The sequence below is a fragment of the Microcystis sp. MC19 genome (assembly GCF_003019735.1).
Lineage (GTDB): Bacteria > Cyanobacteriota > Cyanobacteriia > Cyanobacteriales > Microcystaceae > Microcystis.
In genome coordinates, this window is record NZ_CP020664.1 from 3,040,372 (window position 1) to 3,501,744 (window position 461,373).

Genomic DNA, 461,373 nt, shown 5'->3' on the forward strand with positions numbered 1-461,373 from the left:
GATCACCTACAAACTCGATAACGAAGTTAACCCGATGCGCTTACGTCCCCACCCCTACGAGTTCTCTCTCTACTACGATGTCTAAGGTTTGATTGACTAATTATTAATTCTAGGGTAGGCTTTCGTCTGCCCTTTTTTTTCCGAATCAGCAAGTCAACTGAAAACTCACATCTGATGACTGATCACTGATTCAAGGCTGACGGCTAATAATTCCTAGCTGCAAATTAGCATAAAATAGGATTAATTGACTGGTATTTTGGGGCGATAGTTTATGGAACGCGGGTTATTGTGGACACCTTTATTAATTCTGTTTATTTGGTTGGCTTGGAGTGGTTGGAATGAATACCAAAAAGTGGAAATCTATCGAGAATGGGCGGAAAACTTCGAGCGAGCTAAGTATGATATATATTCTGTCTTAGGTCAAAAAGATAAAATTATCACTTGGGGAAAGCCAACTCGTAAGGGAGTGATTAATTTACAAACTTTTTCCCTAGAGGAGGTCAAAGAAATCCGTCTGCTAGTTAATAATCAAGTGGTGGATTTAGATGCTCTTCCCCCCCAAGGTTCCCCTTGCCTAGAATTTATTTTTAAGGAGCGATCGCCTGAAAAAATTCCCTTTACTGAAGTTGAATTGGCCAGTCGGTGGGCGAAATTTTTACAACAACAAATCTTAATTTAATCGCGATAATTTCTAGCGCAATCTTCCCGATCGCAGGATACCGACAACTAACCATAAACCGATAAAACTAGCTGTAGCAAATAATACGGTACTAATAATAGTTAATTGCCGAGATTGGGTGCTGGCTGTGACAATGGCGGCCCCGATAATTAAGGAACCAATAATCACACTAAAAGCTAGTCGATTGGCGGAATTATCTAAACTGCGACGGAGATTATCTAAGTCGCGAATTTTCAGATTAACATTTAAAGTTTCCGAGGTTAAACCATCTAGTAAAACTTCGATTTGACGGGGATATTTCAGGGAAAAAGATTTCAAGTCTAAAACTGTTCTTAGGGCAGTTTGTAGGGGAGTGCTACCGATTAACTGTTGTTCGAGAATATTAGTTAATAGCGGTTTGACTTCTTCCAGGATATTAATATCAGGATTAAATTTTCGGGCAGTTCCTTCTAGATTAGCGAGACTTTTGGCGAATAAACCTAAATTACCCGGAAGTTTAATTCTATTGCGACGGGCAATTTGCAAAAGTTCATAAACCACCTCACTAAAGTTAATTTGATTTAAATTGAGGTTATAATATTTTCGCAGCATCCGCTCATAATCCACCTCTAATTGTACTAAAGTAATCGGGACTACTGACTCGGATAGTTTAATAGTTAGCTGACTGCATCTTTTCGCATCTAAGTCAACAATTGCTAATAACAATTCTGTTAAAATTTGTTGAGTTTGCGGGTCTAATCTGCCCACCATACCACAGTCAATTAAAGCTACTCTACCATCGTCAAGATAGAAAATATTACCCGGATGAGGATCGGCATGAAAGAAGCCATCAATATAAATTTGTTGAAAAAATGACCGAAACAAAATCCTAGTTATTTCGCTTTTTCTTTGGGAAATTGCTTGCTCAGTTGGCGGTCTAGAAACATCGGCCTCTAAAATTTGTTTTCCCTCTAACCATTCTAACACTAATATCTTGGAATTAGTTAAGTCCCAATAAATTTTAGGAATAACTAACTGTTTGGGTTCTGACCACCGACTCTGGGTTAAATTATAGCGCAATTGGTCGGTATAATGACCTTCTTGGGTGAAATCTAATTCCGCATTGACTGCCTTAATAAACTCCTCTGCTAAGTTAACAACGTCGTAACTTTGACCAAATTCTGTGAGGGCAACTAAATCAGCAATTCCCTTAATTAAGGCACTATCTTGGGCGACAATTTTTTCAATCCCCGGACGCAAGACTTTAATCGCTACTTCCTCCCCAGATAATAAAGTTGCCCGATGAATTTGCCCGATCGAGCCTGCGGCGATCGGTTGGGGATTAATATATTTAAATACCTGTTCGATCGGTTTTGCTAACTGTTCGGTGATGACTATTTCTATATCTGTCCAAGCAACGGGAGGAACTTGCGCTTGTAGGGCAGTTAAAGCCTCGATATAATTAGCAGGTAGCAGATCGGGACGGGTACTAAGTAACTGTCCCAATTTGACATAAAAAGGACCCAATTCCACGAGGATTTTTTTGAGAACTTCTGGGGTGGGAATCTGGGGATTTTCTGTTTTTCCTAGGGTTAAAACCCCGCGCATATAGTCCCAACCGTTGCCGAGAACTATCTCAAGGATTTCTTTTTGTCTTTGACTGGTTTGGGGTAGTGAGAACACGGTATTATCAGTTATCAGTGATCAGTTATCAGTTATCAGTGGGTAAGTTACCAGTGATCAGATTTGAGTTTTAAGTTAGCAGTATTAAGTAGGTAGGCGTTAAAAATTATCAAATACCCCCCTTATCAAGGGGGGACTAAGGGGGGATCGACACCCCCCTTATCAAGGGGGGCAGGGGGGATCAGAGACAAAATCTATCTTCAATTTAATTATAACTACTTACTTAAATAGAGGTTTTCTACTGTCTTTTCACTGATTACTGTTTACTGATCACTGATTACTGAAAAAGCTGGTAACTAATATCAATCCTATAACAATTTCTCCAATTTGGGATCGGTTTGTAAGTGCTTGAGAACTTGTTTAATATCTTGGGTACGATCTTTGTGGACAACGAGAGTTGCTTTACCGTCGCGAACAATTACCAGATCTTTTAAACCAATAGTAACGATCACTTCCTCCTCATCACTAGCATAGATAATAGAGCCTTCCGTGTCCAAACCGACATGATTGGCCAGTTCAATATTTTTGCCCTTTGCTTCTAGTAATCTTTCCAGAGAATTCCAATCTCCCAGATCATCCCAACCAAAATTAGCGGGTAAAACGTAAGCGAGTTGGGTTTTTTCCATCAAAGCATAATCGATACTTTTTTTCTCTAAATCCTCATAGGCAGCGATGCCCCGATCGATCAGAGGTTGTAAAATATTATTAGCGTGGGTTTTTAGCTCCTCTAAAACCACTTGTCCCTGAAAGATAAACATTCCGCTATTCCAGCTAAAAAGTCCCGTTTCTAGGAATTTTTCGGCCGTGGTGCGATCGGGTTTTTCCGTAAAACGACTCACTTTATAGACGGGTAAACCATTAAATTCGCCTTGATTTTCTCCCTGTTCGATATAACCGTAACCGGTGGAGGGATAATCGGGTTTAATCCCTAAAGTAACGATCGCTTTTTGGCTGACGGCCACTTCTACGGCCGCTTTTAAAGTGTTAATATAAGCCTCTTGATCACTAATATAATGATCGGCAGGAAAAAAACCGATCGCCACTTCCTTACCATAACGTTTTATCACTTCTAAAGTAGCCCAAGTCACAGCCGGGGCCGTATCCTTGCCCACCGGTTCCACTAATAGGTTACTCTCCGGTAAATCGGGCAGTTGTTCGCGGACACCATCAGCGATCGCACTAGCGGTAATTACCCAGAGATTTTCCCAACCTGCCCCTAAAGATAATAGACGATCGGCCGTTGCTTGTAAAAGACTGCGACCACTACCATCAAGACAGAGAAACTGTTTCGGACGCGCTAGACGACTGAGGGGCCAAAAACGTTCCCCTTTACCACCGGCGAGAATGACTGGAACAAGCGACTGATTCATAAAAAATTGACACTTATCGGTTAAGCTGAACCGATTGTATCAGACGGCAGCGAGCGTTTTCCTGACTCAAAGCTAAAAAGCGGGCAAATAACCCGCTTTCTAGCAAAAATAACCGAAATATTGCGATTAGAAATTCATTTCGGCCGCTTGTACTGTTTCCACTTGTTTTTTCTTAATAACTAAGAGGATTTGGCAGAGCATAATACCACCGAGGAATAAAACTAATCCTTTGATCCGGCCGGGATTTTGCAGGACAACTTCCGTCTCTTTTTGACCAAAACCGCCAACATTGGGGTTACTGGTTAAAAATTGTCCCACTTCGATCGCTTGACCTTCCGAGACGATTAACTCAGGACCTGCGGGAATATTTTCCACCACGGGGCCAGCTTCGGAAGTGATGGTGACTTCATAACCACCGGCTTCGGTTTTGCTGATCTGGCTAATTGTACCTGCGGTAGAAGCTTTGAAGGCGTTATTATTGCTGGGTTCACCGGTGGGGTACACTTGACCGCGACCACGATTGGCCCCTAAATGCACAGCATATTTACCGAAGTGAATACCTTTATTTTGGCTAGGATCGGGGGCCAGGACGGGGAAAACGATCTCTTTGTATTGATCCCCGGGTAAGGGGCCGACGATAACCACGTTATCTTGACCTTCTTTGTAGGATTGGAAATAGACTCCACCGAGTTTTTCCTGCATTTCTTCGGGAATGCGATCGGGGGGCGCGATTTTAAAACCATCCGGTAGCATTAAGACTGCACCGACGTTTAAACCCCCCTTCGATCCGTCTCCTAACACCTGTTGACTGGCGGGATCGTAGGGGATTTTTACTACTGCCTCAAAGACGCTATCGGGTAATACCGAGTGGGGGATTTCAATTTCGGCGGGTTTTTGGGCTAAATGGCAGTTCGCGCAGACAATCCGACCGGTTGCTTCTCTGGGGGTTTCCGGGGCGGTTTGTTGCGCCCAAAAAGGATATGCTTGGGCAGATTGGGGGTTAATGACATCGCTGGTTAGGAGTAGGGAAACGGTAGCGATCGCCACGAGGACAGCTTTCACTAGGGCCTGTCTGTGGACTTGCGGGAAGCTTAAAAAGTTGAATGTTCTCATCTCTATCGGTTGAATAATTCCAAATCTCGTCACATTGAATAATCTAGGACCACCAGGGTTCTTCGCCGGTGCGGAAGTCGGTTTCCGTCCAAGTGGAGAAGACGACTTTATCATTATCGGTGACGTTGGCATGGGCGAGGGCTAAGGATAGAGGCGCTGGACCGCGAACTACTTTTCCTTCGGCATTGTACTGGGAACCGTGGCAAGGACACATGAATTTTTCTTCGCTGGCATTCCAAGGCACCACACAACCTAAGTGGGTACAGACGGCGTTAATTCCGTAGTTGGCCAGGGTTTTGTCCTCTTGGACGACTAAATAGGTGGGGTCGCCTTTTAAACCTTGGGCTAAGGTGCGATCGCCAGCGTTATGGCTGGTCAGAAATTGACTGACAATCACATCATTGCCTAGGGCATCTTTAGCGGTGACACCGCCACCTGTACCACCGGCCGAGGGGGGAATAAAATACTTAACAATCGGATACAAAGCCCCCGCCGCTACTCCGGTAATTGTACCAAAGGTCAACAGGTTCATAAATTGACGACGACCCAAATTGGGAACATCTGTACTGGAAACTTGACTCATTGCTCCTTATCTCCAAATGTAAATTTTTGTAAACTAATTCTCATCTAAGGGCGATTTTGTGCATCTCGATCAAGACGAAAACCCAGAGCTTAAAGAAGGTTTACAAGGGCTGTATTAGATTATTACAGATATTGAGTCACGGACAATTGATGCCAAGTAAAAAGGAAAAAGTAACAAGGAAAAAGTAAAACCTAGATACAATCAGAGTTTTTGCACCGTCCACGAACTTTTTGAAGTTGCCAATTTAGGAGAGTAAACGATTATGGCTGACTTGCACGCTTTGCTAATTGGTATTGAGCTAATCAGTCGTTGCTAAGGAGCGAGCATGGCTGCATCTCTCAACTTGGGAAGATCATCATCAGTTAGTGGCGATCGGAATCAAAAGAGTGATCGAATCCCCCCATCGCGAGGCGCTAACGAGGTTAATCTGTCATTTCAAATCGTCAAGCCCTACCTGCCTTAAAAAGCACCCTGACTGACGAAGTGATCTACGGACTTCTCCGCTATCACGAATTAGTCAAACCCTGGTTACAGGAACGTTTACCCATAATATCCCTACTTGTTCTCACCATCATTTTCAGTACCGTCTCGATACGGGGGAATGTTTGACCGTTGCCGATCTGCCTTTGCCAGCGTACCCGGTGCAGGTGCGGGATGGGTTAGTATATGTGCAGATCGATCGAGTGTCCTAGTGCGATCGCTTAAGTCGAGCCGAGATGGATTGAATAATACTAATCCGTCCTTTGGTTCGTTACTTCCGCTTCCAGCGAGCGGCGACGAAACCAAGTCCTAATAGGCTTAAACCGATCGCTCCAGATGGCTCCGGTGTACCCACCGCTTCGCGAAAGAGTCTTACCGTAAAAGTCCCCTGGTTGTCAAAGCCACTGGCTGCGCCTATATCATTCACGTAGAAATCTATAGCACTTCCCGTACCGAAAAACTCGTAGGAATAAACGCCAGAAGCTTGATAAGTTCCCCAGAAATCATCGTCATCGCCGCCTAAAGCTGTCGAGAACAAACCAAAATCGAAATTAAAGAAATTCGGATCAGTATCGTTAACAGTTGCGAAATTATCTCGGCTTACGAAGCGAGCGTCCACATCCCAAAATTCGCCTCTCTGACCGAAGGCGAAGTCGGGTGTAAACACTCCAGACACCTCGGCCTTGTAGAGAACTCCACTAACAAGGATGCTAGAAAAAACTTTATTAATCGCAGCTGGGGTTTCGGAATTTACCGTCAGGATTTGAAAAGGTGTAGTCTCGAAGGTAGCCGCCGATGCGGTTGTAGCTAGGCAGAAAATACCGCCGATAATCGCGCTCCCTAGAACAAGTTTTTCACGAGAGAGAAACGATAGGTTGTTTTTATCTCCCCCCCCACAATGGATAAGTTTTTTTGATGGGTTGATCATTGCAATTGTCCTCCAAAAATGTTTTTTCTTACTTATAATTTAAGGATGGGATAGGTGTAAAGAAAAATTTTCTCATGACCAGGGCAATCTCACACGCTTCTTAACAATACGCAATAAATATATAAAATAGGTTCTTCCGAACCTGTCATGTAAAACTATCAGCAACTCACACTTGTAAATAAGGATTTCAGTCGCAAGAACGTACCTCATCTATCGAAGAAACGCTGTAAAGGAACATTTATTAGAGCGAAATTGGTGAACTTTTCAAGTTAGAATGCTCCCCTATTAAATCTTTATTCAAGCACTTGAAAACCATGTCAATAGACGGAAATTCAACAGAAACCGATGAAGAAACGGCCACCGCTTGGATAAACCAACAACTAGAAAGCTTGGGAGTAAAACTAATCTGATGAACACAAAAATAGAACTACCAATGGAACAAATTAAAGCTTTTTGTCAAAAGTGGCAAGTCACCGAATTGGCATTATTTGGTTCAGTTTTACGCGAAGATTTCCGTTCAGATAGCGATATTGATATTTTAATTACCTTTTCCCCAACTGCTAAACGAGGTTTAACCGAAACCCTACAAATGCGCGATGAACTGCAAGCAATTTTTGATCGAAAAGTAGATTTAATTGTGAAAGCAGCACTCAAACGGAGTGATAACTGGCTAAGATGTAAAAACATTTTAGAATCAGCACAGATTATATATGCCTCATTGTAAATGCTATTAGACGTATTTTGCGCTATACCGATGGTATCGGTAAATCAGAATTGGAAAACAATGATGAAAAATTGTCTGCCATCCTCTACCAAATTACCATTATTGGTGAAGCGACTAAACGTCTTTCTGTAATCTTCCGTCAACAACATCCAGAAATTCCTTGGCGAGAAATGGCTGGAATGCGAGATGTCATTGTTCATAAATACGATCAGCTTGATTTGGATGTGGTATGGGACATAGTTGAAAATAAATTAACAGAACTTTTAAAAGCGATCACACCCTTACTCTAAGAGTGCTTTAAAAGCAAAATCCAAACAACTCTTAGAAATTGCTAAAATAGGAGTAGAAAAAGCGATAGAAACCGATGAAGAAACGGCAACCGCTTGGATAAACCAACAACTAGAAAGCTTGGGAGTAAACCTAATCTGATGAACACAAAAATATGAAAATTCCTCAAGAAAAACTCTCACAACTTTGCCAACATTGGCATATTCATAAACTTTCCTTATTTGGTTCAGTTTTACGAGATGATTTCACCGCAGATAGTGATATTGATCTGCTCGTTGAGTTTGAACTTGGTTTTACCCCCAGTTTTTTCAAACTTCATCAAATTCAAGAAGAATTATCTCAATTATTTGATGGACGTACTATTGATCTCGTTACCATCAAATCTCTTAATCATCATATTCGTGAGCGTGTTTTAGCAACAGCAGAGGTGTGTTATGTCGCAGAAAGATAATCAAGTGTATGTTGAACACATGATTGACACAGCAAATAAAGCACTTAGCTTTGTAGAAGGTGTCAGTCGAGAAGTATTCGAGATGACATTCAACAATAATCACGACAATTTTTGATTTTTACCAGAGGTATATTTTTAACGGGGGAGGATGTCAACCCTCACTGCTAGACTCAACAGTATGGCCGACTTCGCTGATCCATTGGGCAATTTCTGCGGGGGATGCGGTGGTTTCTACCGTGACGATTTTATTGGCTACATCCACCGATATTTGGGCTGCTGGTTGCTGATTATTAATCGCTTTAGTAATGGTATTAGCGCAACCTTCACAGGCAATACTAGGCACTTTTAGGGTAATTGTCATTGTTGTAACTCCAGTAACTTTATAGCTAAAAACTAGCATAAATTGTCAGGGGTAGCTGATTTTTTAAGAGTTTATTTACCATTTCAGCGCTGCCGCTTCGATCCCCTGTTCCCGACGCAGTTGACTATCTTTTTCTAGCCATTGAATGACCTGTTTATGGGTTAGTTCTTCTAGGGTTACTCCCGTATCCTCGGCGATGATTTTTAGTAAGCGTAGGGAAGAAATCGTTAAACGAGTCAGGAATTTTTCTGGAGAAGTTAAGAGGGCAGCGTCCACATCTGCGGATTCTTCTGGGGTTAAAAATTGTCTGTTTTCTATCATAGTTTTATTTGGTTTCCATCCAATTGTCACCGGCTTTTATTTCTACCAAGAGAGGGATCGTCAAGGAGACAGCTTCTTCCATAGTCGTCTTGATTTTTGACTCTAGGGATGGCCATTCTTCCCTCGGTACTTCCAAGACTAATTCATCATGGACTTGCAGCAGTAATCTCGCTCGATAATTTTGCAGTACCTCGGCTAATTTTACCATCGCTACTTTAATAATATCAGCACTGGAACCCTGAATGGGCGCATTAGCAGCCGATCTTAATAATTGTGCTTCCTCGTTGTTGAGTTTGAGGCTATCTAAATCGATGTCATGTAAGGACAGTCCCCGCAGTCTTTTTAAGAGGGGATTATCGAAGTTAAAATAACGTCTTCTGCCCAAAATTGTTTCCACATATCCCTGAGCAATTGCTTGTTTTTTGCTATTCTCTAAATACTCAAATACTTGGGCATAACGTTGATGATATTTTTCAATAAATTTTCTGCCCTGTTCTACGGTTAATTTCGATTCACGGGCGAATTTTTGCGCTCCCATGCCATAAATAACCCCGAAGTTAATTGTTTTTCCTAAACTGCGTTCTTCGGGGGTAATTTCCTTTTTATCAAAGAGCAATTGAGCGGTGACTTTATGAACATCTTGGTTACTACGATAAGCTTCTAATAAAACTGGTTCTTGACTGAGATGAGCGAGAATTCTTAACTCGATTTGTGAGTAGTCTGCTGACACCAATAAGTAACCATCTTCGGGGATAAAAGCTTGACGAATTCGCCTGGAAAATTCACTGCGAATGGGGATATTTTGTAGGTTAGGATTGGAGGATGATAAGCGTCCGGTGCTGGTGATGGTTTGATTAAAATCTGTATGTACTCTTGCGGTTTTTGGTTCGGCTAATTTCGGTAAAGCATCCACATAGGTTGATTTTAATTTAGATAAGGTGCGATGTTCAAGGATATAATCAATTAAGGGATGATCGCCTTGTAGTTTCTCTAAAACACTTTGATCGGTGGAGTAACCTGTTTTAGTTTTTCTGGATTTTTTGCGGTTGAGTGCCAATCGATCAAAAAGGATTTCACTTAACTGTTTAGGAGAGCTAAGATTAAAAGTTTCTCCGATAGATTCGTAGGCATTTTTTTCTATGTCTGCTAGGTCTCTTTCTAGCTGCTGGGACAAGTTTTTTAGATAATTGATATTAATTTTTATACCATAATTTTCCATCTGCCACAGCACCATGACTAAGGGAGATTCTACCTCTGAGAATAATTGATACAAAGGGGTGATTTTAGTTAATTCTGCCTGTAATTTTTCTTGAAGTAAATAGGTAGCATAGGCATCTAATCCGCAGTAGGTAGCAGTAGTGGCAATATCTAAATCAGCGATGGTTTTTCCCGCAGGAATACCGAGACTTTTATAACTAAGGGAAGTGATACCGTCCAAATAGCGATCGCATAAATCTTCGAGATTATGAGTTAGTTCGGGATGGAGGACATAACTAGCCACCATAGTATCAAAAACTAGACCTTTAACGGTAATTCCTTGATGATAAAAAACATCAATATCAAATTTCGCATTCTGGAAGACTTTCGGATAATTATCACTGGCTAAAATTGGGCGTAATTTTTCGAGAACTATCTCTAGATTTAAATTATCACCGCTCTGGTGGCCGATGGGAATATAGGCCAGAGAATTTAATTCTTTTCCCCAACAGCAACCGATGCCGACTAATTTGGCTACACGAGGATTTAAATCCGTGGTTTCGGTGTCCCAAGCGACGGGAAAATGTGGATTAGTGAAAGTTGTTAATTTTGCCAGTAAAGCATCTAACTTAGGAATAGTATCAATAATGTCGGGAGCAATTAGAACTGGTGGAGAAATAGGGGGTAAATCAAACAGAGACAATTGATTAGAATCAGCATCGCTAGTTAATTCTAGGGTAGTAGTGCCACCTAGATGCTGTTGAATTTGATCGAGTTTCTGGAGAATTTTCTTTAATTCTAATCTTTCCAATAAAGCTTTAACTAAACGCCGATCAAAACCTCGGAGGCGAAATTTCTCCTCTTCGAGGCTAACGGGGGCATCAAGGGCAATTTTGGCCAAATAGCGAGAACTTTCGGCAGCGGTTTTACCCTCTAATAATTTAGTTTTTACCATTCCCTTAATCGATTCCAGATTGGTATATATATCCTCTAAGTTATCGTATTTTTTTAATAAATCTATCGCTGTTTTTTCGCCAATTCCGCGCACCCCGGGGATATTATCAGACTTGTCACCGCAAAGAGCTTTAAAATCTACTACCTGTTTTGGTGTCACCCCTAACTTTTCCGTGACAGCTTGGGAATTAAATTCTGTATAACCCTGTCCCGATGTACTTTTGACCGCATTAATATCCAGATAGAGAACCGTGGTTTTTTTCTCCTCATCTACCAATTGGAATAAATCTCGATCGCCTGTTAAAATCTTAACAGTATAACCATTATCGCCGGCTTGTTTTGCCAAAGTTCCTAAAACATCATCTGCTTCATAACCTGGGGAAGTCACAATAGGAATATTCATCGCTGCCAAGAGACTTTGCAGATTAGTTAAATCGGGGCGAAATTCTTCGGGAGTTTCTTGCCGATTCGCCTTATAATTGACATCAGCTTCATGGCGAAAAGAAGGGACTGCTAAATCAAAAGCCACTGCTAAATAAGTGGGTTTTTGAGTTTCTAGTAACTGCAGCAGAGAATTTAAAAACCCAAAACAAACACTGGTGGGAATGCCGCTAGAAGTACGCAGAGGTCCCGAACGAGACTTAGCAAAGGCATAATAGGCACGAAAAGCCAAAGAATGCCCATCGATCAGGATAAATAGCTTATTTTGCTCGGCACTGGTCATAATCTAGCCTCTTTAGTCCTATCAAAATAATACTAAATAGTGTATAAAATTTACATCCCCTATTTTGCCCGAATTTGCCTAAATTTGACAAGGGAGTTTCTTCTGTATTAAACTATAACAGATGCTGGCCTTGTTCTAACCTTAAATCTTTCTATCTCTTTACAGGCGGCGGATGCCTGTGCTACCAATTGCATCAATGTCATTTACAGGCATCCTGTTTGTACCACTAGGGAACTATCAGAAAAATGCGGATTACTGTAGAATCTGTTTTAAAGCTGTTAGCGAAGGGAATTATGCTACACTAGCATCAATATCTAGTCAAAAAGGCTTGTAATTTATGACTCCTCATCTTTCTCTTAGCCAGATTATAGAATCTATCGATAAACTTTCTTTAGAAGAACAAAACCAATTATTTGAAAAATTAGCGCAGAAAAAACAACAACAAGAGCATCCACTGCTCAATATACCAGTTACACTAACCTATAATCCCCTCTTAGATGAAGTCATAGAGAGTATGGAAACCTATCGTCAAAAAGTTGACCAAGAAGACAGTCAACAAGTTGAAACACCGTGACTCAATATATATTAGATACCGATCATATAACCCTACTGCAAAAACTACATCCGAACTTAGTTCGGAGAGTAGCGTCTATCGATCCTGATGATACGGCTATAACAATTATTACTTTAGAAGAACAAGTAAGAGGATGGTTCAGCGTGATCAGAAAATACTCTCAAAGCAATCAATATGAAAAGTTAATCAAAGGCTATCAAGGTTTGAGAGATATAGTTAATTATCTGAGCAAATTTAAAATTTTGAACTATACTTTAGAAGCTCATTATCATTTCAGAGAATTACGGGAGCAAAAAATTCCTATAGGAACACAAGATTTAAGAATTGCAGCGATTAGTTTATCAGAAAACAGTATTTTAGTAACACGCAATTATCGTGATTTCTCTCAAATCCCTAATTTACGCCTACAAGATTGGACAATATAGAACTCTGTAGGGATGACTACGAAAATTGTTACATTTTTTAAGGATTACCCAGCCATTATTCAGCCATTAGCCTGGCATCGGCGATCGCTGATAACACCTCGTCAAAAAAATATTTGCCAAAAAGCCAGCGTAAGGGTATTTTAAGAATAATTTTATATGAGTAGTTTGCGATTACATGAGAATCCTAGTTACAGGCGGTGCAGGTTTTATTGGTTCCCATCTAATCGATCGCTTGATGGAACAGGGTCATGAAGTGATCTGTCTGGATAACTTCTACACGGGGGTGCGCCGAAATATCGTTAAATGGCTAGGAAATCCTTATTTTGAGCTAATTCGTCACGATATCACCGAGCCGATCCGTTTAGAGGTGGATCAGATCTATCACCTGGCCTGTCCTGCTTCCCCGATCCACTATCAATATAATCCCGTCAAAACGATTAAAACCAATGTTTTAGGGACTATGTATATGCTGGGCCTAGCTAAAAGGGTAAAAGCGCGATTTTTGCTCGCTTCTACCTCAGAAGTCTATGGTGATCCCGATGTGCATCCGCAAACGGAAGAATATCGAGGTAATGTCAACTGCATCGGACCGCGTTCCTGTTATGACGAGGGTAAACGGGTGGCGGAAACCCTGGCTTTTGAGTATTATCGGGAGCATAAAGTCGATATCCGGGTGGCCCGGATTTTCAACACCTACGGCCCGCGAATGTTGGAAAACGATGGTCGAGTGGTGAGTAATTTCGTGGTGCAAGCTTTGCGCGGTGAACCCCTAACGGTTTATGGTCAAGGTTCCCAAACCCGCAGTTTTTGCTATGTTTCTGACCTGGTGGAAGGGTTAATGCGTTTGATGAATGGAGACTTTATCGGGCCGGTTAATCTCGGCAATCCCGACGAATACACAATTTTGGAATTAGCGCAAGTGATCCAAGGCATGATTAATCCCGAGGCCGAATTGGTCTATAAACCACTGCCAGAAGATGATCCCAAGCAGCGACAACCGGATATCACCCGTGCTAAAACCTATTTGGATTGGAGTCCCACTATTCCTCTACACCAGGGTTTAAAAATGACGATCGAGGATTTCCGTTCTCGTCTCAGCTAATCCCTAATCAATAAATTTAACTTAATTGTCATCGGAGTAATTATCATGCGTGTTTGTGTTATCGGAACGGGTTATGTGGGTTTAGTCACGGGGGTTTGTCTAGCACATATCGGCCATCATGTTATCTGTATTGATAACAATGAAGAAAAAGTCAAATTAATGAAATCGGGACAATCTCCCATCTATGAACCGGGGTTATCGGAATTAATGCAGTCTTCGGCAGCCTCCGGCAATCTGGAATTTTCCACGGACCTAGAAGCGGGAGTTAAACACGGCGAAATCCTCTTTATCGCTGTTGGTACACCCGCACTACCCAACGGAGAAAGTGACACCCGTTATGTGGAAGCGGTGGCCCGGGGTATTGGGGCCCATCTCAACGGTGGTTATAAAGTAATCGTCAATAAATCTACCGTTCCCATCGGTTCCGGCGATTGGGTACGGATGATCGTCCTCGATGGTGTGGCCGAGAGACAAAAAAATCTCGTGGCCGCTGGTGGCGGTATTAGTACACTAGAACGCATCGAAGCGGATTTCGATGTGGTCAGCAATCCCGAATTTTTACGGGAAGGTTCGGCGGTTTATGATACTTTTAACCCCGATCGCATTGTTTTAGGTAGTAATAACCCGAAAGCCATCGAAATGATGAAGGAATTGTATGCGCCTTTGGTTGAACGTCAATTCTCTGAAGATCCCTCCTTGCCTCCCGTTCCCGTAGTGGTCACGGATCTCAGTTCGGCAGAAATGATTAAATACGCCGCTAATGCCTTCCTAGCCACCAAAATTAGCTTTATTAACGAAGTAGCTAACATCTGCGATCGCGTCGGGGCCGATGTCACCCAAGTGGCTAAAGGTATCGGTTTAGATTCCCGTATCGGTAGCAAGTTCCTCTCGGCCGGGATCGGTTGGGGGGGGTCCTGTTTCCCCAAAGATGTGTCGGCTTTGGTACATACCGCGGAAGACTACGGTTACGAAACGGAATTACTTAACGCCGCTATCAATGTTAACAAACGTCAACGGACAATCGCGATCGAAAAACTGCAACAGGAATTAAAAATCCTCAAGGGTAAAACCGTCGGTTTGTTGGGATTAACTTTTAAACCCGATACCGATGATATGCGCGATGCTCCGGCTTTAACTATGATCGAACAGTTAAATCGTTTAGGTGCTAAGGTAAAAGCCTATGATCCGATCGTTTCCCAAAGTGGTTTAAGTCACGGTTTAACCGGTGTGATTATCGAATCAGATCCAGAAAGATTGGCCGATGGTTGTGACGCTTTGGTGGTGGTGACGGAATGGCAAGAATTCCTCCGTCTCGACTACGGCAAAATGGTTAAAACCATGCGCGAACCCGTGTTAATTGATGGTCGCAATTTCCTCGATCCTGCGGTGGTGACAGCAGCCGGTTTCCGTTACCTGGGGATTGGCCGTTAATCCCAGCAATCCGCCTTTTTATCAGGACTGATGCGGGTGGGGAAGGAGCAAGAAGCAGCAACCCTTACCCCTGCTCCTGGAGGCGAAAATTGCCCGATTATGCCCGCTGAAAACCGAAAACTTCCTAGTTGACCATGGGGTTATTGGCTATAGTTACATGATGTGAACAGGAGCCACTAGAATCCAGAAGCGATCGGTAGAATGGAATTGAGAAACTAGAAATCAGTTTTAGCAATACATACATACCTATGGTTAGCTCTGTTCAATACCGCTACACTAACGAACAAGTTAGGGACTGGTTACGGGGATTACTGACAATTGCCTGGTCTGATGGGGATTATAGCACCAGCGAACAGGAATCGATCGCCCGTTTCGCTCACGAATTAGAATTAGATGACAACCACGTTCTCTATCAGTCGATTAGTCCCGAAGAATTGGCCGCAAGTTTCGGTCATGACCCCAAAATATCAGAAAACTTCCTCCGCACGGCGGTCATGGTAGCGATCGCCGATGGCATTTATTCCCCCGCAGAAGCGGCATTACTGCGTAGTTATCGGGATGCTTTCGGGTTAGAAATCGAGGCCCTGTCAGCTTTAGAACATACTATCTGTGAAATTCCCGAAATTACCACAGAAGCGAATAAATCCGAGTTTATCAGTGCCGAACATCCCCACCCGGATCTGCTGCATCCCCTCAAAGACTGGTTAGATGGGGTAGAAATGCACGATCCGCGTTTGGCCCGGTTTATCTGCAAAATGGTCCCACCTCAATGTCCTTTTGAACGCGATATCGTGCTGTTTGGTCATAAATTAGTGCATATTCCGCCCCTGTGCAAGTTAAATCCTCTCTACGAGCAATTAGTCGGTTTACGCTTCCGCGCTCTATCATACTTAGCTGATGATTGTCAAGAGGATATTTCCGAGTATATTTAGCCAGTTTAACTAAAATTGCGGCTAAAATGGTATAATTATCCTGCTGACAAAAAATATCTCAGCCTCAAGGCTTTTCCTAGCCAGGCCTGGCTGAATAAATCTAAAAACCTTGTTGGATAAGGCTTTTAGACTTTTTTCCCCTCAAAAAGTGCTGACCATTGGAGTGATCGGGGGTAAAATTCTGGGACTTTTTCCCTGAAAATTAGGTAACTGACTACCTCAAAATCGGTAAAACCCTACACCCCACACCCCACACCCCACACCCTGCCCCCACCAACAAACTTTTTCAGCAGACCCTAGCTAATTCCTCCGTTAAAATTAGGTGAAGTCGCCGTTAAGAGAGAAAAACTATGAGTAAAAACTCCCGACGAGTCGATTTTCCTGATTTACCCGGGCTAAAAAACCTGCGATCCTATCAATGGCAGTGGCTGGGCCGAGATATACTCGCCGGTGTCACCGTGGCGGCCTACGCTATTCCCCAGTGCATGGCTTACGGCGACCTGGCCGGGGTCGATCCCGTGGTGGGATTGTGGACTCTCGTGCCGGCCGCCCTAGTTTACGCCCTTTTCGGCTCCTCATCGCAACTATCCCTCGGGCCAGAATCGACCACGGCAGTGATGACGGCGGCAGCGATCGCACCTATGGTGAGCCTTCAAGGAGAAAATTACGGCAGTTTAGCGGCTTTTTTAGCCCTAATGGTCGGTTTAATCTGTTTAGTTGGTTATATCGCCCGCTTGGGATTTCTAGCTAATTTACTCTCCAAACCGATCCTAATCGGTTATATGGCGGGAGTGGCGGTGATCATGATTGCAGGACAACTGGGTAAAATTAGTGGTTTGTCAATCGGTGAAAATACGGTTTTTAAAGAAATTTTCGCTTTTTTTCGGGGAATAAACCAATGGCACTGGCCAACCCTTAGCCTCGCTCTATTGCTGCTACTATTTCTATTTGTCATCCAAAAATATTTTCCCAAAGCACCGGGACCATTGCTGGCGGTTTTACTGGGAACCCTCGCCGTCGCCACCCTCCATCTCGATCAAGAGGGGGTGGCAGTAGTGGGGAAAATTAGCAAAACTTTGCCTAATTTTGGCTTACCAACCCTAGATTTTTCCCAATTACTACCCCTAGTAACCGCAGCCGTCGGCATTGCCCTGGTGGGCTATTCCGATAACGTCTTGACCGCCAGAGCCTTCGCCAGACACCATAACCAAGAAATCGATGCCAATCAAGAATTTTTAGCCCTAGGACTGGGGAATCTGGCGGCGGGTTTTTGTCAGGGATTTCCCATCAGCAGCAGCGCCAGTCGCACCGCGGTGGGCGATTCCGTGGGCAGTCAAAGTCAGCTTTACTCCCTGGTGGTGGCAGTGGTGGTGGTGGCGGTCATTTTCCTGCTCGGTCCGATACTGGCACTCTTTCCCAAGGCCGCTTTGGGTGCGCTGGTGATTTATGCGGCCTGTAAACTGGTGGATATTGCCGGTGCTAAACGACTAAAAAGCTTTCGCAATAGTGAGTTTAATCTCGCTGTCCTGACCATGGTGGGGGTGCTAACCACGGGGATTTTAAGCGGGGTTGCTATCGCTATCGGTCTCTCGGTTATCGATTTATTGGCCCGCATTACTCGACCCGATGATGCCGTTTTGGGTAGAGTACCGGGCGTGATGGGTTTACACGCGCTTCAGGATTGGCCGGAAGCGCAAACAATACCGGGGTTAGTTATCTATCGTTACGATGCCCCCTTATTTTTTGCTAATGCGGCCGACTTTAAACGTCGCGCCCTCAGCGCCATTGCCCGGGAGACAAAACCGGTAGAATGGTTTGTCTTGAATACGGAGGCCCTTGGGGAATTGGATAGTACAGCCGTGGAGATTCTTGAGGAACTAGGGGCAGAATTATCAAGACAGGGTATAGTTTTTGTCCTCGCTAGGGTTAAACACGATCTGTACTTACAATTGCAACGCTCTCGCTTGTTAGATAAAATCAGCGAGGAGAGAATTTACTATACTTTGCCAGCAGCGATCGAAGCTTTTAAAAATCGTTAACTGATGGGTGAGACTAAATCTGGTTATTAAAAACTGATTATCTATTGCTCCTTTTGCCATTTGCCCTTTGCCTTCGTTAAAACCACTCACTTAATAGGATAGTTACACAACGTAAAAATTGGCTAATTCAGGAGTTATTATTATGCTAGACCAAATGATGAGGATGTTAGAAGGGCAACAAATAGGGCCTTATCGTCTTAATAATTTTCTCGGTGCGGGTGGTTTTGGGGGTGTATTTCATGCTAGTGAAATGGTCAGAAATACATCAGTCCAAGAAGTTGCTATTAAAGTTATCCCCGAAAGTAGCGATGATAAATTAATTGAATTAACAAATGCCAGAAAGTTAGAACATTCTAATTTAATTAAGGCTCATTCAGTGGGGGAATTTCGTTTTCTCAATACAGAGATGCTTTATTTAGTGATGGAATTGGCACAGGGTAGCCTAGAAAATCACATTGCCAAAGGCGGTTTGTCAGCGGATGAGATTAAAAATATTACTGCTCAAATCGCCCAGGGCTTAAATTATCTTCATGGACAAAATAAAGTCCATCGAGATTTAAAACCGGGTAATATCCTCAAGGTTAATCAACAATACAAGTTAGCAGATTTTGGCTTAATTAGAACTTTAAATAACAAAAGCCACACTCAAACCGTCCACAATAGCGGTACAATTATTTATATGCCTCCCGAAGCCTTTAGGGGGGATATTTCCTCAGCTTGGGATCTGTGGTCATTGGGTATTATGTTAATCGAAATGACCACTAATCAACTTCCCTATAAGTTTAATAATGATATTCACCAGTTAATGGCAAAGGTGATGAATTGTGATTTACAAATCCCCAGTTTACCGAAAGAGTTTAAACCGATTATTGAAGGGTGTTTGCAAAAAGATAGAAAACAAAGATGGACAGCACAACAGGTTTTAAATGCCTTACAACCTGTGGGATGGAATTCTCCCCCTTCACCTCCACCAGCACCGGCAGCAGTCAAAAAGCCTGTTTCACCAATACCCCTAATTGCTTCACCCACTCCATTTACCGAAAAAATATCCAACGGAGTAACACTGGAGATGGTGAGCTTACCAGCAGGTGAATTTATCATGGGATCTGCTGACAGTGATTCTGATGCTCGAAGTTATGAAAAGCCTCCACACCAAGTTAAATTAAACAGTTTTGCGATCGGGAAATATCCAATTACTCAGGCGCAATATGAAGCAGTAATGGGAATCAATCCCTCTTTGTTTCAAAATAATCCGCAAAATCCGGTAGAAAAGGTTAGTTGGAACGATGCTCAAGCTTTTTGCCAGAAATTGAGTCAAATAACCGGGAAAACCTATCGCCTCCCCACAGAAGCGGAATGGGAATATGCTTGTCGTGCGGGGACTACTACTCGCTATTATTTCGGTGATGATGCTAATCAATTAGGAGATTACGCTTGGTATAGCGCAAATTCTCAGAGTAAAACTCATCCTGTGGGACAGAAAAAACCCAATGCTTGGGGACTGTATGACATGATTGGCAATGTTTCGGAATGGTGCGAAGACGATTGGCACGATAACTATATCGGAGCGCCAAAGGATGGATCTGCGTGGACTATCAATAATGATAATCGTTCTCATCCCAAGTGTCTGCGCGGCGGTTCCTGGTGCAACGATCCTTATGGCTGCCGTTCCGCGGTTCGCTACGACAACTCCCGCCGCGTCAACCGCGACTTCCGTAACGGTTTTCGGGTAGTCTGCGTATTCGGGAGGACTCTGTAACCCTTTTTCCCTTTTTTTCCCTTTTTACCCTTTTTCTCTTTTTCCCGCCGCTAGGCGGGTCGATTATTCAGCCAACCCTAGATAAAGAGTGAGAAACAAACTAAACCCCCACCCCAAGAATCGGTACAAGGAAGCTTTTTTCGACAAAATTTACCGCCAACTAAGTAGATCATGAAAATTGACGAATTACTCAAAAACAAACGGGAAAAAATCATTGCTATTGCCGCTAAACACGGCGCAAATAACGTGCGAATTTTTGGTTCTGTTGCACGGGGAGAAGCTGACGAAAAAAGCGATATTGATTTATTAATTGATTATTGTAGCGAACGTCGGAGTCCCTGGTTTCCTTTGCCGTTAATTCGAGAACTGGAAGACTTGTTAGGCTGCAAAGTTGATATTGTTACCGAACAGGGACTTAAAGATAGAATCAGAGAGCGGGTACTTAAAGAAGCAATACCACTATGAGAGATGATAGCGAACGCTTGCGGGATATTTTAGAAGCAATTGAGCGTGTAGAAAAGTATGCTCGACAGGGAAAAACCGTGTTTGAACAACAAGAATTAATTCAAACTTGGATTGTCTATCATTTACAAATTATTGGTGAAGCAGCTAGAGCAACTTCTCAAGAATTTAAAGCAAGATATCCCGCAGTTCCTTGGCGAGATGCTGGCGATCTAAGAAACTTAACTATTCATGAATATTTTCGTATTAATCTAGAGATTATTTGGGATATTGTTGACAATGATATTCCTCCTCTAAAAGGACAAATCGAAGCTATTTTACAGGAATTTATTTGACTAAACCCAACCCAATTACTTAAGTGTTGGGTTTCACTATCGTTCGGCCCAACCTACTTTATTCTTCGATTTACTTGATGGCTACCGGGAAAAGATAGCCACCAGCAATTATATTAATTTATCAAAGTTTGAACTTTTCCTATTCCCTTTGAGTTGCTTGTCTAACCTGTTCGATCTCTAATTCTAAAGCTTGTGCTATCTGTTCAAAGTTTAATCCTAAGGCCAATAAACGAGGAATAGAGGCTAATTTTGCCGCTAATTCGCCTTCTTGTCGGCCTTCCTCTCTACCTTCCTCTCTACCTTCCTCTAAAGCTTCCTGATACACTTTAGTTTGTTTTAAATCACTTAAACTAAACATCGCTTCTATCTCCTTTATACTGACTTGGGGTAACTTATAAACCAGGATTGTCTCTATCAATTCTAAAAGTTCTTGCTGTTGTTTGAGATTAGGCAATTCTTCTCTAATCCGTGGAATTAATTGTTTTCCCTGCTCGATCGCTCTGGCGGTTGGTGCTATAATTAACTGTAACATCGATATTCCCAGGGATTCCACTTCCCTTAATTCCTCGAGATAAAAACGTAAAATCCTGCCTGAGTTGATTAACTCCCCATAACGAGCCGTCTCTACGCTTTCCACTGAACGCCGAGGATAAATAACTACTCCCTGCCAGTTGTTGCTTAAGTCCGTTTGGTGGAGATAGAGGAATATCTCACTAAAGAAACGGGAATAAAACCTATTATCTTTCTGAAATTGTACTTCTAGGAAATAGATAGGCTGATTGGGTGTATCAGGCAAAAAGACTCCATCGAGACGAAAGGATAATTGTTTAACTTCCACCGAGGAGAATTGATAAGAATTGGCGGTTTCGGGGGGAAGGTTCAACAAATCAAAGAAACAAGCGGGAAATCTTTGTAAGAGTTGATAGAAAATACTGTCAGTTTTCACGCAATTAAACTCAAAAAGAGGCCTCCAGTTTAGCAGCAGTTTTTTATTGTGTTCTTCAGGAAGCTCCTGTTTTTGAGCAATTGGGATGACGAAGTAACAGCTTTTTCGGTAACTTGTCCCCAATTAAGAGATAGCCACCGGCAATTGTATCAATTTGTAAAAGATGGTTGACGTTTGTGCCAATCGGTGGCCTGTTCGTAGGCGTGGGCGACGTGAAATAATTGATCTTCGCGCAGCACATTACCGACTAATTGTAAACCAATTGGCAAACCTTGCCCATCAAAACCGCAGGGAAGACTTAACCCGGGTAAACCGGCTAAATTGACGGGAATTGTCATTAAATCCGATAAATACATACTCAGAGGGTCCGCGGTTTTTTCCCCAGCTTTAAAAGCTGTGGTCGGTGAAGTGGGAGAAACTAACACATCTACCGATTGAAAAGCTCGATCGAAATCCTCTTTGATCAAAGTCCTGACTTTTTGTGCTTTCAGGTAATAAGCATCATAATAACCCGCCGAGAGGGTATAGGTTCCCAACATAATCCGGCGCTTAACTTCCGCACCAAAACCCTTGGCGCGAGTCTTGGTGTACATATCAATCAAACTATCGGCATCTTCCCGAATACCGTATTTAACCCCATCGTAACGGGCTAAATTCGCTGATGCTTCCGAGGGGGCGATAATGTAGTAGGTGGGCAATCCGTAACGGAAACGGGGACAGGAAATCTCTTTAATTGTGGCACCGAGGGCCTTTAACTGCGCTAAAGCTTGATTAACTGCCTCAGCAACCACCTGATCCAAACCTTCCCCGAAAGTTTCCTTAATTACGCCAATTTTTAGCCCTTTTAAACTGGTTTTCAGGAATTGGCTATAGTCGGGAATCGGCAGATTGAGACTGGTAGAATCTTGGGGATCGTAACCTGCGATCGCTTGTAATAAAATCGCCGCATCTTCTACGGTACGACCAAAGGGACCGATCTGATCAAGAGAAGAAGCGTAAGCCACCAAACCAAAGCGAGAAACCAAGCCATAGGTCGGTTTTAGCCCGACAACGCCACAAAATGAAGCCGGTTGACGAATTGAGCCACCGGTATCCGAGCCTAGGGCCACCACACATTCTTGAGCTGCCACAGCCGCAGCCGAACCCCCCGAAGAGCCTCCAGGCACCCGGGATAAGTCCCAAGGATTAGCAGTAACGTGATAACCGGAGTTTTCGGTGGAACTCCCCATGGCAAACTCGTCTAAATTGGTTTTACCGACGATAACTGCCCCTAAATCCCGTAATTTTTGGGTAACGGTGGACTCGTAGGGGGGGACAAAATTCTCTAAAATCCGGGAAGCGCAGGTGGTGGGGATACCCTTGGTGCAGAGATTATCTTTTAGCGCAATGGGAATACCTGCCAACAGATGCAGAGATTCACCTCTAGCTATTTTCTCGTCCACTTTTCGGGCTTGTGCGAGGGCTAAATCTGGGGTTAAATGGAGAAAGCTTTTTACTTGTGGTTCGAGCGCTTCGATGCGAGCGAGAAATTCTGTGGCGATTTCGACGGCTGTTTTTTCTTTATTAACGAGTTGTTGATGCAGTTGACGAATCGAAGTCATGTTCAGTTACCGGTTACAACCACCGTCAGGAGCAAGCAACAACCCCAGACAGCAAAGACTATTTTAGCGTCAGTTTGGTCGTCGGTCAGCTAATCCCCTAAAATTAAAGGGAAGCCTCGCAGGAAAACTAGAGTTATGACTTTTAATATCCGACAATTAGATAATTTAGACTACGATGAAGCCGAACCCTTATTAGAAGATTATATTACTGGAGCGATCGAGGAATATATCAATTCGCCAGAGGGAGAGGCCTATTATCAAGAAAAAGAAGAAGGTGGTGGTTGGATTGCCAGCTTTATCGAGTTGGGCTATCTCTATGAAGGTTATACCCTTGCTACCATGACTAAGGCTGATGTGCAGATCTTAATGGAGAAGATTTTACCACGCAAAATTACTATCCTCGATCCGACGGAAACCGAGGACGCTATCCCTGAATTAATTAGTTTTTGGCAATTTTTGGGACGAGAATATAAATTAACTCAGGCTAAGGCTATTATTAAATATTTAGAGCAATTAGGCGATCGCTTTAGTCAACTGATGAACGATCCCAACAGTGGCGGTTTTATGAAAAATCTCCTGTTACAAGCGCATCAGCAGGGTTTTGATATCACCAGTCAGGAGGGTTTAACAGCTTTTCAAGAAAAATATAATGCTGAACAGCACGCCAAACAGCAAGCGGCAGCAACATCGAAAAAAACGCCCCCAGCTGTTCCTAAATCGGAAAATGTTCCCAAGGCAATGCAGGCCAAATATCAAGAAATTACCACTATTACTGATAAATTTGCCGCTCAATATCTTAATGAAGAATACGCCCAACTTATTCGCCAATTAACCGCAACTTTAGCTCGTAAGCGTCCCTCTCCCCTAGAAAAAGGTAAAGCCAATTCCTGGGCTGCCGGCATTACTCACGCCCTAGGAATGGTCAATTTTCTCTTCGATCCTACTCAAAATCCCCACATTTCGGCCACAGAACTTTATCAGGCTTTTGGGGTTGCTCAAAGTACAGGACAAGCTAAATCAAAACAAGTGAGAGATTTACTGAAGATGTCCTATCTTGACTCAGAATGGGCTTTACCAAGCAATTTAGAGAACCATCCTAGCACTACGGTCCGGCAGTTAATCACTACCATGCTCGCTGATAGTTAGGGTTTGCGATAAAAAGTCTGTTGGTGGAGTTAGGAGGCACTCTTGCAGCAGTAGATTCCTGAATGACCCAATCTCGATCGAGTTTGCCCACTAGACTCTAGTGACCTCTCCAGTTAAACTATAGTAGTCAATAGTTATAAAGTTTTAAACGATCACCTATTGTCAGCCTTTTTAACCGGTCACTTTATTACTTACCTATGTTAGACAGTTTCTCCCCCCAAACCTCTAGCCTCGTCCTCGCTTCGGTGGCGGACTATTTCAAAGTCCTGTCAGAAGTCAGTCGCCTACAGATTCTCAGTTGCTTGCAATTAGGCGCGATGAATGGTAAAGAAATCGCTGAAGCGACCGGACTAGGCCAGGCCAATCTCTCCAAACACCTGAAAGCTTTAACCCAAGCGGGAATTATCTCGCGGCAACCCCAAGGAGTCAGCGTTTACTATCAAATTACCGACCCTGTGATCTATGATCTCTGTCAGGTGGTTTGCGATCGTATTAGTCAGCAAATGCGTCAACGGGCCAGAGAATTCGAGAGTCTGCCAGCTTTCCACCTCCCTAAATAGGGTTTGCGGCAAAAAGTTTGTTGCTGGGGTTAGGAGTCGTTGGTCAGCCGGGGGGCGTGCCGAATTAGGCGATGATTTAATAATTTTGGATTTTGGATTGTCATACCATTTTTCTAAAGCTGAAAAAGTACGGGCGAAGCATTCGAATAGGAAATCCAGGGTTTCAGCGAAAAGAAAAAACTGAAATCAAGTCAGAATAAGGCTTGGATTGCTTCCTGAAAAAATTGTTAAGAAATATCCCTATAAGGGATAGCCCAGAAAGGGAGAGGGGCCGGGGTAAGGGACACGAATCAAGAAAACTGGGTTTTGGGAGCATCTCATTTGGGCAAGTGAGTAATTAAGTAGGTAGGCACAATTATTTGTAGGATGGGTTAGCGGTAGCGTAACATAATCGGGCGTTGGGTTTCATGCTTCAACCCAACCTAGGTTCATTTTATATTTAATTCCACCCACCTACTTATGCTTGTCCCTAAAACTGGTTTCTAGTAAGGCTTTCAAAATAGTTTGACATAATACCTGATTTAGGGGTTACAAAGGTGAGATGCTCCCCTGGGTTTTTTACCCTGCTCTCATGAATAATGCAGGCTAAGTGATTATGAAGATTGACATTTTTAAATAGTTGACGTTATAATCTCTAAGGGATTCAAAATATAAACAGCCAAACACTGTAGCCACTCTTTTTCGAGTAAGGGGTATGTGTCATCCTTTGAAGGCCACAAAATGGGATGCTTTTGAAGACCGATATGTACCATTAAGACACAACAAAACTAATGAATTTCAAATCCGCTTTAAGCCTAGCCTCCTGCACCGCCGGAGCACTAGGAATGATCGCCGGTTCCCTAGTAGTCGCCACTGCCCCCGCCCAAGCCCAAGCGGTAACAGCCTGTGCTCCTGGCCAGTTTCTTAGTGCATTCCTTGCCCTCCCTAATGGCTGTCAAGACGGGGATAAGATATATGTAGGTAATTCGACCCTAACCACAAGTGCCGCTGATTTTCGTGACCTGGGGGCCTTGGGCATCGATTTTATGCCGAATCCAGCGGGAGACGTGCACCGATTTGCCTACAATCGGTTTGGCCCCTTGGTATCTGCTGGCGCTCCCTATGTTCTGGCGTACAAAGTCTCAATTGCGCCTGGTAGCGGTGCGACGTTCAAAGATATATCCTTGGGTTCGGACGTGCCTGCGGGAACTGCTGGGATTACAGTGACGAAGGATATCTTTACTGGCGACTGGTCAGGACCGGGGTCGGTGCTTCTCTCTACACTAACGTCAATCGACGGCTCCACGGCTGGACCGCTTCCTGTCCCCGCTGGAATAACGGAGTTGTTCATCCTCGACACCGTCACATACACGAGTGCTACTGCACAGTTCTCCTCGTTCACTAACACCTTCACACAAACCCCAAAACTAGTCCCCGAACCCTCTGCCCTGTTGGGTCTGGGACTGCTGGGACTGGGAGGCTTAATCAGCAAGACTCGCCGCCGGGGTTAAACGAAGCAGCTTCAATTAGCTGTTTGTGGGTTGCTTCCGACCGGTTGACACTTCGGGGGATGCCGCTACCTTAGGGGTATTCTGATGCTGTCCCCCAAGTCCGTTTAAAGTCTCCGATTGCCCACCGGCGACCTTGATATTTACCACGGCGTTGATGTCTTGATTATGGAAAGTCCCACAGAAAAGACATTACCACTCGCAGATATTTAACGCCTTTTTCCCCCCAACGTTCCCGCCACAAGAACATCGTTGGTTTTTAAAGTCGGTTTTTTTTTGGCTATAATTTTCTGTTGACATTTTGCGTCAATTATGATAGTGAAAAAAATTCCATGCTCCTAGAAGAACTTTGTCAACGCTATCGGGAGGGAGAAAGAGATTTTCAGGGGATTAATTTGCGGGAAGGCGACTTAACTAATATTATCCTCCCAGGAGTCAATTTTTGCCGTGCTGATCTGCGACAGGCGCGGTTAGGAAAAATACGCCTTGCGCGATCGCTGCTAAGAGAAGCAGATTTAAGTGAGGCGATTCTCTGGGGAGCAGATTTAAGTCAGGTGGACTTTTATCGAGCTTGTTTACGCGATGCGGACTTAAGCGGGGCTAATCTGATCGAAGCCAATTTAGAAGCCGCTTATTTAACCAAAGCCGTCTTAAACGGTGTTAATCTCAACAGTGCTAATCTCCAGCAGGCCCTATTAATAGATGCGGATTTTCGCTCCACTTCCGACCAACGCACGGACTTAGGCAAAACTAACTTTCGCGGAGCCGATCTCAACTATGCTAATCTGAGCGGTTCCCTGTTATATCGAGCTAATTTCGCCGATTGCCGACTTTGCCGGGTTAATTTTCGTGCCAGTCCCGAAAGAGACGGATTTATTACCGATCTCACCGGGGCCAGTTTCCGGGGTGCGGATCTCAGTTATGCCGATTTGCGCGGGGCAATTTTAGAAGATGTGGACTTGACTGATGCTGATTTAACCGGGACTTTGTTTTAATCTGGGAAGCTTTTTCAGTAAACAGTGATCAGTAAACAGTAAACAGTAAACAGTAAACAGTAATCAGTGAAAAGACAGCAGTGTTAATGTCATTTCGTACTCCTCACTTAATACCACTCACTTAAAACTCAAATCTGATAACTGATAACTGATCACTGATAACTGATAATTGAGAGTCGATTTATTTAAAACCGACGGATGCTTGCCAAACAAAGGCCAGCAAGAGGAAAAATAGGGGAATCAGGGGCAAGACATCGACTAAGGGGTCGAAAATTTGGTATGCTTCCGGCAATTTGGCCAACAAAAGTGCAGTTTCCATCTCTCTATCTACCTTGACAAGAAAATTTTTCAACGTTTCCTGAAATTTTATCACGTTGGGGTAACATCTGCGGCATCCTCAAGCCAAGGGGCAAAATCTTGGGCAAAAGTCCCCCCGAGGATAGATTGACGAATTTCACGGGTAAATCTGATTAATTCGGCGATATTGTGCAGAGATAAGAGAATATAACCCAACATCTCCCCCGATTTAATTAAATGATTGAGATAGGCACGGCTAAAGTGTTGACAGGTGTAACAGGGACAAGTCTCGTCTAAAGGGGCGAAATCCTCCTTAAAACGGGCATTTTTGAGGTTCCAACGCTCTCCTCGCACTAAAGCCGTGCCATGGCGACCAAAACGGGTGGGAATGACGCAATCAAACAGATCTATGCCACTAGCGATCGCCTTAGCCATTTCTCCATAGGTTCCCACTCCCATCAGGTAACGGGGTTTATTTTCGGGGAGTAAAGGGGCAGTTATCTGGACAATGCGATGAATTAGGCTCGTTTCTTCCCCCACACTCACGCCACCGATAGCGTAACCGGGTAAATCGAGTTTTACTAAAGATTCCGCCGCCGCTGCCCGTAAATCCTCATAAATTCCCCCCTGGACTATGGCGAATAAGGCCTGTTCTTGGGGTCGTTGATGGGCCCCCAGACAGCGCTCTAACCAGCGATAGGTGCGTTCTATGGATGCTTTCATGGTCTCATGACTGACTCCTGTGGGGGGACATTCATCGAAGGCCATAATCACATCAGCACCGAGGGCATTTTGAATCTGAATCGATTTTTCTGGCGTAATTTCGATTATTCTACCGTCCCGGGGCGATCGAAAGGTGACTCCCGACTCTTTAATTTGCCGCAGTTGACTAAGGCTAAATACCTGAAATCCACCCGAATCTGTTAATATTGGCTGATTCCACGCCATGAAATCGTGTAAACCTCCGGCTTTCTCGATAATACTTTCTCCGGGCTGCAGATGCAGGTGATAGGTATTAGCGAGAATCATTTGCGCCCCCGTGCTGGCGATTTGAGCGGGGGTCAAACCTTTCACCGTGGCCAAAGTTCCCACGGGCATAAAACGGGGTGTTTCTACCGGTCCGTGGGGAGTATGCCAAACCCCAACCCGCGCACCGGTTTGGGGACACCTGGCGATTAATTCAAAGGAAAATCCCACTGTTTCAGTTATCAGTTATCAGTTATCAGTTATCAGTAACCAGTTATCAGTAACCAGTTATCAGTATTTCTGCTCGCTGCCTAAAAGGGGCAATCGTTGTCGTCTTCGTCTTCAAACTGCACATCCCACTTAGCAGAAAGTACCTGAGTAACCATAGCTTCGAGGGTATCGGCATTGAGACGGGCTTTCATATCGGGGTCTTGCAGTGGATTACTCAGGGGAATCAGCCGTAATTGCCGATTGTCTTGGATCAGATCAAAATAGGTTTCACCGTCAGGAGAGCGGGTTAAACGCAGATAATCGAAGCTATAGGTATTCAGATAAAGACTGTAGTTAGCAACTAGGGTGCTTTGCTGATAATCGGCGAAAACTTCCACTATCCATCCCTCCCCTTCACTCTGAATCACCCCTTCGAGACTATGGATGTAGCGAACTCGTCCGATATCATCGAGGAGACGACGCATATCTTCTTTAGCGATGACCACGCCAGAGTCAATAATACAGGGGGCGGGCAGGGGCTGTGAGGGCGGATGATAGTTCATAGGGATTGCCAGTAAAAAAATTTCCGTTAATAACCCACCGGGTGTTTCTACCGATTCCTGTTGCAATTTTTTTCGGGTTACGTCTCGATCTTAACCCAATCCGCTAGAACTTTTCACTGTTACTTAGGATTAATAACGATGATCGATGATTAATTTCTGTTTACTAAATATTTACAAAAATCTGGGTAGACAGGGCCTACCCGATCATGATTATTTACTGGGAGGGTTAGAAGCGGAAGGACTGCGATCGATGACTTGATCGATTAAACCATAGTCCAAGGCCTCTTCGGCGGACATAAAGAAATCCCTTTCCGTATCCTCGGCGATGAGGTCGAGAGGTTTACCCGTATGACTAGCTAGGTGTTGATTGAGTAATTGTTTGAGATAGAGAATTTCTCTGGCCTGAATTTCGATATCGGTGGCCTGACCTTGGGCGCCGCCGAGGGGTTGGTGAATCATGATCCGCGAGTTGGGTAGGCTCATTCTTTTGCCCGGTTTGCCGGCGCTGAGGAGAAAAGCCCCCATACTGGCAGCTAAACCAATACAAATGGTGCTGACATCGGGACGGATTTGATTCATGGTGTCAAAAATCCCTAATCCGGCCGAAACGGAACCCCCGGGGGAGTTGATATACAGGTAAATATCTTTTTCGGGGTCTTCTGCTTCTAGAAAGAGTAATTGGGCGACGATTAGGTTAGCTAGGTCGCTGGTTACTTCTTGTCCCAAAAAAACGATTCTTTCCCGGAGTAGTCGGGAGTAGATATCGAAGGCGCGTTCGCCCCGGCCTGTGGTTTCAATAACGGTAGGAATCATTGCGCTTTCTTGTCTTGCTGCTGCGGTTAGTTTTTTGATTTTGACATACTCCCACCGTCAAGCTACGCTGTGACGGGGGATTCTTTCCAGATCACTATCGGAAATTCCTTGTTCAACGAGACAGCTTAGATTCTCAATGTCTCCACTGAAAATCCAGAGGCCGGACTCTCCCCCCCCCTTGCCCCCCCGACATCGGGGGGGTTTGGGTCGGTTTCTGTTTGCCCAACAGTACCGTTGAGATGATTTCCCAAATATTTCAACCCTTTTTTAAGAATATTTATTGCTGCATTATGATCCCTATCTAAGACTGTTTGACAATTAGGACATTGATGAGTTCTAGTGCTTAAGGTTTTTTGAACTCTCGTCCCACAAACTGAACAATCTTGAGAAGTGAAATGCGGTGGTACAGCAACACAAACAATCCGATAAATCTTAGCAAAATAATTCAACCATTCAGTGAATTGATACCAAGAAGCATCGGAAATCGACTTGGCAAGCTTACGGTTTTTGACTAAGTTTCTTACCTTTAAAGCTTCATAGACTACCAGATCATTAGACTGGACTAACGCCAAAGCGTCTTTAATTGCTTTGTCTTTACGTTGTCTTGATACTTTAAGATGAAGCTTGGCTACCTTTACCCGTTGCTTATGATAGTTTTTAGACTGTTTCTTTCCTTTACGGAATTTCTTAGATAATCGTCGTTGTGCTTTTTGAAGTCGTTTTTCTGACTTTCTTAAATAACGTGGATTCTCTACAGTATTACCTTGAGCATCGGTATAAAATTCCTTTAACCCTAAGTCAATTCCTGTTATTTGTCCCGTCGGTTTATGGTATTCTTGCCGTTCTACGTCAATCAGAAACTGGCAATAATAACCGTTAGCACGTCTAACAACTCTTACCCGTCTAATCTGTTGTTCTGAATAATAAACTAAGGTTTTTTGACTACACCATAAATCAAATTCTCCTGCTTTAAAGCCATCGGTAAATCTGATTTTACGTCGATTATCAGATAGTTTGTAGCCCGTTAGTTTATACTCAACGGAACGGCTATGCTTTTTGAACCGAGGAAACCCCTTTTTTCCCGGTATCTTGGCATGACAATTCTGGTAAAACCGATTAATTGATTGCCAGGCTCTATCAGAAGCCGATTGACGTGCTTGTGAGTTTAATTTATTAACCCAAGGTGTCTCTTTATTGTTAGCTAGTACCGAGCAAAGTTTTTGGAGATCATTGCGGGTTGTACCCTTATGATCCATCCAATAACGAACACAAGAGTTACGCACAAACTGAGAAGTTTTGATAGCTTCATCAAGCCGGTGATATTGCTCTAGTGTCCCGTTTTTTAGCTTTGCTTCTACGACTAGCATCTAACAATTCTCGACCATTGGTTAAGTAGATTATAACACAGTTTGTCCACAGATGGTGGAATTAAACCGATGCTCCGTTGCTGACCCTTCGACTTCGCTCAGGGTCATTGATATTCTGGTCGGATTTCATCCCCCGCAAAGGTGAGTATCTTATCGAAAAATGTAGCGGGGGTATTCATCCGATATTTTAGGTAACTTAGGGAATGGGGGATAAGGATTAGGGGAAGTGGGGAAGTGGGGAATTTCAACTAAAACCCTAAAACCCCAAAACCTAACACCTAAACCCCAACAGCTAACGGCTAAAAATAATCTTCTCGATGGCATCTAGGGCGGTTTCTAGGTCATCGTTGACGATTTGATCGGGGAATTCCTCGCTGGCGGCTAATTCTTCTTGGGCGCGCTCCAGACGACGGGCGATCGCTGTTTCGGCATCTTTGCCCCGGCCGCGCAAACGACGTTCTAATTCCTCGAAACTAGGGGGTAGGATAAAGATTCTCCTCGCTTCGGGGAAGCTTTCACAGACCTGTCTGGCTCCCTCCAATTCGATTTCTAGAATGACGGTCTGGCCCGCCGCTAATTGAGCGGCGATCGCTGATTGGGGTGTCCCATAGTAGTTGCCCGCGTATTCGGCCGATTCTAGAAATTCTCCAGCCGCCATTTTCTCCTCGAAACTGGGACGGTCGAGAAAATAGTAATCTTGGCCCTCAATTTCACCCGGTCGAGGTGGGCGCGTAGTGGCGGATACGGACAGGTAGAGGTTAGGGAAACGAGTTAGTAAATGCCGGACTAGCGTACCCTTGCCCACACCGCTAGGGCCGGTAATGACAATTAATTGACCGGGTTGCATGGGGTTAATAACCTAGTTGCTACTATTAACAGGGGCTTCCTTGTTGACCACGAAACGGTGAGCCACGGTTTCTGGTTGAATGGCCGACAGCACCACATGACTAGAATCGGTGATGATCACCGCACGAGTCCGTCTTCCGTAGGTAGCATCGATTAAACAGCCTTTATCCCGAGCATCACTGATGATGCGTTTGATCGGAGCCGATTCTGGGCTAACGATGGCGATAACCCGATTAGCGGAAACAATATTACCGAAGCCGATGTTGATCAGTTGTATATCCATAAGTTAACAAAGGTGTAGTCCTTTGTACAAAAGAGTGTGGAGGTATGATTACAATGTTATCGAGAAAGATTTAGCCTTACAAGGCTAAAAATAACATTCTTAATCACATTTTAGTATTTTTTCAGGTTTTTTGCGATTTTAATTAAATTTGTTTACACGAGTCTCTATCTTAGGGAATAAAAAGGCGAAAGTCGGTCAAATTAGGGAATTTTGGGGGTTTGGGGTGATGGGGAAGTGGGATGTAGGGTGTGGGGTGTAGGGTGATGGGGAAGTGGGGTGTGGGGTGTGGGGTGTGGGGTGTGGGGTGATGGGAGCTTTTTTCAGTGTTGCCAAAGGCACGGCGTAGCCGTCCAGTAAACAGTAAACAGTAATCAGTAATCAGTGAACTGAAAACTCACATCTGATCACTGATAACTGATCACTGATAACTGATCACTGTTAAGAATGTCCCCGGCAATGGCATGATAATTATGGTAACTAATAAGTATTCTCTATCCTTGGTGGGTGCGTCAGACTATGGGTTTTGCTGATCTATCGATCGCTGATATTGCGGCAGAGTACGATCTGGCCGATGAATCTGTGTTGTCACTTTGCGACCAATTAGGCATCTCCTATAAAGATCGGCAGACTAATCTCGCCCTAGAAGATGCTAAAGCAATTATCTCACTGATTTTATCCAAACGATCGGGAGTAACCGCCTCGAAAACGGAAACGTCCCCTTGACTTTATTCCCAACTGGGATCTTCTCGGTGTCCGTGATCACTTAGAATCGATCGACACCCTCCCATCGGAGAAAATTTTTTAGTCACCTTAAAATCCCCCCTCTTGGAACAATTGCGAGTAGGAGAACAATGATCAAACGTTTGATTGTGGCAGCGATCGCTGTAGTCTTTTTTGTATTACAATTCAATCTTAACGGCGCTAGTGCCTTAGAACTCGATGAAGAAACCCTCACCATCACCCTCAATGATGCCGGGGAATCGGTGACTTTGACTTCGGAACAAGCGACGGAAGGACAGAAACTTTTTATCGCCAATTGTACTAAGTGCCACCTGCAAGGTAAAACCAAAACCAATAATAATGTCAGTTTGGGTCTGGCCGATCTGGCAAAAGCGGAACCCCCCAGAGATAATCTGTTAGCATTGATTGATTATCTAGAACATCCCACCAGCTACGATGGCGAAGATGATCTAAGCGAGTTCCATCCCAATGTTAGCCGTCCGGAAATCTTCCCAGAATTACGCAATCTGACGGAAGATGATGTGTATAACGTCGCCGCTTATCTGTTGGTTGCTCCCCGTCTAGACGAGCGTTGGGGTGGGACAATTTACTTCTAAATTGCCCTCCATATATCCCTCGATCCCTCTAGATTTCTAGGGGGATTTTTGATTGGACAGCAAATAGTTGTAATACTAAATCCGTTGAATAGACCTCTGGCAAAAGTCTTAAGTCGATCCTTGTACAGCAACATTTTTGAAGATTATCAACTACTAATAAATAATTAACTGAAAGTCCCTCCCATTATTTTTTCTATCGTTTGTTTTCGGATTTATGCAAGAGGTCTAATGTGTTGTAATAGTTTGGGTTCTTGCATGAGTTCGCTGGTTTCAGCTAAGGATTCCCATTCTTCTTGAGTGATGAGAATATAACTGCGATTTTCACGAACGATCACTACTCCATCGGGTTCTTTTGAAGTTTATTTTGGCTTTTCCGAGATCATGGTATAAAATGTTCTATGAACGGTTAAATACTAGGAGATATTACTGAACTGAGAATATTTGGGCTATGCGGAAATAGCCCGGAGAGGTGGGAGAGATTTGCCTCGTGCAGTGTAGTCTTCGATAAGGAGATCTAGAACTTCAAGGGCATTTTGTAGAGCTGCATGGTAGGTTTCACCATGAGTATGAGCATAGGGGCCAAATTCAGGGAGGTGGGCGATAAATTTGTTGTCTTCTTCTGACCATTGAATAAAAATACTATAGTGATAATTCATGGGTTGTCTCCTTGATTGAATTTGGCTAGTTCCTGAAGTGCATTTCTTCCGTCTTTTTCTTGGTAGTGATCGGCATCACTACTATTTTTGCCTAACAGGATCAAGCTATATTATAAACGGGGATGAATTCAGTGGTTATGACCGCTATTACCTAATCTCCATAGTGTGTTTTGGTACGAATAATCAGAATAGTTTTATCGTCTTCATAAATTTCATAAAGCAGACGATCTTTTCGATTTAGGCGATAGGAATACAAGCCTTCTAAATCGCCTTTTAAGTAGGTAGGCACAATTATTTGTAGGATGGGTTAGCGGTAGCGTAACCCATGCGGGCGTTGGGTTTCATGCTTCAACCCAACCTACGTTCATTTTATATTTAATTCCACCCACCTACTTAAGGATTTGCCAATATAGGGATTAATTGCAATTATGTTAGTTAAAATTTCTTGAAGTTTTACTTTCTGTTTTTGGGTGAGTTCGTCGGTATCTTTTCGCGCTTGTTTAGAAAAGACAATTGTGTAGGTTGTCATCCAAATACTTGTTCCATTGTGAGGGTTTCTCCTGCGGCATATTCTCGTCGTGCTGATGCAATATGTTGTAATAGTTTGGGATCTTGCATGAGTTCGGAGGTTTCAGCTAAGGATTCCCATTCTTCTTGAGTAATGAGAATATAACTGCGATTTTCACGAACGATCACTACTCCATCGGGTTCTTTTTCAGTGCGATCGCAGAGTTCTTCTAGGTTGGCTTTGGCGTAATCAACGGTAACTTGATACATAAATCGCTTACGGTTTGTGGGGATTAGTCTTATAATAAAGCAAAAATTGCTTGTTGGCTGACGTTTTCATTATTTATTTTGGGCTTTTCAGTTCTGATCGAGAAGAAGGCGATATGACAACTTTAGTAATGATCTAAGCCGTAACTTGCATAATCTCTTTAGCGGGAACAGCTAACACTAATTGATTAGGATAAACAATTTCTACGCCAATTGTCTCCATAAATGCTTCTTTTTCTGCTTGAGTGGCTGAGACAAAATTTCCTTGTTCATCATATTTAACCCAATTCCCAAATAATTCTACTAGATAAGCCTCCCCATTTTTCAGAACTTCTACAATTGCTCCAACTGTACCGATAGGCGCAATTCCACCATCGGTTAAGGGAATATCTTCCGTTAGTTGAATATCATCAAATAATTTAAACTTACTCATTTTTATTACTCTAAACTTTTATTGATTGAAACTAGAAGGTACTGCTGTGACAAATCTCACCACATCTTCTCCTGCCAGGATAATCCAAACAGTACGAATTTGATGTAATTTACCGGAATATCCCCTGATTTTAACATAAGCACGATAGCGCTCACCATACTCTGTTGTATCTTGTTTTTGTAATATTTCGAGAGATACTGTCTCTAGTATAGCTTCTCGAATCGCTTCAGGATTATCAAATCCGATAACTTCACGCCAAAACTTACGTTTATCTCCACCAACGCCTGCTTTAGTGGTGTGGTTGAGCAGATAGTTAGCCTTAGATAAGGGAAATTCAAATTGAGTCGCTGAAATCATTTATGTCTAAACCAAAAAACCCTCGAAGCAATATTTTCCTGAGATGACGATTATAGCGTGCCATGGCGAGGGGGATATACTTGTATCGCATAAAATCATAATTCTCAGCCTTGCTTGCGATATTTTTCTAGTAGGTGTTTTTGATAAGTTGTCGGTTCTGACTGAGAGGAAGGCGATAGTTATTGCACTTCTTTAACCCAATTTTTCCAAGCACTATTCATGGTTTGAGTTTCATTTTCTTTAAGTAGTTGCTGTTTGATGTTCATGTTTTTTATGCTTCAAAAAAGTGGCTAATTTTGTCTTAGGTCACGCAGAATTTCGACCGTTTCGGGGGAAAAGCGTTGGCTTAATTCCTCATCAGGAAGTTGGGATAGCATCAGATTATAATTATTTTTTGCTTTTTCAGTGTTAGGGTGATTTTCGCCTAGTGTAGCTATCAAAATAGCAATCGCTCTTTGATAGAGAGGTTCGGCTTCTGCGTATTTCCCTTGAGACTGATAAAGAATCGCCAGACTGTTGAGACTGTTGGCCACATGAGGATGCTCTGCTCCTAATTGCTTTTCCCGAATCGCCAGCGCTCTTTGATAAAGAGGTTCTGCTTCTGCATATTTCCCTTGAGAGGCATAAAGTTCCGCCAGACCATTGAGAACGGTTGCCACATGAGGATGCTCTGCTCCTAATAGCTTTTCCATCATCCCCAGCGATTGTAAAAAGAGAGGTTCTGCTTCTGTGTATTTCCCTTGAGCGAGATAAAGTTCCGCCAGATTGTTGAGACTGGTTGCTAGATGAGGATGCTCGGCTCCTAATAGCTGTTCCATCATCCCCAGCGATCGCTCATAGAGCGGTTCTGCTTCTGTATATTTCCCCTGAACGTGATAAAGAGCCGCCAGATTGTTGAGACTGGTCGCCACATCAGGATGCTCTTTTCCTAATTGCTTTTCCCGAATCTCCAGCACTCTTTGATAAAGAGGTTCTGCTTCTGCATATTTCCCCTGATCTTGATAAAGACTCGCCAGATTGTTGAGATTAGAAGCAACACTAGGATTATTGCCACCAAATAACTCTTCATGGATTTTTAATCCTTGGAAAAATAGAGATTCTGCTTGAGCAAAATCGCCTTGATATTTATAAGAAATACCTAAATTGCTCAGAGCATTTGCTTCTGATTTTTTATCGCCAATTTGTTGGGCAATTTCTAATTGTTTTTTAAAATATTCAATTGCTTGCTGATATTGTCCTAAAGATTGATAAGTAATCCCCAGATTTCCGCAAGCATTTGCTAGGGCAAGAATATCGCCGATATCCTGAGCAATTGCTAATTGTTCTTGAAGATGTGTAATTGCTTCTTGATACTGCCCTAAAGACTGATAAGCCGCTCCCAAATTACCTAAAGTATTCGCCAGCGAATACCGATCATTAGTTTCTCTAATAATTACTAATTGTTGCTGAAGATATTGTACTGCTTCTCTATATTGACCCCAAGATTGATAAATCATTGCTAACCGGCCAAGAGCAAAAACCTCAGATTGTTTATCACCAATATCTTGAGCTTTTTTAAAAAGCTTTTGATAGATTTTAGGATTATGTTTTTTGGGCGCAATCTGATCAAAATTCTCAGAATTTAACTCTGTTTCAGAATTACTAGCCTGAGCCGAATTAGTTTGATTTTTATGAATCTGAATCATCATCATCCTCCAATAAATTTAAAACTTGATCAAATTGTGATTCTGCGGATTGAATTTCCTGAATCCATTCTGATAATTGTTTAACTGTTATATTAACTTTCCCCTCCTGTTGACGTGCATCTCCCTTAAGTTTGTAGAAAATTGCTTTCAATTTACATAGACTTTCAATGCCGTAATCAAGATTAGAAAGAGAAGTCGAAATAGACTTGGAACTCTCACTCGTTGTATCTAAGTTAGCAGGGTTTTGTTTAACCTGCTCCCCTACAGGCGGCTGTAGTCAAAAATTATTAATTTGTTTATCAATATTAATATCCCGATTAGCAAAGTTAAGAATTTTTTCTAAGTCAGTAAACTGATTAATAACGTAAGGATTAGATTGATTTTCTTTAACCACTTGTTCTGCAACTTTTTGTATTTCTGGATCTTCTAGTCAAGTCGCCATTACCTCAATCGTTTCAGGTAACAAAGCAGGATTTTGATTGGCCGATTCCAACTTTTTTAAAGTATCAGGAGACTTCGCTACGATTAAATTTTTCAGTTTTTCAAGGGAACCATCTAAGACAAGCTCCCCCACACGGGCCAACGCTCCCCCTAAAATAATCGTGACTCCTGTAGCCAATGACATCAAAAAAGATTCCATGATACAACTCCTTGCTAGTAAGTTTTAGACGTAAGCCTTACGCCTCTAACGGTTTAGGGGATTACTCTCATAATAAAGCAAAAATTACTTATTGGCTGACGTTTTCATCATTTATTTCGGGGTTGTCGGTTCTGACTGAAATGTAATAGAGGATATTTGAGCTATGGGGAAATAGCCTGGGGATGTGGGAGAGATTTGCCCCGTGTAGTGTAGTCTTCGATAAGGAGATCTAGAACTTCAAGGGCATTTTGTAGGGCTGCATTGTAGGTTTCACCATCGGTAGGAGTATAGGGTCTAAACTCAGGGAGATGGGCGATAAATTTTGGGTCTTCATCTGACCATTGAATGGTGATGCTGTAGTGATGGGTCATGGGGTGTTTTCCTCGTCTAGATTTTATAGTTATTGCAGGGCGTTTTGGACTAATTCTATTATGGCAGCCGATAGTAACTGGGGTTGTTGCTAGACTGGTGGCTCTTGACAAAAAATCATGTTAATTATTTTTCTGATGAGGATTATTATTCACCTTTTCATGTATCATGAATATATGGCAAGATTTTTGAAGGATCACGAGCGATGCAATTTCTAAGGCTCAGAGTTAAAACTGTTTGGAGAAGTAAAAAAATAAGGAGAATTATATCGCTCCTATTGCTTTTTATCCTGATGCCAATTTTTCTTTATGCCTGTTTTAGTGATCTCCCTAATCAATCATCGGAGCAACTGCAAGGAACTCTCTCGGTTTGGTATCCAGAAGAGGGAAATTTAACTGAAATACTAGGTCTGGGTTTGCAAGAGTTTGAAAAATTAAATCCGCAAGTGACAATTCTCGAACAAGCTATTCCTATCGATGAGATACCCGAACGTTTTTTTAAACAATCTCAAAGCGGATTAGGTGCTAGTGTTATTCTAATTTTTTCGAGAAATATACCCAGATTAGTATCCGAAGGGATACTGGAGGAAATTGACCAGAAAAATCTAGATTTATCTATTTATTATCCCCCGACCGTGAAACAAGTTAGCTATCAAGGAAAAATCTATGGCATTCCTTTAGGTTCTCGTACTAATGTACTGTGTTACAATCAAAAAAAATTACAAGTTAGTACCGATCCGCTGCTGAAGCAACCTCCCACCAGTTTGGAGGGATTAGTGGAACGTGCGCGCAAAGGCTATTCTGTGGGGATAGTTTCCTCTTTTGAAGATACTTTTTGGGGAATGGCAATTTTTGGCGGCTATTTGTGGGATGATCAGGGTAGGCTGCAACCTCGCTTGGATGGTTGGGCAAAATGGCTAGAATGGCTAAAATTTGCCTCGTCACAGCCTAATTTTATCCTCAATCGTCAACGGGAATTACTCCATGATGCCTTTGCTGGAGGCCGCTTAACCTATTATGTGTGTAATTCTATTGAAATTGCCGATTTAAAAAATAGCCTCCAAGATGATCTCAGAGTCGCTTTACTTCCCCAAGAAACTCAAGGTAAAGCAGCACCAATTCTCTATACACGGGTGATGGTATTTAATCGCAATAATAGTGATAATGAAAATCGTTTGGGATTGGCTCTAGGAAAATTTCTCACTAATCCCGAACAACAATTACAAGCAATCATCCAAACCGAAAGTTTTATTCCCACTAATCGACGGGTGCAGATCGAAGGAAAATTACTACCGATCGAATCGGTATTATTACAACAATCTCAAAATGTTGTGGCAGTTCCTCTGGATGATTGGGAAAAATCGAATCAAATTTTAGAAGAAGGAGAATTTTGGTATGAAAGAGCGATTGCTGGTGAAATATCTTCCTCAGCAGCGGCCGAAAAACTGACACTTTATATTCAATCAGAGCTTGATCAAGAAGTCGGGAAAACAAATTAATATGAACAATAATATCCCCTCTCTTTCGGAAATAATTGCTAATCAATTATTATTTTTAGGACGCAGAAATGTTCAAAATCAATTAACGACTATTTTTCTTTCCTTAATTGTTGCTTGGTTATTATCAAAATGGTTATGGTCTTACTTAGAAAAAAGATTTCCTCACGTTACCAGTTTGATCCATAGTAAGGAAAAGTTAACCCTCCGTCAATATTTTGCTATCCTGATACAGTTTCTTAATTTTCCAGTTATTAGCCTGATTTTACTTAACCTAAATTATCTGATTTTTTTCGGTCAAAACTGGACAAGAGGAATGATTAGTTTATCCATAAAATTAATGTGGTTTTATTTAGTTTATCGTGGTTTATTAGCTGGATTATACGCCAGGTTCTCCGTCAAGACAATTAAATATTATCATTGGCGGCTTTTAGCACCTTTATTGGTATTATTCCTCCTGAAAACGATTATTAGTTTCTACAATAATATTAAGGAAATTGCTCAAGTATCTCCCTTTAATTTATTTAATAGTCCGATCACATTGAGAAGCATATTTATTTTGATAATAGCTCCCTATTTTCTGGTAATTATTGTTATTCTTATAGAGAGTATAATTCTGAGTATTACTAATTTAAATCAGCAAGCTAGTCGCGGTGAAATTGAAGCAACTTTACTGTTAGGACGTTATTTTTTCATTGTCTTAGGTTTTATTCTCATCTTGGGTTATGTGGGAGTTAATGCAACAGCAATAGCGGCAATTACTGGCGGTTTATCGGTGGGTATTGGTTTCGGTATGCAGCAAGTGGTCAGTAATTTTATTAGCGGTATTTTACTATTATTTGAAAAAGTTCTCAAACCCGGTGATATAATTAATATTGAAGGACAGACTTCTCAGGTAAAAAAGTTAGGTATTCGAGCCACAACAGTGCAAATCCTTACAGACAATTCCGAAAAAATTATTCCCAATCAAAAGTTTTTTACTGAGGATGTCACCACCTATACGGGTAGTGATAACTTGATTTATTGTTCAATTGTTATCGGAGTTGGTTATAATTCCAACGCACCACAGGTGATGAGTTTATTGCTAGACATTGCCGATCAACATCCTCACATACTTAAAAACCCGCAACCAGTAGCTTTTTTTCTTAATTTTGATCATTCTAGTTTAAACTTTGAATTAAAGTTCTGGTTGGATGATGTTAACAGGAAAAAGCGAGTAATTAGTGATGTTAATTGTGTTATTCTTGATAGGTTTACTCAACAGGGTATCGAGATTCCCTTCCCGCAGCAAGATATTCACATTCGCAATAATTAGCAATTTATCCCAGTCAAAAAACCTATCTGATTATTTTCATCTCAAAATATATCACTTTCACTTATTAAATTACTGTACTTATGATTATTTTTTAATGGTTTACATCTTGACATAAAAACAATTTTAATTTACAATCAGTCCTAGATAGTATATTGACAAATCCCCAATAATCTAGAACCAAAATCTTCCAGATTATTCTATGCTTTTAACAGGAAAATATCGAGGTTTTACTCATGATTTTTTATTCTAATTTACCTAGCAATTTATAAATGTTTGTTGGCTATAGAAATCACTCACTTTACCACTTTTTTCTTTTAATTGTTGTCATCTAACCTAACTCAACATCCCATGATTATCTCCCAGTTACAAAATCGTTTTCCTAGAAATAATCCCAGCCGTCGGCTGCGCGCTTTCCTCCTAGGTCTTTTCGCTGCGGGTATGACCGCTTTACCCCTAAAAGCCGCCGAAGAAATTGAATTTGTCTATACTCCCCTCGTCTTTTCCGTATCGGTAGCATCCCTAGAAACCTTTGCTAAAGAAGGAAAAATCGATGCTAATTTAAAAAGATTTCTGGCCAGAGCAACTCCCGAAGCAAGAGACAAATTTCGTGAGGCTTTATTAACAAAGATTGACATCAATCCTGTTTTACTATCCCGTTTTTTTAATAGTGTGATGGGTGCTGATATGCTCTCTCGTTTGGGTAAAGGCATCACCATTGAAGGGGGAATTAATGGTAAATATGCCCTGCGGGGTGCGATTGTTAGTGCCGCTTTCGAGCCGGGAGGATTAACCCTTTTAAATGTGCTGAAAAAATTCCCCAATAATATTCAGTTACAGGGGGAAGAAATCCTCGGATTAGCTAAAACCATCGATTATGCGGTTTATGTGGCGGAACTATTTATTAAAGATATGCGCCTCTGGACGGCTGAGGAAGCCGCTGTCGTTAAACCACCGATTAATTATACCAGTTTACCCGATCTGCGTCAGCGCGGTAGCTTTCAGGTAAAAAAAGAAGTTTGGAACCTAACCGATAGCAGTCGCAATCGCAGTTTATATGTGGATGTTTATATCCCGCAAACTTTCCGAGAAGGCAAAACACCTGTAATTATTTTTTCCCACGGATTAGCCTCACGACCGGAAGATTATGCCCAAGCAATTGAACATCTAGCTTCCTACGGATTTTTAGTAGCGGCACCGCAACACCCCGGCAGTGATACCCAATACCTACAAGGAATGTTAGGGGGGTATTATCGCAATATTTTTGATGGCAATGAGTTTATTAATCGACCCAAAGATATTAGCTTTGTCATCGATGAATTAGCCAGACGAAATGCTAGTCAATTTCAAGGTAAACTTGACCTCACTAATGTGGGAGTAGCGGGTCATTCCTTTGGAGGTTATACATCTCTAGCTGTTGCCGGCGCACAAATTGATTTTGATAATCTCGCCCAAGATTGTAATCGTCCTTACTCCGGGATTAATATCGCTATTTTACTGGAATGTCGCGCCCTGGAATTGCCTAGACAGGTCTATAATTTTCGCGATGAACGAGTCACGGCTGTCTTTGCAGCTAATCCCGTTAACCGCAGTATTTTTGGAGAAAAAGGTTTAAGTAAAATCTCGATTCCTGTCCTCTTGGGTTCCGGAAGTTATGACCCAGCAGCTAATCCGATTTTTGAACAGGCCATTCCTTTTACTTGGTTAAAAACCCCGGATAAATATCTGGCCATGGTCGAGGGACAAGCTCATGTAAATTTTACAGAATTGGATGCAGGAATGCAAAAAACCCTGGAGTCTGTGGTCAATATCACTTTACCCGATCAAAATTTAATCGAGGATTATGCGGGGGCTTTATTGGTGGCTTTTTTTGAAGTTTATATTGCCGATAATGAGAAATTTCGTCCTTTTCTTCTGTCTAGTTATGCAGAATATCTCAGTCAGGGACAAAAGTTTAAATTAGACTTTATCACTGCCGCTTCTGACCAGAAATTATCTCAATTAATTGAGAAATTGCGAGTACATCGGCAATAGGCAATAGTAAAACTTAGGGTGCGTTAGACGGCAAAAATTCCTGACGCACCACCTAAGTAGGTAGGCACAATTATTTGTAGGATGGGTTAGCGGTAGCGTAACCCATGCGGGCGTTGGGTTTCATGCTTCAACCCAACCTACGTTTATTTTATATTTAATTCCACCCACCTACTTATCATCAACTAAGTAGCTAAAATACAAAGAACCAGAAGCCTGTGCCACTATCTAACAATTAATTCAGATTACTTACTTATTAAGTGGCAAGTTCGCCGCTTTCTTTTCACTGATGACTGATGACTGTTTACTGATAACTGAAAAATCTCCCCACTGCCCCTCTGCCAAAAAGATTCTTTTGAGTTGTATAATCTCTAAAGGATTAGCGTACTCAAGAAAAAAATTATTTCATGCTCAGAAAAATTAGACTATCATACTTTGGCTTAATTTTAGGCAGTATTTTAACGGTTATCGGGATTATCGGTTATGCCCAAGGTAACGCCACGGTCAATTTAGCGGGGTTTTTCTACGGATTACCGTTATTATTGGGAGGTTTAGCCCTAAAAGCTTCAGAAATCCAACCTATCCCCTTTAGTCAACCCACTAGCCCCGAAATCTTGCAATTGCGCCAACAACAGGCTACCGTCACCCAAACCAAACTTCGCAACGATGTCACCCGCTATCGCTACGGACAGGAAGTGCATCTGGATGAAGCTCTAGAAAAGCTGGGATTAAGCCCCACGGACGAGGAAAGACCCACTTTAGTGGCAATTCGTGAAACTGCTGTTGATTCCGCCTATTGTCTCACCCTAGAATTTGAATCGCCCCTTTTACCCCTAGAAAAGTGGCTGGCAAAACAGGAGAAAATCGAAAGATACTTTGGCCCAGGAATTAGAGCCGAAATTAAGCAAGTTGACGAGGAAAAAATTGATTTAGCCCTAATTACTGTCCCTAACGCCTAAATGCTCACGCCTATTCAGTATGGCTTCTTGGCAATCGCTGCGGTGGCTGCCGGCTTAATTAATGCTCTTGCCGGTGGCGGTAGTCTGATTACTTTTCCGACGCTGATGGCGGTGGGAATCCCACCGGTAATGGCAAATGTGACTAATACCGTCGCTTTATGCCCTGGTTATCTGGGGGCAACCCTCGCCCAAAAAAAAGACCTGCACGGGCAACAAAAACGGATTCGGTTATTACTACCATCGGCAGTTATTGGCGGCATTATCGGTGGTATTTTGCTGTTAAATAGCAGTGATCAAGTATTTGATCGCCTGATTCCTTTTCTGATTCTTTTAGCGGCGGCTTTATTGGCTTTTCAAGATACTTTACGCTCTTGGTTGCAGCGGCGACAGGGGGACAAGAATGGTCATATACCAGAAATTTTAGCGGTTTTACCCATCGCTCTCGCTTCAATTTATGGTGGTTATTTTGGAGCGGGCTTAGGTGTGATCGAGTTGGCAATTTTGGGCTTATTTCTCAAGGACAATCTCACGAGATTAAATGCTTTAAAACAGGTGCTTTCTTTGGTGGTTAACGTGGCGGCGGCTGGGTTTTTCCTCTTTTCTAATCAGGTGTATTGGTCGGCGGCGATAGTGGTAGCAATTGGCTCTTTAATCGGGGGTTTATTGGGGGGAAAACTAGCTAGAATTATCTCTCCTAGTTATCTGCGTCAGACCGTGGTAATTCTGAGTATTATTATCGCTATATTTTATTGGCTTCGTTAATAAAGTGTTGGTTAATAAGGTGTTTTATTGATGGAGATTGATAGATTTTTTCCTAGTTCTAAAGTCTGTTCTAATTGTCTCTATCTTCAGCTTGAGTTCAGAAGACCCGATAATCCCACCCAGCGGCTAGTTCATCCTAAAAAGATTGTCCCACTTCTAAGACTTTCGTTTGGCCGTTGCGAGACAAAATAACCTGTTGACTACCAACTTCCACTAAAGTCCAACCGTTGATAAATTCCCCGGGAGAAATACGCTTCGTTATCCCCTGATTATCAAATAAAGCTGAAGATTGATCGCCTAAATCCATCACCCCCACTAGGGTATTTTTCACCTGATTATTGGTAGGAATAACCGCGGCTGTCTGCCGATGCACTTGCGGGGCAGCTGGCAATGGTGGCGCGGAAATGTCGGGATTTGCGGGGGTAAGTGGGGCAATTTTGGCAGCCGTTTCAGGGGTTTGGGGATGAACGGGAACGTAAATTCTTTCTATTATCCTAGGACTATTATTCACCGGTAAATTAGCGGGGGGTGGTGGTGGAACTGTGGCTACCGGAGAAGGGTTATTTTGGGGATCAGGATCAGGATCGGGGGAGGAAGTTTGACCTTGGCGATCAATAATAGCAAGGGATGATTGCAGATAGGCGATAAATTTTTGATCTTCCCGGTAAATCGTGCCATTTTGAGAGATAGGGGCGTTTTTTTGACTGATTAGCCATGCCACCACCCAACCTAGATAGACGCAAGCAATGACAAAAATCACTTTATCTAGGGGCATTCTGGGATTTTCTTGATCGCCCGCCGCCATATTTTTTTCACTCCTCGATCGCTGCTGTCGTTTCGATTCTAACAGGATAGCGCATTGCCAAAAACAATTTTTTAATTTACCAAAATCCCCCTAGGGGGGATATAGTAGAGAGAGAATGATGTATCTTGATATAAGTAAAGTTTTGTAACAATTCTGAAATCCTTTGCTCAACTCTACCCTAGTCCCCGCCAATCCCGATCGCCTGAAACCCCTAGTCCCTAACTGGGAAAAATGTCAATCCGTCTTTTGGACAGCAGCATTTCTGGTATCAGTCCCCGTGTTCCTGCAAGCACCCCTAGTGCGCTACTATCCCGAAATTAGTCTAGGTTTAACCGTTTTCTGGGTGGGGTTAGGGATTTGGCTGCTCAAACAAGCAAAAATCAGTCTTTGGGGAGATTTACTTTTGGGCTTTAGTTGGAGTTGGTTAGCAGGTTCTCTGTACTGGGGTTGGTGGCGTTGGCAACCTTTGATCCATCTTCCCATGGAAGCGATCGGGCTGCCCTTTGCTCTCTGGGGATTATACAAAGGTCGCGGCAAAGTCGGTAATCTTTTCTATCTGGGTTCTTTGTTAGGAACCGCCATCACCGATGTATATTTCTATCTAACGGGACTAATTCCCTACTGGCGACAACTAATGACCGTGGAACTAGACCCCAACCTAGTAGCGCCGATATTTCATAACGCCTTGGCCCAAATTCAGACCCCCTGGGGTATCAGTTGGGCGATCGTGCTGCTCAACCTGCTCCTGGCGATCGGTATCTATCCTTTGCAAAAACGGGTCTGCCATTGGTGGGCATTTAGCGGGGCCGTATTAAGTACAATTTTAGTCGATGGTTTATTTTGGATTACCGCTTCTCTGGCCTAAGGGTTTTCTTAGCTAAACTTCTTAACATTCACTCACTGGATAAATTTTGCTGATAGATTGCCCCCAACCCATTCCAGGTAACGGTTGTAGCTGGAATGAGCGATTTTTATTAGGGTTAAGAATTGTAATTGCTTCTCTCAGAAAAAATCAATTCTTGAAAATGTTCTCAATAATCAAGGTTTTTCGGAAAAACATCCTGGAGAAATGTAACAATAGATAAAAGTACATACATATCTGCGGAATGTTCGCTATAGAATATGTAGTTACCCCCACCTATATTATTGCCGCTTATGTACCCGTGGATATACTAGGACAAAACCCCTATCTACTACTCCATACCGAGAAGGGACAACGTTTTTTCCCTCTCGTGAGTAGAGCTTACTGGACAATCGGACGGAGCAAAGACAACGCTATCGTGATAAAAGATAACTGTATCTCTCGTAGTCATGCTATTTTGCAGTCCACGGAAACAGGAGATTTTTATCTGATCGATCTCGGTAGTCGCAATGGAACCTTTGTCAATGGCCGAAGGGTATCTATTCCCGTGACTATCCATGACCAAGATCGGATCACCTTTGGCAAAACCGAAGTGCAGTTCTATTGTCCTACTCCCAGTAACAGGGGCAAGCAACCGCGCAATTTAGAATGGGATACCCTCACCTCCCCCGTTCATGAACGGCGCTTAACATCGGTGATGGTGGTGGATATGCGGAATTTTACGGCTTTAACGAGGCAATTAGACGAAAAAGTGCTTTCTTCTCTGATTGGAAGTTGGTTCCGCCATGCCGGGAATATTATCCGCAGTTCCGGCAGTTGGGTAGATAAATATATTGGTGATGCGATCATGGCCATCTGGTTTCACGGCCAACAGGAAGTCAATCAAGAGGATATCCTGCAAATTTTCCAAGCAATTACGCAACTATGCAACATGACCCGCACTTTAAGTCAAGAATATCCCTTACCCTTCCAATTACGCATCGGTGCGGCAGTGAATACCGGTTATGCCATGGTGGGCAATACTGGCAGCGGTGAACATCCAGATTATACGGCGATTGGCGATACAGTTAACGCCGCTTTCCGTTTAGAGTCAGCTACTAAAGAAATAGCTAGGGATTTAGCTATCGGAGCAACTACCTACAGCTATCTCACCGGCTTACCCTATCTCCACCAAGCTTTCGATCAACATACCGTCAATCTGAAAGGATACGACGATAACACTATTACCTACGGAACCACTTTTGATAACTTGGATCGTTTCCTCGATGCCAACAGTAGTGAGGAGATGACTGGAATTACAGGAGTTGCCAGCCGTGTCGGTTTTGAAGATTGAAAGTGAACGGGTGGTTGGCAGACGTTTCAGCGATCAGTGATCAGTGAAAAGACAGTAGGAAACTTCTATTTAATACTGTACACTTAAAACTCAAATCTGATAACTGATAACTGACGACTGATAACTGATAACTGACCTATTCCTCGGTGGCAGCGAGAACTAAATCTTCCTCCTCCAAGGCGGGGGGAACTTCAATTTCTGCCACTACTTCCGAAACAGTCCGTCCTTCCGCTTCCGCTAGACGTTTTTCTCGGTATTTAATCGCCATTTCTTCGGCTTTTTCAAACACTAACGGGCGATTTTTGAGCATATCTCCCGGTTCTGGTTCTAATTGTTTAGTCGAGAGGGAAATGCGACCTCTTTCGGCATCGAGATCGATAATCATCACTTTTAACTCATCATTGACATTGAAAACCGTGTGGGGGGTGTCAATGTGATCGTGAGAGATTTCGGAAATATGCAGTAAACCACTGACTCCACCGATATCGATGAAAGCACCGTAGGGCTTAATTCCGCGCACGGAACCGATTACCACCTGTCCCACGGCTAAACCGTTCATCTTCCGTTCCACTAAAGCGCGACGATGACTTAAAACCAGACGGTTGCGATCCTCATCCACTTCTAAAAACTTTAAGGGCAATTCCTGACCGACTAAATCCTCTTTCGCCTCTCTGGTGCTAATGTGAGAACCGGGGATAAAGCCGCGGAGACCTTCAATCCTGACTAATGCCCCACCACGGTTAGTGGCGAAAACATTCGAGCGCACGGTAGCATCTTCTTTTTGCAATTGACGCACCCGTTCCCAAGCGCGCATATATTCAATGCGACGGATCGATAGGGTTAGCTGTCCATCTTCATTCTCGTCGGTAAGAATGAAAAATTCCCTGGTTTCGTTGGGTTGTAAAACTTCTTCAGGATTATCGACGCGGTTGATCGACATTTCCTGCACGGGGATAAAAGCGGCGGTTTTAGCACCGATATCGATGAGCGCTCCCCGGGGTTCCATGCTGAAAACAGTCCCGGCGACAACATCTCCCGGACTGAAATGATAATCGTATTTGTCTAGAAGGGCGGCAAAATCTTCATGGGTAAAGCCTATGTTTTTGTTTGCGGTTTTTTGGGTGGTCATGTACGTTGTTTGGGCCTCGGAATTTCCGTAGGTTTTTCCTCCTATGTGATGTACAGTTTCTAAATAAAGGAGATGCCTCCCCATTTAGTTTCTAGGCAGGGCCTAGGGGATGAACTGCCGCATCCAGCTTTCTTGCTGGCAATCTGCCTCAAGAATGACTTTTAAGAATCTAACCAGAGCTTGGGCTTTAAACAGCACAAGGGATCCTAATTATAACTGAATCGGGAACTATTTAAGACGAGGTGATCACGCTGGCTTCTTCCACTGGAGACCAAGAAGGATGAGCGCGTTCGATTTCGGAGGATTGCAGCAGCGCTAAAGCGGCGATAAAGTCTCTAATTCCCTGAAAATTGCCGTAAACCGAAGCAAAGCGCACATAGGCAACTTCCGATTCTTGCCGGAGGTATTCTAGGGCTAATTGACCGATCTCCTGACTGGTTACTTCCCGTTTTGAGTCTTGCTGCAGACGGGATTCGATATCATTGACGATCGCCTCTAATCTTGAGGGGGGAATGCCAGTTTTTTCACAGGCCCGGACGATACCGCGCAGCAGTTTGCAGCGATCAAAAGATTCCCGTTTACCATCTTTTTTAATCACTGTGATCGCCACGAATTCGATGCGCTCGTAGGTAGTGAAGCGATGTTTACATTGTAAGCATTCACGACGACGACGAATGCTCTGACCGTTTTCCGAGGAACGAGACTCTAAAACGCGACTATCGGTATGCTGACAATTAGGGCATTGCATAGGAGGCGCTCGGTGAGGGGAACCTTTAATTTAAGCCTTTAAATACGAAAACCAGAGCCGCTAACCTGCTTTTGACAAGCGGGCGGCTCGGGAAAAAAATTATTAACCTAAACGGAGTTAAGAAATTTACTTTTGAATCCGGGGAGGTTCCCGGAAGGCGATGGCGAAGAAAATTACCGACAAAGCCATAGTTAAAACTAAAATGTAAGCGACGCTTTCCATGGTTGGACATCCTACAAGACTGCTATAACAATCCTATAGTATCAGGAAACGAGCTTTTCGGCTCGTCTGGGGATCTAGATTACATCCCCAGAATCAGTGGCGATCTATTTAACGCTAACTTTTGCGCCGGCATCTTCCAGTTTTTTCTTGATGGCGGCGGCATCATCTTTGTTGGTGCCTTCTTTAACCGCTTTGGGAGCGGCTTCTACTAGGTCTTTCGCTTCTTTGAGTCCTAAACCGGTCAATTCGCGCACTACCTTGAGGATAGCAATTTTCTTGTCGGCGGGAACTTCTTCGAGAACAACGTTAAATTCGGTTTGTTCTTCCACAGCTTCAGCGGCGGCCGCGGGAGCAGCCCCGGGGGCAGCCATAATTATGCCACCGGCCGGAGCAGCGGCGCTAACTCCGAAGGTTTCTTCGATGCCTTTGACTAATTCCGCAGCTTCTAAGAGGGTCAGGGTTTTCAGTTTTTCTAAGATTTCAGCTACAGCAGACATGGGTTAGACTCCTAATTGTTTTAAGTGAGCGATTGGCGCGGTCTTAAGCCGCTTCTTTTTCTTCTTGACGGGCCACGGCATCGACGGCACGGGCCAAAGATGCGGGAACTTCGTTGATGCTGCGGGCCAGTTTGGTGGCAATGGCGTTGATTGCCCCGGCGACCTGAGCGATTAACTGTTCTTTTGACGGTAAGTCAGCGATCGCCTTGAGCTGCTCTTCTGTCAACAGTTGACCTTTTGTCCCTTCTTTGAGGACACCGCCGCGCAATTCGGTTTTTTTGCTTTCTTTTTTGAACTCTTGATAGGCCTTGAAAGCTCCACCAATATCTTCTTTTACCAGCAGAAAGGCGGATGTTCCCGATAAAAGGCTTTTCATCGGTTCCCAGCCACTATCTTCAGCAATTGCCAATCCCATCAAAGTGTTTTTGGTGACTTTACAAATCGTTCCTGTGGGGCGCAATTTGCGGCGTAGATTGCTGATTTCAGCGACGGTTAAACCTTGATAGTCGATGACCATCGTTAATTGAGCTTCGCTAAGGGAGGTTTTTAATTCTTCTAGAATTACTCCCTTGCTTTCTCTGCTTCTCCCCATCCCTTGTTCACCTCCTGTACGCGGGGGACTGGTTCCAGAGGCGCAAAAATAACCCCTTGTAGCGCCGGGGTTGAGTGGAGAGAATTCAGTTCAGGCACGACCAAGACAGAAAATATCTCTCTCTTTAGTCTTTTTGGCCGCTGTTTTCTCGCTTTGACCTCGGCAGGGTATTTAAGCTGTTTCGCCCCTGCTGTCTTTGGCTTAAGCCAGTTCCTTATTATAACATTATTGCGCTTTTTATGTCAAGCCTTGATAAGGAACGAACAGGCGATCGCAGATAAAAACCGGTTGAGGTTGAGGTTTTCTCTGGCCCTAAGTCGTCCCAGAGACTAAGCTGAAACAAACCCGATCCCTAGGCTTGTTTACAGTACGCCCCAATGTCTCTAGATTTTTTGCTCCGTTATTTTTGGAGAAATATCTAAATGACATTTTGGGCGCACGCGGTGCGCCCCTACCATTGTCGCCATAATATTATTTATTGTAGGGGCGAATTGCATTCGCCCTCTTTATCTTGATTCTTCCTGACTGAGATGACGTAGTTTATCTCGAAAATAGCCAAAGCTGGGCGATCGATTAATATCCACACTCATCTGAGGAGAAATATTTTCTGCCCAGACTGTTTTCTCTTGACCCACAGAAGCTCCACCTAACTTAGATAATTGTTTCGCTCCACCTTTATATACAGCATCTGCCAGTTTTTCCCAAGTACCACAGATACTATCATTAATATAGGAATCCAAGACAGCACTTTTGGCCTGGGGATAAGCAATTTTTATGGCATTAATATCACCTAAATACCAAGCTTCTCCCTCTTCAATAGCAATACAGAAGTAAATTTGGGATTGGATAGCAGATTTTTCCAGACAATTGCTTAATTCTTGTCGAAATTCTCGAAAACATCGATTATCCAGATCGCCAACCACAATCAGCACAGCAGCATAATTATCAGGGTAACTAGAAAAAGTTTTATCATATCCTTGAATCAGTTTAGGTAGTCGCTCAAGAAGAATCCGTTTGCTAGGATCGGAAACAGACTGTAAGTCTCTGGGAATATGACCACTGCCTTTATAGGAATGAACCCTAAATGTATGACCTGCATTCATGTCAATAATCTTAGGAATTAGAATATCAAGTGCTTTTTTTCCCGACAAATCCTCGACCAAAATTTCAAAGTGCATGACCTTATCTCTCATCTAAGTAATCACTATACCAAAGACTACCAAGGGTCAATCCTTCTGAGACGAGATTCTTGATTAAGGGATTGTCACTGGCCCGTTTAATCCGAGAAAAACCATCATCACCCTTTTCCAGAATCCAAACTTCTTCTGGCTGGAGAGCATCAACAAAATAAGGTTGATGAGTGGTGATAAAAATTTGAGAACGTCCTCTCTGTCCTGTGGCGTGTTTTCTAAATTCTTGAGCCAAGGTTTCTAATAGTTTATGGTATAAGCCGTTTTCTGGCTCTTCAATACAGATAAATGGCGGTGGAGAAGGGTCTTCTAACAGTAAGAGATAGGCGAATACTTTTAAAGTACCATCGGACATTTGCTGTACATAAAATGGGTCTTGGAATCCCCGATCATTAAATTTTAATAATAGTCGATTATCGGGACTTTTTTCGGTGCTAATTTTTTCTATACCCGGTATCTTACGAGAAATACTATTAAGTATATTCTGAAATTTCTTGGAATGCTCTCTTTCCATAAACTGCACCACATTACCGAGATTATCTCCATGGATATTCAAATGTTTCTGTGGTCCGGCTAGGGGCAAACTTCTGGCCGCATCGGGAGTAAAATAGCTGAGATACCATCCCTCAATAAATCTCCGAAATAGGGAAATTCTCGAATGCTGTTTGAGAGAACCTAAAGTAGCAATTCCTAGTTTGCGCTTATCATTCAGTTCCACTAACTCGGTTTCCTTGCTTTCCTCATCAGCTTCTTGTTGAATTTTTTCTATTAACTTAAGTAAATCAAAATGGTCTTGACCTTCTTCTACTTGTTTTCCTTCTTCTTCTCCTTTCCAGACGATTCCTTTCCCCTCATCGAGGAGTAAAAATGAAAAAGGCCATCCGGTCTTTTGACCTTTTCTTCTCTGTCTGAGTCTTTCTTTTTTTACATAAGGTCTATTATCCGTATCTAGATCAATAGCTAATTCATAGGTAATTGGTCGGGAATTGTAATCTTCTTTGTAATAAATCTGAAATTCAATGCTTCCTTCCTGACCCTGGGAACGAAGACGCTCAAACCCGCCCCGACCTCGCGCATCACAAGCTTCTTCTACTCCTCCTTTAAGACAATCAGATAAAAAACCGAAGGCATCAAAAAGTGTGCTTTTTCCCACACCATTTTTGCCGATAACGGCCGTCATCGGTGTCAGAGAATCTCGATTTTGAGTATTCCATAACTTGCCCAGGGTTATATCCTTGAGCGCTCGATAATTTTTAATCCTCAATCCCTCAATTCCGGCCATTATTTAGTCCCGTTTCTCATTACTAAAGTAATTTGAGCAATTTCTTGATAGATTGATTCTAGACCAGTTATCAATTACTGACCCGATTCGATCGCTCCTTCGGCCTCATGGACAATTGCCCTCAATCGATCTAAAGTTTTCTGGTCCACCTGGGTCCATAATCCCCGTTGTTGAGCTTCTAATAATCTTTCGGCCATATCTCGCAATGCCCAGGGGTTTTTCTCCTGAATAAATTGTTGTACCTTGTCGTCAAATAAATAAGCTTCGGCTACTCCCTGATAGATAAAATCCTCCACCAGATGAGTAGTGGCAGAGTAGGCAAAAATATAATCTACGGTCGCAGCCATCTCGAAAGCGCCTTTATAGCCGTGTCGCATCACTCCCGCTATCCATTTGGGATTAACCACTCGCGAGCGGTAAACGCGGCGAATTTCTTCCTCTAGGCTTCTGATGCGGGGATTTTCCGGACGGGAATGATCACCAAAATAGGTGACGGGATTTTTGCCGGTTAAAGCCCGGACACTGGCAGTTAAGCCGCCTTGAAACTGATAGTAGTCATCGGAGTCGAAAATATCGTGTTCCCGATTGTCCTGATTGTGCAGCACTATCTCTAATTCTTGCAGTCTATTTCTCAATACTTCCGGTAAAGAATGGGCAGTTCCTTGGCTATCATAGGCATAACAACTCCAGTTAATATAAGCATTAGCTAAGTCTTGATCATTTTGCCAGTTTTGTGACTCGATTAACCCCTGTAAACCGGCCCCGTAAGCACCAGGTTTGCAGCCAAAGATTCTGGCAGTAGCTCTCAGTTTCGCCTCTTTTTCTCCTAAGCCCTGACTTAGCCAAAACTCCCTCTCTGTCTTCACTTTCGCCGCTAAAGGATTAATTTTTTCCTCTTCCTCTTGACAAGCTACCGCATTTATGCAAGAATTAAGAAGATGTAGTATGCTGGGGAAACTGTCCCTAAAAAAGCCCGATACCCGAACAGTCACATCAATACGAGGACGGCCTAAGCTAGACGGGGTAAGGATTTCAAACCCGACCACCCGACGGAAAAAACCATCCCAAAGGGGACGAATTCCCAGTAAAGCCATGGCTTCGGCCACATCTTCGCCACTATTTCTCATCGTCGAAGTTCCCCAGATAGAAATCGCCAAAGTGCGGGGATATTCGCCATTTTCTTGGGTATAACGTTCAATTAGTGCCTCTGCAGCCTTTCTTCCCACTTCCCACGCGGTTTCTGTGGGGATTGCGCGGGTATCGACAGAATAGAAATTTCTGCCGGTGGGGAGAACATCGGGACGGCCGCGGGTAGGAGCGCCAGAAGCACCACTGGGGACGTATTCGCCAGCGAGACCTTTTAAGAGATAGATAAGTTCATCGGGGGTTTGTTTTAAAGCAGGAATTAACTGATTTTCTAGCCAAACCAATTCTTTTGCCGTATTTTCGCCTACAGGTTCAATTTTCCGGCTAATTAAATCCTGAGCGAGACCTTCCAGATAAGTAGTAGTATCGTTATATTCCGTCAGGGGGTCGCAGTCGAGATGGAGGTCAAGGGCGATCGAACGGGTTAAACCGGGGCGGTCGGGACTGGGAGAACGGGCAATCGATTGAATTAAATCAATTAACTGCTGACCCTGGGGACATTGACCGAAGATGTGTAAACCGTCGCGGATTTGTGCTTCCTTGAGTTCACAGAGATAACCATCCACGAGGGTGAGAAATTGACTAAAGGAGGCGCTGGTCGCAACGCGCTCGCTACGCGAGATCGTGCCTAGCTCTCGATCGAGATTAGTTTTCGCCACCAGATCGTTAATCCGCTCGCGAATCAGAGCTAAACGAGAAGGATCAAGAGATTCTGCCTGATAATATTCATCGATGAGGGACTCTAACTTTTCCCAATCCCCATACAATTCCGCTCGCGTCATTGGGGGGGTGAGATGGTCGATGATAACAGCTTGGGAACGTCTTTTAGCGCTGGACCCTTCTCCGGGGTCATTGACAATAAAAGGATAAAAATTCGGCAGCGACGAGAAAGCAATTTCGGGATAACAATGGGGAGAAAGAGCGAGACTTTTCCCCGGTAGCCATTCTAAATTGCCGTGTTTACCGAGATTAATCACAGCAGTGACTTGGAATTCCTGTCGTAACCAATGGTAAAAAGCGAGATAGCTGTGGGTAGGTTCCAGGTCGGGGGAATGATAATTAAGAGTCGGGTCAAGGTCATAACCGCGAGAAGGTTGAATACCGATAAAGACATTACCTAACTGGATGCCGGGGATAGGAAAATCCCCATCCGGATGTCCCCAACGGTCAAGCAGAGCGCTTTGATTATCGGGGGGAAGGGAGGAGAAATAATCTAGATATGCTTCTAGGGAGAGAGATTGATAGATAGGTTTTAATTCCCTTGTCTCCAGGTCATTAGTGATACCGGAAATCAGCAATCGCATTAATTCATCGCTATGGTCGGGGAGGTCGGTGAGGGTATAACCTTGGGTTTGTAATGCGCGAAGAATTTCCAAACCACTAGCGGGAGTATCTAAACCGACTCCGTTAGCGATACGACCATCCTTATTGGGATAGTTGGGGAAAATGAGAGCAATTTTTTTCTGGGAGTTGGGAAGGGAGGAGAGTTGACAATAGTTTGCGGTTAAATCAGCGACAAAATCAACCCGGTGGGGGAGGGGTTGATAGATAACTATTTCCGTTTCTAGTTTCGGATGTCGGGTGAGGACAGATTTAAAGGAAATAGCACGGGTGATAATTTTGCCATCCATTTCCGGTAAAGCGATATTCATAGCCACATCCCGGGGGGAAAGACCTTGATAACCCTGTTGATAAGCTTCTAAACTGCTGCTGCTGAGGATAACTTGGAAGATGGGTTTATTGAGGGACTGCCAGAAGTGATGATTTTGTTTGTCTTCCGGTCGCTGGATAGAGAAGCTAGTGGTGTCGAGAATTAGGTCTGGGGGATGGTGGGAAAAGAGGGTTAATAGTTCCTCTTGCACTTCGATTTCCCGGAGAGAGGAGAGAAAGATGGGGACAGTTTCAATGTTTCTTTGGGTGAAAGCACTGATTAAAGCATCGATAGCTTTGGTATTACCCGCGAGATAATGGGAACGATAGAAAAGTATCCAAGTCCGTGCTTGGGGTTGGGATAGGGTTGTCTGGGAATAGATTCCCAACCTAGGGACAACCCCAGGAGGAGAGGGAAGATAGTCGAGATGGAGACAGGTATGCGCGATAAATTTAGCAGCATTAATCCAGTTATCTATCCCTGCTTCCGTGAAATAGCACCATAACTGGTTAACAGTAGTCAGGGAAGCAGTGGAATGACTCATCAACTCTAAATCCGGTTTATCCTCTCCCGGGAGGACAAATAAAGTCGCACCAGTTTCCTCGACAATTTCCTTAACTACTTCCAACCCGTAGGACCAACTCCCCCGTCCCCCCAATAAGCGAAGAATAATCACCCTTGCTTGGGATAGTACCTTGTCCCCATAGTTATCGATACTGTATTGCTGTTGTAACTGGGATAAATTGAGGGCGCGAATTGCGGGAAAATTATCCGGTAGATGGTCGATAGCTGCCGCTAGAGTTTGAATATCGGTATCAGCCATGGTGAGGAGAACAATCGGGGCCGGATTTTGGTCAATAACAATCACCCCTTCGGTATCTGCTGTCCAACCACCCGCTTGGGGAGCGATTCGGTGCATAAGTTTTGAGAGTCAGGTTAAATAATGATTAGGTTTCGGGAATCGGGGTCTCGATCGAGGGATCATTGTTGGGTAGATAGAGATGATTATATCTGTCTGCGGCAATTTAAAGAACAGGGAATAGGTGTTAGGGGATAGGGATTAAGAAAAATCTTCACTAAAACCCCAACACCCTAAAACCCCAACACCTTACTGATGACTGGGGTGTAGCGAAGTGGGGAAGTGGGGGAATTTCAACTAAAACCCTAAAACCCTAAAACCCTAAAACCCTAAAACCCTAAAACCCCAACACCCCACCACCCTATCTCCTGCCTCCTGCCTCCTGCCTCCTGCCTCCTGCCTCCTGCCTCCTGCCTTCTGATAACTGATAACTGATAACTGATAACTGATAACTGATAACTGATAACTGGTAACTGATAACTGATAACTGATAACTGATAACTGATAACTGATGACTGATAACTGATAACTGATAACTGATAAATGAATGCTTCTCCCGCTTATGTTTGCTGTCAAGTGTTATCATCTACTCACCTCGAACAAATTCGTTCTTGGTGGGGACAGTTGACGCTACAGGTGACAGTGCCGAGGATTAGTCTCAGTGAAAGAGAGCTGCCCCTAAAGACGGGGGAAATCTATCAACTCTTGCTTTCCACCGACCTACAAGCTTTATTGTTAGCCAGTCCCCAAGAGCATGGTTTTGAGTACGAAGTCCGCATTAGTTTTGAAGCGAACACGATTAAAAATTTTCTGCAAGGACTGGCCGCCAAGTCTCTCCACCACCCGAAAATTGAGCAGGGTTATCAAATTTTAAATCTGCCTCTGTCCAATAATGTCAGCAGTTTTCAAAATAAAATTTTAGTCAAAATTCTCTCGATAATTTCTTCTCCGGCTGCTGAGGTGGGTTGTCCCCGCATCTTCTCCGTTTGTCAACCGGTAGAAGCTGCCCTATCCCAACAAATCGAACAGGAAAGATTATTAAACCAAGTCATCACCCAAATGCGTCAGAGTCTGGAGTTACCGGTGATTCTGGAAACCGTGGTCAGGGAAGCGCGGGAATTTTTGCAAGTGGACCGATTGTTAATTTATCAATTTTTCCCCGGTATCGGTGAGGGAAAGGGAAAAATAACTTCCGAGTCGCGCATTTCCGACCAGATAAATTCCGTGTTAAATTTAACCCCCGAAGACGATTGTTTTTCCTATATTCCCCAATACAAGGAAAAGTATCGTCAAGGATTAATTCTGGCCGTGGATGATGTGGATGTTAACTATTCTTCTTCCTTCTGTTTGTCCGAATTTTTGCGACAACACCAAGTGCGATCAAAATTAATCGCCCCGATTGTGGTACAAGAAGAATTGTGGGGTTTATTAATTGCCCATCAATGTGGAGAAAAACGCCGATGGTTGCCGCAAGAAAAGAAATTTTTAGGTCAGATTGGAGAACATCTCGCTATCGCTATCTACCAAGCGCAATTATATTCTCAAGTACAGGAACAAAAAGATATTTTTGAGCGCCGGGTAATAGAAAGAACCCAAGAATTACAAGATACTTTAATGGCCGCAGAAGCCGCTAACCTCTGCAAAAGTGAATTTTTAAATAATATGAGTCATGAGTTATTAACTCCCCTAACTTGTATTATCGGTTTGTCCAGTACCCTGCAAAAATGCTCAGCAGCCAATAATTTTTTACCCCCCGACAAACAAAAAAACTATCTAAAAGTTATTCATAATAACGGCAATAAACTATTAGAATTAATCAATGACTTGCTTAATTTCTCGCAAGTTTCGGCAGGAAAAGCCGTTTTAGATATTAAACAATTTTCGCTAAAATACCTCTGTAATCACGTTTTAGACATTATTAAAATGGAGGCAGAAACTAAAGAAATTAACCTGATTTTAGAGATGAAAATCACCGAAAAAGAGCATTATTTTTACGCCGATTATGATCGAGTTCAGCAGATACTTTTGTACTTGTTAAAAAATGCCCTGAAATTTACCCCCGAACAGGGTGCTGTCACCCTGAGACTGTGGAAAGAAGGCAGCCAGGTCATTTTTCAAGTAGAGGACACGGGCATCGGCATTCCTGCTCAAAAAATACCGCTTCTGTTTGAAAAATTTACCCAATTGGATGGCTCCCGCAAACGTCGTTATGGTGGTATGGGATTAGGATTGGCTTTAACTAAACAATTAGTGGAACTGCATCGCGGCACGATCGAGGTAGAATCTTGCTTAGATAAAGGTTCCATCTTTACCGTCCGTTTACCTCAACAAAAGCCACCTAAATCCCAACCCCAACCCTCGGATCATAATCCCCATTTTAATCACCACCATCCCACGATAGTTTTGATTGAAAGTGACGAAGAAATTGCCAATCTTATTTGTGAGTTATTGATGGTGGCACATTATCAAGTTATTTGGTTAATTGATAGTGTCTCCGCTATCAAAAAAATTGAGATCGTGCAGCCAAGTATTATAATTGTTGATCGAAAAATGCCCGATATATATCATCTCTGTCATCTCTTAAAAAAATCCAGCCAAACTCAAGCCAGTAAAGTGCTAATCTTGAATGATACCCCCGAAATCAGCGTTAATTTCCTCGGTCGTCATGGCATTGACGACTATCTCCTCAAACCCATTCAACCCTCCCTCTTGTTGGAAAAAATCCGCTATCTAACCGCTTTATAAGTAGGGTTTGCGGCAAAAAGTTTTTCGTGGGTGTGGGGTGTGGGGTGTGGGGTGTGGGGAGAAACAATTCATAACTTGAGAGTTAATCACACTATTAAAAAGGGATTTGGTATCATTTTTGTAAATCTACTAATTTGGGATTTTTCAGGGGAAACTTTCTCCTAAAATTGGGCGTTACTTTCGGTTTTATCACTCAATCCAAGCTTTTGGGGGGTAGAACCCCCCAAACCCCCCGCGCATTAGGTTAACTGTGAGATGCTTACACGCGATTGTTCATATTTTTGTACTAATTTAAGAGTCACTGATAATTCTAAATCCGGTTATTAAAGACTGATTATTTATCCCCCCTTTTGCCTTTTGCATGAGTGCCTTTTGCCTATCTTCATAAGTAGCCTATACTCAACGGATTTAGTATAATTGCTGATTGTCGGTATTTCTGCAAATGTGGGATGCACCCTGGCCCCAGGGTGTGGGGTGTAGGGTTTTACCCATTTTCATCTGGTCAATTTTTTCCTTTTTCCTCAGAAAATAGAGCTTGAAAACTAACTATTAAATAGCTAATTTTCAAGCTCTTAATTGTAGGAATCCTAGAGCTAAATTAGGATTCACTCTCGATATAGATAAATAACAACCCCATAACCACGGCTGGCATTAACCAACAGACGATCGGGATTAAAATCCAAGGCAGATAAGAAGCTGCGTAGTCACCAGTCATGTCAAACGCTCCTAGTAAAAAAATAAGGAAATGATAACAGGGAAAACAAGGGTTAATTATTGATTAAAAACCCCGCGCATGATGCCATCAACGACACCAAGATTTTCTAGGAGGAAATAGGCCACAAAAGCACCACCCATACCACCAATAAAGAAACCAGCGGCGAATTGACTCCAACCCTCGGAGGATTGCAGAGGATCACCACTAGCGGCCTTACCTTGGAAAGAGACAAGACCATAACTAGCTAAACAACCCGTAGCCAAGAGAACCATGGCCAAAGCGGGGATTAAGCCGCCGAGATTAGCGTATTCCGAGTCTCTCAGGGGACCCAGGACAACCCAGGGACCACCGAGGAAATAACCGTGGGCCATACCCACTTCTAGACCGCGCAGAATCGGAGCTAGACCGGGACGATAGGCAGGTAAGTTACCAATAAAAGCTTTGGTAAAACCAGAAGCGGAAATGGGGGTAGCTAGATGACCAATGAACGGATCATCATTGTAGGGTGTCACCACCTGTTTGTATCCAGTTTCAGCCATTGTGTTTGAGTTCTCCTTTTTCCGATCAACAGGAAAATTGATCATAAAACTTTAAGATTACACTTTAGGCCTAAGAATTACTTCAAGCAACCCCATCGATCGAGTTTTCAAGGGTTGACGGCTGAAACTCTCACAATTCGTTACATTTCTCTCAGAAGACAGGAGTGGGGAGTGGGAATTATGAATTATGAATTATGAATTAGGGAGTGGGGAGTGGGGGAGATGGGGAGCTTTGTTTCAGTGTTGCCAAAGGCACGGCGTAGCCGTCCAGTAAACAGTGAACTGACAACTCACATCTGATAACTGCTCACTGATCACTGATCACTGATTTAAGGGATAATCAACACCGGACAGGGGGCAAGGTTAATAACTTTGGTGGTGACGCTTTCGGACACGCCTTCGCTGGTTAATCCTAAACCGCGACAACCCATAACGATCAGGTCGGCATTAACTTCATCGGCCACATCACAGATGACAAAAGAAGGCATTCCCTCCCTTTCAATCATTTCCGCCTTGATGCCAGCTTGGGCGAAAACGGCCTGCGCCGATTGTAACAATCGATCCACCGCTTCGATCGAACTCATCTTATCGTCGGGGGCAATTTCTCCGGTGGCTGTCGTTTCCACCACCGACAATAGGACCAAACGACTGTCAAAGATTTTGACTAATTCGATCACACTACTGGTCGCGTCACGACTTTCGCGGCTGTGGTCAATGGGAAATAAAATCGTCTCAAACATAATTAGCAAGTCTCTCCAATCAAATTTTTCTGGGCAAATCAGTCTTGGAACTGCAAAACTGATCCCCAAATCTGAAATAATCTTTGTCAAAGTAATTGCCGCAAGTAGCGATACCCTGATTTAATCTTTATTGTACGGTAAGCAATCTAGGAGGTTATGGGCTGTGCCAAAAAAAACAGTAGCGAATTTGACAGAAGCCGATTTAGCGGGCAAACGGGTCTTAGTCCGGGTCGATTTTAACGTTCCCATGGACAAAGCCACCGGGGCAATCAGCGATGATACCCGCATTCGGGCAGCACTACCAACGATTGAGGATTTAATCAAAAAAGGGGCTAAGGTTATTTTATGCAGCCACATGGGTCGTCCCGACGGTCAAGTTAAAGAAAATTTGCGTCTGACTCCTGTGGCTAAACGTCTCTCGGAATTACTGGGCCAAGAAGTAGTCATGTGTCCCGATTGTATTGGTGAGGGAGTTACGGCAGCGATTAGCCAAATGTCTAACGGTCAAGTGGCCCTTTTAGAAAATCTGCGTTTCCACGGTGAAGAGGAGGCAAATGATCCCGATTTTGCCAAAAAATTAGCCGCTAATGCCGATTTATACGTTAATGATGCTTTTGGTACCGCCCACCGCGCCCACGCTTCTACGGAAGGCGTTACCCACTATCTCAGCCCCTCGGTGGCGGGTTATTTGATTGAAAAAGAGTTAAACTACCTACAAGCAGCTATTGAAACTCCCCAACGTCCCCTAGCGGCGATTATCGGCGGTTCTAAGGTTTCTAGTAAAATTGGCGTGATTGAAACTTTATTGGAAAAGTGCGATAAACTGCTCATCGGTGGCGGTATGATCTTTACTTTCTACAAGGCCCGCGGTTTGAATGTGGGGGGGTCTTTGGTGGAAGAAGACAAACTGGAATTAGCTAAATCCCTAGAGGCAAAAGCTAAAGAAAAAGGGGTGGAATTCCTCCTTCCTACCGATGTGGTCTTAGCGGATAAATTCGATAAAGATGCCAAGTCCCAAATCGTCAAGGTCGAAAATATTCCCGATGGTTGGATGGGATTGGATATCGGTCCGGATTCGGTGAAAGTTTTCCAAAAAGCTTTATCTAGCTGTAAATCTGTCCTCTGGAATGGCCCCATGGGGGTGTTCGAGTTCGATAAATTTGCGGCGGGTACAGATGCGATCGCTCACACTTTAGCCGATTTAACTGCTACAGGTACAACTACCATTATCGGTGGTGGTGACTCGGTAGCGGCGGTGGAAAAAGTGGGAGTGGCGGAAAAAATGAGCCATATTTCCACCGGTGGTGGCGCTAGTTTGGAATTACTCGAAGGGAAGGTTTTACCCGGTATTGCCGCTCTCGATGAGGCCTAATTATCTCTAATATCTCAGGTTTAAACAAGGTGGGTCCTGGCCCGCCTTTTTTTATGAATTATGAATTATGAATTATGAATTATAAATTATTAACTATAATACCAAATCTGGTTATTAAAGACTGATTATCTATAGCCTCTATTACCTATTGCCTGTCCTGATATGTAGCCTATACTCAACGGATTTAGTATCATTAGGATACTTCAATCGCAGTAAAATCCACTCGCTGATATAAATCTGTCAGGGATATTTGAAAATCTAGAGAAAACAAAGTTAAAATCGCTTCTTGAGCGTGATAATCCCGAAATGCCCAATGATCGCCTCTTTTATGAAACTGTTCTATATAATAACCATATTGATCGATTAAAATATATTCTTCAAAACTATCAAGAGAGCGATAAAACTTAAACTTATCACCCCGATTATAGTCTTGAGTAGATTTTGATAAAACCTCGATAATCACCTGTGGATTGGTAATCGTATCGGTGCGTCCTCTTTCGAGAATTGGTTCCCCCTTAACGATCATAATATCGGGATAGGTGTACATATTATAGGCGGGTATGGCCAAGCGTAGATCGTTGATAAATATATCATAGGCTTGATTCTGGATAGTTAAGGGAAATTTTCTACAGAAATTCAAGGCAATGCGATTATGGTTAGGAGTTCCCCCAGTCATAATAATAATTTCTCCATCTCGATACTCGTGTCTGTCGGTGGCAGTTTCCTCTAGTTGAAAGTATTCTGCGACTGTGTAGCGTTTCTCAGTGGTTGCGACCATATTGCCCCCTTGAAAGCAAAGCTCTGTCTTTATGATAACCTGTTTTCTGAAAAGGTAAGTAGCTGGTTATAATTAAATTAAAAATGGATTTTAGGTTAGATCCCCCCTGCCCTACTTGATAAGGGGGGTGTCTGATGATTTTTAACGCCTACCTACTTACAATTATCGGTTTTAATTAAGTGCTGACTGCCGTATAAATATTGAGAGACCTTGTTAACAAGGTCTCTTGAAAGTTGGCGGGATTATTGTTGCTAATTTCCTAATCCGGTTGGGATAATTTGAGGATAGCGCTAGTGACTTTCATGCTTTCTTGATAAAGCACGTCCTGGCCCCAACGCTGTAACTGTTTACCTAGCAGAGTTTCTGTTTTTTGGTCTTCCAGATGGGACACTTGTTCAACGCGGCAAGATTGGGCCCCTCCCGAAGCTTCCATCCGCATACAGCCGGTAGTTCCCGAACAAATTACCGTACAACAATCGGCCTGAAGATTAGTAGAACTGAGTTTAATACTAATCAGATCCCCTTGTATCTCACCCCAATCGGCCACGGGAACACCGGCTAATTCTGCCTCAATTAAACGCTGGTCTTGACCGAGGAAGCTAATCCGATGAATAGCGTAATCTCCCGACCGGTGACTATATCCCACCGGTCGCCATTGTAACCGGCTGGCCATCCAACCGAGGAACATAAAAGCTTGGCAAGGATTGCCCTTTTCGTAATCAATAGTGATGCGATCGACTTCCAGAATAGCATCCCGGCGCTCCGGGGGATCGAAAGCCTCGGCGGTTAGTTCTTGCCAAGGAGCGAGACGACTCCAGTTCAGGTCAGCTAATGGTACATCTGTTGCTAATAAATCTCCCACTTGCAGCAGTTCCGTTTCCGGTTCCCGAAAAGTGCTGGAATCGACGATAATCGTATCACATTGACTGGCCAGACGTTTAAATAGTCCATATTCGCCATCGGGACTGGCTTTCCACCAGAGAAATTTGGGCAAACTGGGAATAGTTAACTCGGAAATAATGCCGCCAATTCGTTCCAAGGCTTCCGCTGTACCGCTTAAAGTGACGTATTCACAGCAAACTAAAGTGTTCTGACTACGTTTGTTAACGGGACAATAGGCAGAAACGGAGGCTTTTACCCCTTCATCGGCCTCGGCGGTGGGACAGAGGGTAATAATGCGACAGGGATTGGAGGCAGCGATCGCATCTGCCACTCCAATCGCATCTAAATCGGCGGCGTATTGACGATGATTAGCCCCATCCTCGGCGTTTTTTTCCGCTTCCCAGGCCGCCCTTAACCTGGCGACAAATTCATCGCTAGAAAGCCCAGTTACTTCTAGTTCTAGGTCTTTCTGGGCGACTTTGATGGCGGCGTGGGTCCGCGGACCGGCAATACCATCAATCGGGCCGGTGTAATAGCCGAGAAGGGTTAACAATTCCTGTACCGCGTCGGGTTCATAGACAATAAAGCTAAAGGTGGTGGCCCGGGTGGCGGCCATACCATCCTCATTATTATTATAGGATTGCCAGATATCGCGCAGTTCCTGCTCGATCACATCGATGGAAACATCTTTCGGTGCTTGCAGGGAGACAATGGGGGGGCTTTGGGTGGTCATGTCAGTTATCAGTTATCAGTTATCAGTTATCAGTTATCAGTTATCAGTTATCAGTTATCAGTTATCAGCTTCTGAAGGCAAGAGGCAACAGGCAAGAGGCAAAAGACAGAATCTGACAATTCTCCTACCTAAAAAGAAGGTTAGAAACTAAGCTCATCAAAGCTTTTAGCTTAACCAATTAGGTCTTAGATTCGTCCCTTGTTATCAGATGTGAGTTTTTAGTTTACTGTTTACTGATTACTGATTACTGTTCACTGTATTAGAGTCGTCGCCAACGACGGCCATCGCGGTTAAGGAGAAATTCCGCTTCTGTGGGTTCCCAGGTACCCGCTTCGTATTGGGGTACGGAGGCGGGATCGGCGGGAGCGTCCCAAGCGGCGAGAGCGGGAGTAACGATGCGCCATGCTTCTTCTACCTCATCAGAACGGGTAAATAGGGTTTGATCTCCTAGCATAGCGTCTAAAAGTAGGCGATTATAGGCATCGGCACTGGTGACACCGAAGGAGGAACCATAACTAAAGTCCATTTCTACCGTGCGCGTGCGTAATTCCGACCCCGGCATTTTCGCCTCAAAACGGAGGGCAATACCTTCGTTAGGCTGAATCCGCATACTCAGTACATTTGCATTAGTTTGTTGGGCTGCCGATTGGAAGATTAATAACGGTACATGGCGGAATTGGATGGCAATCTCGGAAACTTTTTTGGGCAGACGTTTACCAGTACGCAGATAGAAAGGGACACCCTGCCAACGCCAGTTATCGACGATTAATTTCATGGCCACGTAGGTGGGAGTGGTCGATTCCGGATTAACCCCCGGTTCTTCCCGATAGCCCGGAATGGGTTTTCCTTTCATCCAACCGGCTTTATACTGGCCGCGGATGGCGGATTTTTCCAGGTTATTAATATCGGCCAGGTGAGTCGCTTGTAGGACTTTGACTTTTTCGCCGCGGACACTATCAGCGTTAATAGCGTTGGGTGCTTCCATGGCCGTCAAGCAGAATAACTGCATCAGGTGATTTTGCACCATATCGCGCAAAGCTCCCGATTTTTCGTAATATCCGGCCCGCTCCTCCACTCCCACGGTTTCGGCCACGGTAATCTGGACGTGATCGATAAATTGACGATTCCAGAGGGGTTCAAAGATAGCGTTAGCAAATCGGAACACCAGCAAGTTTTGGACGGTTTCCTTGCCTAAATAGTGGTCAATGCGATAAACTTGGTTCTCCTGACAAACCTCTTGTACGACTCGATTGAGAACTTGGGCAGAACTGAGGTCTTTGCCAAAGGGTTTTTCGATCACTAAGCGGTGTTTAATCGGGTCTTTCAGCATTCCGGCCGCGCCGAGGTTTTTAAGACCGGGGGGAAAGAAATTAGGAGAGACGGCTAGATAAAAGACTCGATTGCCGCGAGTTCCCCGGATTCCGTCTAGTTCTTCCAGAAAGACTTTCATTTTGGCGTAACTTTCTGGGTCGTCCATGTTGCCGGGGAAATAGTACAACCCTTGGGCGAAGTCTTGCCAATATTCCTCACTACCAATCCCGTCGGAAAATTCTTCGATGCCTTGGCGCATCTGTTGGCGAAAATAATCATGACTCCACTCTCGGCGCGCTGTACCGACGATGGTTAATTCGGCCGGCAGTCGTCTTTCCCGTTTCAGTTGATAGAGGGCAGGAACCAGTTTTCTTTGGGTTAAGTCTCCCGATGCCCCAAAAATGACTAAGATTAAGGGTTCTGGGGTTCTTTCTTGTCGCAATCCCACTCGGAGAGGATTTTCGAGCAGCTTTACCATAGGATTTTGTCTAGCCGAGGTGCATTATTTCCTAGTCTAGCGGGAATACTCGACGGCATACCTAAAGTAAAAATTAACAACCACAATCAGTAATCAGTAATCAGTGATCAGTAATCAGTAATCATACTAAATCTGGTTACAGCGTTTCTCAGATAGATGAGGTTCGTTCTTGCGTCTAAAATACTTAATGAGCAAGGATTACTCTGTGCTTCACCTTTACGAGAAAGGCTGTATTAAAGACTGAAAGTTCCGGGACTGGGAGTCAGCGGGGGGAAAATTGGGGGACTTTTGCCCTGAAAATTAGGTAATTGACCCCCTAAAAATGGCTGAAACCCCACACCCTACCCCTAGGAAAAACTTTTTGCCGCAAACCCTACTTATTTTTTGGCGGTTTTAACACAATCGAGGGTACGGACGATGGCGGCTGCTGCGTAGTTACGACGGGCAGGATCGTTTGGTACAAAAGCACTACCCTGTTCGTTCAAGGGAGAGGCCACACCGCAAAATCCCGACATCTGGGTAATTAAACTGGCGGCCCAATGACCGGAAGTATCGGAAAAATTGACGGGGGTTTTAGTTTGGGCTAAATCGGGGGCTTGTTTCTGCTGAGTTTTCAGGTAGGTGGCGGCCTGTTTGAGAATCGCCATCAATTCGGCCCGGGTGATGGGGTCGCCAGGACGGAATTCGCCGTTAGCTTTGCCGGCAACAATACCATTAGCCCGGGCCCATTGGATTTTTTTTGCACTCCAGCGCGTCGCTTCTACGTCGTTAAAACTGCCGCTGCCGGGGGGAATCTCTTCTAGGTTAATTTTGGTGACAGTTCCCATCCCCTCAATAATCATCGAGATGAATTGTTCTCTGGTAACGGGATTTTCGGGGCGGAAGCTGTTATCTTCTTTAAAACCAGCCACTACCCCAAGTGCGATCGCTTTTTCGATCTCAGTTTTATAGATATCGCCGCTAATATCCCGAAAACTGGCCCCAGAACTGGGGGGGGGAGTGGTTTCGCTGATGGGCGGTCTCCCGGCGGCTGCGAGAACTTCCGCTTCTTTGCCGCTAAAGTAGAAGTGGCCTAAACTTTTGCCTTGGAAAGTACGACGGCTAAATCTCCAACCCGGTTCGAGGATAATTTTCATAAATCCCGTTTGCATTCCTCGGGTTCTTCCCACCACTAATTCCGGTCTGCGAGCATCCCGGGGAGTTCCCACTAAGTATAATTCGCCATTGCGTTCCACAATACGCAGGATGTAATCTAGCCCAAAATCCCGGCCATCGAGACGGATAGAATAACCATTACTATCGGTGGCGCGGCGACAAATGCCGGTAAAGTCAAAGTTGAGGAGCAGCGGGTCGATCATGACGGGATTTGAGCCGTTTTCGCTCCAACACTTCTGTTTTCCCTGGATTTGTTCCAATACTAGCAGGTCAAATTTATTACCTCCGTAGGGACGAGCGATCGCTACTATCTGGCTCTGCTCGATCTCCTGTTCGTCAAAGTTGGCCGCTGGTGTGGCAGTTATGCCCAAGGTCATTAGGGCGGTTAGGGCGATCGATAATCTGGCTTTCATGATCTTTATCTATAAGACGATTTTTGCAGTAAAAATAGACGTGCTAGTCCCAATATTCTAAGACTGAATACTTCTGGTTGTTGTTCCAGACTGCGCCGGATTCTTGTCTGTCTGCACAAGTTTTCTCTCAATCTTCAATTTCCGAACCTATTTATCCTGACAATATTCTGCTTGAACTGGTGGGGGGATCAATATTGATTCGGTTGGCTGTTGAAACTGGCGAGATTTTGGCGGATTGTCGAAAATTTTAGCCAGCCATTCGAGTCTTAGGTTAAGATGGGGGGAGAGGCTTTTAATTGGCCGCAGCCCTTGACTTCCTCACAGGATTTAAGCCCAATAATTGCCTAAAAAATGGCAATTAATCGATTTGAGGCTATCAGTGCCGCGGTGAATTATCATAGTTCATTAGCTCTGGTGAGCCATTGCCCTTTCTTTGGTGTGTGTGAGGTCAACAATTATGAGTAACTCCCCTGGCGATCCTTCTCCTCGTCCTCATTTTTTTCTGAGTATTGGTCGATTTTTACGCCGGCCTTCTACTTTAATTGTCGGGGGAATTACTCTCCTGGGAATTACTTCCCTTGGCTATTTTACGACTCGTTATTTAGTTTATGAACGTCTCACCCCAATTTTAGATAATATCTTCAGTGAAATGCTGCATAGACCCGTCAGGGTAGGTAAGATAGAGGGCTTTTATTTTAATCGCATTCGTATCGGTAAATCGGCAATTCCAGCTACGGCCAATTCTGCCGATAGTTTATCTATTGATGCGATCGAATTGGCATTAAATCCGCTGCCCTTACTTTTAGGTCTGCCGCTACCAGTTGATCTGAAGTTAATTAATCCCAGTATTTATCTCGATCAGGATGAAAATGGTCAATGGCTCGATAATTTAGCTCAAATATCTAGTAACTTAGACCGGGAGACCCCCATCAGGTTAAATCTGGGTTTTCAGGTGGAGAAGGGAGATATTACTATTCAACCCTATGCCCTGAAAAAACCGATAGAAATTAAGGCCGATGGTCAGGGAAGATTTATCGATAATCAAGAGCAACCTCTCAGCTACGATTTGAGCGCAGAAATCCTCAAAAGTCAAGTAAAAATTCAAGGAAAAACGGCGTTAAAAACGGGCGAAAGTCAAACTAATCTTCAAATAGACCGTTTAAACTTAAGTGAACTATTAACTTTAATTCCCGACCGCAATTTCCAATTAAATCGGGGACAAGTAAATGCTAATATTGCTCTCAATATTCCCAGTTGGGCAAAGCTAAATCAAACGGAAGGTAATGGCAATTTTCAGGTGACAGATGTAGCGGGAAAATTCCAACCCTTCCAGTATCCAATTAAGCTAACAACTAAGTTAAATTTACAGGGAGATAAAGTATTAGTTGAACAGGCGATTGCAAGTATTGGCAAGATTAAAACTGAGGTGAAGGGAGAAGTAAATTGGCAAACCGGTTATCATCTCAAGGTCGCTCTAGAATCGGTAGATTTACAACAACTTTTAAGAATTATTTATCTGCAATCACCTCTAGATTTACGGGGAGAAGCACGCTCTACTTTTCAAGTGACGGGAAAACTAGATCAACCTCTAATTAAAGGAACCGTTAGCAACAGCAAACCGATTATTTTTGAGCAAATTCCTATTCAATCAATAACCAGTAATTTTCAAACAAATCTCAATCGTCTTAGTTTAGATAAAATTAAAATTAAACCCGTCGCAGGTGGAGAAATTAAAGGGGAAGGAAAATTGCAGTTAAATATTCTGCAATCCCTGCAAAAAAATCAACCTCTTGACGGGACAAAAATGCCGATTAATTTGAATTTACAAGCCAATTTTCCCACGAGAAAAATATTATCTCAATTGGCAACAATTCCCGCTCAAATTAATATAGGCGATCTGCAAGCTAATATTAAAGCTAGAGGTAGTTTGGGACTGCCGCAATTATTAATGAATTGGCAAATACCCAGGGTTAATCGGTCAGGATTAATCAATGTTGCTGGGGAGGGCAAAGTATTTTTAGGGGGCAACAAAATAAATGTAACCGATACGATCATTAAAACAAATGGCGGCAGACTACAGGTTAATGGTAATGGTGATTTTACCAGCAAATTAGTCCAGGCAAAAATCACGGGCAATAACTTTTTATTGACTCCTTTTCTGCCTATCGTTTGTCAATATGTAGATAGTATTTGCCCCTACCTAGAAACCTTAGAACCCTTAAATTTAGAGAGAGCTAATATTCAATTTAGTGGCAAAATTGACCAACTTAATGTTAATACTTTAAACGGAATTGCTAACTTAGGAATTAGCGGTAAACAAGGCACGATTTTCGTCAATAGTCAAGTATTGCAAGGAAATCTTCAGGCTAAAGCTTTCTTAGCGGGATTGCCGATTAATTCCCTATTGCCTAACTTACCAACTCAGGTTAAATTACTGCGATCACAGATTAATTTACAAGGTTATTTAGGGGAATTACTAAATAATAAAAATAATATTTTCACCAGTTGGCAAGGTGACGGTAATATGCAGTTATTAGTAGATAATAATCCCTTAACTGCCACAGCTAAACTGAATCGAGGTTTCCTGACAGGAACAGTCAACACTGGGGGAATTAGTCTCAATCCTCTAGTGGAAAATTTAACAGTTCCCGTCAGTTTAGGCAGGGCAAAAATTAACTTTGCTGGTAGAATAAATTCTCTGATTAGCGGTACTTTAACGGATTTACAAACTTGGCGCGGACAAGGGGATATACAGTTATTTGTCAATAGTCAATCTCTAAGAACGACAGCACAACTAGAACAAGGTATTTTAAGTGGTATAGTTAATACGGCTGGCATTAACTTAAATCCATTTTTACCCAATATAAATATTCCTGTTAGTCTAGGAAAAACCCAAGTCAATTTCACTGGTGCAATCAATAATTTACTAGCGGGAAAAATCCCTAATTTGTCCACCGTCAACATTAGAGGCAATGCTCGCTTATTAGTAGATAATAATCCGATTAATACGGCTATTCAATTAAACAAAGGGATTTTTAATATTTTCGGTAGCTTAGAGCGTTTTCAGACTAATATTCCCCTAGCTTTGAATATTGATCAAACCAATTTTCAAGCAACTGGAAATGCCCAAACTATTTTCGACTCCCTGCTAGAAAAACGACTCAACTTAAGCAGTATTAAAGCAGTTTTTAACTCTCGTATTAATGTGGCTAAAGGAGAAATTAAAGCTAAGGCACAACTGAATAATAATTTATGGCAAAGTGATATTATTGCCGCTAATCTTAATCCCGCTGCCGTACTAGGACAATTACCAGGAATAAAATCAATCTCGATTCCTCACTTAGATTTTAAGGCCAATTTAGCGGGAAACATTCAAGAAATTTGGCAGGGAGTAACACCGATTCAGGTTAATAATCTTTCGGCACAGTGGGGAGAAAATAGCTTTGATGTGCGCGGAAATATTCTTTTAGCTAATCTTACCAGTCAACCTGATATCGCTGAGGTTAACTTAAATCTGCGGGCAGCAACTGACCTTGCTACTGTACCCTTAGCTGAGATTATATCGCTTTTACCGATCAATCCTCGTTTGAAACCAAGAGAATCGACTCTAGCTGGGATTGGACAATTTCAAGGACAAATCACGGCAAAAAATCTCCTAACTGCTTGGCAAAAAGTGGGGAATATAAAAATCAAAGGAGATATAAATTTAGCTAACTTTAGCATTAATGAGCGACTCTTTGAACCTGTCTTACAAGGCAGTATGCAAGCAGGAATCGGTCAAAATATTAGTTTAAATCTGCGGGGAAATCAGGACATTATTGACCTAACTTTCGATCCGTGTCAACAAAATAATTGTCTGCTGCCCTATCTTCCCTTAGGGATAAATATTCGCCAAGCTTTTGGGAATAAAACTCCCTTTCTAGCAACAGCTAAACGAAACGGAGAAAATTTAAATGTTCAGATTGCCGATTTTCCCCTAGAAATCTTGAAAATATCTCCCGCGGCAGCCTACAATGTTCCGGGGATGATTGCCGGACAGGTGAATGCTAATCTAGACATCAATTTATTTAACTTACAGGGAAAGGGACAACTAGAGATTAATCAACCTAGTTTAGGTAACTTAATCGGGGAAAAATTAACGGCAGAGTTAATTTATCGGGATTCCATAGTTCAACTGCAAGCGGGGAGTTTACAAGCGGGTGCAAGTCAATATAATCTGCAAGGTTTATTTAATTTGCAAACTCAAGCAATAGAAGCTAAACTCAGGGTAGATCAAGGTTATATTCAAGATTTATTATCAGTTGCTAGTATCTATGATTTAACCAGTTTAATCACCCTTTTCTCCTCCGAGGATAACCAGGCTATTCAACTTAGTCCCCTAGGAGTAGGTAATCCCGAAGCTTCCCTAGCACAACAGGTAAATTTGCGGGCAAAAATTGAAGAAATAATCCAGCAATTAGCACGGGAAAGAGGGGTGGTCGGGATACCTTCCGAACTAGATTTTCGCGGCCGTTATCAAGCGAATATAGCCTTAACTGGGACTTTAAAAAATCCCGATCTTAGCTTACAATTTCAGGGCAATAGATGGGAATGGCGACCCCAAAGACCGACAGTAAATATTGTTAACCCTCTCGGAATTGTCACCACTGATACCCAATTAATTCCGATTGATGAAGTAACAATTAATCTTAACTTAAATCGTCAGTTGCTCAGGATAGAACCGATTAGATTAAAATCACGAGATTCTTCCGTATTTTTAGCGGGTGATTTTTCCCTAAAAAAAGTAGAGGGAAGTTTTTCCGTGGAAAATCTTTCTCTCGATCTCTTGAGAAATTTTATCCAGTTTCCCTTGGATGTATCCGGTAGTCTAAAAACTCAAGGACAAATTGCAGGAACCTTATTAAATCCTCGTATTCAGGGTAATTTTGCCTTTATTGACGGTGCAATTAATGCCCAAAATATTAATCAGGATATAATTGGTTTATTTACCTATAATCAGTATCGTTTTGATTTGCGGACAACCTCCTCCGAATCAATCCAAATCTATGCCAGCATTCCCTATCCTCCCTTACCGGGTAATGATCAATTAAAAATCCAAGCAAAATTGGGAACCGATGCAATCAAATTAATTGAAGCTATCAGTCAAAACGCCATCGAATGGGTTAACGGTGAGGGAGAGGTAGTTCTTTCAGCGACGGGAAGATTAGATATAAAAGAGGGTTTAAAAATCAAAGATTTAGAAGCAAATGGTATAGTTACTCTCGATAATGCCGCTATCCGCAGTGTTGCTTTTCCAGAGATTTTAACCGTAAATGGCCGCATTGGTTTAACCCCTGAAAGCTTAACAGTACAGGAATTACAAGGCTCGATCGCTGACAGACAAATTTCTGTGGTGGGAGTTTTACCTTTCTTTCAAGCCATCACAAATAATCCTAATCCCTTAACAGTTAATATTCAAGAGGGAGATATAGCAATTAATGGTCTTTATCGGGGATTAATTGCTGGGAATGCCATGGTAACGGGAACAATTCAGCAGCCAATTATCGGGGGGAATGTGCGTCTTTCTAGGGGGAAAGTTTTTCTTCCTCGCACCGCAGAAATTAACCAAGAAACCGATAAACCAGTGAGTCGCTGGCTGCAGCCTCTCAACATTCCTCAGACGACAAATATTACTCCAGTTTTAAATAATTTCCAAGTGTCCTTAGCGGGATTATCCATCGAACAAGAACCTTTGTATCAATTTGATTTTAGTGGTGCTTTAACCTTGAACGGTTCGCTCACTTCACTGGAGAAATTACAAACCAATGGAGTGATTAATCTCGAGCGAGGACGGGTTAGTTACATCGATACTCGTTTTCTTCTTAACCGACGCAATCAAAATGTTATTGTTTTCGATTCTAGTCGCGGGTTGGGACTTTTTAATCCCTTTGTTGATATTCAACTGCGAACAATTCTCAGCGAATTTTCTCAATCTCGCGATTTTGCTATCTCCCGTCCGGGGGGGGATTTTCCTAGCAATGAAATTCCCGATGATAGCCTCAATCGCATTCAAAGGATCGATGTCACCCTCAGCGTTGAAGGGGAATTAAACCGCTTGCTACCAAATTTAGGACGTAATATCAATGAAGTGTGCCAAATTCGTCCCGATAGTCCCCCTTTTCCCCTAGAGGAAAACTATACAGATACAGAATTACAAAAAGCTGCTAATTGTCTGCAAGCCGTAGCTTTTGCTGGGGGTGAAGATGAGGGATTGCTTAATACTCCTCTAGTTAAATTAACCAGCACTCCCCCCCGCAGCCAAGGGGAAATCGTGCGACTTTTGGGGGAACAATTGCTGTCAGTTTTTAATGGTTTACAGGGGAAAAATACAGAACAATTAATTCAATTTGGAGTGGTTCAGTTAGCGATTCCCCTCTTGGCCCAAGGAGTCGTGTATGATGTGGAGAATGCGGTTAGTAATGCGATCGGGGCAACGGATTTTAATATTCTTCCCAATTTGGAAACCGTCTATCGAGTCAATTCCCAGTCTTTTATCCGCTTTTCCTACGATTACAATTTGAATGAGTTTACCGTCCGCTATCAAACTCAATTTTAAAGTAATATGCCTGGATAAAGCGGCAAAATTGGATTATACTTGATCCTGAGAATCAACACGATAGATAGATAGATAGATAGAAAATAAGCAATATTATTTTTTTCCTTTTTACTTGACCTTCCATGATTATTCGCGAGGCTAAAGAGACAGATTTACTAACAATTATCGAGATCTATAATGCTGCTGTTCCCACTCGCAAGGCAACCGCAGATTTAAAGCCTATTTCCCTCGAAAGTCGGCGAGAATGGTTTAAAAAGCACGATCCTGAACAGTATCCCATCTGGGTAATAGCACTCGAAGGTCGGGTGGTGGGCTGGCTGAGTTTACAGATGTTTTATGGTCGTGTCGCTTACCAAAAAACCGCAGAGGTTAGTTTATACATTGCCTCCGATTATCAAGGTCGTGGAATCGGTAAATTATTAGTAGAATATGCCTTGGAGCGCTGTCCCAAACTGGGTATATCTAATCTTATCTGTATTATTTTTGCCCACAATCAAGCCAGTATTCGTCTCTTTGAAAAATTCGGCTTTCAACGATGGGGTTATTTACCTCAAATCGCCGATCTAGAAGATTTTCTGGCTGATGTGGTCATTTTAGGCAAAAAAATCGCTGAAATAGGCAATTCTCCCCATAGCTAGACTATAATTCTAGACTTAATTGAATATAAGCATTTTCCGGTTCGCCTAGAGATGGTTTCTGGGGGAGAGAAAAGAGATAGTCTTCATACCAAATCTCAGAACTTCCCGCACATTTTTCATCTCTAAACAACCATTGCTGAAACACTTGTTCTCTACCATCCTGGGGGGCAACAATCTGATAAACTTTTAGAGATTTTTTAGCAATTCTCTGGCTGCCCTTGCTGGTTAATTCATAACCTAACAAGTTTAAACAATTACGAATAATCGTCAGAGGACGGGAAGTATCAGAGAGATTAATCTTGGTGATAGTTTTAATCTCGTTGCGGTTTTTAATGGCGATGGCGGCCATTTTTTGTAAATCGGCATCATGATTATTTAATTCTCTTTCAGGATTAGCTAATAATACGGCAATTCCTAACACTTCTAACGTCCCGATAATCACTCCTAATTGACTACCATTAAAATCGGGAATAAATAAACTTCCGTGACCTGATTCTATCAGTTTACGCGCAATTAAAGCATCTCGATCACACAAAAATTGTCGCCCAATTGTCAAAAAGTAATGTAAGCGTAGTTCTTGATACCATCCCCGATCATCTTTAATCACTAATTGCGGAGTGACGGGAATTCCATAGCGTTTGTATAGGTCATATTTCCTGAGAATTCGCCTTTCTTTCACTGACTTAATTAACTGTTTTTTTAGCCAACGATATTCTGATTCCGTGATCTCGGCTGCGCTGGCAATGGACTCGCATTCAGAACGATAATTATGTTCCCTAATTTCCTCAATTGCTGCCGTTAACTGATTAGTTGTTTCTATTTCTTCTTCCTGATTCCGTTCTTTAATTCTATGACCTTCTGCTTGTAAAATTCCTAGAATTGACTGACGATAGTTAAGCATATAAGCATTGACTCGCACGGCCATTTTAGCCCAGCAGAGGAGAGATTCCGCTTGAAAACTTGTATCTAAATCCTCCAGAGATTCTAAATCTGATTGGTGTAGTAAGCGAATATTCACCTCGGTTAATCGGTGTCCAGAGGTGAGAAGTTTGGGGATAGAAGTGGAACCATTGCCCACCTGATTAAATCCGTAGGCTGCTGACCAAATATAACGAGGAATATTCTCTCTAATTCTCCCTAAAAATTGAGCGATAGAGGTGGGAGTCTGAATCCCCTGTGCTAAACACCAAACTGAGGTAAAGTGTTGCTGAATATCAATACTAATTCCCGTTTCGATCGCAGGACTAGCTAGAACTATATCATAGTTAATTAACAACTGATTTAAATTGCCAATCGCCTGATAAGCAGCGTGACTAGAATCCTGCAATGACTCTGAATCTATCCGCAGAATTTTCTTTTGAGGAAATTGCTTTTTTAGATAGGATTCTAGGGTAATTGTTCCCCATTTGCTGGTTAATTTTTGTGCTGATAGACAAACAAAGGGTTTTCCTCCATCTTTAATATGTTTAACTAAATCCTTAACTAGCTGTTGGGGAGTATTATCAGAGTAGTTATAAACTCGCCAAGCTTCCTGATAACTGGGTTTCCACTCGTTATTAATCAAGAAAGTTTCTATTTCAATCGCCGCTAGAGAAGTTAAGTATTCTAGGGAAATATCACTTAAATCAGCATCGGCAACTAGGATTTTTCCCCCACTGCTGACCACAGTTTGCAGCAGGGACTTTAGGGATTTTAAAATTGCCACACGATTAGTTTTACAAGTATCCCCATTTAACCCATGCCATAGAACCTGTTCGATCTCATCGATAATAATAATAGCTCCTTGCCAATCTTCCGCTTTAAATTTAGCTTGTGATTGGGGATGGAGAGAGTCAATACATAAACCATAACCGTAAATTTGTGCCGAAGGATTGTCCCTAACTTGACTGATATAGTTTAAACCAAAGCGTTGACACAACTCCTCCACCAGTTTGACTCGATGACCGATAACCAAAACTTTTTGTTGATTGGCAATAGCCTGTTTAACTATCTTGGCTAAAAACTCAGTTTTTCCCGTACCTTTAGCTGATTTAATCGCCATTAACTGCGCTGATGTCGGGATAGACATATCTGGCAAGTAACGGCTATTTAACTCTAGATGAGGTGAGAGGGTTAACCTATTTAAACTCGCTGCCTTCCAAATTTCCCAAGAGGTGGCTTTTTGATAGACTTGTTGAAAGTAGTCTTCTCCTCGATTGATTAGTAAATCATCCACCCCTTTACCGTCAGCAGCATCCCAAGTAACTACCTTTACCTCACAGTTAGCCTGACTGAATAGATAACCCATTCTCTGTAAAGCTAAATTAACCGCTTGTTGGGTTTTTGGTTTAGTTTCTTGATCAAAAACTAGATAAATCTTTCGTCCCGAATTAGCTAATTTTTCTAGCTGCGGAATTAGATGAGATTTGCCGATTCTCCTGCCTAATTCGTTCTTAGGAGTTCGATAACCATTGTGAATTCCAGGTAAGGCAATTGTCACATAACCTGCTGTTAGTAATGCTCCCGCTTTTTTCGCCCCTTCCGTAATACAAATAGGTATCTCTGGATGTTTGATTACCCAAGACCAAAAACCGAGATCCTCTTGCTTATTATCCACTTCTTCAGTTAAAATATTAACACTGATAGACTGGGATATCCTTTGCCAAATTTTCTGGGGAACCCGCAAAGCAAAGACTCCCGTAGGGGTTTGGGGGGGATGTTCGTACTTAATCGGTTTAGCCTTATCGAAGCTTAAACGGGGAAAATCGGGCTTAAAACAGCCCCAAAGGTCATAATTACCCGTTAATAGGTCAATTCCTGAACACCACCAACCGCCTTGACTGGTATGTTCATAACGCTTGAGAATACTATCCCTAACCCTGCCATCATTGCGTCGCGGTAATTCTTGGGAGTAGAGTAGGTATTCACTGGGAGATAGCCCCGCTAAACCGGTGACATTGAGAGCGATTAACTCCGCATCCACCCCGCTATCACGCCATTCTTCTAAATATTTCATCCTTGTCCTCTGCTGGCTAGACGCTATATATAGCGTTTTTGTCCTATTATTCTAGCGGTAAGACACTAAATAGCGAAAAGAGAAATTTTACTCTCTCAGAGGTTCTCCGAGGAAATTTGACTTTTAATCCACTCTTGTCTTAAATTATCGAAAAGTTAAGAACAAATAAAATCTCACCACAACCTCCTCAGCAGTCAGTCTGTTTTTCTATCAAAGAAAAAGCTTTTTGTCAAGCATACAAAAGAACTATTTTTTCTAGGAAAAATCCAGAATTTTTGCCAGAAAATGTCACCTAAAACACTGTTTTGGGGAACAAAATAATCCTCGCTATACCATATATAGAGTGATAGGATTATTTAAGACGCTAGATGTTGTGTTTTCCTAGAAAATCTGATAGAATACTCTAGTACAAATAGATTAATTTGTCAAATTTTTTAACGCCGCAACTTCCTAATTATGCAATCGAAGCCCTTGACTACTGCCGTTTCCATTCACAAAAATAACGAAGTAATACCCTTTCGTTCTACCCCTTTAGCGAATATGGGCAGCCATGCAATTAGAGTGATTCGGCGCGATGGTTCCACCACAAGCTTAAATATCGGCAAAATTCGCGACGTGGTAGAGTGGGCTTGTGAGGGCAAAAAAGTCAATTCTATTGCCTTAGAAGCGGGTTTAACCACACGCCTGCGGGATGGGATTACCACTAGGGAAATACAGGATAATTTAATCAATTGCGCTCTAGAAATGTGTAGTCCCGAGGAACCGGATTGGCGCTATGTGGCGGGAAGATTGCATATTTGGAGTCTTTGGAAAGATACCTTGGTAGTGCGGGGTTATCAGTACGGAAATTACGAGAAAACCGTCAAAACTCAAGTTAAAAATCGCCTGTACGACGAAAGGATTCTCATCTATTCCGAGGCAGAATTAAAAGAAGCCGGTTCTTGGATTAATCCCGATTGGGATATCGATTATGACTACGCTGGGGCCTTGTTAATCACTAGCCGTTATTTACTCAAAAATGAGTTACCCCAAGAGGCATTATTAACCTGTTCCCTACTGCTTGCCATTGTGGAAGAACCGGCTAATAGACTCCCCTGGGCGAAGAAATTTTATCAGGCGATTGCCCAAAGAAAAATCTCTCTTGCCACCCCAATTTTAGCCAATTTACGCACGCCCAAAGGTTCCCTAACCAGTTGTTTTATCCTCTCCATTGACGACAGTTTAGAAAGCATTTTCGGCGAGATTACTAATGCTGCCCGCATCTCAAAAAATGGTGGCGGTGTCGGGGTGAATGTGAGTAGGATTCGCGCCACTGGTAGCTGGGTAATGGGGAAAGCTAATGCTTCCGGTGGGATTATTCCTTGGATTAAGTTACTTAACGATACAGCTATTGCAGTAAATCAGGGGGGAAGACGGGCCGGGGCTGTTACCATCGGTGTTGACATCTGGCATTTAGATGTGCCAGAATTTCTGGAAATGCAGACAGAAAACGGTGATCAAAGACGCAAAGCTTATGATGTTTTTCCCCAATTAGTTATCACCGATGAATTCATGCGTCGGGTGATAAATAAAGCCGAGTGGACATTAGTAGATCCCTACGAAGTTCGCAATAAATTAGGTATAGAATTAGCGGAACTATGGGGGGAAGCATTTGAAGAGGCTTATCGTTTAGTAGAGGCTAATTTAGATAGAGAGATTGTCCTCTATAAAAAAATCAATGCCCGGGACTTATTTAAAAGTATCATGCGTTCCCAAGTGGAAACAGGAATGCCCTACATTGCCTTCAAAGATACCATCAATCGCGCTAATCCTAATAAACACGATGGCTATATCCCCGGTGTAAATTTATGCACGGAGAGTTTCTCGAATGTCACCCCCGATAAAACTGCCCATTGCTGTAATTTAGTTAGCCTTAATTTAGCCAATATCGACGGGGAAGAAATCGAGTCTAATTGTCAAATCGCTGTCAGGATTCTCGACAATACTATCGATATCACTAATCCTCCCTTTGATAATGCTAAAAACCACAACGATAAATATCGCACTATTGGGGTAGGAGCGATGGGATTGGCTGACTGGTTAGCGAAACGGAAGTTATCCTACAATAACCTGTCAGAAATTAGTAATTTATTTGAAGAAATTGGCTATTGGTGTACCTATTCCTCGATGGAATTAGCCAAAGAACGCGGCGCTTATCAAGCTTTCTTGGGTAGCGAATGGAGTCAAGGTAAATTAATCGGTGCCAAACCAGTGGCATGGTTTTTAAATAACGCAGTGCAACCACAAAGATGGCAACAATTAGCCGCAGATATTCAACGATTTGGCATCCGTAACTCCCATATTACCGCCATTGCTCCTAATACCTCCTCTAGTTTGGTACAGGGATGTACCGCTAGTGTTTTGCCGGTTTATAGTCGCTTTTTCTACGATAAATGGGCAAAGGGAACCGTTCCCATCGCGCCACCTTTTATTGAAGAAGCTTTCTGGTTTTATCCGGAGAATAAAAACCTCGAACAGCAGCAAGTGGTGAAAGCGATCGCCACTATGCAAGAATGGATCGATACGGGGATTTCTATGGAGTTATTATTCAACCTCAATGAAGGGGTTTATTTCCCCGCAGAACCTAACCGTTGTCTCACTGCTAAAGATATCTTTGATACTCTAATCATGGCGTGGGAATTGGGGTGTAAAGCGATTTATTATGTCCGCACCGTACAAAAGGACAATTTTCGAGAGTCTGATGATAGTTGTTCTAGTTGCGCTAATTAAGGTTAAGATAAGTCTTATTCATCAATATAATCACAGCTATGGATAAGACTTTATACGAACAGGATTACTATCTCTGGTTAGATAAAACCATATCTTTGCTAGAAAATCGCCAGTTTTCTGAGTTGGATTTAGAAAATTTAATTGATGAAATAAAAGATATGTCCAGAAGAGAACGTCAGAAGTTAGAGAGTTTACTAACTAAACTCTTGGAGCATTTACTTAAATTAACTTATTGGCAATCTAAGCGCGATTACAATAAAAACAAGTGGCGACGTGAGATTTTAAATTTTCGCATTCAAATAAAAAGAATTATTAGCAACAAAAAGGATGGAACTTATAATACAAACTTAGCATCTTACCTCACCGAGATTCTTGAGCCATGTTATGAGGATGCTTGCCATCTATTTGTCGAAGGTTCTGGCATCGATAAAAGACTTTTAAGTGCTACACCTATTGGATCAATCGACCAAATTTTAGATGAAAATTGGTTTCCTGAGTTTCTCGGAGAGGATTAAGCAATGAAGAGTGATTTATACGAAAAAGATTACTATCTCTGGTTAGATAAAACCATATCTTTACTAGAAAATCGTCAATTTTCTGAGTTGGATTTAGAAAATTTAATTGATGAAATTAGTAGTATGGGGAAAAGTGAGAAACGAAGTTTAGAAAGTTATTTAACTCGGTTATTAGAACATTTGCTGAAACTAGCTTACTGGCAGTCGGAATTAGAATATAATCAAAGAGGATGGAAAAATGAAATTAGGAATTTCCGTCGTGCCATAAAAAGAATTATTGCCGATAGTCCTAGTTTACAGCCTTATCTAATTGAAATTTTTAACAACTCTTTTCAAGAAGCTCGTATTTCTTTGATCGAATTATCTGGAATGGCTGAAAATTTGGTCAGTTTAGCTCCAATTTGCACTATAGAACAGGCTTTAAATGAGGATTGGTTTCCTGAAATCTCAAAATAATATTGACAGAGTATAAAAGCAAGTGAAGTGGGTAATTATGGAAAAGAAATTATACGAAAAGGACTACTATCTCTGGTTAGAGAAAACAATTAATTTACTGGAAAATCGCCAGTTTTCCGATTTAGATTTAGAGAATTTAATTGAAGAAATCAAATCTATGTCTATCAGTCAACAGAAAGCATTAAAAAGCAATCTGACCGTGATTTTATGGCATTTACTAAAATACTTACAAGAGCCAGAAAAACAAACCAGAAGCGGGGAATTAACCCTTTTTGAGCATCGCGAAAGAATCGAAGAAGATTTAGAAACTAGCCCTAGTCTTAAGATTTTTTTAACAGAAGAAAATTTAAAAAAATGCTATAACAAAGCCAGAAAAAAAGCCGCTATTGAAACAGGGATAAACCTCGATAAATTCCCGAAGGACTGCCCATTTACTTTGGCAGAAGCCCTAGATTTTGAATTTATTCCTAATCAAACCATTTGACTTTTTACCGAAAACCTACTATAACCTAAAAGTGCCATAATATCCAAGTAATCATGTCCTTACATTTAGTTAATTCTTGCCATTCGATGCCCATTTCCCCCATCTTCAATCCGGCCGGAGATGATGCGATCGAAAACCGTTCGATCTGGTTTGGTAACACCACTAACCTGATGCAATTAAACGATGTCCGCTACACCTGGGCGGTGGGTTTATATCAACAAATGCGCGAAAATTTCTGGATTCCGCAACGCTTAGATATCACTCAAGACGTGACTGAATACGGGCATCTTACCGATGAAGAAAGATATGCTTATGATGGTATTTTGTCCTATCTAACTTTTCTTGATTCCGTACAAACCTGTAATATTCCCCACCTAAAAGGTAGCGTCACTGCGCCAGAAATTAGTCTTTGTATGGCGGAACAAATTTCCCAAGAAGCCATGCACAATCAAAGTTATCAATACTTAATTGAAACCATTATTCCCTCGGATCGCAGAGGTGAAGTTTATGACTTTTGGCGCACCGATAAAGTTCTCAGGGATCGCTGTGAATTTATTGCTAGTCTCTACCAGCAATACATCGACAAACAAACTACTGAAAGCTATTTTATCGCCCTTCTTGCCGACTATTTACTGGAGAGTTTGTATTTTTATAACGGCTTTATCTTTTTCTATAATCTTGCTTCTCGACAGCTAATGTCCGGTAGTGCTGACGTTTTCAAAATGATCAACCGGGACGAATTAAGTCACGTCCGTTTGTATCAAAAACTTATTCCCGAAGCCATGGCAATTTTTCCCCATTCCGTTGAACAGATTTATGAGATGTTCGATAGTGCCGTTAAACACGAATGTCGCTGGACTAATCACATTGTTGGCAACGACATTTTAGGTATTACCGAATACAGTACCGAACAGTACACCAAATACCTCGCTAATATTCGACTAAAAGCGATCGGACTTGAGCCTTTATACAGGGAAGAAAAGTATAAAAAAAGTCCCTATACCCATCTGGAACGCTTCTCCGATACCAAAAAAGAAGGCCACACCAAAGCGAACTTTTTTGAAGCAACCGTTACCAGTTATGTTATGTCTTCTGGCTTAACTGGATGGGATGAAATTTAAAATTTACGGGACAAGAATAACCCAATTTCTTACCATAAAGTGGCAATTTTGTCAAATATTTTGACAACTTTTGACCCTCTATTCGCTGGGGTGCAAGGGGCTTTTTGCTCCTTGCACCCCGCTCAACCTTTAACGATCCCTACTGGCATCTCGGTAATTATAAGTAGGGCTGGCTGAATAATGGTAAAACCCTTGTTGGTTAAGACTTTTAGAGTTTTTGTAAATCAAAAAGTGCCAGCCATTGGAGTGATCGGGGGGAAAATTCAGGGACTTTTTCCCTGAAAATTAGGTAATTGACCCCCTCAAAATCGGTAAAACCCTACACCCCACTTGCCCCCCCGATGTCGGGGGGGTTGGGGGGGCCACACCCTGTCCCCACGAAAAACTTTTTGCCGCAAACCCTAATTATGACGATTGCCATCATAATGAATTCTCGCCCCGGCCCATTGCAATTTTTCCTGTAGAGTCTGATAAAAAGAATAGCTTTCCCGCAGGATAATAAATTGGGCGAATTTTTCAGCTTTGGTAACTCCCACCCATTGCCCAGGCCAAATGGAAGTGGCCAAAGCGCCATCCATCCAGAGTTTAGTATTTAATTCGTAGTCTCCCAGAGGCCAAATACTGACCAGGGATGCCGGGGGAATGACAATCGGCCGACTGGAGAGACTCAAGGGACAAATCGGGGTGACAGCAATCGCTTCCATGCCGGGGTGTATAATCGGGCCATTAGCGGAAGCGGTGTAACAGGTGGACCCCGTGGGAGTAGCCACTAATAAACCGTCTCCTTGGTACTGATCTACTATTTCCCCGTCCACCTCGATTTCCAGGATCGAGGTGGGCATCCTATCGATACTAGCGGGTTTCACACACATCTCATTCAGGGCATAAAATGCCTCGCTCACTGCCTGCGGGTTTCTTTTATCCCCTTCATAGATTCTGGCCGTTAACATCATCCGTTGTTGTACCGCATAGTGGTCCGATTGTAAACGCTCCCAGACCGTCTCTGTATCTTGGAAAACCTCAAAAGGTTCCGTTAAAAATCCCAGATGGCCGCCGACATTCACCGCTAAAATCGGAATGTCTTCCTGAGCTAAATAGCGAGCGGCGGCCAAAATGGTTCCATCTCCGCCCAAAACGATGGCAAGGTCGATTTTTCCCGATGCTGAGGCTAAAAATACCGGATAGGGATTATCTTTAAAGCCACTGGGTCCCATTAAAACTTTACACTGACGGGCTTCTAACTGTTTAGCGCATTTTTCCGCCCATGCTTTACTTTGGGGATGGTTGGCCTTGTGAGCGATGATGACTTGTTTTAACTGCACGGAGTTGAGACCTTGTTCGGCGGTTCTATATTTTTAACAATAGCAAGACCGGGCAGATCGGGTAAAAAGTAACAGGTAAAAAGGGGGTTGGGGAAGTGGGGAAATGGGGAAGTGGGAAATGGGGAAATGGGAAATGGGGAAATGGGGAAGTGGGAAGTGGGGAAGTGGGGGAATTTCAACTAAAACCCTAAAACCCCAAAACCCCCCGCAACGCGCACGCAGTGACCACCCTATCTCCTGCCTCTTGCCTCTTGCAAGAGTGCCTCATCTCAACTGGCTATTTAAATACTTAACAGCTTATAATTCTATTAAGATGTGTAACAATTCTCTGGCAAGCTCTTGACAAAGGATAACAAATCTGCTCTCCCAAAAAACAGGAAAGGTTTTATTTCTATGACATTAATTCAAACCGCCCAATTATCGCTAGAAACTTTGGCTTTAGCCTTTTTTAAGCAGACAGAAGGACGCTGGCAATCCCAGAGACGTTATTACACCCTCACCCAAGAAACGGAACCCCAAGAAGTTATCAGTGCCATCGAGATTAAATATTTACCCCAAGGCAGCGAACCATTAATTCAACTGGCCCGTTTACATAATCTGGAAGATACAACCTTATTAGGTGGCACGGAAGTGACTTGGCAAAGTAATTATCTCCGTCCCCAGAGTAAAAAACCCTCCAACGGTTCCACTATATTCGGTATTTTAGATAATATTCTCTATCGCGATCGGGGATTTGCGACGGATAAACCCGTTAGTGCCATTTATACCTTTCCTAACCCCTCTACTCTCTGTCTGAGAACAGAATACGCCGGTTCTGTCTTTGAAGAAGAAATTAAACTCATCGGTCAACAATATCGCACCCGACAAACGATTATCTCTCGCGCCGGTCAAGAATTGATGATCGGTCAATATCTAGAAAAACGGGTCAATTAATCAAAAAAATGGCGGCTATTCCCATAATTTTGACTTTTATCCTAGGAATAGGGCTGAAATCAAGTCAGCCCTTCCAATAACTCCCCTTTAAACTGGGGTTAAATTGTCCTGATTCTGACTAGCGAGAAACTTCTCTAATTCCGTAATTGCATCGGCATCGACCTTAGTTTGCATCGGACAGAATTTCGGTCCACACATCGAACAAAACTCCGCAGTCTTATAGATATCTGCGGGTAAAGTCTCATCGTGGTATTCCTTAGCGCGATCGGGATCCAAAGATAACTGAAATTGACGATTCCAATCAAAATTATAACGAGCAATGGAGAGTTCGTCATCACGATCGCGCGCCCCGGGACGATGACGGGCGATATCTGCCGCATGAGCCGCTATTTTGTAGGCAATTAAGCCATTTCGCACATCTTCAGCGTTGGGTAAACCGAGATGTTCTTTCGGGGTGACATAACATAACATCGCCGTCCCGTACCAACCCGCCAGAGCCGCCCCGATCGCCGAAGTGATATGATCGTATCCTGGGGCAATATCAGTGACAAGGGGACCGAGAACATAGAAAGGTGCTTCGCTACACTCCTCCATTTGTTTTTTCACATTAAACTCAATTTGATCCATGGGAACATGGCCAGGTCCTTCCACCATCACCTGTACATCGTGTTCCCAAGCGCGGCGCGTCAGTTGCCCGAGGGTTTTCAATTCCGCTAATTGGGCCGCATCGGAAGCATCGTGGGTACAACCGGGACGCAGGGAGTCACCAAGACTAAAAGAAACGTCATAACGCTTGAAAATCTCGATAATTTCATCGAAATGGGTGTAGAGAGGATTTTGCTTGTGGTGGTGCAGCATCCACTTGGCAATAATACCACCACCCCGGGAGACAATCCCAGTCAGACGAGTTTTGACTAAAGGCAGATGTTCGATGAGGATTCCCGCGTGAATCGTCATGTAATCCACCCCTTGCTGGGCGTGTTTTTCGATAATGTGGAGGAAATCTTCGGCGGTGAGTTTTTCAATATTGCCGTGAACACTTTCCACCGCTTGATAGATGGGTACAGTACCGATGGGGACGGGAGAAGCATTGATAATCGCGGTGCGAATTTCGTCCAAATTACCGCCACCAGTGGAAAGATCCATCACCGTATCCGCGCCGTATTTGACCGCTAGGTGTAATTTTTCCAGTTCTTCGTTAATATTCGAGGAGTTAGGGGAAGCCCCGATATTAGCATTAACTTTACACTTAGAAGCAATACCGATCGCCATGGGTTCGAGGTTGAGGTGATTGATATTAGCGGGAATAATCAGTCTTCCTCGGGCGATTTCGCTGCGAATCAATTCGGGAGAGAGATTTTCCCGTTTTGCCACATAAGCCATCTCTTCGGTAATTATCCCCTGACGGGCGTAGTGCATTTGCGATACATTTGCCTGTCCGCGCCGGGGGGCAACCCATTCTTGTCTCATAATTTTATTTCCTCTGTAAACAGCTTCCCTACGCTGGAATTACCCAGTCTCAGGTTCTAAGGGTCTTTCTCAGCCTGATTATCCCAGACACCCCTAGCTATGACGGCAATTGTACCACTGTTGAGGACTGAGGAGATAAAGCTTAAGATTGTTGTTTGATTGGGCAGTTAGGCTAAAACCCACTTAGACCCCCTACACTAGAAATAGTAATTTTAGAAAAATCCCCGGTGATTCAGAAGCAGTTCCCTGTCTCAAGGTCGCGAGAGGACTCCCGTTAAACCGCTACGCGGTTAACTGGATATGAATCGCCACCAGAATGAAACTAACGCGGTAGGGTCTCCACTTTCCGGGAGTTTTGGTTCTCGACGTATTTTTTTAGTTGTTCGACGGTAACGCCGCCACAACTAGCCACGAAATAAGCTCCCGTCCAAAAATAGGGTTTGTTGTCGAAATACTCGGCCGCCAAATACGGAAATTCTTGTCTAATTAAGCGACTACTAACTGTTTTAAGGTTAGCGATTAGTTTAGTCCATGATTGTAATTATAGCGTTTCCTGTTCGCAAGAGATACATTATCGATGGTGAAAAGCTTAATTAGCAAAGGTTAAACTGTGCCACACAGGTGTGAGAACCGCTATAGTTGATATCCTAGGCAGTAAGTGTTATAATTTAACGGCTCTCCCAGGTTTGGTGGGTAAAATGTATTCTAAGATACATTCCTTCTAGCGAGGGAGTGGAAGGAACCACAGAGACACAGAGGACACAAAGATCGATCCTATGTAAGTTAAACTGATCACACAGAACCTAGAAGAGCCATTTAACTATACATCACGCTCACGAAAGACAGTGATAACGCTTACCTACCAGTACAAACTAAAGGTAAACAGACAACAGGAACGGGAGATAATCCACATTCTTGATGTTTGCAAAAGCGTTTATAATTACGCTCTTTCAGAACGGAAAGATTGGTTAAACTCTCGAAAGTGTCTTGCGGATCGCTGTTCGTTAGTTTCCGAGTACATAATTCCTGCGGATGAACCCTATCCAAATTACTTCGTTCAAGCTAAAAATATAACGGAAGCTAAAAAAGTTTACCCGATATTAAAGACGATTAACGCTCAAGTCTTACAGCAAGTCTTAAAAACTGTAGATAAAGCTTTTGACCAGATAAAATCGAAAGGCTTCGGCTTTCCTAGATTTAAGAAAAAGATGCGAAGTTTTGTTTTCCCCGCGCTCTCAAAAAGCTTTCTAGGTGACGAATACTTAAATTTTCCACAATTGGGAAAAATTCGGATTAGGAAATCCAGAAAGTACCCGCCCTGGTTCGAGCCTAAACAAGCTCGAATTATCCAAAAAGCGTCGGGATTTTACGTTTCGGTTTCCTTCCAATCTACGGAATTAGTTCCCGATATGACAGTTGGGAAAACCTGTTTAGGAATTGACGCGGGGATTGAGAGTTTTGTCGCTACTTCACGGGGAGATTTAATCAAAGCCCCTCGATTTTTGTTAAAAGTACAGAGTCAGCTTAAATTGCTACAAAGACGCTTGAAACATCAAGTCAAAGGCTCAAACAATTGGTTAAAACTCCAAGAGAAGATAGCAAGATTACACGAAAAAGTGTCTAATACTCGCAGAGATTGGCACTTTAAACTAGCTCATGATCTTGGTGATCTTGCTGATAATATCTTTGTCGAAGATATTAACTTCATTTCCTGGTCTAGAGGGATCGTTAGAAAACAATCTCTGGATTCGGGCATCGGTAGTTTTATTAACGAGATACTACCGTTTGTCGCTTGGAAACGGGGAAAATATTATCTTAAAGTCGATAAAAACGGAACTTCCCAGGAGTGTCCGAATTGTGGCGCAATTACTGGCAAAAAAGCGTTATCGGAAAGAGTTCACCGGTGTGATTCTTGCGGCCACATTGAACCGAGAGATACGGCATCAGCAAAGGTAATCGAGAACCGAGGAAAAAACGCGGTCGGACTGACCGTGTTAGAAAACGCTCGCGTAGGCGGTCGGTTGGGGGTCGTTCAGTTAAACCTGTTTGATCTAGTCAAGAGCAGATGAACCAAGAATCCCACGCTAAACCGCTCGCGCGGTTTAGCGGGGGAGAGTCAAGCTTCCACTAAACGAAAAGCCGCACCCAAACCGACAGCGATCTCATCGGGAGAAATTCTGCCATCATGGTTAATATCGATCGCATCGAATACCGCATCGGTTCCCGCCCATTCTTCCCGGGTGATGAAACCATCCCCATCATGATCATAGACTCGGAAAATATCTTCGGCGGCGTGTTCGAGGGTTGACTGACCTTCCAACTGGGTTAAACGTTGAATCAGCAATTGTTCCAATAATTCTAAAGCTTTGGTAAAACCTTGAATACCTTCCGTTAGTTTTTCGGAAGCCATGGCATCTTCGGCGTGCATTTTCGCAAAAGTCGCTTGATCCATGGCAATTTTGACCAGATCAAGGGTTGCGGCCTGGTCTGGATCGAGCTTACGGGGTAAATCGGCTTCTGTCCCTTGCAATTGTTCGAGAAGTTTCGGGGAAATGGTTAAAAGATCACAACCGGCTAACTCGCAAATTTCGCCGATATTGCGGAAACTTGCCCCCATAACTTCGGTTTTATAGCCAAACTTTTTATAGTAGTTATAGATCTGGGTAACGGATTGGACTCCTGGATCTTCAGCGCCAACGTAGTCTTTACCAGTTTCTTTTTTATACCAATCGAGAATCCGACCGACAAAGGGAGAAATTAAGGTTACTCCCGCTTCCGCACAGGCAATCGCCTGATGAAAACCGAATAATAGGGTTAAATTACAGTGAATTCCCTCTTTTTCGAGGACTTCTGCGGCTTTAATCCCTTCCCAAGTCGAGGCAATCTTAATTAAGACTCTTTCTCTAGAGATACCCGCTTGTTCATACTGGGAAATGAGATAACGGGCCTTGTCGATGGTAGCTTGGGTATCGTAGGAAAGACGGGCATCTACTTCGGTGGAGACGCGGCCGGGGACGATTTGCAGGATTTGCAGACCAAAACCGATGGCTAGGCGATCAAAAGCTAATGTGGCCACATCTTCCGGGGTGGCCTGCTTTCCCAATTCTTTTCTGGCCGCTTGCAGGGTTTGATCGACAATCGGCCGATATGGGGGCATTTGGGCCGCGGCCGTAATCAGGGAGGGGTTAGTGGTGGTATCCTGGGGGGTAAAAGCTTCGATCGCTTGGATATCGCCGGTATCGGCAACAACCACTGTAAATTGGCGTAATTGTTCTAGTAGGGTTTTAGCCATAACTTCTCCAGATGCGTGTTAACGCGAGACATTATCTGGATCTTAGCGATTCGATCGAAAGGAAGGGGAAAATTCCCGATTGATTTAATTCCCAAGCATGAACCAGGCCAAAGTGGGGATAAGCGCAGCAATCTTGGGGCCACTTCTTGCCCAAAGTCCTCTATTTGTGATATTATTAGTGATTGTGTCGATTTAATAAAAGGGAGTTTATGCCCAAGCTAAAAACGCGAAAGGCGGCGGCCAAACGATTTGAGGCCACGGGAAGCGGCAAAAAAATCAAACGTCGCAAAGCCTTCAAAAATCATCTACTCGATCATAAGAGTGCCGAACGCAAGCGCCGTCGTTTGTCCCAGATTACCCTAGTGGACGAGCGCGACGAGAAGGAAGTGCGCTTAATGTTGCCCTATTTGTAAATTTTCCAGAAAAATTGTCTAAAGGATTATCATGTCTAGAGTAAAACGGGGGAATGTCGCCCGCAAGCGACGCAAAAAAGTTCTCAAATTAGCCAAAGGTTTTCGCGGTTCCCACTCGCGCTTATTCCGTACCGCTAACCAACAGGTAATGAAGGCCTTGCGGAATGCCTATAGAGACCGTCGCAAACGTAAACGCGATTTTCGTCGTCTTTGGATTACCCGCATTAACGCGGCTGCTCGTCAACAGGGCATCAGTTACAGCCAACTAACCGGACAATTAAAGAAAGCTAATATCCTCCTCAATCGGAAAATGTTAGCCCAATTAGCCGTCCTCGATCCCGTCGCTTTTGCTAAAGTGGTAGAAACAGCCAAAGGATAATTTAGCCCCGAGCATGACGGAAACTTGGCAAACGATTCAATTCCCCAGTTCAGAAAGTGCGATCGCTTTAGCGGGTCATCAAGAAGCTAACCTCAAATTGATAGCCAGGCAAACTGGGGCGAATTTAGTCCTCAGAGGCATGGAATTGCGGATTGCGGGACAACCAACCCCGGTGGAGCGTGCCACAGCGATTGTGCGCTCCTTAAGTATTTTATGGCAAGAGGCCAAGTTAATCGCCGAAGCCGATATTATGACCGCTATCCATGCCCTCGATACGGGGCGTTCTAGCGAGTATAAAGAACTACAGCAGGATATTCTCGCCCGTACCCGTCGCGGGGAGCTAATTCGGGCGAAAACCTTCCGTCAGCGTCAATATATTCAAGCGATTCAAAGTCACGATATCACCTTTTGTATTGGACCTGCCGGCACGGGGAAAACCTTTTTAGCCGCCGTTTTGGCCGTACAGGCTTTATTAGAAGATAAAGTAGAACGGATTATCCTCACCCGGCCAGCCGTGGAAGCGGGGGAAAAATTAGGCTTTCTCCCGGGGGATTTACAGCAAAAAGTCGATCCTTTTTTGCGTCCCCTCTACGATGCTTTATACGAATTTATCGAAGCGGCCAAAATTCCCGACCTGATGGAACGGGGTAAAATCGAAATCGCACCCTTAGCTTATATGCGGGGACGAACCCTAGCTAATGCTTTTGTTATCGTTGATGAGGCCCAAAATACCACCCCAGCACAGTTAAAAATGGTCTTAACTCGCTTGGGATTCGGTTCGCGCATGGTAGTAACTGGAGATGTCACCCAAACCGATTTACCCCAACAACAGGAATCGGGGTTAATTGCCGCTCAAAAAATCCTCAAATCAGTAGAAGGGATTGCTTTTTGTTACCTATCCCGGGCCGATGTGGTGCGTCATCCCCTAGTACAAAAAATCGTCTCAGCCTACGAACAGCACGAAAAATAACCGATTGTTGAGATAGTCCCACATCTACCATTGGGTTAGAAGTCATTATTGAGGAGACAGAATTCAGGAGTCAGCTTTTTTCTCCCCTCTCCCCACTACCCCACCCCCTGCTCATAGACAGTCTTAACAAGTAATTTAGATACACCAACAGCCGCTCAGTTATTAGTATTCTCCCCCATCATTTTTTTTCTGGTCTAAAAGATGATTATAGATCACACTTTTGAGAGATTGCCAAAAAGGAACTAATAAAATATTCAGAAGTACAAAAACAGTAATCATACCATAGGAAAACATCGCCATTTGTCGGAAAAAAAGAGGATTTTCCGTGAGCGTTTGCCAGTCCTCTACCGATTCCAAACTACTATAAAAAGAGGAAAAATTAACCCAAAGGGGAATTGAAGCCAAAGCTACTGACAGAAGATAAACTGGAATAATTAATAAACTGGCAATAAATATCACTCCCACAATTCTCCACGCCGAGTTTTTAGTTAAATGCCAAGCTCTCTTGATTGCTTGCCAACTGCCTAAATTATCTTCAATTATTAAGGGCAATTCGGCAATGCAAATGCGAGCAGATAACCAAAGGAAGAAAAAAGGAAGACAGAAAGAAGCCAGTAAAATAAGCAATACACCAAGGATGGGGATAAAACTGACTAGCATCAGAGGCAGCATTATCGGCAAGATTATTGCCGCTCCTAACAAACCGATCAAAACCTGCATCCACCACAAGCGCCACATTTTAGGCTTAACTTTTTTTTCCGCTTGTCCGGCAGTTTCTGGCTGATAAATGATGTCTTGAAAAGCTAATCGTGAGATAACCGCATTATTGAAAAGATACTTAGCAGCCGAGAAAATTTGTATCGGGAAAATAAATAAACGTAAACCCATATCGCTGCCTTGTTCGGGGGTAATTGTTTGATAAAGTAATTGACTGAGAATTAATTGCAAAACTAAGGGAAGAAGCGACCACAAACAGGCGCGGACAGCAAAGAATACATAAGTTGGGAAGCGATCACGATAAAGACGGAGGGCAGTATTAATCGTATTGCCAATATTCAAAGGATCGAGGGAATTGTTAGTCACGGTGGGACTCCTTACAGAATGCCACCACTATATTAGGTTAAGTAACTAATAACAGCTAAAAACTTCCAATTTAATCAATATTTCCAGCTAAGACAACAATTTTGCTAAAGTGGTAGAAATTGACCAACGATTCAATTCCCCAGTGGAGAAAGTGCGATCGCATTGATGGTCTTAACTCGCTTGGGATTCGGTTTGCGCATGGTAGTAACCGGAGATGTCACCCAAACCGATTTACCGCAACAACAAGAATCGGGGTTAATTGCCGCTCAAAAAATCCTAAAATCAGTAGAAGGGATCGCTTTTTCTTACCTATCGCGGGCCGATGTGGTGCGTCATCCCCTAGTACAAAAAATCGTCTCAGCCTAGGAACAGCACGAAAAATAACAGATTATGGATATTAAAAATGGTTTCGTCGATGCGGTGGGTAATACTCCCCTAATTCGTCTCAATAGTTTTAGCGAGGAAACCGGCTGCGAGATTCTCGGTAAGGCCGAATTTCTTAACCCCGGTGGTTCGGTCAAGGATCGGGCCGCTTTATATATTATTCAAGAAGCGGAAAAAGCCGGTACTCTCCAACCGGGGGGAACCGTTGTCGAAGGAACCGCCGGCAATACTGGCATCGGTTTGGCCCATATCTGCAATGCTAAAGGTTATAAATGCCTGATTATCATTCCCGATACCCAATCCCAAGAGAAAATCGACCTATTGAGAACCCTTGGTGCAGAAGTGCGTACTGTTCCCGCCGTTCCCTACCGAGATGCCAATAATTACGTTAAATTATCGGGGAGATTGGCCAGTGAGATGGAAAATGCTATCTGGGCTAATCAATTCGATAATCTGGCTAATCGTCGCGCTCACTACGAAACCACCGGCCGGGAAATCTGGGAACAAACCGACGGTAAAATTGACGCTTGGGTGGCTGCCACGGGAACTGGGGGAACCTACGCGGGGGTGGCGATGTTTTTAAAAGACCAAAATCCCCAGGTGCGTTGTGTGGTGGCGGATCCGATGGGTAGCGGTTTATATAGTTATGTGAAAACCGGGACAATTACCCTGGAAGGTAGTTCAATTACTGAAGGAATTGGTAATAGTCGTATTACGGCTAATATGGAAGGCGCACCCATAGATGATGCCATTCAAATTGATGATCCCACTGCCATTAAAGTTGTTTATCAACTATTACAAAAAGATGGTTTATTTATGGGGGGTTCTGTGGGTATTAATGTCGGTGCTGCCGTAGCTTTAGCTAAACAAATGGGACCGGGCCACACCATAGTTACTGTTCTTTGTGATGGTGGGTCCCGTTATCAATCTCGTTTATATAATCCTCAATGGTTGGCTGAGAAAGGATTGGCTTAAATTGTTGTTAGGGTTAAGTCAGCCTTCAGCTAGATTAAGGCGATGAAACCCGAATCTTACAGGACAATAAAGAATTATCCCAGCGGGGATTAGTGGAGATAATGGTAGGGGGAGGGCAACAATGAGGGAAGGCAGCAAGGGAAAATGAGGCGCTTCGGTTGGGCAAACACTTAAGATAAGATAGACAACAATGCTGATAACTATCATTATTAGGAGAATCATTAGATGTCAGTTACTATTGAACAAGACCTCAAGGAAATTTTAGGTTCAATTAATCAGAAGTTGGATAATCTACAAAAAGATGTTATGGATATTAAAATAGTACAGGCAAGATTAGAGGAAAAAGTCGATAGTTTAGAAAAAGATATTGAAGGGGTAAAAGAAGATACAAAAGAATTAAAAGGCTCTCAGAAAGCCCAGATTTGGACGTTAATCGGCATCTTGGGAACAGCTTTAATAGGAACAGTGATTCGCTATATTATTCTCCCTTTTCCTCAATCATAATTAAGACAATGAACGAAGAAAGTAGCCAAGCCTACCTAAACCTGATTAATCAGCTATTATCCTGCAATGATGGCGATGAACCCCGAATATTACAGGAAAATCGGGAACTATTGGATCAGAGTTTGGTGACAGAATTATTAAAAGTAGCGGATAATCTAAGGGTAAGAAGCGATCTCAATAATGCGAATCGGTTAATGAATATTGCAGGAAATTTGCTACAAAGCTATTCTTCTTCCTCTATAAATACAGAAACTAACTACTTCAATTTCTTAATCGAGACATTACAAAAAATCTCTGAAAATCCTAATCCTCAATTAATTTATCCCTTCTGGGCGCAAAATCTTGATAAATTGGATGATAATTTAGCGCAAATTCTAGACAGTCGGGTGAGAGAGATATTAACGCAAGTCACGCCAGAACAAGCCCATTCTATCGCTTTTATTATTGCCAATTTCAGTAACTTAATTGCACAATTTCCCCTCGGTAACATCGCCACCCACAAAGAAATTGCCATCACGGGTTATGAAATAGCCTTAACTATGTTCACTTTTGACGCATTTCCTCAAGAATGGGCAGCGACACAGAATAATCTCGCTGCTGTTTACTATTCCAGAATCAGAGGGGAGAAAGCCGACAATTTAGAAAAGGCGATCGCCACTTTAAATGAAGCCTTGAAAGTTTATACTTTTGACGCATTTCCCCAAGAATGGGCAGCGACACAGAATAATCTTGCCTTAGCTTACAGTAACAGAATCAGAGGGGACAAAGCTGAGAATTTAGAAAAGGCGATCGCCACTTTAAATGAAGCCTTGAAAGTTTATACTTTTGACGCATTTCCCCAAGATTGGGCAATGACACAGAATAATCTTGCCTTAGCTTACAGTAACAGAATCAGAGGGGACAAAGCTGAGAATATAAAACAAGCAGTCATGTGTTATCAAAACGCTTTACAAGGATATGAAACCGCAGGAGATTTCCTGAATGCCGCAGAGATGGGGTTAACATTAGGTAAAATTAAAGTAGATCGAGGAGAATGGTATCAAGGATTAGCTTATTTAGAAAAAAGTCTTAAAATTTATCGTCAATTTGACGATCTCAAAAGTCGTGCTGATACCATTTATCAAATTGCTCATACCCATCACCTAATTGGAAACCATGAAAAAGCCTCTATTTATTATCGGGATGCTTTGCGCTTTTATGAATATCTAAAACATGATAGAGGTGTTGCCTTTTGTCAAGCAAGTTTAGGAAGACTCATGTTGCAAATTGGTTTTGTCGAAAAAGCTGAAGAATTATTAAAGAAGGCTACTTTTATTTTTAAAGAACTGAATAATGAACAAGAAATTGCTAAAATAGCAGAAGTTCTGAATTGCCTTGCCAAAATTAAGGAGAAACAAGCTGTATGAATGAAGCAGATCGCATTTGGGATGAATTAGATAATATCTATTCTCAATGGGGAATAACAGAAATTCCTTTTTCTGAAAGTGCTTCAACATTGAGGGAATCGCAGTTAAGAAAAGTTTTTACTGGGAGAAGTCAAGAATTAAAACCAGTTTTCAGCTTATTAAAAGGAAAAGAGCGTAAAAGATTGTTAGTTTACGGTTTGATTGGTATTGGGAAAACGGCATTTATTTTAGAAATTTTAGATGTTCTAAAACGTAAAGCAACTAAGACTTTAACTGCCTATATCAGTTTGCCAGCTAATACAGATTTAGCTACGATTGCATTAATTGCTTTAGCTCGTGAAATGAAAGAAGATGAATGGGCGCAACAATTCTTAAATCAAATGGGATTAATTTCAGCCCAACCTTTAAGACAACGAGAGAATACAGCTAAATTTGGAATTGCAGGAATTGGTGCAGAATTAAAAGAAAAAAGTATTGATATTAATAAACCACTCTTTCCTGAACTTAGTTTTGAAGACTTATTAAAAAGAGCATTAAAAAAATATGAGCGAGTGATTATTGCTGTTGATGACTTAGATAAACAAGATCCTGCAACTGTAAAACAATTACTTTTAAACGCTCAAGGAATGCTAAAATCAGGAGCATGGTTTATTTTGACCGGTCATCCTTCGGGTTTAACCAGAGATATTTTAATTAGTGAAAGAGGATTATTTGATTTTGCGATTAAATTAGAACCTCTTGAACAATCTGTTATGTATGAAATGCTGGTTAATTACCTTAACAGTGTACGTTCTCAAGATTGTCAATATTCGGTAAAAGATCCCCAAGCAGTTAAACCTTTTACACCAGATACAGCTAAGATGTTGTGTGAGAGATCTAATGGTGTTCCGCGTTATTTAAATCGTTTAGGTAGCTATATTTTACAGAAAGCATCTGAATTAAATGCCGAAACTATTACACCTCAAATCTTAGAAGAAGGATTTATTTATGCTGACCAACAAATGCGAGGTCTGCCAGGATTAACCCCAGCAGATTTTATGTTGATAGATTTAATTCTAGAAAGGGATAAATTATCAGATGAAAATATTACTTTAGAAGATTTACAAAAGTTGCAAGTTCAAGAATTTAGTGAATTACTTCCAATTATTGACAAATTAGTAGAATTAGATTTAATTAGAAGATTGCCTAATGACCAAGCTATAGAATTTGCCTTAACTCCATTATTATTACCTTCTCAAGAAACGCAAAAATAAATCGGCATATCGTCGCCATCTAAAGCAGCGATCGCACTTAGATTATCTGCCAATTCAGCGCGAAACTGGGCAATTTCTTCGGGAGTAACTTTAGTTGATTCAATCTCCATAGGTTGTTCTTATTTACAGACAATACTGATTGTATAGTTTCTATTTTGCCATCTAAAGTGTTAATCTAACTGGTCACTGATAACTGAAAAGGTTCTTAATTCCCTACCATTGTGATAATTGCTGTCATTTAAACCACGACAAAATTAACTAATTTGCCCGGGACAACAATCACTTTTTTGATTTCCTTACCCTCTAAATAACGTTGGGCGATTTCTGATTCCAGGGCGAGGGTTTCTAGGGTGCTTTTATCGGCACTAGCGGGAACTTGTATCGTGCCTCTGGTTTTTCCCAAAATTTGGATGACAAGGGTAATCTCGTCCACAATAAGGGCAGTAGGATCAACTTTTGGCCAGGGTTGCAGGTGAATTGATTGGCTATGGCCTAAAGCTTGCCATAATTCTTCGCTAAGATGGGGAGCAAAGAGGGAAAGTAAGATTAATAGGGTTTCGATTCCTTCCCGATAAATGGGGGATGCAAAACACTTATTATCCCCTAAAGCGTTACTGAGTTTCATCAATTCGGAAATGGCGGTATTAAATTGATAATCTCCTTCTAAATCCTCGGAGATTTCTTTAATAGCGGTGTGAATTGCCCGTCTTAAATCTTTGTCAGTTTTCGAGAAAGTTTCTATTTTTTTGACTTGCTTGGGTTTATTTTCAATATATTCGCTGACTAAACGCCACACCCGATTAAGAAAGCGAAATTGTCCTTCTACCCCCGCATCATCCCACTGTAAATCTTTTTCTGGGGGTGCAGTAAAAAGTATAAACATTCGGGCAGTATCAGCCCCATATTTTTCGAGAACTTTCAGAGGATCAACGCCGTTATATTTCGACTTAGACATTTTTTCAAAGAAGAAAGATAGAACTTCTCCCGTGTCTTTATCGCAATATTTATCCTCTTTATAGATAACATTTTCTGCGGGGACATATTTGCCAGTTTCGGGATTTTTGTAGGTTAATCCCTGTACCATTCCCTGGGTTAACAGACGGTTAAAAGGTTCATCGACATTAACTAAACCTCGGTCCCTTAAAACTTTGGTAAAGAAACGAGAATAGAGTAAATGTAGGATAGCGTGTTCGATTCCTCCGACGTATTGATCCACGGGCATCCAATCATTAACCTTCTCGAATTGAAAGGGTATATCTTCATTTTTAGCATCGGTATAACGGAGGAAATACCAACTAGAATCGATGAAAGTATCCATGGTGTCTGTTTCCCGTTTTGCGGGAGTTCCACAGCGAGGACAATCCACATTTACCCAGTCTTCTAACTTAGCTAAAGGAGAAGCACCTCGACCGCTAAATTCGACATTTTCCGGTAAAGTAACGGGTAAATTATCGATAGGTACTGGTACGGTTCCACAGTTAGGACAGTGGATAACTGGAATCGGACAACCCCAATATCTTTGACGGGAAATTAACCAATCCCGGAGACGATATTGTATTCTAGCTTTGCCGTAACCTTGGGCAGTGGCATAATCAATAATAGCGGTTTTTCCTGCTGTAGAATGCAGACCATTAAATTGAGCGGAATTAATCATAATTCCCGCTTCTGTGTAAGCATCTTTTAACTCAATTTCGCCACTTTCTGGAGTAATAACTATCTTAATTGGCAGGTTATTTTCCCGAGCAAATTTAAAATCGCGACTGTCGTGAGCCGGGACTCCCATTACTGCACCAGTACCGTATTCGTAGAGGACATAATCAGCAATTAAAATCGGAATTTCTTCACCAGTAAAAGGATTAATTGCCAGTCCTCCGGTTTTAATACCGCGTTTGGGTTTATCTTCGGCAGTTCTTTCTAATTCGCTTTCGCTGGCTATCTCTTGAATAAAAGTTTCTACGGCCGATTTTTGTTCGGGAGTGGTAACTTGTAAAGTTAAGGGATGTTCGGGAGCAAGTACTACATAAGTCACTCCATAAACCGTATCGGGACGAGTGGTAAAAACGGCAATTTTTTCTGTGGAGTTAACAAGAGGAAATTCTAAATAAGCACCTACCGATTTACCAATCCAGTTGGCCTGCATGGTTTTAACCCGTTCTGGCCAACCGGTAAGCTTATCTAAATCAGTGAGTAATTGTTCGGCATAATCGGTGATTTTTAGGAACCATTGCCGGAGTAATTTTCTTTCTACTTTAGCACCCGATCGCCAAGATTTTCCTTCACTATCTACCTGTTCATTGGCCAAGACAGTTTGATCGATAGGATCCCAATTCACTGCCGCTTCTTTTTGGTAGGCTAATCCTGATTCAAAAAACTGTAAAAATAGCCATTGGGTCCAACGATAATATTCCGGGGAACAGGTGGCAACTTCTCTTTCCCAATCGATAGATAATCCTAACTGTTGTAATTGCCGTTTCATCTGGGCAATATTTTGGTCTGTCCATTTTGCCGGAGGAACTCCCCTTTCAATAGCGGCATTTTCTGCGGGTAATCCGAAAGCATCCCACCCCATGGGATGCAGCACGCGATAACCCTGCATTCTTTTCAGACGGGCAATCACATCGGTAATAGTATAGTTGCGAACGTGACCCATGTGCAGGTTGCCCGATGGATAGGGGAACATGGAGAGGGCGTAAAATTTCGGTTTATCGGCGTTTTCTGGGGTTTTGTCCAATCCCATTTGCTGCCAAATCTTCTGCCATTTCTGTTCGATTTCTGCGGGGTTGTACGGCACTGGGGTCTTTTCTCCTGAGTTTTATCTATCCTTCCTATTTTACAGCAGCCGGCTGGGGGCGATTGCCAGTCTTGGGGCTATCCACCCTAGCAAAAACCCTCTCGGTTTTAGTGGTTAATTTGCACGGGGAATATTAAACCTCTTGCATAATTAACTTGTGAGGGTTCAAAAACGTCAAAAATAAGGATTAAATCGCATAAAATCTGTAAATAGACCATTTAACTGATTATTATTTCATTCTTAATTCTCCTGACTACTGACTACTGGCTACTGACTAGAAAATAGAAGCTGAAATAACGCCAATTCGTCGATCATAAGCTAAGACGCATTTAAAGCACTTATTCTTAAGATTAGCCGAATCTCCCCCAATCCCTTTACTGTTGCCTCTTGCCTCTTGCCTCTTGCCTCGTCTCAACAAGCAATTTAAATGCTTAACAGCTTACTAAATCCGTTGAGTATAAGCTACATATCAGGAGAGGTACTCCTGCAAGTGGAGTGACTCTTAAATTATTACAGATGTGTCAGCAGCTGCGTGTAAGCATCCCACCGAAAAACTAATGCGCGGGGGGTTTGGGGGCGGCGCCACGCCCCCAACGGGGGGTTTGGGGGGTAGAACCCCCCAAAAGCTTGGATTGAGCGATAAAGTCGGAAGTAATACTAAATCCCTTGAGTCTAGGCTACATATCAGGAGAGGCACTCATGCAAAAGGGGGAATAAATAATCCGTTTTTAATAACCAGATTTAGGATCAGAATATTTTCATGTTTGGCGGTGTAACTTGTTGCATCAGGACTGACTCCTAACCCTAACAACAATTTTTGATTTTGGCTCTTCGTTACTTGGTATGGTTCGATAGGGGGGCATAAATCGACTAAATCCTTATCTGGCAAGAGACTTAATTGATTAGTTCGCTCTAGAGCAAAAACAATTGACAAAAATCGCTAAATGCCTTTCTCTATAAGGGTTCCATCCCTTATAACCCCCGTCCATTGCATAACACAAACCGAAGAGCCTTGATTTTTACAAGAGGTTAACAGCCGTTCGACTTCACCCAATAGTTACTTGACTGCTATCGACGCTGGTTGCCCCAGGGACTTTACTGGCAATTGCTACCATTTTATTTAAAGTCGCCTGATGGGAAACCCTGCCTTTTAGTACAACTTTACTGCCAGTTTGAGCGACCCACAATTTGTCCTCATCAGCTAAATCCGGTGTCTCGTCAAAAGCTAAAACTACTCGTTTAGCTAGGCCGCTTTCGTCGTATTTTCCGTCTAATCCGACTCTTTCGGGGGGAATACCGGCAGCAGCGGCCTTCCCTGCGATCGCACTAGCGGCATTGACCGGTTTATCTAAGCCAAAAATTCTTTTTAACCAATCCATTGCTAACACTCCTGATTGAGTTCTAAAACCCCAATTTCTTTAAGAGGGATTTGGTGGAAACGATGTGTCGATCTAATCCTAAACGATCGGGACTGACTCCCACCGCTAAAGCGACTAATTGGGAAAAATGTAATACAGGTAAACCTAAACTTCGACCGATCACTTTTGCCACTTCCGGTTGTCGGGAATCAAGATTAAGATGGCATAAAGGACAAGGGGTGACTAAACAATCGGCCCCGGCTGCCATGGCTTCTAAAATGTGTTTTCCTGCCATTTGGAACGATTGGGTGGTGGCATAACTGGACAGGGGCCAACCACAGCATTGAGTGCGTCCTTGATAATAAATCGGATTGGCCCCCAAGGTCCGAAAGACGTTTTCTAGAGATTCCGGCTGAAAAGGATTATCGTAGGGGAGAGTATCCTGGGCCCGCAGGAGATAACAACCATAAAAACCAGCACAATTTAAGCCTGATAAGGGACGAACCACCTTGGCCGCCAGATTATCTAAGCCATAATCGCCCACAATTGCCCAGAGTAGGTGCTTAACCGTCGTCGTACCTTGGTAGGGGGAACAATGTTCTTTCTGTAAATAATTATTAACTTCCTCAACATAATTGGGATTATTATGCTTTGCTTCCTTCAAGCGCTCATCCACATGACCGATCACTCCTTGACAGGTGCTACAGTGAGTCAACAGGGGTAAATTGAGGGCTTCCGCTAGGGCAATATTACGCGCATTGACGGCATCTTCCAACAGTTGCGAATCTTCCTTATAGGTTCCCGAACCACAACAGGCAGCTTTTTTGAGTTCGACTAAATTAATCCCCAAAGCTTCCGTCAGGGCTGCCGTGGATAAATATAGTTCCCGACAGGCACCTTGGGCGACACAACCGGGAAAATAAGCATACTGGAGATTTTTGACTGTCATGGATTCTAGGAAATTACTACTCATTACCTATCTACCATCTTGCCCTCCTTCCCCTCTGTCATCACTAAAGTCATGGAATTTCTTAATAGACAGTCTTTTGTGAGCTGCTCCCAACAAGTCCATGGTAGTTTGCCCCTAGAAATAATATCCAAAAAGGAGGAGAGCCATCTCAACAGTATAATGGCTCTCCTTGAGAAAAATTGTTGTCCTGAGGAGTCGGTTGGATAAATGGGAAGATAGCCAGCCAAGGGGTGATTCCCAGGTAAATTCAGAATTTAGCCGAGAAATTGCGACGAGAAACGCTATTTTGTCTGCTTACGCCGCTTGGGGGAGGGTGATAACAGCATCAAAGTCAGCACGGCTAGGGAAAATCGAGAGAACCCGATCGAGTTGGGTTAATTCAAAGATAATCTTGACTGAAGGTGGAATAGAACAAATATTGAAGGATTTTTCTTGACTTTGAGCCAGACGAAAGGCGGTAACTAAAGCCATTAATCCAGCGCTGTCGAGGAATTCCACCCTACTCATATCCACGAGAAAAGTGATACAGCTATTCTGGTTCACCAGATTGGTGAGCTGCTCTTGAAATTCTAGGACGTTGGCGGCGGTAATATAGCCTTTTGGCTCAAATAGAGCAATTTCTGGGACTTTTACAGGGCTTTTCATGGCTGGGCTTTGAAATTCATAAATGAACCTTTTAACTGGAAATCAGATACCGCTATTATGTCCTAACTTTCTGATTTTGCAACCCCGGTCTGGATCAATTTTCTCTCTCCTGAAAAGATTAATCTTTTTTTAATCTTCGACCCTGTGGCAAAGAACCAGTTCTGGGTTAACCTTGGTATCTGGGGGTAAAAGGGAACAGTGATCAGGACTTACTGGGGTAAACATCAGGGGAAAGTCGTTAGGTTTAAGCTCTAATCCCGAATTACTGATGATGACCCAATATCCTACTGGTGTTTTTGCTGAAATAAAGTAAAGCAGGATACGGAAATTAGATTTATCGAACTAGAGTAAGAAAATCGTGGATACCAAGCCGACTATCCGCCAATTAGTGGAACAAGCCCTATATTATCGTCAAATCACGCCAGAAATCGAGAACGGAATTAATGAACTCCTCGCTCGTCTTGGTTACGTTTCCGATGTGGATTATGAGGCCCTAGAGTTACTCATGGATGAAATGGACGAGGGCCGGATTAATCTCGTTCCGCGTCGGTAACTTCAGTTATCAGTTATCAGTTATCAGTTATCAGTAGAGAAAGACATTGCTGCGATTTTTGTCAATTGTTTTCGCTCAAGAACGAACGCATCAATTAAGTATCTTACCAGATAAAGATTTGGTCGATTTAAGCCCCCCGATCGAACCAGACCAAGTAACGAAGAACCTCACTGGTACCAAATCCGTTTTTAATAGTGTGATTAACTCTCAAGTTATGAATTGTTTCTCCCCACACCCCACACCCTACACCCTACACCCCACACCCCACTATCCTATACTTTTTAAACAGGATTTAGTATGATTACTGATTACTGTTTACTGTTTACTGATGACTGAACAATCCGCCAAAACCCAATTTCCCCAAATTTCCCCAAATTAATATAATTAACTTCAGGCTTTCTCTTAACCTGATTTTTTCCATGATTCCTTTAACTCTTAATCTCTTGCAAGGTTCCGTTACTTTTCGTTTCAGTCCCAGTGCTGCTCTGGATTTGCAAAGGGAAATTAACATTTTACTCGATCGACTGAAAGCGATCGCCAGTAATGCCGCTAGTGGGGGTAAACCCCAACCCCAAAAACCGCTGGAATATCAGCACACTGGTGATGTATTTCTGGAAGTGTTTTGTAATCCCAATATTTATCCGAGTCCTTTTTCGGCTAAAGTTTTGTTAACGGTTCGTGACGATCGCCTACGCTTAACCACAGAAGCAGAATTAACCCGTGTGATCGAAGATTTAGAGCGTTATCTCGACCAAAATAGTTAGAAGCGGGGGATTTTTGGGGTTTCGACTTTCCTTGTCGTCCCACCTCTCCCCATCTGATTATTCTTCTCTAGCTTGCCATGTTACCGACCGATTTATTGATTTCCCGTCAAAATGGCGAGACAATTATTCCTAAACGCTTACCGCTCGCTGCCGATTATCTGGCGATCGCCAAAGAACAAATCACCTGTTTTCAGGAAAGTATCGGTGAAACGAAAGGAGAATTAAGCCAAAAACTCCTAATCTTAGAGGGAGACAGTCCCGATTATAAAATTAAACGGGGATTTGCTCACCTATTAACCAATCATTTTGCCACCTTTGAGATTATTAGTCCCTTAGAACCGCAGGAATTAAGAAAAAGAGTTTTTGAACAAGCGGCTAACTTTGTTCCTATTCCCCAAAATCGATCGCTAATTCTGGGAAAAATTGCCCAGCAACTCAGCCAAGAATTAAATCAAGAAATTTTTCCAGTAGCTCTAGAAAAAGGACTCTATGCTGATTTAGCAGAGAATAAAATTCTCACTCAATTTGATGCTCCCACCCCCGAAAACTTAATTCATCGTTTTAACCTCTCGCAAATTCAAGGTATTTTTTATCGGGCCAGTTATTTAATCATCAATGTCCACCGCAACGATCCGGGGGAATATAAATATCTCTTTCGCTATCTAAAACTATTTCGTTTAATGACTTATATCGAAGGGGATGCCGACACGGGATTTACTATTACTATCGATGGTCCCACCAGTTTATTTAAAGCTAATAGTCGTTATGGCATTGAAATCGCTAAATTAATTCCTGCCTTACTCCATGTGACTCACTGGAATTTGAAGGCACAATTACAGTATAAAGATTCCTATACAGGAACTATTAAAAAACAACAGTTCAATTTAGAGGATAACTGTGGTCTGGTCTCCCACTATTCCCCGGGTAAACCCTACGATAGTATGTTAGAGGAATCTTTCGCTAAACGTTGGTTACAGTTAAAAACTGAATGGCAACTAGAAAGGGAAGTGGATTTAGTGCCTTTACCCGGAGGAGTGATGATTCCCGATTTCCGTTTAGTGCATCCCGATGGTCGCGTTTTTCTCCTCGAAATTGTTGGTTATTGGCGACCAGAATACCTACAAAAAAAATTCTTGCAGGTCAAATCGGCCCAAGCAAATAATTTAATTTTAGCCGTATCGGAACGGTTAAATCTAGAAAAAGCTGGAGTTAAATTTCAAAATCTACCCGCTCAGGTTATCTGGTTTAAAGATAAATTATCACCCCAAGCAGTGTTAGAAGTTTTAAGTTAAAAGGTTAGGAAGCTAAAAGCGGAAGTATGATTTAATACTCCCGCTTTGGTTTAATCAGACTAGGTTAACTCTTTCGCTCAAGACCGGACAATGAGAGCTACATCATTGAGCAATGGCAGGATTGATGGACACTTTCACCACTTTATTTTTTTCTTCTTCCGCTTTCGGGAGGGTGAGATTGAGAATGCCATCTTTGTATTCAGCCGTCACGTTAGTGTTATCAACCTGAACTGGTAGAGGAATAACCCGATGGAATTTACCATAACGGAACTCAGTGCGGGTAAATCCTTCTTCTTCGGTTTTAATTTCCGATTTTCTTTCACCATTAATGGTCAGACTATCGGCTGTTACTTCCACGTTGAGGTCTTTGGCTTCCATACCAGGTATTTCCAGTTTAAGCTGAACTGCCTCTGGCGTTTCGGTAATTTCCGCCGCTGGGATGAAGGACAACCCCATTTTTTCGCCATTGCCTACATCAGTCGGCACGATACGGTCAAACAAGCGGTTCATTTCTTTTTGTAGGCTTTCTACTTCTCTGAAAGGTTCCCAACGTATAAGTGCCATATAAGTCACCTCCGAAGTTTTCTTAAGGCTAGAGATGTTGGTTTATCTCTACACTTTTAGGATAGATAAAAGATTCCCTGACTGGGGTAGGGTTTTCGGTATTGAGTTTTTCCAGATTCCCGTACTATCTCCTATACTAGGGTCTGCTGAAAAAGTTTTTCCTGGTGTGGGGTGTGGGGTGTGGGGTGTGGGGTGTTTTCTCAGTGAACTGATAACTGATAACTGATGACTGATAACTGATAACTGATAACTGATAACTGACTCCAACAACAAACTTTTTCAGCAAACCCTAATTGTTGTCTATTATTTTCATCGAAATAGAGCAATAACTCCTAAAATAACCCCTAGCAAGCCAATTAAGATGGCGAATATAACGGCTTTGCGATTTCTCTCTAGTTGGCGTGTTAAGTTTTTTCGTTCTTCCTGAAAACGATTCAGTCTGCGCTCAATTTCCTCTAACTTAATTTTTTGTTTCGAGTTCTTAGTCTCAAGATTTTGCAGATGAGATTTAAAAGTTTCTAAATCAGCTTGTATTGTATCTTTTTGCTTTTGCAAGGTTGTCTGAAATTCCTCTAATTTTTGATCATAGGATTCTACAATCTCAGAAATTTTTAAATAATTACTTTCAACAGCTAATAACTGTTCTAGCTTAACATCAAAACTATTAAACTTAGTTTGTAGTCGGTTAACTTGTTCTAATAAATCGATATATTTATTATCAATACTTTGTTCAAATAGCTTGCTTTCTTTCCTGAAAATTTTGTAAACGCTAAGATAATTATAATTAATTATTTTTCTGGGAATTAAGTTGTTCGCACCCGTTAATAAATATTTCGTTACATTATCAGAAATGGCGATTGATGATTTGAAAGTTTCTTCCATACTCTTATTGATCAAAAATGCTTGTTCATTGTAATCATCAAAGTTCGTTTTATTTAAATCATTAATTATACTAATAATACTATCTATAATTCTGTTAACTTGAGTGTATAATCTCAAATCGTTTATAAACATAAAGCTATGGCTAGGCATATTTTCTGATAAGAATTTCATGTTTTCAAGTATTGTTTTTAAATCTTTATCATTTTCTCCAAATTCATTTAAACAGTTTTGAAACATGAAAATATTGCTGTCTTTTATATTACTAACTATTGAAAAAAAAGAATCAATTTGATTTATATCTAAATGATGACTGAGGAGAGCAAAATGATAGTCTTTAAAGCAATTGTTGATTATATTTTTAGTGATGTCTTGACTGATTCGCCAAGTATCAGAATATAGGTCGTAGGAATAGATAACTATCGATTTTACTTCTGGGTAAAATTGTCGTAAAAAACTTAATAAACCAAGAGCTTCAGGTGCAGCACCCGCGCAAAATAAACAAACTTTGAGATGTTTTTTATCAAAAACTAGCTGCATCAAGCTGGGGTCTTTTTCTTGCAAGCTTTCCAAAACTCTATAAGTCATTTCTACATAATGAGGATAGTAAGCCAGTAAGTAAGCAGCCTGAGTGTTATAATTAGAATAATCTACACTTACATGATTAGTATGAAAACTACTTCTTAGTCGTTTAACATCAGGTTGCAAAGATTGTAAGTAAGATTTAATACTAAGACTTTTTCCCTGTAGTCTATTCAGATCAATTAAATTTTCGATAATTAAGTGGTATAAATTGTTAAGTTCGTTCATGGTTAGATAATATCCCTAAAAGTAAGATTAATTCTCGCAGAAATATTGTGATTAGTTTTGGGTAATTGATGTAACCAGTGGTGTTGAGTTGCTCCGCGCATGATTAGCAAACTACCTGATGTTAGCTCAAGATTGATAATATCTTCCTCCTGTTTATGTTTAAGTGAAAATTTTCTTGTGCTGCCAAAACTAACCGATGCAATAACTGGATTTTTGCCTAATTCTGGTTCATCATCACTATGCCAAGCGACGCTATCTCGACCATCTCGATAAAAATTCAGAAGCACGCTATTAAATTTCGTACCTGCTAGAGTTTCCGCTCTCTCTTTAATATATAATAAGGTATCTGTCCAAGCAAGAGGATTCATATTAATTCCTGAATAAGTATAGGATTTATCTGAATCGCCATACCAAGCAGTTAATCGAGGTAGAGGTAAGGTTTGCCCCATCATTTTTATATAATCCTGTCGCCAAGCTATCTCATTTTGCAAAATATTTAGCAAATATTCACTTTGTTTATCATTGAATATTTCTTGGTAAAAAATAACTTCACCGTCTCGATTAATTAATGTTTCTCCAATGGTTGATTCTAGAGGATTAATTTTGATAAATTCTCTAATTCCTTGCTGACGATAACGCCTAAACCATTTGTATAATGTGCTATAGCTATAATCTGAAAATTGAGCAAACTGTCTAATATTATCAGACTGAGATGTTTTAAAATCAATCAATGCTTGTATCGGCTGAGTTTTTTCTGCCTCTAGCAGATAGACTTTTAAAAGAGAGATAGATTCTTTGATATGCAAAGTTTTATATTTACTCATAGATAGGATAAAAAATTAAAACATTTTGATATTAATTATCTACTGATGAATAATTAAACTTTCTAAACTGGTTTGTAAATCTTGGGTTAATTGTGCTACGGCCGAGCGTCGATCGCTTTTATAATCGCCATAGCGCTCGGATACGGAAATAGGTTTACCAATAGTTATTATCGCTTTTTGTTGACCAATTTGGGGACGGAAAAAGGGATTACCTCCTTTAATTCTTGTCACTAAATCCCAGAGTAATAAAATTGTCTCTGCGAATCTTTCTACAGTGGGTTTTTCTTTGACATAATAACCAGTTACTGACACAAAACTTTCCACAATTCTCATGTGCCACATTTTTAAATTAGCTTCATCGGCCAGGCGATCAGCTAATCCTAATTCAAGGGGAGAAATAGAATGAGTGGGTTTTAATTCTTCCCGATAAATGCGTTCCCATCCTGCTTGTTCCAAACGACGACAGCGATCGATCACATTACCATTAGAAGAAACATTGAAATACTTTTGTACGGTTTGTAGGGCCACATCTAATAAATTGGCTAAACGTTTGGCTAGAGTTTCATTTGGATCATCACCATTGGCAGGCACTACTGGCAAAGATTGATAATAGAAATCTCGATAAAAATCCTCCATTAAGGATAATAATCTTTCTCCTAACCGAAAAAGACGCTCGTATAAAACCTTTTCTTTTGGGGATGAATTCGGAATTGGTTCTAAACCGCTATCGGTTTCTAAATTAGTTAAAATTTGCTCGATCTCTTGCCACACTGGAGTTAGATAAAAATACTGAATACCAATAGGTAAAATAATTACTTCTTGCTGTTGTTTAGCCTTTCTGACATCATCCACACCCCAAAAAGCCAATTGAGAAATACCCGGCTCAATAGCACTAACAAGCTCATTATGTCCGTTAGTTGCCCCTTCTGGAGCGGCGGCTAAAGGATAATCTCCTTCTAATAATAAACGACGAGCCGAACGCAATCCGATTAAATCGGCTTTTCCCCGTTGAATTGGTGTGCCACCTAACTTAGAATATAACCATCCTACCCTTTCTCCAGCCCATAAAGGAATCCCTCGATCGTACATAAAATGAGCGTGAATCGGTGCTGGTAATTTTATTCCTAACTCTTTGGCTTTTTTGGGTACTAATTTCCACAAAAGATAGGCCATACAGTAGGGGTCGTTAATACTGGGATGACGAAAAGCAAGCAGTAAACGGACTTTTTTCTCTTGACTTTTTTGATAAAATGTGATTAAAGTTTCTAGATTGGCGGCGGAAATTTCCCTTAAATTGGTTTGAGTTTGTAACCAGAGAGGTAAAAAGATTTGACATCCCCTTAAAAGCAAGGGATTAAGGTCAGGGGGGATAAATTCGAGGGGGGGTTGCGCGCCTAAAGATAGATTAGACATATAAGTAGTCGTGCCAAATAAATTTCCTAGTTGAGACAGTTATCAGTTATCAGTTATCAGTTATCAGATTTCAGTTTTCAGTTCACTGTTTACTGTTTAAGGAAGAATAAAAGAAAACTCTGATCAATAATTACCCACTGTCCAAAAGGTAATCACAGCAGCAAACAGGTGTCGAGCTAGATTTCAAATACACTGGGATTGCAGGCTCCCTCAACCGTGAAAGGAGAAATTAACCGACTTTGAACGAGGAGGAACAGGAGCAGTTTACCTCCTCACCTAAACAAATACAGCTATACTATAGCTCTATCCCCATTTCTCGCAAACGAGCCGCCAGCTGTTGAGAACGCTGTCTCTCCGCTTCCAGAGCTTGCTGAGTAGCATTTAATTGCTCCTGTGCCGCGGCTGCTTGCTCCTGTGCCGCGGCTGCTTGCTCCTGTGCCGCGGCTGCTTGCTCCTGTGCCGCTTCTTCTGGCAAGGGGATTAAATTGCCTTCTGGGTCATAAAATCTCGCCCAAATTGCCGTTTCTCGGTCAATAGTCCCCTGCCAAGTTCCCAACCAATAGCCTAAGCTTTCGCACCATAACCAGCCGCGCTCGTTTCGTTCTAAAGAATGGTAGCGTTGGTCGGCCCCTAAATGCCATCCTTGTAAAGAATTGCCATCAAAAGGATCGTAGATGAAATAATCTGGCGTGCGGAAGGTTCCCTCATAAATGGCTTTTTTTCGGACTTTATCGGTTTTGGCGGTACTAGGAGAGGTTAATTCCACAATAACGTCGGGATAACGTCCCTCTTCTTCCCAAATTACCCAACCCTGTCGCTCTCTCTTGCCATCGACATTGAGGACGGCGAAGAAATCTGGCCCGCGAAAATCGCGATTTTTCACCTGTTCGCGGCTGAAATAAATAAACATATTGCCACCGGTGTAGAAGTCGTCTCGCTCGCCGTAACCCTGCTGTAGGGAGCGAATCAAGACATTCATGGCAATGCGGTGTCGGTTGCTTTCCAAGGGTTCACCATCATCAAAAATTAAGTCTGTGGGGGGTGGGGGTGGTTCCCAAAAGTCCTCGAAATCTTCTTCTATCGGTGCCGGAGAGGTGGCAGTTTCGTCGCTTTTGGCAATCGTCATTTTTTCGGCCTCTCTAGGTGGGAGTGTCCAGATTTTTGCTGATTATTGATCCTATGTTACATCAGAATTTAGGAGTGAGGAGATAGATTTTAGGAGTTGAGAAAATTATCTTGGCTTAACAATGATCAAAACTTTTCTTCTGGATGGGTTACATTGGGCTAACAGGCCCGACTAATATCCCTAAGCTAACCAAAAAACTTGGCTTTATCTTTAACTAATTTTGTCCCGATTCCGGCGGCAATGACTTCGGAGAGAATGCTAATTAAACGATAGATAGCAACGGTGACAAGTACGTTAGCGGCGGGAAAGTTTTCTGCGTCTAAAAGTGCGATCACTGTGGCTTCAAAAACTCCTAATCCCCCCGGCGCTCCGGGGACAACTAACCCCAATAACCAAGCAAAACTAAAGGTTCCTAAGAGGGGTAAAATCTGAGCGGGGGCAATCATTTTTAACACCATTCCAGCCAAAATAAAACCCGCACCGCGCCACAATAAAAATCCAGTTTCACCCAGGAGAGGGACGAGAGGATATTTAGTTAGATAAACAGGTTCTTGAGCAATCTTTTTCTTTTGGCTAAGGATTTTGAGAGGATAATTTAAAAATTTGGGATGAATGCCGATTAAAATTAATCCTAAAACTAATATCTGTATCCCTAGACTTGAGCTAGATTTCATCCAACCTAAACCACTACCAATTACTGCTATGGCTAAGGCCGCACATACCAGTAATAAAAGTTCTAATAAAACGCTTAAACTAGCTGTTCCCCAATCACTTCCTGCTTTATTAATTGCCACGATGCGAGCATAAAAATGACCGATATTACCGGGTAGATATTTTCCTAAATTGGTAATCATATAGATGCCAATTCCTGCGGAGGTTTTAATCGGTTGTTGATAGCTTTTGAGTATCCATGTCCACACCCATCCTGCCCAAATTTGAGCAATAACCGTGGTTACAAGTGCCAAGAAAAGAAATAACCAGCCATGATTTTCAATTCTAACTGAGGTGACGTTATCCCAGTTATTTTTAAGGTTACTGAGAACGAAAAATAAGGTTCCCCCAATAATTAGCCAACGTAGAAACTTTTTCAGCATTTCGTTTTTTCCTTTATTCATTTTCTGGAGGCAACCAATCGAGAGCGAGCAGATTTTCTAAACTGTAGGGACATTCTCCAGGAAAACTAACTTGATTATCGGTTTTTTCTCTAACATAATTTAAGGCTTTCTGGTAAATACGAGGTAATTCTTGACTGAGATAATTACGGAGATTATTAGTTAAATAAGTATCGATCTGGTTTTTGAAATTGACAATTTCTGAGCGCCAATGAGAACGATTATATGTTCTTTCATCTTGCCAAAATTGTAGCAGTAAAAAATGTCTAATAATTTGCTCTAACAAACTAGCAACACGAAACTTTTTTTCGTTTTCCAAATCTTCTAACTCCTCGATTAAATTGTCTAAATCTAAAGCGTCAAAATTTTTAGCCTTGAGCAGCTCTATAGTTTCTTCTAACCAGAGAGAATCATCAATTTCGCAGAGAGTTTTTAAGTCGGGAATAACAGTCATTATCATCTCCTTTATTCGTATGGTGGTAGCCAATTGGGATCGAGAAGTTCTTCTAAACTGTAGGGACAAGTATCGGGGAAAGTAACTTTATTCTTTGTCTTTTTCCGCACAAAGAAAACTGCATCTTCATAAATGTTAGTTAATTCATTTTGTAAATAATTACGGAGATTAGTGGTTAAGCGTCTTTTTAGCTGAATTTGAAAGTTGACTATTTCTAACTCCCAGTGATCCTGATTATATGCTCTTTCCTTTGTCCAAAACTGTAGGAGTAAAAAATGTCTAATAATTTGCTCTAATAAACTAGCAACACGAAACTTTTTTTCGTTTCCCAAATCTTCTAACTCCTCGATTAAATTTTCTAAGTCTAAAGCGTCAAATTTTTTAGCCTTGAGCAGTTCTATAGTTTCTTCTAACCAGAGAGAATCATCAATTTCGTAGAGAGTTTTTAAGTCGGGAATAACAGTCATTGTTAATCTCCTTTATTCGTAAGGTGGTAGCCAATTAGGATCGAGAAGTTCTTCTAAACTGTAGGGACAAATATCAGGAAAGTTGACTTTATTATCAGTTTTTTTACGAACGTATTGCAGGGACTCAAAGTAAATTTGCTCAAATTCCTGTTCTAGATATTTGCGAAGATTTGTGGTTAAATAGCGCTTTAACTGATATTGAAAACTTATTATCTCTGCTTGCCAATGAGCCTGATTATATTCTCTTTCCCTTGTCCAAAATTGTAATAATAAACAATGTCTGATAATTTGCTGTAAAAAACTAGCAACACGAAACTTTTTCTCGTTTCCCAAGTCTTCTAACTCCTCGATCAAGTTTTCTAAATCTAAAGCGTCAAATTTTTTCGCCTTGAGCAGTTCAATGGTTTCTTCTAACCAGAGGGAATCATCAATTTTGTAGAGAGTTTTTAAGTCGGGAATAACAGTCATTTTTTATCTCCTTTATTCGTAAGGTGGTAGCCAATTAGGATCGAGAATTTCTTCTAAACTGTAGGGACAAGTATTGGGAAAGTTGACTTGATTGTTGGTCTTTTTTCTCACATAACGGAGTGCCTTCTGATAAATATTATCAAATTCTTGTTCTAAATATTTCCGTAAACTTGCCGTTAGGTAGGTATTTAATTGATCTTGAAAATTTACCAGTTCTGCTTGCCAATGACTTTGATTATATTCTCTTTCCCTTGGCCAAAATTGTAATAATAAACAATGTCTAATAATTTGCTGTAAAAAACTAGCAACACGAAACTTTTTTTCGTTACCCAAATCTTCTAACTCCTCGATTAAATTCTCTAAATCTAAAGCGTCAAATTTTTTCGCTTTCAAGAGTTCGATGGTTTCTTCTAACCAGAGAGAATCATCAATTTCGTAGAGAGTTTTAAAGTCGGGAATAACAGTCATTTTTTATCTCCCCTACAATAGGCAATAGTGACCGGTTAAATCGATCACTAGAGCTTTTTTACTGTTTATATACTAGATAATTTTAGCGGCGCGCAGACCGAAAAAGAGACCGAGGGCAATTCCGGTAAAAACGATCAGATAACCCGCTAAAGCAGCAACAGCTAACACAGACATGGTGAAAATCTCCCAAGTAATTTAATCTTTTTTAGCATTGTACCGTTATTCTTGCCCTTCCCCTTCCTCGTCTTCCGGATCTTCCCCAAAGCGCTGCTGGGGGGGAATTGCGGCGACAATTGCCTCGATTACCTTGCCGACTGGAACAATTTCTAAGCCCACATCTTCGGGATAAACTTGACCTCTGGGGACAATCGCCCGTTTAAAGCCCAATTTCGCCGCTTCTTTTAATCTTAGTTCCATTTGCGACACTAAGCGGACTTGTCCGCCTAATCCCACTTCCCCGATTAAAACTGTGCGCGGATCCACGACTCGATCGCGAAAACTGGCGACAACAGCGATCGCAACTCCCAGATCCGCCGCCGGTTCTTCCACTCCCAACCCTCCTGCGGAGGCAACATAGGCATCTAATTTCGATAAAGGAATGCCGACGCGCTTTTCTAAAACGGCGAGAATTTGCTGTAATCGGTTGTATTCTATGCCAGTAGTCGATCTTCGCGGGGAAGCATAGCTGGTAGGGCTAACCAATGCCTGTAACTCCACCACAATCGGGCGTGTACCTTCACAGGCTACCACCGTCGCCGTACCCGGGGAAAATTCGTCGCGATTGCCTAAAAACAATTCTGAGGGGTTTTCCACTTCCACCAAACCGTGATCCACCATCTCGAAAATACCGATCTCATGGGTTGCCCCAAAACGGTTTTTCACGGATCTTAAGAGACGATGGGAGGCATAGCGATCGCCTTCAAAATATAACACTGTATCGACCAAATGTTCCAAAACTCGCGGACCAGCGATCGCCCCTTCTTTGGTAACATGACCGACAATTAATAAAGTAATATTCTCCCGTTTTGCCACCTGCATCAAGGCGGAGGTACATTCGCGAACTTGGGCGACGGATCCCGGCGCGGAAGTTAAGGCCCCAAAATAAAGAGTTTGAATACTGTCAATTACCGCCACTTGTGGGCGTAGAGATTCTAATTCTCGCAAAATTTCCTCTAAATCGGTTTCTGGCAAAACGTAGAGATGATTATCGAGTTCTGCGGTTGATTCGGAGGCTTTTTTCTCCTTGCCATTGCCGTTATTTTCCGACTCCACGGCAACCACTCCCACCCCCAAACGGGCAGCCCGCAGTTTAATCTGTTGTCCCGATTCCTCGGCGGAAACGTAGAGGATGCGCGGTAATCTTTGGGCGAGTTGGTTGGTAACTTGCAGTAAAAGCGTCGATTTGCCGATACCCGGATCGCCGCCAATTAGTACAAGAGAACCGGGGACAATGCCACCACCGAGAACGCGATCAAATTCCCCGTACCCAGAGGGAAAACGTTCCTGTTCATACTGGGTAATTTCCGAGAAGCGCACCGAGATGCGCGGCTGCGGGTTGCGTTGTCCTTTGCCGTTATTTGGGCGACTATTTTGCCATCCTGGGCGATTTACCGCCTGATTATTGCCACCAGCTACCACTTGTTCTTCTAAAGTCCCGTAGGTGTCACAACTGGGGCATTTTCCCAACCATTGGGGAGATTCCGCCCCACAAGCACTACAGATATATATTGTTCGCGATTTCGCCATGTTTTTTAAGAAAAGTTAAAGAAAAGCGGTTTGAGGATCAATTCTCTTGTCAAATTTAGTTAAGTATGATATGGGGGGAGGGGGACAATAAAGTTATTGATAATTGCCATAAAAGAAATAAAATAGGAAATTCAGGCTTAATGATAACGGCCAAAGGATATTCTATAAACAGGAACGCTCGTTATTTAACTTTAAAATTCATCACACTATTTAACTAAGGAGTGTTAATTCAGTTGGAGAACCAGAAGGAAAAAATTCTCGTTGTTGATGATGAAGCCAGCATCCGTCGTATCTTAGAGACTCGTTTGTCGATGATTGGTTATGAAGTCGTCACCGCCGCCGACGGCGAGGAAGCTTTAGAAACCTTCCGCACTGCCGAACCCGATTTAGTGGTTTTGGATGTGATGATGCCGAAATTAGACGGTTACGGTGTCTGTCAGGAACTCCGCAAAGAATCGGATATTCCTATCATTATGTTAACCGCTTTGGGGGATGTGGCCGATCGAATTACCGGACTAGAATTGGGTGCCGATGACTATGTGGTTAAACCCTTTTCTCCCAAAGAACTCGAGGCGCGGATTCGTTCGGTGTTGCGTCGGGTAGAGAAAAATGGCGCTCCAGGGATTCCTAGTTCCGGTGTGATTCATATCGGTTCAATTAAAATCGATACCAATAAACGCCAAGTTTATAAGGGGGATGAACGCATCCGTCTGACTGGTATGGAATTTAGTTTACTGGAATTATTGGTTAGTCGATCGGGAGAAGCTTTTTCCCGCTCGGAAATCCTTCAGGAAGTTTGGGGTTATACCCCCGAACGTCATGTGGATACGCGGGTGGTAGATGTGCATATTTCCCGTTTACGAGCCAAATTAGAGGATGATCCCAGCAATCCTGAGTTAATTCTCACCGCTAGAGGTACAGGCTATCTTTTCCAGCGGATTTTAGAACTAGACGAGGAATAGTTCTCAGCTATGGCACCAGCTGATCCCAATCGTATTTTAAGACTGTTACCCCTGTTCGCCGGCATCGTCGGGGGTACGGTATTAATGTTTAATCGTTTTGCCACTGCCGATTTAACCCCATCGCAAGCGCGTTCCGATGTGATGGGAGTGATTTTGAGTGGGGTTTTAATTTTGGTGGGTTTAATCTGGCAAAGAGTTCAACCTCGCTTACCGGATGCTGTGGAATTAATCGGGCGCGAAGGCCTGGAATTTGCCCCAGATTTGCCAGAACCGGTTAAAATTGAGCTTGCTTGGGCCTCCCATTTACTTTTAACTAACACCGTGACAAAATCTCTGATCGTTTATTATCGGGGAGAAGTTTTATTACGTCGCGGTATCTTAAGCCAGAATTCTGAAGTTAAAGTTAGTAATATTATCAAAAGAGTTTTAGAAACTGGTAAAGCCGTTTATTTAGTTAATTTAAATTTATATCCCGCTAAAATCGAGTTTGACTATTTGCCAGAAAACACCCAAGGCTTAATCTGTCAACCCATCGGTAAGGAAGGGGTGTTAATTTTGGCGGCAAATGCACCGCGCAGTTACACTAAACAAGATGAAATTTGGATCGAGGGAATTGCTGATAAACTAGCCGACACTTTCAGTCAGTTTTAGACGATTTCAGTAAGATTTAAGAATTTGGTTAAGATGAGAGTAAACAGTTAGCGATCGACCTGTAGCTACAGCAGTTATCTCAATGGTGAGATAGCTATACTTTGCCGGCGGCGATCGAAGCTTTTAAAAATCGTTAACTGATAGTTAGGGGTCGAGAAGGTCATCACCCCCATCCCCTCCCATAAAGAACCTACCCGTGCATAGTTTTCGGACTTTATTGAAATTAGGTGATAGAGTTGTCTAAGTTGGGCTTCCGTCGGTTGCATTTAGTCATTATCGGCTTGATTTTAGATTATTGTTCATTTTTAGCATCATTAACTGAAAGTCACTTCCCTAACCTATTTAGGGTTTGCTGAATAAAGGTGAAATGTAGGCAAGGTAAGGGTTTTGTGGCTTTTCTCGCGAAACAGGTGCAAGATTTTGAGAGAATCGTGCTTCAAAACCTTGCGTCTTCATCGGCCCGCGTCCTGTAGGGGCGAAGCATTCGGATAAAAAATCTACGGTTTCACCGATAGGTTATTGCCCGAATGCTTCGCCCGTACTTTGTCAGCAAACCCTATTTAGCATCAGTTTAACCCATTTTTCAAGAATCTAGGCTAGAATATGAAGACAAGACGCATTGCTCTGGGTTAATCTACTCTGTAGAAGCTAAGAAGGTAATCAAAATGGCTAAATATTCGCCTCTTATCCATGTATCTCCTGAAACTATGAGTGGTGTTCCTGTTTTTTCAGGTACTAGAGTTCCGATACAAACACTTTTTGATTATCTTAAAGCAGGAGAATCAATTGATGATTTTTTAGAGGGTTTTCCGACGGTAACAAGAGAACGAGTTATTAGCTTACTTGCAGAATTTGAAAAAGAGCTTATTGATAGGGTAGCGTGAAATGAGGCTTTTTTTAGATGAATGTATTGACCGAAGATTAATGAGGGAGTTTACAGGTTATAATATCAAAACTGTTCCACAAATGGGATGGACTGGGATCAAGAATGGTCAACTGTTAGGTTTAGCTTCACAAGAATTTGATATTTTTATTACAGTGGATAAGAATTTGCCGTTTGAGCAAAATTTACCGCAGTTTAATCTAGCTATTATTATTTTACAATCACAATCAAATCGTTTGGTCCCTAAAGTTTTAGAAGTTTTGGCAACAGTAACAAAAGGAACAGCAACAGTAGTAAGTTTATAACAACCTATTTAAAATGAATTTAAGCCATTTTTCAAGAGTCTGGGCTAAGATATTAAGGCAATGCTGCATTACACTGCGTTAATGCAGCCTACAAAATTGGTGATCGCACTCGATGAGATGATAAAATATCAATTATTGAAGAACAAAGCTATCTCCTCCATTAAATAGATAATATTTGATACCAGTTGCGTCATCTGTGACAGTAATACTATTAGGATTACATTTGCTCATTCCCGATGGACCACTACCACCACCAAAATTGAAAAAAGGAGCCATCGCTATACATTTTCCAGCTGACACAGGAACATAACAATAATCACCGCTAACTGAAGCACCAGATATATTAGGTTCAACTCTTTGTCTTTCATTAAAAAACATAGGTCCTGTTTTACACTGATACTGACGACGAGATTGGCTAATTAAAATATCATTACTCATATTGTTTGCTTGTATGGGAGCAGAATTAATTAATCCCACACCAATGAACATACAGAGGATTTTAATGGCTCTCATAGTGAGTAGTTACTGCAAAAACAACCATAATAAGCAGAATCCTAACTAATAAGTTTAAACATTGTCAAGACGGAAAAAAACGGATATTGTCGGAAGTTTTGTTAACTATGTTTACAAATATCGGAAAATAACGGATAATGACGGTATTGTGTCTCCAAATCTTAACATTACTCCCATGGATACCCAAGAAGTCTTCTCACTTATTGATAATCTGGTTTTTGACCACACGGGAAAGCATCTCGATACATTGCAATTAGGGATTTTAAAGAACGTTTTTGATGGTCAGAAATATGCAAAAATAGCAGAAAAATATAATTGTTCTGAAGGTCATGCCAGAGATAAAGCCTATGAACTTTGGCGCATTCTTTCGGAAGTGTTAGGGGAAGAATTAAATAAATCAACTGTTCGATCAGCAATTGAAAGGTTAATTGTCAGCAATAGTATTAATAATTTGGGTAATAAATCTGTAAAAATTGATCAGGTTACTTTTTGTCATAACCCTTCTAATAATCGAGAAATAGAAAATTATCATATTTATAAAACTGAAAACAATGTTATTAAAGCAAAACTAGAAACTGTTCCCAAACTAATAGGATTAGGATTAACGATCGAACAAATTGCTCAGGCTCTTGATTTAGATATACAATTAATTTTAGATAGTCTCAAATCAGAGTAACTTTGATAACTTTATCAAGATATGGATGTCAAGCTGCTTTGATCCACAATTGACAAGGATAGGGAAATGGGGTTCTTTTGGATTTGGTGGGTAAAATGTATTCTAAGATACAGTCTTGCGGGCGAGGGAGTGGAAGGAACCACAGAGACACAGAGGACACAAAGATCGATCGCTACTATATAAGTTAAACTTATCACACAAAGTTGAGAAGAGCCTTATTTTCGCTTGATCGCTCCAGCATTTATGCTAAATTTACCTCGCCCACTTCAGTCTGTTCAACTCAACTGTTCATAGCTCTGAAAATTTCACGAACAGAGATTTTTTCGAGCCAACAACCTATAAAAAAGTTGTCTAGCCGTAATTCCTATAATTCAATCACAGCTGCTATTAATTTCCAGCAGGGAGCTTCTCCTTCCCAATTTGCCGAAGAGATCCAAGGCAGACTAAGACTGACGGTAACAAAACAGTTTTGCTGAGGTTGATAGCCTGTATTTAATTTCTCGACAAATACGGGATCAGTTATCTTTGCTTCTGTCAAACTGTTACCATTCGCTGTTGTAATTGTGCCACGCCACTCAAAATTTCCTTTTGAATTTTCTTTTTGATATACTCTAAAACTCTGCACTTGAATCAACTGGAGAGTATAACGTTGATTGAAATTAAGGTTTTTCAAATAAGAAGGATTAACATATTTAATTGAATTGTGCAGTATTTTTGTTGGGGTTCTACAATACTTTCCCAAATTATTGATATTGAATCTACCTACACATTTCCACTCACCGGGTAAAACGGAAAGATTTTCCGATTCAAACCCAAAATCATTGCCAGTATCAGCAAGGGGAATTTCGAGAATATCTAAAACTTTTGGTTCTTTACCAGAAATTAGTCTAACTGCTCGTGGAACCCTGCCATCTTCTGGATAAAGAGAATCACACACAGGACGAACCCAATTTCCTGAACCAATATCAATTCCAGCGATACAGCGTTCATTTAATTTCCATGAATTAGCAAGACAGACAATTTTTTTCAGAGATGACATATATTGACATTCCCCCATTTATCCTTTAAATATTCCGCCACTAAACGACGGTGACAATTATGAGGTTTTGCCTCACTACAGAGTAAACAAGCGTTATTAATTACATCTGGAGAAACTTTTGTTTCAATCCTCCGGCTACTAATAAGTTGTCTAAATTTTTGTTCGTATATTGTCCAATCAACTTTTTTCTTTTTATATTCATCAAGAATATCTTGAGTTGGAGCTAAGTCTAAAACATGAACATAGTCAATGCCACCGATGACTTTTAAAAAATATTCCAGGTCAGCTTTTTTACTAAATCCTGCTAACTGGGAAACATTATTTAAACGAGTATCTATAACTCTCTTAACACCAGCTTTTTGTAAGTCATCAAAGAACTTCTGTGCAGTCTTTTGAGTAAAGCCGATTGTAAAGAGATTGATTGTCCTGTTCATCATAATTACCACTTGTTTCTATATAAGCAATTGCATCACCCTGAAGCTTATAAGCTTTCTCCAAACATTCTGCTTTTGTGAGAATATTGCTATTTGGCTCGACAAATAAAGAAAGCTGAATTTCTTTTTGACTACTTGCTGAAAAATCTGTCAAACTATGTTTAAACAGCATTCTTTCTTCCAGATGGTCATGAGATTCCAAGTCACCATTTTTGAGAATATGATAAATATCTAAATCGCAATGACGTAGATGTTGACAAACCAGAATCGCTCTATGACATTCAATCGGGTCTTTCTCCGCACACATAAGGGCAATTCGATGTTTTTTCACTCCCTGTAAAATTCGTTCAATTCCATGATTAAAAGCTGATGTTTTCGCAATTTTTTCGTATAAAGCCTTACCATTGACATAACATTCTTCGCTGCTCGGTCTGGCTCCTAATTCCTTGCCCAAAAACACATAGTAAATGCCTTCACTTTTTAAAGCATTTGACAATATTGACTGATTAAAATGCTTGAGAAATCGGCTATAAGGATGAGAACGAACATCAGCAAGGGCAGTTATATTATGCTTCTTAAGTAGAAGCATAAATGAGGCAATTTCATGATTAGAGTGACCGATGGTGAATAACTGCATCAATATTATTATTCCTTCGATGAAAGCCTACAATAATCATTGTAGATCAACGATTGCCTAGAGAGGGGAACAGGCCATCGGGCCAGAAATGACTCTATAGGCAGAATATCCCAACTTCTAACCCTGGTTATCGGTCAGGGGTCGATGTTTCTCGATCAAATCGATCGCCTGGGTGACACTTTCCGGGAAAATTACCACTAAACCACCCTCGGAAACCGTGCTTAAAGCCTTCTCTAAAGCTTCCGTTTCATCGAGAATAACTTCTGGACGCAAACTGGCATTTTCTTGGCTAATTCCCCGGAGAATTAAATCGGCCACTTCTCCCCGGCGGCGACCGCGAGTATCGTTATCTTCCTTAACAATAATCCGATCGAACATAAGCGCCGATAATTTCCCTAATAAAATTAAATCATCATCGCGTCGATCGCCAGGTCCGCCGACCACGCCGACTTTTTCCCCGGACCAATTGCCGACAAAACCGCCGACGGCTTCGTATCCGGCTGGATTATGGGCATAATCGATTAAAGCGTGATGGTGTCCCAAGTCAAACAGGTTCATCCTGCCGGGGGTCTGGGCGACGGAAGGTTTAAAAGTCCGCACCCCTTGGCGAATTAACTCGATATCGATCCCCTGCACAAAAGTGGCTAAACAGGCGGCCAGGGCGTTAGCAATCATAAAAGGAGCCATTCCCTGCATAGTCACGGGAATATTAACCGCTTCCTCGATTCTCAGCGTCCATTCTCCCTCTAGAATCGACAGATAGCCATTCTCATAGATGGCGGCCATGCCACCGCGACGGATATGGTCGTGAATAATCGGGTTATCGGGACTCATGGAAAAATAAGCCACTCTTCCCTTGACTTTTTCGGCCATACTAGCGGTCAAGGGGTCATCGGCATTTAAAACCGCGTAACCCTCGGCGCTAACCACCTCGGCCACAACGCTCTTTACCTTCGCCATTTGTTCGATGGTGTCGATATCACCGATACCCAAATGGTCGGCGGCCACATTTAACACCACTCCCACATCGCACTGATTAAAGGCTAAACCCGATCGCAGGATACCACCCCGGGCCGTTTCTAATACAGCAATCTCTACTGTGGGATCCTTCAAAATCATACTGGCACTGTAGGGACCGGTGTTATCGCCCTTTTCTACCAGATAATCATCGATATATACGCCGTCCGTCGTGGTAAATCCGACTACTTTCCCCGTTTGTCGGCAAATATGAGAAATTAAGCGGCTAGTGGTGGTTTTGCCGTTAGTTCCCGTAATTGCCAGAATCGGCACGCGGCTGGGAGTCCCAGGGGGGAATAACATATCGATAACCGGGGCGGCGATATTGCGGGGTAAACCGCGACTAGGGGCGACGTGCATCCGAAAACCGGGGGCAGCGTTGACTTCTACGATCACCCCATCTACTTCTCGCAGGGGTTTGCGGATATCCTCTGTCACCACATCGATCCCGGCAATGTCTAAACCGATTAATTTTGCCACTCTTTGGGCGATCCAGACGTTTTCGGGGTGAATTTCGTCGGTACGATCCACGGCGATGCCGCCGGTGCTTAAATTAGCCGTGGCCCGCAGATAGGCGATCTCTCCGTGGGCTAAAATGCTGGTTAATTCATAGCCCTGTTTCCCTAGCACATTAAGGGCGGTTTTGTCAATAGTTATTTTAGTTAAAACGTTGGCGTGACCCTCGCCCCGGTTGGGATCCCGATTAGTAATCTCGATTAATTCTTCTATAGTTGAGCGCCCATCACCGACGACGTGAGCGGGGATCCGTTCGGACACGGCGGCGACTTTGCCATTTATGACTAAAATTCGGTGATCACTGCCTTTATAGTATCTTTCTACGATCACGCTGCGGGTTTTTGAGGCGGCACTGGCCAGATCATAGGCTTCCTCTGCTTCCTGTTGATTTTTCACATCGATGCTGATGCCCCGGCCGTGGTTGCCATCGAGGGGTTTAATCACGATGGGAAACCCTCCCACTTCCTCGATTGCCTCGGGCAACTCATCCAAGTATTGAATCACCGTACCCCGGGGGACGGGAATGCCGGCATCCTTGAGGATAGTTTTCGTGCCTTCCTTGTCACAGGCCAACTCAACGGCTAAAATCCCCGAAAAACTGCTTAAAGTGGCTTGAATGCGCTTTTGGTGAACACCATAGCCCAATTGCACCATGGAACGAGCGCTCAGGAGTAACCAAGGGATATTTCTAGCCTGTGCTTCTTTAACGATGGTTTCGGTACTCGGACCGAGGGAGGCATTATTGCATAAATCGCGTAAATCGGCTAAATCTTGGGCCAATTCTTCCTTAGAATAGGTTCCCGTGTCGACAATCGATTGACACAAACGCACGGCAGCCCGACCCGCATAACGTCCCGCTTGCTCGTCAACGTACTCAAAGACGACGTTATAGACTCCTGGGGTGGAGGTGCTTCTAGTGCGACCAAAACCGACGGGAGTTCCTGCCAATTCCTGCAATTCTAGGGCGATGTGTTCGATAATGTGGCCCATATAGGTCCCGGTGCGGACTCGTTCAAAGAAACCGCCGCGATAACCGGGGGAGCAGTAATGTTCGACTAAACTGGGGAGAACGTCGATTAATCCCTCGTAAAAGCCAGGAATTTCATTCGATGGCTTTTCTGCGAGATCTTCGAGATCTAGACGCATAACAATGAGCTTGTCGCGACGAATACTCCAGTAGTTGGGACCGCGCAGGGTTTGGGTTCTGAGAATTTTCATCGAAAAAATGGGTCTGAAACCCCGCCCTTTAGCGATAGCGGAGGGCGGCTTTATACAAGTTAGTGAGAAACAATTAAACCGTTAGAACGACGAATTAACTGAATCTTGCTAACAGCTATCTGTCCCAATCGTTGACCATTGGTATCGCTTACAGATAGCTGTTTTTCGGTATCTCCACTGACATAACCAATTCCTTTGGGAGAAGAAACTAAATCTCCTTTACGGAACCCATGTCTTGTAATAGAGCCACCATATTTACGTCGTTTACCACCCTTAGAAAAAACCATCAGGTGAAGTTGACGACGACTAATAGGAGGACGTTTGATGACAGCAAAGGGAGCGTTTGTTACTTTAACATAACCCTTCCAATCATATCCATGTCCATTAGAAGTATGGAATGGCAAATAATCTAAAAATTGAAAACAGGCAAGAGCAATTCCATCGTTAGCATGACTTTCTGGTGATTGTTCTGCTTTATTTTTAGACTTTTCTAGTCGCAAATGTTTTCTGAGATTAGAGGTTTGCCAACCAAAGCGAGTATGGACTGTTGCCAATTGAGACAGTTGCTCAATAGCCCATTTTTGTCCAACCATAACCGGCGAGAAACCTTTTCCAGACTTAGCTCCTTTTCTACCGGAAGTTAGATCAATATCGGCTTTGATGTACTCAAAATAAATATCGGTAATTGGATAGATTTTGGTTAGTTCGGAAACGACTCGAAGTTCAAGTTGACGATTAGCTCTGATTGAGGGAGCTAATTTTCCTTGTCTTCTATTTGAGAATCGTTTTTGTCGATGCGCTCTTAGATTAAAAGGAAGTTGGCGGTTAATCCGTCTTTTTCTACGTCCTTTTCGCATTAACCGTCTATTGTCCAGGCGCTCTCTTACTCGCTTAAAAGGAAGTTCTAAGTGAGCCTTCCAAAGAGTAAAAAGGGAGGATTGAACGCCAATTCCAGAGAATAATTTACCCCGGTCAATACCAATAGCAATCGGTTGGGTTTTGTTATCGGAAGGTTCATCGGTTAGCTGGACATAGAAAATATCTAAGTCGTTGAATTTACCGATAGCTTTTCCTTCTTTAATCCACCGCCTGGCCCGACTGGGTTTAGTGGGCATCAACGGTTTTCCGTCTTTTGAGATAACAGGAACTCTTGCCATGGAGATAATCCTTAAGAGTGAAGTTAATGTCCCTTTCCGCAACACAATCAAGATGTCTTGTCTAACAACGCTTTACCAATAGAGCTTAGAGGAAATCCGAACTAGGGAAGTATTCGGAAGTCTGGGCCAGATTGTGTCTCGATGCGGTAGTCTCTACTTGCGTCGCCTAAATTGGTCTAGGCAAGCCCCGTCCCTTTTAGGGCGGGGTTAGTGACGATATAGCTGATGTTCGCTGTTGAGAAGCACAAAGAAGCCGTTGTTTATTGTCTGGTTTTCCGAGATGGGTAAACTGTTCACTATGAACAGTTTTTCAGGAGTTTTTTTACCCTAATTTAGCGATCACTTGGTGTTTTTTGAGATGATAGCCATCACCGTAGGAGAGAATATGCACCCGCAGATTATGCAGACTCAGGGGTTCGTTAGCGGTGACGTGATGGTGGTTGGTGTGAGACATTTCCCTGGCATCAATTACCGTCACTGTACCGCAGCCGATTACCGTCATCGTGCCATCTCGTTCAAACATAGCGCAGGTATCCTCATCGATGCCAATTCCTAAACGTTCGGGATAACCGGAGATAGCGCTCATTAACCGAGCCATGCGGTTGCGATTGTGGAAGTGTTGATCGACAATGACTTCAGGAATGAGACCTAATCCCATGGCCATATCCACTAGGGCCCGATTGGGTGCTTCCCCGCTGCTGCCCCCAGCAATCATGTGATGACCCATAACGGCAGCCCCGGCGCTAGTTCCGGCCAGGGTCAGTTCTCCCTGTTGCACTCTTTGTCTGATCCTTTCCATCAGGGGGGTATCGGAGAGCAAACCGCATAAACGCAGCTGGTCGCCTCCGGTCATAAATACACCCGTACATTCTTCGATGTAGGCTTGAAATTGGGGGTCTTCTCCCTGCACCCGATCGCGAATATCGATAACTTTGACGTATTTTGCCCCCATTTCCTCGAAAATCTTCTGATAGCGATCGCCGATTAACACCGGTTCTCTGGAAGCGGAGGGAACAATAGCGATCACTGCTTCGCTACCCCCGGCGCGATTCCAAAAGGTGTGCAGTATCTCTTTACCGTGGACTTTATCCTCGGCACCTCCAATGACTAAAATCGCCGTTTTGAGAGATACGGGGGTAGGATTTTGGTGGTGTTGGGTTTCTAGCTCGATGATCATGTCACTGAACGAATAGACATTTTTAGGGATGGAAGGTTTTTCGGGAAGATGGACAGGTATCTTGATGTTATTTTCCCTGAACGGTTGACGGAAAAAAATGCGGTTTAGGAATATTTTTGGGGACATCAAGCAATAGTAGAGGCGATTTTAGCAATTTTCTTCGATCCACTGGCAATGACGGACTGTTAGTTAACTTTAAGTCTAGGCTAGACTTCGATCACTCAAGCTAGAGCCAGAAAAACCCCTAGACAGTACAGCATAGTCTATCATGTTATCGAGATAGACTAGCGCAAAATTAGCAAGATTTTAACCGCTCGATCCGTGACAAAATGATACATTTAACACTATTCCAGTCTAGGCCTGAATTTTCCCCGTGCAGTTTGACATCATTACTCTCTTTCCCGATTTTTTTACCTCACCGCTGCAGTCGGGGTTGTTGGCAAAAGCTCTCGAACGCGACATCGCTAGGGTAAATTTGGTCAATCTCCGGGATTTTGCCCACGATAAACACCGTCGCGTCGATGATGAACCCTACGGTGGTGGTGTGGGAATGTTATTAAAACCAGAGCCAATTTTTGAGGCGATCGAGTCCTTAGCAATTTTACCACCCCGGGAGATCGTGCTGATGACTCCCCAGGGGGAACCGCTCAATCAAGCTTTACTGAAAACTTGGGCCGGTAGTTATCGGCAGTTAATTCTCATCTGTGGGCATTATGAAGGGGTAGATGAGCGGGTTTGTGAGCATTTGGTGACTAGAGAGGTATCTTTAGGGGATTTTGTCCTAACTTGTGGGGAAATCCCTGCTTTGGCCATTATTAACGGGGTGACGCGGTTGTTACCCGGGACGGTAGGTAAGGCAGAATCGTTGAAATTGGAGAGTTTTGAGGCGGGTTTATTGGATTATCCCCAATATACCCGGCCCCCGGTCTTTCGCGGTTGGCAAGTACCGCCGGTTTTGCGCTCAGGTAATCATCAGGATATCGCCGATTGGCGCTATCAACAACAACTCGATCGCACTAAGGAACGTCGTCCGGATCTCTGGCAAAAATGGCTAGAGGAAGGGGATTAATCCCCAAAAATGCTGGCGGGGGGAGCGCCGGAGAGGGTAGGGTAAGCTGATCTAATTTGTATAATAACTAGAGGATGGCTGTGCTGAGAGCCTTTTGTCAAGCATAATTGAGATGCTTTTACCCGGCAACCCCTACCGCTATTTATTGAATTTTAACATTTAATTTATAGGTGGCATTGCCGCGAGTTCCCCCTACAATTATTTCATAATTTCCAGTGGCTGGTAATTTTGGCTCTTCGTTACTTGGTATGGTTCGATAGGGGGGGCATAAATCGACTAAATCCTTATCTGGCAAGAGATTTAATTGATTAGTTCGCTCTGGATCGCAAACAATTGACAAAAATTGTGGCAATGTCTGTCTCTATAAGGAATGAACCCCTTATAGAGACAGACATTGCATAAGACAAACCGAAGAACCGATCAAGCTAGAGGTTTAAAGATTGATCGGGTTCCAATTATTTTTATTAATAAATATTTTACACAATTCATACCAGGTAAGCAAGAGGGCTACGCCACTACTACCCAATCATTACCGTCAACGGATTGCTCGGTTGCTGAGAGAGAGTCTATCGTTCTCTAAAAAAATGGAAAATCACGTTGGGGAGCCCTTTGGTACTTTATCCATGACGACAATGCCCAATTAGACAAGGTTTGAGCTATCAACACGACAATAAAATCACTACCACAAATTAAAGCATATCTCCAGAGTTTTGAGTTAAAAGTTAAACTGCAAGTTTTTATTTAGCACTAATGTACTCAATAACTAATTTTTTGGGAAAAATTAGTTAGCCCCGCATTATAACATATAATTAATTTGAAATAGTTGTAATAAAGAAAAATAATCTCCTGTCTCGGAGTCTCCTACTGTAATTTCCTTTATCTTCGTTAAGATGTATTATGGCTGGGGAGAACATCTCCTAGAATGGAGGCAACTTTCCCGACACAAATTAGGAGAGTCCCACGGATATAATGTAAAAGTATCCATACTCATTATTTTCTACCGTCATTCCCCTCTATCCCCTCTGGTATTATCCCCATGCTTGATGCAGTCATAATTTTACTATTCGTCTTCGCTATTGCCAGTATTGGTTATAGTGGTGTGGACTTGCTGCCGGTTACTGTCCAGTCGCAAATCAGCAATATTGAAGCTTTACGCTGGTTATCGGCGGGTTTTGCCTCAATTATTGGTTTAGCCCTTGGTTTAGTTGCCCAAACTACCTATCGTCGTCTAGAAACCCAAGTACGACAAACTCCGATCGAAGTTATTTTAACCCGTTCCGTCGGTCTAGTTATCGGTTTGTTAATTGCGAATCTGATCTTAGCTCCGATTTTCTTCCTACCGATTCCCAGAGAATTCTCGTTTGTTAAGCCGATAATCGCCATTTTAGGCAGTGTTATGTTTTCCTATCTGGGGGTTAGTTTAGCTGATACCCACGGTCGCACTTTTTTGCGTCTGATTAACCCCAATAGTATGGAATCAATTTTAGTGGCAGAAGGAACCCTGCAAGCGGCCGCCACCAAAGTTGTGGACACCAGTTGTATTATCGATGGTCGTATCGAACAATTGTTAGACACGGGATTTATCGAGGGACAGATACTCATTCCCCAATTTATCCTTCAGGAATTGCAACAGTTAGCGGATGGCAGTAACGACCAAAAACGAGTCAGAGGAAGACGAGGATTAGACATCTTAAACCGGATGCAGCAAGAATTCCCCGATCGCATTATCATTCATCCGGCCGATTATGAAGATATTAGCACCGTAGATGCTAAATTGGTCCATCTTGCCCAAGAAATTAACGCCACCTTGCTCACTAACGATTATAATCTCAGTAAAGTGGCCAATCTGCAAAAAGTCACCATCTTGAATGTCAACGATCTCGCCCAAGCAGTACGCCCGATCTACTTGCCCGGGGATACTTTGGATCTGAAAATTCTCAAAGCAGGAAAAGAACCCACCCAAGGCATTGGTTATCTAGAAGATGGCACGATGGTAGTGGTAGAGGAAGGAAAAGATTATCTGGGGGGAGAATTGCGGGTAGTGGTGACATCTGCACTGCAAACCTCGGCCGGACGGATGATTTTTGCTAAACCCCAAAATTCCCTAATTGCCTAAAGGTAATAAAACCCAAAAAAGCCTCAAATACAGAGCCAGAGGGGATTGTATTTGAGGTATTTTATTTTTTAAGGGAAGTTAAGTCACCAATCGAACTATCTAGCCAATTGATACCTAATTAAGCTGGTTTATTGATTACAGCCATGGACTGACGAGCAAAACCGAAATAACTATCCCAGAATTGTTTCTGACTATCGAGGGCAACTTTGGTGGCGGTTTCTTGGGCGGTTAGGTAGGATTTCACCCATTCTTGTTGATATTCGAGGGATTTAACCAAAGTTTCCGGAAACTCAAACACTGGTGTAGTCGTGGGAAGACCATTACCCCAAGCGGACAGAAGCATTTTCTGCCATTCGGCTAGGTATTTTTGGTATTCCTCAAGATAATTGGTGTTCATAGAAGTCAAACCGCTAACTAACCCATCTGGATGGAGATGGTGAGAAAGTGGGGCGGTGTTGCCACCTTCTCGAAAGCAAAAACCGTGACGAGATAAAATATAATATTCTATCCCTTCCTTGATTATAACCTGAGTTTGTGATCAGCCCCAATCTTTATGCGATCGCCCTAGGCTGGCCCTATTTTTTGGTGACTCGGAACTAACGCTAAAATAATCCTACTCTAGCCATTTTCTCCCAACTATGATCGATCGCCCTATTCATGTAATTGGTGGAGGATTAGCGGGGACTGAGGCGGCGTGGCAGATAGCCCAAGCAGGTATTCCCGTGATCCTGTACGAAATGCGCCCAATTCGCTCTAGTCCCGCCCACCATAGCCAATTTTTAGCCGAATTAGTCTGTAGTAACTCCTTTGGTGCCATGGCAGTGGATCGCGCCACCGGGTTACTCCATGAAGAATTACGACGCTTAAATTCTCTAGTTATTGCTCAGGCCGATCAGCACAGTGTCCCCGCAGGAGGGGCTTTAGCGGTCGATCGAGGGGTCTTTAGTCGAAATTTGACGGAAATCTTGGCTAACCACCCTCTAGTCACCTTAAAACGTCAGGAGATCACGGAAATTCCCCGGGATGGTATCGTCGTTTTAACCACTGGACCGTTAACCAGTGCTGCTTTAGCCGCAGATCTGCAAAATTTTGCCGGTCTGGACTATCTGAGCTTTTTTGATGCCGCTAGTCCGATTATTCTAGGGGAATCGATCGATCGATCGATCGCTTTTCTGGCCTCCCGTTACGATAAAGGTGAGGCCGCCTATCTCAATTGTCCCATGGATCGGGAACAATACCTGCATTTCTGGCAAGAGTTAAAACAGGCAGAACAGGCAGAATTGAAGGATTTTGAGCGAGAAAATGCCAAATTTTTCGAGGCTTGTCTGCCAATCGAAGAATTAGCCAGTCGGGGAGAGGATACCATGCGTTTTGGTCCCCTGAAACCGGTGGGATTAGCGGATCCCAGATATCCGGATCAACGTCCCTACGCAGTTATACAGTTGCGAATGGAAGATAAAGCGGGGCAATTGTGGAATATGGTGGGATTTCAAACTAATTTAAAATGGGGTGAACAAACACGGGTTTTCCGTCTGATTCCGGGGTTAGAAAAGGCCGAATTTGTCCGCATGGGGGTGATGCACAAAAACACCTTTATCAATTCTCCCCAGTTATTATCCTCCAGTCTCCAGTTTAAATCGCGACCGACGCTATTAGCGGCAGGACAGTTAATCGGCACGGAAGGCTATACGGCTGCGGCTGCTGGGGGATGGTTAGCGGGAACTAATGCCGCTCGTTTAGCTTTAGGATTAGAAACGGTGACATTGCCAACCACAACGATGATGGGGTCATTATTTGAGTTTATCAGCAGTGCCGAACCGAAACATTTTCAACCGATGCCGCCAAATTTTGGCATTTTGCCGAATTTTACCAGAAAAATCCGCAATAAACGGGAACGTTACGGTCAATATGCCGAGCGCTCTTTGCAGGATTTAGAAGCATGGATAAATCAGCTAAAAACTCCCTGTCTCGTCTAACTGTCAATCGCTAAATCGATCGCCCATAATAGAGAAGGAACCTATTTCTTTCTCTATCGCTATGCCAAACCCCGATTTTTTCCCTCCCCAATCCTACAGTCAAGAGGATGTGCAGGAAATTCTCTATTTGGCTATCTCCCGTCAAGGGGATAAGGGAGAAATTACCCGTCAACAGTTGTTAGAAATTGCCGACGATTTAGCCATTGAAATTAAAGACTTAGAAGCGGCGGAAAAGGACTGGCAAGAGTCAAAAATGCTCAGTTATAAGCGGCAAGAATTCGATCGCTTTCGTCGCGAGGAGCTAAAACATAAAACCGTTCGCTATCTGATTATTAATAGTTTTTTTATTATCATTAATTTAATTAGTGCGGGAACAATTTCTTGGGCAATTTATATCTTTTTGCTGATGGGTTTACCTCTTTCTCTCTCGGCTTGGAAAACTTTTCAAAATCAAGGAATTGCCTACGAAGAGGCATTTAAACGCTGGAAAATTAAGGAGGAAATGAAAGAGTCTTTTACCAATCTTTGGACACAAGTTAAAAAGTTTTTACAGTTTTAATAGTGTTGAAAAAGGAAGATTTTTAAGGGGAAAACTCTCTTCTAAAATCGGGCGTTACTTTCGATTTTTTCCCTCAATCCAAGCTTTTGGGGGGTTCTACCCCCCAAACCCCCCGTTGGGGGCGTGGCGCCGCCCCCAAACCCCGGAGCGCATTAGTTTTTCGGTGGGATGCTTACACGCGATTGTTCATATATTTGTACCAGTTTAAGAGTCACTGATAATTGCTGATTATCGGTGTTTCTGCAAAATCGAGATGCAGCCTTTTCGTTAACCACAAAGGACACAAAGTTGAGTTTTCCACGACTACTTACTGTCATCAAAAATATCTAACTGCTGCAGAGAGGGGGAATTATCCGACTTAACTGGTTTAATTTTCTTAATTCCCTGACGCAAACCGATCGCAATTTTACTATGTTTTTCGATTTGACCCATCACCTGCATGGCACGATCGATCACAGAAGCTGGTAAACCGGCTAATCTCCCCGCTTCGATACCATAGGATTTATCCGCACCTCCCGGTCGTACTTGGTGCAAAAATACTATCTCATGGGGTAATTCTTTGACCGTTACCTGATAATTAGCCACATTCTCTAAAATTGAAGCTAATTCGTTCAGTTCGTGGTAGTGAGTGGCGAAAATCGTTCGCGATTGCAGTACCGTGGCTAAATACTCGGCCACAGACCAAGCTATGGATAAACCGTCAAAGGTGGCTGTCCCCCGGCCAATTTCGTCTAATAATACTAATGATCTCTCCGTGGCGTGATTGAGAATATTGGCAGTTTCGTTCATTTCCACCATAAAGGTGGATTGGCCAGTAGCGAGGTCATCCACAGCCCCCACCCGGGTGAAAATGCGATCGCAGATGGAGATTTTGGCCGACTTTGCCGGGACAAAACTGCCGGTTTGGGCCAACAATTGAATTAATCCCACCTGTCGCAGATAACAACTTTTGCCACTAGCATTGGGACCGGTGAGAATAATCAAGTCGGGGTATTCTAAACCTTCCTGATTGCCCAAATTAATCGAATTTGGCACAAAAAAGCCAGCACCAAGGGATTGTTCCACCACGGGATGACGACCATCTTTAATATCGATAAGACGACCATCGGCGATTTCTGGGCGACAATATCCCTGATAAACGGCGATTTCTGCCAATGCTGCCAACACATCTAAAGCGGCGACTTTTGTGGCTACTTCCCGGATTTCTGGGGAAAATTCGGCCACTTGACGGCGTAAATCGCTAAAAATCTCGTATTCTAATTTATTTAATTCATCTACTGCCGTCAGAATTATATTTTCTTTCTCCTTTAACTCGGTGGTGATATAACGTTCTTCATTGACTAAAGTTTGCTTACGCACATACTCTTTTGGGGCGAAATCAGCTTTACTGCGGGGTAAACTGATATAATAACCAAAAGTTTTGTTATAACTAACCTTAAGATTACTAATACCCGTTCTTTCTTTCTCTGTCGTCTCCAGATTCTTAAACCAATCGATTACTTCCTGATAGTCGCGCCGGAGGGCATCCAATTGGGCATCAATTCCCTCACGAATCACCCCCCCTTCCTTCAGATGCAGCGGAGGAGATTCCACCAGATGCGCTATCACCTGCTGGCCTAATTTTTCTAAATCGGCGGGAATTTGCTGTAAAGCTTTCAAATAGGGCGAATTTCCCGAAGCAACCAAAGCCGCTAAATCGGCTAATTTGACTAAAGATGCCGCTAGGGAAAGTAAATCGCGGGCGTTAGCAGTTCCTGCGCCAACGCGACCGCTTAAACGTTCTATATCGTATATTTCCCTTAATTTTTGCCGAATATCTTGGCGCAAGGAGGGATTATCCTTTAACTCTTGGATAGTATCTTGACGGGCGCGAATACCGCGAGAATCTAAGAGCGGTTGCAGTAACCAACGACGTAAAGCGCGACTACCCATGGCTGTACAAGTGCGATCGATCGCCCATAATAGAGAACCATAGAAGCTACCATCGCGCACCGTTTGGGTAATTTCAAGGTTGCGACGGGTTTGCCCATCTAAAATCAAAAATTCGGAGATAGAGTAGGTTTTTAAAGGTTGTAGGGGGACTTGATTGGCTTTTTGGGTATCTTCAATGTATTCTAATAGGCCTCCGGCGGCGCGAATAGCAAGGGGTAAATGTTCGCAGCCCATCCCCTCTAGGGAACGCATTTTATAGGTGATTAGGAGACGATTTTTCGCCTCTGTGAGAGTAAAGATATTTTGGGGACGGAGAGAATAACAAAAACTATCGGGTAAACAGGGGGGGAGATGGTCGGATTTTTCCCCGGGGCGCAAAATACGGTTTAAATCGGGGGCATTGATGGGAAAAAGGATTTCTGAGGGCTGTAAACGGCTTAATTCTAGGCTTAAAGCCGTTAAATCACTGGCTTGGGTGGTGTAAAATTCTCCGGTGGAGATGTCTGAATATGCTAATCCCCAATTTTCTCCGGTAATCACCACAGCGGCCAGAAAATTATTCTTTTTTGCGTTTAACATTCCCTCATCGGTGAGGGTTCCGGGGGTGAGCAGCTTGGTGATAGCGCGTTCTACGAGTCGTTTTTCGGCGGCTGCTTCCGTTGAATCCTCTACCTGGTCACAAATCGCCACCGCATAGCCTTTTTCCACCAATAAACGACTATAGCGCTCTAGGGCGTGGTGGGGAACCCCGGTCATGGCGACTCTCCCAATCCCTTTACCTCCCTCTTTGCTGGTGAGAACTAATTCTAATTCTCTGGAGATAATCACCGCATCCTGAAAGAAACACTCGAAAAAATCGCCCACACGATAGAGTAAAAGAGCATTGGGATAGGTTTCTTTTACCTCCACATAATGCTGGTACATGGGGGTGAGTTTATCGCGATCGAGTCCGCGATAATCACGATGGGGATCTTTATTGGTAGCCGGTGGTTCTAGGGGAAAATCCGAGGGGAGAGTCATGGGTCAAAGAAAGCTGGACAATGTTTTAATCAACTGTTCCCCTTGCTGCACCTTCCCCACTCCCCTAGGCTGAGAGTGGGTACTGATGCGGGTTAGTTCCATCAAAAATTGAACGGACAAAACCGATAAGCGATAACTGACAACTGCATTATATAGACACTTCGCTTAATTCGCGAGTGAGATGATCAAAGGGTTCAGCGATCAAAGAGGTGTCGGCAATACCCGCCTCAGTAGCCATGGTTTGAATCATTTCGCTCATGATTTGGATACCGCGCACCGTCGGACCGATGGGAACACCGAGGGAATTATAGGTTTCCCGCAGTCCTTGCAGTACCCGCTCGTCTAGAACATTAGTATCGGCAGCTACTAGGGCATAACTGGCATAGCGGAGATAGTAATCCATATCCCGCAGACAGGCAGAATAACGACGGGTGGTGTAGGCATTACCCCCGGCGCGGATCAATTCGGGAACTTCTTCAAATAGACGAATCGCCGCCCCACGCACGAGCGCCGCCGAATTAGCGTTAATGAGGGCGGCGGCAGCTAGACGGGCAGTTCCCGAGGCAAAATATTGTTTAAGATTATCGATCGCATCTCGATCGAGATAACGTCCGGTGACATCGTATTTTCTAATCAGGCTAGTTACCGCGTCTCGCATTATTAAGTTTCTCCCAACAGCAATAAAGACATTTTTGAGTTTCGCTTTATTTATAATCTCACAGGGTTGAACTTCGGGGGACATCCCTAGTCTAACTCTCTTGCTTGTCTAACAATTTGTTGTTTTTTTGAGACATTTCTTTACATTTAAGGCATTGGCTGGACCGCCTCTGGGTGGCGGAATTATCCCTGATTAGTCGAGGTGGTGGACGAGGCACTCAAAATGACGAGATTATCCCGATGAATAATGGTTTCTGCGGCCATATAACCTAATAAACTGGCAATACGCTCGGAATGTTGACCTTTAACTCGATCGATCTCCTCACTACTATAATTAACAATTCCCCGGGCCACTTCCCGGCCCTCTTGATCGCACAATTGCACCGATTCCGAGGCGCTAAATTCCCCCTCCACTTTGGTAATCCCGGCCGCGAGCAGAGATTTTCCCCCCTGACAAATGGCTTGAATCGCCCCCGCATCGAGATAGATTTGACCCATGGGCATTAGTCCGTAGGCGATCCAGCGTTTGCGGGCGTTATCACTGCGTTTTTGTGCTTCAAAACGGGTTCCGATCGCCTCTCCTGCCATAATTTTTAAGATATTGCCGGGCTGCCGTCCCCTAGTAATCGCCATTTCCACCCCGGCGCTGGTGGCAATCCGGGCCGCGGCCAATTTAGTCGCCATACCCCCGGTCCCCCACTGACTGCCACTACTACCGGCATCGATCGATAGTTGCGCTAATTCCGCAGGAGTAACTCGGGCAATAGCCGCCGCTTCGGGAAATAGCCGCGGATCGGCACTGTAGAGGCGATCCACATCGGTGAGGATAAATAACCAGTCAGCCTCGATTAAACTGGCTACAAGGGCTGATAAAGTGTCATTATCGCCGAATTTTAACTCATCGATCGCCACCGTGTCATTTTCGTTGACAATGGCAATTACCCCTAATTCAAACAAAGCCTGAAAGGTATTATAGGCGTTGACATAACAGGTGCGTTCCATCAATTCGGGACGGGTCAGCAAAATTTGGGCGATCGGTTGACCAAGACTGGTAAAGAGGTCATCATAGATCCGCATCAGACGACCTTGTCCGACGGCGGCGATCGCTTGTTTGAGGGCGATTTTTTTCGGTCTTTCCTGTATTCCCAGACGACGGCAGCCCACCCCCACGGCCCCAGAAGATACTAATACCACCCGATGACCGGCGGCGCGCAACCGGGTGAGGATTTCCACTAAAGCGGCGATCGTGGATAGGGATAATTGGCCGGTTTCATTATCGGTCAAACTAGAGGTACCGATTTTGATCACTATGGTTTGGTTCATCGTCAAGGCGCTTTTGGGGAGGTGTTGCTAGATAGCCAAAGCTTTGATGGCAACTTTAATTAAAGTATAAAAACGGGGTTCAGTCACGTTGACTTCTCTCGCTTGTTGTCGATTTTTGCCTAATAAACCAATGCGCTGCCCTTTCTGCACGACTAAAATATCGCCCTGTTCATTTTTGATGCGAATCTCGTTTAAATCACCCCAAAAACTACATTGATACATTTTATCTGCGTGCATAAAAATTGCTTTTTTAATATTATCATTTTCTTGGGGTAATCGCACTCCCACTAATTCAATTTCTATGGTTGTATTACCATTCCAAGTATTTTCTTTGAGTTTATAGGCAATATCTAAACGAGTTGGTAAAGGACAATATTCGCCCCAACGCCAAGCTAGGGCTTGAATTCTGGTATCATCCCTTTGAGCCAGCAATAATTTTAAATGATTTTTTCCGATAGTTTTCTGTTCTACTATTCGCACGTTAGGAGTCCAAAAAACGGGTAATTCATTCCCAATTCCCCAGGGTTGCAAACTATCAATTTGCTGAAAAAGTTGCAGGTTTATTTGTTTAAAATCAATGATAGTATCAATTTTGATTAAAGGTTTTAATTGTTCTATTTGTAAAATTTTGTGAGAAAATTGACTTAATCTTTGTTTAAATGCTAGTAAATTAGCTGTGGGTAAACTAAACCCCCCCGCCATTTTATGACCGCCAAATTTTCCTAGTAAATCTTGGCAAAATTGCAGGGCTTCAAAAACGTGAAATTCTTCAATTCCTCTGGCAGATCCGCGAATTTTACCTGGCTCTTCTTCCTCGTAAGTACCGATAAAAACTGGCACTCCGTAGCGTTCCACTAAACGGGATGCCACAATACCAATTACCCCATGATGCCAATCTTTTTCCACTAAGACTAAAACTCGATCTTGTTGCCAAAGAATCGGCGTTTCTTCCACTAATTTAATCGCTTCTTCTTCAATTTTTTCGCACAATTCTTGACGGGTACGATTAATTTGTTCGCACTGCATCGCTCTTTCTAAGGCAATTCCCGCCTCATCGGTGGTTAATAATTCAATAACTATCTGGGGATCGCCAATTCTGCCAATGGCATTAATTCTCGGTCCCAATTTAAAGCCAATATCATCCGGTTGTAATTGCTTTTGTTCCTCGCTAATTCCCGCTATTTGCATGAGGGATTGAATCCCGACTAATTGAGATTTGGGTAATTTTCTTAAACCCCGTTTTAACCAGCGACGATTTACCCCGATTAATGGGGCTAAATCTGCTATAGTGCCTAGGGTAAATAATGCTAATAATGACTCGGTTAATCCCTGTAATTTGCCCATTTTTTGGGCAGTTGTCACCGCTAAAATGTAGGCGACTCCCACCCCCGCTAATCCCTGATAGGGAGAGTTAGGGGTTAATAATTTTGGGTTGAGAATAGCGGAGGCATTTGGTAAAATTGGCGGCAGATCGTGATGATCGGTGATAATAACTTTTAATCCTAATTCTATCGCTAGGGCGATCGGTTCGTGAGCGGAAATGCCATTATCAACGGTGAGAATCAATCCGACTCCCGACTCGGCAAATTCTTCGACAATGCGCTGATTAATTCCGTATCCCTCTTTCATGCGACTGGGTATGGCATGATTTACCCTAGCACCGAGATGTCTCAAGGCTCTTAACAGTAAAGATGTACTGGTCATGCCATCGGCATCGTAGTCCCCACAGATAGCAATTTTATCGCCCCTAGCGATCGCTTTTACTAATAAATTGACACTTTTTTCTAAGTCGGGAAATTCCCCCAGGGGAGAGGGTAAGGTATCCACTTCAGGATCTATATAAGTTTTAGCTAATTCCGGGGTATCAATACCGCGATTAATTAAGATAGTTGCTAATAACGATGATAGTCCCATTTCCCGCGCTAACCCCGCGATTTTTTCGGGATTAGTTGCGGCAATATACCAGCGTTGGATGGGATATTTGTAGGTCATTTTTTATCAAACAAAAAGGTAGGGTGCGTTAGGGCAGCGTAACGCACCAAAAACAAGGTTAAAAGCGGATTTGGATGGCCCCAGCAGGAGGTTGAAAGGGGAGATTATTATTATTAATTCTCAGGGGAGAACCAGGTATTACCTGCACATTTGGGGTGGTGGGTTGACTTTCGTTGGTACTCAGTAAAGTCAATTGATTAATACTAGGATTGATTGCAAATTGTTGGGTAATGACTCCCGACGGACAACAGGAAGGATCCCGGGAGAGAAATCTTCTCATGTTGACGGTGATCATACCATCTTTAGTGCTAAGATTATCGACAATTACTCGATCGGCTAACAGGACAGTATCGGTGTTAGTGGCAGTACCATTATTATCAATCACTAGGGCTAAATAATGTAATTGCTGTTGATCTCTAGTAATCACTCTTAAGACGACAATACCATCAGTCCTTTGATCATTATTATAGTCCCCCATCAAAGCTTCTCGACTGACTTGCACTCCTAAAATTTGTCCCTCATTGGATTGAAAAATACCATCGCTGACAATTACGGAACCCCGATTGGGAATGTTATAGACGGTATTCCTTAAATTATCCACGCTCAGGGGTGTAGATTGGGCAAGTAAGGGCAGAGAATTATTTAATAGTAAACTGATACCCAGGAGAATAGATTGAGGCAAAATTGCTAATTTAATCATGGTTTTGATGGGTTGGGTATATTTTCTTGAGTATCGAATAACTGCACGTTATTAATGGTACAAACCATCCCCTGTTGTGCTGCTAATTGATCTCGCCATTGGCTTAATTGTTGTTGACCATTACTACCATTTAACCAGTAAACTGTCAAGAGGCCGAGGGTTTGTTCTGGTTCACAGGAAAAGCCGAGAGTTTGAGCGGGTATATCGGCATTTCCTTCACCACATTGCCAACCTTGTTTTTCAATTAATTCTTGCCAACCTTGCACTTCTTTGGCAGCCACGGCAATGCGTCGATCCCCTTGGTTACAAACCCAATTTTTCTGCTGGGTGGGATCATTCGGTAGATCACCAAGATTGGGGGAATTTTGCTTGATTGGGGGAAGCGAGGGGACTTGAGCATGAACGGAAAAAATCGGTAGTATTAACCAAGTACCGATGAGCATTTTTAACAGTTTCATCCTTTAAAATTGCCATATTTAGGGATTTATGCCTTTAGAATATCACGTTTTTGAGAGCTAGATAAAATACTCTCTTAAGATATGTTTAAATCTCTAATTATGGTTTCGATCGCATCAAAGGAAAATTCTCCGGCTAACTGTTGTAAACCTTGGGCAAGGGTAGCATAATCGGGGGGAATTTCTGCGGTTAGGGCGATAATTTTTTCATCATCACATTCTCGCGCCGCTTGTTGCAATTGTCCAATCCAAGCGGGACTGATTAATTTTAATAGGGATTGCAGGGAATCGAGGAAAACTGGCGAATAATTGGGCTGATTTGGCTCATTATCGGCATAAATATATTTTAATCCTAGATATTCGCCCATTTTTTGCCAGATAACTTCCTCTCGGAAAGGTTTACGCACGAAATCATCACAACCGGCGGCAATAACCAGAGCGCGATCCTCTTCAAAAGCGCTGGCAGTTAGGGCAATTATCACCGTTTTTCCGCGATTATCAGCCTCTAACTGCCGAATTTCCCTAGTTGCTTCGTAACCGTCCTTCACTGGCATTCTCATGTCCATCCAGATAAGATGAGGTTGCCATGCTTGCCAAATTGCGATCGCTTCTTGACCATTAGCGGCCTCTTGCACGGATAATCCTAGGCTAGTCAGGAGTTTCAGCAACAGTAAACGGCTTTCCGGTCGATCATCGACGACTAATATGCGATATTTAGGCTGATTTTCCGCTAAAGCGATGACTTTTGCCCTATGGGTTTCGGTTTTAATCTCATTTTCCCCCACCAAACCCACCTGAATATCAAAACTAAAAACACTTCCTTGACCCAGAATACTACTAACTCCGATCGCACCCCCCATCAACTCAACAAATTTTTTACTGATAGGTAAACCCAATCCTGTCCCCTGTTGAGATTTTCGTCCCGTTTCCGTTTGATTAAAGGGTTGAAATAGCTTATAAATCTCCTCTGGGGCGATTCCTGCGCCTGTATCTTCAATTTCCCAGAGCAATCGCTGATAATCTCCTGTTTTATCCCCTACTTTTACCCGGAGAGTCACCCCTCCCGACTCGGTAAACTTTAATCCGTTACCCAAGAGATTGATGAACACCTGTCGCAATTTACTTTCATCAGTACATATATATTGAGGAAGAGCGGAGCTGCGCTCAAAAATTAAGCTCAAAGCTTTTGCCTGCGCTTGTGGACGTAGCATTTCGGCAATATTATCTAAAAGAGCGTATAAATCGAAATTACTGGGATTAAAAACCGTTCTTCCCGCTTCTATCTTCGACATTTCTAGAATATCGTTGATTAACTCTAATAAATGTTCCCCGCTACGATTGACAATTTCCAAATATTGGCGATATTCACTGCTGAGGCTGCTATCCCGGGATATTAAGCGAGTAAAACCCAAGATAGCATTAAGAGGAGTGCGTAATTCGTGGCTCATGTTAGCTAGAAACTCACTTTTAGCTTTATTTGCTTTAACCGCCGCTTCTTTAGCCTCTTTTAATTCTTTTTCCGCTTCATATCTACTTTGTGCAATCGCAATTAATTCTCCCACCAACCGCACAAAGGTGACATCTTCCTTCGTCCATTGCTTTTCTGCACTGGCATCCAATCCCAGATAACCCACCGTTACCCCGGAACTATCCCACATGGGAACGATTAAGAGGCAGGGAGTAGGACTATGAGCGAGAATAGTTCTTTCAGGGATAGCAGTGGGGGGTAAATCGTCTAAAGAGTTCAGTTTAACTGGAATACCGTTTAATAATTGTTTGGAAAACCAAGGAAAGCTTTCCGTCGAGAGATTTTGTGATTGTTCCCGAATCGGGATAACCTGCGGATAGTCGGGGTGACAGTATTCATAAACCATACTCCACTGCTGACGACAGCTGGAATATTGAATAATGTAACAGTGAGCGCTCTGGGTAAATTGACAGAGCAGTTCCAGGGTATGATCGATCGCCAAGTGGATATCTTGAGAAATTAGTAATCTTGTCACCCGTGAGAGCAAATTATCGCGATGTGCCTGCATTTCTAGGGCTTTTTCCCGTTTTTTAGGCTCTAGTTCCTCAAAATCACTCATAATCAGTTATCAGTTATCAGTTATCAGTTATCAGTTATCAGTTATCAGTTATCAGTTATCAGTTATCAGTTTCACTAAAAAAAGCTTCCCATCTGCTGTCTCCTGTCTTCCTAATCAAAAAACAGGAAACTTTTCCCCTATTATGTTCTATAGGAATTTTACCGAATCAATATGCTCAAATTATTAGCTTCTCTCCTTCTCTCCTGCTGTATAGCCTTGGGTGTTTCCCTGTCACCGGCTGCTGCCATGGGAGTCTATGACCTCCCTATTTTAAGCCCCGGAGCGCCCACTTATGTAGTCGATCCCGTTGCGGCCATTAGTGCCGCTAACGAGGGAAAATTAAATAAAGACCTGAAAAATCTCGCCGAAAAAACCGGCCAGGAAGTGAGAATGGTAGTAGTCCGGCGCTTGGATTACGGTCAAAAAATTGACAATTTAGCCGATGATATCCTGAGAGAATGGTATCCTAATCCTGAAGATCGGACTAATCAAACTATCATCGTCCTTGATACTTTAACCAATAAAACTGCTATTCGATTTGGGGAGGAGGCAAAACCCCTATTAACCGATGCTATTGCTGATAGTATCCTCTCGGAAACTATGGCAGTTCCCCTCAAAGATGGGGGAAAATATAATCAAGCTTTACTCGATGCTAGTCGTCGTCTAACGGCGGTACTTTCTGGAGAAGCGGATCCCGGACCGCCGGAAGTAGCGACAATTAATATCGAAAGTACCTTTACTACCGCAGAAGAAACTGACGATAAAAATGCCACGATTTGGGTGATAGTTTTACTGGTTTTAGCTACAGTAATCCCCATGGTCACTTATTTTTGGTACGCTGGTTTTGGTCGCTAAATTAAATTAATGATCTGGGACTGATACAGCTAAAATATTCTCATAGATAGTAAAATCCTCAGCCTGCATGGGCAAGATGAATTAACTTCTATTGGTAGATTTCAGTTGTATCAGTTCAACCCATGTGCTTAACCTTAATAACTAATGTCTAGACTGCTAAATAAATTACAATCCTATTATCGACAGGAGGAAGGAACTTACTTAATTGAAATTAAACTTAATCAGTTACAGCAAGTCTTTAATTCTCTCGATCCTTCGCCATTCTTAGATAGAGATTTAGACGATAACGCCGAAAATTATATTATTAACTCTGTTGATGAATTCCCCCTCAATACCCCCCTTAAATTAGTCTTTTATCTTCCCAGTAACGAACAGAATACCGCCCGACATCTGTTACCATCAGCTTTACATAATTATTTTGACTATCGCCAACAGGTAGAACAAAGAAAATTACGGACAATTTGGCGACAGGGACGCATATCTTTGCTAATTGGTCTCTCCTTTCTTTTTGTTTGTTTGAGTCTCAGCGAATTAATTAGTCGTTTTGGCAGTGATACATTTATTCACTTCTTAGAAGAAGGATTATTAATTAGTGGTTGGGTGGCCCTCTGGCGACCTTTAGAAATCTTTCTTTACGAATGGTGGCCTGTCAGTTATCAACAAAAGATTTTTGCTAAACTGGCCTACATTCCCATTGAAATCCGTCCATTAGAGGAACAATCCACCCCGGACTCTTTTCGATAGAGCTAATCCTGCCGATGGCTTGTGTTCAAAGTTACAAAGCTTTTAGTTGAAGCAGTTTACAATAAAATTAACTCTGTATTAAGCTTATCGGTTTTCAGCTTGGCTATTACTTTCTCCTCAAACTTTTAACTAAGTAGTCGGGCCTAACTTTTTTCAGTCTGGCGATTATTGGTGTTTCATCTCTACCAATCCTGACAAAATTTCATTTAGATAGGAGTCCTAATGTTAATCCGTGTTGGTTATGAATTTGGCTTTGATGCCCCCTTCCCCGTGGTTATGTTGTTAAAACTTTATCTACACCCCTCAATTTTAAATCAAGTTAGACAATCGGAAAAATTGCAGGTGGAACCAGCAACAAAAATAGAAGAATTTTTAGATAGTTTCGGCAATCGAACCAGTCGTCTAATTTTACCCGCCGGACAGATTCGCCTTCACAATGAAGCAGTTATCGAGAATGAATGGAAACCCGACATCGTTAATTGGAATGCCCAAGAAATTCCCTTAGCAGAGTTACCAACCCAAGTTTTTCCCTACCTAATGAGTAGCCGTTATTGTGAAGTGGATTTGCTTGCGGAAATTGCCTGGGAACTTTTCGGACAAACTCCCCCCGGTTGGGCAAGGGTACAAGCGGTTTGTGATTGGGTTCATAGTCACATTAGTTTTGGTTATGAATACGCGCAGGTGACAAAAACCGCCTATGATGTCTATCGGGAAAGAAAGGGGGTTTGTCGCGATTTTAACCATCTAGCTTTGACTTTTTGCCGTTGCCTCAATATTCCCGCCCGTTATGCCTCTGGCTATCTCGGAGATATCGGTATTTCTCCCCAACCCCTACCGATGGATTTTAGTGCTTGGTTTGAAGTTTATTTAGACCATCAATGGTACACTTTCGATGCTCGTCATAACACCCCCAGAATCGGGCGAATTTTAATGACTCGTGGCTTAGATGCCGTCGATGCTGCCCTAACAACTTCTTTTGGTCAAGTAAATCTAACAAAATTTAAAGTATGGACGAGCGATGTTTCTCGCCTCTAGGCTTAATTAGGGTAGGCTGCCCGCGCATCTAAATTTTGTTGAAATGAGGCGAGAGGCAACAGTAATAACACCCCACACCCCACCAAAAAGATTTTTCAGCAAACCCCAGATAAAAATTATTTTTCTACCTTCACCCGTTGACTAACGACAACAATCCCATCTCCTTGAATTAAAATCGCCGATAACCAACGATTTTCCGGTGTTGCCGGTGCTTTTACACGCTTAAATAAACCGCCGGACTGTAATAATTCCAATTCTAGAGGCTTTGTATTAATATAGCGCTCAATATCCACTTTCTCATCGATCGCCGCTCCGGCCAATAAATCATCCCCCAAAGGTTCGCGGACAATCACATCAAAATCAAATTCTTCACCCACTTTCACCCTTTCCGGAATTCTCACTTGAATACTGGGGGGATTTTTGCCGGTGCTTAACTCAACTCTCTCGCTTAAAATCTCCTGATAAACCAGTTTATTACCTTGAAATTGTTGACGAGAACGAATAGTAGCATTCATTCTCACCACTCGTCCCTGCACCTTTCCCGTCCCAGTAATTTTAGTAATTGTATTGGCCGTTAACTTGTCCCCGGAACGACTCCAAGATTCGAGCGTCGTGGTATATTGTAGATTGTTATAACGTTCCCAAAAATGAGTTAAAGCCTTTTTAGTTTTTTCGTAGGTCAGGCCATCGGAGTTAGTAAATTTCGGACTATAAAACTCCATTAACTGCTTGAGATTTCGCTCGTTAGCTGCCGTTTCGATTTTAGAGATAAGGGTTTTTAAATTAGCTGGGGCAGTTTCTGGCTTTTCGGCCCGCAGACCGGTGGCAAGGGTGAAAGTTAATCCCAACCCTAACAGCAACGACAGGGAAAAATTAAGAGATTGACGAAAAAATTTATCGGGAATCGTGTTCAAGTTACGCATTAGTGATAGTTTGTGTAAGGATGGATCAATAACTATGGTAGATTATTTCATTCTAGGGCTGAATTTACCCTCTCTCGAATTATGGCACCCACTCCAACCCGTCTATTGATTGCCGCTAGTGGTACTGGTGGTCATTTATTTCCCGCCTTGGCTGTGGCCGAGCGCTTGCCAGATTATGAGATTGAATGGTTAGGAGTTCCAGACCGTCTCGAACAGTCCTTAGTTCCAAAAACCTATCCCCTGCACACTATTCCCATTGAGGGGTTTCAAACCCGTTTGGGGTTAAAAACTCTCAAGATTCTGTTCGGTCAACTGTGGGCTATTTGGCAAGTGCGTAGTTTAATCAAAAAACGTCAGATAGCGGCAGTTTTTACCACCGGGGGTTATATCGCAGGCCCGACCATTTTAGCGGCTCGTTTAGCCAATATTCCCGTCATCCTACACGAATCTAACTACATACCGGGCAAAGTCACGAAAGTTCTCGGTCGCTGGTGCGATACGGTTGCCCTCGGTTTTCAGGGAACCGCCAGCTATTTACCCGGCACTCGCACCACTTGGGTTAGTACACCAGTACGGGAGCAGTTTCTCATTCCCCAGTCCCTAGATTTACCGATTCCAGAGACTGCTTTTTTAATTGTCGTTGCCGGTGGTTCTCAAGGGGCCGTGGCTCTTAATCAACTTGTGCGACAAAGCGCTCCCCAATGGTTAGAAAAAGGCATTTATATCGTGCATCTCACGGGAGAAAACGACCCCGAAGCGGATAGTTTGCGCCATTCTAACTATTTTTCCCGGCCTTTTTACAACAACATGGCGGGACTATGGCAAAGAGCTAATCTAGCTATCAGTCGCTCCGGTGCCGGCACTTTAACAGAATTAGCGATCACTTGTACGCCTTCGATTTTAATTCCCTATCCTTTTGCTGCCGAAGACCATCAGTTTTATAATGCCAAAGTTTTCGCCGAAGCTCAAGCCGCTTATCTTTATCGTCAAAATGAGTTAACTGCTCAGTTTTTAAGCGAATTAGTCCTCGATTTATGGTCTAATCCCGAAAAATTGGCCGCCATGGCTCAACAAGCTTCTCATCTAGCCATTAGTGACAGTGCCGATTTATTAGCCGATTTGTTGAGAAGAAAGAGTCAAAAAGATAGTTTTTGAAACAAATCAGCCACGGGAAAAGTGAACCCCGGAACCACCTCTTCCCCCTCCAAAAAATCTCCTGATGTTAATAATCCCTGCGGTTCGTACCCGGAACGATAAACTAAAACATAGTGTTGACCTGGACTGATAACCCAGAGCAAACGAGTACCATTGGCAAAATACTCGGCAATTTTGTCCTCGATTTCTGCCACTGTATTCCCTGGAGAGAGAATTTCTACCACTAAATCTGGCCCACCTTCTAAAAAACCCGTCGGCAATTCTTCCAATCCTTGCAGACGTTCCTTGGCAAAAAAGGCTATATCAGGAGAACGTTTATTGCCATTTTTCATGGTAAAAGCAGTGCTGGAGTCCAATAATACACCTAGTTTTCGAGATGTTACTAAACCGAATAAAGCAGCACTTAAAAGAATGGCAATATAACCGTGTAAAGCTCCAGAATTGCCCATATTAATTAACTCTCCCTTGACCAATTCGTAACGATTACCATCGTCAGGTAACGCCATAAATTCTGCATCAGTCCATATTTTTGTCTCTGGAGTTTTAATCACAGTAGTTTCTCGAATAGACATAATTTATCCTCGGTAAATATTCACAAGTAAAACCCTTAAAGAATTTCCTGTAACATCCGATTGGCCTGGGAGGCGTAACCACCACCAAATAAATTAAAGTGATTGAGAATGTGGTAGAGATTGTAAAGAGTTTTGCGCTGTTGATAACCGGCATCAAGGGGGAAAACATCGTTATAACCCCGATAAAAAGCCGCCGGAAAACCGCCAAAAAGTTCCGTCATGGCTAAATCTACCTCCCGGTCTCCCCAATAGGTGGCCGGGTCTAAAATTACTGGTTCCCCATCGACGGTAATGGCCGCATTTCCCGACCACAAATCACCATGGACGAGGGAGGGATGGGGTTGATGCTGACTCAAAATCTCGCTAATAGCGGGAATAACTTGCTCCTCGTCGGGAAAATTGCCGCCGCGATCCTTCGCAAGTCTTAATTGATAGCCAATGCGCTGATGAGCGAAAAAATCCGCCCAATTGTTACTAACGGTATTAATCTGGGGAGTAGAACCAATGGTATTATTACACTGCCAACCAAAGCGATCGGATAGGGAAACTTGATGTAAACTGGCTAAATTTTGCCCCATTTTTTCCCAGCTTTGGCTATTGCCACCGCCGAATTCTAGCCACTCTAGCACTAAATAACTAGATTTCTCGGCAATTCCCCAACAAATTGGCTCTGGAACCCTGATAGTCTTGGTAGCGTGAATTTGCTTTAATCCTAAAGCTTCGGCTGCAAACATGGCCTCTTGGTTCGCTTGGTTAATCTTAACGAAATAAATTAAACCATTGCCACTAACGGCATAACCCTGATTGATACAGCCACCACTAACGGGACGACTTTTCTCAATTTCAAAGGGTTTTTCCGTGGTTTGGGCAATATGTCGAGCAATTTGAGTCCACATAGGTTATCAGTTATCAGTTATCAGTTATCAGTTATCAGTTATCAGTTATCAGTTATCAGTTATCAGTTATCAGTTATCAGTTTTAAGTTAATTAGTTATTTAGTTATTTAGTTATCAGATGTAAGTTTATCAGTTGTAAGTTTTAAGTTAATTAGTTATTGATTTATTTATTTATCTTCATCTTTATCCCTGATTACTGTTCACTGATTACTGTTCACTGATTACTGATTACTGTTCCCTGTTTACTGAATTGGTCTTACCACCACCACACCGTAAGCGTTAGGATTTAAATACTCTTGACAGGCATTTTGAATATCCTCTAAAGTGAGGGCTTCAATGTGTTGGGGATAACAAAAAGCCGGTTGTAAATCACCGATCTGAGTATGATAATAACCGTAAAGGTTAGCCCGATCGCTCGGTCTTTCATTGCTAAAAATAAACCGATTGGCCACTTGGGTTTTAACTCGTTCCAGTTCAGAAACTGTCACAGCTTGCTGTTGAATTTGTTCAATCTGTGCTAAGACCTCCCTCTCCACTTGCTCGATATTTTCCGAGGCTAATTGAGCCGACACGGAAAACACCCCTTGCACTGCTTGGGACATATTACTGGCAGTTATTTGGGAAACTAAGGCCTTTTCTTGGCGCAGAGACTGAAATAATCGCGATACCTTGCCCTGACCAAGAATAGCCGCTAAAACATCGAGAGGATAGGTTTTTTCTAAGTCTCTCAACCCCGGCACTTTCCAAAATAGGATTAAGCGGGCCTGCTGCAAATTTTCATCCTCGTATTCTTGACGGATAATCTCGTTAAAAGGAGCTTCGGGCTGTAGATTAGCGATCGGATGGGAAATAAGCCCAGAATCGCTCTTACTGCCTAAAGTATCTAAAGAATCGCTCACAATAGCCATTAAATCATCTACAGGCAAATTACCCACCACCGCCACCGTCATCCATTCGGGACGATACCAAGTCCGATGAAAATCTCGCATTTGTTGAGCAGTAAGATTTTCAATCACTGCCATCGGACCCAACACCGGACGACGATAGGGTAAAACTTGAAAACAAGTCTCCATGGTGCGATAAAAAGTGCGACGACGGGGATTATCCTGAGAACGACGAATTTCTTCTAAAATAACCTGTCTTTCTCGCTCAAAAGCTTCATCGGGGATTAAAGCTTCTAAAACCACTTCTAGCTGCAGCGGGGCCAGATGGGCGAAGTCCTGCGGGGCAGTGGTAATGTAATAATGGGTGTATTCTTGGCTAGTAGCGGCATTAGTCACCGCTCCCCTCGATTCGATCGCCCGTTCAAATTCGCCACTGTCTAAGTTAGGGGTTCCCTTAAAAACCATGTGTTCGAGAAAATGAGCCATGCCATTGATCTGATCCGATTCTAAGGCCGAGCCGACCTGCAGCCAGACATTGAGATTAACCGCTTCTACCGGTTGACTTTCGGCAATAATCGTTAAACCATTGGCAAGACGGTGCAGAATCGGAGTGTTAAGCGTGGCAGGTTTCCCTAGGATAGCCGTCATTCTTTATTAGTCCTCGGTAATCACTCTGGCAAAAATTGTCACTTTTCTCTATTGTAGTCCCAGACTTTCACAGAGCCAACAAGATCAGGTGTTAGGTGTTAGGATTCAGGAGGCAATGGGCAATAGGCAATAGGCAATGGGCCGCTTTATTCTCCCATCTCCTCACTTCCCCAATTCATAATTCATAATTTATAATTCATAATTCCCCACCTCCCCACCTCCCCACCTCCCCACCTCCCCACCTCCCCACTTCATAATTCATAATTCATAATTCCCCATCCCCCCACCTCCCCACCTCCCCACTTCCCCACCTCCCCACTTCATAATTCATAATTCTCCTCTTGCCTCTGAGAAAAAAAAATGCTATGATCAAACTAAATCGGGCTTCTACGTTGGTGACTGCCTTTCAAGTTTTTTGATCTATGCTTGATTGTGATAAGGGAGCAAGTAACCAATCCGTGTGGTAGTAAACCGAGCTTGTACTCGGAAACAGAAACGCGGAATATAAGTTCCCACCTGGTTAACCCAGGTCATAAACTTAGGTAAAACGGCGTAGCGGTCTTTTTAAGTTTTTCGAGCAGATCAGAGTCCCTGTACTTCGTTGGTTTTGCCCTCTTGGTTGGTCAAAAAAGCCAGTATCTATATTTTTTTCTAGATTAAAGACTACTGTTTTCGGTAACGCTTGTCACCGCTAAATTGTGACAATCCGGACTACACTAGGGAGAAATTTATGAATTATTGTTAAGCAATGACTGAAAAACAGCCAAGAGTTGTTGTCATAGGCGGCGGGTTTGCGGGTTTATACACGGCCAAAGCCCTAAAAAACGCCCCCGTTCATGTTACCCTCATCGATAAGCGAAATTTCCATCTTTTTCAGCCCCTCCTCTATCAAGTTGCTACTGGGGCGCTATCTCCGGCCGATATCTCCTCACCTTTGCGCTTAATCCTACGGGGTCATGACAATACAGATATTCTCCTCGATCATGCCATAGATATAGATCCAGTCAAGGGAGAAGTGATCTTGGAAGATCACCCACCGATCGCCTACGATCAATTAGTTATTGCCACGGGAGTCAGTCATCACTATTTTGGCAATGATCAATGGCAGCCCTACGCTCCTGGGTTAAAAACCATTGAAGACGCAGTAGAAATGCGTCGTCGCATCTATCTCGCTTTCGAGAAGGCCGAGAAAGAAATCGATGCCGAAAAGCGGCAAGCTTTATTAACTTTTGTAATTGTCGGTGGCGGACCGACGGGGGTAGAATTAGCAGGAGCGATCGCTGAAATTGCCCACGGTGCGCTTAGGTCTGATTTCCACCAGATTAACCCCACAGAAGCGAAAATTTTGCTCTTAGAAGGGATGGATCGAGTATTACCCCCCTATGCGCCCGATTTATCCGCTAAAGCTGCCGCTTCTCTCATAAAATTAGGGGTGACAGTGCAAACTAACAGCATCGTTACCAATATTGTTGAAGGTTGTGTCACGGTCCGTCAGGGAGAAAAGACGACAGAAATCGCCGCCGAGACAATTTTATGGGCAGCGGGGGTCAAAGCATCGAGAATGGGGCGAATTTTGGCCGAAAGAACCGGGGTAAATCTCGATCGCGTCGGCCGGGTAATCGTCGAACCCGATTTAAGTATCGCTGGTTATGCCAATATTTTTGTGATCGGGGATTTGGCTAATTTTGCCCATCAGGGAGATAAACCTTTACCCGGAATTGCCCCCGTGGCCATGCAGGAGGGGGAATATCTGGCCAATTTATTAATTTCTCGCCTAAAAGGGCAAACTATTCAACCTTTTCATTATATCGATCGAGGTAGTCTGGCAGTTATCGGCCAAAATGCGGCCGTGGTTGATTTGGGATTTGTCAAGTTTTCCGGGTTCATCGCTTGGTTAGTCTGGGTTTGGGCCCATATTTACTATCTGATCGAATTTGATAATAAATTAGTGGTGATGGTGCAATGGGGTTGGAATTATTTTACCCGCGGTCGTGGCGCTCGTTTGATTACGGGAGAGGGGCAGAATTTAGCCTCGGGACAATTGCCGCAAAATCACAGCCAAAATAATAATCTGGCCGTTTCTAACCAGACGGAAACTCTCTCTGCGCGATCATAAAAGTGTGAAAAAATAGCCGTGATTATCCAGTTATCAGTTAGCAGATAAGAACAATCGATCATGAAAATAGAACATCCTAAAAGTCTAGAAATTACCCCAGAGGAAAGCCAAGAATTAGAATATTTACGAGTTACAATTGAACGAGCGATCGAAGATGGTGTGATCACAAGAATAGAATTTGAATCGATTAAAATGATCATGTTTTCTAACAAGAAAAATAATCCCGACCAAATCCTTCGTCAGGTGACACTCTATCGCAAGTTAGTCGTTGAAAAACTGAATAATAGCGAACTAATTTTTGAATCTCCCCAATAGGTGGAAATTCCTTTTTTAGCTATTTAGTACTAATGCTCAAACTTTCTTTCCCTTCTTCCCACTCCCAACTATCCTATACCTTTTAAACGGGATTTAGTAAGTAGCTAGACACAATTAATTAGGGTTTGCGGCAAAAAGTACGGGCGAAGCATTCGGATAGAAAATCTCCGGTTTCACCGATAGGTTATTGCCCGAATGCTTCGCCCCTACAGGACTCGGGCTGATGAAGACGCAAGGTTTTTAACGACGATTCTCTCAAAATCTTGCACCTGTTTCGCGAGAAAAGCCATAAAACTCTTACGTTGCCTACATTTCACATTTATTCAGCAAGCCCTAATTATACATATCTAAACACCTCTTGCCTTTTACCTTTTGCCTTTGTTAGCTTATTCTTTTTTGTCGCTACCCGGAAAAGCTCGACCTTGAATATTTTCTAAAGCTGAAACTGCCGCCCTGGAACCGGCGATAATATCTCGTTCTTCTCCCCCTAAATATAAGCGGCCAAAACTGCCCACGGAAGTAACGTGTAGGATATTAATTAAAGCAGCTTTTTCGGCCTGATTAGCAGCGAGGGAAGCGTAGGCGGCCGGTTGCACTTCTAAAACGTATAAAGTCTGTCCTGCCATTAACATCATACCCCGAGAACTACGGTTAATTAATTGGGCTTGGTAAGCGTCAATGTTGCGAATAATTTGACTAGAGACAATTTGCGGTTTCAGACAATCGCGCTGACTAACGCCTAAATACTGCAAAATTGCCTGACCGGCCGCCCTTACCTCTCCCTGACTGCTAGAATGGAGTTCTAAGAGTCCATAGAGTCGTTCTACGAATAGAACCCCCGGACGAACCACGGCGGATTTGAGGGCAATATCGGTGATGCGATTAATCTCGATGCCGGGGGAAATTTCAATCCAGAGGGAAGCATCCCCGGGTAAGGGTAAAAATCCTTGGGCGACTGTACCGATGTAAGCGGCGTGTTGAAGCTGTAAATTGTCAAGATAAACGTAACTGCGAAGTTCTACACCCAAGCTAATTTCTCCCTCTCTGGTCTATCTTAAAAGTTATGGGGACAGCTATAGGTTCTGCCGCCCTATCGAGCGCCTTGAGGCGACAGTTAGACCTAAAATGTCTTTAAGTGCCGTTTCTGTCCTCTAGCAAATCCCCATTCCAACCCCGGAGCGACGATTAATCAATCCTTAATTAGGGCTTAGGCATTACCATCTTTCACTATAGTATAGAATTGACGGCCTTTAAATTTGCCTGGGGGAAGGGGTAAAAAACTATAATTATGGGGAAAAACTGAGGGACAACCAGCATGACGATTCTTTTAGGGGGAGATATCGGGGGAACTAAAACAATCCTGCGTTTAGTGGATTGCCAAAACTCACCGGATAGTCCCCAACCCCTGCTAACTACTCTCGATCAAGAAATTTATCCTAGTAAAGAATACCCCGATCTGGTGCCGATCGTCCAGCAGTTTTTGGCCCGACAAACCACTATTCCCCCAGTGGCAAAAGCTTGTTTCGGTATTGCCGGTCCGGTGGTTAACAATAGTTCCGAATTGACTAATTTAAGTTGGTCCCTAACTGGCGCTCGCCTAAGCCGCGAGCTGCAGATTGAGCGAGTAAAATTAATTAATGATTTTGCGGCGATCGGTTATGGGGTGTTAGGATTAGCCCCAGAGGAGCTGCACAATCTACAGTCGGCCCCCGCAGTACCAGAGGCCCCGATTGCGGTTATCGGTGCGGGAACTGGGTTAGGAGAGGGTTTTTTGATCCCTGTCTCGAAGGGTACATATCGGGTGTTTGGTAGTGAGGGTTCCCACGCCGATTTTGCCCCTCGATCGAGTTTAGAATATCAACTATTAAATTATCTCTTGGAACTCTATAATATCGAGCGAATTTCGGTGGAGCGAGTGGTTTCTGGCCCTGGAATCACTTCTATCTATCGATTTCTCCACGATAGTAACTATAGTCAGTCGTCACCGGCCATGGCGGAAATTTACCGTACTTGGTTAGCAGAAATGGGTAAACCGCAAAAAACCGTCGATTTAGCGGCTAAAATTGCCAGTTTTGCCCAAGATGACTCGGATTATCTCTGTGATCAAACCATGAAAATCTTTGTCGAGGCCTACGGTGCGGAAGCGGGCAATTTAGCCCTCAAGTTGCTTCCCTACGGAGGATTATACATCGCGGGAGGGATTGCGGCCAAAAATCTTCCCCTAATGACCGAGGGTAGCTTTATGAAGGCTTTTCGGGCTAAAGGTCGGATGAGGGAGCTATTAAGCAATATTCCCGTTCATATCGTCCTTAATGCCGAAGTGGGACTGATGGGGGCAGTTTCCTGCGCTAGTCAGCTATGAGCGATGGTTTACTGGAGATGGCTAGGGATTATTTTCAGAATAGGATCGCCCCGCAAGCGGCCCAGATTGATCGCGACCCGATCGCCCTACAATTAGCTTTACAGGGTATGGGCGATCACTGTTTGTTAGCTTTGCGTGTTCCCAAAGAATGGGGGGGTGCGGGATGGGAGGAAGGCACCTATCGACAATTCCAAATCCTCGGCGCTCGTTATTCTGGCGCTTTAACTTTTCTGCAAACCCAACACCAAAGCGCCGCTAATCAATTAGCCACCAGCAGTAACCAAGACCTGAAAAAGTTTTATCTCCCCAAAATGGCCTGGGGCGAAAAGCTAGTGGGGGTGGGGTTTTCGCAACTACGTCGTCCGGGGGAACCAATGATGAAAGCGTTTCCCATGACCGGCGGCTATCAACTCCGCGGACAGGTCCCCTGGGTGACGGGATGGGGCTTTTTTGAAGATTTTATCATCGGCGCGACCCTCCCGGACGGGCGATCTCTGTACGGTCTTCTACCGCTGCAGGCTCTCCCTGGTCTGCAATGCAGTCCCCCGATGAAATTATTATCGATGAGTGGGACTAATACGGTGAGCCTTACCATACAAGACTACTTTTTGTCAAGGGATTTTATTGTTAGTTTACAACCAGCGGCGGCGATCGAGGCCAGCGATCAAAAAAATGTTCTCCATCACGGTTTTCATGCCCTTGGCTGTGCTTGGGCGGGCTTAGATGTCATTTTGGGTGTTTATCGACAAAAGGGGCTAGAAAGCCTAAAAAATGCCCATCAACAGCTAGAAAAGGCCCTACTGTCCTGTCAAGAAAAAATGTTAAATTCCCACCAGGCCAGTTTTGCCGACCAACTGCACTGGCGCGGTCGGGCGATTAATTTGGCTCTACAATGCGCTCAAGGGGCAGTGATTGCCTCCGGTGGGGCGGCAAATATTTTTGATCATCCGGCGGGGCGAGTCTATCGGGAAGCTTTGCAGTTTAGCGTTTCTGGACAAACCGGCGCGGTGATGGAAAACAGCCTAGGGCAGTTGCTCTGGCTGGGGGGTCAATGCTATGATTAGGGAGAATTTTGCGGGTATAGTTCAGTGGTAGAACGTCACCTTCCCAAGGTGAATGTCGCGCGTTCGAGTCGCGTTACCCGCTTCTGAGGACAATTGATGTAATATATCAATTAGCTGGTAAGATGGGCATGAACAAGTTAACCCCTTTGGCTGTTAACCGTCCCGTCAAGCCGTCCTAGGGTAAAGATAATCCTATCGCTACCATGAAACTAATTATCGGGGGACGTTACCAAGTTATTAAACCCCTAAGTCAAGGGGCTTTCGGTCAAACTTTTCTAGCCCAAGATAACTATCGCCAGGGCTGTCCTCAATGTGTGGTCAAACAGTTAATCCCGCAAGTGGTTAACGAAGTTACTATAGCATTATTTGAGAGTGAGGCCAGAGCTTTAGAAAAACTCGGCCATCATCCTCAAATACCGCAATTTTTCGCCAGTTTTCAGGAAAATAATTCCTTTTATATTGTTCAAGAATTTATCGATGGTCACGATCTTAGTCAAGAAATCTCTAAGGGTAAGCGTTTAGAAGAGAGTCAGGTAATTCAGTTATTAAAAGATATCTTGGAAGTTCTCGCTTTTGTCCATCAAAATAACATTATTCACCGAGATATCAAACCCCATAATATTATCCGTCGCCAAGAGGGGAAGCTAGTTTTAATCGACTTTGGTGGAGTCAAACAAGTGGGGACTCAATGGCTAAAAGCCAAACAGACCAGTGTTTCGATTGGGATTGGCACCCCCGGTTATATGCCTAGTGAACAGGCGCAAAATAAACCGCGATTGTCTAGCGATGTCTATGCCGTGGGAATCATCGCTATTCAAGCCTTAACCGGTCTCAAACCGACGCAATTTCCCGAAGATGCCGAAACCGGAGAAATCGCTTGGCGCAATCAGGCCGATGTTAGCGATGATCTAGCGGTTATTATCGATAAAATGACCCGTTATGACTGGCGCCAACGCTTTCCCTCGGCAGTAGAAGTTTTAGATGCCATAAAAGAGTTGCTGCAATTGCGTCAACAACAAGCTTTAGTGCAGCAAATTTCAGCAGAGGATTTGTTTTATCGCGGTAACGCCCATCTCGATTTGAGGCAGTATCGCGAAGCAGTTCAACTGTATCAGCAGTCCCTGCGGAAAAAGCCCAATTTTGTCAATGCTTGGTATAATCGCGGTCTGGCCCTGCAACGATTGGGGCGTTTTCCTGAAGCTTTAGGGTCTTTTAATCAGGTAATTCAATTAGAGACTAATAATGCTCGGGCTTGGTTTTATCGCGGCATCGCTTTGGCCAATTTACGACAAATCAGCGATGCGATCGCATCTTGGGATAAGGCAATTCAACTGCAGCCAGATTATCTGGAAGCATGGCATTACAAGGGCATGATTTTATGTCGGATGCAACATTACACGGAAGGTCTAGCGGCTTATAATCAAGCCCTGGCGATTAAATCCGATGCTAATGTCTGGTTTAGTAAAGGCGAAGCTTTACGGGAATTAGAACGACTCAGTGAAGCGGTCGCCGCTTATAATAAGGCTTTACAGTTACAATCGCAAGACGCTGAGGCATGGTATCAACGGGGTTGTTGTCTCTACAAGTTAAAATGTTTCTCGGAAGCGGTGGTTTCCTTTAACCAAACCCTACGACTACAGCCTAGCCATCAATTCGCTCTCCAACAACGGAATTTAGCCCTTAATCACCTGAAATTGTAGGCAGCAAGTCAGCATTTTTGCCGATTAATCCCCTTCCCCTCGCCTTTGGTTTGGGAAGTAGGCAGTGGGGCCGAAGATTTTGATCCTCATTCAGTGGCTCTTTCCTGCCGACATTCCGCACATCTTCATATACCTTTATACCCACATTCCCCAAGATGTTTTGACGAAAAAGCTTCATTGTAGAAACTACTATTGAGAACATTTTCAATAATTGATTTTTTCTGAGAAAACAAATTATACCAATTCTCCAAAGTCTGACTACAGAAGTTTAATCCCCCTAAATCCCCCTTTTTAAGGGGGACTTAAATTCGATGTGTAGTTTTCATTTAGAGAAATGGTAAGTACCTAAGCAAAATTAATTATACATATCTAACCGCCTCTTGCCTCTTGCCTCTTGCCTCTTGCCGGCTCTCCCAGGTTTGGTGGGTAAAATGTATTCTAAGATACATTCCTCAAGAGCGAGGGAGTGGAAGGAACCACTCCGGACACAGAGGACACAAAGATCGATCGATCCTATATAAGTTAAACTGATCACACAGAACCTAGAAGAGCCTCTTGCCTTTTGCCTATCTTCACTAGGAAATTAATTTTGCACGACTACTTATTACAATTCTTCCCCTTGATGAAAATCGATCATTGTAGCTACAATCTTTACTGGCAAAGGGTTGTAAGCAATGTATTACTAAAAATTATCAATTGAATGTTAAGAAGTGCCGAAGGTGGATTCCTGGCGGGACTTTCATTTTTCCTAAGGATTCAGGTCAGGGGATTGACAAAAACCGAAAAAAGTCTAGATTGAGAGCTACTAGACAGAGACAGCCTGAAAAACCTGACCCCAGAACAACTGGTGAAGATGGTACTGAAATCACAGGAGTTAGTAGTCAAACAAGGCGAAACCATCGAGAAGCTGAAGGGTTATCTAGGGTTTGCGGCAAAAAGTTTGTTGGTGGGGGCAGGGTGTGGGGTTTTACCGATTTTCATCTGGTCAATCAGCCTAGCGATCGCTTGTTATCCGCCCGCACATCATAGCATAACTGTGGTTAATTGTCAATAAAATTGTCCCCACTACTACAGACACTTTTATCCCGGTGGGGGCAAATTGGGGGGATAATAAAGCCCGAAAATAGCCGATAATCCCTTTCATTGCCTATAAATCGCACTCTATCAGGCGAGTAAAACAAAAAGTCACCATTTTTAACCCGTAGGGAGACTTCCACCAGAGAGCGGGAAAACAGCCTTCCGGAGCTGCGAGACTAAAATCCCAGTGATCATAATCATCGATACGCCACTGATCTTTGTTGCGCCATCCCACCAATTCTCCAAATTTTTTAATCGTTTCCGCATCTTGGGTTCGCAGGGTGTTAATATCACCCCCAGCGGCAAAATATAACTTCACCTGAGCGCTAAAACCGAAATGATCGCCGCTATAATTTTTCCAAAGGCGATCGAGTACGCGAATCACATTAACGGGAAACCGCATCATATCCTCTGGGGTTAAAGTATCGCGGGTTCTGCCGGCAGCTTCGAGGATAACTCGGAGGGTTTCTGCGTCTGCCTCCCTAAAGTTCCCCTCAGCCAGGAATTGCTGTAATTTACCATAGCGCTCGATGTCCGGTACTAACATCTGCCGCGCTTCGATGAGGGCAACCCGTTCGCTCAAAGATTGCAATTGAGCTAAAATATCCTGAAGTTGGGGGTTAATATCTGACATAAATCTAAGGGGTTTGTTGACTACAAAAATTACCGATTTATCGGCAAAATAATCATTGATTTACCGCTTCTAATCGCGACTTAACAAAGCGATTCATCCATGCTTCTAGATAGATGCGATTGGCTTTTTTTTCTTTTAAATCTGTGGTAGTTAAAGGGTAAGGTGCTAATCCTTGAATGGCTGCCGTTGTCACACAAAACATCGACTTCTGAAAAGTTTCGCAGATCTGGACTAATAAATCCTCCTCCTGACGAAAACTCTTTTTATAAATGTCGTGCAGATAATCTGGTAAAAAGTGACGCATATCCTGCATTAATAGCGTGGGAGGAATTCCTGCACCCCCTATGGGTAAAGGATCCGCATACAAAGCACCATAGGCAAACATTCCTTGATCGTAGGGAATTTGATAGGCTTGGGCATTATAGGAAATTGTACCGGGGAAAGGTGTTCCGCGAAAGAAAACCGCCTCAACGTAGGGGATTGCCGTATCCGCAAGAAAGGTTAATCCTGCCGATTTGGGGATCAAATCATAGGTTTGTCCTTTGATTTTTACCTGATAGACAATTGGGTTACTAGCATTATCGACTAAATTTTTCTTAATGTGTGCCACCACTTCGGGAATATTAGTAATTTTTCCGGCATCGTAGAGATCGGATAAACTTAAAAAGGTATCGGCCATAATTCGCCAAAATTGACCTAAACCACTATAGTAGGCCATCATTCGCATTTGTTCTGGCAAAAATTCAGGAAAGGCTTTATTTAAAATTAACACTAGGGGATTATTCCTAAATTTAGCTTGAATAACCTTGGCTGTCACTTCCCGAAAAGCACCACTATCTGCATAACTATCTAAACCACCCCCACCATGCCAAAACATGGCTTTCATACAGTATTCAGCATACTCAAAATTAATGCGATCGTGCCACCAGTGTTGTAGTAATTTCTGCCAAGATACTTGACCATTAAAATATTTAAAGAAAGGGAAAAAAACCAAAAACTGATTTTCCGCAATATAAATTAAATTTTTGGAATAAGCATCTAACACCACTCCGTAACTTTTCAGGATACCCACTACCTCGATCAAATTCTGGGGAGTATCTTTTAACAATGCTTCCCCAGCCGTGAGACGATCAATATAGGATGCTAGGGGATGAGAGGAGGACTTGACAGGGATAGTGACCATGCTAGAAGCTTGATAAAATAACTTTCCTCATCTATTTTAACGCATAAAAGCACAACCAATTGGCGGCGGTGGCACGGCGAGTCATGCGGGGATTGAATTCGCCAATTTTATAACCGGTAAACCCCAATTTATCTTTTAATAATTGTTTATTTTCTGGCAAGATCGATCGAGTTAATTTTACTGTTGGGGGACGATTGGCAATAAAATCCGGGGGTTCGGGATATTCACGGCGCCAACCTTCCTCTACTTGACTATTATCCCATTTTCCTTGACTTTCATCGTAGCGATAACCTAAACTTTGCCAGACCAATCTATTAACGGTTTCGTCGTCAATTTCATCGTTAATAATCGCCAAAATTGTTTCTATATTTAATTCTGGTAGTTCCATAGATCAAGTCAATAGCAGATGGGAAGTGGGGGAGTGGGGAGTGGGAAGTGGGGAAGTGGGGAAGTGGGGAAGTGGGGAAGTGGGGAAGTAGGGAAGTGGGGAAGTGGGGAAGTGGGGAAGTGGGGAAGTGGGGAAGTGGGGAAGTGGGGAAGTGGGGAAGTGGGGAAGCTGTCTCATCACCCTATCACCCCAAAACCCTATCACCCTATCTCCTGACGACCGACTCCTGCCTGCGGTTAAAATAACTGGTGAACAACATCATTGATCATCGCGTAAGCGTAGCCTATTTTGCCTCCTTCTAACGCCAAAATTATTTTTATTTTAACTATCGGTGTGGTGTCGGTTTCTGCATCGGCAATTTTTATCCGGTTAGCGATCGAAGCGGTAGGTAATGCTACGATCGCATTTAGTTTATTTTTAGCGACTTCTCGTCTGATCTTGGCTTCCGTTGTCCTAATTCCGAACTGGTTTACCTTATCACGCCAAAAAGTCCCCATTCAAGCCTATTATTACGCAGTGGGGGCAGGATTTTGTTTAGCTCTCCATTTTGCTACTTGGATTAGTTCTCTATCCTACACCTCGATCGCCGCTTCTACCACTTTAGTCACTACTAATCCCCTCTGGGTTTCCCTGTTGGGTTGGTGGTGGTTTCGAGAAAAACCGAGCAAATTAACCTTTATAGGCATTTTTGTGGCTCTAACGGGGGGATTATTGATTGTTTTAGCCGATCGAGATGTCAGTAGTTCTTATCCTAACCCTTTATTGGGCAATAGCTTGGCTTTAATGGGGGCAATTCTCGTGAGTGGTTATATTCTCCTCGGACGGGAAGCACAAAGAAAGGGCTTAAATATTAAGAATTATATAACTGTAGCCTACACTACCGCAGGATTAGCCTTATTACCTTCTGTTTTTTTATTTGGTCAAGATTACGAAAGCTATCCCCTATCCGTGTATGTTTATGTGTTAATGATGGCGATTTTTCCGCAATTAATCGGTCATACTAGCTTTAACTGGGCTTTGCGATGGGTAGCACCGACAATAGTAACCATGGTAATTTTATTAGAGCCAATTGCCGCTAGTCTGTTAGGAGTGTTCATTTTTGGTGAAATACCAGCCCAAGAAGTCATTTATGGCGGATTAATTCTGTTAATCGGCGTAGGCATTGCTATTTTAGGCGGATAAGCTGTTGGTGTCTCTAAATTACCGGTTAAGACTGAATGGGAGCGGGGAGCAGCGAGCGGAATGTAGAAGTTGACCCTATTCACCCTATCAGTTTAGACGGAAAGGATGAATAGAAAAACCTTCAAACATCGGGCATTTTTCAGATAGGCCAACACCAAACACTCGAACTTGTCGCCCATGTCCCGTTTAGATGTTGGCGCCTCTCTAAATTCGTTGAGAATGTCCTGAATGGTCACTGCCGTCTAACGTCCTTGTAAGCTAAGACGGATTTAAATCGCTTATTCTCAGATTATGCCCCGATGGCGAGCGCAATCTAGACCACGAATGCAAAGATTTGTAAAATTGTAGCTTTTGATCCCACTTTCCGCAATTCTTAACATTCAATTGATAATTTTTACTAATATATTGCTTAAAACCTGTTGCCAGTAAGGACTATAGCTACAATGATTAATTTTTATCAAGGTGAAGAATTATATTTTTTTCTCAGAAAAAATCAATTATTGAAAATGTTCTCAATAGTAGTTTCTACAATGAAGGTTTTTCGGCTCTTCTCGAATTTGTGTGATAATTTTTGCTTAGGGAATCCTGAAGTGCTTATCGGGCATAACTTTTAGGACTATTGTGGGGAAGAAACTATCAGTATAAAACTCGTTTCCACACAGAAATCAGAAGAGCCGTTTTTCTTCAGAACATCTTGGGGGATGTAAAAAAATATAAAAGTATATGAAAATGTGCGGAATGTCGGGTTGATATTTTTACGGGTTGTGTATTCTTTGGTTTTCTTCCTTTGGAGTTTTTCAGATTATTCTAAAGATAGATTTACTAAGAATAGACAGTATTTATCGTTTAGCCGTCTGCCATTGGCGTTGGGTGGGGTTGTTGCTTGACCCAAGCTGCGAGGGGGGCGAGATCATTTTAATTCATTTAATTTAGCGGAGTAGCATTAACATGATTTTGAATTAGGCGAGAAAGTTATTGGCTCTCTTAGGTTTGGTGGGCAAAATGTATTCTAAGATACATTCTTCCTAGCGAGCGAGTGGAAGGAACCACAAAGACACAAAGGACACAAAGATTGATCGATCCTATATAAGTTAAACTTATCACACAGAACCTAGAAGAGCCAGTTATTCAATATTGCACTTGCTGGAGGCGGTACTGTAGCGACTTTAGGAGGGATGGCAACAGCTAGTGCTGCCGACTTTTCAACTGTTCTGGAATGGTCATGGACATCAAGTACGACCCTGCCAGATTACCTAAACATCATGAATACCTATCACATCACCAACGTGCTGCCTGACAGAACCATACCAACTGAAGAAAGTCCTAACTGGCTCGCTACCAGTCCCCATCTCAATAACTTCCGCCTGAATCAGTATGGTCCGGGTGAGGGACCTATGTCAGTCCCCGAACCATCCTCTATCCTCAGCCTCCTCGCCCTCGGCACAATCGGCGCAACTTTTACCCTCAAACGCAAACTGAAGCCCTCCAATGACGGCGATCGCTACCTAAATAGGGTTGGCTGAATCATGGTAATCCTAGTTATCTGTAGCCAACTTTTACTGTTAATTGAGATAAAATGGTAGCAGTATCTACTCCAGGCTAAGATTAACTGGCTAATCAGGATGTGAGTAAAACGTAAAACTCCCCTAGCTAGGATTGATTAGCTGCGCTCGCTCTCTTTTCAGTAAGGCACTAGCCAGAAAAATGCCCAGTATTGCCAATACAGCCATAGCATAAAAAGCATAAGTGTAAGTACCGAACCAATCGCGAATTCTACCAGTTACTAAAGTGCCGATCAAAGCGCCGACACCGTAGGCAGTAAAAACAAGACCGTAATTTTGGGCGTAGTGGTCAGGATTAAAGAAGTGGAGAGTGGTAGCGGGAGCTAGGGCTAACCATCCCCCTAAACAAAACCAAAATAGACAAAAAGCCACTAGATAGCTAGTAACCGCCCCTTTTTCGGCCTTGACCATCAACAGGCAACCGATCAAAATGAGTGTATAGGCTCCGATCGCTAGATAATGGGGTTTCCAGCGATCGCTTAACCAACCGAACAAAGGACGACTAATACCATTAAACAAAGCAAATAAAGCCACACTACTAGCGGCTAACCCCGGCTCAATCTGGATAATTTCCTCGGCGACGGGACTAGAAATACCGATAGCACTCAAGCCAATTAAAGCACCAATGGCATAGCAAAGCCATAAGCCATAAAATGAGCGACTTTTCAGCATATTCACCGGATAATTGGCCTGAAAGTCCGATGTTCGATTAGCTAAATTGGCGGGAGGTTGCCAGTCCTGGGGGGGTAATTTCAGGGTGAGGGCAATAATCACAATAATTATTGTAAAGATAATCCCCAAAAATCTTAAACTTGGTCTAACGCTATATTCATTGATCAATCGATTGGCTAAAGGTGCGGTAATCAGGGGAGAAAGGCCAAATCCGATAATGGTTAAACCCACCGCTAAACCTTTTTTGTCGGGAAACCAGCGCGCCACCACTGCCATAGGAACACCGTAAGCGATGCCGACTCCCGTGCCAGCAATGACTCCGTAGGTCAGAATAATTGTCTGGATCTGAGCGGCAAAACTAGCGAGAATATAGCCCAAACCGACGATAATTCCGCCGATAGCGGTCATCCGGCGAGTACCTACCCGGGGGATATAAAAACCGGCAATCGGCATAGAAGCGGCATAAAATACTAGGGCGACAGTGTAGGGTAATAGGCTTTCCGTGGCACTGAGATTTAATTCTGTTTCTAGGGGTTTTCTAAAGATACTCCAAGAGTACACCGTCCCTAAACAGAGTAAAACGCCCATTCCTAGAGGTATTAATAACCATCTACCTTTGGCTGCGGGTAATCCCAAAACTGTCAACTCGGAATCATAATTACTGGTAGTCATAGATCGCCGTAACTCTTTCTAGACTTGCTGACCAGTATTCTAGATGAGGTCATGGCTAATGGGCCAAATTTTCCAGAAAATTTTCCGATTAAAATGAGGGGTGAAATAATTCACCCCCGTAAAAGTGTCCTTCCATCTATAGCTGAGGGACTGCTGAGGACTTTTAACTAAACTGCCGCGAAGTAAACTTTTGACTTCACAGGATCGGGAACCATGGTAGCATCGCCTTCTTGCCAACCGGCGGGACAAACTTCATCCGGATGGGATTGGACGTATTGAATCGCTTTCAGAGTGCGGAGGGTTTCATCGACACTGCGACCGAAGGAAAGATTATTAATAGTAGCGTGTTGGATAACACCTTCTTTATCGATGATAAAGAGACCGCGCAGGGATACCCCCGCATCTGGGTCAAGAACATTGTAAGCGGTGCTGATTTCTTTTTTTAGATCCGACACCAAAGGATAGGCCACATCACCGACACCGCCGGATTTTCTCTCGGTTTGAATCCATGCTAGGTGAGCAAATTCGCTATCGACGGACACCCCTAAAATCTCGGTGTTGATACTGCTAAATTCGCTAACTCGATCGCTGAAAGCGGTAATTTCCGTGGGGCAAACAAAGGTAAAATCGAGGGGATAGAAGAATAAAACGACGTATTTACCCCGATAATCCGACAATTTGATGGTTTTGAACTCTTGATCGAAAACGGCGGTCGCGGTGAAATCCGGCGCCGCTTGTCCGACTCTTAAGCAACCTTCGGCGGTCATACTTTTAATCTCCTTAATCTAGTTTCTGGGAAAATGCAACTATTTTTACATTCCTTAACAAATATATCATAGTCATAACGATTTTGAGTAGTTGGCCGTTAGTTGGGTGTTGGGAAGGTTGTAAGCTCTACTGAATTTAAACTGCGTAGGGGAAATTTTAGTACAAATGCTCGGACTGCCTATGGCTTTTCTGGGACTTTCGGAAATCCCTGACCGAATCTAGATTCTGGAACCCTTGCTTGACAAGCGAACGCTAACTTTTTTGCTAATAAAAACTCAAATTTCGGGTTTCTGTTAGTTAGCACTCGCTTGAAGGCTTACCCCATAAGAGAGCCAGAGTTGAGAGACTGTAAGATTTTTGCCAGAGTTCCAGAAGAGCGATAAGGAGTTTAACCGGCCTCGATAGGATAGCGTCCCTATTCCGGCGGTTGGGTTACAATGTCAGGTAGTGATTTTATTGTAGTGGTGATAGCTCAAACCTTGCCAACGTGATTCTCGATTAACTTGCCCTCCATATATCCCTCGATACCTCTAGATTTCTAGGGGGATTTTTGATTAGATAGCAAATAGTTGTAAAAATTCTTTGAGTTCATTTAATACCTCATGCTCAAAGTTCCAAATGTCTTTTTTGGTTAAAGCATGGGATAAATTACAATATTTCTTAGCCGCTCTTTTTTCATTCTGTGATGGTGTATCTTCCCTGATATAGTTTTGAATCCACAATTTATCAATTTTTTTACGATTTATATCAATATTTTTTTGTGCAAGACAGGATCGCCAAGCTTCTACACAATCAGCATGGGGAGAATCTTGGGTTTTAATTTCTCTCAACACTGTCTCTAGTTCCCCCTGTTCATTAACATGAAGAAAATGACAACCTATTTGAGTATTCGTAGAAGCATTTAATTGAAATAGCTTTTGGGTATCATCTATCCTGACTGCTTCTCTAAAAACTCTTTGAATACATTGACTAACCACAGCAAGTCTTTCTTGTCTGGTTTGTTCATCTAAATCTAAAACAATACCTATCTTTTGAATATCATCTTTAAGCAGGGTGTTATTAAGTCGTTTCAGTCGTTGTTCAAGGCTACGATAATTTTCTCGTTCTATTCCGTCTCACCTCTGATTCGATCATTATGCTTGAGCGCGTAATCTAAGATATCTAATTCACTTTTAATACCGATAATTTTATCAGTTCTGGGACTCCTTGCTAGTTCAAAATAGGCCCCCTCTTCTGGATAATATTCTAACCCCACATCGGCAAAAGCTTGGATCATCTCTAAACTATGAGTTGTGGCAAAAATTTGGCTATCTAGTTCGATAGCTAATCGGAATAAAGTTTTCCAAAACTCTCTTTGATTAGTGTAATGTATACCGTTTTCAATTTCATCAATTAATAAAATAGAACTTTCCTTTAATTTCATTATTATCTGAACTAAGCGATTGATAGCATCTCCAAATAGTGATATTGGTAAACGATTTTCTCCTTTTCTAGTCAGATATAAACTAGGTGAACCAAGATAAAAACTCTCAACATTTTCAATACATGGATCGAGAATGCGAATAGAATTTAGCACTTCATTTTTTTTGCCTTGAAAAACAATAAGTTCATAATCTTCGACTAGATCGGCATTAATTTCTCCCATTGATGTTGTGATTATTGGCATATTCTTGACACTTTCTGAGCTATAGTCGAATGGTTTTATGTATTGTCCATTCAAGCTAATATTTAAATAATTTTTGGGTGTGGCAATTATAATAAATTCCTCACTCTTTTCTGAGAATTTATCGATTATATTAAATCGCAAAGTAGGTATTATACCTTTTGGAAAATACGATTCTCCTTCTATAAAATCCCATAACAAATCTAATCCACCAAATAACCCAAATATTTTGGTGCTTCTTGATAACTCTTCTGAAATGTTTTCAGAGAATATAATTCTATTTTCCGTTTCTTGTTTATTCTCGTTTTGGGTTTTAATCAACATTTCTTGCGGCTGATTTTGCCTAAAAAATAAATTTTCAAAAGTCTGTTTTGGTAATGCCTGATGAATTTTTATTGGTTCTCTTATCAAGTATCTTAAAAATAAAATATTTTCAGGCTTGTCAGCAACAATTAAAGCCTCTAACAGGGCAGTTTTCCCTGAATTGTTTTTACCACCAATTAAATTAACTCGCTCAAAGCCTTCAATTTTGGTATGCTCAAAACATCTAAAATTACTAATTTCAATATCCTTAATCATGTTGACCTCCTGGCTGGATAAGCATAAATTTAGGGTTAGGAATGACCCTGGCAAGATGGGGATTTTTTTCCTTAATTCTAGACGAGAATCGCCTCAAACTCTCAAAACGGTGACTATCCCCGACGGAAACTGCCGCCCTAAGAGATAATAGAGACAGGGATTTATTTACATTTCTTCATCATGGCTAGAGACTTACGAGGATTTATTAAGCTTTTAGAAGAGCGTGGGCAATTACGCCGCATTAGTGCATCGGTCTCTGCCGATTTAGAAATTGCCGAGATCGCTAATCGGATGCTGCAGGTGGGGGGACCGGCCCTACTGTTTGAAAACGTGCAAGGGGCCGAGTTTCCCGTCGCTATTAACCTGATGGGAACGGTAGAACGCATCTGTTGGGCGATGAACCTGAATAAACCCGAAGAATTGGAAGATTTAGGCAAAAAACTCGCCCTCTTGCAGCAACCGAAACCGCCGAAAAAACTCTCCCAAGCGATCGATTTTGGTAAAGTGTTGTTTGATGTCCTGAAAGCCAAACCCAACCGTAACTTTTTTCCTGCCTGTCAACAGGTGATTTTAGAAGGGGATGAAGTAGATTTAAAGAAAATCCCGATGATTCGCCCCTATTCTGGCGATGCAGGCCAGATTATCACCCTAGGGCTAGTAATTACTAAAGATTGCGAAACGGGAACCCCTAACGTCGGTGTCTATCGCTTACAGCTACAGTCTCACAATACCATGACCGTCCACTGGTTATCCGTGCGCGGTGGGGCGCGTCACCTGCGAAAAGCGGCACAAATGGGCAAAAAACTAGAAATAGCCATCGCTTTGGGGGTTGATCCTCTAATTATCATGGCCGCTGCCACTCCTATCCCCGTAGATCTCTCAGAATGGCTGTTTGCGGGATTGTACGGCGGTTCTGGGGTACAGTTAGCCAAGTGTAAAACCCTTGATTTGGAAGTGCCGGCCGACTCAGAAATCGTCCTCGAAGGAACAATTACCCCCGGAGAGGTATTGCCAGATGGACCCTTTGGTGATCACATGGGTTACTATGGCGGTGTGGAAGATTCACCCCTGATTCATTTCCACTGCATGACCCATCGTCGCGACCCCATTTATTTAACCACTTTTAGCGGTCGTCCTCCCAAGGAAGAAGCGATGATGGCGATCGCTCTTAATCGTATTTATACGCCGATTTTACGGCAACAGGTGTCGGAAATCAGGGATTTTTTCCTGCCGATGGAAGCTTTAAGCTATAAAGCGGCGATTATCTCCATTGATAAAGCCTATCCCGGACAAGCGCGACGAGCGGCCTTAGCTTTTTGGAGTGCCTTACCCCAGTTCACCTATACTAAATTTGTCATCGTCGTCGATAAGGAGATTAATATTCGCGACCCCCGGCAAGTGGTTTGGGCAATTAGTTCTAAAGTGGATCCGGTTCGCGATGTGTTTATTCTCCCGGAAACCCCCTTTGATAGCCTCGATTTTGCCAGCGAAAAGGTCGGTTTGGGGGGGAGAATGGGAATTGATGCCACCACTAAAATGTATCCTGAAACAGACCACGAGTGGGGGGAACCTTTGGAGTCGGATCCGGCCATGGCGGTCAAGGTTTCCCAACGCTGGTCAGAATACGGTTTAATCGATATTAATTTACAAGAAGTAGATGCCAATAAATTTGGCTACGAAATGTAGATTTAACCGACTAAATAGTCAATAGCAAAAATCGGGGTAGAAATATCTTCTAACCCGATATTAGTGATTAGTTTCTCGACTTAGTAAGCGTCCTGTAGTTCGTAGAATTCGGGAGAAACGTAATCTTTGCGTAGGGGCCAACCGACCCAATCTTCCGGCATTAAAATCCGTTTCAGGTTGGGATGTCCTTCATAAATAATGCCGAACATATCATAACTTTCTCGTTCTTGCCAGTCAGCGGCTTTCCAAATCCAGTAAACCGAGGGAACCCGGGGATTATCTCTGGGAAGAAAGACTTTTAAGCGCACTTCCACGGGACTATCGACATTATCGGTTACTTTGACCAGATGATAGAAACTAACTAATTCTTTCCCTGGTCCCAAATCGTAAGCACCCTGACATTGGAGATAATTAAAGCCATAAGCGTATAAAGCAGTGGCCAGAGGAATTAAAAAGTCTGCTTCTACTTTAATCAATTCCACACCACTATGGTCAGCTTCTAAAGCTTGATGATCAAAACCATTTTCGCTTAACCAAATCGAAGTGGGGCCAGCTTGCACAATAGCTGTGGTTTCTTCAGTCATTTAAATTTCTTCCTTTTGTTTCGTGGTCAAAAGAGCGGGGGGAACAGGCATACCGGTGGCTTCTAGTAACTCTTTCGGAGGTGCTTGACGGGTGGCCGATTGTAGATATTTACCCGTAAGAATCGGTTCCGTGGGCTGCATTTTGTGGGTGGTGCTGTAATAACGATTGGTTTGCTGGAGGACAGTCCCCCGTTCTTGAATAGATTCGTTAGCGACTTTTTTCCGCAGTTTAATAATCGCGTCGATAATCGCTTCCGGACGGGGGGGACAACCGGGTATATAGACATCCACGGGGATAAGTTTATCTACCCCTCTAACTGCGGTGGTGGAGTCACTGCTGAACATTCCCCCCGTAATCGTACAGGCACCCATGGCGATAACGTATTTAGGTTCCGGCATTTCTTCATACAGACGCACCAAAGCGGGGGCCATTTTCATGGTGATTGTACCGGCAGTGATGATTAAATCGGCTTGCCGGGGACTAGAACGGGGAACTAAACCAAAGCGATCGAAATCAAAACGGGAACCAATCAAGGCCGCGAACTCGATAAAACAGCAAGCTGTACCGTAGAGCATCGGCCAAAGACTTGACAAACGCGCCCAGTTATACAGGTCATCAACGGTAGTCAGGATGACATTTTCCGATAAATCCTGGGTAACTTTCGTACGTTCGATGGGATTGAGGATTTTTTCGCTTTGTTGTGCGATAATTTGCTTAAATTCGCTGGTAGGGTTGGGACTCATCGGGTTATCCTCTCATGAAAAGTCAAAAATAAGGAAAATTATGGCCATTATGACCATTCTAAGGCTCCTTTTCGCCAAGCATAGACGAGAGCAACCACAAGGATAGCAATAAAGATCAGTGCTTCTACAAAAGCTAATAGGCCCAATTGATTGAAAGCTACCGCCCAAGGGTAGAGAAAGACGGTTTCCACGTCAAAAACCACGAAAACAAGGGCAAACATATAATAACGAATGTTAAACTGAATCCAAGCACCGCCGATCGGTTCCATCCCCGATTCATAGGTGGTGCGTCTTTCTGGACCGCCACCACTAGGCCGCAGGACTTTGGAGGCAGTTAGGGATAGGATTGGTACTAAACTGCAAGCGAGCAGAAATCCTAGAAAATACTCGTAACCTTTGAGGACAAACACTGGGTTTTTTTTCTCCTTATTCGCTATCGACAGGGGAAGTTGTCGGCATCTCTATGGCTACTTATTATAGAGGCTTTAGCAACCCGTCTCCTTCTCAAAAGCAGCATTGAAGATGTTTATCGATACCATTAGCTAATCATTGGGTTGAGCTTTGCTTCTGTTCCTGCTTTGCTCTTGCTCTGACGGGGTGACAAAGAATTGGCCGTAATCAGCTATTGACTATCCAGATTACCCGTTAAGATGGCACGGGAGCGCCGGAGTTACCAGTCCGAGCATTTGTACTAAAATTTCCCCCAGGCAGTTTCAATGATGAGAAATGCTGTCAGACCTACTATAGTTTGTTAATGCACCAGAAAAGAAAAGCGATCGCTTAAGACAATAGATCATTAAGTACCTAAGCAAAATTAATTACACATCTAAGCCACTACTCCGTCAGACTTCTGGTGTGAGGAAACAGTGAACTGAAAACTCAAATCCGATCCCTAATAGCTGTCTCCCGTCTCCTGTCTCCTGTCTCCTGTCTCGACTAGGAAATTAATTTGGCACGACTACTTATTTGAGTTTATTTAAAAAAAGTCAAATTCGTTTTCATCCTTTAACTACCAGCAGAGAATACAGTGGTTATCAGGGAAGAGCTTCCATACCCTAGTAATAGTTATACACCGAAAAAAAACCGAAAAATGGAAAAATAACAGACTCAGAAAATGAGTATAACAAGGCTTTAGTCAAAGAGATAATTATAAAAATCAAACGCTATCAACTTCTTCAAGAAAAACAAGATAATTTTATAAAAATTGCTCGATTTTTTCGAGCATTTAATATTCTAATATTTGGAGCAGTTGCCAGAGGATAAGACAGCAATAACAATGATATTGACTTTTTAGTAGAAATGGAACAAGGGCGCAACTCATTAGATAGAATTGGTTTAATTCAAGACTTAGAAGATTATTTAGGCTGTAAGGTTGATGTAGATGCTATTAACATTTTGCGAGATTATTTTCGGGAAAGAATCATGAAAGAGGTGATTCCTTTATGAAGGATGACTTAATTTATTTAGGTGATATTTTAGACAGAATTGAACCAATCGAATCTTATACACAGGAGGGAAAAGACAGATTCTATCAATCCTTATTAATTCAAGATGCTGTGATTCGCTGTTTTGAAGTCATTGGAGAAGCTGTTAAACAACGCTCTCCTGAGATTAGAAAAAAATATCCTGAAATTACTTGGCGTAAAATTGCAGGGTTTTGAGAAAAATAGCAGCGGTTGCCCCCTAGTTCTATAATCAGATCACGGCTAATTTGATTGGCTATAGTCCCTATTCATGTCTATCTCCCCACCCCGTTCCGGTTACACTTTACCAGTTTTTGCCTGTGCCAGTGCGATCGCATATCTCCAGCATCTCCACGGCGAAAATGAGCTAAATTCCGTTACTTTTAATCTTTTAGAACCGCCAGAAGCCGTTACAATTGCCATCGAACAAGTTGCCCGACTGAACCCCGATGCTGCCCTAGCCATCACCCGCAGCGATCCGGGGGATAATTTAGATTTAACTAGAAATACCCCTATAAAGAAAAAAAGGAATTAAGAGAACTTTCCCGGGCCTAGTTTTCGGACTTTATTGGAGGACTTGGGGACGATTGGTTTGAATACTCTTAATCCCTCCTACAGCAGATGTTATGGCCTTTTGTCAACGGGGAAGTTCATTTATACTGCCTTTTACTCAGCCAAGAAAGCGAGGCTACCACCGCCATTAACTGCTCAATGTCAGCTAAGTTTCTTTTTCTTGAATTGGTCTTTGATGGGTTTGTAGGTGGGGTTAATAGTCCAGTTATTCAACCTTTTTTAACACATTATTTCTGTGAGGTAAATGTTATGACTATTATCATCGGTATAGGTTCTTATGCAGCAGGATTAAGCACTTATCTTGCGACTTTAGCTTATCATCAAAAACATCAGGTAAAATCTAAAAAGGTCTTATCTTGTCAAGTAACACCGAGTTATCCGTTTGCAAAAGAATTGAGTTATAAGGCAGAAAACATTTTAAAAGAGCAAGTGATGTTAAACCCAACAGAATTTAACCGTAGCTTTTGCGATCATCCTTTATATCGTTTTACTATTACTCTGGAAATAAAAGGATTATTTTGGGCTAAAAATACAGAAGAAGTTTCATTTGATATCTACGATATGCCAGATACTCTCTTGAGAGATATTAAAGAGTTTTCATCATCTAATAACTTCACAGAATATTATGATGATTTATTTAGTGATATAGGTGGATATTTCTTACCAATAGATGGAACATTTCATCGAGAAGATGAGGTATATGCTAAGTCTTTAGAAAAATTTACTACAGATTTAACACAGCGTAACCCGCAAGGTTGTCGTATCGCTTTTGCTGTCACGAAATGTGATTTATCAGAACTTTGGGTTAATCGAGATGATCCTCGTGGTCTGGTACAAAGACGCTTTCCTAAAATGTATGCAATCCTAGAAAATTGGACTCAGGAGGACAAGGGAAAAGTTGAATATTTTACCACTTCATCCTTCGGAGTATTTGGTAAATATTGCGAACCAAATTCAATTATTCAATCAAAAAGTAAAGAGGGAACATCGGCCGTGATTAGAAATCCTCAAGAATGGCAACCTTTTGGACTAATTGAACCCTTATATTGGTTATGTACGGGTAAAATGCTATAATTATTGTAGGAAAAACTAATATTGCTTGCCCAAAAAAGTATTGAGTGATTCGGGAAATTATGAAAATGAAACGCTATCAACTTCTTAAAGAAAGACGAGAAAATATTATAAAAATTGCTCGAAAACATGGAGCATTTAATATTCTAATATTTGGATCAGTTGCCAGAGGAGAAGACAGCAATGACAGTGATATTGACTTTTTAGTAGAAATGGAACAAGGGCGCAACTTATTAGATAGAATTGGTTTAATTCAAGACTTAGAAGATTATTTAGGCTGTAAGGTTGATGTGGCTACTATTAACAGTTTACGAGATTGTTTTCGGGAAAGAATCATGAAAGAGGTGATTCCTTTATGAATGATGACTTAATTTATTTAGGTGATATTTTAGACAGAATTGAACGAATCGAATCTTATACACAGGAGGGAAAAGACAGATTCTATCAATCCTTATTAATTCAAGATGCTGTGATTCGCTGTTTTGAAGTCATTGGAGAAGCTGTTAAACAACTCTCTCCTGAGATTAGAAAAAAATATCCTGAAATTACTTGGCGTAAAATTGCAGGGTTTCGAGATATTTTAATCCATAGCTACACGGGAATCAATGTAGATGAAGTTTGGGGAGTTATTAAAGATAATTTACCTAAATTAAAACAACAAATTCAGCAAATTATTGCTAATGAAAATAATTAAAATCAGTTGACAACATGGAGGTAATATCTAAGCGATTAGGCATTTTTTGGGTCAAGCATCAAACCCATTCAGCCACTATCCTTAAAAAGATAGCGTGGTGAGGATGTCAAAGAATGATCAAAAATAGCAGCGGTTGCCCCCTAGTTCTATAATCAGATCACGGCCAGCAAAAATAAATTCAGAACGATTTTGCGCCGTTTCAGCGATCACTAAAATTGTTAAGAATTGTACAACCCTCTTGTTATAAGGCTTTTTATGTCATGAAACCTTAAAATGAGAATTGCTGGATCACGGCTAATTTGATTGGCTATCGACCCTATTCATGTCTATCTCCCCACCCCGTTCCGGTTACACTTTACCAGTTTTTGCCTGTGCCAGTGCGATCGCATCTCTCCAGCATCTCCACGGCGAAAATGAGCTAAATTCCGTTACTTTTAATCTTTTAGAACCGCCAGAAGCCGTTACAATTGCCATCGAACAAGTTGCCCGACTCAACCCCGATGCTGCCCTAGCCATCACCCGCAGCGATCCGGGGGATAATTTAGATTTAACTAGAAATACCCCTATATGGGCGTTAGTAGAAAGAAAAACGGGTAATCAAGAGATAGAGATTCAAGGCGGCGAAGGAATCGGCCTACAGGTTGATAATGGTGGAAAATCAGCTATTTATAGTTATGCCCAGCGTCTGCTGCAAGAAAACCTCAGACCCCTGTTACTGCCCCAACAAAGCATCAAAGTGACGATTATCCTGCCAGAAGGCAAAAAACTGGCCACAAGGACTTCTAACGCCGCTTTTGGCGTGGTAGAGGGATTATCTTTGTTGGGTACCACTGGCATTTCCCAACCCCTGAGCGCTCCCGGACAGTTGGAAATCTTTCGCGAGCAATTAAAAAATTTATCCCTTCGTTTTGATCGCTTGGTGTTTTGTATCGGGGAAAATGGCTTAGATTTAGCCCCTCAAATGGGTATTAATCCTGATATTTTGGTAAAAACAGCCAATTGGATCGGGCCGATGTTATTAGAGGCACAATTACAGGGAATCTCTGAAATTCTTTTGTTTGGTTATCACGGTAAATTAATTAAACTTGCCGGGGGAATCTTTCAGACTCACCATCATCTGGCCGATGGTCGTCGGGAAATTCTCACCGCCTACGCCGCTAAAATGGGTTTAGCTACCCCCCATCTCCGGCAAATTTTTGACAGTAGCACCAGCGAAAACGGTCTGGAATATCTGCGTCAATTAGACCGGCAAACGGGCGATAATTGGGTGGAACGCATCTATGGAGAAATGGCTAATACGATTGATCGCCGTTGCCAAGAATACGTTTATAACCACAGTAACGGTCATCTTGGGGTCGGTTGTATTTTATTCGATCGCTCTCGTTCTTTGATCAGCAAAAGCGAAAATGGCCTTAAATTTTTGCAAAATCTACAAGTCACTCCCCAGTGACCGTGCTATGATCGTGGGAATATTTAGTCTTAAAAAATGAAACTAATAAGGCCATACTATTGTAGCTTATTTCCAGAACAATAGCCGATTTAGTTTACAAATCTTTAACCTTTTCCTGCCAGTTTCTTTTTTTGATCGCAGTGACAACTCAAACCCCCCTTCCTACCCCTCAAGAGACTTTGCCCTCAGAGTCCTTCACTAATAGCCTTAATCGTCAAATAATCATCATTCTTGACTTTGGCTCCCAGTATTCTGAATTAATCGCCCGCAGAATCCGGGAAACCAATGTTTACTCGGAAGTTCTCTCCTATCGTACCAGCGCCGAACAGTTGGTCCAAATCAACCCGAAAGGAATAATTCTTTCGGGCGGTCCCAATTCCGTCTATGATCCTGGAGCGCCCCACTGTGATCCCGAAATTTGGAATTTAGGTGTACCCGTCCTCGGAGTTTGCTACGGGATGCAATTGATGGTACAGCAGTTAGGGGGCAGGGTAGAACGGGCAAAACGGGCCGAATACGGCAAAGCATCCCTATTTATCAACGATCCTACCGATTTATTAACCAATGTCGAGGACGGTTCCACCGCTTGGATGAGTCACGGAGATTCCTGCGTGGAATTGCCATCGGGTTTTGAAATTCTCGCTCATACCGATAATACCGATTGTGCGGCCATTGCCGATCACAGGAAAAAACTCTTTGGAGTGCAGTTTCACCCGGAAGTTGTCCATTCTGTAGGAGGAATCGCCTTAATTCGGAATTTCGTCTATCATATCTGCAAATGCGAACCCACTTGGACCACGGAAGCTTTTGTCGAGGAATCGATCCGAGAAATTAGGGCAAAAGTGGGCGATAAGCGAGTTTTATTGGCTTTATCTGGCGGTGTGGACTCCTCTACCTTAGCATTCTTGTTGCATCGAGCGATCGGTGATCAACTAACCTGTATGTTTATCGATCAGGGATTCATGCGTAAGGGTGAACCAGAACGATTAATGCAGATATTTAACGAGCAATTCCATATTAGAGTCGAGTATGTCAACGCTAGAAAGCGATTTTTAGCGCAAGTGGCCGGTGTCACGGATCCCGAAGAAAAGCGCCGTCGTATCGGCCATGAATTTATTCAGGTGTTTGAAGAAGAATCAAATCGTTTGGGACCCTTTGATTATCTGGCCCAAGGAACTTTATATCCCGATGTGATTGAATCGGCCGATAGTAATGTGGATCCCAAAACCGGGGAAAGAGTCGCGGTTAAAATTAAAAGTCATCATAACGTTGGTGGACTGCCGAAAAATCTCCGGTTTAAATTAGTCGAACCCCTGCGAAAATTATTTAAGGATGAGGTGAGAAAATTAGGTCGATCGATCGGTCTTCCGGAAGAAATTGTTCGTCGTCAACCTTTCCCCGGCCCTGGTTTAGCGATTCGCATTTTAGGGGAAGTGACCGCAGATAAATTAAATATTTTGCGCGATGCAGATTGGGTGGTGCGCGACGAGATTAATAAGCAGGGAATGTATCACGATTTCTGGCAAGCTTTCGCGGTTTTATTGCCTGTCCGCAGTGTGGGAGTGATGGGAGATCAACGTACCTACGCTTATCCCATTGTCCTACGTTTAGTCAGCAGTGAAGACGGAATGACTGCCGATTGGTCGCGGGTTCCCTATGATTTATTGGAGACAATTTCTAATCGCATTGTCAATGAAGTTAAGGGAGTTAACCGCGTGGTTTATGATATTACTTCTAAGCCCCCCGGAACTATAGAATGGGAGTAGTATTGAATTATTGATTGATTGTTAGTCCCGTCCAAATATTGGGGCGGGATTTTTGCAGAATAGACAATTGAGGAGATTAATTACTACCATGACACAGTTAGAGATTTTAGAAGAAATAGAAGCGGTGGATTTTGCGGAAGAAGAAGAAGATATTGAAGGAGAATCAGCAAACCAAAAAAAGCTACAACTCAAAGAAATCTCCGAGACTGTTGTTGCTGGAAGTGATTGGACTACCGCAACGATCCGCGATCAATTAATTCGAGAAAATATTCAACTCAATCCGCGCTTTCAAAGACGAGATGCTTGGAATATTACTCGTAAAAGTCGATTTATTGAATCCCTAATTCTAGGGTTTCCAGTCCCACTGATTGTCTTAGCTACTAATAATAAGGAAAAAGGTAAATTTATCGTTCTTGATGGCAAACAACGCCTACTAACAATTTTACAGTTTTATGGTGACAGTGCCACACCTAATAATAGTTTTACTTTAAAAGATTTAGAATTTCTAGATAATCTCAATGGCTGCCAATATCAGGATCTAGAAAATGACTTCAATTTAAATGATTTCTTAGACCAACTGGATAATCAAACTATCCGCACGATTGTTATCCGTAATTGGAAAACGGAGAGTTTCCTCCATAAAATTTTTCTGCGTCTCAATGTGGAAAATACCCCTTTGTCTTCTCAAGAATTAAGACAAGCATTACACCCAGGGGGTTTTATTAATTTTTTAGATGATCGAGCGATCGAAAGTCAAGCATTAAAGAAAATATTTAAATCTTCCTATCCCGATTTCCGGATGCGCGACACTGATATACTATTGCGTTATGTAGCTTTTCATTATTATTTATCCGATTATCGCGGTGATGTTAAGATACTTCTAGATAAAACCTGTCAAAATTTCAATCAAGAATGGGAAAAACGCTCAGATGAAATTATCAATGTTGTTGATCAATTTGAAAAAGCTGTCCAAACAACAATTAATATTTTTGGAGAGAAAAACTTTTCTCGTCTCTGGTTATATAAAGAAGGAAAGTATCGAAGTCAGTTCAATCGAGCAATTTTAGATGTGATGGTTTTTTACTTTTGCGATGATCTAATTAGAGCAGCTGCCGAGAAAAACAAAGAACAGATAGAAAATGCTTTTAAAGGATTATTATCTAACCCTGACAATGAATTTAGGAACTCAGTAGAAAAAACTACTAAAAGTATTAGAGCAACTTACAATCGTTTTAATTTATGGGGTCAAGCTTTATCAAAAGTATTAGATATTAACTTCAATATTCCTCAGATGGAAGACAATCGTATTATTTTTAAGGGGTTAAGATAGTTAGTTTTTTTACTATGCCGAAATCTCTGAGATTTAGACAACTAACCAAAGAATTGAATCGACTAAAAAAACAATTACTACGTCGTAAATTTAGCGAGATAAATGAATATTCTGAAAGACAATTAGCTTTAACTTTTGCCTATCGAGTTTTTGCTCATGCTGAGATTGAATCTTATCTTGAAGATCGAGTTTGGGATACCGTACTGACAGCAAAAAAAATCTGGGATAATCAAGGTAAAGCTAGTGGAGTTTTGTTATGTGTAATCGCTTTTTCTGGTCAAGAAATGGAAGCTCCTCCCGACACCCTTACTCCTCTTAAAGGTAAGAAAAATCTGCCTGAAGATAAACTAAAAATCACTAAAAAAATTGACATAGCGATTAGATGTTTTAAATCAGTTATCGATCAAAATCATGGGATTAAAGAAACTAACCTATTAAAATTACTCTTACCAATCGGCATCGATAGTGATGACTTAGATAAAGTTTGGTTACTAAATATGGATACTTTTGGAGAAGAACGCGGTGAAATCGCTCATTCTTCAGCAATAAAAACGAAAAAAACGCCTAACCCTGCCGACGAATTAGAGAGAGTTAAACAAATTATTCAAGAATTAGAGAAAGTCGATCAATTGATTACTAACTTGCTCAAGGAATTGCACTCTTAATAAAACTTAAAGTGTTAATTATATCAGAAATATAGTATAATGAAAGGCAGACAATAGAGAGCTAATCATCAAGGTGAAACATAGACCAATTGCGATCGATTTATTTGCTGGCTGCGGTGGGATGTCTCTTGGTCTAGAAGCGGCGGGATTTGATATTGCTGTAGCGGTGGAGTTTGATGCAGTCCATTCTTTGGTTCATCATTTTAACTTTCCCTATTGTCAAACTATTTGCCGGGATATAGCCAAAGTAACAAGTAGAGAAATATGGGAATTATTAAAACTAAAAGGCTATGCCACCGATGTTAGTTTAATTGCCGGCGGTCCCCCCTGCCAAGGTTTTTCATTGATTGGTAAACGACAAATAGATGATCCTAGAAATTCTCTTGTATTTGAATATCTGCGGATTGTAGCAGAAATTAAACCCAAGTATTTTATCTTTGAAAATGTCCCCGGCATGGCTACGGGTAAACATAAACAATTTTTAGAGGAGTTAATCTCTGAATTTGAAGCTATTGGCTATACAATTAATCAGCCAATTAAAATCCTTGATGCCAGTGAATACGGCGCACCACAAAAGCGCAGAAGATTAATCTTAATTGGTAGTCGAAAAGACGTGACGATGGCTAAATATCCCTTGGCAAAGACCGTCGATGTGAACTCGGCCAAAAAATCAGCTTTTACCAGCGTCTATGATGCGATTTCAGATTTAGAATTAATACCGGCCTTTATCGATACTGATTTAGGCATACCTGCATCAAAATTAGATTATAGTGGTAAGAGGAAAAAATATTCAGTGCAGCCAGGGGATATTTTTAAACTTTGCCATCAAAGAACAGTAGATACAAAAATCTATGGACATATAGGCTCAGTTCATACCCAAGCATCAATTGATAGATTTATCGTAACCGAACCGGGTACAGTGGAACCAAAAAGTCGCTTTTTAAAGCTTTCTCCCACTGGTTTATGCAATACTCTCCGGGCCGGAACTAATAGTGACAAAGGGGCCTATACTGCTCCTAGACCCATTCACTATTCTATTCCTCGTTGTATTACTGTACGAGAAGCCGCCAGATTACATACATTCCCCGATTGGTTCCAGTTTCACCGCACAATATGGCATGGTTTTCGTGAGATTGGTAATGCAGTTATTCCGCTATTATCGAAAGAACTTGGCTCTTCTGTGATGGGAGCAATGAATATCAATACCGCTAATCTCAACCGAGTTATTTTAGAAAAAATGCCCGAAGACTTATTGCTATATAATATGTCTCAGGCATCAAACTATTGGGGAATCTCTGACGATGTTATCCCGAAAAGAAAACGAGGTGTCTCTCAGAGATAGTACAATTAACTGCCAATCGAACTTGAAAAACTCGCTACCATCTTCTCACTCCCCTATACTTTTTAAACAGGATTTAAGTAAGTGGTTTTAATTAAATAGAAGATAGATTTTGCCTTCGATCCCCCCTGCCCCCCTTGATAAGGGGGGTATCTGACAACTTTTAACACCTACCTACTTACTATCATTTTTATTATTCGGGAACCGTCCACCAAGCAAGAGCAAAAGCCTGTTCTTTTTCGTTAACTTGTTGACGATATTGAACCCGAATTTTATAGTTTCCAGAGATAGGTACAGGACAAAAAATATGCTCTAAACTATCACTATCACTCAGGGAAGCACAGGTGTATTTAGTATTATTATCCTCCTGGGCAGGTAAAAGATAAACATCTAAATTATTCAGGCTGCGATCCCGGAAACTTTCATCGAGATCATAGAGGTTATTGCGATTAGTATCGATTAGTTCTACCAAACGATCCCAAGCTAAAGTTATCGAAACAAAACTGTTAGCTTTTAAGGGCTTCTCTAGGGCATAATCTTGATAACTATTAGCGGTAACTGTATTGTAATCCCAACCAATGGCAGGAATAGATTCTGCGGCCGACCATTGACCATTACTAAACTGTTGGTAGGCGCGAAAAGTGTTAAGATGTCCCGTCCCCATCTGCATATCTAAAGGAATTTTCGGGTCTTTATAAGCATCGGACTCTAACCAAGTTTTTTGGTCTTTAGTTAAGACCGTCCGTCTCATACCCAACCGTAACCCATCGCCCGTATCTTTAATTTTGTCGGCAGCATTAAGCATCACTGCCTTCATCACTTGATGATGACGAGAATCGAGACTCCAATGGGGATTTTTTTGATTAATTTGTTGATCGCCGTATTCTTGTAAAAGTGCCACGGATGCTGTAATATGAGGGGCGGCGAAACTGGTGCCACTAACAGTATTTAATTTACCTTTGAGGTCATAAAGCTCTATTTTATTGCCGGGGGCAACTAAATTAATTGACCGCCGCGAACCATCATTAATTTCCCGTTTAATTAAACTGCGACCAATACCCACTGGCAAAGCACTAATATTAGCAAAATCAACTTTAGTAAATTTTCCTTCTCTTTTGGCTGTATAAGCGGTAGTAATGCCGTTAAAATGATCGGTGGGAATGGGAATTCCTCCCTTACCTTGATTACCAGCAATTACATAAAGAACATCCTCAACTCGCGATGACCAATCAACACATTGAGTTAATAAAGCTTGACCATCTAATTTTGGTTCCTGTCGTTGATCTCTTTGCAAAGATTCCCCAAAACTAAAGTTAATCGCTCGCACATCACCGCTATTTTGTCGGGCAATATTTTGGCTAGTAAGACATTCTTCCGGTTGTCCACCGCGTCGCAAAGAACCCACCGCCCCCGAATATAATCTCGCTTTTGGGGCCACTCCGGGGATTTTTTTATCATCACTGACCATCACCGTTGCCACCATAGCGGCGTGATTATCTAGATAGGTGTTGGGTTTGGCAATTTGATCGCGAAAAAAAACACCGGCTAATTTATAGGGAGGCTGCCAAGCTGCCACTTTATCATAACCGAACTGAGCCGGTCGGCCGATTTCCACTTGACCGATGGCAATTTTTCGCCCTAATAAATTATAGGGTTCCGCCCGCAGGCGATCAGCATAAATTCCCTGTTCACCGATGGAATTAGAAAGAACTAGGGAAGGAAGCAGAATTATCGTTACTACTAACCCGACGACAAACCAAAACCCTCTTTTCATCATCAGCAATCCTGCGGCAGTAAGGTGCTATCGATCCATTTTAAGACAGAAATCTCATAAAATACCGAAATCTCTTTTTTGGCTAGGTGGGATGGTAATAAAAAGCCACTGCCAAGATTAAATAGGTAGCTAGTAATAGGGTTCCATCTAACCAATTGGAACGACCAGTAAAGCTGATTAAATTAGTGACAACCACCGCCACAATTAAAGCCACCACGTTAAAGGGATTAAAATTTAAATCCATCGGTTGCTGCCAAAATTGACCGATAAAAACTAATAAAGGTGCCACGAATAAAGCCACCAATAAACTATCACCCATAGCCACGGAAACCGTTAAATCCATCTGATTTTTTAGGGCTAATTGAGTGACGGTAACTATTCCAGAAACATCGCTAATTAAAGGAATAAAAATTACCCCGATAAAGAGAGGAGTGAGATTAAATCCTTCCATCACCGATTCCACTACATCAACAAATAAATCCGACTCATAGGCTACAGCTACAGTGGAAGTAAGCAGCACAAGTAACCAAATCCAGACTTGAGCTTTTTCTTCCTCACTAACCTGATTGTCGGGGGTATTTTCGTTACTTAATCCCACTTCGTAGAGATAGCTATGGGTTTTCAGGGAAAATAATAAGGTTAACCCGTAAACTATTAATAAAACCGTGGCGGTGACTAGGGAAAGGCTGAGAATATCGGCAACTTCCACCACGTTAGAAGTATATATTACTAAAGTTGGTAAAGCGATCGCTATTACTGCTAAAGTCATAGAAGAACCATTTACCCGCGCTAAAATCGGTTTAAATTCCTGCTCTTTGTAGCGAATTCCTCCCGTGAGCATTCCCATGCCCATAAATAATAATAAATCGCTGAGAATACTACCGGTAATACTGGCTTGTACGATGTCCACCAAGCCTTTTTTTAGGGCAATTAAGGCAATAACTAAAGTGGTAGTATTGCCAAAGATAGCATTAACTAATCCTCCCAAAGTTGGCCCAGTGACTACGGCAACTCTTTCCACAGACGTACTTAACCAAATTGACAGGGGAATAATCGATAAAGCGGCAGTGATAAAAATAGCTTGATCTCCCCAATTAAGACGACTAGCGACCACCGATAGGGGAATAAATAATAGGAAAGCAAAGGAGACAATTTTTCTTAAATTCATGGGTTATTAATGGCAATTTCTCCCACCATTCCCGCTTCGGCATGACCCGGAATAGTACAGATTAATTTATACTTACCGGTTTTGAGTGGAACTATTACCCATTCTGCCTGTGCATTAGGTTTTAATTCTAGTTCGTGAATTGCCCCTTTAATCTCCACTTTTCCCGCTTCAACTTTCTGCGTCCAACTAGCATCGGCGAAGTCTTTAGCGGTAAAATAATGTTTAGTGGGACTGGGATTATCGAGGATTAATTTGTATTTTTGTCCAGCAATAAAGTCTAGTTGACTAGGAAAGAATTTTAATTCTCCTTGCCCGGAGCCTAGACTAATTTTAACTTCTAGAGGGGCAGAGCCAGCCAAGGCGGGAAAAGTTACGAACCAACAACTAATTAAAACTATTACTACTGCCACAAATTTTTGATAGATATCCTTGCCAGCGAAGTAGGGATTAGAATTCATTTTGCTCCTGCAGCTTATAATAGAGAAAATCTGGGGGCTTTGACGATAATTTTAGAACAAGTGGTGATTATTACTGGCTCTCTTCCCTTCCATTCCCTAAAAGTCCCTTGGCTACTGTTCAAACCTCGGGACTTCTAGCCACTGTAATTTAAATCGACAAAATTAATCTAAGCTATCGGGAGAATGGGGATAAAGTTGTTCTGCTTCCGGACAATCTTCCGAGACATTAATATCAGGATTCGTCCGCGACACCGATGCCAGTTTTCTGCTCACCGCACCGATACTTTCTAAACGCACCATTTCTTCCCAAGAACTAATTTCGTCTTCTTCCTCTGTTTCGTAGCGAATGGTGACGAGATCGCTTTCTAGATCGATAATACGAGCATTATCAATCCATCTTTGCTGATCGCGCAAGAAAATGCAGACTTCCTGACCATCCATACAGAATTGATAAATCTTGCGGTGTAACATAAATTGCTCCTAAACAGCTTCTTTTGTTGAATTCAACTAACGGGAAGTGACAAAATGCCAATCTCAGCAATAGCTCAAAAATTCCCGCGGATAACACAAAAGGGAGAAAAATTCCGCTATCAGTGGCAAGAATGGGAAAGGAAAGTCAGGTTTCCGGTTTGGGGCTACGTTCTTCAAAGACATCGATTCGATTAATAGACGGCCTCGGCGATCACTAAAAAATCGCCCTTATAGAGTCATTGTGACATAAATTTTCACTTCCTAACAGTATTCCTGGATGGAATCGGCAATAAGGTTTAGGGATGAGGTTATCCCATTTTTCTTTATTCATGGCAGGCATTCTACACCCCTCTCGCGCCCCTCCAACCCCCCACATCGGTAGGGTAGGGGGAGTTGGGGGGTGAGGGCAATTAACCATATCTGCCATTACTTTTGAAAAATGCTAAGTACCTAAGCAAAATTAATTACACATATCTAACCACCTCTTGCCTCCTGCTTTTTGCCTCTTGCCTATCTTCACTAGGAAATTAATTTTGCACGACTACTTATCAGTACCGTCCCCTTTCCAACCCCGAAAAATAGCTATAGACGCTCTGTCATCTTGGCAAGTCATGGGCCATCGCTCGCCACTTGATTCCGTTGGCCGATAGATAGGGTTTGCTGAAAAAGTAGGGGCGAAGCATTCGGATAGAAAATCTACGGTTTCAGCGATAGGTTATGCCAAATGCTTCGCCCCGACAGGACGCGATCGCCGCTCAAGATGCCAGGTTTTTGAGCCACTAGCTGGAAAATCTTGCAGCTGCTTGGCCAAACAGTCCCCCAAACCCCTTACCTCGTCTATATTTCACATTTATTCAGCCAACCCTAAATAAAAAATGGCTGTGAGCTTATAGCTACTTCAGGGTAAGCGCATCTTAAGGATCCTTGACAAAATGAACTTTATGTGAGTTGCTTACCCAGAGAGCGATTCAGGCATATTTGAGGAGAATTTGCCATCTCAATTGTTAAGTAGCTGGTTATAATTAAATTAAAAATGGATTTTAGGTTCGATCCCCCCTGCCCCCCTTGATCTATCCATTAGTCAGATCTTTCTTAACAAAAAGAGAAGAAACTTAAAAAAAGGGGAAACGATTGATAGGTATAGTTTTGAAAGAAGGAATTAAGGTGGAGGTAAGCAAAAAAATGGAGAAATGGGCAGCCCAAGAATTACAGTATGCAGACCTAGGGGACACCAGAAGAAAGAAAAGGTTAATCAGTATCGTAGAAAACTTGGCCAGCCAACCTAGTACAAGTGTGCCACAAGCTTCGGGAAATCTAGCCGCCGCCAGTGCCACCTACGACTTTTGGAATTCCCCCTATTTTCACCCCTCAGATATAATTGCCGCCCAAGCTAAAAGTACAGTAGAAAGAATCAAAGAACATCCAATAGTTTTGGCAGTGCAAGACACAACAAGTTTAGACTTTACGACGCAAAAAGCCAAAAAAGGAATGGGTTATCTAGATTGTAAAACATCCTTTGGTCTCAAAGTTCATACCACCTTAGGAGTCTCAGCGCAAGGAGTACCTTTAGGACTGATTAATCAATATGTCTGGGCAAGAGAAGAAAAGAATTTAGGGATTGCCAAGCAAAGAAAAAAAAGAGAAACTCAAGAAAAAGAAAGTCAAAGATGGTTAGATTCTTTGTCAGAAACACAACAACAAATACCCGAAGAAATTCAAGTAGTAACAATCGGAGATTCTGAGGCAGACATATTTGATTTATTTGCCCAGTCAAGAAATCCTAACTCTCATTTATTAATTCGAGGAACTCATAACCGAAAAGTTAACTATCTCGAAGACAAGCAAAGGTCAGGGCATCCAGAGACTAAATATTTACATCAATCCATCAGAGAAATAAAAGCCTGTGGTAGCCTAGATGTGCAAGTAAAACGCAATCCTAATCACGAGGCTAGACTAGCTAAACTAACAGTTAGATTTGCCAGTTTTGAAATACAAGTACCTAAGCATCACTCGAAAGCGAACCCTCGTCAACCGGTCAAATTACAGGTAATTTTAGCTGAAGAAGAAAATCCGCGTCCTGGAGTTAATCCTATCAGTTGGCTCCTCTTAACTAGCCTAGACATTAGTAGCTTTGAATCAGCGATAACCTGTGTGCGCTGGTATAGTTATCGCTGGTTAATAGAACGCTATCATTTTGTTTTAAAAAGTGGTTGTGGATTAGAAAAACTGCAATTAGAAACGGGTCGGAGAATTGAGATGGCCTTAGCTACCTATTCAATTGTAGCTTGGAGATTACTTTGGTTAACCTATCAAGCACGCTTACACGGAGAGGAGAGTTGTGAAAGTTTTTTGGAAGAACATGAATGGCAATCTTTGTGTGCCACTATTCATAAAAAGAGTCCGCCACCTAAAAAGCCGCCCTCCTTTCGAGAAGCGGTCAGAATGATTGCTTCTCTTGGGGGGTTTTTAGGTAGAAAAGGTGACGGTGAACCAGGTGTTAAAACTATTTGGTTGGGACTGCGAAGGTTACATGATATCAGCGAGACTTGGAAACTGTCTCATCAAATTAGTTCCCCCATAGAACCCCCTTGAGCCATCTGGCACACTTTTCTCTTTTTGTCAAATTTTATGTTAAGAAAGATGTGACTAATGGATAGCCCCCTTGATAAGGGGGGTGCCGATAGGCGGGGGGATCTGACAACTTTTAACGCCTACCTACTTAATAGCGTTTGAGATGCGCTCACCCTGTACATCGAAGGAGCTATTTATTATTTACTCAGACTGAGACTCAGGGAGTAACTTAGGTTGAAATAATTGGGAAGGAACAAAACGAAAACCGCTTTGATCTTCTTGACGAATTAATAATCCTTGTTCTTCCATCGATTTAAGTTGGGGCAAGAGAGCAACAAAGGTTATAGCATCAAGTTTATCCAAAGTTTGATCAGAAATATTCTCACTAATGCCACCGGCTTGATGAGCAACGTATAATAAATGACGAAACTCAGGACTTAAGCGATAAATAAATTTTTCTTGAAGGATTTGCCAAATTGAATAAAAAGCAGTTTCATCAATAGTTTCATATCCTGCTGAAGCAGCTTGCCGTAATACTTTTTCACAGATAGTATTCAGTTCTCGAGGAATTCCTTGAGCGTAACCCGTAATTAAATTGATGACTTCCTCTGTGAAAGGATAGGTATCATTTCGCTGTTCGTTTCTGGCACTATTAAGATAATTAATAGCAATGTGACGTAAATCATCTTGACTCATGGGTTCAAGGGGAATATCTTCAGAAAAGATACCAAGGGCTTTTAAGGTTGCTTCTTGAAGCTCGGTAAAGCCTCTTCCTGTCATGATAAATCCTCGATGTTTTCCCATCCGAAATAAATCTAAACTACTTTCTAAAATTGTTTGGACAACAATGGGGTCTTTTTTGTCAAAATCATCAATGGCAATAACAATACGAGAATAAATTTCTTCGGCTCTATTTAATAAACGAATGAGTAAAGGATAGGGATCAATTTTATCTGTGGGAGTGACTGAATTTGCAGGAACTTCTTGTCGTCTTCCAAAGGATAAAAAGCCTAATTTAACTTGCCCTTCGATAGTGGTTTTATTGCGTTGGATAGAATACCCTAAAAGCGTATTAGCAATGTCTCTTGATTCTTGATCACTATCCGCTAAACTATCGGCTACAGCTAATAATAAAGCACGATAAAATTCCGTGGAACTTTCCCCAGGAATACTGCTAATATAAAGCAATAACATTTTTTCATTTAATTGGTTAACTTCCTGTTGTAACTGGTTAATTAAATTAAAAATTAAGGCGGTTTTACCAATACCCCAAGCTCCCCTAACTAGGATATTACGTCCTTCATATAAGTAGGTGGGTGGAATTAAATATAAAATGAACGTAGCGACTGTCTTGATTGTCAAGGGGTAACTCAAAAAACAATCAAGGAGTTGCTGTCGAACCTAAAATCTCAAGCCAGAAAAAAGCGCAGCAAAAACTAAGTCGCTCAGGTTAAACCAAAGCAAGCGCAACCCTTGATCAGAGATAACAAAAAGTGTGAATCTCTAGGAACAAGGTGGTAAATTGTCAGCAAGCTGCCAAGGCTGATTTTGGCGAACCATTGCATTAAGAATAACTAAGATTTTCCGCACACAAGCAGTCAGAGCCAGTTTTTTTGATTTACCGCGTCCGACTAGGCGTTCGTAAAAGGTTTTAATCACCGGATTATGACGCATAGCTACCACCGCTCCCATGTAAAGAGTCGCCCGAATCTGAGCGCGACCTCCCTGAATCATTCGCTTACCTTTATGTTGACCACTATCATGATTAATCGGTGCGACACCGACTAAGCGAGAGATTTGTTTGGCGGTTAATTGACCGAGTTCTGGTAAGTCGGAGACGAGAGTAGTAGAAATTACTTGACCAATCCCCGGCACGGTTTTGAGTAAATTGACTTTCTCGAGCCATTGTTGGTTAGCTTGGGTCAATTCCTCAATTTCTTGATTGAGTTTTTCGAGGCAGTTATCGAGATACTCAAGATGGGCTTCGATATCGACCAAAGCTTTACCGCGAGCGCGTTCCCGTCGGTTTTTTTCGGCAGTCCGCATCTCGACAAGTTGCCGGCGACGACTAATTAAGTCGCCCAATTGACGAGATTCTTCCGACTCAACCGCTAATATTTGCGGTTGCATTGCTTCGCCAAAATGAGCTAAAATTTGAGCGTCAATGGCATCGGTTTTGGCTAATTTACCAGTGGCTTTAGCAAAGTCTCTTCCTTGACGGGGATTGATTAAGGCTACAGGTAAATCCGCTTCTTGTAATTGAATCACCAGTTCAGTTTCTAAACCTCCTGTTGCTTCCAGAACGATGAGGTTGACAGTGTAGGATTTTAGGGTTTCGACCAGTTTAGATATGTCCTCCTTTGTGTTAGCAACTTTCATCGCTTTACTGAGGGGACGAAGGTAAACATCTAGGGTCGCTTTACTAATGTCAATGCCTACCCATTGAGAGATATTTTCCATGATTAAACCTGAGAAATTGGCGGGATTAATGGTTCTTTTGGAGAGCATCCCCTTGATTTTACTCATCCTTGCCCGATACGGTCTCTTAGCTTAACAATTGATTGTTTTCGCCACGACCCCGGCGACTGTTCGAGTTTTGTCAGGGAGATTATGGTGGTGACCCTTGCTACGAAGCGGTCTTTTCCGACCAAGGTTGGGACGGTCTACCACCTCTCTCAATATACAAGGTTGGGTTGAAGCATGAAACCCAACGCCCGCATGGGTTACGCTACCGCTAACCCATCCTACAAATAATTGTGCCTACCTACTTAGGGTCGGAATAACTATATCTAAAACTTGATCTCGTCCATAAAAAATCTTTGCTAATTTTTTGCGATCATCGGGGGGAGTTGGTCGAAAAGGATTTTCTATCAGTCCCCATTTTTTGAGAGTTGATTGATAACGGCTGAGTCTTGTCATTTTAAGCAGATTGTAGAATTTTTAGTAGATGATTAATTTCCTCTAGTCGTTCCTTATCATTGTTTTCTTGATAATATGTTTGTGCTTCTTTTAAATGACTACAAGCTTGGGAAATCTTGCCAATTTGTATTTCTAGATTGCCCAGTGCAGTTGTCACAGAAGCCACATTATCTTGATCACCCAAACGACGGAATAGACGTAAAGAATCTTTAAAATAAAGTCTTGCCTGTTCGAGCCTACCAGTGCGATGATAGAGACGGGCAAGTTCCAATAAAATTGGAGCCAAACTACTAATATCCTTTTGTTTTTGATAAAGTTGCTGACAGCTTTCTAAGTGTTCAATAGCTTCTGTATAATATCCACCCTCAAATAAAGCTTTTCCTAATTGATAGGAATAGTTAAAATATAAGGTTTTGTCTTCGGTTTTTTCAATAATTTCTCCAGCTTGTTTATAAGAGTTAATTGCTTGTTGAATGTCTGCCACTTTACCAAGAAGTTTAAATCGTTCTCTGAGAGTATTGGCTAAATTATTTTGAGTAGTTGCCCAGTCAAGAGGAAAGGCATCAAAAGTACGAATTTTTAAGGCTTCTTGATAACAGAAAATTGCGGTTTCTATATTCTCTACTATGTCTCCTTGGATTCTGTTTATGTAAGCAGTCCCTAGATTATTTTGTGTTACTGCCCAATCTTGAGGAAAAGCATCACGGGTCAACACTTCTAAAGACTGGTTGTAAGCAACAATAGCTAACTCTAGATTATCTGCTCTTTCCCCTTTGATGCGATGTCTATAAGCATTCCCCAGATTATTTTGTGTCCTTGCCCATTCATAAGGAAAAGCATCACGGGTATAGACTTCTAAAGACAGGTTATAAGCAACAATAGCTAACTCTAAATTTTCTGCCCTTTCCCCTCTGATGCGTTGACTATAAGCAGACCCCAGATTATTTTGTGTTACTGCCCAATCTTCAGGAAAAGCATCACGGGTCAACACTTCTAAAGACTGGTTGTAAGCAACAATAGCTAACTCTAGATTTTCTGCCCTTTCCTCTCTGATGCGTTGACTATAAGCAGCACCCAGATTATTTTGTGTCCTTGCCCATTCATAAGGAAAAGCATCACGGGTATAGACTTCTAAAGACAGGTTATAAGCAACAATAGCTAACTCTAAATTTTCTGCCCTTTCCCCTCTGATGCGTTGACTATAAGCAGCACCCAGATTATTTTGTGTCCTTGCCCATTCATAAGGAAAAGCATCACGGGTATAGACTTCTAAAGACAGGTTATAAGCAACAATAGCTAACTCTAAATTTTCTGCCCTTTCCCCTCTGATGCGTTGACTATAAGCAGCACCCAGATTATTTTGTATCCTTGCCCATTCATAAGGAAAAGCATCACGGGTATAGACTTCTAAAGACAGGTTATAAGCAACAATAGCTAACTCTAAATTTTCTGCCCTTTCCCCTCTGATGCGCTTATTATAAGCATTCCCCAGATTATTTTGTACGCTTGCCCATTCATAAGGAAAAGCATCACGGGTACAGACTTCTAAAACCGTTTGATAGCCTGTAATAGCGATTTCTGGATTATTAGCCCGACTTCCCAAGGGAAAATTTTGAATATCAACACATAAATTCTGAATCACCCCGACAATACCCGCCACTTCTTCTGGTTTCCCTTGAGAAAACCTATATCTAGCCCATTGTTGCAACAGTTGGGCAAAGATATCATCTAACAGATGTTGACCGCGTTGTAGGATAGGATAAACCACCGTAGGATCGCTATTACTGTCATATTCTGCTTGTAAGACTTCTGATAAAAACTTCTGATATTCCTCTATACTTCCCCCTTGAGGGTTGAGAAACTGCCCCAAGTGTTGCACCATATCGCGTAACCAAGATGATGTGATGGACTATGATTTTTTCGACAGACCGACCCTATGAATATACTAATTAAAAAAAGGTGGGTTAAGTCCCACCTTGATAACTTAGGATTTTTGGCTGAAATAGGCCTCTAGCGCCTCATTGATGATTTGATTCATCGGCCGTTTTTCCGTTTCCGAAGCTTCCTTGAGACGGACAAACATATCATCGGGGACGCTGACACGGTTTTGATTTTTACGCACGCGTTTGGGTTTTGATTCAGTGGTAGTAGTTTCGGTCATTTTAGGTGTGTAGGTGGCTGAAAATGCTTGTAAAGCAGGGAAATTGACTCGATGACAGAATTCTCCGAAGGTTTCGTTATTTTGTTGATCCTGTTGGAAGTAAACAAAAATCGGTTCTAAGACCTTTTCTAGATCATCGATCGCCATTTTATCCAAATAGGGGCGCGCTAGTCGAGTTTGATCGGCTGTTCCCCCTAACCAGAGTTGGTAGGAATTGGGAGCGCTACCCACAAATCCTAATTCTGCCATATAGGGACGCGCGCAGCCATTAGGACATCCTGTCATGCGGATGACAAATTCTTCTTTGCTTAATCCTAAGCGATTAAGCAGGGCGCGAATGCGTTCAATCACGCTGGGTAAAATTCTTTCTGACTCAGTAATCGCTAATCCACAGGTAGGCCAAGCGGGACAGGCCATGGCATAACGGGTTAAAGGGTCAATTTCGGCGGGATCGGTGACAATTCCGTGTTCTTTCAGGATCGCCTCGATCGCTTGTTGATCCTGGGGTTCGATGTCGTAGAGAATGATATTGTGGTTAGCCGTCAAGCGCATGGGTAACTGAAAACGCTCGATAATCACTTTTAAGGCGGTTTTTAGCTGAAAACTGCCTTCATTTTTGACCCGGCCATTCTCCACAGAAAGACCAAAAAATAATTTTCCGTCTCCCTGTTCATTCCATCCCAAAAAGTCTTGATATTTCCAGTCGGGGAGGGGTTGGTAGGGGGCAATTTTTTGACCGAAATAACCCTCAACAGTGCTGCGGAATTTTTCTACTCCCCATTCTTCGAGGATATATTTCATTCTCGCATGACGACGCTCGCCGCGATTACCGTAATCCCTTTGGGTTGCCACGATCGCTTTTACCAGATCGTACACCTCTTCTTTGTCCACATAACCGATCGGATCGGCCATTCTGGGGAAAGTTTCCTCCTTATTGTGGGTCCTTCCCAGTCCACCCCCCGCAAGGATGTTAAAACCTCGCAATTCCCCGTTTGCATCGGTAATCACCACCAAACCGAGGTCATTGGTGTAGATATCGATGGAGTTGTCTCCGGGTACGGTGACACCGATCTTGAACTTACGGGGCATATAATGTTGACCGTAGATCGGTTCGATCGGATCGTTTTTGTTAATGCCATTTGTATCTTTTTGTCTCGATGCCTTGACTTCTGGGGCTTCTTCTGCACTGATAACTTTTTCGCCATCGAGCCAAATTTCGTAGTAGGCTCCAGTTTGGGGACTGAGCAAATCGGCGATATTATTGGCATATTCCCAAGCATAGCCGTATTCGGGGCGATTTTTGTAGGGGGCTGGCGGTGCGGTGACATTGCGGTTAACATCACCACAGGCCGCTAAAGTGGATCCCATACTGCGAATAATTTCCCCGAGGGTAGCTTTGAGATTTTTCTTTAAAATGCCGTGTAATTGGAAGCCTTGGCGGGTTGTCACCCGTAAAGTGCCGTTACCATAGCGATCGGACAAACTATCGAGGGTAAGATATAGTTGCGCGGGAATAAACCCCCCCGGACTGCGGGTACGCAACATCATTTGATAGTCTTTTTCTTGACCTTTGGTTCTATTGTCGCGATTATGCTGTTGATAGGAACCGTGAAACTTGAGGATCTGCACCGCCGCATCGGTAAAATGAGTTGTATCTTCGAGGAGTTCACTGGCCAAAGGTTCTCGTAGATAATTACTGCGTTCTTTGATACCTTCGACTTTAGAAACCTTGGCGGTAGGAGAAATAGGAGTTGTAACCATCGTCTAACAGCACGATAACCTGTGGATAGGTCTTAGGAATAGGAATTTAGACAAGCTCGATCGATCCTAAGAAGTTTTACTAAGATGATCTCTAGAGTTCGTTCCAGACTCTGAGGTTAACAGTAGCGATCGAGACCTTAATTCTATCTTAGCTTCTTACCGTCCCCCGCGAACGCCATCTACCGATCGAATTTTTATGACCAATTCTCCCAACATTAAAACGGTTATTAGTCAAGAACCCTACATTATTCTTAACAATCAGGGAGAAATTCTCCCTTCTATTAATCTGAGTCGTCCTAATTATAAATTGGGACGGGATGATCAACAGGTGGATTTAGTTGTTCCCCCACACTGGACGGTGGTGAGTCGAGTCCAAGCTTGTTTTCGTCGTCAGGGAGATGATTACTATATCTACGATGGAGACGGAACTAATCCTAGTTCCAATCAACTTTTTATCAACAATCGCGTCATTACCCCCAAAGAGGGCCATCTTTTACAAAATGGGGATGAGATTAATATCGGTCAAGATGCCAAAAATTCGGTCAAGATTACCTATTATCATCCTAACCAACTGGTAAAAAGCCCCCCTTTAGCTTTTAAATCGGTTTCCCTAGGCCATCGCAGTGTAGTTTTAGGACGAGATAATGCTGCGACTGTGGTTTTAGACGCGCCGACAATTTCCCGACAACACGCGATTATCGACAGCGATAACCAAAATCGTTATATTCTCCACGACCAAAGCACCAATGGAGTCTTTATCGACGGACAAAAAGTATCGGGTAGTGCCATTTTAACCAACGGTTGTACGGTGAGAATCGGCCCCTATAGTTTTTGTTTGCAGGGAGATGAATTAGTTTTATTAGATACGGGGGATAATATCCGTCTAGATGCCGAAAATATCGTCAGGATGGTGCGGGATAAAAAGAAACAACCCTTGATAATTCTCAATCATATCTCCTTACCGATCGAACCGAGTCAATTAGTGGCGATTGTCGGGGGAAGTGGTGCGGGAAAATCGACTTTATTAAAGACTTTATTAGGAATTGAACCCACCACCTCCGGGACAGTTTATCTGAATGGGGAAGAGCTGCGCCAGAATTTTAATATCTATCGCACCCAAATCGGTTATGTTCCCCAATACGATATTGTTCACAGGGATTTAACTGTGGGAGAAGTGTTATATTATGCCTCTAAATTAAGGCTACCTCCGGATATTAATTGCCAAGAAGTGATCGAGAAAACCCTGCAGCAGGTGGAATTGTTAGCAAGAAGAAATACTTTAGTCAGAGACTTAAGTGGTGGTCAGTTAAAAAGGGTGAGTATTGCGGTAGAATTATTAGCCAATCCCAAATTATTCTTTTTAGATGAACCCACCTCGGGATTAGACCCCGGTTTAGATAAAAAGATGATGGAATTGCTGGCAAAATTGGCCAAAGAAGGCAGAACAATTCTCCTAGTCACCCATGCTACTAATAATATCAATCTCTGCGATCGATTAGTTTTTCTCGGTCAAGGGGGCAATTTATGTTATTTTGGTTCTCCGGGGGAGGCCTTAAATTTTTTCTCTTTACCTCAGGGGGATTTTGCCGATATTTATATTCATCTGGAAACTAGCGAAAAAGTTGAGCAAGAATGCCAACGTTTCCAACAATCCAACTACTACAAAAATAATATTGAAGCAAGAATAGGTAAAGTATTTCAGCAAAATAAGAGTAAACCGCAACAGGTTCAACAGTCTTTTTGGCTACAACTACAGGTTTTATGTCAACGCTATAGCCAATTAATTATCCGCGATCAGGTTAGTTTAATTTTATCCCTATTAACCGCCCCGATCGGAATTTTATTAATGGCCATGGTTTTAGGGGACGAAAATCCTTTATTTTTGGGGGATAATCCCAGTTTTGAGCAGGCTATCCAATCCGCACCTTTAGCCTTAAAAACTCTCTTTGTTTTTACCTGCGCGCAATTGTGGGTAGGTTTTGCCTGTTCCCTACAGGAAATTGTCAAAGAATCGCCAATTTATCGGCGAGAAAGATTAGTTAATCTGGGATTATTACCCTATTTATTGTCAAAAAGTCTGGTTTTAGCAGCCTTAGCTTTTCTGCAAACAATTGTCATTACCTGCGTGATATTTTGGGGATTTACTGACCCGCAACCGGAATTAATGACTTGGTTAATTGGCTGTTTTATTACCACATTTTTAACTATATTTGCGGCAATTAATCTCGGTTTATTAATTTCTGCTGGCGTTAGTAATATCACCCAAGCAAATAGTGCCTTACCTTTAATTTTAATCCCTCAGATTATCTTTGCTGGGGTATTATTTAACTTAGAATATCTGGGAAAATATCTATCATGGTTGATGATTAGTCGCTGGTCAATTGCTGCCTACGGTGTATTAGTAGAGGTGGAAGCTATGATTGCAGAAGCGAAAGAACAAAATAGTTTTAATTTCCCTTTACCCTTTGAGGATGCCAATCAAGTTTATCAATTATCTATCAATAATTTGTTATTGAATTGGGGAGTATTAATTCTTCATTCTCTTATTTATTTTCTCCTTACCTATTGGTGGCAAAAAAGAAAAGATATTTTATGATCTAAATTATGAATTATGAATGATGAATGATGAATTATGAATGATGAATTATGAATGATGAATGATGAATGATGAATGATGAATGATGAATGATGAATTATGAATGATGAATGATGAATTATGAATTATGAATTATGAATTATGAATGATGAATTATGAATTATGAATTATGAATTATGAATTATGAATGATGAATGATGAATTATGAATTATGAATTATGAATTATGAATGATGAATTATGAATTATGAATTATGAATTATGAATTATGAATGATGAATTATGAATTATGAATTATGAATTATGAATTATGAATGATGAATTATGAATGATGAATTATGAATGATAACTGATAACTGATAACTGATCACTGATCACTGACTCCTAACCCTACTTAATTTAACTTCAGATCAAGAGCGATCGGACATTCCACTTTCGTTCCCCCTAAACCGCAGTAACCGCCGGGGTTTTTCGCTAAATATTGCTGATGATAAACTTCAGCATAATAAAATTCAGGTGCGTCGAGAATTTCCGTGGTAATCTGACCGTAGTTCGCTTTATTGAGAGCTTCTTGATAGATCGATCGAGATTTTTCCGCTAATTGCTTTTGCTGGGGACTATAGGTATAGATACCCGATCGATACTGAGTTCCCGTATCATTACCCTGACGCATTCCTTGGGTGGGATTATGACTTTCCCAGAAAACCTTTAACAGTTGTTCGTAGGAAATCACACTGGGATCATAGACCACTAAGACCACTTCATTATGCCCAGTCATGCCGCTACACACTTCCTGATAGGTGGGATTAGGGGTGATACCAGCCGCATAACCCACGGCCGTGGTGTAAACACCTTCTAATTGCCAAAATTTGCGCTCTGCTCCCCAAAAACAGCCTAAACCGAACATTGCACTTTCCATACCGCCAGGGAAGGGGGGCTGCAAAGGATGACCGTTAACGTAGTGGCCGCTAGGTACGGGCATTTTTTCCGATCGCCCGGGTAGTGCTTCCCTTGCTGTGGGCAAAGTTACTTTTTTTCCGAATCCGAATAACACCATAATTAAGAATTTGTCCAGAAAGTTTTACCTTACTTTACATTGTCGCTTAATTTTGGCGATTTCAGTGATCGGTGATCAGAACCGAGGCTGCAGATCAATTTTTGTCAATCTACTGATACCATTTTTCTAAAGTAATGGCAGAGATGGTTAATTTCCCTTCCCCCCAACCCCGCTCCGGCGAAGGGAAGAGGCGAGTAGGATGCCTGCCACGAATAAAGAAAAATGCTATCAGCCAATTACTTTGAGAGTTAAGCAGTAAGCGTTAAGGTTGTTGGGTTTCGCTTTTTCAATTGAATTAATACGTTTTCCCCCAAGTATTGTTTCGCTCAAACCAACCTATGAGACTGCTCCCTAATTAGATTTAATTGGGCTAACCTACTTCCCAATTGTGTTAGCATCAGAGATAAGTATAAAACAGCCGAACGATTAAAGCGGGACTATTGGCTCTATGTGGTGTTTAACTGTGGGATGATGTCGGAAGTTTATGTCATTCGAGATGCGGTTACGCTAGGACGGCAACCTGTTACAAGCATTGAACATTATCAGCTTGGACTAGAGGCAATTCTACGGCAGGATGAACGGGAATGAAGATCAGCAAAATTCAGATTAAAAATTTTAAGTCTTTTCAAGATGTTACCGTAGATTTAGATCCTGATTTTAATGTCTTTACTGGGGTTAATAATTCAGGAAAAACCAATTTGCTAGAGGCGATCGCTCTTTGGCATGAGTGTTTTAACTTCTTGTTATACCAAGCAATTCGTGCTAAACCTGAACGTTATCGAGCGGGGCATTATGTTTTTAAAGATACTCAGTATTTACTTTACACAGATGTAAAAACGGTTCGTAGTTCTAATATTGATGACTTATTTTATCAGTGCGATAAAAGTCAAAAAATTGAATTAATTTTTATCTTTCAAGACATATATTCTGAGCAAAGACCAAACCCATTATTAAAGATTGGTTTTTCAATTACAAATTCCCATGGCAACAGCTACAAGCTAGAATTTTTAAATCGTCAAGATTTTGATTTTTTTCAGTTTAACCAACTATTTCATAATTTTCCTAAAGCAATTGGCTGTTCTTTTGCTTCTCCTGTTGCAACGATTAGAGCAGACGAAAGATTTTTAACTACTCCGCAGGTACTAGAAGCAATTCAAAAGCGAGAATCGGTTGAAGTCATTCGTAATCGTCTATACACTCTTCATAGTGATCAAGCAGATCCTCAATTGTATGAGAGATTTAAGCGCGATTTGTCGTATATTCTCTTTGATAGCCCTAGTGCAGAGGTTAGCTTTTTTACTTCTAGTGATTTTCGGGATGATGTCAAAGTTATTATTAATTACAAAATTGATAATCGTGATATAGAAAAAGATATTTCTTTACTGGGAAGTGGGACAATACAGATTATTGTAATTTTATTAAATTTATATTCTTTTGGGCAAAGAAATGATCTCAATTTGATTCTTTTTGATGAGCCTGATAGTCATATTCATCGTGACATACAGAGTCGGCTAATCAATACACTGCTTAGATTCTCTGAGACAACACAAATTTTTTTAACAACTCATAATGAAAGTTTAATTCGACAGGTTTCTTTACATCAATTATTTCATCTGGAAAATAGACCTCAATATAATTATAATGCTTTATCTCGACAAGAACTTCCCGTAGAGCCACGCTTTAAAGGAATTTATCCCTCTGCGCTAAATCCTATTATTAGTTCTTTAGGGAATAGTAATGGTTTAGATTTTATTAATGCCGTTGAAGCGGATAAAATCATTTTTGTCGAAGGTCAGGATGATGCAAAAGCAATTTATACGTTATTACAAAAGAATACTATTGGTATAAATACAAAAAAATATTCTTTCTGGGTGATGGGTGGAGTCTCTCAAATTTTTAAGGATTTACCTAGTTATAAAAAGATTTTTCAGTTAATTAAAAATCAGCAGAATTTATGGCAAAAATCTGTGTTAATTTTTGATAGAGATTTCTTAAATGACGACCATAAAAATCTAATTATAAATAATTTAGATAATCGGTTTAATTTGCCAACTTATATCCCAAGTGCATATACGTTTGAATCTATTTTATTTACAGATTTTGATAAATTAGGTAGGTTACTTTTTCTGTGGTTAAGTCACCAGCAAAATTCGATTTCAGTGGATGCCGGAAGTCTTGCTCAAGGTCTTAAACAAGCCTATCTGAACTATATGAATCCCAAATTACAGCAATTACTCAATGATGATGAGGCATTTGAACAAATCATCTATCAATGCCGCTCTATTCGGGATAAGCTTAAGAGTGATGATATGTTGGGTACAAATGATAGGTCAATTCCAGAAAATGATGTTCAATTATCAACTGCTTATCGCAACTATTTCAATCAAATTTTGAATACACGGGATTTTTACAAGTATGCCAAAAAAGATGACGTTCAAGCAATTATCAATCAGGTGATCAGCCCTCATAATATAGAGTTCAATATTGAGCAAGATTTTATTTCATTACTCAATCTTGTTGATCGCTCGACTTGGTTTAATGAGTGGGATTTTTTAACGAGATTGTAGAATTTTAACCATGATGACCTACCCTAAACGACTGATCAAAGTTGACTTACCCGTTAAGGGAATTTCTGCCCATGCGCGGCGGTAAAAATCGATTCGTCATGGGTATATTTCTACACTTCATAGCGCAGCTTGACGGTGGGAGTATGTCAATGAATTGGCTAAACAAACTGATTACTGGTCACTGTTCACTGAAAAAAGCTCCGTCGCTGCCGGTTCAAATTAACCAAAGTGAGGCATAAGAGTTAAAACTCCCAAGTCTAAATCTTTACTATCGATCGATTTTGCCTCGTAGAGGGCTAACATATCGTTTAATTGGGGATTACCGCAGGAGGAACCAGTTACCCCCATGGCAACAATCAAACCACAATAACCCTCGGTATTTTTGATGCGTTTTTGCCAATTGCGGCGAGCATTACGGTGGTCGGGATCATCTTGCTCGAATTCCCCAAACAGATAGAGATCACCATTAGCCATTTTCAGAATGCCGAGATCATAACGGGTATCTTCGAGGGGATCTTCGCCGGGGTTAAAACCAATGGCCTCCAAACCGCCAGCTTGTTGGATTTTTTCGATCAGTTCCTTGGCTTTCGGTCGGGAGGTCTGGATCATCACCACGGGGAAACCCTCTCCTTTTGTCGGTACGGATTGGGGTTGATAATGAATCTTCGGCCGATTGCGAATTTTATCCAATAATTGCCAGGGAACCATTCCCAGACTCAGATGTGCATTATCAGGGACGAGATTCTCCTTGAGTACGGATTCTTCCTCATCATCATCCTCATCATCATCCTCATCGTCGTCGTCCTCCTCTAAGAGTTGCATAAATTCCGCACATAGATCGGGCATCGTGGCCACCGTCACCGCCACAGTTTCCCCTTTTGCCTGTTCGGGATCGAGGGGAATGCGAAAACGACGCTGTAATTCTCCGATCGGTTCTTCGGATAAAGCGGATTGATTGCCTTTAAAAAAGCGCAACAGAGCCATTAAAGCTAAATATACCGTGATTGCTTCTTCTTCATCCAAATAGGGGCGAATACCTTCGTAGGGATGCACGCTGCCGAAAACTGGATGGATTTGGGAAGGGGCGACCGAGGCCAGATCGTAGTCATCCTCATCATCGTCCTCGTCATCATCGGCCAATTCGTAGCTTAAAAACCAGCAATCTTGGGAAAGAAAGGCTTTTTCTAGTCTTTCCATCGATTTTTCTTCTAAAGCGGCCTGCCGGAATTGTTTGAGGGATTCCAGGGAACGATAGAGAATGACTCCGTATTCCCGACCGAGCATTCCCATGACACAGGCGTAAAGATTCGGGAAATCGGGGCGATCGAGCTTAATTTGCAAAATATCGTAATCAGCTAAACAGGACCAGGGTTCAGCTTTCCAAATTTCGTGAGCGGTTTTCACTAAAGCGGACTGCCAAGCGAGGGGAATTGCCGGGGGGCGGTTATTTTGGAATTCCTCGAATCCGCGAAAGAGATCATCGATCAGGGGCAAATTGGGGACATAATCGATGGTGATATCGAGATCTTGCAGTACCCCGCGCAGAAAAAACTGTGTTTCTCGATCGCGGACGATAATTTTTTTCGGTCTGGCTGGCCGGGCGGGGTTTTGGGGTGTTTCGATGGCGCGGATTAAGGTTCTCACCATGGCCTCGGGCCCGGTTTCGGGGGAAACTACTTCCATAGCGCGTACACAGCCCTCGCTGCCATCCACCCAGATCACGCACTCGCCACCGCTTTCTTGATTTGGTTCTAGGGTAGCCCGGGGCATCCTCTCGGATAAGGATAAAGCACGACGATCTCCTTCCCAAACGCTGGGAATTTGTGGGATTTTTTTGAGGCGGCTTTGGGTCGTCCGGGGCAGAAGATTCATCGGGAAATTTAGGGGTAGCTGTGTTAGGATTTTAACCTTTTCTTTTCAAGGATTCCATAGAATCATTCTATCGATTTAGTCGATAACTTGATAAATAAACCGGAAACCTGACCAAGTTCCCAGATCAAAGGCGTATTCATCAATGACACTGCCAGAACTATCCATTTTTAGACCTAAATCTAATTTTAGATCGCTCCAGAAAGCTCTGGCTATTTCTAGGGGGTTAGTCAGGGTGAGCAGTTGGGTTGCTTCTCCCTTGAGGCTTTGAGTGGCATTGAGAAGGGTTAAGGTGTTGGGGAAAGGATGGCGACTGAAGATCAGGAGATGTTCTCTGATGCCCTTGGCTTGACTAATTTTCCAATGTTCTTGGCGGTCATTGGGGATGGTGGCCTTGGTTTTGGCCGCCACGACAAAGGGGGCTAATGGGCTGGAATTGCTGAAATTATCTGGGTTTTCCGGACGGGAACAGTATAAAAGCGGTTGGCGATCGCTGTCGAGGACAAGGATCAGTGCGTAGAGGGGTTGTTCTTCTTGATTCTCGATTTGATAGCGAATTTCCGTACCGACGGGCAGAATTAAGTCATTTTTAGCGGTATTATTCCCCCTGCTACCCGCGATTTTTTGGGTTTGTAGCGTGGAGATATAGGTTTGATCGAGGCTTTCCAGGGTGACGATGACGGCTAAACCGGAGGATTCTTGATTGATCAACAAGTGCCACAATTTGCAGGCCAGCAGGGTTTCTAGTTGCGATTGCAGTCGTTTGATTCCCGATTTAATTGCTTCGTTGGCCGCCCCTAAACTACCGATAATTAGGGAGCCATTGGGAGATAATAGTTGATAATTGCCAGTTTCTTCGCTACCAACTCGACTTAAGAGACAATCTACCGTTTGTTCACCAATGTTAACCACGGCGGCCACATCGGGCAAACTGGCAAAGGTACTGGTGGCATCTACCCGTTCAATCCGGGTTAAGTTACTATCCAAACCGACGATTAAGCCGATTTGACTGGGAAAAACCCGCAATTTTTCCTCTAGAATCTGTCCTATTTCTAGGGAGGCGGTTGCTGATAATAACTGGGCTTTGGCTTTTAAACCCTGACGGGAGAGAATTTTTAGGCTGATTTCCTGCCCAGTCGCCTCAATAAAGCTCAAACAGGAGTTAATCCCGTAATTTTCTAGGATTTCTAAGGGCAGGCCGACCAGATTGACTTCTAGGGTGCGTTCATCAATAAGATTTGTAACAATTGCCGCTCCACCCCTTGACTTTTCTGGCTGTATATGATATGGCGGCGCAGAATTATTTTGATTACCGGTCAGGATTGCCGGTTGCTGTTGTTGACTGCTGTGACTAGCGACGAGATGACGGAGACGGGGAAAAGCGATCGCAATTGTCGGACTGGGGCAAGCTTGCCAGAGATACTGGGTGAGATCATAGGTGAATAAGCCAGCATTAGGGCTATTACCGCTCAATTCCAGGGCGATTTGCTCTGGTTTAGCGGCAGCGAGCATAACGCCGTTACTAGGCTTATTTTTGAGGTTAAAACGGGTTTTAATATCGGTAGCGAAAGTTAATTCGGCGGGGTTAAGATCAGTAAGGGTTTCGGGATAGGAACGAACGCGGAGATTACCGAGATAGGGCTGAGGTTGGGGGAGATGACTACTATCAAAAACCAAGCTAAACTTATCCGTAGCTAGACAGCGAGCCATCAGCAGGATATTTTCCTTGATTAAAGCATTTTCTGCCCCATCAGCAGCAATAAAAACCTCTTTTCCGGCCCCAAGACTGCCATAACCGCTAAAGTGAAAAATGACCACATCGCCTGCCTTGGCTTGGGCGATCAGGTGTTCTAAAAAAGCCGCTTTGATCGCTTCTCCACTGGCTTTTTGTCCCGTTAAAGTTACTATATCAGCATCCTGAAAGCCAAAACGATAACGGAGAAGGTCTTTTTGTAACTCCACATCGGTAAGACAGCCGGGCAGCGGCGGAGTATTCGCCCCATACTGGTCAATACCGACTAAAAGAGCCAATTTTCGGGGATTAGGGGCGGCGAGAGCGGCCAAATGACGGTTAAGGGTTCCTTGACTAATCGCCAAAGTCAGCAACCCCCAACCTGTCTGCTGGATCAATTCTCGCCTAGTTATGTTCATGATCCTTGCATAGCCCGGATTAATTCGGCAGCCACTTCTGGACGGGAGAATTCCGGAGGTGGTAATTCTCCTTTGCGCAGCAGTTCCCGGACTTTCGTTCCCGAAAGGTGGATTCTTTCTTCCGGTAAACTGGGGCTAGTTTTGGTGGTTGCCATTCCCGAAGTGCGGGTACAGTAGAAAGCGTGTTCAAACTTCATTGGCACGATTCCCAATTCCCCCGGCTCGAACTCATCAAAGATATACTGAGCATCGTAGGTTCCGTAGTAGTCACCGACTCCGGCATGGTCACGACCGACGATAAAATGGGTACAACCGTAGTTTTTACGGATAATAGCGTGGAAAATTGCTTCCCGGGGGCCAGCGTAACGCATAGCTGAGGGGTTGATAGCTAGAATAACGCGATCTTGGGGAAAGTATTTATCCATCATGATCTCATAGCAACGCATCCGCACATCGGCCGGCACATCATCGCTTTTGGTAGCGCCGACAAGAGGATGCAAGAATAAACCATCTACCACTTCTAGGGCGCATTTTTGAATGTATTCGTGGGCCCGGTGGATGGGATTACGGGTTTGGAAACCGACAATCGTTTTCCAAGCTTTTTCGTGGAACATTTTGCGCGATTGCAGAGGATCGATCTGATATTTGGGAAACTGAGGATGAGGATCGCGCTGAAGTAACCAAATCGGACCTGCGAGGTTAATTTCTCCCTGTTCGTAGAGGACTTTTACCCCGGGGTGTTTCTGGTCGTCGGTACGATAGACGTTAACTGCTTCGTGGGCTTTATTATAACGGTATTTTTGGGTTAGTTCTAGGACTCCGACAAAGTTGCCTTCGCTGTCATCTAAACGAATCCAGTTGCCTTCTTTGAGGGGATCCGCCACTTCTTCGCTAACGGAAAGAGTCACGGGAATTGCCCAGGGTAAACCATTGATTAGACGCATATCATCGACGACTTTTTCGTAGTCGTCCTGTTCCATAAAGCCTTTGAGGGGACTGAAACCACCGATAGCAATCATAACTAAATCCGAGAGCGCTCGTTCATCTAAGGAAACTCGCGGTAGTTTTTCAGCTAGGGCCAGAAATTCGGCTTTTTCGGCAGCGGTAGCAATACGATTAATTAATTGCCCACCGTGGGGCGCGATTCCTTCGGTCAGTACAGTCATAAAAATTTCTTTACATTGTCACGGTTTATCCTATCAGAAGTTGGTTAACCCTTAATCAAGGGGTTGGGTCCGGCGATGATTTTCCCGTTGGAACAGTTTACAATAAGATTTGTAAAGAATTATCAATAATTATGAGCGAAAAAGTTGTCCTGATTGTCGGTGCTACGGGGGGGATCGGTGCCACTTTAGCCCGTAAACTAGCTGTTAATGGTCATAAACTCGTATTAGTGGCCAGAAATGCCGATAATTTATCTAATTTAGCTGGTGAGTTGTCTTGTCCCTCGTTAATTGTGCCGACGGATATCACCAATCCCACTCAGGTGGAAACTTTGATGGCAAAAATTGTCTCCCATTACGGCCGGTTGGATGTGTTGGTTAATGCGGCCGGAGCCGGTGTGATGAAACAATATAATAAAATCACGCCGGAAGATTTAGATAAAATGCTCGACCTCAATCTAAAGGGGAGTTTTTATACCTGTCAGGCTGCCGCTAATGTGATGAAGGAAAATAAAGCTGGTCATATCTGTAATGTGGTGGGAATTTTAGGTAAGCATTCTATGGCTATGGCTGCCGCTTATTGTGCTTCTAAGTACGGGGTGGTCGGTTTTAGTAAATGTTTGGCCGATGAGTTAAAACGCTATGGTATTAAAATGACTTTATTCTATTTTGGTGGTGTCGATACTCCTTTTTGGGATCAGGTGAGCTTAAAAGTTGATCGCACTAAAATGTTAACCGCTCAAACCGCCGCCGATGCTATCTATTTTGCCATGAATGCTGAACCCCAAGCCGTCCCCATGGAAATTAATATTCAACCCGATAGTCATCTCTTTTTTTAATCCTCAGGAGTCAGGAGTCAGGAGTCAGTTATCAGTTATCAGTTATCAGTTATCAGTGTTCAGATTTGAGTTGTCAGTCAATAGCATTAAGTGGCAAGTTCGGAGTTTTATTTTCAATGTTTACTGCTCACTGAAAAAAACCTTTTTTTGACTTTATCTATGTTTGTTGATCATATTCATTTTTATGTAGAATCGTCCAAAAAATGGCGAGATTGGTTTGTGCGGGTGATGGATTTTCAGGCGATCGCAAGTTTAGTTAATCTCCACACACACACGGAAATAGTCGGCAATGGCATCCAAAAAGATAAAACTAAACAGATTATTTTTATCTTATCTTCTCCCTTAAATTCCCTTAGTCCCGTGGCGGAATTTTTAGGTAAATATCCTGAAGGGGTGGCGGATGTAGCTTTTCAAGTGGAGGATTTAGACACTTTAGCTAGGAGAATTAAACAGGATATTTTTATTGAGGAAACTGTTTTGGCTAGGGGTAAGATAAAAAGCTGTCAAATCTCTAGCATTGCTGATCTCAAACATACGTTAATTGAAAGGCAGGGAATCACGCCAATTTTAGCCGATCCTCATCTGATTCAATACGATAGTCAGCAACAATATAATCAGGATATTCTGGCAATTGATCACTTAGTTTTAAATGTTTTTCAAGGGAATTTAGAGTTAACAGCCAATTGGTATGAGGAAAATTTAGGCTTTAAAAAAAGGCAAACTTTTACTATTAAGACGGAGCGTTCTGGTCTTTATTCTCAGGTACTTGTTTACCCGAAAACTGAATTAAAATTACCGATTAATGAGCCAGATAGTAACAGTTCTCAAATACAAGAATTTTTAGATATTAATCAAAAATCTGGCATTCAACACATTGCTTTAAAAACCGAAAATATTGTGAACTTAACTCAAAAATTAAGAGAAAAAAAGATAGAGTTTTTATCAGTTCCCGACAGTTATTATCAACAAATTAACTATCAAAAAAAAGATTTTAATATTGCTGATTGGGAATGGTCAGAAATTAAAAAACAGGAAATTCTCATCGATTTTGAACAAAATAGTCATTCCCTCCCAGAAAAGCCGACTTTACTGCAAATTTTCACTAAACCAATTTTTTCCCAGCCGACTTTCTTTTTTGAATTAATCGAGCGACGTCATGCCGCTAGAGGTTTTGGAGAAGGCAACTTCCGGGCTTTATTTGAAGCGATCGAACGGGAACAAATACAGAGAGGAACTTTAGATTAGAGTCAGAAAAGCGATAATTTTTCCCATGAGACTATGAACGATAACGTAATTCAATCACATCTTTTTTGATCGTGACATCATAGGAACCAAAAAAAGTTTGTCCCAAGAGTCCTAACCCTTCCATTTGGGGAGAAATACCAACAATCTGATTAGATAAAGCCACCTCGCCCACTTTAACAGAATTAATGCGACCAAGATACACAGTAACGACACCGCCGGCGGTATGAGCGAGTACTTCCTTTTCCCGTTTGACTTTCATCGCTTTCGCCATGGCATCGGTGAGGACGATACCACTAGCTCCCGTATCAAAAAGCATTTCATAATAGTGACGGTTATTAAAAACTACCATCACCGTGGGAATGCCGTTAACCCGGCGTTGAATCGGTAGCTGATAAACTTGCGGGGAATTTTTCCTATTTCTGGATGAACCGCCACAGAGACGGCTAAGATCTATGTGTTGTCCATCTGCTCTTTGGAGAAAGCATTCCGATTGAGCGAGAGTCGTAGGGGTGAAGGGAAATAACAGCAGGGTGCTGGACAATGCGATCGCAGAAATAGACCTATTCATGGGTTCAACAGAAGCAAAAAATAACTAAATCGAGAAGACTGACTCGGAAAAGAACGCTTCTAGCTCTAAAATTCCCCAAAAATGGGGGAAAATAACAGGAGTTTAACCCGGAGGCCAAGACATTGAGCGATCGCCTAAAAGATGGACATGAAGATGATCGACGGTTTGACCTCCATGTTCCCCATTATTGATCACTACTCGATAACCTTGACTTAATTTAGCTTCGGCGGCCACTTTTTTAACAGTTAGTAACAAATGTCCCAATAAATCGCGATCGCTGTCGCTGGCTTCCTCTAGTTTCGGAATCGGTTTTTTGGGGATAATGAGGATATGGGTGGGTGCTTGGGGATTAACATCTCGAAAAGCGAGAACTAGATCATCTTCATAGACGATCGAGGCAGGAATTTCTTTCCGGATAATTTTGCTAAAAATAGTCTCGCTCATAGACAAATTGCTTTTTTTTTAACTATACCATTAAGCTCTCAGCTTTTCTGGTTAGGTTATCCCCAGAAATAGGCTGATTTTCAGGTTAAATTCCCAGATAAAATCATTTTTATGCGGAAAACTAGCCTAACATCCTGTTTCATTTTCCTAAGAACTCACTTTATTTTTACTTGAGCCAAAATGTTAGCAAGGGTTTGGAGTGCGGCAATTATCGGCATCGATGCCATTAAAATCGGGGTAGAGGTGGATGTATCGGGGGGATTACCCGGAATTGCCGTGGTGGGTTTACCCGATACCGCCGTGCAGGAGTCGAAAGAAAGGGTAAAAGCTTCCCTAAAAAATGCCGGATTTGCCTTTCCCATCCGCAAAATTGTCATCAATTTAAGTCCCGCCGATATCCGCAAAGAGGGGCCGATTTATGATTTACCGATTAGTATCGGCATTTTAGGAGCCTCCGAACAGGTAGAAGCCGATTTATTGGGGGATTTTCTCTTTTTAGGTGAATTATCCCTCGATGGTAGTTTGCGTCCCGTGGCGGGGGTTTTACCGATTGCTGCCGCCGCCGAAAAAATGGGGATCAAGGGTTTAGTGGTTCCCGCCGATAATGCCAAAGAAGCAGCCGTGGTCAAAGGCGTACAAGTGTATGGGTTTCGTCATCTATCGGAAGTGGTAAATTTCTTAAATGAACCCGATCGCTATTCACCGATGACTTTTAACGCTGCCGAAGAATTTGGGCGATCGCGGGTAAATCTTCCCGATCTCAAGGATGTTAAAGGTCAAGCAATTGGCCGTCGGGCCCTGGAAATTGCCGCAGCTGGAGGTCATAACCTAATTTTTGTCGGGCCACCGGGTAGCGGTAAAACCATGTTAGCGCGACGTTTACCCGGAATTCTGCCCCAGCTTACCTTTGCCGAATCCCTAGAAGTCTCCCAGATTCATTCCGTCGCTGGATTACTAAAAGATCGAGGTTCTCTGGTGCGCGAGCGTCCTTTTCGCAGTCCCCATCACTCCGCTTCCGGAGCGGCGCTGGTGGGAGGTGGCACTTATCCCCGACCGGGGGAAATCTCCCTTTCCCACCGTGGTATTTTATTTTTGGACGAATTAACGGAATTTAAGCGCAGTGTCTTGGAATATCTCCGACAACCCCTAGAGGATGGTTATGTGAGCATTTCTCGCACTCGTCTTTCCGTCGCTTTTCCGGCCCGTTTTACCTTGGTGGCCAGTACCAATCCCTGTCCCTGTGGTTATTACGGTGATTCGGTGCAACCCTGCAGCTGTTCACCGCGACAACGGGAACAGTATTGGGCGAAATTATCGGGACCGCTTTTAGACCGTATTGACCTACAAGTGACGGTAAATCGCCTGAAACCAGAAGAAATGACCCAAGAGAGTCGGGGAGAAGCTTCTGAGCAGGTGCGGCAACGGGTAGAAGGGGCCCGACAAAAGGCCAGCGATCGCTTTCAGAATACGGGGATTCGCTCTAATGCGGAGATGAATTCCGAGCATTTGCGGCGTTTTTGCGCTCTTGATCATAGCAGTCGCCATATTTTAGAAGGGGCAATCCGAAAATTGGGTTTATCGGCCCGAGCAATGGATCGCATTCTCAAAGTTGCCCGCACCATTGCCGATTTAGGAGATAGTGAAATGCTGAAAAGTTCCCACGTTGCCGAAGCAATTCAGTATCGCACTCTTGATCGTTTAAGTTAGGGTTTGCGGCAAAAAGTTTGTTGGTGGGGTTAGGAGTCGGTCGTCAGGATTCAGGATTCAGGAGGCAGTATTCAGGAGACAGGAGACAGTATTCAGGAGATAGGAGTCAGAAAGCAGGGCTCTTCTAGGTTCTGTGTGATAAGTTTAATTGACATAGGATCGATCGATCTTTGTGTCCTTTGTGTCTTTGTGGTTCGTTCCACCCCCTCGCTCTTGAGAAATGTATCTTAGAATACATTTTACCCACCAAAGCTGGGAGAGCCAAAGCAGGAGTCGGTCGTCAGGAAATAGGGTGATAGGGTGGTAGGGTTTTGGGGTGATAGGGTGATGAGACAGCTTCCCCACTTCCCTACTTCCCCACTTCCCTACTTCCCTACTTCCCCACTTCCCTACTTCCCTACTTCCCCATTCCCCACTTCCCCATTTCCCCACTTCATAATTCATAATTCATAATTCATAATTCCCACACCCCACACCCCACACCCTACACCCTACACCCTCTTTCAAGTCAGGAGTCAGGAATCGGGGGATTCTAAGCGTTTTTGCCATTCTTGATCGATTTTATCCGAGCGCTCGATCTCTTGTTCGAGATAGTCTTGATCGGTAGAATAACTAATATCAGCATCCCTAATCACTTTTTGGTCAGCGAATTGACGAGAGTAGGCCAGTTTTTGCTCTAATTCAGGATTATTTTGGGCTAATAGATCTGCTCTTTTTTCTCGCTGTTGATTGCGTTGATTAACCCGCTCATTTCTCCACTGCAAAAAGAAATAACGACCGAGGGGAATCCCCAAAAAAGCAGCGGCATAACTGAGGAGAAAACCGTAGATCCCTGTGACTATCGACCCCAGAGAACCGCTCAAATCGACACTATCACTGTTGAGCAAATATCCTAAAACTAAAGCGAGGATAAAGTTAACCGCCCCTAAACCTAAAGCTAAGATAATTTGACCGCTATCCGCTTCGCTAAACTTCCAGCGTTTTTCCTTTAGATAGGGCGAAACTGTTTGTAATTTTCTCTCTTTGGTTGTCACCTGTAGATCGGGAAAATAATAGATAATATCACCTCGATCGGACACTTGCGGCAACCCATTAAAGCGAGTTAAAACTGGGAGTATATAGTCTTCTGTCTCCTCATGACTAGGGGTAATACTATCGAGATAGGGGGAAATTTGTGGAGCAATAATCGAGCCACGATTATTTTGAATTACTTTACCGATAGTTTGCCAGCGTCTCTCCTCTAAATTAAAATTAGGATCGCCATCGCCAAAAAGAAAAGAAAAAACTGCCTCGAGAAAATTCATCTTACTAGGGGGTTTGTCTGCCTTAACTTCCCGATCTCTTCTTTCGTAGTAGTTATTACCAAAATCGGGATAAAAAATCCAGAAAAAGTCCGTGGGAAAGAAGTTAATATTAATTTTGCTATCTCCAGAATTGTTATCCGAGTCATTATCTTTAAACATTAAGCCGATCAGGATCGCTAGGATAGCCAGCAACAGGATTAAAATCGAAATAATTAAAACAATGCCAAAGGAAATGCGGATAATATAAAAAACTACTCTCCAGATTTTACTGGCGAAAGCTTTTAACTGCAATTGCCAATATTTATTCAGAAGAATCGAGCGAAAATTTTCGGGAAAAAGATAGATAATCTCCCCCGTGTCTGCTACCTGTAAATGTCCCCCCGCTTCCGCAGCTAAAACTAATAATCCCTGTTGTGCAGCGTTAATCTCTAAACCCGATTTTGCCGCCACATCACCCACCGTAACCCGATAGCCTAATTTTTCGATCGATTGCAATAGAGACTCTTGGGGATTCATAGAAAATACTGTTCCTGTCGATTGTCCTCTTTTCTAGTTTAGTTTTGATTGTGTCTTTTTGGCAGCGGCTATCTGGATTGACAGGCGCGGCATTTTGGACTCGATCGAGAAAATATCGTTATAATTGTTCCAATAGTCGCAAAAAGCAGGGCTAAACTGTATAAATAGTTACTTTATAAGCAATTATCAGAGGTGAGCATGAATGCGTCGGAACAGGCAAAAGGATTAGAATTAACGGCGAAGATCGCCACACTCGTCAACCTGTTTAAACAACAATTCCCCGATGCAAAGGCAGATCTGAAACCTTGGCGCAACGATCCCCACACAAGGGAGTTAACGGATCCCGACTCGATCGATATCGCTTTCCATTTTCCCGGTTGGAGTCCCAGAATTCAAGGGCGCAGTATTCTGGTACAAATTCGTTTTCATCTCGATAGCGAGGATCAGCATCAGCGTTTGATTGGCTTAGAAATGCAGGCTTTTAACCATCAAGGAACCGCTTGGCGACTATCTACGGTGGAAAATTGGCAATTAGTCGGCAATTATCAACCTTCTGCTAAGGTGGCTGATAAGTTAAAATATTTCAGCCGGCAGGTGTTTGAAGTTTTTAAAAATGAGCATCGATAAGGCTCTTTCGGCACTCTCGGCAAAAGATCGTTATTCGATCGAGATTAAATCGGTCATAATGTCAAGCTATAGGACTAATACTAAATCCGTTGACTATAGGCTACATATCAGGACAGGCAAAAGGCAAAAGAGAAATAGATAATCAGTCTTTGATAACTGGATTTAGTATAAATTAATTCTTGAAAGTGCTTCGCTTGAGCAGAAATTTTTAACATTTTTTCTGGTTGATCGTGAATCTCACTTTTTTGAGAAGGTTTACTGCTGCTCGTAGTTGTTTTAGAAATACTGATATTTTTAATGCTAACAAAGCGATATTGATAGTCCTGAAGAAAATCGGGTTGATTCCAAAATAAGCGTCCGATTTCACGACAATAGGAGACAAAGCATTTGGCTCCTGTTAATTGTTTAATTAAGTAGGTAGGCACAATTATTTGTAGGATGGGTTAGCGGTAGCGTAACCCATGCGGGCGTTGGGTTTCATGCTTCAACCCAACCTACGTTTATTTTATATTTAATTCCACCCACCTACTTATCGATGAATTAGAATCTCTGCTTTTCTTCATTTCTAAACAAAGGATAACTTTTTCATTAGTGGTATTAGCGATAATTATAAAATCTGCACGCTTACACTCACCTTTATCACCAGTAAAAAAACTCATCTAGCTTGATCACAATCACTCGATCGGGTTCAGGCATTCCACTAATCATCCCACCCTGTTTGAGCAAGTAGAGGACTTCTTTAAGACCGCCGGCTGGGTACTTTACCCCGACCTTCAGCCTAAGGGATGGATAATAAACCTCTTGCAAAAGTCAAAAAGTAATCAATCCTGATGCTGAAAGCATCTATTCTTCTTTCTGTTGCCTTTTGCCTTTTGCCTGTTGCCTGACTTCTGCAAGAAGTCTAATGATTATATGCTTACCCTGGGCCGCCTTACCTGCTTCCACTCAGGAGCTACAATCTAGCTGTCAATAGGCTTTGATACTAAATCTGGTTATTAAAAACTGATTATTTATTTCCCCTTTTGCATGAGTGCCTGTTGCTTTTTGCCTCCCCTCTATAAGTAGCCTATACTCAACGGATTTAGTATGAGATGCGCTTACCCTGGTAGGAGAAATCCAACCCTGGGGATTTTAGTCTGGTTTTCCTCTCTCGCTCCGGAGTGAGAGAATAGTCAAACTTAGTTTTTTTGTCCCGATTGAGAGTATTTTCTGAGATAGATCATTGTCGATCTAGGGATAAAAAACAGTAATTTTGCCCGATGTAACCTTTTATTTGCCCCTATGACTGTCAAAATCGCTCTTAAACCCAATCAAATCCAAAATCTCGATCTCTCATCTTTAGAGACTATTATTCAAGATTATCAGTCCCGATCAGCGATCGCCGAACTGGAACAAACTCTACAATTAGAGATAGATTATCCTCGCGCGGAGGGTGATATGCGGGAATTATCGGAGATACCGGAAGTCAGGCTGTGGTTTTTGCGTTTGGATGCAGTTTATCCCTGGTTAATCTTTATTCTTGACCCAAAACAGGGAGAAATCGCCCGTTATGCTGCTATGTTGGTTCCCCATCAATTCCATCGTGGGGAAGGAATTCAATATAATCCCGAAGCTTTGGAGATTTTTGTGATGCAAAAACTCTTTATTTTGTCTGATTGGCTGAAAAGTCAGCAAATTCCTGCTTTATCTCGCTTAAAATTTTTCGCTCAACAGTTTGGTTACGATATCGACGAGGAATTTCTCTCTAGTCTCTAAAAGCTTCCTGGGCTGACTAGATAAGGTATCTTTAATATATGACAAGCTACTGTCTCGACCAATTTAGCGCCACCAATACCCCTATCAGAGAATCATGGATACAAAATCCTTTAAACGTACCCTACAGCAATCGGATAACTATAACCGCAAGGGATTCGGTCACAAAGAGGAAGTAATGGATGCGATGACCAATCAGTATCAAAGCGACCTGATCCAAAAAATTCGTGCAAATAATTATCGTTTACAACGGGGTGACGTGACGATCTATCTCGCTCAAGCTTTTGGTTTTTGTTGGGGGGTAGAACGCGCGGTCGCCATGGCCTATGAAACTCGTCAGCATTTTCCCCAGGAACGTCTCTGGATTACTAACGAAATTATTCACAATCCCTCGGTCAATCAGCGTCTGCGGGCCATGGCCGTGGGTTTTATTCCCGTCGAAAATGGCCAAAAAGACTTTAGTGTGGTGGAATCGGGGGATGTGGTGATTTTACCCGCTTTTGGGGCTAGTATTTCGGAAATGCAAATACTTAACGATAAGGGTTGCATGATTGTGGATACCACTTGTCCCTGGGTTTCTAAGGTGTGGAATTCCGTGGAAAAGCACAAAAAAAAGGACCACACTTCGATTATTCACGGCAAATATAATCACGAAGAAACGATCGCCACTAGCTCTTTTGCCGGCACTTATCTGATCGTTTTAAATTTGGCTCAAGCTAATTATGTCGCTAATTATATTCTCCACGGTGGCGATAAAAACGAGTTTTTAGAGAAGTTTAAAAATGCTCATTCCCAGGGTTTCGATCCCGATCGCGATCTAGATTATATCGGTATTGCCAATCAAACCACGATGCTTAAAAGTGAAACGGAGGAAATTGGCAAACTCTTCGAGCATACTATGTTGAGAAAGTACGGACCGATCGATTTTAAAGATCATTTCATGAGTTTTAATACCATCTGTGATGCCACTCAAGAGCGTCAAGATGCCATGTTTGAACTGGTGAAAGAACCGGTTTCTTTAATGGTGGTAATTGGCGGTTATAATTCCTCTAATACCACTCACCTACAGGAAATAGCGATCGAGCGTGCCATTCCCTCCTATCATATCGATAGTGCCGAGCGCATTCTCCCCGGTAATCGCATCGAACATAAACCTTTAGGGGGTGATTTAATCATCACCGATAACTGGTTAAATGAGGGAAAAATTGCCATCGGAGTTACTTCTGGCGCTTCCACTCCCGATAAGGTGGTAGAAGAGGTAATCGAGAAAATTTTTGCGCTCAAATCTTCTTTAGTCCCCGGTTAATTAGCCTAGGTGTGTTAGCCTTTGGCAATGGCTGCATCTCAATTTTGGAGAAATATCTATGGCTCACCATCAGTTATTTTTATCCGTGGGATTGCTGACAAATTGACCTTTGGGTTAATCATTATCAGTAGAACCGTTCGGCTCTTCTCGTTGGGTGTATCTCACATTTGCAGAAATACCGACTATCAGCAATTATCAGTGACTTTTAAATTATCACAGATATATCAGCAGCCGTCTGTAAGCATCCCACCGAAAAACTAATGCGCGAGGGGTTTGGGGACGGCGCTTGCGTCCCCAACGGGGGGTTTGGGGGGTAGAACCCCCCAAAAGCTTGGATTGAGTGATAAAATCGAAAGTAACGCCCGACTTTAGCAGAAAGTTTCCCCTTAAAAATCCCAACTTAGTGGATTTACAAAAATGAGATGTAGCCTTCTCGTTTCTGTCTGGAAGTAAGGTCCAATATTTTCCTAAAAACGGCGGGTTTTATCGATTCCGTAGATAAAACCCGTCACCACGGAAGAGAGAATTAATAACAAAATTAATCCTCCTGGTAAAAAAGATAATATTCCCATGCCGCGCAATATATAAACTAACACGGTCACTAATAGGAAACCGAGAAAAAGATACTTTAAATAGCTAGAATTTGAGCGCATTTACTTAGATTAACACTTCCTCTTGAGTTAAGTTTAACTTTTCGGCAATCATTGCCAGGATTTTTTCTTCCCTTTTTCCGTTACTGATAGATTCCAGTAAACGGCCATTGAGAATAATTTCTTCCCCGTTGGATAAGGTTAAAATAATCCGTCGGTAACTAGACCCTAAAAAGCCTTTGTAATCTTCTACCTTTGCTTCAACAATTCTCTCTAGAAGATAATCACTTTCGCTTCTAAAAATTAAATGTTGTCGCCTACGGGTTAGGGTAGCCTTGGCTTGATTAAAGACATAACTCTCCCGATAGCTGGCATCATAAAGTAACAACATACCAGACAATAAGCATAACATACCCCAAAGATAATAGCGATAATTATGGTGGTGTTCTAGCAGTGCTGAAAAGGTATCTAGGGGACTTTTGGCAATAATTTCCTGAGTTTGATATCTATTCACAAAACTCTCAAATTGAGTTTTAAAATCACTAGCTGACTGCACATCTCGAAAATTCTCGATGTAGAGATAGTTATTTCTTCCGACCAATAAAACCGTGTTATTAACAGTTTTTTTCTGCTCAACACTGATAAAAACTTCTTGATAGACAGCCGTAGCTTTAATGTGAGTTAAAGAAAAATTTTCCCGACTAGAAACAGGAAAATTATACTCTTGGACATATTGACAATCTATCCTTTTTGTGCCTAACCTAATGCAGTCAAGATAAGCGCGCTGGAAAGAAACCACATAGGCTAAAAACAGCAAAGGAACCCCAGCCAGAAAAAAACCGAGAAAAGGACGATATTTAGGAGCCTTATTCTCTAATAAGAGTGTAGTCAGCGTTTTTTGCTTAACTCGCATGGGAAACCCTAGAGGTACTTTCCTGTAATTCTACTACAGCCTTTCGGTATCCTTCTGGGGATTGATTTATTTAATCTGCTGACCAGGAAAATTGTAATGATTATTCACGAAAATCTGCCATCGGTCTCTAGACTGCCTCTATCTTGACCTTTTTTGTCCCGGTTTGCCACGGTAAAACCCTGTTTATCGAGTTTTTGTAAAGCTTTGGTGGTTTTTTGCTTATTGTTTGTATTTAAAGTAAATGTATAAACAAAGCTGTTTTTATAAGTTTTTATCAATTTCAGAGACTCTATAAGCTCTAAAAAATTATTAAGCTAATTTTTAAGCTTTAAATCTCACTCTAGCTATAGCAGATAAAAATTGAGCCTCTTTCCAAGGAGTGGGGAGATGGTCAATAATTGCAATCAAAGCACTGATAAACAAACTCACCATTCAAGCGCACATTTAGGAGAACTTCCATGCCTTTAACACTCGCAGTCTACGGAAAAGGTGGCATCGGTAAATCGACAACAAGCTGTAATATTTCGGCCGCTTTAGCCAAAAGAGGCAAAAAAGTCCTACAAATAGGCTGTGACCCCAAGCATGATAGCACTTTCACTCTCACCGGCTTTCTTATTCCCACAATCATCGATACCCTGCAAGAAAAAGATTTTCACTACGAAGACATCTGGCCCGAGGACGTTATCTATGACGGTTACGGTGGAGTCAAATGCGTGGAAGCGGGGGGCCCTCCGGCCGGTGCCGGTTGTGGCGGTTACGTCGTCGGGGAAACGGTAAAATTATTAAAAGAATTGAACGCTTTTGATGAATTTGACGTGATTTTGTTCGATGTTTTGGGGGATGTGGTCTGTGGAGGATTTGCCGCACCCTTAAATTACGCCGATTACTGCATAATTGTCACAGATAACGGCTTTGATGCTCTTTTTGCCGCCAATCGCATCGCTGCTTCCGTCCGCGAAAAAGCGCGCACTCATCCCCTGCGACTAGCCGGATTAATTGGCAATCGCACCTCAAAACGGGATTTAATTAATAAATATGTGGACCATGTTCCCATGCCAGTGTTAGAAGTTTTACCCTTAATTGAAGATATTCGCGTCTCCAGAGTTAAAGGTCAAACTCTCTTTGAAATGGCCGACAAGGATCCGATGTTAAGTTACGTTTGTGACTATTATCTCAACATTGCCGATCAGATTTTAGCCAAACCAGAAGGAGTTATTCCCAAAGAATCTGCCGACCGGGAGTTATTCACTTTATTATCGGATTTCTATCTTAATGCCGATAAACCCAAAGTTAACGCCGAGGCGGAATTAGATCTAATGATGGTTTAGATTATTTTGTCGGGTGGGTTAGCTACAGCGTAACCCACCAATAACCACCAATAATCACCAATAAACTCTTTTTCTGGGTGGGTTACGGCGAATAATTAACTTATTAGTTAATAGCCTAACTTATCGTCGCCTAACCCACCCTACCCACTGGGTGGGTTACGGCGAATAATTAACTTATTAGTTAATAGCCTAACTTATCGTCGCCTAACCCACCCTACCCACTTATTAGTTAATAGCCTAACTTATGGGACAAAATGAGCAACTTTTAGGAATTAAAAGCCACCTTACCGAGGCAATGGTTAGATTACTACCAAAATAATCAAGCTTGGATTAAGTGTTTAATGAATTCCAGAGGCTGGTGGCGAAAAACTCCCGACGGTGGTAAACGTCCCAGTGCTGACATAATTATAGCGGCAGCAACAGCCTTAGAACCTAAGTTATCAGTGTGGATGTATCCCTTTTGTCAACTTAGTTCCGATGGGGACAAACTGGTAGAAGTCTTAGGACTAAATTTTGATTCTGAAAAAAAGGAGTTGGAAAAATCGGAAAAAGAATTACTGATGTCTAATTCGCACACTGAATATCTCAACGGATTCCGAGAAAAACAATTATCAGTCGAAAAAAACAAAGTAATTATTTTCGAGGAATTGCAAGAAATCTTACCAGATAAATGGTTAGATTACTACCAAAATAATCAACCGTGGATTAAGTCTTTAATGGATTCTAAAGATTCGTGGCGAAAAACTCCCGACGGTGGTAAACGTCCTAGTGCTGACATCATTATAGGTGCAATGACCGTTTTAGAATCTCAATTATCAGTGTGGATGTATCCCTTTTGTCAGCTTAATTCCGATGGGAACAAACTGCTAGAAGTTTTAGGATTAAATTTTGATCCTGAGAAGAAACAACTAGAAAAAAAAGAAAGAGAATTAAGTAATTCTTTATATCCTACTGAGGATCCTGTACTGCAAAAAATCCGCCAAGAGTTACAACGAGAAAGGCTGTAAATAAACCAATTTAAAGGAGAACCTAAAAACATGACTGCCACTCAAGAACCGAGCGCTTTACAATTTGATTGTGAAACCGGCAACTATCACACCTTTTGTCCGATTAGCTGTGTTGCTTGGTTATACCAAAAAATCGAAGATAGTTTCTTCCTTGTTATCGGCACAAAAACCTGTGGTTACTTCCTGCAAAATGCCATGGGGGTGATGATTTTTGCTGAACCACGTTATGCCATGGCTGAATTAGAAGAAGGGGATATTTCCGCTCAACTAAAAGACTACGAAGAATTAAAACGCCTCTGCTTACAAATTAAACGAGATAGAAACCCTAGCGTTATCGTTTTTATCGGTACTTGTACCACCGAAATCATCAAAATGGACTTGGAAGGATTAGCGCCGAAACTAGAGTCAGAAATCGGTATTCCTATCGTGACAGCACGCGCTAATGGTTTAGATTATGCCTTTACCCAAGGGGAAGATACCGTCCTCGCTTCCATGGTGCATAAATGTCCCGAAAAAGTTAAGCACGAAGATGAAAAAGAAGAACGGAATGCCATCCAGAAACTCCTAACTTTTGGACGTAAAAAAGAAGAAATTAAACAGGAAGAATCGGAATATAAAGACCATCCTCCTTTAGTTTTATTTGGTTCCGTTCCCGACCCAATTGTGACCAATTTAACCCTAGAATTGAAAAAACAAGGAGTTAAAATTGATGGTTGGTTGCCGGCCAAACGGTTTACTGAATTACCAGTAATTGAAGAAGGTTATTATGTCGCTGGTGTCAATCCTTTTCTATCACGAACTGCCACCACTTTAATGCGTCGTCGTAAGTGTAAATTAATTGGCGCACCCTTTCCCATCGGTCCGGATGGAACCCGCGCTTGGATAGAAAAAATCTGTTCTGTTTTGGGAGTACAACCGCAGGGATTAGAAGAAAGAGAGGCAAAAATTTGGGAAAGTTTAGAGGATTATCTGCAACTTGTGCGCGGTAAATCGGTCTTCTTTATGGGGGATAATTTACTAGAAATTTCTCTGGCACGTTTCCTAATTCGTTGCGGGATGACTTGTGATGAAATCGGTATTCCCTACATGGATAAACGCTACCAAGCAGCCGAATTAGCATTACTAGAAAAAACCTGTAATGATATGGGTGTTCCCATCCCGAAAATCATCGAAAAACCTGATAACTACAATCAGATTCAGCGCATTTACGAGTTAAAACCCGATTTAGTGATTACAGGAATGGCCCATGCAAATCCCTTAGAAGCGCGGGGAATTAACACTAAATGGTCAGTAGAATTTACTTTTGCTCAAATTCATGGTTTTACCAATGCGCGAGATATTTTAGAATTAGCTACTCGTCCCCTGCGTCGCAACAATAACCTCAAGGAATTGGGTTGGGACAAGTTAGTTAAAGAGTCAGCAAAAGTGTAAATTTGTTTTCAAAAGGCTACAATCATCAGGTAAGGAAAATTAATTCCTTACCTTTTTTCTGTGATTGTTTGCCGATTCTGAGGACAATTCTTGTTCAAATGCTCAACAAGTGCATAAAATAAGTAGGTGGGTGGAATTAAATATAAAATAAACGTAGGTTGGGTTGAAGCATGAAACCCAACGCCCGCATGGGTTACGCTACCGCTAACCCATCCTACAAATAATTGTGCCTACCTACTTAAAAGTATCGTCTCCTTTATTCCTTAGAGACTTTTAGGGTTAATATGCAATGCTCATCGGATTTAGTGTCGGCAATTATCGCTCTTTTAAAGATGTAGTAACTCTCAGTATGGTAGCTGCAGAGGATGCCAACGGTAATGATGAGCTTGATAAAAATAATGTTTTTAAGGTTAATCAACAATTTAGTTTACTTAAAAGTGCCGCTATTTATGGAGCAAATGCCAGTGGTAAGAGTAATTTAATTCTGGCATTCAATTTTATGCGACGGTTTGTCATGAATTCTGCAAAATTACAAATCACTGACAAAATAGATGTGGAACCCTTTAGATTAAGTACCGAAACTGTTGATAAACCATCCTTTTTTGAAATAGTTTTTCAGCTAAAAAATAAAACTTATAGATATGGATTTGAAGTAACTCAAAAGCGAGTAGTTTCCGAATGGTTATTTTGTACACCCAGAAGTCGTGAAACTAAAATCTTTAATCGGCAAGGCGATAAAATAGAATATAGCAAAAATATTGAACAAGGTAATATACTAAGAGGATTGACCAAAAAAAATACTCTGTTTTTATCACTAGCGGCTCAATTTAATAATTCTCTAGCGGTGGAAATTGTCTCTTGGTTTAGTCACTTAGGTGTTGTGTCAGGGTTAGATGTGGAATTATTAAAAGCGATTACGCTTGAGCATCTTTCTAATAGACAAGATTTGATTGATGATGTGACTAAGTTAATTAAAAAATTAGATTTAAGTATTGACAATCTCAACCTAGAAACAGAAACCAGAAAAATTTCCTTAGACAGTCTCCCGCAAGATTTACCGGATGTTGTCAGAAATATAATCAGTCACTCTAGCGGTGAAATAAAGTCCGCTACCATAAAAACCTATCATCCAAAGTATGACTCAACAGGTAAAATGATTGAGTTAGAAATTTTTGATATGGACAAACATGAATCTGATGGAACTAAAAAGATTTTGGCTCTGTCAGCACCGATTTTAGACACTTTGCAAAGAGGGGAAGTTTTAGTAATTGATGAATTGGATGCCAGACTTCATCCTTTAATGACTAGAAGTATAATCGAATTATTTAATTCTCAGAAAACTAATCCCAAAAATGCTCAACTTATTTTTACTACTCACGATATTAATTTACTTAGTCATAAATTTTTGAGGAGGGATCAAATTTGGTTTACCGAAAAAAATCATCAAGGAGCAACAGATTTATATTCTTTGGTGGAATTTGCTGATATTAATAATAATAATACATTTGAAAAAGATTATATTCAAGGTCGTTATGGAGCAATACCTTTTATTGGTGATTTAAGTACAATTATTGGTAATTAGTATGAGTAACAACAGGAATACTTCCGATTATTTGCGTCGCCAAACTAAGACTAGAGAAACAAGAAAAAGATTTTTAATTATTTGCGAGGGAGAAAAAACTGAAGTTAACTATTTTAAGGCTTTTACTGTTCCTAAGAAAATTGAAGTTAGGGTGAAAGGTGAAGGTAAAAATAGCTTGAGTTTAGTCAACAAAGCTATTCAGATTATAGATAATCTAAAACAAGATGACTCATTCGATCAAATCTGGTGTGTTTTTGATAAAGATAACTGTTCTAAAGAGCAATTTAATCAAGCAGAAGGACTGGCTAAAGAACAAAATATCAAGATTGCCTATTCTAATGAAGCTTTTGAAATTTGGTTTATTTTACACTTTCAATATCTGGATATTGCCACATCCCGAAGTGAATACCCAAAAATTTTAAATACTCAGATGAAAAAGTGTAAATTATTAAACGAAAAAGAACAATATGCAAAAAATCGAGAGGATATGTACGAAAAATTAAAGCCATACCAGACAACAGCAATCACTAATGCAGCAAAACTTATTCAAGATAGAGATGAAGCCAAAAAACATCCTTTTGATGCCAATCCCTCAACCACAGTACACGAATTAGTGCAAGAACTTAATATCAATAGTCGTCCTTAAGCTTGATTCTCTTTTGTCAATAATTAAATATTTAATTTTAATTAAAACCTAAAGTTGTTATAATAACTAAAAGCCTATTTAACCCAGGGTAAGCTCATCTAATTTGGTATAAATTGTACTTGACAAAGATTTCTGAATAGGGTAATCAAATCGCCATAGCACCGTCCCGCACTGCCAGTACCCAGACTTAGCCGCTGCTACCTCTGTATAATTTATAATTAGCCTTAGTCTCACTGTTGTTGATGAAAATTAATGAGGAAATAGCTCATGGGTAAAGGTTTTGCTCCCGTTCTCCCCACCGGAAATAAAGCTCAACTAAAACCTGAGCTTCCTTTAACATCAATAAATGAAATTCAAGCTAGTTTATTGACTTATCTTCAAGATATTCCTGACCCAAGAGCGTCCCGAACCCAAAAACATTTATTAACTGATATTTTAGTCATTGCTGTTTTAGCAGTTATAGCAGGAGCCAAAGGTTGGGAAGACATGGAAAATTATGGACTCAGTAAGCAGTCTTGGTTATCTGAGTTTTTAGAATTACCTAATGGCATTCCTTCTGATGACACTTTTCGGCGGGTTTTTGAACGGATTAACCCGGAAGTTTTGGACAAAGTTTTGTCTCAATGGCTGCCCCATTTAATCGGTTCTCTTTCGGGGGAAATAGTTCCCATAGACGGGAAAAGTCTCAGAGGTTCTTACGACCGTAATCAAGGAATTAAAGCCTTGCATTTAGTGACGGCTTGGGCGGGGGAGCAGAAATTAGTTTTAGGACAAGTCAAGGTGGAAGATAAATCCAATGAGATTACTGCTATTCCCGCTTTACTAGAACTGTTAGACCTTCAAGGGGCAATTATCACCCTAGATGCTATGGGAACTCAAACGGCGATTATTAATCATATTCAAGCCAAAAAAGCTGACTACGTTGTCGCCCTTAAAGCTAATCATCCGACTCTTTATACTCAGGTCAAAAACTGGTTTGAGCAAGCTCAAGCACATCAATTTGATGGTATTCAATTTAGTTATGATTACCGTCTGGAAAAAGGTCATCATCGCCTCGAAAAACGTTGGTGTTGGGCTGTACCTTTAGAAGCTTTCGGCGGTCTTTATCAACAGGCTCAATGGCAAGGACTTCAAAGTATTATCATGGTTAAACGAGTTCGTCATCTTTGGAATAAAACCACTTGTGAAGTCCAATTTTATCTCAGTTCTCTCCCTGCTGATGCTCAAAAAATAGGTAATGCTATTCGTAAACATTGGGGCATTGAAAATCAGGCTCATTGGATTTTAGATGTTACTTTTAATGAGGATCAATGTCGGATTCGCTCTGGTCACAGCCCTCGTAATTTTGCCTTCTTGAGACGAGTAGCACTTAACGCTCTTAACCAGGAATCCACTTACCGACGTAGTCTGGCACAAAAAAGTAAACGGGCGGCCATGGATAATAACTATATGATGGCTGTGCTGAAAGCCTTTTGTCAAGCCTAATTGAGATGCTCTTACCCTGCTATTTAACCAAAGTAACTGCTCTTAATTTGATTTAAATGTCCAATAACTTATCTCACCAAAAACCCTATCATCTCAACTTTAGCAGTGAGGATTTAGGCACGGCAAAACCGACTATCACCCTATTATCGGGGGAACCAGAACGCTCGCGCTATATTGCCGAAACTTATTTACAAAATGCACGTTTACTATCGGATTATCGCGGATTAAATAGTTATCTTGGCTATCTAGATAATTCTACCCCAATTCTTCTGGCTACCAGTGGCATGGGTGCGCCATCTTTGAGTATTGTGGTTAATGAATTAATACAGGTGGGAATTAAAACTATTATTCGTATCGGTACTTGTGGCGCAATTCAAAATAGAATAAAAATTGGTGATATTATTATCTCGCAAGCGGCTTTATGTAGGCAAGGTGCAGCTAATGATATTGCTCCTCCGGAATATCCCGCAGTGGCGGATCCTTTTTTGACAGTTGCTCTAGTCAAATCCGCTCAATTTTTGGGAGTAAATTATCATGTAGGTATTACCGCTTCTGTGGATAGTTTTTATGAAGGACAAGAAAGAATCCTGTCTTCTGCTAACCCTTATCTTCAGCGTCACTTAGAGGGAATTACGGAAGAATATCGACGTTTAAATATTCTCAATTATGAAATGGAAGCGGGAACTTTATTTAAAATGGCGGGGGTTTATGGATTTACTGCCGCTTGTATTTGTGCTGTGATTGCCCAAAGAAACAAAGAGGAAGGGATTAGTTTAGAAAGCAAACAACAGGCCATTGAAAAAGCGATTCAGGTTGCAATATTGACCGTTAGCAACCTCTCCCTATCCTCAATTGATTAATGTTCAGAAATCATCTTCATTAAGACTTCCTCTTTTTCCTGACTTTCGGGATAACAGGAGATAAGTTTAGCGCGTAATTCTTGGGACAAAATAATCGATCGCCTTGTCTAAGTATGGTATATTAGTTTGCTCAAAAAAGTGTATTTTGTTGCGAATATGTAATAATTTTTGACAAAAGTAAATTCTCACCCCAAAAAATTCGCTTATTCTTAGTCTTCTAAGCTAATCTTGACTGGATTAACTTGCCATCGGTAAAGTCAAAACCTTTAGCGACGAGACGATTATAAGGTGAGATAATGGGAAAAAATTGGTTTTAGCTTTAAGGATGGTATTATGTCAGACACAACGCAGTTAACACTGGAAAAAATTGCTCAGTACCGTATTCAATTTGCGGACAATGAGAACGTTTTAATTGCACTTGATGTTATTGAGGAATGGGAGGGAGATTTAGCAGATGCTGCTGAGTCTATTGCCACTCGTAACGGGATTGAAGGGGTAGAAGATAATGCTGATTTTCGTTGGTTTGTTATTGTTCTTAATAAATGTCGTGATTCTATTTGTCAACCGAAGTTGCGAGAAAAATATTTACCCGCACTTATCCCTACTTTAACAGGTATTATTGTAGGATATTTGATGTGTCCTCCGCAAGTCGCGGGAATTTTATCTGCTATAGTTGCTGTTTATATTCAGGATCAAGGACTGGATAAATTTTGTCAAAATTATCCTGATTCTTAAACTCAGATCTTACCCCTGATATTAAAAACCCGATTTTTAGAGGCAGAAAAAATCGGTTTTTTTGGACTTTTGGATAATGCTGCAAGATCTGAGTTAAATCCCTGTTGCGATAAATGCCGTCCAATAATAGGGATTGGCAAAGGGATAGGGTTCACGTTTAACCGCAGCTTCTAATAAGTCTTGGAATTTTCTTCTATCCCGTTTACTCTCAAAGACTCGATCGAGTAATTGCTGGAATTTTTGACTATCTTTAATTCTGGCTAATTTTTTACTGTTCAATGTTCTTAACCATGTTTGTGTATTATTTAAAACAATGGCAATACTCCCTTGATCTTGGATAGAAATCCGTTTAAGATCGTGATAAAATTTAGCCATAAATAACGTGGTTGCTAGGGGATCTACTGTCCAAAGGGTGCTAACAACACTAGAACTTCCTGCAAATAGAAAACCACTCGGTAAACCCACATATTCATCACTAATACTATCAGCTTTACTTTCGATTATACCACTTTCACAAGCAGAAAAAGTGACTAAACGACATTCTCTTAAGTCAAATTTTTCAAATACTTCTGCTAGGGTTAGGTTAGCTAATTCTCCTAAGTTACCGTCTGGATCTGCTAACATTAAAGCGGAATCTCTAGGGGATTCATTATTAAATTTACCATGACAGGAAAAGTGAAGACAATGGGATGCTTGTAATTCTTGACGACGGTTTTCTAGGGTTTGTTCTGATGCTTCTAATTCCCCAATAATAATGGTTTTTTCAGTAGCAAATCCTTGACTAATTCTCTCGATTTCTAGATTTGCACCTAAGAGAGGTTTTAGGTCTTTTCTGGTGGGATTTTTAATAGCAAAAAGACGAGTAAAGTTTTCTCGCTGTGATAATTTTACCAGTTTTAAAAGTTGGCAACTGGGAACGTATCCTACACCATTAGAAAAGCGTTGATAGAGAAATTGTCCATTTTTTAGGGGTAAACAATGAAGGGGAATAATATGTAAAAACCAATGGGGAATTAGGATGAGACGATCGCAGGATTTAGGAATCAGTTCTAAAAGTTCATCAATGTGGAGAATTTCTGACAGTTGATTTAAACAAGAATTAAGATTTTTAATCCACTCGGTTTTATTATTTTCATAAGCGTCACGATAATCTTTAATAAAATCAATCAATTTTCCTCGATCTTCTGCTGAAGATTGCCAAACTTTAACCCCTTTTACCTCACTATTCCCCCCTTTTGAAGGGGGGTTAGGGGAGATCAAACCTTTTGAAGGGGGGTTAGGGGGGATCAAACCTTTTGAAGGGGGGTTAGGGGGGATCAAACCTTTTGAAGCAGGATTAGGGGGGATCAAACCCTCATTAGTAACAATAAACGCCATAATACTATCCCCTGAAATATACCATTCTAAGATGGCAGTATCTTGATCAATTAAGGATTGAATGTCACTTAGAGGAATGCTTTCAACCTTTTGAGTTAAGCTAAAAGTGTGGTCTATGGGAGTTATTTCACGGTCAATAAATTGATTTAATTCTTGTTTTAATTGATTGAGGTGAGTATAGTCATTTAAGATGGGTTGTCTTTGTTGATCTAGGGTTAAAATTTCTCCCCGATTGCGGGTTTGTTCTTGGATGGCTAACCGTTGTTCTTCCCCAATAATGGCACGACGGAGGCGATCTAATTCGGTAATAATAGTTTGGGGGATATTACCTTTAGGATAGATATCTCGTTCCGTAAGCAATTGGACTAGATAGCGGGTTTTGCTACGTTCAACGTATTCCAACGCGCGATCTTTTTGATTGAGGTTGAGATAGGATTGAACAATGCCATGATAAACATCCATTGCCTCGGAGAGAATTTCTTGTTGTCGTTGGGGGTTTAAGGCTTCGAGTCGGGTATTTTCTACTGCTTCGATAGCTAAGTTGTAGCCTTTGATGGCGGTTTCCCAGTCTTCGATCAGGTTAGCAGTATCTCCTAAGTTTCGTCCTGTTCTTAAACAGTCTATAGGAAAAGCAGTCGGGGTTCTTATTTCTAAAGAAAGGTTAAAAGCAGCGATCGCTAACTCTAGATTATCTGTCCTTTCCTCTTTAATGCGATTTCTATAAACTAACCCCAGATTATTTTGTGTACTTGCCCAATGTTCAGGAAAGGCTTCACGGGTACGGACTTCTAATGTTAAGTTTAAAGCGGTGATTGCTAACTCTAAATTATCTGCCCTTTCCCCTCTGATACGATATAGATAAACTAATCCCAGATTATTTTGTGTCGTTGCCCATTCATAAGGAAAGGATTCACGGGTATATATTTCTAAAGACAGGTTATAAGTGGCGAACGTTAACTCTAAATTATCTGCCCTTTCCCCTCTGATACGATCTAGATAAGCATTCCCTAGATTATTTTGTGACCTTGCCCATTCACAAGGAAAGGCTTCACGGGTTAATACTTCTAATGACAGATTATAAGCGGTAATCGCTAACTCTAAATTATCTGCCCTTTCCCCTCTGATGCGATCTAGATAAGCATTCCCTAGATTATTTTGTGACCTTGCCCATTCACAAGGAAAGGCTTCATGGGTATGGACTTCTAATGACAGGTTATAAGCGGTAATCGCTAACTCTAGATTATCTGCCCTTTCCCCTCTGATACGATCTAGATAAGCATTCCCCAGATTATTTTGTGACCTTGCCCATTCATAAGGAAAGCTATCACGGGTTAATACTTCTAATGACAGGTTATAAGCGGTAATCGCTAACTCTAAATTATTAGCCCTTTCTCCTCGGATACGATCTCCATAAGCTATCCCTAGATTATTTTGTGTCATTGCCCATTCATAAGGAAAGCTATCACGGGTTACTACTTCTAAAGACAGGTTATAAGCGGTGATCGCTAACTCTAAATTATTAGCCCTTTCCCCTCTGATACGATTTCTATACGCTTCTCCCAGATTGTTTTGTGTACTCGCCCATTCATAAGGAAAGGCTTCACGGGTACGGACTTCTAAAGACTGGTTTAAAGAAGCAATCGCTAACTCTAGATTATCGGATCTTTCTCTTCTGATGCGATCTCCATAAGCTATTCCCAGATTGTTTTGTGTACTCGCCCATTCATAAGAAAAGGCTTCACGAGTTAATACTTCTAAAGATAGGTTATAAGCCGCTATCGCTAACTCTAGATTATCGGCTCTTTCCCCTTTGATGCGATCTCTATAAACAGTACCAAGATTATTTTGTGCCGTTGCCCATTCATAAGGAAAGGCTTCACGGGTACGGACTTCTAAAGACTGGTTTAAAGAAATGATCGCTAACTCTAGATTATCTGCTTTTTCCCCTCTGATGCGATTTCCATAAGCTATTCCCAGATTGTTTTGTGTACTCGCCCATTCATAAGGAAAGGCTTCACGGGTTAATACTTCTAAAGACAGGTTATAAGCGGTAATCGCTAACTCTAAATTATTAGCCCTTTCCCCTCGGATACGATTTCTATACGCTTCTCCCAGATTGTTTTGTGTGCTCGCCCATTCATAAGGAAAGGCTTCAGGGGTACGGACTTCTAAAGACTGGTTTAAAGAAACGATCGCTAACTCTAGATTATCTGCCTTTTCCCCTCTGATGCGTTGACTATAAGCTATTCCCAGATTATTTTTTAATATTGCCCAATATTCAGGAAAAGCTTCACGAGTATATACTTCAAAAAGGGTCTGATAGCCTGTAATGGCAATTTCCAGATTATTAGCCCGACTTCCCAAGGGAAAATCTTGAATTATGTGACATAAATTTCCAATTACTCCAGCATCTTGAAGTTTATTGCGTAAGTTTTCAATAACCCCCACAATATCTGCTACATCTTCGATATTCCTTTTAGAAAAACATTTTCTAGCGAATTGTTGCAACAGTTGGGCAAAAGTATCATCTAACAGATGTTGACGGCGTTGTAGGATAGGATAAACCACCGCAGGATCGCTATCACTCTCGTATTCTGCTTGTAATACTTCTAATAAAAACCCCTGATATTCCTCTATACTTCTCGCTTGAGGGTTGAGAAACTGCCCCAACTGTTGCGCCATATCCCGTAACCAAGCCGCATGATTATTATTTCCTTGTTCTTCTAAGCTTGTTGCATAGTTTTCCATCACCTGCAAAAATTCGGGATCAATCAATTCCTGATTTGCTTGCAGAATATTATTGAGTTCCTCACCCTCAGCACAAGCGAGCAACTGTTCAATTAAATTAATATAAGCTTGGCCGCCTTGTTCATTCATTGTCTGTACTGTGATTAGAATGATTGAATGAGGGACTATGATGTTTTTTGGCGGATGACTCTATGATAGGATGAGTCCCCTTGATATAGGGCGATTATGACACAGAATGCTATAGAGGATATTAACTATAAACGCTCAAACTCATCAACCCTTAATCCCGCTTGCCTTAAAATACTGCTAATTGTACCGATTGTTACCTCCTTATAACAGGGAACAATCGTTGTCATTTTTCCTTCGGGAGTATCCTTGGCAAACTTAACATGACTCCCCTTTTGACTAATAACTTCAAACCCTGCCGCTTCCAACTTGCGTTTAATCTCACGATAAGATAAAGGCTTAAGCGGCATTGATTTCTACCTCTATCTTCTGTAATCGGGGAATAACTGTTGCACAAGGCGGTTCAAAATGTAATTCTAAAGCCTCTTGGAGATTGTTTAACGCCTCGGTTTCTGTTTCCCCTTGACTAGCAACATCAACCTCTAAACATTGGGCAACAAACCAATTATCTTCTTGAAAAATTCTCGCTGTAAGTACCTGTCTCATTTTCACTTTCCTGATTGAGCTTTCCATGATTATAGGTCAGGCTAGAATGACAGTCAATTAAATAATCATATAGATCATGCTTTAGACTTCTACATAACAAGATTCTATACTTTATATCCCGTAACCAAGCAACAGGAGTATTATTTCTTTGTTCTTCTAACCCTGTTGCATAGTCTTCCATCATTGTCTGTACTGTGATTGATGTGATTATGTGATGAACTGTGATTTTTTTTGAGAGAGACCAACCTTATGATTTAACGTGATACAATAAATATTCGTGATTGTCAAGGGGGGTCGCTGCCAAATTTGTTTGATATATTCCAAGTTTCTGCCTTAGAACATATCAAACAAATTACTTTTCTGCACAAATAACTGTCATTACAGCAACTTCTTTGTCCAATTGATCTCCTATTTCATCTTCAACAACGTCCAGATCGTAATCCATTTGTAATCCCAGCCAAAATCGCGGTGACATATCAAAATAACGAGCTAACCGAAGAGCTATATCCGCCGTGATACACCGCTTTCCGTGAACGATTTCGTTAATACATTGTTCAGGAACTCCAAGAGCCAGAGCTATTTGATTCTGACTAAGGTTCATTGGCTTGATAAATTCCTCTAAAAGAACCTCACCGGGATGAATTGGCATTAGTTTATCTTCATTCATTATTTTACCTCAATGATAATCAACGATTTCTACGTCTAGAGCATCACCGTTTTGCCAGACAAAGCAAATTCGCCATTGATCGTTAACCCGAATGCTATATTGACCTTCCCTGTCACCAACCAGACGTTCCAATCGATTTGCTGGTGGGACACGAAGATCTTGCAGGGTTTCCGCACGATTAAGCATCCGCAATTTTCGCAATGCCACTTGTTGGATATCTAATGGCAATTTACGCGAATGTTTACGTTCAAAAACTTTTTGAGCTTCTTTATCTTTAAAGTTTTGGATCACTCTCTAAACAATTTCTTATCCTACTTTTAAGTATATGACGTAAGGATGATCCGATGGCAGAACTGGTTGGGGAACAGGCCAGACAGGGACTTCTGCGAATGCGTCTGGGGCCAAGATGACGCGACGACGAATGAGCGCGGTAGCCTTCATGTTGGATATACTAACAACACCTTAGCCTATTGTCAATGTCCCCAACAGTTAAAAACACCTCATATTCTTCTATATTTCTCGCTTGAGGGTTGAGATATTGCCCAAAGTTTTGTGTTAAATCAATCTGCATGGTTATTATTGTATCCTTATTATTTTAACCCTGTTGCATAGTTTTCCATCACCTGCAAAAATTGAGGGTCAATCAATTCCATATTAGCTTGCAGAATATTAGTTCGTTCCTCATCATCAGTACAAGCGAGCAACTATTCAATTAAATTAACATAAGCTTGGGGGCGTTTTTCGTCCATAACCTTAATCCGATGCTTTTACAAAAGTTTTTAAAATTCTTCAATAGACATTCCAGCACCTTTAATAATTGTTCCCATTGTATAAGCATTAATTGGATTAGCTCTGGGAATTGTTAAGATATGCTCTCCATCAGTCATTGTAATATGTTTACCCTGTCGAACGATCCTAAATCCTGCTTTTTCAAAGGCTTTAATGGCTCGTTGATGATTAATTCCGGGAAGACTAGGCATGATTTAATTCAACTTCCACATAACAAGATTCTACACCTTGATTCAATTCCTCGGCAACTTCTAAATAAGACACAATAGCATCTTGAATATTATTGAGAGCTTCTTCTTTTGTTGTACCTTGAGAAGCACAGCCTGGTAAACCGGGACACCAAACAGCATATCCTTCTTCTGTTTTCTTAAGACTGACTTTATACTGCATATTTTTATAATAATAATCGTTGTCAGTTATTATAGCACGGCCATCATTAATCTCTGCTTTTGCTTGTAATACCTCTAATAAAAACCCCTGATATTCCTCTATACTTCTCGCTTGAGGGTTGAGAAACTGCCCCAACTATTGCGCTATGTTCCGTAACCAAGCAACAGGATTGTTATTTCCTTGTTCTTCTAACCTTGTTGTATAGTTTTCCATCACCTGCAAAAATTGGGTATCAATCAATTCCACAGAGTCAATATCACTGGCTGCTTGATACCTCCCCTGAACGGTTATAGTTAAGAGAGTGGTGCGTTACCACCCACTTCTAAGTAGGTGGGTGGAATTAAATATAAAATGAACATAGGTTGGGTTGAAGCATAAAACCCAACGCCCGCATGGGTTACGCTACCGCTAACCCATCCTACAAATAATTGTGCCTACCTACTTAAATGGGATATTATCAACTTTATGAAACTGATTTTAATTTGTGGCTTGAGCAAACCGTAAATCACTTAAAAAAGGGCAATTTACAAGCCCTTGATTTAGATAACTTAATCGAAGAAATATCCGATATAGGACGTAATAATAGACGGGAGGTATTCGGCCGTTTAAAAGTTCTCTTGATGCACTTACTTAAATGGCAATATCAACCAGAAAAACGGACTAATAACTCGATAAATACCATTGATGAGCAAAGAGAACAATTAGAGCTTATTTTAAGGGATAGTCCTAGCTTAAAACCCTATTTAGCCGATATTTTCGCAGAATGTTATCAGAAAGCAGTGCGAGGGACGGTAAATGAAACTAATTTACCAAAAGAAACTTTTCCAGTTGATTGTCCTTTTAGCCAAGAACAGGTTTTAAATTGGGATTATTGTCCTGAAAATAGCTTTCAAACAATGGATATGGCAGTTTTAGGAGAAAATCGCCCTGCTGTCAAGACTAATTTTTTTCTTGCCAAATAGCTAAGGCCATTTGATGAACAAATCGCCAAGGTAGATGATGCTGACGGGCAATAGCGGCACAATCTTCGTATTCTGGTTGTACGGTAATCGGTTGATTAATTGACTCTTTATAGGCAACTTTTAGCCGAATTTGTCCATAGACAGTATCGATCGATTGTATCTCTCTTTTTAAGATTGATCGCTCTTGAATTGTCCTTCTAATGCCTAAAGTTGTGGTTTCCTGAAAGATCATATTTTCACAAATAGCAATTTTATCCAAGGCACAAATTACTGTCAAAAGTATTCCCAAACGGGATTTTTTCATAGTAATTGCTTGACTAAATACATCCAAGACACCTGCTTGTAATAAAGCCTCGCTTAAGTAGGCGATCGCTTGCGGATTTAAGTCATCAATTTGAGTTTCTAAAACTGCCACGGTTTCAATTTCATCTAGCTTTTCTGGTGTTTTTTTCCCTAACCAAAGCCGGACAAGATTGGGAATCGGTAAATCTTTTGTACCTGCCCCTAAACCGACCTTTTCTAACTGCATTTTCGGGGGTTTACCGAAACTTTTAGCTAAAGTTGTCACAATAGCTGCCCCCGTGGGTGTTACCAACTCCGCTTCGATGCCATTACTATAAATTGTGACTTGTCGCTGACTAAACAATTGTACTACTGCTGGCACGGGAACTGGTAAACGACCATGGGCGGCCTGAACTGTACCGCCGCCGGTGGGTAGAGAAGAACAGTATAATTCACTCACCGATAGCCAGTCCAAACCCAAACAAGTCCCGACGATATCAATAATGGCATCGGTTGCCCCAACTTCGTGAAAATGCACTTTTTCCGGCGCGATCCCGTGAACAGATCCTTCTGCGATCGCAAGTTGTTGAAAAACCGCTAAACTCCATTCTTGGACTTTCTGGGGTAAATTTGCCTGTTTAATTAAATTTTCAATCTCCGGTAAATGACGAGCGGGGGTATGATGATGATGGTGGTGATGATCGGCGGACTTCTCGGCAGTGACATCGACGTGAACCTTAGTAGCAATTTGACCGCGACGATGCACTTTTTCGGCCCTTAACTGATATTCATCCTCAATTCCTAAAGTTTTTAGTTGTGCAATCAGGTATTCTAAGGGGACTCCTAAATCTACTAACGCCCCTAAACACATATCCCCGGCAATTCCCGTGGGACAATCCCAATAGGCGACGATTTTGCTATCATGGCTACTATTTACTCTCTCCATCCGGAAAATCCCCAACAACGTTCTATCCAAGAAATCTGTCATGCCCTGAAAAATGGGGCAATTATGCTTTATCCTACCGATACCGTCTATGCGATCGGTTGCGATCTCAATGTGAAATCCGCCGTCGAACGAGTTCGCCAAATCAAGCAACTATCTAATGATAAACCCTTGACGTTTCTCTGTTCTTCTTTGTCGAATATTTCCGAGTACGCAGTGGTCAGCGATTATGCCTATAAGATTATGCGACGAGTTATACCCGGTCCCTACACTTTTCTCTTACCGGCGACTAAATTAGTGCCGAAAGTGGTGATGAATCCGAAGCGGAAAACCACCGGTATCCGGGTTCCCGATCACGTTATCTGTCGCACTATTATCGAAACCCTAGAAAATCCCATTATCTCTAGTTCTGCCCATCTTCCCGATGAGGAGGGAGATTTTCCCACCAAGGGATTAGAAACCCCTAGGTTATTCGATGCCCTCGATCATGTGGTTGATTTAATTATCGAAGATGGTTCGGCTCCCGGTTCGGAAGTGTCAACCATTGTTGACTTTACCAGCGATCAACCGGAGATTGTGCGTCAGGGTTTGGGCTGGCCGGAATTACAACAATGGTTATAACGAAGGCAGGAGTCGGGAGTCAGTATTCAGGAGACAGGAGATAGGAGATAGGAGATAGGAGATAGGAGATTATTTTTATTTATTCTTCCCACACCCCACTTCCCCACTTCCCCACACCCCACACCCCACACCCCACACCCCACACCCCACACCCCACACCCCACACCCCACACCCCACACCCCACACCCCACACCCCACAACTTCCCACTGATAACTGATAACTGATAACTGATAACTGATAACTGATAACTGATAACTGTATCGGTTATTGCGACTTTTTATTTCCTGAAAACCGCCTTGTGTAAGCCCAGTTAGTTGCTTAAGATAGAGACAATCGCAGTCAGAGAAAACCTCTCAAGGAAATTATTACTATGGCTTTCACTCTTTATTCTCCCTTCCTAGAAATTAATTCTGTCCAACGTCAAATCGATCAACTTTTTCAAGAAGTATTACCGACAAATTCATCGGTATCTCGTCCCCCGGTGGAAATCTCTGTTAATGAGGATTCCGTGGAATTAAAAATCGAATTACCCGGTGTGGATATTAAAGATATCGATGTGGAGGTTAGCAAACAAATGGTGGCTATTAATGGGCAACGTCAACGCCCTGCCGAGGTGGAAAACAGCGAATTTTATTATGGTAAATTTAGTCGCTTGATTACCCTGCCAGTGGAGGTGCAAAATAGCCAAGTTACCGCTAACTATCAAGACGGTATTCTTTCTCTCACCCTCCCGAAAGCGGTGGCAGAAAAAAATAAAGTGGTGAAAGTTAATCTTGGTTAGATGAGAAAAAGACTGGAGAATTTCTCCAGTCTTTGGTTTTATTTGTAGTCGCTAACTGTTAATGGGGTTCTTTGCCATTTACGTTAACGGGACGAGGCTGAATAACACCAAAACCGCCGTGATTGCGTTGATAGATAACGTTGATTTCGTTCGTGTCTTTGTTGCAGAACATAAAGAAATCGTGATCGACTAATTGCAATTGTGTTAGTGCTTCCTCAATAGTCATCGGTGGCATGGCAAAGTATTTCATCCGCACTACTTCCGCAGGTAATTCGGGAGTGCGATCACCAATTAGGCTATCCTCTAAGGGTTTCTCTTGCACCACCTCGCTAGTTTTAACGGTGGCGTTGGTGCGATGATCCACCAATCTTTCTTTATACTTGCGGAGTTGACGAGCGATTTTATCAGAAACTAAATCAATACTCGCGTACAAATTTTCGCTTCCTTCTTGAGCGCGAATCACTGTTCCATTAGCATAAACCGTTACTTCCGCTTTGTGGCGATCAGGAATGCGTGCATTCTTTTCCACGGAGAGGTGAACATCCACTTTTGTGGTCATGCCGTTAAAATGTTTCACCGCTTTCTCCAGCTTTTGTTCCACATAATCATGAATAGCTTCGGTGACAGCGATATTATTGCCCTGAATCAATAGCTTCATACTCACTACTCCATCTAAAAATTTTGCTATAGACCGTCCACATCAACTATTTTTAAGGGATGTTGATGCTAGGAATTTAATCCTCAAAAATCTGCTCGATCGCACTGTTGTTAGAGGTCACAGTCTAGATATTGTCGGTGTTCTCTTTCTCTTTTTTTTGTCGGATCGTGCGGAAAATTCATCGGGTCGAGCGCCTATTTGCAACTGGATTTATCTACCTCTATTCTAACAAGTTTCTGCAAAGCTTCTCTTAACAGAAGTGCGAAGTTCTGTTAACTTTTATTTAAAGAAACCGATTTTGGCCGCCAGCTAGGGAATCCGGTGATTGTTTCTCCTGTGCGACGGTTAACATCCGAATAGATGGGATATCCTTAGATTAGCACTTAGTATTCTCCCCGACATATATATCTTCCCTTCTTTTAATCTTCCTTTGCGCTCTTTTACATTTCTTAAATATTTTGACAAATCTCGCAATGAATGCTCAAAAAATACCTCGTCTCTGTGGGCTGAAAATTCAGGCAATTACTCCCTATTCTCTGGCCTGGGCGCAACAGCGATCGCTGGTGGCGGCGAGAATTGCCGATCCCGACTTACCCGATGTGCTGCTGCTGCTGGAACATCCCCCCGTTTACACCCTTGGTACTGGTTCAGATATTAAGTTTATTAAATTTAATCTTGACAAAACCGACAAAGAAGTGTACCGAATCGAGCGAGGAGGGGAAGTCACCTATCACTGTCCGGGGCAGTTAGTGGGCTATCCAATCCTCAATTTGCGCTATTATCAGCAGGATTTACACTGGTATTTGCGACAATTAGAAGAAGTCATCCTGCAAACTATAGCTATTTATGGATTGTCGGGGGCAAGAATCGGGGGCTTGACAGGGGTATGGGTAGAAGGGTATAAAATAGCGGCGATCGGTATTAAAGTTAGTCGTTGGATTACCTATCATGGTTTTGCCATCAATGTTTGTCCGGATTTAAGCGGGTTTGCCGAGATTATTCCCTGTGGGATTGCTAATAAACCCGTGGGCAGTTTAGAGCAGTTTCTGCCTAATATTAGTCTTATGCAAGTACAGCAAGATTTATCGAGGGTTTTCGCTTCAGTTTTCGGTGTGGAATTATTTTCTCTTGACAAGGATTAATATGAGCGATCGCAAAGACCCAGAAAAACTCACCGTGGAAAATAGGGCTGATAACCCCGAAAATAACGGTAAAACCAGTTTATCGGCCCCCGATGCCTCCGAATACGTCTCCTCTTTATCTTCGCGTAATCCCGTGCGTCAGCGCATCCTAGTATTAAAAGATCTTCGACCGGGTAACGCGGGGTTACTACTGGCCCCCCTGATGCTGATGACCATCGGCCTGGTCTTTAGCTGGGACTGGTTAGGCTTTTCTGGGGCGATAGTAGCGATATTAATATCTTTACAGGTGATTTTGCCCTCTATTCGCCAGTGGATCGCCCATTATCTCACTCCCTCTGAACGTCAGACGGTTTTCGCTTTTATAGTTTTTATAGCTGCTCTGGCCGGATTAGGGAAATATTTAGGAGTTTACGAGCGCATATTGCGATGGTTAGACAGTTTTAAATACGATGAGTTCGGTTCCTGGGCCGAGTGGGTGGGGGCCTTGGGACAGATTATGATCGCCGTGTTAGCCGTCTATGTGGCCTGGGAACAGTACGTTATTTCTAAGGATTTAACCATACAGCAAAATCGCATTACCCAACAACAGACGATCGATTCCTATTTTCAGGGGATTTCCGATCTAGCCTTGGATGAGGAGGGATTTTTAGAAGATTGGCCCCAGGAAAGAGCGATCGCAGAAGGTCGCACCGCTTCCATCCTCAGCAGTGTCGATGCCTCTGGAAAAGCGAAAATACTGCGTTTTTTGAGTCAATCGCGGCTATTATCACCGATTAAACGCGATCGTTATCTAGGCCGACCGATTCTAGACGGGGAAGGGGGTTACGCGGAGGATCGAGAGTTCGGTACAAGAGTAGTACAACTGGGGGTAATGTTAGCGGGGTCCGACATTTCCGGGCAGGATCTGCGCTGGACCGATTTAAGCGAAGCGAATATGGTGCGGGCCGATTTAAGTTATAGCGATTTGGTAAAAGCAAATGTATCGCGGACAATTCTCTACGAAGCTAATTTAAGAGGGGCCGATATCAAGGGGATGCGTTTATTTTATGGTTCCCCAGAAAATGCTACCCCCCGCAGTCGCAGCGTTCCCCCCAATTATGACAGAGGAGAACACACGGGAGCAGTGGTAGAAAATGTCAATTTTACCGGGGTGAAAAACATGAGCGAGGAACAACGTCACTATTGTTGTCGTTGGTGCGGGGAAAAGTCCCGCGCAACCATTCCGGGGGGATGTGCTGATATTGCCAATCTTTTAGGTCGTTAACGAAGGCAGTCGGCAGTCCTGATGTCAAAGTTGGCACCGCCAAGCATGAGAATATTCTGATTGACGAATTGGCGTTATTTCAGCCTCTATTTTCAAGTCAGTGCCTCTCCTGATATGTATCCTATACTCAACGGATTTAGTATTACTTTCCACTTGATCACTCAATCCAAGCTTTTGGGGGGTTCTACCCCCCAAACCCCCCGTTGGGGGCGTGGCGCCGCCCCCAAACCCCCCGCGCATTAGTTTTTCGGTGAGATGCTTACACGCAGCTGCTAATACATTGGTAATAATTTCAGAGTCACTCCACTTGCAAGAGTGCCTCTCCTGATATGTAGCTTATACTCAACGGATTTAGTATGAATAATTAGGGTTTGCTGAATAAATCTAAAAACCTTGTTGGATAATATCTTTAGGCTTTTTTGAAATCAAAAAGTGGCAGCCCTTGGCGTGATCGGGGGGGAAATTTAGGCTCTTTTTCCCTGAAAATTAGGTAGTTGGCCGCCTCAAAACCAGTAAAACCCCACACCCCACCTGCCCCCCCGATGTCGGCTATCCATTAGTCAGATCTTTCTTAACAAAAAGAGAAGAAACTTAAAAAAAGGGGAAACGATTGATAGGTATAGTTTTGAAAGAAGGAATTAAGGTGGAGGTAAGCAAAAAAATGGAGAAATGGGCAGCCCAAGAATTACAGTATGCAGACCTAGGGGACACCAGAAGAAAGAAAAGGTTAATCAGTATCGTAGAAAACTTGGCCAGCCAACCTAGTACAAGTGTGCCACAAGCTTCGGGAAATCTAGCCGCCGCCAGTGCCACCTACGACTTTTGGAATTCCCCCTATTTTCACCCCTCAGATATAATTGCCGCCCAAGCTAAAAGTACAGTAGAAAGAATCAAAGAACATCCAATAGTTTTGGCAGTGCAAGACACAACAAGTTTAGACTTTACGACGCAAAAAGCCAAAAAAGGAATGGGTTATCTAGATTGTAAAACATCCTTTGGTCTCAAAGTTCATACCACCTTAGGAGTCTCAGCGCAAGGAGTACCTTTAGGACTGATTAATCAATATGTCTGGGCAAGAGAAGAAAAGAATTTAGGGATTGCCAAGCAAAGAAAAAAAAGAGAAACTCAAGAAAAAGAAAGTCAAAGATGGTTAGATTCTTTGTCAGAAACACAACAACAAATACCCGAAGAAATTCAAGTCGTAACAATCGGAGATTCTGAGGCAGACATATTTGATTTATTTGCCCAGTCAAGAAATCCTAACTCTCATTTATTAATTCGAGGAACTCATAACCGAAAAGTTAACTATCTCGAAGACAAGCAAAGGTCAGGGCATCCAGAGACTAAATATTTACATCAATCCATCAGAGAAATAAAAGCCTGTGGTAGCCTAGATGTGCAAGTAAAACGCAATCCTAATCACGAGGCTAGACTAGCTAAACTAACAGTTAGATTTGCCAGTTTTGAAATACAAGTACCTAAGCATCACTCGAAAGCGAACCCTCGTCAACCGGTCAAATTACAGGTAATTTTAGCGGCTCTTCGGGAATTGTTATGCAAATAATTAACTTAAAATAAAATTCGATGAGAGTACTTAAGCTCAAAAGTAGCTGAAATCCATACGGGGAAGGACTTAAGGCACAAACAGGTTAATGCCAAAAGATAGACAATTGAGTTAAGATTTGATATAATAGCCAAAAACCAGAGTATTTTACTTATGATACTTGACAAATTTTTGAACCTAAAAGGAACGTCTATTCAAGGCTATCTACACCTAGAAAATATCGGTATAGTTTGCCGAATCGAATCGAAAAATCAAAAAGCAACCTGTCCTCATTGTGGGTTAGAGAGCGATAAACTCCACCAAAATCATCGACATTTAGTCAAAGATTTACCAATCTCAGGACAACCAGTGTACCTACAGGTTAATCGTCGTCAATTTAAGTGCGATAATTGTCGAAAACCCTTTAGTGAAGAGTTAGATTTTGTCGCCAAGAAACGAACCTATACGAAAAGACTAGCCGAGAATATACTCGAACAATTAAAAGAAGGAGATATTTTAAATGTTAGCCGAAGAAATGACGTAACGGAAGAAGAGATTCAAAGAATGATAGAGGACATCGCCGAAGAAATTACAGAGCCAGACCTATCGGAATTAAAAAGACTAGGAATTGATGAAATCGCTCTAGTCAAAGGGCAAAAAAATTACTGTGCAGTTTTAGTAAATTTAGATACGGGAAAACTAATAGCTATTCTAGAGAAGCGAACACAAGAAGAGTTGAGGGAAACGCTTACGGGGTGGGGAAAAGAGGTGTTAGAGCAAATTGAAGAAGTGAGCATAGACCTTTGGTTGCCCTATAAAAATCTGGTGAAAGAATTGATGCCATCGGCCGAGGTAGTCGCTGATAGATTCCATGTAATGAAACAAATTAATCAAGAGTTAGACGAACAGAGAAGAGCAGAAAAAAGAGCGGTAGAAGCGCAGAAAAATAAAAAACAGAAAGCGGAAAAAGAAGCGAAGCTAGAAGTTTTAAAGCGAAGTAAATATAGCTTGTTAAAAAATGAAAAAGATTTAACGGAACCCCAAAAAATCAAACTAGAAGCTATCAAAGAAACTTTTCCAAATTTGAAAAAGATGCAGGAATTAAAGGAAGAATTTAGAAAGATTTATGAAACCTCAGAGAATCCGACAGAGGGAATGCTATCCATCTCGGAATGGTTGGCAAAATCCTCCAGTGTTTTTACCAAGAGTTGTCAAACAATCCGAAACTGGTTTGGAGAAATAATTAGTTATTTTGAGCGAAGGACAACGAATGGGGTGGTCGAGGGAATCAACAATAAACTTAAACTAATAAAACGGAGAGGCTATGGCTTTAGAAACTTTCGGAATTTTTGGGTTAGAAGTATGTTGTCTTGGCATCTTGTCTGTTGATTTAGCATAAAGAGTAACGAAGAGCCATTTTAGCTGAAGAAGAAAATCCGCGTCCTGGAGTTAATCCTATCAGTTGGCTCCTCTTAACTAGCCTAGACATTAGTAGCTTTGAATCAGCGATAACCTGTGTGCGCTGGTATAGTTATCGCTGGTTAATAGAACGCTATCATTTTGTTTTAAAAAGTGGTTGTGGATTAGAAAAACTGCAATTAGAAACGGGTCGGAGAATTGAGATGGCCTTAGCTACCTATTCAATTGTAGCTTGGAGATTACTTTGGTTAACCTATCAAGCACGCTTACACGGAGAGGAGAGTTGTGAAAGTTTTTTGGAAGAACATGAATGGCAATCTTTGTGTGCCACTATTCATAAAAAGAGTCCGCCACCTGAAAAGCCGCCCTCCTTTCGAGAAGCGGTCAGAATGATTGCTTCTCTTGGGGGGTTTTTAGGTAGAAAAGGTGACGGTGAACCAGGTGTTAAAACTATTTGGTTGGGACTGCGAAGGTTACATGATATCAGCCAGACTTGGAAACTATCTCATCAAATTAGTTCCCCCATAGAACCCCCTTGAGCCATCTGGCACACTTTTCTCTTTTTGTCAAATTTTATGTTAAGAAAGATGTGACTAATGGATAGCCGATGTCGGGGGGGTTGGGGGGCCACACCCTGCCCCCACGAAAAAGTTTTTCAGCAAACCCTAATTGTAGTTGTGCCACCTGCACGCAATCCCTTAACTCCTCACTCAATTGATAATTTTCCGCCCCAACGATCCTGGGGGATAAAAGTCCGCTCTAGATTAATTTTTGCCACGGGTTCTGTGAGGGTAAATTCTCCCGATTCGATCAGTGCTTTTAATTCTAAAGCGGCTTCCCGGGACAGGGAAATACTGGCCAAAGGAGCCACCCTAACACTTTTTCCCTCGATCATAATCCGACCGCTTTTTAGTTTAGCGTAGGTGATTAAACCAAAGGTAGGACGGACTCGCCGGGGAATGGAAAAATCCACCACTGGAGCGACAATTTCCTCATCTTTTACCGCACAATGTCGAACAATTTCCTCGTTTAAAATTGGAATCGGTACTGCTACCCCTAACATTAAAGAAGCCCCATAATTTTTGAAATAACAACCCCGCACCCAACGAGCATTCATTTGTTTAGCATCCCCAATTAAGGCTAAGGTAGAAGCCGGTCCAATAGGAGTGCGATTTTGTAGGCGTTTTTGCAGGGGAAAATGTTGGGTTCCTTCCCAGGCAATATAACCGATTCCTCCTCCCAAAAAAATGCGCGTACCGATGCCGATAGCCTCTAAATCGGGGTCATTTAACAGGGGAGAAATTGCCCCGGGGTTAGAATAAACCGCATTACCTAATCGCGGCTGTAGTGGTCCCAAATAAGTATATAAAGTCCGCTCTCCCCCATTGACTCCGACGATAAAATTCTGGTAGAGATTGCGAGGATTAAAAAGATAAAATTGATTGATAGTCTCCTTAGAAATAATCGTTTCAAAAGAAGCGCGAGGATAACAATCGGTGGCCTGGCCCACAGCGCGCAATGGCAGCGATTTTCCAGCGATTAAATCCTCAATAATATGTCCGCCACCCCTTTCGGGATTTTCTCCCTCTAAATTCTCATTTTTGGCCGCTATATCACTAATAGCACTGGCCCCTAAGTATAAATCCACCGCCCCAAAACCAGCATAAGCAGGAATGCCATCTAACCAACATTGACGAATTTTTATCGGCGGATCTGTCTGACCTAAATTAATAATTGCCCCCGAAGATTCCATCGGTTCAAAGGTTCCCGTACAAACCACATCTACTTGGGAAAAAACCTCCTTAATTCCCATCTCGTTAACGCGGCTTTTTAATTCCTCTACTGTCCAGACTACAGCTGTTTTTTTAGCAATTTTGTCGTTGATTTCAGCGATTGTTCTCATGATAAGTAGCTGGTTATAATTAAATTGAAGATGGATCCCCCCTTAATCCCCCCTTAATAAGGGGGGCATCTGAAAGTTTTCAACACCTACCTACTTAAAAATTGGCAAGATGGGGGGTTAGGGAGCTTTTTGCTGTTGTCAGTAAACAGTAATCAGATTTGAGTTTTCAGTCAGTGGTATTAATTAACTGAGTAGTATTAAATGGCCATAACAGTGCTGTCTTTTCACCGATTACTGATTACTGATCACTGATTACTGATTACTGATTACTGATCACTGATTACTGATTACTGATCACTGATCACTGTTATAAGATGAGAAAGGGAAAATTTACGATCGAAGCTTTTCTATGACAGTTACACCCGTTCCGGCCTCCTTTAATCCTGTTTCTGGTCTAGTTAACCGTATTCTCGCCATAAAACCGCTTTTTGACATCGCTCGCTATCAGGCGCGCAATATGATGATTAAAAGAGCCGAAAAACTAGGCGTACCTTGGCGGGAAACCGTCAAACAATGGCAGCAACGGGATTGGAGTCGGGAACTGCAAGCGGTAGAAAATCCCGATATCGTCTATCCCGAATACTACGTTTGTTCTTTCCACGCTTACGAAAAGGGCAATTTAGACTGGTTGCCAGCTTTTGAGGTAGAATCTGCCGCCTATGCTGTCCATTCTACCATCTGGCCCGGGGCGGGGATTGACGGCGATCCGCGATTGCGGCGGGAATATCACCGGATATTGAAGGAGCAAATCAGGGCAGAAATTAACGATATTGTCGATTTAGGCTGTAGTGTCGGCATGAGCAGCTTTGCGCTGCAAGATACTTATCCTCAAGCGCGGGTAACTGGGTTAGATCTCTCTCCCTACTATTTAGCCGTTGCCCAATACCAAGCTCAACAAAAACAAAAGACGATTCAATGGCAACACGCGGCGGCGGAAAAAACTCAATTACCCAGTCAGTCCTACGATCTGGTATCTTCGTTTTTAATGTTCCACGAACTACCCCAACAGGCTACTAGAGAAATTTTCGCCGAAGCGCGTCGTTTATTGCGATCGGGAGGTTATTTGACGCTGATGGATATGAATCCGCGCTCGGAAATTTATCGAAAAATGCCCCCTTATGTCCTAACCTTACTCAAGAGTACCGAACCCTATCTCGATCAATATTTTACTCTCGATATCGAACAGGCATTAGTTGAAGCGGGGTTTCAAGCACCGATCATTACCCCCACCAGTCCCCGACACCGGGCGATTGTTGCGCGGGTTTCCGAATCATAATTTTGAGGTAATCAATGAAGATAATTTTTCGTCAAAGCTGGACAAGGATATTAACTATTGTCCCCCTATTCTTGTTAATTTTTGCCGGCAAAACCCTCGCCCATCATGCCATGGCAGGGCAAACTCCCGATAATTTTTTGAACGGATTTTTATCGGGTTTAGCTCACCCAGTTATCGGTTTAGATCATTTAGCTTTTGTGGTGGCTAGTGGTTTAATTGCTGTGGGGATGGAACAGGGTTTATTAATTCCGATCGCTTTTGCAATTGCTACTTTAATCGGGACGGGTATTCATTTACAGGGAATAAGTTTACTTTTTCCTGAGGGGATTGTTGCCCTTTCTGTGGTGATTTTTGGCGTGATTTTAACCCTAAAAAAAGGTTTACAAAATCCTTCTAATCTCTATACGATCGCTCTGTCCACTTTGGCAATGATCGCGGGAATTTTTCACGGTTATGCCTACGGAGAATCAATTATCGGGGCGCAAGTTGCCGCTTTAGTTGCCTATTTAATCGGTTTTACCGTCATCCAATTAGCGATCGCAGCTGGGGCTTTTTTCCTTGGCGGTGTCATCAAGGAAAAATTAGCCAAGCAAGCGACTCTAATTAGTAAGTTCATCGGATTGGCAATTATGGCGATCGGTACAACTTTTTTAGTGGGAATTAAGTAAATTAATCTCGATGGGGCTAATTATTAATGGCTCTCTTGAGGTTATGAGATCGAAGAAAGGGCGTACAATATACGCCCCTGCCAAACAAGTGCCAGAGAGCCGCTCAATTGAAAGAGGAGTTAGGAATTGAGTTCTCAAAATAAATCTAACAATAATCCTAATTCCTACCCCCACTATTTTTTTAGGTTTCCGAGGGGAAGTAACCAAAGAGTTTTTTATAATCAGAGGCCAGATATCCTCGGTGAAAAAAACCTAATTCTTCGGCAATTTCATGAATTAATTTTGTCTGATTATTTTGGTGAAGAGATTGATGTAAAGCATTAAGACGAAGCAATTTAAAATAACTGTAAGGAGACATTTGATAGAAGTCTTTAAATATATATTCTAAGGTGCGTTGACTTACTTTTAATTCTTGACAAATCGTTGGAATAGTCAGATCAGAACGCAGATTTTTTCTCATCATTTCTTCGGCTTTTTTGAGGATATAGGTGCGTCTGATAGTGTTTTTAGCGGTTTTAATATCTTTGGTTACTGCTAAAGTCAAAAGAAAATCTTTGACAATTTCTTCTTTTAATTTTTGACGGACAAAATTCAATCTTAATGCTTTTCTTTGTTCAGATATTTGTTGGTGATCTAAATTAAATAGCATTTGATAAAGTTGATGACAAGATTGTTGGAGATGACGAATTTTTTCCGCTGGGCAAATCACAATAGAAGAAGCAGCAGAATTTAAAAACTTTTTCGCTTCTGGTAACTCTAAAGTTTGGCACAATTGTTGCAGATAATTATCATGAACGTAAAGCTGAAAACGATTGGAAAAAGGATGTTGAAAAACGGAAATTTCTGATTGAGGAGGGATAATCCCCAGATAGTTATTTTCTAATGGATACAAATTTTGGAAGAAGACAGAATTTACCTGAACAGGAATCGCAAAAACCCACATTTTAGAATGGATTACTCCCGCAACATTCGTTAAACAATTACGTTGCGATAATTCTAACATCACTTCATCGATGATAATCCTTGAAAGATACCCTTCAAAATTATCGCCACTGAGTTGTAAAGCATCTAAGTTGACAAATTCTCGATTCTGAAAATAGCGAGAAAAGTCACAAAAATATTCACTTTTAAAGGTTAATTTCTGAGAATCAATTAAAATATTGGTCTTATTGTCAAAAATAAACATCTATATATAACTACTTGGTTATTGAGTAAAATAAAGCTTTTTTGCCCGTCAATTTAAAAACTTGCGTTTTTTGGATCATCTTAGCATAGAGGACTGAGTAGTATGAATTACAGCAAAGTTGATTTGTTAATTTTTTCCATCAGTGTCATCCAGGTTAAATCTCTCACTTTTTTTCGTTATCGATTACCAAGGGGATTTCAATGGCTGAACAATATATGCCACTTGAAGATTGCTCTGGGTGTGGGGTATTGGGTGGAGAAATTCCTCAATTACGTCCCCCGGCATTTTCTGATGACTCAAAATATACCACATTTAGCTATACCTATTATCCAGATTCTTCGGTACTTGTTATGCAATCAAAAATACCGGACTTGACCCATAAGGTTTTCAGGATAAGCAAAGAGTCCCTAGCATACTACCTACCGAAGAACCGTTATCTGGGGGGATCAGAAATTTCCGCCGCCGTCACTCCCAATATTAGCACTCGTTTCTATGCCATCCAAGCAACTATTGATTTCTCCAAAGCTAAAGGGGACTTACAAGCTGTTCTGATGGCGCACGGCGGCTGTTTTGGTGGACATAGTTTCTACATCTATCAGGGAAAACTATGTTATGTCTATAACTGGTTAGGGCAACAACAGAAGATCACTTGTGAACTTCCCCGTCTTAGTGGCGAGATGACACTCAAAGTTGAATTTACCAAAACAAAGCTCATCGCTCCTTCCGATGAAAAGTTGGATGACAGCACAATAGATAAGATGAAACTGTATATTAATAACATTGAACAAAATGTCGATATTATCAGAACTTTCTCAAATCATACTCCTAACTTTCTAACTCAATATAAACACGAGATTCCTTATGAGTTTCAAGGTGCGAAGCTGCGAAGAATTATCGTTACTATTACTAATGATATTACTGCGATAAATGATGATCAATTATGAGCGATTAAGTACCTAAGCAAAATCAACTACACATCTAAGCCGCCTGTCTAGAAAACGGGTTTCTTTAAGAAACCCGTTTTCTGGTGGATGGGCTGGAGACCTCTTTATAAACTTACTAGGCGGCTCCAGTGGTAAAGAATTTTATCAGGGTGTAATATTGCCAAATTTGGCAGCGATAGTGCGATAGCAGATTGTGTAGAGATTCTGTAGGATGAGCATTGCCCGCCCTACATTCAAGGTAAAATGGAGTCAAGAAAGTTAGTAGAGAGAGAATGCTATTTTGCCAGCTATGAGCCAAACTTTACCTAAAACTGTTAATTTCGAGGAATTTGTCCCTTGGCTGCCTGAAAATTCGGGAGTGCGTTATGAGCTACACAAGGGAAATATTATTGAAATGGCACAACCCGCAGGAGAACACGAGGAAATCAAAGGATTTTTAACTGTTAAACTCAGTGGAATAATTGATAGACTAGGGCTTCCTTATTTAATTCCTAACCAAGCGATTGTCAGACCTGCTGGTAAAAATTCTGGTTATTTTCCCGATGTATTAGTGCTAAATCGAACCAAGCTCGCTCAGGAAAAATTATGGAAAAAAGAATCAATTATTAGTGAGGGTGCATCTATCCCTCTGATTATTGAAGTGGTATCGACTAACTGGCGTGATGATTACTACTTAAAATTTGCTGATTATGAAGAAATGGGTATTCCTGAATATTGGATTGTCGATTATGCAGTCTTGGGTGGACGTAATTTTCTCGGCACTCCTAAACAACCGACCATCTCTGTTTGTCGCTTAGTTGAGGAAGAATATCAAATTCGGCAATTTCGAGACAGCGATCGCCTAATTTCCCAGACTTTCACGGAATTAAATCTCACTGTCAATCAGATTTTCTTAAGTCTGTAGGGTGTGTATCGTCCACCTTACTCTTTTCGCTTTTTTCTTCAGTTTGAGGGGTTGATTTTGCCACTTAAAATCGGCAATTATTGCCTTTATTTGCTCCATCTGCTTGGGTTTTTAAGCCATTAAGCTCAATTTATTTTATCGCTTTGACTCATTGTCAGCTGTAGAACATTTAGATTGGTTATTTAGGCAAGGGAACAGGGAACAGGAAAAGGGAGGCTCTCTCTCAACAAATTTGGCGGGCTATTCCCTTAAGTTGACAGCAATGAACGCTTGCGCCCAAAATGTAATATAGATATTTCTACAAAATTGAGATGCACCCATTCAAGATTACCCTTCAATCCAAAGTAACGGAACTAAATCATCGACAAAGTATGATAAATCCGCAAAATCATCAGGATATTGATTAGACATTCTCTTAAAATCATGTTCTGGGATTGTTCTCATTTTTACCCCAGCAAGTTTTTGAAAATTTGTTATTGATTTAATCTGTTTATAATTATCGGTAGGGGTGATAGAGATTATCACTCCATTACAGGCCATTTCCCAATGATTATTATAGGAACGATTCTGACGAGCTAGGGCTTTTTGTGCGCGACTGCCTATTTGAAAATCTTCTGGCCCCCTGATTCTTCCCCAAGGTTTTCTTCTAATCTTAAAACTGGTATTTATATTATTATTTTCTTGAATAAAATTTTTAATCTTTGCGGCTGTCCCTTTCGGAGAACAATCTGTCCAGTCATATTTCAAATGAATATGTGGTAGCTCTTGAGAAGTTTGTGGTTTAAACCCAATAATGATTAATCGTCGAGAAAATTCCCCGAGAAAATCTCGGAAGACTAACTCTGATGGTACAACTTGTGGAGATTTAACTTCTGTTTTATTTAGCAAAGGTTGAAAATGTTTAATTAGATATAGTTCAATTTCATTTAATTCTTCATTATTGCAAGCTTGCCAAGCTATTCTTACAGGATAATCTTGATTAATTTCTTGTAATTGATATATACGATGATGATTTTTCCAGCGATTTAAAAGATTAACTGCTTGACCAATATAAAGAATTCTACTTTGAGAATCGATAGCAAAATATATAGCCGAACAATCAGGAAGTTGATTTAAATTATCTAGTTCTACTGAAGACATTGCCAAAGGATCGAGCAGCATAAACCTAGTCTTATTTTATTTCCAAGATAATAATTTTCTGTAATTGCTATCAATTATAACTCATTGTTGGCTTAATTTTTTAAGGTAAGGGTTTTAAAATTGCCGTAACCTTACAGTGCCGAGAGTGCAATCGCCAATTGGCTCGCTCAAACCCTAATCAATTCCTTAACCTCAAAATGGTCTTTTTGTACTAACAAATATTCGAGTAGAACGCTCAATGCGTTTGCTAGACTACATTTGAGACAATTGATCAAATTTTCGGTTCCAGAAACGAGCCAACGGTGAGTGATAAAATTCATGTCAGCGAAGAAGTCCGTCAAGCTGTGGAAGAAGAAGGAGTCTAAGATAGTTTATTTACATCCTTACTCTCTCGACTTTACCTCGATTGAAAACTCTTGAAAACTTTTGCCCAAAAGCCAAGTCTATCTTGGTAAAATTACAAACGAAAAATTATCGAGACTTAGACAAGGCTCTCGAAGAAGCTTTTAAGGCAGTCTCCAAGAAAGACACCCGTAATTGCTGCAATCACTGTTGTCATTATACCTCATCTGTCCGAGAAAGGCTGTAAGTATTTATAAAGTAAAATTTAAAATAAATAATGTCGTGGGTTGGTAGAGCTAAAATACTATATAAGAGTTAAGGGAGTGTGGACGGAATTATTCTAATCACGATACCTGACGGGACTCCACCGAGAAGTAACTATTTTTTAGAGCCAGAAAATATAATGACAGAAATTTGGGGATCCCTATTTATTTTTTTAGTCTGTCCTATCATCGGGGGATTGCCTCTGATCGATTGGATAAATTATCTCGTAACTGGACGTAAATTATCCCAATTAGGTACTGGTAATATCGGTGTAACTGCCGCTTTTTACCATGGGGGTAAATTAGTGGGAATTTTGGCGGTAATTTCGGAAGCAGCCAAGGGAATTATCGTTATTTTCCTAACCCGTTTATTTTTTCCCACCGGCTCCACGTGGGAATTATTAGCTTTAATTGCCTTAGTCATGGGGCGCTATTGGTTAGGAAAAGGTGCAGGAACTACTAATGTTTTCTGGGGATTAATCGTTCACGATTTTGCCGCCGTTTTTCTCACCTCAATTATCAGTGGGATTAGCTTTACTATTTTTCGAGAAAAATCTACGGGTAGATTGGTAGGATTATTTTTATTAGCTTTGATTCTCACCTTGCGCCGTCCCCACGATTCAGGTTATATTATAAGTGCCATTGCTTTAGCCTGTTTATTAGGGGCAATTTTTCAAAAAATCGCCGACGATTTAGACTTACCTGAAGCAAGTGTTAACAATGAATCAAAAACTATGTTTCGTTTTTTTCGTGGAGATCGATCGATCCAAACTCTTGATGACAATCTGGCAGCTTCAAAAGTGGGACAAAAGGCCGCCACTTTAGCCGATCTTAAGCGTGCCGGTTATCCCATTCCTAGGGGTTGGGTTTTACCACCAGGAGATGATCCACAACCGTTAATAGAATCTCTTAATCCTGATATTAATCATCCCTTAGTCGTGCGATCTTCCGCTATTGGAGAAGATAGTGAAACCGCTTCATCTGCGGGACAATATACCACAATTCTTAACGTCATCAATCGAGAAAATTTAGCGGCGGCGATTTTAAGTTGCCAAACCTCCTATAATAGTCCTAATGCTGTTAATTATCGACTCGATCGAGGACAAGAAAACACGGCCATGGCTGTGTTAATCCAAGAACAAATTCGAGGAGTTTTTTCAGGAGTTGCCTTCAGTCGTGATCCGATTAATCCTCTCAGTTTAGATGTAGTTATTGAAGCTTTACCCGGAGATGCCACCAGAGTTGTATCGGGAAGAATCACCCCCGAAAGTTATCGAGTTAATTTAGAAGAAAATATCATCATCGGAGCGGGAGATATTCCCCCAGCTATTATTCAACAGGTAGCTAATCTTTGTCGGCAATTAGAAAACCTTGATCATGGCATTCCTCAAGATATAGAATGGACTCATGACGGACACAAATTATGGTTATTACAGTGCCGTCCTATCACTAATTTACAGCCAATTTGGACAAGAAAAATCGCAGCTGAAGTTATCCCCGGGGTAATTCGTCCCTTGCCTTGGTCAATTAATCGCCCCTTAACCTGTGGAGTTTGGGGAGATATTTTCAGTTTAGTTTTAGGCAAAAAAGCCCTCGATTTGGACTTCAATGAAACAGCGACTTTACACTATCAAAGAGCCTATTTTAATGCTTCTTTATTAGGCACAATTTTTCGTCGCATGGGATTACCTCCAGAAAGCTTAGAATTCCTGACCAAAGGGGCAAAGTTTACCAAACCACCTTTAACGGTAACCTTGGCTAATTCCCCCGGTTTATTAAAACTTTTAGGACGGGAATTACAGTTAGAAAAAGACTTTAGCCAAGATCAAAAAACCTATTTTATTCCGACGCTCGAAAAAATTAACGCTACTTCCCCAGAAGCTTTATCTTCAGGGGAGATTTTAGAGCAAATTGAGGAGATTCTAACCGTCTTAAAAAAAGCAACCTATTATAGTATTCTTGCCCCTCTTAGCTTCGCTTTGCGTCGCAGTATTTCGCAAGTACCTTTTGAGAGATTGGATAACTCCCAAGCACCAGAAATAGCCTCAATGCGATCGCTATCCGAACTGAGAAAAAATACGCTCGATCGAGATTTTGACTCAGCTTTTTCCCTCTGGTTAGAAACCTACGGTTATTTAAGCGAAGTGGGGACCGATATTTCGATACCGAGATGGCGAGAAAATCCCCCATATCTGCTACAACTACCCTTAGATATTCCGGTCAATAATAGCCATAAAAAAGTCAAATCTTCCCACAATGTCCAAAAAAGATTAAATATCAAAAACCAGGTAACTGAAATTTACTCCCGTCTTTTAGCTCACCTACGCTGGCATTTTCTCGCTTTGGAAACCCTCTGGTTACAGCAGCAAATATTATCGGAGACTGGAGATATATTTTATCTAAATTACTCAGAAGTTACCCAGTTAGGTCAGAATAATAAAATCGCCAATCTTAAGCAGATTATCCGTCAGCGTCGCCAACAATTCCAAGAAAACTCTCAATTAACCGATATTCCCTATATCGTTTATGGACAACCCCCGAAAAGAGAATTTTTAGTTTCAAATTTAACTGCCAAAAAACGCTTACAGGGAATTGCCGCTAGTGGGGGGACAGTGGAGGGACGAGTCAAAATTATGCCAACCTTACAAAATCTAGAAATTGCCCCTAATACTATTCTCGTTATTCCCTATACTGACTCAGGATGGTCGCCTTTATTATCCCGGGCCGTGGGCATTATTGCCGAGGTGGGGGGACAATTATCCCATGGTGCTATTATTGCCAGAGAATACGGAATTCCGGCGGTTATGGATGTGCATAATGCCATGAAATTGTTAAAAGATGGTCAATTAATTCGTCTCGATGGCACTCAAGGAATTATTGAAATTCTCTAGGCATTAGGGGACAAGCTTTTCCCTATCTAGGGTTTGCGGCAAAAAGTTTTTCCTGGGGACAGGGTGTAGGGTGTAGGGTGTAGGGTGTAGGGTGTGGGGAGTTTTCTCAGTTAACTGATAACTGATAACTGATAACTGATAACTGATAACTGACTCCTAACGCAATGTTGGTCAAATATAAGCAAAAATTATCTATTGACTCCACAAACTTGAGAATATTTAAATTAACATTCCGCAATATTTATAAATTCTTAAAAATTAATTGAGAAAGATTTTTATTTAACAACGATGTTACAATGGTTACAGCGATTTTACTGAATTTCATAGTGGGGTATTCTATGCTTTTTTGGGCAGCAAAGGTTGAAACCCTTGCCACACCTAGAAGGTAATCCTCATTAAGACAGGTAAATGAGTCAATTTCACCCACAACGATGATCTTTTTTTTGTGTAGTTTTATTGCAAAAAAAAAGTTTTTTTGACAAAAAGCACAAAGTATGGAGTGGGGTAGTGGGGAAGTGGGGTAGTGGGGAAGTGGGGTAGTTCGGAAGTTATCTGCTATTTTCCAATAAAAACCTTCTTTCGGCCCGAACAATTGCCTCTCTAGTGGCTAAAACTGCTTCCCTATCCACCGAAAGAGAAGTCACACCCCAAGCAATCAGATCATCGATAAGTTCAGGATACTGGACGATAGCCATGCCGCAAACGGAACAGGGAATCTGTAAAACTTTTGCCTGAGTGATAATTTGTTTTAAAGCCGCTCTGACTGCGGGATGACGGGCGTTAAAATATTCTGAGAAATGTTCTCGATCGCTACCTAAAAGTAATTGAGTTAAATCATTAGTACCAATAGCGAGCAATTGTACGCCCGCTTGCACATAATCCGCTAATTGAAAGATTACCCCCGGTACTTCCACCATTATCCCCAATTGGAAAGAAGGGACTTGAGTGAGTAAAGCCGATTGTACCCGTTGCCGGCAGAAAATAAATTCCTCAACCCCGCGGACAAAGGGAAGCAGTAAATTAATATTGGTGGCGCTGGTGGTTTGTACCCGTCGTAAAGCTTGCAATTCCAGATCGAATAGAGTCGGATCTAATATATAACCATGGGTTCCCCGACTGTCTTTAGCCGAATCTTGAGCATCAAAAGAACGGTAAAATAAAGGCTTAGGCTGGATACTAAGGGCAAATTGTGCGATTAAATCACTTAATCTCTCGATCAATGCTTCTTGATGCTCTGGCGTTAACCATTCTTCTAGATTACGCTGAGAAAGTAAGTCTAAAATCATCCATTCTGAGCGCAATAAACCGATCCCATCAATAGGCAGTTCTCGGATTCCGGCAATACTTTCAGTTTGACTGAGATTAACCATCAAACGGGTAGCAATTGCCGTGCCGTCGGTTTCTCTGGGGGGTGGAGGGGGCAAGGAAATCTGTTCCTGAGATGCTAGAGAAATAATTCCCCTTGTACCATCTACTAAAATTATCTCGCCTGAGCGGATAATTTCTGTGGCATTTTTCACCCCGACAACGGCAGGAATGGCTAATTCCCGGGCTAAAATGGCTCCATGGCTAGTTAATCCCCCCTGTTCCGTGATCATTGCTCGAATTTGGCGTAAATGGGGCAGTTTTTTCGGAGGTAAATTAGTAGTAACCAGAATGCAATCCTGAAAATTTGCCTCTGGGGAGTCGAAATTGCTGATCACTTTTGCCACTCCCGATGCCAACCCCGGGGATGCCCCTAATCCTCTTAAGGGATAATGGGATGTAGTGGGGGTGATTTCCTGACTGTGACAGTTGAGAATATAAATTTGACCATCCAGCATCATCAGCCATTCTATGCTGGTTAACGTCGGTTTTTCCGCCAGTAGAGATTGAACCAGTTGACAAAGGCGATCGAGGGCGAAATTATCTAAACAGTAGCTTTCCTGTAAACTGGGTGCTAATAATTGTGGTACAAGCAGATTACTGTCACTATTGAGATAATAAGCGCGGGATTTATTGCCTAATTGCCGACTGTGTAATTGACCGGAGCGATCGATAATGTAGGTATCCGGTGCCACTTCTCCATTAACTAAACTGTGTCCTAACCCCCAAACCGCCTGAATTTCCCAGTTATCCTCATTAATCAGCACATTTCCCGCACAATTAGCTGGTAATAACGGTTGTACCAGTAAAGATAATTGAATTTTTTCTAAACCAATTCCCATTTTTCGCCAATAAAATAGACTTTTGGCGTTGAATAACTCCGCCCAAGCTTGTTTTAGGGCATTTTCTAGATTATCTGCTTTAATTCCACTGATGGGGGCAGAAAATAAACCGAGAGTTCGCCGAGCCAGATTAGCTGGTAGGGAAAAGCGCCATACTAGGGTAGCCATCGATAATTGTGCCACGGCTGCCTCTAGTTCTTCTAACCAGAAAGGAGGAATTGGCGCTTGTAAAATGGCCCGCCGACTCTCGCGCGCCACTAATTGCAGAGCTTTGGCGTTATCTACGTCTAAATAGAGGGAAGATTGGGGAAAATCAGTCAGAAACGAGTCACCATTGTCGATAGTTTCCAAAAATTCCGCAAAAATGCGGTTAAAAATGGCAAATCCCCCGATAATTGGGTATCCTCGCTGATGTAATTCACTGGCAATAAAAGCTTTTTCCCCCACCAGGGGGCGATCAGAAGCACTAATGCGATCGAGCCAGCAGAGAATGGTCACGGGATTTATTAAGAATGGTGAAAGGATTATAAAATCATTGTGTGATTTTTGTAACTTTTTAGTTCTATCTGCTAGTTTAACTCACCGTCACCATCTTGAGGATGATCTGGGGAGTGGGAATTATGAATGTATGAATTATGAATTATGAATTGGGGAGATGGGAGAATAATAAAAGCAATCTCCTGACTCCTATCTCCTGACTACTGACTCCTATCTCCTGACTACTGACGACCGGCTGCTGATAGCTGATAAGATAGGATTCGGACAATATTCGATCGCTGCGAGAAATTCATGGACACACCTGCGAAAGTTTTGTTAGTGGATGACGAACCGGGGGTTCGTGAATCTGTGCAAGCATATCTACAGTACGGGGATGACTTCGAGGTAAGAACTGCTAGTAATGCTAACGAAGCCTGGGATTTACTCAATCAAGAAATTCCGGAATTAGTCATCTCCGATATTATGATGCCGCAGGTGGATGGCTATCAGTTTCTGAAGAAATTGCGCGAAGATGCTCGTTTTCAGACAATTCCCGTGGTTTTTCTCACTGCTAGGGGGATGACAAGCGATCGCATTCAGGGTTATAATGCCGGTTGTGATGCTTATTTATCCAAGCCTTTCGATCCCGAAGAATTAGAAGCATTAATCAAGTCTTTAATCGAGCGCCGTCGTCAATCCTTGCAAGCCACCAGCGAAAACGCTAGATTAGAAGAAATTGCCCGAGATATCCGGGAATTAAAACAGCAGGTGGGACAACAGAACACTTTTACTACTACTCCCCCCCCGATTAAAATTGACCTTACCCCCCGGGAACAAAGTGTTTTAGATTTAGTGGCGGAGGGATTGATGAATAAAGAAATTGCCAGTCGTCTAGAAACCAGTGTCAGAAACGTAGAAAAATACGTCAGTCGCTTATTTAGCAAGACTGGTACTAATAGTCGCACGGAATTGGTACGTTTTGCCCTAAAACACGGTTTAACCAGTTAATATAGCAGCTAAGGACAAAGTAACGGACGGGAGTTTCACTAACTGACGATGACAAACAACTGAATTACCGATGGAAAACGTTTCATCAGTTCATCTTATGGCTTCTGGCGTTGAAACAAATTTTGTTTTAGAGCTAACCTTCGAGCAAGAGCAGAATTAGGAGGATATGTCAACCATGTTAAGCACTGATCTAGAGATAAGACTAGCAACTTTAGAAGCTGAAGTAGCACTGCTTAAGCGTTTGCTACCTACTGTCAGCGAAACTCCCTGGTGGGAAAAAATTGTCGGCACTTTTGCTGACGATCCGGTTTACGAAGAGGCAATGCAGTTTGGTCAAGAGTACCGCCAGTCTCTAAAACCATTAGCCGAGGAAGCATCCGAACCCTGAAATGTATCTCCTTGACACCGATCATATTAGTATTCTTGATCGCGGGGGACAACCGGCACAACAATTGCTGAAAAAACTGGCTGCTATTACAAGCAGCGAAGTTGCCACCACAATTATCACCTACGAAGAACAAATGCGGGGATGGCTCAGTTACATAGCCAAGGCAAATTCGATTGAAGCTCAAGTTGTTGCCTATCGAAGGCTAGAAAAGCACCTCGCTAATTATCGCACGATTCCCATTGTCGGCTTTGATGAAAAGGCAGGTCAAGTTTTTCAAGAACTTCGGGTAACTTACCCTCGTTTGGGTTCGATGGATTTGAAGATTGCTGCTATCTCAATGGTTAATCCGGCTATCCTGCTGACGAGAAATCTCTCAGATTTTGGGCAAATTGCCGGTTTAAGAGCAGAAGATTGGACGATTACAGGCAACTGAATTACCCAGAGAAAAACAACTTTGGCAGCGAATCACCCCCAAAGATAATTTATGTTTGTTTTTATAAATGCACGTCATCAGCTATCGAAGACTACGAGAATTTACGAATAAACACGCTGATTCCCGAATAGCTTTAGAGAATTGGTATAAAATTGCCAGTAAAGCGATTTGGTATAATTTAGTTGAGGTTCAAACAGTATTTCCTAAAGCAGAAGCAGTTGGTAACTTTACTGTTTTTAACATTAAAGGGAATAGTTATCGTCTCATAACCAGTATCGATTATCAGAAGCGGCTAATTTATATCAAGTATGTTTTAACTCACGCTGAATACGATAAGGAGCAATGGAAAAATGACCCTTACTTTTAATCCAGAAAAATACAAAGAATTACTAGCTCGCCATTTACCTAAAGTTATTAAAACAGAGGCAGAAAATGAAAAAGCTTTGGCTATTGTGGAAGAATTAATGCACCGTCAGCAGCGAACTCCCGAAGAAGATGAACTTTATGAGCTTCTAATTTTTTTAATTGGGAATTTTGAAAAAAGCTTTTATCTACAGGAATCAACCACACCTCATTCTATGTTATTGTTTTTGATGGAACAGCAAGGCGTTAATAAGAAAGACATAGCCAGAATCCTTGGCTCTGACAAAATTGCCTCTAGTTTAATTGAAGGAAAAGGGTCAATTACCCAAGAACAGGCGAAATTATTAGGACATTTCTTTAATGTAGATTATAGTTTGTTGATGTAGATACGATCCCCTCTAGCTTTTTGGTTGAGTTGAGCGCTTTAATATTTAGGAGAAAACTGCTCGATTCAATAATTTGAGCGAAACCCAACATTTTTAAAGACATCGGTGCAGTTTCCCGCAAGTGTCGCTCATTTTTGATAGACAAAAGTTATTGCTGTCACCCCCAACACAAGTTTACTGTCCCACCCGCCAAATTTTGATAGTTTTGTCACCACTCCCACTAGCTAAATAGCGGCCATCGGGACTATATACTACTGAGTAAACCCCACTAGAAGGACCGGTAAGGGTACGCAATTCTTTTCCCAAGGATGTTTTCCGGTTAATAAATGCACAAAAGTTCGTCCTAAAGCATGAAAATCTGATTAGACCTCTTGCATAAATCCGAAAACAAACGATAGAAACAACAATGGGAGGGACTTTCAGTTAATTATTTATTAGTAGTTGATAATCTTCAAAAATGTTGCTGTACAAGGATCGACTTAAGACTTTTGCAAGAGGTCTAATAATTGCAAGTTTTCCCTCCCTGACCTTGACAGCATTTTATCATAAGTAAGCTAAAACGGATTTTAACCGCCTATCCTTAAATTAGCTAAATCTCTCCCAATCCCTTGACTCTTGCCTCTTGTCTCTTGCCTATCCTTAAATTAGCTGAATCTCCCCCAATCCCTTTACTGTTGCCTCTTGCCTATCCTTAGACGATGATTATTTTTCTGGTGCGAAAAGCTCGCCCTTGAAAAAGGGGACAATTATTAATTATTATTAAAAGTATATTTACTAATTAACCAAAATACCAGTGAAACTAGCTCAAGCTCAGACGATATTAACAGACACTTTAACCGTATTTTGGGGAGAATGGCTAGATTTACGCGCGAGAGTCCTTCAGATCGCCGCCACAGGTTTAGTTTCTCCCCTAATCTATATTATCGGTTTCGGGTTGGGGTTGGGAAGCGCCCTCGATCGCTCGATGAAACCCTCGCTCGGCGATTCTTATCTAGAATTTATTTTACCCGGAATGGTGGCCCTGTCCTCAATGGCGATCAGTTTCGGGGGAACCACCTTTTCGATATGTGGCGATCGCTTATTTAGTAAAACCTTCGAGGAATTATTATTACTTCCCGTCCATCCCCTCTCATTATTTTTAGGCAAAGTTTTCGCGGGAATTTTGCGCGGTGTAATGACTTCTGCATCAGTGATTCTCGTCGCTATCTTATTTACAGGAAAATTTGTCAGTTTTCTCAATCCCCTCTTTTTATTAGTTTTAATCTTAAATTGTGCCGTCTTTGCCAGTTTAGGGGCAATTGTCGGATTGCGAGTTACATCCCTCGAAAGTGTCGGTCTGTATAATAACTTTTTAATCGTGCCGATGTCTTTTTTAGGAGCAACTTTTTTCGATCCCCAAACCTTACCATGGCCATTAAAAATTATTGTTTATTCTTTACCCCTCACCTATGCTAGTCTGGGATTAAGAGCCGCAGCCTACGATATTAATCAATTTCCTTGGTTCGCTATCCCCATTTTATTAATCGTCGCTATTCTTCTCTCAATCGTCGGTGCTTATCAATTCTCCCATCAACGGGATTGAATCAGTTATCAGTTATCAGTAATCAGTTATCAGATTTAAGTATTCGGTGAACAGTATTAAGTGGCAAGTTCAGAGCTTTCTTTTCACGGATTACTGTTTAATTTTTACTGATAAAAGTAAAAAGCTCCTGACTCCTATCTCCTGACTCCTTTTTCCCTTGAATAAATATATCCTTTTTTATAAACCCTACGATGTATTATGTCAGTTTACTAATGAAAATGGGCGCTCGACTTTAAAAGATTATATTCCTATCCCAAACATCTATTCTGTCGGTCGTTTAGATAGGGACAGCGAGGGATTATTATTACTCACAGATAACGGTCAATTACAGCATCGTTTGGGTCATCGTCAATTTGCACATCCGCGCACCTATTGGGTACAAGTCGAAAGAATTCCAGACCTAAACGCTTTAGAAAAATTGCGTCAAGGTCTTCCTATACAGGATTATCGCACTCGACCGGCAATAGTTAGCTTACTAGATTTTGAACCGGATTTACCCCCCAGAGAGCCACCGATTCGTTATCGAAAATCTGTTCCCACCGCTTGGTTAGAAATTACCTTAACTGAGGGAAGAAATCGTCAGGTAAGAAGGATGACGGCTGCCGTTGGTTATCCCACTTTAAGATTAATTAGAACAGCCATTACTATTGACAAAAACAATAAATTATGCTTAACAGGATTACAACCTGGTCAATGGCGAGAAGTGACTGAAAAAGAGAGAAAAGCCTTAGAAAGGTTATAATTTCTGTAAGCAACCTTGATAAGTGGCGGGGTGGAATTAAATATAAAATGAACGTAGGTTGGGTTGAAGCATGAAACCCAACGCCCGCATGGGTTACGCTATCGCTAACCCATCCTACAAATAATTGTGCCTACCTACTTAAGTGGCGGGGTGGAATTAAATATATAGCAATTCCCATAGTTGTATGGAAATTACCTAGAGACTTAGAGGAATTACGTTTGCTAATTGGTCAACGACTCGAAGAAATGAATAAAGAGGTAATTGCTTCAATTGTTGGACGAGGTTATATCCTGGATGCTCTATCTGTAGTTGGCATTTAGAGAATTGGTATAAAAACGTCGATAACCACTCCTATTTGCTCAGTCCGTCAACTTCCATGTCTTCCCAGCCATTTCCCCCTGCCAGCACCGCAAGAATCGCAATGGTTAAAATATCCCCCAGTTGGTGCAAGGGAGTCCGTTCTATCCGAGGGTCTTTAATTGCGGCAAAACAGTCCTTCAGACGCTGACTCAGAGCGCTCGCTTCCAGAGTTTTCCGACGGTTCTTTCCTTGAGTCAGCGTGGGAGCAAATCCTTGGGACATGAGAGGGTCGCGAATCAGTGGGACAACAACTATCATCCTCTAAAAGTCCTCTCCAGGGAAGGAAAGCTGACAAATTGTCATGCCTCTTGCCTACACCTTATACTAAATCTGGTTATTAAAAACTGATTATTTAGGGCTTGCTGAATAATGGTAAAACCCTTTTAAAATAAGGCTTTTGACCTGTTAAAGTCCGATGTTAGTGCTGCGAAAATAGGATTGGGACTTTCAAAAACCTTGCATTATCCTTCTTGTGGTACATCGCTTGGTACAAAAAACAAGGGCAACAAAGCCTGAAACGACCGGCTACTGACTCCTGACTCCTGACTCCTACCCCCAGGAAAAACTTTTTCAGCAGACCCTATTTATTCCCTTTTGCCTTTTGCCTTTTGCCTATCCTCCTAAGTAGCCTATACTCAACGGATTTTCTATCATTACTTGTCTTAGATGTCTGTATAATTTGCTACATTTTTATATGCGCTTACCCTGTTTGGCTCTCCCAGCTTTGGTGGGTAAAATGTATTCTAAGATACATTTCTCAAGAGCGAGGGGGTGGAACGAACCACAAAGACACAAAGGACACAAAGATCGATCGATCCTATGTCAATTAAACTTATCACACAGAACCTAGAAGAGCCCCTGTTTCTCCTACAATTTAACCTCCCCTGCACACCGGGGTTTTTTGGTCGGCAAAATCGGTAACTAGGGACACGAATAAATTAGTCAATTTATGGTAAAATAAGCCCGTCTTTTCCGATTTTATCCGATGCAGGCCGACTTTTTTACTAATATCCTCTTACCCGTTGCCCTAGGCGTTTTAATGTTAGGCATGGGATTAGGATTAATTCCCGCCGATTTTCAGCGTATCACCCGTTATCCCAAAGCAGTCCTGATCGGTTTAGTCAATCAAATTATTATTCTACCGATCGTCGGCTTTATTATTGTTTCTCTTTTGCCTCTCCAGCCAGAAATTGCCGTCGGTTTAATGATTGTCGCCATTTGTCCCAGCGGGCCTTCCTCCAATGTTTTAACCTATTTAGCTAAGGGAGATGTGGCCCTTTCTGTTACTTTAACCGCTTTTAGCAGCATCATCACCATTTTCACAATACCTTTTTTAGCTAGTTTCATTCTCCAGCATTTTATGGAGGAAAGTGCCGCCATCTCCCTACCCATTGGTCCTACTATGGCGCAGATATTTTTGATTATAGTTTTCCCCCTGGTTATGGGTATGACTATCCGCCATTACTTCCCTTTACTGGCCAAAAGTCTGGAACCGATAACTAATCGTTTGGCCGTGATTTTTCTAGCACTTATTATCTGCTTATTAATCCTGAGAGAATGGCAACGTTTACCTTTATTTATCGCTCAAACTGGCCTCGCAGTAATCATTTTAAACACGATTGCTTCCCTAATTGGTTTTTTCAGTGGTCTTTTATTTCAATTAACTATTCCCCAAAGAATTTGTATTGCAATTGAAGTGGGTATTCAAAGCGGCACTTTAGCTATTGCTATCACTGCCGGTTTATTAAAGAATCCCGATCTGGCCATTCCCGCAATGGTCTATAGTTTATGGATGTATGTCAGCGCTTTTATCGCTGTTTATTATGGTCGCAAAAAAGCAGCTTTGGCAAAATAGCTAAATCGGGTGATAGGATCTAGCTAAAAACTGATAAATGATTATGTTAATTGGTAAATATTTAACCCTAGAGGAATTATCTACCTGTTCCCAAACCTATCAAAAGTATGCAGCACAAATCGACCCCTATCCCAAAAATCCTGCAACGATCACCGCTTGGCAAAATCTCGCTCACTTTATTATCGATCCAATTATTGATAATTTTGGTCGAGAAAGATTCCAATTAACCTATGGATTTTGTTCTAATGATCTGAGAAAATTTCTCCAAAAAAAAGACCCAATCACCGGCTTAAAAAACGGTAGAATCGATCCCAGTCGTGATCAACATTGCGCCCACGAAATTAATCAAAAAGGTCAATATTATTGTCAGCGATTGGGGGCAGCCTGTGATTTTCGGATTATCGATTTAACGAGCGATCGCCTGATAGATTGGATTTTAAACCAAAAATTACCCTTTGACTCTCTCTATTTTTACGGAATTAATCGCCCGATTCATATCAGCTACGGACCCCAACATAAACGAGATCTATGGACTTTTACCGCTAAAGGAACACCAACTAAAAAAGGTTTACAATCATGGTTAGAAGCCGCTAAATCCATCGATTCTGAAGCTAAAAAATCCCCCGAAACTGGGGGATAATCAAGACCTCAAACCCTCTTCTTTTAGATTTCTGGTTCCAGATCGTCCTCCTCGTCCTCATCGGCCGGTTCCGTGGGGAAAGGAACCGAACCCATATCTAATTTATCCCGCAATAACTTCTCAATTTCCGCCGCTACTTCTGGCTTTTCTTCAAGATATTTAACGGCATTATCGCGACCCTGGGCAATATTTTCGCCATTATAGCTATACCATGCCCCTTTACGAGTAACTACGTTAGTTTGTTCGGCGATATCGAGCATACAACCCACCTGGGAAATGCCTTTACCGAAGATAATATCAAATTCAGCAATCCGGAAAGGAGGCGCGACTTTATTTTTAGCCACCTTAACTTTAGCCCGAATTCCGTATTCCCCTTCCGTGCCTTTTTTCAAAGTTTGAATGCGACGGATATCTAAACGCACCGAGGCATAGAATTTTAAGGCCGTTCCTCCGGTGGTCACTTCAGGATTGCCGTAGGTGACACCGATTTTTTGCCGCAGTTGGTTGAGGAAAATCACCACACAACCGGATTTACCAATATTACCAGCAATTTTTCGCAGGGCTTTACTCATCAAACGGGCCTGCAAACCCACCTGATTATCCCCCATTTCCCCCTCAATTTCCGCCCGCGGCACTAAAGCGGCCACCGAGTCGATGACAACGATATCCACGGCCGAAGAACGCACTAACTGGTCAACTATTTCTAAGGCTGCCTCCCCCGTGTCCGGTTGTGCCACCAGTAAATTATTGATATCTACCCCTAAAACATCCGAATAGGTGGGATCTAACGCGTGTTCCGCATCGACAAAGGCCGCCACTCCCCCGGCTTTCTGCACTTCTGCGATCGCATGGAGGGCTAAGGTGGTTTTTCCAGAACTTTCCGGCCCGTAAATTTCGACGATGCGGCCTTTCGGTAAACCGCCACCCAAAGCCATATCTAGGGTTAAAGCACCGCTAGGCACGGTTTCCACCCGCATCCGGGTGGCATCTCCTAAACGCATGATCGAACCTTTGCCAAAGTTGCGCTCGATTTGATTTAAGACTAAGCCTAAGGCTTTATCTCGATCGGAGTTATTTGTCATTGTCGCCATTAATTTTGTCCCAGTTTTCTTAAGTAGTACAGCAGTATGCAAAGATTGTAGCCTGTTTTAATCTTGATCACCAAAAAGTTAGAGACTTTTTCCAGAATGGTGATCAAAAATCAAAAGTTTTGATTTTTACAGCCAAGGCCGGCTCATCTGTTCTAATTGCGTCACCTCTCGCGCTTCTAAACTCCATCCTAGGGCCCCGGCATTTTCGATCGCTTGGGCGGCAGTTTTTGCCCCCGGAATGGGAATTACATCCCCTTGGGCGATTAACCAATTGAGGGCGACTTGTGCGGGGGTTTTTTGGTATTTTGCGCCCAATTCTTGCAGTACCCTTAAAATTGGGGCTATTTTCTCCAAACCTTCTTTTTTGAACCGTGAGTCAACTTTTCTGGCTCCATCGGGCAAATTCTGGCTTTCTGGGCTATATTTACCCGTCAGTAGTCCTTGAGCGAGGGGGCTGTAGGCGAGGATGGTGACACCTAATTCCTTGGCCGTGGCTAAAATTGCCTTAGTTTCTATTTTGCGATACAAAAGCGAATACTGCACCTGATTGACCGCTAAGGGAACCTCTTTTTTCGCCAAAATCTGGCTTGCTTGACGCATTTGCTCGGCGGAATAATTACTTACACCCACGGAACCAATGCGGCCGCTTTTTACTTCTTCCCCTAGGGCATTGATTAGGGTTTCTTGGCTAATTAGGAAGGTGAAGGGCCAATGTACTTGGTAAAGGGCAATTTTATCGGTTTTTAGACGGTTTAAGCTCTCGGTAATGGCATTATGCACCGCACTCGCCCCCAATCGCCACGGTACGGGGGCAAATTTGCTGGCAATATCGATGGGAATATCGGTCTGTTGGGTAAATTTTCCTAAGAGTCGTTCCGATTCCCCCAGGCCATAGACTTCGGCAGTGTCAAAAAAGGTGATTCCTGCCTCTACTGCCGCTTTAAAGGCCTCCTCTACCTGACTAGCTCCGTATTCCTTGCCATAGTTCCAGAATAGTTTATCTCCCCATGCCCAAGTCCCGATTCCCAAAGCACTGACGGCAATTCCTGTTTGTCCGAGATTAGCGGTTTGTCTAGTCATATTCCCTACAAAGAATGACAGCGTTTCTCATTTAAAGTTGAAGTGTAACCTATATTTGGTCTGACTCCCCACTAAACCCCTTTTTTGATTCCGGGAAATTCCCACCCATAATTAATGGGAAAGGACTTGACTTTGCCGGCGACTTGCGCTATGCTTTTTTTATAATCGGAATCCGTGCAAAAATTTTTTAGACCCACAGATTTCCATTATGAATAAAATCTTTTAAAAATATTATCGCAAAATCTGCCGATAAAAGCAAGCAAAATTTTGCCGATAATTGTTAAGTTTTGTTAACAAAGAAATACAGAGATCAGCAAGGTAAAAAAATCGAAGTCTCTTGCTGATCTTGGTTGTCGCCTAAGCTAAGTAGGTAGGCACAATTATTTGTAGGATGGGTTAGCGGTAGCGTAACCCATGCGGGCGTTGGGTTTCATGCTTCAACCCAACCTACGTTCATTTTATATTTAATTCCACCCACCTACTTATGATTAGGTTAGGCGAATTTGGCGCTTTGACTAATTGTTAGTGCTAACTTCCGTGGTTTCAACAATTGCCGTCGGACAGACATTGCTGGGATTTTTGTCAATTGTTTTCGATAATCTTTCTAAATTTTTCTCCTGTTGAACCTATTTTATGACAATAATGTTGTCAACTTTCTCTGATTAAGATTAACCCACCGCAAACCCTGTATATTCTCTGACTAGGGGTTCATGAAAGGCTAAAACAATATCTTCTTTAGGAACGCCTAAATTAACCAATTCATTGGCAATTCCCACCTCAGTGCCATCATGTTGTATCCAGATTTTACCCTTTTTAATATCGAGATGCAAAACACAACCATGATATCTTCGTCTATTTTTCCAGCCAACATACATCAATTGATAGTGATCGCCAACTGTATCAAAAATCAATTGTTGTTCAATCGGCTCTTTAGATGAACCTATCTGAGAATATTCAGTAATGACTTGCTTGACATAGTGACGATATTGTTCTAATTTTTCCATTCGACAATTACCTCCCCAATCGGATCATAAATAATCAGGTAAATTTGAAATCGTTTAACGACAGTTTGAATAAATCGCAATTCAAAAAAACTATAATAAATATCTAAGGGAACAGCTAAATATAACTGTCTTTTAGGTTCTTTTTCTTCTAAAGCAACACGATAATTAAAGAATTGTCCAATGGCAGTATGAAATTCTGAAATGCTGGATTTACCGATAAAACTTTTAATTTCAACGGCTATCTTTTCATTATCTTTTTCTGCGGCTATCAGTTGCTCTGCTCCTAAATCGACATACATTTCTACATCACCCACTTCAATCCTTAAAGGGTCATCCGTAATGATCCAACCCTCTTTTTCTAATCCTTTTCTCACTGCACCATGAAAACGATCTTTAGCAGACATGAATCTTGAAGTTAGCAGGCATAATAATTATTAATTATAACATTTAGTCATGATGAGCGATCCGGGGTGAGAACATCTCAAAACCTATTGACAATTAGCCAATTTTGTGATCCGCGTGGGCATTTCAAATGATGAGCTAAGACGTATTTAAACCGCTTATTCTTAGATTAGCCCCCCAACCCCCCACCCCCCCTGCCCCCCCGACATCGGGGGGGTATTGCCTCTTGCCCGATCTAAACAAGCAATTTGAATTAAGAACAGCTTAACTAGCTGACATCCATCGTGATAAAATCGGCCTTGTCTTTCTTCTGCCAGCGCAACGCCGAGCGGCGGTATGTTGAGCTTATTTCCCCTTTTACTTTTTACTTGGTATAACTCGTGCAGGTTTTCATTTATCATACTCCCGAACTTACCCCCGTCCATACTCTACCCGATTGCGCCGTCGTTATCGATGTTTTAAGAGCGACAACCACGATCGCCACTGCCCTCAATGCTGGTGCGGAAGCAGTGCAAACCTTCAGCGATCTGAAAACCCTGATGCAGGTGAGCGATACCTGGCAACCAGAAAAACGTCTCCGGGCAGGAGAAAGAGGCGGCGCGAAAGTGGAAGGCTGCGATCTGGGCAATTCTCCCCTCGATTGTACCCCTGATTTAATGAAAGGTCGTCGTCTGTTTATCAGTACCACTAACGGCACTCGCGCTCTGCAAAGAGTGGAAGAATCCCCAATCGTGATCACTGCGGCCATGATCAATCGGCAAGCTGCCGTTAATTACTTATTGGATAGGCAGCCCGATACCGTCTGGATTGTTGGCTCTGGTTGGGAAGGGGGTTATTCTTTGGAAGATACGGCCTGTGCTGGAGCGATCGCCGATGCGCTACAAGAACAATCGGGGCAAATGGCGATCGGTAATGATGAGGTTATCGCCTCGATCGCTCTTTATCGTCAATGGCAAAATGATCTTTTAGGAATGTTCCACAGTTGTAGTCATGGTCAGCGCCTCTTGCGTCTCCACTGTCAAGAAGATTTAAAATACTGCGCTAATATTGACTCTCTTGATGTTTTACCGATCCAAAAAGAACCGAGCATTTTAGTCAAACTTTAGACATTATCACCCAGAGAAAGGGTCATCAGTGCAGGTAGGAGTATCGATCCTACCCGGATTCCTTTATTTATAGTTTGCCAACCATGACTATCGATTCTTTACTGCAACCTTTTCAGCGTTTTGGTGTCAATCTCGGTTTAGAAAGAATAAAAAATCTGCTGGAGATTTTAGGCAATCCCCAAGATAAAATTCCGATTATTCATGTCACGGGAACTAATGGCAAAGGTTCAGTTTGTGCCTATCTATCCTCTATTCTCAGTACCGCCGGTTACAAAGTCGGACGTTATATTTCTCCCCATTTAATTGATTGGACAGAAAGAATCTCTATTAATGGCGAAAATATTGAAACCGCGACTTTAGAAAACCTGCTTAAATATATACAATCGCTTATCGATCCCCAGCAGGAAAGTCCTACTCAATTTGAGGTAATTACTGCCGCTGCTTGGCTGTATTTTGCTCAGGAAAAGGTGGATATTGCCGTGATGGAAGTGGGTTTAGGAGGAAGATTGGATGCGACTAATGTTTGCGCTCAACCTTTAGTTACTGTCATCACTTCTATCAGTCGGGAACATTGGCAAAATTTAGGTCCCACGGTTGCCGATATTGCCGGGGAGAAAGCGGGGATATTAAAAGCGAATTGTCCCGCAGTTATCGGACAATTACCAGAATCAGCGCAGGGAGTAGTTAGGGAGAGAATCAAGCTGTTAAATTGTCCAACGGTATGGGTAGAAGCTGCCGAAAAAATTGCCGATAATCGGGCTAAATATCAAGGTTTAGAATACCCTTTATCCTTAGCGGGAGATTTTCAATTAACTAATTCGGCTATAGCGATCGCTGTTGTTAATATTTTGCGTCAGCAAGGTTGGCAAATTAGCGATGAAGTCGTGCAGGAAGGAATGGCAAAAACTCGCTGGTTAGGACGTTTACAAACCGTTAATTGGTGTCAGCGAGAAATTTTAATAGATGGCGCTCATAATCCTGCTGCTGCGATTGGTTTAAGGCAGTATGTAGATAGTTTAAAGGCTCCAAAAATTATCTGGGTGATGGGAATTTTATCGACTAAAGATCATCGAGAAATATTCCAAGCTTTATTAAGAAAAGGCGATAGTTTATATTTAGTTCCTGTTCCTGATCATAGCAGTGCTAATCCTGAAACCTTAGCGGAATTAGCGGCTTCAATTTGTACAGAATTATCTCACCTAGAGACTTGTTCTGATGTATTTTTAGGACTAAAAAAAGCCATCCAAGAATCTGCCGATAGTCAGATAATTCTCTGTGGATCGCTTTATTTAGTTGGTTACTTTTTAGGGAGTTTGTTTCAGGGAAAATAAAACATCAATTTTACTGGTGGTTTTATCAGGCATAGTGGCAGTAATTCCGATCCCGCGTACCGATTCTAAAAACGCTTTTGTTTCCGGGGTTAATTCCGTGGCAGGAAGATTATTAATTCCCCCTGCTTTAGCGATAATTTGCTCCACATCGATGAAGAAATAACCGAGATTATTTTTAGGCAAATTTGCGATCGATGCTTGGAAATTCTCACTTTTGCTAATCGGTTGATTCGGTTGCGGTTGATAGGGAATTCCGACGGTCATTTTTAGGGTATCATTATTAGCCCAAGCATAGGTTAAAAGTGCTTGTTCTTCCGCTTTCCATTCAGTCACATCTTGGCCAGAAATTTGACTGTTTTTTATGGTGATAAAGGGAACAGTTTTCACCAATTCATTTAACTTATCGAGGGTAATTTTTGCCGCTTTCTGATCGCCGGTTTGCCAGATCATCATTCCCCCAAAACCTAACCCTCCCACTGCTTGCTGGTTGGGGATAATTCCGAAGGCAAATTCTCGATCCATCCAGTTAAAAACTTCTTTATCCGCGTCAAGGGTTGCCATCTGAAAATTCTCACGGATCTGACGGAGATAAGCTTGTAATTCTGGGTTGGTTTGGGACTGTTTTTCTGCTTCTTCCCATCCCTGTTTAAGATTATTACCGCTCCAGAGTGCGATGGTATCTCCAGGGAAATAATTTAAAACTTTATTTTTGCTAGGGGAAGGTAGGTTAGAAATAGTTTCAGGGGCCAGTTTAGCCACCATTTGTAATTGTAATCCCGTATCGGTGACACCCACTCCCGCAACAATATCCTGAATTTTTGCTAATTCTTGCCGACTTTGGGGGGATAAATTGGCATCTGGTCCCAAGATTGCGGCATAATCATCAATATAAATTGTTGCTAGGGTATTGGGTAGGTTGAGGGATTGGGAAAGCAGTTTTCTCACTTCCGGTTTACTGCTAAAAGATGGCTGTCCTTGATAGGTATTGATCGCCGCTTCTAACACCTTTTTATCGTAGGATATCAACAAAAAATCGCCAGTAACAGCAGTATAAATAGTGGTGTTATCCTGCCAATCTATAGCAGTAATTTTAATACCTTTGTAGTCACTGGTGCTAGTTTTGCGATTAACTTCTTGTCCTAGTTTTTTCTGGAATTCCGATGCTTTAATTTTATCTTTGATACCGATAACCGTTAATAATTCCGATTGTCCGGGGGTAGTTGCGGGAAGGAAAGCAAAGCTAATACTACCGATCCAAGGTTCGATATCCCGTTGATAATCAATCTTATCGGTGAAGATATTTTTCTGTAATTCTTCTAGTCCTTGACTAACCGCAGTTCGCGATTCTGGTGTACCATATTTAGCTAACACTGACCAAGCTTTTGCATCCGTGGAGACAAAACTACTAGCAAAGGCAGTTTCTGGGATAACTTTTGCCGATTGCAAGGGGGTGAATCTTTGCCAAGGTAGTTGTCCTCGTAGATAAAGATAGACACCTCCTGCGGTTACTGCTGTTAGTCCTAGGACGACTAAACAACCGGGTAAAAATGATTTTTTTGACATAGAATTGTGGTTTGGTTAAAAAGTTCCATACTTGGCGATCGATTTGTCTGCGGTTGTAGTCTCTAGAGTAGTCCTATTGTAGTTATCCTAATTATCTTATCTTATCCCCAAAGGTGACAGACAACATTTCAGCTAATTTTTCCGAAATTATTGCTAATTACCAGAGAAAATTGGCTCATTCTTGGTTAGCTTGCCAACCCACTGCTTGATTAATATTAGTCAACCCATTAGCCTCTAATTTTTCTGTTAATCCTTGTAAAATATTTGATACTAGCCAGGGTCCTCGGTATAACCAACCGGTATAAATCTGTAATAAACTCGCACCAGCCGTAATTTTTTCCCAAGCATCATCGAGAGAAAAAATACCTCCCACTCCAATTATTGGTAAATTGCCTTGGGTTTGCTGATAGATAAAACGGATCACTTCTGTGGAACGTTCCCGCAAAGGTTGCCCACTAATTCCCCCGGCTTCTTCAGTGATTGGTTTACCAGTTTCAGGCAGAATTGTAGTTTTTAATCCCGTGCGTTTAGTGGTGGTATTAGTAGCGACAATTCCGGCTAATTGATAGGAGAAAGCTAACTCAATAATCATTGTGATATCTTCCCATTCCAAATCGGGAGAAATTTTCACTAATAGTGGTTTTCTGCCTTGATTTTCTGTTTGTAAAATGTCGAGGATTTTATCGAGTTGTTCCCCACTTTGCAGGGAACGCAAACCGGGAGTATTGGGAGAACTAACATTAACGACAAAATAATCAGCATGGGGGAATAAATAGCGAAAACTGCCTAAATAGTCCTCTGGGGCCTTTTCTAGGGGCGTATTTTTCGATTTACAGAGGTTAATACCGATGGGAATCTGTCGGGGTTGTCGTTGCCAAGATTGCTGGAGAGTTGCCGCTAGAACCGGCGCACCGAGGTTATTTGCCCCCATACGGTTTAATCCCGCCAAATCTTTCGGTAAACGAAATAATCTCGGTTTTGGGTTGCCCGGTTGCCCTTCTAGGGTGACAGCACCCACCTCGGCAAAACCAAAGCCGAAATTATGCCAAAGTCCTGCCCCTAAACCGTCTTTATCGAATCCTGCCGCTAATCCGACGGGATTGGGGAAATTTAACCCCCAGAGGCTTTGAGATAGGCGAGAATCGCTAAAACTCAGGGATTCTGATAATTGTGAGATTAACCATTGTCCCCAAAATCCCCCCCGCGAGCGATCGATTTTTTGCAGAGTATTTAATAATTGTTTTTGTGTTCCCTCTAAATTGCCCCGAATAGCCTTGAAAGCTAGAGGATAAAAAGGTTTAATCGTATCAATTATATTGGTCATAATCAAGCGGGATTAAGGTGTAGGGTGGGTTAGGCAAGGACAAGTTATGTTTTTGACAAAAAATTTCAAATTTGCCGTAACCCACCTAGCATAATCTTTATAAACCTTGGCGAGGATTAAAAGTTTCGATCGCCCGTATTTTTTGATAAAGTTCTAATTCTTCAGGGCTAGGATTGGGAGGATTAACTAAGATAATTTCCACTAATTGATCGCCTCTTTCTCCTTGGGAAGTGGGATAACCTTTATTAGCTAAACGTAATCTTTGACCGCTTTTAACTCCCTTAGGAATCATCATTTTAACTAACCCGTCAATGGTAGGAATTTCTACAAAACCGCCCACAATTGCCTCGCTAGGAGTAATTGGTACTTGACAGACAATATCAGAACCTTGAATCCTAAAAAAAGGATGCCTAGCGATAGTTATTTTTAAATATAAATCGCCCCCTTCAATCCCCTGACCTTTGAGACGAATTTTCTGCCCATCGATCATAGCTGCTGGCATATCAACCTCTATTGATCTACCATCTTCCAGACGAATTCTTTGTCGGCCACCTTGATAGGCTTTCTCCAAAGGTAAAGTCAATTTTGCCTCCACATCTCGACGAGTTAAACGGGGAGAGGAGGCAATTTTAGCGCGCTTAGTATTAAGGTTATTAAAATCTCTAAACTTCCATAAATCCTGTTCTGTACGGGGTATTTTTCCATTCCCGTTACTATTGGCTTTTTCCCCCGGACGTATCCCGCGGCGCTTAATCCCCGTCAAGGAACGATTATACTCAACCCGTTTTTCTTCATCGGAGAGAACATCGTAAGCTTCATTAATATCTTTAAACTTTTCTTCGGCCGATTTATCCCCCGGATTGACATCGGGATGATATTGGCGCGCCAGTCGTCGAAAAGCCTTTTTTATCTCGTCACTGGTAGCCGTGCGAGATACTCCTAAAACATCATAATAATTAACTAATTGTGGCATATATTCAGTTATCAGTTATCAGTTATCAGTCATCAGTTATCAGTCATCAGTCATCAGTTATCAGTTATCAGATTTGAGTTCTAAGTGAGCAGTATGTATTAAGCGAGCAGTATTAAATAGTAGTTTCCCACTGTTTTTTTACTGATTACTGTTTACTGATTACTGTTCCCTGATCACTGATTAAAACCAATCATCATCGTCATCATCCCAGTTATTTTGGGTGGGGATATTGCGGGAACGATTGCCGCTGCTGCGGTTACTTTTACTATTGTTATAACTTTTTTCCTCCGAACGGGGGGGACTTTGCCAATCGCTATCGCGGCCATTGTAGTAATTGTCCTGATTGCGGGGGCGATAACTATCTTGATTAGCCGAATAATTGGGTCGATAATCACTTTGATAACCCGGTGTAGTGGGACGATAATCCTGACGATAACGATCGCGACGCGGTTCGGAGGGAAGATCATCTTCCTTATCTCCAGTAAAAGTCTTGCGAATAGCGCTAAAAAAGCCCTCGTCTTCCTCGTCGTATTGTAGCCGTACCTCGCGATTTAATTCATAGATAACATCCTGTAGGTCCGCCTGGGCGCGATCGAGGCGACGGTCATCATTTTTCTCCAAAGCGTCGATAATTTCCGTACTCAAAGACTCAATTTGACGACGATAGGAACGGGTGAACTCATTACCAAAATCGAGAGTAACATCTTTTAAGCGTCGTTGGGCTTGATCCACCAGAGAGCGGGCGCGATTGCGTTTATCCACCTTTTCGCGACGGGTACGATCTGCTTCGGCAAATCGGGCAGCATCGCCGATCATGCGGTTAATTTCCCCTTCGCTGAGGGTAGAAGCTCCTTGAATGGTGACACTTTGCTCCCGTCCGGTCATTTTATCCCTAGCGGTGACTTGTAGAATGCCGTTAGCATCGATATCGAGGGACACCTGCACTTGGGGAATACCCCGGGGTGCGGGGGGGATACCGGTTAATTTAAAACGTCCCAGGGATTTATTATCGCTGGCCATTTCCCTTTCCCCCTGCAAAACGTGAATTTCCACCACAGTTTGATTATTTTCGGAAGTGGAAAAAAGGTCAGATCTGCGGACGGGAATAGTGGTATTGCGGGGGATTAACTTTTTCATCACACCGCCGATGGTTTCTAAACCCAAGGATAAAGGGGTCACATCGAGGAGCAGCACGTCTTTGACCTCGCCGCCCAAAATTCCCGCTTGAATAGCCGCCCCGACCGCTACAACCTCATCAGGGTTAACATTTTGATTGGGTTCCCTATCGATAAAACTCCGCACCAAATCCTTCACCACCGGCATCCGCGTGCCGCCGCCCACCAGTACCACTTCGTCTAGTTGGACGGGGGACAAACCGGCATCAGAAAGGGCCCGTTTGAGAGGACGACGGAGACGACTGATTAAATCGCCACATAATTCCTCAAATTGGGCCCGACTCAGGCGAGTTTCGATGTGTTTGGGCCCGTCTTCCGTGGCGATGATAAAGGGTAGATTAATATCGGTGACACTGACCCCAGACAGTTCAATTTTGGCTTTTTCTGCCGCTTCTGTCAGTCTTTGTAGTGCTTGCCGGTCTTGGCGCAGCTCCACGCCTTCCTGTTCCAAAAATTGATTGGCTAACCAATCGACGATTCTTTTATCGAAATCATTACCGCCTAATTGGGTGTCGCCACTGGTGGCTTTCACCTCAAAAACGCCGTCACCCACTTCCAGGATAGAAACATCAAAAGTACCGCCCCCCAGGTCAAAAACGAGGATTTTCTTGCTTTCCTGTTCATCGAGACCGTAGGCAAGGGCAGCGGCGGTGGGTTCGTTGAGAATCCGCAGCACTTCTAACCCGGCGATTCGGCCCGCATCCCGGGTGGCTTGACGTTGGGAGTCATTAAAATAGGCGGGGACAGTGATTACGGCCCCGGTGACTTCTTCCCCTAGATAACGGCTGGCTTCTTCGGCTAATCGGCGTAAAACTAGGGCGGAAATTTCTTCAGGGGCGAATTCTTTTTGCAGACGGGGGCATTTAATTTTGATATTGCCCATCTCATCCCGGCGGATGGTGTAGGGGACGCGCTTCGATTCGGGGTTTAATTCCGAGTAGCGACGACCTATGTAGCGTTTGACTCCATAGTAGGTGTTCTGGGGATTGAGTACCCCTTGTCGCCGGGCCATTTGACCGACCACTAACTCCCCATCTTTATTAAAACCGACCACAGAAGGGGTGGTTCTCATGCCCTCCGAGTTGGCGATGACCACCGGCTTTCCGCCTTCCATCACGGCGACGACGGAGTTAGTTGTCCCTAGATCAATGCCTACTACTCTACCCATGCTTGTTTTTGTCTCCCCCTAGATTTCGATAACTTCGGGACTTTTACCTTCGATCGATAGTTTAAATCGCTTAATGCTTGTTGACAATATTGTATCGAATTGTCTTAGGTTCTCGCTCTCGCTTCGGAGCGATTGAGGGTGTGATTACCGAAGTGGTCTTTTAGTGATCGCTTGTCATCCGGCTTGGGGGGGTTTAAATAGGGTCTGCGGCAAAAAGTTTTTCCTGGGTGCAGGGTGTGGGGTGTAGGGTGTAGGGTGTAGGGTGTGGGGTGTAGGGTGTGGGGTGTGGGGTGTGGGGTTTTACCCATTTTCAGACGGTCAATTACCCAATTTTCAGGGAAAAAGTCCCTCAATTTTCGCCCCGATCACTCTCGACTGGCACTTTTTGAGATCAAAAAAGCCTAAAGATATTATCCCACAAGGTTTTTAGATTTGTTCAGCCAACCCTAAATATTGCTAGATTTGGAGATTTGCGCTATTAAACCTCTTGCAAAAGTCAAAAAGTAATCAATCCTGATGCTGAAAGCATCTATTCTTCTTTCTGTTGCCTGACTTCTGCAAGAAGTCTATTGACTAATTCTGGTGGCGGCTGACAGGAAATAGAGATTCTTTCCCCTGTACTGGGATGATTGAAAAGGATTTGATTGGCATGGAGATAATAACCACAATCTCCCGGCACTGCATCCGGTCGCGGTAATCCTCCCACGCCATACAAGGGATCACCGATTAAAGGATAGCCAAAAAAGGCCAGATGAATGCGAATTTGATGGGGTCTGCCCGTAAAAATTTCTACTTCTAATAGGGTACTATCGGGATGTTTTTTTAAGACTCGACCATCACTGCGGGCCGATAACCCATCTGTGAGCGCACCGTAAACGTAGCCTAAAATGGGATGGGCGATTTTCCCGATCGCTTGATTAATAGTAAAATTATCTGGTATGTCGCCCTGACCAACTAAAGCTCGATATATTTTGGTAATTTTCCCCTCCCGCATCTGTTGACTCAATTTAGCTCTGGCGGGCTTTGATTTCGCCATTAAGACTATGCCCGAAGTGCCGCGACCAAGACGATGAATCGGATAGGGAGTGACCTCGGCATAATGCTGATGTACCAAATGGATAAGAGTATGTTCGAGAAATCCACCCCCCGCTAACACGGGTAATCCCGAAGGTTTCGCCACCACTAACACCTCGGCATCCTCGTAGAGTACCTCAAAAAGGAGCGGTACATCCGGTTCTGTCCAGGGCGGGCGCTGATAGGTCAATTGCTGCCCGATTTCCAAGATTGTATCGGGGCAAGCGGGACGACCGTTGACGAGAATTGCTGCTGATAAAATGCGATCGAGCCATTCTTCTGGGCTAGAATGGGGATATTTGCCCGTATAGTAGGCTAATAGGCTTAATCCTGCCTGATTTCTGCTAATTTTATCTCGATAAATCCAACCTTGATTGGCCATTGGGTAATTATGAATTATGAATTATGAATTATGAATTGGGAAGAAGGGAGCAGGGAGCAGAGAGCAGGGAGCAGGGAGAAAAAAGCTGCTTCCTGCCTTCTCACCCAATGTTCGACAAAGATAAGTAAAAATTATTTATTGACTCCAAAGACTTGAGAATATTTAAATTAACATTCCGCAATATTTACAAATTCTTAAGAATTAATTGAGAAAGATTTTTATTTAACAACGATGTTATCATGGTTACAGCGATTTTACTGAATTTCATAATGGGTTATTTTGTGCTTTTTTGGGCAGCAATGATTGAAACCCTTGCCACACCTAGAGGGTGATCCCAATTACGACAGGTAAATCGGTCAATTTCACCCACAACGATGATCTTTTTTTTGTGTAGTTTTATTGCAAAAAAAAAGTTTTTTTGACAAAAAGCACAAAGTATGCAGGAGTAGTTATGGCAGAGTGGGGAAGTGGGGAAGTGGGGTGTGGGGAAGTGGGGAAGTGAGGAAGTGGGGTGTGGGGTGTGGGGTGTGGGGTGTAGGGTGTAGGGTGTGGGGTGTGGGGAGACGGAGTAGGGGAGCAGGGAGAAAAAACTGATGACTGATGACTGATAACTGATTACTGATTACTGATAACTGATAACTGACCCCTCATAGATTTTTACTTAACTTTATGTCTTTGGTAATTTGTACAGGTTTTCATGATTCTAGATTGACCGAGAATTTTTTAGGACATCTGGGGAGCCAATCGGTCAAATTAAGTCGCTATATTATTATTTCGCCTTTTGCTTGCTTAAATGAAGCTTTTTCACCGGGAGAAGACCTAACCTTAATTGGGTTTAGTGCGGGGGTGGTAAATGCGATCGCTTTAGCCCATTATTGGCAAGCTCAAGGGGCAAAAATTGCAGCTTTAATAGCTCTGGACGGGTGGGGAGTGCCATTAATCGGTAATTTTCCCATTTATCGCCTGAGTCACGATTATTTTACCCATTGGAGTTCCTGTTTACTGGGTAGCGGTGGAGAAAATTTTTATGCGGATCCGCCGGTGGATCATCTTAGCCTCTGGTCGTCCCCCGATCAAGTAACCGGTTGGTCTATCAATGGTAATTTTGTCCAACGCACCACAGCGTTAACTTTTTTATCAAATCGGTTGGGCAAGAATCAATTAAGTATAATTAGCTAGTCGCCTCCCTATCTTCTCTATTTCTTTACCCCTTCCGCTCATGAGTACATCCGTCCCGAGTTCTTCGATTCTCTTGGTGGGAATTGAGGAGAATATCGCTAAACTAGCCAGTGCGGACTTGAAAGAAGCAGGTTATCGCCCCCTGATCGTGCCTAGCATTGATAGCGCTTTCCCAGAAGTGGAAAGCTGGCAGCCAGCGATGATTATACTCGATCGCTTCCTAGCGGGGGAAGCGGGTGTAACTTTTTGTCGTCATCTCCGTTCCCAGGGGAGTCGAGTTTATATTATTTTGTTAGTATCTCAAGAAACCCTAGAAGAACGTCTCGCCTGTTTGGAAGCGGGAGCCGACGATTATTTTCTCAAACCCTATAATTCGCAATCTTTTGTCAAATTAATCCGTTTTTATCTGCAGCCTCTGGAAACTATCCCCGAACAATTGCGCTTCGGTGACTTAGTATTAGATTTAGCCAGTCGTCGTCTCTCCTATAAAAACAAAAATATTGAGTTGACGATGAAAGAATTTGAACTGCTGCGCTACCTAATGATTCACCCGAAGGAAGTATTATCAAGGGAGCAAATTCTCGAAAATGTCTGGGGAGACGAATTTCAAGGAGAATCAAACGTTATTGAGGTGTATATTCGCTATTTACGCCTGAAGATGGAGGCTGGTGGTCAAAAACGCCTCATTCATACCGTGCGTGGTGTGGGCTACGTTTTACGGGAATCTTAACAGTAATCAGTAATCAGTGATCAGTGATCAGTGATCAGTAGATTGCTTTTATTTAATCTCCCCACACCCCACACCCTACACCCCACACCCTACACCCCACACCCCACACCCTACACCCCAAACCCCACACCCCAGACCCCGCCACCCTAGTCAAGTTCTGCTATTCGATCTCGATGGAGTTGGGGGAATCTAGAGGAGGGGTGGAACCCCCCGGGGTGATAGTTTGACGGTATTGACGATAAAGACGATCGCGCCAAGCAAAAAAGCCCTCGTAGGCGCTATTATCGGCTAACCCTGGAATCCCCTTGCCTTGCAATTCCCTGGGTAAGTGGAGATAGGAACCCTGGGGAAACTGAAGCAGTACACTTAATCCCGCCACGGCCAAATCGGCTAAACTGGGCTGATCCCCGACTAAATAGGGACGATTGGTTAAAATGAGGTTCAAAGCCTCTAAATCCTGTTGTAGCCCCTTTTTTGCGGTATTGATAGCATCTTTTCCCAGACCTACACCCGTTCCCAAAATATCAATTAATTCCCCCGGCATAGAACCCAGCAACAAGCGCATCAAATCGGGAGTTTCCTGGGGTAAAAAAGCGGTACGAAAGTTTTTATTTTGGGCAAAAGCGCCGAGAAAAGCGGTTCTTCCCTTTAATCCGAGGGATTCATCGGCCCATTCTTCGATTAATAAACATTGACCCCGTTGTAGGGGGTCTGTGGGGATAATTGGTTTTTCGGGATACTTGCGATCGAGATAAAAAGCAATCTCCGTCGAGTCAGCGATATAGGTATCACCATCCTTGAGGACGGGGACCTGGCGCTGTCCGGAAAGACGGAATAATTCCAATTGTCCCACCCCTGGCACCACGTCCTTTTTTTTATAGGCAAGTCCCTTATAGTCGAGAATGAGACGGACTTTCTCACAATAGGCAGATAATTCAAATTGGTAGAGTTCTAGCATGGGATGATATGGCCTCTCGATAAATCAGTTTCTCCCCGATTACTCTAACCCTATCGGGCATCAATTGCCTAAACTTAAAGACTTTACTCCGATTTTATCCGAACACTTGTACTAAAAACGAGCCAGACGAAAAAATAATCTTTTGCTAATTTTAGGAATTAGGCTTGGTACTCTTAGAGAAGATAGACTAGATCCAGCAACCTGAACTAAATAGTGCCACGCTTTTAGGCTAGGATATTTTCAGGCACTAAAGGCTAAGAATAACTTATATATTCTGGCAAGCGGACTAGCGAGAGACCAATAGCATACCGCTATAGTAGAGGTGTGCGAGAGCTGGCTCCTTTCTCGGATCAGAGGTTACTATGCAATTATCCATCGACGTTTTTAATGACGTAGTTCACTATCTCGACAGCCACGAAGAAAAATTACGGATCAAAAAATTAATCTTTTGTATCTGTAAAAAATATTGGGAAAATGATCCTAATATTTTAAACCCTGTGGCTATGGAAGACTTGGTGAAGGAGTTAGTGCGGCTCCAAACCAGTAAAGAACAATTAACTTTTTCTGTTTATAAATTAGTTAAAACCCTCAATCGTCCTCAAGTTTATCGGAGCGTAGCCACGGTTATTATCGAGCAAATCAGTCAATTATATAGTAATATTGATGCCACCCATGACACTCAATTATTACCAGTAGAACTCGAAGTTAACCCTAGCTTTAGCACCGTTAATAATGATGTCAACAACCAGGAAGACAATTTATTAAGACAGGTGGTTAGTAGCCTAGAAAATCATCGAGAGAAGGCGAGAATTCAAAAACTAATGTTTGCCGCTTGTAAAAATCGTTGGGAAAACGATCAAGCGGTGATTAATAGTTATGGCTTAACCAATATTATTTTAGAACTGCAGCGAAACAATCCCAATTTCCTCAGCTTGGGACAAACTCTCAACCAAATTGCCGAAAATATTAATAAAAAAGCTCTCTACCTAGGACTAGCCGATATTATTCTTACCCAGCTAGAGCCTCTTTACGACACTAATAAGGATGAGGAAGAAGAGGAGGAGAATAATGAGTCAAAAAGTCAAATCTTGAACCCTCAGCTAGTTCATCTAAATAATGATTCTGATTCTGCGACTAAAACCGCATCTTTCTCCCCATCTAGAAGTGAACCTGTGGATTTTGCCGCTGGGGTCATCGATATAAATGAACCGCAATTAGCCATGGAATTGCATTTTGCCGAGCCAGCTTTCTTAAATAAAAACCCCAGGAATTTCCCACAAATTCCTGCCTACGACCCCTTTGAAATTCGTTTAGAAATTTTCCAGTATGCTAATCCTTTACGAGCCAAAATATTGATTTTCTCGCTCCTATTTCATCCTTGGGACCGGAGCGGTCAAGATTGGTCAATCCTGCGAAGTTATACCCTAGAAGATTTACTACAACAACTGATCCAAAGCAGCAAATCTCTCAAGGATATCGAAATTGAACTATACAATATTGCTCAAAACCAAATGGATAGGGATGCTTACGTTCAGACCGCCAGTATTCTGGTGCAAGCTTTACAAAAAATTCTTTAATTTTTTACCCAAATTTCTCTGGATATTCCACCTATGAAACCCACCGAATTAATTGCCCGTTATGCCGCAGGAGAAACTCAATTTAGTGGCTTAAGATTACCAGGAGTTAATTTAGTTGGTGCTGACTTAATTGGCATTGTTTTAAATGAAGCAGATCTACACGGAGCCAATCTTCTCTTTACCTATCTTAACCGGGCTAATCTCGCTCAAGCTAATCTGGTGGCAGCTAATTTAAGCGGTGCTAGTCTCAACCAAGCTGACTTAAATGGGGCAGATTTACGCAGTGCCAATTTACACGGAGCGCTGCTACAAGGGGCTAATCTTCGTGATAGCGATATAACCCTAGCGACTTTACTTGATGCTAACTTAATCGGTGCGGATTTACGGGGGGCTGATTTAAGTGGTGCTAACCTGACTGGTGCTTGTTTGCGGGGAACAAATATGCGTCAGGAAAAGAAGAATCATAACACTAATTTACAAGGTGCTAATTTCTACCGCACCGACCTGCAAGGGGCTAATATGAAAGGAGTTGATCTGGTGCGAGCTAATCTAGTAGGAGCCAATTTAAAGGAAGCTAATTTGTGCAATGTTGACCTCAGAAAAGCGGATTTAACTAATGCTAATCTCCAAGATGCTTTACTTGCTGATGCTAATTTAATCGGGGCTTGTTTAGTGGGGGCAAATCTAGCAGGAGTCAATTTAGTGCGCTCAAAAATGAGCGATACGGAGGCAATGGGTGCAAATTTCCATAGTGCAATTATGACTCAAATAAAACTCGATCGAGCTAATCTTAGTCAAGCTAATTTTCAAGGGGCAAGAATGAATCATGCTGACTTAAGAAGGGCTAATCTTTCAGGAGTTAATTTCAGCGAAGCGGATTTAGTTGATGCTTTCTTTGCCAGAGCCAATCTCACCGGTGCCGATTTAAGTAATGCGAATCTAACTCGTGCCGAGTTAATGAGTGCTAATCTAATGGGAGTTAACCTCCGTGGTGCAACTATGCCCGATGGCCGGATTAATAAGTAGGGGTTGCTGAATATTAGACTGGACTAACGCCAAAGCGTCTTTAATTGCTTTGTCTTTACGTTGTCTTGATACTTTAAGGTGAAGCTTGGCAACCTTTGTCCGTTGCTTGTGATAGTTATTAGACTGTTTTTTCCCTTTACGAAACTTTTTGGATAACCGTCGTTGTGCTTTTTTTAGTCGTTTAACGAACACAAGAGTTAGGCACAAACTGAGAAGTTCTGATAGCTTCATCTAGTCTTTGGTATTGTTCTGGTGTCCCGTTTTTTAACTTCGCTTCTACGACTAGCATTGATTAATCCTCGACCCTGGATAAATTAAGTATAATACAGTTTACCTACAAATGATAGAATTAAAATCGTGCTTCGCAGTCAATATCCTGGTCGGCTTTCATCCCCCGCAAAGGTTGATGTCTTGTCGAAAAATTTAGCGGGGGCATTCATCCGACATTTAAGGTAATGATCGATATCAACCTGGAACCACTCCCCATCTAATACCTGTTCGAGGGAGAAATGAGGCTCTACAGGAAGGAATTGCGTCGCCAGTGACAGCTTTCGCTTGTATTAAAGTTTTCCGAGCGTTCGAGTAGGCTTTTTGAAAATAATCCCGCGCATGGTTGCTGAGAGTAGCGGTTTCTAGCCACTCTCCTAGTTGAGTTCGGAAACTGGCGATTTCTCCTACCCAGTGACAGACGTTTCCTTCTCGCTCCTGTTCTGATTTGTGATAGGCTAACTTAAGAAAGTGTTCGATAAGCTGGGTTAATAAACTCTCTACGGCCTGTCTGTCACTTTTCCCCCATGCACTCCACTTCCTCGATCAGATTTTCCCAGTCCACCTCATCAAACTTTTTTAGCTTTAAAAGTTGGGCGGTTTTTGAAGCCCAGAGAACAAAATCCTGATCGTATAAGGCTTTCATTGATAAAGCTGTTTCTACTGCCATAGTTTCGTTCCAACTGATCATAAAACTATGTCTTTAGCTTAACTTTACTAGCGCAAACCCTTGTAACTTTTTTGTCCTTTACTAGGCATTGTAACTCGATCTCATCAGACGTTATACAATAAATCTTGTCCCTCGATCGCATTTTCCCATGACTACCCCCTTCACTGCCGCAGAAATTGCCTCAGAAGGCATCAAACCCGAAGAATACGAAGAAATAGTCAAGAGACTGGGAAGACACCCCAACAAAGCCGAATTAGGAATGTTTGGCGTGATGTGGTCGGAACACTGCTGTTATAAAAACTCCCGGCCGCTGCTCAAACAATTCCCCACCACCGGCGAAAAAATTCTCGTTGGACCGGGAGAAAATGCCGGAGTAGTGGATTTAGGCGATGGATTGCGATTAGCCTTTAAAATCGAGTCCCATAATCACCCTTCGGCCGTGGAACCCTTACAAGGTGCCGCTACCGGAGTCGGAGGCATCCTGCGGGATATTTTTACCATGGGGGCCCGTCCCATTGCTATCCTCAACTCCCTCCGTTTTGGTAACTTGCAAGATGCCCGCAATCGGCGCATTTTTGCCGGAGTCGTGGAAGGAATAAGTCATTATGGCAATAGTGTGGGCGTTCCCACGGTGGGCGGTGAGATATACTTTGATAATGCCTACAATGGCAATCCCCTCGTTAATGCCATGGCTTTAGGGCTAATGGAAACCCAGGAAATCGTTAAATCTGGGGCAAAAGGCCTAGGAAACCCGGTTTTATACGTTGGTTCTACCACCGGCCGCGACGGTATGGGAGGGGCGAGTTTTGCCAGTGCCGAATTAACCGATAAATCTATGGATGACCGGCCCGCGGTGCAAGTGGGCGACCCTTTTCTGGAAAAATCCCTGATAGAAGCTTGTTTAGAGGCATTTAAGACCGGCGCGGTGGTGGCGGCCCAGGATATGGGGGCCGCTGGGATCACCTGTTCTACCTCCGAGATGGCGGCCAAGGGAGGGGTGGGAATTGAATTAGACCTGGATAAAATCCCCGTCCGGGAAACCGGGATGGTTCCCTACGAATATCTGCTATCGGAATCCCAAGAAAGAATGCTATTTGTGGCGGAATCGGGACGAGAAGGCGAATTAATCGAGATTTTCCATCGTTGGGGACTTCAGGCTGTGGTCGCTGGCCAGGTAATTGCAGAACCGATCGTCCGTATATTATTTAAAGGGGAAATTGCCGCCGAAATTCCTGCCACGGCCCTGGCCGATAATACTCCGATTTATCATCGGGAATTACTAACAGAACCGCCGGAATACGCCCAAAAAGCTCAATTATGGCAAGATAGCACGATTCCTATTCCCGAATCCCATAACGAGATTTTATTAAAACTGCTGGATAGTCCCTCGATTGCCTCAAAACGCTGGGTTTATCGTCAATATGATCATCAAGTCCAGAATAACACCGTTATTCTCCCCGGGGGGGCCGATGCGGCCGTGATTCGCGTGCGTCCTCTGGGTGCTAATCCCGCCAATTCTCGGCGAGGTGTAGCGGCGACTACAGATTGTAATCCGCGATATGTTTATCTTGATCCCTATAACGGAGCTAAGTTGGCCGTGGCGGAAGCGGCCAGAAACCTTAGTTGTGTTGGGGCTGACCCCATTGCTGTCACGGATAATCTCAATTTCGGAAGTCCAGAGAATTCAATCGGTTATTGGCAATTAGCCACTGCTTGTCAGGGTATTGCCGAAGCTTGTCGGGAAATGAATACACCAGTAACTGGGGGTAATGTCTCTTTGTACAACGAAACCGTTGATGCAGCTGGCAGCCCCCAGTCTATTTATCCGACTCCCGTGATTGGTATGGTGGGATTAGTGCCGGATATCGGGCAAATTTGCGGCCAAGGTTGGCAAAAAGCGGGGGATTTAATCTATATTTTGGGTTTTTCCTTGCCAACTATCGGCGCATCGGAGTATTTAGCCGTTATTCACGGTTTGGTGACGGGAAAACCGCCGGTAATTGATTTTGAGTTAGAAAGAAAGGTACAAGCGGCCTGTCGTCGGGGAATTCGCGCCGGTTGGGTGAAATCTGCCCACGATTGCGCGGAGGGGGGTTTAGCCACTGCTCTGGCAGAATGCTGTATTAGTGGCCAATTAGGGGCAGAAATTGACCTTTCTTGGCAGCATCAGGGACGTTTTGACGCGGTGTTATTCGGGGAATTAGCTAGTTGCATTATTGTCTCCGTTTCCCCCGAAAATCGGCAAGATTGGGAAGAATACCTAAAGATACAATTGGGAGACTATTGGCAAATAACTGGCAAAGTTAGCGAAAAAAGCGAGAATCTTCGGATTTTTGACCAGAATAAACAACCAGTGATCGATGTTAGTCTAGAAACTATACAGCAAGTTTGGTCAAAAGCGATCGAAAGAAGGCTGTAATCTTGAGGCCGTCAGCTAGATAAGATGGCCGATTATATCGGTAAATAAAGGCTGATAGCTGATAAATAAATCGTTAAAAGAAGATTAAGATCGGTTAAGATTTTGTTACCAAAGTATTCTGCAGCCCCAACCCTCCCATGTCTAGCCATCCCGACTCATCTGTATCTTTTGCCAGTGTCGATAAGCCTGAAGAAGCCTGTGGAGTTTTTGGACTCTATGCCCCCGAGGAAGAAGTAGCAAAACTGACCTATTTCGGACTCTATGCCCTGCAACACCGAGGACAGGAATCGGCAGGTATTGCCACCTACGACGGGGAAACGGTGCATTGTTACAAGGAAATGGGCTTAGTTTCCCAAGTTTTTAACGAAACTGTCCTTAAAACCTTGCCCGGTACTCACGCCGTCGGTCATACTCGTTACTCTACCACTGGTTCTAGCCGTCGCGCCAATGCCCAACCTGCTGTGATCGAAACCCGTTTGGGTAAACTTTCCTTAGCACATAACGGCAATTTAGTCAATACTTTTGAGTTAAGAAATGTATTAGAAAAGCGCGGTTGTGATTTCGGCACCACCACCGACTCGGAAATGATCGCCGTCGCTATCGGTCAGGAGGTGGATAGTGGCAAGGATTGGATAGAAGCGGCGATCGATGCCTTTAGCTATTGTAGCGGGGCTTATAGCCTTGTTATCGGCACACCGACGGGAATTATCGGGGCGCGGGATCCCAATGGTGTCAGACCCTTAGTAATTGGGGTTTTGCAAGAAGAAGGTAATCCCTCCCGTTATGTTTTGGCTTCGGAAACCTGCGGATTAGATATTATCGGGGCCGATTATCTGCGGGATGTGCAGCCGGGGGAATTAGTTTGGATTAGTGAAGATGGCTTATCTTCGGTGGATTGGGCCATTAAACCGGAGAAAAAATTATGCGTTTTCGAGATGATTTATTTTGCTCGTCCCGATAGCATTGTTCACGAGGAATCTTTATATACTTATCGGGTACGTTTGGGGGAACAATTAGCCAAAGAGTCGCCGGTAGAAGCAGATATGGTGATGGGAGTTCCCGATTCGGGTATTCCGGCTGCGATCGGATTTTCGCGCATTTCTGATATTCCCTACGCGGAAGGATTGATTAAAAATCGTTATGTGGGACGGACTTTTATTCAACCAACCCAACACATGAGAGAGTCGGGGATTAAGATGAAATTGAATCCTTTAAAGGATGTTTTACAGGGAAAAAGAGTTATTATTGTTGATGATTCGATCGTGCGGGGAACCACTAGCCGGAAATTAGTTAAAGCTTTACGCGATGCTGGAGCAAGAGAAGTTCACATGAGAATATCTTCACCTCCGGTGACTCATCCCTGTTTTTATGGCATTGATACGGACAACCAAGAGCAATTAATTGCGGCAACTAAATCGGTGGCGCAAATTCAGGCACAAATCGGGGTGGATAGTTTAGCTTATCTCAGTCAAGATGGAATGTTAACAGCAACGAAAGAAGATCCGAAAACCTTCTGTACTGCCTGTTTTAATGGCGATTATCCGATTCCTGTACCTGATAATGTTAAGCGATCGAAGTTGATCTTAGAAACAGTTAAATAGGGGTTGCTGAATAAATCTAAAAACCTTGCTGGGTAAGACTTTTAGACTTTTTATCAATCAAAAAGTACCAGAGATGGGAGTGATCGGGGGGAAAATTCAGGGACTTTTTCCCTGAAAATTAGGTAATTGACCAGGTGAAAATCGGTAAAACCCTACACCCCACACCCCACACCCCACACCCTGTCCCCACGAATAACTTTTTGCCGCAAACCCTAAATAGCCTCAAGGCTAAATCCTCTGAAAACAATCGGCAATTTCCTGGGGAGTTAAAAGAGAATTAGGATAACCAGAAAGTTGTCCTAATTTTTGTGCCAATAAAACTGCTTGGGGTGGAGTTAGATAGGTTTTGGCTAAGAGATCGGTTTGATGATAAGCTTGCCGGATTGGGGCATCTAAAAGGATAGTTCCTTGGCCCATGATAATTACTCTTTCGGCGTATTCTGGCATTAAATAGAGGTGATGGGTGATCACAATCACCGTTTTGCCCATCTGGTGTAATTGACGACTGACCTCTAAAATTGCCTTAGCCCCTTGGTAATCTTGGCCGGTGGTGGGTTCATCGAAAACAACTATACGCGGTTCCATGGCTAAAATTGCCGCAATCACTACCCGCGCTCGATCGCCTTTCGGCAAGGAGAGAGGATGATAGGAGCGATATTCTAGCAATCCCATGGCTTCTAGACTTGCTTCCGTGCGTTGGATAATGATTTCTGGAGAATAACCGAGATTAGTCAGGGCAAATGATACTTCTTTCTCCACAGTGGTGTTAAAAATCTGATTATCGGGATTTTGGGCTACATAACCGATCGATCGAGCTAAATCACTGACAGAAAAGCTAGCGATCGAACGTCCGTCAATCATAACTTGACCGGTGGTTGCCGAGAGAAGATTGAGAAAATGCTTGACTAAAGTGCTTTTTCCTGCGCCATTTTGACCGATAATCAGCAGATATTCCCCTTCGGCAATATCGAGGGACACATCCCGCAAAGCGGTAGTACCATCGGGATAGGTATGGCAGAGATTTTTTACCCTCAGTATGGGGTTTAAGGGGTCAGAAACCGACGATAAGGGAGGGGTTGGGGTTCTATGATGGTAAAAGGATTTAAGCTCGTTTAAACGGGCAAAACCGCGGTCTAGGGTGACAGGAATGGAATCGATCTCGCGTAGCGAGCGCGTTGCGACCGCCCCTATTTTTTGATTGATCAAGGCAAAAGTAGTGGCCACTTGCGGAGGACGCAGGGCATTTTCCTGTAAAAGTTGTACTTGGGAGTAGATCTCTGCTGGGGTTCCCATGGCTTCGATCGCACCTTCCCTTAATAGTACAAGGCGATCGGCATATTCGGCCATTTCCTCGGCTGCGTGGGAGACCATCACAATAGTGACACCGAGATGGCGATTTAACTCCTTAATGGTGGCGAAAACTTCCTGGGATCCCACCGGATCCAGTTGGGAGGTGGGTTCATCGAGAATTAACAAAGCGGGCTGAACTGCGAGGGCAGCGGCGATCGCTAATCGTTGTTTTTGTCCTCCCGATAGTTCCCCCGGCGATTTTTTTTCCATTCCCTCTAACCGGACTGCCGCTAAAACTTTGGGAATACGCGCTTTAATTTCCTCTCGCGGTAGCCGTAAATTTTCTAAGGTAAAAGCGATTTCATTTTCTATCGAAGTGGCTAAAAGTTGCGTTTCGGGATCTTCAAATACTGCCCCCACATAGCGGGCCAAGGTGCTAACGGGATGGGTTAAAGTATCTAAACCGGCTACTGTTGCATAACCAAAAAAACGCCCTCCGTAGAATTGGGGGACAATACCGTTAAGAGTTAAACAGAGAGTAGTTTTTCCCGCACCTGTGGGCCCGATAATACCTAAAAATTCTCCTCGATGAATTGCTAAAGAGATATTTTTAAGCACTAGATTGGAGGATTCGGGATAAATATAGGAAACTTTCTCTAATTGGGCGATGATTTCCATTATCGGTGGGGAATAGAAGACGGGAGTGGGGTAGATGGGGAGATATTTTTCAGGGAAATGCGAGTTAGGGACGCTTCTATTTTCCGCTATTTCGATCGATGAACTCGATTATCACACAGGTGGCCTACTACTCTGTGATTTATCCCGCAATTATACCAGTTACCCCTCGCCCGTTCGCAGAAAAACTTAATATTTTCACTCTTGACAAATTTGCTTTAAGGTGCTAAAAAAATCGGGGTAGGAAATGCCGGCCGCTTCAGCGCGATGGATAGTGGTGGGTTGACGGGAATTGAGGGCAGCGATCGCTAGACTCATGGCAATGCGATGATCGGTAAAACTGTCCACTTCCGCGCCTAATAGGCCTGTACCGCCGGTAATCTCTAAACCATCGGGTAATTCCCTTACTTTTGCCCCTAGGCGATCGAGTTGGGTGGCCATCACCGTCAGGCGATCGCTTTCCTTCACCCGTAATTCCTCGGCATCCTTGATAATTGTCGTTCCTTGGGCAAAAACCGCCGCTACTGCCAGAATGGGAATTTCATCGATCAGACGGGGTATAATCTCACCAGCGATCGTGGTTGCCTGTAGTGGACTGGATTTCACCCGCAGATCCGCCACCGGTTCTCCCGTCACCACCCGTTGATTTTCGAGGGTGATATCTGCTCCCATTGCCTGTAAAACCTGTAAAACTCCAGTTCTAGTCGGGTTTATTCCCACATTTTCGATTAATAACTCGGAATTAGGCACTATTGCCCCCGCTACCAACCAAAAAGCTGCCGAACTGATATCTCCCGGTACAATCACCGTTTGTCCAGTTAAAGTGGGATAACCCGTCACCGTGACGCTATTAGTCTCCCCATCCACCTCAATATTTGCCCCAAAAGCGCGCAGCATCCGTTCACTGTGATCGCGAGATAAAGCAGGTTCCGTGATCGTAGTTTTTCCCTCGGTTAACAGTCCAGCGAGGAGAAGACAGGATTTTACCTGTGCAGAAGCAACGGGAGAATAGTAGTGGATCGGTTGCAGAGATTCCCCAGAAACGGCTAAAGGAGCCAAAGAATTGGCTTTTCTGCCCCAAATTTGCGCCCCCATTTCCTTGAGGGGTTTCACCACCCTGGACATGGGACGCGATCGCAGGGAAGCATCACCGGTGACGACAAAAAAACGGTCCCGATGACCGGCCAATAATCCTAACATTAAGCGGATCGTCGTGCCGGAATTGCCCGCGTCGAGGATTTCTAAGGGTTCCTGAAGATTGCCTAAACCCCTACCTTTGACGATCACTTTCTCGCTGTTGAGTTGGGAAATTTCCACACCCATGGCACGAAAACAACTAGCGGTACTGCGGGGATCTTCGCCCAATAATAACCCATGAATAACGGTTTCCCCTTCGGCGATCGCTCCTAACATCAGGGAACGATGGGATATAGATTTATCGCCGGGGATGGTGATTTTTCCCCGTAATCCCGTGATTTTGGCTGGATCGATGACTAAATCTTGATGGGATTGAAGGGGGTTAAGGGTGACAATAGACATGATCGTTAGGCAGATGAAGACAAGCTCGATCTATTTTCCCCCTTTACCTCGCCCTTTCCTTGTCAAGTTATGTAAAGAATATTAAGCTAGAAGCATTCGGTCATCAGTTTTTTGTTATGCCCACTACTGCCCAAGAAGTTTATAATCAAGTGGTTTGTCACTTATCATCCGGGGAACGTTTACGATTGGCCACAATCATTACTTGGGTAGATTGGCGATTTATTTAGCGCAAAGGAGGCTCGAATCAAGCTCAAGCAAATTTATCCGTCAATCCAGGATTGAATAAGTAGTAAGGCCTGTTCAGTAATTTGTTGAGCTACTTGTTTATAGTTATGAGAATAGGGGGTTAAAGGTTGAACAGCCCTTAACCAACCTCCACTAGCTTCTGCTACTGCTAAATGATAGATTCTGCCATCGTCCTCTATGTTCAGTTTTTCTGTGTGAGTTGCATAAAAAGCGATTATTCTTTGAGGATCTGCACATTCTTCTACTAAATGAAGAGAACTACTTCCATGCACAATGGCTATATTTGGCAAACCTGTTTTTTCTGACCATTGATTAATTGCATTAAAAAAGCCAGCTTGTGAGGCAAAATCTCTATTCCAATCAATATCTAAAGATGTAGGGAGAGGATTTAAATTATGTTGTTTGCTAATTTCAATAACTTTCCGATGGATTTCTTCAAGATTTCCGTATTGGATAATAATAGGAATAACAATGATATTATGTTCTTTTAATTCTTTTTGAATCTTACCAATGGCAGGGATACTATCTTCAAAAGGGAAAGACATATATTCGGAAATTTTCTGTTGTTCTCTATCATTTGCACCATACTCTGTCCCAAAAGTTTTTAAACCTGAAAAGGGCAAAAAGATAACTTTAGCATCCTGATAATCTCTATTATCTCTGGCTAAGTGAGCAACATAAAAAAGTTTTTTCGTAACTTTTTCAATCGTTTTTTCTGAAGCGAAAAGACAAGATTTATTAGGAACAGGATGGGCTATCCCTTTGTTGTCTTTGACAGTTGGGTAATTATCTCCTAAATTATGACGCAAAAAATCTACAGCATGACGCTCGGTAACAATATTGTAAATTAAAATATTGTATTTATTGGCAATTTTATTAATCATTTCATCGTTTAAAATACTATCGTTATAATCTTCAAAATAAACTTTAGCACCTGTTCGAGAGAAAGTTTCTATAGCTACTTCTTTAAAAGCTGAATCAGCGAGTACAACTACTGTAATGTCTTGTTTTTGATCATTAATAAGATAATCTAAATAGTCTTTTTGTGAACGCATACTGCGAAGACTAAAACCAATAGAATCAACAATAACCATTAATTTTTTTTGCTGCATTTAATAACCTCAAATTTGGATAGATCAGAATAAAGTTACAGACTAATGATTGTCTTGAAGAATTTTAGACACCTCCTCATGTTGGGGTGAATAAACGTTTAAATAATCAAGAGCTTTATGAAAAGTTTTTTGTGCTTCTTCTTTTTTTCCTTGATCTCGAAAGCAAAACGCCATTTCCATATATGTTAGTCCTTCTCCGTGTCTATCGGAAGCACCACCACCCGTTGATGATACTTTCTTTTTAAAATTTAAACTTTTAAGATAATAATCATGTGCTTGCTCATAATTTCCCATTAGACGCTGAATTTTACCGAGTTCATTGAAACAAACCCCTTGTCCTTGAAGATCATTTAACTCTTTTTTAATCTCCAAACTAGATTCCATTAATTTTTGTGCTTCTTGTAAAAACTCAATTTGTTTCTGGCTATTATAAAGCTCGATATAAACTTTGCCTAAAATATTGGTTGTTTTACTTAATGCAAAGCGATTATTAAGTTTTTCTTTAAGCTCAAGACTCTCTCGTAAAACTTCTTCTGCACTCTCTAATTTTCCAAATATGGGATAAATTAATCCTAAACCATCAAGGGCTTCTGCAATATCTTCTTCTACATCAATGTCAAAATTTTGACTCTCATGTATCCTTCTAAAAAGTTTTACTGAATTTTCCAAGGCTTCAGCAGACTTTTCCCAATTTCCCATTGAACGATTAAGAAAACCTAAAGTATATAAAGCCTTAGCTTCGCCATATTCATCTTTTAATTCTTGAAAGATATGTAAACTTTCTTCACATTTATCTAAGCCCTCTTTGGCTCTTCCTAATAAACGTTGTAACTCAGCAAATTGATTAAGTAAATGAGCTTCTGTTAAATGCTCGCCCGATTTATTTGCGGCATAAATTGCCTCTCTCAGTATATCATCTAAATCTTCCCAATAAGTCCGAATTTTCAGAAATCTTTGCAAACTTTGACAAATTTTAACAATTCGTTGCCATTGTCCATCTTCCTTAGCATAGCTTATCGCTAGTTTAATGTTATTTAACTCTGTTTGGAAGAAATCTAGAGCTTTATTTTCAAGATTGTGTTGATCTTTAGCAGAAAACTCAGGGGAATTTCGATAAAATTTCGGATCAAGATAGTTATTATTCTCAAAAGCGAGTTCAGTATATGTCTCAATAATTGCCGGTCTCGCCAAATCATAATAATATCTATATATTTTCTCGAATTTTTCCTTAATGTCCTGTAATTCTTCAGGAGAGAATGTTTCTTGAAATTCTTGTTTAATCAATTCTTTTTCTTCTTCACTGAATAAGTCAGTGTAGAGATTTCTAAGAAGAGTAAAATGTTCTTTCTCCCCTTCTAAGTCTTTTAAAAAATCAGTTTCATGATTATTAATCATTAATTTGTCCTCCTCCAATGCCTAGAATTGCCTTAAAAAACTTAGTAGTTAAAATATGCAGATAATAGCGTTTTTTATCATATTCTTCTCTTTCTAACAAACAAGAACGCCAAGTGTTCATAATTGCCTGTTCTAATTGTGGCTCAGTCAATTTGATTTTTTTATTGTTCATATCTCGAATCAGACTGTAGGTAGTCCCTTCTTGCTCTTGTAAACCAGCTAAAAGCGACATTAACTTTAGGTCTGAATCAGAAAACATTCTCAAAGCTTGAAAAAATATACGCCACCAAAATCTTTTAAAGACGTTCATATCGTCTTCTTGAACATCATCTTCTGTTAGGCGAACATTAAATAAACTTTGTTCAATTTCTGCGGTAGTTTTGTTTTTTAGTTGACCTGTTACTAATTTTAATGCTAAGGGTAAATAGCCAGTTTTATTGTTGCCAGTAAATTTTAGTAATTCTATAGAAGCATCAGGATCAAAACAAGTAATGTCTCTTTCCTGTGCAACTTGCTCCATTAATTTGATTGATGCTTCTTCTTGCAGACCTTGTAAATAAAAATCCCAAACATCTACCTCTAAAGTATCAAATCTATTTCGGCTGGTAAACAGAACTTTACTATTTCCTAAAACTGAATAAAGCCTCGCCGCAATTGCATTCTGAGATTCCGAAGTTTCCATATTGTCCAAAATTAAAAGAACTCTCTGACTAGATAATAACTTTCTAGTTTCGATTTCTCGTCTCTCACCTTGTAAACCTATCAAATCACGAAGAGAATCTATTGTTCTATCATTTGTTCTATCATTTGTTCTATTATTGTATTTAAGTGAGGGTAATAATTGCTTGGGAATATCTTCAAGAATTGAATCAAAAGTCATACGAGTGGAATTGAACTTTGTTGAGGCGGTTTGCCAGACAACATATCGAAAACCCATTTCGCGGAAAGCTCTAGCAACTTCAATAGCTACAGAGGTTTTGCCATTTCCTCCCAGTCCAGTAATTCCCACTAGACGTTTACCTTTTGAGTCACTGAGAGCATCTTTGATTCTGTTAATTTCTTGTTCACGTCCTAAAAGTTCTAGATAGTTTGGAGTTGGAATTTTCGCTAATTCCTCAAAAAAAAACCGTCTTTTTCCTCTTCTTCAAAAGTAACTTGATTAGGATTAAATCCTCCCCCAGAATTTTGACGAGGTAAATATTTATCTATAAATTCTCTCACCCCTATATAAATAGTATCATTCTCACTTTGAGGTTTAACAATAGCAAAATGATCTGCTCCATTGACGGCAGTTGGTCTAACGCCTGTAACATTTGGATCACTACTGAAGCGATCCACCACTAGGCGTTTTCCTATCGCAGGAATTTCTGTTTCTTCGGTTTCATAAAAGGCTTTTGTTTGAATGTCATAAGTTTTTGTATTACCGCTATACCATTTACCTGATTTATATAACTGGGTGTTAGTATTCTCTGAGCTAAGTTCACTAATAATCACATTTTCGTCAAGAAGACGAAATGTTTTTGCAACTTGAGCTAATAATTCCTTGAAATTGGCCAAATCTGAACCTTGATGAGGGGTAGCACAAAAAACAACTCCTTTGGTTTGTCCAATAATTTCCCTCATTTCGTCATTACTATTAAGATCATCATGAGCTAAATAAAGTGTCTCTTTGACAATTAAACCGCCTAAACTATGAGTAACAAAAATTTTGGGCCGGATCAAAAAATCTCTTTGTGTCAAAAGTGCAAGCAGTTCACTGGCTTGATCTATGATGGGAGAAGCCTTTCCCGTATAACTCTCTATTTTACCTTTGACTATTGGTACTCTTGATAAACCACTACTTTCTTTAAAAGGCATGGCTTCATATCCATAAGACCAAATCCCTAAATCTGGTCTATGTTTACCAAGCCAATTTAACCAAAAGTTGAGTTCTTGTAACTCTTGATTCCAAAATTGCTCTGTATCAACTTTGTCTCTTATTTCTTCTGGGTTGGGATACCAAGCTGTAATGGGATGATCCCCTAGTCCATGAACGAAGATAATATCTCCCCTACGATTAGAGTCATCGCACCCACCGTTAATCTTCAGTAAGCCCAATCTTCTCTTAGCCATACTCCACTACCAGTCATCGTATAGTTATGATAAGATTCATTATAGTTGATCCCTCGCAAGTGTCGATCTATTTTCCCCCTTTACCTCGCCCTTTCCTTGTCAAGTTATGTAAAGAATATTAAGCTAGAAGCATTCGGTCATCAGTTTTTTGTTATGCCCACTACTGCCCAAGAAGTTTATAATCAAGTGGTTTGTCACTTATCATCAGGAGAACGTTTACGATTGGCCACAATCATTCTCAATGAACTTGTCGGACAACAACAACCATCGCTCGATCAAAGTGATACCTGGACTGAGGAGGATCAGATCGATCTTGTCAATTTTTCCCTAAACTATGCGGCCAAAACTTTCTCTGATGTGGAGGGGGGTTAATTGGTGACGTTTTCCCCTAGAGATGTGGTGACAGTTGATTTTCCCGGTGTGACAGGAATTAAGCGCCGTCCTGCTGTGGTTTTGTCATCAGAGACTTACCACTCTCTTCGACCTGATGTAATAGTTGGACTGATCACAACTCAGTCAAAAGTTCTAGGAATTACTGATTATGCGCTTCAGGATTGGGTCTCGGCCGGGTTACGGGTCGCTTCGATATTTCGTTGTTTTATCGTAACTTTGCCACCATCTGCAAATTTAGCTGTGATTGGACATTTATCAGAGCGTGACTGGCAGGGAATCAAGGCTCGTGTTAGAATTTCCCTCGCAAGTTTAGATGAAACAAAACCATAGAGGCAAGTCGCCTCATCTAACCCACCCGACAACTTAAATTTATGTCTCGTCGTCAACTGTTGAGTTTTTTAATTGCAGTAATTTTGGCATTTTTTGCCTTGATTCCCGATGCTAACGCTTTAGGTGGCCCCCAACCCCCTTTAAATCAACCGGCACCCGATTTTACCCTACCGACTAACACGGGAGAAGGGAATATTTCCCTATCGGATTATCGGGGTAAGTGGGTAGTTTTGTATTTTTATCCCAAGGATTTTACCCCCGGCTGTACCCTAGAAGCGCGGCGTTTTCAGCAGGATTTGCCGAAATATATGGCTAAAAATACGCAAGTTTTAGGGGTAAGTGCCGATGATGTCGATTCTCATGCGGAATTTTGTGACTCGGAGGGGTTAAAATTTCCCTTACTGGCAGATACTACCGGAGATGTTAGTAAAGCCTATGGTTCTTGGATGGGTTATGTTTCCCTGCGTCATACCTATCTTATCGATCCCGATGGGATTTTAAAAGAGATTTATTTAGGGGTAAATCCTGCCATTCACAGCGCCGAAGTTTTAGCACGTTTAGAGGAATTACAGGCGACTTCTTGAGATAATTGGTCTTGAATCTAGAAATTATCTTGATAAAAGCTATCTGCAGCCGATGAGATAAAAAAAATCCCGACCACGATTTTGTTATCGGTGGGGGATATAGACTAACAACCTTAACCGAGATAATCAGGACTAATTGCAATTATCGTCCTTATCACCCTTACAGTCACGGTTTTGTAAAATTAGCGGCGAAGAGGAACGGTCAAAATGGTTATCTTGACTATTAACCGCTAAAGTGTGAGGAATTGAACCTAACAGCAAGGAGACCACAACAAACAAGGTTAACGAGATTTTCATGGTTTTACTCCCTTAGACACCATCAGGTAATTGACCTGTTTTTACCATAGGGCCTTCCCGCTCGGATGTCAGTCCCATTGCCAAGAGGGAAAAAGGGGTTAACATGGAAAAAAAGGGAATATAAGTAGAATAAAGTAGAACCGGATGAAACCACAGGGATGGGACGAGTTTCTTAAACATCTAGCTAGAGAATACGGTGTTCAGGGTAAATTAAAGGAGATTTTTTTAGTTCGTTTTGCCTACGAAAATTGGCGCAAACCGGATGAGGAAATTTGGGAAATGGCCGAGGCCGCCAGCCATGAAACCTATAAAAAACAAATGACTAAAATATATAGCTATTTCTCGGCAGATAAAGATAATGGCTGTCCCGAACTAGAATTAGGTAGTAAAGGGCCGGGTAAGTTCCAAATCCTCCGGGAATGGTTCAAAGATATCAAATATCCTGAATGGAGAAATCAACCCGCCCCGATACTAGCAGAAAAATCGGTTATAGATAGTTATATTAGCCGCCCTCCCGTCGAAAGCGACTGTTATCAAGAAATTAATCGCCCAGGGTCACTGATTCGCATTAAATCCCCCGAAAAGACCGGTAAAACTTCTCTGCTTAAACATCTGCTCGCTCAAGCAGATAGTTGGGGACACAGCACAGTTTATATTAATTGTCAAGTGGCAGAAAAGGCGATGTTTGCCAGTTTAGACCGATTTTGTCGCTGGTTTTCGGCCAATGTTAGCCGAGAATTGGGTTTAAAGCCTCAATTAGATGAATATTGGGATGAGGAACTATTTGGCAGTTTAATCAGTTGTCAAACCTATTTTCAGTCCTATCTTTTGGAACAGATTAACGGGCCGCTCTTTTTGGCCCTAGATAATTTAGACAGAATTTTCGAGTATCCCGACATCGCTAGGGATTTTCTGCCGCTTTTGCGCTGTTGGCACGAAGAGGCTAATAATTTAGAAATCTGGCAGAATTTGCGGTTAGCGATTGCTAATTCCACGGAAATCTATATTCAATTGGACGCTAATCAATCTCCCTTTAATGTCGGCCGTGCGATTAAATTACCCGGTTTTAACCTCGAACAACTGGAAAACTTGGCTAGTAGCTACGGATTGCCTAAAAATGACGATAATCAGCGTTTTCTTGGCGATTTAATTGCTCTAGTCGCTGGTCATCCCTATCTTAGCCGTTTGGCCCTGGAAGCGCGGGTGCGTGGGGAAAAAAATATTCTCCCTAATGCTGCTACTCAAGGGGGAATTTATGCGGCACACCTGCGTCATCACTGGGATAATCTGCAAAAACAGCCGGAATTATTGACAGCGATGGGGGAAGTGGTTAATTCTTCCGATAAGGGAGTGCGATTAGAACCGATTACTGCCTATAAACTGGAAAGTATGGGTTTAATTCAGTTAAAAGGCGACCTAGCCCAGCCTAGCTGTCAATTATATCAGCTTTACTTCCGAGAAGAACAAACTGGCAGCGATCTCTAGTGGATAATTAGACACCGATAAGCATCCGGTGCGCTCAAAGATTGCTCAACTTGCTAAAGATTGTAGTTCGGAAGTGCCATAAACTCTCACGATTTTGTCTTGGCAGGCCGTGGCGATATAATTACCATCGGGACTAAAACAAACCGCATAGATTTTCTGGGGATGGGGAATAGAAATAATGGCTTTTCCTGCTTTTAAATCCCATAATTTTAAGCTTTTATCATCACCACCACTGGCTAATAGTTGATTATTAGGACTAACACTAACTGAATTGATATGATCACTATGTTCGCTGAGAGTTTTTACCTCTGTCCCTCTTTTAATATCCCAGATTTTAATAGTTTTGTCTTTGCTGCCACTGGCTAAAAATTTGTTATTACTGCCGAAATCTACCGATAAAATACCTCCAAACCAATCGGAATGACCTTTTAAGGTAATACTGCTCTTTTCTCCCAGATTCCAAATAATTACCGTTTTGTCATTTTCGCCGCCACCACTGGCTAAAAGTTGACCATTTTGACTAAATTTAACTGTTAGGACTTTATCGCTATGACCTTGTAAAGTGGAAAGAATTTCTCCAGTTTTTACTGACCATATTTTCACCGTTTTATCTTCACTGCCACTAGCAATAATTTCCCCATCGGGATGAACAGCTACTGCTGTAACTTTGTCTTGGTGTCCCGTTAAGGTAGAGATTAATTTTTTAGTTTCTAGTGACCAAATTCTTACAGTTTGATCATCGCCTCCACTAACCAAAAATCCTTGACAGGGACTAAAAGCAACAGAATTGATTCTTTTATGTCTATGTCTTGAAAATATATCATCAATCTCCGAAACCTTTACTTGAGGAGGTTTTGAGAATATATCATTAATTTTAGGTATAGCGATTCCACCCTTATTTCCAAATATATTGCCAATCCCCTCCTCTAGATCTCCAAACATTTTATTGATATCATCTTCAAAAACTTGATCAATTTTTTTAGTTAAAGAAAACTTCTGATTTTTTCTCCATTCCCAGATTAGAATATTACTATCATCTCCAGCACTAGCCAAAAGTTTACCATCTTGGGAAAAAGTTAGACATTTAACCTCACCTTCATGGCCTTCTAAGGATTTAAAAGATACTAAGCGATTAAACATAGTGAAAACATTAGTTAATCAGTATTTTTCGGCATTACCCGATGTTAGTGGTTCTGTAGGGGACTAAGCCATCCCTGAGATAACTTTTCAGAAATCTCCGCTCACCACAAGTACGGGGAAGCTATTGTTCCGTGATTATAACTAATTACAGCGTTTATCGTCAAGGAGATGCAGCTAATCTAAGGATAGGCGATTAAAATAGGTCTTAGCTTATAAGTACCCGTTGACAATCATAGTAGTAGGGTGGGTGAGGGGACAATAATCGAAAAAATTGCCCGATAAATTAAGTATTGGCTGTAACCTAGCCAAAAAAGGCCGCTATTTAGGGACGTTATAGGGTAAGATTAACTATTAGGGTGGAGTTTATTGCCGATTTTAATCTTGTCCTAAGCGAGCAAAATTGACAATTGAATCTGTAATTTTAAAAATATCTATCCCGTCAATCTCATCTAACCACAAATGCTTAAAATTTTAGTTGATGGTACACCGATAAGACAAAATCCTAGTGGAATTGGATTATATGCTTATCACCTGATTGCCGAATTAGCTAAATTACAAAACCAAGAAAACTTTTCCCTGTCCCTCTGTTTTCAACCATCGGTAAAAAACTGGCTGCGGGGTAATCTTTCTATTCCCGAAAAACTGCAATCCTATCCAGAAGTTAAATGTTTACCAATTCCCGTCAGTCTTAGCAATATCTTAACCAGATTTCCTAATCCTCTAATTCCCTATCTAGAAAACTTTCTTGATTCTCCCGATATTCTCCACGGATTGGATCATGTGGTCTATCCTTGTCGTCAGAGTCGTAAAGTTATGACTATTCATGATGTTACTTTTATGAAATATCCTCAGTTTGTCACGGGGATTGTCAAAACCTACACCCAACGCATTAAAAAATCTCTACAATGGACAGATTTAGTCATTGCTAACTCCGCAAGTACCAAACGAGATATTATTGAATATTTAGATGTGAACCCAGAGAAAATTTTTGTTACTCCCCTCGCAAGTCGTTATTCTTCTCTCCCCAATTATCCCTCATCTCTAACCATCACTAAACCCTATTTACTCTTTGTTAGTACCCTAGAACCACGAAAAAATATTATTAATCTTATCACTGCTTTTAACTATCTCAAGGACAGGTATAAATTAGACCATAATCTGATTCTGATTGGCAAAAAAGGATGGAAGTATCAACCAATTTTCGATAAAATATCTCAGTCTCCCTTTCGAGATAGTATTCAACATCTTGATTATCTTGCTGATGACTTAGTTGCGGATTATTATCAAAAAGCTGATGTTTTTGTCTATCCTTCCTTTTATGAAGGTTTTGGATTACCAGTTTTAGAAGCGATGACTTTAGGTTGTCCCGTGGTAACTGCTAATACTGCATCCTTACCCGAAGTCACGGGAGAATCGGCAATATTAATTAATCCCGATAATCCCCTAGAAATTGCGGCAGCAATCTATCAGGTGATTAGTGATACCTCTCTCCGTCAAGAATTAATCACTAAAGGAAAAAAACAAGCGGCAAAATTCTCTTGGCAAAAAACCGCACAAGCTACTATAAAAGCTTATCGTTCTCTTTTATAATAAGTAAGTATTTATAATTAAATTGAAGATGGATCCCCCCTTAATCCCCCCTTGATAAGGGGGGTGTTGATCCCCCCTTGATCCCCCCTTGATAAGGGGGGTGCTGATCACCCCTTAATCCCCCCTTGATAAGGGGGGTGTCTGACAACTTTTAACACCTACCTACTTAACTAGCTAATATCTATGAATAGGAATAATCAATTATTAATCAATCTCGCTTTTCTCGGTCCTAAATATACTGGACTGACTACCTATACTAAAAATCTCATTCCTCAATTAGCCAACTTAAATCCTACCCTAATCACTTCTAATAGTTACCCAGATTTTAACACCTATCCTGTGTCGGCAAACCTCACCCAAGAGCAGGGAACCAAAGGCAATATTAGGCGCTTAATTTGGACAGAAACCCAACTCTATCAAACCTATCAACAATTGCAGTCTTCCCTGCTATTTACCCCCATTCCCGAAGCACCTATTTATGAAAATTGTCGCTATATTGTCACAGTCCATGATTTAATTCCCCTGCGATTCCCAAAATTTTCTCCCCTAACTTTTTATAATAAATACTATTTACCCCAAGTCCTGAAAAAAGCCACACATATTATCGCTGTTTCCCAAGCAACTGCCGCCGATATTAATAAGTTTTTTAAGATACCTCTTGACAAAATAACCGTGATTCTTTCTGGATATGATTCTGATAATTTTCGTCCGCTAAATCTGGCGACTCGTCCCTATTTTCTCTATCTTGGTCGTTATGATCCTCATAAAAATCTCGGTCGTTTAATTACTGCTTTTTCCCAAATCGATTCCGAATATCAATTATTAATTGTCGGTCAATTTGACCCCCGTTTTACGCCGGCTCTACAGCAACAGGTAGAAGCATTATCAATCTCTCAACGGGTGCAATTTTTAAACTATGTTTCCTATGAAGAATTGCCGCAACTTTTAAACCAAGCAACTGCTTTAGTTTATCCCTCCCTTTGGGAAGGTTTCGGATTACCTGTACTAGAAGCGATCGCCTGTGGAACTCCTGTAATTACTTCTAATCTTTCCTCTCTCCCGGAAGTTACAGGAGAGGCGGCAATTTTAATTAATCCCTATAGTATTGATGAGATGAGAGAGGCAATGCAGCAAATCGCCACGGATGAACAATTACGCGTAAAATTAAAGTCCCTCAGTCGTCAACGCGCCGAGCTTTTTAGTTGGGAAAAAACTGGTCAAGAAACCGCCACAATTCTGGAAAGTTTTCTCTAAAAATGGTGATAAAAAAATTTATCAATCATTTTAGGATGAGTTATACTAAATCCGTTGAGTAACGCACAGAAAACGGGTTTCTCCGAGAAACCCGTTTTCTACTCATGCAAAAGGCAACAGGGGGAATAAATAATCAGTTTTTAATAACCAGATTTAGTATCAAAGCATAGTAGATGGATTCATGAATCCATCTACCTGGGGGGGAAATTTAGGATGACTTCCTATATATTACTATGCCATTCTTCGGGAATTTGAGCGACTTTTTCTTGGCCAGTAGGCTGATGAATAGGTTTTCCTAAAGGACGAATTTTGAGATTTCCTTGCAAATAAGCGGCGATTCTTTCCCTGGCAATTTTCACATATTCTGCTTCTTTTTCACTCCCCATCACTCGACGATTGTGCATAATACTAGCAATCAGAGAAGTTCCAACCCCGGCAAAGGGATCAAAAACCCAATCCCCCTCATTTGTCAAGGCTAAAACACATCTTTCTACTAATTCGATTGGATATTGACAAGGATGGATAGTTTTCTCTGGATGATTAGATTTAACGTTAGGAATATCCCAAAGTAACTCATCCCATTCTTGTGCTAAAAACTCCCAAACATCGCTGGGATTTTTCCCTAAAGGATTACCAGAGGGTTTACCGATATTTTTACCTTTAAAATGGCGCTTACCAGGGTATTTAGCGGGGATTCTCACCGGATCAAGATTAAAGATATATTTATCGGTTTTTGTCAGCCACAAAATAGTTTCATACCTGCCAGAAAATCTTTTAGAGGTATGTAATCCATGGCCAAAATGCCAGACAATTCTATTTCTTAAAAAGAAACCCATTTGTTTAAATAGCTGATAATAAAAAATATCTAAAGGATAAACTTCTCCCTCTTGAACGAAATTTCCCACCTGCCAGCAAATACTGCCATTATCTTGCAAGATTCTAGAGAATTCTCGCATAATTTTGGTTTGGGTTTCCAGATAAGTATCCAAAGAGATTTTTTTTTCGTAGTCTTTTCCTAAATTGTAGGGAGGAGAAGTAATAATCAAGCTCACAGAATTATCTGGTATAGTCTTGATAAAATTATTGCTATCTCCTTGATAAAGAATTATTTCGGCATCAGGTTGATAAAAGTCTCGCACTGATTTTGATTGAGAAAATAAGGGCAACTGATTCATAGACAATTTAGCAGAGAATAGCTACTTTTAATTAGGGTTTGCGGCAAAAAGTTTTTCCTGGGGGCAGGGTGTGGCCCCCCAACCCCCCCGACATCGGGGGGGCAGGTGGGGTGTGGGGTTTTACCCATTTTACATCCAATATTCAAGAGAGCCAGTTTTTTAAAACAATTAAAAAATTCTACTTTTTTAGATAAAAATCGGGAAGAAAGTTTTAACTTTTTTCTATTCTTCCCTTAACTCAGATTAGCTCAAACCAGAAACGCACTCGCCTAATTCCACTGTAAAAGGTTGCCAAGGACGAGGATCAATTACCTTTGTCGGTAAGGCATGGGATGTTAATAATTCTTGAAAAGATTCGGGACTACCCTCAGCACTTAACACCGCCATCAATAAACCTTTAAACTCGATATCACCACCGGCAGCCGTAGAAATAATATATTCGGGCTGCAAGCGTTGACAAACTGCTAAGGCGCTTTCTTGTCCTTTGATTACCGGTCCGAGGAAAGGTATTTTTAAATCAATCAAAGGAGTGATAATAACATCAATTTTACCGAGAGAATCGAGGCTAGGAGAATGATAACCGTGGGGTTCGTAGTAGATACTCTGATTTGTCGCTAATTCCTTGATAACATAACCATTTTCCACCAGAGTCGGCCCGACTGGAGAACCGGGGACGGCAGTAATTTCGATCGCATTGTCAAAGATATAACTAGAGCCGTGGGTTAAAGGGATGAGATGGGTATAATTAAGCGCTCGAACGACTTTTTCGGCATTAGGAGAAGCCACCACGGGAATTTGGCGATCGAGTACCTGTAAAGTAGGAGGATGGGCGTGATCTTCCAAACCTTGGGAGAGAAGAATCAGATCGATATTTTGGGGAATGGCATGATTAGAGGTTTTTTTGCCCTCAAATAGCCAAGTTAAATTACCAAACGTCAGGGAACCTACCAACCAAGGGTCGAGAAGCAGGCGTTTTCCCCCGATTTCGATTAACCAAGAATTACTATCAAGCCAAGTTAACTGCATATAAGCCGAGGAATAATGGGGATTTTCTTAATTTAATTTAACATTAGCATTAACTTTTCTGCGCTTGGGGGTTTTTCAGTCATCAGTGAATGCCATTTATAGCAGTTATCTTAATGGTGAGGTAGGAAGTCTCTGGTTTTAGGGAACGGGCAACAGTAGCCAGTCGTCTGGGGATGATACCAAATTAGGTTACACTTCATCTTGAGGAGAAACGCTGTCACACTCCTCACTCAATGCCGGTCACTGAAAACCCAAATCTGATCACTGATTACTGATTACTGATCACTGATTAGTCAAGGCTTAAGAAATAGGGAAAGTTTAGCTATCCTAGGGAAAGTAGGCGCTAAAAGGGGAGGAAGAACGCATCAGCCGAGACTGAATTTCTATGACTAAACGTACCTTCGGTGTTATCGGACTAGCTGTCATGGGAGAAAATCTCGCTCTCAATGTGGAGAGTCGGGGTTTTCCCATCGCTGTTTACAATCGCACCGCCAGCAAAACTCAAGAATTTATGGAAACTCGCGCCGTCGGCAAAGATGTCAAGGCGGCCTATAGTTTAGAAGAATTCGTCCAAATTTTAGAGCGTCCCCGCAAAATCCTGGTCATGGTCAAAGCTGGCCCGCCGGTGGATGCCGTGATTGAACAATTAAAACCCCTTCTCGAAGAAGGAGATATGATTATCGATGGCGGTAACTCCCTCTATGAGGACACGGAAAGACGCACCCGGGACTTAGAATCGACCACTAAACTGGGTTTTGTCGGCATGGGGGTCAGTGGTGGCGAAGAAGGCGCTCTGCACGGTCCTTCCCTGATGCCGGGGGGTACAGAGTTCGCCTATCGGGAATTAGAGCCGATTTTAACCAAAATTGCCGCCCAAGTCGATGATGGTCCCTGTGTCACCTATGTGGGGTCCGGGGGGGCGGGCCATTATGTGAAAATGGTTCACAATGGCATCGAGTACGGCGATATGCAGTTAATTGCGGAAGCCTACGATGTGCTGAAAAATGGTCTAGGACTAAGCAATCAGCAGTTACAGGAAACTTTCGCCGAGTGGAACCGCACCGATGAGCTTAATTCTTATTTAATTGAAATTACCGCCGATATCTTTAAGTGTGTTGACCCAGAAACTGGTCATCATCTGGTGGATTTAATCTTGGATTCGGCGGGACAGAAGGGAACCGGACGCTGGACTGTGTTAAGTTCCTTGGAGTTGGGGGTGCCAATTCCGACCATTTATGCTGCGGTTAATGCTCGCGTGATGTCCGCTTATAAGGAGGAACGGGTGGCAGCCGCCAAAGAGTTACCCGGACCCGGGGAAACCTATCCGGGGGATGCGGCACTATTTGTGGATAAGGTGCGTGATGCTCTTTACTGCTCGAAAATGTGTTCCTATGCCCAGGGTATGGCTTTAATCGCTAAAGCTTCTCAGGAGTTTAACTATAATATCAGTCTGCCGGAATCAGCCCGGATTTGGAAGGGTGGCTGTATTATTCGGGCCAGTTTCTTGGATAAAATTCGCAAAGCTTTTGCGGAAAATCCGGGCCTGCCGAATTTGTTGTTAGCGCCGGAATTTAAGCAAAGTATCCTCGATCGCCAAGAAGCTTGGCGTGAGGTGTTAGTCTTAGCTAATAAGTTGGGAATTCCTGTCCCGGCTTTTAGTTCTTCTTTGGACTATTTTGATAGTTATCGTCGGGCTAATTTACCGCAAAATCTCACCCAAGCACAACGGGATTATTTTGGCGCTCATACCTATGAACGTACCGATAAACCCAGAGGTGAGTTTTTCCATACGGAATGGATGGCCGGACTGTAAGGCTATCTAATATCTTCTCCCCTTTTTATTTCTGGTAAAAAGGGGAATTTTTTGGCTATCGGTCAAGAATTTTCGTTGACATCCTCGCCGCCGTAAAACGGACGGCGATTCCTCACCACGCCACTTTTTTAGGGTGGTCGCTGAATGGGGTTGACGCAGATATCGAAAAACGCTTAATTGCTTAAGTCTGACTCTTTCTCCACGTCCGTTTTGAGTGTCCGAATGCCCTCCGGCCACTTTGAACAAGTCGAAAAAATCTAATGTTCAACCTTATTTCCTAGAAAGTTTTACTCGTTCAAGGCCGAATTTGAAGTCTTTTCTGAACAAAACCCCCTACTATCTGTTGTCAAGGTTCAGTTTTTAGCTTGGTTATCGCTTTTTCCATTGTAGCTTAAAGCCGTCCTAAAAGGACGGGGTTTTAACCCAAATTTTCGATAACCCTTGGGCAAATTGTTCGGCAGTCATGGACCCAACCTCGGTTGACAGGGACTAAAAGAGAGCCGGTGCTGAGAAGTAACTCCATGGTTGCCAATCGCTTCTAGGTGTTGAGCAGTGCCATAACCCTTGTGACGAGAGAGTCCATAATCGGGATAGCGTCTGTGCCAACGAGTAATTAAGTCATCGCGCCAGACTTTGGCCACGATACTGGCCGCCGCAATTACCGGCGATTGTTGATCTCCCTGAATTACCGCCTTTTGGGGGATTGACAAATCTTTAATAATGTGCTTGCCATCGATCAAGCAGAGATTGGGGGAAAGGGGTAATTTCCCGATAGCTCTGCTCATTGCCAGTAGGGAGGCCTGAAGAATATTCAAGCGATCGATCTCTTCCACCGTAGCATAACCGATGCGACAAAGAAAATCCCGTTGTATTTGCTGGCTCAATTTTTGCCGTTTTTGGGGGCTAAGTTGCTTACTATCCTTCACCCCCAACTCCCACAGCCGTGCAAAACCAGAGGGGACAGTGACCACTACCGCCGCCACCACGGGGCCAAATAAGGCCCCGCGCCCCACTTCATCGACACCAGCAATTAAGGGTTCTGCGCTCATGACTCATCGGCAGTGGCGGAGGAACGACGACGACGACGACGCAGCACCGTGGTTTCAGCCTCTATTTGTCGCTCCTCCGTCCCCTCGGCACTCACTGGGGTCTCTAAAGGAATGACTTCGCCCAGAAAAACTGGAGTTTCGGACGCAATCGGTTCGGGAGTAAAAGTCACTGGCGGACTCGCTTCTTGGCTGATTTCCTGACTAACTTCGCTAGTGGTGGGACGACGACGACGGCGCACCAAGGGACGATTTTCGCTCATTTCGCTCACTTCCTCGCCGGTTTCCATCCCTTCGACCGGTGCGACCTCGGCTTCTAGGGTAGGAGTCAAGGATATTTCAGGAGTGGCAGACGTTTCTGGGTTTTCCGCTTCTCTTTCCCCCGGCAGTTTCACGGAAACAAGCACCGATTTCGGGTCTTTAAACTCCTTATCCACGAGAATCAGGGGAGAAATACCCATTAAAGAATAAACTTCCTGTTCTACGGGGGTCATTTCCACGGAAACCCGCTCTCGTTCGCTGACGGGGATATTTTTGCCGGCGCTGGCATCTTCTCCCCGTTTCGAGAGACGGGCCGGGCGTTCTCGTTTTTCCTCAAAGCGTTGTGGTTCTGATTCTGGCTCGATTTCGTTGTTAATACCGTTAGTAGAGGCTTTTTCGCCCCGTTCCTCTTTTAGTAACAGTTCCGAGGGCCGACGACGACGACGGCGGCGAGAATTATTAACCTGTTCTTGATAGTTGGGATGGAAGGAAATATCCATCCCTTGGGCGTTTTCTTCGGCCTCAAATTCGGAGAAAACTTCTAGATAGGGTTCGGCAGCGGCAACGCTAGGAGCGCTCTTATCGGGCAGAACTTTTGTATTAGTCGGGGCGACGACAAAGGTTTCTTTTTCCGCGCGGCTAAGGGTGGGGGTTTCTAGGGCGATGGCGTTGCCTTCTCCTGGTAGATGGGCTAAATGACCTAGTCCGCCGCAATGGCTGCAGGTTTTGCCGAATAATTCATAAATGTTTTTCCCCTGACGCTTACGAGTTAATTCCACTAACCCCAATTCCGATAATTGGGCAATCTGGGGCCGGGCCTTATCGCTTTTCAAGGCCTTATTAAACAATTCCAGCAGTTTCAACTGGTCGCGACGGGAATCCATATCGATGAAGTCCACCACCACCACACCGCCGATATTTCTCAAGCGCAGTTGTCGGGCGATTTCCGTGGCGGCCTCGCTATTAGTCCAGAGTACGGTTTCCCGGGCCGTGGCCGAACGGGTAAAGGAACCGGAGTTAACATCAATTACCGTTAAAGCTTCCGTCGGTTCGATGATAATGTAGCCGCCGGAGGGTAAATCAACCCGGGGTTTCAGGGCCTCGCGAATGGCGGCGTTAACCCGGAAATAGTCGAGAATTGGCTGGGTTTCCCGATGGGAGTCGATATAAACCCCTTCGAGAGCTTTGCCGCCGCCCCAGTTCGTCAATTGCTGTTTAACTCGTTTTACCGCCACCGGGTTATCCACAACAATGCGATTGACATCGGCACTGTACATATCCCGCAAAACCCTTTGAATAAAGTCATCATCGCGGTTCAGCAAGGCCGGGGCCCGGCTGCTGACGGCCATCTGTTGGATGCTCTCCCACTGTTTTTGCAGAAATTCCAAATCCTCGATAATCGCTTCTTCCGCTTTGCCTTCGGCCTCGGTGCGTACCAGCAAACCCATCCCCGCCGGTTTGACCAAAATCCCTAAAGCTCGTAAACGGGAGCGCTCGTCTTCACTGCGGATGCGACGGGAAAGATTCACCCCGCGACCATTGGGCATCAATACCAAATAACGACCGGGGAGAGTGACATTTCCCGTTAGCCGCGGTCCTTTGTTGCCGGTGGGTTCTTTCATTACCTGTACCAGCACTTTTTGCTGCGGGGCCAGTAATTCGGTGATAGCACCGGCGGTTTTTTTCAGTCTTAAGGGGCCCAGGTCGGTGACATGGATAAAGCCATTGCGTTCCGCATCGCCAATATTGACGAAGGCTGCATCTATCCCGGGGATGACGTTTTCTACTAATCCTAGATAGATGTCGGCCACCTGCTGATTACCTGTGGCTACAACTAATTCCTGAATTTGATCTTCCCAAAAAACAGCCGCTATATGGTGTTGTTCGGCTATGATTATTTGTTTTGGCATTCAATTTCCTCAATCTTTCGGTTTCAAAAGCGACTGACCATGGGCTATTTGTCTATGCTTTGAGGCTACTTCTGGAAATCTGGTCTTGTTAAGAAAGTTCTAAGAAGATGAGTCCGCATCGTTAAAGCCTCATCTTGATATTCATCTGCCCCCCAGACGTGGGAACTGAGTCTTGGTTTCAGTTGTTAAGTCTGTTTGGCAAGTGCCGGCTTGACCCACAATTAGGTAAGCACAGCCAGGAGACGAGATTTTCAATTAATCCCTGAGTCTTGCTCGATAACAGCATTTTTTATCCGTTTCCGCCGGTTCTGTCTATCAGAATCTAGGAAAAAAGGAGTTTTTGAGTTACTCCCCTCGGCAACGGGTTTCTGTGGACGGGAAAAATAGCGCACTTTTCAATTTTCCAAAAACCACGATTCTTTTAAGAAATGCTTTAATCGAGTCTTATAGACGACTATAACTCACTGGGTCACTCTCTGACAAGACGATGATCCCCTGACCAAGATAAATTTTTCGGGGCAAGAAAGGAGTCAGGAGCAATGATAGGCAATAAAATAGACCTAAAAAGCTATCTAGCCGACTTTTCAGGCTAAAATTACCTTTTTATCCCCTTTTGGCTTTCTTTAAGAATTAATTAACCCGCCAGTACCCCTAGTATTATCGACGAGATGACCAGATTGACGGTTTCCTTAATCCCTTAATTCCTGTTCCGGCAAGGCGATAACGTTCAAAATTTCCTGTAAATCGGCTTCTGACTCGATTTCTAGCAATTCTTGCCGGTAGGGACGATAACGGTATAGTCGATAACCTTTCCCCTCTAACCATCGGGCTGCGGCCAAATTACTGCCTTGATTACCGGCAATATTTTCGTAGAGAATAAAGCGCTAAATAATCACTCATAATCTAGTATGGACTGCACCCATTTGGGCGGACGAGAAATCGGATTACCGAGGCGATCAAGAACTAATAACGCCACTAAATGCACGGCAAATAAGTATAATAAACTATTGACAAATATGCCCACAACTGCTACCGATTGCACTTGCAGCAGCGTCGGTTTAGCGAGAATCCCTAACCAGGTGAAAATCCAATCGATAAAATTAGTCGCTTGGGTAATCACATATAACCAGAGATTTTCGCCTAAAAGAATTGAAAACAGCCAAAAACGAAAGAATAAACCAAAAGCCCCCAACAGTCCCCCGGTCAAGATAGAAAATTCCCAGCGCGCACCCCGGCGCCAGCATAGCCCCAATTGTAACCCCATCAGGCCGTGGGGAATCAAAAAGACAATACTGCGAGTCGGTCCCATTAACACCGACAAAAGTAAACTAGAAACTAATGCTGTCATCCAAGCACAACGAGCGCCCCAACGTAAATAGGCCAAAGCGATAGGAATCGGGAAGAAAACCCTTAATAACGGTCCGAGGGGAAAATAATAATCAATTAACCAGATTAAACTGGTAGCACTGGCCAAAAAAGCCGTTTCCACCGTGATCAGGGTAGCGATAGACTTGAGAGGAGATGGTTGGATAGGTTTGGTTGTGGGTTTATCTAGGGGTTTCTCCTCTTCCCCCAGATCTACCCAATTGGTTTCATCTATTGTCTCTTCTGAGGATTGAGCGGGAGAATTAGCGTTAGAATCATTCATTCTATCAGTTATCCGGTGGTCGGGACGGGTTGGCAAGCTATTCTTAGCTTAGACTTGTGACTCCCAGTCAGACAAGAGGCAAAAGGGGGAATAAATAATCAGTCTTTAATAACTGGATTGAGTATCAGGTGTTAGGGGTGGGGGAATTTACGGAAAATTTCCCTATTTTCACTGAAAAAAACGGCTCTAAATAGGGTTTGCGGCAAAAAGTACGGGGGAATGAGTAGGTAGGGTGCGTTAGGAGCGCCACAATATTATTTAATTTCAGATCGTAGGTTGGGTTGAACGATAGTGAAACCCAACACTTTTAAATAATTGGGTTGGGTTTCGTTCCTCAACCCAACCTTGTATATTGAGAGAGGTGGTAGACCGTCCCAACCTTGGTCGGAAAAGACCGCTTCGTAGCAAGGGTCACCACCATAATCTCCCTGACAAAACTCGAACAGTCGCCGGGGTCGTGGCGAAAACAATCAATTGTTAAGCTAAGAGACCGTATCGGGCAAGGATGAGTAAAATCAAGGGGATGCTCTCCAAAAGAACCATTAATCCCGCCAATTTCTCAGGTTTAATCATGGAAAATATCTCTCAATGGGTAGGCATTGACATTAGTAAAGCGACCCTAGATGTTTACCTTCGTCCCCTCAGTAAAGCGATGAAAGTTGCTAACACAAAGGAGGACATATCTAAACTGGTCGAAACCCTAAAATCCTACACTGTCAACCTCATCGTTCTGGAAGCAACAGGAGGTTTAGAAACTGAACTGGTGATTCAATTACAAGAAGCGGATTTACCTGTAGCCTTAATCAATCCCCGTCAAGGAAGAGACTTTGCTAAAGCCACTGGTAAATTAGCCAAAACCGATGCCATTGACGCTCAAATTTTAGCTCATTTTGGCGAAGCAATGCAACCGCAAATATTAGCGGTTGAGTCGGAAGAATCTCGTCAATTGGGCGACTTAATTAGTCGTCGCCGGCAACTTGTCGAGATGCGGACTGCCGAAAAAAACCGACGGGAACGCGCTCGCGGTAAAGCTTTGGTCGATATCGAAGCCCATCTTGAGTATCTCGATAACTGCCTCGAAAAACTCAATCAAGAAATTGAGGAATTGACCCAAGCTAACCAACAATGGCTCGAGAAAGTCAATTTACTCAAAACCGTGCCGGGGATTGGTCAAGTAATTTCTACTACTCTCGTCTCCGACTTACCAGAACTCGGTCAATTAACCGCCAAACAAATCTCTCGCTTAGTCGGTGTCGCACCGATTAATCCTGATAGTGGTCAACATAAAGGTAAGCGAATGATTCAGGGAGGTCGCGCTCAGATTCGGGCGACTCTTTACATGGGAGCGGTGGTAGCTATGCGTCATAATCCGGTGATTAAAACCTTTTACGAACGCCTAGTCGGACGCGGTAAATCAAAAAAACTGGCTCTGACTGCTTGTGTGCGGAAAATCTTAGTTATTCTTAATGCAATGGTTCGCCAAAATCAGCCTTGGCAGCTTGCTGACAATTTACCACCTTGTTCCTAGAGATTCACACTTTTTGTTATCTCTGATCAAGGGTTGCGCTTGCTTTGGTTTAACCTGAGCGACTTAGTTTTTGCTGCGCTTTTTTCTGGCTTGAGATTTTAGGTTCGACAGCAACTCCTTGATTGTTTTTTGAGTTACCCCTTGACAATCAAGACAGTCGCTACGGCTCAAAAAAAAAATCGACCCGCCTAGCGGCGGGAAAAAGAGAAAAAGGGTAAAAAGGGAAAAAAAGGGAAAAAGGGTTACAGAGTCCTCCCAGCACCGCACACCACCCGAAAACCGAAGCTGAGGTGGCTGTCGCGGCGGCGGCTGACGTTGCGGCAAGCGGAACGGCAGACATTTGGATTGAGGCACCAAGAACCGCCCCGCCGTATGCGATAATCATTATCATTATCATTTATTAACCAAGCACTGCCATCCGTCGGCGCTCCGATATAGCTACTATGCCAATCGTCTTCGCACCATTCCCAAACATTGCCACTCATGTCATAGAGTCCCCAAGCATTGGGCCTTTTCTGGCCCACAGGATGAGTTGTCTTCTGAGAATTTCCGTCATACCAAGCGTAATCTCCTAACTGATTAGCATCATCACCGAAATAAAAGCGAGTAGTAGTCCCCGCACGACAAGCATATTCCCATTCCGCTTCTGTGGGGAGGCGATAGCTTTTGCCGGTTATTTGACTCAATTTCTGACAAAAGGCTTGAGCATCGTTCCAGTTAACATTTTCTACTGGATTTTGGGGATTATTTTTAAACCAATTTTTAAACCGAGAGGGATTGGTTCCCATTACTGCTTGATATTGTGCCTGAGTCACAGGATATTTACCAATCGCAAAACTGTTGACTTTAACTTGGTGTTGAGGCTTTTCATCATCCAAAGCATTGGGATCACTGTCAGGAGATCCCATGAGAAACTCACCTGCTGGTAAGCTCACCATCTCTAGTGTGACTCGATTGGGTAGGTTTTCGGTAAATGGAGTGGGTGAAGCAATTAGGGGTATTGGTGAAACAGGCTTTTTGAGTGCTTGTAAGGCATTTAAAACCTGTTGTGCAGTCCATCTTTGTCTTCTATCTTTTTGCAAACACCCTTCAATAATCGGTTTAAACTCTTTCGGTAAACTAGGGATTTGTAGCTCACAATTTATCACCTTTACCATTAATTGATTATTGTCATTATTGAACTTATAGGGAAATTGATTAGTCGTCATTTGGATTAACATAATACCTAATGACCACAGATCCCAAGCTGAGGAAATATCACCCCTAAAGGCTTCGGGAGGCATATAAATAATTGTACCGGTATTGTGGACTGTTTGAGTGTGGCTTTTGTTATTTAAGGTTCTAATTAAGCCAAAATCTGCTAACTTGTATTGTTGATTAACCTTGAGGATATTACCCGGTTTTAAATCTCGATGCACTTTATTTTGTCGATGAAGATAATTTAAGCCCTGAGCGACTTGAGCAGTAATATTTGTAATCTCATCCGCTGACAAACTGCCTTTGGCAATGTGATTTTCTAGGCTACCCTGTGCCAATTCCATCACTAAATAAAGCATCTCTGTCTTGAGAAAAGTAAATTCCCCCACCGCATAACTCTTAATTAAATTAGGATGTTCTAACTTTCTGGAATTTGTTAACTCAATTAATTTATCATCGCTACTTTCGGGGATAACTTTAATGGCAACTTCTTTGACCGATGTATTTCTGACCATTTCACTAGCATGAAATACACCCCCAAAACCACCCGCACCGAGAAATTTATTAAGACGATAGGGGCCTATTTGTTGCCCTTCTAACATCTTCATCATTTGGTCTAGCATAATAATAACTCCTGAATTAGCCAATTTTTACGTTCTGTAACTATCCTATTAAGTGGGTGGTTTTAACGAAGGCAAGAGGCAAAAGCTTTATCGAAATGTGTAATTAATTTTGCTTAGGTACTTAATACTAAATCTGACTATTAAATACTGATTAAGTAGGTGGGTGGAATTAAATATAAAATGAACGTAGGTTGGGTTGAAGCATGAAACCCAACGCCCGCATGGGTTACGCTACCGCTAACCCATCCTACAAATAATTGTGCCTACCTACTTATTTATTCCCTCGAGTAGAAAACGGGTTTTTCCGAGAAACCCGTTTTCTGTGGGTTACTCAACGGATTTAGTATTAGTATGACATTGGGTTTCGGTTATCTCATAATCAAAAAAGGTGGGCGATAAACCCACCAGAAAAATAACCCAAAAACCTTAACGATAATTAGGACTTTGGATATCTCTAAGACGCGCTTCGGGACGTTTAAATCTGTCCATTTGTGCCTCAAAGAATTGACGATTTTTCAGTAAATGTTTGGGATTAGGATCGTCGAGGGGATAAAGTAAAGCAGTGCGTAGAGCTTGAATAACTGCTGAAGTAACATTATACATCGAGCGCTGGAAACTAATACCCAATTGAATCAAAATATCGTCTTCCCCCCGGCAGTTTTGCTGATAGTAATCAATTAGATATTGGGGTAAAAAATGATACATATCATCCATTAACAAAGTGGGAGGAATTCCCGCAGTACCCACGGGGAAAACATCCGCATAAAGAATGCCATAGTGAAAGTCTTTTTGTTCGTCAGGAACCTGTTTTGCTTGGGCATTATAGGACTTTGTACCCCGGAAGGGAGCAGTACGATAAAAGACCGCTTCCACATAGGGTAAAGCCGCTTCATAAAGCCAAGTAAAAGCCTTTGATTTGGGGATAATTTCGTAGCATTGACCATCAATATAAACGTGATGATAAATCGGCCGGCCAGCGATGGCAAAAATGCCATTAACGAGGAAATTCATGGCATCAGGAACACCTTTAAACCCGCCTTCATCGTAGATATCGGACATCTCGAAAAATACCGGGGCCATCACTTCCCAGAATAGTCCTAAATTAGAGTAGTAGGACATCATCCGCACCTGTTCCAAAAACATATCGGGGAACAGGTCATAAAGTTTCATCATCACGGGATTTTTCTTGAAATAGGCCTTAATAGCGCGGTCGGCATTTTGGCGATATTCTTCTGAATCAAGATAGGCATCAAATAAACCCCAACCCATATCGCGGCCATGCCATAACATGGCTTGCATACAAGCTTCAGCAAATTCCATATTAACGCGGTCATGCCAGAGATGATGGATTAATCTGGGCATTTTTCTGGTTTTACCTTTATCCATGAATTCTAACAATTCAGGGTGAGCGGAACCCGTACCGCGCCAGATGCGTAAATCGGCATTATCGCCAGCGTAATGATTTTGTAGGTCTAGGTATTCTTGGGGCAGAAAATATTTAAAAAAGGGCAAAGGATCGAGGAAAACTCGTTCGGCAATATAGAGCAGATCTCGCCAATAAAAATCCATCGGCACGGCATAAGCTTTATAAATGCCGATAATTTGCATCAGGTTTTCGGGAGTATCCGGCAACATGGATCCACCCGCTTCTAAACGGTGGATAATGTCGGCGAATTCGTGAGTAGAAGGGGGAATTTTGGCTTTGATTAATGTCCCAGTCATAGTTTTAGGTAAAGTAATTAGCAGCGGTTACAATAATTCGGAAACAGCAAGGGATAACTAACTATTACTCAAAAATTTACCCCGATTCAACCAGTTGGTTTTTGAGGACTTTTGCGGAGATTTTTTGAAGACAAAACTAGGTTTTGCTTCTCCCGATAAGCTGGCAACCATCGAGTTAGTGGTGGGTTCAATCCAACGGACTAAATAATTGGGTTGAATACCTAAAAAGACGATTAATACCATTAGGACAAAAGCGGGTATAGTTTCCGATTTCAGGACTTTGGGATAGTAGGCAAGTTTATTATCCAATTTACCAAAACAGGTGCGATTAAGCAGGATAACAAAGTAAACCGCCGTTAAACCGGAAGCGATGATACAGAGAACCGTCTGCACGGGAAAACGGGAGAAACTACCCTGAAAAACGATAAATTCCGCCACAAATCCCACTAATCCGGGGATCCCAGCGCTGGCCATACCGGCGAGAATTAATAGGGCGCTAACCAGGGGTAAACCGCGAATTGGGTTCATTAAACCGTTTAAAACGTCTAAATCTCTAGTTCCGGCTTTGCGTTCGACGATGCCCACCAGATAGAATAAGAGGGCGAGAATGAGACCATGGCTAATCATTTGCGCGACGGCACCAAGGACGCTTAAACCCGTGCCGGCGGCGGCTGCTACCAGTATATAGCCCATGTGACCGATCGAACTGTAGGCCACCATGCGTTTAATGTCTTTTTGGGCAATAGCGCTCAAGGCCCCGTAAATAACGCTAATAACGCCGATAATTGCCAGTCCGGGGGCGATTAAAGACCAAGTTTCCGGGAATAATTGCAGACCAAAGCGAACTAAGCCATAAGTACCGAGTTTAGCGAGGATACCACCTAATAAAATTGCTGTAGCGGGGGAAGCTTCCGTATAGGCATCCGGTAGCCAAGTATGGAGAGGTACGAGGGGGATTTTGATGCCAAATCCCACTAACAGCAGAGTTAAGAGCAGTAATTGGGTTTTTTGGGAGAAATCGGCGGTGGAGAGGGAGGAATAGTCAAAAGTACCACCGTTGAGGAAACCTATCCCTAAAAATGCCGCTAGGACTAATAACCCAGAGACAGCAGTATAGAGAAGGAATTTAATCGAAGCATAGCCACGTTTTTCGCCTCCCCAGATAGCAATCATCAGATAAAAGGGGATTAATTCTAGTTCATAGAAAACGATGAACAGCAGCAGGTTTTTGGCCATTAATGCCCCAGAAACCCCGGCGTTAATCAGGAGGATTAGGATGTAATAAAGTCGGGGACGCTCTACTTTTTCTTCGGTACTATAGATAGCTATTCCTGTCAAGAAACAGTTTAAAATAATTAACGGTAAGGACAAACCATCGACTCCGAGGTTATAACTTAAACCGATTGGTTTTGCCCATTCGCGGTATTCAGAAAATTGAAAGCCATTACTGGTTAAGTTATATTGGGTCAGCAGATATAAAGACCAAAGGAGGACGGCGGCAACAAAAAAGAGGGTAATTTGACGTAATTTTGCTGGGGCAAATTTATCGGGGAAAAGACCGACGATAATTGCTCCAATTATTGGCAACCAAAGCAGGGTACTGAGCATATTGGTATCGATCGAATTTATAATGACTGGGATGAGAAAAGGATTAGCCAAACGACACGATGACTAATCTAGAATTGACTAAATTAAACTCACTTTGCCGGTATCGAGATCGTAGTAGGCTCCAACAATTTTTAATTGTTTCTTATCTACTAAATCACCCATGACTGGGGACTTGCCTAATTTCTCTACTTGATAGATAACATTGGATTTAATTGCTCGCTCAAGTTTGTTAGAACCGGGTTGTTTTTCAGCCCGATCAACTCCCACCTGTAGGCCATCGATCAAACGACCGATTTGACCGGGGAAACGACCCCCTTCAATGGTGGCTTTTACCGCTCCACAACGAGAATGACCAAGGACAACAATTACCTTGGCTCCTAATACCAACGTGCCGAATTCGAGGCTACCAATTTCTTCGGAAGTGGCTAAATTTCCCGCTACCCGACAAACAAATAGATCTCCTAATCCGCGATCAAAAACGATTTCTGCCGGTACGCGAGAATCGGCACAGCCCAAAATTGCCGCAAAAGGGGCTTGACTTTCGGCCACTTCTGTGAGCCGAGTTTGATCGCGGTTAGGACTTTTTTTTCTTCGTTCCCAGAAACGTTGATTGCCTTCCATGAGCATAGTTAAGGCCTGGTCTGGGTTCAATCCTTGATTTTGAGCCGTTAGCCATGGCTGGGAATTAACAGCAGTTTGGGCGTTAGTTTTGGACAACTGAGAACCCAAAACAGAGGCGGCTAGACTGGTTCCCAAAAAACCACCCCCATAACGGATTAATTGGCGACGAGAGGTATTGAACATAGGTAATTGTTTCCATTAATCAGGACAAATCCTATTGTCAAGGCCGGGGATGCTAAAGAAAAGCCTAAGTTATCAAATCTTTAACTGAAAACTAGAGAAATTTGTGCTAGTAGGGGCCAGCAGATGATAATACCAATCAAAGCCACCCCCAAAATAATCGACAGAAAGTAAAATTGGGTCTGTCCCGAGACGTTATATTTCAAACTCTGACCACCAAAAACCGTGGCTAATCCCACCAAATTAACGATGCCATCCACCAGAAAGGTATCGATCCAGTTAATAATTTGCGAGATTAATCCGATGACAAAAACGATGGTGACTTTATACAATTGGGCGGTATAAAGGTCGTTGGCAAAGAAATCTTGAAGGGCTTTCGGTTGAAAAACGATCGGTTTGGAGATATTTTCATTCAGATAAATATAGGCTGCCGGAATTACGCCCGCAGCAGTGGAAAGCACCAAGAGAAAAGCCACTCCCAGATTTAAGTTACTTGGTAATAAATGCCATTGCGCTAATAAAATCGGCAAATGAAGGGCGAAACCCATGGTCACAGTCATGGGGATAACTAAGGGCCAAAGAGCTTCCGGAGAGCGCAGGGTCATCGGTTTGATTTTACCGCCAAAGAAAACGCAAAATTCTCTAGTGACACTAAAGGCAGTTAAGGCATTGACCAACAATAGCACTAATAACAGTAAACCACTGATTTCTGCGAGGCGATCGCCCATGCGGGCTAAGGACCAAAAACCACCAAAGGGAGGCAGTGCGACTAAACTAGCGGCACCGACGAGATAACAAATGCCAGAAACGGGACGACGAGACCATAAACCGCCGTATTGGCTTAAATCTTGGCTGATATTATTCCAAACGATGTTACCCACCACCATGACTAACAGGGACATAGCGATCGCATAAGTAAAGAGTAACACTAAAGCGGTTTCCGTTTGTCCGGTGGCCACAGCGATAAAAATCAGTCCCATGTAGGCACTGACGGAATAGGAAAGGGAGCGCTTGACATCGATCTGGGCGATCGCAATTAACCCCGCACCGATAGCAGTAACAGAGCCAACAATGATCATCACCTGTAAGGTTAAGGGCGATAATTGTAGCACCGGCTCTAATTTCACCAATAACCAAGCGCCAGTGGAAACGACGACGGTATTCCGCAGAATTGTCGCTGGCATCGGTCCTTCCATGGCCTCATCTAGCCATAAATGCAGGGGAAATTGAGCGCATTTGCCCATTGGACCTGCAATCAGGGCTAAACAGAGTAAATTAGCCACATTGGGGTTTAAATTGGCTGTAGCCGCCCATTCTGCCAATTGGTCAAAGTTCCAGGTTCCCGCCAGGGGTAAAAGGGCCACCACTCCCATCAACAGGATTAAATCGCCAATCCGTTTGGTTAGAAAAGCATCCCGCGCCCCCGTTACCACCAGAGATTGATTGAACCAGAAACCAATCAGTAGATAAGTGCCGAGGGTGAGAACTTCTAGCACACAATAGCTGAAAAATAGCGAATTACAGATAACTAGGGCGCACATACCCCCTTCAAAGAGGGCGACGAGAGAATAAAACCTTGCCCAACCCCAATCCATTTCTAGATAGGCGATCGCATATACCTGAGCGGCGAGGTTTAAGCCGGTAATTAGCAGTAAAGCCCCGATATTAACGGCCGAAATCTGCACATCTAAAGATATGCTTAAATCTGCGGCATTTAGCCAATTAAATGCTATAGATTGCGGCGGACGACCCCAAACGGCGAGCAAAGCAAAAAGACTATGCAAAAAAGCCCAGCAGGTCATGATCAAGTTCAGATAACCGGCCGGTCGCGGGCCGGTTTGCCGGATAATACCGGGAGACCAGGGTAGAGCGAGAAGTGCGCCCGCAAGGGCATAAAGAGGTACCAACCAGATAGTCTGGCTGAAGGACTCGAACATATAACCACCTCAAGAAGAAAAATGATCCTGAATTAAAGTTTAAGGTTTAATGGGTCACTAATAAGCTGTGATCATTTTTTAACGGGGCATGAATGGGGATGGTTTGACTAGCTTCCAGCAGGTATTTGAAAAAAGCATCGGCAATCACGGAAAGTTGTTTTCCGGCCAGGTAACAAACGTACCAATTGCGCTGAATTGGAAACTGTTCCACGTCGAGGATGGCTAATTCGCCGTTTTCTCCTTCCGAGATGAGAGTGTGCTTAGATAGTACCGATATTCCCAAACCGCCAGAAATAGCCTGTTTGATGGCCTCGTTACTGCCTAATTCCAAGCGCACCCTAACTTTAATATCGTGGAGATTAAATAATTTTTGTACCGCTTGGCGGGTTCCAGATCCCGATTCGCGCATAATAAAAGGTTGATGGTTGAGGCACTCAAGGGGCAGATTTTTCTGGCCCACCAAAGGATGATCTCGTCGCGCCACCACCACTAGGGGATTTTCGAGGAAAGACTGAGAACAAAGTTCCACTTCTTCCGGCGGTTGACTGAGAATATAGAGGTCATCCTCGTTGTTTAACATTCGCTCTTGCAGTTTCTGATGATTAGTCACTTGCAGGGCGATGTCAATACCGGGATACTGTTGACAGAATGCCCCCAATAATCGCGGTACAAAGTATTTAGCGGTAGTAATTACGCCTAAAGTCAGCTTTCCCTGTCTAGTTCCCTTAATATCGGCCACTTTCATTTGAAAGTTGTCCAATTTATCAAAAATCTCTTGACAGGTGAACAGTAATTCCTGACCCGCTTCGGTTAAAAATAAACGTTTGCCAATTTGCTCGAATAGCGGTAAACCCACAGCTTTTGTGAGTTGTTTGACTTGGGTTGAGACGGTAGGTTGAGTGATAAATAACTCCTCGGCCGCCTTGGTAAAGCTACTGTGTCGAGCGGTAGCCTCAAAAACCCTTAACTGGTGCAGGGTTGCCTGTATCAAGTTCTTATCCTCTTCTCAATAACAACTATTTGTCACCATCAATCCTAACGTCTTTATAGATTCTAGTCAATTAACTTTTTGATAAATATAGACTCTACTAGATATAACCGCAGCTTAAGACCTTTTGTAGCTGTCAGCTTTTTTCTCCCTCCTCCCCTCCTCTCCACTCCCACACTCCCGCACTCCCCCATTACCCCATCTCCCCCACTCCCCCATTACCCCATTCTCCCCACTCCCCAATTCATAATTCATAATTCATCATTCATAATTATCTTGCTACAATCAGAAAACAACCATCTATTAAAATTAAAAGACAATGGTTAGTTATCTTGATATTGACGACGATCTTCTTTTCCCCGATAGTGATGGTCAACCGATGGCAGATAATACCGAACAATATGAGTGGATTGTTAAAATTAAGGAGAATTTAGAAATTATCTTTGCCGATGACCCTAGGGTGTTTATTGCTGGAGATTTACTCTGGTATCCTCTGCGTTCTACTTTGGTTTCACCGGTTGCTCCCGATGTGATGGTAGCTTTTGGCCGTCCCAAAGGACGAAGGGGTTCCTATCGTCAATGGCAGGAGGAAAATATCGCTCCTCAAGTGGTTTTTGAAATTCTATCACCGAAGAATACAAAAGCAGAAATGAGTCGAAAATTAGAGTTTTATGACACCTATAGTGTAGAAGAATACTATTTATATAACCCGATGCGCTGTCGTTTACAAGGTTGGCAAAGACAGGGAGAAAATTTAAGAGAAATTATCCCCATCAATGACTGGATAAGTCCCCGCTTAGGTATGCGTTTTATCTGGGATAAATCTAGTTTAGAATTGTACCGTCCCGATGGAGAGAAATTTTTAACAACTGTTGAGTTAGAGTCTCAAATGCGTCAAGAAAAGAAACGCGCTGATAAAGAAAAGAAACGCGCTGATAAAGAAAAGAAACGTGCCGATAAAGAAAAAAAACGTGCGGATCGACTAGCGGAACGCTTACAGGCGTTAGGATTAACCTTAGAAGAAGAATAATACCATGCCATTACTTTGGAAAAATGGTATTTAGATTAAGTTTTTTCATAGGTTATTAGTAAACAATAATCAGTGAACTGATAACTGATAAGTAGGTAGGCGTTAAAAATTATCAGATGCCCCCCTTATTAAGGGGGGATCCCCCCGCCTATCGGCACCCCCCTTATCAAGGGGGGCAGGGGGGATCGAACCTAAAATCCATTTTTAATTTAATTATAACCAGCTACTTAACTGATAACTGATAACTGATAACTGTTTACTGATAGCTAAAAAAATCTTTAAACTTCTAATAAATTTTCTAGGCGATCGAGAACGATATCGGTGATACACTTAATCCGGTATAAACAGGCTTTAGTATCTGTGGAGTTGAAAGTGCCATTTTCCCAGTATTTGTTACTACCAGCACCACCCCCACAAACCCCAAAATAATCGCAGTTTTGCCGACATAAATCGACTCCAGCGCGCATATCAGCGTAAATTTGTTGAAATTTCTCAGTTTCACAGATAGATTCTAGGGAATCGGTCAAAACATTACCAAAAATAAAATCGCCGTAGGGTTGAGTTTTAATCGATAGTAATTCCGGATCAAAGGTGGAAAAATTACCTTGATTATCAAAATTGACAATCATAAAAGGTCGATTCATATCAGTATTTTCTAAGCGTTCATCGGCATAAATCAAACTACAGATCGATTCAAATTCCCGCAGCTTAAATTCTCCTTGTTTGACCGTGACTAACTCCCAAAATCTGGCGATAAACTGGCGATAACGTTGTTCAATACCTAATTTATCTAAGGAAGATTGTGAATGAATCCCCTCGGTTTCTTCCATATTAAAAGCCACATCGGTAAGACCATGATCCCAAAAAAAGTTAAAAATTTCGTCGGGATAGTCGAGAGAATCTTCTGTTAAAACAGCGATGATACTCACATCAATTTCATGTTTTTGCAAGAAAGAAATCCCCCGCATTGTAGCAGCATGACTGCCAGTTCCCTTGCGGTTTTGCCGGTGGATATCGTGAATAAAAGCTGGTCCATCAAGACTGACTCCCACATAAACATCATGCTTTTTAAATAATTGACACCAAGCATCGTTAATATAAGTGGCGTTAGTTTGTACTGAATGACGAAAACAGTAACCCTGCTGATTATATTTCTCGCTAACTTCCGCAATTTTAGCAAAGGCACTTTCATAAAAACTGATGGGAACTGCTAAGGGTTCGCCGGCGTGCCAGCAAATGGTAAAATTATCTTGGAGAAAACGACTACTAAAAACCCTCTGAAAAATCGGCTCGATTAAATCTAAGGATAGGGTATTTTTTAAATGGCGATCGGGTAAATAACAGTAATCACAATTGAGATTACAAAAAGAGGTGGGTTGCACGACTACTAAAGTAATTGGACCACAATCCGACCAATCTATATTTATGGTTTTTTTCATGATTCTATTGTTTAAGTTCTCACTTAAGTTATGATAACTGATTCTGGGGAGTCTATCTTAATTTTACCTATAGTAGAGCATTTTTCAGTCTGCTGAGGTACAAAAGTTATGGATTTTAGGCAAAAGGCAAGAGGCAAAAGGCAAGAAAAATAGGTGTACCTCACTAGCTTAGGAAACGCTATATTTCCTATTCCCTCAATAATAAATAATATAATTGACCCGGAGTATTAATTAAACCGGCTCGCTCACCCGCATTTTTTCCTGTTCCCATAAAAATATCTACCCTCCCAGTACCTTTAATTGCGCTGCCAGTATCTTGATCGAGAACATAGCGACTCACTAATTTTTTATTAAGATTTCCCTGGGGAATTTCTGTCTCAATTACCGCTAAAGCACCGGGGGGAAAAATACTTTTATCTGTAGCGATCGATCTTTCGGGTAAAACCGGAACTCCAATACTACCAGTGGGAGGCGCACCGTGGGTTTCTCGAAAGAAAATAAACCGATTATTGCGGGGGATATAATTCTTTAATTGCTCAGGATTACTTCTGAGAAAATCCAAAACCATTGGTAAGGTTAAACCCTCGGCGGGAAAAATACCATCGGCAATCATTTCTTTTCCCAGACTTGTGTAGGGATGCTCGGTATTGCCATCAAAACCAATGCTCATAATTTGACCATTAGGTAAACGTAATTTCGCCGAACCTTGCACATGAACTAAATAAGCTTCTAAGCGATCTTTTAACCAGACTAACTCGTATCCCGCTAGACGGCTATTTTCCCCCAGTAAACCATCTTTTCCCTCTAATTCTACCCTAGCTGGATGGGGTTTAGACCAGCGAGAAAAGTTAGAAGGTCGGCGATAGAGAGGATATTTATACTCGGCGGTTTTTTGCCGACTTGCTTGATAAATTGGCTCAAAATAACCAGTAAATTTAACATTTCCCTGGCTATCCTTACCTAAAGAACGATACCAAATAAATTCTTTTTTAACTGCCTTTTGTAGAGCTGCGGGAGTGGGAGAATTCTGCACTAATTGACGAAAACGTACTAAGGAACGCTGCACTCGCTGACGAGTTATTTCAGGAATAGGATAATTTTGATAGGCGCGGATCGCCGCCGAGCTATTCAGATAACGTAAACTATGATCGATCGCTTGTAGTAGGGTTTTTTTGTCCGTTGGCAGTCGTTCATCGTATCCCGTAGATGTTGCCAATTGTGAGATTTCAAAACGTTCTAGGGGCAAATTTGCTGGGGTGAGGGCAATTAATCCCAAGCTGAGGGGGAGGAGTGTCAAAAGGTGTTTCATGGTGATAGGAGTGGGCAGCTATTGACTCGGTTAACAATCAAGAAGGATAAATGGGAAAAGTTATTTCTTGTTTATATACTTAGGATGGTTGTTGACGATAAATCTTAATTTGTTCCAAGCGAGGTCCGACCTTAGAAATGATGGTAAATTCTAAATTTTGGTAATATAATTGTTCTCCCACCCTCGGTATTTTTTGCCAATGATGGAGAACAAAACCGGCTAGGGTTTGGTATTCATCGGCCAAGGGTAAACTTAAATTTAATGCTTTGTTCACCTCCTCTAAATTCATTTGTGCTTGTACGAGAAAAGTTGATTCATCGAGGAGTTGATATTTTACTGTTTCCGATTGATCCCTAGAAGAAAAAGTTCCCAGAATCTCACCAATTAAATCTTTTAGGGTTAATAAACCGGCTGTTCTGCCAAATTCATCGACAATGATAACCATCTTTAAGGATGATTCCCGCATTACTGTTAGTAATTCATTTAAAGCAGTGGTTTCAGGGAAAAAACGCGCAGGTTTTAACCAAGGTTTAATCGGGGTTGTTAAATTTAACTGACCTTCGGCAAGGGGTAAAGCTAAATCTTTAAAATCGATCAGACCACGGATATCATCACCGGAATCTCCTGCCACAGGATAACAAGAATAGCCGCTATTAACTACTTGTAGCAATAATTCCTGAAAAGTGGCGGTCGAGGGAATAGCTATTAAACGGTTATGGGGAACCATGATTTCCGCGGCAGTGATTTCGCTAAACTGGAAAACATTATTTAAAATTTTCCTTTCCGCTGCTTCTAATCCCGTTAATTCCCCTTCCATGCTGATAATTAATTGTAATTCCTCGGAAGTTACCCGACTAGAACGCTGTAGATCCACTTCGGGGATACGGGTTAAAACCAATAAAAAACGAGTTGATTGATTAAGAATACCGATAAAAGGCTTAAAAATCCTGGAAATAACCCCAATAGGTGCTGCTAATAATCGCGCCATCGGTTCGGCATAAATTAAAGCTAGGGATTTGGGATAAAGTTCCCCAAAAACTATCTGGAGATAGGCCACGATTAAAAAAGCTAGACAAAGAGAGAAACCATGGGAGAGAAGATTTTGCCAGTTTAAAGAAAAGGGTAAAAAACTTAGTAATTTCCTCACAAAAACGGTCATGGTACTCTCCCCGATCCAACCTAAAGCTAAACTAGAAAGGGTGATGCCTAATTGAGTAGTGGAAAGTAAGCGATCGAGACTTCTTTGTAGAGATTGGACCGTCTGCGCTGGCACATCTCCCGCAGCCACTAGCTGACTGATGCGGGTACGACGGACAGACACAAGCGAAAATTCCGCCGCTACGAAAAAAGCATTGAGGACGATTAGTAAAAAGACTAAAATTAAACGAGTCAATAAATCCTGATTATCCATAGCGAAAAGGCAAAACTCGCCTTTTTTAAAGCCTATCCTTTGGTTTCGTTCTTTGATTGCGGTTTGTTTTTCTGTTGTTGCATATAAACTCTCACTCTTTTCAGCACCTCTTCTTCCTTCACGGGGATAAAAGTTTGATTGCGACCATAACTGGTGCGATCGTTGGTAAACTTTTTAGCGGGGTTGATATCCGGTTGACTGACTCCCTTCAGGGAGGCGAGTCCCAATTGATAGGCTACCCAACCGCTACCGAAGCCGGCGGCTAACATGGCTACCATCAAAAGGAGTCCTAACTGCAAGGAGGTGCTGATTGCAAATTTTTTCATCTTGGTGGGGCTGAATTTTCACGTTCAGAGTAATTACCGATCTATAATGAGTTAATAGTATAACCCAGGGTTGGCCGAGCGGTTGAGGCAACGAACTCATAATTCGTGCTAGGCAGGTTCAACTCCTGCACCCTGGATAGTTTTGAGCGCTTCAGGCGATCGGCTTTGACTGCACTAGAGTCAGTTAATCTTGTCCTTGTTGGTGCACAATACAATCTTTTTAGGCTGCCGCATACTTACCCCAGCCTAGGCCTTTTTCAGCAAACCCTAATTAAATCTTGATCTGACCACTAGCAGTGTACCAAAAGCAATCAGTCCCAAGCTCAAGTTAGGTTCGGGGACGGTAGTTGGGGGATTTGATGCACCTGTAACAGAACCACTGACGATATCACCATTAAAATCACTAACAAAATTATTTAATGTAACTGTCCCTCCTGCTGTAGTTAAAAAGGGAGAGTTAAAAACTAGAGATAGACTATTAGAGCCATTAACCCAATCAATAGATTCTATACCACTGCCAATAGGATTGGCTAAACTAATCTTAACTAAGTCAGCTTTCGTGAAATTGAGAGGGCCAATTATAATGTTACTAAAAGTAAGACTAGGATTTGCACTATTTTCCTTGTCGATGGTGAAACTACCGGTAATCGGATTAGTTCCCGCCAGAGAACCATTATTCATTGTCCAAGTCAGTGCTTGAACTGGTATAGCGGTCGATAAGTTACTAACAAGTAGGGTTGTTGTAGCAGCTAAGAGCAAGTTGGGTCGGTTGATTTTCATCTTGTTTATCCGAAGTTAAGTTTTGGTTATTGGTGAGTCATTAAAGAGAGACAAACCATTCAGGATGATTGTTCAATCCCGTGAGGGAATTACCGAGATTGTCAGTGACATAAGCTAACACTTCAGTTCCCCAAATAACTTGATTGCTGTTAAAGCTTAACTGTCCGAAATTGAGTCCACTGAGAGCCAATTTATCGCCTTCAGCAGAGTTGAAATCAAGAATGTAGTCGCTACCATTTCCTGACTTGAGAACGAAGCTATCAGCACCCGAACCGCCATAGAGGAAGTCTAAACCTAAACCACCATCAAGTAGATCATCTCCTTCTTCTCCATAGAGTTTATCTATATTTCCCTCACCATAGAGACTGTCATTACCAATTCCACCTTTGAGAACATCTCGTTGGTTGGAACCGATTAACAAGTCATCACCAGCACCACCTTCTAGACGGTAAGTACCGGGTTTACCCAAAGCATCGATGCGATCATTTATTGAGGTTCCTTGAATTATACCGCCGCCGGGGGGAACTAATACTGGGTGGAACACTTGTAGGGTGAAATTTGCACTAATATTTGCTCCCAGCTGATCAGTTGCAGTTACTTTTAGATTCAGATTACCAACATCTTTGTAAGCAGGAGTTCCACTGAAAGTTCGGGTTGTTGGGCTAAAGTTTAACCAACTGGGTAAAGCATCACCGTTACTGACGGTAGCTGAATAAGTCAGGCTATCGTTTAGATCAGGATCAAAAAAGGTATTATCAGAAATTTGGAAGTTGAAGGGGATATCTTCTATGACGGTTTGAGCGGCGATGGGATTTTGGATAATTGGTACAGTATTATTTAGGGGAGTAAAGTTAATTCCCTGTTGAATCCAGACCTCAATGGCAGTATTTGTAATACCATAAATTTCATAAACTGCTCCCTCATAGGCATCAGAGCCTAATTTTGCCCAAGGTACAGTGGAAGGATCGGAGTAATAAGCACTTGAAGCAACACCGTTAATCAACAGCTTTTTATTGCCGTCGAGCATTTGCAGCAAGCTAGACTTATTAAATTGAACGGAATTATTGTAGCCAATATCAACAGCTTCAATATTAAACAGATGACCAGTATTAGCATCTAGATAAAGCCGAGTTTGTTGGCCGACTGTTTGGGGAATAAAGATAGTGTCAAAACCACCACCTCCATCAATTTTACCGATAGTTTTACTATCAGTTCCGTATTCACCTCCTAAGCCAATTTGATCATCTCCTTCACCACCAAAAGCATAAATCTGAGAAGTGTTAGCGGTGGGAATTAACATAAAGTCATCGCCATTTTGACCCCGCAACACAATCTTAGGAGTAGTAGCATTGGAGGGAATGGTAAAAACATCATTACCATTAGTTCCATCAAAAAAGGTAAAGGTTTCAGCGCCACTATTTTGTTCGTCTGCTGTTAACCAATCTTGACCATAAACTACATAGGTTAAGTCATAATCGCTCGTATCAGTAATGATGATGTCCTGATAACCGTCACCATTGACATCCCCACCCGTATTGGTTTGATAAGGTAGGGTTCGATTAGGCAAGCCTTGAATAGGAATCTGATTTTGCCCGTTACCGAGAACAATGGTGTTACTATTCAGGCTGGTATTGGGAGGTGTTGTGGGTGTATAAGGTGTAATTTCGGTTGATCCTAATTGGATGTAACTTTGAGTAAAAGCAGTCCCCTGGTCAAAAAGAATATCGTCAAAACCGTCAGCATTTGTGTCGCCAACGGCAACAGCAGGAGAAGGAAGATTACCAGGTTTGTATAGATTCCAAGAGTCTTGGTTATAATTAATATTTGTTTGAAATTGTCCAAAATTGTTGGTTGTCCCTGTACCATATAAGATGGTAGAGTGCATAATAGGATAAGCTTGTTGACCATCTATAATTGACCAAGATGTTTGAGCGATAGATATTAATGTGTCTTCAATATTGTCAGAGTTAAAGTCACCAGAACTAATGGATGAATTTATAGCCACCGTGTCTGTAATCTCGAACCCATTCCCATTCCAAGTACCGCTATCAGTCCAAGGAGAGTTCAGAAAACTCAAGGATAGCTCAGAAAGGGGTAGATGAATGTCATTATTGAATTGGTAAACACTAACCTGTGTTTGGAGTTCTACCTCGGACTGATAGCCATTAAACGCATATTCAAGGGTGATTATTTCCTTGACTCCATCGGCGTTAATATCCGCTACTCCAATCCCCGGAGCATAGCCTAATGTACCAAGACTATAACTCTGGAATTGGGAACTCAGCCCACTCGCTGAACCCAAGAAATATTTAATTTGATAATCTAACATAAATTCAGTTAAAACGATTAAGTCATCATAACCATCGCCATTAATATCTCCTGCACAGGTTTGAATAATAGGAGTAGTAACAGTATCAGGGATATCGAAAGAGTATAAAGTCTGACCTGCAATAATATTGCTCGTGATACTATTACCCATATTCACAAGCAGTTCTGTGGTATTACCATTTGTTTTATTGATACTCGCAGATGCTATATCCTCGTAACCATCGGCATTAAAATCGCCATGAGCAATCAAATTTGTGCTAGGAGAGGTGATTAAATTGGTAGCGGGTAAATTACTATCATTGGCGGTGAGAGTATAAGTCCTTTGTCCGCTGACATTTGTTAGGGTGCTTGCTCCAAAAGTCAGTTGATTTTCTGATGGGTTGATAGAAGAACTAACATTAACAAAATCATCAAAACCATCCCCATTAACATCTCCCACCGAAACCCCAGGATAGGGATTAACTACAATAAAACCATTATCACTGCGAAGATCATTAACATTCAGGGAAAGACCACCTTGTAACCAAGGATGTCCAATCGCCACATAAGCCTCACTATTACCATCACCATCGTTACTACTAGGAGCACCCAAAATAATATCATCTCCCCCAGTAATAGAACCGTAATCGCCATTAATATCACCAATCCCATTAAGATTCTGACCCACATTACCTGCATTAGAAGGATTACTATTACTTAATGGGTTAGCCACCCCTTGGTATTGGAAAACACGAGAATCTGTCAGATTGGGATCGAGATAAATTGCGCCACCCGATGAGAAGGCATTTGTACTACCAAAGACTATATAGGCACTACCAGCATTACCATAGCTAAAAGGTGCGCCGATGAGTAAATCACTAATTTTGTCGTTGTTAATATCACCTCCATTAGCAACAGCCCACCCCGCTTGTCCTAAAGCTAAATTCCCTTCAAATGTCACTCCTTGACCCGCGCCAATAGAGGCTAAACTTGAAGGTAATGAACCAGAGTTTCCAAATATTACATAAACTTTGCCGAGATTAGTAGTACCACCAACCGCAGCATTAGGTGCGCCTATTACTAAATCTAAATGACCATCTCCATTCAAATCTAGGCTGGTTATCGCATTACCAATTCCATCATAAAAACCGTAGTTTGTAGCAGGATCACTACTGGGTTTACCTGTACTTGGATTCAGTTTACCGTTAATTTTTCCACTGGTAAAGCTGGTTATGCCATCAAAAACCCAGTTAGTTGTGCTAGAAGTGCTGGTTAAGTTGATAGATGCGTTGGTATTTGACCAATTAAATTGGGTTCCTGATAATACATAAATTGCACCGCCATAACCGCGAATATCTTGAGGATTGCTGGGATCACTTACTGGATTAACGACAGGTGCTCCGATGGCTAAATCAAGTTTACCATCTTCATTCAAATCTAAAACCTGTACAGCTGACCCTAAACCTTGACCCGCACTGGGTGCGTTAATGGTAGCAAGAAGACTGGTGGTAATGTTGTTACCCGACCCAGATAATTGATAGACTTTCACCTGATTACTTAAAGGAGAACCCACTATTAATTCAGGTGTTCCATCTCCATTTAAATCTGCTAAAAGGATCGTTTCTCCAAACCCATCGCTACTATTTCCTGTGAGTGGTGATGCGGCTAGAGTATTAAGAGCTACGGTGCTACTGGTGTTGGGAATTACTGTCTTATCGAAGATATAAATATTACTATCGTTCGTTCCCCCGCCGTTAGTTAAATTGGGAGCAGATATCCCATACCAAGTATTAGAAGAACTAACCCAAGAACTAAGACTGCTACCACTTTGGGGAGAGGCGGATGTAGAAGGTGTTCCCCCAGTAATTTTAACTACTTTTTGTGTTGATTGAGGATTATCTAAATCAAGTCCTTGGTCTGAAACTTGCACACTAGCAGACCCAAAAACCAAATATACACTACCGTCACTATTATTAGCTCCTGGTGCTGAAATCCAGAAATCATCAAGGGGTGCATTTTTATTATTACTGTTGGTATCACCGTTAACATTTCCCGCACTACCTAAAGCCTGACCTAATTGATCATTGATTGGACCAATCATGGAAAACCCACTATCTATAGCCAATAAGTTAATCGTTTGGTTAGTATCCTGTAAAGTGGCGTAAGCGGTTAAAGTGGTTTGTTGACCATCTTGGAGGATTAACTTAAATTTCTCCTTGAGATGTTCTAATAAGTTATCGTCAAAAATCTTCACCTCAATGGTTTTGCTGGTTTCACTGGGAGCAAAGGTGAGGGTTCCAGCTTTATGTTCGTAATCGGCTCCGGCGGTGGCGCTAATATCTACTGTGTGATAATTTAGGGTTTTGCTAGTATTGATGTCACCTGTTCGAGTGATGGTAAAAGTCACTTTTCCTTCATTTTCTTTGACGGTTTTATGACTCACTGAGAAGACACTGTTACTGGTGCTACCGGTGGTGGGATTACTAATGACATTATCAATCTGATCCGGTGGTGCCGGATTAGAATCTGTTTGGATAGAATTAGCCGTACTCCAGTTATTTCCGTTATAAATACTTTGACCAAGGCTAGAAGTTCCTGTTTGAGAATCAAGAACTACCCAATTTAAGGTGACGGCATTGTTAGCGGCATTGTTAACATTGATGCTAGAAAAACTCAAATTAGAGCCGGAAAGTGTAGCAACGCTAGATTGATAGTTTTTCCAACTTCCTGTTGTTCCACTAGGTACCCAAAAGGCGACAGATAAGCTAGTTTGAGCCGTTTCTTCCGAACCTGTGCTGGTTGTCCATAAAGCTAGAACACCATAGGGAGTTGAGGTTAAGCTTTGTACAGATTGACCGGGTTGTAACCAAGGGATAGCGGTAGGATTTGAATTATTCGTGTTGAAGTTCCCATTATTTACCTGTCCGATGACATAGTTGGAGGTGATGGTTTGTTGTAATTGATTGAGAGCATCACTAGAAACTGTATTCGGTGCTCCTATTAATAAATCAGCTTTACCATCATTATTTAAGTCTCCTACGGCGCTAACAGAAGACCCACTGAGTTGATTTGCGCCTCCTTGACCGATTATATAACCCTGAACAGTTGTGCCGATGTTACTAACATTAATACTAGCAACAGTGCCAATATTGTTACTGCTTCCTCCGTAGATGACGTAACTTACACCGGCTTGATTATTACCACCATTGGGTTCAGCAATCAGTAAATCTCCTACACCATCACCGTTTAAGTCGCCAGCACCGGTAACTTCGGTTCCAGCACCGATAATAGTAAAGCCATTTGTTCCATTGATTCCAGAGAAACCGATACTGTTATTTTGGCTTGTAGAAAGACTGGAACTACCAAAAAGAATGTAGCTATTTCCCGCAATATAATTTCCATTAGCATCTTCAGTGGCGGGATAGCCAACAATGACATCGTTAATACCGTCGTCGTTAACATCACCTGCGCTACTGACTTGTAATGGTGCAGGGTTGTCTAAATCATTAAAAATAACGAAGCCTTGACCCGGGTTAATGGTTCCTAAGTCTAGGGTTTGAGTGGATAAATTCGCACCAAATAGTATAACTGCGGCTCCTGTTCCACCAATGAGTAAATCCGCTTTGCCATCCTGATTAATGTCTGGAATTAGAGCCGTGCTAGTTATATCTAGCAGGGTTTCTCCATTAATTGCTGAGGTACTGTTAGTCAGGGTAATTGTCCCGCCTAGATAACTTTGAGTGGTCAAATTAGAATTGGGGTCGTTAGAGACAATACTATCGCCTTGGTTTAAGCGACTAACAACTGAAGTATTCGGATTTGCGCCATTATGGAGAGTATAAATATTATCTCCTTGCTGATTGCGAATATACAGCCCCCCATCTTCGCCCAAAGCAAGATAAGCCCCCTGATTTCCCGCTGTATTAGTTGACCAGTAAGGGAGTGGAGCTAAACCCGCCCATTCATAGAGGACAAAGTTGCCGTTTGATTCCATCGCAGCTTGATAGTAACTTGCGTAGTCAGGTTCTGGGACTTGATTAGCCGTATTGCTATTCCATACCTCAGTATTAGTCGTTTGATTAAATAAGACTAAATTACCGCTATTGTCGAGGCTCAGAGTAAATAACTCATTGGCAATTTTTTGGGATAGAATTAGCGTAATTTCCCCGGCTTCTTGATTAGCGTTAGGAGCGCTGATAGCATAATCTGCTTGACTATCTCCATTAAAGTCGTAACCTCCTGTTACTACTTCACCAAAGCGGTCACCAGCTTGTCCATTGGGGTTAGTAATTTGTTGTCCGTAAGCAGGATTATTGCTGAGTAAAGTATCAATATCAGTGAGGCTTTGAGGAGTCTCAAATAAGGTTCCTCCATAGATTAAATAAGCACCTCCTTGATTATTATTTAAACCAGGCGCACCAATAATCAAATCACTCTTGCCATCGCCATTGACATCTCCTGCATTGGCAATACTATAACCCAATTCACTCAACGCTTGTCCTGTTAACAGCAAGCCATTACTACCCAAATTATTGAGGTCATTAACTTGGTTATAGTCTTCTGCAAACACCACATAAACTCCGCCTTGTTCATCATCAAGATCTGGTGCAGTCATGGCAAAATCAGCTTTACCACCGCTATTAACATCTCCTAAAGCGGTTACGGCTTGTCCAAAACTGGCAAAGTATTCATTGTCTAAAGTCCAATAAAAACCCGCAGCGTTAGCATTGGCAGGATTTTCTGAGAAAGTCCCTAAATCAACCTGATTATTTTCTGTTTGTCCATATACTACATAAACTTGTCCGGGGGGTGTGGTGGCAATTTGCTGTACGGTAGGATTATCAATTGATTCATATTGCCAAGTAATGACAACATTACCATTAGTATCTAGGGCAATATTTGGGCTTTGATTTGCTCCGGCTGTATTTGAGATAGCTTGTAAACTGCTGGCATTCCAGTTAACACCATTACTTCCTAATGTTCCATTCAAAAAGTATAAGTAGGAAAGATTAGCTGAATTATCATCCACACTGCCTGTAAATGTGCCGTAAACTGTTGTGCCATCAGGGGCAATAATGTAGGATATATTACTACTATCGATTAAATCGTTGACATCTTCTCCTAATAATGTAGCGTAACCGGGTTGAGTTAGATAAATTGTGGAATTTGGTTCTAATGAAACACTGACAGGTAATCCTCGGTTATTTTGAGTGACAGTGCTTTCCCCGCTTGAGCCTTTATCAAGAATTCGGATATAAGAACCATAAGAAATAGAAAACAAAAAGAAGTTAAATTCGGCCTTCACTTTATTAGTATAAACCGCTTCTTCAAAACCACTGGCATTAAATTCTTCTGTTTGAACGCCTTTGACGGATACGTCAATAAATCCCTTAAGCACACTAGCCTTAAGATAAAGACCGGTACCTATTCCAACATTAATAGTTCTATTATCACTTAAAGCATCGTCTAAAAAGCTAAAAAATTTAGTTGTATCTAGATGCCATTTGAGATCAGAATTAGGAGTTTCTTCTGTGGGAGGATTACCGTTTTCATCAACCAATTCAAAAAAGTAATCACTGGCTTGTATGCTTCCTAATTTGGTTGTATTACTGTCAAATTCAATATCCGCCGCCGCCGCTATATCTATTTGAACTACTGGCCCGCCACTAAGACTCAAAACTCCAGCTTCACTAAGTTCATCTAATGCTTCACCCGCCGCTGTTGTAAAAAGCAAGTCTAGGATAAATTGAATAGCATTTACTTCTAATTCAAATTCACCCCCTGCTTTGGCTTTAACACTAGAAGGATAGCTACTAATTTCTTCCCATTCCCCACTACCTTGAGCATAAGCCGACAAATCCAAAGAAACATAGCCTTTGAATAGACCAGCAGCAAGACTATTAGAAGTTGCCGTACTTTGAGCTCCTCCTGCTTCTGTACCGACAGTTAAACTAAGTCTTAAGCTATTAGCCGCGACGGGAGACTGACTGCTAAATTTTTGAGTAGTAGTATCAATTTCGGCACTGATATTTAAAGAAAGACCGCGCAGTTTTTTCAGTAGTTTAGCGAAGTTACCTGTCTCGAAACTAAGTGAAGTATCAGAAGGGAGAGTGATAATTCCCGAGGCTCCATCCAAAGCACCTGGAACAATTGAGTAGGTAAATTCTGTTCCTTTGGGTTTAAAGGTTAATTGATTGGCGGAAGTACCTGTTACCGGCAGTTGACTAACATCAACTACTTGACTCACTGTTTGATTATTTTTTTGAGTTGTTACTAAAATATTGTTATTGTTTAAAGCGACAACCTGTAAGTTTGTATCTGCTATTTCGTCGTTGGTAAGTTGTGTTGGAGAACTCCATTGATAGCCGCCATAAATCGAGGGACTCAAAGACGATGTATAAACTTCTGCATTATTGCCACTTCCCCCTATCCAAGAAGCAACAACTCCTCCATTTTGTGTCTTAGTTAAGGTTAAATTGGCGGCGCTTCCTTGACTTTGGGTTCCAATCCCACTATTAAGCGGTGTCACCCCGACATATTGACCATTAGTACCAGAGGGTTGATAACCGTAATAAATTTGACCATCTTGATTCCATAAGGCATGGGTAACTCCATTACTGTCTGTAACAGTCGTCATACCAAAGGGTTGGCCACTGGTGTTGTTTAAGCCTAAAATTGCGCTAATATTGCCAACCTGATAAGGAATACTTTGATTTGTTATTCCGTATAAAATTCCTGTTTCATCAATTTGAATTTGACTAAAAACGGGTAAATTGGGAATGACATTATCTAACTCAATAAAGGTACTAGCAGCACTTGACCAAGCATAAATGTTTCCGTTATTGTCTAAGCCTAATAGGGTTTGACTATTGAGTGAAACTATTTGTTTAAAGGCTGGATTATTACCCCCATTAAATAGATTAAAATTCGTTCCATCCCAACTGTAAAGACCACCTTGATTATCTAATGCCCAAACCGAGCCATCCTCTTTTCCTGTTGTAATCTGAGTAACACCACTCAGACCAGTACCAAAACCTGCGTCAAATTGTTGTGTCGTTGTATTCCAGACATATTGTTGAATGCGATTAGACAGATCGAACTTGATAATTGTCCAAATCTCATTATCATTAATAGCAGAAAAAGAAGCAAAAAAGTCTGTATTGGTGGCTGATTGCACTAGAATTGGAGCTGCCCATATCTGAGAAGTGCTATTCCAAGACGTTAGATAATAACCCGCTTGTCCTGAAATATTCCTGTAAAGTAAAAAATAAAAATTACCCGCATTGTCAGAATCTATACCAACAATCTGACTTGGTGCTGGAATGCTAGACGTATCCATTAAACTATAATTTTGAGTGGCATTATCCCAGTAGTAATATTGCCCATTTGTCGTAAGAGCTAATCGCTGAGTAGAATTGCTCACGATAGTTTGTTGAATCGTACTATAGTCTATCAGATTACTCATGGCGATTTAGTGTTCTAGATAAATTGGGAACAGATAAGCCTTTTTCTCTCTTTCTTACTGGGGTTGAACGGCTTAAATTTTTAATAAAAACATTGTAGCATTTTTCCAGATGTCAATACTGTCCAGGGTGATAGCATCTCAAACGCTATTAACAATTGGCCAATTTTGTGATCCGCGTGGGCAATTCAAGTGATACCAGTCAATCAGAATAGTTACGAAATCTTCATAATTTGGTCGATTTTTGCTTACCCAGAGGGCAAATTCTCCTCAAATATGCCTGAATCGCTCTCTGGGTAAGCAACTTACATAAAGTTCATTTTGTCAAGGATTGTTAAGATGCGCTTACCCTGCAATACTGTCTTAATCAGAAACGTTGAATCTCGTACAAAACTTTACATTTAAGAACATAACAACCCCAAAACGCCATTTTTCAAATTGAATAGACAATTTTCCTAAACCAGTGTACATAGCTGATATGTTGACATATAAAACTCTGTAAATAGCGAAGTTTATCTAATAAGCTTTTTTCAAAATCTTCCGCAATATCAATTAATTGTAAAATTAGGTAGGCGATAATAGAGCTATAGATTTGTTGTAGGCTCTTCGTTACTATTTATGCTAAATCAACAGACAAGATGCCAAGATAACATACTTCTAACCCAAAAATTCCGAAAGTTTCTAAAGCCATAGCCTCGCCGTTTTATTAGTTTAAGTTTATTGTTGATTCCCTCGACTACCCCATTCGTTGTTCTTCGCTCGAAATAACTAATGATTTCTCCAAACCAGTTTCGGATTGTTTGACAACTCTTGGTAAAAACACTGGAGGATTTTGCCAACCATTCCGAGATAGATAGCAGTCCTTCTGTCGGATTCTCTGAGGTTTCATAAATCTTTCTGAATTCTTCCTTTACTTCCTGCATCTTTTTCAAATTTGGCCAATTTTCTTTGATAGCTTCTAGTTTAATTTTTTGGGGTTCCGTTAAATCTTCTTCATTTTTTAACAGGCTATATTTACTTCGCTTTAAAACTTCTAGCTTTGCTTCTTTTTTCGCTTTCTGTTTTTTATTTTTCCGCGCTTCTACGGCTCTTTTTTCCGCTCTTCTCTGTTCGTCTAACTCTTGATTAATTTGTTTCATTACATGGAATCTATCAGCGACTACCTCGGCCGACGGCATCAATTCTTTTACCAGATTTTTATAGGACAACCAAAGATCTATGCTTACTTCTTCAATTTGCTCTAACACCTCTTTTCCCCAGCCTGTAAGCGTTTTTCTCAACTCCTCTTGTGTTCGCTTCTCTAGAATAGCTATTAGTTTTCCCGTATCTAAATTTACTAAAACCGCACAGTAATTTTTTTGCCCTTTGACTAGAGCGATTTCATCAATTCCTAGTCTTTTTAATTCCGATAGGTCTGGCTCTGTAATTTCTTCGGCAATGTCCTCTAGAATTCTTTGAATCTCTTCTTCCGTTACGTCATTTCTTCGACTAATATTTAAAATATCTCCTTCTTTTAATTGTTCGAGTATATTCTCGGCTAGTCTTTTCGTATAGGTTCGTTTACTGGCGACAAAATCTAACTCTTCACTAAAGGGTTTTCGACAATTATCGCACTTAAATTGACGACGATTAACTTGTAGGTACACTGGTTGTCCTGAGATTGGTAAATCTTTGACTAAATGTCGATGATTTTGGTGTAGTTTATCGCTCTCTAACCCACAACGAGGACAGATTACTTTTTGATTTTTCGATTCAATTCGGAAGACTATACCGATATTTTCTAGATGTCGATAGCCTTGAATAGAGGTTCCTTTTAGGTTCAAAAATTTGTCAAGTATCATAATTAAAATACTCTGGTTTTTGGCTATTATATCAAATCTTAACTCAATTGTCTATCTTTTGGCATTAACCTGTTTGTGCCTTAAGTCCTTCCCCGTATGGATTTCAGCTACTTTTGAGATTAAGTACTCTCATCGAATTTTATTTTAAGTTAATTATTTGCATAACAATTCCCGAAGAGCCGATAATGAATGGAATTACACTATTAATCGAACTGATAATCAAAAAAATGGTTTAAAATTAGAACATGGTTATCAGAGTGAAAAACGCAAGGGCAAGGAGGTATTTATTGCTAATTATGATCTTCAGAAACCTGCAAGATTTACACCTCTACAATTAAGTTTATTCGATGTATCTTGATTCCTAATTTTAATCAAGTAAATCCTCTATTTTTTCGATCGGGAGCCATGGTTGTAGAGGTTCAGCCGTATTAACATCAAAGAAAATTTTGGGATAATTAGGGATGAAATTACAGTTGTTATCGTGGCATTTCTGGCGAGAACAATTGATATGATTGGTTTGATTTGCTGTTAAATCTTTACTTCTGGCAACGTACATTTTTAAAAGGGCTTCTTCTTGATTATTAATATTAATTTTGCTTAAAAATATTTGCTCTTTTGGTGTGGGCTTCCCAACAAATAGTCCCGTTTCTAAATTGGTCTAAAAAAAAGCATTGGCAAGAGATGTAATCACTAAATCAAAATCTGTTTCAATATATTGATCTTTGTGAATATTGATGCTTGTTGAAGGTATTCCTATCAATTTAGACCTTTTGTGTTCGGTAATTCGATTTGTAATTTTCCTGCGCGAGAATGGGTATTTTTTTAAAAAAGATCAAGTTGAACTTCAAAAAAAGGTTTTCTAATTATTAAAGGAGGATCACCGATTTCTCCAGAGAGTTTCAGCAAGTAGTCATCAAAAGTATCTAAAACATCCACTCTGGCTTTAATTGAAGTCGCCACATGAGTGGCATCTTGAGGTTTTAGTGCCTGATATTGCCACATCAATTCTCTGGCTAGTTCGCCAACTTTTCTGTCCACATCATAAATATAAATCCACTCATGTCGGAAAAAATCTCTGATTTTTTCCTCACTTTCTTTAGGTAATTTTGGCTGTCCTTTTTCTAATTTCACCACTTCAATAAAAGTAAGAGCAGAAGTCACAATTATTACCTGACCATTTTCAGCTGCTTTGAGAACAGAAATACAATCATTAATTTTATCCTTTTCATTTTTCAGGAAAGCTAAAAAAACACAAGAATCCCAGTAGTGTAGCTTTTTTGTTGGACGAATCAATTACTTCCTCCCAAAATTCCGATCATTTCCTCAATGCTAGGTAAATCTTTTTCCTGAGGAAAAAGATTAATTGACTCAACTTTAATACCGATTTTTTCCCCATCTTCTCTAGAGGTAACTATCCCCGATACAGAGACTCTTTTTTCTAGATATTCTTTGATATTATCAAGTAAATTTGGTTCAAAGTAACATTTAACACCCTTATTAGTCAATAAATTGTAAACTCTAAAAATAGGTTGACGACTTACATCAATAGCTTTAAGCACACCTTCTACAGTACCAAAACTTTGATATTTTCCCCCGATAATTTCATCAACATTAGCAATCAAAGCTTGATTCAAGTCGATACACCTCGAATCAAAGCCCAATTGCACCATAAACTCATCTCTTTCTTTCAATATTGCTAATGATCGCGCACTTTCTAAAGCTCGATCAGAAAAATACTTAGGGCGAATCGGATGTTCTAAAATTGTTACTATTCCCCTTTCTACAGTCTTAATAACTTCAGAAATTTGACTAGGTGTAATCTGATCTTGAGGCATTCCTTCTAAAGTAAGATGAATGCTGCCACTATGAATTTGAGAGATTCTCCAATTTATCAGGGGGCGATTTTTGTTAGCAAGGGTTTTATCTACTTCATGGAGTAGTATTGCTAATTGTTCTTGAGCCTTGATAAATTTATCAAAAGACAACAGTGAGCCTTCTATATCTAGTGTTAGGCTCTTGATTGTTTCCTTCGATATAGGGCTTTCCCCTTTAGTCATGGCTCTAGGAATCGTGATAATTATCTCAAGTGTAAAGGTTTTGGCTAACTACTAAAGCTTCCTACTTTACATTTTTACATGAACTAACCCTAAAGCCTAAACTAGGTTGACCTATAACCACAAAAAAACCCGCTTGCGCGGGCTTTTTCCACAAAATCAAAGTTTAATTAACCTAACAACGCTTTTGCCTTCGCTACCACGTTATCCACGGTAAAACCGAACTTCTCTAGAATCACACCCCCCGGAGCAGAAGCGCCGAAGGTATCAACCCCCAACACATCCCCCTCATCGGTGATGTAGCGATGCCAACCCATGGTTGAACCGGCTTCCACCGCGAGACGTTTTTTCACTGCTTTCGGCAGTACCGATTCTTTGTATTCTGCCGATTGTTCCTCGAATAGCTCCCAACAGGGCATAGAAACGACGCGAGCTTTAATTCCTGCTTCTTTCAACACCGCAGCCGCTTTATCGCAGAGATACAACTCGCCACCCGTACCGATGAGAATGACATCGGGAGTACCTTCACAATCGGTGATAACATAAGCACCTTTAGCCACACCCTCGAGGGAAGTTCCCGCTAAATTGGGCAGATTTTGACGGGAGAGAGCCAATAAAGTCGGGCGTTTCTTTTCGCTCACCGCTACTTTATAAGCACCGGAAGTTTCCGTACCATCTCCCGGACGCATGACTAAGAGGTTAGGAATAGCGCGCAGAGAAGCAACGTGTTCCACGGGTTGGTGAGTCGGTCCATCTTCCCCTAGGGCAATGGAATCGTGAGTCATTACCCAGATGACGCGAGTTTCTGACAAGGCCGATAAACGGATAGAATTCCGCATATAGTCGGTGAAAATCAGGAAAGTCGCCCCGTAGGGAATCAATCCCGTGTTATGGAGAGCAATACCGTTACAAATCGCCCCCATCGCGTGTTCCCTTACGCCAAAATGGACGTTACGCTCCTGATAACTGCCTTTTTGGAAATTACCAAAATGCTCTAATTCCGTGTAGTTAGAGTGGGTTAAATCCGCCGAACCACCGATTAAACCGGGTAAAACCCCCGCAAGGGCATTTAAGCAGATTTCCGAGTGTTTACGACTAGCCAGCGCCTTATCTTCGGGTTTATAAACCGGTAAAGCTTGCTCCCAACCTTCCGGCAGTTGACCGGTGGTTAACTGTTCAAATAAAGCCGCTTCTGCGGGATATTTGGCCTGATATTCGTTAAATAACTTATTCCAGTCCGTTTCTGCCGTCGCTCCCTTGTCCACTGCTTGCCGGAAACGATTTAACACCTCATCGGGAACCACAAACGGCTCGTATTCCCAACCTAATGCTTTCCGGGTTAACTCGATTTCCGTTGCTCCTAAAGCTGCCCCGTGAACATCGGCGGTATTAGACTTATTGGGGGAACCATAACCGATAGTGGTGGTGATTTTAATCATCGAGGGTTTATCGGTGACAGCTTTGGCAGCAGCGATCGCATTGGCAATGGCATCTAAATCGGTGTTACCATTCTCGACGTGCTGAACGTGCCAACCGTAGGCTTCAAAACGCTTGCTCACGTCTTCGGTGAAAGCGATATCGGTGGAACCATCGATCGAGATATGGTTATCATCGTAGAGAGCGATTAACTTGCCTAAACCCCAGTGACCGGCTAAAGAACAAGCTTCCCCGGAAATTCCCTCCATATTGCAACCATCACCCAAAATGACATAGGTGTAATGGTCGATAATTTTGGCATCCGGTTTGTTGAAACGGGCTGCTAAATGGGCTTCTGCTAGGGCCAAACCCACACCATTGGCAATCCCTTGACCCAGGGGACCGGTGGTCACTTCCACCCCTTCCGTGACGAAATTTTCGGGGTGGCCGGGGGTTTTCGATTTCCACTGCCGGAATTGTTTAATTTCCTCTAGGGGAACGCTATCGTATCCGGTCAGGTACATCAAAGCGTACTGCAGCATACAACCGTGACCGGCGGAGAGAACAAAACGATCGCGATTGACCCATTGGGGGTTTTTCGGGTTAAAACGCAGGAATTGATCCCAGAGAACAAAGGCCATGGGAGCGGCTCCCATGGGCAGTCCGGGGTGTCCGGATTTAGCTTTTTCTACGGCATCCACCGCTAAAAAACGCACCGCATTAATACAAAGTTCTTCGAGGGATTGGGAGGCGACAACCATAATGTTTTTTAGAATGAACTACAAAAATAAGACCAGGTTAAAGAGGGAGCCACTCACAGATTACTCTTTCAGGGGCATCGACTCAAGCATATTTTCTAAAAGCTAAGGTGACGTTATGGCCACCAAATCCAAAGGAGTTGGAGAGGGCAGCGTTAACTATCTGCTGACGACTTTCGTAGGGGACGTAATCAAGATCACAATCGGGGTCAGGATTGTCCAGATTGAGCGTCGGGGGAATCCGATCATTAGCGATCGCCATGACCGTGGCCACGGCTTCAATACCGCCAGAACCGCCTAAAAGGTGGCCTGTCATCGATTTGGTGGAACTGATGGGGATTTGGTAGGCCGATTCTCCTAAAGCTTTTTTAATCGCCTTGGTTTCCGTGGGATCATTGGCCCCTGTACTGGTTCCGTGGGCGTTGATATAGCTAATTGCCGCCGGAGTCAAACCGGCATCTTTGATCGCTAATTCGATCGCTCTGGTGGCTCCACGACCATCTGGAACCGGTGCGGTCATGTGATAGGCATCGCAAGTCAGACCATAACCGATCATTTCGGCGTAAATCCGCGCCCCACGGGCTAAGGCCGTTTCTAATTCCTCTATAATCAAAATTCCTGCCCCTTCCCCCATAACAAAACCATCCCGATCCTTGTCAAAGGGACGACTGGCCCGGGTGGGGTCATCGTTGCGGGTGGACAGGGCCTTAGCGGAGGCAAAACCGGCCAATCCTAGGGGGGTAACGGCGGCTTCCGTCCCACCGCAGATCATCCCTTTGGCTAAACCCCTTTGTACTAGACGAAAAGCATCGCCGATGGCGTTGGAACCGGCAGCGCAAGCGGTCACGGTGCAGTTACTCGGTCCTTTGGCCCCCGTGTGGATGGCGGTTAAACCAGCGGCCATATTGGCAATCATCATCGGGATCATGAAGGGACTACACCGGCTCGGACCTTTTGTCAAGTAAATTTCCTGTTGATCCTCCAGCACTTTGATGCCGCCTACGCCCGTACCGATTAGTACGCCTATATCATCGGCATTGAGAGCGTCGATAACTAATCGAGAATCTTGCAGCGCTTGCAAACTAGCGGCGACGGCAAATTGAGCGAAACGGTCCATGCGCTTTGCCTCTTTGCGATCCACATAGTCGTGGGGGTCAAAACCCCGCACTTCCCCAGCAATGCGACAAGCGTGACGGGAGGCATCAAAGTGGGTAATTAAACCAATGCCACTTTTGCCGTTGATTAAGCCTGTCCAATAGTCTGCTAGATTATTGCCGAGGGGAGTGATCGCACCCATCCCCGTTATGACAACCCTTTTTAATGGCAATTCTGTCATGTTTGTTCAAAAATAAGGGCAGATTTTGCCCCAGATATTTAATTCTAATTGTCAATTTTCCCGCAATAACTAGGCGGTTGCTCCTACTTTCTCGCTAATATAATCGACAGCTTTGCCTACAGTGTCAATTTGTTCGGCTGCGTCGTCGGGAATTTCAATATCAAATTCTTCCTCTAAAGCCATCACTAACTCGACCACATCAAGGGAATCAGCTTTCAGATCATTAGCAAAGCTTGCTTCGGGGGTAACTGTACCCAGATCCTCTACTTCTAATTGTTCCACAACAATTTTTTTAACTCGATCGAAAATTTCTGTACTCATGGATGTCAATTTTTATCCGCTGGTTTACCTGACTCTAGCCTCTAGGGTCTGGGGAAATGGGGCGGTGTTGCCATTTCCGACAATAAATTTCGGTTAGCTTTTTCACTGACCATTTTTCATCTTACTGGAAGTTGTTCCCCTCTTGATGAAGTTTTTTCGCGATCATCGGGGAAGTGGGGAAGTGGGGTGTGGGAATTATGAATTATGAATTATGAATTATGAATTGGGGAGGTGGGGAAGTGGGGAAGTGGGGTGTGGGAATTATGAATTATGAATTGGGGAGGTGGGGAAGTGGGGAAGTGGGGAAGTGGGGAAGTGGGGTAGTGGGGTAGTGGAGCATTTGGATGAAATTTCCCTAAACCCCTAAATCCCTATCACCCCAAAACCCTATCACCCTGACTCCTATCTCCTGAATAAAAAGCCAAAATATAACGGATAACTCCGAAATTCAGATAATAATCATCGGAAATTTTGGGTCTGAAACCCCGCCGTTCTAGGTTGGCTTTACGTTAGAATTAAAAGGCCAGTCTCGAAAACCAAGTGGACGGCGCAGCACCTTGAAAACTCGGCTTAGGGGGTTCCGACCAGAAAAGCTTGGCCGGGTAAAAAGTCGCGCGCAACAAGTACAAGAAGCTATAGGCGGTCAACGTACCGTGGGACACACGGAATCGGGCTTCTGAAATGGGGCGAAAGTCTGTGGACTCTGTGTAAGACAGTACATGGTTTTTTAACTGTGGTATGCGACGGTGGTGGAAGCAGAAACTTAAATCGTGAGGTTTAGGAATCGCCGCACTTTTAGGGCGGCGAGGATGTCAAGGCTAACCATTACCCCAATTCCAGAATTTCCGTTTTTTTTAGGTTTTCTTGACTACTATTCGGCGGTGGCCAATCCGGTTTCGGTGCTGCCGGTGCCGCGACGACGGGTGAGAGTATTAAAGAGCATAATTCCGATCGCTTTGATCAGATTACCTTCCAACTCTTGGAACATTTTCATGTTCATGCCAAAAGCGGCGTTAGCTTCGGTGACAATGCGATCAGCCATGGCTTGATCTACTGGTAACTCGTCGAGGGTTTGACGATAGTGGTTTTTATAGGCTTTTTCGTCGGGAATATCTTTAAAATCATAGAAAGCTGTGCCACCAGTTTCCAGATTCATCGCTTTTTCGGCGATTTTTTTCAAGATTTGCCCCCCGGACAGATCGCCGAGATAACGGGTATAGGAATGAGCGACTAATAATTCGGGTTCTGTTGTGGCGATTTCCCGAATCCGGTCAACGTAGGCCTGACCTGCGGGAGATAAAGCGATCTCGTTGCGCCAATTTGGACCATAATAAAAATATAAATCCTGTTCTAGCGCATTTTTGCGATTGAGTTCGGTAAAACAGATTTTAGAAACGACGGGATGACTACGAAGTTTTTCCATCTCCTCCTCCATGGCCGAATAGACGAAGTAGAGGTTAGCCACCAGTTTGCGATAGGAAGTTTTTTCTACCACCCCCTTGAGAAAACACTTGACAAAACCGACGTTTTCTGCCATGGTGTGGGATTTTTTCGTGCCTTCCCGCAGTTGAGTTGATAAATTAACGCTCATATTATGATCACCTGTTTGGATGAGTGGAATGGATCGGGTTCGTTACAGATGCTTACTAAAACCGCCTATTTTGGTAGATTAAACTGAATCGAACGGTAATTTTATTAAGAATTTTTACAGTGCCGCCAGGGGAGCTGAGGGGGAAAAGTTAGGTCTAGAAGGACTTTGCCGCCGCTTGAAACCGCTATCGAGCCAGATGGCGCAATTGTAAAGATTAGTGAAAAACGGCTGCCTAGGTGAGCTTGGGGCGAGAGAGCGCATAATTTAGCACCAATATCAATTCTCGCCCAACATTCTTCACACTTCTTAGAAATTCTTAACATTCAGGAGACTTATATCAGCAAAATTTCACAAATTAAAACCGAATTTAGCAATCATGCTTATAATCAGTACAGGATTCTTTATGTTTCGCCAAACTCAACCCCTTGAGAGACAAAGCCATAGTTGCGATGTCAGCGAGAACACATTTAGCAACCCCCTACCCAAACCCTTAGTCATAACACTCTGGTAATGCCCCGAATACTTGTAATCGATGATGATCCTGCAATCGCGGAATTAGTCTCCATCAACTTGGAGATGGCGGGTTATGACGTTAATCCCGCAGAGGACGGGATTAAAGGCCAGGCCTTGGCCGTCCAGTTACAACCCGATTTAATCATGCTGGATTTAATGTTGCCCAAAGTCGATGGTTTTACCGTCTGTCAGCGTTTGCGACGAGATGAACGCACAGCAGACATCCCGATTTTGATGCTCACAGCCTTGGGACAAACCCAAGATAAAGTGGAAGGTTTTAACGCCGGTGCCGATGATTACCTGACCAAACCTTTCGAGGTGGAGGAAATGTTAGCTAGGGTGCGCGCCCTGCTCAGACGCACCGATCGCATTCCCCAAGCCGCTAAACACTCAGAAATACTCAGTTTTGGACCTTTAACCCTGGTTCCCGAACGTTTTGAGGCGGTCTGGTTTGAAGGTGTGGTCAAGTTAACCCATCTAGAATTCGAGTTACTCCACTGTCTTCTCCAACGTCACGGTCAAACCGTTTCCCCCAGTGATATTCTCAAGGAAGTCTGGGGATACGATCCCGATGACGATATCGAGACTATTCGGGTTCATATTCGCCATCTGAGAACGAAACTAGAACCGGATCCCCGTCATCCTCGCTATATTAAAACCGTTTACGGTGCGGGTTATTGTCTGGAGTTACCCACCAATGAACAGGTGGTGCTTGATTCATCGGCGGCAACAGTTTAAACAGGGAGCAATTGTCTAAATAGGCAATAGGGACAATTGTTTCCTCCCTCCTCCTCCTCTTCTCTTATGTTAGTTAGGGTTGGCTGAATAAATCTAAAAACCTTGTTGAATAAGACTTTTAGACTTTTTTCCCCTCAAAAAGTGCCAGCCATTGCGGGGATTGGGGGGAAAATTCAGGGACTTTTTCCCTGAAAATTAGGTAAAACCCTACACCCCACACCCCACACCCCACACCCTGCCCCCACAAAAAACTTTTTGCCGCAAACCCTAACTACTGGTTTAAGGTAAATCCGTCGCCCCCATCAAAAAGCGATCGCATTCCCTGGCAGCCCCGCGGCCTTCATTAATCGCCCAAACCACCAAACTTTGACCACGACGACAATCCCCCGCTGCAAAGACTTTCGGTAAGCTAGTGGCAAATTGACCGTGTTCGGCCTTGATATTGCTGCGGGCATCCTTTTCTAAGCCTAAATCATCGAGTAAAGGCTGTTCTGGTCCCAAAAATCCCATGGCCAATAGAACTAACTGCGTCGGGATGACTTTTTCTGTTCCTGCCACCGGTTGGGGGATAAACTGCCCTTTTTCGTTGCGTTGCCATTCCACCTGTACCGTGTGAATCCCCGTCACGTTGCCCTCGCTATCCCCCTCGAATTTAGTCGCTGTGGTGGTATAAACCCGGGGGTCATCGCCAAAACGTGCGGCCGCTTCCTCTTGTCCATAGTCCAGACGGTAGATTTTCGGCCATTCGGGCCAGGGATTATCGGCGGCCCGTTCCCGGGGCGGTTGCGGCATAATCTCTAATTGAGTGACGCTACGGCAGTTATGACGCAGGGAAGTCCCCACACAGTCGGTTCCCGTGTCACCACCACCGATAATTACCACGTCTTTACCCGCGGCCGAGATAAAATCCTCCCCCGGCTGTCCGTCTAGTAGTGCCTTTGTATTAGCGGTGAGAAACTCCATGGCGAAGTGAATGCCCTTTAATTGGCGACCTTCGATGTTTAAATCCCGGGGTTTGGTGGCCCCGGTACAGATAACCACGGCATCGTATTCGTTTAATAGGTCTTGGCTGCTGATATCCTTGCCCACTTCCGTGTTACAGACCATTTTTACCCCTTCCTGTTCCAGCATCTGGAGACGACGCAGAACCACTTCTTCCTTATCTAACTTCATGTTGGGGATGCCGTACATCAACAGGCCGCCGGGGCGATCGGCCCGTTCATAAACTGTCACCCAGTGACCGGCTTTATTTAACTGGTCGGCGGCTGCTAATCCAGCAGGTCCAGAACCGATCACGGCCACTTTTTTGCCGGTACGGATGGCGGGGGGATTGGCAGTAATCCACCCAGATTCCCAGCCTTTGTCAATAATCGAACATTCAATATTTTTGATCGTAACGGGGGGATTATGAATACCGAGAACACAGGAACCCTCACAGGGGGCGGGGCAGACTCTACCGGTAAATTCGGGGAAATTATTGGTTTTATGGAGGCGATCGAGGGCTTCTCGCCACAATCCTCGATAGATTAAATCATTCCATTCGGGAATCAGGTTATTAATCGGGCAACCACTGGCCATGCCACTAATTAGGGTTCCCGTGTGACAAAATGGTGTACCACAATCCATACAACGGGCGGCCTGATTGCGGAGTTTATCTTCTGGCATGGGAAGATGAAACTCATCCCAATTATGAAGGCGATCGAGGGGGGTAAGTTCGGAAGGAAGTTCACGCAGGAATTCGATAAAGCCAGTCGGTTTGCCCATAGTCTTTGTTATCTCTGTCGTTTATTCCCTATCTTCCTTCACAGTTCGATCGATCCTCGCAACTTTACCGATTTCTTTAATCTTATCTGAAACTCAGTGGACTAACAGGCGGTAATTTTGACCAATTCGGGAATTAACCGGTCTATTAGCGGCGACTATTGACCTAATTGAGTTAAAAACAGGCTATTTCAAGAGGAAGGGGGCAATTCTAAGGGGATAGCCCCGATTATTCCCTTCCGAAAATCATTGAGTAACTGCATGGCTGCCCTTTCTTTATCTTCTTGATATTTGAGATTGGCCAATTTTTCGATAAAATCCTCCCCGGTCATGTCTAGGGTATTCAACCCATAACGAGATTGTAAAAGTCCTTCATAGTTTAATTCTACTAATAAATCGACAAAAGCCGCCCCTATCCTTTGGTTATCATAACCAGCATCCCCAATATCCTCACAGATAGCTAATTTCACCGCATCCTTTTGATTATCTAAACGGGAAGGGATCACCCCCGGCGCGTCTAATAATTCTAAGGTGTCGGAAATTCTTACCCATTGTAATTGTCGCGTTACTCCGGCCCTGCGGGCGCTGGCAACGACTTTTCGCCCTAATAAGCGGTTAATTAGGGCAGATTTACCCACATTGGGAAACCCAATCACCACGGCGCGCACTGGACGGGGTAACATTCCTCTTAGTTGGCGTTTTTGGTTAATTGCATCGCCAATTTTTTCCGCCGCTTTGATAATTGCTTTAACTCTTTCTCCCTGTTTAGCGTTAGTAAAATAGACGGTTTCTCCTTGACTTTTAAACCATGTTACCCATTGTTGCTGGGCAGATTCGGGAATCATATCGAGACGATTTAAGATTAATAAGCGCGGTTTATTGCCAATCCAATCGTCCACCTGGGGATGATGGGAAGCCAAGGGAATGCGAGCATCGCGCACTTCTAGAACCACATCCACGAGTTTAAGATGTTCCTTGAGTTTTCTTTCCGCTTTGGCAATATGACCGGGATACCATTGAATTAACGACATGGGAGATGGGAGTATAAAATTAGATCTTATCAGAAATAGTCCCTAGATAGCTATAATTATCTGAGAAAGAGTTTAGTAATTTCACTGCAATTATAACAGGATTGTCGATGACTAATTTAAAAAAATGGCAAATTATTAAATCTGAGCTAGTTTTTCATAATCGTTGGTGTCAACTCCGTCAAGATGCGGTGAAGTTATCCTCTGGACAAGTTATCGATGATTATTTTGTTAATATTCGTCCTGAAATTGTGTTAGTTGTTCCAGTTACTGGGGATAATCAATTAGTTTTTGTTCGTCAATATCGTCACGGGGTTAAGGAAATTTTATTGGAATTTCCTGCCGGAGCAGTAGATGCGGGTGAAGATAATATTACTGCGGCAGCGCGTCGAGAATTCGAGGAGGAAACTGGTTATCAAAGTGATTCTCTAATCCCTCTAGCTGTTTTGTATGATAATCCTGTTAAAGATACTAACAGAATTCATATTTTTTTGGCTCTTAATGCTACTCCCACCAGTCAACAAAAGTTAGATGTTACCGAGGAAATTGAAGTTATTCTTCGACCTTTACAGGAAATTAATCCCCAAGAAATTACTGTCTCTGGTAGTTTAGCTGCTTTCTATCTAGCGAGGGATTTTTTAAAGCAAAATTAAGGAGTTATAGCAGTTATATTAATAGGGAGCCAGTTGTCAGGAGATTATTTTTATTTATTCTCCCCAATTCATAATTCATAATTCATAATTCATAATTGACAATTCATAATTCATAATTCATAATTCATAATTTATAATTCCCACTGTCTATGAGTAATTTTTTTATGATTGCTGGCTTTATTCTATCAGCTTATGCAATCGTTGCTAACGATTCCCTACAAACTTTAGGTACTTTTTTAAGTGCCAATGAAGAACGTCCCTGGTGGATTTTATGGCTGTATTCCAGCATAATCTTAGCTTCGATTTTTATCGCTGGTTGGTACATTAATCAGGGAGATGTGGCCTATAATCGACTAGAAATGATTCCCTTCCCGGAAAATTTTACTTGGATTTATATCGTTCCTCCCCTGGCAATTTTAATTCTCACCACTTGGGGAATACCCGTGAGTACAACCTTTTTGGTTTTAACAGTTTTTGCTCCCCAATCTCTAGATGAAATGTTAATTAAATCCGCTTGGGGTTATGCTCTTGCTGTTATAGTGGGGTTAGTCATCTATCGAATTATTTATCGATTAGAAAACTTTTTCCTAGAAACAGTTAATAAAGAACCTGAAAAAATCTGGGTAGTTTTACAGTGGTTATCCACCGGGTTTCTCTGGAGTCAATGGTTAATACAAGATTTCGCTAATATTTTCGCCTATCTTCCCAGAAAGTTAGCGGCAACATGGTTAGTTTTATCTCTAACAGTTATGCTACTCCTGCAAACCATCATTTTTATTAATTATGGGGGTCAAATCGAGAAAATTGTCACTAGCAAAACTAACGCCCATGATCCGCGTTCTGCAACAATTATTAACTTAATTTATGGCTTAATTTTACTGTTTTTTGTTGGCTATAATCATATTCCCATGAGTACCACTTGGGTATTTTTAGGTTTATTAGGAGGTCGAGAAATTTCTCTGACTTTAACCAGAGAAACCCCTAATTTAGCCGCCACAGGTAAACTGGTTTTCGGGGATGCCTTGAAAGCTTTTATCGGTATGATTGTTAGTGTTGCTATCGCTCTTGCTTTACCTCTACTCGCTCAAAAACTTAACTATCTATAGGGAATTATGAATTATGAATTATAAATTATGAATTATAAATTATGAATTATAAATTATGAATTATAAATTATGAATTGGGGAGCTTTTTTTCAGTTATCAGTAAACAGTTAACTGAAACCTGACATCTGATAACTGATATTAGTGGTTGTACCGCATAAGATTAAGAAAAGGTCTATTTTCAAAACTTAAGAATAACAAGATTGGGGAGATAGGCGATCGATTGATGACCCGGAGTGATAAAGTTTTCTATTACTGATAATCTCAAAATTATCGTTCAACCAGATTAAAGATGCTTCTGTGACTAGACCTTCTTCAAGAGTGACTAGGGAAAAATTGCGAGATTTACCCGTATCGGAGTGGAGAATGCGAGGGACACTGGCAGCATTCAGATAAACAGTTCCCATCTCGGAAGTGACCACGGGATTGCGTAAACGGGAAGTAGTATGACGGAGACGGTGGTGCATATGACCGAAACTGACGAGAGGAACCTGTTTTCCTAATAGCTGTGCTTGTTCGATGGCCGCTGCTAAATCCGGATCCCCGTGGTCCCCTCCCAAGGGTTGCCAATCGCGACCACAGATAGCTTCCGCTTCCTTTCCCAGTCCGGCCGGACCATTGTGACCTAAAAAAATCAGGTTATTATAGGCAGTATCTTGAATATTAGCGATAATTTTGGCAGTAGATTCGGCAAAACTGCTGATATTATAGCGTTCTTGAAAAAATTCTCCATTTTTCCACTCGGAACCTCCCCAAGTAAAGGGACGACCCCCAACAATCGAAAGCTCTAAACTGGGTAGGTCTAGTTTTGAGTAACCCACATGAGCAACCCCTAATAATTCTAACTGAGCGGTGACACGATCTTCTTTATCGCGATCGTAGGGACATTGCTTTCGTCCCCAGGGGGTGGCACTATACCAAGCGTCATGATTACCGAGAATAACGGCTTTTGGTAAGGACAAACTGGCAATCCGACCGACAATTTCTAGGGATTCATTGCCAAAATCCCCCACAAATAGGGCTAAATCCACTTGTAAAGCTTCTAGAGCTAAATTATCTTCTATTTCCCATTGGTCGTGAATGTCACCGATGACGGCGATTTTATAGGTGCGAGGGAAAGAACTTACCATTACCAGTTATCAACTATCATGTACCAGTAACGATCATAACTAGGATTGGCCGAATAAATAGACCTCTTGCAAAAATCAAAAATCTTCCTTTAGGTGAGGAGTCAGGAGCCAGTAGTCAGTAGTCAGGAGAATTAAGAATGAGCATTAATCAATTAAATGCTCTATTTAGTGATTTTATGCAATTTTATGCTTGTTTTTCTCATTTTTGCCCTCTCAAAAATTAATTATAGCAATTCTCTGGTAAAGATGTAAAGATTTCAAACAAAGTTACCCACAGTCATCGGTTTTTTTGTAAATTTAGATACAGAATTATCAGGGTGATCTGTGTATGTCTTTACTACAATCTCGCACTACTGCCGTTGTTACTCGCCCCCAAGCAAACACATGGGTACAACTCAGAATGCTCCCCTCTCCATACAGCTTTGATGAAGCGCTACTACTCTGTGAACAGGATCAGGGCCGTTGGGTGGCATGGATTCCCGATTTTGGCGAAATTATCTTGATCGAAGGACAATTTGAGGGATAAACTAACTCTTGCTAACAATTAAGGCAGATAAACAGCGATCGATCACTTGTTTTAATACTAGAGCCGTCCAATCGATATCGGCGGCGCTGGTGTCCCTTCCCAGGGTTAAACGAATTCCCGCTAGTGCCTCTTGATCGCTGTAGCCCATAGCTTTTAAAATTGGACTGGGGGAAAGTTTGCCACTATGACAGGCGGATCCGGAACTAATGCCGATTCCTGCTAAATTAAGCTGACGAACTAGCTGTTTTCCCGTGATTCGACTGTCATCGTCGGGACGGACAATAAAGCTGACGTGGTGGGGTAAACGATAGAATCGGTCCCCCGTGGGCAGCAGATAAGGATAATCGGCTAAGAGGTCAAATAATCGATCTCGCAGGGCGATTAAACGCATTTTTTCGCTAATTAAGTCTTTTTGGGCTAATTCAGCCGCTAAACCGAAAGATGCGATCACTGGTACGGCTGGGGTTCCCGATCGCAGACCTTTTTCCTGGCCACCGCCCCGCAGTAATGGTAAAATATCGACGCCGGCTCTGATGTATAAAGCTCCCGATCCTTGCATTCCATAAATTTTATGGCTAGAAAGAGATAATAAATCTACGGGCAGTTTCCGCACATCAATATCGCATCTTGCCGCCACCTGCACCGCATCGGTGTGAAAAAGCACTCCCCTTTCTCTGGCAATGCTGCCCAATTCTTCAATCGGTTGTAGGGTTCCCACCTCACTTTGTCCGTAAATAATGGAAATTAAGACCGTATCGCTTTGAATTGCGGCTTTTAAGTCTAAAGGATTAACCCTACCTTGACGATTGACGGGAAGACGAGTAATTTGCCAACCTTGCTGCTCTAATTGTTTACAGGGTTCAGCGATCGCCGAATGTTCCACACTAGAAATAATTATATGACGGGGGCGGTTATACTGTTGAGCAACCCCGATAATCGCTAAATTATCGGCTTCCGTGCCGCCAGAAGTGAAGATAATCTGGTCTGGATTGGCATTAATTAACCCTGCTACCTGTTCTCTGGCCATTTCGATGACTGTCGCCGTATCCTGGCCCCAAGTGTGTAAACTGGAGGGATTGCCCCAATGATGCTGGAGAATAGTGGCAACCCGCTCGATTACTTGGGGATGAGTGGGGGTAGTGGCACTATAGTCAAGATAAATTTGCATTATTTTACAATCTGGGCAATGAGAGCCAAGGACAAGCAGCTATTTTCAGTTTAGCGGCTTAGGTTTAACACTCGATCGATTGGCTCTCCCAGCTTTGGTGGGTAAAATGTATTCTAAGATACATTTCTCAAGAGCGAGGGGGTGGAACGAACCACAAAGACACAAAGGACACAAAGATCGATCGATCCTATGTCAATTAAACTTATCACACAGAACCTAGAAGAGCCATCGATTGTCGGGGCGGTTAAATCTTTCCCTGTTAAAAAGCAGAGATGCCGATTAAAGCATCCCCACAGAGTCGATTTTACCTCTCTTCTGTCAATCTCGGCAGAAGACCAGCAAAAGTCATCCCAAAGACAGAGCAAATATCGTCAACAATCAAAGTCATGAAACCGTTCTAATACTCAATCCGTTGAGTATCGGCTACATATCAAGAGAGGCACTCATGCAAGAGGCACTCAGGCAAAACGGAGAATAAATAATCAGTTTTTAATAACCAGATTTAGTATTGTAAAGTTTTGTAAAAAGTATATGCAAATGACTGCAAACAACTGCTAATATGGTTAGTGCAAGTTTACATTGCAGTTCACATGAAACTATCAGATTATGCTAAGAAAAAAGGGATCAGTTATGACACTGCTTGGAGAATGTGGAATCGAGGGCAGTTACAAGGAGAACGTCTTCCTACAGGAACAATTATTATTTTTGAAGATGACCGTTCTTGCGGTGAAAATAAAGTAGCTATTTATGCGCGAGTTTCTAGTTCAGAAAATCAATCTAACTTAGAGACTCAGGCAAAAAGATTGGAAGCTTATTGTATTGCGAAAGGCTATCAAATTGTTCGAGTAGTTAAAGAAGTAGGAAGTGGAGTCAATGATCATCGAAAGCTATTATTAAAACTTCTAGAACAAACTGATTATAATTTGATTGTCGTAGAACATAAAGATCGTTTAAGCAGAGTAGGGTTTAATTATCTGAAAGTTCTTTTAACTCAAACAAATAGAGATCTAGAGGTCGTTAATCTAGCAGAAGAAAGAAAAGACGATTTAATGGAAGACTTCGTGAGCATAATTACCTCATTTTGCGCTCGATTATACTCATTAAGACGACGAAATAGAAAGAGAGAATGTTTAATTAAATGCCTTGAGGAGAATGATGAAATTAGTTCAAAAACATCTAATTAAATTTAATCACAAAAATTATTCAGTAATTGATAAATTAGGATTTTTATCGAAGAATCTGTATAATTGTGCTGTTTATTTAAACCGTCAAGTTTTCTTTTCACATCAACCATTTTTAACAATGACTGAGTTACATCATGCCTTAAAAATGAGTCCAGATTATCAAGCCTTACCCGCCAAAGTAAGTCAGTTAGTATTAAAGCAAGTAGAAAAAACCTTTAAATCCTACCAAAAAGCGAAAGAACAATACAAAAAATCGCCAGATAAATTTACAGGAGAGCCTAAGTTGCCAAGATACAAAGACAAGGAAAAAGGTAGAAACGTTTTAACTTATAACTATCAAGCCATTTCTAAAAAAGCGTTGAAGCAAGGTTTAATCAAGCTATCAGGGACTAATTTAGAATTTAAAACTAATTTAAAGGAAGTTTTAGAGGTCAGGATTATTCCTAAATTGGGTGCTTATTGTTTAGAGATTGTCTATGAACAACCATCCTCATCAAGTCAAGAGGGAGAAAGATATGCTTTTATCGATTTAGGCTTAAATAACCTAGCTGCTGTTACCTCTAATATTCCCGAATTTCAGCCAACTTTAGTATGTGGAAAAGCCTTAAAATCCTGCAATCAAAAGTACAACAAGACACTAGCTAAACTCAAATCGGAATTACCCAGTCTACAGAAGACCAGTAAAAGAATACAAGGTTTAACTTTAAAGCGTAATTGCCAGGTGGATTATTACCTCCACACCGCTAGTAAATATATTATTGATAAATTACTAGCTCATCAAATTAACCTTTTAGTTATTGGTCATAATCAAGGCTGGAAACAAAACATTAATATTGGAGATAGAAATAACCAGTCATTCGTAAATATTCCTCATTCAAGGTTGATCGAACAACTTACCTATAAAGCAAATTTAGTAGGAATAGAGGTCAAAACAACTAATGAAAGCTATACCTCTAAATGTAGTTTCTTAGACTTAGAGTCTATTCAAAAGCAAAAAAGCTATTTAGGCAAGAGAATTAAAAGAGGACTATTCAGAAGCTCGTCGGGTTATTTCTATGGAGCAGATATTAATGGTTCCTTAAATATTGGAAGAAAGGTAGTCGGAGAGGCCGCCTTTAGCGGGAATCCGATAGAGAGGTTCGTAGTTAACCCAGTACGGGTCAAAGCGTACAAAGCTAATTCTAGATGCAATATTTGCGTACAGAATTAGTAACTATAACTCCCACTATTGACGATATCCCTAAGCATCTAATCAAGGGGAAACATCGATCATAATATGCTTTTGCCCTTGGCAAGTGCCAACGCATAACAGAGATTGTCTCAAGCTAGTCTCGTCGCTAATACTTGCGGCGATTTTTCAGTTATCGGTAAACATTAACCGGTAATCAGTCAAGGGCAAACTCAAATCTGATACTAAATCCGTTGAGTATAGGCTACTTATCAGGATAGGCAAGAGGCAAGAGGCAAGCGGCAAGAGGAGGAATAGATAATCAGTCTTTAATAACTGGATTTAGTATGATAACTGATTCAAGATAGCTAAAAAAACCCCATCGCCCTACCATGCGTTTCAGACAAATTTTTATGCTTTTATTACATGGCTGACAATATTTTGTAACAATCTATACTATCTTTCCCGTTGAAGACTGTAAATTTAAGTTAATTACTTCGGTGATAACCCTAAAATAAACTGATCTTTCTAGCCCAGATGACCAAAAACCGCCCCTATCTATCTATCCACTCCTCAAAACTGTTATGCTTCTAGAAAAAATCTCTTAGACAAAAACTACTGCTAAATCTCCCCAGATGGAGAAGCAAAAGCGATCGAGAGATAAAAATAGTCAAAGCCTCCTTACTGAATCAACAGTTACTTTCAAGAAATTTTCTCGGTTATCACCGCAGTCAGTTAGGGGAAATAATGAGAATTTTTCACCGTTTCATCACCTTTGTTTAGTTTCTAATCACGATTTTTTAGTCCATGAGTAAACTTTCTAGACGTAGATTTATCTTCACTGCCGGGGCAACTGCCGTAGGAACAGCAATTCTCCACGGTTGCGCCACTCCCAATAATACCGCGACCAGTCCCTCCCCGGCCGGCAGTCCTGCTGCTTCCCCCGCTGCCGGTGGAGAAACTCCCGAAGTCACCACCGCCAAACTAGGTTTTATTGCTCTCACTGACTCGGCACCTTTAATTATCGCCAAAGAAAAAGGTTTATTCGCTAAACACGGGATGCCCGATGTGCAAGTGATGAAACAAGCTTCTTGGGCTGCAACCCGCGATAACCTCGAACTCGGTTCGGCGGGTAACGGTATCGATGGGGCGCATATTTTATCCCCCATGCCCTACCTAATGACCTTGGGCAAAATCACCAAACAGCCCGTACCAATGTATATTCTGGCGCGTTTGAATACCAACGGTCAAGCGATTTCTGTGGCTAACGAATACATGGATCTAAAAGTTGCCCTCGATAGCGGTGTACTGAAAGAATCCTTCGCTAAAGCTAAATCTGCCGGCAAAGAAGTTAAAGCCGCCGTCACTTTCCCCGGTGGTACTCACGATCTCTGGATGCGCTATTGGTTAGCCGCCAGCGGCATCGATCCGAATAAAGATCTATCCCTAATTGTTGTTCCTCCGGCACAAATGGTGGCTAACATGAAAGTCGGCACGATGCAAGCTTTCTGTGTGGGGGAACCTTGGAACGCCCAATTAGTTAACAAAAAACTCGGTTATTCGGCCTTGATTACTGGGGAACTGTGGAAGGATCACCCCGAAAAAGCTTTCGCTTTACGCGCCGATTGGGTGGATAAAAATCCCAAAGCGGCAAAAGCTTTAACTATGGCTGTTCTGGAAGCGCAGCAATGGTGCAACGATCCCGCTAATGTTAAGGAAATGTGCGAGATTATTTCAGGACGGGAATGGCTGAAAATTGACCCCGCCGATATCTTGGGCAGAATGCAAGGTAATATCGATTTCGGTGATGGTCGCAAAATCGAAAATAGCCCCGTAGCCATGAAATTCTGGGCTGATAACGCTTCCTATCCCTACAAGAGTCATGATACTTGGTTTGTGACTGAAGACATCCGTTGGGGCTATATTCCCGCCGATACGGACATCAAAGCTTTAGTTGATAAGGTTAACCGGGAAGATATCTGGAGAGAAGCCGCCACAGCCCTCAATGTTCCGGCTGATCAAATTCCCACCTCTACCTCTCGCGGTGTGGAAACTTTCTTTGATGGCGTGAAATTTGATCCCGAAAATCCCACCGCTTACCTGAAATCTCTCAAGATTAAAAAGGTTTAAATCAGTGTTCAGTGATCAGTAACCCGTCAACAGTTAAAGATGATTTTCTGATAACTGGTAATCAATAACTGATAACTGAACCACTCAACCACTGATAACTGATAACTGATAACTGATAACTGATAACTGATTATGGCTGTTTCTATTTCTCGTCGTTCTCAAGGTACAAAATGGGTAAAAGACCTGAAAAAAAAATTATCCAAACTAGCAACTTCGGCGATTGCTTTATTAATTTTCCTCCTCCTCTGGCAAATAATCTGTTTTAGTCCCGATGCCCCCCTCCCTAGTCCCACCAAAGTGGTTAGCGATACCTGGGAATTAATTATTAATCCCTTCTTCAATAATGGTGGCACGGATGTGGGGTTATTCTGGCAAATTTTCGCCAGTTTACAACGGGTGGCTGTCGGTTTTACCCTTGCCGCTATTGTCGGCATCGCCGTGGGAATTTTAATCGGTAGTAGCGCCCTAATTTATGATGCGATCGATCCAATTTTCCAAATCCTGCGTACCGTTCCCCCCCTAGCTTGGCTACCCATCTCCCTCGCGGCTTTTCGTAATAACGAACCTAGTGCCATATTTGTAATTTTTATTACAGCAATTTGGCCAATTATTATTAACACAGCCGTGGGAGTACAACAGGTTCCCCAAGACTATAAAAACGTCTCTAGAGTGCTAAAATTATCCAAAGTTGAATACTTTTTCAATATTCTTTTTCCCGCCACCGTTCCCTACGTTTTCACGGGATTAAGAATCGGTATCGGTTTATCTTGGTTGGCGATTGTAGCGGCGGAAATGCTGATCGGTGGCGTGGGAATTGGCTTCTTTATCTGGGATGCTTGGAATAGTTCCATGATCAGTGAAATTATCCTCGCTCTGATTTATGTGGGTATTGTTGGTTTCTTACTCGATCGCCTCATGGCCTACATCGCTAAATTAGTTGTACCCGAAGAAAATAAATAGGGTTTGCGGCAAAAAGTTTTTCGGTGGGGGCAGGGTGTGGGGTGTGGGGTGTGGGGTGTGGGGAGCTTTTTAAGTAAACAGTAAACAGTAAACTAAAAACTCACATCTGATAACTGATAACTGATAACTGATAACTGATAACTGATAACTGATAACTGATAACTGAAAATGTCTGCATTTATTGAAGTCGATCACATTGATAAGGTTTTCCCTCTGCCCGATGGCCGTCAATATATCGCCCTGAAAAATATCGATCTCAGCGTTACTAAAGGGGAATTTATCTCTTTAATCGGTCACTCCGGTTGCGGGAAATCCACCCTCTTAAATATGGTCGCCGGACTCGATCGCCCGACGGTGGGGGGGGTGATTTTAGAGGGAAGAGAAATTAAAGATCCTGGACCCGATCGCATGGTGGTGTTCCAGAATTATTCGCTGCTGCCTTGGTTAACCGTCCGGGAAAATATCGCCCTAGGAGTTAACCGCGTGCTGCGTCATCTACCGGCTGCTGAACGCAAAAGTGTCATCGAACATAGTATCGATATGGTACACCTGCGCCATGCCGCCAACAAACGACCGGGAGAATTATCGGGAGGCATGAAACAACGGGTTGCGATCGCCCGTGCTTTAGCTCTACGGCCAAAAGTCCTGCTACTTGATGAACCCTTTGGGGCGCTGGATGCGTTAACCAGAGGCAATTTACAGGAACGTTTGATGGAAATCGTCGAGGAAAGCCACGTTACCTGTATCATGGTCACGCACGATGTGGATGAGGCCCTATTACTATCCGATCGAGTGGTGATGTTAACCACCGGTCCGGAGGCCCATATCGGTCAGATTCTCGATGTTCCTATTCCCAGGCCCCGGCATCGTTTAGAAGTAGTTAACCATCCCAGTTACTACTCCCTCCGTAACGAGATCGTTTATTTCCTCAACCAACAGAAGCGAGCGAAGAAAGTCGGTCAACCCACCGGAGCGGTGACGCTGATCGGCCAAGCTACCGGACTGAAAACCAATCCCACCATCGGTTTTATCCCCCTCACCGATTGCGCCCCGATTATTATCGCCAAAGAGAAAGGTTTCTTCGCTGAGGAAGGATTAGAGAATGTTGTCCTGCAAAGGGAACCCAACTGGAAAGCGCTCGCCCAAGGGGTAGCTACCGGTCGTCTCGATGCGGCCCAGATGGTGGCGGGAATGCCCCTCAGCATGACCATTGGGGCTGGCAATAAGCCCTCTGTCCCCGTGATTAGCGCTTTGGTACTCAGTCGCAACGGTAACGCCATCACCCTCAGCAATAAATACAGGGAATTGGGGGTAGAAAAACTGGAGGACTTAAAGGGGGCCCTCCTGCAAAGTCCCGATAAAATCGCCACTTTCGGCATGGTTCACCCCGCCTCCATGCACAATCTGCTGTTACGCTACTGGTTAGCTAGTGGCGGCATCGATCCCGATAGTGATGTAAATTTAGCCGTAATTCCGCCGCCTCAAATGGTTTCCTTGCTAAAAGCGGGTAATATCGACGGTTATTGTGTGGGGGAACCCTGGAACTCCTACGCCGTTCACGAAAAATTAGGCTACGTTATCGCCACCGATCTTGATATTTGGCCCGGACACCAGGAAAAAGTCCTCGGGGTCAGGGAAACTTGGGCGGCGAAACATCCCGAAACCCATATCGCCATGGTGAAAGCTTTAATTAAAGCCTGTGAATACTGCGATGATCGGCGTAATCGAGAAGAAATAGTCAATATTCTCAGTCAGCCCCAGTATGTGGGCGTGGATAGGGCAATTATCCGCCCCGGTTTCCTCGATGGTTATGATCGCGGTTTAGGAACTGCCCCCGAACCCCTATTCCGATTTAATCAGTTTTACGTCGATCAAGCTAACTGTCCGGGCCGCAGTGAGGCCCTATGGACCCTAACTCAGCTGGCCCGTTGGGGTTACGCGCCTTTCCCCCGCAACTGGGTAGAAGTGATTGAACGCGTCCGTCGTCCCGATCTGTTTGGCGAAGCTTGCCGGTCTCTGGGCCTTCCCGATTTGGAACCCGATCGCCACAGTTTTGCCCTCTTTGATCATCTTATTTTCAATCCCGACGATCCGATCGGCTATCTGGAACGTTTCTCGATCCGTCGCGATTATCGCGTCTCAGAAGTTCTCCTCGATGATCCCGTGACTAATTAATGGTTGTGGTGGGCTTTGCCCACCTTAAAATAAATCTAGGACGAATTATGCAAACTTTTACCGATAAGACCGTGAATTCCAGCACCACCACCCAGCCTTTTTTGTTAGTTAGTAATGTTGCCAAAGAATACCCCTCCCCCGAAGGGGTTTACACCGTTTTAGACGGTGTGGAGCTGCAAGTCAATGAGGGGGAATTTGTCTGCATTATCGGTCACTCCGGCTGCGGTAAATCGACCCTTTTAAATATGGTGGCGGGGTTTTCTTCTCCTAGTCGTGGGCAAGTGCTGCTACAGGATAAAGAGGTTAAGGAACCAGGACCGGACCGGATGATGGTATTCCAAAATTATTCGCTTCTGCCCTGGAAAACTGCCTTTGAGAACGTTTATATCGGGGTTAATTCCGTTTATCCCGAAAAATCTCAGGCTGAGAAGGTGAAGATCGTGGAAGAAAATCTATCCTTAGTGGGATTGACAGAAGCAGCCCAGAAAAAACCCCCCCAATTATCGGGAGGCATGAAACAACGGGTAGCGATCGCCCGCGCCCTGGCCATTCGTCCCCAAGTCCTCATCCTCGATGAACCTTTCGGGGCCCTAGATGCGATTACTAAAGAGGAATTACAGGAAGAATTGCTGAAAATCTGGCAAGAACACCAGTTAACCGTGTTGATGATTACCCACGATATCGATGAGGCTTTGTTCTTGTGCGATCGCTTGGTGATGATGACCAATGGCCCGAGCGCTAAAATCGGTGAGGTGTTAAAGATGCCTTTTGCTCGTCCCCGGGTTCGTTCCCAAATTACCGAGGATCCCCGTTACTACGAACTCCGCAATGAAGCTCTCGATTTCCTCTACAATCGTTTTGCCCATTCGGAAGACCCCAATGAGGATGCCCCCGAACAACCCCCAACAGAAAATCTCGTGGGTAAAATTGTTACTACTATTGGTGGCATAGCCTTACTCGCTTTTGTTGGTTTTAGTCTAATACAAATGTTCACCAGCAAGACTGCCAATACTACTAATCCGGCCACCATAGAGGCCCCCAGATAAGTAGTAGTGGAAAATTAATTTCCTAGTCGAGACAGGAGACTCCGAGACAGCTATCGGGGATCGGATTTGAGTTTTGGCTCTCCTCGACTTTGTGTGATAATCAGTGCGGCTCTTCGTTACTTGTTATGGTTCGATAGGGGGGCATAAATCGACTAAATCCTTATCTGGCAAAAGATTTAACTGATTAGCTCGCTCTAGATCAAAAACAATTGACAAAAATCGTCCAATGTCTTTCTCTATAAGGGTTCCATCTCTTATAACCCCCGTCCATTACATAACACAAACCGAAGAACCAATTTTCTCAAAAAAAAATCGACCCGCCGCTAGGCGGGAAAAAGAGAAAAAGAGAAAAAGGGTAAAAAGGGTAAAAGGGTTACAGAGTCCTCCCAGCACCGCACACCACCCGAAAACCGCCGTAAGCGCTGCTGACGTAGGCGCGGCGGTAGTTGTAGTTGCGGCAAGCGGAACGGCAGAGATTTGGATCGGTGAACCAAGAACCGCCCCGCGGTATGCGATAATCATAATCATTATCATTATTATTTGTTATCCAAGCACTGCCATCCGTCGGTGCTCCGATATAGTTATCGTGCCAATCGTCTTCGCACCACTCCCAAACATTGCCACTCATGTCATGGAGTCCCCAAGCATTGGGCTTTTTCTGACCCACAGGATGAGTTTTATCCTGAGAATTTCCGTTATACCAAGCATAATCTCCTAACTGATTAGCATCATCACCGAAATAATAGCGAGTGGTTGTCCCCCCACGACAGGCATATTCCCATTCCGCTTCTGTGGGGAGGCGATAGGTTTTCCCTGTTATTTGACTCAATTTTTGGCAAAAGGCTTGAGCGTCCTCCCAACTAACCTTTTCTACCGGATTTTGGGGATTATTTTGAAACCGAGAGGGATTGGTTCCCATTACCGCTTCATATTGTGCCTGAGTCACCGGATATTTCCCAATCGCAAAACCGTTGACTTGAACTTGGTGTGGAGGCTTTTCATTATCGCGAGCATCGGGATCACTGTCAGGAGATCCCATGAGAAATTGACCTGCTGGTAAGCTCACCATCTTCAGTGTTATCCCATTGGGTAGGTTTTCGGTAGAGGTGGTAAAATTCCCGACTCTCTCGATTACATGGTTGTTGATGCGTTGAATGGCGGTTTCCAGTTCGATTTCCTCGTCGGGGATTTCCACGTCTGTCCATTGCCATCCTTCCTGCTCGGCTCGCTCTAATGCGATCGCTAAACGGCCGCGCTTTTCTTCGCTGGTGACGAGGAAATTGAGCAAACTAGCCGATAGATTCTCGTTTTTGCGGAAAGATACGGCCGATTCGGAACTGAGAATGTTTTGGACGAGGGATTCCACTTCGCTGACACTGCGGGAAAGTTCCCCGTCAATGGTCACTACTCGATCGATTAAGCCTTGAAACTGCCCGATAATTGGTTTTAGGTATTGTTCTAGATTAATGGCTACTTTGACCATTTCGATCGCTTCTTTTTCCAGACTATCTAACTCCAGCTGCAACTGATACACTTGTTTGTACCCGTTCAACTCGCCGATCATTTTCGAGAAAACCTGTTTTTGTGTATCCTGATCTTCAGCTAATTTCTGGATACTTTCGCTGATTAAGTCGATTTTCTTGAGCATAAGCAAGCTGGCGCGACCAACAAGAATCACGGTGCGGAAAATCTGCTGTTTCTGTAGTCTCAGGGTATCTCGCAGTTCAGCCGAGCCGATGCTATTCTCCAAAGATTGGCGTTTTCGCTCTGTTTCTGCCAATTTATGGCATTTAACCGCCACTGCCTCCTTGATTTCCTCGGTCAGTGACAGGAAAAACCGCCGGTATTCATCCTTATGGTCGGTGAGAAATCCGATTAACTGGTTATAGTCCCCGACTAATCTTTCCAATTCTTGAAAAGTTTCCTCGAAATTGAGGGGTTCTTCTTTTTTACTCAATCCTAACCATGTATTGCGAACCCGTTTTCCGGTTTTCATCAGTTGCTGTCTTTCTTGAATCTGATCCTGCAAAACCAATAAATCGGGGCGATTTAGTTGGGGAAGTTGATAGGTTTTCCGATAAAGCTTGATTTTCGCCGTTTCTTCTGCCATCGCCGTGATCGCTGAGGGTGAGTTTTTTCTATTTTAGCCCGATTTTTTGATGATCAAATACTATCGGGATACGCCCCGAGCAACTACCTAACCTTTTCTATAAGTCATAGAAGTAAGGATAAAGCTCTGATTCTGGAATATATTGACTTGCTTGCCTAAAAATAGCGTAACAGGTTCCGGGATCAAGTTGCCGATGATTGGGAATAGTTAAAGTCTCCTTTCTCTCCGAGATGACACGACGCAATTTTATGTGACTTCCTCGTTGACTGTGAATAGTAAAACCAAATCGATCAAGAATTTTGATAATGTCTTTGCCGGATAGTTGTTTCAGCTTAGGCATATTCTGGCTGTAACTCAAATATAATCTGTAGAGAAGGTTTGGCAACTAGACCGAACTCCCTGGGGTCTTCTCCCTCTAAATGCAGTAAAATGGCTTCTTGGAGATTATTAACCACCTCATCTAAGGTATTTCCCTGGGTGACAATCGAAATTTCCACGCATTCACCTACATATCCTTGTTGTTCACCAGAACGAATAATTGCGGTAACTTTTGGACTTAATTTTGTCATAATTGCTCATGTTTATTTTTTGCTTATTTAGATTTATGGCAATCGAGCAAGGGACGGGTCATTGACCCATTCTAATTGACTTTTGGCTCTTCTAGGTTCTGTGTGATAAGTTTAATTGACATAGGATCGATCGATCTTTGTGTCCTTTGTGTCTTTGTGGTTCGTTCCACCCCCTCGCTCTTGAGAAATGTATCTTAGAATACATTTTACCCACCAAAGCTGGGAGAGCCGACTTTTCCCTAAGTTGTCAAATTCATCTAGTTTTCTAGAAATCTCGGCCAGAGGCGAAAAAATCAGCGACAATGATATAAATGGAGTTATCAACACAAGTAAAGCGATTATGACTGTAGCCACGACGAACGCCCGAGATATTTTCCGCTCCGCCTACGAAAACCGTTACACTTGGGATGAACGATTCCCCGGTTACACTGCTGATATTATCCTCACCCAAGGGGAGGAAGTCCATACGGGCAAAATTCAAGTTAATGCCGATTATAGTGTGGAAGTAACGGGCATTGATGACGAGAAAGTGCAAGAAAGTATCTATAATCAAATGCGCGACATCGTTACTCACCGTAAAAGAGGCAATTTTGAGGCTTCCCACGGCAAAAACCAGTTTAATTTCGGGCAAGATGATCCCACCGGTGCAGTAGAAATTCTTGTCACCGGCGATGCGATGGGATCTAATTATAAGGTCCGCGGTCAGGAAATCTGTCAAGTCAGTCGAGTCATGGGACCGATGGCTTTTACTATTAATACCGAGGAAAGTCTCGATACGGGAGAAGGTTATATTTCTATTCGCTATAATGCCATTTTCCGCAATGCTAAAACCGATGAATTAAAGGGAAAACGTGACTTTAAGGAAACCTACGAAAAAATCGGTAATTATTATTTACCCTCCTGTCAAGTGATTAACGCAATCGATGTCGGTGGCGAAAAATCCACCACAGAATTTACTTTTATCAATCTACAGCTTTTAGAATCTTAAGGGTTATCCCCGCCCAAAAAGCGTTAGGATTGAAGTAACTACACTCTAATAAATCTCTGACCAGAAGCTGATTATGTCTTTAACACTGACTCCCGATAACGTCGAAAAAGTCTTAGATGAAATGCGCCCCTACCTGATGTCCGATGGTGGTAACGTGGAATTAGTCGAAATCGACGGGCCAGTCGTCAAAGTGCGTCTTCAAGGCGCTTGCGGTTCCTGTCCCAGTTCCACCATGACCCTAAAAATGGGCATCGAACGTCGTCTCCGGGAAATGATTCCAGAAATTGCCGAAGTTGAACAAGCTTTCTAAATCTTGGTTTAATTAATTCTCACCACCGCCCGATTGCTAATTTAATTAGCGATCGGGCATAATATTAATTATATATTTTTTTCTGCAAGATCGATAAAATTACAGAATTAATTAAGGTAAAAAGTATCTTTTTTAGCCAATTAACCAGCCAATTAAACATTAACATATACTCGAAAATTTTTATTAAAACTCAAAAATTATGACGGAAAATATCCCCACCATTGTGGTCATGCACGGCGACCAAACTGGAGAAGAACTATTACTAGAAGCCCTGAGAGTATTGCAACCCTCGATAATTCGTCAACCGCTTAACTTTGCCGATTTTGATCTTAGTTTAGCCCAACGTCGCCAGAGTAACAATCAAGTGGTTCACGAGGCCGCTGAAGCGACTCTAAAAACCGGATTAGCTCTCAAAGCTGCCACCATTACCCCAGAAATTAAAGGAGATGTGGGCAGTCCTAACGCTATTTTAAGAGAAGCAATGAATTCTCAGGTAATTCTCCGCATCGGTCGCCGTATCCCCGGTATTCGTCCGATTGGGGGCGTTTATTCTCCCATTGCCATTGTCCGCATGGCCGTTGATGATGCCTATGGGGCCAAAGAATGGCGAGAAACCACTGCCACCGGCGATGAAATTGCCTATCGCACCTCGCGCATTTCTAGGGCTACCAGTCGCGCTGTGGCCGAGTTTACCTTTCAACACGCCAAAAAAACCGGGGCGCGGGTATTTGGCGGCCCAAAATTCACCGTTAGTGCCACCTACGAAGGGATGTTTAAAGAGGAATTAGACGCGGCGGCCCAAAGACATCCAGAAGTGCGTTATCAACCCCTGTTAATTGATGCAACTTTTGCCCTACTTTTACAAACCGACGGCGAAGCTTTGGTGATTCCGGCACTTAATCGCGATGGCGATTTATTATCTGATTTTGTCTTGCAACTCTATGGCAGTATTGCCGGGGCCGAAAGTTTGGTTTTGGGATTTGATGAGGAGACATTAGCGGTTAAAACTATTATGGCAGAAGCTCCCCACGGCACTGCCCCCGCTTTAGAGGGCAAAAATATCGCTAATCCCATGGCGATGATTTTAGCCTCGGCAGCTTTGTTAGGTTATATCGAAACTAACGAAGCGCGCAAAGCTTCTCGGGCAATTTATGAAAGTGTCTTTGAAACTATTCACGAGGGCAAAAAAACCCCCGATTTAGGGGGCCAAATGACCATGAGTGAGTTTACCGATGAGGTGATTCGTCGCGTGGTCAGTAAGTTAGAAGTTTGGTCTGCTTTGGGGTAAACGAACTCATCTGATTGCTATCTTAACAGGAGTTTGAAGAAAAGCTAATCCAAAAAATAAGAATTGTTGCAAAAGCCTTGCTTTCTTTTATTTAACGGAAAAACAAAAGCTACCTTTGAAGTGTGTAACAGAGTCCCTTTACAGGATTAGAATAAGGACAATGAAACTACAAACTTTGACAAAAACTGTGACTATTGCTCTGATTGGTGTAGGAGCTGCCTTGACCTTACAATCACCGAGCCAAGCTCAAACCAGATTCGAGTGTCTTGTACCACTGACAGGCCCCTATGTAGGAGTTCCCACAACCGCTGCCCAAGTCGGACCTAATGAATATAAGCCCGTGATTCATTGGTTTTCTCGTTATTTCAGTGGTGCCGGTTATACTCCCATGCAACGTTGTCAAGAAGTGACCGGAAGATTCAATACCCTTTCCACTCGACCAGGCGGAATTGATATTATTACCACTGGCTATCTCAATGGTCTGCCGGTTATCTATTCCCCTAGTGATGGACGAGAACGGGCAAATAGCAGTAACCTATTATTCACCCTCAAGAGAGGGGAAAACGCAACCCAGAAAATCGCACAGCTATTTGACATCCGGGCGGGAGCCAGCAGCAGTCCTTTGTTTGAAAGCTCATCGGATTCTGCCACTGTCTATTTCAAAAAATTCCTAGAAAGCGTTCCCGTGGAAACAAATCCTGCCACCGGTTCGTCCTCTTCTCCGGCGCCTGGGACTTCTCCCGAACAACCCCCCCAAAAACCATCAGGCGGTTCTGTTTGGTAAACTTTTCTAGTTCTATAGATAAGGTAGGTTGGGTTGACGCAAGGAAACCCAACGCCCGCTGTTTGGTAAACTTTTCTAGTTTCTTAGAAGGAGCATAGTAATCAAGTGAGTCGGCCTATAAAAAGAATTTTGGCTGGTGCGGGCAGTTTATTATTGGGACTGTCCACACCTTTGCTTGCTGTCCAAAGCTATGCTCCTGCTCTGGAACCTAACCAGGCCAATGCCCATAGCTCTCAGCAACTTTCAGAACAACAGCTGCGTCAGTCAGCCAGAGCAATTACTGTTAAGGTGTTATCAGGGCAAGGCTGGGGTTCGGGCATTTTAGTTGAAAAGCAGGGTTCTTCCTACAAAGTCCTCACGAATGACCATGTTTTAGGGCGGTATCGCTCTCGGGTTTGGCAAATACAAACCCCTGACGGCAAGATACATCGGGGTGAGTTGGTCAGAACAGTTCGCTTGAATGATTATGATTTAGGCTTAGTTTCTTTTCGCAGTAGCCAAGTTTATTCTATTGCTGATTTGGCTAATGTCGATGATCTCACTATCGGAGATGAAGTTTTCGCCGCCGGCTATCCCTTTGATTTTACCTTCACCGTTGGTAAAGTGTCGCTTTTGAGTGATAAATCCTTTTCGGGGGGCTACCAAATCGGCTACACCAATAAGATTAAAAATGGCATGAGTGGCGGACCGCTGCTGAATCGGCAAGGTAAAGTTATTGGTATTAACGGGATTCATGCTTATCCTCTCTGGGGTAAATCCTACGTTTTTGCTGATGGAACAGTGACTTCACCAGCACTGTGGGAACAAATGAGTCGATTAAGTTGGGCGATTCCTATCGGGACTTTTTTAAAATCGGGGTCATCTTCTCCATCTGCTTCCAGTCGGCAACGGCCCGCAGTGTCACCCCCACCGCTTCCCACCCATAGAGAACCCACTTTCTGGGAAGATTTTCCTTCTCCATCCTCGTCAACCCCAAGAGAAAAGAATCCCGCTCCCACACCACTCTGGTAAATTCCACTCAACTGTATTTTTAAACCAGAATGAGCAACAATTTCTTGAAAATTTCCGCCGCCCTAGTTAGTATAGCGGTGTTTGTGGTTTCTCCTCAGATTGCTAAGGCATCAACAACTGAGGAGATAGAAAAAATTGCTGAAAAGATTACCGTTTTAATCCCCTCAGAAGAAGAGGGGGCGAATGGGAAAATTACTTCTAATGGCTCCGGATCGATTATTGCCAAAGAAGGAAGAGTTTATACTGTTCTTACTGCTAGTCATGTAATCTGTAAAGATGCTAGAGATGCCTGCAAGTTCTATTACGATCAACTAAAAATTATTACCTGGGATGGCAAGCAATATCCGCTCGATTACAATAGCATCAAAAAATTACCAGGAGTAGATCTAGCTCTCGTGCAGTTTCAGAGCGACCAAAATTATCAATTGGCGACCTTGGGTAACTATCAAGTAGCTGACGAACAATTTATTTTTGCTTCTGGATGGCCCGACCCGAAATTTATCGGCAAGCGGAAACGATTGTTCAATCTGGGGAAAGTGCTACCCAAGGACATTACACCCTTGCTGAAAATATTTCCTCCGGAGTTGGGGTATGAGATAGTTTATACCAGTGTCACCTATGGGGGCATGAGTGGCGGTCCAGTGTTAGATATCAATGGACGAGTCATCGCGGTTCACGGACAAAATGAAGCCGAAAAAATCGAAAAGGTTCCCGTGCCAATTGGCTTTAGTCTCGCTATTCCCATCACTACTTTTTTGAAATTAGCACCCCAGTCTGGCATTCAAGGGCAGATAAATGTCGAAAGTTCGCCTCCCAATGCCTTATCTTTGCGAGAAATTGGTGATGAATTATACAAGGCTTTTGAAGTTCCCAATAATAACGATACTAATCCCCTAAACTGGCTTAATCAAGGCAATAAAATGTGGCGGTTAGGACAATTAGCCCTCGCCTATGCCGCCTATGAAAAAGCCTTGCAACTCGATGCTCAACTCTATCAAGCTTGGTACGGGAAAGGTCTGCTCTTGACCTACTGGAAACGCCACCAAGAGGCGCTAGCTGCCTACGAACAAGCTCTCAAAATTAATCCTGACTCCGATACCGCCAAAAAACTGCGAGACAAGCTCCAAGAATCTTTAGGGGGAGGAAATACCCCTTCTCTAACCCCCTCACAGCCAACCACCGCGCCCACCGTGGAGCCTTCACCACAGCCCTCTAATCCGAGGAGACTATGGTGAAGTCAGCAGGGAAAATGCGGGTTAGCGAGCGGCTTCCACCAATGCAGCTAAGGATGCTTGAATTGCCCGTAGTTCTGCGGGAGGACTTGCCAGAAACGCTTCGTTACTGGCTAAAATCATCTCATTATAGGTCTGCACCGCCGCCAACAAGTTAGCTGGATTAACCGCACCACCAGAGGTTAATCCGTTTAAGCCGTCCAATAAGTTTTGAATAACACTTAAAGGCGGTGCGCCTGGTACAGTGGTAAGAGCGGCAGTGACAGCAGTGATATTATTACCCGCCTGTGCATCTGCTGTTAAGATGCTCAGTATCGGTTGCTGAACGGTTGGGGGAATCGGGATACCTGTGGGGGAGGTTAAATTATTATCAGCTAACTGAGTATTCACAGAAGCGGCCGTCTGATTAACAGATATTTGAGCCGGTTCTCCCCCCTGAAATCCCAATCCCGTCACCGTGGTGGTGATGGGGAGTGATATAGTTTGACCGGCAAAATCACTGGTGGAAAGAATTGGTCCGGTGATATCGGATTGGTTGCCGGTTTGCGCCATAACGGGAGAGACTAGGGAATTGGTCAGCAAAACCGCCGCCACTAGGGAAACTTGCCAATTAGTCAACCATTTCATCAACATGGTCTTAATCCTCATTCAAAAAACTAAGTTACACAATATAAAAACCGACTAACGGGGGAAAAAGTAATTGTAGCCGATACTCATGACGAAGCGAGCGCCGTCCCCGGCATTCCCCGTTAAATCAGCACCCGCAAGGTTAACCGTCAAGGGGATTTTCGGGAAAGGAATCAGAGAAATACCTGCGTTTAAATCTTGACCCGACCATTCGACAATGGCCGAGACCGGTTCAACTATTCGTAAACCCGCACTAGCAAAGACACCGAGCGAGTTTACCCCATCTTCGATGGCTCCTTCCGAGCGAAAACGACCACCACCAACACCCAAAGAGAGCGTCAATTGGCTAAAGGGTTCTTTCGTTGTTTTTGTTAACTGAAAAAATTTGCTCACCACCCCGTAGATACTGCTACCGCCATCTGTCCCACCCCAGTTAATAGCGTTTTCAAATCCTAGGGCCACAGCAAAACTTTCTGGCAGAGAACGGTGAATTTTAAAGCTAAAACTACCCCGTCCAGCATTATCATCAAAAAGGCTCAAAATCGCCAGAGTTACATCTAAACCGACAATTTTCTGGGGGTCTCCCAAACCACCCCCTAGGGCTAACCCACCATCTGCTTGATTGGTAAAACGGGTTCTCGACTGGAAACCGAAACCACCGAAAATCTGCCCAAAAGTCGCTCCAAAAGCGCTGGGAGTAGAGATACTGCCACTAGGAGTAACCACAAATTCCGCCAGTTTCGCAGAAAGGGTTTGTTGCCTTAATTGCGGTTCCTCAATCAGAAACTCTTGACGTAAACGCTGCAATTCGGGGGAAACATTGGTATCAACGGGGGTAGATGCTTGCGCTTGCCATTTTTCGACTTCTGGAGAGTTATTATCCCCTGCTGGTAAAAGCTGACTCGCTCGCGTTGTCCCTAGATTCGCCTTCCATTCTTCTAGGGTTGAAATTGTCCCGGTCTTTTCTGTTGCTAAAGTATCGAGGGAAGATTTCTCTGGCTTATTTTCTAAGGATGAGGGCAGATTACTGTCGGCTAATCCCTCTGTTGTCGAGAAGGAATTGGTGGTCAGAATTCTGTCCGTCCTCTCTAATTCCACGGGGGAATTAATGGTAATTTTTTCTTGGGATACCCGAATAGAAGCAGCGTCAATGTCTAAGGGGGAAGGAATGGCTTTCACCCCATCGCACAGTATGGCTGTACCCAAACAGGAGGTAATGAAAATTCCTCCAGAAAATATGTGTCTCATCTGGCTGTTTCTTTTGGCTTTTTTTAACAACACTTCCAGCTTTCCTCACAGACGAAGTTAATTTGCCAGAATTGTAACTGATTTATTCTTAGATAGCAAGTTATCAAAGTTGCGTTCTCTGTATGATAATCATTGCTTAGGGACTTGCGTGGGAATAATATCCCAATTGATCGGAGGGCGCAAGCTTTGCGCCCCTACAGTAACGGATTTTGTCCACAATGTAGGGGCGAACTGCGTTCGCCCAAAAGGTACATTATCAAAGCGCAGGTCCCTTATCATTGGTAGGAGTCTTGCTAGGCAAGGCTTTGAAGACTATCTTTCTGGAAAGAAAATTATCCCTACAGAAACGAGAAGAACCATCTTTCCTTTGCCAGTGTCTGGAATTGTCAATTCGCCTACCCCATCGGCATTACTGAAGAAAATCCTTGTCCTCACTGAAAGTATGGTTTAAAAATTTCCTTGATTCTTTTTGTCCCTAGTCTGCCTAAATGAAATGTAAAATATTTACGACCTCTATTCTTGGCTTCGCCAGTTGTGGTGCCACTCCGTTCACGAGTCAAATAAGCGGATTATATTGCTAGAACTAAAAAAAGCGGGTTGAACCCCGCTTGTAATCAACAACTAAGCTAATTTAAAGGCATCTCGCCAACACCAGCGCAACAGGGTAAAAGCGATTAAACCTTTAACTACTTCTAGAAACCAGTAACCAATCTGCAAGGACATCATTTCTCCCGACATTCCCGACGCGGTAACGGGAGCCAGTAAACCCATCGCACTCAGATTGGGAGTGAGAAAATAGGTGTAAATTAGGGTGATTACGAAGAGAACACCGGCAAATAGAAGCGATCGATGTTCGGGGAGATGGATTAAGGTATGATAGCGGTGGAAGACAACAAAGCTACACAGCACAATCGCCGCACAAACTAATTCCAGATGGTTAAAAATGCCAAATAGCAAGTAACCGGCACTGGCAAAGCCATTTTGTGTCATCATGCCAGCTACGGATAAGCTGGGGAGAATGATTAAATCGATGACGAAACTGGCACTTAACCAGAAACCGAGAACAACCATGGCTAGGGTTGTCCAATTAAACCAAGACCGATAACGCTCAACAAAAGTTTTCATTAGGCTTGCTCCTCCTTGCCCTTCTAACTTAATTGTAAAGAGCGTTCGCCAAAGTTTTGGCCAGTTTTTTGCTAATTCTTAGCAATTCTTATCAATTCTTAGGAGAGCAACTTAGTTTTCCAGAAGGGCAACCAAACAATACCGCTCTTACTTCTAGATTTGGCCACCCGCTCGGCGCAGAATTGTAAAGATTTATCAACAAGTGTTTATAAAAACCTTTAAATATTGACCAAGGTGACGATTCTAGACTTACCCTGAAACAATAACTGACTATCTACGGGTTTACTGTTATGGATAAGGATTTTCGTAACTATCGCATGGTTTGCACCCTCACCTTCGGAGATATTTACGGACAAATAATCGTTTGGTTAATCGTTATTTTTCTTACTCTGGCTTCCACTCTAGCTCTTTGGAGTAGCACTAGACAAATTTTTGCCCTCGCTACCGTGGGGTTAGTCGTCGTCCTCTCTTTGCCTTTTTTACTCTTTGCTTTCGTTACTACCCTCCTCAATCATATTGAATTCGTTCCCATCGAAGCGGAAACCAACATTCGTCGTGGTCCTGTCCCCGGAGTTAGCGGCAGCCGTGTACCCGCAGCCAGCTAAATCCGACCAAATCTCCAATAAATAATCTAGAGACGTTGTCAGCAACGTCTCTAGCAGTTTTTGCCCTTGTTTGCGTCGGGGTTTCTCGTTCTTGATTTTTGTTAATTTTTGTAAATTTAACTTGTTTTTAAAAACTTTTTCTGTTAGGGATTATCCAAAGAAAAATAGATGAAGCAGAGAAATTGTCAAGAGAATAATCTTGTTTGCTGCCTGATCCCGGTCAATGATAAATTTTTAAATACCTAGTCTTTTACATTTTCCCAACTCTCGGAGTGATCCCCGATGTTAAAAAATCTCTTTGGTGGCAAAAAATCTGACTTTTACCTAGAACTAAAAGAAACCGATGGTGAACAACAAGCAACAGCAACCACGGCAGCAGCCGCACCTATTGTGGAAGCGCCCGCACCTGTTGTGGAATCTGCTGCCGCCCCTGTAGCCGAGAAAAAAAACCAAAAAACTTCTATTAAGAAAGAAAAGCAAGTAAAAGAAACTCCCGCCGCTCCTGTGAGCGCACCGGCACCCGTAGCCGCTACTAACGGTAAAGTAGAGCCGCAAGAAGTGGAATTTGCGACAAAATACTTGATTACTCCTAGTATGTCTCGCCGTCGCCCTGGTCCAAGTTTGAATGGTTTCAAAGACATGGCACGCAAGGCGAAACTACCTGCTAACCGCGGCTAAATCCCCTCGGATTGCTTTCTCAACAAAAAAAAAGGAGAGTCAAAGAAAGCTCTCCTTTTTCATCAGGGTGCATCTACTGACTCAAGTGTAGCAGAGAGTTTTTTTGAGGTTGGTTATTTAGGTTACTGCCTAGAGTATTTTGGCGATAATTATCACCTGTCTTCTTGGGCAATTTTTAAAACCTAGGACTAGGTTGACTGGTGGACGGGTGCAAAATCAGCATTCATATTCTTGATTCAGCAACACCATTAGGGATTAACTTTCGCCGCTCGGATTAGCCAACCGATTACCCCACCCGTAACACCACTGAGGATCGAACTGAGCGAAGCGGTGATCACCACTACTCCGATCTGTTTCCAGTTTTTCAATTCTCCGACTTTTTCGGCGAGATCGGTGGTTTTTCCCGCCGCGTTCTCTATAACTTTAACTCGATCGCTTAAACCCTCTATCTTCGCGTCTAGGGTTCGGATATCGCCTTTAATTTCCGACTGCCCTAACTCTAAATTCTTCTGTCCGTTTTCCAGGGTGGTTAGTCGGTTTTCCATGCTGGTTAGTCGGTTTTCGATCGCCTTTTGTCCGTTGGCAATACCGATGATTAAATCCTCTAGTCTTTTTAAATCTTTTTCAGTTGCGGCTGTCATCAGTTAAACTCCTATTTAGTTGAATTTTTCTTGCCCAGATTCGATACTTTATTGATTGCGGATAACTTTCTCATTATCAATTTCCCTGCCAGATTTTTAAATAGGCATTTTCCATATTTTGGGCGAATTTTTTCCCTTGCCAGAGGGGGGCTGTGTCACGATTTCCTAACAGTTGATGGCTGATGTCTTGACGAAGGGAGCGATCGAGTCCTAATTTTACTCCCCAGTCGATATATTCTGCCTCATTCCAGCCAATTCCGGCTTCAATCCCAGCATTAATCATAAAAGTATAACTATTGCGGGCGGAAAATTGTTCTCCTACCAATGTAACTAAAGGGATTCCTTGCCATAAAACTTCTAAGGTGGTGGTAGCGCCATTGTAGGGATAGGTATCTAATACCACATCGGCAATCTGTAAATTAGCGCGATGGGTATATTCATCTATATCTCTCGGTAAAAACCGCAATCTTTGGGGATTAACTCCCTCGCGAATCGCTATTTCAGTAAATAATTCTTGAATTTTTTCAGTCTTACCGACTCCCTTAATCAGAAAATAACTATTAGGGACTTGTGCGATAATTTTCATCTGAAGTTTAATAGTATCAGGATGGCGTTTCATGCCACTTTGTACGGAAAAATAGATGGTAGCATCGGGGGGAATTTCTAAATCTTCTCGACGGAGATTGGGAGTGCCGATTTCAAAACCATCCACTGCTAAATATGTCTCTGGTAAACGATAGATTTTTTCTCGATAATATTCCTTCGCTTGCTGGGGTAAAACGTAGGGATCGGCGATATAATAATCAATAGTTGCTAATCCAGAAGCATCCCAACCTAACCAAGTCACTTGTTTTGCTGCGGGTTTCAGGGCGATAATCTGATTGGTGAGATTATGAGTTAAACTGTCTAAATCTACCAGAATATCTATCCGATCTTGTTGAATTTGTTGGGCAACTTCTAGGGGATTTTGAGCGTAGGGAAAATGACGGATAATATCTCGGCTATCCCGGAACCATTGACGGGTAATTTCATCTTCTTCTTGGTTAATAGTATAGATGGCTATTTGAAATTTTTCTCGATCGTGATGGTGAATTAACCAACGACTTAACCAACCGACAGAATGATGTTTTAAGGTACTGGCAAGATAACCAATCGTTAGTTTTTCTGGAGCTTTTTTTATAGTAATAAAAGGAGTTTTTAAACTATTATTATCAAGGAAAATTTCGGCGATGCGATTAGTTAATTGTCGATTGGCTAAGGCTCGATCGCCTAGGTAGGGTAGGGGACTAGAAACATTGAGGAAGCTAGTTTTAATAATCGGTTCTAGAGTAATATTTTTCCGACGGGTTAATTCCTGTAATAAATTCTGATATTCTTGATAGATATGATCAATTTCTTGCCAAACTCCCCAGCGCAAAAGTATTAATAAAATTAGATAATTACTGTATAACTTTAGGGTTGGGGTTAGACAAATTTCTCGCAACTGATAGGCAGTTATCAAAGAATTATCAAAGTCTTCTGCTAAAATATAGAGGTTAACTAACTGTTCCAAAAGACTCAGATCATTTGGTCTTAATTGCAGACAAAGTTTAATAATTTCTACTCCAAAAGCGGGACTTTGTTGCTCCTTGGTGACTCGTGCTGCTATCTGAAAAGCTTGCGGGATAAAACTATCAGCTAATTCCCCTAAGTAAGGTAAACTTGCTTGAGCTAAATCTAAAGTTAATTCGTGGGGATATAAAAGACTTTTGAGAACTACATTTAAAAGCAATTCTCGATCAGGATTAGATCTGAGATTCTCTTGAATAGGATAATTAAGTAGTTCTCCTGGAGCGAATATTTCTAAATCTAAAGCTAAGTCGAATAAAGCTAATAAATTATTAATTGACTTGGGAACAATTTCCTGTAGATGATAGCGAAAATATTCTACGGCTGCCAGATCACCTTTTCTTTGTTGTCGTCGCGCTTCTGCGTCTAAAACCGCTTCTAATTCTGCTTGCCATTGCTTAACTTCTTCCAGATTACCTTCCCTTAAAACATTTTGCCACATTACCTGCGCTTCTGCTTCTAAATTTTGCAGAAGATAGGCAACTCCCAAGTACCAATAGTCAGAAATATTTTCGGGATTGTTATCGATTAGTTCCTCGTAGATTGCCGCAACTTGGCGATAATTCTCGGCAATTAAAGCTTGATAAGCGTCAGGATGCCACATAAATCAGTTATCAGTTTTTTGAGATAATATTTTTAGAAAATCTTGATGTTCTTGACTGGCTAAACCTTGCTGTAAAACTGTCAAAACTTGTCCCAAGTTACCCCCTAATAAAGCATTAACATCTAACCAAAGATCGGGGAAAACCTGCGAGTAAATTATCCCTCGACTATCGGGGTCAAGTTTAATATATCTGAACTTAACCGTGGAATCGCTCTACTCTAGATACAGTAAACAGTACAGCCATTTTCAAGGGGAAAATGTACCCAGTAATCGCTTGTCAATTTTTTCTGAGAAGCTCCAGGCAGTAAGGACTGTATGGGGGAAGTCTTGGTATTGAGCTAGAATGGTGTATTAGTAAAACTGTTATGTGTTCTTTAAGATGCGTTGGACAAGATGCAGACACAGTAAAGTAGTTGATCATGTCCATCAAAACAAATTGGCTACCTTCTTTTTTAACTTTTTTAAGTTTTTCTCAAGTGAATGCATAGCTTTTATTAAAAAATTTGCTTTCTTGAGGCGCTTCGGTTTTGCTTCAGGTTCTTCCAAAAATCTGTAATACAGAAAAACGTCTCGATGCGGTATATCAATATCTTCTCCGCCACATAACCTCTTGAATCTATCTGAGCCATAACCCATATAATGAATTCTGTGAACTGGCTTTAATCCTTGCTTGTTGTAAAGCACATAATCCTTCTCCACAAAAGGATTTACACCGGCAATATTTCCAGTTCTCTCTTCAGATTTTTCACTCAACGTATAGTTGAAAAATTTCCAGTTAAGTTTAAACGTAATATAGCTAAAAAGGTAGACCTCATCCCACCAACCTCGCTCATTGATAAAGTTCACTTCCGCTTCATGCAGTAGTGCAAGTTTAATTTGCGCTAAAGTGTCGGAATTTAACAAGCTTGATTTAGCTGCGAAAAAATCAGAGCAATGACAACAAGATTTTATGTCTTGAATAGCACGAGATGGATATTTTCTTATAATCATTTTGGTATCTAGAAAACAGTCTTCTTTATTATGTTCCCAGTCGTCAAAAACACAATCATACTCTGTTAGTTTATTGAAGCAATCCTCTAATGAAGACATTACTAGCTCATCACTATCAATATAGACAAAGTATTCAAATTGACCATCAAATGAACATAGTTTTCTTATGGTGTTTGACCCATGATACCAAGCAGATTTCTTTCGAGATAGAAACCTCTGATCGCTCCATACTTCTGATGCAAAATTAGACCATTTTTCAATTGATGATTGATTGTCAAAAAGAAAAACATTATCTATCTTGAGAGATTTAATTTTGTCAACCCTATCGTCATAAGGAATTATGCAGATTGGAATATTTTTGTCATAATTAGTCCTGATGCTATTAATAAGGGCAATTAGCTGATCGTATAAGTTATCATTAGCTAACGTATATATTCCTCTCTTTGAAAACATTCTAACTCCTTAATTTCTTGCTCTAGCGACTTGAGCTTTGATCATGTACATTTAGGGATTGTCTGATTCTTCTACAGAGCGATTGTCTGGCTGGGATATTATTCCTTCCTCCGCAAGTCCCCTATCTTTAGTAGGCCAATTCAAGTCTGAATTGCATCACTGTCTAATCTACCTTCATAGAATACCTCATTCGGGATACGATAGTCAAGACATTTTCGAGGACGATTGTTAATCAAGTTTACGGCTCTTTCTACCTCCTCTGGCTTAAGGATTTTACAATTCTACGTTCATCTTATAGCAATTTTCATAGTTGTGAGGTACAGAGTCTTAAGTTTTGAGGAGTCAGGAGTTAAGATTTTGGTGTACCTCATGAGATTGGGAAACGCTATATATTTAATTCCACCCACCCACTGGAAACTGTCAACTTAAAACTTACATCTGATAACTGATAACTGATAACTGAAATTAAACCACTTTAGCGATGGCTGCTTCTAGCTTATCCATAGCCTCATCTACTTCTGTTTCCGAGACGATTAAAGGCGGTACAAAACGGAGAACTTTCGGACCTGCGGGAGCAATTAATAAACCCTCGGCCAAGGCTGCATTAACAATAGTAGATGAAACCAACTCACTTTCTGAATTAATTTCCAGACCATTAATTAAACCCCAACCGCGCACATCGACAAATAGATGGGGATATTGAGAAGCAATTGCGCGTAAACGGCTGCGTAATTGTTCCCCTCGGTGCTGGACATTTTCGAGAATGTGATCCCGTTCAATGGTTTGTAATACTGTTAAAGCTGAGGCACAAGCGAACGGATTACCCCCAAAGGTACTCGCATGACTACCCGGTTCAAACACATCACAGAACTTTCTGCACATCATCGCACCGATGGGAATACCCCCCGCTAAACCCTTAGCAGAAGTGAAAATATCCGGTTCTACCCCCAAATTCTCATAACCCCAGAGTTTACCAGTTCTTCCCACTCCCACCTGTACTTCATCAAAGACAAGCAAAATGTTATTTTCGTCGCAAATTTGCCGTAAACGTTGGAAATATTCGATAGCTCCCGGACGTACTCCCCCTTCACCCTGCAGCGGTTCCAACATAATCGCAGCCACCCGACGATTACCCTCATCGAGATCAGCGATCGCATTTTCCACCGCTTCGATATCATTATAGGGAATATAGGCAAACCCCGGCATCAGGGGTTCAAAGTCTTTTTGGTACTTCGGTTGACCAGTTGCGGTGATGGTAGCTAAAGTGCGACCGTGAAAACTAGCGTGAGCGGTTAAAATAACCGGCTGTTCCAGGAAATCTAGCACCGTATGGGCATATTTTCGTACTAATTTAATCGCCGCTTCGTTCGCTTCCGCACCAGAATTACAGAAAAAGACTTTATCAGCGCAGGAATGATCGACAATCCATTTAGCTAGTTCCCCTTGTTCGGGAATATAGTATAAATTCGAGACATGATGGAGTTTTTGGATTTGCTGGCTAACCACTTCAATTAAAGCAGGGTGCGCGTGACCGAGGGTACAGGTGGCAATTCCTGCGACAAAATCAAGGTATTGTTTACCGGAAGTATCCCAGAGAAGACAGCCTAACCCTTTGGCGATCGCAATGGGAAAACGACCATAAGTATTCATCACATAGCTGTTAAAACTATCTCGATCAAAGGGTTGATTCGGGTTTAAATTGGAAGTGGGATCAACTAGGGTTGGTTCTAAAAGGGTTTCTGGACTCACTGGGGAACTCCTGCGCGATTAGACATAGGGGAAATTATAATCAAATCCGTCTGAGAAGGACGGGTTATTTAGATTAAAAACTGATTTCATTGTAATTTACTAGACAGTCTTAGGGGTGAATTTTGCTTGTCTATCAGTGAAGATAAATATCGTCGTCTGCGTCAGGAATTAATCGGGGGAATTTTTGCCCTGATTGTGGTATTTTTGCTGGGTACGCTTTGGTATCATCTGATCGAGGGTTGGAGTTGGCTAGATTCGGCCTATATGACGATTAGTACCCTCGCTACCGTCGGTTTTGGCGAAATTAATCCCCTAGGTGAACGGGGACGATTGTTTACAATGGTTTTGATTATCATGGGAGTAGTCAGCATCGGTTATATTGTTAATCGCTTAACCGAAGCTTTAATTCAAGGCTATTTTCAAGAGGGACTCAAACAGAGACAGGAGAAACGCTTGATCGATCGACTATCGGAACACTATATCATCTGTGGTTTGGGTCGCACGGGGAGACAGGTGGCGATCGAATTTTACGCCGAAAATATTCCTTTTGTAGTCATTGATACGGACCCCCTACAGGTAAATCGGGCCAAAGAATTAAATTATATTGTTGTTCAAGGAGATGCCACCTTAGATAAATCTTTACAAATGGCAGGAATCGAACGCGCTATTTGTATTGTGGCCGCTTTAACTTCCGATGCGGAGAATTTATATACAGTTTTGTCCGCTAAAACTCTTAATCCGAAAATTCGTGCCATTGCTAGGGCCAGTACCGAGGAAGCAGTACAAAAATTACAACGGGCCGGGGCCGATGCGGTAGTATCTCCCTATATTACCGGCGGTAGAAGATTAGCGGCCGCAGCCCTACGACCCCAGGTGATGGATTTTGTTGATGGTATTCTAACCGGAACCGATCGATCGTTTTATATGGAGGAATTTTTAATCGATCCGAGGACTTGTCCCTGTGTGGGTTTAAGTCTTAGTCAAGCACATTTAAGATCTCGATCGGGGGCCTTAGTTTTGGCTATACGTCGCGCCGATGGTACGCTAATCGGGGGACCCACTGGCGATACGGAATTAATGGCCGGGGATCTGTTAATTTGTATGGGAACGGCCGAACAATTACGCAGTTTAACTCAGATTTTAATCCCCATGCGATCGGATGGTTTACGTTTACCGAAGCATTAGTTAAAGAATCGATAAAAAATCGGCTGGTAGCATTGCGGGAACGGGGGAAGCGGCAAAATCTCTTAAGTTTCGCGTTATGATTATCTCTAGCTTTTCCGATTCAGCAACGGCACTGGTAACGGCATCTTCAAAATCTTTCATCTGACTTGCCAATGCTTGCCTAATTATTGCGTCTGTCACTCTAGCAACTTGTAAATTCTCTAGAAGACTTATCACCAATTTTCTTGAGCTTTCCCTTCCGTTTTGTTTAGACAAAATATAATAAATATTAGTGACGGCATGACCAGAAATATATCCTTGAGTTTTACCTGTCTTAACTGTATTTAATGCTTGTACAGATGCGGGAAAATATTGTTCACGCTTACCCAAAACATCTAGCAATACATCACTATCGAATAGGACTCGTTTCACCGATACTTATCCACTAAATAATCAATATACGATTCTTTTGGGTCTTCTGATCCTAAATCAACAACCCCCACTAAGTCTCTTGTCCAAGGATCAAGATCGCTTAAATCATCTGTTAGGGAATGAGAGGTAGTTTCTGAGGATACATTTTGACGAAAAACACGCCCATATTCTAATGCTTTCTCAAAAGCCTCCTCATTAGAAATTGATCCAGAAAGATTATCTAACCAGTTTTCAGACGAAGATTTTTCAGTTTCCAAATTGACCAAATCTGTTAAATTTTGTCTAGAGGCATCAATATCATTGAAATTATCTGTTAGGGAATGAGAGGTATTTTCTGAGGATACATTCCTAGAATTAAATCCCTCTTGAATTCTGAAAATTATTAAACTACTATAGGCTCTCAGTTGTGTGACTAAATGGGATGTTTCAGTATCTTGGAAATATTCGGTTATAGTACGATTAGAAACCGATAGAGTATTTTTAGATCCCTTGTCAATTTGCTCTAGTTCTGAATCGGCAAACATATCAATAAACACATCTATGGTTTCCGAGAGAATGCGTGAACCTTCCACCACTCTGATTAAATCGGCTTTTTCCTCACCAGTCTTTCCCTCATTGATCTGAGCAAGACCGATAAATAATTGACTATAGGCAGTAATTTGATTAGTAAATTGGTCTATATATTGGATTAATTCCCGTGCCGAAACCTCATTCTTATATTGTTTCCATACCTGAAACCATAGTTGATTAATTTGACAAAATATATCGGCTCTTGCTTGATAAGTTTTAGAGTTATCCTTAACTTGCTCAAGTAAAATCTGAGTTTCTTGTAGTAAATTATCCAGTATTATCCGATCAGAATCGGTGACAATTTGATCGAGTTTATCTGTAATATCTTGCAGATTTTCTAACAAAAATTGTCCTAAATTTTCCCGTTCGACTGAAGTTTGCAGACTATTCATCGTATTTACCTCTCCTAAAACTGACGATCAAACAGAAATGAGTAGTCAAAATCATTAGCCCTAAACCTCCATTGTAACAATTTTGGGGTCTGAAAGGGTGATTATAGTTACTATAGCCTCTGAGGGAGATCGGGAGAGATCTGGCAGTAGCATTAATTTTTGTCAGCCTTTGATCCTACTTAGATAATTTGTACTATAATACTTTGTTAAAAGTTTAACCTCATATTGAAGTATCTGGTAAAAAAATGTCAAGTAGTAAAACTGGTATTGAATGGACGGACAAAACTTGGAATCCCACCACTGGTTGTACAAAGGTGAGTCCGGGGTGTCGTCATTGCTATGCAGAAGCAATAACAATGCGTTTTCCGGGAAGTTTTCCCACAGGTTTTAATTTTACTATTCATCGAGAAAGACTAGAACAGCCGAAAAAATGGCGCACACCGAGTCGAATTTTCGTCAATTCGATGAGTGATCTTTTTCATGAAGATTTAGACTTTGGCTATTTACAGGAAATCTTTGCGGTGATGCGAGACACTCCTTGGCATATTTATCAAATTTTGACTAAGCGCCCTCAAAAACTAGCAACTTTAGCAGATAAACTGGAATGGTCGGAAAATATCTGGATGGGTGTCTCTGTAGAAAGTCAGCAATATACCCATAGAATTGAGGCTTTAAAAACAGTACCAGCCAAAGTACGTTTTCTTTCCTGTGAACCTCTTTTAGGACCACTAAATCTGGATTTATCGCTGATTGATTGGGTTATTGTTGGCGGTGAATCAGGCTATCAACATCGTCCCATAGAGCCAGATTGGGTTAGGGAAATTTTGGCTCAAACCAGAGAATCTAAAGTCGCTTTTTTCTTTAAGCAATGGGGTGGTAACTATTCCAAAGCTGGTGGTAGAATGCTTGATGAGCGTATTTGGGATGAAATGCCTGCTGCTTGGAACGAACACAATGCTAAATGGACAATCAGAGCAGGTTCCTCCCTAAAAAAACTCTCAAAAAATAAAGAACAAAATAATTTATTAACATTGACCTAAACAAAGTTATCGATATGAGTCAACGAGGGCAAGAAGGCGAAGATATTATTGGTAAATGGTCTGAGGATAAGTTAGATTTACTCGCTCAGTATCTCAACGCTTATTCTGTGATCATGAATAATCAAAAAACTCCCAAGAATCCCAGAAAAAAACCTTGGCTTAAAGCTTATTACTATATAGACGCTTTTGCTGGTTCCGTGAGACCAACAGCGAAGGAAGATGAACAACGATATATTGAAGGTTCTCCCCTGCGTGCTTTGCGAACAGAACCACCATTTGATAGTTACTGGTTTATTGATACTTCCCCTCAACGCACGGAACGTTTAGAACGTTTATGTGAGGAGTTTTCTGACCGTGAAATTCATGTCTGTTGCGGTAACTGTAATGAGATTTTATGTAACGATATTATACCCAATTTATTGCTCAAGAAAAAATTTACTCAACGAGCCTTTGTTTTTTTAGATCCCTATGGATTACAAGTAGATTGGGAAACTATTATCAAATTAGCAAAAACTAAAGCTTGCGATATTTTTATTAACTTTTCGTTGATGGGAGTTACTCGGCTTTTGCCAAAGGATAAAGAACCAGAAGCAGAGGCATTAGAACGTTTGAATAAAGTAATGGGTAACGTAGATTGGCTAGAGCAAATTTATCAACCACCACAAAATATTCAATTAAATTTGTTTGATAATCAAGAACCTAATGCCAGTCGTAACAAAATCTCTGCCGATAGATTAGCAGATTTATATACAGAAAGATTAAAAACACTTTTTCCCTGCGTTAGCAACCCAGTTATCATGAAAAATTCTAAGAATGCCGCTTTATATGCTTTGTGCTTGGCCAGTCACAATGAAAAAGCCATTAAAATTACTAACGATATTTTTAAACGTTACGAAAAACTAAAATTATCCTTGTAATTTTTGTTTTTATATTTCAAGTCAAACTCGCTCAAACTTGAGTAGTCAAAATCATTAGCCCTAAACCTCCATTGTAACAATTTTGGGGTCTAAATCCTGTTTAAAAGGTATAGGAGAGGGGGAATTATGAATTATGAATTATGAATTATGAATTATGAATTATGAAGTGGGGAAGTGGGAAGAATAAATAAAAATAATCTCCTGTCTCCTGTCTCCTGTCTCCTGTCTCCTGTCTCCTGTCTCCTGTCTCCTGTCTCCTGTCTCCTGTCTCCTGTCTCCTGTCTCCTGACTCGGAGACTACTGACTCCGTACTCCTCAATCTAGGGTCTGTGAGGAATTGAGAAATTGGGGATGATTTGATAGGATGTTAGTACAATCAGGGAATAGTAAAGGAAAAACCCCCTATTGCTCATGAGTCAAAATCCCAATTCTTCCTCGCGACCACTGCAGCCGCTGCCGGTTCCCTCCCTGCCGATGCCTTCCTCAGAGTTAATCACGGGAACTAGCACGGGGATAACTCAAGAAATAAGCCAACAGGTGGCGACACCGAACAAAAACGTCGCTAATATGGCCCAAAATGGTCAAATTTCCGCCCCACGTCCTCCCCAAAATCGTACTCCCAGTCAGGCTGCTTCTCCCCAAACCCCACCCCGGCCCGGTCGCGCTCCCAATCAACCCACCTTAGAACATTTGCTCCGGATGGCCTTTGATCGGGGTTATTCGGACGTTCACCTGGGAGTTGGAGAAAAAACCCGGATGCGCGATCGTGGTGAAATGATTATTCTCGACTATCCTGAAATTGACATCAACACTTTTTATAGTTGGTTACGGGAAATCCTAGGGGAAGAAGAAATCCTTCGCTTTAAAAAAGACCTAGAATTTGACGGTGCCACTCAGTACGAATTCGCTAGGGTGCGGATTAATATCTTTGAAAGTCTGCGCGGTCCGGGGATGGTTTTGCGTCTGATTCCCATGAAAATCCCCACTATGGAACAATTGCGCTTACCGGCGGTCTTCCAGGATGTGTGCAATGTGCATAAGGGATTGATTTTAATCACCGGTCCGACGGGTTCGGGAAAATCCACCACCCTAGCGGCAATGATCGATTACATCAATAAAGAAAAAGCCAAACATATTATCACCATCGAAGACCCGATCGAATTTGTCCATCAAAGTCGTCGCAGTTTGATCAAACAAAGGGAAGTGGGAATACACACCCACGAGTTCGATAATGCCCTAAAAGCCTCTTTGCGGGAAGATCCGGATATTATTCTGGTGGGGGAGATGCGCGACAAATCCACCGTTAATACGGCCCTGAAAGCTGCCCAAACCGGTCACTTAGTTATGGGAACCCTGCACACCAACAGCGCCGTTAAAACCCTAGAGCGGATTTTAACTCTTTATACCGCCGAGGAACGGGAATCCATGCGGGTGGCGATCGCAGAATCCCTGGTTTGTATTATTTCCCAGGGTTTATGTCGTACCAGCGACAGCAAACGGACAGCTTTTCACGATATTCTCGTCAACACAGAAACCGTCAAAGATTACATCTGCAGCGGCAAAAATGACGAAATTATTGAACTAATGAGAGATGGCGAATACCATGGCATGATTACCACTAATCAATCTCTGTTTAATCTCTATCAAGAGGGCCGGATTACTGAGGAGGTGGCCTTGGAAATGTCCCCGGTTCCCAATGAAATGGCGATGATGCTGCGGGGTAGAATCTAGAAAAACCCTGAAGGAAATCCTTGAGGGGTCAAGAGTTTAGTAGTCTAGAAAAATAGAAGCTCCTATTGATCCCCTAGGGGAAACCCTCCAGTGACAACTTCCGCAATTGTGTTGCCCGATATTTTTAAAGGCATCGCCCTGTTTACCCCCGGGGGCGACCTGATTTACTGTATCGATCCTGATAAACAAACTCATTGGCATCTGAATCTCTGCGCTGCTCTCCAGTCCGCTTTAGGGTTGCCAGAACCCCCCCATTTTTTAGTTCCTGGTTTTACCGCTACCATTGATCGCTGGCGAGATCCCTACAGTCACCGCATTCATACTAGAGCCGAAGTCTATCCCCTTGTCCGTCGCTATCAGCCTTTATTAAATGCTATTTTCGCCACGGACGATCGAGCTTGGTTTACTGTACCCTGGCAGGAACAATCCTCTAATCCCACTATCTTAGAAACCTATCGTCAGCAGTTTCCCCAACTTTGGCAATCCCACGATCTGATTCTCCGTTATCAGGAGTGCCCCGCTGCGAATTCGGCGATTGCTGCTGACTCTGACTACACTAACCCTAGTCCCAAGGGTTATGTTTTGCGGTTATTTGTCTCCGGTAATAATGCCAATACTAAACACACCCTAGAATCGATCCATCAGCTTCTAGAACGAGAATTACACCATCCCTATACCCTGAAAGTGATCGATATCTCTAAGCATCCAGAACAAGCGGAATCCAATCATGTCTCTGCTATTCCCACTTTAGTCCGGGTTTGGCCGCAACCAGTGAAACGCATCATCGGCGAATTTGAGGATTTACCGCGAGTATTACAGATTATCGCCACCGCTTAGGGTTTAAAGACTTCTGACTCGATCCCTCGCCACCATTCGCCCAATTTCATTAAGTCTTGCTGAATATCATCCAATTCTTGGATGTATTCCTGTTGGGAAAGACTGGCCCGACGTTCTTGCAGTTTTTTGAGACGCAATTGCACCAACAGCCAAGGCTTGGAAATCCCGTTGGTTTCTTCAATATAGCGAGCTATATCTTGACTATCCATAGTTTTTACTGTTATTATCCTATATTTTCTCAAATTAACCCGAGATCCCTTTTTTTAGTTGCAGAAGATTATGTTTGATTTTAGCCACTATTACCCCTACCAAGAATTAGTTTCTTTCCTGAAAAACCTAGCTTCATCCTATCCTAATTTAATTAGCCTCACCTCGATCGGTAAAAGCTACGAAAATCGAGACATCTGGTTAACCATCCTCACAAATCAAGCCACAGGCCCCTATTTAGAAAAACCTGCCTATTGGATCGATGCTAACACCCATGCGGGGGAAGTAACAGGCTCTGCCGTCGCTCTCTACACTATCTCTCATCTTTTGCGCCAATACGGTCATAATTCCTCAATTACCAGACTTCTTGACCATTACACTGTCTATATTTTGCCGCGATTGGCCGTGGATGGAGCGGAAAAATATCTCACCACTCCCTATATGTTACGATCAAGTATTCGTCCCTATCCCCACAGGGACGAGAAACCGGGGCTATATCCTGAAGATATTAACGGCGATGGTTTAATCTTACAAATGCGCCAAAAAGATAGCTGTGGCGCTTGGAAAATTTCTGAACAAGATCCTCGCCTGATGGTGCGTCGCGAACCAGAGGAATTTGAGGGAACTTTTTACACTTTGCTCACGGAAGGTTTAATCCGCGATTACGATGGCTATAATTTTACCACTGCCCCCACCCTAGAGGGTCTGGATTTTAACCGCAATTACCCCGTTTATTGGGTTCCTGAAGGGGAACAACAGGGAGCCGGAGATTTTCCTTTTTCTGAGCCAGAAACCCGTGCAGAAGCAGAATTTTGGGCAAATAACACTAATATTAATGGCTTCGTTACCTATCATACCTATTCGGCAGTCATGTTGCGTCCCTATAGCACCCATCCCGACGAATATTTCCCCGTGGAAGACTTAGAAATGTATAAGTATATTGCTGATAAGGGAAAGGCAATGACTGGTTATGAATGCGTTTCTGTCTATCACGATTTTCGTTATCATCCCAAAGAAGTGACTAACGGTGCCATGGATGATTACGGTTATGATCATTTTGGTTGGTATGGTTTTACGGTGGAGTTATGGGATGCACCTACCCAAGCAGGAGTGAAAAAAGATGATTATATTCAATGGTTTCGCTGGCATCCTTTGGAAGATGAATTGAAATTACAGCGTTGGAATGATGAGAATTTAGCGGGAAAGGGTTTTATTAATTGGCAAAGTTTTGATCATCCCCAATTGGGAGAGGTGGAAATTGGTGGTTGGGACTTTAAAAATGTCTGGCAAAATGCTCCAGAAAAGTATTTACCGGATTTATGTGAGAAACAATGTCAGTTTACTATTGCCCATGCTTTAATGTCACCTCTTTTGGCTATCTCTCGTCTCGATCTTAAGTCGGAGGGAAATGGTATTTATCATCTGGTTTTACAGTTAGAAAATCAGGGATTCTTACCCACTTATACCAGTAAAAAGGCACTGGAAAGAAAGATAGTTCGTCCCATTCAAGTCAAGTTAAATTTAGCCGATGAGGTGAGTTTAATAGTGGGAAAATTAGAGCAGGAAATCGGTCACTTAGAAGGGCGATCAAATAAAGTATATAGTAGTCTGGCTCACGGTTTAGATTATCGCCGTACGGTGGAATGGGTGATTAAGGGAGTTTCTGGTCAAGAAATCGAGATTATCGCTATAGCTGAAAGAGCAGGAACAGTCAGACAAAAAGTAATTTTATAGAGCTATTTTGTTCGATAAAATTGTTAAATAAGTATCCTTGTATTCTGTGGGTAAAACTCGCAATTTTTGGCTGCGAAGATCTGGTTCTAATCCCAAAGCTTCTAAGGGAATTACTCCTAATAAATTATTTTGACCTCCGGGTAATTCCAAACATTCAAAAGTCCCTTCCCGTCCCGCAATAATCAAGGTAGCATCGCGAAAAATTCTCGCTTTTCCTATGCCTTTAGCCGTAGCCACATCTACTTCCTTTAAAAGCTGTAAACCCAAGCGGGAGATTACTTCTGGCACCAGACAAACAGTAGTTGCTCCCGTATCTACCAAGACATTTTCTAGGGTAAGAGAGCGAATTTGTTCCGGTGCGATCATACCATCCTCCGCACGAATTTGATCGGCGCGATTGATAACTGTAATGGTGGTGTAGATTTTGCCCATATCCTCTGCAATAACTGCTGGCTCAACCATAATATTACCCTCAATTCTACCCCTAATTATACCAGAACAATTGCCAACAAATTTGTCTAGTAATTTTAATTAAGTAGGGTTTGCGGCAAAAAGTTTTTCCTGGGGGTAGGAGTCAGTAGCCGGTCGTCAGTAGCCGGTCGTTTCAGGCTTTGTTGCCCTTGTTTTTTGTACCAAGCGATGTACCACAAGAAGGATAATGCCAGGTTTTTGAAAGTCCCAATCCTATTTTCGCAGCATGAACATCGGACTTTAACAGGTCAAAAGCCTTATTTTAAAAGGGTTTTACCATTATTCAGCAAGCCCTAATTACACATCTAAGCCGTCAGCCGAACGCTTTTTCAGTCACCAGTAAACAATGAACTGAAAACTCAAATCTGATCCCTGATGCCTGTCTCCCATCTCCCATCTCCCGTCTCCTATCTCGACTAAGAAATTAATTTTGCACGACTACTTAGGGTTTGCGGCAAAAAGTTTGTTGGTGGGGGCAGGGTGCGGCCCCCCTGCCCCTAGGGCTGTTTCATTTAAATTAAGTACAGCTGATTTTAAGTCAATAAATTTGACTGAAGATTCTCAAGTTTATCTTTTTCTAACCAAAAGAATTAGTCACAATAACTAATCTTTAATCCTCTGCCAATATTTATTATGAATAAAGTGATAAAGCTTGTTCCCAAGACACTAAAAGCTTATCTCTCTTGAAATTGTCTGAGAGTACATCCTGTTAATTTAGCTAATTTTTCTGCTTCTTACGTCGATAAAACTATCAGTTTTTCCCAACGTTCAGCTAACCACCTCTGTCCCTCTGTTATTGAGAGAAAACCCAAACCTCTGAAAAGATTCAATCCTATGGTTGTGAGAATTGACCAATTGCTGGCCGCTTGAAAATCACTTATCTCGCTTTTATCTTCCTCAAAAATTACATCTTTTACCCAATGTAACTGATTTTCTATTTTCCAGTGTCCTCGAATAATTTTAGCAAATACTTGAGCGGATTCAGTTAGGCTACTGATATAGTAAGCTGTTTCTTCATACGTTTTATCCCCGCGACTACCCCTTCTTTCTACTTTAATAACTCTTCGTAGATTTTCAAACCCTTGTCTTTCATTTTTACTCACTTTAAAAACTTCTATTTTTCTTGATATTTTTCGTCCATGACTATTATCTTGTTCGAGAAAGCAACTTTCTGGCTTTGAGGAATTACTCAGGTCTTGTATTCGCTGATAAAGATTTTTCTGATTTCCTTTAACGGTGATAACATAATCATTTTTACTCTTGGCTATTAAGCTGATTGTTTTTTTCTGACAATGTAAAGCATCGCCAGTAAAAACTTTATTTTGGAGAGAGCAATCTTCAATTATAGCTTGACCTTCCTCGATTTCAGACCCTTTTTTGTTTTCGATTCTTTTTAAGTGTAATACTAAGCCACTTTCTTGACTAAACAATGAAACAAACATAATAAAATTTTGTTGTTCATCATTAGGATTCTTTAGGGTGTTTTTGAGACTTTTTCCATCTATGCCTAGCCAATTTATATCATCTCTTTGTCCATATTCTTCTAATGCCCATTCATTAAACATTTTTAACAAAATCTGCCACTCAACTCCCATCATTACCCTTCTAATTGTTGAATAGGATGGGACTCTTTCTGGAATTATGTTAAATTCTTGACTGAGCCTGTGCCGATTATTTTTAGCAAACTCTCCTAGCTCTCTATAACCTGAGTATCCTAGCATTGTTCCCAGTATTATTACTACTAATACTATCCATAAAGGGTGTCTTTTTCCTTGATCTTTCCTAAAGTCCTTGACTTGTTTCAGTTTTTCTATTAAGCTCAACATATATTTCAAAAGTTGGCGGTCACTCCTCATTTTACCTGACTGTGATCGCTTTTACTTTTGATATTCTGATGGGAGAATGAAACAGCCCTAGGGGGGCAGGGGGGGGAGAGTCCGGTCTCTGGATTCTTAATGGAGACATTGAGAATCTAAGGTGTCTCGTTGAACAAAGAATTTCCGATAGTGATAGGTCAAGAATTCCCCGTCACAGGGTAGCTTGACGGTGGGAGTATGTCAATTCGACGATTAGATACGCGGGCAGCTGACTTAATTTCCCGAATATTTTCCGATTAATCTCTGGAGAGTTCAGGAATGGTTAAGATGTTCAAAGACCGATTTATCACCGATATCGTTGGGGAGAGGTTGGCTTAACTTTCCCAGGGCAAAGATAACGAATAAAGTCGCCCAGAGAATTAATAGCCCCTTTTCCCAATTTAAGGGCAATATCCCCAAAAGATGACCGAGTAAAAGGGTGGGAACTAGAGGGGTTAAAAACTTGGTTTCTAGACGATTAAAACAAAAAGCTTCTTTGAAATAAATCCCCGTGAGACTAGCAAAAATAAAGCCCACACCCAATAAACTCACCGGATGGTTATAGACAAATTCTAGGGGAGAAAGGTGAGAATAGAGACTGAAAATTAGGGAAGTAATCGCCCCGATTAGCCAAAAAACTTGCAGGAGACGATGGAGGGGAATTAAATATATATGAATAGTCAATAAACTGATGCCTAACCCCAGACAAAAACCAATGTATAAAAGGTTAGTCAGGGGCAATAATTGCGGTCGAGTGAGAACTATAATTGTAGCGACAGCGAAACTAAAAGCCGCTAAATTTAACCCCAGACGGTAGAGACGCACGCCTAGGCGATCGCTATCCGTAATCGTAAACTCTCCGAATTGACCTTGATAAACTCGATCGACAGCAGGGGAAGTCATTATGCTCTAAAGAAAAAGGGAAGCTTAGAAAAGATCGACTACAAATCATCTTAAGCTTAAATTATGCCAGTAGCCCCACTTCTTCCCCCTCTCGGCTGACTAATTGCGAGTTTAGTAGTCAATCAAGCTAAAAATTATGATTAATTGCGATAAAAAAATATATATGTTATTTTACTGCGTCTTTCTTGTTTTAACTTCTAATTCCTTGTCATTTCAGTAATTCTCTTTGGTGCCAGAGACTTTTATGAACTCAACTAGCGAAATTTTGATCGTGGGCGGTGGTATCATCGGATTAGCGATCGCTGTCGATTTGCAATTGCGCGGGGCAAAAGTTACCCTCCTAGTTCGAGATATAGCTCAGGCCGCTAGTCGTGCGGCTGCGGGAATGTTAGCCCCCCATGCGGAAGGAATTCCCCCGAGTCCGTTTCTCGATCTTTGCCTGCAATCGCGCTGGCTATATCCAGAATGGACTCGCAAAATCGAGGATTTAACGGGGATAAACACCGGTTACTATCCCTGTGGTATTCTTGCTCCCGTTTACGAGCTAGAGCAGCCCGTTACTACCGAGGAAGTGAATAAAATTTGGTTAGACAGCAATGCAGTTCATCTCTACCAACCCGGACTAGGTAAAGATGTGATCGGTGGTTGGTGGTATCCCGACGATGGACAAGTGGACAACCGGCAGCTAGTGACTGCGCTGCAACAAGCGGCCGAAAATTTAGGGGTAGAAATTCGCCAAGGCGTAGAAGTCCACGCCATACAACAAAAGCAGGGAAAAGTCAAGAGTATTTATACTTCAATTGGGGAATTAGAAGCAAAAATTTACATTTTAGCGACGGGATCCTGGGCTAGTCAACTTTTACCCCTCCCTATCCATCCCGTCAAAGGTCAAATGGCCGCGGTAAAAATGCCCCCTAACCAGACCTTAACTAGGGTTTTATTCGGTCCCCAAACCTATCTGGTTCCCCGTCGCCATGGTCGTTTAATTATCGGGGCCACTTCCGAAACAGTGGCCTGGCAAACGGGTAATACACCCCAAGGACTGCAAACCCTTTTTGCGCGTGCTACCCGTCTCTATCCCCCTTTAGCTGACTGGGAAATCGAGGAAATTTGGTGGGGATTCCGTCCGGGTACAGCGGATGAATTGCCCATTTTAGGCCGCAGTAGCTGTGATAACCTGATTTTAGCCACCGGTCACTATCGTAATGGCATTTTACTCGCTCCTGTCACGGCTTCCTTGATTGCCGACCTGGTGATTAATGACAAAGTTAATCCCATTTTGACCCATTTTCGCTGCGATCGCTTTAATCAACCATCACCCGTTACTATTCCACCTATGTCCTTAACTATTATTGAGAATAAACCGCAAGCGCTTTTATCGCCCCAGAATGATCGCCTCACCATTGCCGGGAAAACCTTTCACTCCCGCTTGATGACTGGGACTGGCAAATATGCCAATCTGACCACTATGCAGGAAAGTATTAGTGCCAGTGAATGTCAGATTGTCACAGTTGCCGTTAGACGAGTACAAACGAACGCACCCGGTCATGAGGGATTAGCAGAAGCGATTGATTGGTCGAAAATCTGGATGTTACCCAACACTGCCGGTTGTCAAACGGCCGAAGAAGCGGTTCGGGTGGCCCGTTTAGGGCGAGAAATGGCCAAATTATTGGGACAGGAAGACAATAACTTTATTAAACTCGAAGTTATTCCCGATCCTAAATATTTATTACCCGATCCGATCGGAACTTTGCAAGCGGCTGAACAATTAGTTAAAGAAGGTTTTGCCGTACTGCCCTATATTAACGCCGATCCTCTCTTGGCCAAACGTTTAGAGGAGGCTGGCTGCGCCACGGTTATGCCCCTAGGATCGCCGATCGGGTCGGGACAGGGGCTGAAAAATGAGGCAAATATCGCAATTATCATCGAATCGGCCAAAATTCCCGTGGTGGTAGATGCCGGGATCGGTACACCCTCAGAAGCAGCCCGGGCCATGGAAATGGGGGCCGATGCTTTATTAATTAACAGTGCGATCGCTATGGCGGCCAATCCGGTTATGATGGCGCAAGCCATGGCAATGGCGGCAAAAGCGGGACGTTTAGCCTATTTAGCGGGAAGAATGCCGATTAAGTCCTCTGCTAGTCCTAGTTCCCCCCTGACGGGAACGATCGCCTAACCGATTAAGCTAGGAATGGGCTGTTTTCAGCTATCGTGGGCATGGCCAGCAAAATTGACTAGAATAAAAGAGGTGGAATCATGACTGAGAATCTGCCGGGCAATTACCGTCATGGCCGCCAATGCTGAGACTACATTTTTTGATCAGCGAGGTATATTGGCGATGATCACTAAAAATTCTTTATTATCAGGTTTGTTTCTGGGTCTGGGTTGGGTTTGCGTTAGCGGCAACCTAGTCGCAGCCCAATTGCCTATCAGCGAGCGTTGTTTAGCTGAGGCTGAATCCTGCGCTTACCAAAAATATCCCCAATACAATCAGCAATTAGACTTTCGCACCAGTCCCCAAATCGAGCAGCGCCGACTGAACACGATCGACAATCAATGCGGTAGCATTAATGCCTCTCGTTGTCATAATCTGCGTCCGCAGGTGCAAGAGCTACAGGAAACTCCCACCCTGCAGCAATTGCGGGAACAACAAATTAGAATCATCGAAACCCGTTAAAATAGGGGAGATTTGGCTATCTCCCCCCACACCACACCTCGATAAATCCCACAATTAACGCACTTCAAACAAACGATTATCCGGTAAATTACTAATCGCTCGCTGGAGACTATTCAAGGATCTATTGTAATCGACGATCGCCTGTAGATAACGGCTTCTGGCATCGGTTAAATCCCGTTGGGAGTTGATCACATCCGTTTGGGTTCCCACACCCGCCTGAAAGCGTAACCGGGCTAATCGCAGACTTTCCGTGGCCGATTCAATGCTTTTTTGCGAGGTTTTGATGTTTTCTTGGTTAGAAATCAAACTATAGTAGGATTCCTCCACCTGAAGGCGGATTTCATTGCGACGGAGGGAGAATTCCGTATCGGCGCGATCAATATTTCTTTCCGCTTGACGGGCGCGAGCAAAAGCACGACCACCATCAAAGAAAGTCCAACGAATCCGGCCGCCGACGCTAAAACCATCGCCAAAACCAGCAGCATCGCTGAGATCGTTGAGGACATTATACTCGCCCAAAAGGTCCACTTGAGGAATCACCGCCGAAATAGCGATCGAGCGGTCTTCTGCGCTAATTTCCCTCTGTAAGAGTTGTTGTTCTAATTCCGCACGATTTTTATAGGCTAAAACAATACTATCATCAAGACTTAAGCCCCAAGTTCCCGCCTCGCGAATCTCATCGGCAGCGGTTAACTCGATGTGCTGACCGACACTCAATACCTGTGCCAGTCGCCGTCGGGAAATACGCTGGTTAGAAATCGCCCGGGTTAAGTCTTGGTTAGCGTTGGCCAGGTCAACTTCCGCCTGTAGGACAGCAAATCGGGTTCCTAGTCCAGCTTGCTCCAATAATTGTGCATCGCGTAAACTTTGACTAGCATCTTCGATCGAGGCTTGGGCGATCGCAACTTGGGCATCACCCCTCTGCAATTCATAATAGGCATCGGTGGCATCAAAACGAGTTTGTTCCGAGACTCGTTCCACCTCTAATTCCTGTTGCCGGATGACTTTTTGGGCCCTTTTGATCTGGGCTGCCCGTTCACCCCCTGTATAAACCCCATAGACGATGCGAACACTACCCTGAAAGTTGGTACTATCTTCGGGTGTAACTGCTGGGATTCCCTGTTGACGAGCTAACTCATTCTGTCTTTGGGCAGCTGCCGATTGATCTTGACTGAGACTGGTTTCCGCTTGGGCCGTGGGTAATAAGGCCGCCTGTTGTTCCTTTAATTGGGCGCGAGCGATTTCTAAATCGACCCGGGCTGTCTGTAAGGTCTGATTATTTTTTAAAGCTAATTCGATCGCTTGATTTAAGGTGATCGGTTGTACTACCCTAATATTCACCTCATCCGGTTTGGTGGGAAAAATCAGGGGATTGCCACTAGGATTAAGATAATTAGGGGCCTTGGGATCCGCTTCCGTGGTTGCCGGTGCCGCCGATGGACCGGGTAATTGAGAAACTGGATTGGCAGCAGGTTGGGGTTTCTTCAATAAATCGGCAGCGGACTGAGTTTGTGCCTTAACCGAGGATTCAGCCAAGAAAACCAACCCAAGCACCGCACTCACGGTAATACCATAACGCAAGAGCAACATGAGTATCTCGAAAGTAAACAGTAAACGATAAGAAGTAAACAAGCTCACACCACTATGTTGGCCGATTACTAATTACCGATAGTAACACGGGAGCATGAAAGCCACCGTCTTTTAAGCACCAGCTAAAATGAGATTCGATTGATTTTGAACGGGACATCAAAACAGCATTAGATTTAGCCCAATACTTATAGGAGTTTCTCTATGGCTACAATTCAGACTTATCCTTGGGATGCAGCAGATCATTTGAAAACAAAAGAAGATATCGCTGCTTATCTGGAAGCTGCCCTCGAAGATGGCGATCCTAGCTTAGTAGTGGCAGCATTAGGCGATATTGCTCGTTCTCAAGGGATGACTCATATTGCTCACCAGACGGGTTTGGGACGGGAGAGTCTTTATAAATCTTTGTCGAATCGGGGTAATCGGTGAGTTTGCTACAGTTCTTAAGGTTTTGCAAGCACTTGGGTTACGCCTGCAAGTTGTACCCATTATCTAGGGTGTGCTGAAAAAGTTTGTTGGTGGGGTTAAGCAGTCAGAAGTCAGAAGTCAGGAGTCAGGAGTCAGTAACCGGTCGTCGGGAGTTTCAGGCTTTGTTGCCCTCTCTTTTTTTACCACTTTATGTACTATAAGAGGGATAATGCAAGGTTTTTGAGAGTCCCAATCCGATTTTCGCAGCATGAACATCGGACTTTAACAGGTCAAAAGCCTTATTTTAAAAGGGTTTTACCATTATTCAGCAAACCCTATCTAAAAATGCCCCATCACTAATCCTACCCCCTCCCGACGCGGATCGCCCGTAGCGGTTAACTCCCCCCAATCATTCACTGCCACCCCATGCACACCCCCAAAAAACATATTTTGTTCTTGCCACCGGGATACTTGAGTATTTGCGGGTAAAACCAGATTTTCGAGCAGATTTTCCCGATCTTCTAGGGGTTCAATTCCTAATTGTTGATTTTCCCAATGTATGCGCGAGGCCCCGATCGCATCGGCTAAAGATTGCCGAAAATCGATTAAATTACTAATAACCTGCAAAATAGCGGTGCGAATGCGATTGGAACCCCCAGAACCGAGAACAAATCGCGGCTTTCCTTCCTCTAAAATCATCGTCGGCGACATCATTGAGGATAAACGACGATCAACGGGCCAATTGTGAAAACCAAAGGGATTTAAGTCCGCTTCCCCGATCATATTATTGAGCATAATTCCCGTCCCCGGCACGGTATAAGCTGATCCTTCGCCGTTGGAAAAGGTGGCACTGGCGGCATTACCTTCCCCATCGATAATGCTAATATGGGTGGTACTGCCCCATTTATTGGCATATTTGCCTAAAAATTGCGGCGAGAGGAACTGCTCTGCGATTCCCTCCTGATGGATAAAATCATCGTAGCCTTGAACCCGCGCTTGATTGGTTAAGGCCATCACTTCCGTTAAAATTTGCAGATGTTTGGCTCCTAGAGGCTCTAAAGCCGATAAATTGACTGTTTCCAGTAATTTTAGCGCAAAAGCCAGGAGAATTCCTCCAGAACTAGGAGGCGGATTGGTCAGTATTTCGTACCCGCGATATTGGGTTTTTAGGGGTTTTCTCTCAAGGACTTGGTAATGACTTAAATCCTCTAGGGTAAGATAACCTCCCTCCTGCATATCCTTGGCGATTTGGTGGGCGATTTCTCCCTCATAAAAGTCTTTTACGCCTTTTTTGCTTAATTCCTCTAAGGTGTTGGCCAAATCCCTCATCACACAGCGATCGCCAGCTTGGAGGAGTTTTCCTTGGGGAGCATAGACTTTTAAACCCTCTCGATCTTTGAGCAGGATCGAAGCGAGTAAACCCAGGCAAAAGCCGTTATATTTGCTCAAAATGTAGCCTTGTCGAGCATATTCGATCGCTGGTTCTGCTACCACGGCAAAGGGCAATTTTCCCAGTTTTTTCTGTACTGTTTCCAGTCCCCGTAATGCCCCGGTCGTAGCGATCGCACCTCGGCCAATGTGAAAATCTTGACTAGCACCCCCAAAATCGATCGCCACTGGGTAAAAGTCGATCTTTGTCAAGGGTTTTTTAGATTTGGGAGTTTGACAAAAAAAATCAAAAAGGGTATTGACTTTTTCCTTGGTATGTGCTAGTAAAAAACCGCCGCCCCCCGCCGAAGCGAGGGTGAATTCGACCACGAAAGCCGCTAAAATCGAGCCAACAATCCCATCGAAGGCATTGCCGCCCATTTCTAAGATTAATTGTCCAGCTTCGGCAGTTTTTGGATGTCCTGCGGCGATAGCGCCCTTGCTTTTGCCAGTCACGATGATTCAGTTATCAGTAAACAGTAAACAGTTATCAGTGGTTAGTGGAAATTATGAATTATCAATTATGAATTATGAATTGGCAAGTGGGGAAGTGGGGAGAAAAAAGCTGCCTCCTGCCGACCGTCTCCTGTCCCCCGAATAGGGCTATTTTTGCAACTGCTTAACCGCTTGATAGATTTCGGGTAAACGCTTGTAAGCGGCTGCTGCCTTGAGGAATAGTTTATGAGGCATAGCAGGAGAGCCGGAAACCACTTCTCCTGCTCCAATATCGTTGTGAATGCCAGCTTGGGCTGTTGCGATCGCACCATCCCCGATTACTGCTTGATTGGCAATGCCCACCTGTCCCGCTAAAATAACGCGATTGCCCACTTTTACGCCTCCTGCCATGCCTACCTGTCCTGCTAGGGCGCAGGCTTGGCCAATTTGGCAATTATGGGCAATATGGACGAGATTATCGATCTTAGTCTGGCTACCGATGCGGGTTTCTCCCACTGCCGGGCGATCCACGGCGCTATTACAGCCAATTTCCACCCCATCTTCTAAGACCACGATACCGGATTGTTCCATCTTAAACCAGCCTTCGGGAACCGGCACAAAACCGAAGCCCTCAGCACCGATAACAGCACCACTGTGGATAACGCAATCATTGCCGATTTGTACCCGTTCATGGATAGTACAGTTAGCGTGGAGAATTGTGCGATCACCAATATGCACCCCGGGGTAAACAACGGCGTTAGGATGAATGCACACGCCATCACCGAGGGTGACATTGGCTTCCACCACGGCATGGGCCCCGATGGCGACTTTATGGCCGATTTTAGCCGATGGATGCACCACGGCGGTGGCGTGAATGTAGGGTTGGGGCTGAAAGGGTTGATAGAATAATTTGATGGCGTGGGCGAATAAAAGTCGGGGATTGGCACTAGCTAACCAAGCGATGCCGCGTTCGTCGGCCTGTTGTTGTAAATTGGTATCCAGGGGCAGAATTAGGGCAGTAGCCTCAGTTTTGGCGACAAAGGAAGCAAATTTTCCCCCTTCGATATAGCTAATGGTATCGACTAGGGCGCTTTCGATGGGAGTTATGGCTTTAATTTGGGGATTTCTGTCGGGATAGGCAGTTAAACTGTGAGCAGAGACTAAAGGGCTTAATTTTTGGGCAATTTCACTAAATTTCATAAATATATACTGCGATCGAGATAGGGCTGATGATAGGATGGTCTAACAGTCTAGAACTATACCGATAATCTTGTCGTTATTATAGTCAAAAAAGTTGCTAGTTTTTTAGGGAATAATCCCTGTTTCCCATTTCAACAAAGCCGATCTCGATCTAGCGCGGTTTTGGAGATAATTTTGATCTCTCCAAAACCGATTGGTTTTAGTTTTTACTGCTCGATCGAGTTAATAAAATTGACCCAAACAGTATTAAGGAGATCAAAGTTGATGGTTCGGGAACTGTTTGAAAATCTAGGTTAAAAATTCCTGACTCTCCCCACGAAAGGCTAAGATCTACCAGCTTAAAACTGGCTGAATATTTTCCCGGTCGAGAGGCAAGAAACTTCGGTAAAAAGGAGAAGTTATCACCGGTACTGATCGCATAGATATCGCCAGCATTAGCTAAAATTGTCTGTCCTAAAGAGTTAGCTACTGTTAATCCATCACTAATCTCTAACAGTTGTAAGGATATGTTGGCATTACCTAAAGACCGATTCCACCGTCCCCCAGAACTGTTAAAAAGAGCTTGTTCTCCCAAGTCAGAGGAATTATTAATAGTTGCCACTGATTGCATCAGTAGATTGCTATATTCCTCCCCAGTGGCAGCACTAACAAAACTATTCTGAAAAATTCCTTTTCCTGCAATTAAGGAGAGAGGAGGCAATCCTGTAGAAGTCTCAGGAATGCGATTATTGCTGTTAGTGGGATTAACTACCGGATTACCAGACGGGCCGGAATAACTGTAAGTGCCGATACCGTGAAAATGAGGGTTTCCCTCTCGGTGAGCAACCAGAAGACTTAACCGGTTATAGTTAGGATTGGCTAATCCCTCATAGATGCCCCGAGTTAAGGTGATTTGATTATCCACCCCGATATAAAATTCGGGCAAACTCTGACCAATGGCAGGCTCTTCAGCCTTAGCCACCGTTACCAGGGCGAAAGAAAGCGATAAAATGAAGCTAACGGCGATAAATGGAGATTTTGGGCTTTTTTCTCTTATTTTATTGCCAGCACAAACTAATCCTACCCTAGAGACCTGTAGAACCATGATTTCTCTCATTAATTGGAATGATAATCATTATCACTTTAGCGAAAAACCCTTGTTGCGATTGACTTTTGCCAAAAAAGTTAATTTAAGTTAACGTGAACAATGCTGTCCCAATAAGTTGCCCGGGCATCTAAAGGGGTCGAGGTGGATCAAGGAACAGGCAACGCTGGAACAGCAGCCGGTTCTCTGGGGATGAGGCCAAATCCCGTCAAAGTTTATCTTGATCGGAAAAGATCAACAAGGCTGTGTTAGGTTTTGCAGTGGGGAATCTGGGTTAAAATAGACCGAGAAAGTTAACAAAAAAATTGTCTCGCTCAAGTGGGCGAAAATCAGCTTATGACCCTTGCGGTGGCGATCAAAAACTTAAAAAAATCCTACGGTCAGACAGCAGCGGTTAAAGATATCTCCTTTACCGTGGCAGCGGCAGAAATCTTCGGTTTACTCGGTCCCAATGGTGCGGGAAAAACCACCACGATTCGCTGTCTTTGCACCCTTGCTAAACCCGATGGCGGCAAAATCGAGGTGGGGGGTGTCGATGCCCTGAATAACCCCAAATCCGCTCGTAAACGCCTAGGTTACGTTGCCCAAGAAGTCGCCCTCGATAAAATGCTCACGGGCCGGGAACTGTTGCAACTACAAGCGGCTCTATATCACATTCCTGCTCAAAAGTCAAGAGAGCGCATCAAAGAATTAATAAATCTTTTAGGATTAGAGGAATACGCCGACAAAAAAACGGGGACCTATTCCGGCGGCATCAAAAAACGGCTGGATTTAGCGGCGGGATTACTGCATCAGCCGGAAGTTTTGGTGCTGGATGAACCGACTGTGGGCCTCGATATCGAAAGTCGTTTGATTGTCTGGGATTTTCTGCGACAATTGCGGGCAGCTGGAACCAGTGTATTAATTACCAGCCATTATCTCGAAGAAATCGACGCTTTGGCCGATAACTTAGCAATTATCGACAATGGTATCGTCATCGCTCGCGGTACCCCCTCACAACTGAAGGAGCAACTGGGCGGCGATCGCATTACCCTAAAAGTGCGAGAATTTTCCCCAGAGGAAGAGGCCCTAAAAGCGAAAGAATTATTATCCCGTCTGCCTTTTGTCGAGGAAGTAATCGTTAATACCGCCCAGGGTAACTCCCTGAATCTCATCGTCACGGCCAATAGCAATCCTTTAAGCAAAATTGAACAAACCCTAGCCGAATCGGGATTACCGGTGTTTAGCATGGCCCAATCCCGTCCTAGTCTCGATGATGTCTATCTAGCAGCTACCGGACGCACCCTGATGGATGCGGAAATTGCCGCCGCCAGCAGTCGCGACCTGAAGGCGGAGAAAAAACAAGCGATGAAGGAATCCTAGTCCGGCGAGTAAGGCTGTAGTATTGCCTAATTGTCCCGTTAAATCCTCTATAATTGGAGCGATCGACTATCTATCAATCAATATGAAAGATAAACGGGTATTGCTGACCGGCGGTACGGGGGGACTGGGTTTAGAAGTCACTCCGGCGGTTTTACACCATGGCGGTCATCTGACCATGACCTATCGGGAGGAAAGGGAGGTAGGTCGTCTGAAATCTCGGCTGAGTGCGGCGGAATTTGAGCGTATTCGCTTTGTCAAGGTGGATTTAACCCAAGAAACTGCCGTGGCTAGATTAATTGATGATCTCGGTCGGGTCGATGTTTTAATTCATCTAGTCGGGGGTTTTACCATGGGGGCGACGGAGGAGTTTAGCTATGAAGATTGGCTAAAAATGTTTGATTTAAACCTCCATAGCACTTTTTTACTGTGTAAACACTGTTTACGCTCGATGAAACTTCATAATTATGGTCGTATCGTCACTATCGGTTCTCGTGGTGCCGTACAACCGGGGGCAAATTTGGCCGCCTATTGTGCCTCGAAAGCGGCGGTAGTGGCTTTAACCCAAGCGATCGCAGAAGAAACCAAACAGACTAATATTACTGCTAACGTGGTTTTGCCAAGTGTTATCGATACTCCCAGCAACCGGGAAGCGATGGGAGAGGCAAGTGCCAAGGACTGGGTAAGTCCCCAATCTCTAGCCGAGGTGATCTGTTTTCTGGCAGGGGAAGGAGCGAAAGACTTGCGCGGGGCGGCAATTCCCGTCTATGGTTCCCTGTGAGTGGTTTTTGTCTTCGGGCTGATACACTGATAACGGCGCTCGCTCTTGCTAAAAATTGGGGTTAATTTATGCTTATTCCGATTCTTATCAGTCTTACTATCTTACTTTTATCCTATCTGCTCGGTTCGATTCCCACGGGTTATTTAATCGGTAAATACAGCAAAGGTATCGATATTCGTGACTATGGTTCTGGTTCCACTGGGGCCACCAATGTGCTGAGAACTCTGGGAAAAACTGCCGGGGCGACGGTATTATTAATTGATATGTTAAAAGGAATGGCGGCGGTGGCCTTAGCACGAGGACTATATTTTATTGATGTCAATCCTCTCCCAGAAAGTTGGTATTATTGGTTAATTATCGGGGCAGCATTGGGGGCAGTCATCGGTCATAGTAAATCGATTTTCTTGAATTTTAGCGGGGGTAAATCCGTCGCCACCGGTTTAGGGGTTTTATTGGTGATGAATCCCTTAGTGGCTTGCGGAACTTTGGCGAGTTTTTTGGTTATGCTCGCACTTTTCCGGATTGTTTCTTTAGGTTCGATTATCGGGGCGCTGGTGGTGAATATTTTAATGGTTATTTTAGGTCAACCTCTCCCCTATATTTTATTTAGTTTGATGGGGGGAATCTATGTGATTGTTCGTCATCAGGGTAATATTAAAAGATTGTTGGCAGGGACGGAACCAAAAATAGGTCAGAAAGTACAGCAATCATCGGAAGTAAGTTAAATCGGGTCTGCTGAAAAAGTTTTTCGTGGGCGCAGGGTGTGGGGTGTAGGGTTTTACCCATTTTCAGGGAAAAAGTGCCTAAATTTCCCCCCCGATCACCCCAATGTCTGGCACTTTTTGATTTCAAAAAGGTCTAAAAGCCTTATCCAACAAGGTTTTTAGATTTATTCAGCAAACCCTAATTAAGACTGTCTGCTGTGGTTTTTAACCAGAGGATAAAACTATTAATATCTTCTTGAACTTGTAGCCATGTATTATAATAGTTATTAACCAGATTTTCTAGTTTTTGTTTTTCCAATTCAAACCCGTAGATATTGCGAACAACGTGCCGAAAGCTTAGGTATTCATTAAGTTTATGTACTGTATCTTCTCGTAATACAGCAGGACGATAATCTTGAGGGTTGCTCATACGATTTAATAGCCTTCTATGCCAGTCATAACTAGATGGTAAGCCACCATTTAACTCAGAAGCGATAATTTGAAAAATTCGTTCACATCCTGTATAGAAGTTATGGAGTTTTAGGGCTAAACTTTCGGCACAAATATCGGCTAGTGCCGGGTTGGTTAGCATTTCCGCTTGAACTAAACGCATCTGGCTTTCTAGCCGATTTAATCTATTAACTTCAGTGGCAATATCAAGGGCGATTTCTTGTAATTCACTGGCACTCATCGGACGCATAAAGACATTCTCCTGTTTGCAAAACTCTGTTAAGAAAATGAGGTTCTAAGTCTTCTATAGGCTTTAAATCAATCCAGCGGTCGCTAATTAAATTAACTTTTCCTAAAGCTTGAAAAAAACTTTCTGGGGGTATGCCAGCCACGGCTAGATCAATATCAGAGGTTTCCTGAAATTTACCTTTAACTAGAGAACCAAACAGGATAATTTTTGTAATTGGGAAATTTTCTTTTAAATAATCAATAACTGGCGGAAGATTTTTCCTAGCCTCTTGAGCTAATTTTTGATTATATTCCTGCTGTTTTTTTTGGCATTTTTGCCAGTATTCAAGATAGGGATTATTGACCGACATAATCATTATAGTATCGAGGATTTAGTTTAAATTTCCGCCCATTGTTCAAAGAAAATTTGAATATCTTTTTCTAAGTTTCTGTAGATTTTTCTTGCCCTGTCTAAATTAACTTTCAATTGCTCATAATCAATATTTGTGCCGTAGGCATGACGAAAAAAGTGCCGAAATCCTCGCAAACTATTTAACAAAGCGGCGGTTTCTGAAGAAATAAAAGCAGGACGAATTCCGGGGATAGGGACAGTCATTCTGTTTAATAAGGCTGTATGCCATTGCCGAGTATCGGCAATATGATTTTCAAAACAGGTAGCCACTATTTTAAGTAAATCCTCAGTGGCACTGTATAAATTGTGGATTTGATAGGCAATGCTTTCTAGGCGAATGACATCATCGGGATTAACACCTTCGGCTCTAACAGCTAGTTTACCATCGATCGCTTTGATTAACTGTAATTGAGCATTTATATCAGCTTTCAACAGGATTATTTGTCGGTTGTCCATAAAATTCCTTCTTCCCGAATTCGGTGGGCAAAATGACAGTTTTTCAGCAGAATAATATCCACCTCTCTCCCCAGATAATAGGAAAGAATACTAATAGCCTCAAAGTGCAGTTCGGGATTGATATTTTCGACGGCAATATCCACATCAGAACCGGGGTGAAATTTATAGGGACGAGTCACGGAGCCAAAGATATAAGCTCGATTAATTCCGTATTTTACAGCATTTTCATGAAGCCATTGTTGAGTTTTCGCCAGCAGGGTTTGTCTTTGCTGTTCTCCTTGAATATCTTTTTCTTTGAGGATTTTATCGAGTTCTGGGGTAGGAAAAGCGCTCATGGGCTTATTTTACCATTGAGTTTAGGTAAGCGGTTCTAATTAAATAGAAGATAGATTTTGCCTTCGATCCCCCCTAACCTTGATCAGGGGGGTGTCGAACAGTTTGCTACTTTATTGATAACGACAATGCCCAATTAGTCAAGGTTTGAGCTATCACCACTACAATAAAATCACTACCTATCTTGATTTAGAGGATTTTTTCTAAACCGTAAACGAGGGATTGCAGCTGAGTAACTTTGCGGATAGAGAGGAGAACCCCCGGCATATAACAGGAGCGATCGCTGGTATCATGACGAAGGGTATAGATTTCCCCTGGGGAACCGAAAATGACTTCTTGGTGAGCAATTAAACCGGGTAAACGCACGCTATGAATACGGATGTTCTCAGCAGTTAAACCACCTCTAGCGCCGGGGATGGTTTCTTTTTCGGAAACTTGGGCAGGATTAAAGGTTTTACCTAATTCTGCCAGTAATTCGGCGGTTTTGATCGCCGTTCCACTGGGTGCGTCTGCTTTTTGATTGTGATGCAGTTCGATAATTTCCACATGATCAAAGTAGCGGGATGCTTGCAGGGCAGCCTGTTGTAGTAAAACCATGCCAAGGGAAAAATTGGGGATAACTAAACAGCCGGTGCTGGCTTTTTCGGCAAATTCGGCTAAATCTTGCAGTTGTGCCGCCGATAATCCCGTAGTTCCCACCACGGGACGCACTCCATAGGCGATCGCACTGCGGGTATTGTCATAAACACCGTCGGGATGGGTAAAATCCACCATCACCCCTTGCACTTGTTCCTGAGTTGCCAGGACTAAAACACTCTGTAAATCGTCGAGAATCGGCACTTCTAGGGGTTCACAACCGGCCACTTCCCCTACATCCTGGCCTCGAAAAGCTGGATTTCGATCCACTGCACCCACTAAGATCATATCGTCGGCACGAGCAACGGCTTTAACGACTTCCCGTCCCATTTTACCAGCTGCACCGTTGACAACCACGGGAATCGGGCCTCTATTTTCGGTCATGGTCAATTATTCTCCTTATATATAACCTGAGTTCGGGATAAGAAAAGGGAGAAGTGATCTGCTGAAAAACAGAAAACCATTCAGCCACCTTGCCCTAGGGTTAGTATAGATGCTTTATTCTGTCATGTCGATGATTTTTGCCAACAATTTGCACCTCAATGCTCAAAAAGCTTACTTGCTTATGGACTGAAGACTCGATAACAAAAAAGAAGCTTATGTCTGTGGGAAATTATGACGATTTTAATCGCTTTTCATAGTGTTCATTACAGAAACTTCAAGTCCTATTATTTAGACCGTGTAGCTGAATACTGGAGTGATGCTTTTGCCATTTACCCAGTTATCAGCACTTTGTCGAGTCGATTCCTTTTTGCCTCTATCTCAAACATTGCTGCTGATGCGTTTCAAATTTGCATTGGCCCATTATTAAATCTAGTTTATCTCAACCCCAGAAAATACCTCAATTAATGACAGAGCAGCACCATGGCGATACCGATACCTAAACTTAAACCCACCAGCACTTGAAAAGGAGTATGACCAATTAATTCCTTTAAACGTTCCTCATTAAATTCCTTGCCTCCCTGGAACATTTCATCGATAATTTGATTGAGAATCCGGGCCTGTTTTCCCGCTGCCTGACGCACTCCAGCCGCATCATACATAACAATAACCGCAAAAAGCGCAGCGATGGCAAATTCGGAACTAGACCAACCCATCTGTAATCCTACCCCAGTAGCCAAAGCTCCCACCAACGCCGAGTGAGCGCTAGGCATTCCCCCCGACGAGACTAGATAGCGCAGACTAACCTTACCATCGCGGATTAGCTCAATCAGCGCTTTTAGTCCCTGGGCGGTGAAACAAGCTAAAAGAGAGACTAGCAGTATTTGATTGTGTAACACCTGCTCGAAGTCCTGCATAATCTCATTCGTTTAATTTAATTTTTACGATTAACAATATACTCGGCGATGGCCCGTAAAGGTTCAGCGGCCTCATCGTAGCCACTCAATTCACCGATGGCACTATCTATTAACTGTTGAGCTTGCTGGCGGGACCCTTCTATCCCCCAGAGACTAGGATAGGTAGCTTTTTGTGCCTGTAGGTCTTTACCGGCGGTTTTGCCTAATTCCTCGTTTGTCGCCGTGATATCAAGAACATCATCGATAATTTGGAAAGCCAAGCCAATATTTTGGGCATAACGGGCTAATTTAGCTATATCTTCCCCTTTTGCCCCCGCTAAAACTGCCCCCGACACCACAGAAGTCTCCAACAGGGATCCCGTTTTGTGAGTGTGGATAAAACCGAGAGTTTCTGCCGAAATATCGGGTTTTCCCGCAGATTCCAAGTCTAAAACCTGACCCCCCACCAAACCCGCTGCCCCGACAGTGCGACCTAAACGGGCAATTACCTCTAAAATCTGTAGGGGAGGTACATTACGAGTCTGAGTAGCCACATACTCGAAAGCGTAGGCCAGGAGACCATCCCCGGCTAAAATAGCTATATCTTCGCCGAAAACCTTATGATTGGTTAATTTCCCGCGTCGGTAATCATCGTTATCCATGGCGGGTAAATCGTCATGAATTAATGACATAGTGTGTATCATTTCTAGGGCGCAAGCGGTGGGTAAAGCCATCTCTAGGGAACCCCCCATCAGTTCACAGGTAGCCAGACATAAAATCGGTCGCAGACGTTTGCCCCCAGCAAGGAGAGAATAGCGCATCGCCTCGTAGATTTTGGCAGGATTGCCGATAACTAAAGAGCTATCTAAAGCTGACTCGACAATCAACCGCTTTTCCTCCAGATAGGAAGCCAGGGAAAAGTTCTTGTTTTTCCTCACTTCTACTCCTCGTTCGCCCCTAGTAACCATGTCTTTTTGTCTTGAACCGACTGCTTCTAAAACTATATCAGGAAACTCCCCCTCAATGGGAATTAAACTGACTGCTCCCTTGTACCCTAAGCTGTTGAGTATCTAAATTACCCCTTCAGACTGCATGGCAGCTCCGCAGTTGACCTTCTGAACATTTGTACTAAATTTTTCCAGACGGAGAAAGTCCAATTCTCTTTTCTGATGCCTATTTTCTCTTTTAACCTGAAAAAATACCTCCCTCAGTCCAGAGATTAGCAAAAAACAGGCGATACAATTGAATTTCACCGCAGTTATCCTGGGAGATGCTAAAGTTTTGATGATTCGGTCAAACTTCCGTTTTCTTAGCTTGCGGTTGGGAAATTTCTCGATTAGCCTATAATTAGGGTTATCCTAGTAATATATTTTATGCTGCCAGGGCAAATTTTAGGCGATCGATACCAAATTCAAAGTCAGTTAGGTAAACAAACCGGAAGACGCACTTTTCTCGCCCAAGATATAAAAACGGGCGCTACTGTTGTTGTCAAATTATTAATCTTTAGTACCGATTTTGAATGGACAGATTTAAAACTTTTTGAACGGGAGGCCGAAACTCTTAAACATCTAGATTGTCGCTCGATTCCCGAATATATCGACTATTTTGAAGTTCGCACCGATACCTATCAAGGTTTCGCCCTTGTTCAGAGTTATATCGAGGCGAAATCTCTCAAGGAACAGCTAGAAAATGGTCGCAAATTTAGTGAGGCAGACCTGCAAGAATTAGCCAAATCTATCCTAGGGATTTTAATTTATCTTCATGGAATTAGCCCGCCAATTATCCACCGAGATTTGAAACCTAGTAATATCTTACTAAAAGATCGATCAGGTCATAGTATCGGTAATGTTTATTTAATTGATTTTGGTTCTGTCCAGACTGTTGCCCAACAGGAACAAGCCACTTTAACTATCGTCGGAACCTACGGTTATATGCCCCCTGAACAATTCGGTGGTCGCACCGTTGCCGCTTCTGATTTATACAGTTTAGGGGCCACTTTAATCTATCTAGCTACAGGAATTCATCCCGCCGATTTACCCCAAAAAGATGGCAAAATTCAATTAAATAATTTAGCCAATTTAAGCCCTGCTTTTGTTCATTGGTTAGGACGGTTAATTGAACCTAGTCTCGAAAAAAGGTTTATTTCAGCACAGGCAGCAAATCAAGCTTTACATACTCTCCACGAAATGCAATTAACTTCCTCGAACCTTGAAAAACCCGCAGGGAGTCGGGTACAGTTGCAAAAAAATGAGGAGAAAATTAAAATATCTTTACCTCCCGAAGGTTTTACCCCTAAATTAATTTTTCTTGGAGCTTTTGCCATCGCTTGGAACGCTTTTTTATTAGTATGGACAGGAGGAGCAATTTCTATTCCTCTGTGGATGAGTTGGTTTTTTCTGCTCTTTTCTTTGCCTTTTTGGTTTGTGGGTTTAGGAATGCTTGGCGGGATTATTTATTGCCTCAAAGGGGAGGAAATTATCACTATTGATAGGGAAGAAATTGTGGCCATTCAGCGAATTTGTGGTTTGAAACTTCCGGGCAAAAAGAAAATGGCACGGGAACATATTAATAAACTGGTGAAAGCTGATAGTTATCATACCAAAGATGGTGATGGCGATCGAGTTTATGTGCCGATGGCTTTAACTATTTGGGCGGGGACTAAAGAATATACTATTAGCAGTAAGACAAAAGAATATCTGAGTCAACCCGAAATTGAATGGTTAGCAGCGGAATTGAGCCAATGGTTAGGAATACCAATTACTAATAAGTAGCTGGTTAAAATCAGCTTTTTTCTCCCCTCTCCCCTCTCCCCTCTCCCCTCTCCCCCACTGATTACTGCTTACTGATAACTGAAAAATCTCCCCAATTCCCCACTTCCCACCTCCTAATTCATAATTCATAATTCATAATTTTCTCTCCCCCATCTTCCCTCTCCCCTCTCCCCACTTCCCATCCCCTGATATAGACGAACTGTCTGTGATCAGTGTAAAATTTTATGAAGAGTCTGGGCTTTTTTCTCCCTTTTCCTGAGAAATGCCCCAGCGCCAGTGACTAAAATCAAAATTGTGCATCCCATCGATAATTAAGTTTATGAGCGCCACTATTACCGTAGAAAAACGCAAATTAGAAAAACCCCCTTTAGAACTGCATTATCTCGGCGATCGAGTCCTGCGTCAACCGGCCAAGCGGATTACTAAGGTCGATGACAGCATTCGCCAATTAGCCAGAGAAATGCTGCAAACTATGTATAGTTCCAATGGTATCGGTTTAGCGGCTCCCCAAGTGGCAGTCAATAAACAATTGATTGTCATCGATTGTGAACCCGATAAACCAGAAAATCCGCCCTTAATTCTGATCAATCCCCAAATTATCGGTTATAGTCGGGAATTGTGCAAGGCGGAAGAGGGTTGTTTGAGTATTCCCGATGTGTTTTTAGATGTCATCCGTCCCCAAGCGATCGAAGTGAGTTATAAAGATGAACAGGGGAAACCGCGAAAACTGCAAGCTGACGGTTTACTAGCGCGGGTAATTCAACACGAAATGGATCATCTTAATGGTGTCATGTTCGTGGACAGAGTAGATAACGATTTGGCACTCAATGAAGAATTAAAAAAACACGGTTTTTCCGTGCAAGCGGTGAAACCCGTCGAGAAAGTGACAAAATAAAGGCATTAGTTAATTTAGGCGAGGAGTGAAGATGACCCCGAAAAGCGGCGTTTTATTGTTATTATCCTGTATTGCAGCAATCGCTGCTGTGGGTTGTGTCTTTGAAATTAGTTCGGGAGAACCGGATTTAGGCAATACCACCACTGGCTTAATTCTAGCGGCAAGCATACCATTAACAGCCCTATTTTTTTGGGCGGCGGTTAAAGACACGAGAGCCAATTACAAATAGAATAACTTCCCCTCGGTTGCAGAAGAGAGAATTTATTTCTCTCTTTTGTTTGTTTTAACTACAGGACAAATTGCCAGAAAAAGTTACTACTTTTGAGGACTTTAAGTAGCTGGTTATAATTAAATTAAAAATAGTTTTTAGGTTCGATACCCCCTTAGTACTAGGGTTGATTCATAGTAGGGTTGATTCATGAATCAACCCTACCCTTAGTCCCCCGTTGATAAGGGTGGTGTCTGATAATTTTTAACGCCTACCTACTTATCAGCTTTTATGACAATCAATCATATCCTGACCAGTGAAAATCTGATTAGGTAAAGATTTCCCCCCTCTCTCCTATATCCGCAATCTAGAATGATAAAATAGGTGATGTTAAAAGCATCATTCATTAGCTATGACCACAACCTACAAAGTAGAAATTTCCCATTTAGGAACCACACAAACGATCGAAGTTAGGAAAGATCAAACTATACTACAAGCGGCCTACGATGCGGGGATTGACTTACCCAGTTCTTGCAATGCGGGCGTATGTACTACCTGCGCCGCTCAACTTTCCCAGGGTAGCGTTGAACAAGGTGAGGGCATGGGATTATCCCCCGACCTGCAAAAAGAAGGCTATGCTTTGTTATGTGTGGCCTATCCTCGCTCGGATATTAAACTGGAATCTGGCAAGGAAGAAGTAGTTTATCAACGTCAATTCGGAAAACCCTAGGCCAGACTGGGGTTAAGATGACAAATTTTCGGGGGTTTCCCCCCAAAAAAACAGATTTTGAGCCAATAGAACCGGCAAACCCTAACTAATAGCTGAATGCTGACTAATAAGGGAGAACTTTTGCTCTGCACTCTTGAGGGCTGCTTTCATGAAACCATAAAAGAGAGGATGAGCTTTATTGGGACGAGAGCGAAATTCGGGGTGAAATTGGGTAGCAATAAAGAAAGGATGTTTTGGTAGTTCGATAATTTCCACCAAACGACCATCGGGAGAAGTGCCACTCACCAGATAACCAGTCTCGAAAAAGAGACTACGATAGGCATTATTGAACTCGTAACGGTGACGATGGCGCTCATAGATAACCTCTTGACCGTAGAGGGAGAAAGCCAGACTATCGGGATTTAAACGGCAGGGATAGAGACCTAAGCGCATTGTTCCCCCTAAATCCACCACATCTGCCTGTTCTGGCAGTAAATTAATCACTGGATTGGGTGTATCTTCTTCAAATTCGGAACTATTGGCCCTTTCCAATCGGGCCACATTGCGACCCCATTCGATAATCGAACACTGCATCCCTAAACAGAGACCCAAGAAAGGAATATTATTGACCCTAGCATACTCGATCGCCTTAATTTTGCCATCCACACCCCTAATACCAAAACCACCGGGTACAACAATACCGTCAACACCGCTTAAATGAGCTTCGGCCGAATCGTTATCCACATCTTCGGCACTTACCCAACGCAATTCTATCTCGCTATTAAGGGCAATAGCGGCGTGTTTGAGGGCCTCCACCACCGAGAGATAAGCATCCCCCAACTGCACATATTTCCCGACGATAGCTATCTCTAATTTTTGACTGGGGGATTGCATCTGTCGGATGAGATTTTCCCACTCCTCCAGATGGGGGTATCGGGGACTGAGGTTGAATAATTCTAGGGTTTGTTGCGCTAATCCCTCTTTTTCCAGATTGAGAGGAACTTCATAGATACTGCTGGCATCCTGAGCAGTAATCACCGATTCCACCGGCACATCACAGAAAGCTGAGAGTTTTTCTTTTAACCCCGGTTGTAGGGGTAGATGACAACGACAGACTAACACATCCGGTTGAATACCGATCGATCTTAATTCCTTGACCGAGTGTTGCGTCGGTTTCGTTTTCATCTCCTTGGCCGCCGGAATCCAAGGAATTAGGGTAACGTGCATATAAACCACGTTATTTCGACCTACATCCTTCCTAAATTGCCTAATTGCTTCTAAAAAAGGCAGGGATTCGATATCTCCCACCGTACCACCAATTTCTGTAATGACAATATCGGGGTTGGTATCCTTGGCCACCCGGAGAATCCTTTCCTTGATTTCGTTGGTAATATGGGGAATTACCTGCACGGTTCCCCCCATATAAGCACCACGGCGCTCTTTATTCAATACCGCTTGATAAATCGAGCCAGTAGTCACGCTATTGAGACGGGAGAGTTCCGTATCGGTAAAACGTTCGTAGTGGCCAAGGTCGAGGTCGGTTTCGGCCCCATCATCGGTGACAAATACCTCTCCGTGTTGAAAAGGACTCATCGTACCCGGATCCACGTTGATATAGGGGTCTAATTTCAGAATTGAGACGGAATAATCCCGACTTTTCAACAATCTTCCCAAACTAGCGGCGACAATTCCTTTCCCAATACTGGAGACAACTCCCCCGGTGACAAAGACAAATTTACTCATAAAATTCTTCCTGCGATCGATTATACCTAGCAAGGGGTGAGAGTTTTCGGGATGGGGCGGTGTCATTTTCCCAGATTTCATTATAACCGGAGGATCTATACCGCTCAACTAAACTTACTCAAACTTACTTAAAAGCCTGAAAGCTTAGTCATTCGTAGTGGGTCAAGCACTACAGGATTAAACGGCAAACCCTTTATTCCCTGGTCAATGACATCAGGAATTACTTTTCTAATGATGTTAAATGACCCATTGACATCGGCATTTAACAACTGATTTGTTCCCATTTTATACAGTCCCCTAGCTAACCTTTTTCCCTTAAATAATGGTTTTTCTTCACCATATTTAGGTAACTCATCCCTATCTAAAGCACTGGATTGTGAGGTATAGGATTCTTCAGTTATTATGACTTTTATCCCTTTTAATTGAGCTTTGTAGGTTAACATTTCTATTAATCTATAATGGGGAATATTAACAAATTGTTGATTATTCCTTTTTCCTAGATTAAGACATTGTTTTATCCGCTCATTATGCCCAATTATTAATGTCCCTATTTGATGAATAATACACCAATCTATTACTCTTTTACTGGCTGTGTGTAGATAATTTTCTACTCGACAGTTTCGTTTATGGGTTAGGAATATCAATCTCTTAGATGAGGGTTGATTATTTCTGGTTTTCAGTTGAGATTGTAAGCGGGAACGTTGTTTGTTGTAGAAGGTGTTAATTGCTTTTAACGGTCTGCCATTTACCAAAAGAGGTGCTACACCTGTTTGATTTGTAGTTACAGCCATTAAGTTATTAACTCCTAAATCTATCCCAGCTATCTCTTGTTTATCTGTGGTTTCCGACCGTCTTTCATAGACTATTTCAATGACATAACAGCTACTTTTGGGGACAATTCTCACTTCAATTATTTCTCTTCGGGAAGTGGTCAATTTTACGTCGCTCATAGACAAGTGACAACCCCCCCTTGCCCCCCCGACGTCGGGGGGGTTGGGGGGGTCTTCTTTTAAAGGTTTTTTATAAATTGATTCCTGAGAATATATTAGCAGGTTTCTTCCTTTGGTTTTGTCCTTATACTTAATAATTTTAGGTTTTCCTAAAAATTTTTCAGGGTGTTTTTTCCAAGCTCTAAAAGCGGCAAAATAACTAATCCAAGCCTGATCTAATCTTCTGATTATCTGCGTGCTTCGGTTTCGTGGGTAAAGCTAAATAATCTGAGGTTTTAGATACCAGATGATAGAGTTGATTAAAACTCAGTTTTTGGGAGTTTTCAAAGAAATATTGGCGATAATGGTAGTTAGCTAGATTGAACAAATTTTTTGACAAGAAGGCATAATGGTCGATTTCTGACCATAAGGGATGGTTTGGGAGCATCTCACCTTTGTAACCCCTAAATCAGGTTTTTATGTCAAGCTATTTTGAAAGCCTTGCTAGAAACCAGTTTTATAGATAAGTATAATTACTCACTTGCATAAATGAGATGCTCCCGATGGTTTTGACTGATAATATGACGTTCAACTAGCTTCATATCTTGATTATACCTGATAACGTTCTTAAAATCTATCGGTGGCCAAAGTTACTTATTTTAGCTATCTAGCTACAGAAATGAGTAGCTTTAAAAAGCTTTAGGTAGGTTTTTGGTTTCTGTGGTTAACCCCGATCCTCGTTTTAGCTCCCTCTCGAAAATCTATTGCACCACAGCCTTTAGTCACCTTCATCCCGATCATGTAAATTTTCCGCTACAATCGAGAGTACTAAGACTCAGGCAATTGTAAAGTAATATTAATGATAGATTTTAATACCCTCGCTGAATTTTCCCGCAACTATTGCGTCTCGATTTGTGCCTTTTTAGTACCCGCTAACTTAGTAACCACCCTTTTAACCGTTCTTTTTCTCTATTTCGGTCGTCCTACCCGTCAAATCTTCCCCATTGCTTCCCTAGCTTTGTTGTTCGCTGTCACCATGTTTCTCCACGTCGCCACCTGGTTGATGATTGGTGTGGTTATGGCCCCCACTTTTATCCTCTTTGGACTGGGTTTAACCTGTTTTGTGATCAATCTTCAAGCCATCAGCGATCGCCAAAGTTTGGAACAGTTATTACATACTGGGGTTAGTCGTCTGGCCCGCTCTTTCAACTAAGGAAAAGCGCCAAGACTTCCCACTTCCCACTTCCCCCATAGTTGAACCAATAGGCTAATCTTGATGCGTCCAAGAGCGATGAGCCAGACGCAAACCCCAATCGAGCAGATAACCAATCGCGCCAATAACGAGAATCACCGCCATCAACTCTGAATAAGCGAGTCGATCGCGTGTATCGAGAATATAATAACCCAAACCCGCACTAACCCCCAGCATTTCCGCCGGGACAAGAACGATCCAGATAATACCTATAGCCAAACGGAAACCAGTTAGGAGATGGGAGAGGATCGCAGGCAGAATAATCTGGAAAACCGTTTCCCCTCGGGTAGCACAGAGACTGCGGGCTAAAGTCAACCAAGAGCGATCAACCGCATTAACCCCGGCAGCCGTATTGAGAAGGATCGGCCAGATAGCCGCCACCGTCAGCAAAAAATACACCGGTAGATCACCAATTCCCAAAACCATCACCGCTAAAGGCATCCAAGAAAGGGGCGAGATCATGCGTAGAAATTGAAATACAGCCGACAAAGCCGATTCAAGGGAGCGATACAACCCGATTAATACCCCCAACGGCACACCGATGGCACTAGCGAGAACCAAGCCCACAAGAACCCGGCGGCAACTGGTGAGGATATGGGGCATAATCTCCCCCCCAACAAAAAGCTGTAATAAAGCGACAAAAGATCGCTCAGGGGAAAAATCATTTAAAATCGGGTTTGAGTGCCATAGAGGACTGGTAAATAGCCACCAGAGCAATAATCCAAAACCGATACCCCATAAGGGTAGTAAAGATATTGGCGGGGAGGTCAAAGATTGTGACTTCATAGGTTCAGACCTTTAAAATTTGATCGTCTCGATGCGGGAGAGATTATTCGGTAAGCCGAAAGCTTTCGGTCCGCCCACCTGTTGCAAGGCATTACGGACAAAAGAGTCATCCACCAGATCCCGGGCCACCTGTCGGGGTTGCAGTTTTTGGAGAAAATCCGTATTTCCTTCCACCTGAGTGGTTTTGAGCAAGCGTACCAGTTCCTCGGTATAGGAAGGGAAAGGATAGGGCTGGAAATCGATCCGGTTGACTTGCCAGTCTGGATTCTCGATCGCCCCGTCTTTTTTATAGAAATTGCGATCGTAGTAAGTAAGCGCCCGTTGCAATACCGGCAGCGGGTGAGGCGTATATTTTCCACCATCTTTAGAGAGAATCCGGGCCACTTCCGAGCGATTGCTCCGGGACCAGAGTTGGGCTTTAACGAGGGCGTTTACCACCCTCTGCGTCCATTGTTTCCGTTGCCTAATATCCTCCTCGTGAACAAAGACAACGCAACAGGCGTGATTCTTCCAGACATCGCCGGTGAAACGGAGAACCCTACCGGTTTTGAGATTTTCCGCCGCCGCGTTGAAAGGTTCAGCAACGATATAACCGCCGATGCTCTTATTGGCGAGGGCTGATACCATATCCGGGGGCGGGAGAACCACTAGATTAACCTCGTTAGAAGCGATCGGCGCGTCCTTGGCTTTGCGAACTATTTTCAGCCCGTTACGTTGTAAGAGTTGTTGCAAGACCAAATTATGAATCGAATACCAGAAAGGAACCGCGATCGTTTTACCTCCCAATTCCCTGGGATTTTCAATATCGGGAAGGACGGTGAGGGCTGAACCATTGGTATGGTTCCAAGCGACGATTTTAGCGGGGAAATTGCGCCCGTAACGAATCCAGATCGAGGTGGGAAAAAGAACGTGAATAACGTTCACCTGCCGAGCGAGAAAGGCCTCAACAATCTGCGCCCAAGAGCGGAATAGGCGCGGTTGTTCGGCAGTTAAACCTTCCGCTTGATAAAGTTTTCGCGAGTGGGCCACCAATAGGGGGGCGGCATCCGTAATCGGTAGATAACCGATTTTCACAGGCTGATCTTTGGCATTGGCGTGAACGGGGAGATTCCAATTATCGGCGGCGATCGCTGCCCCGAAGGAACTGGTAAACAGTGCCGAAAGTTTCAGAAAATCTCGACGGCTCATGCCGCAACAAGCACAATTATCGTGTAGGTTCATAGATTTACAGTGTCATGACAAGGGCTAATTCTTGAAAAATTGACCGGCGTAGATCACTCAAAAGCTTGGCTGACTCGAAACGGGGTTTCGCCATCGAGATGGTCCATTCTCGGCGGATGCCCACCGGATGACGGCCCATGAGAAGAACTCGATCGGCCACTAACAGGGCCTCGTCGATGTCGTGGGTAACGAGGAGAACCGTGCTGTTATAGAGAGCTATGACTTCTAGGAGGAGTTTTTGCATCTCGAAACGGGTGATCGCGTCGAGGGCGCTAAACGGCTCATCCAGGAGCAGGAGAGAGGGGCGGCGGGCGAGGACGCGGGCTAGAGAAACTCTCTGAGCCATACCGCCGGATAGTTGATGAGGATAGGCACGCTCGAAGCCCTCTAGTTTGACGCTTTTAACGGCGGTGTGAACCCTTTCGCGTAATTGCTGATGATCGAGGCGGGGCATCCGCTTTAATTTCAAACCAAAAGCCACGTTTTGCCAAACGGTTAACCAAGGTAAAAGGGCGGGGGATTGAAAGACGATCGAGCTGCGGATGTCTGGGGCTTGTAGGGGTCGTGAGTGCAATTGTATTTCTCCGCCATCGGCACTTTGCAAACCAGCGGCGGTAGCAAGGAGGGTAGATTTACCGCAACCACTGGCCCCAAGCAAACAAACCACCTCACCGGAGCGCACCTGTAGGTTAATATCCTCAAAAACGGTACGGTAGCCATGGCGGGTTTTATAGCGTTTATGGAGATTTTTTAGGCTGAGGACGGGGTAATCAGTGGCGATACTCATTCCCTCACCCCCGCTCGCTCGAGTTCGCCAGGGAGAATTTTATCGGTAGAGGACTGACGTTGTAACTCTCTTTCCAGTTGAATCAGGCTCGGAGTTAACACCGGTAAAAAGGCGACCTCGCGCAGCCGTCGGGCCGTGTCGCTATTCCGGAAATAGCCTTTTCCTCCCTTAATTTCCGCTTCTAACCATACGGATTCCACCGCTAACCGGGTAATGTCCACTCTGAGGGTGAATAGTTGGCGTGTTCGTCCGAGATCGAAGCTTTCTAGGGTGCTGAATTGCTCGATTGTCTTTTCTAGACGAGTCAGACGCTCCCGGGCGCAGAAATAACGATCGCTGGCTACCGCTGCCTTTCCCCCTAAACTTTTCTCTGTCTCCCCAAGGGATTTACGCGTAATGCCAAGGGCCAGTCCGCATTGTAACAGCAAGAAACAGGGGCGGACTGAGGGTAAAAATTTTGCTGCTTCCAAGCTGATAATCCAGTCGTGAGATAACTGAACTCGCTCGAATTCAAGGGTACTGGTGCGGGAAGCCTGTAAACCCAATAATTGTAGGTCTTCACCCCGTTTTAACCCCTCTGCGAAGGAGGGAAGGGCGAGGATAAGAGTTTCTCCCGATGTAGTTTGAGCGGCAACGGCCACTATAAATTCTCCCTTAGAGTCGAGGTTAGAGGCCCAGGGCAGGAAGCCATTAACAGTGACGTTTTCTCCCTCGATCTTTGCTTGTAAACGCAGCTCCTCGATCCCGCCGAGGTACTTCATGGCGTTGGAGAGTCCTGTCGCTCCGGCTATCTCTCCCTTGAGAACAGCAGGTAGAATTTTGTTTTGTAGGTAAGTGTTATTACTGGCGGCCAGATATTGAATGAAGACGCGCTGACACCAGAAAACAAAACCGGTGGTCAGGCAGCATTGGGACACAGCGGAGATCGCCTCTACTGCCTGTAATAAGGAGCCACCCCGGCCTCCTAAGCTTTCAGGTATAGCATAGCCGAACCAGCCCGATTCTCCTAGCTTGGTTAGGGCCCAACCGACGTTGAGATTAGCTGTACCGTTGTTGAGGTCAGTGGCTCTTTCTTCCAGAAAAGAACTGATTTCGGAGCCTCGATCTAGCATCATTGTTCTCTCCTAGGGGTGAATATTTTCAATCGAGGTCAAACTATCTATAGGTGCGCCGACCACTTCTCTGGCTCTTTTTACCGCCGCTTCATCGGGACTATCGTAGAAACAGAGACATTTACTCAAGTCTTCGCAAACATAGGTACGCTCGAAACTGACTTCAGGCACTTGAGCATAAAGGGGGGTTTTCTCCGCTTTTCGTTGCAGGTAAGTTTCCATGGTTAGCCCCGGGGGTAAATTCCACTGTACTAGATAGTTGGCTTTGTCTTTGCGCTCTCGCACAGTGGCTAAGTCCTGCCCAATCAAGCGCATTTCCTTGATTAGTTGCCAACCTAGCCCAGCGTTTTCTAGTACTTGTTCGAGGGAGGCGCGATCAATCGCTTTGATAATCAGGAATAACCGCCCCTCTGTTTCACCGATTAGGGCTTCGATTAACTCTCCCTGGGATTTTGATGCCAGTGTGGCAATGCGCTCCAATATCTCGCTCACCTCTTCTTTTGTCCTTTCTTGTTGATCATCCTCTACTAGATATAGAGTCATAATTCATCTGAAATACATTTACAATACATTTGAGTTTACTGTCTTTGGGAAAAAAAAGCAATATTTTCAAGAGCCTGAAAACGAGGTGACACGGGAGTGGATGGTTCAAGACCGTTTCGCTCAAGTCGTGGCCAGAACCCTGGCCTTGGCTGATATGCGTGACCCGATTTTTTCGATAATCGCCCTTATCTGGCTGGATTTTTTTCAGCCAAAGACTTGACAAACTCCAAAATTTCTGCTAACCTTGTAGTATAATGGGGATCTGTGTCGGCCTACGAACGCTCTTTTTAACCCTTTCTCAAGAACAAAAATTTTAACCCGAATTGCTGGTAGTAGCTAAACTAAGAGCAGTACCACGGGAAACGGTGACTATGGAAGTTATTTGTACGCGTCCCCACTGTCCGAGACCGCGTAATCAGTGCCTAGACCTAGACGATAGCAATCTTTTAACCTCGATCGAGCAGAAATATTGTACTGCTTGCGGGATGCCATTAATTTTAGGGGGACGTTATTTGCCGGAACGTCTATTGGGAAAAGGAGGATTTGGGGCGGCATTTTTAGCAGTAGATCGTTATAGTCCCAAAAAAGCTAAATGTGTAATCAAACAATTTCAACCTTCCGGTAATTTAAGTCCGCAAGCTTTAGAAAAAGCGAAAAACTTATTTTTTCAAGAAGCGCGGGTTTTAGAAGATTTAGGAAGAGAACATCCCCAAATCCCCGATCTCTATGCTTTTTTCCCTTTAAAAGTCAAGAATCAATTAACGGGAGAAGAAGAGCAATTTTTCTATCTGGCCCAGGAATATATCGACGGTAAAAACCTAGAAGAAATTCTCCAAGAGCAACAAAAACCCTTTCAAGAAAGTGAAGTTAAAAACCTTCTCCAAGAATTACTTATTATCCTCAAATTTATCCATGAAAATGGTTCCATTCACCGGGATATAAAACCATCTAACATCATGCGAGCCAAAAATGGTCGCCTCTATTTACTCGATTTTGGGGCAGTAAAACAGGCTACCAATAATCCCAATAATACACAAGAGAAATCCACAACAATTTACTCAGCCGGATTTGCTCCTCCCGAACAACAATTAGGCAATCAGGTATCGGCAGCCACGGATTTATATGCCCTAGCAGCTACCTGTGTTATGCTCTTAACTAATCGCGATCCTGATGATCTATACGATCCGCAAAAACAGGTCTGGAATTGGCAAAATTATGTCCCCAAAATCAGTGCAGATTTAGCAAGGGTATTCAATAAAATGTTACTAGCAAATCCGCGAGATCGATTTCAATCCTGTGAAGAAGTTTTAACCACTTTAAATCCACCTTCTCCATCTCCTCCAGCTTCCCCGATTCCTCCATCTCCTCCAGCTTCTCCAGTGATGAGAAAAAGTTCCCGCTTTTCTCTTGGGGAAACTTTGACTAATGCTGCCTTTACAGGGTTTGAGGGGACATTATTGGTAATTGCCTTAAATAGTTTAGTCCCCTCGGCAGGAATTGTCATCGCCTTTATCATCTTAGGTGGCTTAGTTTGGGCATTATTTAAAAAAGTGATTGAAGGGAGAGATTTACCGATTCTAGCAGCAATTACCCTCACCTTCATCTTCTTTCTTTCGCAACTGCAAGGAAGCCTAAATTTTCCTGAAATTGCTATCATTGCCGTGATGGCAGCCATCGGAGCCATTGCTATTACTGCCCTTTTCCGGTTAATATATCAGATAATTTTGCGATTATTTTAAAACCCTGAAAGTTTCAAAATTATCATCACCACCGCCAGTAATCGTGCCACCGAGGTCTAAAATAGTTTGCAGATAGTCGAGGATTTCCTGAGAAATTAACTCTCCCGGCATCAAAACGGGAATACCGGGGGGATAGGGACAGATAACATCAGCACTAAGACGATCAAGGGCATTTTTCTGGGATACTATCTCTGTAGGGGCAAAAAAAGCCTTTCTAGGAGAAATAGCCAAATTTCCCGTGACTGGAGGAGGAGTGGGGGGTAAACTGGTAGAGCAAGGGGATTGAAGAGATTGAAAAGCAGTAATTAGGCGATTAATGTGTTCGCGATGATTGCCGATGGAGATAATAAAAGTAAGTTGGCTGAAAGTCGGTAATTCTGCCGTGACAGCGTATTTTTCTCGCAAAATATCGTCTATTTCGTAACCAGTTAAGCCAAAATCTTTGACGATTACCGTTAAACGAGTGCGATCAAACCAGTGACAACCCGGGATAGAATGGGGAAAGTCTAAAACAGAGATATTAGGAATTTTATCGAGTTCTTTTCGGGCTGTAGCGGCTAAATCGAGGGTTTTGCTCAGTAAATCTAGGCCTTGCGTCGCCATTTGCTTTCTAGCACTATCAAGGGAAGCGAGAAGCAAATAACTAGGGCTAGTGGTTTGAACTAATTGTAAGGCTCGATCGACTTTTTCGGAACTAATGCGATCGCCTTTTAAGTGTAACATCGATGCTTGAGTTAAGGCCCCTAAAACCTTATGGGTGGACTGAATAGCCATATCGGCGCCGAGAGAGAGGGCAGCCGGAGGTAAATCGGGATGAAAGGCAAAATGGGACCCGTGAGCCTCATCAACGAGCAGCGGGATAGAATAATGATTGGTAATCTGGGCGATAGTTTCTAAGTCACAGCAAACCCCTTGATAGGTGGGAGAGACTACCATTACCGCTTTGGCATCGGGATGGAGTTTGAGGGCATTTGCGAGGGATTGGGGGGTTATATTTAAATTTAGATCGATAGTGGGATTATATTCGGGATTGATAAAGATGGGCTGCGCTCCGGAGAGAATTAAGCCAGAAATTGCCGATTTATGAATATTTCTCGCTAAAATAATTTTATCTCCCTCGCCGCAAGTGGCTAAAATCGCCGCAATAATGCCACAACTGGAGCCATTGACCAAAAACCAGCTTTTATCTGCTCCAAATGTCTCGGCTGCTAAAATTTGCGCTTCTTTAATCACTCCCGTCGGAGCAAACAAATTATCAAGGTCGGGTAATTCGGGTAAATCGGCTTTAAAGACGCTTTTTCCCAGTAAATTACTTAAATCTTCCCCGATTCCTTCCCCCTGCTTATGCCCTGGCGCATAAAATGGTACATCTAAACTATTGACTTTTTTTTGCAGTTGTGCTACCAACGGAGCGGATTCTGGCGAAGGCATTGTGGGAATTATGAATTATGAATTATGAATTATGAAGTGGGAAGAATAAATAAAAATAATCTCCTGTCTCGGAGTCTCCTGAATTCTGATCACTGTTAACTATCTGTGCCTAACATTTGCAGTTTATATAAACTAGCGTAGAGGCCGTCTTTGGTTAATAAATCTTCATGGGTTCCCGATTCGACTAATTCCCCGCGTTTCAGCACAAGAATTCGATCGACATCGCGAATAGTGGAGAGACGATGGGCGATAATAATAGCGGTACGATCGACTAAAATCTGTTCTAAAGCTTCTTGAATTAATACTTCTGTCCCCACGTCTAAACTAGCGGTAGCTTCATCTAAAACTAAAATTTCGGGGTTACGAATAGCGACTCTCGCAAAAGCGAGTAATTGTTTTTGTCCTCCCGACAAATTTGCGCCCCGTTCTCGTAAAAGGGTATGATAACCATTGGGTAACTCCTCGATAAAGTGAGCGATATTAGTTGATTTAGCCGCTGCCTTAACTTGCTCAAAATCATAATTTTCCCCTAGGGTAATATTGCGAGTCACATCTCCGGCAAAGAGAAAAGTTTCTTGGAGAATGACACCGATATAACGTCTTAATTCTGCTTGGGGAAGATAACGGATATCGATACCATCCACTAGAATTCTGCCCTTACTTGGTTCATAGAGACGACAGAGAAGACGAATAATCGAACTTTTTCCTGCACCGGTGGGACCGACTAAGGCGACTTTTTCCCCCGGATGAATGGTAAAATTGAGACCTTTGATAATATATTCATCCGGTTTATAACCAAACCAAACATTTTCAAAAATAATCTCACCAGTCTGACGTTTTTCTAGGAAGGAAATCTCCTGATAATTTTTATAATCTTTGATTTCAATGGGAATACTAATTAATTCACCAATGCGTTCAATAGCAGTAAAACCCGCTTGAAACATGGTAAATTTTTCCGCAAACTGACGCAGAGGATTAAAGAGACGCTGGGAGAATAAAATAAAAGCTGATAAAACCCCAAAATCAATGGTTTTCTGGAGAATAAAAATACCGCCTAACCATAATACTCCTGCCACGGCAATTAATCCGATCCATTCCAAAGTAGCTGAGACGGCCGAATCATAAAAAATTGTTTTATCTAGGGATTGCCGATAGTGAGTATTGGTAGAGCGAAATATTTCAGCATTAAAGCGTTCCCGGCGAAATAATTGAACAATATTAACTCCGACTACATTTTCCTGTAATTGGGCATTAAGTTTTGATAATTGCTCGCGTACTTGATAGTTAGCACTGCGGTATTGTTTTTGAAAAAAGATAATTAGAGCGGTGACGGGAAATAACATCAACACCAACAATAGAGCTAATTGCCATTGCAGGGTAAACATGGTGATGATGATAACTAAAATATAGACTAAATCACTGACAACTCCGATCGCACCACTGGCAAAAACTTCTCCTAATGCTTCCACATCGCTGGTTAAACGGGTGACTAAACGTCCCACGGGAGAGCGATCAAAAAAACTAGAGGAAAGGGAAGTAACATGGCTAAATAAATCTTCCCGGACATTAGCGGTAATTGACTGACCGACTTTCTGCACCAGATAACCTTGTATTGTCCCTAAAATCAGCCGTAAAGTAATCGCAGCCGAGAGGATAATAATTAGGGTATTAATGGCTGCGGTTAAGGGCATTTGAGCCAAAAAATTCCAAGTTTGTTCCTTTTGCAAAAGGGAGACCGCTTGACCGATAATTAAGGGTTGAATCGCCCCCGTGAGAGATAGGGGAAAAAGAAGTATTAATGACCAAAATAGCAGAGCTTTTTGCTTTTTTGCGTAGGGAAGTAGTTTCAATAATAATCTCCAGTCATTTTCTTTGACCGGAGGGGACACAGGCGGGGATGATGGAGTCATGAAGGGATTTCCCATGAAATTCTCGGCAGCCGGGGAGAAATTACGCCCCTATTGTTAACTTTTCTAACAGGCGATCAATCTGGAAATGTTCCTCCATTAATTCTCGAATACAAGCGACCTTTACCTGTTCCTGTAAGCGAATCTTCCCGAAGGCCCGATCGACGATTTCCACGGTGGTGAGAGTATCTAAATTTACCGAGAGAATCGGTACTTCTAAATCCTCGGCCCGGCCTAGAATCAGGGGATCCGGAGAGATGGAACCGGTTAAGATTAAACAGGTGGTAGAAGTTTCTAGGGCAGCTAACTGTAGATCTGTGCGATCGCCGCCCGTAATCACGGCCATATTTTCCCCCTTACGAAAATATTCTAAAGCGGCGTTGACATTCATTGCCCCGATCGCTAGACTTTCTACCATCCAATCTAAACGATCGGGCCGACATAATACTTTAGCCCCCAAAAGATGGACAATTTCCCGAACACTAATACTACGCATTAGTTTACTAGCGGGTAACAGTCCTAAAACCTCCACACCTTGGCTGATCAGATAGGGTTTCAGGAGAGATTGTACTTCCTCCCAATCATCCGCAGGGATATCACTAATGACCACCCCCAGCAGCCGATTATTTAATTCCTCTCTTGCTTTCAGCAGACTCTCGGCCATCAGGGGAGAACTATAGCGAGCCACCAATAGGATCGGAGTCTGGAGAATTTTGGCCATCTCCCCCATGGATAACTGAAAAATACTGCCTTCCCAGAGAGTCCCTGGCCCTTCGAGGAGGGTAATATCACTGTTAACTCGATCGAGATAGCCGGCAAGAACATTGCCGTAGTCCTGTTTATCTGCACCCTGTAGGCGTTTAGCAACGGAATCCACATCTGTGTAAATCACCGGTAAACGCAGCTGTTCGGGGGATAATTCTAGTAATTGCCGAATAAATTCTACATCCTCATCGACCAATTGCCCATCGACGTAGCCCGGACAATTGCCCACTGGTTTGCCATAACTTATCTCTAGTCCTTTTTGTCGCAAGAGATGCGCTAAACCGACGACAGTTCCCGATTTACCACTGAGGGGTTCCAGGGAAGAGATAAGTATAGATTTGGCTGATTTCGCCACGATTTGCTCCTTTTAACCCGTAAAATCCCGACTTTCATTCCTCAAATCGCAGGAGTTTCCGATAAAATCCCTGCGAAAAGTCGGCCGAACCTAGCTGCTTAAAGGTTTTAATCGCATCGATCAGATATTCCACCAACTCGGCGTTAATAATTGTCATCTCATAGCTTAGGTCGGCCTGTCCTTCAAATTGTAAACGACAACGGGTCAATTCCGAGGGCAATTTTGATACATACCAAGAGGCCACAAAGGGAATCCCTTGACCGCTTTCTATGTGACGACGACCTTCTAAAGAGCCAGCTTGATACAAAGCGATCGCATAGGGCAGGATACTATGTTTGTCCTTGGCATAGTAGGGCATATATACTACCACATCAGCCTTATTAGCGGGTTCTAATTGTTCGATAGTTGGCATAATTTAAGTAATAGGACAAAATTAACTTCTTGGTTAGGATCGGCACTCATGCAAGGGGCAAAAGGCAAGAGGTAGTTAGATGTGTGTAATTAATTGTCTCTAGCTACGTTACCAGTAACACTGATATTTTCCATCTATTTTAACCGATCGCCCCCGGAATCTCCCGAGCGGGAACATAGGCAAAATTTACGGGCCAGATCACCCCTCTATACTGAGGTTATCATTGGCCATAACCGGCAGACGAACCCGAAAAACCGTCCCGGGGTAGGGAGAACTTGTTGGCTCGGGATTGGGACTGATAAATTCAATCGTCCCCCCCATGCCAGTCATTAATTCTTTGGCGATCGCTAAACCCAACCCCGTACCGGGTATATCTCCCCCCGCTTGCACTCCCCGGTAGTGACGTTGAAAAATTCTTTCTTGATCGCTCCTCGGAATACCATAACCCGTGTCTTTAAAAACAATTTCTACACTATTCTTAACATTTTTGACCTCGACGGTGACTTTTCCGCCGGCAGGAGTATATTTGAGGGCATTATCAATTAAATTGCTGAATACTTCCCGCAAACTGGGGATATTGGCACGAATAAGTGGTATATCTTCCCCGTGAATCCTTTCTAGACTGAGATTTCTCTCTTTAGCTACGGCCTGGGCCGAAAGGAGCAACGGATCGAGAAGCTCATGGAGATCGATCGGAGTTAGCTGAGTGCTGCCAGCAGGCAAGAGAAAGGTGGTGGGGGAAGATTGCGCTTGCAGGAGAGGAATATCGACGGTGGGGTAATTTTCGCTTTCTTGCTGAATTTGGGCCTCAAATCCGGCGATTAAGTCCCGAACTCGATCGCTTTCCCTCAGCATACCGGTAATGGCGGGATCGTTACCTTCTTCGGCCAAAAGCCTTTTGAGCAGAAGTTTACCAAAGGTTTTTAAAGCGGTGAGGGGATTGCGGATTTGATGGAGAAAGGTATCGAGGCGCTGACGTTGCCATTGTCGATAATAACGTTCTTCTCCTAATTGGCGATCGAGTACACAGGCTAAAGCGAGGGTTTGGGTGATTTTTTCCATCTGGGTTAATTCCCAACTTTGCCAAGGTCGTTTTTCTCTGGTTGTCACCAATAATCCGATCATGCCCTCTTCATACATTAAGGGTAAAAACAAGCGATGACCGCTGACGGTCTCCTGATTACTCCAGAGGTGGGATAAATCTTCTAACTTAACCGCAGTTAACAGGTCTGCCGCCGATGGGCCTGGTTGCAAGGAAAGCCGCTTTTTTTGGGGAGAAGGGGAATTAAAAGGCGGATAAACAACAACTGGGATTAAATTACTCGATAAAGGTTCAGTTAAATAAACCGCACTTCTGTCTGCTTCCATTTGCTCCCGCAAAAGTTCCATCTGTGCCTGACAGAGGGCAATAAAATCATCACTCAGGGGAGTCCGGGAGGGGGAGGAGAAGGGCATACTAAGAAAGTAAAAAGTAAAAAATCAGAAAACCTTGATCAAGCTAGGGTTGCGAGTTTTATTTCCCAGTTGACAGGGGAGACAATGGCCATCCTCTTGGGTGGGGTGCAGCCAGTAAAAAGCAATTAGGGCAAGGGTTTGATCACTATTTTAGGGGTGGCTCAGGGTATATATTAAAAAAAGTTTAAGAATAATAAGTTTTGTATCGGGATTGGGGGCAGTGTTTTTGTGACACAAACTTAAACACAGTCCCAGTCTAGCTTCTAGTCAAACTTGTTTGTAATTGGGTTTGTGAGAGACACTTGATTTCTCGGTCTAGAACGGATATAATCGCTACGGCTTTTGTAACTATCATTACAACGATTAGCCAAAACAGGAGGTAATTGGGTTGGCCAGAAAACGGAAACGTAAAAGTCGCCGTCGTCAAGAAGGACGTAAGATACTTGAACTTGTACCCCAGTATAGTATTGAAAGTGGCGAAGATAAACCCGTAACTGCGGCGCGTAAGTATATTCAAGCTATAGGCATTAGCCCACCAGCTTTATTGATTGTTAAGCGTAACGAGCATACAACCGATCGCTATTTCTGGGCTGAAAAAGGACTGTTTGGAGCGCAATATGTGGAGGAAAACCACTTCCTCTTCCCAAGTTTGCGCGACCTGCAGCCCCAGCCCGTCAAAGCATCGGTAGCAGTTGCCAAATAATTCACAGGACTATTAATAGTATCATGGAAAGTGAACTCGTTTACAGAAAAGTAAACGAGTTTTTTTTTGTCTGAGAGCCAAGAATCAGCTATCTGAGGCCAAAAAACAGCCAAGTTTTAGGCGACATTACCTGCTGTGGCAGTAATAATTTGACGTACTTGAGCATCGGTCAGATTCGGATTGGCACTCAACATTAAGGTCACCACTCCGGCCACATGGGGTGCTGCCATGGAGGTTCCACTCAAGAAACCATAGCCACCATTAGGGAGAGTAGAATACACTTGTACGCCTGGAGCGGTGACATAGCTCATCGAAGAATTGGAGCCAGCACGATTGGAGAAGGAAGCCATCTGGTTAGAACTGTTAACGGCACCTACGGCAAGACCCCAAGAGGTAGCATTGGAAGCGGGATAACTGGGTTGAGCTGCCCCCGCATTACCGGCGGCCATAACCACGATCACACCGCGACTGCTGGCATACTGGAGGGCTGCTTGAATCTGACTGTTAGTGCTACCACCGCCCAAACTCATATTAATCACATCAGCACCGTTGTCCACGGCGTAGCGAATTCCTTGGGCAACGCCACTAGAGCTGCCACTACCAGAATCGCTCAAAACTTTCACCGGCATAATTCTGGAATTGTAGGCCACACCAGTGGCTCCGAAACCATTATTAGCAGCAGCAATGGTTCCCGCCACATGAGTACCATGGCGGTTGCCATCTAAAGTGTTATTATTACCATTGGCAAAGTTCCAGCCATAAACGTCATCAACGTAACCGTTGCCATCGTTATCAAGACCATCATTGGCAATTTCGCCCGCATTCGTCCAAATATTGGCCGCTAAGTCGGCATGATTGCGGTCAACTCCTGTATCTAGTACAGCAACGACGATTCCCTGTCCTGTATAACCTCTTGCCCAAGCTTCGGGTGCATTAACTAAGTTAACCCCCCAGTCATTAGCACCACCAAAAGTGGGAACATTGGCAAAAGGACTTTCATTCAAGGCTCCAGCGACGGCTCTCGCAGCATTAACTAAACCGTATCCTGAAGTGGCACTATATCCGGGTACAACTGGGGCTGTGGTCGCAGACAGGGTTAAGTTATAGTTGGTGCTGCCACTGTGGGGATAAACCCGGATATAGTAAGTACCCCCATTCAGCTGACGAGTAATACTCTCACTGCTGTTACCGCGATTAGTGGAGCTAGTAATCACACCGCCACTACTATTTAACAAGGACACATCGGCATCGGCACTTAATCCCGTTAAATTGAGGCTAAAGTTGCTACTGGTTCCTAAACTAAAATGATAATAATCATTGGTGTCTGCAGAACCAGCGAAATCACTGTAGCTGGTGGCAGTTGCTCCAATGGTGATATCACAGGCCATTTCTAAGGTATTGCCGGCGTTATCTAAGGCAGTAAGATTAAAGCTCGCTACTTCTTCTTTGAAAAGAGATGTGGCTCGATTAGTGGCTATGCTGGGAAAAATTGATGACTTATTCCCCGCTAGGAATTTCTGAAAATCTGAGTAATCTAGACTATCTATACAGTTATAGAGGTCGTTGGCGGTAAAGTTATCTATCATGGTGTTCTGGTCGTTTTTTAATGGTTAAATGGTGGCGAGAACCATCAAGAAGCTCTGATCAGACAGACAACATTTGTCAGCTTTTGGGTAAGTCTCCAAAAAAGTAGGCCAATTCACATCTGAATTGCATTACTGTCCGATCCTAGTTTGCACGCCAATTCAAATCTGAATTCCATCACCTTCTGATCTTATTCCCCAGAATACCTTGAATGAGGTTCGATAGTCAAGACGGTTTCGGGGAATTATGAATTATGAATTAGGAATTATGAATTATGAATTAGGAATTATGAATTATGAATTATGAATTAGGAATTAGGAATTAGGAATTAGGAATTAGGAATTAGGAATTAGGAATTAGGAATTATGAATTATGAATTATGAATTAGGAATTAGGAATTATGAATTATGAATTAGGAATTAGGAATTAGGAATTATGAATTATGAATTATGAATTATGAATTATGAATTATGAATTAGGAATTAGGAATTAGGAATTAGGAATTAGGAATTAGGAATTAGGAATTAGGAATTAGGAATTAGGAATTAGGAATTAGGAATTAGGAATTAGGAATTAGGAATTAGGAATTAGGAATTAGGAATTAGGAATTAGGAATTAGGAATTAGGAATTAGGAATTAGGAATTAGGAATTATGAATTAGGAATTAGGAATTAGGAATTAGGAATTAGGAATTAGGAATTAGGAATTAGGAATTAGGAATTAGGAATTAGGAATTAGGAATTAGGAATTAGGAATTAGGAATTAGGAATTAGGAATTATGAATTATGAATTAGGAATTAGGAATTAGGAATTAGGAATTAGGAATTATGAATTATGAATTATGAATTATGAATTATGAATTATGAATTATGAATTATGAATTATGAATTATGAATTATGAATTATGAATTATGAATTATGAATTATGAATTATGAATTATGAATTATGAATTATGAATTATGAATTATGAATTATGAATTATGAATTATGAATTATGAATTATGAATTATGAATTATGAATTATGAATTATGAATTATGAATTATGAATTATGAATTATGAATTATGAATTATGAATTATGAATTATGAATTATGAATTATGAATTATGAATTATGAATTATGAATTATGAATTATGAATTATGAATTATGAATTATGAATTATGAATTATGAATTATGAATTATGAATTATGAATTATGAATTATGAATTATGAATTATGAATTATGAATTATGAATTATGAATTATGAATTATGAATTATGAATTATGAATTATGAATTATGAATTATGAATTAGGAATTAGGAATTAGGAATTAGGAATTAGGAATTAGGAATTAGGAATTAGGAATTAGGAATTAGGAATTAGGAATTAGGAATTAGGAATTAGGAATTAGGAATTAGGAATTAGGAATTAGGAATTAGGAATTAGGAATTAGGAATTAGGAATTAGGAATTAGGAATTAGGAATTAGGAATTAGGAATTAGGAATTAGGAATTAGGAATTATGAATTAGGAATTAGGAATTAGGAATTAGGAATTAGGAATTAGGAATTAGGAATTAGGAATTAGGAATTAGGAATTAGGAATTAGGAATTAGGAATTAGGAATTATGAATTATGAATTATGAATTATGAATTATGAATTATGAATTATGAATTATGAATTATGAATTATGAATTATGAATTATGAATTATGAATTATGAATTATCAAGTGGGGAGAAGGGGTGATGGGAGAGGGAATGATGAATTAAGTAGGTAGGCGTTAAAAATTATCAGATCCACCCGCCTATCGGCACCCCCCTTATCAAGGGTAGGGCTGTTTCATTTAAATTAAGTACAGCTGATTTTAAGTCAATAAATTTGACTGAAGATTCTCAAGTTTATCTTTTTCTAACCAAAAGAATTAGTCACAATAACTAATCTTTAATCCTCTGCCAATATTTATTATGAATAAAGTGATAAAGCTTGTTCCCAAGACACTAAAAGCTTATCTCTCTTGAAATTGTCTGAGAGTACATCCTGTTAATTTAGCTAATTTTTCTGCTTCTTACGTCGATAAAACTATCAGTTTTTCCCAACGTTCAGCTAACCACCTCTGTCCCTCTGTTATTGAGAGAAAACCCAAACCTCTGAAAAGATTCAATCCTATGGTTGTGAGAATTGACCAATTGCTGGCCGCTTGAAAATCACTTATCTCGCTTTTATCTTCCTCAAAAATTACATCTTTTACCCAATGTAACTGATTTTCTATTTTCCAGTGTCCTCGAATAATTTTAGCAAATACTTGAGCGGATTCAGTTAGGCTACTGATATAGTAAGCTGTTTCTTCATACGTTTTATCCCCGCGACTACCCCTTCTTTCTACTTTAATAACTCTTCGTAGATTTTCAAACCCTTGTCTTTCATTTTTACTCACTTTAAAAACTTCTATTTTTCTTGATATTTTTCGTCCATGACTATTATCTTGTTCGAGAAAGCACCTTTCTGGCTTTGAGGAATTACTCAGGTCTTGTATTCGCTGATAAAGATTTTTCTGATTTCCTTTAACGGTGATAACATAATCATTTTTACTCTTGGCTATTAAGCTGATTGTTTTTTTCTGACAATGTAAAGCATCGCCAGTAAAAACTTTATTTTGGAGAGAGCAATGCTTGATTATAGCTTGACGTTCCTCGATTTCAGACCCTTTTTTGTTTTCGATTCTTTTTAAGTGTAATACTAAGCCACTTTCTTGACTAAACAATGAGACAAACATAATAAAATTTTGTTGTTCATCATTAGGATTCTTTAGGGTGTTTTTGAGACTTTTTCCATCTATGCCTAGCCAATTTATATCATCTCTTTGTCCATATTCTTCTAATGCCCATTCATTAAACATTTTTAACAAAATCTGCCACTCAACTCCCATCATTACCCTTCTAATTGTTGAATAAGATGGGACTCTTTCTGGAATTATGTTAAATTCTTGACTGAGCCTATGCCGACCCTTCGACTTGGCTCAGGGCAAGTTATTTTTAGCAAACTCTCCTAGCTCTCTATAACCTGAGTATCCTAGCATTGTTCCCAGTATTATTACTACTAATACTATCCATAAAGGGTGTCTTTTTCCTTGATCTTTCCGAAAGTCCTTGACTTGTTTCAGTTTTTCTATTAAGCTCAACATATATTTGAAAGGTTGGCGGTCACTTCTCATTTTACAAAGATAGTGATCGCTTTTACTTTTGATATTCTGATGGGAGAATGAAACAGCCCTAGGATCAAGGGGGTATCGAACCTCAAATCCATTTTTAATTTAATTATAACCAGCTAAGTAGGTAGGCACAATTATTTGTAGGATGGGTTAGCGGTAGCGTAACCCATGCGGGTGTTGGGTTTCATGCTTCAACCCAACCTACGTTCATTTTATATTTAATTCCACCCACCTACTTACTTATGAATGATGAATGAATGATGAAGTGGGGAGAAGGGGAGAAGGGGAGAAGCGGAGAAGGGGAGACGGGAGATGCGAGCAGGGAGAAAAAAGCGTTCGACAAAAGCTCACGCCGAAGTCTGACGGCTAACGAATGTTACGATTGTTACAACATCTTGACATTAATTCTGATACCCTGACAATGTGTCAATCTGTGCAGTAATGGGGCAGAAACTCAGGTGGTATCGATCTATATTTCTATTGTTGAGGGCAACCCGCACTTGCGATCACTATTAGCTTGGCATCTGCAACAGGCCGGTTATTTTGTTAACCAATCGGCAACCCTGCAAAGTGCGCGTCAAGCTTTCCTTCATCGTCAACCAACCTTAGCAATTATCGATTCCGACTTGCCAGATGGGGATGGAATCGAACTCTGCCGTTGGCTTGATCAACAAAAACAGTCTTTAATCCTGATTCTCTCGGCCCGTAATAGCGAAAAAGATGTGGTCAATGGTTTAAAAGCCGGGGCCGACGACTACCTGAGAAAGCCCTTTGGAATGCAAGAATTTATGGCTAGGGTGGAAGTGTTAACCCGTCGTTTACGCGGTGGGGCAGCTCCCCTACACTTGGATTATGGGGAATTAAAAATAGATTTAGCCCAACGACGGGTACAATTTCGCGGGGAGTATATCGAATTAACGCCCCAAGAGTTTAGCCTACTCTACGTTTTAGCCCAAGCGGAGGGAACACCCCTATCAAGAGCTGATTTACTGCGTCGCGCCTGGCCCGAGGAAATCGATAATCCCCGGACAATTGATACTCATGTTCTGTCTTTGCGGAAAAAAATCGAAACTGATCCCAGACAACCTAATTTAATTCAAACCGTCCGCAACGTCGGCTATCGTTTCAATCTAGAAATGTTGGCCGAGATCAATTCAGCTTTAGAAGCTAATATTATTGCCCCCACCAAAGGCAATCATAACGGTCATTCCATGAGTAAAATTCCCGCTCACAATGTTAGTCGTTAATTTTGGCTTTGTCCGACCAATGAGCAGATTTTTGGCGGAAATCGTCTCCTAACCACTGAATCGAAGCGAGGAGACGAAGGGCCAGTTAAACCGTAGTCACCATTGACCGATCCGCTTGTCGCTGAAATTCCGTCAATAAACGCCGAAATTCGTCGCCGTCAATGGTTTCCTGTTCAATCAGTATATCCACCAAGCGATCAATCGCCCCACGATTGTCAAGGATAATTTTTGTTGCTAAATCGTGGCATTGCTTGACAATTTCCCTTACTTGTGCATCAATTTTCGCCATCATCGCAAAAGAATGGTCGGCATGATAACCGGCACCAGCAGCACCGAGATAGGAATTGCCCTCCTCCTCTAGGGCAATTAATCCCAATTCCGACATTCCCAGACGCGTTACCATCTGTCGGGCCAGATAGGTAATTTTTTCAATATCACTACTGGCACCGGTGGTCACTTCATCCTCACCGAAGATACATTCCTCCGCCACTCTTCCCCCTAATAATCCCGCAATTCGGGCTAATAACTGGGAACGACTGGTTAAACCCTGTTCTTCATCGGGAGTGAACCAAGTTAACCCCTGCGCTTGACCCCGGGGAATCAGGGTGACTTTTTCCACCTGATCGTGGCCGGGACAGAGACTAGCGACAATCGCATGGCCGACTTCGTGATAGGCGATCAAACGCTTGGCTTTACTATCGACTAAAGCGCGCCCTTCCATACCGGCCACAATCCGGTCGATGGCATCGTTGACTTCCTCCATGGTAATGGCCTCTTTGCGCCTTCTAGCGGTAAAAATCGCCGCTTCGTTGAGCATATTAGCCAAATCTGCCCCGGTAAAACCGGGGGTGCGACGGGCGATCGCCGCCAACGCCACATCGGCAGCCACCTTTTTATCGCGAGAATGGACCTCTAAAATGGCCAAACGTCCCTTAGAATCTGGATAATCCACCACCACCTGTCGGTCAAAACGACCCGGACGCAGCAAGGCCGAATCCAAAACATCAGGCCTGTTGGTGGCGGCAATGACGATAATGCCAGTATTTCCCTCAAAACCGTCCATTTCCGTCAATAATTGGTTCAGGGTTTGTTCCCGTTCATCATTACCTCCCCCATAACCGATCCCCCTTTGACGACCAACGGCATCAATTTCATCGATAAACACCAAACAAGGGGCATTTTCCTGGGCTTTTCGGAACAGATCTCGCACTCGCGACGCACCAACCCCGACGAACATCTCCACGAATTCCGACCCGGAGATGCTGAAAAAAGGCACTCCCGCCTCTCCTGCGATCGCTTTAGCCAGTAAAGTTTTCCCCGTCCCAGGTGGCCCGATTAACAGGACTCCTTTCGGGATTTTTGCGCCAATAGCCGTAAATTTTTCCGGTTGTTTGAGGAATGTCACCACTTCCTGTAAATCTTCCTTGGCCTCATCCACCCCCGCCACATCATTAAATTCTATGCCGGTTTTCGCCTCCATCTGAAACCGCGCCCTTGATTTACCGAAGTTCATCGCTTGGCCGGAAGCATTGGCAGAACGACGGATAATAAACACCAATAATCCCAAGACGAGAATAATAACTAACAGGTTAGTGAGAACATTGATCAAGGCCGAATTGTCAGTGCTGGGGAGAATGCCGTACTCAATTTTTTCAGCATCGAGTTTCTTGATTAATTCGGGATTTTGGTCAAATAAATTGACTTCTTTTGGGGGATCCTTATCCGTTTGACCGACGAGGGTAACTGCTGCCTGCTGCAAAGAAGGATTGATTTCCACCTTTTTTACCTTGCCTTGGTCAATCTTCTCTAACAATTCACCGTAGGTGAGGGTATTTGGGTTTTTTTGACTCCAAGCAGGAGTGACATGGCCAAAGGTTTGCAGAATCATCCAAGTGCTGACAATCCCTTTCCATACTTGCCGATTACCACGATTCTTAGCTGAGTTGGCTCTAACTACGGTGAGCGGAGATTTTTGATCCATAATTGACTCTATATCTAGTTACCCTGTATTCATTGTGACAGATCGACTCGATCGTGACCACTGTTCTGTTTTCCCCCAGGCACGACCCTGAGGGGAAATAGTGATGACGGTTTTTTGCTATACTATATTTAGCTAGGTGGTCTAACCACTGCCTATCCCAATCACTAACAGTTTAGGGAAGTGGGTTTCGCCCGCTTTTTTTATTGTCCAAATCATGACCCATCCGCTCATTCCCGACCTGCTGCACCTAGCCACCCCTATCGCTGAAAACTTGGGGCTAGAAGTGGTCGATATCGTTTTCCAAACCAATAAAAGGCCTCCCGTCCTGCGCGTCGATATTCGCAATCTTACGGGAGATACTGGTTTAGAGGACTGTGAGCAGATGAGTCGGGCCCTAGAAACCGCCCTCGACAGTCAAGAAGTCTTACCCGGGACCTACGTTTTAGAAATATCTAGCCCCGGCATTTCTCGACAACTGAGCAGCGAGCGCGAATTTCAGTCTTTTAAAGGTTTTCCCGTCATCGTTACCGGCCAGGATGGCCAGGGAAAACCACAAGAATGGCGCGGAAAACTGCAAGGTAGAGATGAGCAATCTATTTATCTTAACCAAAAAGGTCGCTCCCTGACCATCGATCGCACTACCGTCATCAGCGTCCGTTTAGATGAGCAGCGCAATAATCAGTGATCAGTAAACAGTAATCAGTAAACAGTGATCAGGGATAAGGATGAAGATAAATAACTCACTAACTGATTAACTTAAAACTTACATCTGATAACTTACATCTGATAACTGATAACTGATAACTGATACAAGGCTGACGGATAAAAAACTAATAACTCAAAAGTAAGGAGAAAAAATAATTATGGCCACTGTTAATTTGCCTGGGTTAAAAATGATGATCGAAGAAATTAGCCAACGACATAATCTGCCCAAAAATGCCGTACAGGAAGCCTTGCGTGAAGCCCTTATCAAGGGGTACGAACGTTATCGCCGCGCCCAAAGTTTAGAAAAAGCAGCTCAATTTCATGAAGATTATTTCAATAACTTTGATGTGGAATTAGACGTAGAAGAAGAAGGCTTTCGCATCCTTTCTACTAAAACTATTGTCGAAGAAGTGACTAATCCCGACCATCACATCGGTCTCAAAGAAGTGCAAGAAGTGGCCGATGAGGCCCAATTAGGGGATGAAGTAGTTCTGGATGTCACCCCCGACCAAAGAGAATTTGGTCGCATGGCGGCGATTCAAACTAAACAGGTTTTACTGCAAAAACTGCGGGATAACCAACGCAAACTGATTCAAGAGGAGTTCCAAGATCTAGAAGGAACGGTTTTACAGGCCCGGGTCGTCCGTTTTGAAAGACAGGCCGCTATTGTCATGGTACAAAGCACCTACGGTCAACCGGAAGTGGAAGCAGAACTACCCAAACGGGAACAGCTGCCCAACGATAACTATCGGGCCAACGCCACCTTTAAAGTGCTGCTCAAAAAAGTCCTAGAAGGTTCTCACCGGGGCCCGCAATTAATCGTTTCCAGAGCGGCGGCGGGTTTAGTAGTATATCTGTTCGCCAACGAAGTTCCCGAAATCGAGGAGGAAATCGTGCGTATTGTCGCCGTCGCCCGGGAAGCCAATCCCCCCTCCCGTCACGTTGGTTCGCGGACAAAAATCGCCGTCGATACCCTAGAAAGAGACGTGGATCCGGTTGGGGCCTGTATTGGGGCCAGAGGTTCGCGGATTCAAGCCGTGGTTAACGAATTGCGGGGGGAAAAAATCGACGTGATTCGTTGGTCTCCGGATCCGGCCACCTACATCGCCAATGCCCTTAGTCCCGCCCGTATCGACCAAGTTTTGTTCACTAATGCCGAAGAAAGACAAGCATTGGTACTGGTCGCCCAGGATCAATTAAGTTTAGCGATTGGCAAAGAAGGGCAGAACGTGCGTTTAGCCGCCCGTCTGACGGGCTGGAAAATCGATATTAAGGATATCGCCCTCTATAAAGGCGAACAAGAGCTAAAAAACGCTGAAAAAGACCTAGAATTGCAGGATTTAGAAGAAGAATGAATCCCTTCGTCAATTATCGACGCTGTATTAGCTGTCGTCTCTTCGCCCCGAAAGAATCCTTTTGGCGAATTGTCCGACTACACCCGTCCGGACAGATACAATTAGATCAAGGCATGGGAAGAGCCGCCTATATCTGTCCGCAGTCCCACTGCCTGCAACTAGCCAGGCAAAAAAATCGTCTCGGACGCGCCCTAAAAGCCAATATTCCCGAAACGCTCTATGACTCCTTGCAAGAGCGACTCGGGCCTGGCGAGCAAGGTCGAGCAAATCAGGATTAAAATTGACGATCATAGCCACAAAATCGTTAGCATAGAAATGGGGCTCCTGACAGGATCAAAAAATCAGCCAACTTATAGGATCACTAACAATTTAGCCGGGGGATAATGGATGAGTAACGCGAAAGTCAGAATTTACGATTTATCAAAAGAATTGAATCTAGACAACAAAGACATTTTGGACATCTGTGACCAGTTAAACATCGAGTACAAGAGCCACAGTAGCACGATCAGCGAAGAGGATGCCCAACGCATCAAAGCGATTGCGGCCAAGGGAGTGGCCTCGAGTACCGGGAAAACTAGCATGGGTCAGCGAGAATCGGCTAGTCCTGCCGAAGAAAAAAAACAAAAGATTTTAGCCCTGCATAAACACAACCGCCCCGAAACCGGCGAAGAGGGGCTAAACTATCCCGGTTCCGGCAGTTCCTCGGCCAAACCGACTTTAATCAGTCCCCCCCGTCCCCCGGTGAAACCCCTCGTCGCTCCCTGGGGGAGCGACGAGGCGGCCGAAAAAACTCCCCCTACGGAGGAGAAGAATGCAGCCACCGCCACTGCAGCAGAGATGCTGTCTCAAACCCCCAGTGTTAAAGAAACCCCGACCGAAACCCCGCTAGTCCCAGAAGCAGCCCCCACCTTGATCGCCCCACCCAATCGACCCTCCCTCACCCAGAAACCACGCCCTGAAACCGCCTCGAGCCGGCCAGAACCCCGATCCAAAAATGCCCCCGGCAGTAACGACAGGCCCCGGGGAGAAAAACGCGAGCGCGGCGAGAGCGAAAACGCCCCTAGTCCTGAGCGCAGGGCTGGCTTGGCTAAACCCGAAAAACCGACTCTCAACCGCAAAACCGACGGAAAAAGCCCGAAACTGGGGGAACCAGCCAGAGAAGTGCGGGAGACGGTGGAATTGAAGCGCCCAGTTCGCCCCGGTTTGCCCGCCAAAATCTCGGCTACCGGCGAGGAAGAAACCGATACCACCAAGAAATCTGGTGTTGATGGCACAGAAATCGATACAGATACCGGATTGCTGGGAGCAGACGGGCTGAAAAAACTCAAACGACCCACCATGCCCCCTCGCATGGCCAAAAAATCTAGCTGGGAAGAAGAAGAAGAAGAAGAGAAAAAAGCGGCCAAAACCGCCAAAACTGCCGGCAAAAACAAACGCCGCACCCAGGCTCTCTTTGAAGATGACGATGATCTAGAATCGGAACTATCCGGGTTAATCAACACCCCCAGTTTTACCCTTTCCACCGCTCGTCCCCCCAAACCGCCCAGCGCGAAAGCAACCACCCCCGGCACTCCAACAGCAGTCAAAGTTAAGCGGCCTAGTAAACCAGGCGCCCATACCAGCAGTCCGAAAAGCGAGCGCCAAGAACCCCAAGAGGAAAAACGCCCGGAAAGCATCATCATCACCGGCAGTCTCACTGTGCGCGACCTCTCGGAATTGATGAAAGTCCCCGAAACCGAGATCATCAGAACCCTATTTTTTAAAGGGATGGCGGTTAATATCACCCAAACTCTCGACGTGGACACCATCGAAATGATCGCCAGGGACTTCGAGATGGCCGTGGAAACCCCCAGCACCCAGTCGGCGGCAATCAAAACCACGGAAATGATCGATGTCTCCGACTGGGAAAGTCTCCAGCGTCGTCCTCCCGTCGTCACCATTATGGGTCACGTTGACCACGGTAAAACCACCCTCCTCGACTCGATCCGCAAAACCAAAGTCGCCCAAGGAGAAGCCGGCGGCATCACCCAGCATATCGGTGCTTACCACGTCGATGTGGAACATAACGGCAAACCAGAACAGATTGTCTTTTTGGATACCCCCGGCCACGAAGCTTTTACCGCCATGCGCGCCCGCGGGGCGAGAGTCACCGATATAGCGGTGCTGGTGGTAGCCGCCGATGATGGCGTACAACCGCAAACGAAAGAGGCAATTAGTCACGCTAGGGCCGCCGAAGTCCCCATCGTGGTGGCCATTAACAAAGTCGATAAACCCTCGGCTAACCCCGACCGGATTAAACAGGAATTGACCGAACAGGGACTGGTGGCTGAAGATTGGGGCGGTGAGACGATCATGGTTCCCGTTAGCGCCCTGCGGGGTGAAAATCTCGATAATCTGCTGGAAATGATCCTCTTGGTGGCAGAAGTAGAAGAATTGGTCGCTAACCCCGATCGCTTGGCTAAGGGAACCGTCATCGAAGCTAACCTCGATCGCACCAAAGGGCCCGTGGCTACCCTGCTCGTCCAGAATGGCACTCTCCGGGTGGGCGATAGCATCGTCGCTGGTTCCGTTTTCGGCAAAATTCGGGCGATGATCGATGATCGCGGTCAAAAAGTCGAAGCGGCCACCCCCTCCTTCGCCGTGGAAATCCTCGGTCTTAGTGATGTCCCGGCCGCTGGCGATGAATTCGATGTCTATGAAAGTGAAAAAGAGGCCCGGGCGATCGCTGATCAACGGGCGATCGAACGACGCAACACCCGTTTACAACAGGCCCTCTCCTCCCGTCGCGTTAGCCTTAGCACCCTCTCTATCCAAGCTCAAGAAGGACAACTCAAGGAACTTAATCTCATCCTTAAGGCAGATGTGCAAGGTTCCGTCGAGGCCATCCTCGGTGCGCTTAAACAGTTACCCCAAAACGAAGTGCAGATTCGCGTTCTCCTCGCCTCTCCGGGGGAAATCACCGAAACCGATGTGGATCTGGCCGCCGCTAGTGGTGCGGTGGTGGTGGGCTTTAATACCACCCTGGCCAGTGGGGCCAGGGCTGCCGCCGATCGGGAAGGGGTCGATATCCGCGATTACAATATCATCTACAAGCTCCTCGATGATATTCAAGGGGCGATGGAAGGTCTTCTCGACCCCGAAGAAGTGGAAGAACACCTCGGTTTCGCCGAAGTGCGGGCCGTCTTCACCGTCGGTCGTGGGGCCGTGGCGGGCTGTTATGTCCAATCCGGTAAACTGGTGCGGAACCGCTTCCTGCGCGTGCGTCGCGGCAAGGAAATTGTTTATCAGGGGGTTCTTGATTCCCTCAAACGGATGAAGGAAGATGCCCGGGAAGTGGCCACCGGTTTCGAGTGCGGTGTCGGTGTTTCTAAATTCAATGACTGGAAAGAAGGCGACATTATCGAAGCCTACGAAATGGTCATGAAACGCCGCACTTTATCCAGTTAATTAGACGGTCACCGTCAGGAGTCAGTTATCAGTTATCAGTTATCAGTTATCAGTCATAATTCCCCCACTCCCCCACCTCCCCACTTCATAATTCATAATTCATAATTCCCCCACTCCCCCACTCCCCCATCTCCCCACTTCATAATTCATAATTCATAATTTATAATTATCATTTCCCTCTATGAAATCAGAACCTTTTTTGTGGATTCATCTGGCAGGGTTAGCGGCTTTGCCAATCTTTTTACAAATCGCTTGGATTGGTTTAGCTGTGGGTGATCCCTTGCCTTTTCTTTGGCTAGAATGGCTATTTCTGGGAGCGATCGCCATCGTCCCCGTCTTTTGGATGCAGTGGACAAAACCTTTTGATATATTTAGTCTTTTGTTGGTTGCCCTAAAACCTAGTCAACTCACCCCCGAACAGTTAAAAATTCTCTCTCTTTTTAAACGTCCTCGCCATCGTCTTCTGACTCTTTTGGGAGTCGTCCTCCTAATTCTCATCGCTTGGCCTATCTATAATTTTGCCCCTCTAGCGGCTGCCGTGGCCGCCTATCTCCCCCAATGGCGGCTTTTAGGTTTAGTCATCGCTGCGATCGCTCTCCTCTTAAGTCACCTATTTTTACAGGTTCCTCTGAGTGTTCTAGGGGTTTTAGCCACGAAGGAAAGTGACTGGACAGCCACCGAAGCTTTAGTTATTGAGCGTATTCCTGAGTTATTTACCATTTTTGGTCTAAAAGTCAATAAAATTATCTAAATTAGCCAAAATGCCGACAATTTCGCCTAGGAATGCAGGATAGATCGCCCGTTTAAGGGTTGAATATTCCTCGCATTACGGGGCAAAATTGCGGCCAATTGTTGCAGTTGTTGGGGAGAAATTTTGATCGCATTTTGCCAGACTAACCAGAGAACATCCTCGCTACAGGGGGGAGTGGACAAAGACCCCCGATATTCATAAAAATCCCTATTTTCTGGCAGCAAAAGCCTGGCATTGACCCAAGTATCGGGGATAATCATTTCAGGAGAAGGTTCTTGGGGCAAATAAGCCCAAATGGTTTGTAAATAGGGATTATGTGCGCCAATTTCGGCTAAGATGCCCACAACTGCTAAATTTCCCCTCCCATTTCGATGCACTAGATGAATTTCTAGAGGGAAAGACTGACCTTTAATCTGATGTTCGCTGGGGTGATGAAAATGGAACTGCAACAAATCCCAGTTTTCGCCGTGAAAACTCATATTTCCACATTTTTCGGTCTTAACTAAGATTGTACGACCGTTATGGCGAATTTTTAGGGGTACAGGACGATAATTAAAGGTGGGGTGGTATAGCTCTTTTTCAGTCACTATACTCAGATCGATCGGTGTTTGTTGCTTTCCCGTGGTGCAGAGGCGATAATTCCTTGATAATTCGCCCCAATGGTCAATATTTTGATAATTCCAAGCAAATTCTGGATTAATAGCCCCAAAAAGAGCCTGAGAGCCAATAAATTGCAGTAATTCTCGTCTATACATGGGATTAAATCCAGAAATCATCGGATAATTAGCAATTTTATCGGGGATTTATGCCCAATTCCCCCAGTTTAGCCGTTAATTTTGCGGCTTTCTGCCTGTTGTGCCGCTTCTAGAGGAGCGGGAACTAATTCCCCTTCGGGGGTACAATAGCGTAGGATAAGGATTTGGTGGTAGTGGCGTAGCCCTCTTGCTTATCTGGTATGAACTGTGTAAAATATTCATTAATAAAAATCATCGGATCACATCGGTCTTTAAACCTCTAGCTTGATGATGAGTTTTCCGATCAATATCTTTTTGTGGTTCGTGTCTGGCTTACTCAAATATCAGTATTGTAAAGTTTTGTAAAAAGTATATGCAAATGACTGCAAACAACTGCTAATATGGTTAGTGCAAGTTTACATTGCAGTTCACATGAAACTATCAGATTATGCTAAGAAAAAAGGGATCAGTTATGACACTGCTTGGAGAATGTGGAATCGAGGGCAGTTACAAGGAGAACGTCTTCCTACAGGAACAATTATTATTTTTGAAGATGACCGTTCTTGCGGTGAAAATAAAGTAGCTATTTATGCGCGAGTTTCTAGTTCAGAAAATCAATCTAACTTAGAGACTCAGGCAAAAAGATTGGAAGCTTATTGTATTGCGAAAGGCTATCAAATTGTTCGAGTAGTTAAAGAAGTAGGAAGTGGAGTCAATGATCATCGAAAGCTATTATTAAAACTTCTAGAACAAACTGATTATAATTTGATTGTCGTAGAACATAAAGATCGTTTAAGCAGAGTAGGGTTTAATTATCTGAAAGTTCTTTTAACTCAAACAAATAGAGATCTAGAGGTCGTTAATCTAGCAGAAGAAAGAAAAGACGATTTAATGGAAGACTTCGTGAGCATAATTACCTCATTTTGCGCTCGATTATACTCATTAAGACGACGAAATAGAAAGACAGAATGTTTAATTAAATGCCTTGAGGAGAATGATGAAATTAGTTCAAAAACATCTAATTAAATTTAATCACAAAAATTATTCAGTAATTGATAAATTAGGATTTTTATCGAAGAATCTGTATAATTGTGCTGTTTATTTAAACCGTCAAGTTTTCTTTTCACATCAACCATTTTTAACAATGACTGAGTTACATCATGCCTTAAAAATGAGTCCAGATTATCAAGCCTTACCCGCCAAAGTAAGTCAGTTAGTATTAAAGCAAGTAGAAAAAACCTTTAAATCCTACCAAAAAGCGAAAGAACAATACAAAAAATCGCCAGATAAATTTACAGGAGAGCCTAAGTTGCCAAGATACAAAGACAAGGAAAAAGGTAGAAACGTTTTAACTTATAACTATCAAGCCATTTCTAAAAAAGCGTTGAAGCAAGGTTTAATCAAGCTATCAGGGACTAATTTAGAATTTAAAACTAATTTAAAGGAAGTTTTAGAGGTCAGGATTATTCCTAAATTGGGTGCTTATTGTTTAGAGATTGTCTATGAACAACCATCCTCATCAAGTCAAGAGGGAGAAAGATATGCTTTTATCGATTTAGGCTTAAATAACCTAGCTGCTGTTACCTCTAATATTCCCGAATTTCAGCCAACTTTAGTATGTGGAAAAGCCTTAAAATCCTGCAATCAAAAGTACAACAAGACACTAGCTAAACTCAAATCGGAATTACCCAGTCTACAGAAGACCAGTAAAAGAATACAAGGTTTAACTTTAAAGCGTAATTGCCAGGTGGATTATTACCTCCACACCGCTAGTAAATATATTATTGATAAATTACTAGCTCATCAAATTAACCTTTTAGTTATTGGTCATAATCAAGGCTGGAAACAAAACATTAATATTGGAGATAGAAATAACCAGTCATTCGTAAATATTCCTCATTCAAGGTTGATCGAACAACTTACCTATAAAGCAAATTTAGTAGGAATAGAGGTCAAAACAACTAATGAAAGCTATACCTCTAAATGTAGTTTCTTAGACTTAGAGTCTATTCAAAAGCAAAAAAGCTATTTAGGCAAGAGAATTAAAAGAGGACTATTCAGAAGCTCGTCGGGTTATTTCTATGGAGCAGATATTAATGGTTCCTTAAATATTGGAAGAAAGGTAGTCGGAGAGGCCGCCTTTAGCGGGAATCCGATAGAGAGGTTCGTAGTTAACCCAGTACGGGTCAAAGCGTACAAAGCTAATTCTAGATGCAATATTTGCGTACAGAATTAGTAACTATAACACAGAACAAAATCACCTCTTCGCCTGTATTGCCTTGTCCTAGTGGTGGTTCTCACCATACCATCAAGAATGGTTCTATTGATAATGGGAACCCCAAACATTAATGTTAAGAATGTGGTGGCCAGTTTGTCAGCAATCCCACTAATAAAACTTTATGAACGCACCAGAATTAGCCATTGCTACCTTTGGTTTAACCAAACAATTTGACCGCCATGGGGCCGTTAATCAAGTGGATTTGCAGATTGAAGCGGGGGAAGTTTATGGGTTAATCGGTCCAAATGGAGCAGGAAAAACCACTTTAATTAGGATGTTAGCGGCAGCGGAAGAACCGACAACCGGAGAAATATATCTGCACGGAGAACGTCTTTTCAGAGATGAGAGTAATCCCCGTCTGAAAAGAAATTTAGGTTATCTACCCGATAATTTTCCCCTCTACGATGACCTAAATGTCTGGAATTATCTGGATTATTTTGCCCGTCTTTATCATATCCCTCGCTCCCAACGTCATCGCCGCATTTATGAGGTTCTAGAACTGGTACAATTAACCAATAAAAGCCATAATTTGATCGCTACTTTGTCCCGGGGAATGAAACAACGTTTAAGTTTAGCTCGAACGATTATCCATGAACCTTTAATTTTACTTCTCGATGAACCAGTTTCTGGATTAGACCCGATCGCTCGCCTACAATTTCGTGAGATTATTAAAGTCTTACAATCGGCAGGTATGACTATTTTAATTTCCTCCCATGTCCTTAGTGATTTAGCGGAACTTTGTAGTTCTGTGGGCATCATGGAATTAGGTTATCTAGTGGAAAGTACCTCTTTAGAGGAATTAAATCAACGTCTAGCCAGCCAATACTTGCAGATTACGACTCTAGGTAATTTAGAAACCTTAGAAACTGCTCTTAAACAATGTATTTTTGTGGAAAGTTGGCAAAGAATTATTAATACTAATACTCTCCGGGTTAGATTTACGGGAACCCTAGAAGATAGTGCCGAATTGTTGAAATCTTTAGTAGTTTCTGGCCTGACCTTAAGCGAGTTTTATACTTGCCGCGAAGATTTAGAAACTATTTTCCTAAAACTGGGACATCGACAGGCATCCTAAGGGTAAATATTAACTTTTAAATCTCGGATAGTAACTTTTCGACTAATTTAATTTGCTCCTGACTAAAACCCGCTTCTTTCAGGTGTGCCAGAAACCATTTTTCTCGATAACGACCGTCTAAATCCCTAGCCTTTTTGTAGGTATCCTGCGCCTTTTTACTATTACCTTGATCTAAATAAATTATTGCCAAAGCTACAAGAGGATGGGGATTATTTGGCTCTAATTTAACTGCTTTTTCTGCGTTAGTAATAGCGGAATTAAAATCTTTTAAACGATGATAGGCAAGGGATAAATTATAGTAGGCGATTTCATTATCGGGTTTTAAATTAGCGGCTTTAGTATGAGTGACTACGGCTTTTTCAAGATCACCAGCCACTAGATAAACAATTCCCAAAGCATTATAGGCAGCCAGATGATCGGGGGCAATTTTTATCGTTTCTTCGAGGGTTGTTCGTGCCGCTAAAGGTTGTTTAGCTAGATGTTGTGTCCAACCTAAAATTACTCTCCCGTCTAGATGATTGGGGTTTAACTGTAGCGATTTTTTTAAAGCCTCAATACTTTTGATAAAATCTCCCTGTTGACGATACTGTAATCCCAATTGACGATAACGATTAGCCGATTTAATGTCCGATGGCGAAATAATCGGACTGGGAGAAGGAGAAACGAGCATCTCGGCTGTCGGTTCTTTTGTCAGGGGAGAGGGAGGACTACAGCCCCAAAAAACCGGGGAACTAAAGATGATCGAGATAGTCAGGAGTCGATAACTATTCATGGGACAATTAATACCAGTCCAATTGTTAAGGGTGTCATCAAATTATGAATTATTCCCCTGAATCCGTGCAACGACTGCTCGATTCCGATGATTATGGCGATCGCTTATCGGGAGTTAATCAACTGCGTTATTTAGCCCCAGAAATCGCCTTCGAGATGTTACAGCCTGTAATTAACGATAGTAACGCTAGGGTGCGTTATTCGGCGGTAAGTCAGCTAGATATCCTCGGTCGTCAGAATCCTGATCTGGCCTTAACTATTCTACGCGATCGTTTGTTAAATGATCCCGAAGCAGACGTGAAAGCAGCCGCGGCCGATGCGATCGGGGGGTTAAAATTAACGGCAGCCTACGATGATCTGGTGGCCGTCTATCAACAATCCTCCGACTGGTTAATTCAATTTAGCATTGTGGCAGCTTTGGGCGAATTGGGGGAACCCCGGGGCTTTGAACTGCTGGAAATCGCCCTAAACTCCGATAATGAATTGGTAAAAACGGCCGCCGTTAGCGCTTTTGGGGAACTAGGCGACCCTCGCGCCGTCTCTTTACTTGTTCCCTTGGCTAGTGATGATGATTGGCAACTGCGCTATCGTCTCGCTCAAGCTTTAGGTCGTTTAGGGGGGGAAGATGCGATCGCTGTTTTGACCCAGTTAACTAGCGACAAAAGCGCCCAAGTCGCCCAAGAGGCCCGCAATAATCTTGTTCAAGGGTGATACAGAATAGTTGATTTTTGTCAATACCATTTACAATAAACTTTAATTAAGAATCGTTAACAAAGGTAAAGCGATGAAACAATTTACCCGTTTAATCTTGCTCGTCAGTCTCCTCGCGGGGGGCTGTTTCTTTCCCTCAATTGCGATCGCCGATAATCCGGGGGGGGCAATCGTGAGCAGGAATTCACAGGTTAACGAACTACTGCGTCAAGCGCGGCAATTGGTCAGAAATGGCAATTATGGGGAAGCTATAGCCGTTTACGAGCGGGCTGCCGCCCTTGATGGCAATAATGCCAAAATTTTCTCTGGGATCGGCTTTTTACAAACGCGGCAAGGGGATTATAACGCCGCCGCCCAAGCATACCAAAAAGCTTTAAGTCTCGATCCGAGTAATCCCGACTTTTTCCATGCTCTCGGTTATAGTTTGGCTAATATCGGTGATTATGACAATGCAGCCACCGCTTACTACTACGCTATTCAAATAGAACCGAAAAACGTCCAACACTACCTCGGTTTAGGGGTGGTATTATTACGGCAAAAAAACTATGCAAAAGCGGGCGAAGTTTACCAATGGGTTTTAGCTCTCGACCCCAATAATCAGCAAGCCCATGAAATCATGGGTAAAGCTTTGATCGAACAGAATAAAAGCACCGAAGCCCTCGATTTTCTCCAAAAATCCCTACAAAGATTCCCTAACAATAGTGAATTAAGATTGCAACTGGCCAGCCTTTTGCTCAAACAGGGCGATTTAAATGGCGGAACCCAGATTTTAAAAGAAATAGAACGACAAAATGCAGGAAATTTTTTAATTCAGCTAAAAATAGGTATTTTACTCGAAAAACAAGAGCGTTTTGACGAGGCTCTCCCCTTTTATCGTCGCGCTGTTTTCCTGCAGCCCCAATCGTTGGAAGCACAAGCGGGAATCGGTCGCATCCATCTGGCCAGAAAAGATTATCTTGCAGCAATTATCGCCTATCAAGATTTGGCCGAAATCGCCCCCAATAACGCCGATGTCTATCTTAATCTCGGTCGGGCCTACGCGGGCCGGGGACGAAAAACAGAGGCGGAGGAAGCTTTTAAGCAAGCGCGAGCGGTTTATGTGCTGAAAAATAATCAATCTGGCCTGGAGGAAGTGGATGCCCTGCTGAAGAAGTTGGTTGAGTAAAACCAGATCAGTTATCAGCTTCTCATTGAGGGTGCGGAATGTGGGTTACAAGATTTATCAAGAGTTTCCCCCCTCGCAACTCAAGAAAAAATCATCATTTTTTCTTGAGTTGACACCGATTTGCCCCCCGTGCCAGCCCCAAATATTCTTCTAAGAATTGCTATTTTTGCGGCGATACCAACGCCGGATTGAACTTCCGCCAATTCCCCCTCCTAATACCAAAAGTGATAAAAGATTGCTGGGTTCTGGTATCGCTGTTGACTGTACTCCTGTAACTGTAATCGTTCCAGGGGGGCTGCCACTAGGGAAGTTAGGATGAAAAGGATCACCACTACGAGCAATAGAGCCACCACACGGTGCTTCCTGTTGTCCGGTTCCATTATTCGGACCGGTGGCAAAATTACCGACTTGTCCATTAGGCTCGTTAGGATGATTTCCACCATTAGGACTACCTGTACAAGTAGTAGGTAAATTGCCCGTTGCGATGGTTTTTAGATCGTACTCGAACAGTTTTGTTTCCCCCGGCGCAAAAGTACCTAGAGAAATAAATAGTCGTGGTGACAGGGCCAAAAAAGTAGGAGTAGGAAGTAGTAGTAGTATTAAGAGTACCTAATAAAGAGGTAGTACCTGTATCGGCAAAAGAAAAGGTATTGTAAAGTTTTGTAAAAAATATATGCAAATGACTGCAAACAACTGCTAATATGGTTAGTGCAAGTTTACATTGCAGTTCACATGAAACTATCAGATTATGCTAAGAAAAAAGGGATCAGTTATGACACTGCTTGGAGAATGTGGAATCGAGGGCAGTTACAAGGAGAACGTCTTCCTACAGGAACAATTATTATTTTTGAAGATGACCGTTCTTGCGGTGAAAATAAAGTAGCTATTTATGCGCGAGTTTCTAGTTCAGAAAATCAATCTAACTTAGAGACTCAGGCAAAAAGATTGGAAGCTTATTGTATTGCGAAAGGCTATCAAATTGTTCGAGTAGTTAAAGAAGTAGGAAGTGGAGTCAATGATCATCGAAAGCTATTATTAAAACTTCTAGAACAAACTGATTATAATTTGATTGTCGTAGAACATAAAGATCGTTTAAGCAGAGTAGGGTTTAATTATCTGAAAGTTCTTTTAACTCAAACAAATAGAGATCTAGAGGTCGTTAATCTAGCAGAAGAAAGAAAAGACGATTTAATGGAAGACTTCGTGAGCATAATTACCTCATTTTGCGCTCGATTATACTCATTAAGACGACGAAATAGAAAGACAGAATGTTTAATTAAATGCCTTGAGGAGAATGATGAAATTAGTTCAAAAACATCTAATTAAATTTAATCACAAAAATTATTCAGTAATTGATAAATTAGGATTTTTATCGAAGAATCTGTATAATTGTGCTGTTTATTTAAACCGTCAAGTTTTCTTTTCACATCAACCATTTTTAACAATGACTGAGTTACATCATGCCTTAAAAATGAGTCCAGATTATCAAGCCTTACCCGCCAAAGTAAGTCAGTTAGTATTAAAGCAAGTAGAAAAAACCTTTAAATCCTACCAAAAAGCGAAAGAACAATACAAAAAATCGCCAGATAAATTTACAGGAGAGCCTAAGTTGCCAAGATACAAAGACAAGGAAAAAGGTAGAAACGTTTTAACTTATAACTATCAAGCCATTTCTAAAAAAGCGTTGAAGCAAGGTTTAATCAAGCTATCAGGGACTAATTTAGAATTTAAAACTAATTTAAAGGAAGTTTTAGAGGTCAGGATTATTCCTAAATTGGGTGCTTATTGTTTAGAGATTGTCTATGAACAACCATCCTCATCAAGTCAAGAGGGAGAAAGATATGCTTTTATCGATTTAGGCTTAAATAACCTAGCTGCTGTTACCTCTAATATTCCCGAATTTCAGCCAACTTTAGTATGTGGAAAAGCCTTAAAATCCTGCAATCAAAAGTACAACAAGACACTAGCTAAACTCAAATCGGAATTACCCAGTCTACAGAAGACCAGTAAAAGAATACAAGGTTTAACTTTAAAGCGTAATTGCCAGGTGGATTATTACCTCCACACCGCTAGTAAATATATTATTGATAAATTACTAGCTCATCAAATTAACCTTTTAGTTATTGGTCATAATCAAGGCTGGAAACAAAACATTAATATTGGAGATAGAAATAACCAGTCATTCGTAAATATTCCTCATTCAAGGTTGATCGAACAACTTACCTATAAAGCAAATTTAGTAGGAATAGAGGTCAAAACAACTAATGAAAGCTATACCTCTAAATGTAGTTTCTTAGACTTAGAGTCTATTCAAAAGCAAAAAAGCTATTTAGGCAAGAG

General features: G+C 42.6%; 413 protein-coding genes, 2 tRNA genes, 1 other RNA gene, 18 pseudogenes, 1 riboswitch and 1 other annotated feature (2 of these 436 cut by a window edge). Of the genes and pseudogenes, 201 read left to right on the forward strand and 233 right to left on the reverse strand.

What is annotated here, in order from left to right:
* Together glnA and B5D77_RS15495 are read left to right on the forward strand one after the other, a co-directional pair.
* Positions 1-85: the final stretch of a type I glutamate--ammonia ligase gene (gene glnA, locus B5D77_RS15490; protein WP_008206517.1), read on the forward strand. Its footprint begins 1,337 nt before the window's first position; the window shows 85 of its 1,422 coding nt (coding positions 1,338-1,422); its start codon lies beyond the left edge, outside the window; the stop codon is at positions 83-85.
* Positions 86-271: 186 nt separating this feature from the next.
* On the forward strand, positions 272-679 hold the full coding sequence (locus tag B5D77_RS15495) for a hypothetical protein (protein ID WP_106909152.1): 408 nt from the start codon (positions 272-274) through the stop codon (positions 677-679).
* Positions 680-691: 12 nt separating this feature from the next.
* Here B5D77_RS15495 and B5D77_RS15500 read toward each other — a convergent pair whose 3' ends face one another.
* The 4 genes from B5D77_RS15500 to petC all read right to left on the reverse strand — a co-directional run bounded on the left by B5D77_RS15500 (position 692) and on the right by petC (position 5,407).
* The gene (locus B5D77_RS15500) at positions 692-2,341 is read right to left on the reverse strand and encodes an AarF/ABC1/UbiB kinase family protein (RefSeq protein WP_008206509.1); all 1,650 of its coding nucleotides are present in this window, start codon (positions 2,339-2,341) and stop codon (positions 692-694) included.
* A gap of 308 nt (positions 2,342-2,649) precedes the next feature.
* The gene (locus tag B5D77_RS15505) at positions 2,650-3,711 is read right to left on the reverse strand and encodes a mannose-1-phosphate guanylyltransferase (protein ID WP_106909153.1); all 1,062 of its coding nucleotides are present in this window, start codon (positions 3,709-3,711) and stop codon (positions 2,650-2,652) included.
* A 126-nt stretch (positions 3,712-3,837) separates the two neighbouring features.
* Positions 3,838-4,824, reverse strand: a complete 987-nt coding sequence (gene petA, locus B5D77_RS15510; RefSeq protein WP_002754684.1) for a cytochrome f — start codon at positions 4,822-4,824, stop codon at positions 3,838-3,840.
* 43 nt (positions 4,825-4,867) lie between these two features.
* On the reverse strand, positions 4,868-5,407 hold the full coding sequence (gene petC, locus B5D77_RS15515; RefSeq protein WP_106909154.1) for a cytochrome b6-f complex iron-sulfur subunit: 540 nt from the start codon (positions 5,405-5,407) through the stop codon (positions 4,868-4,870).
* Between the two features lie 551 nt (positions 5,408-5,958).
* On the opposite strand from petC, the gene B5D77_RS27760 reads away from it, so the two are divergent.
* Positions 5,959-6,099, forward strand: a complete 141-nt coding sequence (locus tag B5D77_RS27760; RefSeq protein ID WP_255348764.1) for a nitrite reductase (NAD(P)H) small subunit — start codon at positions 5,959-5,961, stop codon at positions 6,097-6,099.
* Positions 6,100-6,158: 59 nt separating this feature from the next.
* On the opposite strand, the gene B5D77_RS15530 is transcribed toward B5D77_RS27760, so the two are convergent.
* Positions 6,159-6,815 carry a PEP-CTERM sorting domain-containing protein gene (locus B5D77_RS15530; RefSeq protein WP_106909156.1) on the reverse strand — a complete coding sequence of 219 codons (657 nt, stop codon included), beginning with the start codon at positions 6,813-6,815 and terminating at the stop codon, positions 6,159-6,161.
* A 433-nt stretch (positions 6,816-7,248) separates the two neighbouring features.
* Here B5D77_RS15530 and B5D77_RS15535 point away from each other — a divergent pair, with 433 nt between their 5' ends.
* The 3 genes from B5D77_RS15535 (at position 7,249) to B5D77_RS15545 (ending at position 8,278) form a co-directional block, all read left to right on the forward strand.
* Complete coding sequence (locus tag B5D77_RS15535) at positions 7,249-7,539, forward strand: nucleotidyltransferase family protein (protein ID WP_106910011.1); 291 nt, start codon at positions 7,249-7,251, stop codon at positions 7,537-7,539.
* The gene (locus tag B5D77_RS15540) at positions 7,509-7,829 is read left to right on the forward strand and encodes a DUF86 domain-containing protein (RefSeq protein ID WP_106909157.1); all 321 of its coding nucleotides are present in this window, start codon (positions 7,509-7,511) and stop codon (positions 7,827-7,829) included. Before B5D77_RS15535 ends, B5D77_RS15540 begins: the two co-directional genes overlap by 31 nt.
* Positions 7,830-7,981: 152 nt before the next feature.
* A complete protein-coding gene (locus B5D77_RS15545) occupies positions 7,982-8,278 on the forward strand; it encodes a nucleotidyltransferase family protein (RefSeq protein ID WP_106909158.1) in 297 nt (98 codons plus the stop codon).
* A gap of 151 nt (positions 8,279-8,429) precedes the next feature.
* Here B5D77_RS15545 and B5D77_RS15550 read toward each other — a convergent pair whose 3' ends face one another.
* The 3 genes from B5D77_RS15550 to polA are packed head-to-tail and all read right to left on the reverse strand — an operon-like array spanning position 8,430 to position 11,835.
* Entirely contained in the window at positions 8,430-8,678 is a 249-nt protein-coding gene (locus B5D77_RS15550) for a heavy-metal-associated domain-containing protein (RefSeq protein WP_002759990.1), read from the reverse strand.
* Positions 8,679-8,714: 36 nt separating this feature from the next.
* A complete protein-coding gene (locus B5D77_RS15555; protein WP_106909159.1) occupies positions 8,715-8,960 on the reverse strand; it encodes a hypothetical protein in 246 nt (81 codons plus the stop codon).
* 4 nt (positions 8,961-8,964) lie between these two features.
* Positions 8,965-11,835 (reverse strand): DNA polymerase I, encoded by a 2,871-nt coding sequence (gene polA / locus B5D77_RS15560; RefSeq protein ID WP_106909160.1) that lies wholly within the window; start codon positions 11,833-11,835, stop codon positions 8,965-8,967.
* 337 nt (positions 11,836-12,172) lie between these two features.
* Between polA and B5D77_RS15565 the strand changes: the two genes are divergently transcribed.
* From B5D77_RS15565 to B5D77_RS15605, 9 genes are all read left to right on the forward strand, one after another.
* Entirely contained in the window at positions 12,173-12,409 is a 237-nt protein-coding gene (locus tag B5D77_RS15565; protein ID WP_002781452.1) for a hypothetical protein, read from the forward strand.
* Positions 12,406-12,834, forward strand: a complete 429-nt coding sequence (locus B5D77_RS15570; RefSeq protein ID WP_061433283.1) for a type II toxin-antitoxin system VapC family toxin — start codon at positions 12,406-12,408, stop codon at positions 12,832-12,834. Before B5D77_RS15565 ends, B5D77_RS15570 begins: the two co-directional genes overlap by 4 nt.
* Positions 12,835-13,009: 175 nt before the next feature.
* Positions 13,010-13,936 carry a UDP-glucuronic acid decarboxylase family protein gene (locus B5D77_RS15575; protein WP_008206493.1) on the forward strand — a complete coding sequence of 309 codons (927 nt, stop codon included), beginning with the start codon at positions 13,010-13,012 and terminating at the stop codon, positions 13,934-13,936.
* Positions 13,937-13,981: 45 nt separating this feature from the next.
* Entirely contained in the window at positions 13,982-15,367 is a 1,386-nt protein-coding gene (locus B5D77_RS15580; protein ID WP_008206492.1) for a UDP-glucose/GDP-mannose dehydrogenase family protein, read from the forward strand.
* 248 nt (positions 15,368-15,615) lie between these two features.
* On the forward strand, positions 15,616-16,299 hold the full coding sequence (locus tag B5D77_RS15585) for a Mo-dependent nitrogenase C-terminal domain-containing protein (protein ID WP_008206491.1): 684 nt from the start codon (positions 15,616-15,618) through the stop codon (positions 16,297-16,299).
* A 350-nt stretch (positions 16,300-16,649) separates the two neighbouring features.
* Positions 16,650-18,338, forward strand: a complete 1,689-nt coding sequence (locus B5D77_RS15590; protein WP_106909161.1) for a SulP family inorganic anion transporter — start codon at positions 16,650-16,652, stop codon at positions 18,336-18,338.
* Positions 18,339-18,480: 142 nt separating this feature from the next.
* Positions 18,481-20,097, forward strand: a complete 1,617-nt coding sequence (locus B5D77_RS15595; RefSeq protein ID WP_106909162.1) for an SUMF1/EgtB/PvdO family nonheme iron enzyme — start codon at positions 18,481-18,483, stop codon at positions 20,095-20,097.
* 171 nt (positions 20,098-20,268) lie between these two features.
* Positions 20,269-20,562 carry a nucleotidyltransferase family protein gene (locus tag B5D77_RS15600; RefSeq protein ID WP_002790317.1) on the forward strand — a complete coding sequence of 98 codons (294 nt, stop codon included), beginning with the start codon at positions 20,269-20,271 and terminating at the stop codon, positions 20,560-20,562.
* On the forward strand, positions 20,559-20,894 hold the full coding sequence (locus tag B5D77_RS15605) for a DUF86 domain-containing protein (RefSeq protein ID WP_106909163.1): 336 nt from the start codon (positions 20,559-20,561) through the stop codon (positions 20,892-20,894). The genes B5D77_RS15600 and B5D77_RS15605 overlap by 4 nt, the downstream gene beginning before the upstream one ends.
* A 139-nt stretch (positions 20,895-21,033) precedes the next feature.
* On the opposite strand, the gene B5D77_RS15610 is transcribed toward B5D77_RS15605, so the two are convergent.
* Together B5D77_RS15610 and gatA are read right to left on the reverse strand one after the other, a co-directional pair.
* The gene (locus B5D77_RS15610; RefSeq protein ID WP_106909164.1) at positions 21,034-21,840 is read right to left on the reverse strand and encodes an Rpn family recombination-promoting nuclease/putative transposase; all 807 of its coding nucleotides are present in this window, start codon (positions 21,838-21,840) and stop codon (positions 21,034-21,036) included.
* Positions 21,841-21,989: 149 nt separating this feature from the next.
* The gene (gene gatA, locus B5D77_RS15615) at positions 21,990-23,441 is read right to left on the reverse strand and encodes an Asp-tRNA(Asn)/Glu-tRNA(Gln) amidotransferase subunit GatA (protein WP_106909165.1); all 1,452 of its coding nucleotides are present in this window, start codon (positions 23,439-23,441) and stop codon (positions 21,990-21,992) included.
* A 135-nt stretch (positions 23,442-23,576) separates the two neighbouring features.
* On the opposite strand from gatA, the gene B5D77_RS15620 reads away from it, so the two are divergent.
* The 4 genes from B5D77_RS15620 to hetL all read left to right on the forward strand — a co-directional run bounded on the left by B5D77_RS15620 (position 23,577) and on the right by hetL (position 27,629).
* A complete protein-coding gene (locus tag B5D77_RS15620) occupies positions 23,577-24,587 on the forward strand; it encodes a DUF6398 domain-containing protein (protein ID WP_008206485.1) in 1,011 nt (336 codons plus the stop codon).
* Positions 24,588-24,784: 197 nt separating this feature from the next.
* Positions 24,785-25,147, forward strand: coding sequence for a helix-turn-helix transcriptional regulator (locus B5D77_RS15625; protein ID WP_002784230.1), 363 nt, complete (start codon positions 24,785-24,787; stop codon positions 25,145-25,147).
* Between the two features lie 1,025 nt (positions 25,148-26,172).
* Positions 26,173-26,637, forward strand: a complete 465-nt coding sequence (locus tag B5D77_RS28145) for a PEP-CTERM sorting domain-containing protein (protein WP_371515169.1) — start codon at positions 26,173-26,175, stop codon at positions 26,635-26,637.
* Positions 26,638-26,966: 329 nt separating this feature from the next.
* Complete coding sequence (gene hetL, locus B5D77_RS15645) at positions 26,967-27,629, forward strand: heterocyst differentiation pentapeptide repeat protein HetL (RefSeq protein ID WP_106909166.1); 663 nt, start codon at positions 26,967-26,969, stop codon at positions 27,627-27,629.
* Positions 27,630-27,810: 181 nt separating this feature from the next.
* Here hetL and B5D77_RS15650 read toward each other — a convergent pair whose 3' ends face one another.
* The 7 genes and pseudogenes from B5D77_RS15650 to remA form a co-directional block, all read right to left on the reverse strand.
* The gene (locus tag B5D77_RS15650) at positions 27,811-27,948 is read right to left on the reverse strand and encodes a photosystem II reaction center protein K (RefSeq protein WP_008206475.1); all 138 of its coding nucleotides are present in this window, start codon (positions 27,946-27,948) and stop codon (positions 27,811-27,813) included.
* Positions 27,949-27,998: 50 nt separating this feature from the next.
* Positions 27,999-29,123 (reverse strand): tRNA guanosine(34) transglycosylase Tgt, encoded by a 1,125-nt coding sequence (gene tgt / locus B5D77_RS15655; RefSeq protein WP_106909167.1) that lies wholly within the window; start codon positions 29,121-29,123, stop codon positions 27,999-28,001.
* 80 nt (positions 29,124-29,203) lie between these two features.
* The gene (locus B5D77_RS15660; protein WP_039900599.1) at positions 29,204-29,665 is read right to left on the reverse strand and encodes a hypothetical protein; all 462 of its coding nucleotides are present in this window, start codon (positions 29,663-29,665) and stop codon (positions 29,204-29,206) included.
* A gap of 210 nt (positions 29,666-29,875) precedes the next feature.
* Positions 29,876-30,517 carry an ATP-dependent Clp endopeptidase proteolytic subunit ClpP gene (gene clpP, locus B5D77_RS15665; protein ID WP_256386937.1) on the reverse strand — a complete coding sequence of 214 codons (642 nt, stop codon included), beginning with the start codon at positions 30,515-30,517 and terminating at the stop codon, positions 29,876-29,878.
* Between the two features lie 18 nt (positions 30,518-30,535).
* Positions 30,536-31,845: pseudogene (locus B5D77_RS15670) on the reverse strand (RNA-guided endonuclease InsQ/TnpB family protein).
* Between the two features lie 292 nt (positions 31,846-32,137).
* Entirely contained in the window at positions 32,138-32,692 is a 555-nt protein-coding gene (gmk, locus tag B5D77_RS15680; protein ID WP_008206461.1) for a guanylate kinase, read from the reverse strand.
* A gap of 12 nt (positions 32,693-32,704) precedes the next feature.
* Complete coding sequence (remA, locus tag B5D77_RS15685) at positions 32,705-32,974, reverse strand: extracellular matrix/biofilm regulator RemA (protein ID WP_002737924.1); 270 nt, start codon at positions 32,972-32,974, stop codon at positions 32,705-32,707.
* Positions 32,975-33,490: 516 nt separating this feature from the next.
* On the opposite strand from remA, the gene B5D77_RS15695 reads away from it, so the two are divergent.
* Together B5D77_RS15695 and psbV are read left to right on the forward strand one after the other, a co-directional pair.
* Positions 33,491-33,697 (forward strand): hypothetical protein, encoded by a 207-nt coding sequence (locus tag B5D77_RS15695; RefSeq protein ID WP_004268575.1) that lies wholly within the window; start codon positions 33,491-33,493, stop codon positions 33,695-33,697.
* Positions 33,698-33,825: 128 nt separating this feature from the next.
* A complete protein-coding gene (gene psbV, locus B5D77_RS15700; protein ID WP_008206456.1) occupies positions 33,826-34,311 on the forward strand; it encodes a photosystem II cytochrome c-550 in 486 nt (161 codons plus the stop codon).
* Positions 34,312-34,757: 446 nt separating this feature from the next.
* Here the strand turns inward: psbV and B5D77_RS15710 are convergent, their stop codons facing one another.
* The 10 genes from B5D77_RS15710 to B5D77_RS15750 form a co-directional block, all read right to left on the reverse strand.
* Complete coding sequence (locus B5D77_RS15710) at positions 34,758-34,967, reverse strand: type II toxin-antitoxin system HicB family antitoxin (protein ID WP_008206452.1); 210 nt, start codon at positions 34,965-34,967, stop codon at positions 34,758-34,760.
* Positions 34,968-35,118: 151 nt separating this feature from the next.
* The gene (locus B5D77_RS15715) at positions 35,119-35,256 is read right to left on the reverse strand and encodes a type II toxin-antitoxin system YoeB family toxin (protein ID WP_253851985.1); all 138 of its coding nucleotides are present in this window, start codon (positions 35,254-35,256) and stop codon (positions 35,119-35,121) included.
* A 75-nt stretch (positions 35,257-35,331) separates the two neighbouring features.
* A complete protein-coding gene (locus tag B5D77_RS15720; protein WP_008206442.1) occupies positions 35,332-35,496 on the reverse strand; it encodes a hypothetical protein in 165 nt (54 codons plus the stop codon).
* Entirely contained in the window at positions 35,493-35,744 is a 252-nt protein-coding gene (locus B5D77_RS15725) for a type II toxin-antitoxin system Phd/YefM family antitoxin (protein ID WP_002763538.1), read from the reverse strand. Before B5D77_RS15725 ends, B5D77_RS15720 begins: the two co-directional genes overlap by 4 nt.
* 133 nt (positions 35,745-35,877) lie before the next feature.
* On the reverse strand, positions 35,878-36,174 hold the full coding sequence (locus B5D77_RS15730) for a DUF4926 domain-containing protein (RefSeq protein ID WP_002763537.1): 297 nt from the start codon (positions 36,172-36,174) through the stop codon (positions 35,878-35,880).
* An 18-nt stretch (positions 36,175-36,192) separates the two neighbouring features.
* Positions 36,193-36,531 (reverse strand): DUF6883 domain-containing protein, encoded by a 339-nt coding sequence (locus tag B5D77_RS15735; protein ID WP_008206433.1) that lies wholly within the window; start codon positions 36,529-36,531, stop codon positions 36,193-36,195.
* Between the two features lie 290 nt (positions 36,532-36,821).
* Positions 36,822-38,216 (reverse strand): tetratricopeptide repeat protein, encoded by a 1,395-nt coding sequence (locus tag B5D77_RS15740; RefSeq protein ID WP_008206429.1) that lies wholly within the window; start codon positions 38,214-38,216, stop codon positions 36,822-36,824.
* On the reverse strand, positions 38,200-38,367 hold the full coding sequence (locus B5D77_RS26280) for a hypothetical protein (protein ID WP_008206427.1): 168 nt from the start codon (positions 38,365-38,367) through the stop codon (positions 38,200-38,202). Before B5D77_RS26280 ends, B5D77_RS15740 begins: the two co-directional genes overlap by 17 nt.
* Positions 38,368-38,646: 279 nt before the next feature.
* Positions 38,647-38,856: a hypothetical protein gene (locus B5D77_RS27320; RefSeq protein ID WP_253851982.1), complete on the reverse strand. Its 210-nt coding sequence runs from the start codon at positions 38,854-38,856 to the stop codon at positions 38,647-38,649.
* 161 nt (positions 38,857-39,017) lie between these two features.
* Positions 39,018-39,227, reverse strand: a complete 210-nt coding sequence (locus B5D77_RS15750; RefSeq protein WP_106909170.1) for a type II toxin-antitoxin system HicB family antitoxin — start codon at positions 39,225-39,227, stop codon at positions 39,018-39,020.
* Between the two features lie 203 nt (positions 39,228-39,430).
* Here B5D77_RS15750 and B5D77_RS15755 point away from each other — a divergent pair, with 203 nt between their 5' ends.
* The 5 genes from B5D77_RS15755 to B5D77_RS15775 all read left to right on the forward strand — a co-directional run bounded on the left by B5D77_RS15755 (position 39,431) and on the right by B5D77_RS15775 (position 45,784).
* Positions 39,431-40,723, forward strand: coding sequence for an extracellular solute-binding protein (locus tag B5D77_RS15755; RefSeq protein WP_106909171.1), 1,293 nt, complete (start codon positions 39,431-39,433; stop codon positions 40,721-40,723).
* 1 nt (position 40,724) lies between these two features.
* Positions 40,725-42,035, forward strand: a complete 1,311-nt coding sequence (locus B5D77_RS15760) for a mechanosensitive ion channel family protein (protein ID WP_008206420.1) — start codon at positions 40,725-40,727, stop codon at positions 42,033-42,035.
* Between the two features lie 348 nt (positions 42,036-42,383).
* A complete protein-coding gene (locus B5D77_RS15765) occupies positions 42,384-44,066 on the forward strand; it encodes an alpha/beta hydrolase (protein WP_008206417.1) in 1,683 nt (560 codons plus the stop codon).
* A gap of 404 nt (positions 44,067-44,470) precedes the next feature.
* Positions 44,471-45,022 (forward strand): DUF2854 domain-containing protein, encoded by a 552-nt coding sequence (locus B5D77_RS15770; RefSeq protein WP_106909172.1) that lies wholly within the window; start codon positions 44,471-44,473, stop codon positions 45,020-45,022.
* The gene (locus B5D77_RS15775) at positions 45,023-45,784 is read left to right on the forward strand and encodes a sulfite exporter TauE/SafE family protein (RefSeq protein ID WP_008206411.1); all 762 of its coding nucleotides are present in this window, start codon (positions 45,023-45,025) and stop codon (positions 45,782-45,784) included.
* Between the two features lie 136 nt (positions 45,785-45,920).
* Here the strand turns inward: B5D77_RS15775 and B5D77_RS15780 are convergent, their stop codons facing one another.
* A complete protein-coding gene (locus tag B5D77_RS15780; protein WP_008206410.1) occupies positions 45,921-46,589 on the reverse strand; it encodes a hypothetical protein in 669 nt (222 codons plus the stop codon).
* A gap of 163 nt (positions 46,590-46,752) precedes the next feature.
* Between B5D77_RS15780 and B5D77_RS15785 the strand changes: the two genes are divergently transcribed.
* Together B5D77_RS15785 and B5D77_RS15790 are read left to right on the forward strand one after the other, a co-directional pair.
* Complete coding sequence (locus B5D77_RS15785; protein WP_008206407.1) at positions 46,753-47,454, forward strand: DUF3120 domain-containing protein; 702 nt, start codon at positions 46,753-46,755, stop codon at positions 47,452-47,454.
* Between the two features lie 241 nt (positions 47,455-47,695).
* Positions 47,696-48,784, forward strand: a complete 1,089-nt coding sequence (locus B5D77_RS15790) for an adenylate/guanylate cyclase domain-containing protein (RefSeq protein ID WP_106909173.1) — start codon at positions 47,696-47,698, stop codon at positions 48,782-48,784.
* Positions 48,785-48,920: 136 nt separating this feature from the next.
* On the opposite strand, the gene B5D77_RS15795 is transcribed toward B5D77_RS15790, so the two are convergent.
* From B5D77_RS15795 to B5D77_RS15835, 9 genes are all read right to left on the reverse strand, one after another.
* Positions 48,921-49,913, reverse strand: coding sequence for a 30S ribosomal protein S1 (locus B5D77_RS15795; RefSeq protein WP_002781113.1), 993 nt, complete (start codon positions 49,911-49,913; stop codon positions 48,921-48,923).
* 232 nt (positions 49,914-50,145) lie between these two features.
* A complete protein-coding gene (nrdR, locus tag B5D77_RS15800) occupies positions 50,146-50,661 on the reverse strand; it encodes a transcriptional regulator NrdR (RefSeq protein WP_008206401.1) in 516 nt (171 codons plus the stop codon).
* A gap of 126 nt (positions 50,662-50,787) precedes the next feature.
* Entirely contained in the window at positions 50,788-50,883 is a 96-nt protein-coding gene (locus B5D77_RS15805) for a photosystem II reaction center protein T (protein ID WP_012267019.1), read from the reverse strand.
* Positions 50,884-50,987: 104 nt separating this feature from the next.
* Complete coding sequence (gene rplL / locus B5D77_RS15810) at positions 50,988-51,380, reverse strand: 50S ribosomal protein L7/L12 (RefSeq protein ID WP_008206399.1); 393 nt, start codon at positions 51,378-51,380, stop codon at positions 50,988-50,990.
* Between the two features lie 43 nt (positions 51,381-51,423).
* Positions 51,424-51,972: a 50S ribosomal protein L10 gene (gene rplJ / locus B5D77_RS15815; protein ID WP_008206397.1), complete on the reverse strand. Its 549-nt coding sequence runs from the start codon at positions 51,970-51,972 to the stop codon at positions 51,424-51,426.
* A gap of 36 nt (positions 51,973-52,008) precedes the next feature.
* Positions 52,009-52,190 (reverse strand) — a sequence feature (ribosomal protein L10 leader region).
* Between the two features lie 288 nt (positions 52,191-52,478).
* Positions 52,479-53,150: a DUF4276 family protein gene (locus B5D77_RS15820; RefSeq protein ID WP_106910012.1), complete on the reverse strand. Its 672-nt coding sequence runs from the start codon at positions 53,148-53,150 to the stop codon at positions 52,479-52,481.
* A gap of 4 nt (positions 53,151-53,154) precedes the next feature.
* A complete protein-coding gene (locus B5D77_RS15825) occupies positions 53,155-54,444 on the reverse strand; it encodes an AAA family ATPase (RefSeq protein ID WP_008206395.1) in 1,290 nt (429 codons plus the stop codon).
* A gap of 74 nt (positions 54,445-54,518) precedes the next feature.
* Complete coding sequence (gene cobN, locus B5D77_RS15830; protein ID WP_106909174.1) at positions 54,519-58,160, reverse strand: cobaltochelatase subunit CobN; 3,642 nt, start codon at positions 58,158-58,160, stop codon at positions 54,519-54,521.
* Positions 58,161-58,461: 301 nt separating this feature from the next.
* Positions 58,462-58,686 carry a hypothetical protein gene (locus tag B5D77_RS15835; RefSeq protein WP_159036970.1) on the reverse strand — a complete coding sequence of 75 codons (225 nt, stop codon included), beginning with the start codon at positions 58,684-58,686 and terminating at the stop codon, positions 58,462-58,464.
* On the opposite strand from B5D77_RS15835, the gene B5D77_RS15840 reads away from it, so the two are divergent.
* Positions 58,644-60,845 (forward strand): ATP-binding protein, encoded by a 2,202-nt coding sequence (locus B5D77_RS15840; RefSeq protein WP_106909175.1) that lies wholly within the window; start codon positions 58,644-58,646, stop codon positions 60,843-60,845. The genes B5D77_RS15835 and B5D77_RS15840 overlap by 43 nt on opposite strands.
* Positions 60,846-61,443: 598 nt before the next feature.
* Here the strand turns inward: B5D77_RS15840 and B5D77_RS15845 are convergent.
* The 3 genes from B5D77_RS15845 to B5D77_RS15855 all read right to left on the reverse strand — a co-directional run bounded on the left by B5D77_RS15845 (position 61,444) and on the right by B5D77_RS15855 (position 62,839).
* Positions 61,444-61,560 (reverse strand): photosystem I reaction center subunit VIII, encoded by a 117-nt coding sequence (locus tag B5D77_RS15845; protein ID WP_004162778.1) that lies wholly within the window; start codon positions 61,558-61,560, stop codon positions 61,444-61,446.
* Positions 61,561-61,616: 56 nt separating this feature from the next.
* Positions 61,617-62,099, reverse strand: coding sequence for a photosystem I reaction center protein subunit XI (locus tag B5D77_RS15850; protein ID WP_002737469.1), 483 nt, complete (start codon positions 62,097-62,099; stop codon positions 61,617-61,619).
* A gap of 329 nt (positions 62,100-62,428) precedes the next feature.
* Positions 62,429-62,839, reverse strand: coding sequence for a universal stress protein (locus B5D77_RS15855; RefSeq protein ID WP_008206387.1), 411 nt, complete (start codon positions 62,837-62,839; stop codon positions 62,429-62,431).
* Positions 62,840-63,002: 163 nt separating this feature from the next.
* Between B5D77_RS15855 and pgk the strand changes: the two genes are divergently transcribed.
* Positions 63,003-64,211 carry a phosphoglycerate kinase gene (gene pgk / locus B5D77_RS15860; RefSeq protein WP_008206385.1) on the forward strand — a complete coding sequence of 403 codons (1,209 nt, stop codon included), beginning with the start codon at positions 63,003-63,005 and terminating at the stop codon, positions 64,209-64,211.
* A 193-nt stretch (positions 64,212-64,404) separates the two neighbouring features.
* On the opposite strand, the gene B5D77_RS15865 is transcribed toward pgk, so the two are convergent.
* A complete protein-coding gene (locus tag B5D77_RS15865) occupies positions 64,405-64,989 on the reverse strand; it encodes a Uma2 family endonuclease (protein ID WP_008206384.1) in 585 nt (194 codons plus the stop codon).
* Positions 64,990-65,248: 259 nt separating this feature from the next.
* Positions 65,249-66,604: a glucose-6-phosphate dehydrogenase assembly protein OpcA gene (gene opcA, locus B5D77_RS15870; protein WP_106909176.1), complete on the reverse strand. Its 1,356-nt coding sequence runs from the start codon at positions 66,602-66,604 to the stop codon at positions 65,249-65,251.
* On the opposite strand from opcA, the gene B5D77_RS26285 reads away from it, so the two are divergent.
* A complete protein-coding gene (locus tag B5D77_RS26285) occupies positions 66,603-66,755 on the forward strand; it encodes a hypothetical protein (RefSeq protein ID WP_172969740.1) in 153 nt (50 codons plus the stop codon). The genes opcA and B5D77_RS26285 overlap by 2 nt on opposite strands.
* A gap of 108 nt (positions 66,756-66,863) precedes the next feature.
* Here the strand turns inward: B5D77_RS26285 and zwf are convergent, their stop codons facing one another.
* Together zwf and B5D77_RS15880 are read right to left on the reverse strand one after the other, a co-directional pair.
* Positions 66,864-68,393 carry a glucose-6-phosphate dehydrogenase gene (gene zwf / locus B5D77_RS15875; protein ID WP_008206375.1) on the reverse strand — a complete coding sequence of 510 codons (1,530 nt, stop codon included), beginning with the start codon at positions 68,391-68,393 and terminating at the stop codon, positions 66,864-66,866.
* 377 nt (positions 68,394-68,770) lie between these two features.
* Positions 68,771-69,961 (reverse strand): DUF3747 domain-containing protein, encoded by a 1,191-nt coding sequence (locus B5D77_RS15880; protein ID WP_106909177.1) that lies wholly within the window; start codon positions 69,959-69,961, stop codon positions 68,771-68,773.
* A gap of 457 nt (positions 69,962-70,418) precedes the next feature.
* Here B5D77_RS15880 and B5D77_RS15885 point away from each other — a divergent pair, with 457 nt between their 5' ends.
* Entirely contained in the window at positions 70,419-76,556 is a 6,138-nt protein-coding gene (locus tag B5D77_RS15885) for a translocation/assembly module TamB domain-containing protein (protein WP_106909178.1), read from the forward strand.
* 122 nt (positions 76,557-76,678) lie between these two features.
* Entirely contained in the window at positions 76,679-77,194 is a 516-nt protein-coding gene (locus tag B5D77_RS15890) for a GNAT family N-acetyltransferase (protein ID WP_008206368.1), read from the forward strand.
* Between the two features lies 1 nt (position 77,195).
* Here the strand turns inward: B5D77_RS15890 and B5D77_RS15895 are convergent, their stop codons facing one another.
* Positions 77,196-80,189 carry a plasmid replication protein, CyRepA1 family gene (locus tag B5D77_RS15895; protein WP_106909179.1) on the reverse strand — a complete coding sequence of 998 codons (2,994 nt, stop codon included), beginning with the start codon at positions 80,187-80,189 and terminating at the stop codon, positions 77,196-77,198.
* 456 nt (positions 80,190-80,645) lie between these two features.
* Here B5D77_RS15895 and B5D77_RS15900 point away from each other — a divergent pair, with 456 nt between their 5' ends.
* From B5D77_RS15900 to B5D77_RS15920, 5 genes are read left to right on the forward strand one after another with little or no spacing between them, the layout of a single operon-like run.
* A complete protein-coding gene (locus tag B5D77_RS15900) occupies positions 80,646-82,958 on the forward strand; it encodes a ribonucleoside-diphosphate reductase subunit alpha (RefSeq protein WP_008206357.1) in 2,313 nt (770 codons plus the stop codon).
* A 38-nt stretch (positions 82,959-82,996) separates the two neighbouring features.
* The gene (locus B5D77_RS15905; RefSeq protein WP_008206356.1) at positions 82,997-83,473 is read left to right on the forward strand and encodes a DUF29 domain-containing protein; all 477 of its coding nucleotides are present in this window, start codon (positions 82,997-82,999) and stop codon (positions 83,471-83,473) included.
* A 3-nt stretch (positions 83,474-83,476) separates the two neighbouring features.
* On the forward strand, positions 83,477-83,929 hold the full coding sequence (locus B5D77_RS15910) for a DUF29 domain-containing protein (RefSeq protein ID WP_008206355.1): 453 nt from the start codon (positions 83,477-83,479) through the stop codon (positions 83,927-83,929).
* A 37-nt stretch (positions 83,930-83,966) separates the two neighbouring features.
* The gene (locus B5D77_RS15915) at positions 83,967-84,413 is read left to right on the forward strand and encodes a DUF29 domain-containing protein (RefSeq protein WP_106909180.1); all 447 of its coding nucleotides are present in this window, start codon (positions 83,967-83,969) and stop codon (positions 84,411-84,413) included.
* Between the two features lie 53 nt (positions 84,414-84,466).
* Positions 84,467-85,534 carry a ribonucleotide-diphosphate reductase subunit beta gene (locus B5D77_RS15920; protein WP_172969278.1) on the forward strand — a complete coding sequence of 356 codons (1,068 nt, stop codon included), beginning with the start codon at positions 84,467-84,469 and terminating at the stop codon, positions 85,532-85,534.
* A 401-nt stretch (positions 85,535-85,935) separates the two neighbouring features.
* Here the strand turns inward: B5D77_RS15920 and B5D77_RS15925 are convergent, their stop codons facing one another.
* Positions 85,936-86,856 (reverse strand): NAD(+) kinase, encoded by a 921-nt coding sequence (locus B5D77_RS15925; RefSeq protein WP_106909182.1) that lies wholly within the window; start codon positions 86,854-86,856, stop codon positions 85,936-85,938.
* Positions 86,857-87,249: 393 nt separating this feature from the next.
* Here B5D77_RS15925 and B5D77_RS15935 point away from each other — a divergent pair, with 393 nt between their 5' ends.
* A complete protein-coding gene (locus B5D77_RS15935) occupies positions 87,250-87,789 on the forward strand; it encodes a phycobiliprotein lyase (RefSeq protein ID WP_002738011.1) in 540 nt (179 codons plus the stop codon).
* 87 nt (positions 87,790-87,876) lie between these two features.
* Here B5D77_RS15935 and thiC read toward each other — a convergent pair whose 3' ends face one another.
* The gene (gene thiC, locus B5D77_RS15940; protein ID WP_002781074.1) at positions 87,877-89,259 is read right to left on the reverse strand and encodes a phosphomethylpyrimidine synthase; all 1,383 of its coding nucleotides are present in this window, start codon (positions 89,257-89,259) and stop codon (positions 87,877-87,879) included.
* A gap of 8 nt (positions 89,260-89,267) precedes the next feature.
* Positions 89,268-89,364, reverse strand: a riboswitch (TPP riboswitch).
* Positions 89,365-89,581: 217 nt separating this feature from the next.
* Positions 89,582-89,788 (reverse strand): annotated as a pseudogene (locus B5D77_RS15945) (transposase); the annotation flags it as partial.
* Positions 89,789-90,104: 316 nt separating this feature from the next.
* On the opposite strand from B5D77_RS15945, the gene B5D77_RS15950 reads away from it, so the two are divergent.
* Entirely contained in the window at positions 90,105-91,328 is a 1,224-nt protein-coding gene (locus B5D77_RS15950) for an RNA-guided endonuclease TnpB family protein (RefSeq protein WP_106909184.1), read from the forward strand.
* A gap of 47 nt (positions 91,329-91,375) precedes the next feature.
* Here the strand turns inward: B5D77_RS15950 and B5D77_RS15955 are convergent, their stop codons facing one another.
* The gene (locus B5D77_RS15955) at positions 91,376-92,551 is read right to left on the reverse strand and encodes a transaldolase (RefSeq protein ID WP_106909185.1); all 1,176 of its coding nucleotides are present in this window, start codon (positions 92,549-92,551) and stop codon (positions 91,376-91,378) included.
* 209 nt (positions 92,552-92,760) lie between these two features.
* Here B5D77_RS15955 and rpmI point away from each other — a divergent pair, with 209 nt between their 5' ends.
* From rpmI to B5D77_RS15970, 3 genes are read left to right on the forward strand one after another with little or no spacing between them, the layout of a single operon-like run.
* The gene (rpmI, locus tag B5D77_RS15960) at positions 92,761-92,964 is read left to right on the forward strand and encodes a 50S ribosomal protein L35 (protein WP_002740108.1); all 204 of its coding nucleotides are present in this window, start codon (positions 92,761-92,763) and stop codon (positions 92,962-92,964) included.
* Positions 92,965-92,995: 31 nt separating this feature from the next.
* Positions 92,996-93,343, forward strand: a complete 348-nt coding sequence (gene rplT / locus B5D77_RS15965; protein ID WP_002739593.1) for a 50S ribosomal protein L20 — start codon at positions 92,996-92,998, stop codon at positions 93,341-93,343.
* 13 nt (positions 93,344-93,356) lie between these two features.
* A complete protein-coding gene (locus B5D77_RS15970) occupies positions 93,357-94,313 on the forward strand; it encodes a PhoH family protein (protein WP_002772048.1) in 957 nt (318 codons plus the stop codon).
* 162 nt (positions 94,314-94,475) lie between these two features.
* Here B5D77_RS15970 and B5D77_RS15975 read toward each other — a convergent pair whose 3' ends face one another.
* On the reverse strand, positions 94,476-95,396 hold the full coding sequence (locus tag B5D77_RS15975) for a hypothetical protein (protein WP_106909186.1): 921 nt from the start codon (positions 95,394-95,396) through the stop codon (positions 94,476-94,478).
* A gap of 165 nt (positions 95,397-95,561) precedes the next feature.
* Here B5D77_RS15975 and B5D77_RS15980 point away from each other — a divergent pair.
* From B5D77_RS15980 to B5D77_RS16000, 5 genes and pseudogenes are all read left to right on the forward strand, one after another.
* Positions 95,562-95,762, forward strand: a pseudogene (locus B5D77_RS15980) (PhoH family protein); the annotation flags it as partial.
* A 24-nt stretch (positions 95,763-95,786) separates the two neighbouring features.
* A complete protein-coding gene (locus tag B5D77_RS15985) occupies positions 95,787-96,755 on the forward strand; it encodes a cysteine synthase A (protein ID WP_002755861.1) in 969 nt (322 codons plus the stop codon).
* Between the two features lie 225 nt (positions 96,756-96,980).
* Positions 96,981-97,259, forward strand: coding sequence for a hemolysin XhlA family protein (locus B5D77_RS15990; protein ID WP_004162819.1), 279 nt, complete (start codon positions 96,981-96,983; stop codon positions 97,257-97,259).
* An 8-nt stretch (positions 97,260-97,267) separates the two neighbouring features.
* Complete coding sequence (locus tag B5D77_RS15995; RefSeq protein ID WP_106909187.1) at positions 97,268-98,665, forward strand: tetratricopeptide repeat protein; 1,398 nt, start codon at positions 97,268-97,270, stop codon at positions 98,663-98,665.
* On the forward strand, positions 98,662-99,918 hold the full coding sequence (locus B5D77_RS16000; protein WP_002775660.1) for an ATP-binding protein: 1,257 nt from the start codon (positions 98,662-98,664) through the stop codon (positions 99,916-99,918). The genes B5D77_RS15995 and B5D77_RS16000 overlap by 4 nt, the downstream gene beginning before the upstream one ends.
* On the opposite strand, the gene B5D77_RS27765 is transcribed toward B5D77_RS16000, so the two are convergent.
* From B5D77_RS27765 to B5D77_RS16030, 6 genes are all read right to left on the reverse strand, one after another.
* Positions 99,900-100,028, reverse strand: coding sequence for a hypothetical protein (locus B5D77_RS27765; RefSeq protein WP_256386945.1), 129 nt, complete (start codon positions 100,026-100,028; stop codon positions 99,900-99,902). The genes B5D77_RS16000 and B5D77_RS27765 overlap by 19 nt on opposite strands.
* 128 nt (positions 100,029-100,156) lie before the next feature.
* Complete coding sequence (gene leuS / locus B5D77_RS16005) at positions 100,157-102,709, reverse strand: leucine--tRNA ligase (protein WP_072024812.1); 2,553 nt, start codon at positions 102,707-102,709, stop codon at positions 100,157-100,159.
* A 697-nt stretch (positions 102,710-103,406) separates the two neighbouring features.
* Positions 103,407-103,643 (reverse strand): hypothetical protein, encoded by a 237-nt coding sequence (locus B5D77_RS16015; RefSeq protein WP_159036971.1) that lies wholly within the window; start codon positions 103,641-103,643, stop codon positions 103,407-103,409.
* 112 nt (positions 103,644-103,755) lie between these two features.
* On the reverse strand, positions 103,756-104,088 hold the full coding sequence (locus B5D77_RS16020) for a phospholipid-binding protein (RefSeq protein ID WP_008206333.1): 333 nt from the start codon (positions 104,086-104,088) through the stop codon (positions 103,756-103,758).
* A gap of 22 nt (positions 104,089-104,110) precedes the next feature.
* On the reverse strand, positions 104,111-105,040 hold the full coding sequence (locus B5D77_RS16025) for a CoB--CoM heterodisulfide reductase iron-sulfur subunit B family protein (RefSeq protein ID WP_008206332.1): 930 nt from the start codon (positions 105,038-105,040) through the stop codon (positions 104,111-104,113).
* Between the two features lie 291 nt (positions 105,041-105,331).
* Positions 105,332-105,682: an STAS domain-containing protein gene (locus B5D77_RS16030; protein ID WP_106909190.1), complete on the reverse strand. Its 351-nt coding sequence runs from the start codon at positions 105,680-105,682 to the stop codon at positions 105,332-105,334.
* Between the two features lie 358 nt (positions 105,683-106,040).
* Between B5D77_RS16030 and B5D77_RS16035 the strand changes: the two genes are divergently transcribed.
* From B5D77_RS16035 to B5D77_RS16050, 3 genes are all read left to right on the forward strand, one after another.
* Entirely contained in the window at positions 106,041-106,235 is a 195-nt protein-coding gene (locus tag B5D77_RS16035; RefSeq protein WP_008206328.1) for a hypothetical protein, read from the forward strand.
* Between the two features lie 419 nt (positions 106,236-106,654).
* Positions 106,655-106,999: a hypothetical protein gene (locus tag B5D77_RS16045; protein WP_008206324.1), complete on the forward strand. Its 345-nt coding sequence runs from the start codon at positions 106,655-106,657 to the stop codon at positions 106,997-106,999.
* Between the two features lie 77 nt (positions 107,000-107,076).
* Positions 107,077-108,291 carry a DUF790 family protein gene (locus B5D77_RS16050; RefSeq protein ID WP_008206323.1) on the forward strand — a complete coding sequence of 405 codons (1,215 nt, stop codon included), beginning with the start codon at positions 107,077-107,079 and terminating at the stop codon, positions 108,289-108,291.
* A gap of 102 nt (positions 108,292-108,393) precedes the next feature.
* Here the strand turns inward: B5D77_RS16050 and B5D77_RS16055 are convergent, their stop codons facing one another.
* The 13 genes from B5D77_RS16055 to radA all read right to left on the reverse strand — a co-directional run bounded on the left by B5D77_RS16055 (position 108,394) and on the right by radA (position 118,622).
* On the reverse strand, positions 108,394-108,855 hold the full coding sequence (locus tag B5D77_RS16055) for an Hsp20/alpha crystallin family protein (protein WP_008206322.1): 462 nt from the start codon (positions 108,853-108,855) through the stop codon (positions 108,394-108,396).
* A 200-nt stretch (positions 108,856-109,055) separates the two neighbouring features.
* Positions 109,056-109,181 (reverse strand): hypothetical protein, encoded by a 126-nt coding sequence (locus B5D77_RS27770; protein ID WP_256386882.1) that lies wholly within the window; start codon positions 109,179-109,181, stop codon positions 109,056-109,058.
* Entirely contained in the window at positions 109,165-110,544 is a 1,380-nt protein-coding gene (locus B5D77_RS16060) for a hypothetical protein (protein ID WP_008206321.1), read from the reverse strand. Before B5D77_RS16060 ends, B5D77_RS27770 begins: the two co-directional genes overlap by 17 nt.
* A gap of 2 nt (positions 110,545-110,546) precedes the next feature.
* Complete coding sequence (locus B5D77_RS16065; protein ID WP_008206320.1) at positions 110,547-111,368, reverse strand: alpha-ketoglutarate-dependent dioxygenase AlkB; 822 nt, start codon at positions 111,366-111,368, stop codon at positions 110,547-110,549.
* Positions 111,369-111,407: 39 nt separating this feature from the next.
* Positions 111,408-112,781: a 1-acyl-sn-glycerol-3-phosphate acyltransferase gene (locus B5D77_RS16070; RefSeq protein ID WP_106909191.1), complete on the reverse strand. Its 1,374-nt coding sequence runs from the start codon at positions 112,779-112,781 to the stop codon at positions 111,408-111,410.
* 295 nt (positions 112,782-113,076) lie between these two features.
* Positions 113,077-113,907, reverse strand: coding sequence for a Uma2 family endonuclease (locus B5D77_RS16075; RefSeq protein ID WP_106909192.1), 831 nt, complete (start codon positions 113,905-113,907; stop codon positions 113,077-113,079).
* A gap of 185 nt (positions 113,908-114,092) precedes the next feature.
* Positions 114,093-115,022, reverse strand: a complete 930-nt coding sequence (locus B5D77_RS16080) for a YbhN family protein (protein WP_008206313.1) — start codon at positions 115,020-115,022, stop codon at positions 114,093-114,095.
* The gene (locus tag B5D77_RS16085; RefSeq protein WP_106909193.1) at positions 115,015-115,473 is read right to left on the reverse strand and encodes a DUF29 domain-containing protein; all 459 of its coding nucleotides are present in this window, start codon (positions 115,471-115,473) and stop codon (positions 115,015-115,017) included. The genes B5D77_RS16080 and B5D77_RS16085 overlap by 8 nt, the downstream gene beginning before the upstream one ends.
* 11 nt (positions 115,474-115,484) lie before the next feature.
* On the reverse strand, positions 115,485-115,940 hold the full coding sequence (locus B5D77_RS16090) for a DUF29 domain-containing protein (RefSeq protein WP_008206307.1): 456 nt from the start codon (positions 115,938-115,940) through the stop codon (positions 115,485-115,487).
* A 12-nt stretch (positions 115,941-115,952) separates the two neighbouring features.
* Positions 115,953-116,408: a DUF29 domain-containing protein gene (locus B5D77_RS16095; RefSeq protein ID WP_106909194.1), complete on the reverse strand. Its 456-nt coding sequence runs from the start codon at positions 116,406-116,408 to the stop codon at positions 115,953-115,955.
* A 12-nt stretch (positions 116,409-116,420) separates the two neighbouring features.
* Positions 116,421-116,876, reverse strand: a complete 456-nt coding sequence (locus tag B5D77_RS16100) for a DUF29 domain-containing protein (RefSeq protein WP_106909195.1) — start codon at positions 116,874-116,876, stop codon at positions 116,421-116,423.
* A 72-nt stretch (positions 116,877-116,948) separates the two neighbouring features.
* Positions 116,949-117,050 (reverse strand): cytochrome b6-f complex subunit PetL, encoded by a 102-nt coding sequence (petL, locus tag B5D77_RS16105; RefSeq protein ID WP_002791324.1) that lies wholly within the window; start codon positions 117,048-117,050, stop codon positions 116,949-116,951.
* A 45-nt stretch (positions 117,051-117,095) separates the two neighbouring features.
* On the reverse strand, positions 117,096-118,622 hold the full coding sequence (gene radA, locus B5D77_RS16110; protein ID WP_008206299.1) for a DNA repair protein RadA: 1,527 nt from the start codon (positions 118,620-118,622) through the stop codon (positions 117,096-117,098).
* A 233-nt stretch (positions 118,623-118,855) separates the two neighbouring features.
* Here radA and rpaB point away from each other — a divergent pair, with 233 nt between their 5' ends.
* From rpaB to B5D77_RS16130, 4 genes are all read left to right on the forward strand, one after another.
* Positions 118,856-119,584 carry a response regulator transcription factor RpaB gene (gene rpaB / locus B5D77_RS16115; RefSeq protein ID WP_002734727.1) on the forward strand — a complete coding sequence of 243 codons (729 nt, stop codon included), beginning with the start codon at positions 118,856-118,858 and terminating at the stop codon, positions 119,582-119,584.
* Between the two features lie 9 nt (positions 119,585-119,593).
* Entirely contained in the window at positions 119,594-120,235 is a 642-nt protein-coding gene (locus tag B5D77_RS16120) for a cofactor assembly of complex C subunit B (protein WP_008206296.1), read from the forward strand.
* Positions 120,236-120,900: 665 nt separating this feature from the next.
* Complete coding sequence (locus B5D77_RS16125) at positions 120,901-121,119, forward strand: DUF433 domain-containing protein (protein ID WP_002746174.1); 219 nt, start codon at positions 120,901-120,903, stop codon at positions 121,117-121,119.
* Between the two features lies 1 nt (position 121,120).
* Positions 121,121-121,423: a DUF5615 family PIN-like protein gene (locus B5D77_RS16130; protein WP_106909196.1), complete on the forward strand. Its 303-nt coding sequence runs from the start codon at positions 121,121-121,123 to the stop codon at positions 121,421-121,423.
* Between the two features lie 132 nt (positions 121,424-121,555).
* On the opposite strand, the gene B5D77_RS16135 is transcribed toward B5D77_RS16130, so the two are convergent.
* Positions 121,556-121,936 carry a hypothetical protein gene (locus B5D77_RS16135; RefSeq protein WP_106909197.1) on the reverse strand — a complete coding sequence of 127 codons (381 nt, stop codon included), beginning with the start codon at positions 121,934-121,936 and terminating at the stop codon, positions 121,556-121,558.
* Between the two features lie 175 nt (positions 121,937-122,111).
* On the opposite strand from B5D77_RS16135, the gene B5D77_RS16140 reads away from it, so the two are divergent.
* Positions 122,112-122,612 (forward strand): hypothetical protein, encoded by a 501-nt coding sequence (locus B5D77_RS16140; protein ID WP_106910014.1) that lies wholly within the window; start codon positions 122,112-122,114, stop codon positions 122,610-122,612.
* Positions 122,613-122,626: 14 nt separating this feature from the next.
* Here B5D77_RS16140 and B5D77_RS27325 read toward each other — a convergent pair whose 3' ends face one another.
* The 7 genes from B5D77_RS27325 to B5D77_RS16170 form a co-directional block, all read right to left on the reverse strand.
* Complete coding sequence (locus B5D77_RS27325) at positions 122,627-122,809, reverse strand: hypothetical protein (protein WP_238560447.1); 183 nt, start codon at positions 122,807-122,809, stop codon at positions 122,627-122,629.
* Between the two features lie 167 nt (positions 122,810-122,976).
* A complete protein-coding gene (locus B5D77_RS16145) occupies positions 122,977-123,651 on the reverse strand; it encodes a hypothetical protein (RefSeq protein ID WP_254052973.1) in 675 nt (224 codons plus the stop codon).
* Positions 123,639-124,085, reverse strand: a complete 447-nt coding sequence (locus B5D77_RS16150; protein ID WP_008206271.1) for a DUF488 family protein — start codon at positions 124,083-124,085, stop codon at positions 123,639-123,641. Before B5D77_RS16150 ends, B5D77_RS16145 begins: the two co-directional genes overlap by 13 nt.
* Positions 124,021-124,722 carry a DUF488 family protein gene (locus B5D77_RS16155; RefSeq protein ID WP_002794879.1) on the reverse strand — a complete coding sequence of 234 codons (702 nt, stop codon included), beginning with the start codon at positions 124,720-124,722 and terminating at the stop codon, positions 124,021-124,023. The genes B5D77_RS16150 and B5D77_RS16155 overlap by 65 nt, the downstream gene beginning before the upstream one ends.
* Positions 124,723-124,839: 117 nt before the next feature.
* Positions 124,840-127,473: a cyanophycin synthetase gene (gene cphA / locus B5D77_RS16160; protein ID WP_008206266.1), complete on the reverse strand. Its 2,634-nt coding sequence runs from the start codon at positions 127,471-127,473 to the stop codon at positions 124,840-124,842.
* Between the two features lie 59 nt (positions 127,474-127,532).
* Positions 127,533-128,630 carry an RRXRR domain-containing protein gene (locus tag B5D77_RS16165; RefSeq protein WP_106909199.1) on the reverse strand — a complete coding sequence of 366 codons (1,098 nt, stop codon included), beginning with the start codon at positions 128,628-128,630 and terminating at the stop codon, positions 127,533-127,535.
* Between the two features lie 322 nt (positions 128,631-128,952).
* Positions 128,953-129,807: a cyanophycinase gene (locus tag B5D77_RS16170; protein ID WP_039900553.1), complete on the reverse strand. Its 855-nt coding sequence runs from the start codon at positions 129,805-129,807 to the stop codon at positions 128,953-128,955.
* Between the two features lie 373 nt (positions 129,808-130,180).
* Between B5D77_RS16170 and trmD the strand changes: the two genes are divergently transcribed.
* The gene (trmD, locus tag B5D77_RS16175; RefSeq protein ID WP_008206252.1) at positions 130,181-130,876 is read left to right on the forward strand and encodes a tRNA (guanosine(37)-N1)-methyltransferase TrmD; all 696 of its coding nucleotides are present in this window, start codon (positions 130,181-130,183) and stop codon (positions 130,874-130,876) included.
* A gap of 142 nt (positions 130,877-131,018) precedes the next feature.
* Here trmD and B5D77_RS16180 read toward each other — a convergent pair whose 3' ends face one another.
* Positions 131,019-131,228 (reverse strand): hypothetical protein, encoded by a 210-nt coding sequence (locus B5D77_RS16180; RefSeq protein ID WP_039900551.1) that lies wholly within the window; start codon positions 131,226-131,228, stop codon positions 131,019-131,021.
* Positions 131,229-131,409: 181 nt separating this feature from the next.
* On the opposite strand from B5D77_RS16180, the pseudogene B5D77_RS28150 reads away from it, so the two are divergent.
* Positions 131,410-131,531 (forward strand): annotated as a pseudogene (locus B5D77_RS28150) (IS1 family transposase); the annotation flags it as partial.
* Positions 131,532-131,912: 381 nt separating this feature from the next.
* A complete protein-coding gene (locus B5D77_RS16190) occupies positions 131,913-132,992 on the forward strand; it encodes a PIN/TRAM domain-containing protein (protein WP_008206247.1) in 1,080 nt (359 codons plus the stop codon).
* A gap of 118 nt (positions 132,993-133,110) precedes the next feature.
* Here B5D77_RS16190 and B5D77_RS16195 read toward each other — a convergent pair whose 3' ends face one another.
* The gene (locus B5D77_RS16195; protein WP_002736942.1) at positions 133,111-133,389 is read right to left on the reverse strand and encodes a hypothetical protein; all 279 of its coding nucleotides are present in this window, start codon (positions 133,387-133,389) and stop codon (positions 133,111-133,113) included.
* A 241-nt stretch (positions 133,390-133,630) separates the two neighbouring features.
* Here B5D77_RS16195 and trmFO point away from each other — a divergent pair, with 241 nt between their 5' ends.
* Both trmFO and B5D77_RS16205 read left to right on the forward strand, forming a co-directional pair.
* The gene (gene trmFO / locus B5D77_RS16200) at positions 133,631-134,968 is read left to right on the forward strand and encodes an FADH(2)-oxidizing methylenetetrahydrofolate--tRNA-(uracil(54)-C(5))-methyltransferase TrmFO (RefSeq protein WP_008206244.1); all 1,338 of its coding nucleotides are present in this window, start codon (positions 133,631-133,633) and stop codon (positions 134,966-134,968) included.
* Between the two features lie 61 nt (positions 134,969-135,029).
* Positions 135,030-135,527: a 2TM domain-containing protein gene (locus B5D77_RS16205; RefSeq protein WP_008206242.1), complete on the forward strand. Its 498-nt coding sequence runs from the start codon at positions 135,030-135,032 to the stop codon at positions 135,525-135,527.
* A gap of 303 nt (positions 135,528-135,830) precedes the next feature.
* Here the strand turns inward: B5D77_RS16205 and mutS are convergent, their stop codons facing one another.
* The 7 genes from mutS to B5D77_RS16245 form a co-directional block, all read right to left on the reverse strand.
* Positions 135,831-138,479 carry a DNA mismatch repair protein MutS gene (gene mutS, locus B5D77_RS16215; RefSeq protein ID WP_106909200.1) on the reverse strand — a complete coding sequence of 883 codons (2,649 nt, stop codon included), beginning with the start codon at positions 138,477-138,479 and terminating at the stop codon, positions 135,831-135,833.
* Positions 138,480-138,627: 148 nt separating this feature from the next.
* Complete coding sequence (gene apcB, locus B5D77_RS16220) at positions 138,628-139,221, reverse strand: allophycocyanin subunit beta (RefSeq protein WP_004266814.1); 594 nt, start codon at positions 139,219-139,221, stop codon at positions 138,628-138,630.
* A gap of 98 nt (positions 139,222-139,319) precedes the next feature.
* The gene (proB, locus tag B5D77_RS16225; RefSeq protein WP_008206236.1) at positions 139,320-140,459 is read right to left on the reverse strand and encodes a glutamate 5-kinase; all 1,140 of its coding nucleotides are present in this window, start codon (positions 140,457-140,459) and stop codon (positions 139,320-139,322) included.
* Between the two features lie 27 nt (positions 140,460-140,486).
* The gene (recJ, locus tag B5D77_RS16230; RefSeq protein ID WP_106909201.1) at positions 140,487-142,451 is read right to left on the reverse strand and encodes a single-stranded-DNA-specific exonuclease RecJ; all 1,965 of its coding nucleotides are present in this window, start codon (positions 142,449-142,451) and stop codon (positions 140,487-140,489) included.
* Positions 142,452-142,509: 58 nt separating this feature from the next.
* A complete protein-coding gene (locus B5D77_RS16235) occupies positions 142,510-143,151 on the reverse strand; it encodes a hypothetical protein (RefSeq protein WP_106909202.1) in 642 nt (213 codons plus the stop codon).
* On the reverse strand, positions 143,148-143,609 hold the full coding sequence (locus B5D77_RS16240) for a hypothetical protein (protein ID WP_008206228.1): 462 nt from the start codon (positions 143,607-143,609) through the stop codon (positions 143,148-143,150). Before B5D77_RS16240 ends, B5D77_RS16235 begins: the two co-directional genes overlap by 4 nt.
* Before the next feature lie 74 nt (positions 143,610-143,683).
* The gene (locus B5D77_RS16245) at positions 143,684-145,693 is read right to left on the reverse strand and encodes an ATP-binding protein (protein WP_106909203.1); all 2,010 of its coding nucleotides are present in this window, start codon (positions 145,691-145,693) and stop codon (positions 143,684-143,686) included.
* Between the two features lie 171 nt (positions 145,694-145,864).
* On the opposite strand from B5D77_RS16245, the gene psb32 reads away from it, so the two are divergent.
* The 3 genes from psb32 (at position 145,865) to B5D77_RS16260 (ending at position 148,327) form a co-directional block, all read left to right on the forward strand.
* A complete protein-coding gene (gene psb32, locus B5D77_RS16250) occupies positions 145,865-146,548 on the forward strand; it encodes a photosystem II repair protein Psb32 (RefSeq protein ID WP_106909204.1) in 684 nt (227 codons plus the stop codon).
* Between the two features lie 144 nt (positions 146,549-146,692).
* Positions 146,693-147,292: a hypothetical protein gene (locus tag B5D77_RS16255; RefSeq protein ID WP_008206221.1), complete on the forward strand. Its 600-nt coding sequence runs from the start codon at positions 146,693-146,695 to the stop codon at positions 147,290-147,292.
* Between the two features lie 222 nt (positions 147,293-147,514).
* Entirely contained in the window at positions 147,515-148,327 is an 813-nt protein-coding gene (locus B5D77_RS16260) for a transglutaminase family protein (protein WP_008206219.1), read from the forward strand.
* A gap of 116 nt (positions 148,328-148,443) precedes the next feature.
* Here the strand turns inward: B5D77_RS16260 and B5D77_RS16265 are convergent, their stop codons facing one another.
* The gene (locus B5D77_RS16265; protein ID WP_106909205.1) at positions 148,444-149,250 is read right to left on the reverse strand and encodes a hypothetical protein; all 807 of its coding nucleotides are present in this window, start codon (positions 149,248-149,250) and stop codon (positions 148,444-148,446) included.
* 81 nt (positions 149,251-149,331) lie between these two features.
* Here B5D77_RS16265 and murG point away from each other — a divergent pair, with 81 nt between their 5' ends.
* Positions 149,332-150,405, forward strand: coding sequence for an undecaprenyldiphospho-muramoylpentapeptide beta-N-acetylglucosaminyltransferase (gene murG / locus B5D77_RS16270; RefSeq protein WP_106909206.1), 1,074 nt, complete (start codon positions 149,332-149,334; stop codon positions 150,403-150,405).
* Here murG and B5D77_RS16275 read toward each other — a convergent pair.
* Together B5D77_RS16275 and B5D77_RS16280 are read right to left on the reverse strand one after the other, a co-directional pair.
* The gene (locus B5D77_RS16275; protein ID WP_106909207.1) at positions 150,387-150,977 is read right to left on the reverse strand and encodes a Uma2 family endonuclease; all 591 of its coding nucleotides are present in this window, start codon (positions 150,975-150,977) and stop codon (positions 150,387-150,389) included. The genes murG and B5D77_RS16275 overlap by 19 nt on opposite strands.
* Before the next feature lie 35 nt (positions 150,978-151,012).
* A complete protein-coding gene (locus B5D77_RS16280) occupies positions 151,013-151,873 on the reverse strand; it encodes a fructosamine kinase family protein (protein ID WP_008206211.1) in 861 nt (286 codons plus the stop codon).
* Here B5D77_RS16280 and B5D77_RS27775 point away from each other — a divergent pair.
* On the forward strand, positions 151,862-151,984 hold the full coding sequence (locus B5D77_RS27775; protein ID WP_256386883.1) for a hypothetical protein: 123 nt from the start codon (positions 151,862-151,864) through the stop codon (positions 151,982-151,984). The two genes, B5D77_RS16280 and B5D77_RS27775, sit on opposite strands and share 12 nt — an antisense overlap.
* A 131-nt stretch (positions 151,985-152,115) precedes the next feature.
* Here B5D77_RS27775 and B5D77_RS16285 read toward each other — a convergent pair whose 3' ends face one another.
* Entirely contained in the window at positions 152,116-153,405 is a 1,290-nt protein-coding gene (locus tag B5D77_RS16285; protein ID WP_106909208.1) for a pitrilysin family protein, read from the reverse strand.
* Positions 153,406-153,783: 378 nt separating this feature from the next.
* Between B5D77_RS16285 and ssrS the strand changes: the two genes are divergently transcribed.
* From ssrS to B5D77_RS16300, 3 genes are all read left to right on the forward strand, one after another.
* Positions 153,784-153,971, forward strand: a non-coding RNA gene (ssrS, locus tag B5D77_RS16290) — 6S RNA.
* 182 nt (positions 153,972-154,153) lie between these two features.
* On the forward strand, positions 154,154-155,521 hold the full coding sequence (locus tag B5D77_RS16295) for an NAD(P)/FAD-dependent oxidoreductase (protein ID WP_106909209.1): 1,368 nt from the start codon (positions 154,154-154,156) through the stop codon (positions 155,519-155,521).
* Between the two features lie 60 nt (positions 155,522-155,581).
* Complete coding sequence (locus tag B5D77_RS16300; protein ID WP_106909210.1) at positions 155,582-155,836, forward strand: hypothetical protein; 255 nt, start codon at positions 155,582-155,584, stop codon at positions 155,834-155,836.
* 386 nt (positions 155,837-156,222) lie between these two features.
* Here the strand turns inward: B5D77_RS16300 and B5D77_RS16305 are convergent, their stop codons facing one another.
* Positions 156,223-156,864: a hypothetical protein gene (locus B5D77_RS16305; protein WP_002766539.1), complete on the reverse strand. Its 642-nt coding sequence runs from the start codon at positions 156,862-156,864 to the stop codon at positions 156,223-156,225.
* Between the two features lie 287 nt (positions 156,865-157,151).
* Here B5D77_RS16305 and B5D77_RS16310 point away from each other — a divergent pair, with 287 nt between their 5' ends.
* From B5D77_RS16310 to B5D77_RS26290, 5 genes are all read left to right on the forward strand, one after another.
* A complete protein-coding gene (locus B5D77_RS16310; RefSeq protein WP_106909211.1) occupies positions 157,152-158,198 on the forward strand; it encodes a glucokinase in 1,047 nt (348 codons plus the stop codon).
* Entirely contained in the window at positions 158,195-159,262 is a 1,068-nt protein-coding gene (locus B5D77_RS16315) for an acyl-CoA dehydrogenase family protein (protein WP_008206191.1), read from the forward strand. The genes B5D77_RS16310 and B5D77_RS16315 overlap by 4 nt, the downstream gene beginning before the upstream one ends.
* A 10-nt stretch (positions 159,263-159,272) precedes the next feature.
* A tRNA-Gly gene (locus B5D77_RS16320) sits at positions 159,273-159,344 on the forward strand.
* A 121-nt stretch (positions 159,345-159,465) separates the two neighbouring features.
* Entirely contained in the window at positions 159,466-160,962 is a 1,497-nt protein-coding gene (locus B5D77_RS16325) for a tetratricopeptide repeat protein (RefSeq protein ID WP_008206188.1), read from the forward strand.
* An 853-nt stretch (positions 160,963-161,815) separates the two neighbouring features.
* Positions 161,816-162,016 (forward strand): hypothetical protein, encoded by a 201-nt coding sequence (locus B5D77_RS26290; protein WP_172456611.1) that lies wholly within the window; start codon positions 161,816-161,818, stop codon positions 162,014-162,016.
* Here the strand turns inward: B5D77_RS26290 and nrtS are convergent.
* The 4 genes from nrtS to B5D77_RS16345 are packed head-to-tail and all read right to left on the reverse strand — an operon-like array spanning position 161,957 to position 164,244.
* The gene (nrtS, locus tag B5D77_RS28155; protein ID WP_157221771.1) at positions 161,957-162,106 is read right to left on the reverse strand and encodes a nitrate/nitrite transporter NrtS; all 150 of its coding nucleotides are present in this window, start codon (positions 162,104-162,106) and stop codon (positions 161,957-161,959) included. The genes B5D77_RS26290 and nrtS overlap by 60 nt on opposite strands.
* Before the next feature lie 3 nt (positions 162,107-162,109).
* Positions 162,110-162,673: a GUN4 domain-containing protein gene (locus B5D77_RS16335; protein ID WP_008206180.1), complete on the reverse strand. Its 564-nt coding sequence runs from the start codon at positions 162,671-162,673 to the stop codon at positions 162,110-162,112.
* Between the two features lie 52 nt (positions 162,674-162,725).
* Positions 162,726-163,856: a CO2 hydration protein gene (locus B5D77_RS16340; protein WP_008206178.1), complete on the reverse strand. Its 1,131-nt coding sequence runs from the start codon at positions 163,854-163,856 to the stop codon at positions 162,726-162,728.
* A 31-nt stretch (positions 163,857-163,887) separates the two neighbouring features.
* Positions 163,888-164,244, reverse strand: a complete 357-nt coding sequence (locus tag B5D77_RS16345) for a DUF1823 family protein (RefSeq protein WP_106909212.1) — start codon at positions 164,242-164,244, stop codon at positions 163,888-163,890.
* Positions 164,245-164,532: 288 nt separating this feature from the next.
* Here B5D77_RS16345 and B5D77_RS16350 point away from each other — a divergent pair, with 288 nt between their 5' ends.
* Together B5D77_RS16350 and B5D77_RS27855 are read left to right on the forward strand one after the other, a co-directional pair.
* Positions 164,533-165,426, forward strand: a complete 894-nt coding sequence (locus tag B5D77_RS16350; protein ID WP_008206167.1) for a DMT family transporter — start codon at positions 164,533-164,535, stop codon at positions 165,424-165,426.
* Positions 165,427-166,601: 1,175 nt separating this feature from the next.
* Positions 166,602-166,949 (forward strand): PEP-CTERM sorting domain-containing protein, encoded by a 348-nt coding sequence (locus tag B5D77_RS27855; RefSeq protein WP_081504698.1) that lies wholly within the window; start codon positions 166,602-166,604, stop codon positions 166,947-166,949.
* 123 nt (positions 166,950-167,072) lie between these two features.
* Here the strand turns inward: B5D77_RS27855 and B5D77_RS16360 are convergent, their stop codons facing one another.
* From B5D77_RS16360 to B5D77_RS16375, 4 genes are all read right to left on the reverse strand, one after another.
* Positions 167,073-168,332: an OFA family MFS transporter gene (locus tag B5D77_RS16360; protein WP_106909213.1), complete on the reverse strand. Its 1,260-nt coding sequence runs from the start codon at positions 168,330-168,332 to the stop codon at positions 167,073-167,075.
* A gap of 167 nt (positions 168,333-168,499) precedes the next feature.
* Positions 168,500-169,099: a peroxiredoxin gene (locus B5D77_RS16365; protein WP_002752469.1), complete on the reverse strand. Its 600-nt coding sequence runs from the start codon at positions 169,097-169,099 to the stop codon at positions 168,500-168,502.
* A gap of 555 nt (positions 169,100-169,654) precedes the next feature.
* Entirely contained in the window at positions 169,655-170,209 is a 555-nt protein-coding gene (locus B5D77_RS16370) for a DUF3226 domain-containing protein (protein WP_308418470.1), read from the reverse strand.
* Complete coding sequence (locus B5D77_RS16375) at positions 170,206-171,342, reverse strand: ATP/GTP-binding protein (protein WP_008206159.1); 1,137 nt, start codon at positions 171,340-171,342, stop codon at positions 170,206-170,208. The genes B5D77_RS16370 and B5D77_RS16375 overlap by 4 nt, the downstream gene beginning before the upstream one ends.
* A 180-nt stretch (positions 171,343-171,522) precedes the next feature.
* On the opposite strand from B5D77_RS16375, the gene B5D77_RS16380 reads away from it, so the two are divergent.
* Positions 171,523-173,028, forward strand: a complete 1,506-nt coding sequence (locus B5D77_RS16380; RefSeq protein WP_106909214.1) for a UbiD family decarboxylase — start codon at positions 171,523-171,525, stop codon at positions 173,026-173,028.
* An 80-nt stretch (positions 173,029-173,108) separates the two neighbouring features.
* Here B5D77_RS16380 and B5D77_RS16385 read toward each other — a convergent pair whose 3' ends face one another.
* From B5D77_RS16385 to ndhC, 3 genes are read right to left on the reverse strand one after another with little or no spacing between them, the layout of a single operon-like run.
* Entirely contained in the window at positions 173,109-173,612 is a 504-nt protein-coding gene (locus B5D77_RS16385; protein ID WP_008206156.1) for an NAD(P)H-quinone oxidoreductase subunit J, read from the reverse strand.
* Positions 173,613-174,356, reverse strand: a complete 744-nt coding sequence (gene ndhK / locus B5D77_RS16390) for a photosynthetic/respiratory NAD(P)H-quinone oxidoreductase subunit K (RefSeq protein ID WP_008206153.1) — start codon at positions 174,354-174,356, stop codon at positions 173,613-173,615. It abuts the gene before it with no gap.
* Positions 174,357-174,403: 47 nt separating this feature from the next.
* The gene (gene ndhC / locus B5D77_RS16395; RefSeq protein WP_002739390.1) at positions 174,404-174,766 is read right to left on the reverse strand and encodes a photosynthetic/respiratory NAD(P)H-quinone oxidoreductase subunit C; all 363 of its coding nucleotides are present in this window, start codon (positions 174,764-174,766) and stop codon (positions 174,404-174,406) included.
* Positions 174,767-175,325: 559 nt separating this feature from the next.
* Between ndhC and B5D77_RS28160 the strand changes: the two are divergent.
* The 12 genes and pseudogenes from B5D77_RS28160 to B5D77_RS16455 form a co-directional block, all read left to right on the forward strand.
* Positions 175,326-175,550 (forward strand): annotated as a pseudogene (locus B5D77_RS28160) (IS5/IS1182 family transposase); the annotation flags it as partial.
* An 87-nt stretch (positions 175,551-175,637) separates the two neighbouring features.
* A complete protein-coding gene (locus B5D77_RS27330) occupies positions 175,638-175,802 on the forward strand; it encodes a nucleotidyltransferase family protein (protein WP_369751921.1) in 165 nt (54 codons plus the stop codon).
* Positions 175,799-176,017 (forward strand): DUF86 domain-containing protein, encoded by a 219-nt coding sequence (locus tag B5D77_RS16410; protein WP_106909215.1) that lies wholly within the window; start codon positions 175,799-175,801, stop codon positions 176,015-176,017. Before B5D77_RS27330 ends, B5D77_RS16410 begins: the two co-directional genes overlap by 4 nt.
* Positions 176,018-176,090: 73 nt before the next feature.
* A pseudogene (locus B5D77_RS16415) lies at positions 176,091-176,336 on the forward strand (cobalt-precorrin-5B (C(1))-methyltransferase); the annotation flags it as partial.
* Positions 176,337-176,440: 104 nt separating this feature from the next.
* Positions 176,441-177,466, forward strand: coding sequence for a hypothetical protein (locus tag B5D77_RS16420; protein ID WP_254052974.1), 1,026 nt, complete (start codon positions 176,441-176,443; stop codon positions 177,464-177,466).
* 65 nt (positions 177,467-177,531) lie between these two features.
* On the forward strand, positions 177,532-177,822 hold the full coding sequence (locus tag B5D77_RS16425) for a nucleotidyltransferase family protein (RefSeq protein WP_002800547.1): 291 nt from the start codon (positions 177,532-177,534) through the stop codon (positions 177,820-177,822).
* On the forward strand, positions 177,819-178,157 hold the full coding sequence (locus tag B5D77_RS16430; RefSeq protein ID WP_008206140.1) for a DUF86 domain-containing protein: 339 nt from the start codon (positions 177,819-177,821) through the stop codon (positions 178,155-178,157). Before B5D77_RS16425 ends, B5D77_RS16430 begins: the two co-directional genes overlap by 4 nt.
* Before the next feature lie 322 nt (positions 178,158-178,479).
* A complete protein-coding gene (gene cbiD, locus B5D77_RS16435) occupies positions 178,480-179,607 on the forward strand; it encodes a cobalt-precorrin-5B (C(1))-methyltransferase CbiD (RefSeq protein WP_106909216.1) in 1,128 nt (375 codons plus the stop codon).
* 140 nt (positions 179,608-179,747) lie between these two features.
* Positions 179,748-181,373 (forward strand): glutamine-hydrolyzing GMP synthase, encoded by a 1,626-nt coding sequence (guaA, locus tag B5D77_RS16440; protein WP_008206137.1) that lies wholly within the window; start codon positions 179,748-179,750, stop codon positions 181,371-181,373.
* A gap of 88 nt (positions 181,374-181,461) precedes the next feature.
* Positions 181,462-182,703, forward strand: a complete 1,242-nt coding sequence (locus tag B5D77_RS16445) for a DUF262 domain-containing protein (protein ID WP_008206134.1) — start codon at positions 181,462-181,464, stop codon at positions 182,701-182,703.
* Between the two features lie 14 nt (positions 182,704-182,717).
* Positions 182,718-183,368 carry a HEPN domain-containing protein gene (locus tag B5D77_RS16450; protein ID WP_008206132.1) on the forward strand — a complete coding sequence of 217 codons (651 nt, stop codon included), beginning with the start codon at positions 182,718-182,720 and terminating at the stop codon, positions 183,366-183,368.
* Positions 183,369-183,441: 73 nt separating this feature from the next.
* Entirely contained in the window at positions 183,442-184,710 is a 1,269-nt protein-coding gene (locus tag B5D77_RS16455; RefSeq protein ID WP_106909217.1) for a DNA cytosine methyltransferase, read from the forward strand.
* Between the two features lie 190 nt (positions 184,711-184,900).
* Here B5D77_RS16455 and B5D77_RS16460 read toward each other — a convergent pair whose 3' ends face one another.
* The 4 genes from B5D77_RS16460 to B5D77_RS16480 all read right to left on the reverse strand — a co-directional run bounded on the left by B5D77_RS16460 (position 184,901) and on the right by B5D77_RS16480 (position 188,578).
* Positions 184,901-186,481 (reverse strand): S8 family serine peptidase, encoded by a 1,581-nt coding sequence (locus B5D77_RS16460; RefSeq protein WP_039900538.1) that lies wholly within the window; start codon positions 186,479-186,481, stop codon positions 184,901-184,903.
* 82 nt (positions 186,482-186,563) lie between these two features.
* Complete coding sequence (gene cax, locus B5D77_RS16465) at positions 186,564-187,649, reverse strand: calcium/proton exchanger (RefSeq protein WP_002735957.1); 1,086 nt, start codon at positions 187,647-187,649, stop codon at positions 186,564-186,566.
* The gene (locus B5D77_RS16470; RefSeq protein ID WP_106909218.1) at positions 187,646-188,107 is read right to left on the reverse strand and encodes a cupredoxin domain-containing protein; all 462 of its coding nucleotides are present in this window, start codon (positions 188,105-188,107) and stop codon (positions 187,646-187,648) included. The genes cax and B5D77_RS16470 overlap by 4 nt, the downstream gene beginning before the upstream one ends.
* Positions 188,108-188,269: 162 nt before the next feature.
* Positions 188,270-188,578, reverse strand: a complete 309-nt coding sequence (locus B5D77_RS16480; protein ID WP_002735547.1) for a DUF6679 family protein — start codon at positions 188,576-188,578, stop codon at positions 188,270-188,272.
* Positions 188,579-189,760: 1,182 nt separating this feature from the next.
* On the opposite strand from B5D77_RS16480, the gene B5D77_RS16485 reads away from it, so the two are divergent.
* A complete protein-coding gene (locus B5D77_RS16485; protein ID WP_106909948.1) occupies positions 189,761-191,170 on the forward strand; it encodes an IS4 family transposase in 1,410 nt (469 codons plus the stop codon).
* 180 nt (positions 191,171-191,350) lie between these two features.
* Here B5D77_RS16485 and B5D77_RS16490 read toward each other — a convergent pair whose 3' ends face one another.
* From B5D77_RS16490 to sir, 5 genes are all read right to left on the reverse strand, one after another.
* The gene (locus tag B5D77_RS16490; RefSeq protein ID WP_254052975.1) at positions 191,351-192,511 is read right to left on the reverse strand and encodes a P-loop NTPase fold protein; all 1,161 of its coding nucleotides are present in this window, start codon (positions 192,509-192,511) and stop codon (positions 191,351-191,353) included.
* A 141-nt stretch (positions 192,512-192,652) separates the two neighbouring features.
* Positions 192,653-193,609 carry an IS110 family transposase gene (locus B5D77_RS26675; protein WP_216362947.1) on the reverse strand — a complete coding sequence of 319 codons (957 nt, stop codon included), beginning with the start codon at positions 193,607-193,609 and terminating at the stop codon, positions 192,653-192,655.
* A gap of 300 nt (positions 193,610-193,909) precedes the next feature.
* Complete coding sequence (locus B5D77_RS16495) at positions 193,910-194,068, reverse strand: hypothetical protein (RefSeq protein WP_008205187.1); 159 nt, start codon at positions 194,066-194,068, stop codon at positions 193,910-193,912.
* A 1-nt stretch (position 194,069) separates the two neighbouring features.
* Positions 194,070-195,950, reverse strand: a complete 1,881-nt coding sequence (locus B5D77_RS16500; protein ID WP_106909220.1) for a tetratricopeptide repeat protein — start codon at positions 195,948-195,950, stop codon at positions 194,070-194,072.
* A gap of 102 nt (positions 195,951-196,052) precedes the next feature.
* Entirely contained in the window at positions 196,053-197,990 is a 1,938-nt protein-coding gene (gene sir, locus B5D77_RS16505; protein ID WP_106909221.1) for a sulfite reductase, ferredoxin dependent, read from the reverse strand.
* 196 nt (positions 197,991-198,186) lie between these two features.
* Between sir and B5D77_RS16510 the strand changes: the two genes are divergently transcribed.
* Positions 198,187-200,586: an ATP-binding cassette domain-containing protein gene (locus tag B5D77_RS16510; RefSeq protein ID WP_106909222.1), complete on the forward strand. Its 2,400-nt coding sequence runs from the start codon at positions 198,187-198,189 to the stop codon at positions 200,584-200,586.
* A gap of 393 nt (positions 200,587-200,979) precedes the next feature.
* Here B5D77_RS16510 and msrA read toward each other — a convergent pair whose 3' ends face one another.
* Positions 200,980-201,642 carry a peptide-methionine (S)-S-oxide reductase MsrA gene (gene msrA / locus B5D77_RS16515; protein ID WP_008206109.1) on the reverse strand — a complete coding sequence of 221 codons (663 nt, stop codon included), beginning with the start codon at positions 201,640-201,642 and terminating at the stop codon, positions 200,980-200,982.
* Between the two features lie 584 nt (positions 201,643-202,226).
* On the opposite strand from msrA, the gene B5D77_RS16520 reads away from it, so the two are divergent.
* Entirely contained in the window at positions 202,227-204,209 is a 1,983-nt protein-coding gene (locus tag B5D77_RS16520) for an ATP-dependent endonuclease (protein ID WP_106909223.1), read from the forward strand.
* Between the two features lie 219 nt (positions 204,210-204,428).
* Here the strand turns inward: B5D77_RS16520 and B5D77_RS16525 are convergent, their stop codons facing one another.
* The 3 genes from B5D77_RS16525 to sat all read right to left on the reverse strand — a co-directional run bounded on the left by B5D77_RS16525 (position 204,429) and on the right by sat (position 209,395).
* Positions 204,429-206,081 carry a hypothetical protein gene (locus B5D77_RS16525; protein ID WP_008206104.1) on the reverse strand — a complete coding sequence of 551 codons (1,653 nt, stop codon included), beginning with the start codon at positions 206,079-206,081 and terminating at the stop codon, positions 204,429-204,431.
* Positions 206,082-206,156: 75 nt separating this feature from the next.
* Complete coding sequence (locus B5D77_RS16530) at positions 206,157-208,229, reverse strand: caspase family protein (protein ID WP_106909224.1); 2,073 nt, start codon at positions 208,227-208,229, stop codon at positions 206,157-206,159.
* Positions 208,226-209,395 (reverse strand): sulfate adenylyltransferase, encoded by a 1,170-nt coding sequence (gene sat, locus B5D77_RS16535; RefSeq protein ID WP_002739877.1) that lies wholly within the window; start codon positions 209,393-209,395, stop codon positions 208,226-208,228. The genes B5D77_RS16530 and sat overlap by 4 nt, the downstream gene beginning before the upstream one ends.
* A gap of 131 nt (positions 209,396-209,526) precedes the next feature.
* Here sat and B5D77_RS16540 point away from each other — a divergent pair, with 131 nt between their 5' ends.
* A complete protein-coding gene (locus B5D77_RS16540) occupies positions 209,527-210,231 on the forward strand; it encodes an SDR family oxidoreductase (protein ID WP_008206099.1) in 705 nt (234 codons plus the stop codon).
* A gap of 159 nt (positions 210,232-210,390) precedes the next feature.
* A complete protein-coding gene (gene hppD, locus B5D77_RS16550; RefSeq protein ID WP_106909225.1) occupies positions 210,391-211,476 on the forward strand; it encodes a 4-hydroxyphenylpyruvate dioxygenase in 1,086 nt (361 codons plus the stop codon).
* Positions 211,477-211,507: 31 nt separating this feature from the next.
* On the opposite strand, the gene B5D77_RS16555 is transcribed toward hppD, so the two are convergent.
* Together B5D77_RS16555 and B5D77_RS16560 are read right to left on the reverse strand one after the other, a co-directional pair.
* A complete protein-coding gene (locus B5D77_RS16555; RefSeq protein ID WP_008206095.1) occupies positions 211,508-212,044 on the reverse strand; it encodes a TIGR02281 family clan AA aspartic protease in 537 nt (178 codons plus the stop codon).
* A 102-nt stretch (positions 212,045-212,146) separates the two neighbouring features.
* Entirely contained in the window at positions 212,147-212,488 is a 342-nt protein-coding gene (locus tag B5D77_RS16560; RefSeq protein WP_008206093.1) for a histidine triad nucleotide-binding protein, read from the reverse strand.
* 231 nt (positions 212,489-212,719) lie between these two features.
* On the opposite strand from B5D77_RS16560, the gene B5D77_RS16565 reads away from it, so the two are divergent.
* On the forward strand, positions 212,720-214,195 hold the full coding sequence (locus tag B5D77_RS16565) for a YifB family Mg chelatase-like AAA ATPase (protein ID WP_369751920.1): 1,476 nt from the start codon (positions 212,720-212,722) through the stop codon (positions 214,193-214,195).
* 515 nt (positions 214,196-214,710) lie between these two features.
* Here the strand turns inward: B5D77_RS16565 and B5D77_RS16575 are convergent.
* Positions 214,711-216,015, reverse strand: coding sequence for a hypothetical protein (locus tag B5D77_RS16575; RefSeq protein WP_106909227.1), 1,305 nt, complete (start codon positions 216,013-216,015; stop codon positions 214,711-214,713).
* 198 nt (positions 216,016-216,213) lie between these two features.
* Between B5D77_RS16575 and B5D77_RS16580 the strand changes: the two genes are divergently transcribed.
* Entirely contained in the window at positions 216,214-216,642 is a 429-nt protein-coding gene (locus tag B5D77_RS16580) for a hypothetical protein (RefSeq protein ID WP_002798813.1), read from the forward strand.
* 107 nt (positions 216,643-216,749) lie between these two features.
* On the opposite strand, the gene B5D77_RS16585 is transcribed toward B5D77_RS16580, so the two are convergent.
* Positions 216,750-217,067: a hypothetical protein gene (locus B5D77_RS16585; protein WP_253257637.1), complete on the reverse strand. Its 318-nt coding sequence runs from the start codon at positions 217,065-217,067 to the stop codon at positions 216,750-216,752.
* 856 nt (positions 217,068-217,923) lie between these two features.
* Here B5D77_RS16585 and B5D77_RS16595 point away from each other — a divergent pair.
* Positions 217,924-218,397 carry a CRR6 family NdhI maturation factor gene (locus tag B5D77_RS16595; RefSeq protein WP_106909228.1) on the forward strand — a complete coding sequence of 158 codons (474 nt, stop codon included), beginning with the start codon at positions 217,924-217,926 and terminating at the stop codon, positions 218,395-218,397.
* A gap of 94 nt (positions 218,398-218,491) precedes the next feature.
* Positions 218,492-219,700, forward strand: a complete 1,209-nt coding sequence (locus B5D77_RS16600) for a 4-hydroxy-3-methylbut-2-enyl diphosphate reductase (protein ID WP_008206058.1) — start codon at positions 218,492-218,494, stop codon at positions 219,698-219,700.
* A 467-nt stretch (positions 219,701-220,167) separates the two neighbouring features.
* Here B5D77_RS16600 and B5D77_RS27780 read toward each other — a convergent pair whose 3' ends face one another.
* Both B5D77_RS27780 and B5D77_RS16615 read right to left on the reverse strand, forming a co-directional pair.
* On the reverse strand, positions 220,168-220,353 hold the full coding sequence (locus tag B5D77_RS27780; RefSeq protein ID WP_008206056.1) for a hypothetical protein: 186 nt from the start codon (positions 220,351-220,353) through the stop codon (positions 220,168-220,170).
* Positions 220,354-220,357: 4 nt separating this feature from the next.
* The gene (locus B5D77_RS16615; RefSeq protein ID WP_008206054.1) at positions 220,358-221,203 is read right to left on the reverse strand and encodes a hypothetical protein; all 846 of its coding nucleotides are present in this window, start codon (positions 221,201-221,203) and stop codon (positions 220,358-220,360) included.
* Between the two features lie 458 nt (positions 221,204-221,661).
* Here B5D77_RS16615 and bchL point away from each other — a divergent pair, with 458 nt between their 5' ends.
* From bchL to B5D77_RS16665, 8 genes are all read left to right on the forward strand, one after another.
* A complete protein-coding gene (bchL, locus tag B5D77_RS16625; protein WP_002773281.1) occupies positions 221,662-222,531 on the forward strand; it encodes a ferredoxin:protochlorophyllide reductase (ATP-dependent) iron-sulfur ATP-binding protein in 870 nt (289 codons plus the stop codon).
* A 329-nt stretch (positions 222,532-222,860) separates the two neighbouring features.
* The gene (locus B5D77_RS25935) at positions 222,861-223,538 is read left to right on the forward strand and encodes a DUF5331 domain-containing protein (protein ID WP_254053087.1); all 678 of its coding nucleotides are present in this window, start codon (positions 222,861-222,863) and stop codon (positions 223,536-223,538) included.
* Between the two features lie 30 nt (positions 223,539-223,568).
* Positions 223,569-224,969, forward strand: a complete 1,401-nt coding sequence (locus B5D77_RS16640; RefSeq protein ID WP_002740797.1) for a ferredoxin:protochlorophyllide reductase (ATP-dependent) subunit N — start codon at positions 223,569-223,571, stop codon at positions 224,967-224,969.
* Positions 224,970-225,258: 289 nt separating this feature from the next.
* Positions 225,259-226,551, forward strand: coding sequence for an ATP/GTP-binding protein (locus B5D77_RS16645; protein ID WP_106909229.1), 1,293 nt, complete (start codon positions 225,259-225,261; stop codon positions 226,549-226,551).
* A gap of 1 nt (position 226,552) precedes the next feature.
* Positions 226,553-227,197 (forward strand): RloB family protein, encoded by a 645-nt coding sequence (locus B5D77_RS16650; RefSeq protein ID WP_106909230.1) that lies wholly within the window; start codon positions 226,553-226,555, stop codon positions 227,195-227,197.
* A gap of 267 nt (positions 227,198-227,464) precedes the next feature.
* Positions 227,465-228,682 (forward strand): ISAs1 family transposase, encoded by a 1,218-nt coding sequence (locus B5D77_RS16655; RefSeq protein WP_254052976.1) that lies wholly within the window; start codon positions 227,465-227,467, stop codon positions 228,680-228,682.
* Positions 228,683-228,738: 56 nt separating this feature from the next.
* On the forward strand, positions 228,739-229,542 hold the full coding sequence (locus tag B5D77_RS16660) for a nucleoside phosphorylase (protein ID WP_012264975.1): 804 nt from the start codon (positions 228,739-228,741) through the stop codon (positions 229,540-229,542).
* Positions 229,543-229,875: 333 nt separating this feature from the next.
* Positions 229,876-230,277, forward strand: coding sequence for a hypothetical protein (locus B5D77_RS16665; protein WP_002790986.1), 402 nt, complete (start codon positions 229,876-229,878; stop codon positions 230,275-230,277).
* A 93-nt stretch (positions 230,278-230,370) separates the two neighbouring features.
* Here the strand turns inward: B5D77_RS16665 and B5D77_RS16670 are convergent, their stop codons facing one another.
* From B5D77_RS16670 to B5D77_RS16705, 7 genes are all read right to left on the reverse strand, one after another.
* The gene (locus B5D77_RS16670) at positions 230,371-234,531 is read right to left on the reverse strand and encodes a CHAT domain-containing protein (protein ID WP_106909231.1); all 4,161 of its coding nucleotides are present in this window, start codon (positions 234,529-234,531) and stop codon (positions 230,371-230,373) included.
* A 125-nt stretch (positions 234,532-234,656) separates the two neighbouring features.
* On the reverse strand, positions 234,657-234,878 hold the full coding sequence (locus B5D77_RS16675; RefSeq protein WP_002800940.1) for a type II toxin-antitoxin system HicA family toxin: 222 nt from the start codon (positions 234,876-234,878) through the stop codon (positions 234,657-234,659).
* On the reverse strand, positions 234,868-235,074 hold the full coding sequence (locus B5D77_RS16680; protein ID WP_002740815.1) for a type II toxin-antitoxin system HicB family antitoxin: 207 nt from the start codon (positions 235,072-235,074) through the stop codon (positions 234,868-234,870). The genes B5D77_RS16675 and B5D77_RS16680 overlap by 11 nt, the downstream gene beginning before the upstream one ends.
* Before the next feature lie 352 nt (positions 235,075-235,426).
* Positions 235,427-235,741, reverse strand: coding sequence for a HigA family addiction module antitoxin (locus tag B5D77_RS16690; RefSeq protein WP_002737909.1), 315 nt, complete (start codon positions 235,739-235,741; stop codon positions 235,427-235,429).
* 9 nt (positions 235,742-235,750) lie between these two features.
* The gene (locus B5D77_RS16695) at positions 235,751-236,032 is read right to left on the reverse strand and encodes a type II toxin-antitoxin system RelE/ParE family toxin (protein WP_002740810.1); all 282 of its coding nucleotides are present in this window, start codon (positions 236,030-236,032) and stop codon (positions 235,751-235,753) included.
* A gap of 488 nt (positions 236,033-236,520) precedes the next feature.
* Entirely contained in the window at positions 236,521-236,721 is a 201-nt protein-coding gene (locus B5D77_RS16700) for a type II toxin-antitoxin system HicA family toxin (protein WP_106909232.1), read from the reverse strand.
* Positions 236,714-236,920: a type II toxin-antitoxin system HicB family antitoxin gene (locus B5D77_RS16705; protein ID WP_039900529.1), complete on the reverse strand. Its 207-nt coding sequence runs from the start codon at positions 236,918-236,920 to the stop codon at positions 236,714-236,716. Before B5D77_RS16705 ends, B5D77_RS16700 begins: the two co-directional genes overlap by 8 nt.
* Positions 236,921-237,366: 446 nt before the next feature.
* Between B5D77_RS16705 and B5D77_RS16720 the strand changes: the two genes are divergently transcribed.
* The gene (locus B5D77_RS16720) at positions 237,367-237,882 is read left to right on the forward strand and encodes a DUF29 domain-containing protein (RefSeq protein ID WP_254052977.1); all 516 of its coding nucleotides are present in this window, start codon (positions 237,367-237,369) and stop codon (positions 237,880-237,882) included.
* Here B5D77_RS16720 and larC read toward each other — a convergent pair.
* Positions 237,860-239,110 (reverse strand): nickel pincer cofactor biosynthesis protein LarC, encoded by a 1,251-nt coding sequence (gene larC, locus B5D77_RS16725; protein WP_106909233.1) that lies wholly within the window; start codon positions 239,108-239,110, stop codon positions 237,860-237,862. The two genes, B5D77_RS16720 and larC, sit on opposite strands and share 23 nt — an antisense overlap.
* Here larC and B5D77_RS16730 point away from each other — a divergent pair.
* Positions 239,087-239,728, forward strand: a complete 642-nt coding sequence (locus tag B5D77_RS16730) for an L-threonylcarbamoyladenylate synthase (protein ID WP_008206028.1) — start codon at positions 239,087-239,089, stop codon at positions 239,726-239,728. The two genes, larC and B5D77_RS16730, sit on opposite strands and share 24 nt — an antisense overlap.
* Positions 239,729-240,100: 372 nt before the next feature.
* Positions 240,101-240,511 (forward strand): Hsp20/alpha crystallin family protein, encoded by a 411-nt coding sequence (locus tag B5D77_RS16740; protein WP_008206026.1) that lies wholly within the window; start codon positions 240,101-240,103, stop codon positions 240,509-240,511.
* A 58-nt stretch (positions 240,512-240,569) separates the two neighbouring features.
* Here B5D77_RS16740 and hpf read toward each other — a convergent pair whose 3' ends face one another.
* Positions 240,570-241,169 carry a ribosome hibernation-promoting factor, HPF/YfiA family gene (gene hpf, locus B5D77_RS16745; protein ID WP_008206024.1) on the reverse strand — a complete coding sequence of 200 codons (600 nt, stop codon included), beginning with the start codon at positions 241,167-241,169 and terminating at the stop codon, positions 240,570-240,572.
* Positions 241,170-241,642: 473 nt separating this feature from the next.
* On the opposite strand from hpf, the gene lipB reads away from it, so the two are divergent.
* The 5 genes and pseudogenes from lipB to B5D77_RS16775 form a co-directional block, all read left to right on the forward strand.
* Positions 241,643-242,311 (forward strand): lipoyl(octanoyl) transferase LipB, encoded by a 669-nt coding sequence (gene lipB, locus B5D77_RS16750; protein ID WP_106909235.1) that lies wholly within the window; start codon positions 241,643-241,645, stop codon positions 242,309-242,311.
* 1 nt (position 242,312) lies between these two features.
* Positions 242,313-243,575 (forward strand): pentapeptide repeat-containing protein, encoded by a 1,263-nt coding sequence (locus B5D77_RS16755; RefSeq protein ID WP_039900171.1) that lies wholly within the window; start codon positions 242,313-242,315, stop codon positions 243,573-243,575.
* A gap of 661 nt (positions 243,576-244,236) precedes the next feature.
* A pseudogene (locus B5D77_RS16765) lies at positions 244,237-245,112 on the forward strand (IS4 family transposase); the annotation flags it as partial.
* 180 nt (positions 245,113-245,292) lie between these two features.
* Positions 245,293-246,507: an ISL3-like element ISMae36 family transposase gene (locus tag B5D77_RS16770; RefSeq protein WP_106909237.1), complete on the forward strand. Its 1,215-nt coding sequence runs from the start codon at positions 245,293-245,295 to the stop codon at positions 246,505-246,507.
* Positions 246,508-246,527: 20 nt separating this feature from the next.
* A pseudogene (locus B5D77_RS16775) lies at positions 246,528-247,076 on the forward strand (IS4 family transposase); the annotation flags it as partial.
* Between the two features lie 167 nt (positions 247,077-247,243).
* Here the strand turns inward: B5D77_RS16775 and B5D77_RS16780 are convergent.
* A complete protein-coding gene (locus B5D77_RS16780) occupies positions 247,244-248,440 on the reverse strand; it encodes a homocysteine biosynthesis protein (protein WP_106909238.1) in 1,197 nt (398 codons plus the stop codon).
* Positions 248,441-248,789: 349 nt separating this feature from the next.
* On the opposite strand from B5D77_RS16780, the gene B5D77_RS16785 reads away from it, so the two are divergent.
* Positions 248,790-249,716 carry a class I SAM-dependent methyltransferase gene (locus B5D77_RS16785; RefSeq protein WP_106909239.1) on the forward strand — a complete coding sequence of 309 codons (927 nt, stop codon included), beginning with the start codon at positions 248,790-248,792 and terminating at the stop codon, positions 249,714-249,716.
* Positions 249,717-249,730: 14 nt separating this feature from the next.
* Positions 249,731-250,384, forward strand: a complete 654-nt coding sequence (locus tag B5D77_RS16790) for a HupE/UreJ family protein (RefSeq protein ID WP_008203015.1) — start codon at positions 249,731-249,733, stop codon at positions 250,382-250,384.
* Positions 250,385-250,565: 181 nt separating this feature from the next.
* Here B5D77_RS16790 and B5D77_RS16795 read toward each other — a convergent pair whose 3' ends face one another.
* Complete coding sequence (locus tag B5D77_RS16795; RefSeq protein ID WP_106909240.1) at positions 250,566-251,570, reverse strand: helix-turn-helix domain-containing protein; 1,005 nt, start codon at positions 251,568-251,570, stop codon at positions 250,566-250,568.
* Between the two features lie 200 nt (positions 251,571-251,770).
* Here B5D77_RS16795 and B5D77_RS27335 point away from each other — a divergent pair, with 200 nt between their 5' ends.
* Positions 251,771-252,514 (forward strand): hypothetical protein, encoded by a 744-nt coding sequence (locus tag B5D77_RS27335; RefSeq protein WP_008203021.1) that lies wholly within the window; start codon positions 251,771-251,773, stop codon positions 252,512-252,514.
* Positions 252,515-252,803: 289 nt separating this feature from the next.
* The gene (locus B5D77_RS16810) at positions 252,804-253,418 is read left to right on the forward strand and encodes a Uma2 family endonuclease (RefSeq protein ID WP_106909241.1); all 615 of its coding nucleotides are present in this window, start codon (positions 252,804-252,806) and stop codon (positions 253,416-253,418) included.
* A 327-nt stretch (positions 253,419-253,745) separates the two neighbouring features.
* Here B5D77_RS16810 and B5D77_RS16815 read toward each other — a convergent pair whose 3' ends face one another.
* Positions 253,746-254,579 (reverse strand): GIY-YIG nuclease family protein, encoded by an 834-nt coding sequence (locus B5D77_RS16815; protein ID WP_106909242.1) that lies wholly within the window; start codon positions 254,577-254,579, stop codon positions 253,746-253,748.
* Positions 254,580-255,303: 724 nt separating this feature from the next.
* Between B5D77_RS16815 and B5D77_RS16820 the strand changes: the two genes are divergently transcribed.
* On the forward strand, positions 255,304-258,054 hold the full coding sequence (locus B5D77_RS16820) for a glycerol-3-phosphate acyltransferase (protein WP_106909243.1): 2,751 nt from the start codon (positions 255,304-255,306) through the stop codon (positions 258,052-258,054).
* A 106-nt stretch (positions 258,055-258,160) separates the two neighbouring features.
* Here the strand turns inward: B5D77_RS16820 and B5D77_RS27790 are convergent, their stop codons facing one another.
* Both B5D77_RS27790 and B5D77_RS16830 read right to left on the reverse strand, forming a co-directional pair.
* A complete protein-coding gene (locus B5D77_RS27790) occupies positions 258,161-258,292 on the reverse strand; it encodes a hypothetical protein (RefSeq protein WP_256386885.1) in 132 nt (43 codons plus the stop codon).
* Positions 258,293-258,602: 310 nt separating this feature from the next.
* Entirely contained in the window at positions 258,603-260,759 is a 2,157-nt protein-coding gene (locus B5D77_RS16830) for a putative PEP-binding protein (RefSeq protein WP_106909244.1), read from the reverse strand.
* Between the two features lie 291 nt (positions 260,760-261,050).
* Here B5D77_RS16830 and B5D77_RS16835 point away from each other — a divergent pair, with 291 nt between their 5' ends.
* The 5 genes from B5D77_RS16835 (at position 261,051) to B5D77_RS16855 (ending at position 263,316) form a co-directional block, all read left to right on the forward strand.
* The gene (locus B5D77_RS16835; protein WP_002795661.1) at positions 261,051-261,746 is read left to right on the forward strand and encodes a response regulator transcription factor; all 696 of its coding nucleotides are present in this window, start codon (positions 261,051-261,053) and stop codon (positions 261,744-261,746) included.
* A gap of 175 nt (positions 261,747-261,921) precedes the next feature.
* Positions 261,922-262,134 (forward strand): hypothetical protein, encoded by a 213-nt coding sequence (locus tag B5D77_RS16840; protein WP_106909245.1) that lies wholly within the window; start codon positions 261,922-261,924, stop codon positions 262,132-262,134.
* A 1-nt stretch (position 262,135) separates the two neighbouring features.
* The gene (locus tag B5D77_RS16845) at positions 262,136-262,567 is read left to right on the forward strand and encodes a type II toxin-antitoxin system VapC family toxin (RefSeq protein ID WP_008203031.1); all 432 of its coding nucleotides are present in this window, start codon (positions 262,136-262,138) and stop codon (positions 262,565-262,567) included.
* 67 nt (positions 262,568-262,634) lie between these two features.
* The gene (locus B5D77_RS16850; RefSeq protein ID WP_002777884.1) at positions 262,635-262,934 is read left to right on the forward strand and encodes a type II toxin-antitoxin system HigB family toxin; all 300 of its coding nucleotides are present in this window, start codon (positions 262,635-262,637) and stop codon (positions 262,932-262,934) included.
* Positions 262,918-263,316: a type II toxin-antitoxin system HigA family antitoxin gene (locus tag B5D77_RS16855; protein WP_002797362.1), complete on the forward strand. Its 399-nt coding sequence runs from the start codon at positions 262,918-262,920 to the stop codon at positions 263,314-263,316. The genes B5D77_RS16850 and B5D77_RS16855 overlap by 17 nt, the downstream gene beginning before the upstream one ends.
* Positions 263,317-263,490: 174 nt before the next feature.
* Here the strand turns inward: B5D77_RS16855 and B5D77_RS16860 are convergent.
* Positions 263,491-263,631 (reverse strand): annotated as a pseudogene (locus B5D77_RS16860) (WD40 repeat domain-containing protein); the annotation flags it as partial.
* Positions 263,632-264,109: 478 nt separating this feature from the next.
* Between B5D77_RS16860 and B5D77_RS16865 the strand changes: the two are divergent.
* Positions 264,110-264,898 (forward strand): ABC transporter permease, encoded by a 789-nt coding sequence (locus B5D77_RS16865; protein WP_106909246.1) that lies wholly within the window; start codon positions 264,110-264,112, stop codon positions 264,896-264,898.
* Positions 264,899-265,055: 157 nt separating this feature from the next.
* Positions 265,056-265,640 (forward strand): pseudouridine synthase, encoded by a 585-nt coding sequence (locus B5D77_RS16870; RefSeq protein WP_008203860.1) that lies wholly within the window; start codon positions 265,056-265,058, stop codon positions 265,638-265,640.
* A gap of 351 nt (positions 265,641-265,991) precedes the next feature.
* Here B5D77_RS16870 and B5D77_RS27340 read toward each other — a convergent pair whose 3' ends face one another.
* Positions 265,992-266,258, reverse strand: coding sequence for a transposase family protein (locus B5D77_RS27340; RefSeq protein ID WP_106909247.1), 267 nt, complete (start codon positions 266,256-266,258; stop codon positions 265,992-265,994).
* Between the two features lie 727 nt (positions 266,259-266,985).
* Between B5D77_RS27340 and B5D77_RS16885 the strand changes: the two genes are divergently transcribed.
* Positions 266,986-267,855 carry a bile acid:sodium symporter family protein gene (locus tag B5D77_RS16885; RefSeq protein WP_008203044.1) on the forward strand — a complete coding sequence of 290 codons (870 nt, stop codon included), beginning with the start codon at positions 266,986-266,988 and terminating at the stop codon, positions 267,853-267,855.
* A gap of 43 nt (positions 267,856-267,898) precedes the next feature.
* A complete protein-coding gene (locus B5D77_RS16890) occupies positions 267,899-268,495 on the forward strand; it encodes a hypothetical protein (RefSeq protein ID WP_039900179.1) in 597 nt (198 codons plus the stop codon).
* A gap of 23 nt (positions 268,496-268,518) precedes the next feature.
* On the opposite strand, the gene recA is transcribed toward B5D77_RS16890, so the two are convergent.
* The 4 genes from recA to B5D77_RS16910 form a co-directional block, all read right to left on the reverse strand.
* The gene (gene recA, locus B5D77_RS16895) at positions 268,519-269,586 is read right to left on the reverse strand and encodes a recombinase RecA (protein WP_106909248.1); all 1,068 of its coding nucleotides are present in this window, start codon (positions 269,584-269,586) and stop codon (positions 268,519-268,521) included.
* Between the two features lie 126 nt (positions 269,587-269,712).
* On the reverse strand, positions 269,713-270,666 hold the full coding sequence (locus B5D77_RS16900; protein ID WP_106909249.1) for an aldo/keto reductase: 954 nt from the start codon (positions 270,664-270,666) through the stop codon (positions 269,713-269,715).
* A 668-nt stretch (positions 270,667-271,334) separates the two neighbouring features.
* Positions 271,335-271,670 (reverse strand): XisI protein, encoded by a 336-nt coding sequence (locus B5D77_RS16905; RefSeq protein WP_106909250.1) that lies wholly within the window; start codon positions 271,668-271,670, stop codon positions 271,335-271,337.
* Complete coding sequence (locus B5D77_RS16910; RefSeq protein ID WP_002751648.1) at positions 271,658-272,074, reverse strand: XisH family protein; 417 nt, start codon at positions 272,072-272,074, stop codon at positions 271,658-271,660. The genes B5D77_RS16905 and B5D77_RS16910 overlap by 13 nt, the downstream gene beginning before the upstream one ends.
* A 378-nt stretch (positions 272,075-272,452) precedes the next feature.
* On the opposite strand from B5D77_RS16910, the gene B5D77_RS16915 reads away from it, so the two are divergent.
* Both B5D77_RS16915 and B5D77_RS16920 read left to right on the forward strand, forming a co-directional pair.
* Complete coding sequence (locus B5D77_RS16915; RefSeq protein WP_016514541.1) at positions 272,453-273,178, forward strand: 2-phosphosulfolactate phosphatase family protein; 726 nt, start codon at positions 272,453-272,455, stop codon at positions 273,176-273,178.
* Between the two features lie 83 nt (positions 273,179-273,261).
* A complete protein-coding gene (locus tag B5D77_RS16920; RefSeq protein WP_106909251.1) occupies positions 273,262-274,509 on the forward strand; it encodes a folylpolyglutamate synthase/dihydrofolate synthase family protein in 1,248 nt (415 codons plus the stop codon).
* On the opposite strand, the gene B5D77_RS16925 is transcribed toward B5D77_RS16920, so the two are convergent.
* The 5 genes from B5D77_RS16925 to B5D77_RS16950 form a co-directional block, all read right to left on the reverse strand.
* A complete protein-coding gene (locus tag B5D77_RS16925) occupies positions 274,483-276,072 on the reverse strand; it encodes a DUF3352 domain-containing protein (RefSeq protein WP_106909252.1) in 1,590 nt (529 codons plus the stop codon). The two genes, B5D77_RS16920 and B5D77_RS16925, sit on opposite strands and share 27 nt — an antisense overlap.
* A gap of 175 nt (positions 276,073-276,247) precedes the next feature.
* On the reverse strand, positions 276,248-277,396 hold the full coding sequence (locus B5D77_RS16930; protein ID WP_106909253.1) for a quinone-dependent dihydroorotate dehydrogenase: 1,149 nt from the start codon (positions 277,394-277,396) through the stop codon (positions 276,248-276,250).
* A 97-nt stretch (positions 277,397-277,493) separates the two neighbouring features.
* A complete protein-coding gene (locus B5D77_RS16935) occupies positions 277,494-278,369 on the reverse strand; it encodes a J domain-containing protein (RefSeq protein ID WP_052277458.1) in 876 nt (291 codons plus the stop codon).
* A gap of 180 nt (positions 278,370-278,549) precedes the next feature.
* Positions 278,550-280,712 carry a molecular chaperone DnaK gene (dnaK, locus tag B5D77_RS16940; RefSeq protein ID WP_106909254.1) on the reverse strand — a complete coding sequence of 721 codons (2,163 nt, stop codon included), beginning with the start codon at positions 280,710-280,712 and terminating at the stop codon, positions 278,550-278,552.
* A 529-nt stretch (positions 280,713-281,241) separates the two neighbouring features.
* Positions 281,242-282,168 (reverse strand): RluA family pseudouridine synthase, encoded by a 927-nt coding sequence (locus B5D77_RS16950; RefSeq protein WP_106909256.1) that lies wholly within the window; start codon positions 282,166-282,168, stop codon positions 281,242-281,244.
* Between the two features lie 669 nt (positions 282,169-282,837).
* Here B5D77_RS16950 and B5D77_RS16960 point away from each other — a divergent pair.
* The gene (locus tag B5D77_RS16960) at positions 282,838-283,347 is read left to right on the forward strand and encodes a hypothetical protein (RefSeq protein WP_106909257.1); all 510 of its coding nucleotides are present in this window, start codon (positions 282,838-282,840) and stop codon (positions 283,345-283,347) included.
* A gap of 40 nt (positions 283,348-283,387) precedes the next feature.
* The gene (gene nblR / locus B5D77_RS16965; RefSeq protein WP_106909258.1) at positions 283,388-284,077 is read left to right on the forward strand and encodes a response regulator transcription factor NblR; all 690 of its coding nucleotides are present in this window, start codon (positions 283,388-283,390) and stop codon (positions 284,075-284,077) included.
* 160 nt (positions 284,078-284,237) lie between these two features.
* Here the strand turns inward: nblR and B5D77_RS16975 are convergent, their stop codons facing one another.
* The gene (locus tag B5D77_RS16975; RefSeq protein ID WP_008203081.1) at positions 284,238-285,035 is read right to left on the reverse strand and encodes a glutathione S-transferase family protein; all 798 of its coding nucleotides are present in this window, start codon (positions 285,033-285,035) and stop codon (positions 284,238-284,240) included.
* 362 nt (positions 285,036-285,397) lie between these two features.
* Here B5D77_RS16975 and B5D77_RS16980 point away from each other — a divergent pair, with 362 nt between their 5' ends.
* Together B5D77_RS16980 and B5D77_RS16985 are read left to right on the forward strand one after the other, a co-directional pair.
* Positions 285,398-286,612: a hypothetical protein gene (locus tag B5D77_RS16980; RefSeq protein ID WP_008203084.1), complete on the forward strand. Its 1,215-nt coding sequence runs from the start codon at positions 285,398-285,400 to the stop codon at positions 286,610-286,612.
* Between the two features lie 33 nt (positions 286,613-286,645).
* Positions 286,646-287,638 carry a pentapeptide repeat-containing protein gene (locus B5D77_RS16985; RefSeq protein WP_008203086.1) on the forward strand — a complete coding sequence of 331 codons (993 nt, stop codon included), beginning with the start codon at positions 286,646-286,648 and terminating at the stop codon, positions 287,636-287,638.
* A gap of 12 nt (positions 287,639-287,650) precedes the next feature.
* On the opposite strand, the pseudogene B5D77_RS16990 reads toward B5D77_RS16985, so the two are convergent.
* Positions 287,651-287,821, reverse strand: a pseudogene (locus B5D77_RS16990) (transposase); the annotation flags it as partial.
* 269 nt (positions 287,822-288,090) lie between these two features.
* Positions 288,091-288,575: pseudogene (locus B5D77_RS17000) on the reverse strand (DUF29 domain-containing protein); the annotation flags it as partial.
* Positions 288,576-288,723: 148 nt separating this feature from the next.
* Between B5D77_RS17000 and purL the strand changes: the two are divergent.
* Positions 288,724-290,994: a phosphoribosylformylglycinamidine synthase subunit PurL gene (gene purL, locus B5D77_RS17005; protein ID WP_106909259.1), complete on the forward strand. Its 2,271-nt coding sequence runs from the start codon at positions 288,724-288,726 to the stop codon at positions 290,992-290,994.
* Positions 290,995-291,131: 137 nt separating this feature from the next.
* Complete coding sequence (gene purF / locus B5D77_RS17010; protein WP_106909260.1) at positions 291,132-292,595, forward strand: amidophosphoribosyltransferase; 1,464 nt, start codon at positions 291,132-291,134, stop codon at positions 292,593-292,595.
* Between the two features lie 228 nt (positions 292,596-292,823).
* Here purF and B5D77_RS17015 read toward each other — a convergent pair whose 3' ends face one another.
* Together B5D77_RS17015 and aroA are read right to left on the reverse strand one after the other, a co-directional pair.
* On the reverse strand, positions 292,824-294,563 hold the full coding sequence (locus B5D77_RS17015; protein WP_106909261.1) for an ABC transporter ATP-binding protein: 1,740 nt from the start codon (positions 294,561-294,563) through the stop codon (positions 292,824-292,826).
* Between the two features lie 195 nt (positions 294,564-294,758).
* Positions 294,759-296,099: a 3-phosphoshikimate 1-carboxyvinyltransferase gene (aroA, locus tag B5D77_RS17020; protein ID WP_106909262.1), complete on the reverse strand. Its 1,341-nt coding sequence runs from the start codon at positions 296,097-296,099 to the stop codon at positions 294,759-294,761.
* A 59-nt stretch (positions 296,100-296,158) separates the two neighbouring features.
* On the opposite strand from aroA, the gene B5D77_RS25940 reads away from it, so the two are divergent.
* Positions 296,159-296,326 carry a hypothetical protein gene (locus B5D77_RS25940; RefSeq protein WP_159036973.1) on the forward strand — a complete coding sequence of 56 codons (168 nt, stop codon included), beginning with the start codon at positions 296,159-296,161 and terminating at the stop codon, positions 296,324-296,326.
* 33 nt (positions 296,327-296,359) lie between these two features.
* Here B5D77_RS25940 and B5D77_RS17025 read toward each other — a convergent pair whose 3' ends face one another.
* Genes B5D77_RS17025 through B5D77_RS17040 form a run of 4 tightly spaced genes read right to left on the reverse strand, consistent with a single transcriptional unit; the run spans position 296,360 to position 300,964 of the window.
* On the reverse strand, positions 296,360-297,457 hold the full coding sequence (locus tag B5D77_RS17025) for a hypothetical protein (protein ID WP_106909263.1): 1,098 nt from the start codon (positions 297,455-297,457) through the stop codon (positions 296,360-296,362).
* 42 nt (positions 297,458-297,499) lie between these two features.
* Positions 297,500-298,852, reverse strand: a complete 1,353-nt coding sequence (locus B5D77_RS17030) for a tetratricopeptide repeat protein (protein ID WP_106909264.1) — start codon at positions 298,850-298,852, stop codon at positions 297,500-297,502.
* On the reverse strand, positions 298,845-299,954 hold the full coding sequence (locus B5D77_RS17035) for an NB-ARC domain-containing protein (protein ID WP_106909265.1): 1,110 nt from the start codon (positions 299,952-299,954) through the stop codon (positions 298,845-298,847). The genes B5D77_RS17030 and B5D77_RS17035 overlap by 8 nt, the downstream gene beginning before the upstream one ends.
* A 5-nt stretch (positions 299,955-299,959) precedes the next feature.
* Positions 299,960-300,964 (reverse strand): hypothetical protein, encoded by a 1,005-nt coding sequence (locus B5D77_RS17040; RefSeq protein WP_106909266.1) that lies wholly within the window; start codon positions 300,962-300,964, stop codon positions 299,960-299,962.
* Between the two features lie 96 nt (positions 300,965-301,060).
* On the opposite strand from B5D77_RS17040, the gene B5D77_RS17045 reads away from it, so the two are divergent.
* The 4 genes from B5D77_RS17045 to B5D77_RS17060 all read left to right on the forward strand — a co-directional run bounded on the left by B5D77_RS17045 (position 301,061) and on the right by B5D77_RS17060 (position 304,053).
* Complete coding sequence (locus tag B5D77_RS17045) at positions 301,061-301,336, forward strand: hypothetical protein (RefSeq protein ID WP_002761450.1); 276 nt, start codon at positions 301,061-301,063, stop codon at positions 301,334-301,336.
* A gap of 3 nt (positions 301,337-301,339) precedes the next feature.
* On the forward strand, positions 301,340-301,687 hold the full coding sequence (locus tag B5D77_RS17050) for a type II toxin-antitoxin system PemK/MazF family toxin (RefSeq protein WP_106910020.1): 348 nt from the start codon (positions 301,340-301,342) through the stop codon (positions 301,685-301,687).
* A 41-nt stretch (positions 301,688-301,728) separates the two neighbouring features.
* Positions 301,729-302,271, forward strand: a complete 543-nt coding sequence (locus B5D77_RS17055) for a peroxiredoxin (RefSeq protein ID WP_106909267.1) — start codon at positions 301,729-301,731, stop codon at positions 302,269-302,271.
* A 441-nt stretch (positions 302,272-302,712) separates the two neighbouring features.
* Positions 302,713-304,053, forward strand: coding sequence for an AAA-like domain-containing protein (locus tag B5D77_RS17060; RefSeq protein WP_106909268.1), 1,341 nt, complete (start codon positions 302,713-302,715; stop codon positions 304,051-304,053).
* Positions 304,054-304,098: 45 nt separating this feature from the next.
* Here the strand turns inward: B5D77_RS17060 and B5D77_RS17065 are convergent, their stop codons facing one another.
* Positions 304,099-305,193 (reverse strand): WD40 repeat domain-containing protein, encoded by a 1,095-nt coding sequence (locus tag B5D77_RS17065; RefSeq protein ID WP_106909269.1) that lies wholly within the window; start codon positions 305,191-305,193, stop codon positions 304,099-304,101.
* Between the two features lie 459 nt (positions 305,194-305,652).
* On the opposite strand from B5D77_RS17065, the gene B5D77_RS17070 reads away from it, so the two are divergent.
* Both B5D77_RS17070 and B5D77_RS17075 read left to right on the forward strand, forming a co-directional pair.
* Complete coding sequence (locus B5D77_RS17070; RefSeq protein ID WP_106909270.1) at positions 305,653-306,783, forward strand: glycosyltransferase family 1 protein; 1,131 nt, start codon at positions 305,653-305,655, stop codon at positions 306,781-306,783.
* A 183-nt stretch (positions 306,784-306,966) separates the two neighbouring features.
* Positions 306,967-308,037 (forward strand): glycosyltransferase family 1 protein, encoded by a 1,071-nt coding sequence (locus B5D77_RS17075; protein WP_106909271.1) that lies wholly within the window; start codon positions 306,967-306,969, stop codon positions 308,035-308,037.
* A 221-nt stretch (positions 308,038-308,258) separates the two neighbouring features.
* Here the strand turns inward: B5D77_RS17075 and B5D77_RS17080 are convergent, their stop codons facing one another.
* Both B5D77_RS17080 and B5D77_RS17085 read right to left on the reverse strand, forming a co-directional pair.
* A complete protein-coding gene (locus B5D77_RS17080; RefSeq protein WP_008203146.1) occupies positions 308,259-309,212 on the reverse strand; it encodes a DNA methyltransferase in 954 nt (317 codons plus the stop codon).
* A gap of 243 nt (positions 309,213-309,455) precedes the next feature.
* Entirely contained in the window at positions 309,456-310,238 is a 783-nt protein-coding gene (locus B5D77_RS17085; protein WP_008203148.1) for an MBL fold metallo-hydrolase, read from the reverse strand.
* Between the two features lie 385 nt (positions 310,239-310,623).
* Between B5D77_RS17085 and gnd the strand changes: the two genes are divergently transcribed.
* Entirely contained in the window at positions 310,624-312,051 is a 1,428-nt protein-coding gene (gene gnd / locus B5D77_RS17090; RefSeq protein WP_106909272.1) for a decarboxylating NADP(+)-dependent phosphogluconate dehydrogenase, read from the forward strand.
* A gap of 461 nt (positions 312,052-312,512) precedes the next feature.
* Here gnd and B5D77_RS17100 read toward each other — a convergent pair whose 3' ends face one another.
* The 4 genes from B5D77_RS17100 to B5D77_RS17110 form a co-directional block, all read right to left on the reverse strand.
* Positions 312,513-313,100: a ribonuclease HII gene (locus B5D77_RS17100; protein WP_008203152.1), complete on the reverse strand. Its 588-nt coding sequence runs from the start codon at positions 313,098-313,100 to the stop codon at positions 312,513-312,515.
* On the reverse strand, positions 313,097-315,268 hold the full coding sequence (locus tag B5D77_RS17105) for an Rne/Rng family ribonuclease (RefSeq protein ID WP_008203154.1): 2,172 nt from the start codon (positions 315,266-315,268) through the stop codon (positions 313,097-313,099). Before B5D77_RS17105 ends, B5D77_RS17100 begins: the two co-directional genes overlap by 4 nt.
* 689 nt (positions 315,269-315,957) lie before the next feature.
* The gene (locus B5D77_RS26295; RefSeq protein WP_172969739.1) at positions 315,958-316,107 is read right to left on the reverse strand and encodes a hypothetical protein; all 150 of its coding nucleotides are present in this window, start codon (positions 316,105-316,107) and stop codon (positions 315,958-315,960) included.
* Between the two features lie 53 nt (positions 316,108-316,160).
* A complete protein-coding gene (locus B5D77_RS17110) occupies positions 316,161-316,916 on the reverse strand; it encodes a DUF2232 domain-containing protein (RefSeq protein ID WP_106909274.1) in 756 nt (251 codons plus the stop codon).
* 571 nt (positions 316,917-317,487) lie between these two features.
* On the opposite strand from B5D77_RS17110, the gene B5D77_RS26685 reads away from it, so the two are divergent.
* Positions 317,488-318,444 (forward strand): IS110 family transposase, encoded by a 957-nt coding sequence (locus B5D77_RS26685; RefSeq protein ID WP_216824542.1) that lies wholly within the window; start codon positions 317,488-317,490, stop codon positions 318,442-318,444.
* A 242-nt stretch (positions 318,445-318,686) separates the two neighbouring features.
* On the opposite strand, the gene B5D77_RS17115 is transcribed toward B5D77_RS26685, so the two are convergent.
* The 6 genes from B5D77_RS17115 to B5D77_RS17140 all read right to left on the reverse strand — a co-directional run bounded on the left by B5D77_RS17115 (position 318,687) and on the right by B5D77_RS17140 (position 327,323).
* On the reverse strand, positions 318,687-320,264 hold the full coding sequence (locus tag B5D77_RS17115; protein WP_106909275.1) for an SUMF1/EgtB/PvdO family nonheme iron enzyme: 1,578 nt from the start codon (positions 320,262-320,264) through the stop codon (positions 318,687-318,689).
* Between the two features lie 426 nt (positions 320,265-320,690).
* Positions 320,691-321,986 (reverse strand): CO2 hydration protein, encoded by a 1,296-nt coding sequence (locus B5D77_RS17120; RefSeq protein ID WP_002761524.1) that lies wholly within the window; start codon positions 321,984-321,986, stop codon positions 320,691-320,693.
* Between the two features lie 57 nt (positions 321,987-322,043).
* Entirely contained in the window at positions 322,044-323,594 is a 1,551-nt protein-coding gene (locus B5D77_RS17125; protein WP_106910021.1) for an NADH-quinone oxidoreductase subunit M, read from the reverse strand.
* 78 nt (positions 323,595-323,672) lie between these two features.
* Positions 323,673-324,398, reverse strand: a complete 726-nt coding sequence (locus B5D77_RS17130) for a carbonic anhydrase (protein ID WP_106909276.1) — start codon at positions 324,396-324,398, stop codon at positions 323,673-323,675.
* 80 nt (positions 324,399-324,478) lie between these two features.
* Positions 324,479-326,332, reverse strand: coding sequence for an NAD(P)H-quinone oxidoreductase subunit F (locus tag B5D77_RS17135; RefSeq protein WP_106909277.1), 1,854 nt, complete (start codon positions 326,330-326,332; stop codon positions 324,479-324,481).
* A 46-nt stretch (positions 326,333-326,378) separates the two neighbouring features.
* Entirely contained in the window at positions 326,379-327,323 is a 945-nt protein-coding gene (locus tag B5D77_RS17140) for a LysR family transcriptional regulator (protein ID WP_106909278.1), read from the reverse strand.
* A 316-nt stretch (positions 327,324-327,639) separates the two neighbouring features.
* Between B5D77_RS17140 and B5D77_RS17145 the strand changes: the two genes are divergently transcribed.
* On the forward strand, positions 327,640-328,350 hold the full coding sequence (locus B5D77_RS17145) for a Uma2 family endonuclease (protein WP_004268392.1): 711 nt from the start codon (positions 327,640-327,642) through the stop codon (positions 328,348-328,350).
* Between the two features lie 278 nt (positions 328,351-328,628).
* Here B5D77_RS17145 and grrM read toward each other — a convergent pair whose 3' ends face one another.
* The 4 genes from grrM to B5D77_RS17165 form a co-directional block, all read right to left on the reverse strand.
* Positions 328,629-329,789 (reverse strand): cyclophane-forming radical SAM/SPASM peptide maturase GrrM/OscB, encoded by a 1,161-nt coding sequence (gene grrM / locus B5D77_RS17150; RefSeq protein ID WP_008203181.1) that lies wholly within the window; start codon positions 329,787-329,789, stop codon positions 328,629-328,631.
* A gap of 187 nt (positions 329,790-329,976) precedes the next feature.
* The gene (locus tag B5D77_RS17155; RefSeq protein ID WP_008203183.1) at positions 329,977-331,098 is read right to left on the reverse strand and encodes a murein transglycosylase A; all 1,122 of its coding nucleotides are present in this window, start codon (positions 331,096-331,098) and stop codon (positions 329,977-329,979) included.
* 79 nt (positions 331,099-331,177) lie between these two features.
* Positions 331,178-332,509, reverse strand: a complete 1,332-nt coding sequence (locus tag B5D77_RS17160) for a hemolysin family protein (RefSeq protein WP_008203185.1) — start codon at positions 332,507-332,509, stop codon at positions 331,178-331,180.
* A 32-nt stretch (positions 332,510-332,541) separates the two neighbouring features.
* Positions 332,542-332,835 carry a hypothetical protein gene (locus tag B5D77_RS17165; RefSeq protein WP_008203186.1) on the reverse strand — a complete coding sequence of 98 codons (294 nt, stop codon included), beginning with the start codon at positions 332,833-332,835 and terminating at the stop codon, positions 332,542-332,544.
* Positions 332,836-332,899: 64 nt separating this feature from the next.
* Between B5D77_RS17165 and B5D77_RS17170 the strand changes: the two genes are divergently transcribed.
* Positions 332,900-332,972 (forward strand) — tRNA-Ile (locus tag B5D77_RS17170).
* Positions 332,973-333,102: 130 nt separating this feature from the next.
* Here B5D77_RS17170 and B5D77_RS17175 read toward each other — a convergent pair.
* From B5D77_RS17175 to B5D77_RS17230, 10 genes are all read right to left on the reverse strand, one after another.
* On the reverse strand, positions 333,103-333,615 hold the full coding sequence (locus B5D77_RS17175; protein ID WP_008203188.1) for a hypothetical protein: 513 nt from the start codon (positions 333,613-333,615) through the stop codon (positions 333,103-333,105).
* Between the two features lie 40 nt (positions 333,616-333,655).
* Positions 333,656-343,387, reverse strand: coding sequence for an FG-GAP-like repeat-containing protein (locus B5D77_RS17180; protein ID WP_106909279.1), 9,732 nt, complete (start codon positions 343,385-343,387; stop codon positions 333,656-333,658).
* A gap of 623 nt (positions 343,388-344,010) precedes the next feature.
* A complete protein-coding gene (locus tag B5D77_RS17190; protein ID WP_106909280.1) occupies positions 344,011-345,225 on the reverse strand; it encodes an ISL3 family transposase in 1,215 nt (404 codons plus the stop codon).
* A 367-nt stretch (positions 345,226-345,592) separates the two neighbouring features.
* Positions 345,593-345,781: a hypothetical protein gene (locus B5D77_RS27345; protein ID WP_254052978.1), complete on the reverse strand. Its 189-nt coding sequence runs from the start codon at positions 345,779-345,781 to the stop codon at positions 345,593-345,595.
* 266 nt (positions 345,782-346,047) lie between these two features.
* Complete coding sequence (locus B5D77_RS17205; RefSeq protein WP_106909281.1) at positions 346,048-346,518, reverse strand: PIN domain-containing protein; 471 nt, start codon at positions 346,516-346,518, stop codon at positions 346,048-346,050.
* The gene (locus B5D77_RS17210) at positions 346,515-347,282 is read right to left on the reverse strand and encodes a hypothetical protein (RefSeq protein ID WP_106909282.1); all 768 of its coding nucleotides are present in this window, start codon (positions 347,280-347,282) and stop codon (positions 346,515-346,517) included. The genes B5D77_RS17205 and B5D77_RS17210 overlap by 4 nt, the downstream gene beginning before the upstream one ends.
* Before the next feature lie 167 nt (positions 347,283-347,449).
* Positions 347,450-349,456, reverse strand: coding sequence for a transketolase (gene tkt, locus B5D77_RS17215; RefSeq protein WP_106909283.1), 2,007 nt, complete (start codon positions 349,454-349,456; stop codon positions 347,450-347,452).
* An 82-nt stretch (positions 349,457-349,538) separates the two neighbouring features.
* Complete coding sequence (gene fabF, locus B5D77_RS17220; protein WP_008203201.1) at positions 349,539-350,789, reverse strand: beta-ketoacyl-ACP synthase II; 1,251 nt, start codon at positions 350,787-350,789, stop codon at positions 349,539-349,541.
* Positions 350,790-350,858: 69 nt separating this feature from the next.
* A complete protein-coding gene (locus B5D77_RS17225) occupies positions 350,859-351,110 on the reverse strand; it encodes an acyl carrier protein (protein ID WP_008203202.1) in 252 nt (83 codons plus the stop codon).
* Between the two features lie 871 nt (positions 351,111-351,981).
* On the reverse strand, positions 351,982-352,701 hold the full coding sequence (locus B5D77_RS17230; protein WP_008203209.1) for a heme oxygenase (biliverdin-producing): 720 nt from the start codon (positions 352,699-352,701) through the stop codon (positions 351,982-351,984).
* A gap of 510 nt (positions 352,702-353,211) precedes the next feature.
* On the opposite strand from B5D77_RS17230, the gene B5D77_RS17235 reads away from it, so the two are divergent.
* Positions 353,212-353,952 (forward strand): response regulator transcription factor, encoded by a 741-nt coding sequence (locus tag B5D77_RS17235; RefSeq protein WP_008203211.1) that lies wholly within the window; start codon positions 353,212-353,214, stop codon positions 353,950-353,952.
* Positions 353,953-354,231: 279 nt separating this feature from the next.
* On the opposite strand, the gene B5D77_RS17240 is transcribed toward B5D77_RS17235, so the two are convergent.
* The gene (locus B5D77_RS17240) at positions 354,232-355,716 is read right to left on the reverse strand and encodes a glutamate synthase subunit beta (protein ID WP_002731974.1); all 1,485 of its coding nucleotides are present in this window, start codon (positions 355,714-355,716) and stop codon (positions 354,232-354,234) included.
* 188 nt (positions 355,717-355,904) lie between these two features.
* Entirely contained in the window at positions 355,905-356,744 is an 840-nt protein-coding gene (gene ylqF / locus B5D77_RS17245) for a ribosome biogenesis GTPase YlqF (RefSeq protein ID WP_008203214.1), read from the reverse strand.
* Between the two features lie 107 nt (positions 356,745-356,851).
* Between ylqF and B5D77_RS17250 the strand changes: the two genes are divergently transcribed.
* Complete coding sequence (locus B5D77_RS17250; RefSeq protein WP_106909284.1) at positions 356,852-357,394, forward strand: NUDIX hydrolase; 543 nt, start codon at positions 356,852-356,854, stop codon at positions 357,392-357,394.
* A gap of 164 nt (positions 357,395-357,558) precedes the next feature.
* The gene (locus B5D77_RS17255) at positions 357,559-358,500 is read left to right on the forward strand and encodes a hypothetical protein (RefSeq protein WP_008203218.1); all 942 of its coding nucleotides are present in this window, start codon (positions 357,559-357,561) and stop codon (positions 358,498-358,500) included.
* A 185-nt stretch (positions 358,501-358,685) separates the two neighbouring features.
* On the opposite strand, the gene B5D77_RS17260 is transcribed toward B5D77_RS17255, so the two are convergent.
* Positions 358,686-359,627 (reverse strand): TIGR04168 family protein, encoded by a 942-nt coding sequence (locus B5D77_RS17260; RefSeq protein WP_106909285.1) that lies wholly within the window; start codon positions 359,625-359,627, stop codon positions 358,686-358,688.
* A 328-nt stretch (positions 359,628-359,955) separates the two neighbouring features.
* On the opposite strand from B5D77_RS17260, the gene B5D77_RS17265 reads away from it, so the two are divergent.
* Entirely contained in the window at positions 359,956-360,153 is a 198-nt protein-coding gene (locus B5D77_RS17265; RefSeq protein WP_106909286.1) for a hypothetical protein, read from the forward strand.
* 1 nt (position 360,154) lies between these two features.
* Here the strand turns inward: B5D77_RS17265 and B5D77_RS17270 are convergent, their stop codons facing one another.
* Positions 360,155-361,321, reverse strand: coding sequence for a cysteine desulfurase family protein (locus tag B5D77_RS17270; RefSeq protein WP_008203224.1), 1,167 nt, complete (start codon positions 361,319-361,321; stop codon positions 360,155-360,157).
* Positions 361,322-361,911: 590 nt separating this feature from the next.
* Here B5D77_RS17270 and B5D77_RS17275 point away from each other — a divergent pair.
* From B5D77_RS17275 to B5D77_RS17300, 6 genes are all read left to right on the forward strand, one after another.
* Complete coding sequence (locus tag B5D77_RS17275) at positions 361,912-362,505, forward strand: IS607 family transposase (protein WP_106909287.1); 594 nt, start codon at positions 361,912-361,914, stop codon at positions 362,503-362,505.
* Entirely contained in the window at positions 362,477-363,715 is a 1,239-nt protein-coding gene (locus tag B5D77_RS17280) for an RNA-guided endonuclease TnpB family protein (RefSeq protein ID WP_046662537.1), read from the forward strand. The genes B5D77_RS17275 and B5D77_RS17280 overlap by 29 nt, the downstream gene beginning before the upstream one ends.
* A 765-nt stretch (positions 363,716-364,480) precedes the next feature.
* A complete protein-coding gene (locus B5D77_RS17285; RefSeq protein WP_008203233.1) occupies positions 364,481-365,803 on the forward strand; it encodes a CmpA/NrtA family ABC transporter substrate-binding protein in 1,323 nt (440 codons plus the stop codon).
* Between the two features lie 132 nt (positions 365,804-365,935).
* Complete coding sequence (gene ntrB / locus B5D77_RS17290) at positions 365,936-366,763, forward strand: nitrate ABC transporter permease (RefSeq protein ID WP_106909288.1); 828 nt, start codon at positions 365,936-365,938, stop codon at positions 366,761-366,763.
* A gap of 168 nt (positions 366,764-366,931) precedes the next feature.
* Positions 366,932-368,938 (forward strand): nitrate ABC transporter ATP-binding protein, encoded by a 2,007-nt coding sequence (locus tag B5D77_RS17295; protein WP_106909289.1) that lies wholly within the window; start codon positions 366,932-366,934, stop codon positions 368,936-368,938.
* Positions 368,939-368,985: 47 nt separating this feature from the next.
* A complete protein-coding gene (locus B5D77_RS17300; RefSeq protein ID WP_039900203.1) occupies positions 368,986-369,984 on the forward strand; it encodes a nitrate ABC transporter ATP-binding protein in 999 nt (332 codons plus the stop codon).
* Between the two features lie 373 nt (positions 369,985-370,357).
* Here B5D77_RS17300 and B5D77_RS17305 read toward each other — a convergent pair whose 3' ends face one another.
* From B5D77_RS17305 to B5D77_RS17315, 3 genes are all read right to left on the reverse strand, one after another.
* The gene (locus tag B5D77_RS17305; RefSeq protein ID WP_106909290.1) at positions 370,358-372,094 is read right to left on the reverse strand and encodes a formylglycine-generating enzyme family protein; all 1,737 of its coding nucleotides are present in this window, start codon (positions 372,092-372,094) and stop codon (positions 370,358-370,360) included.
* A 97-nt stretch (positions 372,095-372,191) separates the two neighbouring features.
* A complete protein-coding gene (locus B5D77_RS17310; protein ID WP_002735126.1) occupies positions 372,192-372,434 on the reverse strand; it encodes a type II toxin-antitoxin system HicA family toxin in 243 nt (80 codons plus the stop codon).
* Entirely contained in the window at positions 372,427-372,663 is a 237-nt protein-coding gene (locus tag B5D77_RS17315; RefSeq protein WP_002753114.1) for a type II toxin-antitoxin system HicB family antitoxin, read from the reverse strand. The genes B5D77_RS17310 and B5D77_RS17315 overlap by 8 nt, the downstream gene beginning before the upstream one ends.
* A gap of 340 nt (positions 372,664-373,003) precedes the next feature.
* Between B5D77_RS17315 and B5D77_RS17325 the strand changes: the two genes are divergently transcribed.
* The 6 genes from B5D77_RS17325 (at position 373,004) to B5D77_RS17350 (ending at position 378,279) form a co-directional block, all read left to right on the forward strand.
* Positions 373,004-373,651 carry a DUF3386 domain-containing protein gene (locus tag B5D77_RS17325; RefSeq protein ID WP_106909292.1) on the forward strand — a complete coding sequence of 216 codons (648 nt, stop codon included), beginning with the start codon at positions 373,004-373,006 and terminating at the stop codon, positions 373,649-373,651.
* Between the two features lie 73 nt (positions 373,652-373,724).
* Positions 373,725-373,961 carry a NifU family protein gene (locus B5D77_RS17330; RefSeq protein WP_002783516.1) on the forward strand — a complete coding sequence of 79 codons (237 nt, stop codon included), beginning with the start codon at positions 373,725-373,727 and terminating at the stop codon, positions 373,959-373,961.
* A 199-nt stretch (positions 373,962-374,160) separates the two neighbouring features.
* Positions 374,161-375,249, forward strand: a complete 1,089-nt coding sequence (locus B5D77_RS17335; protein WP_106909293.1) for an isocitrate/isopropylmalate family dehydrogenase — start codon at positions 374,161-374,163, stop codon at positions 375,247-375,249.
* A gap of 160 nt (positions 375,250-375,409) precedes the next feature.
* Positions 375,410-376,033, forward strand: a complete 624-nt coding sequence (locus tag B5D77_RS17340; protein WP_106909294.1) for a COP23 domain-containing protein — start codon at positions 375,410-375,412, stop codon at positions 376,031-376,033.
* Between the two features lie 105 nt (positions 376,034-376,138).
* The gene (locus tag B5D77_RS17345) at positions 376,139-377,044 is read left to right on the forward strand and encodes a serine protease (protein ID WP_106909295.1); all 906 of its coding nucleotides are present in this window, start codon (positions 376,139-376,141) and stop codon (positions 377,042-377,044) included.
* A 29-nt stretch (positions 377,045-377,073) separates the two neighbouring features.
* A complete protein-coding gene (locus tag B5D77_RS17350; protein ID WP_106909296.1) occupies positions 377,074-378,279 on the forward strand; it encodes a tetratricopeptide repeat-containing serine protease family protein in 1,206 nt (401 codons plus the stop codon).
* A 21-nt stretch (positions 378,280-378,300) separates the two neighbouring features.
* Here the strand turns inward: B5D77_RS17350 and B5D77_RS17355 are convergent, their stop codons facing one another.
* The 3 genes from B5D77_RS17355 to B5D77_RS17365 all read right to left on the reverse strand — a co-directional run bounded on the left by B5D77_RS17355 (position 378,301) and on the right by B5D77_RS17365 (position 381,276).
* Positions 378,301-378,909, reverse strand: a complete 609-nt coding sequence (locus B5D77_RS17355) for a hypothetical protein (protein WP_106909297.1) — start codon at positions 378,907-378,909, stop codon at positions 378,301-378,303.
* Positions 378,910-378,957: 48 nt separating this feature from the next.
* Positions 378,958-380,184 (reverse strand): hypothetical protein, encoded by a 1,227-nt coding sequence (locus tag B5D77_RS17360; RefSeq protein WP_106909298.1) that lies wholly within the window; start codon positions 380,182-380,184, stop codon positions 378,958-378,960.
* 588 nt (positions 380,185-380,772) lie between these two features.
* Entirely contained in the window at positions 380,773-381,276 is a 504-nt protein-coding gene (locus B5D77_RS17365) for a hypothetical protein (RefSeq protein ID WP_008203264.1), read from the reverse strand.
* Between the two features lie 290 nt (positions 381,277-381,566).
* Here B5D77_RS17365 and B5D77_RS17370 point away from each other — a divergent pair, with 290 nt between their 5' ends.
* On the forward strand, positions 381,567-381,881 hold the full coding sequence (locus B5D77_RS17370) for a hypothetical protein (protein WP_002735918.1): 315 nt from the start codon (positions 381,567-381,569) through the stop codon (positions 381,879-381,881).
* Positions 381,882-382,163: 282 nt separating this feature from the next.
* Entirely contained in the window at positions 382,164-382,559 is a 396-nt protein-coding gene (locus B5D77_RS17375) for a hypothetical protein (protein ID WP_106909299.1), read from the forward strand.
* A gap of 248 nt (positions 382,560-382,807) precedes the next feature.
* On the opposite strand, the gene B5D77_RS17385 is transcribed toward B5D77_RS17375, so the two are convergent.
* The 6 genes and pseudogenes from B5D77_RS17385 to B5D77_RS17410 all read right to left on the reverse strand — a co-directional run bounded on the left by B5D77_RS17385 (position 382,808) and on the right by B5D77_RS17410 (position 388,604).
* Positions 382,808-383,200 (reverse strand): hypothetical protein, encoded by a 393-nt coding sequence (locus B5D77_RS17385; RefSeq protein ID WP_106909300.1) that lies wholly within the window; start codon positions 383,198-383,200, stop codon positions 382,808-382,810.
* Between the two features lie 76 nt (positions 383,201-383,276).
* Positions 383,277-385,412, reverse strand: coding sequence for a hypothetical protein (locus B5D77_RS17390; RefSeq protein ID WP_106909301.1), 2,136 nt, complete (start codon positions 385,410-385,412; stop codon positions 383,277-383,279).
* A 3-nt stretch (positions 385,413-385,415) separates the two neighbouring features.
* A pseudogene (locus B5D77_RS27350) lies at positions 385,416-385,601 on the reverse strand (Uma2 family endonuclease); the annotation flags it as partial.
* 237 nt (positions 385,602-385,838) lie between these two features.
* The gene (locus B5D77_RS17400; RefSeq protein ID WP_106909302.1) at positions 385,839-386,855 is read right to left on the reverse strand and encodes an Npun_R2821/Npun_R2822 family protein; all 1,017 of its coding nucleotides are present in this window, start codon (positions 386,853-386,855) and stop codon (positions 385,839-385,841) included.
* 140 nt (positions 386,856-386,995) lie between these two features.
* A pseudogene (locus B5D77_RS17405) lies at positions 386,996-387,136 on the reverse strand (IS30 family transposase); the annotation flags it as partial.
* A 184-nt stretch (positions 387,137-387,320) separates the two neighbouring features.
* The gene (locus B5D77_RS17410) at positions 387,321-388,604 is read right to left on the reverse strand and encodes an aspartate aminotransferase family protein (protein ID WP_106909303.1); all 1,284 of its coding nucleotides are present in this window, start codon (positions 388,602-388,604) and stop codon (positions 387,321-387,323) included.
* Positions 388,605-388,730: 126 nt separating this feature from the next.
* Here B5D77_RS17410 and B5D77_RS17415 point away from each other — a divergent pair, with 126 nt between their 5' ends.
* Positions 388,731-389,789, forward strand: a complete 1,059-nt coding sequence (locus B5D77_RS17415; RefSeq protein WP_002803175.1) for a TrkA family potassium uptake protein — start codon at positions 388,731-388,733, stop codon at positions 389,787-389,789.
* Here the strand turns inward: B5D77_RS17415 and B5D77_RS17420 are convergent, their stop codons facing one another.
* Both B5D77_RS17420 and B5D77_RS17425 read right to left on the reverse strand, forming a co-directional pair.
* Positions 389,790-390,200, reverse strand: coding sequence for a PIN domain-containing protein (locus tag B5D77_RS17420; protein ID WP_008203283.1), 411 nt, complete (start codon positions 390,198-390,200; stop codon positions 389,790-389,792).
* A complete protein-coding gene (locus B5D77_RS17425) occupies positions 390,197-391,162 on the reverse strand; it encodes a hypothetical protein (protein ID WP_106909304.1) in 966 nt (321 codons plus the stop codon). Before B5D77_RS17425 ends, B5D77_RS17420 begins: the two co-directional genes overlap by 4 nt.
* Before the next feature lie 245 nt (positions 391,163-391,407).
* Between B5D77_RS17425 and B5D77_RS17430 the strand changes: the two genes are divergently transcribed.
* From B5D77_RS17430 to B5D77_RS17445, 4 genes are all read left to right on the forward strand, one after another.
* Positions 391,408-392,202, forward strand: coding sequence for a DUF5131 family protein (locus tag B5D77_RS17430; RefSeq protein ID WP_008203287.1), 795 nt, complete (start codon positions 391,408-391,410; stop codon positions 392,200-392,202).
* 14 nt (positions 392,203-392,216) lie between these two features.
* A complete protein-coding gene (locus B5D77_RS17435) occupies positions 392,217-393,119 on the forward strand; it encodes a three-Cys-motif partner protein TcmP (RefSeq protein WP_106909305.1) in 903 nt (300 codons plus the stop codon).
* A 411-nt stretch (positions 393,120-393,530) separates the two neighbouring features.
* Positions 393,531-394,850 (forward strand): type IV pilus twitching motility protein PilT, encoded by a 1,320-nt coding sequence (locus B5D77_RS17440; protein WP_008203291.1) that lies wholly within the window; start codon positions 393,531-393,533, stop codon positions 394,848-394,850.
* Positions 394,851-394,940: 90 nt separating this feature from the next.
* The gene (locus B5D77_RS17445; protein ID WP_106909306.1) at positions 394,941-395,687 is read left to right on the forward strand and encodes a circadian clock KaiB family protein; all 747 of its coding nucleotides are present in this window, start codon (positions 394,941-394,943) and stop codon (positions 395,685-395,687) included.
* Here the strand turns inward: B5D77_RS17445 and B5D77_RS17450 are convergent.
* A complete protein-coding gene (locus B5D77_RS17450) occupies positions 395,684-395,896 on the reverse strand; it encodes a hypothetical protein (protein WP_002751038.1) in 213 nt (70 codons plus the stop codon). The two genes, B5D77_RS17445 and B5D77_RS17450, sit on opposite strands and share 4 nt — an antisense overlap.
* Before the next feature lie 70 nt (positions 395,897-395,966).
* Between B5D77_RS17450 and B5D77_RS17455 the strand changes: the two genes are divergently transcribed.
* Complete coding sequence (locus tag B5D77_RS17455) at positions 395,967-397,628, forward strand: M14 family metallopeptidase (protein ID WP_008203297.1); 1,662 nt, start codon at positions 395,967-395,969, stop codon at positions 397,626-397,628.
* Here B5D77_RS17455 and B5D77_RS17460 read toward each other — a convergent pair.
* Both B5D77_RS17460 and B5D77_RS17465 read right to left on the reverse strand, forming a co-directional pair.
* On the reverse strand, positions 397,623-398,090 hold the full coding sequence (locus B5D77_RS17460) for a retroviral-like aspartic protease family protein (protein WP_008203298.1): 468 nt from the start codon (positions 398,088-398,090) through the stop codon (positions 397,623-397,625). The two genes, B5D77_RS17455 and B5D77_RS17460, sit on opposite strands and share 6 nt — an antisense overlap.
* 743 nt (positions 398,091-398,833) lie before the next feature.
* Positions 398,834-399,925 (reverse strand): ISAs1 family transposase, encoded by a 1,092-nt coding sequence (locus tag B5D77_RS17465; RefSeq protein WP_106910022.1) that lies wholly within the window; start codon positions 399,923-399,925, stop codon positions 398,834-398,836.
* 104 nt (positions 399,926-400,029) lie between these two features.
* On the opposite strand from B5D77_RS17465, the pseudogene B5D77_RS28165 reads away from it, so the two are divergent.
* Positions 400,030-400,143, forward strand: a pseudogene (locus B5D77_RS28165) (transposase); the annotation flags it as partial.
* Positions 400,144-400,228: 85 nt separating this feature from the next.
* On the opposite strand, the gene B5D77_RS17470 reads toward B5D77_RS28165, so the two are convergent.
* Positions 400,229-400,858, reverse strand: coding sequence for a DUF2301 domain-containing membrane protein (locus B5D77_RS17470; RefSeq protein WP_008203308.1), 630 nt, complete (start codon positions 400,856-400,858; stop codon positions 400,229-400,231).
* Between the two features lie 244 nt (positions 400,859-401,102).
* Here B5D77_RS17470 and thiO point away from each other — a divergent pair, with 244 nt between their 5' ends.
* Both thiO and B5D77_RS17480 read left to right on the forward strand, forming a co-directional pair.
* Entirely contained in the window at positions 401,103-403,034 is a 1,932-nt protein-coding gene (gene thiO / locus B5D77_RS27860) for a glycine oxidase ThiO (protein ID WP_106909307.1), read from the forward strand.
* A 111-nt stretch (positions 403,035-403,145) separates the two neighbouring features.
* The gene (locus tag B5D77_RS17480; RefSeq protein WP_008203311.1) at positions 403,146-403,535 is read left to right on the forward strand and encodes a hypothetical protein; all 390 of its coding nucleotides are present in this window, start codon (positions 403,146-403,148) and stop codon (positions 403,533-403,535) included.
* Between the two features lie 54 nt (positions 403,536-403,589).
* Here the strand turns inward: B5D77_RS17480 and B5D77_RS17485 are convergent, their stop codons facing one another.
* Positions 403,590-405,125: a TolC family protein gene (locus B5D77_RS17485; RefSeq protein ID WP_008203312.1), complete on the reverse strand. Its 1,536-nt coding sequence runs from the start codon at positions 405,123-405,125 to the stop codon at positions 403,590-403,592.
* Between the two features lie 201 nt (positions 405,126-405,326).
* Here B5D77_RS17485 and B5D77_RS17490 point away from each other — a divergent pair.
* Positions 405,327-405,618, forward strand: a pseudogene (locus B5D77_RS17490) (addiction module antidote protein).
* Between the two features lie 251 nt (positions 405,619-405,869).
* Here B5D77_RS17490 and ggt read toward each other — a convergent pair.
* On the reverse strand, positions 405,870-407,414 hold the full coding sequence (gene ggt, locus B5D77_RS17495; protein ID WP_106909308.1) for a gamma-glutamyltransferase: 1,545 nt from the start codon (positions 407,412-407,414) through the stop codon (positions 405,870-405,872).
* Position 407,415: 1 nt separating this feature from the next.
* Between ggt and B5D77_RS25945 the strand changes: the two genes are divergently transcribed.
* On the forward strand, positions 407,416-407,559 hold the full coding sequence (locus B5D77_RS25945; RefSeq protein ID WP_159036974.1) for a hypothetical protein: 144 nt from the start codon (positions 407,416-407,418) through the stop codon (positions 407,557-407,559).
* A gap of 2 nt (positions 407,560-407,561) precedes the next feature.
* Here B5D77_RS25945 and lpxD read toward each other — a convergent pair whose 3' ends face one another.
* Together lpxD and B5D77_RS17505 are read right to left on the reverse strand one after the other, a co-directional pair.
* Positions 407,562-408,593, reverse strand: coding sequence for a UDP-3-O-(3-hydroxymyristoyl)glucosamine N-acyltransferase (lpxD, locus tag B5D77_RS17500; protein ID WP_008203320.1), 1,032 nt, complete (start codon positions 408,591-408,593; stop codon positions 407,562-407,564).
* 199 nt (positions 408,594-408,792) lie between these two features.
* A complete protein-coding gene (locus B5D77_RS17505) occupies positions 408,793-409,677 on the reverse strand; it encodes an all3515 family Zur-repressed PEP-CTERM protein (protein ID WP_106910023.1) in 885 nt (294 codons plus the stop codon).
* A gap of 336 nt (positions 409,678-410,013) precedes the next feature.
* Between B5D77_RS17505 and B5D77_RS17510 the strand changes: the two genes are divergently transcribed.
* The 3 genes from B5D77_RS17510 to plsY all read left to right on the forward strand — a co-directional run bounded on the left by B5D77_RS17510 (position 410,014) and on the right by plsY (position 412,542).
* Positions 410,014-411,039: a daunorubicin resistance protein DrrA family ABC transporter ATP-binding protein gene (locus tag B5D77_RS17510; protein WP_002783999.1), complete on the forward strand. Its 1,026-nt coding sequence runs from the start codon at positions 410,014-410,016 to the stop codon at positions 411,037-411,039.
* 82 nt (positions 411,040-411,121) lie between these two features.
* Positions 411,122-411,817: a 3-oxoacyl-ACP reductase FabG gene (gene fabG / locus B5D77_RS17515; protein WP_106909309.1), complete on the forward strand. Its 696-nt coding sequence runs from the start codon at positions 411,122-411,124 to the stop codon at positions 411,815-411,817.
* Between the two features lie 68 nt (positions 411,818-411,885).
* Positions 411,886-412,542, forward strand: a complete 657-nt coding sequence (gene plsY, locus B5D77_RS17520; protein ID WP_106909310.1) for a glycerol-3-phosphate 1-O-acyltransferase PlsY — start codon at positions 411,886-411,888, stop codon at positions 412,540-412,542.
* A 178-nt stretch (positions 412,543-412,720) separates the two neighbouring features.
* Here the strand turns inward: plsY and B5D77_RS17530 are convergent, their stop codons facing one another.
* The 5 genes from B5D77_RS17530 to dapB form a co-directional block, all read right to left on the reverse strand.
* Positions 412,721-413,221: a hypothetical protein gene (locus tag B5D77_RS17530; RefSeq protein ID WP_008203330.1), complete on the reverse strand. Its 501-nt coding sequence runs from the start codon at positions 413,219-413,221 to the stop codon at positions 412,721-412,723.
* Entirely contained in the window at positions 413,199-413,576 is a 378-nt protein-coding gene (locus B5D77_RS17535) for a nucleotidyltransferase family protein (protein WP_008203332.1), read from the reverse strand. The genes B5D77_RS17530 and B5D77_RS17535 overlap by 23 nt, the downstream gene beginning before the upstream one ends.
* A gap of 20 nt (positions 413,577-413,596) precedes the next feature.
* On the reverse strand, positions 413,597-414,067 hold the full coding sequence (locus B5D77_RS17540) for a hypothetical protein (RefSeq protein ID WP_008203334.1): 471 nt from the start codon (positions 414,065-414,067) through the stop codon (positions 413,597-413,599).
* Complete coding sequence (locus B5D77_RS17545) at positions 414,049-414,402, reverse strand: nucleotidyltransferase family protein (RefSeq protein WP_008203336.1); 354 nt, start codon at positions 414,400-414,402, stop codon at positions 414,049-414,051. Before B5D77_RS17545 ends, B5D77_RS17540 begins: the two co-directional genes overlap by 19 nt.
* A 187-nt stretch (positions 414,403-414,589) precedes the next feature.
* Positions 414,590-415,420, reverse strand: a complete 831-nt coding sequence (gene dapB, locus B5D77_RS17550) for a 4-hydroxy-tetrahydrodipicolinate reductase (protein WP_008203338.1) — start codon at positions 415,418-415,420, stop codon at positions 414,590-414,592.
* Positions 415,421-415,651: 231 nt separating this feature from the next.
* Between dapB and B5D77_RS17555 the strand changes: the two genes are divergently transcribed.
* Positions 415,652-415,885, forward strand: coding sequence for a hypothetical protein (locus B5D77_RS17555; RefSeq protein WP_106909311.1), 234 nt, complete (start codon positions 415,652-415,654; stop codon positions 415,883-415,885).
* Here B5D77_RS17555 and B5D77_RS17560 read toward each other — a convergent pair.
* Together B5D77_RS17560 and crtE are read right to left on the reverse strand one after the other, a co-directional pair.
* The gene (locus tag B5D77_RS17560; protein ID WP_008203347.1) at positions 415,882-416,334 is read right to left on the reverse strand and encodes a divergent PAP2 family protein; all 453 of its coding nucleotides are present in this window, start codon (positions 416,332-416,334) and stop codon (positions 415,882-415,884) included. The genes B5D77_RS17555 and B5D77_RS17560 overlap by 4 nt on opposite strands.
* 17 nt (positions 416,335-416,351) lie before the next feature.
* Positions 416,352-417,281: a geranylgeranyl diphosphate synthase CrtE gene (gene crtE, locus B5D77_RS17565; RefSeq protein WP_008203348.1), complete on the reverse strand. Its 930-nt coding sequence runs from the start codon at positions 417,279-417,281 to the stop codon at positions 416,352-416,354.
* Between the two features lie 405 nt (positions 417,282-417,686).
* Between crtE and B5D77_RS17570 the strand changes: the two genes are divergently transcribed.
* The 4 genes from B5D77_RS17570 to B5D77_RS17585 all read left to right on the forward strand — a co-directional run bounded on the left by B5D77_RS17570 (position 417,687) and on the right by B5D77_RS17585 (position 420,917).
* The gene (locus B5D77_RS17570; RefSeq protein ID WP_106909312.1) at positions 417,687-419,084 is read left to right on the forward strand and encodes a serine/threonine-protein kinase; all 1,398 of its coding nucleotides are present in this window, start codon (positions 417,687-417,689) and stop codon (positions 419,082-419,084) included.
* Positions 419,085-419,403: 319 nt separating this feature from the next.
* Positions 419,404-419,979: a peptide deformylase gene (def, locus tag B5D77_RS17575; protein ID WP_106909313.1), complete on the forward strand. Its 576-nt coding sequence runs from the start codon at positions 419,404-419,406 to the stop codon at positions 419,977-419,979.
* Positions 419,980-420,010: 31 nt separating this feature from the next.
* Entirely contained in the window at positions 420,011-420,208 is a 198-nt protein-coding gene (locus B5D77_RS17580; protein WP_106909314.1) for a hypothetical protein, read from the forward strand.
* 391 nt (positions 420,209-420,599) lie between these two features.
* The gene (locus B5D77_RS17585) at positions 420,600-420,917 is read left to right on the forward strand and encodes a 2Fe-2S iron-sulfur cluster-binding protein (RefSeq protein ID WP_008203355.1); all 318 of its coding nucleotides are present in this window, start codon (positions 420,600-420,602) and stop codon (positions 420,915-420,917) included.
* Positions 420,918-420,998: 81 nt separating this feature from the next.
* On the opposite strand, the gene B5D77_RS17590 is transcribed toward B5D77_RS17585, so the two are convergent.
* Both B5D77_RS17590 and B5D77_RS17595 read right to left on the reverse strand, forming a co-directional pair.
* Positions 420,999-422,639 carry a CTP synthase gene (locus tag B5D77_RS17590; protein ID WP_008203357.1) on the reverse strand — a complete coding sequence of 547 codons (1,641 nt, stop codon included), beginning with the start codon at positions 422,637-422,639 and terminating at the stop codon, positions 420,999-421,001.
* Positions 422,640-422,767: 128 nt separating this feature from the next.
* Positions 422,768-424,016 (reverse strand): annotated as a pseudogene (locus B5D77_RS17595) (RNA-guided endonuclease InsQ/TnpB family protein).
* A 411-nt stretch (positions 424,017-424,427) separates the two neighbouring features.
* Here B5D77_RS17595 and B5D77_RS17605 point away from each other — a divergent pair.
* The gene (locus B5D77_RS17605; protein ID WP_008203368.1) at positions 424,428-424,781 is read left to right on the forward strand and encodes a hypothetical protein; all 354 of its coding nucleotides are present in this window, start codon (positions 424,428-424,430) and stop codon (positions 424,779-424,781) included.
* Positions 424,782-424,835: 54 nt separating this feature from the next.
* Here B5D77_RS17605 and B5D77_RS17610 read toward each other — a convergent pair whose 3' ends face one another.
* From B5D77_RS17610 to B5D77_RS17630, 5 genes are read right to left on the reverse strand one after another with little or no spacing between them, the layout of a single operon-like run.
* Positions 424,836-425,606 (reverse strand): ABC transporter permease, encoded by a 771-nt coding sequence (locus B5D77_RS17610; RefSeq protein ID WP_106909317.1) that lies wholly within the window; start codon positions 425,604-425,606, stop codon positions 424,836-424,838.
* Positions 425,607-425,618: 12 nt separating this feature from the next.
* Entirely contained in the window at positions 425,619-426,827 is a 1,209-nt protein-coding gene (locus B5D77_RS17615; RefSeq protein ID WP_106909318.1) for an ABC transporter substrate-binding protein, read from the reverse strand.
* Between the two features lie 4 nt (positions 426,828-426,831).
* Positions 426,832-427,614, reverse strand: coding sequence for an ABC transporter ATP-binding protein (locus B5D77_RS17620; protein WP_002775169.1), 783 nt, complete (start codon positions 427,612-427,614; stop codon positions 426,832-426,834).
* Entirely contained in the window at positions 427,611-428,726 is a 1,116-nt protein-coding gene (locus B5D77_RS17625) for an acyl-CoA dehydrogenase family protein (protein WP_106909319.1), read from the reverse strand. Before B5D77_RS17625 ends, B5D77_RS17620 begins: the two co-directional genes overlap by 4 nt.
* A gap of 12 nt (positions 428,727-428,738) precedes the next feature.
* Positions 428,739-429,269, reverse strand: a complete 531-nt coding sequence (locus tag B5D77_RS17630) for a DUF4242 domain-containing protein (protein ID WP_008203377.1) — start codon at positions 429,267-429,269, stop codon at positions 428,739-428,741.
* Positions 429,270-429,640: 371 nt separating this feature from the next.
* On the opposite strand from B5D77_RS17630, the gene B5D77_RS17635 reads away from it, so the two are divergent.
* Entirely contained in the window at positions 429,641-431,008 is a 1,368-nt protein-coding gene (locus B5D77_RS17635; protein ID WP_106909320.1) for a serine/threonine-protein kinase, read from the forward strand.
* On the opposite strand, the gene B5D77_RS17640 is transcribed toward B5D77_RS17635, so the two are convergent.
* The 5 genes from B5D77_RS17640 to B5D77_RS17660 form a co-directional block, all read right to left on the reverse strand.
* Entirely contained in the window at positions 431,000-432,439 is a 1,440-nt protein-coding gene (locus tag B5D77_RS17640; RefSeq protein WP_106909321.1) for an aminotransferase class I/II-fold pyridoxal phosphate-dependent enzyme, read from the reverse strand. The two genes, B5D77_RS17635 and B5D77_RS17640, sit on opposite strands and share 9 nt — an antisense overlap.
* 95 nt (positions 432,440-432,534) lie before the next feature.
* A complete protein-coding gene (locus B5D77_RS17645) occupies positions 432,535-434,349 on the reverse strand; it encodes an ABC transporter ATP-binding protein (protein ID WP_039900225.1) in 1,815 nt (604 codons plus the stop codon).
* Between the two features lie 40 nt (positions 434,350-434,389).
* Positions 434,390-435,466, reverse strand: coding sequence for a phosphotransacetylase family protein (locus B5D77_RS17650; protein WP_008203388.1), 1,077 nt, complete (start codon positions 435,464-435,466; stop codon positions 434,390-434,392).
* 34 nt (positions 435,467-435,500) lie between these two features.
* Entirely contained in the window at positions 435,501-435,878 is a 378-nt protein-coding gene (gene ebsA, locus B5D77_RS17655) for a type IV pilus biogenesis protein EbsA (RefSeq protein ID WP_008203389.1), read from the reverse strand.
* A 198-nt stretch (positions 435,879-436,076) separates the two neighbouring features.
* The gene (locus B5D77_RS17660; protein WP_106909322.1) at positions 436,077-437,333 is read right to left on the reverse strand and encodes a GAF domain-containing sensor histidine kinase; all 1,257 of its coding nucleotides are present in this window, start codon (positions 437,331-437,333) and stop codon (positions 436,077-436,079) included.
* 388 nt (positions 437,334-437,721) lie between these two features.
* Between B5D77_RS17660 and B5D77_RS17665 the strand changes: the two genes are divergently transcribed.
* On the forward strand, positions 437,722-438,036 hold the full coding sequence (locus B5D77_RS17665) for a DUF3155 domain-containing protein (protein WP_106909323.1): 315 nt from the start codon (positions 437,722-437,724) through the stop codon (positions 438,034-438,036).
* Between the two features lie 116 nt (positions 438,037-438,152).
* Here the strand turns inward: B5D77_RS17665 and B5D77_RS17670 are convergent, their stop codons facing one another.
* Both B5D77_RS17670 and B5D77_RS17675 read right to left on the reverse strand, forming a co-directional pair.
* Positions 438,153-439,622, reverse strand: a complete 1,470-nt coding sequence (locus B5D77_RS17670; RefSeq protein ID WP_106909324.1) for a S8 family serine peptidase — start codon at positions 439,620-439,622, stop codon at positions 438,153-438,155.
* 2,048 nt (positions 439,623-441,670) lie between these two features.
* Positions 441,671-442,786: pseudogene (locus B5D77_RS17675) on the reverse strand (ISAs1 family transposase).
* A 485-nt stretch (positions 442,787-443,271) separates the two neighbouring features.
* Here B5D77_RS17675 and B5D77_RS17680 point away from each other — a divergent pair.
* Complete coding sequence (locus B5D77_RS17680) at positions 443,272-444,060, forward strand: response regulator transcription factor (RefSeq protein ID WP_008203454.1); 789 nt, start codon at positions 443,272-443,274, stop codon at positions 444,058-444,060.
* An 85-nt stretch (positions 444,061-444,145) separates the two neighbouring features.
* Here B5D77_RS17680 and ftsH read toward each other — a convergent pair whose 3' ends face one another.
* Positions 444,146-446,041 carry an ATP-dependent zinc metalloprotease FtsH gene (ftsH, locus tag B5D77_RS17685; protein WP_008203455.1) on the reverse strand — a complete coding sequence of 632 codons (1,896 nt, stop codon included), beginning with the start codon at positions 446,039-446,041 and terminating at the stop codon, positions 444,146-444,148.
* A 214-nt stretch (positions 446,042-446,255) separates the two neighbouring features.
* On the opposite strand from ftsH, the gene rimP reads away from it, so the two are divergent.
* The 5 genes from rimP to B5D77_RS17710 all read left to right on the forward strand — a co-directional run bounded on the left by rimP (position 446,256) and on the right by B5D77_RS17710 (position 452,299).
* Positions 446,256-446,726: a ribosome maturation factor RimP gene (rimP, locus tag B5D77_RS17690; protein ID WP_008203456.1), complete on the forward strand. Its 471-nt coding sequence runs from the start codon at positions 446,256-446,258 to the stop codon at positions 446,724-446,726.
* 178 nt (positions 446,727-446,904) lie between these two features.
* Positions 446,905-448,101 carry a transcription termination factor NusA gene (gene nusA / locus B5D77_RS17695; RefSeq protein WP_008203457.1) on the forward strand — a complete coding sequence of 399 codons (1,197 nt, stop codon included), beginning with the start codon at positions 446,905-446,907 and terminating at the stop codon, positions 448,099-448,101.
* Positions 448,098-448,379 carry a YlxR family protein gene (locus tag B5D77_RS17700; RefSeq protein WP_008203458.1) on the forward strand — a complete coding sequence of 94 codons (282 nt, stop codon included), beginning with the start codon at positions 448,098-448,100 and terminating at the stop codon, positions 448,377-448,379. Before nusA ends, B5D77_RS17700 begins: the two co-directional genes overlap by 4 nt.
* A 109-nt stretch (positions 448,380-448,488) precedes the next feature.
* Positions 448,489-451,548, forward strand: coding sequence for a translation initiation factor IF-2 (gene infB, locus B5D77_RS17705; RefSeq protein WP_106909325.1), 3,060 nt, complete (start codon positions 448,489-448,491; stop codon positions 451,546-451,548).
* 181 nt (positions 451,549-451,729) lie between these two features.
* A complete protein-coding gene (locus B5D77_RS17710; RefSeq protein WP_106909326.1) occupies positions 451,730-452,299 on the forward strand; it encodes a low-complexity tail membrane protein in 570 nt (189 codons plus the stop codon).
* A 26-nt stretch (positions 452,300-452,325) separates the two neighbouring features.
* Here B5D77_RS17710 and B5D77_RS17715 read toward each other — a convergent pair whose 3' ends face one another.
* Complete coding sequence (locus tag B5D77_RS17715) at positions 452,326-453,054, reverse strand: carbonic anhydrase (RefSeq protein ID WP_106910024.1); 729 nt, start codon at positions 453,052-453,054, stop codon at positions 452,326-452,328.
* A gap of 411 nt (positions 453,055-453,465) precedes the next feature.
* Between B5D77_RS17715 and B5D77_RS17720 the strand changes: the two genes are divergently transcribed.
* From B5D77_RS17720 to B5D77_RS17730, 4 genes and pseudogenes are all read left to right on the forward strand, one after another.
* Entirely contained in the window at positions 453,466-454,059 is a 594-nt protein-coding gene (locus tag B5D77_RS17720; protein ID WP_008204769.1) for an IS607 family transposase, read from the forward strand.
* A complete protein-coding gene (locus B5D77_RS17725) occupies positions 454,031-455,269 on the forward strand; it encodes an RNA-guided endonuclease TnpB family protein (protein WP_046662537.1) in 1,239 nt (412 codons plus the stop codon). Before B5D77_RS17720 ends, B5D77_RS17725 begins: the two co-directional genes overlap by 29 nt.
* Before the next feature lie 11 nt (positions 455,270-455,280).
* Positions 455,281-455,379: pseudogene (locus B5D77_RS27365) on the forward strand (ISNCY family transposase); the annotation flags it as partial.
* 53 nt (positions 455,380-455,432) lie between these two features.
* Entirely contained in the window at positions 455,433-456,386 is a 954-nt protein-coding gene (locus B5D77_RS17730; RefSeq protein WP_106909327.1) for an ABC transporter ATP-binding protein, read from the forward strand.
* A gap of 16 nt (positions 456,387-456,402) precedes the next feature.
* Here B5D77_RS17730 and B5D77_RS17735 read toward each other — a convergent pair whose 3' ends face one another.
* Complete coding sequence (locus B5D77_RS17735; protein ID WP_106909328.1) at positions 456,403-457,158, reverse strand: tetratricopeptide repeat protein; 756 nt, start codon at positions 457,156-457,158, stop codon at positions 456,403-456,405.
* Between the two features lie 44 nt (positions 457,159-457,202).
* Here B5D77_RS17735 and nblB point away from each other — a divergent pair, with 44 nt between their 5' ends.
* Together nblB and B5D77_RS17745 are read left to right on the forward strand one after the other, a co-directional pair.
* On the forward strand, positions 457,203-457,868 hold the full coding sequence (gene nblB, locus B5D77_RS17740; protein ID WP_008203462.1) for a phycobilisome degradation protein NblB: 666 nt from the start codon (positions 457,203-457,205) through the stop codon (positions 457,866-457,868).
* A 73-nt stretch (positions 457,869-457,941) separates the two neighbouring features.
* The gene (locus tag B5D77_RS17745) at positions 457,942-459,033 is read left to right on the forward strand and encodes a tetratricopeptide repeat protein (RefSeq protein ID WP_106909329.1); all 1,092 of its coding nucleotides are present in this window, start codon (positions 457,942-457,944) and stop codon (positions 459,031-459,033) included.
* Between the two features lie 150 nt (positions 459,034-459,183).
* Here B5D77_RS17745 and B5D77_RS17750 read toward each other — a convergent pair whose 3' ends face one another.
* On the reverse strand, positions 459,184-459,603 hold the full coding sequence (locus tag B5D77_RS17750; RefSeq protein ID WP_159036975.1) for a PEP-CTERM sorting domain-containing protein: 420 nt from the start codon (positions 459,601-459,603) through the stop codon (positions 459,184-459,186).
* A 162-nt stretch (positions 459,604-459,765) separates the two neighbouring features.
* On the opposite strand from B5D77_RS17750, the gene B5D77_RS17755 reads away from it, so the two are divergent.
* Together B5D77_RS17755 and B5D77_RS17760 are read left to right on the forward strand one after the other, a co-directional pair.
* Positions 459,766-460,359, forward strand: coding sequence for an IS607 family transposase (locus B5D77_RS17755; protein WP_008204769.1), 594 nt, complete (start codon positions 459,766-459,768; stop codon positions 460,357-460,359).
* Positions 460,331-461,373 carry the 5' portion of an RNA-guided endonuclease TnpB family protein gene (locus tag B5D77_RS17760; RefSeq protein WP_046662537.1) on the forward strand. Its footprint extends 196 nt past the window's final position, so 1,043 of the gene's 1,239 nt are visible here — the first part of the coding sequence; it begins with the start codon at positions 460,331-460,333; the stop codon falls past the right edge of the window. The genes B5D77_RS17755 and B5D77_RS17760 overlap by 29 nt, the downstream gene beginning before the upstream one ends.

What these genes read in the sequence shown, in the direction of transcription:
- B5D77_RS15755 (WP_106909171.1), top strand. Translation starts at nt 39,431, where the DNA reads ATGCAATTTCTAAGGCTCAGAGTTAAAACTGTTTGGAGAAGTAAAAAA.
- B5D77_RS17435 (WP_106909305.1), top strand. Translation starts at nt 392,217, where the DNA reads ATGAGTCAACGAGGGCAAGAAGGCGAAGATATTATTGGTAAATGGTCT.
- B5D77_RS16000 (WP_002775660.1), top strand. Translation starts at nt 98,662, where the DNA reads ATGAATGAAGCAGATCGCATTTGGGATGAATTAGATAATATCTATTCT.
- B5D77_RS15555 (WP_106909159.1), bottom strand. Translation starts at nt 8,960, where the DNA reads ATGATAGAAAACAGACAATTTTTAACCCCAGAAGAATCCGCAGATGTG.
- hetL (WP_106909166.1), top strand. Translation starts at nt 26,967, where the DNA reads ATGCTCCTAGAAGAACTTTGTCAACGCTATCGGGAGGGAGAAAGAGAT.
- B5D77_RS16820 (WP_106909243.1), top strand. Translation starts at nt 255,304, where the DNA reads ATGACAGAAATTTGGGGATCCCTATTTATTTTTTTAGTCTGTCCTATC.
- B5D77_RS15760 (WP_008206420.1), top strand. Translation starts at nt 40,725, where the DNA reads ATGAACAATAATATCCCCTCTCTTTCGGAAATAATTGCTAATCAATTA.
- B5D77_RS16090 (WP_008206307.1), bottom strand. Translation starts at nt 115,940, where the DNA reads ATGACTGTTATTCCCGACTTAAAAACTCTCTACGAAATTGATGATTCT.
- B5D77_RS17110 (WP_106909274.1), bottom strand. Translation starts at nt 316,916, where the DNA reads ATGAATGATTCTAACGCTAATTCTCCCGCTCAATCCTCAGAAGAGACA.
- B5D77_RS16575 (WP_106909227.1), bottom strand. Translation starts at nt 216,015, where the DNA reads ATGAATCCCCAAGAGTCTCTATTGCAATCGATCGAAAAATTAGGCTAT.
- B5D77_RS15545 (WP_106909158.1), top strand. Translation starts at nt 7,982, where the DNA reads ATGAAAATTCCTCAAGAAAAACTCTCACAACTTTGCCAACATTGGCAT.
- B5D77_RS17130 (WP_106909276.1), bottom strand. Translation starts at nt 324,398, where the DNA reads ATGTTCAATACCTCTCGTCGCCAATTAATCCGTTATGGGGGTGGTTTT.
- B5D77_RS16660 (WP_012264975.1), top strand. Translation starts at nt 228,739, where the DNA reads ATGTCCAATAACTTATCTCACCAAAAACCCTATCATCTCAACTTTAGC.
- rplJ (WP_008206397.1), bottom strand. Translation starts at nt 51,972, where the DNA reads ATGGGGAGAAGCAGAGAAAGCAAGGGAGTAATTCTAGAAGAATTAAAA.
- B5D77_RS16375 (WP_008206159.1), bottom strand. Translation starts at nt 171,342, where the DNA reads ATGATTAAGGATATTGAAATTAGTAATTTTAGATGTTTTGAGCATACC.
- nrtS (WP_157221771.1), bottom strand. Translation starts at nt 162,106, where the DNA reads ATGAAAGGGATTATCGGCTATTTTCGGGCTTTATTATCCCCCCAATTT.
- B5D77_RS16795 (WP_106909240.1), bottom strand. Translation starts at nt 251,570, where the DNA reads ATGTTTATTTTTGACAATAAGACCAATATTTTAATTGATTCTCAGAAA.
- B5D77_RS17375 (WP_106909299.1), top strand. Translation starts at nt 382,164, where the DNA reads ATGTTAAAAAATCTCTTTGGTGGCAAAAAATCTGACTTTTACCTAGAA.
- B5D77_RS15825 (WP_008206395.1), bottom strand. Translation starts at nt 54,444, where the DNA reads ATGGCCGGAATTGAGGGATTGAGGATTAAAAATTATCGAGCGCTCAAG.
- gnd (WP_106909272.1), top strand. Translation starts at nt 310,624, where the DNA reads ATGACTAAACGTACCTTCGGTGTTATCGGACTAGCTGTCATGGGAGAA.
- nblR (WP_106909258.1), top strand. Translation starts at nt 283,388, where the DNA reads ATGAGTACATCCGTCCCGAGTTCTTCGATTCTCTTGGTGGGAATTGAG.
- B5D77_RS16520 (WP_106909223.1), top strand. Translation starts at nt 202,227, where the DNA reads ATGAAGATCAGCAAAATTCAGATTAAAAATTTTAAGTCTTTTCAAGAT.
- B5D77_RS16730 (WP_008206028.1), top strand. Translation starts at nt 239,087, where the DNA reads ATGGCTACTATTTACTCTCTCCATCCGGAAAATCCCCAACAACGTTCT.
- B5D77_RS17325 (WP_106909292.1), top strand. Translation starts at nt 373,004, where the DNA reads ATGACTGTAGCCACGACGAACGCCCGAGATATTTTCCGCTCCGCCTAC.
- B5D77_RS15790 (WP_106909173.1), top strand. Translation starts at nt 47,696, where the DNA reads ATGTTCGCTATAGAATATGTAGTTACCCCCACCTATATTATTGCCGCT.
- B5D77_RS16190 (WP_008206247.1), top strand. Translation starts at nt 131,913, where the DNA reads ATGCTTGATGCAGTCATAATTTTACTATTCGTCTTCGCTATTGCCAGT.
- B5D77_RS15575 (WP_008206493.1), top strand. Translation starts at nt 13,010, where the DNA reads ATGAGAATCCTAGTTACAGGCGGTGCAGGTTTTATTGGTTCCCATCTA.
- B5D77_RS15740 (WP_008206429.1), bottom strand. Translation starts at nt 38,216, where the DNA reads ATGATTCAGATTCATAAAAATCAAACTAATTCGGCTCAGGCTAGTAAT.
- B5D77_RS15910 (WP_008206355.1), top strand. Translation starts at nt 83,477, where the DNA reads ATGAAGAGTGATTTATACGAAAAAGATTACTATCTCTGGTTAGATAAA.
- cphA (WP_008206266.1), bottom strand. Translation starts at nt 127,473, where the DNA reads ATGAAAATTCTCAGAACCCAAACCCTGCGCGGTCCCAACTACTGGAGT.
- B5D77_RS16300 (WP_106909210.1), top strand. Translation starts at nt 155,582, where the DNA reads ATGAAAATAGAACATCCTAAAAGTCTAGAAATTACCCCAGAGGAAAGC.
- B5D77_RS16345 (WP_106909212.1), bottom strand. Translation starts at nt 164,244, where the DNA reads ATGGAACTACCAGAATTAAATATAGAAACAATTTTGGCGATTATTAAC.
- B5D77_RS16560 (WP_008206093.1), bottom strand. Translation starts at nt 212,488, where the DNA reads ATGAGCGAGACTATTTTTAGCAAAATTATCCGGAAAGAAATTCCTGCC.
- B5D77_RS17720 (WP_008204769.1), top strand. Translation starts at nt 453,466, where the DNA reads ATGAAACTATCAGATTATGCTAAGAAAAAAGGGATCAGTTATGACACT.
- B5D77_RS16755 (WP_039900171.1), top strand. Translation starts at nt 242,313, where the DNA reads ATGAGCGATCGCAAAGACCCAGAAAAACTCACCGTGGAAAATAGGGCT.
- B5D77_RS15550 (WP_002759990.1), bottom strand. Translation starts at nt 8,678, where the DNA reads ATGCTAGTTTTTAGCTATAAAGTTACTGGAGTTACAACAATGACAATT.
- B5D77_RS15600 (WP_002790317.1), top strand. Translation starts at nt 20,269, where the DNA reads ATGAAAATTGACGAATTACTCAAAAACAAACGGGAAAAAATCATTGCT.
- B5D77_RS15590 (WP_106909161.1), top strand. Translation starts at nt 16,650, where the DNA reads ATGAGTAAAAACTCCCGACGAGTCGATTTTCCTGATTTACCCGGGCTA.
- cbiD (WP_106909216.1), top strand. Translation starts at nt 178,480, where the DNA reads ATGTCTATCTCCCCACCCCGTTCCGGTTACACTTTACCAGTTTTTGCC.
- B5D77_RS16495 (WP_008205187.1), bottom strand. Translation starts at nt 194,068, where the DNA reads ATGACAAGACTCAGCCGTTATCAATCAACTCTCAAAAAATGGGGACTG.
- B5D77_RS16360 (WP_106909213.1), bottom strand. Translation starts at nt 168,332, where the DNA reads ATGACTACCAGTAATTATGATTCCGAGTTGACAGTTTTGGGATTACCC.
- B5D77_RS15605 (WP_106909163.1), top strand. Translation starts at nt 20,559, where the DNA reads ATGAGAGATGATAGCGAACGCTTGCGGGATATTTTAGAAGCAATTGAG.
- dnaK (WP_106909254.1), bottom strand. Translation starts at nt 280,712, where the DNA reads ATGGGTAGAGTAGTAGGCATTGATCTAGGGACAACTAACTCCGTCGTC.
- B5D77_RS15770 (WP_106909172.1), top strand. Translation starts at nt 44,471, where the DNA reads ATGCTCAGAAAAATTAGACTATCATACTTTGGCTTAATTTTAGGCAGT.
- B5D77_RS27340 (WP_106909247.1), bottom strand. Translation starts at nt 266,258, where the DNA reads ATGATAGTTGTTGTCCCACTGATTCGCGACCCTCTCATGTCCCAAGGA.
- B5D77_RS17560 (WP_008203347.1), bottom strand. Translation starts at nt 416,334, where the DNA reads ATGCAGGACTTCGAGCAGGTGTTACACAATCAAATACTGCTAGTCTCT.
- B5D77_RS17285 (WP_008203233.1), top strand. Translation starts at nt 364,481, where the DNA reads ATGAGTAAACTTTCTAGACGTAGATTTATCTTCACTGCCGGGGCAACT.
- petA (WP_002754684.1), bottom strand. Translation starts at nt 4,824, where the DNA reads ATGAGAACATTCAACTTTTTAAGCTTCCCGCAAGTCCACAGACAGGCC.
- B5D77_RS16055 (WP_008206322.1), bottom strand. Translation starts at nt 108,855, where the DNA reads ATGGCACTTATACGTTGGGAACCTTTCAGAGAAGTAGAAAGCCTACAA.
- purF (WP_106909260.1), top strand. Translation starts at nt 291,132, where the DNA reads ATGTCTAGCCATCCCGACTCATCTGTATCTTTTGCCAGTGTCGATAAG.
- B5D77_RS17190 (WP_106909280.1), bottom strand. Translation starts at nt 345,225, where the DNA reads ATGATACTTGACAAATTTTTGAACCTAAAAGGAACCTCTATTCAAGGC.
- B5D77_RS17265 (WP_106909286.1), top strand. Translation starts at nt 359,956, where the DNA reads ATGTCTTTACTACAATCTCGCACTACTGCCGTTGTTACTCGCCCCCAA.
- sat (WP_002739877.1), bottom strand. Translation starts at nt 209,395, where the DNA reads ATGACTGTACTGACCGAAGGAATCGCGCCCCACGGTGGGCAATTAATT.
- B5D77_RS17330 (WP_002783516.1), top strand. Translation starts at nt 373,725, where the DNA reads ATGTCTTTAACACTGACTCCCGATAACGTCGAAAAAGTCTTAGATGAA.
- B5D77_RS16235 (WP_106909202.1), bottom strand. Translation starts at nt 143,151, where the DNA reads ATGATTAAATTAGCAATTTTGCCTCAATCTATTCTCCTGGGTATCAGT.
- B5D77_RS17745 (WP_106909329.1), top strand. Translation starts at nt 457,942, where the DNA reads ATGAAACAATTTACCCGTTTAATCTTGCTCGTCAGTCTCCTCGCGGGG.
- B5D77_RS17335 (WP_106909293.1), top strand. Translation starts at nt 374,161, where the DNA reads ATGACGGAAAATATCCCCACCATTGTGGTCATGCACGGCGACCAAACT.
- B5D77_RS17660 (WP_106909322.1), bottom strand. Translation starts at nt 437,333, where the DNA reads ATGCCCTTCTCCTCCCCCTCCCGGACTCCCCTGAGTGATGATTTTATT.
- B5D77_RS16485 (WP_106909948.1), top strand. Translation starts at nt 189,761, where the DNA reads ATGGAGAAATGGGCAGCCCAAGAATTACAGTATGCAGACCTAGGGGAC.
- B5D77_RS16500 (WP_106909220.1), bottom strand. Translation starts at nt 195,950, where the DNA reads ATGGTGCAACACTTGGGGCAGTTTCTCAACCCTCAAGGGGGAAGTATA.
- zwf (WP_008206375.1), bottom strand. Translation starts at nt 68,393, where the DNA reads ATGGTAAAGCTGCTCGAAAATCCTCTCCGAGTGGGATTGCGACAAGAA.
- B5D77_RS17630 (WP_008203377.1), bottom strand. Translation starts at nt 429,269, where the DNA reads ATGACTCTATATCTAGTAGAGGATGATCAACAAGAAAGGACAAAAGAA.
- B5D77_RS16855 (WP_002797362.1), top strand. Translation starts at nt 262,918, where the DNA reads ATGACCCTTACTTTTAATCCAGAAAAATACAAAGAATTACTAGCTCGC.
- dapB (WP_008203338.1), bottom strand. Translation starts at nt 415,420, where the DNA reads ATGACCGAAAATAGAGGCCCGATTCCCGTGGTTGTCAACGGTGCAGCT.
- B5D77_RS16780 (WP_106909238.1), bottom strand. Translation starts at nt 248,440, where the DNA reads ATGAGAACAATCGCTGAAATCAACGACAAAATTGCTAAAAAAACAGCT.
- B5D77_RS17270 (WP_008203224.1), bottom strand. Translation starts at nt 361,321, where the DNA reads ATGCAAATTTATCTTGACTATAGTGCCACTACCCCCACTCATCCCCAA.
- trmFO (WP_008206244.1), top strand. Translation starts at nt 133,631, where the DNA reads ATGATCGATCGCCCTATTCATGTAATTGGTGGAGGATTAGCGGGGACT.
- B5D77_RS15920 (WP_172969278.1), top strand. Translation starts at nt 84,467, where the DNA reads ATGTCCTTACATTTAGTTAATTCTTGCCATTCGATGCCCATTTCCCCC.
- B5D77_RS17555 (WP_106909311.1), top strand. Translation starts at nt 415,652, where the DNA reads ATGACGATTTTAATCGCTTTTCATAGTGTTCATTACAGAAACTTCAAG.
- B5D77_RS16050 (WP_008206323.1), top strand. Translation starts at nt 107,077, where the DNA reads ATGTTACCGACCGATTTATTGATTTCCCGTCAAAATGGCGAGACAATT.
- B5D77_RS16205 (WP_008206242.1), top strand. Translation starts at nt 135,030, where the DNA reads ATGCCAAACCCCGATTTTTTCCCTCCCCAATCCTACAGTCAAGAGGAT.
- B5D77_RS16930 (WP_106909253.1), bottom strand. Translation starts at nt 277,396, where the DNA reads ATGACCAATATAATTGATACGATTAAACCTTTTTATCCTCTAGCTTTC.
- B5D77_RS15970 (WP_002772048.1), top strand. Translation starts at nt 93,357, where the DNA reads ATGACGGAAACTTGGCAAACGATTCAATTCCCCAGTTCAGAAAGTGCG.
- B5D77_RS16085 (WP_106909193.1), bottom strand. Translation starts at nt 115,473, where the DNA reads ATGACTGTTATTCCCGACTTAAAAACTCTCTGCGAAATTGATGATTCT.
- B5D77_RS15880 (WP_106909177.1), bottom strand. Translation starts at nt 69,961, where the DNA reads ATGAAAGCCAGATTATCGATCGCCCTAACCGCCCTAATGACCTTGGGC.
- B5D77_RS16650 (WP_106909230.1), top strand. Translation starts at nt 226,553, where the DNA reads ATGAGTAACAACAGGAATACTTCCGATTATTTGCGTCGCCAAACTAAG.
- B5D77_RS16770 (WP_106909237.1), top strand. Translation starts at nt 245,293, where the DNA reads ATGATACTTGACAAATTTTTGAACCTAAAAGGAACGTCTATTCAAGGC.
- ftsH (WP_008203455.1), bottom strand. Translation starts at nt 446,041, where the DNA reads ATGGATCAAAAATCTCCGCTCACCGTAGTTAGAGCCAACTCAGCTAAG.
- murG (WP_106909206.1), top strand. Translation starts at nt 149,332, where the DNA reads ATGGCACCCACTCCAACCCGTCTATTGATTGCCGCTAGTGGTACTGGT.
- nrdR (WP_008206401.1), bottom strand. Translation starts at nt 50,661, where the DNA reads ATGCAATGCCCTAATTGTCAGCATACCGATAGTCGCGTTTTAGAGTCT.
- B5D77_RS16815 (WP_106909242.1), bottom strand. Translation starts at nt 254,579, where the DNA reads ATGCTGCTCGATCCTTTGGCAATGTCTTCAGTAGAACTAGATAATTTA.
- B5D77_RS16065 (WP_008206320.1), bottom strand. Translation starts at nt 111,368, where the DNA reads ATGAGTAAATATAAAACTTTGCATATCAAAGAATCTATCTCTCTTTTA.
- B5D77_RS17160 (WP_008203185.1), bottom strand. Translation starts at nt 332,509, where the DNA reads ATGGATAATCAGGATTTATTGACTCGTTTAATTTTAGTCTTTTTACTA.
- B5D77_RS16265 (WP_106909205.1), bottom strand. Translation starts at nt 149,250, where the DNA reads ATGCGTAACTTGAACACGATTCCCGATAAATTTTTTCGTCAATCTCTT.
- infB (WP_106909325.1), top strand. Translation starts at nt 448,489, where the DNA reads ATGAGTAACGCGAAAGTCAGAATTTACGATTTATCAAAAGAATTGAAT.
- B5D77_RS16445 (WP_008206134.1), top strand. Translation starts at nt 181,462, where the DNA reads ATGACACAGTTAGAGATTTTAGAAGAAATAGAAGCGGTGGATTTTGCG.
- B5D77_RS17535 (WP_008203332.1), bottom strand. Translation starts at nt 413,576, where the DNA reads ATGATTATGTCGGTCAATAATCCCTATCTTGAATACTGGCAAAAATGC.
- B5D77_RS27320 (WP_253851982.1), bottom strand. Translation starts at nt 38,856, where the DNA reads ATGGAATCTTTTTTGATGTCATTGGCTACAGGAGTCACGATTATTTTA.
- B5D77_RS17295 (WP_106909289.1), top strand. Translation starts at nt 366,932, where the DNA reads ATGTCTGCATTTATTGAAGTCGATCACATTGATAAGGTTTTCCCTCTG.
- B5D77_RS17400 (WP_106909302.1), bottom strand. Translation starts at nt 386,855, where the DNA reads ATGTTTTCAAAGAGAGGAATATATACGTTAGCTAATGATAACTTATAC.
- B5D77_RS17585 (WP_008203355.1), top strand. Translation starts at nt 420,600, where the DNA reads ATGACCACAACCTACAAAGTAGAAATTTCCCATTTAGGAACCACACAA.
- B5D77_RS17635 (WP_106909320.1), top strand. Translation starts at nt 429,641, where the DNA reads ATGGAAGTTATTTGTACGCGTCCCCACTGTCCGAGACCGCGTAATCAG.
- B5D77_RS15535 (WP_106910011.1), top strand. Translation starts at nt 7,249, where the DNA reads ATGGAACAAATTAAAGCTTTTTGTCAAAAGTGGCAAGTCACCGAATTG.
- B5D77_RS16740 (WP_008206026.1), top strand. Translation starts at nt 240,101, where the DNA reads ATGGCTTTCACTCTTTATTCTCCCTTCCTAGAAATTAATTCTGTCCAA.
- rplT (WP_002739593.1), top strand. Translation starts at nt 92,996, where the DNA reads ATGTCTAGAGTAAAACGGGGGAATGTCGCCCGCAAGCGACGCAAAAAA.
- B5D77_RS16165 (WP_106909199.1), bottom strand. Translation starts at nt 128,630, where the DNA reads ATGGCAAGAGTTCCTGTTATCTCAAAAGACGGAAAACCGTTGATGCCC.
- B5D77_RS16470 (WP_106909218.1), bottom strand. Translation starts at nt 188,107, where the DNA reads ATGAATTCTAATCCCTACTTCGCTGGCAAGGATATCTATCAAAAATTT.
- B5D77_RS17075 (WP_106909271.1), top strand. Translation starts at nt 306,967, where the DNA reads ATGAATAGGAATAATCAATTATTAATCAATCTCGCTTTTCTCGGTCCT.
- B5D77_RS15955 (WP_106909185.1), bottom strand. Translation starts at nt 92,551, where the DNA reads ATGGCTAAAACCCTACTAGAACAATTACGCCAATTTACAGTGGTTGTT.
- B5D77_RS17430 (WP_008203287.1), top strand. Translation starts at nt 391,408, where the DNA reads ATGTCAAGTAGTAAAACTGGTATTGAATGGACGGACAAAACTTGGAAT.
- B5D77_RS17540 (WP_008203334.1), bottom strand. Translation starts at nt 414,067, where the DNA reads ATGGACAACCGACAAATAATCCTGTTGAAAGCTGATATAAATGCTCAA.
- lipB (WP_106909235.1), top strand. Translation starts at nt 241,643, where the DNA reads ATGAATGCTCAAAAAATACCTCGTCTCTGTGGGCTGAAAATTCAGGCA.
- psb32 (WP_106909204.1), top strand. Translation starts at nt 145,865, where the DNA reads ATGCTCAAATTATTAGCTTCTCTCCTTCTCTCCTGCTGTATAGCCTTG.
- B5D77_RS17715 (WP_106910024.1), bottom strand. Translation starts at nt 453,054, where the DNA reads ATGTATAGACGAGAATTACTGCAATTTATTGGCTCTCAGGCTCTTTTT.
- B5D77_RS17135 (WP_106909277.1), bottom strand. Translation starts at nt 326,332, where the DNA reads ATGTTCGAGTCCTTCAGCCAGACTATCTGGTTGGTACCTCTTTATGCC.
- B5D77_RS16420 (WP_254052974.1), top strand. Translation starts at nt 176,441, where the DNA reads ATGTTATGGCCTTTTGTCAACGGGGAAGTTCATTTATACTGCCTTTTA.
- def (WP_106909313.1), top strand. Translation starts at nt 419,404, where the DNA reads ATGAGCGCCACTATTACCGTAGAAAAACGCAAATTAGAAAAACCCCCT.
- B5D77_RS17510 (WP_002783999.1), top strand. Translation starts at nt 410,014, where the DNA reads ATGACCCTTGCGGTGGCGATCAAAAACTTAAAAAAATCCTACGGTCAG.
- B5D77_RS26290 (WP_172456611.1), top strand. Translation starts at nt 161,816, where the DNA reads ATGGTACTGAAATCACAGGAGTTAGTAGTCAAACAAGGCGAAACCATC.
- B5D77_RS16850 (WP_002777884.1), top strand. Translation starts at nt 262,635, where the DNA reads ATGCACGTCATCAGCTATCGAAGACTACGAGAATTTACGAATAAACAC.
- B5D77_RS15905 (WP_008206356.1), top strand. Translation starts at nt 82,997, where the DNA reads ATGGATAAGACTTTATACGAACAGGATTACTATCTCTGGTTAGATAAA.
- B5D77_RS16960 (WP_106909257.1), top strand. Translation starts at nt 282,838, where the DNA reads ATGTCTTTGGTAATTTGTACAGGTTTTCATGATTCTAGATTGACCGAG.
- B5D77_RS16600 (WP_008206058.1), top strand. Translation starts at nt 218,492, where the DNA reads ATGGATACAAAATCCTTTAAACGTACCCTACAGCAATCGGATAACTAT.
- B5D77_RS17605 (WP_008203368.1), top strand. Translation starts at nt 424,428, where the DNA reads ATGATAGATTTTAATACCCTCGCTGAATTTTCCCGCAACTATTGCGTC.
- B5D77_RS15990 (WP_004162819.1), top strand. Translation starts at nt 96,981, where the DNA reads ATGTCAGTTACTATTGAACAAGACCTCAAGGAAATTTTAGGTTCAATT.
- rimP (WP_008203456.1), top strand. Translation starts at nt 446,256, where the DNA reads ATGACCCATCCGCTCATTCCCGACCTGCTGCACCTAGCCACCCCTATC.
- B5D77_RS15595 (WP_106909162.1), top strand. Translation starts at nt 18,481, where the DNA reads ATGCTAGACCAAATGATGAGGATGTTAGAAGGGCAACAAATAGGGCCT.
- B5D77_RS16100 (WP_106909195.1), bottom strand. Translation starts at nt 116,876, where the DNA reads ATGACTGTTATTCCCGACTTTAAAACTCTCTACGAAATTGATGATTCT.
- B5D77_RS17115 (WP_106909275.1), bottom strand. Translation starts at nt 320,264, where the DNA reads ATGCTAGACCAAATGATGAAGATGTTAGAAGGGCAACAAATAGGCCCC.
- B5D77_RS16075 (WP_106909192.1), bottom strand. Translation starts at nt 113,907, where the DNA reads ATGACGATTGCCAAAAGCGACGAAACTGCCACCTCTCCGGCACCGATA.
- B5D77_RS27335 (WP_008203021.1), top strand. Translation starts at nt 251,771, where the DNA reads ATGGCTGAACAATATATGCCACTTGAAGATTGCTCTGGGTGTGGGGTA.
- B5D77_RS16425 (WP_002800547.1), top strand. Translation starts at nt 177,532, where the DNA reads ATGAAACGCTATCAACTTCTTAAAGAAAGACGAGAAAATATTATAAAA.
- B5D77_RS16025 (WP_008206332.1), bottom strand. Translation starts at nt 105,040, where the DNA reads ATGAGTAGTAATTTCCTAGAATCCATGACAGTCAAAAATCTCCAGTAT.
- radA (WP_008206299.1), bottom strand. Translation starts at nt 118,622, where the DNA reads ATGGCGAAATCGCGAACAATATATATCTGTAGTGCTTGTGGGGCGGAA.
- B5D77_RS17640 (WP_106909321.1), bottom strand. Translation starts at nt 432,439, where the DNA reads ATGCCTTCGCCAGAATCCGCTCCGTTGGTAGCACAACTGCAAAAAAAA.
- B5D77_RS17530 (WP_008203330.1), bottom strand. Translation starts at nt 413,221, where the DNA reads ATGCGTCCGATGAGTGCCAGTGAATTACAAGAAATCGCCCTTGATATT.
- sir (WP_106909221.1), bottom strand. Translation starts at nt 197,990, where the DNA reads ATGGTTACAACTCCTATTTCTCCTACCGCCAAGGTTTCTAAAGTCGAA.
- B5D77_RS16705 (WP_039900529.1), bottom strand. Translation starts at nt 236,920, where the DNA reads ATGCAGTATAAAGTCAGTCTTAAGAAAACAGAAGAAGGATATGCTGTT.
- B5D77_RS16720 (WP_254052977.1), top strand. Translation starts at nt 237,367, where the DNA reads ATGGGATATTATCAACTTTATGAAACTGATTTTAATTTGTGGCTTGAG.
- B5D77_RS16890 (WP_039900179.1), top strand. Translation starts at nt 267,899, where the DNA reads ATGTTAATTGGTAAATATTTAACCCTAGAGGAATTATCTACCTGTTCC.
- B5D77_RS15805 (WP_012267019.1), bottom strand. Translation starts at nt 50,883, where the DNA reads ATGGAAAGCGTCGCTTACATTTTAGTTTTAACTATGGCTTTGTCGGTA.
- B5D77_RS16985 (WP_008203086.1), top strand. Translation starts at nt 286,646, where the DNA reads ATGAAACCCACCGAATTAATTGCCCGTTATGCCGCAGGAGAAACTCAA.
- ndhK (WP_008206153.1), bottom strand. Translation starts at nt 174,356, where the DNA reads ATGAGTCCCAACCCTACCAGCGAATTTAAGCAAATTATCGCACAACAA.
- B5D77_RS17175 (WP_008203188.1), bottom strand. Translation starts at nt 333,615, where the DNA reads ATGAAAATCAACCGACCCAACTTGCTCTTAGCTGCTACAACAACCCTA.
- B5D77_RS17210 (WP_106909282.1), bottom strand. Translation starts at nt 347,282, where the DNA reads ATGACTAAAGGGGAAAGCCCTATATCGAAGGAAACAATCAAGAGCCTA.
- lpxD (WP_008203320.1), bottom strand. Translation starts at nt 408,593, where the DNA reads ATGAAATTTAGTGAAATTGCCCAAAAATTAAGCCCTTTAGTCTCTGCT.
- B5D77_RS16975 (WP_008203081.1), bottom strand. Translation starts at nt 285,035, where the DNA reads ATGCTAGAACTCTACCAATTTGAATTATCTGCCTATTGTGAGAAAGTC.
- B5D77_RS16030 (WP_106909190.1), bottom strand. Translation starts at nt 105,682, where the DNA reads ATGAAAAGCCCTGTAAAAGTCCCAGAAATTGCTCTATTTGAGCCAAAA.
- B5D77_RS17480 (WP_008203311.1), top strand. Translation starts at nt 403,146, where the DNA reads ATGGCCGCCAATGCTGAGACTACATTTTTTGATCAGCGAGGTATATTG.
- B5D77_RS27765 (WP_256386945.1), bottom strand. Translation starts at nt 100,028, where the DNA reads ATGGAGATTGAATCAACTAAAGTTACTCCCGAAGAAATTGCCCAGTTT.
- B5D77_RS16125 (WP_002746174.1), top strand. Translation starts at nt 120,901, where the DNA reads ATGGCTAAATATTCGCCTCTTATCCATGTATCTCCTGAAACTATGAGT.
- B5D77_RS16935 (WP_052277458.1), bottom strand. Translation starts at nt 278,369, where the DNA reads ATGCCACAATTAGTTAATTATTATGATGTTTTAGGAGTATCTCGCACG.
- B5D77_RS25945 (WP_159036974.1), top strand. Translation starts at nt 407,416, where the DNA reads ATGATTCAGTTATCAGTAAACAGTAAACAGTTATCAGTGGTTAGTGGA.
- B5D77_RS26685 (WP_216824542.1), top strand. Translation starts at nt 317,488, where the DNA reads ATGGAAAATATCTCTCAATGGGTAGGCATTGACATTAGTAAAGCGACC.
- B5D77_RS17645 (WP_039900225.1), bottom strand. Translation starts at nt 434,349, where the DNA reads ATGACTCCATCATCCCCGCCTGTGTCCCCTCCGGTCAAAGAAAATGAC.
- B5D77_RS16615 (WP_008206054.1), bottom strand. Translation starts at nt 221,203, where the DNA reads ATGCGAGTTAAGCAAAAAACGCTGACTACACTCTTATTAGAGAATAAG.
- B5D77_RS15495 (WP_106909152.1), top strand. Translation starts at nt 272, where the DNA reads ATGGAACGCGGGTTATTGTGGACACCTTTATTAATTCTGTTTATTTGG.
- petC (WP_106909154.1), bottom strand. Translation starts at nt 5,407, where the DNA reads ATGAGTCAAGTTTCCAGTACAGATGTTCCCAATTTGGGTCGTCGTCAA.
- hpf (WP_008206024.1), bottom strand. Translation starts at nt 241,169, where the DNA reads ATGAAGCTATTGATTCAGGGCAATAATATCGCTGTCACCGAAGCTATT.
- B5D77_RS17065 (WP_106909269.1), bottom strand. Translation starts at nt 305,193, where the DNA reads ATGTTTAATCGCTTAGTATCTTTTAAATCCTTAGAAGGCCATGAAGGT.
- B5D77_RS17240 (WP_002731974.1), bottom strand. Translation starts at nt 355,716, where the DNA reads ATGGGCAAACCGACTGGCTTTATCGAATTCCTGCGTGAACTTCCTTCC.
- larC (WP_106909233.1), bottom strand. Translation starts at nt 239,110, where the DNA reads ATGGAGAGAGTAAATAGTAGCCATGATAGCAAAATCGTCGCCTATTGG.
- B5D77_RS16140 (WP_106910014.1), top strand. Translation starts at nt 122,112, where the DNA reads ATGGATACCCAAGAAGTCTTCTCACTTATTGATAATCTGGTTTTTGAC.
- B5D77_RS26675 (WP_216362947.1), bottom strand. Translation starts at nt 193,609, where the DNA reads ATGGAAAATATCTCTCAATGGGTAGGCATTGACATTAGTAAAGCGACC.
- B5D77_RS17570 (WP_106909312.1), top strand. Translation starts at nt 417,687, where the DNA reads ATGCTGCCAGGGCAAATTTTAGGCGATCGATACCAAATTCAAAGTCAG.
- B5D77_RS16325 (WP_008206188.1), top strand. Translation starts at nt 159,466, where the DNA reads ATGAAACTAATTATCGGGGGACGTTACCAAGTTATTAAACCCCTAAGT.
- B5D77_RS15725 (WP_002763538.1), bottom strand. Translation starts at nt 35,744, where the DNA reads ATGTATCAAGTTACCGTTGATTACGCCAAAGCCAACCTAGAAGAACTC.
- B5D77_RS16150 (WP_008206271.1), bottom strand. Translation starts at nt 124,085, where the DNA reads ATGAACAGGACAATCAATCTCTTTACAATCGGCTTTACTCAAAAGACT.
- B5D77_RS17085 (WP_008203148.1), bottom strand. Translation starts at nt 310,238, where the DNA reads ATGCAGTTAACTTGGCTTGATAGTAATTCTTGGTTAATCGAAATCGGG.
- B5D77_RS16980 (WP_008203084.1), top strand. Translation starts at nt 285,398, where the DNA reads ATGCAATTATCCATCGACGTTTTTAATGACGTAGTTCACTATCTCGAC.
- B5D77_RS17125 (WP_106910021.1), bottom strand. Translation starts at nt 323,594, where the DNA reads ATGCTCAGTACCCTGCTTTGGTTGCCAATAATTGGAGCAATTATCGTC.
- aroA (WP_106909262.1), bottom strand. Translation starts at nt 296,099, where the DNA reads ATGTCTATTGTCACCCTTAACCCCCTTCAATCCCATCAAGATTTAGTC.
- B5D77_RS15780 (WP_008206410.1), bottom strand. Translation starts at nt 46,589, where the DNA reads ATGGCGGCGGGCGATCAAGAAAATCCCAGAATGCCCCTAGATAAAGTG.
- B5D77_RS16510 (WP_106909222.1), top strand. Translation starts at nt 198,187, where the DNA reads ATGACCAATTCTCCCAACATTAAAACGGTTATTAGTCAAGAACCCTAC.
- B5D77_RS17710 (WP_106909326.1), top strand. Translation starts at nt 451,730, where the DNA reads ATGAAATCAGAACCTTTTTTGTGGATTCATCTGGCAGGGTTAGCGGCT.
- B5D77_RS16645 (WP_106909229.1), top strand. Translation starts at nt 225,259, where the DNA reads ATGCTCATCGGATTTAGTGTCGGCAATTATCGCTCTTTTAAAGATGTA.
- B5D77_RS15585 (WP_008206491.1), top strand. Translation starts at nt 15,616, where the DNA reads ATGGTTAGCTCTGTTCAATACCGCTACACTAACGAACAAGTTAGGGAC.
- B5D77_RS27855 (WP_081504698.1), top strand. Translation starts at nt 166,602, where the DNA reads ATGGCAACAGCTAGTGCTGCCGACTTTTCAACTGTTCTGGAATGGTCA.
- gatA (WP_106909165.1), bottom strand. Translation starts at nt 23,441, where the DNA reads ATGACTTCGATTCGTCAACTGCATCAACAACTCGTTAATAAAGAAAAA.
- B5D77_RS15850 (WP_002737469.1), bottom strand. Translation starts at nt 62,099, where the DNA reads ATGGCTGAAACTGGATACAAACAGGTGGTGACACCCTACAATGATGAT.
- B5D77_RS15895 (WP_106909179.1), bottom strand. Translation starts at nt 80,189, where the DNA reads ATGAAATATTTAGAAGAATGGCGTGATAGCGGGGTGGATGCGGAGTTA.
- B5D77_RS17755 (WP_008204769.1), top strand. Translation starts at nt 459,766, where the DNA reads ATGAAACTATCAGATTATGCTAAGAAAAAAGGGATCAGTTATGACACT.
- B5D77_RS17275 (WP_106909287.1), top strand. Translation starts at nt 361,912, where the DNA reads ATGAAACTATCAGATTATGCTAAGAAAAAAGGGATCAGTTATGACACT.
- B5D77_RS16525 (WP_008206104.1), bottom strand. Translation starts at nt 206,081, where the DNA reads ATGAATCTTCTGCCCCGGACGACCCAAAGCCGCCTCAAAAAAATCCCA.
- B5D77_RS17155 (WP_008203183.1), bottom strand. Translation starts at nt 331,098, where the DNA reads ATGAAACACCTTTTGACACTCCTCCCCCTCAGCTTGGGATTAATTGCC.
- fabG (WP_106909309.1), top strand. Translation starts at nt 411,122, where the DNA reads ATGAAAGATAAACGGGTATTGCTGACCGGCGGTACGGGGGGACTGGGT.
- B5D77_RS17700 (WP_008203458.1), top strand. Translation starts at nt 448,098, where the DNA reads ATGAATCCCTTCGTCAATTATCGACGCTGTATTAGCTGTCGTCTCTTC.
- B5D77_RS16145 (WP_254052973.1), bottom strand. Translation starts at nt 123,651, where the DNA reads ATGTCATCTCTGAAAAAAATTGTCTGTCTTGCTAATTCATGGAAATTA.
- B5D77_RS17470 (WP_008203308.1), bottom strand. Translation starts at nt 400,858, where the DNA reads ATGACTTCCCCTGCTGTCGATCGAGTTTATCAAGGTCAATTCGGAGAG.
- B5D77_RS17545 (WP_008203336.1), bottom strand. Translation starts at nt 414,402, where the DNA reads ATGAGCGCTTTTCCTACCCCAGAACTCGATAAAATCCTCAAAGAAAAA.
- B5D77_RS16365 (WP_002752469.1), bottom strand. Translation starts at nt 169,099, where the DNA reads ATGACCGCCGAAGGTTGCTTAAGAGTCGGACAAGCGGCGCCGGATTTC.
- B5D77_RS16670 (WP_106909231.1), bottom strand. Translation starts at nt 234,531, where the DNA reads ATGAATGAACAAGGCGGCCAAGCTTATATTAATTTAATTGAACAGTTG.
- B5D77_RS16690 (WP_002737909.1), bottom strand. Translation starts at nt 235,741, where the DNA reads ATGAATGAAGATAAACTAATGCCAATTCATCCCGGTGAGGTTCTTTTA.
- B5D77_RS17340 (WP_106909294.1), top strand. Translation starts at nt 375,410, where the DNA reads ATGAAACTACAAACTTTGACAAAAACTGTGACTATTGCTCTGATTGGT.
- B5D77_RS16255 (WP_008206221.1), top strand. Translation starts at nt 146,693, where the DNA reads ATGTCTAGACTGCTAAATAAATTACAATCCTATTATCGACAGGAGGAA.
- B5D77_RS17100 (WP_008203152.1), bottom strand. Translation starts at nt 313,100, where the DNA reads ATGAGCGCAGAACCCTTAATTGCTGGTGTCGATGAAGTGGGGCGCGGG.
- B5D77_RS16070 (WP_106909191.1), bottom strand. Translation starts at nt 112,781, where the DNA reads ATGTCTAATCTATCTTTAGGCGCGCAACCCCCCCTCGAATTTATCCCC.
- B5D77_RS16480 (WP_002735547.1), bottom strand. Translation starts at nt 188,578, where the DNA reads ATGTTACACCGCAAGATTTATCAATTCTGTATGGATGGTCAGGAAGTC.
- B5D77_RS16310 (WP_106909211.1), top strand. Translation starts at nt 157,152, where the DNA reads ATGACGATTCTTTTAGGGGGAGATATCGGGGGAACTAAAACAATCCTG.
- petL (WP_002791324.1), bottom strand. Translation starts at nt 117,050, where the DNA reads ATGTCTGTGTTAGCTGTTGCTGCTTTAGCGGGTTATCTGATCGTTTTT.
- B5D77_RS16450 (WP_008206132.1), top strand. Translation starts at nt 182,718, where the DNA reads ATGCCGAAATCTCTGAGATTTAGACAACTAACCAAAGAATTGAATCGA.
- opcA (WP_106909176.1), bottom strand. Translation starts at nt 66,604, where the DNA reads ATGACCACCCAAAGCCCCCCCATTGTCTCCCTGCAAGCACCGAAAGAT.
- B5D77_RS17460 (WP_008203298.1), bottom strand. Translation starts at nt 398,090, where the DNA reads ATGGTTGAGCCAGCAGTTATTGCAGAGGATATGGGCAAAATCTACACC.
- B5D77_RS17040 (WP_106909266.1), bottom strand. Translation starts at nt 300,964, where the DNA reads ATGGCTAAGAGAAGATTGGGCTTACTGAAGATTAACGGTGGGTGCGAT.
- B5D77_RS16195 (WP_002736942.1), bottom strand. Translation starts at nt 133,389, where the DNA reads ATGAACACCAATTATCTTGAGGAATACCAAAAATACCTAGCCGAATGG.
- proB (WP_008206236.1), bottom strand. Translation starts at nt 140,459, where the DNA reads ATGAACCAAACCATAGTGATCAAAATCGGTACCTCTAGTTTGACCGAT.
- B5D77_RS16785 (WP_106909239.1), top strand. Translation starts at nt 248,790, where the DNA reads ATGACAGTTACACCCGTTCCGGCCTCCTTTAATCCTGTTTCTGGTCTA.
- B5D77_RS15845 (WP_004162778.1), bottom strand. Translation starts at nt 61,560, where the DNA reads ATGACTGGTGACTACGCAGCTTCTTATCTGCCTTGGATTTTAATCCCG.
- B5D77_RS17355 (WP_106909297.1), bottom strand. Translation starts at nt 378,909, where the DNA reads ATGTTGATGAAATGGTTGACTAATTGGCAAGTTTCCCTAGTGGCGGCG.
- B5D77_RS17620 (WP_002775169.1), bottom strand. Translation starts at nt 427,614, where the DNA reads ATGAGTATCGCCACTGATTACCCCGTCCTCAGCCTAAAAAATCTCCAT.
- B5D77_RS16240 (WP_008206228.1), bottom strand. Translation starts at nt 143,609, where the DNA reads ATGAAACTGTTAAAAATGCTCATCGGTACTTGGTTAATACTACCGATT.
- cax (WP_002735957.1), bottom strand. Translation starts at nt 187,649, where the DNA reads ATGAATTTAAGAAAAATTGTCTCCTTTGCTTTCCTATTATTTATTCCC.
- B5D77_RS17260 (WP_106909285.1), bottom strand. Translation starts at nt 359,627, where the DNA reads ATGGTAAGTTCTTTCCCTCGCACCTATAAAATCGCCGTCATCGGTGAC.
- gmk (WP_008206461.1), bottom strand. Translation starts at nt 32,692, where the DNA reads ATGCAACCCGGTCAATTAATTGTCATTACCGGCCCTAGCGGTGTGGGC.
- grrM (WP_008203181.1), bottom strand. Translation starts at nt 329,789, where the DNA reads ATGAAAAAAACCATAAATATAGATTGGTCGGATTGTGGTCCAATTACT.
- B5D77_RS15650 (WP_008206475.1), bottom strand. Translation starts at nt 27,948, where the DNA reads ATGGAAACTGCACTTTTGTTGGCCAAATTGCCGGAAGCATACCAAATT.
- B5D77_RS17365 (WP_008203264.1), bottom strand. Translation starts at nt 381,276, where the DNA reads ATGAAAACTTTTGTTGAGCGTTATCGGTCTTGGTTTAATTGGACAACC.
- B5D77_RS15660 (WP_039900599.1), bottom strand. Translation starts at nt 29,665, where the DNA reads ATGAACTATCATCCGCCCTCACAGCCCCTGCCCGCCCCCTGTATTATT.
- B5D77_RS16460 (WP_039900538.1), bottom strand. Translation starts at nt 186,481, where the DNA reads ATGAAAAGAGGGTTTTGGTTTGTCGTCGGGTTAGTAGTAACGATAATT.
- B5D77_RS15840 (WP_106909175.1), top strand. Translation starts at nt 58,644, where the DNA reads ATGAATGCTTCTCCCGCTTATGTTTGCTGTCAAGTGTTATCATCTACT.
- hppD (WP_106909225.1), top strand. Translation starts at nt 210,391, where the DNA reads ATGTTTGTTGATCATATTCATTTTTATGTAGAATCGTCCAAAAAATGG.
- B5D77_RS16285 (WP_106909208.1), bottom strand. Translation starts at nt 153,405, where the DNA reads ATGACGGCTATCCTAGGGAAACCTGCCACGCTTAACACTCCGATTCTG.
- B5D77_RS15530 (WP_106909156.1), bottom strand. Translation starts at nt 6,815, where the DNA reads ATGATCAACCCATCAAAAAAACTTATCCATTGTGGGGGGGGAGATAAA.
- B5D77_RS16835 (WP_002795661.1), top strand. Translation starts at nt 261,051, where the DNA reads ATGGACACACCTGCGAAAGTTTTGTTAGTGGATGACGAACCGGGGGTT.
- B5D77_RS15915 (WP_106909180.1), top strand. Translation starts at nt 83,967, where the DNA reads ATGGAAAAGAAATTATACGAAAAGGACTACTATCTCTGGTTAGAGAAA.
- B5D77_RS16640 (WP_002740797.1), top strand. Translation starts at nt 223,569, where the DNA reads ATGACTGCCACTCAAGAACCGAGCGCTTTACAATTTGATTGTGAAACC.
- B5D77_RS16170 (WP_039900553.1), bottom strand. Translation starts at nt 129,807, where the DNA reads ATGATCATCGAGCTAGAAACCCAACACCACCAAAATCCTACCCCCGTA.
- B5D77_RS16120 (WP_008206296.1), top strand. Translation starts at nt 119,594, where the DNA reads ATGGCACCAGCTGATCCCAATCGTATTTTAAGACTGTTACCCCTGTTC.
- B5D77_RS17015 (WP_106909261.1), bottom strand. Translation starts at nt 294,563, where the DNA reads ATGGAAATCATCGCCCAATTAGAGAAAGTTTCCTATATTTATCCCGAA.
- B5D77_RS16675 (WP_002800940.1), bottom strand. Translation starts at nt 234,878, where the DNA reads ATGCCGCTTAAGCCTTTATCTTATCGTGAGATTAAACGCAAGTTGGAA.
- psbV (WP_008206456.1), top strand. Translation starts at nt 33,826, where the DNA reads ATGATCAAACGTTTGATTGTGGCAGCGATCGCTGTAGTCTTTTTTGTA.
- B5D77_RS17485 (WP_008203312.1), bottom strand. Translation starts at nt 405,125, where the DNA reads ATGTTGCTCTTGCGTTATGGTATTACCGTGAGTGCGGTGCTTGGGTTG.
- B5D77_RS15995 (WP_106909187.1), top strand. Translation starts at nt 97,268, where the DNA reads ATGAACGAAGAAAGTAGCCAAGCCTACCTAAACCTGATTAATCAGCTA.
- B5D77_RS17670 (WP_106909324.1), bottom strand. Translation starts at nt 439,622, where the DNA reads ATGATAGATAACTTTACCGCCAACGACCTCTATAACTGTATAGATAGT.
- thiO (WP_106909307.1), top strand. Translation starts at nt 401,103, where the DNA reads ATGAACTCAACTAGCGAAATTTTGATCGTGGGCGGTGGTATCATCGGA.
- ntrB (WP_106909288.1), top strand. Translation starts at nt 365,936, where the DNA reads ATGGCTGTTTCTATTTCTCGTCGTTCTCAAGGTACAAAATGGGTAAAA.
- B5D77_RS16385 (WP_008206156.1), bottom strand. Translation starts at nt 173,612, where the DNA reads ATGACTGAAGAAACCACAGCTATTGTGCAAGCTGGCCCCACTTCGATT.
- crtE (WP_008203348.1), bottom strand. Translation starts at nt 417,281, where the DNA reads ATGGTTACTAGGGGCGAACGAGGAGTAGAAGTGAGGAAAAACAAGAAC.
- B5D77_RS16910 (WP_002751648.1), bottom strand. Translation starts at nt 272,074, where the DNA reads ATGTCTGCTAAAGATCGTTTTCATGGTGCAGTGAGAAAAGGATTAGAA.
- B5D77_RS15890 (WP_008206368.1), top strand. Translation starts at nt 76,679, where the DNA reads ATGATTATTCGCGAGGCTAAAGAGACAGATTTACTAACAATTATCGAG.
- B5D77_RS16655 (WP_254052976.1), top strand. Translation starts at nt 227,465, where the DNA reads ATGGGTAAAGGTTTTGCTCCCGTTCTCCCCACCGGAAATAAAGCTCAA.
- B5D77_RS16245 (WP_106909203.1), bottom strand. Translation starts at nt 145,693, where the DNA reads ATGAGTGATTTTGAGGAACTAGAGCCTAAAAAACGGGAAAAAGCCCTA.
- B5D77_RS17230 (WP_008203209.1), bottom strand. Translation starts at nt 352,701, where the DNA reads ATGAGCGTTAATTTATCAACTCAACTGCGGGAAGGCACGAAAAAATCC.
- B5D77_RS17060 (WP_106909268.1), top strand. Translation starts at nt 302,713, where the DNA reads ATGAAACCACAGGGATGGGACGAGTTTCTTAAACATCTAGCTAGAGAA.
- B5D77_RS17305 (WP_106909290.1), bottom strand. Translation starts at nt 372,094, where the DNA reads ATGGCAGAAGAAACGGCGAAAATCAAGCTTTATCGGAAAACCTATCAA.
- B5D77_RS17310 (WP_002735126.1), bottom strand. Translation starts at nt 372,434, where the DNA reads ATGCCTAAGCTGAAACAACTATCCGGCAAAGACATTATCAAAATTCTT.
- B5D77_RS17120 (WP_002761524.1), bottom strand. Translation starts at nt 321,986, where the DNA reads ATGACTGGGACATTAATCAAAGCCAAAATTCCCCCTTCTACTCACGAA.
- B5D77_RS16135 (WP_106909197.1), bottom strand. Translation starts at nt 121,936, where the DNA reads ATGAGAGCCATTAAAATCCTCTGTATGTTCATTGGTGTGGGATTAATT.
- B5D77_RS27345 (WP_254052978.1), bottom strand. Translation starts at nt 345,781, where the DNA reads ATGTACGTTGCCAGAAGTAAAGATTTAACAGCAAATCAAACCAATCAT.
- rplL (WP_008206399.1), bottom strand. Translation starts at nt 51,380, where the DNA reads ATGTCTGCTGTAGCTGAAATCTTAGAAAAACTGAAAACCCTGACCCTC.
- B5D77_RS16060 (WP_008206321.1), bottom strand. Translation starts at nt 110,544, where the DNA reads ATGAACGAACTTAACAATTTATACCACTTAATTATCGAAAATTTAATT.
- B5D77_RS16260 (WP_008206219.1), top strand. Translation starts at nt 147,515, where the DNA reads ATGTTAATCCGTGTTGGTTATGAATTTGGCTTTGATGCCCCCTTCCCC.
- B5D77_RS16045 (WP_008206324.1), top strand. Translation starts at nt 106,655, where the DNA reads ATGATTCCTTTAACTCTTAATCTCTTGCAAGGTTCCGTTACTTTTCGT.
- B5D77_RS16920 (WP_106909251.1), top strand. Translation starts at nt 273,262, where the DNA reads ATGACTATCGATTCTTTACTGCAACCTTTTCAGCGTTTTGGTGTCAAT.
- B5D77_RS17455 (WP_008203297.1), top strand. Translation starts at nt 395,967, where the DNA reads ATGTTTGATTTTAGCCACTATTACCCCTACCAAGAATTAGTTTCTTTC.
- B5D77_RS17370 (WP_002735918.1), top strand. Translation starts at nt 381,567, where the DNA reads ATGGATAAGGATTTTCGTAACTATCGCATGGTTTGCACCCTCACCTTC.
- B5D77_RS15735 (WP_008206433.1), bottom strand. Translation starts at nt 36,531, where the DNA reads ATGATTTCAGCGACTCAATTTGAATTTCCCTTATCTAAGGCTAACTAT.
- B5D77_RS15720 (WP_008206442.1), bottom strand. Translation starts at nt 35,496, where the DNA reads ATGACAACCTACACAATTGTCTTTTCTAAACAAGCGCGAAAAGATACC.
- B5D77_RS16900 (WP_106909249.1), bottom strand. Translation starts at nt 270,666, where the DNA reads ATGACTAGACAAACCGCTAATCTCGGACAAACAGGAATTGCCGTCAGT.
- B5D77_RS15935 (WP_002738011.1), top strand. Translation starts at nt 87,250, where the DNA reads ATGACATTAATTCAAACCGCCCAATTATCGCTAGAAACTTTGGCTTTA.
- B5D77_RS16335 (WP_008206180.1), bottom strand. Translation starts at nt 162,673, where the DNA reads ATGTCAGATATTAACCCCCAACTTCAGGATATTTTAGCTCAATTGCAA.
- B5D77_RS17315 (WP_002753114.1), bottom strand. Translation starts at nt 372,663, where the DNA reads ATGACAAAATTAAGTCCAAAAGTTACCGCAATTATTCGTTCTGGTGAA.
- B5D77_RS15580 (WP_008206492.1), top strand. Translation starts at nt 13,982, where the DNA reads ATGCGTGTTTGTGTTATCGGAACGGGTTATGTGGGTTTAGTCACGGGG.
- thiC (WP_002781074.1), bottom strand. Translation starts at nt 89,259, where the DNA reads ATGAGACAAGAATGGGTTGCCCCCCGGCGCGGACAGGCAAATGTATCG.
- B5D77_RS17580 (WP_106909314.1), top strand. Translation starts at nt 420,011, where the DNA reads ATGACCCCGAAAAGCGGCGTTTTATTGTTATTATCCTGTATTGCAGCA.
- B5D77_RS16925 (WP_106909252.1), bottom strand. Translation starts at nt 276,072, where the DNA reads ATGTCAAAAAAATCATTTTTACCCGGTTGTTTAGTCGTCCTAGGACTA.
- B5D77_RS17255 (WP_008203218.1), top strand. Translation starts at nt 357,559, where the DNA reads ATGATTGCTGGCTTTATTCTATCAGCTTATGCAATCGTTGCTAACGAT.
- B5D77_RS16580 (WP_002798813.1), top strand. Translation starts at nt 216,214, where the DNA reads ATGAATGCGTCGGAACAGGCAAAAGGATTAGAATTAACGGCGAAGATC.
- B5D77_RS16130 (WP_106909196.1), top strand. Translation starts at nt 121,121, where the DNA reads ATGAGGCTTTTTTTAGATGAATGTATTGACCGAAGATTAATGAGGGAG.
- B5D77_RS15750 (WP_106909170.1), bottom strand. Translation starts at nt 39,227, where the DNA reads ATGACCCATCACTACAGCATCACCATTCAATGGTCAGATGAAGACCCA.
- B5D77_RS15795 (WP_002781113.1), bottom strand. Translation starts at nt 49,913, where the DNA reads ATGACCACCCAAAAAACCGCAAACAAAAACATAGGCTTTACCCATGAA.
- B5D77_RS17350 (WP_106909296.1), top strand. Translation starts at nt 377,074, where the DNA reads ATGAGCAACAATTTCTTGAAAATTTCCGCCGCCCTAGTTAGTATAGCG.
- B5D77_RS17625 (WP_106909319.1), bottom strand. Translation starts at nt 428,726, where the DNA reads ATGCTAGATCGAGGCTCCGAAATCAGTTCTTTTCTGGAAGAAAGAGCC.
- B5D77_RS15565 (WP_002781452.1), top strand. Translation starts at nt 12,173, where the DNA reads ATGACTCCTCATCTTTCTCTTAGCCAGATTATAGAATCTATCGATAAA.
- B5D77_RS16020 (WP_008206333.1), bottom strand. Translation starts at nt 104,088, where the DNA reads ATGGATTGGTTAAAAAGAATTTTTGGCTTAGATAAACCGGTCAATGCC.
- B5D77_RS16885 (WP_008203044.1), top strand. Translation starts at nt 266,986, where the DNA reads ATGCAGGCCGACTTTTTTACTAATATCCTCTTACCCGTTGCCCTAGGC.
- B5D77_RS15900 (WP_008206357.1), top strand. Translation starts at nt 80,646, where the DNA reads ATGCAATCGAAGCCCTTGACTACTGCCGTTTCCATTCACAAAAATAAC.
- purL (WP_106909259.1), top strand. Translation starts at nt 288,724, where the DNA reads ATGACTACCCCCTTCACTGCCGCAGAAATTGCCTCAGAAGGCATCAAA.
- B5D77_RS15885 (WP_106909178.1), top strand. Translation starts at nt 70,419, where the DNA reads ATGAGTAACTCCCCTGGCGATCCTTCTCCTCGTCCTCATTTTTTTCTG.
- B5D77_RS16280 (WP_008206211.1), bottom strand. Translation starts at nt 151,873, where the DNA reads ATGTGGACTCAAATTGCTCGACATATTGCCCAAACCACGGAAAAACCC.
- B5D77_RS15765 (WP_008206417.1), top strand. Translation starts at nt 42,384, where the DNA reads ATGATTATCTCCCAGTTACAAAATCGTTTTCCTAGAAATAATCCCAGC.
- B5D77_RS27780 (WP_008206056.1), bottom strand. Translation starts at nt 220,353, where the DNA reads ATGCGCTCAAATTCTAGCTATTTAAAGTATCTTTTTCTCGGTTTCCTA.
- bchL (WP_002773281.1), top strand. Translation starts at nt 221,662, where the DNA reads ATGCCTTTAACACTCGCAGTCTACGGAAAAGGTGGCATCGGTAAATCG.
- B5D77_RS17425 (WP_106909304.1), bottom strand. Translation starts at nt 391,162, where the DNA reads ATGAATAGTCTGCAAACTTCAGTCGAACGGGAAAATTTAGGACAATTT.
- B5D77_RS17440 (WP_008203291.1), top strand. Translation starts at nt 393,531, where the DNA reads ATGAGTCAAAATCCCAATTCTTCCTCGCGACCACTGCAGCCGCTGCCG.
- B5D77_RS15730 (WP_002763537.1), bottom strand. Translation starts at nt 36,174, where the DNA reads ATGAGTAAGTTTAAATTATTTGATGATATTCAACTAACGGAAGATATT.
- B5D77_RS17070 (WP_106909270.1), top strand. Translation starts at nt 305,653, where the DNA reads ATGCTTAAAATTTTAGTTGATGGTACACCGATAAGACAAAATCCTAGT.
- fabF (WP_008203201.1), bottom strand. Translation starts at nt 350,789, where the DNA reads ATGACAGAATTGCCATTAAAAAGGGTTGTCATAACGGGGATGGGTGCG.
- B5D77_RS16430 (WP_008206140.1), top strand. Translation starts at nt 177,819, where the DNA reads ATGAATGATGACTTAATTTATTTAGGTGATATTTTAGACAGAATTGAA.
- ylqF (WP_008203214.1), bottom strand. Translation starts at nt 356,744, where the DNA reads ATGTCGTTAATTCAATGGTATCCCGGTCATATTGCCAAAGCGGAAAGA.
- B5D77_RS16665 (WP_002790986.1), top strand. Translation starts at nt 229,876, where the DNA reads ATGTCAGACACAACGCAGTTAACACTGGAAAAAATTGCTCAGTACCGT.
- B5D77_RS16275 (WP_106909207.1), bottom strand. Translation starts at nt 150,977, where the DNA reads ATGTCTATTCGAGAAACTACTGTGATTAAAACTCCAGAGACAAAAATA.
- B5D77_RS15865 (WP_008206384.1), bottom strand. Translation starts at nt 64,989, where the DNA reads ATGGTCGCAACCACTGAGAAACGCTACACAGTCGCAGAATACTTTCAA.
- B5D77_RS16840 (WP_106909245.1), top strand. Translation starts at nt 261,922, where the DNA reads ATGTTAAGCACTGATCTAGAGATAAGACTAGCAACTTTAGAAGCTGAA.
- B5D77_RS17250 (WP_106909284.1), top strand. Translation starts at nt 356,852, where the DNA reads ATGACTAATTTAAAAAAATGGCAAATTATTAAATCTGAGCTAGTTTTT.
- rpmI (WP_002740108.1), top strand. Translation starts at nt 92,761, where the DNA reads ATGCCCAAGCTAAAAACGCGAAAGGCGGCGGCCAAACGATTTGAGGCC.
- B5D77_RS16700 (WP_106909232.1), bottom strand. Translation starts at nt 236,721, where the DNA reads ATGCCTAGTCTTCCCGGAATTAATCATCAACGAGCCATTAAAGCCTTT.
- B5D77_RS17590 (WP_008203357.1), bottom strand. Translation starts at nt 422,639, where the DNA reads ATGAGTAAATTTGTCTTTGTCACCGGGGGAGTTGTCTCCAGTATTGGG.
- B5D77_RS16380 (WP_106909214.1), top strand. Translation starts at nt 171,523, where the DNA reads ATGGCTAGAGACTTACGAGGATTTATTAAGCTTTTAGAAGAGCGTGGG.
- B5D77_RS17025 (WP_106909263.1), bottom strand. Translation starts at nt 297,457, where the DNA reads ATGCAGCAAAAAAAATTAATGGTTATTGTTGATTCTATTGGTTTTAGT.
- plsY (WP_106909310.1), top strand. Translation starts at nt 411,886, where the DNA reads ATGCTTATTCCGATTCTTATCAGTCTTACTATCTTACTTTTATCCTAT.
- B5D77_RS17385 (WP_106909300.1), bottom strand. Translation starts at nt 383,200, where the DNA reads ATGACAGCCGCAACTGAAAAAGATTTAAAAAGACTAGAGGATTTAATC.
- B5D77_RS16845 (WP_008203031.1), top strand. Translation starts at nt 262,136, where the DNA reads ATGTATCTCCTTGACACCGATCATATTAGTATTCTTGATCGCGGGGGA.
- B5D77_RS17055 (WP_106909267.1), top strand. Translation starts at nt 301,729, where the DNA reads ATGTCTCGTCGTCAACTGTTGAGTTTTTTAATTGCAGTAATTTTGGCA.
- mutS (WP_106909200.1), bottom strand. Translation starts at nt 138,479, where the DNA reads ATGACTCTCCCCTCGGATTTTCCCCTAGAACCACCGGCTACCAATAAA.
- polA (WP_106909160.1), bottom strand. Translation starts at nt 11,835, where the DNA reads ATGACCAGTGCCGAGCAAAATAAGCTATTTATCCTGATCGATGGGCAT.
- B5D77_RS15695 (WP_004268575.1), top strand. Translation starts at nt 33,491, where the DNA reads ATGGGTTTTGCTGATCTATCGATCGCTGATATTGCGGCAGAGTACGAT.
- B5D77_RS17730 (WP_106909327.1), top strand. Translation starts at nt 455,433, where the DNA reads ATGAACGCACCAGAATTAGCCATTGCTACCTTTGGTTTAACCAAACAA.
- B5D77_RS16555 (WP_008206095.1), bottom strand. Translation starts at nt 212,044, where the DNA reads ATGAATAGGTCTATTTCTGCGATCGCATTGTCCAGCACCCTGCTGTTA.
- B5D77_RS17390 (WP_106909301.1), bottom strand. Translation starts at nt 385,412, where the DNA reads ATGTGGCATCCTGACGCTTATCAAGCTTTAATTGCCGAGAATTATCGC.
- B5D77_RS17080 (WP_008203146.1), bottom strand. Translation starts at nt 309,212, where the DNA reads ATGAATCAGTTGCCCTTATTTTCTCAATCAAAATCAGTGCGAGACTTT.
- nblB (WP_008203462.1), top strand. Translation starts at nt 457,203, where the DNA reads ATGAATTATTCCCCTGAATCCGTGCAACGACTGCTCGATTCCGATGAT.
- B5D77_RS17235 (WP_008203211.1), top strand. Translation starts at nt 353,212, where the DNA reads ATGCCCCGAATACTTGTAATCGATGATGATCCTGCAATCGCGGAATTA.
- remA (WP_002737924.1), bottom strand. Translation starts at nt 32,974, where the DNA reads ATGGATATACAACTGATCAACATCGGCTTCGGTAATATTGTTTCCGCT.
- nusA (WP_008203457.1), top strand. Translation starts at nt 446,905, where the DNA reads ATGGCCACTGTTAATTTGCCTGGGTTAAAAATGATGATCGAAGAAATT.
- B5D77_RS16340 (WP_008206178.1), bottom strand. Translation starts at nt 163,856, where the DNA reads ATGGTCACTATCCCTGTCAAGTCCTCCTCTCATCCCCTAGCATCCTAT.
- B5D77_RS16790 (WP_008203015.1), top strand. Translation starts at nt 249,731, where the DNA reads ATGAAGATAATTTTTCGTCAAAGCTGGACAAGGATATTAACTATTGTC.
- B5D77_RS16080 (WP_008206313.1), bottom strand. Translation starts at nt 115,022, where the DNA reads ATGAATAAAGGAAAAAACGAAATGCTGAAAAAGTTTCTACGTTGGCTA.
- B5D77_RS17300 (WP_039900203.1), top strand. Translation starts at nt 368,986, where the DNA reads ATGCAAACTTTTACCGATAAGACCGTGAATTCCAGCACCACCACCCAG.
- B5D77_RS15625 (WP_002784230.1), top strand. Translation starts at nt 24,785, where the DNA reads ATGTTAGACAGTTTCTCCCCCCAAACCTCTAGCCTCGTCCTCGCTTCG.
- B5D77_RS17465 (WP_106910022.1), bottom strand. Translation starts at nt 399,925, where the DNA reads ATGTTGAGCTTAATAGAAAAACTGAAACAAGTCAAGGACTTTAGGAAA.
- B5D77_RS17735 (WP_106909328.1), bottom strand. Translation starts at nt 457,158, where the DNA reads ATGAATAGTTATCGACTCCTGACTATCTCGATCATCTTTAGTTCCCCG.
- B5D77_RS16530 (WP_106909224.1), bottom strand. Translation starts at nt 208,229, where the DNA reads ATGAACATAACTAGGCGAGAATTGATCCAGCAGACAGGTTGGGGGTTG.
- B5D77_RS16095 (WP_106909194.1), bottom strand. Translation starts at nt 116,408, where the DNA reads ATGACTGTTATTCCCGACTTAAAAACTCTCTACAAAATTGATGATTCC.
- B5D77_RS17280 (WP_046662537.1), top strand. Translation starts at nt 362,477, where the DNA reads ATGAAATTAGTTCAAAAACATCTAATTAAATTTAATCACAAAAATTAT.
- B5D77_RS28145 (WP_371515169.1), top strand. Translation starts at nt 26,173, where the DNA reads ATGCCGAATCCAGCGGGAGACGTGCACCGATTTGCCTACAATCGGTTT.
- recA (WP_106909248.1), bottom strand. Translation starts at nt 269,586, where the DNA reads ATGGCGACAATGACAAATAACTCCGATCGAGATAAAGCCTTAGGCTTA.
- B5D77_RS17610 (WP_106909317.1), bottom strand. Translation starts at nt 425,606, where the DNA reads ATGAAGTCACAATCTTTGACCTCCCCGCCAATATCTTTACTACCCTTA.
- B5D77_RS15710 (WP_008206452.1), bottom strand. Translation starts at nt 34,967, where the DNA reads ATGAATTATCACTATAGTATTTTTATTCAATGGTCAGAAGAAGACAAC.
- B5D77_RS15855 (WP_008206387.1), bottom strand. Translation starts at nt 62,839, where the DNA reads ATGTTTGAGACGATTTTATTTCCCATTGACCACAGCCGCGAAAGTCGT.
- B5D77_RS16295 (WP_106909209.1), top strand. Translation starts at nt 154,154, where the DNA reads ATGACTGAAAAACAGCCAAGAGTTGTTGTCATAGGCGGCGGGTTTGCG.
- tkt (WP_106909283.1), bottom strand. Translation starts at nt 349,456, where the DNA reads ATGGTTGTCGCCTCCCAATCCCTCGAAGAACTTTGTATTAATGCGGTG.
- B5D77_RS17145 (WP_004268392.1), top strand. Translation starts at nt 327,640, where the DNA reads ATGGTTAGTTATCTTGATATTGACGACGATCTTCTTTTCCCCGATAGT.
- B5D77_RS17105 (WP_008203154.1), bottom strand. Translation starts at nt 315,268, where the DNA reads ATGCCAAAACAAATAATCATAGCCGAACAACACCATATAGCGGCTGTT.
- B5D77_RS15775 (WP_008206411.1), top strand. Translation starts at nt 45,023, where the DNA reads ATGCTCACGCCTATTCAGTATGGCTTCTTGGCAATCGCTGCGGTGGCT.
- B5D77_RS16905 (WP_106909250.1), bottom strand. Translation starts at nt 271,670, where the DNA reads ATGGAAAAATTAGAACAATATCGTCACTATGTCAAGCAAGTCATTACT.
- B5D77_RS15820 (WP_106910012.1), bottom strand. Translation starts at nt 53,150, where the DNA reads ATGCACTTTGAAATTTTGGTCGAGGATTTGTCGGGAAAAAAAGCACTT.
- B5D77_RS16810 (WP_106909241.1), top strand. Translation starts at nt 252,804, where the DNA reads ATGAGCCAAACTTTACCTAAAACTGTTAATTTCGAGGAATTTGTCCCT.
- recJ (WP_106909201.1), bottom strand. Translation starts at nt 142,451, where the DNA reads ATGACCTACAAATATCCCATCCAACGCTGGTATATTGCCGCAACTAAT.
- msrA (WP_008206109.1), bottom strand. Translation starts at nt 201,642, where the DNA reads ATGGTGTTATTCGGATTCGGAAAAAAAGTAACTTTGCCCACAGCAAGG.
- B5D77_RS17505 (WP_106910023.1), bottom strand. Translation starts at nt 409,677, where the DNA reads ATGGTTCTACAGGTCTCTAGGGTAGGATTAGTTTGTGCTGGCAATAAA.
- B5D77_RS17030 (WP_106909264.1), bottom strand. Translation starts at nt 298,852, where the DNA reads ATGATTAATAATCATGAAACTGATTTTTTAAAAGACTTAGAAGGGGAG.
- B5D77_RS17450 (WP_002751038.1), bottom strand. Translation starts at nt 395,896, where the DNA reads ATGGATAGTCAAGATATAGCTCGCTATATTGAAGAAACCAACGGGATT.
- B5D77_RS16540 (WP_008206099.1), top strand. Translation starts at nt 209,527, where the DNA reads ATGAGCGAAAAAGTTGTCCTGATTGTCGGTGCTACGGGGGGGATCGGT.
- B5D77_RS17180 (WP_106909279.1), bottom strand. Translation starts at nt 343,387, where the DNA reads ATGAGTAATCTGATAGACTATAGTACGATTCAACAAACTATCGTGAGC.
- B5D77_RS15835 (WP_159036970.1), bottom strand. Translation starts at nt 58,686, where the DNA reads ATGATAACACTTGACAGCAAACATAAGCGGGAGAAGCATTCATTTATC.
- B5D77_RS16595 (WP_106909228.1), top strand. Translation starts at nt 217,924, where the DNA reads ATGACTGTCAAAATCGCTCTTAAACCCAATCAAATCCAAAATCTCGAT.
- B5D77_RS26285 (WP_172969740.1), top strand. Translation starts at nt 66,603, where the DNA reads ATGTCAGTTATCAGTTATCAGTTATCAGTTATCAGTTATCAGTTATCA.
- B5D77_RS16155 (WP_002794879.1), bottom strand. Translation starts at nt 124,722, where the DNA reads ATGCAGTTATTCACCATCGGTCACTCTAATCATGAAATTGCCTCATTT.
- B5D77_RS16410 (WP_106909215.1), top strand. Translation starts at nt 175,799, where the DNA reads ATGAAGGATGACTTAATTTATTTAGGTGATATTTTAGACAGAATTGAA.
- B5D77_RS17725 (WP_046662537.1), top strand. Translation starts at nt 454,031, where the DNA reads ATGAAATTAGTTCAAAAACATCTAATTAAATTTAATCACAAAAATTAT.
- B5D77_RS15985 (WP_002755861.1), top strand. Translation starts at nt 95,787, where the DNA reads ATGGATATTAAAAATGGTTTCGTCGATGCGGTGGGTAATACTCCCCTA.
- B5D77_RS15505 (WP_106909153.1), bottom strand. Translation starts at nt 3,711, where the DNA reads ATGAATCAGTCGCTTGTTCCAGTCATTCTCGCCGGTGGTAAAGGGGAA.
- B5D77_RS16680 (WP_002740815.1), bottom strand. Translation starts at nt 235,074, where the DNA reads ATGAGACAGGTACTTACAGCGAGAATTTTTCAAGAAGATAATTGGTTT.
- B5D77_RS15620 (WP_008206485.1), top strand. Translation starts at nt 23,577, where the DNA reads ATGACTTTTAATATCCGACAATTAGATAATTTAGACTACGATGAAGCC.
- cobN (WP_106909174.1), bottom strand. Translation starts at nt 58,160, where the DNA reads ATGCACCGAATCGCTCCCCAAGCGGGTGGTTGGACAGCAGATACCGAA.
- B5D77_RS17615 (WP_106909318.1), bottom strand. Translation starts at nt 426,827, where the DNA reads ATGAACCTACACGATAATTGTGCTTGTTGCGGCATGAGCCGTCGAGAT.
- B5D77_RS16315 (WP_008206191.1), top strand. Translation starts at nt 158,195, where the DNA reads ATGAGCGATGGTTTACTGGAGATGGCTAGGGATTATTTTCAGAATAGG.
- B5D77_RS17165 (WP_008203186.1), bottom strand. Translation starts at nt 332,835, where the DNA reads ATGAAAAAATTTGCAATCAGCACCTCCTTGCAGTTAGGACTCCTTTTG.
- apcB (WP_004266814.1), bottom strand. Translation starts at nt 139,221, where the DNA reads ATGTCCCCCGAAGTTCAACCCTGTGAGATTATAAATAAAGCGAAACTC.
- B5D77_RS17225 (WP_008203202.1), bottom strand. Translation starts at nt 351,110, where the DNA reads ATGAGTACAGAAATTTTCGATCGAGTTAAAAAAATTGTTGTGGAACAA.
- ebsA (WP_008203389.1), bottom strand. Translation starts at nt 435,878, where the DNA reads ATGCCAACTATCGAACAATTAGAACCCGCTAATAAGGCTGATGTGGTA.
- B5D77_RS16950 (WP_106909256.1), bottom strand. Translation starts at nt 282,168, where the DNA reads ATGGCCAATCAAGGTTGGATTTATCGAGATAAAATTAGCAGAAATCAG.